The sequence below is a fragment of the Ignicoccus islandicus DSM 13165 genome, assembly GCF_001481685.1.
Lineage (GTDB): Archaea > Thermoproteota > Thermoprotei_A > Sulfolobales > Ignicoccaceae > Ignicoccus > Ignicoccus islandicus.
The window spans coordinates 341,706-803,078 of the sequence record NZ_CP006867.1; the positions used below are offsets into that span (position 1 = coordinate 341,706).

A 461,373-nucleotide genomic window follows, 5' to 3' on the forward strand; every position below is an offset into this window, starting at 1 on the left:
GGAAAGATAGTGAAAGGGACTATAGCTGCCGGGTTGTTCTATTCAATATTAGTGCTTATTCTAAGCCTTGGAATAGTATTGGCTCTACCGGTAGTTATACCACCGTATCCACAGGAGGCTGTTACTGCGCAAGCGACTGGGGCGTTCCCCCAAACGTAACGAGTTTTAAAGTCATTGGACTAGGAAAGAGGGGGTCCACGAGAATGGCCAAGCCCGCTAGATGCTTCACTAAGAGACACGCGAAGGCGTTCAGCGGTCCTCCGTATACTAGGGAAGAATACATCCACGGCGCGCCCCAACCCAAAGTAGTTAAGTGGGTAATGGGTAATCCGAAGGTCGAGGCCGAAGTCGAAATAAGGCTCGTCGCATTGGAGAGGGCGCAAATTAGGCACAACGCATTAGAGGCCGCGAGAGTTGCCGTTCACAAGGCGCTATCCAGCTCAATAGGCGAGAACAATTACGTATTCATAATTAAGAGATATCCTCACCACGTGTTGAGGGAACACAAGTTCATGGCGTTCGCCGGTGCAGACAGATTGCAAGAAGGCATGAGGCACGCCTTCGGAAAGCCCGTTGGAAGAGCCGTTAGAATATATCCCGGTCAAGACATACTGGTAGTTAAAACTAAGAAGCAGTTTGCGGATAAGGCTAAGGAAATAATGAAGATGGCTGCTTACAAGATGCCCATACCTTGTAGGGTTGAGGTAATAGAACTATCTAAGTAATTTCCTCGTAATACAGTTATAGAGAAAACGTTTTTAGCATCGAGTGGTAGTATATATGGGGCCGCCCAATGAACGTTGCTGAAGCTCGGGCGCGAGAGTTCTTGGAGAAATACGGTGAGAGAGGAGAAATGGTTGTGAGGGCGGCCCTAGAGGTAGCAGACGCTTATAGGAGGAAAGGTAAGGCTGCTTTAGGCGACTTCGACTTCAAGGGAGTCGTTAAGAGGCTTAAACAATACGGGGTCGATTACAACCCCTCGCCCCTTTTATCCAAACTAGAGAAAGAGTATGCTTTAATAGAAACGAGCTACAAGAGCTCGAACCAACACTGGTGGAAGTTCGTAGATGAGGAAGCGCTCCGGCTAGCTTTAAATGAAGAGGAGGAAGACGAAGAGGAATTAGATCCTCAAATAGCGGTTCTAAAGGTTCAAGTCGCTGCACTTGAGTTAGATGAAGCGAAAGAGAAATTAGCTAAAATAATAAACAGGAAGAAAATGACCGTTGCTGACAAGAAGTGGTTCAAGAACTTCGCTTTCGAGACGCTGCCACTGATAGCTAAGGTGGCCGAAAAGGTCTTGGAGGAGGGAATAGAAGATCCAGAGTTATTGGAAGCGGTAGAGGTTATCAAGTTGGCTCTAAAGGCATCCAAGCTAGCTAAGGTGAAGGTATCTAAGAGCTTGGACTTACCACTAATATCGGTGGAGGAGTGAACCAATGGTTCAGCGATGTTGGAACAAAGGTCCCCTAGGACCATCAATTCCATGGGGCGGTTTCGTCTTATTATATACTAATGATCCCAGCGACCCGCTTGCGTTAGAGTTAATTGAAGCGTTCGGAGCGAAGATAGTTGAAGTTTCCGAGGTAGTTTCCCTAGATCCCGATGCCGTCAATCTTCCGTTCAAGTACGCAGTGGTGTGGAAGTGGTAAGACATATCTTCTCTTATCGCTAGTTAAGTGCATGAGATGCACAAGGGCATAGTTCAATTGGGAGTACTGCTCCTAATAGTAGTTACAGTGACCTTATCCGTAATAGTGGTAGTTAACTTACCTAAGATTTTGGGAAATTGCCCCGTCAAGGTGGTAACCAATACCGTAACTAAGTACGTAACTGAGAGCGAGGTGGTCACCGTTACAACTACGGCCTTCAGAACCGTAACGGAAAAGCTAACGAAAGTCGTAACGAGCGTAACTACCACGATCTCTACATCGGTATTTACCTTAAGGAGCACGGTGTTTTCAACTATTACCTCAATACTCGTTAGAACTGCCTTCCTAACCGAAGTAGTGGAGAGAACTGCAACGGTCACTTCCACTAGCTACGTCTCCTTTACTAGGACGGTAACCGTAACTAGTACCCACACGGTCTGGGAAACCCTCGTTCCGAGTTACCAATCGATCGTAACTTCTACGGCAATATTCGTAAACGGCTTAAACGGGGGCGTCGCAATTTACTCGTGTACTGGAAAGGGAGTAATGATTCTAGGGAAAACCATGACGATAATTAGGGGTTATCCCAAGCCTATTAACTTCGATTACTTCGTTCCGTGTCCCGCTTTAATCTTAACTGAGAGTAACAATACCGAAACTGTGTTCCTGAGCGGAACCCTAACTTTTAAAATGGCCCGGGTCACTGAGGCGAAGCTTCTCAACCTCATTACTTTAACCGGGGTGGAAACCTTCACTAACAACTTCTTACTCGTCTACCCTGTCACTTCGACGTTAGCCTTGAAGTGCGACGGAAATGGAGTAGTTGTTGGTGGGAGGAAACTGATCGTGGGTTATCCCGTACAAGTGGTTAACGTAGTAGGTTCGGAGTTCCACGAACCTTGTCCTTGTTACTGCTTAATAACGGAGAAAGGGCCCTTAACGCTTCTAGCAGTTGGAAGCGGAACTCTCACGTGGGGTTAGCTAGACCTTCCCTAGTACGTACTTCTCGGTTAACTTGTTCTTAGGCCTGGTAAATATCTCGCTCGTTGGACCTACCTCGATTACTTGACCTTGGTAAACGAAGGCTACGTAGTCGCTTATTCTCGCTGCTTGCTGCGGGTTGTGGGTAACAATGACTATCGTAAGGTCCTTCTTTAATTCAACTATCGTTTCTTCTATTTTCTTAGTGGAGACGACGTCTAGAGCTGAAGTGGGTTCGTCCATTAACAGTACCTTCGGTTTAAGCGCTAGCGCCCTCGCTATGCAAAGCCTCTGTTGCTGGCCTCCCGAAAGCTGACTGGCCTTCTTCTTCAATTCGTCCTTAACTTCGTCCCATAAGTAAGCCTTCTTCAAAGCCCATTCTACGCGTTCCCTTAACTCTTCCTTACTCTTAACGAGTTTGTTCATCTTCAAGCCTATGGCAACGTTATCGAAAATGCTCATATGGGGAAACGGATTAGGTCTCTGAAATACCATTCCGACTAGCCTCCTGACCTCTTTGTCCTTCATAGCGTAGACGTCCTTTCCGTCCAGCAGTATTTCGCCATCTATTTCGACCTCCGGATAAAGGTCCCAGAGCCTATTTATGGACCTCAAAATGGTGCTCTTACCGGATCCAGAGGGTCCCATTATTGCGAACACTTTGTTTCTAGGTATTTCCAAGTTGATGCCTTTCAGTACTTCCTTTCCAGCTATTCTGACCTTCAAGTTCCTTATCTCTATAATCGGTTTATCAGAACTCATGTCTTCTCACCACTAACTTACTGATTATTATTAAAGGCAATATTATTGCGAATACCAAAACGAAGGAAGCGGCCCAACTAAGCTCTAGCCAAAGTTCTTGTGAGCTGAAACCGAACTTGTATATTAGGACGCTCAAGCTGGCGCTTGGCTTCAACGGATCTAACTCCAGTTTGTCGCTCCATCCGGCCGTGAAGAGTAGGGGGGCAGCTTCTCCAGCAGCCTTAGCTAGAGCTATTAGCGTGCCAGTTACGACGCCCGGAGCTATTAGGCCCCTGAGAACCTTGAAGAGGACCTTCGGATAAGGTATCCCTAAAGCAAGTCCCCCCTCCTTCACTTCCTTAGGCACCTTCCTATACGCCTCAGCGGTGTAAATGGTAATGTAAGGAACCATTATCACAGAGAGAGCCATGCTCCCAGCTAGTGCGGAAAAGCTCTTCGTAGGAACCACTACTAACCAATATATCGCTATACCAGCAGCTATGGTCGGTAGCTCTACCAGTAGCGAGGCGACGTCTTCAGCTATTCTAGATAGCTTCGAACGCCTAAATTCCGCTATTAGAACTCCAGCGAGGAAACCTATAGGGAACGAAATTAGTAGCGCCATAAAGATCATTTCAAGCGTTCCAACTATCGCCGGAGCTATCCCAACCTTAGGAGTTCCGAAGAAGAATATCGGAGGAGGTATGTCGTTTACGAAGAGTTGATAGCCGTACTTCATTACTATTGGAAGTCCGTTGGCAACTATTGAACCCAATATCCAGAGCAGCGTTCCTAAAGCGCTTAGGCTGAGAACGTAAATTGCAAGTATGCCGATTCTAGGCACTAGCCTCCACCTCCATGAAGTTCTTGGAGACCTTCCTTCCAAAGTAGAGCAACGCGAAGCCCATTCCCACTAGAATTAGTATTAACGTAGTTAAGGCCTCGCTATGGAGCGGGTTCATCATTGCTTCTTCGAACTCGTTAGCTACCAGCGAGGTTATAGTGGCACCTCTGCATAGCAAGCACGGTTTGAAGGGACCTATGGAATTACCTATCAACATTGTCACAGCCATTGTTTCGCCGAGGGCTCTTCCAGCTGCTATAATGGTTCCAGCTACGATTGAGGACTTAACGTACCCTATGCCTATCTTAATAACGTCCCATTGATCGCCCCCTAGAGCGTAAACTGCTTCCTTTAGGTCCTTGGGTATCATTTCGTAGGAGTTCCTTATTATTGCCGAGGCGTAAGGTATCATCATTAGCGATAGGACCAATACGGCCGTCATGAAGCATTGAGGAGTAATTGAAGAGGTCTCAACTAAAGTTGAGATCAATGGTACGTTAGACAGAATTGATTGAAAGGTCGGATAGAAGTACGTAGCCATAAGCGGGCCGAAGATCATTAATCCCCAATATCCGTAAACCACGCTGGGTACAGCTGCAATTAAGTCAACTAGACCTCCCACTAGGGTCTTCAACCTCTTCGGGGCCAGCTCCGCTGCGAACACGGCCATGGATACCGAAAGGGGTAGCGTAAGTAGCGTGGACCAGAAGGTCACCCATAGGCTACCTAAGATGAATTGTATTGCACCGAACTTGTTCGCAGAAGGATTCCATTCACTAGACGTAAGGAGTTCGTACCCCTTCTCTAATATGAAGGGGGTCGAGTAGTACGCTATTGGTAATAGCGCTGATATAAAGACTACTAGAAGCAATAAGCCGCCGAAACTCACCAGTATCGGTGGTTTGAGCCGTTTCTTCATGACCTCTCGTTCACAGCCTTCCAATCGGTCTAAATGAACCTTTTCGAAATTCCTTTAAAACCGTTTCACAGTAGGAACGTAAATACAGCTGATAGCGAAAACAGCGCCAGCCACAAACCTTGATGATATCGGAACACCTTGGATCCGTCTAGAGGTTCCAAGGGCAGTAAGTTGAAGAGGGCGAGGAACCAATTGATTGAAGATATCATGTAGAACGGAGGGTAAAGCGTCAAGACGTAGAGCGCGTTGAAGATCAAGCCTATAACTATATTCGCTATAGGACCGGCAGCGGCTATTGCCGCTTCAGGTAGGAGAGGTATCCTATACACTATTGGATTGAACTTCCTATGACCCCTGGCAAAGCAAGAGAACATTACAGCGCCTGGAGCAGCGAACACGAACATGCCTCTCGTTATAACTGATAGGAAGAGCGCTAACGCTAGGCCCAAGGGCCAGAGCTTGTACTCAGCGAAGCAACCGTATGCCTTAGCCGTCTCCCTGTGCGCCAATTCATGCATCACGAAGCCTAATCCGACGGCTACGGCCGTCCACAGAAAGGCGTCCAGCCAGCCGTGAGCTAAGTACCTAATTCCGAACGCTATGCTGAGGACGATCCAAGACACGAGGAGTGCATAGGTACCAGTAGTCCAATCGATTGCGTACTTGTAGCTTCGGTAATACATGTTCCTTACCTCGTGATCCTACTGCTCGATATCTTCCGATATAACTCCTTGGCCTCTTCGTTCTCTTGGAAGTATCTCCTCACGGGCTCAAGTATTTCCGAGAGGTACTTGGCGGTAGCTTTCTTCAAATCTAAGGGATGGAGCTTGCCTTCCCTGAACGCCTCCTCTAATTCTTCGTATGTATTGAAAGCAACAGTCCCGCCGAACTTCTCGGGCCTCTCTACGACGAAGGGTTTGTATTCCCTCCAAGGAAATATTACGTATTTAACTATGTCCAGAACTGGGTTGAACTCCACCACTCCAGCCGGGCAGTAAGCTTTCTTCAATTTACTCCATATCTCTTCCGGTGAGTCGTGAACGAATATGGCGCTCTCCGGTTTGCTCTTACTCATCTTTATTTCGGAGGCGTAATCGTCTAGGTCCTTCACATCCATTCTCTTACCCCCTTGCAAGGAGGTAAGTAAGGGCGTGTGAATTGCTATAACCTTCTTGGCATTGATCTTAGGAGCTACGTCTCTCTGTAGCATATGTGCTTTCCTTTGATCTAAGCCCCCCAAGGCTACGTCCAAGTCCATGTATACTATATCGGAAACCTGCATTGCTGGATAGATTAATTTGGAGCTATCTAGCTCCGCCTCGTCCGCCTTCCTTCCCATTATAGTTAACGCCCTTTTCATTCTCGCTAACGAGGTGTTTTTAGCAACCTTGATAACTAAGGCCCAGTAATTGGGATCGCTAACTAGGTCTTCAGCGTAGACCCACCCTATCTTATCCATGGGTAGTCCTAGGGCCTTGAGAACGTGCCAGACGTACCGAGCTGCGTCCCTTATGAGGTTTAAGTCACCGCCTAGCTTGTCGTTGACCCAAGCGTGCCAAGTGGCTGCCAGCACTCTCATCTCTATGCCGGCTCTAACTAGATCGTCGAGCTTCTTCGCCCAGACCATCCAACCTACGTGAAAGAGGCCCGAGGGCTCGAAGCCTATGTATCCCTTCAGCTTCTCTCCCTTCTCGAGCTTCTCCCTTAGTTCGCTTTCGGTTACTATCTCTACCGTATTTCTCTTTATTAATTTAATTTTCTCTTCTACGTCCACTTTAAGTCCCGAAAGAAAGGTTGAAGCTCGCGCTATTTACGATTGCAGTTTCAAATTACCCTAACTCGTACGGGCCTCCCGTAGCTATAGCCCTTAACTACGCCGCCCTCGCTAACCAAGTACGCTTTCCACAACTTCGCAATTGCGAAATCCCTTTTACTAGCGCTAACGTGTTTGTGAAACACTCCTATCAAGTCGTCCCTCGGCAAGGGCACGCAATTGAAGGCTATTGGAGTAGAAACGCAATGGGTGAAGGCAACCCCTTCGATAACTACTAAATTTCCCTCCTGAGAACCGAGAAGTAGCGCTCCCTCCTCGAAGTCTAGATCAGAGAGCAGTTCAATTAACGGGCGAGGAATTGCTATCTCGAGAATCGATCTCATCTAGCTTCCTCCCCTCTACGTCGACTTCGGCCCTCAAGCCCGCTCCCTCACCTATCTCCCTCATCTTCAACAAGGCTCTCTTAATCAATGCGTAAAATTGTAGGGTAGCGTAAACTCTATCTGCGAAACCTACTTCATCGTCCCTTATTTCAATTAGGCTTCTTACCTCTCTCTTTCGCTCCAATGGCTCGGCGTTCATTAGCTTCCTCAAGGGAAGTAGGTTCCATATTTTGCAGAAGTTCTTGTCCTCTGTAACTAAGACGTTTCCGTCCATAAGCAAGGGATCTATTTGCATTATCGCCTTATCGCATAAGTCCGGAGGACTCGGATATTCTATTTTAAGCGACTTTACTTCCTCGACCACGTCGTGAGCAATGAGCGATATGAGATCGACCTTGTCTCCCCTCTTGGCCCTCTCCTCGAATTTATGAATTAACTCGTATATAACGCATCTAGGTACCCTAATTGTAAAGCCTTTGTAAACCCAATTAAGAGCTCCTAGGAGGACGAATGACGTATCGGCTATGATTGGCTTACCCTTCAAAGACTTCATTAGGTCCAATGGAAGCAAGCCGGATAGCCATAGCAAGCTATCCTGACCCCTAGCCAGAACGCCCCTACCTTTAAGCATAGGTGCACCGGTTATTCTCGTCACGTCGCGTTCCGTTACTACCTCCACGCTCCCAATGGCGCTTCCTAGGTCGAAAGTTACCTTCAACGAAGGCTTCTTGCAATTGAGGTCGTTGCAAGTGTAGTGCAAAGTAGCGTTCAGTTTCTTAACTAATTGGGCCACCTCTCTTCTAATGGGGCCTAAGTTGTTCAAGCCTACTTTCTCTAGGTCAATGTTTTCTATTACGTCGTCCACCTTGTCTCGAAACTTTACGTCCCCTATTCCGGTTACTCTCTGGAGGAACCTGGGTACGAAGGGGTAAACTAAACCGTTCCAGAAACCGAAGGGGAAGGTTACGTGAACTACTTTGCTGGACGCTTTACTGGCTACTGAGGAGAGCGACGCTCCCGCAGGAGATATCACTACCACGTCGCTTTCGCTCAAGTGTCGCTTGAGTTCGGAGAGCCTCTTACTTAAGGACGCCTCGTCCCCTGGAACCTCCGCCATCTCAATGCTTGGAATTATCCCAGTTAGTTTCTCTGCATTCCTCTTCCCTGAAGGAGTGTGCAAGACCTTCACTCGATCGACCTCTATTTCTTCAAGCGATCTCAAGGTTGAGGAAATGGAAGAAAAGAGGTTAACTTCACCTCCGGCTAACAACACAGCTAAGCTGTCTCTCCTAGGCATTCCCTTAACCAATATTTAGTGTTAAGCAAACCTTTTGACGTCTTCAAGGACTTCTTTTATATTGGTCTCGAAGATTTATTTCGCCCCGGCGTAACGAACTGAAAGCGTTGAAATTAAGAGAACATTGATCGCAAGTTTGCTGTGACTGAGACGTGAGGGAAAGCAGTTACCACATGGCGAGAGGCCGTCTGTTGCGAGCTTGAGTTATTAGCGCAGCTCCCGGCACTGGCCAGTAAGCAGTATTCGAATCTCGCCTTCGCATACGGTTGTAATTGCGTTTCCAGAGACCTTTTACAAGCGACTTCGTACTTTCCAGAGTCGCTGATAGGCTTACTGGAACGTCGCCTCCTTATGCAAGATACTATATATCTAAGGTCTCCTGCGAAGCCGTTCTTTGGAAGGGCGATGGATTGAGACGTTAGTAGGGAGTAGACCTTGACCATTAAAAACGCTCAACACGCACTACATTGAAGCGCCCGCAGGGAGCGATCCCAAGGAAACTCAATATAGCTTTTAGGAGAAGGGAAGAGAGGTGAACTCGAGCTGTTGGACGAGGCAACGAGGTATTTAGCGCTCGGAGTGTTCCTCGCGTCGCTCGCATTGGGGAGCTTGGATTACTCGCTCTCGGGCGGAACCGTTTCGCCTTTAACGCCAGCAGCTGCGCTGGCTGTAGTAATAGCGTTTATTTCCATGGTGTTCCTAGATGAAGGTTCGTCGAAATTACATAAGCAGTTCACCGAGGGGGCCTTGATAGCTGCCGCGATATTGGACTTGCTAAGGATAATTGACCTCGTCATAGGTTTTCCCAACCCGCAATACGCAGTTGGTCTGCTCTATTTCGCGTTAGGCTACTTAGAGATCAAGGAGATAACGGTGTTCGCTGTAAAGCCTTTCAAAATCTATCCTCACGGTCAAGTAGTAACGGCTCTAGCTATAGACCCAACGCCCTTGCTCGCTGCGTGGTACCTATATTCATTTAGAAGAGAAAGCCTTAGGAAGTTCGTTAAATCCGTTGTGAGCGCTTAGTTTTTGTAACCTTGTCTGCACGTGACGATGGGTAATACGGATGGCTAAGAAGAAGAGAGACGCTACAATATGTCCGAAGTGTGGTACTAAGGTAGAGCCTATCAAGACTTGGCAACTGGTCTCTCCCATGCCCGACTCGAAGGGAAGAATAACAATAACGATAATGGGAAGCTTCCAATGTCCTAACTGTGGGCACAAGTGGAGGGGCGTAGTTAGTAAGATAAAGATCGGGGGAGGAGAGATCGAAGTAAAAGGGAAGAAGATAAAGGAACCAGAGCCAGTACAAGAAGAGCCTGAAGTGATAGAGCTCGACCTGGATGAGCTGGACGTAAGCGATGAGGAAATAGAGAAAGCACTTAAGTCAAAGTAATGGATTTTTCCTAAGGAATCAACTCATGAACGATAGAGAGCTCATAAAGCTGACTATAAGCGACTTCGCTACGATAAATCAATCCGTTCCTAAGGAACAAATTCCCTTACTTAGAGCGCTAAGAGGGGAAAGGGAGGTTCCCTTAAAGGACGGAACGGTCCACTTAATGGACGAAGACGACCTACAGAGGCTCTCCAACGCCATCCCTTCTTGGCTCAGATGGCTAGTTAAGGTTCCCATAGTTCTAAGCTATAACCCCGAAACCGGGGCTTTGAGCGTCATGGGAGACCAATGGCAAGAAGAGGCAGTAAGGAACGTTCTTGGACTCGAACGAGACGAAAAACTTAAATTTTACCATTTGGATAAGCTAGTTATGGAACTGGGTTCACTAGTGTTCGTAATATTTGCGGTGGATCTCCGCGAGGTGATTTCCTCCAAGGGTGTTGAAAATGAATAGGAAGTTCGTTAAGGACGTTTTATCTCTAATTGGAGACAAAGGCGTATTAATTAATGGCAAGGCCTCGGACATAGTGGTCAAAAGAGAAGGGAGGATCTTCGCTGTAATAGCTGAAAGGAACGCCTCTAGGATTAAGAGAGGTAAAGTAGGAGTACTGAACGCTTTGGCAAAAGCAATAGACGCCATTCCACTGATAGTAAGCGAGAAAATGGGTTCCGAGAAATTATTGGAGGACGTCATTTACGAGAGGTTCGATACGCCGGTAGCTTCCCCGGAGACCTTGAATAAACTATTGTCTGGTGATAAAATATACATAAGGAAACACAAGTCGGCTTTCGTCGTTAGCGTGAACCCGAAGGAGCTCAAGCGGAAGAGAGTTGAGAGCGGGATGAGCTTGGGCGCCCTAGCCGACTACTTAGGGGTTAGCAAGAAGTCCGTATACGATTACGAAAGGGGGGAGAGCAAGGTAAGCGTGGACGTTGCGGTGAAGCTCGTGGAGCTGTTCGGCGAGGAAGTACTAGAGGAGGTGAACTTCAATGAATTCGAAGGAGTAATAGAGCCTTGCGAGCCGCATAGCCCAATTGAGGCCAAATTACTTGATAGGACCGAAGGCGTACACGTACCCAAAGGTAACGTCCACGTAGGGAAAGAGAGGGAGTTCGTAGCAGTTGTTCCACACGGCGACGAGGAATTGCAGTGGTTCGGGGAAGCTAGTAAAATGATAGACAAGAAGGCCTTCGCAGTAGGCTTCGAAGACTTACCCAAGGACCTGGAGGGAGGCAACGTCGAAATTGCTAGAGATATAGAGGAGTTCGTAAGGCTCTTAAGGGAAGGGAAGGAAAGAGATGGACGTCAGAGAAGCGCTTAGCGTTATATCTAAGGAGGACTTAGAAATACTTTACGCTTTGGAGAAGTACTCAAATAGGTATGAGTTCGTTCCTCTAGAAGTCTTGGAGAAGTCTACCCGGTTACCCCTTCACGTTTTAGAAAGGAGCTTGTACAAGCTAAACTCTTTGAAGATAATAAAGAGACAGTCCGCTTCGTTCCTAGGCTACAGACTGACCATAGTAGCCTACGACGTACTGGCAATAGTCTCGTTAATGAAAAAGGGGTACTTAGATAAGTTGGGAGAGAAGCTGGGCGTCGGAAAGGAGAGCGACGTCTACCTTGGAATAACTCCAAGTGGAAAGGAAGTGGCCGTTAAGTTCCACAGAGTTGGGAGAACTAGCTTCAGGCACGTGGCTAGACACAGGAGCTATAAGCTAGAGAGTTCGTGGCTCTTGCAATCGAAGGTCTCAGCGCAAAGGGAGTTCGCCGCGCTAAGGGAGCTTTCCTCGGTAGGCGCGAAGGTCCCCGAGCCGATAGCTAGAAGTAGGCACGTAGTGGTAACTGAGCTGATTAAGGGCGCAGTAGAGCTCTCAGAGAAGCCTCCCTTAAAGGATCCATTGAAAGCGTTCCAAGACGTCATTGAAACGATCGATAAAGCCTATAACGAGGTGGGTATCGTTCACGGTGACTTAAGCGAGTACAACGTTATAGTAAATCCCGAGACTTCCGAAGCTTACGTAATAGATTGGCCCCAATACGTTGAAAGGGATCATCCAAGAGCGAAGGAACTATTAAGGAGAGACGTAGACTACGTGGTAAAGTTCTTCAGAAAGACTTATTCGATTCCTGTAGAGACGGAGGAAGTTTACGAAGCAATAGTAAAGCGGTAGCAAATTACCCCAAATTATCCTAGATCACGTTGTTCGTTTGTATCTATGAAGTGATTCTATTAATACAAGAGATCCGAGAAGGGTTGAAGATATCAAGAGGTACAGCGTAAGTGGGTAGCACCTCAAGGAGCTAGAGTAAAGGCCGGTAGAACTTTCCTCTCGTAAAGCAACGGCACAACTACCTAGATAAGAGAACTCTGGTATACCTCTCGCAAACGACTTCTCGTAGCCTGGCGGTAGGTACTTGCCGGAATATATTGGGACCTTGTAATTTACCCTTAGGCTTACGTTTCCGGAGTTAGTGTTGTAATGTACCAAAACTTCCCTATTTAGTATTCGAGGGGTCCCGTTCAAGAGTTTGATATCAGAGCTTACGGTAGAAACCTTCACGTTCGTTACGTTGAGTTGCTTCACTAAGTCGAAGTAAACTGGAGCGGAGCTGGAATAGAAGATAGAGAGGGCTAACGCGACTATTAAAGCTGCCTCGAGTGATTCGACGAACTTTCTCTTCTTTACATATGTTACTGCAAAGCTTATCCAAGGTATTACAGACGCTAAGATATAGTGGAGAAATCCCGTTGGAGATATTAAAAGATACTTACACCTCTTGTAATACGCAATAGATAAGGTTAGGGTAGATAACGTTAAAACTAGTTGAAAAGCCTCAATGGAATAATACCTAATGAGAGCCATCGCAAGCAACGCTATTGATGGAACGAGAACTCCTAGGGAAATTACCTCCAACCCTTCAACTAATTTCAAGTAATATAACGAGCTTAAGAGCAGCGTTGCGAATGCTATTCCTAAGGACCTTTGATCAGCGAAGTACGGACTTGCTATATCGGTCGGAATTAAACGAACTATTGATATAGTAACTAAAGACGCCAATATTATTGAAAGCGTGCTGAGCTTGTCCCTATACAAGTAGTGAATTACGAGGGAGAGTACTGATACGAGGTAGGCCGCGTGGAAAATGGAATAAGGGATCGGGATTCCATACGTAGTTAAGTTGTAATACGCAAAGAGAGCTAATGAAAAGGACGCTAACGAAGCAGACAAGTTTAGTAGAGGGTCTTTCCGAACTGCCAAGTACGAAACGTAGAGGGCTATTGAGAGATGGAATAGAAATAGATAGAGCGTATCGAACGTACTCCTAATAGTACCATAGCCTATAGGCGGTATCGAAGGGGCGCTGAACATCATTGAAGAGTTTAGACTAAGGTAATTGGACCAATAAGTCAAAAGGGAAGCGATCAATACGCTAGCTGAAATGGAAAGGGGCAGCTTGCGGAAGTAAGATAGCATTGAGGCGATTAGTGGAACGTAGAACTGAGGGAGCGTCAGAGCTACGACTACCCTCTCAAGCGGATTTAGGGCGCAGTTAACCCAGTACCATTCGAGCAACGTGGAAACGCGACACGAGAGGAAGTGAAAGAGCGTCAGAATTGATATCGATAACGGAATTAGGGATAAGTACTTAGATGAATCGAGCTTTCTGAACAAGTAAGCTAGAACGGGTAATGGTATTGAAATAACTATGAGAAGTGAGAAAAAATTCATTTTTAGTTAAACCTCCCCGAGCCGGTTTTGGCTTTACTGTACAGTTAGAGGTACAGTGGTCTCCCAAGTGCTGCCGTCTTGGAATTGTAGCCTAATGTCAACATTATCCATTACGTTGGGATTGACCTTCTGGCACCATATTACTAAGCTCCAGTCGTCTTGGCCGACCTTGGCTAGGTCGAAAGTGTCAATTGCTCTTTGTTGGGCGTTGGTACCGTCATGGTATGCTACATTTAGGGTACTGCCAGTCCACCTATCGTACCTTATCACAGCGTTAGTACTCTTGAAGTTGGTCTCTACCTTGTTAGTGCTTGGGTAAGTCACTTCCCAGACACCAGCTACTATGGTCGCAAACGAGTCGGTAGTGTAAGTGTTGGTACCATCTGTTGCATAGATGTATGCGGTGGTAGTGCCAGTGGGTGCAGTAATTCCATCCGTTAGATCTGCATCAGTTACTTGACCTTTAGCACCAACTCCTTGCGTGTTCGCAAAGGCTAATACTATACCTCCCGGAGGTAGTTGATCGTTGCCGTCTAGCTGACCTGCGGTTTGGCCACCAAATCCGGCGAACGCAATACCGTAGGATTGCAATCCTCCAGCAGTACTACCTGTATGCTGGTCGTCTGTGCTTTGTAGGAAGGCTGCGTAGTGGCAGAGTATCCTACCAGCGTAAATTACGTCTACGTTGTCGATGGTTACTAGGTTTTGACCAGCTCCAGCGCCGCCTACAGCAGCCGGTGGAGCCTTGAAGGATATTATTAGTACTGGGTAGTCGACCTTGAATCCTGCGCCGGTACCGTCACGATAATCACCCATTGCCCAAGTAGCTTGTATTACAGTTAGGGTCTTTCCGGTCACTTGGCTTCCAGCCACGTTGGCGCTCAGGCTACCTACCCAAGTGTAGAGCAAGACGGCAGCTGCGACGGCGATGAGTATTAGCAGTAGGGTCGCTATAACCGGGGAAACTCCCTTCCTTAGGGCCTTCATGTCTCTCACCATTCCTCGTGTTTGATAACCCATGGAATGGCTTATAAGGTGGGGTGGTGTTTTGAAGTACAAAACTTTCGCAGTTATTGGGAAACCTATAGAACATAGTCTATCTCCCTTACTCCATTCGATTTCATTCGAACTCATGGGGATAAGGGCGTGGTACACTAAGGTCGAAGTGGGAAAGGAGGAGTTAGGCGAGTTTATGAGAACGGCTCCGAAGCTCTTCACCGGAATTAACGTAACTATACCGCTGAAAGAGGAAGTAACGAAGTACTTGGACGAAGTAAGGGGCGTTGCGAGGGAAGTAGGCGCCGTTAATACGGTTAAGTTCGAGGGAGGCAAGGCCATAGGCTACAACACGGACGTAGAGGGAGTTAGGAAAGCAGTTTCTACCCAAATAGAACCTAAAGGGCTTAGAGTCGCGATTATAGGGGCCGGGGGAGCGGCGAGGGCGGCAGTAGTCGCCTTCTACAAGGACAATGAAGTAACTATATTTAATAGAACGGAAGAGAGGGGTAGGAAGTTAGCAGAGGAATTCGGCGTCGAATTTCAGCCTCTCTCTAATTACGAATTAATTAAGGAATTCGATCTGGTGGTGAACGCCACTCCAGTAGGCCTAGGGGGGAGGGGCGTACCAATACCTCCGGAAGCCTTGAGGGAGGGCCAAGTGGTAATGGACATGGTGTACAACCCCCTACTAACCCCCCTCTTGAGGAATGCCTTGTTAAAGGGCTGCAAAGTAGTAGACGGGCTGAAAATGTTGGTAATTCAAGGCTTGGAAAGCGAGGTTATATGGCTTGGACTTGCACCGACTTGGGAGAAGGTTTACTCTAAGTTGCTAGCTAAATTAGCTCAAAATCGCGAAAACTGAATTCCTTACGTCTAACTGGGCTGACCGCTTATTACCAATTGTTTCTTCGAAGGTTGAGGGGATTCATTGAGGAACGCTAAGTTATATGAAATGATGAAAGAGGGCTGGAAAGTCGACGAAGTTAGGAAGGAGCTCGACTTACTCCCGAGCGACTTAAGGGCCTTAGTAATGGTCTTCAAGAGGATGGGAATTGGCGTGCATCGCTCCAACGGTAAGTTCATTATTAGAGAATTACCCAAGCAAGAGGTGATTCTCAGAACTCCAGTCGACCTAGTAATGGCCACAGTTCAAGCAACGAAGATACTCAGATTCATATATGGTGAGAACGTTACCTTGGTCTGGCCCAACGCCGTTGCGCTCGGAAAGGACGTAATAGCTAAAGTGGAGGGTCCCAGTTTGAGGGTAAAGGGATTAGACAAATACTTGGAAGGGGCTATAATTAAGCAGACGAGGGACTCGTTAAGGAGGAAGAAACTGGGCGAGACGATGAGGATAGCTAACGTAATGTTATATAAGGATCAATATAAGTTCTTTTTAAAGAACGGTGAAGCCGTAAAAGCCAGAGTCGAACTAGTTAACTTAAGCGGGAGAGCGAGGACTAGCATAGGCGAACTGAGAGTAGAGGACGTTAACGGAATAGAGCTATGAGCGCGTTAGGGAATGTAATTCCGTATCGGACCTTTCTATCTAATTCTTACGTTACCTCCCCTCCCGCTGCTTTGAATAGGAAATTATCATTAAATCGGATCGAGAACTAGCGATTCCCTAAGGCGAGGCGAATATGCTTCTCAACCCCTTGCAATTGCAATTGCAGTGCCCCAACCCTCCCTCTTCCTCCCAATGGGATCGCTACTCATCGAGTCACCGAGTTTTTCGGTTAGTACTTGGAGCACATCTCTATAGCTCGCCTCCACGTAAATTCGCGTTCCTATTGGAACTATTAAGGCCGGCTCCTTCGGTTTATTGCTGGCCAAGCTCCAACCCGTTCTCACTACCTCTAATGATAGTTCTCTTTTGGGAATCATTACTTTCCTTACATTCAATTTATTCTTTAAGAGCATTTCACCAATCTTCTTAATTTCATGTCGACTCAGCTCTACCAGGTTCTTCCAAGGACTTCATTGAGCAAGGCTGGGGCGATTAGGACTATCTCCCAACGTTTCGAGTTCCGATCCCTAGAACTAAATACCGTTCCAATTTAGCGCTACTCCCAACGCTTACTTGAGCTAAACCTTGATCTCCTCCGAACCTTATGGTTTCGTCTAATGTATTTCGAATACGAAACAAGGAGGTTATCGAAATAGCCGCCAAGGCCAGCAAGGGATACAATGCGTTCGAATTGATAGAGGGTCCAGATAGTTGCTTCCAGCGATTCAAATTAATTGGCTACGAATTCCCTCCGTGAAGTTTTTAGTTCGCCGATCCCAAGCCGTTTTGAAGCTTTAGTGTCTCGCAACGTCTCTTCAACAATTTTCAGCGAGACCGAGGCGAAGAAGATCGTCGGCCTCTAGAGCGAAACGGAAAGCCTTAAATGCGTTAGTAGCGAATTCTCTCTTTGAAAGGGTTCAGAATTGAAACACTTACTCTTAGTTATCTCATTACTTGCGATAATTCAAGCCCTCCACTTCCAAAAGGTTCTGATCGGCCACGTCAAAGCCCCCTTGCATTCCATTGTCCTAGACAACTACTTGGTAGTCGCGGGCGATAACTGCATTTACGCTTACGACCTAGAAGGTAACGCTTATTGGAACGAGTGCCTCGACTCTCCCGTTACGGACTTAGACTTATACGGTAACAGAGTAGCCATTGCGACTATCAATGGTACAGTTTACTTACGTAGCGATGGAGAACTGCGTAAGGTAATCGAGGGAAGGGAATTCTCCTACAGCGTGAAGCTGCTGCGAGATTCGTTAATAGCGTGTAACACTACTTGCGCTCTAGTAGATCTAAGAGGCAACTTAATATGGAAAAGGGAAATAGGGGTAGTAACTGACTTAGAAGTGAAAGGGGATTACGTATACGTTGCTCATGGGAAAGCTAAAGGCATTGGTGGAACGCCCGGCTTTAGTGTGTTATCTCTAAGGGATGGGAAGGTTCTCTTCCAGAAAATTGAGTGGAGGGAAGGGGAAAGCGTTTACAAAGAGAGCGTTTCGAGCGTGGACGTTTGTTCCGATAAGCTTGTTCTAGGAGGACTGATCTTCGTTTATCTATTCAATATCTCTAACCCACTTGAACCGAAGCTATTATGGAGGAAGGACTTTGAGGGCCTGCTGGTTGCCTCTTCGGTCCGCTTCTCGCCGAATTGCAGCTCAATAGCCGTTGCATCCTATTACGGGAGAAAGGTGTACTTCTTGGACCTTGGGGGTAACGTAATAGGGGAACTGAGCTTCGGGGACAAAGTAACTGACTTGGATTGGAAGCGTTACTTGGCAGTTGGTCTAGAAAACGGAACCTTCTACTTGTTTGGAAATTTGAGCGCACCGAAGGCCTTTACTGTAACGGAGACGGTAACGAAGGAGCTAGTTAGAACGGCTACTGAGACCGTAACTACTCACTTATACACAACCGTTCTATTAACTTCTACAAAGACTGTTACATTTACGAGCACTGAAACGGTCACTGTAAAGGAAGATTTGAACAAGTTTTTGATAACAGTAGCAGCGATAGTGGTTGCCGTCTCAGCAGTGAACGGTCTGCTCTTGTTCAAATTCGTGATTAGAAGGCACTAACCGTTTTTAGAGACCTTTTCGATGCTATAAAGGGTCTTTAGCTTGATCGAAACCGTTTTCCTCATCTTCTTAGCCCTGGCTATCGTAACTCCCCTCGCGAGGAGTTCAATAAAGGTAATAAACGAGTATCAGAGAGGAGTGGTGTTTCGATTAGGTAGGTACTCGGGGATCGTTGGTCCCGGCTTAGTGGTGGTAATTCCCGTAATAGATTACTTGAGAATAATTGATATGAGGGTTACTGTCGCTGACGTTCCTGAACAAAGGGCCTTAACCAAGGACAACGTAGAAGTTACAGTGGACGCTGTAGTTTACTACAGGGTCGTGGATCCGGAGAAAGCCGTTACGAGCGTGGAAGATTTCCAAGAAGCAGTAAGGTTGTTAGCTCAGACTACATTAAGAGAGGTAATAGGTCAAGTGGAGCTAGACGAGTTACTAAGCAAAAGGCAAGAACTGAATTTAAAGATGCAAGAAGCAATGGATGAAATTACAGAGAAATGGGGGATAAAGGTAGTTAGGGTTACAATAAAGGAAATAAAATTGCCGGAAGAGCTACTTAGAGCTATCGCTAAGCAAGCTGAAGCCGAGAGGTGGAGGAGGGCCAAGATAATAGAGGCCGAAGGCGAGAAGCAAGCCTCGAGCTTACTGACGGAGGCAGCGAAGCTGTACGAAGAACACCCTGTAGCTCTTAGGCTAAGGGAGCTCCAAATGCTTCTAGAAATAGCTAAGGAGAAGAACCTAATAGTAATTGAAAGGGGAGACGGAATTGGCCTACCAGTTGCCTTAGCGAAGGGCGTTAGTAACCCATCTACAGAAGAAAAACGCACCTAATCAATGTAATAGAATCGATGCCTGTATTAGGTTTTCATGCCTCCGAGAGTTAGGACCTATGGATTATGGACGCCCAACAGTACCTTTTAGGAATAGCTCTAATAAGCGTCATCGTAATACTCTTGATCTTCTCAAGCTCCGCCAAGAAAGACGAAATAGTAGGGAAGAAGGGGAGAGTAGTAAAGATCAATAAAGAAACATGGGTAGAGATTGAAGGGGAACTATGGAAGGCGCGATCAGAGGAGAAATTAAGCGAAGGAGATGAAATAGAAGTTTTAAGGAGAGTTGGCTTAACCTTAGAAGTAAAGAAAGTGGAAAAGAAGGATGACAATATATAGAATACGAAATAACTATGATGAAGTGAGATTAGAGACGGAATACGACTTATAGAGACTAACCGGTTAGGTCTATTCTTTTTAGGGATGTTTTCGTATTTCTTTCTTGCAAAGAGGTAATATGTAATGAGAAGGCTATTTGCACTACTAGTCTTAGGTATGATCGGCTTTTCGTTGAACCTAACGTTAGTCGGAAAGGCCGAAGTTGACGGAAATCCTATAAAGGTATTTATCGGCAAGGGTTATTCTATAATAGCAACTTATCAAGGGAAAATCTACGCAACTGATCTAAGTGGTAGGGTTCTAGGAGAGTACGATTTAGGAGAAGAGATATACGGAATGGACGTAAGTGGATCCGTAGTATACGTTACGACCATGGGCTTCGTTCACGCTTTCTCCTTAAACTTAAGGCCTCTAGCAAGCATCGAGGTAGAAGAAGGATTTTCGGGTGCAATAGATGTAATTGGACCTTTCGCAGTGTTAGCTTTCTACAACATAGGTCTATTTCACTTAGATTTGGTAAACGAAGAGGCGAAACTCGTTTGGGGATACAAGGGACTGAACGGCGTAATGCCCTTGGCCTTAAAGATAGCGTTTAGCCCATATCAGGAACGAGCTGAAATAATATTTGGGGATATGGAAGGTAAGCTGTATTCAGTAAACCTCAAAGGGGAAGTGCTGAACAGCGGGAATTACGGCGACGTAATACTCTCTATTGACAATTGCGGAAACTTAATTGCCATCTCGAAGGACGGCGGTTTCCTAGTAGGTTCCGGAGAGAAGGGTAAGCTTATAGAGAAAGAGACCAAGGGACCGACTTTCGTAGCTTTCGACGACCTATGCTCGAAGCTAGCAGTCGCAGAGAACGGCAAGTTAACTATATACGACCTAAGCGGTAAGGTAATAACTCAAGAGGAAATAGGTAAACCGGTAACCCTCTCGTGGTCTAGAGGAATAATAGCCATTGCTGAGAAAGGGAAAGGGGAAGTTAAGTTCTACGTCCTGGGTACGAACGCAGAACTCCCTACAAAAGAGATAGGCGAGATTAAGGAAGTTGAAAAGGTTAACGAAACCCTTCCATCCTTAGGTTAATTTTTACCTATCCATTTCCGCTACGCACGTGTCTAAGCTTATGTACGTAGCCAAGAAGTCTTGTAACAACAAGTTCCTTCCTATGTACTTCAAGCTTAAGGTATGGATGAACACTGGCGATCTCATGTGGACCCTCCACGGCCTCATCCTAGCCTTGGGATCCTTCGGATTGGCGACCACTAATACGCCGTTCTCCCCTCTGGCTCCTTCGTGAATTCCGTAAGCCATTCCTACTTCTCTGGGGAACGGCGGTACCCTCTTCAAATGAGTTCCTAGGTCCCCCCTAGTGGTTAAGGTCTTGAGGACTTGCCTAACTATGTTTAAGCTCTGCTTTATTTCTTCGTACCTTATCAGAACCCTATCTAAGTTATCGCCTCTGGTGCCTATAGCTCCATCGAACTCTAGCGCGTCGTAGCCCATGTAAGGTTTGTTTATTCTGTAGTCCCAAGCCACTCCAGTGCTCCTTAAGTTAGGCCCAGTCCATCCGTACTTTATAGCAGTTTCGGAACTAACCGGGCTGACTCCCTCGAGCCTCATTACTACAAGCGGGTTCTCCAAGCTCAAATCAATTAATTTCTCAAAGTGCTTCTCGAATCTAACAATAACCTTCTCTGCAATATCCCTAAATCCTTGAGGTAAGTCCCTAGCGACTCCTCCGAACCTTATGTAATTGAAGGTCATTCTCTGACCGGTCAGCATTTCTAATAAGTTAATGAACGCCTCTCTATCCCTAACGGCCCACGCGAAGCCAGTGAGCTGGTTGATGTTTTCCAAGAACGAACCTATGTAAAGTATGTGAGATTGTATTCTGCTTAGCTCAGCCGCTAGGATTCTTAGCAAATTGGCCCTCTCGTCCACCTTGGCTCCTAGAAGCTCTTCAACAGCTAAGACGTAAGGAATTTCCCACCCTATTCCATCTACGTAGCACTGCCTATCTAAGAGAGGTATTACCTTTAAGTACTCCTTCTGCTCGAAGATCCATTCCACTCCTCTGTGAACGTAGCCGATCCTAGGTATTACGTCCCTCACTATTTCGCCTTCCAATCCCAGTAAGAAGCCGGCCGGACCGTGGGTAGCCGGGTGCTGTGGACCAACGTGCACGTAAACTAAATCGTCTCTTAACTTGTCTTTGTCCTCGACGTCAGTGCCCTTAATCTCGTTCCAGTCAACCTTAGGTAGATTGGTGTAACCTCCGGAGTCCTTCAGTAAGGGAAACCTGTCTTTAGGGAATAACCTCGGGTCTTCCGAGAGCAACAGCTTCCTTATCCTACCCCATCTCTTATAGTCGGGGTGGTTTAGGAAGTTCACTCCGAACATTTCATACGTTTCGTTCTCATGCCATTCTACACCCGGAAAAATATCGGCTAGGGAGGGAATCTCTCTCTTATCTCTATCTAGCTTAGTACTTAGCGCAACGGTCTTAGCGTCTGAGAGCCTGTGAAGAACGAGGAGCAACTGGACTTTCTTCTCTGCAGGCCAATCAACGGCAGTTAACATTTGCGGATACAAGTATCCGTCTTCCTTGAGCTGGTAAGCGCTCTCGTACCAACCTTGAGGTTCGACTTCCACGTAAGTTAAGTTGCTCCACTCCTTCCTATTTACCTCCCACGTTAGCTTCATTCTCGTTCACCTCCCCAGCTTTTCTCTTACCATGGATATATCTCTTCATGGGATCTACTAGCTTCTTATTAGAACCTTCCCTATCGTTAACGGGATATTTAGTTAGCTTAGCTTCGCTCAGATCCCCTCCCCTGATTAATTCTTCCATTTTCAAGATAGACCGTATTAGAGCCTCGGGCCTGGGAGGACATCCGGCCAAGTTAACAACGTACGTCTGTTTTCGAATCTCCTCCGGAAGGGACCTTATCAGCTCGTGAATTCCGTCTAGAACGTACTCGCTCTCCCACCAAGGCCCACCGTTTATAGCGCACTCACCCATTACTATAACGTACCTAGGACCGGGCGTTTGCATGAATAACCTTCTCAGTCTCTCAGCTATTTTCCTATTGACGGGGCCATTGACCAATATTACGTCTACTTGCCTAGGAGTGGCCCTCGCCAAAACGCCTATCCTCTCGAAATCGTGAAAAGCGAAACCTGCTTGCATCATTTCTATTGCGCAACACATTATACCTAAGTGGAGGAGCCACAGACTGTTCCTTCTGGCCCACTTAACGCCCCTTCCAATTGGTTGTATCTTCTTCAAATCCGGTCTCTTAACTAACTTAAACGCCATGGAAATCACCTCATCCAGACCATTATTCTAATCTTCCTCATCCACGCTATTCCGGCGAGTAGCGCAAAGAATAGCATACTTAATCCAATTAACGCATTAATGGACGGATTGTTAGCTCCGACTAGCGCTAGGGCACCAGTAACTTCTGCAACGAAGAAGGCTATCAAGTAGGGGAAGAAGTTCACTGTATACCTAACTTCCTTGGGATCACCTAAGGTAAGTTCACCGCACTCATAGGTCTCGTACTTATCGGGGTGTTCGGGGGTTGGGTCTTCAAGCAACTTGTTGATAACGAGGGAGCCGCCTTCCAAGACGGCTCCGACTGCCATTGCGGTCGCTACTGCTGTTATGGCTATAGCTCCAGGCTCGATCATCCCGGTACCACCCCCGTTAGAGCTAGTGGAGTTTGAGTAACCGCGGTCTTTAAGGGTCCCATTACCAGATGGGGCATGATTCCTATTATGACGCTTATTGCCAGTAAGTAGAGTATTGGACCTATGTGGTAGAACTTAACGTCTTTTTCGAGCTTCACTGGAGGTCTAGTGAAGAGCATTCTCTGTCCATCCCATACCAAGTAGCCTGTAACGGTAGCTATAGCTAACAGCAAGAAAGCGGCAACTATCGTTCCAGCCGAAGTTTGCTTGGCCATGCCCAAGCTCGAGGCTACCAAGCTAAGTTCAGCCGGATATCCGGAAGTACCTGGCAGTCCGAAACCGGCGAATATTGCTATCATTATTACGGTACTCATGATAGGGACAACGAAGGCGAGTCCCCTTATCTTCGGTATTTCTCTCGTATGTAGGTAATGCTTAATGACTCCGCTTAAGAGGAATAGCGCACCTACTACGAAGCTGTGTGATATCATTTCGAATACTGAACCAACGAAGCCGAGGTAAGAAGCGTTACCTATCCCCATTCCCCATATCGCCGCGCCTATTGTTGACATGCTCATGTGGCTTATACTGGTGTAAGCAACTACTCTCTTGAAGTCTACTTGAGCTATTGCAACGGTGGCAGCGTAAGCGGCTGCTAAGGCCGCCCAAATTGCTATGAACGGTAGGTACATCATTAGCATGTAGGGTACTATTCCCAAAGTTATCCTAATGAAGGCGTATCCTCCCATCTTAAGCATTAGGGATGCCAGTATCACTGAGCTCGGGCTAGGCGCCTCTACGTGAGCTGCTGGCAACCAAGTGTGGAAAGGCGGAACTGGCACCTTTATGAAGAACGCTAAGAGGGTTAGCCAAGCGAACGCCGCTTTAACCCACTCTGGAGCTACGCTTAGTCCGGCGGCGAAGTCCTTCATGTCGAAGGTGTGGGAGCCGTAGAGCCACCCTAAGGCTATGGCCACTAAGAGCATCATTCCTCCTATTTGCGTATATACGAAGAACTTGTAGGCCGCGTAGACCTTCCTCTCACCGCCCCAATAGAGTATGTGTATGAACATTGGTAGTAGAGTGAACTCCCAGAATAGGTAGAACCAGAAGAGGTTCCACGAGGCGAATACTCCTATTAGGGCTGCCTCAGCAGTAAACATTAGCGCTAGGTAAAGTTTCGCCCTCTCTTCTATTTCCCAACTCGCTGCCCAAGCAACGGCAATGAATATCAAGCCGGTAATGGCAAGGAAGAGGGCCGATAGGGAGTCAACTCTAAAGGTTAGATCGGCGCCTATCTGATGCAAACCCGGTAGTACGTAGTTCTCGTAGTACGGCTCCTCTATGCCCCTAAGTATCGGAGATACTAGTAGTAAGGCAACAATTATCGTCAATATTATTGACGCTTGCTTAGCTCTCCTATCGCTAACTAACATTACGCCAACGGAACTAACGAGCGATAATATTATAGCAGCAAGGAGCTCGCACATTTCTTACCACCCCACGCCTATAGTTAGAATTAACGTTATCACGATTACCAATGCTAGACCAGCCACCGAAAGGACGAGGTATAGGTTTATATCTCCCGATTGTAGACGCCATAAAGCCCTTCCAATTCTAACTGCGGCCCTCGCCAAACCATCTATTACCTTTTCGTCCCACAAGTCCTCGTCTGCTAACCTGACGCTCACTGCCCAGCTCCAAGCATAGAACCTACCTATAACGAAAGCAGTGTTTACTAAGAAGTTGGTGTAGGCTCTTTCTACTAGATCAGTGATCTTTGCAACTACCCTTATCCAGAAGTTGGCTACCCCATGATATAGCTCGTGGAACCATAATTCTTTATATAGAGGATACCATATGTAATAAATGAGTTTGTTCTTAACTATTCCATAAAGCGAGTAGTAAGCTATTGGAGTTAGGAAACCTAGTATCGCTAAAGTTAGAGCCACGTTACCCAAAGGCAACTCGACTTTCTCACCGTGAGCGTGGGCGTGGTAGTGAAGGGCCTCCTCAAGCGTATATACTATTATCGGACCGGAGACGAGTACTATGGCAGCCAATGATACTAGCGCGAACCTCATGGCGGGTCCGGCGTCGTGAACGCTCGCTTCCGGATGACCTTCCTTCCATCTCTCGTTACCGAAGAAGGTTAAGTAAAGCAATCTACCGCTATAAAATCCAGTTAGACCAGCAGCCACTGTTAACAAGATACCGACTATGGTTGAATGGGGAACTGGGCTGTGCAATGAGCTCTCAATTATCAGTTCCTTCGACCACCATCCCGCGAACGGCGGTATGCCTACTAGGCTCAGTAAGGCTATCAAGGTTGTAAAGAAGGTCACCTTCATGTATTTCCATAGACCACCCATGTTGAACATGTCCCTAGATTCGTAGGGATCGTGAAGGACGTGCTCTAATGCGTGAATAACGGCGCCTGCCCCTAGGAAGAGGAGCGCCTTGAAGAAGGCATGTATGTATAGGTGAGCTGCGCCGGCCAGCAAGCTTCCGAGGCCTAGGGCAGCGAACATGTAGCCGAGTTGGCTCATGGTTGAGAATGCTATTACTTTCTTTATATCTCTGGCAGCTGAACCGAAGAGTCCGGCCACGAAAGCGGTAATGGCACCTATTAGAGCGATCGCGTCCATTAAGCTCAGGTTGTAAATTACGTAGGACTCGTAAAGCGGGAAGAGTCTAGCTATGAGGTAAGCTCCGGCAGCAACCATAGTAGCCGAGTGAAGAACTGCCGAAACGGTAGTTGGGCCCTCCATTGCATCTGAGAGCCAAGGGTGGAAGGGCATTTGAGCGCTCTTTCCTAACGCTCCTATGCTCACGCCAACGAGAATAGCAGTTAAAGCGACTGCCCCGAATAGCTTCTGATGAGTAAGTTCTATACTATGGGAAATTTGGAGAACGTTGCCCGTTCCGGCTAACGCAATTAAGGCCCCAACGCCAGCTAGGAAGAACACGTCCGCCGTCCTAGTAACCAATATGGCCTTCCTTCCAGCTCTAACTGCGTTAGGACCGACCTTGGGGTGGTACCAGTAGTACGAAATAAGAAGGAACGAGGCCGCTCCTACGAGCTCCCAGAACAGCAATATCAAGATGAGGTTTGAAGATAACACTATTCCTTCCATAGAGGCCAAGAAGAGAAGCATTTCGCTGTAGTACCTATGAGGTCCCCTGGCGCCTTCCATGTATTCCCAACTATAGACCAAATCGAGGAACGTTATGATTGCAACGACCAAAGCCATGATGGAAGATATAGTATCTATTAGTAAGCTGAAGTAATTCTCGTGATGACCCACTGGGTACCACGGATAGTACTTCACTTCCAGCTCGTTACCTATGCCTACCGCAGCGAGCGCGATAGCTGCCAAGAGCGTTATTCCAGCTCCTAGGACTCCGAGGGACCACTCCCACCAGTCCTCCCTCTCGCCGGCCCAAGAGGGCTTCACGCGCTTAATTCTATTTTTGTATAAAGGCGTTAAGAGGACTACTATACTCAGCAGTAACGGTAGGGCTATCGGAACTATCGCTACTGGAGGTACCCACCAAGGAACGGGAGAGTGGGTGATGGTCTCCACTTTAGCACCCTTCCAGAAAAAGAGGGCCGATTGATAAAAGGACTACGCGTTCTGATCATTAGGTCAGGCGGGCTCTTAGAAGCAGGCCCGGAGTATAAATTGACCCAACCCATCTACCTTCCTTACCTGTATCGAGAAGTCCTTCGTTTAGGAGATCTAGTACGTTAGCGCTTAGGACCGCTTCCACGTGTTCGCCCTCGTAGAACGCAGGTGAGAGGACTACGCTCATGTAACCCGTCTCCGGGCTCGCAGTGTGAAGTCCGGTTAGGCCTAAGACTTTAACGCCTTCTTCGCTAGCGTTACCGGCTCTAACTATTAGATTGGTGTAGGTAGGGGAAGGCTTGGAGAAGGGATCCTCTCTGAAGCCCCTGCCCTTCTCAATGCCTAATTTATAGCCCCACATTAAGTCCGCTAGGAAGCCCTTGACAACGCCTTTCTCAATAAGGGTCAAGGGCTCGCTCCTCACGCCTTCGTGATCGCATCCGTGAGAGGACGGACCTCCAGATAACCTCGGATGGTCGTCTACGCTCAACTTCTCCGAGAACGCCTTCTTACCTAGTGAAGAGGCCAACGGACTGTGACCTTTGGCTACTTCGTCTGCCATGAACATTTCGATTAAAAAGTCCAAAAGCTCCGCAGAGGCCCTTGGATCGAAGAAGAGCTCCTTCTCGCCTTCGATCCTCTTAGGCCTTATCCTTAAGGCAGCTGCCTCTTCAAAGAGCTTCGAGGTTACTTCGCTAGGTTCGGGCAACTTAGCGTGAGACGTGAAAACGTCCCATACGCTCTTACTAGTGTAGCCACCTTCCTTCTTGCTTACGCTAACGGTCATGGAGGCTTGAGTTGATCTTTCCTCAAATGCCGTGCCCTCGGTATTAGCTATAGCCCAATAAGTAGAGCCAACCGAGATAGAGGAACTTAAGGAGTAACCTTCCTTGAATTCGATGCCTTTAGCTATATCCTCCAGCTCCCCTATTCCCACGTTTTCGAGGGAGGGAGAGTAAATGCCGGCTACTTTCTGACACTTTGATGAAGGGAATCCTTCCCACCATGGTATTTCCTGAGCGAGGTTCGAAATCTTGATCGCTTCCTCGTAGAGCGAGGTAATGATCTCCTTCAAGTCCTTGGTACCGATAGTAGAGGACGCAATTCCAAGTCTCTTGTTCCTCTCAACCCTTACGCTGACTGCACCTACTACTCCGCCCTTGACACCAACTAACTTGTTGTCCTCTATTTCTATATTGTTGTTCTTTTCAATATAGATGAAAACCTCAGCGTTCTCCAATCCTTTAATTGCGCTATCGATCTCTTCTAACAAATCGCTCCTCCACTTGAAAGCTTGGTAAGGAAGATGAAGAAAGTTTTCGTGACGGCATGGGAATGTTGTTATCCAAGGGAGATTAGGGACTTCACTTCGATTTCTGGTCTTGGTCAGCCCCTAACAGTTTCGCTAAGATATCCATTATAGTACCAGCGTCAATTTGATCGCGAGTATTACACTCACAGCAGAATAAGTAGGAATAGATTAGGGCCATTGCATCGCCTAGCCAGGGGCAATAGGGGAACTTGAAGTTATTGTTATCGCTTGATAACGCTGCCCTGACAACTTCATAGAACCATTCCGACCTATCTTTAAGTTTTCCAGTAGCTTTCAAGTAGGTTACGGCTGCTGCTAAAGAGAGGAATTTGCAAAATTGTGTGTTTAGCTTCCCTTTCACGTTGTTTAAAGCACTAGCGAAATTGGAGGCTTTATTATCACCGTAACATGTATCCAGCATATATATAAGGTCTTTGAGAGTATTCTTTATAGCTTTTACCAATTCGTTCTTCTTCTTATCTTCATCAATATCTTTTCCTAGTATTCTCTTTAAGAGATCTTCTCCTTTCATCTCTGATATCTTCTCATGCATCTCTTTTAGTGAACTTAGCAGTCCTTGTACGGTTTTACAATCTCCGTTGCTTGTCCCATAGTTTTCTATAAGCCCGACTAGTTCATTCACACACCTATTTATTTCAAATGCCTTAGCAACATTTTGATCGACGTCCCTTAGTTTATTTTTGATCTTTATACAAATAGCTTCGGTCACTTTTCTAATTAGTTCGCGGGCCTTCTCGTTACTTGAGAAGCTACATAAATCTAATTCGTTATTATTCCCGCTCTTATTTTTACCAGTTTGGATCTTCTTGTATATGAGTTCATTCATGAGCTCATTGATTACATCTTTTACCTCTACCGACTCTTTTGCGTCCTTTTTCAGTGTTATCTCGAGTAACTCGTTGAGCTTATATAAACCAGATTTGCTAGAGTTAGACACTCCCTTTTCACCTATCGAGTTTCTCGCATGATGGATTCATATATCTAACTTCTTAGAATGTTCTACGCCAATTAGAGTGTAATTACATTACTGTATTAGTTGGTAAGGTTGATCGGGGATTGAAGTGTATATCAAATTTAAACAAGGATCTATAAAAGTAGAAGTGATAGGGAACGCATTATACGTAGGAGACGAAATAGTTCTGGATGCGAGAACAATAACGTTTCCGAAAGGAAGCAAGGTTTACTACGCTGAACCTACTAAGAAGAAAATGGTTATAGTAATAGAACATCCTCCGATAAGGTTCGTTGAAGATCCACCTAGGGTAGACTTAGTCGCTAACGATAGGTTTTACTATATGGGGTTCGATGTCAGAGCAACAGACCTGGATTTCGAAAAGTACCTAACAGTAGTAGTACCAGGTTCGTTTTTATATGATTACGTTATAGTTACTTCAAACAAGAGCGAAGTCGCTATGAGCGCAAAGAGGAAAGCATATCTAGAGGAAACTGAAAAAAGTTCGATTATTTACTTATTGTAAGCCCTTCGCTTGAGTAACTTGCGAGAAGCTATGGAAGCCAACCCACCAATCAATGCAACAGACGGAATGCCCTTTTCGGCGCCACTAGAGCTACTGGTTATAATGAGTTCTGACTGCGATGCTGCTATCGGAGTTACTTTATATATTTTCGCATATCCAAATAGAGAAGCTACTACTATCTTGTCACCGCTCCATGCTACATGTCCAAAATCAACTGGATTCACTCTACCCAAAACTTCTCCATCCCTATTAACAACTAAAAGTTTTGAACTCGAAAGTAAAGCTAAGTAGTTGCAATCTTGTGAAAAGGCTTCCATATGAATCCATGGAGATTTATCTATATCTATTAGGTGTGAATTATCAATAACGGGAGTACTGAAAGTCTTTTCCCAGAGAACTTTAGCATGTGAAGGATCGCTTATATCTATCATAGATCTTGTTAGGTAGCTTCGCGTTAGTAAATAGCTTCCGCACGACTCAATTCTTTTAATATGATGAGATTTAGGATTATTTTTAAATATTATTGTTTTGAACGTTATTTTTCCGTCTCTAGGGTTCACTGTGTATAAGTACAAGTAATAGTGTGCATTTCCACTATCGTCATCTTTACTAACTTCCAAGAATAAGTAGAATTGATCATTAGAATTAGACCTTGCAATGAATACTTCTGTAAGACTCCCATCGACAGTGCTCACATTCAATTCAGTTTCCCACTTAAGAGTACCAGAGTAGTCGAGCTTAACGCACTTTACTAACTTTTGGGAAGAATTGAGATTACATAATGCTATACCGTCTTCAATGATGAGTGGGTACTTGGCTGAGAGAATACCTTGAGTGTTTATTTCATTAATAAGGGTTCCGTTTTTGTTAACTAAATAGACACTGTTACCGGTACCTAAGGCGAAGAATCCATTGTAGTAATCTATACTATAAATATTTCCATCAGTATTGATGAGGTTAACTAGGTCTCCTTCTATTGTTTCTATTATGAAAATATTATGAAACGAGGCTCCTATATATCCATCTGGTGTGACTTCCAAGTTTCTTATGAGGAAAAATTCAAAATCGAGGGACGATATTGATTCTTTTATTGAAAACTCTATTATTTTCTCTATTTTAACCTTAAGACCCATCAAGGAGGGGGTTGGCGGAGAGAGCGCGCTCTCATCGACAGTAAATGCATAGATTTCTCCCGGAGTTACAGCGAATAAATTATTGTTCTGCCAGAACACAAAGAACGTGTTTGGGACTACTTTCGTGAATACGAGCTTTCCTGTAATATCAAATACCTTCAATCGTCCAGTGTCAACGTCACCGACGGCTATATATCGGCAATCGGGCGAGAACGCTATTTTCTCAAAAGGTTCTCCTCCTGCTTCCGAGCTTTCCCAAACAACTGAGGGAACTACTTTCGATATATCCATCAAATAAAGATTAGTTAGAGTTAGCACAGCTAAATAATTTCCACAAGTGGTCATAGCTACAGCGGTGAAACGTCCCCCTAGGTTAAAGGAACTCTCTGCTACGTTCCTACCGTTCTCTAAATCAAGGACATAGATTTTACCAACTGGTAATAAGGAATAGTAAAAGTATTTCCCACGAACCGCACCAGCTGTAGCTTCATGTGGATAACGTAATGTTATAGTCCATTTGGTACTTCCATTAAGGTCTACTAACTTAATATCACTACCATAAAGTAGTATTCCGTAATCCGTTGTCTCGGCTCTATAGACACTAGCATCTTGGATAGTGAGCGTTTTCCATAAGCTCCCGTTCTCATATATTAGCCAGAGTTTATCCCCCTCCGGTTCCATAACGATAAACAAGCCTTTGTTATAAACTATGTCTGAAATATCCCCATAAACATTAACTTTAGCAATGAAGTTCCCATATCTATCAAACAAGTAAACTAAGTCTCTATCCGTGAGGACAGCTAAGGTACCGCTATCGGAAACAGCGGCCGAAACTATAGTTCCATCAACTTTTTGCATCCACTTTAAATCTAGGTTCAGAGAGAAGCCTATCGAGGCTATAATTAGTATTACTATTAAGCTATTCAGATTTTTCATTACTTACCAGCACACGCAGAAAGATTTACGAACTCATCCTTAAAAAGTGAGCTAGCAAAAGGAAAGGGTAGGTTAGGGCGATGGGTTACGACCCCTTACTAGTAATAGTATTGAGTCTGATAACTCTAATGGTAGTTACCTCAATTATGTTTAAAATGAATGTAGTATTAAGCGCTGGTATAGGAAGCGTTTCCGCTGCTGTAGGTGGCCTCGGTTCATATTTAATATGTACTATACTATTCCCCTCGACTTCTCCAATAATATGTGCAACGATAGGGTCTATATCAAGCATGTGGAGTTCGGTATTGACTCTATACCTAAGCGCTAGCTTGCAACAACAAGGAATAGGCTTAACAATGTATATTCATGGATAATCAGTAAGCGTTAACTTATTAGATGCGGTTTTGTAGGAGTAGCTTGAGTTGAAGGAGAAGAATATTGAAACTAGTTACAGTAATTTTAGTCTCCATAGCATTGGTTGTCATTAACGCATACGATTTAGTTCTGGTATGGGAAACGCACGAACCTAAAGACGGAATACTCAAAATAACATTTTCAGATAATGGACACTTGGGAGTAGCCTCCGGGGATAAGTGCGCTTACGTATTCGATGCGAACGGTTCGCTACTTGGTAAGAAGTGTGGAAGCAAAGGCATGAGAGATGTCGATTATTCCAATGGTACTTTTGCTTTCAGTAACTATGACGATTACGTGTATTTACTTTGGGAAAACGGAACTTATTGGAAAGAAATATACGTTGGCGATGAAAGGAACGTAGCAGTTGAGATGCTAGGAAACGGCTTTGTAGTTTGCGAATCTCATTGCACTCGTTACGATTTACAAGGAAACGTGATATGGGACCGGGTCGTTACTGATAGGTACGTTATAGATTTAGAAAGTAGTGGTAATTACCTTTATTTAACTAATTTTAAAGGTACGCATAGTTACTTAGAAGTTAGAAACTTGAGCGACGGTAGCTTAGTAACGAACATAGATCATGAAAACAACGTCATAAAGAACTTAGCCTTGAGGGGGAACTTCCTAATAGCTTCATCGTTCGGAGTTAGCTACGTTTACGATATCTCAGATCCTCAGAACGTAAGTATTCTCGGAGCTCTGGGTCCGGCCGAGGATTTCGCTATCTCGCCAGATAGTAGCTACGCAGTAATGGTCAACTCAAGTAAAGTAGTTATCTATAACACCCAAGGAGAAGCGATATACGAGGCTCCGATTTCTAATGCACTGAGAGTAGATTGGTGGAACAACTTAATTGCAATAGGTTTCGAAGACGGTACCGTAAAGGTCTATAAGTTCTTAATTGAAGATGAGGAACCTCAAGAGGAGGTCGCTACAACAGTACTTCATACAGAGACGAATACTCAGAGCACGGAATCACAAAGCGTTTCAGGAATACCTTTCATTAGTATAGCCGTAATTCCGCTAACAAGACTTAAGAGGAAGTTGAGAAAGTAGCTAGGTGATTTTTATAGTATATTGTGGAGGGCTCTGAAGTCCTCCTCGAAGCCCTCTAGACCGCTAACGTCTATTCCATGCTCCTCTAGTTCTCTCAAGCTAATTGGATCCTTTAGCTTTCTTTTTAGAACCTCTTTCTTCAATTTCCATACTTGGGAATTGAGTTCCATAACCCTCCTACCTATTTCCAGTTCCCTCTCGAAGTTCCACTCCTTCCTGGGTTTGGGCATCTCTTGAGCGTGGACGCTTTCCTTCGAATACAGCTGTCTCCAAACGTAATCGGTTATGGCTGGAGCGATTGGAGCGAGGACCAATAGAACGTGCTTGAGGGATTGGTGGAGGGCGTACCAAGCCCCCATAGCGTCTTCCTCAGTGAACCTTTCGTCTAGCAATCTCGCCCTCTTCTTGCTCAGCTCGATGTAGTGGGAGGCGAGCTTATCCCAAACGAAGTGGTATATCTCTTCCGCTACAGCGTGGAAGTCCAGTTCCTCGTAAGCTCGGTTTATTTTCTCTAGGGACTGATTTAACTCGGCCAATATCCACTTATCCGTTGCTCTTAATTGGGCGTTATCAACTATTGGGAAGGAGCTAATGTATCTCGCAACGTTAAGTAGTTTGGTAAGGAATTTGTACGCGCCTAAGATCTTGCTCTCAATGACCCTGTAGTTCTCACCGGGCTTCACTTCTAGGGCTATCCAGAACCTGGTCGCGTCTGCACCGTACTTATCGAGGATTTCCTCCGGTTTTATTACGTTTCCGTACCTCTTGCTCATTTTCCGGCCTTTCTCATCCAATCCCATTCCATTGATGAAGACCCATTCGAAAGCTCTCTTGCCAGTTAATTGGTGAACCCTAAGGAGGGTATAGTAGAGCCAAGTTCTAATTATGTCGTATCCTTGAGGCCTTAGCTTAGTGCCCTCTAGGAACGTCTTCCTCCAGAACTCCTCGTCCCTCAAGTATTTCGTTATGTATAGAATTGATATTGAGGAGTCCATCCACGTATCGAAAACTCTCTTCTCGCCTTCCCATTCAGACGATCCGCACTTAGGACACCTATCTATAGGCGGATTCTCCTTCCATGGCCTGTAGTACTTACCTGGCGGGGGAACGTACTTGTAGCCACATTTCTTGCAAGTCCAAACCGGTATTTCTGTTGCATAGAACCTCCTTCGAGAAATTGGCCAATCGGTAGTAACTGAATCGATCCATTGAATTAAGTTGGCCCTGTACCTCTCGGGTTGCCACTTCATTTCATAGGCGTACTTCTTTAGAACGTCCTTGTAAGGCAATTGCTTTAGGTAGTATTCCTTCATTGGAATTATTTCAATTTCCGTTTCGCATCTCTCGTGCACGGGTACTTTGTGAACTATCTTCTCTACTTTCACTAAGTAACCTTCTTCCTTTAGTATCTCTACTATTTTCTTCTTGGCTTCCTTAACCTTGAGACCTTTAATAGGACCGGCGCACTCGGTCATTCTTCCATCGATATCTATTGCTTTTATGGGCTTGAGGTTCAGCTCTCTAAACAGTTGAACGTCCCTCCAATCTCCAAACGAACAAACCATCATGGCGCCTGTACCGAAGTTCGGGTCTGCCATTTTGTGAGGAATAATCGGAATCTCTCTATTGTATATCGGCACTACCGCTATCTTCCCATGGAACCTCTTGTACCTCTCGTCGTCCGGGTGCACTATTACGGCTTGACACGCGCAAAGGAGCTCCGGCCTGGTAGTCGCTATAGTTATGAATTCGTTGGTTTCCTTCACTCTGAAGTTTACGTAAGCTAGTATGCCCTCCCTCTCTTTATACTCGACCTCGGCGTCCGCTATGGTAGTTTTGCACTTAGGGCACCAGTTGTTAGGCCTCTCGGCCTCGTATATCAGGCCCTCGTTCCAAAGCCTTATGAAAGTCGCTTGAGTAAGAGCTCTATAGTCAGGAGAATCGGTCATATATGCGTTATCTATATCTGCAGCAATTAACAACCTCTTCAAAACGTTCTTCATGTTAACTACGAACTCGTCCAATGCCTTCCTACAAGCCTCTAGGAACTTCTCCCTATCCGTGTTCCAAGGCGTTAAGCCCAGGTATTTCTCTACGTAAAGTTCGATTGGGAGGCCGTTCCTATCGAAACCTATCGGATAAAGCACTTCGTACCCTAACATCCTCATGGCTCTCGCTATCATGTCGTGTAGCGAATAGCTAACGGCTGCCCCAATGTGCCAAACGGGAGCTGGATAGGGCGGTGGTGTATCTATTACGAACTTCGGTTTGGGGGAATTGACGTCGAACTTCCACCAGTCCTCCTTTTCCCACCATTGCCTTACTTCATTCTCTATTTTAAAGTCCCATCTCTTTAGTTCTATCTTCGGCTTGAACTCCATTTCCTGGCTCCTTTCGTTCAATCCATGGGAGTGAAAAATTAACGCTTTCCGTGAGATCTCCTTAGTCAATCAAGTGTGATCTGATTCAAGGGTCAAGATTTATATGTTTTATAGGTTTTCTTGAAGTCTTTCCCTGATACGTTCTTCTATTTGTTTTGTATTCGATTTCGATCCTAGTACTTCTCTGAAAGGAAGAAGCAAGTAAATCACTCCAGTACAGTGATTACATGAATACAATGGAAAGAATATGGCGGTGCTTCGCCTCCTTTTCTCTCCTTGTCGCCTTGGCCCTCCCAAATGGGGGACAAGGTTGTAGCCGTTCAAACTATGATAGAGGAGAAGATAAACGAATAGGTTCTAATAGGAATCGTATTTAGGTCTAATTACAGCCTTTCCTATCGAATCCATAAGCTCTTCTACCTTCTTTGTACTACTTGGGACAATCCCTACGTCAATAACACTCAAGCTCGGCACGTTATCAATTAGGTTAAATGAGCTAGCTCATCCAGTTTTTCTGCTTTTAACATTGTGTATTCCGAACATAAACTTTAACAGAGCGAGTTTCAATGTACCTTCGGGTAAGCTAATACTTATAGGGAAACTTTCTTCTACTATTTTGTAATCAAGCTTATTTCTATTATTTATAAAGCTAGCTAAAGCAATCCTGCTGAGCCATCTCATTCTTCCAATTATCGAATAAGATCTAGGACCTCCTACGAAGAGTAACTCTCCGTTAATTAATTTAAAATTCTTACCTTGAGCGTCTTCGCCCATATAGGGCGTTCAATTCACGAATCTGAGTTTTACTCTTGGAAGATCCTTTAATATTCCCTTACTAAATTCGCTTAACTCATAAAGAAAAAGGATATATTTCTTTAGGTTATCACCGGATCGTAATCGTAACTGTAGATTGGACGACACAACTAGAGGATCTGATCATCGAAATCAAGCTTTTCAGATCTTCGCCTCGCTCTCAACCTTTTTACCTTCCCCTCCCAATTAACTCCCTTCGGGAACATTGATTGTCCCTCCCCGATCAACTGCTCGACCTAGCCTTCCAGTACGCTTCCCAGAAGTTCGCGGAAATACTCGATAAGCTCAGAGCTGGCAAGCCCATTACTGATTCCGAAGCGAACTTCATTTTGCTCTTCATGGTCCTTAATCAAACCAAAGTGAGTTACGATAGCTTGTACAAGCAAATGGAGCTCAACAGGATGGAATTGAGGGAAGTCGAGAAGAGGCTGGAGAAGAGGATTGATGAGACTGATAAGAGGATAGAAGAAGTTGAAGCTAGGTTAAACAAGAGGATAGATGAGGTGAAGGAAGAGCTCAATAGGAGGATAGATGACGTTAGGAGCGAACTAAACGGTAGGATAGATGAGACCAATAGGAGGATCGATCAATTACGGGAAGAGATGAAGCTCATGGAAGAGAGGTTAAACAAGAGGATGGACGACATAGAGCAATCGATCGACGAATTGAAGGCGGGAATGGCGGGATTGAACTCCCAGATGAAGTTGGTAACGGACATGCTGGGCAAAGTGGTGGAAGCGCTGGCTAAGAGATAGTGGAGAAGAATTGTAATCGCAAATCGTGGATCCAGTGATGAAATGGTGGCGTAGATATATACTGACGATAAACAGCTAGAAGAAAAATCGTATTATACAGAATTTCTAGTAATACGAGCTTAGGTAAAGGAAGATGTCTAAGAGTTGCAGATCTAATGAGTCACTCCCAGAGACCGTTTTGAGAGTTATCAGAGGGAGGATAGGAAGGGACTTCGGCGTACCATTTATTATTGCCTCAATATATATGTTATTCTTCATAGAACTTTCGCGGGGGATAGACTATATTACCTCCATTCTTCTTCTGTCTTTCTACATACTAGCTACCGAAAAGGGGCTTCATCAAAGGTCATATAAACTCATTCGAAATTTAGTTTCGAGGTGGAAATTTCGTGGCAGATACTTGATGTCTTTCAGAAGATTGGGGGAAATGCTACGACCTTTTCAAGAGTTTATCATAGCATTTTTAGTAGCAGTTTTATCAGACGAAGCGTTGCGTGCTACAGCCAGCGTTATAGTAAACGCTACTGAAATATCGATTCGGCTCTTTACTGAGTTAATTGGAACATCGTTCGTTCAAGGTATATTGTACATAACGCAGCACTTCATATTGGGCATAATAAATATATTTTCACCAGTAAGTCCTGCGTTAGTAACGACGTTGGTAGTTCTATTATATAGCTTTGTATTAGTAAAGGGGATACTCAGAGTTTCGTCGCCGGATCCAAATGATCCTACGAAGAGTCTCTTATACAGGGAAGTAATACGTGATACTATAGATGACTTTGATAAGGCTTTGGGTAACTTAAAGAGAGAAGAGCGTTTAGCGATAAGAGGTATTGCAATTGCTCTAGGTTTAGTTACGGGTCTCGTACTCATCTTAGGATCTAGAGATACTAGGCTATCCCACATCTCGCTACTTCTATCTCTAGCTGCAGGGTACGTTTTCTATAAGCATATAGAGCCTCGTTACGTAGCGATGAAGTCGCGAGAGAGGATAGAGAGCGGTAATAATCTCCTCGAAAACGTTTACCTCAAGCGATTGCAACGCTTTGGGAGCCTTTCACCGGAATTCAAGAGCACTGCGACTTTCATATTTTCATCTCTAATCATATACGTATTTCAGTTAGAGTCGAGAAACCGTAAATTCGAGCGGATATACGTACCGAAAGAGGTGAGATGGGAAGGGGGCAAGTTAAAGGCCGAATACGTGCGAGTCTATCCACCGAATGAGATCGGAATTATAGAAGTAGAGGCTACACCTACTCCCAAGATCCGAACTGGGACTACTAATAGAAACGCTGTACTGGAAGTACGCACTACTATTAATGACGACATTGACAGTGAATGGAACAACGTGAAGTTTGAACTGAGCCTCGAAGACGTACATGGAAACATATGGAGGGCGTTTCTTATTAATGAAAGCGACTTCAGCTTCGGTATTGTCGCGTTCTTCGCGCCCGGTGCTACAGAGATTCTCTGTAAACCTGGTCTAAAAGTTAGACCTTACTTAGAGCCGAAGTTCGACTCGGATGTCCATGGCTTAATTGAGAGGTTCCTCCCATCGTACGTAGTGAAGGATCTTGATAAACACTTAAAGGGTACTGGCTTCAGTAATCTCAAGCCAAGACTCGTAGACCTCAGCAAGGACGTAAGCAATGATTTCATTAGCATTAGCTTTGCAGTAACTACTGCTAGAGACGAGTTCTTGATCCACAAGTCGCCCGATTACGTATTTGGGCCGAGCTATGAGAGAAGTATAAGGGACGTCATAGAGCCTCATTTATTTAAACTGAGTTTCCACTTCACTTGTAATAGCGTAACGCCCGAAGGCCCCCTACAAGAAATCCGGAAAGGAGGCGTCATAAATTTACTACCCTTACCAAATCCCGTAGGAACCGACTTAATAGTAGTTACTAAAGATGGATACATATTGTTCCAATATAGAAGCGGTGGTGCAACCCTAGCTGCTGAAAGAGGAAACTTTGCCCATGCCATCTCCGGAGGTCTAGATTTCTCTACAGTGAAAAATGTCATCAGTAAATACGAGGGTAGAGCTCAATACGAAAATTGTAACGATTTTCTTGAAGAGTTATCAAGGCAAGAGGAAGGCGAGGAAGAGGAAGTTAGCATATCTGATGAAGAAATAGGTAGAGCAACCCTCGCGATATCAATTACCAGAAACGCTTTGTATCTGGGCCTCCCTGGGTTCTTCGGTTTCAAGAGGTACGACGAAGACTGGAATAACGTTAAGGAAAGACGTGATGCACTGATACAACTAGGTCTAGAGAGTAGAAACGTCTTGGCAGTTAAGTTACCGGAAACTATCGCTCCCAGTAAGGTAACGAACGAGTTCCTAGAATCACTAATAAAGAACTGGATCCTTTACGTATTCAGGTACAGCGCAACCAAGGACGAAGCGATAGTAAACGATTTCGAGGAAAGGATAGACGTTATTGAGAGGGGTGGAAAGGAAGTCTCCGCGGACGCACGGAAGTCCGTAACCAAGAGCTTCTTGAATTACAATAACTACAGTGCGATCTTGGCCGTATCTATACTCTCCCTTCTCCAGTATTACTACTGCAATAAAATGGGGTGGAAAGAAATTAGCGAGGTGGGAGCGAAGTGAAGTTCGAATGTATAGCAGCTTTTACCTCAAAGAGTCCATCGAAAACCTATAACGAGGACCAAGCGATCTGCACCGACTACTTGGCAGCGGTAATTGACGGAGCCTCGCCGTTAGTAAATGACCTTCAAGCGAAGCTTCGGACGAGGTGGCTAGTGGACGAAATAGTTTCGGAACTAATCTCGCTTAAGGGCGATTTAAGGAGCGGCTTGAACGATTTAATAGATTCCCTTAGGTCGAAGTACGAGTTAAAGTTCGGTTTTCCAAGCAATGTCGGGAAATACGAACTACCGTCCGCTGCTGCTTCAATAACCAAACTCAATGCTGAGGGATTAGAGTACGCTGTGTTCGCGGACTCCCCGCTAGTAATCACCTTCAAGGGAGGTGGGGAGAAGGTAATTACCGATGACTCTATTAAGGAGCTCGACCAAGTAGTAGTGAATAGAATAGAGGAGTTAATGGCTGAAGGCTTAAGCTTCAACGAAGCCCTCAAGGAAGTACGACCGATATTAAGGAAGAATAGGGAGATGATGTGCATAGGCTATAGCGTGATAGCGCCTCTGGGTGAATGCAAGCGCAACTTTATATACGGAAAAATGAACCTCGAAAGCGTAGAATACTTGGCGTTAATGAGCGATGGAATGGCTAGGTTAGTCGATACGTACGGGTTCTTCCGGAGCTATAGGGAAATGATGTTATATGGAATTGAAAATGGATTCGGTGATTTGCTTAGAATTCTGCGGGAAATAGAAAGGGAAGATGAAGGCGTGAAAGTGTTCAAAAGAGTTAGCGTCTACGACGACGCCTCCTTAGTGGTCTTGCGCCCGTCTCCGTAAACTTTGATATCGAATGAGTACTCGTGGACCTAACTGTTTCGCTCGAAACGGATAAGGTTTACGGAAAACCGTTAAATCGCTTAACCTACATACGTAAATAGAGGTGGAGATTTGAACCTAGAGGACCTCCCAACTGACTCACTGAGCGAATTCCTGGCAGCAACGGAAACTTTAAGCTGTTCTGATCTGGGCGAGCTCCTAGAACAAGGGATATCACTGCTGGATCCCAAGCCCCAAGAGCTGGACCCATCGAAGCCCGCGCTCTTTCACGGAGATCTACATGGCGATATAGAAACTCCTTTTGAGGTATGGAGGAAAGTTGGCGATATCAAAGGCTTTAACTTGATATTCCTTGGAGATTACGTCGATAGGGGTCCCAATCAAATAGAGACCCTCCTATTGGTTCTATCTCTAAAGGCAAAGAGGCCGGAAGAGGTCGCCGTATTAAGGGGTAATCACGAGCCTCCGAGGAACCTCATACCTTCCCCTCACGATTACCCAATAGAGCTAAGGGAGAGGTGTGGGGACGAAATGGAACTATACGAACTTTCCCTGAAGCTCTTCGATAGGATGCCGTTGTTCGCTATTTACGGACGATATCTAGGCGTACACGGAGGCCCTCCCTTTAGGAAGGGTTGCAAGGGTATTTCGTGTTTAGATCAGCCCGACCTAGAAGCTGTGCTTTGGAGCGATCCGGACGAGCTCTTAGGAGAGGAGATATGCGCCTACGAGGATCCCTTGGAGAAATGTATTGAAAGGAATTACTATAGAGGCGCCGGTTACATATGGGGCGCTGGGGCAACGAGGGAGTTCCTAGAGGCGACCGGCTTTGAGAAAATAGTAAGGGGTCACACTGCGGTCAATGGAATAGCGTTCACCCATAGGAATAGGGTGATAACGCTATTCACTAGGAGAGGTCCTCCGTACTACAACGAGAGGGCGGCGGCACTGCTCGTTAAAGGCGAAGAGAAGGCAGTGTTGGTTTGAGACTTAAATGGTTGATCTATCCCGAGTGAGAGATTCCTAATTATTACACCAATAAAATTCTATTTCCTAACTGCCCAATAATAATATTTGGATTACTTCCTAACCTCGGTAAACCGCCATGGGGATGAACGGGATACTAACCGGCATAAGGATGGCCTTCAATAATCCTATAATGAAAAAGATATTGAGCGACGTAGTTAGGGAAGTCGAATGTAACTACAACGGAGAAAAGGTGAGGATGAAGGTCTCAGATTACGTAATGTTGAAGTACGCCGGCGAAAAGGTTAACTGCGGGATAAGGGAGGAAATAGTTTACAAGACGTTAGCTGGAGTGTTCGACCTCTCTTTAAGGATCTTCAAGGGAAATAGGGAGGAGGTAGTTGAAGCGTTCCGAGACCCGGCGGTTAGGAGGGGCTTAACCCTCGTATTCGAAGGTTTGGCCAAGTACGGGGTAACTGTTCCCCAGAGGCTTCCCGCGCCCTTCTTAATTGTATGGAACTTCACTAACATGTGTAACTTGAGGTGCAAGCACTGCTACCAAAGGGCAGATAAGCCGTTACCGGACGAGCTTACCCTAGAGGAGAAACTCGCTGTAGTAGAGGACCTAGATAGGGCTGGGGTGGCTGCAGTCGCCCTCAGCGGAGGGGAGCCTACAATACATCCCCATTTCTTCAGAATAGTTGAAGAGCTGTCCTCTAGGGGAATCTACGTTGCCGTAGCAACCAACGGGTGGTTATTTTCGGAAAAGAAGTACCTCGCCAAGGCTAAGGAGAAGGGAGTTAGGTACGTAGAAGTGAGCGTTGACTCCGCCGATCCCCGAAAGCACGACGATTTCCGGGGAGTTCCCGGCTCTTGGAAGAAGGCCGTTCAAGCGTTAAGGAACGCTGTGGAACTAAAAGTGAACCACGCAATGGCAGTTACTATCACTAGGAACAACTTAGATGAGGTGGACGATATACTGAACTTGGCGGAAGAGCTTGGAATTTGGAGAGTTGTCTTCTTCAATTTCGTGCCCGTTGGAAGAGGTAAGGAAATAATTGACTTAGATCTAACTCCCGAAGAAAGAGAGGGGTTCATGAGGAAAATAGCAAAGGAGATGGTTAGGAGGAAGCTCGAGATATACACGACGGCTCCGCAATACAGCAGAGTCACAATGGAGGTCTTGGGAATAACGACCCCTACCCACTTCTCTGCCCCCATAAACAGCGGCTACAACAAGCTGGTCTCGGCTTTGGCCGAGTTCATAGGAGGATGCGGGGCTGGCAGGATATACGCGGCCTTGGAACCCAATGGGGACGTCACGCCTTGCGTTTTCCTACCCATAGTGGTCGGTAACGTGAGGCGGAAGAGCTTCAGGGAGATATGGGAGACGAGCGACCTCTTCCTTAAGCTTCGGGACAGGAGCAACTTAGCAGAGAACTGCAAGAGTTGTCCATATAGAGAGGTTTGCGGGGGCTGCAGAGCTAGGGCTTACGCTTACTTCAACGACCCCTTGGGCCCCGATCCCGGATGCATTATAAACAAGAAGTGGTTCGAATCGTTGAAGAGGGAGGCTGCAATTGCCCAATGAACCCTTTTTGCTTCTAGTTCGCGTTTAAGCCCTTGGGAGTTCGCTATGAAAGTAGCTCTGGCCTTCGATCACCCCAGATGGGAAGAGAAACACATACTTGAAGTAATAACTAGTATGGGCTACAAGGCCGTCCCAATCCCACTGAGATCTACCTCCCTAGACCTATCTAAGCCGAAGCTCGATGCGAACGTAGTAATTCAAAGGGCGATCAGCAGCGTTAGAGCTATTACTTCAACTTCTTACTTTGCAGCCGCAGGAGTTCCAGTGGTTAATTCTCTGTTTACCCAATTAATTTGCGATAACAAGGTACTAACTGATATGGCCTTGTCCAGGGCCGGCGTTCCGAGACCGAGGACTATAGTGGCTTACAGCGAAGAGGAGGCCATGAAGGCCGCGGAGGAACTGGGTTATCCGGTAGTGGTAAAGCCTATACAAGGGAGCTGGGGGAGGCTTCAAGCGTTAGCCAAGGACCCCGATACCCTCTTGACGGTGCTCGAGTTCAGGGAAGCCATGCCTAGTCCGCAATTCAAGGTTCATTACATACAAGAATTCGTCAAGAAACCAAATAGGGACATAAGGGCCTTCGTAGTAGGAGGCTCAGTTAGGACAGCAATATATAGGATCTCCTCCAATTGGAGGACTAACACAGCGCTGGGAGGTAAGGCCGAGCCGGCGAAAATAGATAGCGAATTGGAAGAGATAGTATTGAGGGCAGCTGGAGCGGTTGGAGGAGGAGTTCTCGGGGTGGACGTGGTTGAGGATCCCGAAAGAGGCTACCTAGTGCTCGAGGTTAATTCTAACGTAGATTTCAAGAACACGTATAGGGTAACTGGTCACGATTTGGCGAAAGACATAGTTGAATATGCAGTTAACTTAGCTAAGATGTGAGAGCCTTGAAGGTGAAGGTGAAGTTCTACGCTTACCTTCGCGAGAGCTTGGGTTCGGAGGACCAATTCGAGTGCAACTGCTCGACGGCAGAGGAATTGTTTCTCGAGCTCTTGAAGAGGTACCCCGTTTTGAAGGAAGAGAGGAAGCGGTACGAGGAGAGCGGCTTGGACTTGGGCGTCCTAATTAACGGTAGAGATTGGAGACACTTAAAGGAGATTAATTCCGCTGAAGTTAAGGTCTCCGTCTTCCCTCCCGCTGCCGGAGGTTAAGGGTCACATTGGTAGTCCCACCCGATCACCCACGCTATTACTCCCTCTTATATAGGGAGAGGTTGATAGAGAAGTTCAAAGAAGGAATAGTGGTGGCACAAGGTCTAATAGCCCACGGGAGAGGCGAAGCGTTCGATTACATACTAGGCGAGAGAACCGTTCCCAGCGCGTTAAAGGCGGAAAAGGCAGCTGCTGCCCTATTGAAGCTGGCTAAGAGACCGGTTGTGAGCGTTAACGGTAACGTTGCTGCCCTGGTACCGAGGGAATTGGTCAAGCTATCTGAGGCCTTGGGGTGCCCACTCGAGGTGAACCTCTTCTACAGATCCGAAGAGAGGGCCAAGAAAATAGCGGAGTTGCTTGAGGCCCATGGCGCAAGGGAAGTCCTTTGGGTCCCTGAGGAGGAGCTACCGAACCTCAGTAGCGAGAGGAGGAAGGTGTCCAAGAGAGGGATCGCAACGGCTGACGTAGTGCTCGTAGCCCTAGAGGACGGGGACCGGACGGAAGCCTTGAAGAAGTTGGGGAAGAAGGTAATAGCCATAGATCTAAACCCCTTCTCTAGGACCGCTAGAAGCGCAGACATATCGATTATCGATAACGTAATAAGAGCCATTCCAAACATAATTAAGTTCGTAAAAGAAATTAGCTACGAGGAAGCTAAGAAGGTATTAGAGGAATACGATAACTCCCTTACTTTAAAGGAATCAGTTAAGGAAATACGTGAGTGGCTGGATAAGATGATAGAGGAGATGTAAGAATGGACGCCTCTAAGGCAATCTACGAGGCAAGGAAGAAGTTAGTTAAGAAAGGCGTGGACGATCTAAAGGACACCATACCGTTTGAATACGTGCTTACGTGTCCCGATGAGTCCCAGTGGTTGAAGGTAGTGGTTAAGTTCAAAGATCCAAAGAAATCCACGATCTACGTAACTGATTTCCACGATTACTTGTATACCGTTTACCACACGGATCCGAAGATGTACGTAGTTGATAGGCTAGTTCCTACGGAAGGAGTCAGGCTCTTGGAGGGATGCGAGTTAGTTTACGGTAACGAGGAGGAAGTTAAGGCAGACCTAGAAAGGTTTAAGGAATTGGCGAAGGAGTTCCTTGAGAACCTCCAAGAAGTGATGAGAACCTTCAAAAGGGCTTGAGGCAGCTTTTAAGCTCTTCGATACCCGTATTTCGGGGACCCTGAAACTTGCTGGCGATACCAACGTTCTTTTTCGTTTAATAACTAACAGAGAGGCTTTCATCAAACTAAAGAGAGCTCACCACAGCGGTAAATTAAGGTGGTTCATTAGCTACGAGTTGCTCCAAGAGCTTAAGGAGCACGTAGACGTTATAGTTAAGTTAGCTATGAAACACGAAAGGAAGGCCGATTGCAAGGTAGCTTGAGAAGTAGGTGCTGAAACGCTTTTAGAGTTAGCTACCTTGGATTTCGGTACTACTGAACCTAACGTAGAGTGCTTTGAAGCATTGGAATTAGTTGCACTGAGGGATCCAGACGACGTTCACGTAGCCTCTTTAGCTATAAACGTGGCACCATCAATTCTAGTAAGCGACGATAAAAAGGCATTTAATAAAGAAGTTAAGGAGGCTTTAGCTAAGTATAAGGTTGAGGTGATGGGCTTTGCTGAACTCCTTAAACTCCTTGAGTAAGGAAATAGATGAGAGACTTTCAAAAGAGAACTATAGCTCTACTGATCCTCAAGTCTAAGGGCTTCAAGGTAGTCATACCGGAAATTAGGATAGGAGACAAGGTAGCCTACGGAATAGCTATACAAGGAGATAAGGCATACGTAGTGTTCCCAAACGGTTTAGAGGAAGAAATCAAGAAGGTTTTGAAGGTTAAGGAAGTGGTAGTAGTACCTTGGGTCCACAGGCCTGAGCGCGAGGAGTGAAACGCAACGTAAACCTAGCTGTTAAATCGCATCGTTACGTGAAGGGTCCTTAACCCGAAGGCCAAGGATTTAACTTAGTCTAAGCTTTTCTAGAAGATGCGAAAGTAATGACTAATCGCTCTCTGGTTCTTTCTAGAAGGACGTGCGTTAAGAATTTCGAAGCGAGAAGCTGAAGCGAAGAACAATAAGGTCGATGAACCATGTCCTTGTACTTAAACCAAAGGAAATACTCACATATAATACAATAATGGAATAAATTGACAATAGAAAGAAGCAGAGAACCATTAGGCGCCGGGAAGGGTTAAGCGGGATCACGTGCCCCAGCGGTCCCAGTTTACCGGCTTCCGGGCCGTTGGGGCCCCAGGGACGAGCCGTTCCGATCTTCTGCGGCTCGCCCCTGGGTGGGAAGCCCCGCCCGAGGGCACGGCCTCGGGCGATTGGGAGCGGCGGGCTCGCCCCTCGAGGTTAACCCTCTCGGGGCTTACACCCCCGCCCCATCAACCCCGTCTTCTACGGGAGCCCTCGTGGGGGCACGAGGCCCCCAATGGCCGCCTCTTTTCGGGGTGGGGTTCCCGCTTAGATGCTTTCAGCGGTTACCCCTTCCGGCGTGGCTGCCCGGCTCTGCCCTGCCGGACAACCGGTACACCAGAGGCCGAGGCGCCCCGTTCCTCTCGTACTGAGGGCACCTTCCCCTCAGGCGGCCCACACCCCCCGTGGGTAGAGTCCGACCTGTCTCACGACGGTCTAAACCCAGCTCACGTTCCCCTTTAATGGGCGGGCAGCCCCACCCTTGGGGGCTGCTGCACCCCCAGGATGGGAAAAGCCGACATCGAGGTAGCAAACCGCGGGGTCGATGTGGGCTCTCGCCCGCGACGACTCTGTTATCCCCGGGGTAACTTTTCTGTCATGCCCGGCCCCCACCAGGGGGGACACGAGCGTTCGCTAGGCCGCGGTTTCCCGGCCGGACCCCCTGCCTTTAGGGGTCCGGTCAGGCCGGCTTTTGCCCTTGCACTCTACGGCGGGTTTCTGACCCGCCTGAGCCGACCTTAGGGCGCCCGTGTTACCCTTTCGCGGGCGTGCCGCCCCAGCCAAACTGCCCACCAGGCGCTGTCCCCCTTCCGGGGTAAGCCCCCCGGATGGGGGTGGGTGGTGTTTCATTGGCGACTCGACCACCCCCGGAGAGGTGGCTTCATTGTCTCCCACCTACGCTACGCACCCCCATCCGGGGGGCAACGCCTGGCTGCAGTAAAGCTCCACGGGGTCTTCTCTCCCTACGGGGGGTTGCGGGACTGTGCACCCGCTCAGGGGGTTCACGGGGCCCCGGGCCGGGACAGTGGGGACCTCGTTGATCCATTCATGCGCGCCGGAACTTACCCGGCAAGGCATTTGGCTACCTTAAGAGAGTCAGAGTTACTCCCGGCCTTCAGCGGCGCTTCGCCGGGTTGAACCCCGGTTTCACGGACCGCCAGTGGCCAGGATTCGGCCCCCGTACACACCCTTTCGGGCTTGCGGGGACCTATGTTTTTATTAAACAGTCAGGCCCCCCTAGGCACTGCGACCTGCGGTCCCAGGGTTGGGCCCCAGGACCGCAGGCACCCCTTCTCCCGAAGTTACGGGGCCAATTTGCCGAGTTCCCTGGCCCGGGTTAACCCCCAGCCGCCTTGGGCTTCTCACCCAGGGGCACCTGCGTCGGTTCTCGGTACGGGCGCGGGGGATCGCTCCCGGTCCCCTTTTCAAGGGCCCCAGGGATCGGCGGAAGCCCCCATGAGGGGGCCCCTTCCCGCCTTCGGCCCCTTCTCGCCATTACGGCCCTCCAGGGCCTTCGGTCGGTTAGCCGGGGCGACAGCCCCGGTCCGCCTACCCCGAGGCGTCGGAGACCGGGCTTGCGTTGCCGCACCTACCCCCGCGGTGCCGGAATATTAACCGGCTTCCCTTTCCCCGCCACCCAGTTAGGGGGCGGGTTAGGACCGACTAACCCCCGGCCTATGACAGTTGCCGGGGAACCCTTGCCCTTTCCGGCGGAGGGGATTCTCACCCCTCTTCGCTGTTACTACCGCCGGGATCGGCACTCGGAGCGGCTCCAGCGGACCTCACGGCCCGCCTTCTAGGCCGCCCCGACGCCCGCCTACCGGATCACCTCCGCACAGCGGAGGTGCCCCGGGGTCTCGGCGGCCGGCTTAAGCCCCGACCAATCTTCGGGGCCCCGGGCCTCGGCGAGTGAGCTGTTACGCACTCCTTAGAGGATGGCTGCTGTTAGGCCCACCTCCCCGCTGTCTGAGGCCCGGGACGCCCTTTCGGTTGGCACTTAGCCGGCACTTTGGGGCCTTAACCCCGGTCTGGGTTGTTCCCCTCTCGGCCCCCGGGCTTACCCCGGGGCGCCCCACTGCCCCCTTCTACGGCGGCCACGGGTTCGGAGTTTGACGGGAGGCCGGGGGCACAACGCCCCCTGCACCTCCCATCAGTAGCTCTACCCCGTGGCCCGCCTCCGGGGACGCTGGGCTTAGACCCACTTCGGCGGGAACCAGCTATCACCGAGCTAGATTGGCCTTTCACCCCTAGGCGGAGGTCAGGGGAACGAGTTGCACGTCAGAACCCTTTCGGGCCTCCACCGGGCTTTCGCCCGGCTTCACCCTGCCCCCGCCTAGATCGCCCGGTTTCTGGTCGCACGACCGTGACTCCGGGCCCGTGAGGACCCCGCCCCTCGGGGCAAAAGCCCCTGCGGGCTAGTCGGTTTCCCTACGGCTTCGGGGGTGAACCCCTTAACCTCGCCACGGCCGTGCACTCCCCGGCCCGTGTTTCAAGACGAAAGGTGCGACCCCGGTCAACCCCGAACGTACTCCCGGGTCGCCCCGGTTTCCTTCCGGGGCGTCATCCCTTGCGGGCCGCACCCTATGTAACCGCCCGGTTTCAGGCTCTTTTCACCCCCTGCCAGGGGTACTTTTCAGCTTTCCCTCACGGTACTTAGTGCGCTATCGGTCTCGGGACGTGTTTAGCCTTGGAAGCCGGTGCCTCCCAGCTTCCCACGGCAATACCAAGCCGTGGTACTCTGCTCCGCGGCAGGAGCCCCCGCGGTTTCCCCTACGGGGCTGTCACCCTCTACGGCCCCGGACTTCCACCGGAGTTCGGGTACCGCGGGTCGGCTCCCCCCGCTCGAGGCGGAGCCGCGGAGCCGCAACCCCTCATCTCCTCACGGTTATCCCGTGAGGAATTGGTTTGGGCTCTCCCCCTTTCGGTCGCCCCTACTCGGGGGATCCCGTGGTGGTTTCTCTTCCTCCCCCTACTAAGATGTTTCCGTTCGGGGGGTTCCCGCGGGTTCTCCCCGCGCCGAGGGTTGCCCCTCGGCGGGAAGTCCCATTCGGGGATCCCGGGTTCCGAGCCTGCGTGCGGCTCCCCCGGGCTTATCGCAGCTTGCCACGCCCTTCGTCGGCGCCCGAGCCGAGCCATCCACCGGGCGGCGTCCGCGCCGCTGCCCCTGGGGCGGGGCCCCAACGGCCCGGAAGCTTGCGGTCCGGAACCGCTGGGGCACATGATCCCGCTTAACCCTTCCCGGCGCCCATTGTCCCGGTGGGGAGCTTCCGGCCCTAAGGCCGCATTGCTGCCCCCACCGGGGCGTCGCGCCCTTAAGCCGGGAGCTACCGCTCCCGGCCCGCATCTTTGAGCGCTCGCCTGTGAGCGTGCTTCTTCGCCGCGTGCCGGGTTTCTCCCCGGCGCCCCGCGGCGCTCTCCGTGTTTTCCAGTAGGGGCGTGGGGGTTATAAAATTAACTGATAAGTAGTTTATGAACTATCTCTTTTATTTCCTTTCCAGTAAGTATAGTGTGGGCGCTTCCTTGGAAGTCATAGGCGTAGTCCACCTACCTCCCTTACCTTCTTCCCCCCAATGGAATGGAGACTTAGAGGAGGTGATTCGAAGGGCAGTTAGAGACGCAAAGGCGCTAGAGATAGGGGGCGTCGATAGTATCTTAGTAGAGAATTATGGTGACTATCCGTATAGAATAAGGGTTGACCCGTTAACAGTTGCTGCCGTTACGCGAGTTACAACGGAGGTACTCTATTCAGTCAACGTAAACGTTGGCGTGAGCTTGTTACGCAATTCCGCACCAGAAGCTATAGCTATAGCCTTAGTTACTGGTGCAAACTTCGTCAGATCCAATCAATGGTGCTGGACTTCGGATGCACCAGAGGGGCTCCTCCAACCAGTAGCTAGAGAAGGAATCGAGGTGATGCGTGTCTTTGGAAAGAAGGTTAGAGTAATAGCTGACGTAAGAGTAAAACACGCCTCGCCGATCTCTGGAAGAAGCGTTTGCGATGAGGCTAGGGACTTAGGAGGTAGGTGTATGGCCGATGCGCTGGCCGTCTCTGGAAGCGCCACGGGCGAGGAAGCGGACCCCGAGGAAGCAAAGCTAGTTAAGAGGTGTTCCGGTAAACCCGTCTACGTAGCCTCCGGGGTAACCCCTTGGAACGTTGACAAATACGAAGAAGCAGACGGCGTAATAGTTGGAACTTACTTCAAAGAGGGAGGAGTTACAACTAATCCCGTTGACGTTGAAAGGGTTAGGAAGTTCGTTAATAGGGTCAGGTAAGGGTGGGTTCCTCATTTCCCTTTCGGACCCTAAGGTCCTCGTCATCCCGGTCCATTCTTATAGTTCTCACCGAAACTAATTGAGCTACGGGTGTCCAAGCTAGTTGAAAATACTCACGCACTGGGACGCTGATGGAATAATAAGTGCATCGAAGGTACTAGAGGTAATAGACGGAGAGGTTTATATTCCAAGAATAGGTACTTGGAGGTTCGAAGCAATACCTCGGGAAGCGTTGAAAGGTACCTTATACGTCTTAGATTATTCACTTCCAAGAGAGGATTGGGAGAAGGTATGTGAAATGATAGAGGACTTAGTGATCATAGACCATCACACCGGTAACGAAGCGCCGTGCGGAAAGACGATAAATCCGGCTCTAAGGGGAATAGAAGTGCCTGCTTGCTCGTTAGTGGTTTCGAACTACTTCCGAATTCCCTACGATTGGAGAGATGCTGTTGCGATAGCAGCCGATCTAGGCGATCCTGCCGGGAACCCGTTTTGGGTTAAAATAGTAAAGGAACAACGTCTCAATGAAGAGGATATAATGGAAGCTGCCGCCTTGCTAAATTCGTGTTACAGGACGTTGGATTACGAGTGCATCAAGGAATACGCGTACAATCTTCGCCAAATGGAACTGGAAGAGGTGCTTAACGATAAAAGGTTGAGAGCGAATAGGGAGAGGGCTAGATCGAGGTTAGAAGAATACCTCAGAAAGGCTAACTGCGTTGGAAGGGTGTGTTTAATTAGAGGAGACGAGGACGTCCACCTATTTGCCTCGGCCTTGTGGAAGAGGTTAAAGCGCAACGGAGTTTCAATTGTCATCACAATCAACGAGAAGATGATGAGAATATATTGTAGGGGGGATGAGAGGGATTACGAGGAGGCTATTCGAAGAGCTAAGCAAATAGGTCTCAAGGAGGTAGGTGGGAAGAAAGAAGTCTGTTCAGCCCACGTAACTCGCGAAGAGTTACCGAGAGTTATTCGTGTGTTAAGAGAGATGAAGCTGTTAGACGAGTTCGAATTTCTTGAGTCTTCCGTAATTGAACATTAAGGTGTAGCCGCAGTTCTTACATCTGAGCTTAACCACTTGGTTCTTGGTGACTTTCGCGAACCTCTTCTGCTCTGGCTTTCTCTGAGAACCGTAACCCTCTTGCTTCCTCCTGTATCTCCTCTCACCTTGGGCTAGTGCCCTCCTCTTTCCGTGCTTGTAAACGGTTACGCTATGAGGAGTGTGAGTTTTACACCTAGGGCAATACCTATTTATCTCCTTAGGTACCTTCATTCCTTTAACCCCTCCGTGCTTCGGGGGAGGATTAAATAACGGTTTAGCTCTTGCTTCAGAATTTAGTTAAAGTAAGAGAATTACCGAGTCAAATGTGATCGAACGAGGTAAATCGGTTCAACCTCTTTATTATAAATCTTGAGTAGGAGACTACCGCTACTTCCTCTTCCTTATGTCCAATCTGAAACTCTTCTTACCTCCGCTCCGTCCTTCGACTATTAGCCTCATTGCCGTACTGAACGGCTTATTCTTGAAGAAGACGCTGTTCAGCGTGAACATGTAGAACCTCCTTGGGTCATATACTTTCACCAGTGTGAACGCAACGGGGAAACTCGGAACGCATAAGGCCGACGAGCTACTTGAATTGTTTAGAGAGGAGTACGACAGACCCCTAAGACCCCTCTTCTACCATCACGCCAGGGTAATAGAGACCGTGCACATGTTCGAATTATTAAAGGAGTTAATGGATAACCCCGAGCTTTACGAGGGCGAATACCTAGCTGAACCAGACGGCATGAGATTAGAGAGGGGCGTAGGTGGTCTAGAGGCTCCCAGGGGAGTCCTTTTCCATGACGTAAGGGCTGTAGAGGACAACGGTACCGTCAGGGTGGCTAAGTTCAACATAATAACTCCAACGGCCCTCAACGCAGCCGCTATGGAAGCTGACTTAAGAGCTTACCTGATTGGTAAAAACGTAAAGGCACTTGGCGATCAAGGCTTGTACGCGGCCGTTAGCTCGATAATTAGGTCCTATGATCCTTGCATGGCGTGTGCGACTCACAGCGTTAACAGGATAGGAGGCTTCAAGATAGCAATAGTGAAGAACGGTAAAGAAGTAAAGACTATAAGTTTGTGAGGTGCGAAGAATGGTTAAGATAGAGATAGCTCCTTGGTGTAAGGGTTGCCCCGTATGCTATAACGTATGTCCCGCACCAGTCAACGTATTCGAGTTAGTAGACGGAGTACCTAAAGTAGCCAGACCGGAATACTGCTTCGCTTGCGGACTCTGTGCAGAGCTCTGCCCAGCTAAGGCCATAATACTCGAAGACTACGAGAAACCGTATCACTTACCTTTCGGTGAGAGGGTCAAGAGCTTAGTTAAGAAGATGATTTGATTTTCTCTACTTTAGGTTCTAGGGGGTTCACCGTCTCGTCTACCTCCACTTCTATCTCCTCTATTCCAAGCCTCCTCTTCAACTCCTCGGACAGTTCCTTTACCATTTTCTCCTCGTCAATATATCTAATTATTTCCCTAGCTTCTGAACTGAGCTTATGAGCTTGCATAACTATCTCTTTGGGTAAGCTTTCCAAGTCTTCCCACGCTCCCTCGTCAATCGCCTCTATGGCATCTAGAAGCGCGATGAGTTTGTCGTGCGGTGCTACCTTGATCTTTACCTTTCCTCCCCTCGCGTCTTCCAATCTATCAAGTAGCAGATCGTAGTACCATTCCTTCGCCTCTACGCTATAGTTTCTCTCTCCTTCTACAGGCTTCATAGAACCTATCTCCTCTGCTAGGGATGGAAGCACCGGGTACAATATCGAACTCCATGCATCAACGAACTTCTTGGCCTCTTCCGAAGGCATTAAGCCCTTATCCTTGAGACGTTCTAGGTAACGTTCCAATACCCTCTTGGCCTTGGAGGTAGCCAATATACTGGCCTCCCTAACCATATTCTTATCTAAGAGTTCCTTGAACTCGTCTTGTAGCTTTACTGCTTGACTTACTAACCAGACGTCTATCTCGTCTAAGTTCTTTCTAGCTACTTGAATCTTACTCGCCAGGGCCCTTATTTCGTTAATGAGATTAGTTACGGTCTTTACCTCTTGTTCGAGATCTGTGCTCTTAAATGGATTCTCCGGCTTAGTCTTGGTGAGCAACAGTAACCTGAAAGCTAGTCCCTCTAGCTTCCATAAATCTACTTGATTTACTTGAGCCTCACCGGTAACGAAAACCTCTCGGGGTACTTGGGTTGGCGGTAATATTGCTGCGTGATGGAAGAACATATAGGTTACGTGACTCCTAAGCAGCCCTTCGTAAACTATCCTCAAGTCTAAGGGCATCCAACTTATTAGCTTCTTCCTAAGTTCCTTTAACTCATTATTCGATGGAGAGCCTATGCCTAGTATTAGGTAGTCCCAATCGCTCTCTGATAGTTCCTTGTTCTTCAAATATGGAGCAAGGGGATAGAAGAGATAGTACAGAGTTGAGTCCGTTAAGCTATCCACGATCTTTCCGTCCCATTCGGTCCCCATACCTTTAGAGGTGGTGAACGCCCTCTTCCTCATACCCTTAACGCTTTCTATTACTACTCTCTTGGCGTCCCTAGGCCAGAACTCGCTCATGCCAAGGGCTTCTAGGGTCTCTTCCTTCCATTTCGGATTATCGTAGTCTAGGAACCACTGGTCCCTCAGTACTTTCACAACCACTTCGTTTCCAAACCTAGAGTAGATCGGTCCGTTCAGAACGTCATACATAGTTATGGCTAATCCGGCATTAGTTGCCGCATTCCTTATAACTTCTTGGACCTGATCTAGAGGCTTGTCACAGATAACAGTTTCTATAAGTCCCCTAAGGAAGCCATCGACCTTTAGGGAGTCAACGACTGTTTCGCATACAATTTTGCCCTTGCTTCTTTCAATTGATATTAACTTCCTCTCTGCCTCCTCTGGGTCGTACTTCCTCAATAATTTTTCTATTAAGTTCTCCTCGCCCTCTACCTCAACGACCTTCCTCCCTTGTAGCTTCTTTGGTTCTAAGCCGAAGCTTTCTAGTATTATAGGATTTGATAGGAGGTCCTTGACCATTAAATAGCTGGAAACGTTGTGTTTGGGAACTGATGCGACTACCCCGGAACCTCTGTTGGGATCTACGTGAGTTGAAGGTAAAATCGGAATTTCCTCATGAGTGATTGGATTTCTTACGTATTCGCCTACCCATTCCTCCGGGTTTACAGGGCCTAGTTCTACTACTCCTTCGAATTGATGCCTAAGCTTGAAGGCGGCCTTTTCACTGACGATGAACTTCTTACCGTTGAAATCTACTTCCACGTATCTCGCTCTTGGGTGTATCCATAGGTTGGTTACCCCGAAGACGAGTTCGGGTCTCAGAGCCGCTGGGAAGTATAAATTAGGATCTGCTTCGAATAATAGAAGGAAATAGGAACCTATCTTAGGTATAACGAAACCCTTAGTATCGTGATGACTGACTGGTATTTCCTCGACGGGGTCCCATGGAACGGGATACTCACCTTTTATTATGTACTCCTTGTCCAGTAGTTTACTTAAGATCCATTTCACGAAAGACTTATAACCTGGATCCTCGGTCGTAAACGAATATTCCCAATTAGGTGAAACTTGTAAGGATTCGAGTAGTTGCTTTATTTTTATCGCCATCAGATCTGCGAGCTTCTTGGGGGAGTCTACTTCAGACGGATCTATTCCGAGCGACCTTAACTTCGAGAGGGCCTCCTCATCGCCTTTCAGAACGCTTTCATAGAAGGATACGATCGGGGTACCACTGTAGTGGAAGCCCATGGGAAATAGTACTTCCTCGCCCATTAAATCGTGGTACCTTGCATATAGATCGGCCACGACGTAGGCCCTGAGCCTAGTAACCATTTCATTAACGTCAAACGGTAAGGCATAAGGAAACGCTGCCGTAACGAAGAACTTCCTACGGTTCATGAAATTGTGCCCCAATGATTGGGGGCGTTGAGAAGGTTTTAACGTGCACTCACTCCTCCGTCGCGATCTCTACGCATCTCTTCCATCGCTCCTCGTCAATAACTTTCTTTTTAAATAGGTAGTCGCAATAGCAAGTGTTCTTAGGAATGTACCTTCCATCCGAAGTTATCCATTTCAATAACTCTATATAAGACCTCTTCATGCATTCTATTAGTTCGTTATCGAAACCACTTTCCTTAAAGAGCTTCAAGGGACTTACGTGAATATGCATTGCGCCCGTAAGTAATTTTCTCTCAATAAGTGTAGCCCTATTCCAATAGGGCGAGAGTTCAATGCTAGTTTTGGTGACCCCCCTCTTAAAATCGTAATAGCCTAAGAGCGTTGCAACAGGTAAGTAAATAGCAACGAAGACCGCAACGAAATGTCCTAAGCTTACGTAATTATGTAGAGGCGTCAAGAACCAAATTAGGTTGGACGTATTGAAGATGGATATAAACAAACCTAAGTAGTTCGAAATGCCGACCCTTAAGTATACGTATAACCTAAGCAGCTTCGAAAGCACTCTCGTCACCTGTACATTCTCTCATAATTTATTCTCTCGAGTTCCTTCACCAAATCGTCGCTCAAGTCTATATCATCTAAATGCTTAACGAGGACCTTTAGACACTCTCCATTAAATGTAGGAACGTGTACTTGGACATCTCTTGAAGTATAGCACCAATCGATAGTTTTGGAAGCTATTTCCCTAAGGCAATTGATCGCCTTCTCTCTAATCTCTGGATCACTTGTTTTATTAGCTGCGTAATTATATTGAAGCGCTACTGCGGGTAAGGAATTGTACCTATAAACCATGTTAGCAAGTATTTTCCATGAAGGTCTCCTCCAGTAAATTACCTCTTCGTCGCTCTTCCTGCTCGAGAGCGCGTGAATGTCTATCCATCCTAGGGCAGTGCTAGCTGCTAGCAAGGTTGCCGCCGATGCAATAATTACTATCCACTTCTCGATTGGACTTAATTTGAGTCTCTCTAAAACTATTCCATAGAGTATTGTAACGAAATTTATAATAGAGAGAATGAAACCCAGGTAGTTTACGTGACCCTTCGAGACGTACGCCGGAAGCTTCGCTACTGGAGAATTATATAGTTTGGAAGCGATTTTCACTAGGACCTCTCTCAATCTTCATCCCTTTCTCAATAATCCCCTAACTCACCCTATTGAAGAACTATATCTGATTTAAAGGATCTAAAAGCTACCTCCTCATTATCAAGTATCCTTCCATCCACATAGCGTCGAACCTACCTAGTAGGAAGCTCACTATGGCTTGCTTCGGAGTGTCCACTAAGGGTTCCCCACCTAAGTTGAAGCTGGTGTTCATTACCACGTACTCACCTGTTTCGTCCCCGAAGGCCTTAATCAATTGATACCAATTCTTATCTATGGAAGGCGTTACAGTTTGCGGCCTAGCAGTCCTATCCACGTGGCAAACTACCGGGAGCCTCTCGCATGCCTCTTCCTTGAACCTCTCCATTACTATCATGAAGGGCAAGTGTTCCCCGACTTCGAAATACTCCTTAGCCTTGTCCAAGAGCAGCGAAGGGGCTAGGGGCCTCCACCACTCCCTTCCCTTTAGCGCGTTGACCCTCTCCCAGTTCTCCCTAATTCTCGGATCCGCTACTATGCTTCTGTGCCCCAAAGCCCTAGGCCCGAACTCCGGTCTCCCTTGGTAAACAGTAACTATCTCGTTTCTCAGCAAGTGATCGACTAGTTGAGTTATATCCGCATTCTCAACCTTTAAGTTAAAGGTATCCTTAGCCCACCTGATGGCTTCGTCAACTTCATCGGAGAAGTCCGCTCCCCAGAAGACGTTCTCTATCCTCTCGTTCTTGACCTTCCCTCCCAATACGTGTTCGTACGCCCACAGGGCAGCTCCTATGGAAGTTCCAGCGTCGTTAGCTGCTGGGAAAACGAACATGTCGTTGAATATCTTAGCGTATAACACTTCCATGTTAGCCTTGGCGTTGAGCGCCGCTCCTCCAGCTATTACCGCTTCCTTAATTCCAGTCTGCCTAACTGCCCACCTCATTAGAGTTAGGTAAGCCTCTTCGAACCTCCTCTGAATTACGTAAGCGAAGTTGGCTGCCTCCTCATTTAGCGGCTTGGCCTTCGGATCCCAATTGACTCTGTAGTTACTAAACAGAACGGGCACGTTAACTACCGGGTACTTAATTGCGTACGGAACCTCTGAGTCTTCATCATAGACTTCGAGTATATCCGTAGCTAGGTTCCAGTACTTGTCTGTTTTCTTACCGTAGGGAGCTAGGCCCATTACCTTACCGGGGCCTTCAAATATGTCGAAACCTAGGAGGTAACTCAAGGTCTCGTAGAAACCGCCCAAGGAGTAACTTATTGTTGGGAAATTATGAAGCAGTTCAAACTCGCCGTCCTTTACGTCCCAAACAGTAGTTGAAGCTATCTCGCCACTACCATCTACAGTTACTGCTAAGGCTCTCTTGAAACCTGAGGTATAATAAGCAGAGGCAGCGTGTGCTAGGTGATGGGGGACTGTAACTATCTTCTTAGGTTCCTTACCGAAGGCTATTTTCCAGACTTTCTCAACGAGTCTAATTAAGTCTTGATTATACGTCCTCGCAGATAGTAGGTGTAGTTTCCTAAGCGTTTTATATATTTTTACGTAACGGGACTTGGGATTGCAGAATATTTTATTGTTTAGAATCAATCTTGCCTTCTCATCAATGCTACTTGCGATCCCATTACATGAATTTAAAACCATACCGGAAATATCTGATACTAGGTTTGGATCTATACCTAGTGCTTTTCCTATCATCCTTGCAAGGACTATTGGTGTTTTTGTACCAATTCTTTTACCACCGATCTTACACAAACCTAATGCCAAGAGAAGTAAATAGAAATATTTCTTACCATAGAGATATGAATACAGAAAAGGATCTTGCGGTTCCGTAGGCAATTGCGACAACGTCTTAAGCCATTCTTCTTTCGGATCTATATTAACTTGACCGAGTCTTCGTTTAGTTACGTTCGCTAGCCTTAATACACCAAATATATGGTCATTGAAATAGTCGATTGACTTTTTAATAACATGACCGAAGAAGAGGTCGTAACTGAAGTAGCATTTACCTTTATATTTTTTCTGGAAAGTCTTCTCAAGAAATTTGTTATTGTAAAGGATATCATAATCAAATGGGATCGCTATTACGTCTGCTTCGGAGATGTCTATTGAGTACTTCTTTAATAAGTATTGGCGGGCCTCAACTAGGGCAGGAACGAAGTACACGAACGGCGAATAGAGGTAAGTTCTGTTGTTGGAAACTACGTTGTGTTTAAGCCTACTTATCCTTTCTATTTCTTTAGAATAAATCAATCTTCCATCGTAAACTACCGCTATACTTGCATCATGAATATTGGGCACGAGACCAATGGAAATCATTTTCCGTAAGCCCTTGCGTGGTTTGAGTTAAGAAGATTAGGAATCTTTCTAGTTGACAGATGTCAATGACATACGATTCCGCTGAATATTCGTATTTGAACTAAGACTCTAAAAAGGCTTAGGGTCGATCGATATCGTAAGCAAAAAATCAAGAGAATATCTATATGGTAATACTGAAGAAACTACAAGAGATTACAATGAAACGGGTCTTTGGTTCCTGAATTTACATGGTACCTTAATAAGGCAGCAACAAGGGAAGTGAGATTTAAGATTATGCGAAGACTGATAGACAGAATTAAGCAAGTTACTTCAAAATGCGATAAGTAAGAAATGATTGTAATGTTTAGGTTGGCAACTACAGCTACACTCTTCACAATTTCGTAAAAACAGCATTACACCAGGACCTGGAAGATATAATACAAAGGTAGGTTCAAAAAGTAAAAATCTCTCTCATCTAACTACTCAAAAATTTTAAGGTACTCAATAATTAAATGATGAAGGACAATTGTGAACCTAGTGCATGAACGATCCAATACTCCGTTAATGACGTTATATCTGTTCGTTAGTTAGAGACTACCAGTTCCAAAGAGCTAAGGTTGTCTCAACCATGGAAACGAGTAATGATATCTGTTCGGAAAAAGTAATATAGATTAAGACTAAAACTGCTAACAAGAACTACCGACTCCGTAACGAGGTGCAAAAAGTTTTGAAAGTAAGATCGTGGCCCTGGAATCCCATTCAAGTTGATTTAGAAGAAGGAAACTGGGAAAAATTGAAACTTGAGGCTAAGGGAATAATAGAAGCTGGAGTTAAACTCCATTACGAAAAAGAGACCTTTAGGGGATCCCCCCTAGAGAACAACCTACTGGTTCTCGGACTGGGACCCTTTGCGAGAGGTCCATTTTACGGTGCAAACAGAATGATTGCAGTCTTCCGGAGTCCAATGACATATGGGTTACACGTATCCGCTTGCGGCGGAGTAGGTTTCCAATTCTCTTACTCCGGTACTTCCTTAGTAGCGCTTAAAGGAAAATCCAAACCTTCCGTGGTTGTAATAGAAGGAGATTCGAATGGAGTCAAGGACGTAAAGATCGAGAATGTGGATCCGAACTTCGTTTACAACTACTCGTCTGAATATAAGGGTATATTCTCATTATCGAAATACTTGTTCGATAAGTATGGAGAGGGGAGGGGTATAGTAGTTGGACCTTACGCCTTCAAGTCACCTACTGCTTCGCTAGTTAGCGTTTTCTTACCACACGGCGAAGTGAGTCCTTGGTCCGTTGATTTCTTTGGCAGAGGAGGTCCCGGAAGCGTAATGGCGCAAGTGCACGGAGTTCTGGCAATATACGCTACCGGAACTTTCCAACCTGATGAAATAGATCCTAACCTACCCGATGAAATTTCCAAAAAGGTATTCGGGAGAAACTACGTTCAAGTAGTTTTGGAAGCAACCAAAAAGTACAGATACGATCCTCAAATAGGTTCCGGTGGTACCTTTGGAGTCAACTACGTTTACTACAAGGACTTGATTCCGATGTTCGCATATAATAGCATGTATTACCCGCAGCAAGTTAGGGTAATGTTATCGAATTGGGCCCTTAGGTACTTCTGGAAACCGTTTCAAGATGAAACGATACTTGGGAGGATTTGGGGAAGTTGCGGAGAACCTTGTCCGGCGGTTTGTAAGAAGGTTTGGAGAGGTACTAAAATCGATTACGAACCAGCTAATGCCATGGGAACTCTAATAGGTATATTCAACCTCGAACTCACGAGGGAATTAATAGAAGTCGTTGATTCTAACGGCATGGACGCAATAGAGATGGGCCACGAAATATCGTGGTTGTTTGACTTAATTAAGAACAAACTATTAGATTACGACGAACTGGACCTTGATGAAGAACCTAACTTGGATCCTTTGAACTTCGATCCGATCGAAGACAGTGAAAGGAACTTCAGAGTAGCTAAGAGGTTACTGGAATTATTCGTTAACGGGGGCAACGAAATAGTTGACCTAATAGCTACGAAGGGATTGAGAAAGGCAGCCAAAATACTGGACAAGAAGTTCGAATATAGAGTTTCGAATAAGGGAGCGAAGTTCGAGGACTTCGCTGTTTACGTGGCCTTCGGTGAAGAGGGCTATATGACGCCCAACCTCTATTGGGCTCCGGGGATGGTTGCACCCCTTTACGTTTTAGGTCGATATTGGACCAATTACAAGCCTACGTTTATGGAACCGGAAGAGTTCGCCGTTAGTTCCTTCGAGAGAGCATTGAAGGAGTTACTGGTAGACAACGCTGGGATATGTAGATTCCACAGGAAGTGGGCCGAAAAAATGTTAGGGGAGATGTACGAATTGGTTTTGGGTGAGGGAATTTCGACCGAGTATGCAAAGGAAATCTATAGGAAAGTAGCTGAATACAACGAAATGGCTAACGCCGAACCCGTTCCTTGGGAGAGTAGAAAGACGGTGGACGTAGTGGCTACGATGGCAAGACACGTTATGAACGAGAGATGGATCGAGGAGTTCGAGAAGGGCAACGCTCTCGAATGGTGGAAGAGATTCAAACAAAAAATAGACCAGATTCTATGGAGCTGATTTCCGGCGCCTCCTCCTCCCCTTACCTCTCTCAACTAATTCCGATTGAAACTTCTCTTTGAGCTCCTTCAATTCCTTTATTGAAATCTTGCCTTCTAGGGCCTCTTCCCAAAGGTCCGTAACCAATAGCGTCGTCTTTATTTGTTTTATCTGAACCGATGAAGTCGCTTCCGATTCTACAGATTCCTCTTCACTGAACTCTTCCATGAAGTCCTCTTCGCTCAAGTTCCATCCACTGGCCTTCGCTGGGTTATAGATTTTAAGGTTTGAGCATTTTAGGCCGCTAGAGCGGCTTGTAGCCTATCCTTCTGCCTCTTTATCTCGTACCTCACTCTTCCGAGTAGGGCATCTTTCTCCGTAATAATAACTACTATAGCGTCGCCTATGTCAGACAACAGCACCTTACCTTCTTGATACTCAACAGTGGTCAGTTCAGCATCGCCTAGATTGAATTCCTCACCGAACCTTTTTACGGCACCGTAAATCGTCACTAACATTGCTGCAATGCTCTCTACGTCTATTTCGCCTGTACTCACTACATAGTCTATAACGAAACCGTCTTTGGAAATTACCATTACTGACTTGATGCCTTCGACTTTTACCATATCATTGAGTACCTTCTTGAGAGGTGTGATGGTGCTCATTCCGCCTTCCCTACTGTGTGATTGAACATATGACCTTATTAAATGACGTAGTGTTGAAATGGTCACAGCCGGTGGAGGCTCTTCATTATCGGATATCTGAGACGTGTAACCCGTTCATCCCTTCTTCAGGAGAAAATGTGTGGCGCCGGGGGGAGGACTCGAACCTCCGGCCACCGGGTTAACAGCCCGGCGCTCTACCAGCTGAGCTACCCCGGCACCGTTAGTTGGTGGAGAAATCCGGTTAATAAACTTAATTTCTTTGTGCTTAATTTGGTTTTGATATTTTAAGCTTTATTGAATATGGTTTTCATAATGGTCAAAAATTTTCTCCTAATATAATATTCTATTGCATCACATGCAGTTAAGTCCTTATTTATTTTCAAACTCAGATCGTATGCGAACGGTATAGTCAGTAGTAGATCGTTCACTATTGCTGGACCTCTGTACTTAGGAAACGGGTCCTTCGGTTTCCAAATTAATGCAGATAAAATGCCTTCTAGGGCAGCTTCATATTCTATTATCTTGGAACGTATTTTCTCTCTAAAGCTATAATTACTTCTCAGCAAGAATAAGAGAGTTCTCATGAAAATTATACGAGAAGTTAAGTCAATTAATGATACCAATGCTCCGAGATTAACTAGGGCAGGAGGAACAACTAGCGACTTCTTCGAAAATACCAACTCGTTTTTGTTCAGACACTTTAGAATCTTATAGTGAGCCAGCTTACGCGTAAGTCCTCTGTAATGTTTCCCTATATAGACAGGTACGTAAATAAGGACGTATCCTTTCTCATATATTTTAGCCCCTAGTACGTAATCGTCCCCATACATAAATGTATCAACGTTAAAAAATCCTACTTCGTCTATCACTTCACCTCTATAAACTGAGAATGCGCCATCTAGGTAACCTACTATTTGGGGATAGAGGGCTACTGAGGGTACCCTTATAAATGATTGAAGAGGCCTAGGTGTACTGAAGAAACCTATAGACCAGTACAGAGGACCACTATCGAAAACTGACTCGCTTGGATTCAGAAGAAATCCTTGCACACCAGCTATCCTCTTATCAGACTCCAATACCTTTATCGTCTTCTTGAACGAACTCTTAGTTAGTATAACGTCGTTATTCACCAAGGCAACGTAATCGAAGGGGCCATATTTTTGATAAAGAGAATAGTAAGCAATGTTGTTAGCGCGAGCGAAACCCAAGTTCTTGCTTAGTTTTATGAGATGTATCCTCTTACCCATAGAAATTAATTCGTCTTCCTTACTCACAACAAATTCCTTTAACACTTCGAACGTAGCATCATTAGATCCGTTATCTACTAATGCGATCTCGTGACAGTCCCAAGACGAGCTTATCAAACTATCCAATGCTTTTAAAAATCTCTCTTTATTATCTCCACATATATTCAGATATATCGAAATTGACAATAACTTTTTATCTCTCTTACAAGAAGTATTTCCTATAGCAATGTACTTAGTCTTCTTCAAGAGCTCTTTTCACCTCTTTCAATACCTCCTCATACTCTTTTTGGAGATCCTCAGCTCGTGGTGGTAATTCCAATCGAAAGATTGAGATTCCTAAAATGAGTAATATTAGCGAGATAGGTGTTCCGATTAGAAATACGAAGAGTCTCAATGCAATTAAATCTAGAGAGAAACATACCATTGCTATTGCGTAAAGGAGCAGTATTGAATAGATAAGTATGGCTGTTGACGCTATCAATCTAATTATTTTTAAGTCATAGTCTCTTCGAGACATCTGATACCCGAAGTAGAAATCGACATGCCATAAAATAGTATTTTTCATGAATACCATGAAACATAATACCCCGAGAATTTATATACTATTTACATCTCTCTATTACGTTTTTAGGAATAGTTTTATCGTCGAGATACTTTATATAACTATCAATTGTACAAAGGTCTTCATATAGAAGCATAAATTTCAGCAACTGAAGATACCTAGCTGGATCTACGCTTACCATTGGTTCTTTCGGTGTAAGAAGATGAGTTTTTCCAAGGAACTTACGATATCCTGAAAGATATACTGAGGAGATGAGTGCAGGAATACTTGTATTGAGTAGGATGTATCCATATATACGTTGAAACAGCTTTGTGATGTAAGTATAACTAATCTCTTGTCCGTTGATTTCATCACCTATTGGTTGGATTTGTTCCGTTTGTAAAGAATAGTGTTTCAGTAATTTCTTTATTTTTGGAAGTATTGCAAGTGATATCCTAAATGGCAGATCGTAAGTAAGCTTAATGATATCTACAAGTAAAGACGTGATAACTAGATTTACTACTTCTAAAGAATTCAGATGACCCGTGACCCCTAAGACGAAAAAGTTCTTGAGCACCGTGAGGCTCTCGAAGTCTTTATTCTCCTTCTTATTTCTTGACTTCCTAAAGAAGCTACCTCCAGCTAAATGTTCACCTACGGGATATGGAATATAATATAGTTTATAGCCACACCTCCAGAGTCTAATTGGCAGTTCAACATCCTCCCCATATAAGAAGAAGACTGGGTTAAAGAAACCACACTTCTTAATAGCTTCAACACTATAAACGGAGTAGCCACCAGTTACTAGTGTAGGAAAAACCAAATTCGAAATAGCAACTAGACGGGCGGGAGTTCCTCTAAAATGTGAAGATGGATTTAAGAGGTTTGGATTCTTAGTAACATCGAGCATTGGTGAGACCATCTGTTGAGCACTGTACCAGATACCAGTCTTATCCCAATAGAATATAAGTCCTTGTGAAGCAGCTACGTCACTATCCCTCAGTGGTATAGTAAGTATCCTTAGAGATTCAGGGTATATTTTCAGGTCGTCGTTGACCAAGGCAATATACTTAATATCTGGACGTATCTTCGTTATAGCTTCAAACGCAATGTTGTTAGCGCGAGCGAAACCCAAGTTCTTGCTTAGTTTTATGAGATGTATCCTCTTACCTATGGGTATCTCAGTTTGGTCTATCCACTTCTTTACCTCTCTATACGTTTGTTCCGGTCCATTAATTACTAGAACTATTTCATGGGGTATATAGTCCGCTTTTATAAGTGAATTGAATGATTCCTTGTAGATTTGCTTGAATTCCTCACGTATCTTATAGTAGACCGTAATAGAGGCTACAGCTTCTTTACCTTGGGGAGTTTCCCCATAAGCTTCATAAGCTAGTTCCATTGGAGTACATCCCTTCGCAGTTTCATAATAAATTAAGTTAAATCCGATATCCCTAATCATGAGTTCCGGGGCTTATAGAGTGACAATGTCTGGAAAATTAATTGAAGGCAGAAAGACGGTTACGCAAAAAGTAGTTTCAATTATGTTTATTATCATAGGGATAATATTTCTCTACTTAACACTCGCTTGTTGGATGGGAGGAGCTATATTTGCTTGTAGAACTCTAGTAGGTCTGCTGGGACTTGGCGTTTCCTCGCTGTTCATAGTATACGCAATTTCTCTTTACTCGTACCGTCTACCGCCATCGCCAGAAGAACTCGAAAGGGAATATAGAGATGAATTGAAGAAGGTATCGGAAATGATTGAGGAGGAACTAAAGAAGAAGTTCATTAAAGAGGATTAAGGTCTAACTGGAACTAGGTACTTGAGGCCTTCGTCCTCTGGTAGACCCAACATTAAGTTCATGTTTTGAACTGCCACTCCGGCAGCGCCTTTCATTAGGTTATCTATTGCCGCGAACATTGCTATTCTGCCTACCCTCTTATCTACCGCGAAACCTACCTCAGCGTAGTTGCTACCGTAGACGTTCTTCACGTCCGGATAAGGCATGGGAGCGCCCCTTACTATCTTAACAAATGGTTTCTTTGCATAGAACTTCGCGTATGCCCTTTGAACGTCTAATTCGCTTACATCTCTAGTGAGCCAAGAATACGCTGAGGCGAGGGACCCCCTTATCATGCTGACTGCGTGGGGAGTGAAAGCAACCTTGACGTCCCTACCGGTGAACTCCCTTAAAACTTGCTCGAGTTCCGCTACGTGTCTGTGTCCACTAGCGTCGTACGGTCTCGCAGTTCCTTCCCTCTCCGGATGATGGCCCCCTCGGTAGGGCTTAGCGCCTGCTTCGGAGGAACCAACCTTCACGTCTACAACTAGGTGATCCAAATCTATCAAGCCTTCCGCCGCTACTGGGACTGTCGCGAGGATCGAGGAGGAAGCGTTACAGCCGGGGTTCGCTACCAGTTGAGCCCCCTTTATTTTCTCAGAGTAAAGTTCCGGTATTCCGTATACGGCCTTTTCGAGTATATCGGGGTATGGATGTTCGTATCCATACCATATCTTGTAATCTTCCAGTCTCTTTAACCTATAATCGGCACTTAGGTCCACGACCTTCAAACCTATTTCAAGTGCCTTCGGAACGTAGTGGAGCGAGACCTTATGAGGAAGCGCTAGGAACACTAAATCTACGTCCCCAACTACTTCAGATAACTGATCGGGGTTGTCCAACTTCTTGAACTTAAGTTTATAGAAACCCCTGAGGTGCGGGTGTGCGTAGTATACGAACTTTCCCGCATATTCCCTCGAAGTCGCAACGCTAACCTCTACTTGAGGGTGAACTGCGAGTATCCTAAGTAACTCTCCTCCGGTGTACCCTGAGGCCCCGACTATTGCTACCCTATACATTTAAACAACCCATTACTCACCAACTGAAACTGAATAAAGGGTTTACGCGTATATATGTCTCCACAACTAGTTAACTCAGGGGATAGTTAGTGAATGGCGAGGCTTCTACTAAAGAGAAAATCCTTCAAGCCGCCCGAAAGGTGTTCGCCGAAAAGGGATTCTTAAAAGCTTCCGTTGAAAGCATAGCCCGAGAGGCTGAAGTTTCCAAGAGCTTGGTATTCTGGTATTTCAAAAACAAAGACGAATTGATCAAGGAAGTAGTTAAAGACATATTGCCCGGAAAGGCCGTCGAGGAATGCTTATCGAAAAACATCAAGGGCGAAGAGCTAGTTAGGTGTTTCATTGAAAGGTACGTTAAGTTGCTCTCGGATCCCTTGAACAAGAAGCTTGCAATTCACTTAATGGGATTGTCTCTAGTCCACCCAAACTATAAGAAGTTATATGACGAGTTTTGCGAAGAAGCACTAAGGGAACTGGCTAGAAGGTTATTCTGCAGAGAACCAGACGAGGTCGATATGGCTACTGTAAGGGGTTTGAACGGCTTGGTCCTATGTAACTCGGCAAGGGGTTACGACAAGGTTGAGGTACTCGCATCCATAGCGATACCTCTCCTAAAAGAGAGGGGGCTATGTACTTAATTTATAAAAATTTCCATTTAATTACCGCTTGGGTAAGAGATATGTTCTGGAGGAGAAGGAACATATTCGATTTGTTTGATTACTTACTTAGAGACATCGAAAAGGAGTTACAACTCTTCGAAACTGAAGTAGAGAGGCTCATTGAAGAGGCCGCCAGAAGCGGCGAAGTGAGGGTCGAGAGATACGGACCATACGTTTACGGGTTTTCAATAACTATAGGACCCGATGGAAGGCCCATAATAAGGGAGTTCGGTAACATAAGGAGAGGTCTCGAAGGCACTAAGGTAGAGGAGGAGTTCGAGCCTCTAGTCGATGTAATGGAGGACGAAGACAAGATTACTGTAGTAGCTGAGTTACCAGGTGTTAAGAAGGAAAACGTAAAGGTAAAGGTAGGCAAGGACTACGTTGAGATAAGGGCTTCGAACGGTAAGAAGTTCTATAAGAGAGTGGCCTTACCGGCCAAAGTGAAGCCCGAAACTGCTAAGGCCAACTTCAACAACGGCGTATTGGAAGTAACTGTCGAGAAGGCCGAAAAGGGTAAGAAGGAAGGAGAAGTAGAAGTTACTCCTGAGTAACGCTACTTCGAACCTTTCTTATCCTCCTCTTAAGCCTCGAACTCTTGTTCTTGCTTTTCATTTCCTCTAACACTCTTTCTACTATACTCTTCACCTTAGGCTTATTATCGTACTTCCCATCCCTATATTTCTTAATGACCTCCTTCACTGGAACAGTCTTCGTTTTAGTACTCTCTATATCGAAAACTAGCTCCGCACCGCACTTGGGACACCTCCCGTAACGATTAACTATAGAGTACAGAGATGGTATTCCCTTACTGTCTCCTCCCACAAATACTTCAATAACGCTGTTACATGAACTACAAACGTAGACGATAGGCAATATTTTACCCCCCAATGTGGTAATACTTTTCCAAGTACTTGAAGATGGGAAGGCGAGTTGTATACATCTTAGGGTCGCCAAAGGCCAATCTCTTCATAAATCAGTAGTTCGGGCACGCTCATTCCCGTTAACCTCTCCTTAGAGCCTTTAAGAACCACGAGTTCGAATTCACTCAAAGAGTTCAAACTCTGAGGTCCGCGACGTCTCACTGAATTAAGTCTGCGATTTGAGGAGAGTTTTAGGTGTTTGGCGGCCCCGCCGGGATTTGAACCCGGGACTACCGGCTATCCTCGAATCCGTAGGGCTTAGAAGGCCGGCGCCCTGTCCTGGCTAGGCGACGGGGCCCCATTTGTTCCGTCACCTGAATTCATCTAAAAAGCTTTCCCCTAGAGGATGACCTTTATGAAGGCTAATACCTTAACTGATTACGGGAACCTCTTTGGTCAATTTAGACGAGATCTTTAAGCCTATCTACTTCAAAGACGGACAGATGTTTTGGATCGATACGAGATACATACCATGGGAAGAAATATGGAGACATACGAAGGACTACAATAGGGTTGCACAAGCTATAAAAGACATGGAAATAAGAGGGGCACCGGCCATAGGAGTTGCCGCGGCCTTCGGTATGGCGTTAGCAGCAATCTATTCAAATGCAAGAAATATCGATGAATTACTAAAGGACTTGGAAAAAGCTAAGGAAGTTCTATCTAAGACTAGACCAACCGCGGTTAACTTATTCTGGGCGCTCGACCGAGTGATGCAAGCAGCATTGAAGGCCTCGGAGAGCGGTGACGTGGAGAAGGTAAGAGAGGTCGTACTTAACGAGGCTTACGCTATCCAAAGGGAAGATATCGAACAGAACGTAAGGATGGGCAAAATAGGGGCCGAGTTAATAGAAGACGGAGACGTGATACTAACCCATTGCAACACTGGCGCGTTGGCTACTGCCGGCTACGGCACTGCATTAGGAGTAATAAGAGCCGCATGGGAGCAGGGTAAGAGAATAGAAGTGATTGCAACGGAAACGAGACCAGTAGCTCAAGGAGCGAGGTTAACCGTCTGGGAATTAGTGAGAGAAGGCATTCCAGCCAAATTAATAAGCGACACCATGGTAGGATATCTAATGAGTAAGAAGAAGATAAGTAAAGTATTCTTGGGTGCAGACAGGATACTTCTGAGCGGTCACTTCGCTAACAAGATAGGTACTTATCAAATAGCGGTATTAGCCCACTATCACAAAGTACCTTTCTACACTGTTGCTCCTACATCTACGATAGATCCGAAGAGGACGTTAGATCAATTGGTAATTGAAGAGAGGAGTCCAGAAGAAGTTAGGAGATGTCCCTATCCATACGAGAAAATTTACGTAACTGTGCCTTCGATAGATGTGTATAATCCGGCGTTCGACGTAACGCCGCCGGAATTGGTAACCGGAATAGTTACTGAAGAGGGCGTAGCGTATCCGCCTTATTGGGTAAGCCTTAGGGAAATAATGAGAAAGAAGGGATATCAAATCTAAGCGAAGTACGCAGCAATAGCTGCTATGGAAGCGAAGGAGGCTGGGCACAAGAGCTTGCTCAGTTCCACGTTATGTGTACACACTTGATAGCTCACTAAGAAAGCGATAACGAGAACGAGTATCACTAACGTTAATTCCATCCAAACTCACCACCACGTTGTCCCATGGAATCTGCCTTTGAAATTGAGTTTGTAGCCGCATTTGGGGCAACGGAAGTCTTCAGTTAACTTCCATGATACGATGTAGAAGCCGTATCTCTCAACTACTAACTCACCGCACTTAGGACAGTAGGTATTCTCTAGTGGATGTCCACCTACGTTGCCTATGTACACGTAATGCAGACCTACTTCCTCCTTAGCTATCTTAGCTAGTTTCTCTAAAGTCTCCACGGGAGTTGGGGGGAAGTCTCTCATTAGGTAATCTGGATGGAAGCGAAGTAAATGGAAAGGTATTTCCGGACCCAAGTTGTCCTTAATCCATTGAGCTAGGTTCCTCAAGTCTTCTTCCTTGTCTCCTACTTTTGGAACTATTAAGTCTGTCACTTCAATAAACCATCCAACTTCCTTCATGACTTTTAAGCTCTCGAAAATCGGGGCTGGGTCTGGTACCGCCATATACCTTCTATAGAATTCCTTATTTGCAGATCCCTTGAAGTCTACGGTAACGGCATCCATGTAAGGGCCTAACTTCCTTATTGCTTCAGGAGTCATGTAGCCGTTTGTAACCATGGTAGTAAAGAGTCCTTCCTTCTTAGCTATTTTAGCAACGTCATACATGTACTCGAAGAATATAGTGGGCTCGTTGTAGGTAAAGCTTATTCCGTCAGCACCCATCTCCTTAGCTAACTGAACGACCTTCTCGGGCTCCAGGTACCTCCCGTATATCTCTTCCCTCCTAGCTTGACTTATCTCCCAGTTCTGACAGAATCTGCAGAAGAAGTTGCAACCTGCCGTACTTATACTAAATACCTTCGAACCAGGCTCGAAGTGTAATAGAGGTTTCTTCTCAATTGGATCGACATTGGCGGCAGTGAGAAGTCCGTAAACTAAAGTGTATAGTTTGCCTCCTATGTTAGCCCTGACGCCACAAACGCCGTAAGTATCGGGTGGTAACTTACACTTCCTCCAACATAAATCGCATTCAACCCATCCGTTACCTAAGTCCTTCGTTAGATCCTTATCGGCTTCCCTAACCCATTTCTTCCCTAGCCAGAAATCGAGCTTTCCCAATCTCTATACCCATCTATTGAAATGTAGAACATGGAGTTTAAAGTGGAGGTCCGATATCGCTCAGAATAAAATTACTCGCCCTTCTTTCTAACTACGAGTACCGGACAGTGGGCGTGATTGGAGACGTATCTGGCAACGCTACCCAATATCAAGGCCTTTATTCCGCTCAGACCCCTGGTCCCCATTGCTATGAGATCTACATCCAGTTCCTCCGCGGTTTGAACTATTGTTTTCCCGACGTGACCTTCCTTTATTAGGCCTTCGACTTCGAATCCTTTTTCCTTAGCCTTGGCCTCTCCCTCCTCAATTATTTTCTTAGCGTTTTCCTTTAATTCCTCAAGTAGCTGGACGACCAGCGACGGCGGAGCCACTGACTCTATACCAAACTCTTCTAAGCTAGGTATAACGTGAAGGAGTATCAACTTCCATTTGCTTTTATCCAGTAGATCTAATACATATTCTAATGCGTACTTACTATATTCCGAACCGTCGAGGGCAACTATAGCCTTTTTCAAAACTTTTCCCTCTCCCATACTACTTTCTTGAAAAGGGATTATTAGATGAATCCCTCTTAAGTTACTCAAAGGGTTTCTTGAAAATTAGATAAATGCTGATTAAAGCTATTACTAGCGAGAGTATCGACATGATTAAGTACATAGTGTCGACCAAACTTCCCGGTCGGACTCTTTCGCATCGTTCGGCCACCAATAGCCTGATCACCTCCCTCCTCAACCCGGGACTGAAAGTTAGAACGTGGGTACTAGGGTTTCGCAATGAACATCTATTCTATTCTCTATTGCGGCTTCAATGTAATCCACGAACCTCTTTATTTGCAGTAATGCGGGACTGGATTCGGGAGTATAATTGAGGGACGCGGGAGAAGCTAGACCTCCAGCGAAAACGTCATAGAGCTTCCCGTCGAAGGGTACTACCATCGCAACTCTTCCGTTAACCTTTTGACATAGATCGAGGACGTATTCCTTAGCTTTATTTATTTCATCCAAGTTAGGTCTAACCATGTTGACTACAGTTCCTAAAACGGGAATGTTTTTAGTATACCTTTCGTGCAGTTGACCGATTAGTTTTATCATGTTGGGAGAACTATCGGAAAGCAAGTTGAGCCAAGAGCTAGTCCTCGAGAGGAGTCTCTGGTAAGTGTAATATGCCGCCCAAGAGGGTACGGGGTAATCGTTGAAAACTACGTCGTACCTCTTAGCAAGCGTTTCAACTGCGTTCTTCATTTTGTCGACCGTTTGTATAACTTTAGATGGATCGTTCATCTCTTCTAAGAGTCTATTTATATTACCCGGTATGTCGTCGTTCGTTACTGCTGGAACGACGTTTATTGTAACTGATCCTCTCCTGCCGGTTATCGTAGTTTCCCTTACCGCAGAGAGTATGTCTACTTCACCGATTAACACTTTAACGAGACTTGGACCTTCGCCTAAATCCTTCAATAATCTAAGTGAAAGTCGAGGAGACATTATGTCCCAATCGATGAAGACTATTTCCTTACCCCTCATAATTAACTGAACTCCGCTTTCTAGCTGTATAGTTGTCTTACCGATACCTCCTTTGGGAGAAGAGTTTCCTATAGCATTCATAACGCTAACTCTTTCAGGCAATTTCTCCTCTTCAATAATTATCTCCTTAGGCTTCTTTCGAGCGAACAAGCGCGCTAATAGTTTCAAGATATTCATTTGATATCACCGTTCCCCAAAACGACTCCTTATTGTCTGTTATTTCTTGCATGGCTTAAACTTATATTTATTCCTCGGTATATTTCACTTTTATCTTCATGTTTAACTTACTCTCAAGCTTCTTTAGTTTCTTAGCCTTCTTCAAGACGTTCTTTGACATCCATTTAGGTATCGTAACTACTACAGTTCCGTCCTTTACTTCAATAGATGTCGCCTCTGGTAATACCTTGTAAATCAAATTTTGGATCTTTTCGGCACCCTTGGTACCAATCCGCTTAACTGGAATAACCATGGTTTGCTCGCCCCAAGTATATATCTCGTATTCCAATTCGCCAGTCAAGAAGTTCCTAACTTCCACTACCGGTCTCGATAGGTCAGCCTCCTTTAGTCCAGTAGGTAGTTTGACGGTCATTTGAAGCTCGTAAACTTTAGCGACCTCACCGCTGTCAATGAAGATTACCGTATCTACGATGCTCGGGATCATACCGAGCTCCACTCTACCTATAAGCCTTTGAACGGCGTCTATTGGAGTAGTTGCGTGAACTACTCCCACCATGCCAATTCCCGCCATCCTTAGATCCGAATAGAGCTTGAAGTCTTCGTCAGTCCTCATTTCATCGAATATCGTGTAATCGGGCCTCGACAATAACAAGATAGCATAAAGTTCCTGCAAGCTCGTATGCTCTTTGGAATATTGAGTTATAGTGCTTGGAAGGATCATGTCCCTTGGGGACTCAATCGTCTTAACTATCTTCCCTTTCTCAGCATAGTACTCTGCTAAGGCTTGAGCGAAGGTGGTTTTACCAGCTCCAGGGGAACCTGCGATGAGAATGCCTTCGGCCCTCTCTTCGAGCCTCTTTATTAGCTTCTCGGGGAGATCGTAATCGCTTAACTTGAGCTTAGCCACTGGCCTTACGGCAGTTATCTCCCATCCATCGGAGAGCGGAGGCCTAGTTATTACGATTCTATACCTTCCCAGCTGAACTACGGTCGTTCCCTCTTTATCTACCTCGATATACGAATCCTTCCTAGATCTGGCTGCCTCGATTATTTCGAAGGCTATTTCCTCTAACTCGGAAGCAGTTAAGGGAGTCTCCCTAATGGTGACCATTTCCCAATCGCCAGGCCTTCCCTTCTTAGCCCTAGGAAGGTCTCCCTCCTTTAGGTGTATGCTCATTGTATCCTCGTCGAAGAATTCCTCGAACTTCAGTTTCAGAGGCTTAAAGTCACCTATATAGAATACTCTTATCCCCATAGCCGTCGCTACTAAGCTCTGCACTCTATCGCTCGTAACTAAGATGCCATTGAGCTTTCTAACTAAATGTCTGAGAGCTTCGTTGACGTCTCTTTCCTTATCGTCGTAGAGCTCGAGTACGATTAAACCTTCCTTCTCTAAGTCCTTCAAGTTAGCTATTTCCTCTAGGCCAGTGATTCCGGAAGCGAGGCCCTTCTTAGCCTCTTTTTCCAATTCCCTTATTATTGCCGTATGGAGGGCTATTCTCCCTCTGATGTATCCTGCCTTAATGAACTTAGTTAAGGTCCCTCTCAATATAGTGCTCATATCCGGGACGTAGACTTCTGACTCCAATTACGATAGCCCCCATAACGTTTCAAATACGGACGAAAAAAGTTATTCGGTGGGTCTATTCCTTGCATGAGCTGGCACTATTGCTGGGCCTTAACGTTACGTTGTTGAATGGAACTAGTATATGTATGAGCTATCAGTGGAGGAACGGGAGTTTGCTAGCAACCGACTTGACGCTAAGCTTTTTGCGTTTAGTATATTCGAAAGGCGTTTGTTACGAGGGTAAGGAACTTTTATCTATTGAAAGGCCCTTGGAAATAATGGCTAACTTCACGGAGCATGAGGTAAACGGAACGAAAGCTAAGATGAAAATTGATAAATACGTAATTCAATGGTATTACCTAATGTTAAGCACGAGTAAGTACAGCAAGTTGGGTGAGGAGCTAGTAGAATGTATAGAAAATAGATCCCCCGTTTCGGATGTATGCTTCTTAGCGTTACAAGGCCTCTATTACAAGGCGTATTCGAGGCCCTTAGTGGTCAAGTACTTGGACGGATGTATTGCTAGAAATATAGATTACTTAAACGCAACAATTCCTAAGGACGTGGTCCTATGGACCCTTTCCCATTACCAACTAAGGAAATTCGAGTTTCGCAACGAAACAATTATTCCCTTGGCCATTGACTTCTTAAGAAGCCTTTACGCATACTTAATTTACTATTATCCCAAAGAAGCGAAACTAGTAAAGGAACTATACGTGAGTGCAATCGAAAGCACGTGTTCGTGGAATCAAGCTGTTTCAATAACTCTGAGTCTACTTACCTACAGAGAAAAGTGGTGGCTATATTATCCGAAGCTCGTTATCGTTCTTAGCTCGCTCCCAGTGTCATCTTGACGATTTCCCTTATGGCTCTTACGTAATCCGCCGGTAGATCTTGTATTAGTGGATCGATGAAGCCTATCGTGAGCATTTGTATTGCCTCGTGTTCGTCGAAGCCCATACTTCTTAGGTAGAATACTTGTTCCTCGCCTATTCTGCCTACAGTTCCCTCGTGAGCTAAATCTGCCTCAGCGACTTCACTAACTAATTTCGGAATAGTAACGTTCTTTGCGCCATCGTTGAGCAGCAGCGTATTGCACGCTTGGTGTCCTATTACGTCTCTAGCGTCCTTCTTAACTATTATCTCACCTAAGAACTCTTCGAAGCTTTGGTCCTTCATGACGCTTCTGTTGACTACGGATGACCTAGTCTTAGGAGCCTCATGGATCACTGTAGAGCCGCTCCACGAGCTCATCCTTCTTTTGAGGAACGCTATGTTGTTATACGAGACTTTGGCTCCCTTACCTACTAGCCTTATTTTAGGTCTCATACCTATCCTAATTCCGCCCAAGGCGACTCCGAGTTCTTCTAGCTGCGCGTTTTCGTGAACTTCAGCGCCCTTCACTGGAACGTGTACCACCTCGCCTAACCAGTTCTCGAGGCTCGAAACCCTTAGCCTAGAGCCAGTTAGTGCATAGAATTCGCTTCCGCCCAAGTGAACGCTATATGGAGCCGGTATCGGTACTATACAGCCTTCAATGAAGTGAAGGTAGCTTCTCTCATCTGCTATTATTAGAGTGTGCTCAGTCTGAGCTAATTGTTCCTCTGTAATCACGAAGAACGCTTGCACCGGGAACGGAACCCTTACTCCCTTCGGTACGTAAACGAACGTACCACCCCTCCTCAAGGCCACGTGGAGTGCAGCTAACTTGTGCGATTCCGGCGTTTGGGCTCTATGGAGGAACTTTTTGACTATGTCTGGGTGTTCCCTTACGGCTTCATCAAGGGATTTCAGTATTACGCCCTTCTTCCTCAGCTCCCTCTTTTGCGCTTCGTACACTACGTTCTCGTTAACCATTACAGTAACTCCGGCCAGCATGCTTTGCTCGATATCTGGAACGCCTATTCTGTCGAGTATAGTTTTGTACCATTCTGGAATTTGATCTTCGGATGGTTTCACGAACTCCTCTTGGGCTGCCTTTGCAGCAAAGGCCTCTAAGTCGAAGTCCTCAGGCATCCAAGGGGGAGTTGGAACTTTATCGTAAAGCTCGGCAGCCTTTAGCCTGAGCTTATAGGCCCATTCCGGTTCCTTCAATTTCTTCGATATTTCATCGATGTAGTACTTGAGAATAGAATAAGAGGACTTCAATGCATAACCACCTCCTTAAACCCTTTCTTCTCAATTTCTTCGACAAGAGAAATATCTCCGGACTTAACGATTCTCCCATCTATCATTACGTGAACTTTATGCGGGGTAACGTACTTCAAGATGTTTCTATAATGCGTTATTACTAGAACGGAAGTACCCATTTGAAGGAGCTTGTTGATTGTATTGGCGATGACCTTTATGCTTTCTACGTCGACTCCGGAATCAGGCTCGTCCATAACAACTACTTTCGGTTTGGCCGCGAGAATTCTAGCCGTTTCGAACCTCTTCCTTTCTCCGCCGCTAAAGCCCTTATTGACGTAACGATAGGCGAAGCTGGGAGGTAAGTTAACCTCCTTTAGTAACTCCTCAACGTCAACTTTAGATCCGAATCGCTCGGAAATCTTATTTATAAGATCTGCCACGTACACTCCTTCCAATTCCGGGGGTGTCTGGAACAATACCATTAAGCCTTTCCGAGCCCTCTCTTCCGGAGGTAAGTGCGTTATCTCCTCTCCACATAAAACTATTTTCCCCTTCTCGACGACGTATTTGGGATGGCCAGCTAAGGTCATAGCCAGCGTACTCTTTCCCGCACCGTTAGGTCCCATTAGTATATGTAGCTCTCCTTTCGGTATGTTTAAATTCACTCCTTTGAGTATTTCCTTTCCCTCTACCTTGACCCATAGGTCAATTACTTCAAGGGCGTTCATGTTAAACCCAGTTTACATTTACACTAAAGTTTAAATGTTGTGAGGGGTTAGAGGAGCAACTCTTCTTCATTACGTCCGTTGAAACCGGTACTCTTCATCCCCCTATAGCTTGATAATCTTCCTAATCTTTCCGTCTTGTATTACGTAGATATCCTCTATACCATATTCCTTCAATTGCTCTCTGATAGTGCTCAGAAGGTCGTTCTCAAATGCTTGGATATGAGTTGGACTAATAGTTAGTAGGACGTGCTTCCTGCCCTCTTCGTCTGCAACCGTTGCCAATGCATAATCTTCAATAGAATTGGCCTCCAATGCAACTATTAATATTCGAGAAGCATCTTTAAGCGCAGTTATCGGTTCTTGCGAACCGGGTTCAGGCAATAGATCAGTTGGGTACATCTTCGAGCTCATTTGCGTGATCTTTAGTATCGGCGGTTGTTCTATCGCTGCAAGCTCCTCAACTTCCTCGGGCGGTTGAATTGACGAAGCTTGCTCAAGCTTTCCGAGGAGGTCTCTTTCGAACTCATATACTTCAGCGACTATCCTCTCTACCTCCCCTTCTACTCTAAATTGAGAAAGAGGTTTCGTGGAACTCTTTACCTCTGCGTCGCAAACTATCGCCTCTAGCCTTTCCCAAGTGCCGTTAGCTAATCCGAAGTTCAATATTACGTGCCTACATCCTTCGTATCCAGCTAGCTCCCGTATAGTTCCCTCGAGGTCAGTATACTTCATTTTCGGAAGTAGTTTAACTTCAACTTCCCGTTCATTAACGAACAGATAGGCTTGTACTAGTGGGTTACTGAGGTCCACCTTGAGATCCTTGGTCATTTTTAAGAGATTCAAGGAAAATATATTAAATTATCTCAACGTCAAATACGATGACTAAAAGGTCCTCCTTCAGCGATTTGACTATCTTAGCACCTTTCTCTACTTGCTCTTCAGAACCAACCATTATTACCATTATCGGGTCGTCTCCATGACCGTGAAATGGATCAATGTACGAAAGGCCTTTATGCCTCCCATAACCCATTATCCCTTTAAATACGCTCACTCCGGGCATTCCGGCTTCTTTGAATTTCTCAACAATCAACTTGAATAAGGGTTTATCATCTACGAACATGCCTTCGTGAAGCAATACCACTAGGGTCTTTGCTTTCATCGCAACCACCTTTGACTTCCTGAACTGTTCTTGTTGACAGCAAAATGATTTATTAATTTAAACGTCACCCTCAATTAAGTTAAGTGCCTCAGAGAGCGTTTCCTTGTTGGGTGCTTCGATAAGAGTTACCAAGGAGTAAGTTTTCAGGTCATCAATTCTCATTGAAATTGCTTCTTTAATTATGTCTATATCGAAGCAAAAGTCCTTCGTTAAGCATACGTGTAGTTTAGATGATGGATCTATCAGAGCCATCGCTATCTTTTGGGGATTATTTAGGGGAATGAGTTCCCTTTTCGCTAACATTCTAAGGGCAGCTCGTCCAAGAACGTTATCGAAGTGGATTAATCCTTCGAAACCCCAAGGTGCGATTTTCAATGCGTTTGAAAAAGCAATAATGAGATACGGTAAGCCGTTTCCTTCTAGTTCTTTAAGTACATCTATAAGGGAGAACTTGCTCTTATGATTAAGGTAATGTAATGAAAGGCTTGCGCCTAGAAGGAACCAACTTAGTTCCTTCCCCCTTTTCATGTTTAGGAGGTCAGTGAGGTGCTCCGGGTCATATATAATCGCTTTCATGAGGGGGTCATATCTTATTGGAACCGTTTCCTTAGTACACTTGAGAGAGGACCAGAACTTCTCTGAGATTTCGACAAGTCTCGCGAAGCTTTCTTCGGGGTCGTCGCCCTTCCTCCATTCGAGGCCCTCGACTATTGGGATACATATATCACCTCCTTCCCCTTTAACCAATTTGACGTCTCTGGCTCTGAAATACCACTGAAGGATCCCGAAAGCTTGTTCAACCCATTCAATCTGGTCCACGTTAGTTTCCCCGAAGTTCAATGGAAGGTACCTCAATATAATTGAAGGCTAGTTGAGATAAATTTTTAAAGACTTACCAAATGATGTGCTAACGGTGGGCCCGTCGTCTAGCCCGGAAGGACGCCGCCCTTACGAGCTATTGGGCTAGGAAAGGCGGTAGTCCGGGGTTCAAATCCCCGCGGGCCCACCATTCCTCTCCAATTCCCAGTGCTAACAAGTTCGGTCAAACTACTTCGCCTTCGAGTATGTAAGCGTAACATATCTTAATAGCGTTCAGCATTACAGTAAGGAATTACTGTTGGATGATCTTGAATACTTCGAGCGATCATCCGCAAGTACTTCAGTCCATTAGTAATTATCTAGCACAGTTCTTGAGGAGAATAGTGAGTGGTGTATAACGTCTTAATTATACGCTGCTGTAGCACCATTTTAAACTTGCTTAGAGCCTTAGTCTCAGAAGTTCGCTCCATTTAGAGGGCATGAAGCGAGCTATTGCCGCTGCTAGAGGTGGTAGTATTCTGGTCTGAACGTATACCTTCGTCGGACCTCTTACTTTAACTACGTACCCCTCACCGCCCAATAAGAAGTTCCTTAAGTTTCCGAACTTGACCACTTCCCATTGGGCATTATCTGGCAAAGCAACGAAGTGCATATTGTCAATAATCATTTCATCCTCTACGTTAACTTCTATTACGTCTCCGTAACTTGAGACCCAGAAGCCTCCCTCTCCACATAACTTCAACCAAACTAGATCTCCCAAGACCAAGCCCTTGGGACCTTTCCAAGCTAAGTCTAGGTCTAGATCACCGTAGTGCGCTACATAGGAATAGTCTTGAACTATCCAACAATCTCCGCGACTTTCGATGTATTTTATCCCACCCGGTAAGGAAGGACTTATCCAAACAGTTCCCGGGCCCTCGAAAACGTTGTGAAATATAGTTTCACCGCTTAAGAGCTTCCTTCCTATTGCCTCTAGGACAGCCTTCACTTTACTACGTTCCTGTTGCAAATCTATCATGATTGTATCTACTTTTAAGTTGCCTTTCATCATCATCATTGCTCCTGTCTCTGCATATACCTTTTCGCCTTCCTCGAGATCTATCCTTATCACTGGATAGGCCGTACCTTCAATACTCCACCTCAATTCGACTTATCCCTAATGCATGATAACTACATCCAACGTATTTACATCGAAGTTTCGTTCGATTCCAACTTAGAGTTTTAAATGGGCACAGAGTATGCGTTTTAAAGAGTGAATCACGTCTCAACTAAGGAGGTTAGTGAAGTATGGCCGTGAAGGGGAAAGTACTAAGAGTAAGAGGACCAGTGGTAATAGCAGAGGGAATGCAAGGAGCTCAAATGTACGAGGTGGTCGAGGTAGGTAAAGACGGCCTAGTAGGCGAAATTACTAGAATTACTGGTGACAAGGCCGTTATACAAGTTTACGAAGACACTACTGGTATAACGCCCGGTGAACCAGTAGTAGGCACTGGAAGTCCGTTTAGCGTCGAGTTGGGTCCCGGCCTCCTGAGCCACATTTTCGACGGCGTCCTAAGACCATTAGAGAGCATCTACGAAGTAGCCAATTCCCCCTTCATTAGAAGGGGTATAAAGGTACCTTCCCTAGATCGTTCCAAGAAATGGTCGTGGAATCCTTCTCCGGACGCTAAGGTGGGAGAGAAGGTTCAAGGAGGAGACGTCCTTGGAACAGTGCCCGAGACGGAGCTAATCGAACACAAGGTAATGGTTCCTCCAGGAATTAGAGGCACCCTCAAGGAAATTGCTCCTGCCGGCGAGTATACTGTTGAGGACACCATAGCTGTCGTTGAGCAGGACGGTAAGGAAATTGAGTTGAAGATGTACCACAGGTGGCCAATAAGGAAGCCGAGGCCCGTCATTGAAAAGTTCGAACCAGTAACACCCTTGATAACTGGCGTTAGAGTGCTTGACACGCTCTTCCCCATGGCAAAGGGAGGTACTGGTGCAATCCCCGGACCATTCGGTTCCGGTAAGACCGTTACCTTGAGGACCTTGGCTGCTTGGAGCGACGCTAGAGTAGTCATTTACGTAGGCTGTGGCGAAAGAGGAAACGAAATGACCGACGTCCTAGTGAACTTCCCTCACTACAAAGACCCATGGAGCGGTAAGCCACTAATGCAAAGAACTATCTTAGTGGCAAACACCTCTAACATGCCTGTGGCAGCGAGAGAGGCCTCCATTTACGTCGGAATAACCTTGGCTGAGTATTACAGAGACATGGGTTACGACTCCTTACTTATAGCCGACTCGACGTCCAGATGGGCCGAGGCCCTAAGAGACATTGCTGGAAGAATGGAGGAGATGCCGGCCGAAGAGGGCTTCCCACCGTATCTAGCCTCCAGGCTCGCCGAGTACTACGAGAGAGCGGGAAGGGCCAAGATACCGGGAAGACCTCCTAGAGTTGGAAGCGTAACAATAGCTTCCGCAGTATCTCCGCCAGGAGGAGACTTCAGCGAGCCGGTCACGAGCCACACCAGAAGGTTCGTTAGGGTCTTCTGGGCACTAGATGCCAGCCTAGCATACGCTAGGCACTACCCAGCCATAAACTGGTTAACGTCCTACAGCCTTTACGTAGATACCGTAGCTCAATGGTGGCACCAAAACGTTAACCCGCATTGGAAAGAGTACAGGGACGAACTTATGAACATCTTGCTAAGGGAGGACGAATTAAAGGAGATAGTTAGGCTGGTTGGTCCCGAGAGCTTGAGCGAGCCAGATAAGCTAATAATTGAAACGGCCAAGATAATTAAGGAAGGATTCCTCCAACAGAACGCCTTCGATCCCATAGATGCGTTCTGCTCTCCGCAGAAGCAATTCCTAATGATGAAGATAATAATCGACTTCTATAGGAAGGCCAAGGATCTGGTGAACAGCGGAGTTCCTGTAGCTAAAATAAGAGAAGCTACGAAGGACGAAATAGCTGAACTCATTAGGAGCAGGTTTACCGTAAAGAACGATGAGCTCGATAAGCTTCAAGATCTGTACGAGAGATTAATGTTAAAGCTTTCCCAAATAAGGGCATAAGATTACTTTAGTTCGATTATTGATATAACGTCGTTTTTACCCTTACATATAACGATCAAATCATAAGCTCCTTCAATGAATCCCTTAAGACGACAAGACATTCCGTATACACGCGAATACGAAGCTCCATTGTATTCTATCAAGGCAATTGAGTCACTAGTTAAAACTATAACGTTATTGCCTATAACTCTAACGCGACCTATGAGACCTTCTATGTAGTAATAATTAGTACCTTTGCCTATTACGACCCCGGTATAGTTTGAGTAAGCGATAATTTGCGCGTTTTCATCGATGCTCCTGATACCATTAACTTTAGCTAACAAGTTGCGCATGTCCTTACTTGAGATTAGAACTACTGAACCATTGGATAAGGTCGCTATCAATCCTTTTGACGCAATCGAAACGTCTTCTAAGAATGAGCCGTTAGTCACAAGTTCATTGATTTTACTAACTATATTGCTGGTTGAACGCGTGTAGGTTATGGGGAAAGCGCCGTACCTAGTTACAATTACTAAAGATCCGGCCAAGTCAATTATTTCATAGGGTACATCGAATGTGACGAAGCCTTTGAGGTTAAGTGCATCTAGAAGCTTCTCGCTAGCTATTATTAAAGCGTTCGTTCTTTCAAAGCCCTTTAAGGATACGTCCGAATGCGGTGGATACCATATCCTAACCCATAAAAGCCCGTGAGAGGAGTCCGGTGCTATACAGTCCTTACCCCAACAATAGGAAGTATTACCACTCGAACCAATGGCTACTATTCCATTACCCTTAGGGTCCCATACCGGATACGAAAGGGATATGGAACTTAGACCTCCACGTGGGTCCAAGTCCCTATAGGTAACTTTAGGTAACTTTCAAGTAAGTTCCATTGCCTACCACGGTAAGTCTTCCAAAACTAAGGCCCCATCTCTTCTCATCTAAAATTCTATAAACTAGATCATCGTTGCCTAAGTAACAAGCCTCGGTAGTGTTGCTTATGGATATGCCACCTTTATACGGAATATCTGTAATTAGGTTAACGTTAATTCCTTGGGATATCTCGCTGAAGCCGCTTCCACAGACTTTAGTTGATCTAAGATCTCTTCCATCTATCAGAACGTTCAATCCATCGCCATCGTTCGACGTCCCACAAACGTAATTTACCTTAAATCCTAAGGAAATAGCAAATGTTGAATTCCACTTTATCTTGATACCTTTGGGAAAAACGTTGCATCCAGTCCCCAATGGGTTCTTTACGAGCCACAAGATTCCGTTTTCAACGACGCATTCCTTGCTCTCATCGCCCTTAAAGCGCCTCACGACCCACTTATCCAAACCGTTTGAGAAATCGTCGTAAAAAGGGAATACGTCCTCGCCTTCAGACGCCCCGAGGAACCCTGTTAGCAGATACAAACGATTAGTTCCCTCCCGCAGTTTAAGCCATATAACACCGCTTGAGAAACGCGGATCTTTAGTACATTCTCCAAGCGAGTTTTCGTAGCAATAACTTAAGATTCCGTAATTGGATAGCGCGAGGAATTTTTCACGTTCCAATTGATCTGGTAAATCAATTTTTACGGGCACTTCGTGTGAGGGATTTAACGAACCATTCCAGAATAAGGTTACTTTATATACTTGGAGAGATGGGTATGCTAGGCGAGTCAGTAATAGCATAGCTAAGGCGAAACTTACCTTCAAGTTTAGCGACCCCACGGAACGTTTGATTATAAATTTCGGAGAACTTGGTTAAACGTATTACTGCTTGGGCTCTTGCGAAATGCTTCGATTAATAACGCTCGTGTTCCCACTCCAGTGGGTAGATGTGAATGATAATAGTCTTAAAAGAGAAGGATGGAGGAACCGAAGTGAAATCTTTACTTCAAGAAAAGGGGGTCAAGTTCTGGGAGGTTACCTTATATGGGAGACCGCTAATAGTAACACCTCCTGGAACCTTTCTAGAAGAAGTGAAATCGCTTCCTGGAGTAGAGTTGGTATTAAACGTAAATAACAAGTATCCATTGGCGTCGAGGGATTTCAAGAATGAAGATACTGTGGTGGAAATCGGCAAAGCTAAACTAGGAGGTACGTACTTTACTGTAATAGCTGGCCCTTGTTCAGTAGAGAGCAAGGATCAAATACTCTCGGTGGCTCAATTCGTAAAGAAAGAAGGAGTTGGTGCCTTAAGGGGCGGTGCCTACAAGCCTAGGACCAATCCCTACAGCTTCCAAGGCTTAGGAGAAGAGGGTTTAAGGCTCTTAGAAAAGGCTCGCGAGGTAACGGGTCTACCTATAGTGACTGAGGTGATGGATACTAGAGACGTTGAGAAAGTCGCAAAAGTGGCTGACGCCCTTCAAGTCGGTGCAAGGAACATGCAGAACTTCCCGCTGCTTAAAGAGTTAGGCAAGACGAACAAACCAGTAATACTGAAAAGAGGTTTCGGAAATACCGTCGAAGAATGGATTCAGGCCTCTGAGTACGTTTTATTAGGCGGTAACGGCAACGTCGTTCTCTGTGAACGAGGTATAAGAACCTTCGAGAACTCAACTAGATTCACGTTAGATATTTCTGCAATACCCGTAGCGAAGAAGAAGAGTCATCTCCCGGTAATAGGTGATCCATCTCATCCTGCCGGAAAGAGGGACTTAGTGGAACCCTTAGCTTTAGCTATAGTTGCAGCTGGCGCCAACGGCTTGATAGTTGAGGTTCACCCTAATCCAGACAAGGCATTGAGCGACGCAGCCCAACAACTAACTTTCGAGCAGTTCAAGGAGCTAATGAGAAAGGTAAGGGCCCTAGTGGAAGTACTCGGGATGAAACTAACAAGTTCCTAACGTTTTCGCTCGGTTCAGAATCGATTTCGATAAGTAATCGAAGCGTTATTTACTTTTCTATCATGTAACTTCCTTGAGGGAAAGGCATGCACATAGCGTGGATCGTTGGCGCAATTGCTGGAATAGTCAAGCTGTTAATTGGCTTCTTGGCTCTCAAAGTATGGAGAGATAGCGGCGTCGATCCAGTCAAGTACCTAGCGCTGGGCTTTCTGATACTTGGTATAGGCGAATTCGGCTGTAAGTTCATTGGTCACGGCTTACTACACACTCCAATGTCAGCTGCCTTAGGAGTGCCGTTCAAGTTCGTTGGTAATATATTGGTCTTCTACGCGCTCCTACAACTGGCCGAGTCAGCGCACATAAAGGAAGCAATGATAGTGACAGTGATTTTCGGATTAATTTACATGATAGGTGCGTTCCACGCACTCTCAATAACGTATAAGCTACACGCCATAAACTTCCAACTACCTCACATACTCTTCCTAACCATAATACCGTGGGCTATAGCAGGACTAATATACAAGGAATATAAAAAGACTGGGGACAGAACCGCCCTTTACTTCATGGCCGGTCTAATAGTATACGGACTCTCAGCGGCCATAGGAATACCACTCCACGTAATTCTACATGTACTGAACTTCCAAGACGCGTTAGCAATAGAGACTCTCATAAGACTGGTAGGTTTGCTAATTATATTCAGAGGTCTCTTCGTCGCTGAACAAGCTGCGACTTAATAACGAAAACCTCTTAATGAGAATATTTTTTATTAAAACCCTTCCTCCTCCCTACTTCGGGTATATTGAAAATGGAGTTTCCACCCGAGTGGAAGAAGTTCAAATATAGGGGCAAAACTTTGGAAGAGTTACTCGAAATGCCCATGGACGAGTTCATCGAACTATTGCCAGCCAGACAGAGAAGGAGCTTGAAGAGAGGATTTAGCGAACCTCAAAGAAAGCTTCTAGAAAAGATAATGGATGCGAGACAAGCGATAGAGAAGGGCAAGAAGGTTAAGATAAGAACCCATGTGAGGGATATGGTAATATTACCAATGATGGTAGGCCTAACTATAGAAGTATACAATGGAAAGGAGTTCGTACCTGTAAAGATCGTACCAGAGATGATCGGTCATTATTTAGGAGAATTTAGTCACACTACCAAGATAGTGCAACACGGAGCTCCAGGTCTAAAGGCAACTAGGAGTAGCTTATTCGTATCAGCTAAGTGAGGTGATTACCCATGCCTACTTGGCATTACAGTAGCAACTTAGCTGAAGAGCGTCCAGAAAGGACTGCTAAGGCCATGATATGGGACGCGCCCATCTCGCCAAAGGAAGCTGCTGAAGTAGCGAGAGAACTTAGGGGCAAAATGCTCAACGATGCAATAAAGTTCTTAGAAAGAGTAATACGAATGGAGGAAGCCGTTCCACTGAGATGGTACAACGGCAAGGTAGCTCACAAGAGAGGTTTGGCTGCGAAGGCGGGCGTTCCAAGCGGAAGGTATCCCGTGAAGGTAGCTAAGTACTACCTAAAGCTCTTGAAGAGCGTTAAGAACAACGCCGAGAACAAGGGCTTGGATGAGGAGAGGTTAAAGATAGTTCACATAGCCTCACACAAGGGCAGAACCTTGAAGAGATGGATGCCCAGGGCGTTCGGTAGGGCTACTCCGGAATTCGAAAGGAGAACTCACTTAGAAGTAATAGTTGAAGAGGTGAAGTAAGCTTGAGCGCAACGAGCGCTAAGAGAGACGTAAAGAGGATATTCCTTGACCAGAACCTCGCGAAGGTCAAAGTAGACGAGTACTTAGCGAATAAGTTTTACAGCGTGGGATATGCCGGCGTAGATATACAGAGGACGCCACTCGGAACGCGCGTCGTAATATATGCCGAAAGATCGGGTGCGATAATAGGAAGAAGAGGCGCGACCATAAGGCAAATAACGAAGATATTGAGCGAATGGTTCGGTCTACCGAATCCGCAAGTAACTGTAGTTAGAGTCGAAGAACCGGAATTGAACGCTAGAGTAATGGCGTTCAGGCTCGCAGTAGCTCTCCAGAGAGGATACCACTTCAGGAGAGCGGCCTATAACATCTTGAGAAGGATCATGGGAGCCGGAGCTAAGGGCGCGCAAGTGAAGGTATCCGGTAAGCTAAGGGGTGAAAGAGCGCGTTTCGAGAAGTACATTGCTGGAAAGGTATACAAGAGCGGTAACCAAGTAGTCAGACTAACTGAAAGGGCAATAGCACACGTTTTACTAAAGCCCGGCGTAGAGGGCGTCGAAGTAATTATAGCTAGAGATGAACCTACCGACGACAGCGTCAAGATAAAGAATCCTGAAGAAGTAAAGGAGTTCGTCCAGAAGGTAAGGGAAGAGCTCGAGGCCATGAAAGGAGCTGAAGCAACTGTAGAGGAAGCTGCATCCGTTAAAGAGACTCAAGAGGGTGAGGCCCAATGAAGCCGGACGACATTAGGAAAATGAGTAGGGGAGAAAGGGAAGCGAAGCTAAAGGAGCTAAAGCAAGAGCTGATCAAGCTTAGGTACCAAGCGAAAATGGGACACATCGATAACCCTGGAAGAATAAGGAACATAAAGAGGACTATAGCTAGAATCTTAACTATAAACAGGGAAGAGGAGTTAGGGATAGCCAGACAACCTAAGACTACTTCCAAGTAACCTCTACTTAGTTTTTCCTTACCATTTTAACGCTCTACCCTCCTGCCCGTTGCTCTCCTATCTCAGACGAATTCGTACGATTTCATCCATCTAGATAGGTTCCGTAGATGACCCTTAGCTTAGGCTTTTAATCTAATTACGTTTCCCATTTTCACGGTGTCAAAATGACGAGCGCGTTAAGATTAAAAGCAGGTAAGTTCAAACTGCCAACTGAAGCGAAAAACTGTAAAGAGTGTATTTTTTACATCTCCCTAGCGAAGTGGTGTGCTAAACACGAGATGCCTATAGCAGACCCGGAGAAGAAGAACTGTACAGCAAAGAACCTCTTGGGCAACAACGTAAAACCTATTGAGGAGTTCCTAACTATATAGGGGATTTCACGTGCCTAAAAACGAGAGGAACTTAGCTTACCATAACGTAATAGGTCTCGAAGTTGAAGTTGTTGAACATCCCGATAACTCCTTGATAGGATTAAAAGGAATTGTAGCTATGGAAACTAGAAACACGTTCCTAATAAAAAGCATAGATGGAAAGGAGAGGAGGGTTTTGAAGATTGGTTACTTCAGATTTACCCTTCCTAACGGAAGGAAAGTATTAATAGAAGGGTCCAAGATTGTTGGTAGACTAGAGGAAAGGATAAAGAGGATTCGAAAGCTTTAGGATTGGTTCGAAATTCTCTTAAATACCGGACACTCTGAGCGCCTCTCGCACTCCCACCTTACCCCTAAGGACTCGAACACTTTCTCCCAACATTCCCTCTCTCCTTTCAGTGAACTGAGGGAGTAGACTTGGTAAGGCAAGTCGTCTATTTCATAGAGCTTGCCCGTCTCGACATCATATAAAATTACCCTCCTCTTCTGATTTACGTGATCGATCTCTTCCATTGCTATTACGAGAGGGCAGAAGCCCATTCGGGACGGTAAGAACTTGAAGCTCGATCTCGACATTACTTCTACCTTACTTATAAGCCTTATTGAAGGTTAATAAGGAAACTGGTGAGCGAAAGTGAAGAGATTGAGTACTGGTATAGGAGGGTTAGACCGTCTCATTGCAGGCGGAATTCCGGAAGGCTTCTTAGTAGCTGCCGTAGGCGAACCGGGGACCGGGAAGACGATCTTCTCCTTACATTTCGCATGGAGGGGTATAATTGAGGGTCAAAAAGTAATATACGTTACCACTGAAGAGAGTAGGGAAAGTATAGTAAACCAAGCGAAGATGTTCGGTATGGACTTTGAAGGGGCTATGCGAGACAAACAGATGATAATAATAGATGCATTGCTAAGAAGCAAGAGCGATAAATGGAACCTAGTGGAGTTGAGTATTGAAGAACTAGTGAGTAAGATAATAGAAGCAAAGAAGGAACTCGGTTTCGGAGAGGCCAGAGTGGTAATAGATTCAATGAGCGCGTTCTGGTTAGATAAACCTGCAATGGCTAGGAAGTACTCATACTTCGTAAAAAGAGTATTAAATAAATGGAATATGACGATAGTGGCAACGTCTCAATACGCGATAACTACGAACTTCGGTTTCGGATTCGGCATAGAGCACGTAGCGGACGGAATAATCAGGTTCAAGAAGCTAATAAAAGGCGGAGAACTAAAGAGGTATCTCATAATTGAAAAAATGAGACAAACCCCTCACTCCTTAAAAGTTCATGAAATAGAGATAAGGGATGGTATAGGGATGGTAGTAAAGGGTCCAGTAGAATATACGCGAGACGAAGTTACGTTGCCCAAGGAGGTTAGGGAGGCAGTCATCAAAGGTGTGGAGAGGAGGGAACTCGAGGAGAAATTAATGGAACTTTAACCCTTGTAATGTATCTCTATTACATCTCCATCTGCTACTTCGTGATCTAATCCGACTCGTTCTCCAGGATACTTAGCGGACGGGCCCCACACCTTCGCGTATTTAAAACCTTCCAGCATCCTGGAGTGTATCGATTTAGCGACGTCCCTTACCGTTGCACCCTTCTTAAGGACCAAGGGTTTGTCTGCAACGTCACCGTTCGGTTTCTTTGTATAGACCCTTACTAAGTCGAGTAACTCGAAGAACGTCCTTCCAAGCTCTTGTATACCGTCTTTAGTCCTCGAGGAAAACACTATTATTGGAGAATCTCCCTTGTAGAACTCCTTGAACTTGTCTATTTTCTCCTTAGCTTCGGGTAAATCGGCTTTATTTAAAATTATAACTGATGGTTTATACTGCGATGTACCGAGAATGGTCTTTTCGACATCGTCTAGCGTTACATCGCCTACTATTTTCACCGTAGCGTTGTAGATCTTGTAAACTTTGAGCAGGCTCTTGACGTCATCTACTGAAGCGTCTTTTAGGTTGCCCATTATTACAACTTTTATCCCACCTGCTCTCTCCTTAGTTATTTCGACTCTCCCCTTAGGCTTCTTTAGGACTACTCCATTCTCTTCAAGTAGATTTACTAGGTACTTGTATTGCTTTATTGGATCTAACGATAGATCTAGGACCAAGGCGACGGCATCGGCGTTCTTAACCAAACCTACGCTCCTGTGAACCCACTTAACGTTAGGAGCAACGGGAGGAGCCTCAACGAGCTGGAACTGTATGTCCTCGTACTGAAGCATGCCCGTTACGGGAACTAAAGTAGTAAACGGCCTAGGCGAAACCTCTACCTTGGCCCTCGTTGAGGTCGCTATTATACTGCTCTTACCAGAGTTCGGTATACCGAAGAGGACTACTTGCGCCGCACCCTCTTTCTCTACAACGAACGGATTGTAGCCTCCCTTTCTCTTCCTTCTCTCAGTCTCGAGCTCTTCCTTAAGTTCCGCTAACCTCCTCTTAGCCCAATAGAGGAGGTTCTCTGCGCCTTTGTGCTTAGGGGCGACCTTAAGGAACTCCTCGAGGGCCCTTATCTTAGCCTCAGGAGTCTTGGCTTCGGAGTACTCGTTCAACTTCGCCTGAGCTTCGGGCGGTAGGTTTGCTGGCATTAAGTTCCCTCTAGGCCTAAAAGATTATAAATAAGTTTTTAAGTTTGAGTAGCTTGACGCTTGGTCCTTATGTATATAAGCATGTCTCCCGGCTTCATCCTCCTTATTGGAGGTTCCCAACGTCCCCTTACTAATAGAGCCATAGGGATACCGTCCTTACCTGCGAGCTGATAGGGGTCGCAACCCTTTCTCTCGATGCATTCCTTTGAGGCCAGTTCCATCTTACCAGTTACAATGTTTAGTAGGAACATGCCTGCGTAAGGGTGGACAGCGAGTAGAGCCATTATTTGCGCTAGTATGTTAGCTGAAATCACAACGTCGGCTCCGAGCCTCGATAGAAGCCTTCCTACTTCTTCATCGTGAACCAACGCGACGAGCTTAGGAACTTCGCACTCTGATTCTATAGCGCTCTCTACTATATCTAAAACAGCATATATTACGCTCTCGTCCTCACCGCAAACTATTATGTTTGTATAAGAACAGATGTCTTCTCCCTCTCCGAATTCCTCTAAGTATTTCGCCGCAATGTTAGCTTCTTCCACGTACTCGTTTAACATATCGCATTGAGTGCCTCTACCCACTATCAGCAGACGCAAAGAATTCTACCACCTCCTTAACGGCCTCTGTCATTAATTCGAGTAGCTTCTCACCTTCCTCCTTTCGTGCATCGGCTATGGACTTAGGAGAGCACCCGTACTCAGTACTAATCCAAGGTATGAACGCTCCCGGAAGGGAAGGCGGACTCTTCGCTTGTCTTTCCTTCCTTATAACTACGCTATAGCCCAAAGCCAAAGCTACTGAGGCTTCGGCCCTGCATAGGTCTTGAAAGTCCCTATAGCCGTTTTCTTCTACTACCTTCCACAAGTCTACCATGGCCACTAAGTTACCCCTCCTCCATGCCTCCATGACTACCGCTTGAACCACTGGTACAACACCTTTATGGGCAACAACGAATATGACTGGTCTGTTTACCAGTTTATACAATTGTTCGGAGAGGCTAGAGAGGTGCATTGTCAGGACTTCTAATGGAATAGTTATAGATTTAACGTGTTCCGGGCTAAAGCTGTAGTTAATGGACGGGGCTACAACGACCCCCTCTACATTACAAGAAACTCTCTCCGCGATTTTCGTATCTAAGCTCAGTGGAAGCGGTCCATGATCTTCCAAACTACCTACTGGTACTAAGACTGCACTAAAACCCTTGAGCTCCCTAGTCGAAATATCCGATAAGAACTTACACAACTCAAATTCCCCTCAGAGGGTGTAACCTAGTAATACCTTAGCTTTCACTACACCTACCATCTTCTTGCTCTTATCAACTATCGGTAGAACCTCCATTTGTGAATTCAGCATTTGAGTAGCTAGCTCCTTGACCTTAGCTTCATAGAAATAATAAACTTCACTGGAACTAACTATATCACCAACTGCTTCTTCGAGTGTCCTCGGGTCTCCAGCATTGATCATTGATAAAACTTCCTCTCTGGTGAAATGCTCTAGGAAACGGAGCGGAGTAACGTAGCCCATTATCCTCTTCTGTCCAACGAATAGGTAACCGTTCAAGTTAAAGGTTAACGACCGTACTATCGCCTCCTTAATTGACATCATCGGATCCGCAAGCAATACCCTTGAGTCTAATACGTCCTTCGCTTGAAGGTCTGGTAGGGACTTCATGAATTTGCCCAATAAGTATATCGATGAAGCGACGTTGCCTCCCTTAAGAACCACTGCGTTAAGATCTCTCACGACTAGTTCCTTCCTAGCTTCCCTCTCATCGTTGACTATCGGGACCTCGTAACTCCACTGTTCCGCTTCAGAGCTCAAGAGGTCCGCTAAATCAACAACGGAGTTCGCCGTGGATATCGCCCTAAGCACTTGGACACTGTCCACTAACTTGATCGGAGCACCTTCTAAGAGAACGTAATTCGAATTGGACATAACCATGGTCTTGGCTATATCAAGTAAGCTTACGTCCCTTGCAAGGGGTCCTACGGTTGTATGTGTTATCATGAGGTTTTCTCCCTAGAACCTATAGAACACATGCTTCAAAAACGATTGCTCATCACATTTCCTTTCTAACCGAGTCTAACAAGACTTTGGCGAAGGTTGCGACTGCCGCCCTAGCCTTCTCCTCCAAGGTTCCCATATTAGCCAGTTCCACGTATACTTCGCTTGGATCGCCGCCTGCGCTCTCATAGATTAGAGCTAGCACATCGGCTACATCGCTCGTTAAGAGCGAAATTAGCTTCGCCCTCAATTCCTCGCTCAGATTCCCGTTGACCAGTTCGAGTAGTACCTCTGCTCTCTCTGCCGCCTCCTCAAGCACGGTCTGACCAACGTTTTCTATTATTTCAGAAAACGTAGAGCTTACTTCTAAGTTAATCGGCATTGCGTTCGCCTTAAGCATGAATTCGAGTAACTCGTCCTCCACCTCTTTCTTTAAATTCTCCTCTGTAAGACCAAGACCGTTTAGAGCAGTAACTATTGAAGCTTTATCAACTACTTTAGATGCACTCACACTCGATCCCATTACTTGGATAATACCCCTCAGGGTATTTTAAGGAGGGAACGGGCCTTGAATAGATCAAGGACGCTAGTTCCATTGATTTTCGCACTCACCTTGTTACTCTCAATCTCCCTTAGCCCTTGGTGGAATCCTTGGAACTACTCCCTAAGCGCACTAGGGAGCGCCTCTAATGGATTGGGAGGCGCTGTATTTAACGGAGGGCTTGCGCTAACGTCATGGGAACTCGAAAAGGGGTCCTCTAGCGATCTACTACTCTTAATCGCGTTAGGAATTGGGTTGGTAGCTGCAATTAACATAGACTTCGGGTTAGCTCACTTCATAGTCTCAGTGTTGTTATTCCTATTGCTTTACGCATACGTATTAAGCAATGCATCGATAGAAGGCTACGTGGGAACTGCGCTCTCAATAGGCCTATGGATCTCTCACTTCCTTTACGGCGTCCCTCCGGGAGTCGCTATTCCAGAGCTCTCAGCAATAGCGTTAGCTCTATACTACTACGTTACTCGTCCTTAAGCTGAACCAGCGTGGAAACCTCGCTTATCATTTGTTCCAGTTCAACGCATTTATCCATAATAGCTTCCAGAAGTTTTTCTATAGCTTCTAGCTTGGCTTCCAAGTACTCTAATTCCTTACATTTACTCGGCATGTTTTTCATTACCAACAATCGTCTGCTTCAGGACAGTTGTTAAAGTAACTCCTAACTTTAACCGGAAGCGACTGATGCTTCCACGGGCTAACGTAAATGTGTGGCATCGCTGCTGCGGGTAGGGCCGACGAAGTCTTCGTGCTTCTGGAAGGACTCCAACACAGAGGGCAAGAGAGTGCCGGGATTGCGTGGATCGAAGGCAATGAGATAAAGTTCGTTGGAGGTTTGGGAATGGTAAAGGAAGCTATAAGGGAAATACCGGATAGAGGGCCTGCAATAGGTCACGTGAGGTACTCCACTTCCGGGGGTTACTCGAACGTCCAACCGGTTTACAACAAGAAAATTGCATTAGCTTTCAATGGAAATATAGTGAACTTCTTTCAACTAGCTAACGCTCGTTGGGACGCGGAAGCGCTGTTGCTCGCGATAACTTCTGAGATTACGAAGGGAAAAGATCTGTTTAGCGCAACTAAAGAGGTGCTCGGAAAGGCCAAGGGAAGTTATAGTTTGGTTCTACTTCATAACTCCGGGAGGGTTATAATCGCTAGAGACCCGTATGGCTTCAGGCCGTTAGCAATTAACCCACCGTACGTGGCATCGGAAACGGCCGCCCTCGAGGACATTGGATTGAATTGGATCGAAGTTGCCCCCAATAGAATAATTGAAATTGAAGGGGAATTCGTCGTAAGGGAAGAGGAAATTGTTGAAAGTAGTAAAAGGGCTTATTGTGCGTTCGAGTACGTTTACTTCCAAAGGCCGGAGAGCTACTTCAATGGAGTAAACGTTCACGAAAGCAGAAAGAGAATGGGATATATTTTGGCTCGCGAAAAGCCTGCAGACGGAGACGTGGTTATACCAGTTCCCGATTCAGGGAGGAGCGCAGCAATAGGCTTTTCTATTTACTCAAAGATACCGTTGGACGAGGGCTTGGTTAAGAACAGATACGTCGGCAGGAGCTTCATTATGCCCCCTACCCTAAGGGAACAGATAACCTTGAAGAAATACGGTGTTGTGAGAGAAGTGGTTGAAGGTAAGAGGGTCGTCTTAGTTGACGATAGCATCGTTAGAGGTACTACCATGAAGAAAATTGTGAGAATGATAAAGGAAAAAGGAGCGAGGGAAGTTCACGTAAGGGTAGCTTCGCCACCGGTCAGGGCCCCATGTTATATGGGAATAGACTTCCCTACTAAAGAAGAATTGATCGCTTCCAGATATAATGAGGAAGAGATGGCTCGGTTATGGAACGCAGATAGCGTAGGTTACTTGAGCGTGGAGGGCCTCAAGGAAGCTATAGGCTTGGGTAACGATCTCTGCTTGGCTTGCTTCACTGGAGTATATCCCTTTAAGATAAGCGAGGACGAAGTTAGGGCCTTTTTGAGGACTCATAGGTAAAGGCAATCATAATGGGATTAGCTTATCTACAGTTCCCCTCATCTTACCCTTTACCCAGAGTAACCTGATACCCATTACTAACACGTCCTTGAATTTTCCCGTTTCGAACTCTAGTTCCTTAGCTTCGCCTTCGTTTAGTTCTCCCAAGTCCTTTCTATCCAATACTGCGCCCGACGAATACAGAATTACCAGAACCTTGTCTGCCTTGGACCCCTCGTTCTTGATAACTATTTTTATCTTGTTGCTAGATCGGTCGGTTTCCAAAGTTAGCTTAGGGAGGTTATATGAAAAGGAACCGAGAACGAGGGTTAGCGGAACGAATTCGCTCGTTCCCTCTAAGGCGTATCCACCTCCTTTGGAGCATTCCAACTCTATCTCCTCGGTTCCAACGAACGAAACCTCGCTTACGCACGGTCCAACCTTGGCCTTGATGTTGTTCCTATCCCTTGAATACACGACTGAGTATATCTTACCGCTCTTCACAGGGTCTAACGAACCACTCAATGCTCTGAATGGTCTCATCGATACTCCGTAATAATAATGAGCTTGCCCCAAATCCTTGTAGGAATAGAAAACTACTATGCTTGATTGAATTACCTTAATTGGTGAGTTGCTATTATTAACGACCCTCAGCACTGGGTCACTCAACACTACGTGCTTAGTGGGCGTTACATCGAATATGAATTTATGAATTATAGAGTTACCCATGCTTCCAGAGAGCGTAGGCTTAAATTCCTTTGTTAGAGAGAAATCTCCTATATATACTCTCCAGTTTCGAGTCTCTCCGACGACTGTTAGATCCAAGAACATCTTCTCGATGCTTGCTTCTTCCGGTATAGTAAAACTTAGAGGGATGTCCGTACTTCTCCTCGATTCACCGTTGAGGTCCTCAACCTTTAGGGACGTTACTATTTCGACACCACCGTCAATCTCAATGTCAGCGACTTTCAGAAGCTCTCCAATCATTCACACTTACCGCTAGAAAACTTATTTTACGAATTTAAAAGAACTCCAAGGTACCCTCTACGAGAGCGGGATGAGTGATTACTCCCGGACTGATGAGTGATGAAAACTTACCCGAAGGACCGTTTCGCCATGAGGAGGCCTCGCGGTAATGATTCAATGATAGAACCGACTTCGGGACCGAGCGATACAAATTGTAGACTTCAAAAAGCCCTCCACTATGAGCCAATGGGGGAACTAACTTGGGAGCAAGGAAGAAAGAAGCGCCACGACGAGGTTCAGCCGGTCTGAGGCCCAGGAAGAGAGCAGAGAGCCTCGTGCCTAGAGTTAGGTCGTGGCCTCAAGTGGATGTGGTCAAGCCCTTGGCCTTCCTTGGATATAAGGTAGGTATGACCCATGCGATAATAGTCGACGACAGAGAGCACGTAGATACGGCCGGTCAAGAAATCTTCATGCCAGTGACAGTTATCGAAACTCCTCCAATGGTGGCCTTAGGCCTTAGGGTATATGGCTACGACCCTAACGTAGGTCATTACACACTGGGAGAGTTCTGGAAGGACCCAAGCGACAGCTTGAGGAACGCCTTCGGCGAAGACGTCCTAAGGAAATACCTACTAGGCTTCAGTAAGAGATTGCCGCATATGGTTGAACCACTGGGCTCAGGAAAGGGCTTCAAGCTTAACTTAAAGGAGAAGGAGATAGACGTGGACCTCGACAAAGTTAAGAAGGTATCTCTTATAATGTCTACCATTCCTTTCTTAGCAGGCGGCGTTGAGAAGAAGGCCATAGACATCCTAGAGGTTAAGATAGGTGGTCAAGTACAAGAAGCGTTCGAGTACGCTAAAGGTAAGCTAGGTGGTCTAATAGACGTAGAAGAGGTAATTGAGGCAGGAAAGTTCGTAGATGTAATAGGTGTAACGAAAGGCAAGGGCTTCCAAGGAGTCATAAAGAGATTCGGAGTAAAGGAGCTTCCGAAATGGCATAAGCACAGGAAAGGCTCTAGGAGGGTCGGTGCGAGGTCTTCCGGTAGAGGAACCTCGAGTTACGTCCCTCAGCCCGGTCAAATGGGCTTCCACAGAAGGACCGACTACAATAAGAGAGTAATAATGATAAGCGATGATCCCTCTAAGATCAACGTAGCCGGTGGTTGGCTCCACTATGGCTTAGTTAAGAGTAAGTACGTGGTACTCGCTGGAAGCGTATTTGGACCTCCAAAGAGACCAATAATATTAAGGCTACCCGTGAGACCTCCGAGCTGGGAGCCGGCTGGAGCGCCACCCATCCGCTACATAAGTTTAAGTTCCAAACAAGGCAATTGAGGTGGTTTAGATGTACGGTAACATATGGCTTGAAGGAAGGGTTTTAGGCCTAGAGGACCTCAAGAGGCCATTATATAATCTCAATGGGGAGCAAGTAGACGAAATAGAACTGCCACCTACCTTCATGGTACCTGTAAGGACGGATCTGATAAGAAGGGCGTTCTTGAGCGCCTTCACTGCAAGGCTTCAACCGAAGGGAAGAGACCCAATGGCTGGAAAGAGGACTACTGCAGAGAGCCTCGGTATAGGTTACGGTATGGCAAGAGTACCTAGGATAAAGAACAGCAGCAGAGCTGCGTTCATTAACTCAGCCAGAGGAGGCCACTTGGCGTTCCCTCCTAGGCCCGATAAGATACTCCATGAGAGGATAAACAAGAAGGAAAGGAGAATGGCAATAATAAGTGCCCTGGCTGCGACTGCTAGAAAGGAATTCGTGGAAGCTAGGGGTCACGCAATAGCTAACGTTAAGAGCTTTCCAATAATAGTAGTAGAGGACCTAGAAAACGTCTCAAAGGCCAAAGAGCTTAGGGAGATATTCGTAAAGCTAGGGATATGGGACGACGTCGAGAGAGCTGCCGAATGGAGGCAAAGGAGTACCAAAGGTAAGATGAGGGGAAGGAGATACAAGAAGAGAGTTGGTCCCTTACTAATAATTTCGAATGAAGACGCTCCCGTGAGAAAGGGAATAGGAGCATTTCCTGGCACCGAGGCCGTTGCAGTGCGCTTACTAAGCGTTAAGCACTTAGCTCCGGGAGGCGTTCCCGGAAGGTTAACCGTAATTACCAAGCCCGCGCTCGAGGAGATAGGGAGGAGGTTCGCGCCATGAGGCCTGAAGATGTTATAATAAGAGTTCATCACACTGAAAAGACTCTAGCCCTAATAACAAACAACAATACCTTGACATTCATAGTCGATAGGAGAGCCAATAAGAGGGACGTTAAGAGAGCTGTCGAAGAGCTCTATCAAGTGAAGGTAGAGAAAGTTAATACTCTCATAACGCCTACGGGAGAGAAGAAGGCATACGTCAAACTAAAACCAGAGTACAGTGCGGAAGAGTTGGCCTCGAGATTAGGTCTACTCTAAAAATACATTTTATTTCCTCCACGTTCCTCTATTGGTTCTCGGGTAGGATCTTTGGATCCAAAGTTAACGGCAGCTAGGATGGCATTAGAGGAGGTCCTTAAAAGGCAGCCAAAGATACTAGGGGTTGGCTCAGGCACTACAGTCCATAAGTTTATAGACGAACTCTCTAGGTCCGAGTTCACGGGGAAAGTAGTTTCCACTAGCTTCGACACTACCTTAAGATTGAAGGAGAAGGGGTTCGAAGTAGTTGACCTAATGAGCGTTAATCGAATAGACGTAAGCGTAGACGGGGCAGACGAAGTTTCCACTGAACCCCTTTCCTTAATAAAAGGGGGGGGTGCTGCCTTACTTAGAGAAAAGGTCGTAGCCGAGCTCTCCTCTTTTAGGATATACATCGTTGATCCTTCGAAGGTAGTTGAGAAGCCTTGCGACAGGGGCGTACCAATACCGATAGAGGTGGTTCCAGTAAGTTTAAGTGCTGTTACGAAGAACCTTGAGAGATTAGGGGTTAAATGGAGCGTTAGGACAGGGAGCGGCAAGTTAGGACCCGTAATAACCGATAACGGGAACCTCGTTCTAGATCTTGAATGCAATAGAGCTTGGGAACTTCTAGAGGAAATCAAATCTCTTAACGGCGTTGCCGCGGTTGGCGTTTTCGAAAGAGACTTGATAGACTTGGTAATAGTGAGCGATGGAAGGAAATATGGCAAGGATACGATGCAATGAGAGGAGGGGTTTTCTTCCCGTTACGCAAATAGATGCACAAGGGCTAGCGTTCTACGTGTACAAGGGCAGCGAGGACTACGTCCTCGATGAAGACTTCTGTACATGTAAAAGCTTTATAAAGAACTTAGCCAAGGGTAAGAGGAACGGATGTAAACACATTTGCTCAAATAAGAGAATAGTGAAAGTAGTTGAAATTAGTAGGGAGGAAGCGTACGACATAATAACATCTGTATTAATCTACGGACAGAGCTCGTATTTGAGGCTCCTCGAAAAGGAACGCACTAATAAGTCATTACGCGACCCCATCTCTTCGGGAAGCGAAAGTGGGAAGGAGGAAGAGGAGGAAGAAAATAATAAGACGAAGGCCGACGTTGCCGAACGTCTTTCAATGTCCTCACTGCGGAGCTCAAACCCTAATAATAGACATAGTTACCAACAAGAGGGAGGGTACGAGGAAGGCGATAATTAGGTGTGGAACGTGCCACTTATACTATGAGATAGATGTAACGGACAATCCGTTAGCTGATAAGGCTTGGGTCTACGGCAAGTTCATAGACGCTTACTACGAAGGTAGGGTACCGCTACCCGAGTCAGAAGAGGCCGAAGAGTAAATAGCATTAAGAAGGCCCTCGTTTGCGAAACTGCTTGGGACGAGATTTTGCCTCTTACTAAGGAGGAGATCGAGGAAATAAGGAGAACGTTAGGGAGGGAACCTAATCAAGTTGAATTGGCAATGTTCGAAGCCCAGTGGAGCGAGCACTGTTCCTATAAAAGTTCGAAGAAGCACTTAAGGAAACTTAGCATGGAATCGCCGTGGGTAGTTAAAGGAGGAGATGCAGCGGTAGTGGACTTCGGGCCAGTGTATGTGGCTTTCAGAATAGAAAGTCATAACCACCCATCGGCAGTAGATCCCTATAACGGGGCGGCAACGGGCGTAGGAGGTATAGTAAGAGATATATTGAGTTCTGGTGCGAAACCTATAGCTTTACTAGACGACTTGATCTTCGGCGACTTAAGGGAATACAAGGTAAAGTGGCACGTAAGAGGTGTGGTTAAGGGCATCTCCGACTATGGAAATAGAATAGGGGTCCCTACGGTAGGTGGAGAGACGTGGTTCGATCCAAGCTTCACGAACAACCCTATGGTTTCGGTCGCATGCGTGGGGGTATGTCCAAAGAATAAACTGATAAATGGAACACCGAAGCCGGGACATCTAATAGTAATCGCGGGCAATTACACGGGTAAAGACGGACTACTCGGCTCCTCTTTCGCTTCTAAGTCATTGGAAGAGGGCGTAGAGGAAGAGTACGCGGCAATACAAGTCCCAGACCCGGTCATGGAGAAGCTACTAATAGACAGCATCTTAGAGCTCAGGGACAAGGACTTACTTGTGTTCGTAAAGGACTTAGGTGGCGGAGGCCTGGCCACTGCGATCAGTGAGACAGCTGCGTCTTTCGGTCTAGGAGCCGAGGTGGAGCTCGATAAGCTTCACTTAAGGGAACCCATGGAAGCTTGGCAAATAATAGTTTCGGAAAGTCAAGAAAGAATGATGTTAGTTATTGAAAAAGAGAAGTTACCGGAAGTCGCGAGGGTACTAGAGAAGTACGATGTCCCGTATAGCGTAATAGGTCGCTTCACCAATACTCGCGAAATCGTTGTTAAATTCAATGGCGAGATTGTGGCCAGAGTTCCAGCTGACTTCTTAGCAGAAGGGCCCGAACTAGACAGACCCTATAAGAGACCGGAATGGCATTTGGAGTTGGAAAAGCCCTTTGAGATACCTCCATTTGACTTAGAGAAGGCAATAAGAAGCGTATTGGGTTCGCCCAACGTAGCTTCCAAACGTTGGATATACGAGCAATACGACCACGAAGTCCAAATAAGAACAGTAATTAAGCCTGGAGAAGGCGATGCTGCCGTTTTGAGACTATTAGAGGCGCCCCCATTGGGAATAGCCGTAGCAACCGACTCCAATCCCCGCTATACGTACCTAGACCCCCTCTATGGGGCCGCTAACGTGTTCCTCGAAGCATATAGGAACGTAGTAGCGAGCGGTGGGAAGCCAATGGCTGCCGTAGACCAAATAGACGCCGGAAACCCCGAGCTCCCGGATAGGTTCTGGTTCTTCGTTAGAATGGTGGAGGGACTAGCTTGGGTTGAGAGGCAAGTCAACGTACCTATAGTTGGGGGCAAAGTTAGTTTCTATAACGAGGATGAGGTCACTGGAACCCAGATCAAACCAACCGTAATGATTACAATGATAGGGAAGGTTGAGGACGTAACGAAGGCGAAGAGGGCTATGGCGGAGGAAGGGGATAAGCTCGTGATCGTGGGCGAAACTTACCCTGAATTGGGCGGTAGCGAGTTCCTATGGACTGTCTTCGGAAAAGTTCAAGGGAAAGTACCAATACCGAGGCCGAAGTTGGAAATGGAAACTGCGCGTAAGGTCTTGAGCGTTGTCGGCTTGGAAGGCGTAACCGGAATTCACGACATCGGTCCTGGAGGGTTAGTGGTTGCTGCAGCTGAAATGGGTAAGGGAATTGGTGTTAGGTTAACAGTTGAAAACGTACCCGGCAAATGGAGCCAGCCTTACGAGGCGCTCTTCTCGGAGAGCGGCGCGCGATATTTGATAGCGGTTAAAGAGGATGCGGTCGAGGAAGTTCTCGAAAAGACGGACGGGAAGGTTATAGGCGAATTCGGCGGCAATACCCTCGAGATAAACCTCGGAAAGAGGAGCGTAACTATAGATGACTTCGAAGAACTACTAGAGAGGGGCTTCGAGAAGTGGTTGGGATGAGCGTTCGCCACGGATCCGATTTTCGATGAGGAAGGCTTGTGTTAGCGACCAGTAGTTTAAGGCTTAGCCTCGTTCTTTCTTTCACTTCCTTGACTAGCTAACCTGTCTCCCAATTCAGCATAGAACGAAGAGGCCTCGATTACCATCCCCTTGGCGAAGGGATAGTAATCGTTGTATCCGGCAATTTCCATGAGTAACGAATACAAGCCCGTTAGACCCAGGAAGAATTGAATTCCTTGCTCTTCTAAGTTCTTTAACGTTAATCCGAAGCTGTCAACTTGTTCAATTAAGTTAACCGCTGCAACGGACGTTATCGTAGCTAGTACGTTACCTAATTCAAAGGGATTTGGGGACATTAAGTAAGAGGAAATCAAGTCACTAGCTTTTCGAGGAACCTTCTTAGGAACTTCCGTAAACACAGATACTTTAGCTCCCAAGAGGAAGAAGAGCAACGCAAACACGATGCCCTTGTCCTCGAAGTTCTTGAGTAAAACGTCCTTCGGAGCAACTCCAACGAACACGAAGGGACCTTTTGGAGGAGTTAGGCCTTCTAAATTCATTGAATCCATCTTCTTAAAGGCTTCTAATAACTGCTTCCTATCCGTCTCTAAGAGGGATACAGTGAATATAACGAAGTTTTGACCTTCATAGAGGATTAAATCAATGGAACCTTCCTCCCCTTTATAGGTAGAGTTCAAAGCTAGCCTCAAGAACTCTTCCAATTGTTTAAAATCTCTTTCCTCTAGTATGCTCCACCTCTCTACGATATAAGGTAATAGAACGAAGTGCATGAGGGTAGGGGACTCGAATTCCCCTACGATATTGTATATCAAGTCCCTTGCAGTAGAGGCGTTCTCGATTATTTCGTTTAACCTCTCAGTTACGTTGCGTTGTGAATTCGACAAAGGATCTATCCACCGAAACCTATTGCGCTCAGTAAGTAATTACATTAGCGCTTAAACGCGTAGAGGAGGCAGCCCTTGCGATATATCAGCTTCAATCCCGGAAATTGGAGCTCCTGGAAGCTCAGGACGTAGCCCCTCCCGAAGCCGTTGATCGCATTCATTAGGCAGTTCGGATCCCAACAAACGACGTACGGAACGTCCCCGAAGGGGTATGAGGAGTAGGCCCAGAAGGGCTTATATAGAATTAAGTGTGACCTTTCTATTTGAATAAAGTGCTTTACCTCGTATAGACAGCAATTGGGTTCGCCCCGGTTGAATACCGCTTGCTTCAATGCGGGAACGTTCACGTAGGCGAAGAAGATGAAGGTGATTAGCGCTAACGCCTTCCAAGCCTTGCCTTCGTCGACTATGGAAGCCAAACCAACTGCGTAAATTAAGTGGGCTGGTACTTGATACCAGAGCTCTATCCTAGTGCCATTAACGAAGTTGTTCGCTATTAGGCCCAAGGGCAACGCGAAGTAGACTAGTAGATCCCCTATCTCCTTGCGGTAAGCTTTGTATACGAAGAGCAGTAGACCTAAAGGAGTTATTAGAGTCGCTAGGGTTCTCAAATCTATTGGGCCCTTAGACCAGCCCGGTAGCCTACTGTGGAACAATACGTTATCGTAGGCCGTAGCAATGGCTAACGCGGCTGGTATCGCGAAAAGTAAGTACCTCTTATCCCTGTAAAAGAGCAATGTCATTCCTAAGTACAGGAAGGCCATTCCCTCCCAGCATCCAACGGATAAGATGGAAACTATTAGGGAAAGCGCGAAGCGACCCCTCATGGCTAGCGCTACAGATAAAGCTCCTAAGGCACCAGCTACAACGCTGGTCATTACGTGAGTTTCGTAGAACAAGTACATTGGATCGAGGAAAGCCGCTAAGGCCAAAACTAGGGCCGGAAGGCCGCGTCTCCAGGCTATGAGTATTGAAAGGAGTAACGAGAACGAGCTAATTGCTATATGGGAGAATCTGAACGTCCATATGTTAATAGTGAACGGGTGGAAGAGCAACATGAATGCCCATCTAATGGGCGGAAGGTACTCCAAGTGGGGGTCCCAATCCCAAAGGACCTTTTTGGATATGTAGAAATACCACGCTTCGTCGCCGTAGGGGTTGCAAGGCATGTAGAAGTTAGCCAATAGAAAGTGGAACACCACTACTGAAATGGCTACGAGCACCCCAGCGATGAGCGCTTCCTTCGAAAGCTTCTCGAACGACTCCAGTAATCTATTTATCAAGTCTCCTCGGAGTAGGCGTTCCGTTCTCAAGTTAAATTACGTTTCGGGTACCATTTACTACGGGGGAGGGCTTTCTTGCCTTTAGAAGGCATGGCTACCTTAGACGACGTTAACTTGGAAGGAAAGAAAGTACTCGTAAGGGTCGACTTCAATTCCCCTGTCTCCGGGGAGGAACTACTTGACGATAGCAGAATAAGGGCACACGTTCCAACCATAAAGGAATTGCTTGATAAGGGAGCGTCAATAGTTCTGATATCCCATCAAGGGAGACCGGGCGAGCCGGACTTCATTACCCTCGAACCCCATGCAGCGAAACTTTCCAAGCTATTGGGTCAAACGGTCCAATTCGTGGACGACGTGATGGGACCGGAAGCTCGAAAAAGGATAAAGTCCCTCAAACCAGGCGAGGTATTGCTGCTAGATAACGTTAGGTTCTTAGCTGAAGAAAACATTAACGCTCCTCCAGAAAGGCAAGCTGAAACGTACTTAGTTAGGAGGTTAGCGAAACTCTTCGATCTGTACGTAAACGACGCCTTCGCCACAGCTCATAGATCTCAACCTAGCATTGTAGGGTTCCCTATGGTACTACCCGGTGTAATGGGTAGGCTAATGCAAAGGGAGGTCGAAGCATTGAGCAAAATATTCAATCCAAAGGAATCACCGAAGGTGTTCGTTCTTGGGGGAGGGAAAGTACCGGATAGCTTAAGCATCATAGAAAATATAATACAGAATAAAGTTGCAGACAGGATACTTACTACAGGATTGCTTTCCGAACTCTTCTTAGTGGCGAAGGGAATAGATCTGGGAGACAAGAACATGAAGTTCTTGGAAAGGAAGGGAATATTATCCTTGGTTCCCAAGGCCCGGCGCTTGCTCTTAATGGGAGCGCCGATAGACGTTCCCGTCGACTACGTAACTCTGGACGAGGAAACGGGGGAAGTGAAAGTTGAACCGGTTTACAATTTGACCGGCGTAATAAGGGACATAGGACCGGCAACAGTAAAGATGTATAGCGAGCTGATAAAGGAAGCGAAAATAGTCGTTATGAGAGGACCCGCTGGAGTAATGGAAGATCCCCGATTCAGAACTGGTACGAAGGAGCTCGTTAGGGCGGCCTTGGAAAGCGGTGCCTTCACAATCTTTGGAGGCGGTCACTTGACGGCAGTAATAGAGGAGCTTGGTATGAAGGAAAGGGTTGGTCACATAAGCACCGGTGGTGGAGCACTGCTCGCGTTCCTTTCAGGAAAGGAATTGCCCGCGTTGAGTGCATTGAAGGTTTCGGCATCTAAGTTCGGTTTAGTAAAATAGAAAAGTTTATTAAGACTCCATGGTTTCCTAACCATGGTCCGGCCCGGCCACAGCGACCGGGCAACACCCGGACCCATATCGAACCCGGAAGTTAAGCCGGTCGCGCGGGGTTAGGCAGTGGCGTCCGAGAGGCGCCGCAGCCGCCCCGTGCCGGGACCGGACCTCTACACTTCTATACGTCTCTTCCCTCTAACCTTAAAACTTATCGCTCCACTGAGCGCAACGAAGTAACTCGGACTCATCATGGATCGAACGTTTCCGTTCATCCAATTCGTTTCACGGGAGCCATCTAGAAGATCTGTTCGAAACGTTCTTCTATAGATTAAGATTCTCAGCTCCCTGGAACAACTAATGGGAACGTGGTGGAATTCTTAACTCTCTACTTTTCTGAAAAAACCGGGCAGTTGTAGTGAGAGCACTAGCAATAACCCTCTTGATAATGGTAACTGTGCAAGCTCTGAGCTTGACGGAACTGTGGAGCTACGTTGCTCACGGTATAACGGTTGGTATTGCGTTTTCAGAGGACGGAAAAATGGGAATCGCGCCAGCATGGGATGGCTGTGCCCACATACTAGATCCCGACGGAAACTTGATCAATAAATTTTGTGGGAAGAGTAGCATGGATGATGTGTCCTATCTCAACAATAAATTTGGATTCGTTAACTTTGATGGTTATGCTTACATCCTAAATCCCGATGGAACGCTTTGGAAGAAGATTTACGTTGGGAGCGATTACGGAGAGGCAATTGTTATGCTTCCGAACGGATTTATCGCGTGTTGGTATCGATGCGCGTACTTCGACTTCAATGGAAATGAACACTGGGACATCAACGTAGGAGTGGTCGAATATCGACCGAGCGTTTACAACAATTACATATACATAGCGGACATGTCGTGGGATAAACTCATCGTAGTAGAGCTAAATTCCGGCAATATCGTTAAAGAAATAACTTACGATGAACCAGTTGATGATACAGCAGTTTGTGGCAAGTACTTAGCGGTTACTACGGATCACTACTTGTACCTATATGAGATTGATGATCCCTTAAACCCGAGAGAGCTTTGGAAAGCTAGCGGATTCGATAACAGTGGCAGTTATGAGAGAGGTGGCATCGCGTTCTCGCCGGATTGCAGATACTTGGCTGTGGCCGACCGAGGCAACAATGAATTAAAGCTATTCAACGTAAGGGGCGAATTAGTTCTAACTAAGGAATTTCCTTCAGGCGTATGGTCGGTCGCTTGGTGGAACGATAGGATAGCAATAGGTCTTGGGAACCACGAAGTCCACGTATACAAGCTAGAGGGCTACACGCCGACAAAACTATCTCCTAAGCTCCCTCCCTCGAACGCTTACGTCCTAACCGTCACTAACCCCAACTCATACGGCCTCGAGGACTACCAAGTTAGAGTAGAGCTGCCAGAGGACCTCAAGGGCAAGCCAATCTCAATAACCTACAACGGGAACTCAGTTCCGTTCTGCTACGAGACCTCAATCGGTGAATGCACCACTGACCCAGCGCAAGGCAACGGCTACGTCTGGATAAAGGTACCGGTAATTCCGGCGAACGGACAAACCATGCTGAACGTGATAGTAGGTACCAATGGAGCAGTTAATGGAGATCAAGTGTTCGATTTCTATGACGACTTCAATAGCGGAATAAGCTGGAGCAAGTGGTTATACGATAGCTATTACGTGAACTGGCATAAAGCTGGACCAAACGGTTACATAGAAATTACTGCCGATACCGGTTGCGACGTAGTCATGGTTGGCAAGAAGAAGCTCACCTACGTCAAAGGCACTGTTGGCTTGGCCTTGGAGTGGCGCCAGAAGTACAAGTATGAAATAGCCAACAGCGGATGGGACGTATTCTATCCGCAAATACAAATAGAAAACAACGATTGTAGCGGAACGAGTGGAAGGTACTTCCTGCTGAGCGTATACGGTGATCACGCTATATGGAAACACGAAGGAACCTCGTGGAAATACTTAACACCTAGAGGCACTGGATCTCGAGACGGTAATTGGCATCTCTACCAAGGTATAATTACCAGAGATTTCAATATCATACTAAAGGAGGACGGAAGCAAGACCATAGCCAATTACAAGGAGAACTCGTGGATCGGCTTGAGCGGTTACTTGACCTTCAGAGAGGGTCGAGAATACATAGACTGGGTTAGGGTTAGGAAGTACGCTGACATAGAGCCTTATTACCACTTCCAGACTACCACGAGTACTACTATCACGAAAACTATCACGAAAACCGTTACCCAAACGGCGATCCACTACGTTACTTCTACAATAACTAAGACCCTCACAGTAACTCCAGTAGCGGGGGCAGTCCCTAAGCCCTCCGTCCCCCAATCCCTCAAGCCTTTAATTGAGAAGATGTATGAGCCTTACGACGACTTGGACAAGGCCTATAATTCCTTGAGCAAAGTGAACAACCCGTTGGTAGATGCGATTAGGAAGGAGATGCAGAAGAGGGCGTGGAGCATTGCGGAACTGGGGAGGGTCAAGTCGACCTTGAACCAATTGCTCAACTACCTATCCGATTACTTGGAAGCAAGGGAGAGGCTGGAGAAATTGCTTGACAGCGAGGCCAATTACACTACAGTGTTCGAAATATCCAATTTGGTTCAGAGGATGAAGGTCGATTACGGGATGATGGAGAAGCTCTCCCAAGAGCTGGCCAACCAAGTTAGGGAGCTCAAAGCGAACGAGCCCTCTGTTGATCTTCGAGCGGTCAAGGCCCAAGTGGGGGACTTGAATCAGTTGCTCAACAAGTTGGGGAGGAAAATTAGCGTTAAGGAGATGTTCGAGCTGAAGAAGAGGATCGAGGTAGTAGGAATAGGGAAGGTCATAGACGCGTACTTGAAGGAGAAGGTGGAGGAGCTAAAGGAGACCTACGATCAGTTTTCCAAGGCTTGGAACTCCTTGATGGCTCAAATGAAGAGCGAGCTAGGGACTTACGAGGAGATAGCCAAAGTGGTGAGCGGGTAAAGGAAGTTTTTGTTTCACTCTCTAAAGTTAAGAGTTCTCAAAAACCACTTCGTTAACTTGGGGACCCTAAAAGGTTGAACGTAAGCAAATAAAAATTTACCTTTGACAGAGTAAAGTAACCGGGTTCAGTTGGGTTACAGTTAGTGTTGCCGTACAAGGCCCTATGGCTAGAACTTGTAGCGGACCTTTGGCAATGGTCCACACGAACTGACCTCCGCACGGACCCTTGGTCCACGAACCCCCATAGGCCTTGTATACTGTGTTCGTTCCAGCGACTTCGCTATAAACGGTAAAGCCCTCGCCGACGTATATGGTCGGGCAACTGCCTTTACAGCTGATCACAGCTACGTTACTCGATGGAACTAAGAATTCCATTGGAACGTAGTTCTCCGCAGAAATCACAGCCGTTCTGTAAGTGGTCTCGTATGTAACTTTCTTCACTAAATCGGTTGCCTTAACGCATCCGCTTACCGTAGCGTACTCGGTGTTAGTAACTACTGTAGTTACGGTCTCGGTCACTGTAACTGTCTGGGTCAACTTAACCGTTACGACCTTAATTGAGTTAGGTAAGCTCTCCTTGGTTGTCGAAAAGGTGACGTTGAAGTAACCGAACTTCTTCAACAAGCTGAAGGCTATTAGGAATTCGGCGGTTGCCTTGTCGTCCGGCAGACCTATTTCGTTCTTCAAGAACCCTTGGGGGGATAGCCTCTTCGCTAGCTCCTTGGTCAGTTCGTGATTGCCGTATAGCTCGTTCAGAGCAGAACACCATATTAAGGCCTCTAGTGACTTTACTTCGTTCATCAAGTCCAACAATGAATATATCCAAGGCGGTTCCACGCCAATTAGCTTGGAGAAGAACCCTGCCTTGCAAGCGCAAGCCAGGCCGGAGTCGATCACGTCGAGCAGGCTAGCGCTCTTCACGTCTTCAACGAAGCTCTCCCACGAGGGCATTCCTACCATTGCGTATACGAAGGCCTTCTCGGCTTTCGAACAGATCGTATTGGACTCTACTTCCAACAAGTCCCTCGGTACCTTATACCCCATTATCTTCAATGCGAGCGCTGCTTCCAGTTTGTAAGTTACGCCTTCGCCTTTCAACGCCTTTTCAATTAAGAGCTCGTTAGGCGTCATTCCGTTCATTACTTGAGCCAGTATTAACGCACCGGGATACTTGCCATTAACTTCCAAGTAATCCATCGAGGCTTTCAGGTCCACTGAAACTGCATAGCTCAACGAAGCTATCAAAAGGAAGGCCAACGTAACGCTACTCCATTTAAGCATACGTCGAGCCCTAGAACCAGTGCTAGATTTACACAGAAAAAGTTACCCCTAGCTAGCGAATGTACTATTCCCCTAGAGCTTCCTCTTATCGATTACTCTCTTAGCCTTTCCTCCCTCGACTCTAGGAATTTCACCTGGATCCATAACCTTGACTCTCGGTGATATTATCAAGACCTCCCTTAACTTGTACTCGAGTTCTCTTGCTAGTTTCTCCTTATCTTCGTCACTCAATTTCTCTTTAGACTCAACGAATACGTACATCCTATCTAGGTTGCCTTCCCTCTCTACTACTATTTGATAGTTATGACCAACCCTAGGATCTGACAAGAGCGTTATTTCGACGGCAGATGGGAACACGTTCACGCCATTTATTATTAACATGTCGTCGGCCCTTCCCTTTATTCTAGCGATCTTTCTCATAGTTCTACCACATTCACAGCTTCTAGTATCATAGATGAAGGTTAGATCGTTCGTCCAATATCGAAGCAAAGGCATGGCCTCGTGGGTTATTGGCGTGACTACTAGAACGCCCTCCTCCTCGGGTTCGAGCACCTCGCCCGTCTTGGGGTCTACAACTTCTACTATGTAATGGTCTTCCCATACGTGTAAACCGTTATGGTATTGACATTCCATTGCCGTACCGGGACCGTACAGCTCGCTCATGCCATAGATATCGTACGAGTCCATGTCCCAGAGCTCGTTAATCCTCTTCCTCAACTCATCGCTCCACATTTCCGCACCAAATATACCAGTCCTAACCTTGGTGTCCTTAGCTGGATCAATACCCATTTCCAAGGCTACCTCAGCGAGTCTCAACGCGTAGTTAGGAACGGCTCCTAACACCGTTGCGCCGAGATCCTTTATCATTTGAACGTGCCTCTGAGTAAATCCGGTTCCGGCCGGAACTACCATTGCGCCTAGTTTCTGACCGCCGTAGTGGAAGCCCAGTCCCCCCGTGAACCAATGGTAACCTAAAGCAACGTACAATATATCGTCTTTAGTGACGCCTGCTGCGGCAAAGCTCCTGGCCATTAAGTTCGACCAATTCTCAATGTCTGTTGCTGTGTATCCAACTACTGTCGGCTTCCCCGTGGTTCCCGAGGATGCGTGAATTTCTATTACCTCACTTAAGGGAACCGCGAACATTCCGTAGGGATAAGCTTCTCTTAAATCGTTCTTATAAGTAAATGGAATCTTTCTCAAGTCTTCGAGGCTCCTTATATCGTCAGGGGTGATACCAGCTTCTTGGAACTTCCTTCGATATATTGGAACGTTCTCGTAGGCTCTTCTAACGGTCTCCTTTAGCCTCTTAAGTTGTATTCTCTCTATCTCCTCTCTAGGCGCTTTCTCTATAGGATCTAATATATATGGTTTACCCATTCCTCCTAATCACCTCCATTACAACGAATGCGAGTGCTGAAGCTAGTATGGTTACGCAAAAACTCATATCCATGAAAGGTAACTTAAAGCTTAAGGCTTTCGCGAAGCCATAGAGGAGAGCTACTAAGGCACCTACTAGGGAGCTCGCAACGACGCTTTCGGTTCTTCCCACCTTAAAGACTACTGCGAGGACGGGAACGAGGAACGCACCGGCCGTGAGCGTCCAACCGGTCTTGAAGACGCTAGTTACGGCTGACGCGAGTTCCTTCGGTAGCGTGAGAGTTAAGACAGCAATCCCAGCAGCGATGACCATGCTTAGGAAGCTGAGGACCCTCAAAACCTTAGTATCTCTTATGCCCAGAATGTCATATGCTACTGCGCTTCCAACTGTTAATGAAATGGAATCCGCCGTGCTCATTGCTGCCGCTAATACGGCTGCGCTAAATACCGACGCTCCAATAGGGCCCAACATTTCCTTTGCTAAGATTGGTATGACCTTCAGGGGATTTACTTTCCCTTGAACGAGGTGGGAAGCGGCCAATCCGCTAATGAAGCTCCCGTATGTAACAATGAAGGCAAACGCCGTTGCAATGAACGTAGATCTCTTTACTACTGAAGGACTCTTAGCTGTGTAGAACCTATTAAGCAACTGCGGGAGGCCCCATACAGCAATGCTAGTTAGGAAGGCGAGATCCACTATTAAGGCTACGTCTATTTTCTGGGGTGGGACGTAGGGCTTAGATGCTTCTAAAGCACCGAGCCCACCAGCACGCAGAGAGGCTAAGGCTGCGAGGGATAACACTCCTAATGCCATTATGATTCCTTGAATTGCATCAGTCCATACGACGCTGTACATGCCCCCCAAAGCTACGTAAATCGCCATTACTAATGCGATAAGAAACGCGGAGGTAGCTAAATCTATTCCAAATACCGTTCCGACCATGGCGGCTGCGCCGCTAATAACGGTCGCTGCGTACAAAGTGAGACCAATTGCAGTTACTAGCCCCAAAAGCTTCTGCAAGTTACCATTGTTGTAAACCTTAGCGAAAAGTTCAGGCACAGTTAGGGCGTCGTACTGCGCGCTAAGTTTATTTATCTCCCTTCCTATCAGTATGAAAGTTAATAGAGCGCCTGCTAAAACGTTCATTAATGGAATTAACATACTCGTACTTCCCCAAAGGAAGGCCCACGCTCCGCCGACCACTATTACAACGCTAGAGAAATAGGTTGCACCGAAGGTAAAGGCCAGTAGCCACTCGCCTATTTCCCTATTGGCTACGAGGAAGCCCTTAATTGTATCGGCCTTAGACTTGAATATGAAACCTATTGCCAAGCTCAAAGCTAAGTAAGAAATTAAAACTGCTTCGCTAATCATTCTCGTCCTCACCTTTTCCGCTAAAGCTGTAAAACGCGGCCAGTGCTACGCCTATTAGTCCCCCAATGAGGGTTACGAGGACCACTACATCCCACCGAGTTCCTACTTCTCTAAATTAATTTTAAAAGGTTTACGCCATACCAACTTCAATGGCTCTCTTGTTGATCTCATAGGCCTTCGGCCACAGCTCCCGGACCGTTTCCAATACGCTATTTAGGGAAATGAATTCGCCTAGTTTCGTATGCTTTAACGCCTTGCCTAGTAAGACCATATTTGCAGACCTTGGATCGCCTAGTTGAAGTGCCTTTGAGGTAGCTGGAACTGTAAATACCTTCCATCTATTTAGAACATTGAGAATAAAGTTCCTCGAAGGAACTTCAATACCGGGAAGGGGAGGAGGCAGTAGGTAATCGTTTACTACTATTTCGGCGTCTTTAGAAAGGAAATCTAAGTACCTGGCAGCCTCCAACAACTCCATTGAAAGCATTAAGTCTCCCTCCCCCTTCGGTATCAGAGGAGCTTCTACATCGCCGAGCCTTACGTGAACGATAACCGTTCCACCGCGTTGACTCAGACCGTGAGTTTCCGCAACGATTGAATTCACTCCTTCTCTCAAAGCAGCGTTTGCTATAACGTTAGCGAGCGTTATTAGACCTTGACCGCCTACGCCCGTTATAACTACGTTCAATTTCACTTCGACGATCACCTCGGTTTAGCTGTTCTGAGCAGTTGATCCCATCTTTCGTTCTTAAAAGTTGGAACGAAGGCGCCGAATGGGCACACTTGTTCGCATTGACCGCAACCTATACACAACGACGGATCGATCCAAGCCTTTCCGTCTTCCTTCTTCAATATGGCCGGGCAATTGAAAGCAGTATAGCAAATTCCGCAAGCAGTACATTTGCTTTCATCTACGACGTACTTAGGTACGTCTACGCCGCTCCTACGGGCCTCCGCTAATGCAACTAGAGCGCAAGCTCCCCGCGCCACTACCACAGCCGGTTTTCTATGCTCAAGAACGTACTTTAATGCTTTTTCCGTACCTTCTTCGGAGTTCCTGATATCGAAGGCATCGACGACCTCAACCTCCTCGACGCCAATTCCTCTAATTACTCCCTCAATATCTATTCTCTTCCTCTCCCTCTTTCCAACGAAGCCTCCTATTCCCGGATGCGGCTGGTGTCCAGTCATTGCTGTAGTGAAGTTATCCAGAATTATTACTAGTAAAGGAATCTGGTTGTAAACCACGTTTATCAGAGACTCCACTCCGCTATGGAAGAACGTGGAGTCGCCTATTATCGAAACAACGACCGTCTTTGGGTCGCCTTCGAAGGCCTTAGCTATACCTCCTCCAGCAGAAATGCTCGCGCCCATGTCTAATATGATGTCTTGTACTTCAAACGGTGGCGAGATCCCTAAGCTGTAACACCCAATGTCACCGCTGTATATGGGGTTCACCCTATTCCTATTAATAACCCTTTTAAGAGCATAGAAGTACGACCTGTAGGGACATCCAGCACAGAGAACTGGGGGTCTGGGAGGTATATTAAGCTGAATAATTTCCGTCCGTCGTTTCTCTACTTTAATGTTAAGAACTCTACCTATGAGTTCCCTTACTTCCGATAAATCTAGCTCACCGTAAACTCTAAGACTACCGTCCATCTTACCGTAGACTCTAGCGTTAGAGTCCCTTGCTTGAAGGTGTGATCTTATCTGCCCCTCAACGACTGGTTCACCTTCTTCAATTACTATTATCTCATCGTATTCTGTGAGCTTCTCCAAGAACTTGCTCGGCATTGGAACGGGCGTACTCACTCCGAAGACAGTTACGTCCGCCTCAAGTTCTTTGATGGCCTCTTTAGCGTACCTGTATCCGATACCGGATGCAACTACTGCTACTGAACCACTCATTTCAATAGTATTAAGCGGAAAGTCTGAGAACTCCTTCCTTATTTTCTCCCAGTCTTCAAGGAGCCTTATCCTGTGTTCCCTAGCAAACTCGGGGACCAAAGTGTATCTCTTCGGGTTCTTTTGGAAGAAAGGCACGTTCTCATGTTTCCTCAAGGAACCTAAACTAATAGGTACTCTAGTGTGAGCGATCCTAGTAGTTATTCTGAGTAAGATCGGTCTCTTAAATCTAGCACTCCAATCTAGCGATAGCTTGGCCGCTTCCTTTGCTTCTTGAGCACCTCTCGGTTCTATTACGGGAACGTAAGCGTGAACGCCATATATTCTATTGTCTTGTTCGTTCTGGCTGCTCCACATCCACGGATCGTCCGCTGAGACTACTACCAACGCACCTTCTATTCCCAAATAAGCTATACTGAAGAAGGGGTCGGCTGCAACGTTCAACCCTACGTGTTTCATCCCACTGAACGCCCTCAGACCCACTAGGGCAGCGCCGGCCGCTGACTCCAAGGCAACCTTCTCGTTAACGCTCCACTCAACGTAAGGCCAGCCTAACTTCGAAGAGGCGTATTCAAGTGCCTCAGTTATCTCGGTCGAGGGCGTACCCGGATAAGAAGCTGCGTATTGTAGACCTGCTTCCAGGAAGCCCCTCGCAATTGCCGCATTTCCTAGCATTACCTTAGTGCGTCCAGCCTCCTCTATTACCTCTTGATACTTAGGCACAAGAAGTACACCAGAACTTAAGGATGTAATTTGATAATAAAGCTTGCCTTAGAGCTCTATATTTGCATGAGCCTCCTTTAAGTCTTCTTCGGTCTTTCCTAATCTGTGCATAAGCTCTACCACTACGCTATCTAAGAACGCTTGGGTGGTTATCTCAAATAGCGTACCCAATGGAGCTAAAGGTTCGTGAATACCTAAGATCTGACGTGAGAAGTAATCTTGAGAAACGCTTACCTTCGTTCTGCCCGGTATTTCCACAATCACGTCGGCTAACTGACCAAGCGGAGAGTTGGGATAGCTCGTAAGAGCCACTAGCTTCGCTCCCACATGCTTCGCCGTCTCGGCAGCCGCAACCACTAGCTTCGTGGTTCCAGAACCCGAAATGGCTATTACGACGTCCCCTTTCTTTACGCTCGGAACAATTGTATCGCCTAGTACGTAGGCGTTGTAACCTAGGTGCATAAGTCTCATAGCGAACGCTCTAGCCACTAGACCGCTTCTACCGGCTCCCATAACTAGTACTTTAGACCACTTATTGTTGTAAGTGGAAACTAGCAAGTTTATGAATTCTTCAACTTGATGTTCCTTCAAGTACTTAGAGGCGAAGTAGATGAAGTTCGCGATTTCCTCCATAGTCTTATATACATACATCAATTGAGAGTCCCCTCCCGACCGATCGAAGAATCTTTTATAACCATTAGTTCGAATTTAGTTCATACCACTTCCTCTTCAACATCATTGCGTCCTCTTCCAGATTGGGCGACTCACATATTAGAACCCCCTTAACGTTGAAGTCTTTCAATGCTCTTAATACATCAATCCAAGCCATATCGGATTCTAGTAGGTTCAAGTGAGTTCCGTGTCTATCGAGTTTTATTCCAGATAAGTGAATATGCATATTGTCTAACGCCTTTCTACCTAATTCCTTCTCGAGCTTCTCGAGTATTTTCGCGAAGTCTTCGTAGGTGTTCCAATTTTCTCTATACCTCAAGTGGGCGAAGTCTATGCAAGGAAGTACCTTCTCAAACTCAAGTGAAAGTGCGATTACCTCGTCCAAGCTACCGAACTTCGACTTCATCTCCATAGTCTCAGGGCGAATCCAAACATCAACGCCCTCGCTGTCCAACGTTTCAACTATTTCCTTAAGTGCGTCCCTTATTATTGAGTAAACTGTTGACGGAGGTCTTTTCATGTACCAGCCTGGGTGAAAAACTACGCTCCATCCTCCGGCAGCGTGTAGCACTCTTGCCGATTGCAAAACGTATTCTATACTCTTCCTCCTCTTTTCCTCCTCCTTTGCAGCCAAATTAACGTAATAGGGCGCGTGGGCTGTCAGAACTACGTCCAGTTCCCTAGCTACCCTACCGGCCTCTCTAGCCTTATCAATACTCAATCTCACGCCTCTAACGAACTCCAATTCCATGGCGTCTAAGCCGAGTTGCGCGACCGTCTTTATACCTTCTATTACGTTCTTCCTCTTAGTGACATTAGGTATTCCAGCGGGACCAAACCTCAACCTGTCTATTTGAAAAGGCATTGTCGGCAACCGGAACTTCCCCTAAGGGAATTAAACAAAATCTTATGCTTTCGATGTTTAAGGTGCAATTATTAATTCGATTAATTAGACCCTTTAAGGAAGGGTGTGAAAGGAATGGTTTGTAATGAAAAGGTTATCAATTGGAAGGACGTGAATCCCGAGCAAGTACCCGAAGACAAGGCTAAGGGAACAACAATAAGGTGGATTTTCAAACATGGGGAGACACCTACTTTCCTAATGAGAATATTTGAAGTAGAACCTGGAGGGGAAATTTACGATCACTCACACCCATGGGAACACGAGATATTCATTCTGAGCGGTAAGGGAGTTATAAGAATAGACGGGAGGGAATACGAAGTTAAAGAGGGGGACGCCATTTACATTCCTCCATGTAAGACTCATTACTATAAGAACACGGGAGACGACGTGCTCCGATTTATCTGTTTAATACCTAAAGAAGGCAAGTGATAGCAGTCTATCGAGGAGTATAGCCATTATGCCTAGGAACATAGCTATCTTCGTGATTCTCCTAGCCTTAGCTGCTTCCGAGATGGGGTCGTTACTTCTCAGCACCTTTACGATACTAAATATGGACAATAACGCGCCCGTTGACGTCAATGCTAAGAATATCGTTCCTAATCGAGTCCACATATAGCTGAGAGCTATTAAGGGGATACATGAGACTGTGAGCAGCAACGCTGCTAAGGCGGCTTTCTTAGGTCCCATTAAAACCGCTAAGGTTTTAACCGAGTTCTCTTTATCACCATAGTAATCTTCAATACCCTTAACTACTTCTCGAGCTAGTGTGAGCGTAAACGTCAAGACTACTACGGGAATTATATAGAAAATTTCATCTAATTTTCCGAGTTTCTCAAGCACTGCCAATGCGCCATAGAAAATAGTTGCCGATGTAGAGAACGCTACAGTTAGGTTTCCTATGAAGCCTTTCCTCTTGAGAGTCTTTGAATAATGGTACATTAAGACGGCATTAGCGATCGCGAATGCCGTGGTAATTGGGCCGACTACTAATGGAAGTAAGGATCCGATTACGAATAGTAATAGGGCTGAATTATAAGCGGCTTGAGGACTTATCCTCCCGGAAGGTAGAGGTCTCTCGGGCTTGTTTATTCTGTCTATCTCAACGTCGAAATAATCGTTTATTGCGTAACCAGCCGCTGCTATTGAGACAGCTGAAGCTATTGCAACAATAACTTGAAGATTAAGTTCGGTGCCCACTAGAAGAGCTCCAGCCAACACTCCCAGCGCCGTGCCCAGCAAATTGTGAACTCTGAAGAGCTCACCGTAGGCCTTCACCTTCTCGATCAAAATTCATCCATGCAATTCACTGCTGAAAGATTTTAAACGAATACTTTCGATGCCGTTAGACAAGAGTTTAACCCCGAATCGATTGTATGAGAACCTTGAGAGTAATCGAGTTTAAGAGGAATGGGTTCACCTTTACAATAGCAGGAGACGTATTAATAGTCTCGATTAGATTGAGTTTCGATGAAATAGCAATTTATCGAGGTCCATGGAGGGACCTCGAGCCACCACCGGATTGGGTAAGGGAGTTCTGGGAAGGACTTAAGCACCTCGAGCTTCAACGTTATTCAGCTAACCGGCTGATTAAGGGATGGGATGGAGTGAGTGCTCTTCGAACTAACCAAGCTCCTATACAAACTGAGCTATAAATCGTGTACTAAGTGCGATCAATGCGCTGAACAGTGTCCTTGGTACCCCGCCTTTAAGCCTAGTGAAAGAGTAAAAGGAGAACTAGAAGCGGTAATGCATTGCACTATGTGTGGTAGATGCGTACTAGCTTGTCCCCTAAGCGTACCAGTACACAAAAGGGTCTACGATTTGAGGGTCGAAGAAAATATTCTAGATAAAGAGTTAATAGAAATAAGAGAAAAATCTGAGGCCATCGGACATACGTTCGGAGTCAAGTGGTCTCCCGTCGTAAATAGGCTCAAGAACATGGGATACCGTGTTGATGAACCGGCCGAGTGGCTGTTCGTTCCATCGGCCTTCGACTCGTTACCCCAGTCATTTAACGATCTACTCTCTGAAGTATGGTTACTCGAAAAGCTAGGTTACGATTTCACCCTCAGTTCCGTGATAGCAGAAGGGTTTGGAAACTTCATTTTCGATATGGCCGATATAGATTACTTCAAGAAGAAGGCGAAGCTACTATCAAAAATCGTTCGAGAGCTAGGGGTAAAGGGAATAATAATAGGGGAGTGTGGGGCCGACTACAAGGTCTGGCCTAGGTTACATTTATATATAGGTGAGAAAATCGATTTCGAAACGTTATTGTTTCCTCAAGCGATATATAGGAAGTTAGAGAAAGTGAGACCCGTCAGGAAGGTAAAGGGAATTGTTTCCTATCACGACCCTTGCGGACTGAGTAGGTACAACTTCGTGATCGATGAGCCAAGAGCAATACTTAAGAAAGTGTGTGAGAACTTCGTCGAAAGACCTCCTAAAGGGAAGAGACAGACGTGTTGCGGAGGCGGTGGAGGAGTATCTTTTTCGAGGAGGCTCGTTAACGATGCAATAAAGTTTATAGGTCCAAAGAAGGTCGAACAATTTAAAGGGGTAGATATAGTAGTTACTTCTTGTGCCAAGTGTAAGAGCATGCTCATGACTTACTCCCTCAGACTCAAAGGAGGGTTTAGAGTTCACAGGTTAAGTTACGTCGTGGCTTGGAGCATGGGATTAGAGGTTCCTCGGCCGTAATTAGTTAAAACTATATCGGTGAGAGATTACCTTCGTAGTTTAAGTGTAGAGACCCTCGGAGTCATCCTCTCCGCTCATCGATCCCCTCGCATAGCTCACCCTCTCCTCATAGGATCGGGAACTTATCTTCATTAAGACCATCTCTCGGAGCCTCTGTAGGAGCTTTCTCTTGTCCTCCATTAAAACTACGTCGCTATAGGAATTAGCAACTATCACGTGCGCAAAGGGGCTTGGTACGTCTAGTGGACCAACGACCTCGATCTTCACTTCGCCCGAATGTATCCTCCTAACCGTCTCCTCAGCCGCGTCGATATTCATGTAGTCTTCGAGAATTTCCCTGAGCGTTTCCTTGTAAACGGGAAAGTCCTTTATTTCCCTTACGACCTTAATGAGATGCTGTGCAGAGAGTTGTAGTCTCTCCGGACTCTTTTCCCTTCCCATGTACCTTTTCAGTATCATGAAGGAACGTTGAGCGCTATGTCTAAATCTCCTCTTGAAGAGCTCAGTTCTTTCCACGGCCTCTTCAACTAATTTCCTCAAGTTCTCTGGCGTAACCGCCGTCACTATTTGCATTGGGTCTAAAGATATATCGCCGGGAACGGTGAGCATGAAGCCGTAATCTGTAACAGTGACGCTGACGTTAGTACCAGTAATTCGCCCTAACGCATAGGCATACGCCCTAGATAAAGCATCTATTCCTCTCCTACCTATTAAGTAATGGAAAATATAGTTCGTTCTCTCTGGCTCCTTCCATATCTCTATTAAATAAGTTGAGTCGCCCGGAACCACCCCTACGTAGCTCAGTTGCTCCCTTACGTATTCGAGGAGGGCCTTGGCAGCGTGGGGTTCCAGGTAATATTCTCTAATTAATTCTTCTTCGGTCATATTGGGTAACTTCTCCCTGAACTTAGCCATCTCTCTAGCTGAGTCGTAAGCTAAAGGTAGCATTTCGCTAAACCAAGCGGGAACAGTTGGTCTTTCGCTGGGCGCGGGTTCAACGAATATCTTCATACCGTTTGAATAAAGATACTTGTACGTCTTTCCGCTTAAGACGAACACGTCGCCGGGAACGAGGTTCTGTACAAATAGCTCCTCTACGTGTCCGAGGAGCCTCTTGGATTTCGCTTCGTAGACCTTTACCTTACTTTCATCTGGTATAGTTCCCGCGTTCATCATGAATATCATTCTGGCTTGACGCTTCCTCTGGAGGACGTTCCTCTCCTTATCCCAGTAAAGCTTCGCGTAAACCTTCTCATCTTCTAGATTATATTCGCCCGCCAAGTATTTAATTACCGAGATGAAGTCGTTCCACTCCAACTCCCAATATGGATAAGCCCTCTTAGTGATTTCAAAGGCCTTTTCAAGCTCTATCTCACCATGTTCTATTGTAAGAGCAACTATGTGTTGGGCTAAGACGTCCAAGGGATTTCTCGGGATCCTAACTCTGTCTATCTTTCTCTCTAGGGCTAACTTAACCAGAACGGTGTTTTCCATGAGATCGTCTCTGTCGACTACAATTACCCTCCCCTTGGAAACCGCGTCTATCCTGTGTCCAGCTCTACCAACCCTCTGAAGGAGTCTGCTGACGCTTTTCGGGCTCGAAAGCAATACCACTAAGTCTACGTGGCCGATGTCTATACCCATTTCCAATGAGGTAGAGGTTACCACTACCTTCAATTCGCCTCTCTTCAACTTCTCCTCAACTTCCAATCTGACCTCTCGAGAGAGGGAAGAGTGATGTGCCTCTACCTTGTCTCCTAAACCTTCCTTCTCGAGGACTTGCTTGAGCTTAAACGCGACTTTCTCCGTTGAGTGTCTAGTATTCGTGAAAACTATTACGCTTCTATGTTCCTTAACTAATTGAGCTAACTTCTCATATATAGCTCTGTTCAATTCGTCCGCGGAAGCGTTAACTATGTCTTCTACGGGACAAATTACCCTTAGGTCTATGGGCTTGGCGAAGCGAGCGTCTACTATCCACACGTCCCTATCTTTCCCTACAAGGAACTTGGCAACGGTCTCCAAAGGGTGAATTGTAGCTGAGAGCCCTATCCTAGTGAACTCTCCCGCCTTTAAGGCCAATCTCTCTAAAGTCAAGCTTAAGTGAGTACCTCTTTTACTAGAGGCCATTTCGTGGATTTCATCTACTATAACGAATTCTACCCCAGATAGCTTCTCGCTGAACTTCGTAGACGCAAGAGATATTGCCAAACTCTCAGGCGTGGTAATGAGAATGTGAGGAGGTTTCCTTAATTGCTTCTGCTTCTCAGATGGAGGAGTGTCGCTTGACCTTATGCCTATTCTGATCTCTTGGGCTTCTATTCCCATTTCCCTCATTACTTGGGAAATGCCTTCCAATGGTTCCAAGAGGTTCCTCTTCATATCGTTGCCTAGTGCCCTAAGTGGGGAAACGTAAACCACATACACCTTATCCTCTAACTTTCCCTTAACGGCCTTTTCAAGCAAGTAATCTAATATACCTAGGAAAGCAGCTAAGGTCTTCCCAGTCCCGGTAGGGGAGGATATTAGGACGTTCTCATTTCTCTTTATTAGGCTTATGGCGCCTCTCTGAGGCGGGCTGAGTTCCTTGAACTTCCTTCTAAACCATTCCCTAACGTAAGGCTGGAGGGAATTGAGTACTTCTTCGCTGGAGGGGAGTTCCTCCAGGACTCTTACTGACATTTGAGACCCGAGCTAGTAAACGCCCGAAAGTTACACTAAAAATTAGACCTCTATTTGTGAAGACAATCGTAAGATAGGTACGTCTTGCTAGAAGTTTGCGTTCCATGACCCATTAGTCCTCCGACCTTCGGCACGATGACGACTGAATAGCATATTTTATCGCCGTAATCCTTGACGAGCATGGTTAGGCTAGTTCCTTCAACTGGAACCTTTCCTATGAGTAGCTCTATCCCGCCGACGTTACTATTTAATACCACGTCGTTTGACGTTAAGTTTCCTAGAGCTAATACGTGGTACTTCTTACCGTTAATTTCAACTACGCCTTGAATCCACGCGTAGCTCTGAGAGAGCATTCCTAATGGTATTTCCTTCTTCCAACCGTCATTACCTACGAACAGTAACGTGAATCCCTTGGGACCTAACGCTATCAAACTTACTGAATTTATGTACCCCTTACCTTCGAAGTCGCCCATTCCTAGTAAGCTGTATAGCCCTGGAACGACTGCCGTTACGTTCTTCTTAGTAATCATATCAACGAGATTCAAAAGGAACGCGTGCAAGTCTTGAGTAGCTCTCTGTATATAGAGTAAGTAAGGCTCGCTTACGCCGAATTCCTTTTCTAGGAACATTGGACCTTGAGTCGTTATTTGGAGCGAGGGTATTTGCAAGCTCATCTTAGTTTCTCCTTGCTTCCCCTTGTACCAGTAATGGATAACGGGTATTCCGGAGGTGGCGTACATGCCTATGCATCCGTCTCCGTTCATTGCGTCTGGTAGTACGTTAGCCGCACTAACGTTACCGAAGTCAAAGAAGTACTCGGAGACCTTCTTACCTCCATCGCTCATATTGTAGTAAGCACACGAACCATAGGTATCGTTGCCCTCTTTCCAAGTCTTCACGTTCCAAGCGTATACTTTCCCTTCCTTCACGTAATACGACAACATGCCGGACGCGTTTAGCTCGTAAAGCTTCTCTAGTTTACTTCCATAGAGAGCATATAGGGTGTTATTTATTTGAACGAGGAGCTTGCCATTGTAAGTCTGATAGCTCATGCTTCTAGGATCCATTATTGGTATCATTTCAGAAGTTAAATCGATGGAACCTATGGCCTTACCTCCCTTGTACGTTATCAATTTGTTTGCGCCGGTATTAGTCTTCAAGACTAAGAAGAAGGTCCCGTCCTCGTCAGGAGGCGTTAGGGGAGATGCTAACGTAACGTTTTCAAGCTCTTCGAATTCCTTCAACTTCAATCTTAAGACGATCTCCTTAACCTTGGTTTGACCTTGTACTTTCGTTAGGGGTTGCATTGATCCTTGTTCCACGCTCTTTGTGAGTTCTTCAGTAGTTGCAGTTGCAGTGTGAGCAGTGGTCGTAGTTGTCTGGGTATTAGTTGTTGTTTGAACCGATCCGGTAGCTTTCGAGTGACCTCCAAGGAGTAAGATGCCTATCCCTATTATCGCTATAACTACTATCACTACTGAAACTATCATTAGCAACTTGTTTCCTTTCTGAAGTTTCTCAATGTTTATTTTCTCGTTGCTCAAAGCGTAAATTCACCCCCATGAGGCGTAAACCCATATCACGGCATTTTAACTATCATGAGATCTTATACGAAATACTTTACCGTTCTTATCTGTTCAATCAATTTACCTATTTCCCTAAACAAGAACTCGAAACGTATTCAATTGACTTCAAAGTTATTCAGAGTCATAGAGTTTTCACCATCCCATGGTGAATCCCCATCTCCACCTCTTGTCCAAATTCATTTTTCCATTTACTCACAATTAATTCCATCATTTCCTCAACCTTAACCATTTGAATTCAGAAACAATGGTCTCCTTAAGAACCTTCAGTTTCTACCAGCCTTCCCAATTGTTAATTCCATTTCAATTAAATCATTCAACATCGTATTTGCAAAAGCAAATGCAATTTACCAATCCAGAGGTTATACCATCAGTACGAGGTCCTTTCAAGATCGATCTTTACAATGAGAAGTTGCATTGAGGGGTTAATAAGCGATCATGAGAACCTTGATGATCATGGGGATTTCTACTCTAACCTACCTTATACAAGCATATGCATGCATATATTGGACAACTACTTGAGTTTAAGTTCTGGAAGGGAAGGTGTGAATGTGGAAAGGTAAATGAGGGGAAAGGGTTAAAAGGTGAGAAAGAGGTTGTTTAAATAGGAGGGCAACGGTAGAGATCCAATAGGGAATAGAAAGCGTTATACTACTCATGTACACTTTTATGCTTAACTGTGTAGAGATCCAATAGGGAATAGAAAGGCCAAGGCTCTGGCGGGTACACGATATATCTCGATTTTGTTGTAGAGATCCAATAGGGAATAGAAAGATCATTAGCAACCAGTTTGGTAATGACGACCAACTTAAGGTAGAGATCCAATAGGGAATAGAAAGACTCCGCTTTGAAGCGTCATACGGAGTCTGGAGCATCGCGTAGAGATCCAATAGGGAATAGAAAGGCTTCCCCATTAATGTTCAACCACTACATTAGTGAAATAGTGGGTAGAGATCCAATAGGGAATAGAAAGACATTATTAGCTTTAGCTTCTCCGGAACTTCTCCGAGAACAGTAGAGATCCAATAGGGAATAGAAAGGAGGCCTCCCTCCATTGCGGTCGATACGTTTCTTTAGTCCTGTAGAGATCCAATAGGGAATAGAAAGTCGACTATCCTGATGCCGACCCTAACTTGAACTTTGACCCGAGTAGAGATCCAATAGGGAATAGAAAGTTTTCGCTGAGTTTTGGTAATATCTCGACGTCAATGGGGTCGTAGAGATCCAATAGGGAATAGAAAGTCCAGTTTGTCACCAGTTTCTTTACCATCAACGATTGTAGAGATCCAATAGGGAATAGAAAGTACTTGGCGAGCTCCCACAGAAGCTCAACGAAGTGTAGAGATCCAATAGGGAATAGAAAGCCTTTAAGCCAATTTCAGGAGCTTTGTTATCTCCTTTTTGTAGAGATCCAATAGGGAATAGAAAGTTTTCTTCCCTCCCCGCCCCCCTAGACAGAGAAATAGCGTAGAGACCCAATAGGGAATAGAAAGCATGTTAAACCAACTACACAACATATTTAAACAAGTGAAGGAAGTAGAGACCCAATAGGGAATAGAAAGGCGCTTAAGTGAGATACTGAAGGTCAAGAAGTTGCTGGATGAGTAGAGGTCCAATATGGAATAGGGAGTACAGAATATGATATAAGAAATTAAAAAGAGGCAGAAAGTACGTATCTGTAAAGTTCCTGAGGATTCACATTGTTTAGCCAACTGTATTTACTCAGAAATTCATCTACGTCGTATCCCCTTTCTCGGAGAGATAGTCTAATGTACTTAGAGGGGGTTTGAGGCGTATCCCTCAATTCTCCTCTGTATAAGAACGCCGCTAAGCTATCTGCCAAGCTAATCAACCCGCTCATGACATAAGAGAGCTTCAAGTAGTAAGGGCCCATTTGGTAAACGTCTCTATTAACGAAGTTTTGTAGTACGTCTCTCGCAGAATATCCTCCGATTGACCAGTAGTCCTTGCTCTCGGGCGACTCTATTCTCAAGACTTTCCATAATTTCATTCTCTCTAATCCAATAGCTTTGTAGATGGATCTCTCATCGAGTAAGCACTCGCTAACCATCCTCATAGCATGGTGGTGGTTGAGAACCGAGTACTCAATTACCATCCAATCGTTTCGTTCAAGCCCTAGTTCCTTGTACACCTTGTTATACTCCATTTCCTTAAGTATTAGGAACGAAAGGACCTCGTGGCACTTGAAGCTGACCTTATCGTCTCCTTTAACGTACCTCTCGTAGCTTCTCTCATTGGCCTTACCTAAGTCATGAAAGAGCGCGCTTAGGGTCGCTATCTTAAGGACAGTAGATCTCTCCTTTTGGAGATACTCGAGTTCTCGTTCGAATACCCTAAGTGTAATGAAGGCCGTCCTGAGTAAGTGATCCTCTAGTGGTTCAACTCGATTGCCTTCAGCGTAAGCTATTGGCCATACCATTGACCTACACCCAACCCAATGCCTTTTACGTATAAGTCCTCGCCGTGGAAGGTTGCGAAGAGGGCATTGTTCTTCCTTAAGAACTCGTAATATCCGCGACACTCATTGCCCTTCACAGAGTTCTCGAATTCCTTCACGTCCACCCATTTGGCCTCTCGATCGTCGCCCCGATGGAAGGTGACGAGGAGCTTTCCATCTCGCGCAAACACGTGTAGGTTAGCTAGGAACCAGCTCAAGGAAGTCTCAACGAAGTCGTTATCGTCAACTTCAATGCTAATTAAATTGGTGTCCCTAACGAAGCTACAGTAATTCTTCAGCGTTTCCAATATATCTTCCACATTAGGGAACGGTTTTTGCATGAGTAGTTCGAACAAACTCCTATATTGACTCGAACTGAAAACACTCCCTTCAACCTTCTCAATTAAGTTAAGATAGCTTATTCCGCCTTCGTTATCCAATAGCCTCCACTGGATTGAATTAAGCTCGAGGGCGGACCTAATAAATTCCATTGATTCATTCAAGGTTGCTTGTTCGTAAGGATAGGGTTGCTTCGCATTTGTAATTATTACCTTGGCCTCGTCGCACATCCTAAGCCTACAGAGTCTCCCGGCCCTCTGGGCGAGGGAACTGGGGGGCGCTACTTCGGTAACCAAGGTAGTCGCGTCCACGTCCACGCCGGCCTCAATTACTTGAGTGGAAATGACTACCCGCGCGGATTCTATTTTCGTAACGGCGTTTGCTTTATCGTTAGAGCTAAGCCTGCCGTGAACCAGTACCACGTCCTTCGGGTTCAAGCGCTTACTTAAGATTTGGTAAATCTCGAAGGCCTTGTTTACTGTATTGGATACTACTAAGAGCTTGCCTCTATAGGCCTCATCGAGTAAGCTCTCTACGTTCTCTTTTACATACTTACCTATAGGATCGCTAACTAATTCGGTTCGCCATTTTATAGATAGCTGGGAATGGTAGTAATCTGAATCCCTGAACCTAACGACCTTGTTTCCGAGTTTCTCGTAACAGTTATTGCAAACTACTACGGCCCTTCCGGTCTTCCTCATCACTTTTTTCAAGAACTTGGAAGGAAGGGTCGCTGTTGCAACTACGAAGGGAACCTTGAACTCGTTCATCGTTTCGAGCGAGGCGAACAAGAACTCGCGACTTCGGCTCTCCTCCCTCTCCCAAGTTTCCCCAATTAAGTGAACTTCATCTAAGAGAATTAGGGAGGTGAACAAGTTCGCTCTTGGATATTCGTAATGACCGTAACTCCACTTCCTTAGAACGAAGGGTAATTCGGGGGGAGGCAATCTGTTTATAGTTAAGGAGAAGTAGTCTATGGTAGCCGTTACGAACTCTCCCGACATGTAAGGACACTTCCCCTCAACTGGGAGCCCTGAGGCGTGGCATGGCTCCAAGCCCACGGTTCGGAGGTAATTCATTTGGGATTGAACCAAGCTCCTTAGGGGAAAGACGTGAACGGTCCTAGGTAAGTTCCATTCCTCTTCGAGGCGCTTCTTTAAATAAGGAGTTCCCTTGCTCTTACCGTATCCCGTAGGGGCCACGAAGACAGCACTCCCATCGCTTAGCAAGGTCTCGAGAATTTCATCGTATGCCCTTCTATAGAAGGGTTTTAGGGCCAAAGGTTCCTCACCTTGACGTAGCCTAAGCTCCTTCTGAGCCACTCCACTCTGTTGCGGAGCTCTTGGGGGAGCTTGCCAGTTATCGAAAGCGCCGCTAACCTCCTGGAACAGTCGTAGAGCTTCTGAACGTTCGAAGAAATAACGTACTGGTAGAGGTCGTTCAAACACTCGCCCGCACAAGCTTGAACCTCGCCGTTACCGCTCTTAGTCCATAACAAGGAGAGCAAGTGGGAGAGTATGTAATTCGCCCTCTTCTCGTCTCCAGTTAGTCTGTAGAACTTACAGAATATCTCGCTGGATATGAGGGGGAAAGCATTAGACACCATTGGCTTCTTCTCGCGCTTCTTCTCATTTTTGGAAATGAACGTTAGTATCAGTGCGTCCAAGGGATTCATGCAAACGCTTCCTTGCTGGAATACTTTCGCTTTAACGAAGGCGTGGCTATAGTGGAAGTGCAAGTAGACGTCCGTGCTAACCGGTAAGTTCTTAGGGTTACTTGGCCTATTTTCAACCATCGCCCAGTACCTTTGGGCGACGTGGTTCTTCATTGTTTCTCTAAGGGACTCGGGGAGAGGTGGTAGAACTCTAAACTCGGTTCTATAACTGCGCTTTCCGTCGTTATTTGAGATAATAAAACCTACATTCGAGACTATGAGTCCGGTTATTGCCAGCGCTTCTCCTAGAAGTGTCTCCTTATTGTTTATAACGTAAACCATCTTGTTGTCCCTTTCCGTCCTCGAAGGAACCATGAACGTCTTGACGTGCCGGCCTAAATTCAATTTAACCATCATTAACCTAGTAGGAGGTCTGTTCTTGATCCTCCTTACCGTTTCCTCCGACTTCACAGTCATGTACTCTAGTAGTTTACACCAAAACTCCTTTGTGAAAGCGTTCGCGTCTTCTCGTTTACTCCTTATCTTGTTACGTTTCTCTTGATATTCCTGCCATTTCTCCGTACCCATTATCTTTTCAACGAAGTGGGTGTCATTACCACTGGGCATCCTCTCCAAATACTTGTACTTCTTGTAATATTCTTCAATCAAATTGCAGAGCCCTTCGTAAAGCTCTTCCTCGTTCTCCTCTATCTCAATATAGTCCGTGCCATACCTCTCTACTTTTAGGTCCGACAAGTAGAGGACTAGCGCTTGATAGTACCTACCTATGAGGGTTGAGGGAAGCAAACTTACTTTCAAGTACCACCACCTACGCAAACGTCTTCGATACAATAACCGGATTTTACTGAGCCAAAATTCTTTGAAGGAGGAGGTGTTAGCACGAAGGAGCTGGATAGGGGCCCCGAAGCCGCTACGTACCTTCTCGTTTGAACAACTAAGGAGACACCCCTCCTAGCTTTCGTTACGCAAGCGGAAGACTTAGTTAGTTCCCATAGGTCCAAGTTAACGAACGGTTGAGGCTTCTCTATCCATAGCTCTTCCGGAGCGTATAAATAGGTCTCACAGTTAACGCATTCGTTAGCTTCCCCAACTGAACTTTCTCTAATGAAAATCAAGCCTTCCTTAGCTCCCAACCTCCTAGGCACTACCGTCTTCAGAACCTCTTCGAGGTCCCCTTCGCTAATGGGCTTACCACTCACCTCCTCGTATCTCTTAGCGAGGGTATCCAAGTCCACCACTACCGCGAGGTCGAGTACCGCACCGGGTCCGTAAACGGCTGCTATTGCTTGGGCGGTAAACCACTGTCTAGGATCCCGCGCGTTCTCATCGCTTAAGTAAGGTATTTGAACGAGCTTCGTCACCTCGCCCTTGACTATTAGTCCAACCTCGCTTTCCGGGGATAGCCCCAGGGCGGCTGCCTTGAAGGCATCCTTGAAGGCATAGATAGGTGAGCAAATGGTTCCCTCGTAGTTGACTAACTCTCCTAGTCCCAGCCTTATGGCTACGGGTTCTATTACGGATCCGATTATGGTGGAAGGCGGCGGTAGTATGGGTCCCAATTGAAATCCGCTTGCGTAAGGGAACCTTATTGGTATCCCCCAGGCCAGTTTGACCTTGTAACGCAATCCCAAAAGGGACAAATTAGTTCCCCTTAGAACTTCACTTGAGCTTGAGGCTCTCGCCCAAGCGAGCGAGTGCCTCCTCGGAGGCCTTCGCTATTGCTTCTAAGTAGCTGTTCGTTTCTATGACCTCTATCTTCGCCTCTTGCGGCTTCTTGAGTCCCTCCTTGTCGAAGTAGTACACCTTCGAATTGTTGCTCAGTATTTGAAGCCTCTCCACTGTTTCGAACAAGTAGGAGGGCTCGTTTCCGGGGCTTACTTCGAAAGGCACGTCCGTAACGGCTACTACTAAGCTCATTACTTCCCATTGCGGGTTGAACCTAGTCCTCTTAGCTCCCCATAACATTGAGCCCATTAGGTTCTGTAGAGCTTTGAGGGCCGCTTCCGCTCTCTTGAACCTCTCGGGGGCTTCGAGGGAATCCACCTCCTCACCGTATTCAGTGTTATCTGAACTGAGAACGCCTATGTTGCTTACGTCCAAAGAGAAGTTCAGGTTGTAGAGCGCGCTACCTATTTCAACGTAATAGAGCATTTGGCCCCCCGATTGCTCTGCGCCAGCGTACCTTACGTGTAGTTCAGGTTCCGTTCCTACAGCGCCAGCCTTTAAGGAGTCTAATGTAGGTAGCATATACCCTACTCTGAATCTAGACGTTCTCTTAACTGTGTTATCCGAATTAAGGAATCCACCGACGTCCTCTACTACGCATTGTTGAATAATGACTTTCTCTAGCTCGCTCTTTTTAATTCCTCCACTTTCCTTGCTCTTTTTAGTACCTTTCTTACCTGGCTGTTGAAGGGATTGGGGGATTTGTATACCACAATTGTTCAATGCGTTCTCATCGGTACTTTTAACGAATATTCCCTTCTCACAACATTTGCAAACGGGTAAGCCGTATCTCTTAGCTACTTCAGCTAGGTGGACTTGGTAAGCGTGAGCTATGCTCTCGCCGCTTATTGCCGGTACGTACAAGACTTGGAGACCGTCCTTTGTTTTTATGACAACTGGTGCTCTCCTATGCCTAGTTACGTTACCTACGCTTTCGGCCATATTCAATGCATCTGCATTTAAGAGTATCCTAGCGGAGAGACTTATACCAACGTAACTCATACCTAACCACCTCAAGAACTTTGAATTAGGGGACAATCACCCTCAAGGGCTTTAATTGAAATAACCTTAAGGAGGTTCATAACATCCTTGTTAAAGGACTCCTTTATTAACTTGGCTATGGACTCCGCCTCCACCTTAGCTATTGATATCACTTTACCGCAATCGAGCTCCTCGTTCTTAACGAGGGTCTTCACAGTACTGCAGAGTTCCTCCTTCTTCTTACCTTCGCTTAAGAAAATGGACTCGATATTCCTGACTGCATCGTAAAGCGTCTGTAAGGCCACTGAAGGATTAATTGAGTTCGCCAATCTATCAACTACGCTGAAGTCTTTGTTACAAACGTAATAGTGTAACACTACCGGTAGTGCCCAATAGTTCTTGTCATCGCTCAAGACTTACGGATACCTCCAGTATAATGGAAAAGTCTCTAAATTAAATAAGTGTTGGTAAACAATCGGGTTAGGTTAGTGTTAATTGAAAAACGGTAACGGCACTAAAGTCCCGTAACCTAACTCTCTATACCTTCCGGCACCTTTCCAGTACGTGGCTTCCCAATCCTCACATTCGGAGTAGAACATCGCACCTGGAGCTATTGCTAAGGCGTAAGGCCTAGGGCACTGACGTTCGCCTCTTAGCTCCCACCCTAAGGGGATTATCTCAACGTTAACTCGCGTTCCTGGAACTGTTGCGCTCGCTCCTATCTTTTCTTTCAAATAATTCCTTACGATATCTTCCAACTCGATCCATACACTAGGGTCTTCAATATCTAAATCTATTTCTAGGATTAGTGGGATAGTAGGCAATAGAATGTATTTATCGCCTTATAGAATCCCATACTTTTTGGTTCTTTGTAAATATAGCTCCATCACTTCCATAACTTATTGCAACAAGCCAAGGCCGTCTTCATAGAACCCTTTAGGGAGGAGGCGGGTAGGAAGAACACCCCCGTTCCGTCCCTTATTACGGGGAGGTCCACTATTCCCTCGCTCCTGCCTACCCCTACGTGAACGTGGGAAAGGGCTGAAGCTAGAACCAAGGCTTTGTCGCTCAACCCAAACACTTCCCTATATATTCGGGAAATTCTATTTGATATAAAAGGCTTTGCATTAGAGACAGAGTGACTAGGCCTTGAAGCGTTCTTCCAGCAGCCTCTTGAACTTTACTACGTCTCTCATCATATATACGTTATTGAACATAACGTGAACTTCGCTAGCGTTAGTCTCCATTATTCTCTCAATTAAATCCTTAAGCTCCTCCTCGCTATATTCGTATCTATAACTACCTTTCCCGTGGAGACGCAAGTAAATGATGTCTTCGTAGTAAGGAGGCCATTGCTTAAATGGATCTACAATATGGATGATTCCCATGTCTACTATCTCTCGAACTTCCGGTCTTCCCACCCACGTACCGCGAGGTTCCCATCCAATCCTCTTCCACGTAGTTAGGGCCCAGCGAAAGAAGTTCTTGGCCCTCTCCAAGTTCTCTTTACTGTATCCGAAGCTTGGTGGAGTCTGGACGACTATCACGTCGCCTTTAACTGCCCGAGCTGCTTCAACTGTCTTTAACCAAGCTTCCTTTACCTCCTCGGTGAGCTTCAATAAACCATACCTATCTAACTTGTCCTTAGGTATTACGATCTTAGCCCTCCTATACGTCGGGGAGGTAGGTGGGTGAGATACCAGCTGCCAAGCCTTTAGGTGAACATTGATTTCATCGCCGAGCTCCCTCCTCCACTTCTCAAGCGTCTCTAATGGGGGAGGGTTGTAGAAGGTTTGTTGTATTTCAACCGCATTGATGTACTCCCTCAAGACTCGCTTGGACTTGGGGAAACCGCACGTACCGTAGTATATCATCAAGTCAGTATTCCCAGAGTAATACAAGAGGTTACACTCCAATATCCTCTCTTCCTCTATAAGCTTTACGGGAACTGGTATGGGACTCAGAAGGGAAATAATGGTTGCAATGCACCAGATAAGGAAGGTTAGGTCTAAGCTCGCGTATCAACTAGCCGCCGTTGAGCAAAAGGAGAAGGACTTAATGAGCAAACTCATTCAAGCCCAAACCCAAGGAGACCAACTTAGGTCCAAAGTGTACGCTAATGAAATAGCTAACCTAAGGAAGGTCAGAGCCAACTTAATGATATTGGACGTTAAGCTGGAGCAAGCGTTGCTGAGACTGGAGACGGCGCTAACCTTCGGAGACGCTGCCGCTGGATTACTGAACATAGCTGGCGAGGTGAAAGTAACTGTGGAAAAGGCGAAGGAGTTCCTCCCCAACATGCAAGAGGAGCTGGAGGGGTTAGTAGAGTCGCTAGAGGAGGTCTCAACGGAGGGCATGGGTACAATGAGTTACAGCGGAGTGTACCTAGACCCGGAGGCCTCCAAGATACTGGAAGAGGCCAAGTCCATTGCGGAAAGCAAACTGAGGGCTATGATGGAATCAGAGGAAGGGGAGGCATCGGGCGCCTAAGCCATTCATTAACCTCACTTAAAGCATAACTTTTTAGGGCATAGATATTGGCTCACGTTATTCACTTCAGGGGTCATAAACTTATTCTCCATGAAGATATTGCTGTGACGCCTCTCGGAGTGGTTAAGGGGAAGCCTAGAAGAATAGAGGAGCTCCTACCAGTAATGATGAAACCGTCTCGGAGCGAAGGGATCGCTTACTGGATGTATAGAAAGGCTATACCAGCGGAAATAGGTGGAGTTAGGGGAGACGTGACCTTGGTTTACCCAGGGGAGCTGCCTTCCGGGGAGCTGATCAAAACTCACGGTCATTACCACCCGGAGAGCCCTTGGGGGGAGAGGTGGCCCGAGCTCTACGGAATACTTCGCGGAAAGGCATTGTTCGTCCTCCAAGACTTGAAGGGCGAAAGGGTTAGGTTAGTAGAGGTTGAGGAAGGAGACTTGATAATGGTTCCCCCGGGCTACGGACACGTAATGGTTAACGTGGGGGAAGAGGAGCTCGTAACCTTCAATTACGTTAGTGAACTGTTTAGTTCCGAATACGGACCCTACAAGGAGAGGAGGGGAGCAGCTGTATACGTAGTTAGGAAGGGGGAGGAAATAGAGGTCGTTCCTAATCCGAGGTACGAGGTGAAGGAGGTACTGTTGTGCAAGCCAATGGGAATACACCTAAAGGAACCCACTATATCTCATTCATTTAAACCGCACCTAACTGAGTGGTTGAAATGCGAGGAAGTGAAGGTGCCCTTGAGCTTGTAAATCTAGTCCTCATTTAGTTAAAACTTTCTCATAGACTTGAAGTTCCTTACCCTTAAGCTGATATAACTTCAATCTCCAAGATGGGAGCTGTAACTCCATAAAGCTAGGGGTGCCGCCTAGGGTGTAACCGCCCCAGCTTCCCGTTACGCTTCCCGGATTCAAGTGAACGATCCCCTCAACCCTATCAATTAAAGGAACGTGGAGGTGGCCGTGTATTATAACTTCCGCACCTTCCCTCCTAGCAATTTCGCTGAGTGCCTTCAGATTGCCTCTGGGCCTGACTTGGTGACCGTGAAGCACCAAAACCTTCTTCCCATCCAATTCCAATGTGATCTTTTCCGGAAGCGGTAGGTAATCCATGTTCCCCCTTACTGCGCGAACTTCGTCGCCAAGGGTCTTCAAGTAGCTCAATACCTCTTCGCCAGTTAAGTCCCCAGCGTAAATTACGAGGTCGTAAGGCGCATTGCTTTCAATTACTTCTCTCAGGTCCTTGGGTATCTCCTTTTCTCTATCCGGAATATGGGCATCGGAAAGTATTAGTACCTTCATTTCAGACGCCGCAAATTCTCCACGAGACGTGCCTATTTAGTAACAGTCTAACTTTTTCTAACGTTTTTCTCAATACGCACGGTCTCGTAACTATAATAGTTCCCTTGGAAACCCCGACTATTGGTTCGAACTTGTCTCTCGAAATTACCAATGGCTTGGGTAGAGCTCGGGCTAGTTCCTCAACGCCATCCATTGGCTCCCTAAGCACTACTTCCACGCCCCTCCTAGCCATTAAAGCGGCCGCCAACAAGCCCTCTTCTCCTGTTACATCAACGTAAGCCGTTCCCTCGGAACCGTAAGGAAGGCCTCCAACGCCTTCAACCACGTCTCTTGAGGTGTAAACGTATACTTCGTTCCTTATTTCAACGTAAAGCGTTACTTTGGGAGAGCTTAGGTTCACGTTTCCTTCTATTTTAGAACCAATTAGGGCAGCCAACTCGTTGCTTTTCATTGGATAGGCCTTATCGGCCCTCCTCACCCTTACGGCGAATTGGTCTAGCTTGGGATATAAGCTCGAGACCTCTTCGACCAGCTCCGTAGGCGGTAACTTTGGTAGTACAAGAGCATATATTAAGTGGTGTACTCCGGGCATCCTCCTTAAGTCCTTAGGGGCCTCGCCTCGAACTAGGATCCTTCCGTATTCAAGTTCTACCTTCGCCCTGAACCCCCTCCTATGGAGAAACTTGGCTACTTGGTTCCGAAGTAAGGACTCCATCTGACCTCGCTTCTTACCTTTGAGGGCTATCTCGGAATATGCTACTAAGGTGACCTTCACCTCGGTTCACCGCTGATTTAGATCCCTTCGCACTGAATCCGGTGGGCGCTGAAGTAATGAAGGTGGCAGTAGGGAGCTTGAACGAAGTTAAGTTAAACGCAGTATCGAAGGCCCTTCAGGAAATGGGAATAGACGCTATAGTGATTCCCGTAGACGTTGAAAGCGGGGTACACGAAATACCTTTAAACGATGAAATCTTCGAGGGCGCGCGTAACAGGGCACTGAGCGCTAAGAAGCGAGTTCCCGCCGACTTATATATCGGATTGGAATCTGGCCTAGTCAAGATGTACGGTAAGACGTTCATGGTAAGCGTCGCTGCTGTATTGAAGGGAGAATCGATTCATTACGGGCTCTCACCGGGTTTCGAAATACCCGAAAGGTGGGCCGTAAAGATAGAGAGGGATAGGAGCTCCTTCTTCGAATTCATGGAGGAAAAGGGCGGTAGGGACTTAGGTAAGAGGGGCGGTCTGGTCAGCGTACTGACTTCAAATGTGATAACTAGGACGGAGTTCTGCAAGTTGGCCGTAATAATGGCTGTGTCCAAGGCATTGAACGAGAAGTGGTGATTTCGCGTTGAACGTTCTTCACGTGGTAATGGCCTACTCAGCATTAGAACTGGTTCCAAGGGAGATAGCGTCTCATCCGCAAGTCGTAAGCTATGCAAAGAGGCGGAACAAACCGCCTACGAAAGTTATTCTAGACAAGAGCTATCATTTCCATGCTATGAGCAAGTTGAAGGATAAGGAAAAGAGGGGGAGACCCGACATGGTTTTCGCCTTCTTGTTAGCGGCCCTCTCATCGCCGCTTAACGCCATGGGAAAGCTTAGGGTATACGTTCATACATTACAGGATTACGTAATAATTGTCAATCCAAAGACTAAGCCGATTAGGTCTTACGATAGGTTCTTGGGAATAATGGAAAAGCTGTTCGAGGAAGGAAGAGTGCCCAGTGAGGGCGAGCCATTGATGGAGCTCAAGAACATGAGCTTGGAGAGACTGATTAAGAACCACATAGGCGCTGACGGCTTGATATTGCTCGAACCGAACGCCCCCCTCAAACACCCGGTAGAAATAGCGAGGGAGGCGTCCGAAGGGTTGCCCGTCGTAGTTCAAGGCTTCCCGAGGGGGGACTTCGGATTGGACGCGTACAAGTTAGCTAGAGACAAAGCGTACGTATTCCCGCAATTACTAGACTCGTGGATGGTTGCGGATAGAATAATATGTGCTTATGAGAACTTCATCCTTGCGGACAGACGCTCTTATAAGTAACTCTAACGCACACGAACCAGTTACACAAGCTCGCGCTCTCGCCCCTACCAACGCGTCCCTCTATTTCCCAGTAATCCGCGTCCGTACATATGTTGAATATAGTTCTAGCTTTACATAGCATCACTTTAGCTTTAACGTAAACTTCGGGAGGGTTCGAATCGAGTTCGAAGACGTATATGTCTCTATCGAATATCTTACTACTGCAATCTCCTTGAACACATGCTCTATCTATTTCATAAGGCTCGGGAACTTTCAGTATTACTTCGCCGATATTTTGCGTTAAGGGACATTGGTCTTCTCCATCCCGTATGCCGTCTCCGTCCGAGTCCGGGTCCCTTGGATCCGTGCCCAAGTCCAGTTCCTTTTTATCACTCAGTCCGTCTCCGTCGGTATCGGCGGAGGTAGGGTCTAAGTTGTGATAGTACTCGTAGTAATCGCTTAAGCCGTCTCCATCTGTATCCGGATCCGTGGGGTCGGTCCCTATTCGAAGTTCCTTGGCATCCGATAATCCGTCGTGATCGCTGTCTTCGCTTTTGGGATCCATGCCTAACTTGTATTCCTTGCCATCGGGGATTCCGTCCCCATCGGTATCGTAATTAAATGGATCAGCTATTTCGTAATCTTTTCCATCAGGCAATCCGTCCTTATCGGTATCTGGGTCCCTCGGATCAGTTCCGATCTTGAGTTCCATCCCATCGTCCAAGCCGTCTCCATCGGTATCGCTATTGCAGGGACTCGTCTTCAATTCAATTTCACTCTTATCGGGAATCCCGTCTCCGTCGGTATCAATTGAAATGGGCGAGGAACAAAACTTCACCTCCTCGCCGTCCTCTAACCCATCGCCATCGGAGTCCTTGCTGAGCGGGTTCGAACCTATTTCCACCTCTTTACCATCGAACAGCCCGTCTCCGTCCGTATCCGGGTTCCTTACGTCGGTGCCTAACTTGAGTTCGTCGCCGTCCAGTAGACCGTCTTTATCTATATCGCTATCCTTCGGATCTAAGCCTAGTTCCAACTCCTCGAGATCACTGAGCCCGTCTCCGTCGGTGTCAGGGGAGGTAGGGTTAGTTCCTAAGGATAACTCCTTTGCGTCATCTAGGCCGTCTCCGTCCGTGTCCTTAGAATTTGGATCTGAGCCTATCTTCACTTCCTTGTAATCGCTTAAGCCGTCTCCATCTGTATCGATCTTCAAAGGATCGCATTTGTACTTAAGTACTTCGTCTCCATCGCTCAAACCGTCCCTATCGGAATCTCGATCTAAAGGATTGGTTCCATATATTAGTTCCTCCCCGTCCTTCAATCCGTCTCCGTCGGTATCGGGGTTCCTTGGATCGGTTTTGAGCGAAATTTCCTTCCCATCGCTCAACCCGTCTCCGTCAGTATCCGGTTTCAGTGGATCAATTCCGAGAATGAGTTCCGTTTTGTCCCTAACGTCGTCTCCATCGGTATCGACCTTAGATGGATCGGTCCGATAAACTACTACTTCCTCGTAGTCGTTGAGGCCGTCTCCGTCAGTGTCTACCTTCGCGTCGCTGCTTCCCTTAAGGCCCTCTAGGAAGCTATTCAATCCGTCTCCATCAGCATCGCTATAGGGGTAGATCTTTGCGTAACCCCTGAGTTCGCCCCTATCGCTCAAAAGCTTTAGTTCCAAGGTAGCGTTGCCTACTACCGTTAGGGAGAGCAGTCCGGGGAACTCCTCTTTACTCACTACGCCTCCGTTACTGATCGAATACTTAACTACGCAGTTCGAACAATCGTATCCGAAAACTACCTTCGAGTAGTCTCCTACCCTTAACACGTTAATTGATACTGGACCGTAAGCGTAAACGTTGGTCGTCACCTCAATATCGTAGGTTACTTCAGTAAGGAAACATTTCTCTGTAACCACTAAATGCGTTGAAGGTTTCAAGTACGTGAAAATTAGTAGTCCTTTACCTACCTTCTTAAGCGTGGTATACTTGTAATTCTTGAAGTACAAATCGCATCCCTTTAGAGGTACGAAATTCTCTATTCCTTGAACTACCTTTACTTCACGCGTTTCACGGAACTTCAGTATTCCAAAGTAGAACGACGTTACGATTGCCAAGAGCAATAAGGCTATCCCTACGAGCACTATTGTCGGTAGGACGCCTCTCTCAAGCAACCTATGTTCACGTCGGTATCTTAAACCAGAGAGAGTACTAAGTTTTACTTCTTTACCTTTTGTACTACTTCAATTCTCTCTATCCACGTTTCAGGGTACTGTCCCTCTAGATCCTTCTCGTATTTTTTAACCATATCCCAAATATTGAGAAGAGCAGTGCTTACGGCAGTTAACGCTTCCATTTCAACGCCGGTCTTTTCCGTTGCCTTGACCTTAACTCTAACCTTTAGTCTATTCTCATCCAATCTCTCATACTTAACACCAACGTATGTTATCCTAATTGGGTGACAGAAGGGCAAGAGGGACGGAGTGGCCTTAGCCGCGTTTATCGCTACTGCCTTAGTTATCTCGAAAACGTTCCCCTTTTCTATTTCGCCTTCATATATTCTATCCAGTGTCTCTTTCTTGAGCCTTATAATTCCTTCCGCTATCGCTTCCCTATAAACAACTTCCTTTCCGGTAATGTCAACCATGCCTTCCAAGGCGCTCCTACCTCCTGAACTGGACCGTATGCAAATGCGTTTCACTTGTCTATATCAGTTCGCTTCTTAGTATTAGGAGAGCTAAGGAGAGGCCCCCCATCGTTGAAAGGAAGGCGCCTACGGGCAGTGAACCGTATGGCGTCTCTACGTAGCTACTTAAGGCGTCTGATGTCATCATTACAGTCGATGCAATTAAAAACGTAGTAAATATTTCATAGTAGGGCTCTAGGGGACACAATCTCTTTCCTATGTTCGCTGATATTAGGCCCAAGAACGGTAGAATGCCACAACAACCCGTTACCGAGCCAGCTCCTATAGACGCAACGATGACGCTCTTAGCCAAGGTCCTTTCCGGTTTTATCCCTAGGCTCCTAGCGAAATCTTCCCCGAAGCCGACTGCAGTGGCCTCATCGATTAGAGCAATTGAACCAACTAACGCTAGAACTGAAGCTATTGCCAGACTGAAAGCAGTGCTTCGATCTACGTATTCCGTCGTCCCCAGAAGCAAAGGCAAGAAAGGTCTATTGAGAGATGAGGCTACCAAGTAGGCCAAGAGAGAGGAAAGGCCTTGTAGGGAAATGGAGATAGCTAGGCCCATAATTAGCGCCTTAGAGGCACCTCCTCTAAGGGACGCGAACGCAACGAACGTGCCAACTATTAGAGAGCCGAGGAAGCCCAGCGCAAAGGACGTGCTTTGTTGGAGGGCAATTAAGCCGAATATCAATGCCCCCAAGGAAATGAACAAGAAGGCGCCCGAAAGAGTACCTAAGACGTATGGGTCGACTAAGTCGTTCGAAAGCTCCTTTTGAAGTAAGAGCGTTGGTAAAGCCAAGGACAAGGAAATTAGGTTATCCACTATAACTCTTTGAATTCGTATTTCTAAGACTACTCCCGAGAGCTGGAGAGGGTTCGCGAATCCGCTACCGCCTAGGCTCAAGGAAGAAAAGAAGGAGGCTAGCCAGAGCAATACAAGCCAGATGGATCTTTTACAAGCGCGTGGAGAGCCTTTAGTAGTATCCATGGCGCTTGACTTATCCGAGGTCCCGGTCTCTGAACGACGTCCGCGTACGTTCCATAGATTACGCATATTCGCTTTGCCCTTAGGCCCAAGGCTTTAGCATCTTTAACGGCCCCTTGCGGATCAATTCCTTTCCCACTCAATAATATTACTACGTCCGCATTTAATGATAGGAGTTTCTCTTTGGTTATCCTAGGCCACCCTAGTTGTCCTATGAGGTTTACGGCGTTCAGCTTATTGACTAAATCGCTAATGAAAGTTCCATTGCCTACCGCATAGATGCCCCAGGAGAACGGGTAGAAGAGAATTACTACTTTCACTAATGGATATTTCAAGGATTCCTCTGAGGCCTTGGTTACGTTCTCCTCGATCCATTTAACTACTTCCCCTGCCCTATCGAGTTCGCCGATAGCCTTTCCAATTAGGGTTAAATCGCGCTCTATACAGCCTATCGAGTCACACGCGCCTCCCTTTGTAAAGAGGACTGGGAAGCCTAGTTCGTTGAGTTTGCCTATCATCCTTAGGTCAGCGCCTTCATCAGCTATTACGAGGTCCGGTTCCAGTAAAGCTATTTTTTCTATATTGGGCATCCAGAACGTTCCTATGATCGTTACCCTACCACTCCCGGTCGCGTTAACCAATTGAGCTGGCCAATCGACTGGTTGAACGGTTGCTACGAGTTTCGAACAGTTCATTACACATACGCTCTCCGCAATGGCCGGCGTTAGGGCGATGACCTTCTTAGGAGGGTAATTAAATATAGTTACGTTCCTCCCGAGCGCGTCAATTAACGTAATGGGTGAGGAGGACACAATTACAATGGCTAGCGTTGGGATAGCTATCAGAAGGATAAGCGGGATTGTTAATCTCACGATTTCACCGGGGTGGCGAGGGTTGCTGAGAAATATGTAAATGTAATGGGTCCCGGCACGGGGCGGCTGCGGCGCCTCTCGGACGCCACTGCCTAACCCCGCGCGACCGGCTTAACTTCCGGGTTCGATATGGGTCCGGGTGTTGCCCGGTCGCTGTGGCCGGGACCCGTCTTAGCTCCCTACGGGGTCTCTTTATTTTCTTTTCGGTTTGTTCGATCCCAACCAATATTCGTAGAGGCCTCTCTCTATAATCCACTCTTTAAGTGGACCGAATATTACCGCCTTTCCTTTTATCTCTTCGGCGTTCGGACTAGACGTTAAGAATAGAGCTGCTTTTATCGCTATCATCATTGCCTTCATGAACTTCCTTAACTCCTCTTTCCCGGCATAGGCTGCCTTGAGAGCAGGTAGCGCTACTCCAACTACGTCTGCACCTAGCGCTAGCGCCTTCGCTGCTTCCATACCATTTCTAATTCCACCGGACCCTATTATTATCGAGTTTGGAGCCGCAGTCCTAACTTCCATTATGGAAGCGGCAGTGGGAATTCCCCAGTCGCTTAACCAGGAAGCCGCTAAGCCCAACTCTTCCTCGCCCTTCTCGTATGCTCTATACATTTCGACTTTCACCCAGCTGGTTCCGCCACAACCGGAAACGTCGAAGGCTTGGATACCCACTTCATTGAATGCCTTTGCGGTTTCGTAATCTATTCCAGCTCCGGTTTCCTTAATTATTACCGGCGTGTCTAACTCATCGACGATTTCTGCGACTTTGTCTATTATTCCCTTGAAGTCAACATCGCCTTCTGGCTGGAAGGCTTCTTGGGCAGCGTTCAAGTGTATCGCTATTGCATCAGCGTCGATCATTTCTATTGCTTTTTTAATTTCAGTTACGCCGTAACCCTTCAATAACTGAGGCGCGCCTATGTTTGCTATGAGTAAAGCGTTAGGGGCCTTTTCCCTCGCTATTCTATATGTCCAAGAAAGCGAGGGGTCCTCTATAGCAGCCCTCTGGCTGCCTACCCCCATTCCCAGTCCCAATTCCTCAACGACTTCCGCAATGGTCGCGTTTATCTTGGCGCTATGCTCGTTGCCACCAGTCATCCCAGTTACGATAATTGGTGCGTTAAGCGTTTTGCCGAATAGTTCGATTCGCGTGTCCACTTCGTTGAGGTCGAGTTCCGGTGCAGCGCGGTGAATCAATTTAACGTACTTAAACCAAGTATCCCCGGCCTCTACGTCGTTCAGTAAAGTAATCCTCAGGTGATCTAGCTTTCTGGTCCTAGTTTCCATAATTTGCCTACCTTCTCATTGAAACATCGAGGAAGCTATATGAAGGTCGCTATGATTCCGTAACTTAAGGATTTTAGAACTATTTGCGCAACGCGAGATTAAGGGGAACGACCTCGAAGGACTACGAGACTAAAGTAATTGAAGAAAGCGTCAGAGCTATTGAGAAATTACTACCGATAGCGTTGGAGAAGAAGGGAAAAGACGTTATTAAGGTAATGCACGTATGCGGAACCCATGAACATACTGTGACTCACAACGGTCTCAGGAGCCTGGTTCCACCTCAGCTGGAGATAATTGCCGGACCGGGTTGTCCAGTTTGCATAACCCCCGCTTCGGCCGTAGACGAAATGATAAAGCTCTCCCTTGAAGGAGTTCGAGTATACGCTTACGGCGACGTTTACAAGCTACCGGGGACGAAGGGAAGTTTAGCTACTGCTAGGGCGAGAGGCGGAGACGTAAAGGTCGTTTACGGTTTTCTAGACGCAATGAAAGACGCAAGGGAACACGGCAAAGAAGCCGTTTTCTTCGGAGTGGGTTTCGAAACAACTGTTCCAACGGTTGCGTCTCCGGTGTATTTAGGAAAGGTTCCCGAGAACTTAAAGATATTCTCAGTATATAGATTAACTGCTCCGGGGCTCGATAAAGCGTTGGAAGCTCACAAGGACCTAGGCGTACCTCTTGATGGAATAATTGCTCCGGGTCACGTTTCATCGATTATAGGTGCGAACGCGTGGAAGTATCTACCAGAGAAATACGGGTTACCTACAGTTGTAGCGGGTTTCGAAGCGTACGATTACATGGTAGCTCTAGTTTGGTTATTAAAGCAGATAGTGAAGGGCGAAGCTAGACTGGAGAACGAGTATTCGAGGGTAGTAAAACCAGAAGGCAACGTGATCGCATGGAAGAGGGTTAACGAAGTGTTCTATGTAACGGATGCCTATTGGAGAGGGATAGGCGTCCTACCGAATAGCGGCTTAGAATTTAGGGACGCATACTCTAAGTACGATGCTTCAAAGGAGTATGGTCTCGAAGTGAAACCGACTGAACGGGAGCTACCGCCGGGATGCAAGTGCGCTCAAATAAACTTGGGAATAGCTAAACCTACCGATTGTCCTCATTTCAAGAAGACTTGTACGCCTACCAATCCCATTGGTCCGTGTATGGTGAGCGATGAAGGTACGTGCGCTATATGGGCTAAGTTCGGAGGAGGAGAACTCATAAGGACGCTCGCGAAAGAATTGGGGCTCTGAAGAATAGCTAAAATCACCTTTTTTCAGTTTCCGACTTGGAGGAAGAGATGACTTCCATTTCAGATGCTGCGAAGAAGTTCAAGTTACAACGGGTTAGCAAGGACGATGAAGAACTACTACTAATACCGAACTCTCCCTTCTACGTGGTCGTAAAGAAGGGGCCCGTGTTTAGAGTTAGAATTGGCGTTGATTGGGACAAAATGGAAGAAATCGCTCAAGAGATGATAGATGAAGGGGAAGACAAGGAAGACGTATTGGACGTTATGGATGACTTACTAGATGAAGCATTGAAAATAGCCTACGACGTCATTAAATCTCTTGAAAGGGAAGGAAAGGAGGTTAAATCCGAGCTAACTTCATCTATAATGGATATCAAAGATGAAATGATTGACCGCTTAGAGTACTTGGAGGAAGTGTCTTGAAGGTTTACGTGCTTCGAATAGGGCATAGACCTGAGAGGGACAAAAGGATAACGACTCACGTAGCACTGGTAGCGAGAGCCTTTGGAGCTAGCGGTTTCTTGCTCAATCCATGTGACGAAAAGATAATAGAGAAAATAAGGGAGACTGAGTCCAGATGGGGTCGTTTCTTAGAAGAGATAGAATGTGTTAGATCGCCACTAGATTACGTTAGGAAATGGAAAGAGTCGCGCGGAAAGGTAGTTCACCTAACTATGTATGGAATGAAGCTCGACGAAGCAATAGAAGAGATAAAGGATACCAAGAGCGATCTATTGCTAATAGTGGGTGCAGAGAAAGTTCCCAGGGAATACTATGATCTCGCCGATTGGAACGTTTCTGTAGGTAACCAGCCACACTCGGAGGTGGCAGCGTTAGCCGTTTTCTTGGACAGGTTGTTTGATGGTAAGGAGCTCTACAGAGAGCCTGCGAACCCTCAAATTAAGATAGTTCCTTCGAGAAGGGGAAAAAGGGTGGTTAAAGGAAGTGAAGACTCCGAAGGAGCTTCTAGATGAGTTGCTGAAGTTCATTGAAAAATTGGCTGGAAAAGAAGGAGTAATGGTATTCAAGGAGTTAATGAAATACGACGGGGTAACGGAAGAACAAATTGCAGACGACTTAGGCATGAAGGTCAATGACGTCCGAAAGGTATTGTACAAATTCGAAGAGTATGGCTTAGTTAAGAGCTATAAGGAAAAAGAAGACGAAAACAATCAAATATACTACCTTTGGAGAATAGAGAGAGATACGCTTAACCAGTCTCTATTGCTCCTCAAGAAGGAGGTCTTGAAGAAACTCGAAGAGAAGTTAGAGGATGAAGAAAACGAAGTTTACTTCTATTGTCCTAAGGACTTCACTAGATTAAGGTACTCGGAAGCAATGCTCTATGATTTCACTTGTCCTAAGTGTGGGACTCCCCTTGAGATGGACGAAGATAACTTATCGAAGGTAATTCTCAAGAAATACGTAAATAAGCTCAAAGAGGAAATTGAAAATGAAGAAAAGTCTCTTTGATTTGTTCTCGGGGGCCGGTGGATTCGCTCTCGGTTTCGAAAGGAGCGGTTTCGAGAGCGTTATTGGGGTTGATAACGATAGGGCAGCTATAAGGAGCTATGCAGCTAATCACAAGAAGGCCCTTGCATTAAATGAAGACATTTCCAAGCTATCGTCCAGAGTTCTAGAAAGACTTGGAGGCACACCGGACGTGATAATTGGTTCCCCACCGTGCGAACCCTATACTGCAGCTAACCCGAAAAGGGAAATCAATCCCTTAGATAGGCTCTATAAGGATCCAATAGGTAGATTGGTTCTTCATTTTATAAGAATCGTGGGGGACTTGAAACCAAAGGTTTTCGTCATGGAAAACGTGAAAGGTCTCATCGAAGGAGAACTCAAGAGGGCAATAGCTAACGAGTTCAAGAGGGTTGGTTACGAGAAGGTGTATTTCAATGTACTTAGAGCAGAGGATTACTGCGTGCCATCTCATAGGGTTCGGGTTTTCGTCTCAAACGTTCCAATAAAACCTAAGCCAATATGCAAGAGGCCCGTAACTGTAGAAGAGGCCTTGAAAGATCTCCCTCAGCCGAATAGGGAGTGGCCACCGAATCACGAGCCCCCTTCACTTTCCACTAAACAGTTAAAGAGGATAGCAAAAATTAAGTGGGGAGGGGCTCTGATACACTATAGAGGGAGTGGCGGAAGGTTGTACCCTAACATGGTTAGACTTCACCCCAAGAAACTGGCGCCCACAGTATTGGGAAGTAGCAGGTTCATACACCCATATGAGAATAGGATCCTAACTGTTAGAGAGCAAGCTAGATTAATGAGCTATCCAGACAATTTCATCTTCCTAGGGGGAAGGGACTCGCAATACAACCAAGTGGGCGAGTCCGTACCCCCATTACTGGCAGAGGTGATAGCCAATGTCGTCCGAGAACACTTGTAACGCTCAAGCTTGGTTAAAGGCACTTAGCGAAAAAGGTTGGAAGTGCTCACCTAAAGACGAGAACGAGGCTTACGAGGTACAGAGAAACGTAATAGAGGTGGCGAAGAGCGTATGGGGCGAAGTAATAGGTATGAAGATAGGGCTTACTAGCGAAGAGAGTAGAGCTAAGTTTGGAGGAGGCCCAATTTTCGGACCAATATTTGAGAAAGGTGTCTTAGGAAACGGCAGCTCCATTAACCTATCCAAGCTAAGCGACCCAATATTGGAGCCGGAAATATTTTACTGCAATGGGTCTTACTTCATATCCTTCGAAGTCCCTGACAACAGGTATGGGAAGAAGTGGGACGAATTGAATTACCTAGAAATAATAGCTGATATCGCTGGGTCGTATCGAGTTGTGGTAGGTGATGAACTTCAGTCCTTCGAAGGGGAAGTCGTACTAGAGGGTCCGAATTTGCTTCTAAAAGGAAAGATAAATTCAGATAAGCTTAGAAGGAACGAAGAGCTTCTGAAATCTAAAGCTCCAGATGGGTGCCTACTATTAGGTACTATACTACCAATAGTAAAGGTAAGCGAGGGCCACTATTCTCTCGAGTGTTGTGGAAGTAAAGTAGAAATAGATTTCATATAATTGCGGTCACCTCGTTGCGGGTTCTTCACGAATTCAGCTTTGCTACCTTCGTTCATTCCGCGACTTAAACGCTTCGAAGCGATATTAATAGCCTTTCTAGTTGAGCCCTTTAGGGAAGTTTCGTTGGCTAGAAGGTCGAAGAGCAGGGGTAAAAAAGAGAACTTACTAATAATAGCGTCATCGTTATTCATCTTAATGTTCATCGGTGAAACCATTATCATGTTAGCACCTAGAGGAAGCGGTAGTAACGTCATATCGCGTGAGGAGCTGTTAAAGTACAGATACATTCCATCTCCATCTAACTTCACAGTGATGTTCTTCGGAGCATCAATAAAGGAATGTCCCTTATGTCCTGAAACGTTAAGCAACGTTACTCAAGCAATAAACTCCCTCAAGCGAAGCGAACTATTCTCTAATACCTCAATAGTTATGAAAGTATTCCAATGCAACGGATTCCCTAGCTGTCAAGATAAGGAAAGCCTAGTAAACTTCAAGCTCTACAGGGTCTCGCAAGTTCCACTCGTTATAATCTCATATAGAGGATTCCTCGTGCCAATAGACGTGGTAGGCATGTCCCCGCAAGAGATAGCTACCCTATTAGCCGCATGGTACCAAATACTCAAAGTGGCTTGGAAACCTCCGGCCAGAGGTCTAGTAGTCGCGTATTTCTATGATGGTAACCACACTAGTCCCTATTGGGACATAATAAAGAAGGAATTGGTCTCTAGGAACGTAACAGTGGTTGAATTCGGGTGTAAAAGCTATCCTTCCAATTGTACAAATAATATTGAAGCATACGCAACGATGCTGGCCTTGGGAATTTCTCCGAATAACCTACCTCTAATGTTGGTCTTCAAGGATTCGGCTATAGCATTGGAACTCCAACTTAAGGGTCCAGTCAATATAAATGAGATCGTTGAGAAGATTGAGACTCTAAAGGAAAGTTAAGTAACTTCGATCTTTTCGAGTGACTTGCCCCTAAGGGCGACCAGATCGCCTTTATCATTGAACAATATCTCATCATCAAGAATTAAGGGATAGTTGTCACACAGCGCGTACTTTGGGACTATCTCTTGCGCTTCTAGCTTAAATACGGCCACGCACCAAAGCTCGGTTTTATTCGATACTCTGTATCCAGATACTAATATCTCGTAACCTCTACTATCTATCAGTGTCACGTCCCTTAGAGGTTGAGAAGGCGTCTTAGGGTAGCCGTTGCTATCTATTGCAAGCATCCTGTTAACTTCGTTGTTGCCGCTTCCGCTCCTGAGTAATTCATATACCACGTGATCCTTTGCTAGGAGAGCATTGCCTACTATTCGGAAGGCGTTCCTTATTCGCATCTTTAGTCCATTACAGTCTATATAGTAACATTCGCTTTCGAAGCACTTGTAAGCTGTACCGGAAGGAGTAACTCCTTCAACCCTAATTGGAGTTCTCGCTATTACCTTTACGTTTCCTCGTTCATCTATCTCTAAGAGTTGGGTTCCCTTCGGAGTTACAACGAAAATCCTTAGCTTGGTTATTCCTCCACATCTGTTCGAGCGAACTGGTAAGACGTTTCCTAAATCGTTAACTATCGTTTTACCAGTAACTAAGTCTATTACATTTCTCGAATTCATGTCGTAAAAGGGAAGTACCTCGCCTGTCCACTTGACGTCGAAAAGCGTTCTACCGTATATCTTGTTTCCATTTACTTCAGCCACATCGTATCCTATGGATCGCTTTACAACTACTTTAGCGCCCTCACTATCTAGCTTAGCAATTAGGTATGGATAACTGTCGATTATGGATCGTCGAACGGTAATTTCCTCTCCTGATTCACTAATTAGAATGCTTTTTCCATTGCGGTAGAATAAGGCGTATATTTTCCCGTGCTCTCGGACAAGCAGAGCAGATGATTCATCGGCCTTTAACGTGATCACGCCCCTTCTCAGCCTCCCGCGCAGGTACTTGGTGCGGGGGGTGGGATTTGAACCCACGCAGGCCTACGCCATCGGGTCCTAAGCCCGACCCCTTTGGCCAGGCTCGGGCACCCCCGCACCCATCAGCATTCCAAAAATTCCGTTTTTAAGTGTTTGCCGAGAACGAAGAGGTTACTCAAACTTAATTTAATTTCAAACGGTCTCAAGTCTACTGAGGTGGATTCGTTGAGTGTTACCTTAGCAATAGGTTCTGGAGGAAAGGATACGGAAGACTTCGTAAAGAGATTCATTCTACCGCTCTTTAAGCTAAGAAGCTTGGGGGGAGTAGGCCTAGAGGACATGGAAGACGGTGCTACCATTCCAATTGGCGATGGAAAACATTTAGTAATCAGTATCGATAGCTACACTGTTAATCCGCCTTTCTTCCCTGGGGGTAACATAGGCAAGCTGGCTGCCTCCGGGTCCTTAAACGACGTCGCTGTCATGGGAGCGGAGCCGAAGGCTCTCATGGACGCAATTATAGTTGAAGAGGGTTTCCCTTTGAGGGATTTAAAGACCATATTAAATTCGATGGCTGAAGTAGCGAATTCCATGGACGTCGCGTTATTAGGCGGTGACACGAAGGTTATGCCTAAGGGAAGCATTGACAAGATAGTCATTGCTACCGTTGGAATAGGTATCGCTGAAGAACCCTTGCTAACTCTCGACCGGGCCCGTCCAGGGGACAAGATCATAGTAACCGGACCCGTTGGAGATCACGGAGCCACTATCCTGGCGCTCCAGTTCAACCTTAAAGTTGAGACGCTCAAAAGCGACGTCAGACCGATTTGGAGTGCAGTAAGGGCATTAAGGAAGTTCGGAGACAACTTGAGAAGCGCTAAGGACCCCACGAGAGGAGGTCTAGCGATGGCTTTAAACGAAATAGCCGAGAGATCGGGCAATAGCATAGTGGTCTACGAAGACGCAATACCAATGAAGAACGAAGTGAGGACCTATGCTGAAATGCTTGGGGTTGAACCTCTCGCTCTGGCTTCGGAAGGACAAGCAATTTTCGTAGTAGATCCATCTATAGAAGAAGAGGCGTTAGAGGCCTTAAGGAAGGAAGGCTACGAGGAAGCCAGGACTATAGGCGAGGTAAAGGGAGGCAAGAGCGGCTACGTTGTTCTAAAGACCCGGGTAGGAGGTCTAAGGATATTAGAAAAGCCCATAGGCGAACTAGTTCCTAGGATATGTTAATTTCCCTCTTACTGATGATATATGAGACATGGTTAGTCGGATTGTACGCGGAACAATCTTACAGGAGAAAGGTTGAGTTACTGAAAAGGAATGGATGTGTAATAATAGCTAGTCCATCTAATGTGAGGTGGTTAGTGGGCACGGAAGGAGGCATCGTTCTAATAGATGAAACGAAGGAAGTCATGGTCGCCCCGAAATTAGAACTAGATAGGATAAGGAAATCCGTCGAGTGGATAGAGGTAATAGAAGGCCCAAGAGGTTCTCTCTGGAAGAAAGTAAGAGATCTATGCAGTGGTCCATACTATGCGGACTTAGCCTATTTGAACTACTCTCAAGCCAATTCACTAGTAAGTGAATTTAAGGCGAAGGACGTCTCGAAAGAGATAGCGAGGCTAAGAAGGTCTAAGGACGAATACGAGCTTAAGACAATTAAGTCAGCCTTGAAAATAGCCGAAGATGCCTTCAAAATAACTTGGGAAGAGTTGAGAGAAGGCATTACGGAGCTTCAAGCCGCCGGCATACTTGAGATGCGCATGAGGGAATTAGGTGCTCAAGAATACGCGTTCAATACCATCTCAGCCTTCGGCGAGAACTCGGCGGAGCCTCATCACATACCAAGCGCTAGGAAGTGGGGCTTAAACGAGATCGCGCTCTTCGATTTCGGTGCCGTAGTGAATGGATTCCGAAGCGATATCACGAGAACGTTCGCACCAGATAGAAGATCTGAATGGATGATAGCTGTACTTGAGGCAGTCAACGAATCGATGAAGGCTGTGAGGGAAGGCGTTCGAGCCTCTGATATAGACGCAATAGCTAGAAACGTCTTGAAAGAGTACGGTTACGAGAAAGCGTTTATCCATGGTCTCGGACACGGTGTTGGGGCTGATATTCACGAACCACCTTATCTCTCGCCCTCATCTAACGACGTGCTAGTTGAAGGAGATGTAGTTACAATAGAGCCCGGCATTTACTTCCAAGGGGAAGGTGGAATTAGAGTAGAGCAAATGGTAGTAGTAAAGAGGAACGGCTGGGAAGTTTTAAACGAGCTTCCCGCATTATGGTATTGAAAAACATCACTTAACTATTAGCACGGGTCTATCGCTTAACCGAATAACCTTCTCAGAAGTGCTTCCAATTAACAACTTCTTTATACCACTATAACCGTGCGCACCTAGAATTATTACGTAGACGTCAAATTTCTTGGCATTTTCAACTATCTTCTCCGCAGGAGTACCGGCATCGATTACGCCTTCAGCTTCTATCCCACTTTCTTTCAACACGTTCACTGCCTCATTGATAACTTCCTTGGCTTTCTCCTCCAGCTCCTCAGCTATTTTACCGTGATATTCGCCGAAAAGTTCTGTTGCAACGTCGACGTTTATTACGTAAAGGACGTAGACTTTCGCGTTCAACTTCTTCGCGAAGTCTTTAGTGAAGTTCAGGGCGTCCTTTGAAGGCTTTGAACCATCGTAAGCCAGTAGAACCTTCTCCAAGATTCCAAACCTCCATAACGTTTATTGGAAATCTTACAAATATTTCTTTCGGTATACATATACAAATATATATTTACCGTACGGTAACAATATTAACCTTTATATACATGTATACGAAGAGATGGGTGCGGAGGTGGAGGTAGTGAGGAACATAGAGTTAACGGTGATTGTACCATACTTGATAATATACTTCGGAATGGCCGTACTCTTCGGCGGTCTAAAGGATGTTGCCGGAACACCGATTGCTGGCGGACTGACCGTTGGATTGCTCTACGCTTTGCTAATGTTCCCCATAACCTGGGGAACTGTTCTCCTATACACTTACCTAAGAGGTAAGGAGAGGAGGTGATAGGTATGTTCTCGATAGTAGCTCTCATAATGGTTATAGTAGTTGCTGCCGTAACTATGGGTATAGCTTGGTGGAGCTATAAAAGAGTGAGGAGCATTCAAGACTTCTACGCTGCTGGTAGATCCGTGCCGTGGATACTAATTGCGTGGGCATTGACTTCCAACTACCTCAGCGCCGCTTCCTTCTTGGGAGTGGCTGGAGGTATCAGTAACTTCGGGTTGGATAGAGTATGGGACCCTATAGGGTACTTCGCCGGATGGGTGCTCGTATTAGTAATCGCGGCTGAGTACATAAGGAAGATCGGTAAATTCACTGTGGCTGACGTACTGAACGAAAGATACGTAGGCTCTAAGGAGCTAAGAGCTTTAGCAATGATATCAACTGTAATTATTTCGACGTTCTACATGATACCACAAATGATTGGTGCAGGCTCTCTGATGAGCCTACTCCTCGACTGGCCCTATCACGTAGCTGTTGTAGTAGTTGGAGCAATAGTAGTACTAGTAGTCATGATGGGCGGTATAAGATCCACTGTATACAGCCAAGTGTTCCAAGCGCTCGTATTATGGTTCGCAATGCTAGCTATATTCCTAGGTTACCTAGCGTTCTTCGGCGGTCCTAGCGCGATAATCGATAAAGCCTATCAGGTACCACCACCGGCAATAGCTAAGAAACTGGTTTCCCAAGAGCTACTTAAGAGCTACGTGCCCTCCCTAGATAACATAAAGTTCACTGAAGCACTAGAGAAGAGTCTGCAACTGGCTGGTCAGATAATTGAGAAGAACCCGGATGTAATAAGACTCGTCCAACCTGGTGCGTTCGCTAGAGACATATGGAACCAGTTGAGCTTGGCCTTAGGTATAATACTAGGAACCATGGGCCTGCCACACATTCTAATCTACTTCTATACGGTACCGAGACCCGAAGATGCAAGGAAGGGAACGGTTGGAGCGATATTCAACATAGGTCTGTTCTACCTATTCTCTATATTCGTTGGATTCGCCGCCGGTACAGTGCTCTTCTCATTGATAACCTACTGGCTCGTGACCGGCTACGCTCCGTGGGCAAAGAACATGCCAGTGGTCGTAAGTGGAAAGATATTGGGTGGTGAATTCCTCATGGGTCTAGCCGCTGCTGGAGCATTCGCTGCGATCCTCTCAACCGTAGGAGGTCTAATGGTGGCCGCAACAAACAGCGTCGCATATGATCTCTATACAAACATAATAAAGAGAGGAGAGGCTAGTGAAGAGGAACAACTCCTCGTGGCCAGGATAGTAGCAATAATAGTTGGTGCAATAGCGATAATAGGTGGACTAGTCCTAAAGGGATTCGACGTATCCTACTTAGTAGTCCTAGCGTTCGGTATCGCCGCCAGCTCCTTCGCAACTACTCTAATAATGACCTTATGGTGGAAAGACTTCACTAGGCAAGGAGCTCTAGCGTCAATGTTGGTAGGTCTAATAGTAGCAGTTCTATTCGTATTACTGAGACTAGGGGGTGCCAAGGCCTTAGGTCCAATACCCGTACTAGTGCAACCGGCGCTCTACAGCGTTCCAGCTTCCTTCATAGCAGGAATAGTAGTAAGCAAGCTAACATCAGAGAAGGGTAAGGAAGGTTTCTTAGAAGAGATACATTCATAACACTCATAAATTTTTTATTGACCGGTTAGTTAGGGCCTGATTATGTTCGATTCCTTCTTGAAAATGCTAGGAGTTAGATCCCTAGACGAAATCGTAAGAGAGTTAGAGAAAGAAGTAACAATAATAGAATATCCTAGGGGAACTGCGACCCCTCTCTTAATTAGCAATAAGATAAAAGTAATAGAAGGGGAACCAGAGTATGGATGGCGCAAACCTTATCTAAAAATAAGAGGAGAAAGGGCCTTGGATTTCTTTGGTATGCCCCAGGGAGTATTAATAAACGGACTAGCTGAAGCATTGCTCTACGTATCCGGGTCGTTAATGGGAATAAGAGATAAAGTTCCTCAATCTATATTAAGAGTTTACGTTTACCCCGGACTTCCTTGCTATTTCGTTCTAAAGGAAATAGGTAAGTTAACATATATTGACGGATTAACTATAGAGGTAATTAGCGTAGATAACGAAGAACGTTACGAATTACTTAAGAGACTAGGCGTTAACAAGGTTCCAACTTTCGAGTTCGATGGCGAATACTTATACACGGGTAGATTAAGTGCAGAGGAACTATACTTCTTGATAATGAAAAAGATAAGGGCAAGGGAATTAAACTCCGATAAGGATGGCTCTCGAGATGGGTCGAGTTGAAATGTGGGTATGTGCAAAGGCGTTCTCTAGCTCAGCTAACTTGGGTCCCGGATACGACGTCTTAGCTCTAGCTCATGACGCGTATTACGATGTCGTATGTGTAAGGAAATCAGAGAAAACCTTCGTCTCTAGAGTCACGGGGGCATACGAAGTTCCCCGAGAGGGCAATAACGCCATAGCTGCTGCTGAGGCAACATTGGAGAGTCTAGGTGCAGACATGGGAGTTGAAATTTGGGTTCACAAAGGCGTTCCACCGGGAAGAGGATTAGGTTCCTCCGGCGCAACTGCTGCTGCAACGGTAAAGGCAATCGAGTTATTATTAGGAAAGGCTCTTGACCCAAACGTTGCGGTAAGAGCAGCAGCTGAAGGCGAGAGAGCTGCCACCGGTTCCGCACACGCAGACAACGTAGCTGCCTCTTACTTAGGTGGTCTCGTTATGGTAATGTACAATCCTTTGCAAGTGGTCCAGCTAGGATTTCCGAAGGTAAAGTTCATTGTAGCGACGCCGTGGTTTGATGTTCCTGAAGGGAAGACAGGTCAGGCTAGAAGAGTTTTGCCCAATGAAGTATCGCTGTCAGACTTGGTAACCATGACCTCCGGGGCTTTAGCTGTGGTTGAAGGTTTGAAACGAGGAGATTCGTCGTTGCTAGCTAGGGGCCTAGAGATGGATCCTGTTGTAACACCAGCCAGATCGAAGCTGATACCTTGCTATAACGAAGTTTATAAGGCAGCTAAAGACGCTGGCGCTCTAGCTGTGACGATCTCGGGTGCCGGACCTTCCATAATAATATTAGGCGATGAGGGCTCCGCTAAAGCAGTCATAGAAAAGTGGAAATCGTGTGGAATAGAAGCCTCATATAAAGAGGTAGAAGTAGCTAAGGGGGCAAGCGCTACTACACCCCCTCACGTTTGATCCATAATGAATCTTTCTATTAGTATCATTGAGACGGCGGTCGCCAATATTGATATCATACCATATATTAACATTGTAGGTACGTCGCTTTGAAGTATTACCTTCAACATCTCACCGTAAGTAGCAGTCGCTGGAACGGACGCTAATACGCTACCTATCTTTACCAATATCATCGAGCTTATAGTCCATGTTAATAATACTATTGCGTCTCTCCATACGTTTACGTCCCTCCGTCTTATTTTTTCGATGATGTTAGTCAGTAACAATAGAGCTATGCCGGCTGCTAGATACGGGAACGCGTTAGTAATTATGGCTGATATAGATCTTATATTGATCCCACCATACTGCTGGACCGTCAAGTAGCTAACTACGAGCGCTATCAGCATCGAGGTAGAACTTATCAGCGTAAATGCCATTGAAATGGGGTTGGTTTTCCACCAGTTAATTATCCTCTCGTCTAGTTCGAAACCTCTAATTATCATCGATAAACCCACGAGCATTCCGATAATTGGGATGGCATAGCTCATCAATCCAGTCAAGCTGAGCAGACTGAACGTGAAGATGAGTAATCCGGGGAATCCTAGGGTATACCTTGCGAACCTTTTCTCTGTAAGGGCTTTCCTTAAGAACTTTGTTAACAGAACGTATAATTGTTCTATATTCCTGGATTGTTCAACTATGACCCTTCGGGTATAGGCAACTCTGGCTAACTCCGATATGGCGTTAACTACGTTCTCATCTTCGGGATTATCGGTAACTACAATAATTTCATCGATGTTGTATTTCTTAACGAGTTCGGCTACTTGTTCTTGGACCTTCTTAATGGCATAGTAGCCACCTCTCTGAGATCCAGAAACTATTGCTACGAGCGATTCCTCGCCGAGAGTTTTGGCTTCTTGAAGCGCGGCGAAAATCGCATTTAAATCGGAATCCTCTGGACGTTCAATACCAAACTTAACTGCCGCGTTTACGACCTCATCCCAACCAACAACGGGTGTCTTTATTCCGACTCTACCCAAATCATCATCGATATCAACCGAGATCACCAAGGTCTTCTTCAAATCCATCCCCCATAAGTATCTTGAATTCCTCAAAGGTCAGCGGTTCACCACGCTCCATTTTCTCCATAGCTCTCCTTTTAAGTTCCTCTATCATTTCAATTCCTTTACTCATCTTAACTTTCTTATCGAGGTTCTTTAGCTCGTCAATTAATTTCCTCTTCTCTTCCTCTAACCGAGCCACTTCGCTGTCTATTTCCTCTATCTTTTTAGATAGTTCCTCTATTTTTGGAGTTAACTCATCGATCTTTGAGTTTAGGTTATTAACTACTTCTCTGACATTATTAATCCTGTTATCAAGTTCGCTAATTTCCTCGGATTTCTTTCTTATCATTTGATCGTAGTCCCTTAGAAGTATCTTTAATCTAGCTAGCTCGGCCCTTAGCTCTAGTAGTTTCTTCTTTTTCTCTTCTACTTCCATTGCTTTCTCGAGCAAGCTTTCGAGTCTCGCTATCTTCCTTATCAGTTCCTCTTCTTCCTCACGCGTCAGCACGCTAGTTTGTTGTTTCCATTCTAGGTACTGGATTCGTTTCCTTAAGGCCTCAATCGACTTAATAGTTTTGGAATTAGTCACAGTTGATTTGAGCGACCGTAGTTCGTTTAGGACTTTATTGAGTTCCTCCCTAACCTTTCGTCTTTCCTCCCTGAGTCTTCTAACTTCTTCAACTTTACTCTTTCTTTCGTTTATTAGTTCCCTCAGCCTTTGCGTTTCGTTCTTCTTCTCATTTATTAGATTTTTTCTATCGTTCCTCAATTTCCTAACTGTTTGTATTAGCTGTCTTCTCTCTTCTTTTAGCTCCTTCAGTCTCTCGTTAACTTCGTCCAATCTTTTCTCCAATTCCTTATAACCAGCCATACTCATGGCGACATCCCCTTAGACTTAGGTTGAATAGTCTTCACCGCCATAGAGTTCGCGTTGTATGGAGGCATACAGATTGTCAAGCCCCTCCTCTGTTAGAGCGGAGACGGTTATAACGTCTCCAAATTCGTGGGTAGTAAGCATTTCAATTAACCTACTAACAATTCCGCTTTCTTCCCCTTGAACGTCTAACAAAATGGACTCCGGTTCCTCGAGCCATCGACTGAGCTTCTCTAGTTGCTGCAATGATAATAAATCAACTTTATTCAATGCCATCGATTGAGGCAACCTCAACCGTAACTTGACGCTAATGCCAAGAGTTAAGAGCGATGTGAAAGCGTATGGATCGAGATCATAATCGCCTTTTGAAATTACGGATGAATCTATAACGTAAACCAGCGTACTCTTATCGTTCATGCTTAACCTCTCGATAATACCAGTTGTTACCTTCCTAAAAGCGAAGAGCTCTATTTGACCGGGCGTATCTACTATCACGTAGTCCGCATTATATTCCTCCACTTCGTTCCTTAGGAACTCGACGTGGTTGTATATTTCGTCAACTGCCCTTATCATAGCTCCGTTAGGTCCTAACCCGCTTTCTAAGAACTTCTCATAGGAAACGTACCTCCTTACGTCTACGTCAGGTTCGTAAGGTAAGTACCTAACTGCTGGATCTAGATTAACTATACATACGCTTAATTGATGATCCTCTAGCCATTCGCTAAACGATTTAGTTAAGAGACTCTTCCCAGACGCTGCTGTTCCAACAATGTAAACAAAGAACAACTCACCTTGACCCGAGCACCTACTTCACTAACTCTCAATTAACTTTAGTCAAGGTACCGCGCTCTGCACTCAGCTTATATTATATTAAAAGTAATTAGAATATCGAGGATGTAACTCATGCTCAAAGCAAAAGACATTATGAGAACCGACTTTCCTAAGGCTTCTCCAGACGAGACATTGGACAAAGTACTTGAAAAAATGTTGCAACACGAATACGGCGGAGTATTGGTTCTGACCGAAGAAGGAGAGCTTGAAGGGGTAGTAACTGAGAGGGACGTACTTAGGGTTATATCCTCGAAAAAGAATCTCGGGGACGTAAAAGTAGGAGAAGTTGTGAAGAAGACCGTAATAGTAGTGTACGCTGACGTACCATTTAAGATGGTTCTCCAATTGTTCGGTGCATATAAGATAAGGAGGCTCCCGGTCATAGATAGCGAGGGTAAGGTAGTTGGCGTTATAAGCTCTACAGACGCAGTCTACAGAGGCATACCTAAGGTCTTACATCCTCTCGCTGGGAAGTTGAGGGACGTAATTGAAGAACCAGTAGAGGTGGAGGACGATCTCTGGAACGCAGTTTCAGTAATATTAGAGAAAGGTCTAGATGGCGTGTTCGTAGGCGATAAGTTAATTTCTCAAAGGAGTTTATTGAGGGCGTACTTAGAGGGAGGTAAGCCTTCCGATTACTCAGAGCCTTACGTAACGTTACCTTCGGATACTCCTTTGAAGAACGTCGCAGAAATAATGAGGTTAAACGGAGTCAGGTTCGTCGTAAACGAGGAAAAGAAATACGCCTTCACTCGTCAGATAGCAATAGGTTCGGCCGAGCTAGTAGAAAACGTCATAAAGAGTTACGTTCTCATCGATATAAAAACGGGGAACGAATCTCAAGCTGTTCGCGAACTGTATAGTATACCCAACGTAGTATCTTACGAATACGTAACAGGACCATTCGATCTAGTACTAACTCTCCTAGGAAGTTCGATCGATGAAATAACTGATATAGTTATGAACCACGTAAGGTCCAAGCCGTACGTTAATGATACCCTTACATTAATAGTCTTTGATGCAAAGACCAGCAAGGTGGAAAGGGAATGACAATACTAGTTTTCGATGACTCTGAGAAGCTACGTGACTATATTGGGAGATTAAAGAAAGAAATTGAAGAAAAGAGAAGGATCGTTGATAAATTAATGGCCAGATACGAAGAAGAGGTAGCGGAACTAGAAGTGTTAAAGAAAATGGGAGCTACAGTTGATGAAAAAGAGGCTACATTGAAGATGGAAATAGACGGAGTACCTCTCTATATAAAACCTAATCCCTTGAAGGTGTATGAACTCCTCAAGAGAATAAAAAGCGAAATAGAAGCAGAAGAGAAATCTATTTCGACCCTAGAATCGATAGCAGAAAAACTATCGAGCCTTCCCGGTTTCGCGGTCATAGTAGAGGTAAAGAACGGTAATATTGTAGCAGCATACATGGATAGAGTAGGGTCAATTTCTCTTACTTCAGCAGAGTCTGAAAAAAGCTAAAGCGTTTACTTTTTAATTAATTCGAAGGATAGCATTTCACTTATTTTGCTAATATCTATTCCAAGTCTCTTTCCGCTTACTATGGTAGATATGTCTTCTGCGTCAAGCCTGTATAATAGCATTAGAGCAACCAAGGTTGATGGACGGAAGGGATAACCTGCAAAGACCGCTTCCGCTCTCTTTCTTTGAATCCTCTTTCCATTAACCAAGAGTTTGCCTAACGCGTCGTATAGGTCATCTGGCAATCCCTCACCATACGGCGTTCTTCTAAGTATCGGAACAATATCATCTCTCTTAGATTGAAGAATTTGCGAAACCACCTCTGGATGACAGCTTGGAATCTGGGTCTTAGGTTCGATTCCTTCAATAACTAATCGAGCGGCCATTACGAACGACAAAGTATCTATTCTAGGGCATAGTAATTTCGTGAACTCGATCCTACTGGTACCTACGTTAACCTTCTTACCTATTCTGTTAGTCAATCGCAAGAGGGCGTTTAGAAGAGCAACGTCGAGAGCCAATACCATTGCCTTCTCGTCATTGGTGCTTCTAAATAACTCCAGTGAGTACTCGATATCACGTGCCATTCTAAAACCTTTTAAGCCTTGAGCGAGGGCCTCGAAGCCTCTCTCCTTCAATAACGTTTTCAAAGTTGATATCAGTGGATCCTCAGTGAATATTAGGTATTCCTCTACCTCTTCAATAGGCTTATTGGAGGCTTTAGCTCTCAATAACAACATGACGTCTCTTGCTCTGACGTAATCTTTCATGACTTCAATCAATAACCTCATGTCCATCGAGTTGACGTGTGCTCTCAAAGCGTCTAGTACTTGTAGATACTTTTTGTACGCTTCTCTTTCGACCGCTTCGGGTTTACTTAGGTCTACTGAAATTCCTTCGAGCCACGTGCCTTTCAAAGCGTTCTTGATTTCGTCCTCGTTCTCAGCAGTCAGTAACGAAAGAACTCTCTCGTAAGTGAGCGATTGACCCCTGTAATAGTAAACGACAGGAGCAATAGATATCATTTCGGACGACAAGGGTCAACTCACCCTAGGAGCGAGTTAACTATCATTTCAACTGCCTTAGGGACTCTTTCCCCCATTTTAGCGGAAGCTTCCTCAACTGTAACTTCTATTTCCTTCTCCTTGCTTTTTCGGATCTCATTGATCAAAGCGTTGAGTCTTTCCTCTAATTCCTTGGCTATCTCTTCAAGTTTCTCTTTGGCTAATCTTTCTAGTGCGTTAGCTTCAGTAGCGGCTTCGGCTACTAACTTTCCCGCTTCCTCTTCACATTGATTGACTATCTTAATGACGTTTCCTTCAGCCTCTTGGTAGGTCAATAGGAACTCATTGAATTTTTCGTTTATCGTTTTGATTCTGTTGTTCATAACCATTCTCACCCTTAGTTACTAATTAGAAGGAGGCTTAAATGGACTCCTCCAGATGTTTTCCTTTACAAGGTAACTTAAGCTATATAATACATTCAAAAATTAAACTGAAAGTAAGTTAGAGTGAATAGGGACAGTAAAGCGTGAGAACCGAACTTAAGGGGAGCTCGGAACTGGTCGGGGCATTGCTACTACTCGCTATCGTTCTAGGGCTTTCGACGTACTACTTAGTACCGACCTTCACGGCCGTTGAAAAGTACTCTAAGTATGTGGAGAAATATTTAGAAATGATAGATTTACGATCTAGAGTTTACGAACTCTTCGTCGGTCCAGTAGGAGCAGTGCCGGGAGGAATGTGTTCGGTCGCAAACACAGATTTGGTATGTAGTGTGAGCTTCCCATATCTAGGGGTACCGGGGGCCGTAATACCCGAAGCCGTATACGTTCTAAGCGACGGAATGATAAGTTGCGTTCCTAAAGACTTCGTGGTAACGCACACGAGAGTTAGTATCGAGAGGATACAGTACTACAGTATGTCAATCATAGTAACCTTCAAGTCATGTGAGGTGAACAACAGTTACGCGAAGCTCGCAGTAGGGTTCGTTAAGCCGGTAACAGTTGGTTTAGAATCAACAGTGAATGACGGAACGACCACTTCAACCGTTTCCTTCCTAAATGCCAATCCTCCAGTGATTTTCACCATCTACGTTCCAGTTAAATGAAGCACATTAGGAGGTGCGAAATAATGGCTAAGGGATTAGGTTCCCTGGAAACTGCAATTCTGATATCCGTCGTAACCCTCATTTCAGCTGGTATACTGACGTGGATGATAAATGCCAAACCCTCCTCAGAAGAGAAGGGTGGACAATTATTCGTAAGCGCGATGGCAGTGGGATTTAAAGAAGTGAGTGGAAACCTTACGGAGTGGTTCAATGGAGGCGGTACAATAAAAGTATCATTGCCCAACGTTAGCGACAAAGTGTACTTATACAAACCTTCGTTTGACGTAATCGGACCCTTTGGAGATAAAGAGAAAGCAAAGAGCGTAATTCTGGGAAGGGTTTTAGCCGGAAGGGGATGCATAAGTGGAGTCAAGATCTACGATCTAAATAGTTCAACTATTGCAATAGTTCAGATAAGTACCCAAAACAACGAGTGCGTAAGGGTGAGGAGAGGTCAAATTATTATGGTGTACGTACCAATACTCCTAGACAAGTTCGCTAACATTAAATTCTTTGGACCTAGTCACATCCATACCTTAAACGTATGGATGACTCAAGTACGTTAGGTTTCATTAAATAGTTCGAATAAAGCTTATTTTTGATACGTTTACAAAGACCACAATGGAAGGGACTCGAAACTTCCTGGCCCCGTAGTCTAGCCTGGACTAGGACGCCGGCCTGCGGAGCCGGTGATCCCGGGTTCAAATCCCGGCGGGGCCGCCATTTAGTCATTCCAGTTTTACTGCGACTGCATCCAATTAGACGCGAAGAGTTACGCCTCCTTGCTTTTTCCTAACTCCAAGTTGATTTCTAGGGAAAAGAACGATTAAGATTTAAATTTCTTGAACTTCTTCCGGAAGTACAATTCTACTATTATAGCAATAACGGTACCAAATACGAAGCCTAAGATTATGGCTAACCACACGTTCTCTGGAGTGGGAGGAAACGGTCCGCGAAAGCTACTTATAAAGGGCATGAGCGCGCTCACCTATCCCTAATCACGTATTCAACTGCTTCGCTCAGCTCCTCTATTTCTCTCTTATTAACTTTAAGGAATCCGCCCAAATTCTTAACCGCAAGGGCACCGGCAGCTGTGGCTACCTTCCCAGCTTCTATTAGGTCGCCCCTTTGAAGGTACGTTGCTAGAAAAGCAGCGGCATATGCATCACCGGCTCCAGTAGTATCAACGACCTCCTCTACTTTCAAGGCCTTGAATTCAATGACCCTTTCGTTTGTAACTACTATAGAGCCCTTTTCGCCTCTGGTAACTACTAACGCTACGCGCGGAAGGGGTAGGGAAAACGCATCTAAATGAACTGCTTCAGGCTCGTTTAGGAACAAGAAGTGTAACTCGGGTACTACACCTTCTATTTCTTTCTTCTTATGAAAGGTGAAGGACCCAGGGGAGTAACTTACTGGAACCTTCTTTAGATACTTTACGACGAACGATGGTTCCTTAGTAGCGACGTGAAGGAGTTGTGAGTTAACGTGTGCAGGGAGATCGGAAGGGGTTAGTAAGTGAGATACTCCTTTCAGAGAATACATTACTTTACCTTTTGGAGTAGACGCAATGAAAACGATTGATTGTTCGCCTTCCTTCCTTACCGCTTCGAGCTTTACGCCAACCTTGAAGAGCTCGTTTTCAATAATTTTCGAGAAAACGCCGTTACCAATAGCTGCATATAGCCTTACATTGCAACCTAACCCAGTAGCCACGACTGAAACGTTAGAACCGGAACCTCCGGGAAGCAAAAGCCATTCTTTACATTCCCTTCCTTCATCGAGCGAAGGCAAGTCGTCCAACAATGCTATTAAGTCCACGTTGGCATTGCCAATTACTGAAAGATCACAGCTTACCATGATTCCAAGTACCTCTTTTGTTCTTCAGTAAGGGTATCTATTTTGATACCCATGGCATTAAGCTTCCTTCTAGCTACTTCGCTATCTATTTCATGTGGTACCTTGTATACCTTAGGCTCTAGTTTGCCTTTGTTTTCAATTAAGTACTTGACTGAGAGAAATTGGTTGGCAAAGCTCATGTCCATTACTTCACTCGGATGGCCCTCTGCCGCTACTAGATTTACTAGTCTACCTTCTGCTAATAGATATATCTTCCTTCCGTCAGGCAGTTTATATTCGTCTACGTATGGTCTTATTCTTCTTTTGGAGACAGCAAGGGCTTCTAAAGACTTAACGTCTATCTCAACGTTGAAGTGCCCAGCGTTAGCCAAAATGGCACCGTTTTTCATCTTTAGGAAATGCTCCTTTCTGATCACGTTTATGTTACCCGTTGCTGTCACGAATATGTCCCCTACCTTAGCAGCATCATCCATGGGCATTACATCAAAACCATCGTGGACCGCTTCCAATGCCCTTAGCGGATCTACCTCTGTTACTATAACTCTGGCTCCCATTCCTCTCATTCTCATAGCTATACCTCTGCCGCACCATCCGTAGCCAGCTACTACGACCTTTTTTCCTGCTATTAATACGTTGGTCGCACGAAGTATTCCATCGATCGTACTCTGTCCCGTTCCATATCTATTATCAAACATAAACTTGGTAAGAGCGTCATTGACTGCTATAACTGGATACTTCAGTACGCCATCTTTTTCCATTGCTTTAAGCCTAATTACTCCCGTCGTCGTCTCCTCAGTGCCTCCGATTATCTTCTCGGCCAACTGAGGGTACTCTTTATGGATAGTTACGTGGAGGTCCCCGCCATCATCTATTACTATATCTGGGTTTCCGTCTTCTATTATCTTCCTAATAGCCCAGAAATATTCCTCTTCCGTCTCGCCCTTCCAAGCGTAGACTTCGATCCCGTCTTTCGCTAGCGCAGCTGCGACGTCGTCTTGAGTACTTAGCGGATTGCTTCCAGCTAGTAAGACCCTAGCACCACACTCTTTCAATGCCTTAACTAATACTGCCGTCTCTTTAGTAACGTGTAGAACTGCTGAGATAGTTATGCCCTCAAACGGTTTCTCTTTTTTACAATTGTTCATAAGAGACGCGACTACAGGCATGTGATTGAGAGCCCACTCTATCTTCAAGTTGCCTTGTTGGGCTAAGTTTATGTCCTTAACCTTATACTTAATCCCTCTTCACCGAAAAGAAGGCGTTATATGAAATAAAAAGGTATGATGTGTCTAGGAATTCAATATTTGTTACGTCGATTCCTTTGGTGGAGCTTCACCAACCTTGGCCCTGAAGTAGTGACCATTTGGACACCTAAAGAGGCCAATAATTACGCCCTTGCGACCCTTCGGAGCTAGTTGCCAAGTCTTAATTGGTTCGTTAACTTCAGCTCCACACTTAGGACACTTTGGCATGTTCTCACACCTCCCCTCGATTTGTTCCGAGTACTCTAGGGTGATGTTCTTGCTTATAAGCAAAGGTTTTGAAAAAGGTAACGTTCAGTGTGGAATAATGTTGTATATCTGACAACATCATGCGTTAAAATTAGAAATTCTAAAGTATTACTACCAAAACATGTAATCGATAGAAATAGTGATTTACTACAATAATACCTACTTGAGATACATGACATTGAATTGGAACGAAATTAATAGTATACTTATAAATAATAACATGAGCATGCAATGTAGGACATGGATACTAGCGATTTGAGAGCCTCCGAGGGAGAGAGATATGGTTAAATACATCATTAAGGCGCATGTAGAGGTTGAAGGGCCCGTTAACGAACATGATATAATAGGTGCAATATTTGGTCAAACAGAAGGTCTCTTAGGAGAACAATTCGACTTAAGGGAATTACAAGATAAGAACAGAATTGGAAGGATTATAGTTAAACTAGGCCCTCGCCAAGGCAACAAAGTTAGTGGCGAAATTCTAATCCCTTCGAATTTGGACAGAGTCGAAACGGCCCTCCTAGCCGCATTAATAGAAAGCGTTGAGAAAGTTGGCCCGTATCCTGCGAGGATAAGAGTTATAGATATAATAGACGTGAGAGCGCAAAAGATAAAGAGCATAATTGAGAGAGCAAAGGAGATTCTGAGAAAGTGGGAGAAAGAGAAGACTATGGACGTTAGGGAAATACTGAAGGAAATTACCGAAAGCGTGAGGACTGCTGATATAATAGAATACGGACCGGAGAAACTCCCGGCCGGTCCCGATGTAGATAAATCCGATACTGTAATAATAGTTGAAGGTAGAGCAGACGTTCTTAACCTCCTAAGGTACGGTTACACTAACGCAATAGCATTAGGCGGTGCGACCACTAAAATACCAGAGACTATAAAGAGGCTAGCTAAGGACAAGGTTGCCATCGCTTTCGTTGATGGAGATAGGGGCGGAACGATGATACTTAAGGAGCTACTAAGAGAAGCAGACATCGATTACGTGGCACGCGCACCGCCTGGAAAAGAAGTTGAGGACTTAACTGGGAGGGAAATCGCTAGAGCTCTCGCTAACTTGATGAAAGCAAGCGAGGTAAAGGCAGAATTAGAGAAAATGGAGCAGCTACAACAATCCGAAATGAAAGAGCTGAAAGAGGTACTAGAGAAAGTATCCGAAATAAAGAAGGAAGAGGAAAGCAAATCAACGAAGCCCGAAGAGAAGGAGAAGGTTACCACTCAGACGCAAATCGTCCAAGAAGTAAAAGAGGTTCCTCAAACCCAGAGCGCAATTGAAGTCCAAGTTCAACAGCCGCAAGTAGAGAAGGAGAAACTTGTGGAAGAGAAGGAATCTAAAGTCACAGTCCCCACTGAGAAAGGATTAAGTGAAACTCAGATCCAACTACCAGCGGAGAAGGAAGAAAAGGAGGTGGTTGAGTACAAAATGGTGATACCAGAAGAAGTCTTCAATAAGCTCAATGAGTTAACTGGTAGACTCGAAGCGATCATTTACGATAGCAACTGGAACGTTGTGAAGAAGGTTCCTACCAGAGACCTCGTCGAGAACCTAAAGGAGGTAGATGACGTCAGAGCGGTAGTAATGGACGGAGTCGTTACGCAGAGACTCTTAGACGTGCTTGGAACTAAGAATCCGGGTACTGCAAAACTGGTATTAGCTAAGAGGATGGCTAGAATTACCCATAGACCGAAGGGCGTATTCATAATATTACTCTAAGCGCGTTTGTCTTTACTCTCGTTCTCACTTTCCTTTCTGAAGAACGCCATGAGACCATATGCCCTCCCCTTCAACATATCTTCTGTAACGCCGAAGTATCCTAATATCCTCATAGCTGCTGGTATTATCTGATGATCTATATAGTAGCTGGTGTCTATTTCTTCAACTGAACTGAGGAACCACGGCTTCGCTCTCTTTGAGAGCTTGCCTGCGCCTTTAACTATGACGTATCCAATTTTGTCCCCTTTCCTTACTTCGTATCCCCTTTCGACGGCGTATTTCGCAGCACTAACGTGTGGTGCTTCGACTTTATATTCATCTAACCTTTTCTCCAGAGTCTTCCAAATGACCAATTTCTCTATAGGTATCTGACCTTTCTTTAACTTGCTTATTACGTCTCTAACGTATTCAATCGCCTTCTTCGTATCACCTTCTTTCAAAACTAATTCAATTACCTTTTCCTGAACTTCCTTCGCTATTTCCGCCCAATCTCCCCTAACGGCCTCGAATCCTACTATATCGATCCTACCATCTTGAGTAATTCCCGCATATCTCTTCTTAGCCTCTGTGAAAAAGAGCTTCTTATATATCTTATCTATCTTAACCTCGAAGCCGAGCTTTTCCTCTATTACCTTAATCAGTTTCTCCACTTTTTCTTTATCATAGATTACGAACAAGCTGTCGGTGTCGCCATATATTACCTTTAAGCCGAGTTTTCGCGCTAACTCTATCGACTCAGTGATCAATTTCCTACCCCAGGACGTTACCGCCTCTGCGCATTCCCTGCAATACCATCTGGCGTGGGGCCACCCCATGTAACCGTAGTGAGCGTTAGCTAGTACTTTAACTGCCTTCTGTCTATCATCTAATATTTTATACTGGGGCGACGATGGATCGAGTTCCTTTAGTTTGTTCTTTATTTCCTTCCTCAGCTCGAGTAGTTGGACTAGTGAGATCTTGAAGAACGCGTCGGGTCGCTTCCTAAATTTATGACCGGAAGGAGCGACATAGACGTCGTTTGGATCGTACTTCTCTCCGGGCCTAACGAGGGTATCGGGGCCTACGTTGTACTTTATCATTATATTTGGGTACATCGATGAAAAGTCTAGAACAGCAACGTTTTCGTGAACGCCCCTAATGGGCTTTAATACTATAGCTCCCTTGTAGCTTTGGACCTTCCTTTCTACTCTGTTGGGCACTAGCTCGTTGACGGAATATGCTATTCTCATAAGGTACCATTCAACTTTAAACCCAACTGGGGCCGCGCCAACTTGATCGAGCGGGAGGCCCGTTAAGTATGAAAGCTGTTCGCCGAATGGAACGAAAATTTCAGCTAAGAGATATGTGGACAACGCATCGGCCTCGTTGTACTTTCTTAAAGTTTCGCGTAGCGATGGATCTTCCCAGTATTTATAGATCTCGTGACCAGGTATTATAACGCGATCTTCTTTTTTCATTACTCCTAGATAATCGGCGACGTTCTCTAATGTCTTTACCTTTATTTCGTACACGTCTTTTGCGAAATCGTATATATCCACGTTGAGTCTGCCTGGTATAGAGTAATGGCCGTATGCTCCACTGGTTGGTAATACACCTACCTTTCTACCTACATCCAGTTTGATGCCAATCCTCTTAGATCTCTCAATAAGGTAAGGCCAATCGAAGTTATTACAATTGTAACCGTAGACCAAATCGGGATCTAGTTCCAAAACAGTTTCTTTAAACCACTTAATTACTTCCAAATCGCTCTTAGTTTCAGCAACCTTACTCATTACTTTATCTCTAGTAGCTATTGCTACAGATATAATAGGGTCTGATTCGGGTCTAGGTGTCCCACTTTTGTTATACACCTCAATATCGAAAGATAACGCTCGGAGTTCAGGTCTCTCATCGCTATGAACCTCTCGTAAGTCTTCCAATACCTCATATACGTTATCGACCCTATATACAGGGGACTTGCCCAACTCCTTTACTTTAACGTCGTACCATGCATGCGGCTTTAGACCCTTATCTATTATGTATCTCATCGAAAACCTTATGTCTGCTTCAAGTACGTCTTCCACACCATCTATTGTTCTAACCAATTCCCTATACTCTCTTACGTACTCCGGAATAACGGTAGTGACCTTTAGCGCTGATCGCGGACGACCGAAGTATTTCTTCTTAACTTCCTCAACTGATATTATCGGTGACTTAGGCTTGCTTAGTTTCATGATTTCGTTTTTCACGCTTACTGAATCTACGCCCTCACGGAGAAGTACATAGAAATACGGTCGGAAACGCGGATCTTTTAAAAGCACCCTTTCGTTTCCTTCGTTGACACCCCAAAGAAGTATTACTGGTTTCGACATCTCTGTTTCATAGCTTACGTCTAACAAGTAGAAACGCATTGTTTCTTCTTTCATAAACTGGTACCACTTGTACGATAGGAACATATGTCATTAAGTTTGCCTTCGCTTACGAAGGAGGATATGGAGGCCATGAGTTAATTGAAGGTATTGCTATTTGGTTAGGTAACGCTACGCTGACGCTTATTGGCATGTTAGGTAGCGAAATGGGTGGCGGTGATGGGAGGTTTTGTGGGACTATACCCATTTGGGAAGTTACGTTAAGGTATTCCTTAAGTAGATATAAGTATTGTAGGTATAACTGCGCGTAAAGCAAAGTGGCGTTATTGTACTGCTGGGCTATTTGAATTGCTATTTCCTTATACGATTGCACCATCGAGGAATATACGAAATAGTAGGCAACCAACGTAGCTAGTAGTACTCCAAGCACCAACCCAGCGTACGCTATAAGCGCATACATGTCAGCCAAGTTCGACGCACCGGGACTTACGGTATAATAATAAATTATATTTTTCTTCAGCAGTACGACCTATTCATGTGCACGGCTGATAAAAGCGAACCTTTAGAACGTCGTTAGAGTCAATCAATGGCGGGCATTAGAGCTTTGGCGTCCATGAGGTTAATAAGGTTAGGTATCCCGGTTTTCGACGTCAGAGTAGGTAACGTTACGTTAGGAAGCTTACAAGTACTTTCGGGCGATCCGGATTCCAATGTTCACATGTTTCTATACATAATAGCTAAGTCTTGGAGCGAAAGAGGAGAAAGAATAGCATTCATAATAGATAAGGGTAACTCGGAATACCATAGACAAATAGCGGAGGCCATGGGGATAGCAGTAAGGTCGTTAGAAGAGGGTAACATGTGGCATTACGAGGAAGCAGAATCTTCTAACGACGCCATTGCTAAGGTAGTTGACTTGATGACGGCGTATCCTCTCATATTAGTAGATTCTACCTCATGGTTCGACGCAGATCCCGAGTTACTTACTCGAACGCTAAACATGGTAGCTGCGAGTAACGCAATAGTAGTTATTGCTGTAATAGATAAGCGTGGGAACCCGGAATCCATATCCATCCTGGAAAGCTTTGCCGAAACGGTTACGAGGTTCGAAACCTATTGGGCGGGTCTAAGAGTTGAAAGGATATTGAAACTAAGTAAATCGCGAGTACCGAGAAATCCGTTCGCAGCTTACTACAGTGTAACGAAGGATGGAATAAACATAGAGGAGTTGAAGAGACTGTAGGAGAACCTAGCGGTCTGAAAGATTACTATTTAACCCATTCACGCTTCAAGGACGTCGTGGGTCACGAAAAATGGCTAACGTGGCACGCATAAGGCTCTGGAGTACTGACGTTAGAGCGCTCGATGCCGTTGCAAAACAGATAAAGGAAACGGCATCCTCACTTGGCGTAAAGGTAAGAGGTCCCATACCTCTTCCAACAAAGAGGCTGGAGATATCGACGCTCAGGCTTCCGCATGGAGAAGGAACCAAGGTATACGAGCACTGGGAAATGAGGATCCATAAGAGATTAATAGACGTTGAATTAAACGAAAAAGTAATGAGAAGTATAATGAGGATAAGGGTCCCAAGTAACGTTTACATAGAGATTCAGCTAAAGAGGCGATGAAGACTCCGACATCGTAGGATTTCTTAGGGATGACTGAGGGCTCTCGCTGGAGCCTCAACATCTTGGTTTTTATTTTAGGATTCAAATCCGTAGTTCACTTCTATGATGTGAAACCCCGGTACCGAAAAGTGAGGTAAAACCCCGCATCTCTGAGACTTTCTGTTTAAAGTTCGATAATCTTGCCTTCTGCAACTGCCATGACGACAGAGCTACCAAGAACGTATGGCTCGCCGTCCCAAGCTACTATCGATGCCAGTTTACCTGGCTTCACTTCACCCGCGTTTAAGCCAACCACTTTAGCTGCATTACTCGTAATCAGCTTAATAGCGTCTTCAAATTTCATTCCATACTTCATAAAGAACCTGAGTTGTAACATGAGGTTTCTTTGAAGGACGACGGGATGATCGCTCATCAAAGCCAAGACGTCCGGCATGTACTTAATCAGTAACCTTATGTTCTTGTAACTCTCATGTTTCAATTCGACTTTGTACGGGTGGCTATCGATTGGGCCGTAGATTACCGGGACTCCTAAGTCCTTTATCAATTTGAAGCCTCTCTCTGTGTGTACGTCACACGCGTGATCTATTGTATACTTGAAACCGTACTGCTTAGCGAGCCTCTTTATTATAGCTATGTCGTCTTCCTTATGAACGTGTATTCTGAACGGTAACCTGCCCTCGAGGACCGGTATGAGGGCTTTGGAAAGAGGTTCCAATTCGTCCCAACTGAGTTTTCCTTCTTTGAGTTTTTTCAAATCTGAATAGGCTTTGCTTAGGGCTTTCCTAAATATTGCAGTGGCACCCATCCTGGTGCTAGGTCTCTGTCCTCCCCATGATGTCGTTGAGCGTGGATTGTATCCCATGGCAGCTTTTACTCCTACGTGTTTCACGAAAGCGTCCTCTATGTTGGTTTCCCAGTTTCTAAGAAGCGCGGCCCTACCTCCTATCACGTTTCCAGATCCTGGTAACACTACTGAGTATAATACACCCCATTCTACGCTTTCACGGAAGGCCTTATCGTCCATGTAAACGCTTTCTTCCGCATATAGATATGGGAGAACTGGATCCATATGCTCGTTTGCTTCCTCTTCGTAATACGGTTCACCGGCCCTATCCATTCCTATATGAGAGTGAGGGTCAATGAAGGCTGGAGTTACTACCTCGAACTCTCCTAAGTATTCGCCTCCTACCTCCTCTCCAACATGGACTATCTCATTTCCATTAAAAGCTACGTAAACGTTCTCTTTAACGTTTCCATCACCAACATAGAGTTTCTTGGCCTTTAATACTTTCATTCGTTTCACCCTAAGTAACCCTAAAAGAACTGTTCATAACCTTCATTACGGGGATAAGTGGAATTGGCCGAGGATAAGTCAACTAAAGTCTCAGATTTGGCTCAAAGGAGAGGTTTCTACTGGCCTTCGTGGGAAATTTACGGAGGAGTCGCTGGACTATACGATTTAGGACCACTTGGAAAGGAACTTCAGAACAAGATAATAGAGCTCTGGAAAAAGGTTCTAATTAGACCCCTACAGAGAATAGTCTTCGAAATGGAGACTCCCATCCTCACTCCATATAAGGTACTAGAGGCCTCGGGACACGTGGAAAACTTCACTGATCCGATTGTCGAATGTAAGAATTGCGGAAGGAAGTTTAGAGCCGATCACTTGATTGAGGAGGCTACTGGAATTAAGGTGGAAGGTCTTAAACCAGAGGACCTAACCAAAATAATCCGAGAGAATAACATTCGCTGTCCGGTATGCGGAGGAGAGCTCGGGGAAGTAAGGCCGTTCTTACTGTTATTCCAAACTCAAATAGGCCCATATGAGGGAAGCAAGGGCTTCTTGAGGCCAGAGACAGCACAAGGTGCGTTCGTAAACTTTAAGAAGGTATATCAACTCAATAGAGAAAGACTGCCCTTTGGAATTGCGCAAATAGGAAGGGTAGGGCGAAACGAAATATCTCCAAGGCAAGGTCTCCTAAGATTAAGAGAGTTCACAATAGCGGAGATAGAGTTCTTCATTGACCCTTTAAATCCGGGTAAACCCCCTCTAGACTACGAAGCCAAAATTAGGTTGCTGCCATGGGAACTTCAGAAGGAGGGGGTTAAGGAACCAGTCGAGGTATCGGTGAAAGAAGCGTTGGAAAGGGGCTGGATCATCAATGAATGGATGGCATACTGGATGCTGAAGGCGAAGGAGCTACTAAATAGATTAGGAATAAGCGATGAAGATCAATTCTTTGAAGAGAAGAGCCCTGAAGAGAGGGCACACTACAGTTCTCAGACGTACGATCAATTGGTAAGGACTGAAAGGTATGGCTGGATGGAAGTGAGCGGTCACGCTTATAGAGGCGATTACGACGTTTCAAGGCATATAGAATATAGTGGAAAGGATCTATATGCTATAAGGAGGCTGAGTGAACCGAAAAGGGTCAAGAGAAAAGTAATAAGGGTGAATAAGCGCGAACTAGGTATTAGGTTCAAATCAGAGGCAAAGGAAATAATGAAGAGATTAAATGAGATGAATCCAGACGAGGTTGAAAAGGAACTAAGGGAAAGAGGCTACGTCAAAGTTAATGATCACGAGCTTGGAAGAGATCTCATATGGGTAGAAGAAGTAGAGGAAGTCATAACTGTTGAGAGATTCGTACCTCACGTAGTAGAACCTTCGTTCGGAGTTGAGAGACTGCTTTACGTAGCGTTAGAACATGCGTATAAGGAAAAAGACGGTAGAGTCATCTTGAGTCTGCCCAGGGAAATAGCGCCAATTCAAGTAGTAGTGTTACCATTACTGGAAGAAGAGAAACTTAAGGAGAAAGCTCTCGAAATCGTTGAGATGTTAAGTGAGAACTACAGAGTGGAATACGACGAAAAGGGATCGATAGGCAGAAGGTACGCTAGATGGGACGAAGTCGGTGTGCCCCTTGCAATTACGGTCGATTTCCAGACTTTAGAAGATAACACGGTGACTTTCAGGGATAGAGATACTTGGAAGCAAGTGAGGGTTAAGGTGTCTGAAGTTCCAGCGAAAGTAGAGATGTTCCTGAAAGGCAAACCTCTAGAGGAGTTAGGGACCCCTATTGAAGGCTCTTCGGAAGAATAAACTCATTTATTTAAGAAGTTAAAGGCTATCGAAAGTACTAGTATGAACCAGCCTAGTCCGATTATATACTTCAATACTTTCTTAAAGCTTTCGAAGAACTCTAGGAGTGCATATATTATGGTAAGCGTCGTCATGAGTACAATTAAATTACCGTACCTTTCAGCTAAGACTGGGTTCTTTTCAAATACGTAAATCTGTAAGTAGTGAGCTACTTGAGTTTGTAACCACGTGTAAAATTGCGCTATGTAATTTAGCACCGTAGAAATCGATTGCGGTAACTGCGAGCTCTCTGACATTGTTTCCCCACTCCTGATAGTAGTATCGATTTGAATCAATATGCATTTCTATCGAGGTTACTTTCTCTTGCGAGTTGGGACTGAGACTACTATTAGTAATCTATCGTTTGCTTCAACGTATGTCTCTCGTATAGAATTATTGCCGACGTTAAGTAATTTGGCCAGTCTACTTTGAGTTACCTTACTTTTCTCGCTCTTACTGAAGACGTTCAAAACTATATATACTAAGCCGCCCAGTAACGACAATTTCTGCTTTCCTGAGTTCATGTTCATGGATAAGGCGTTTCTTATCAGATCTTCATAGAAACTATGCAGAATTGGGCGTTCTTCTGGTTTGTAATCTAGTTTTAGCTGTTGTATAACGTACTGCAGAGTGGATCTGCCCTTAGCCAAGTATTCTTCCTCCCTGTTTCGGGGATTCACCATCTTCATATAGATTTCACGACCGTAGTCGTACTTGACCCTCTTTAGCCAATCTATTATTTTATTAATCTCCTTCTCATCGTTAAAGAATTTCCTTAAGAAGGACTTTGCTTCGGGCACTACCCCTCGCGCTTCTAAGATCATCAAGGCTATTGCGTAAGCTAGGTGGTTACGGTCTTTCCTGCTAATGCCCTTGAAACTCTCGTAATTGTCATTTACTATCTTCTTCGCTACTTTACTAATTTCCTTCCTTACGCTATCGGGAATATTAACATCCGAACTAACGTTATCCAAAAATACGTTGAGAGTCTTCATAACGTCTACTTCGATGCTTTCCTTGTTATTTCGAATTCTACTCTTTTCTTGCTCTTTAGAGAGCTTTTTAAATAATTTGAACTTGCTTCCCTTCGCCTCGCGAGGATTTATGACAGTACCTAAGCCTCCATCGTGAACGGAGTCGCTCAGAGTAGCGCGACTGCTTATCCTACCTTCTCCGGATTTTGAATAAGGTTCGAATACATCATATTTACCTTCGATTCCTATATCATGTACAAAGCCGAATGCAGGAGATAGAACTGAGCCACACGTTGGGCACACTGGTTCTCCTTCGTCATTGTATAGGACGTAAGTCAATAGAGCTCCGCAATAAGGACAGTGTCTTTGAGTGGGCGAGGACACTGAGAGACTCATCGCTTACTCACCTCTCTTTGCCCTTCTAATTTTCCTTCCTTTCATCTTACTCTTCTTCCTAGAACTGTCTAACCTAACTTCCTTCGCGACTATGAATGGGGTATCGACTCTACCTATCACGTCTAAAACTTTTAATGTTCCATCATTTACCTTGATTATTTGACCTATTCTTGGAACCCTAGAATCGGTTAACCTATAGACTTTCAAACCTGTCTTGGTTTCAGTATGAAGTTCAAGCTTCAATGATTAGCACACCCGGTATTACTGTAGTATCATAGATATTTATCGGAGTTGGCTGGAAGTGTCTACGTGTTACGCTTCTTTCTTAAATCGCTTACGATATAATTCTCGTGCAATCTCATGGAGTATTTGCGTCTTCCTTTCGCCCTCCTTTTTCTCAACTGCTACCGGATTCTCATCGTGCCACCATATTCGCGGATATTTACCCTCTAAAACAACGTACTTTCTGTTAAGACTATTAAGAACTTCAATAATTTCCTTAGTTGTAGGTTTTGGGACGGAAAGTTCCTTGGGAACTCTTCTTCCATATCTCCTGCTTAAAGTGGAATCGAAATATTGAGGCCAAACAGTTACGTACTTGCCCTTGTACTCTCTCTTAGTCATTTCTTCTTCCTCTGTACTTGAACCTCTGGAAGCAATATTGCGTTAATTACACCGCTTTGGCCAGGTCTCGAAGTTACCTTAGCTACTCCTATTTCGGTCTCTATTAACGTTCCTTTGACTATTATACCGTGTCGTGCCAGTTCTTTGTTGGCTGGCGTTTCTAAGACTCTGAGTATCTTCACCTTCTTGGTCTCGTAGTTCCTAGGATCAGTGACGTTCGCGTATTGAGCATACCTCAACTTAACTTTATAGTTACCTCCCCTTACCCTCTCTATTTTCCTGAGTTCTTTATCAGACAAGGTTGTGTTTATAGGAAATCTACCGGTCCAATACTTTCTCTTTACCTTTACATGTCTCCTTTTCTTACCTCCAGTAATTTTCTTCAGGTCGTTACCGTGATACACTCCCATTTCGCTTAACCCTCGTGTAGGGATGAGGGCGCGATTTAAATTCCTCCCTTTACTCCCTTAAGAAGAATTTCACCGAGAACCGCAACGCCATCTCCTATTTCAGCACCAACTGCCTCGGCCAATGGTCTACATTTGGCCATGTATAGCAATATAGATGGTTCCGAAGGTTGGAAGTCTATGTATGCATCTGCATTGAGTAAACCTTTCGAAACTATCAAATCGACGTTACTCCTAAGCTCCTTGGCTTCATCGCATCTATCGTAAATAGTACAGTCTGAAGGTAACGCTTCGAGACCTCCATCCCAATTAAGTAATTGCGCTACCTCAGCTAAGTCTGAATAAGTTGCATCAATTTCGTAACTCTCCTCCCTAGCCACTAAAGTGACCTCCCATCCTAATCTTTGGAAGAATTTAGCAGCAGCTACGTCGTATGGCAGTTCAGGAAGGTTATCTATAGCGTAAACCATTTTCCCACCATTGAGTAAGAGGTCCGTACCTAGTGCAATCAGTTTACCATACTTAGCGTTCTGCATTCTGTATTGACCACCTACTGCTGTATCGTACATGTTTCCCAAGGTAGCTATTCTAAGAGCGTCTTCCAAGCTCTTAGGGTATTCAATTGGGGTTTCGAGGGCCTTCTTAAATAGTTCCCATTTGGTCCTCTGGTATACGTCTCCTATTACGTCCTTGAGAATTCTCCAAGAGTATCTGAAGGCTTTACTTTTGGGAAACTGGAGCGACGATGCCGTTCCACCAATTATTAGTTGGATCTCTTTATCGGTAGCGTTTCCTTGGTACGCATCGTAAATTCTCGCATCAAATAAACATCTCAAGCAGTCTTCTGGCCACTTCATGACCATACTGATACCGCCATTGGGCTCACACTTACTAAGTATATTAGTAACAATAGGTTCTCAATAGTTCCGAGAGTAATCGTTTCGACTTATCTACGAAATCTTGTAACGTTGATACGTTCTCAATAACTATCTCCGCATTTCGCATTACCTTATCTATACCTAAGGATATCTCTAGTTCGTCGCGTTTCCTCAGTTCCTCCTCACTAACGTCATCAACTCTACCCCTCTTTAATACTCTACCTAAACGAACTTCGAAAGGAGCCTCTATTGAAATTATCACAACTTTACCGAGCTTTCTAAAGACTTCCACCTCGTCCAAGGATCGAACGCCATCTATAACTACGGCACAACTCTCGAGTCCTCGTATCTTCTCTGCAACTCTTTTCGCTACTGCTATCGAACCCTCTTCTTCTCTAAGTTGCAATGCCACGCGCCTTATGTTCTCCGGAGTTAGATCTAATCCCCTCCTTACTACTTCACTTCGAACGATGTCTCCCATAACAATCACTGGTATCTTAAGTTGCTCTGCGACCTTAGCGAAAGTACCTTTACCGGAACCGGGCAGTCCCGTTGTCACTATTATTAGTTTTACCAAATCGAACTCCATTACATTGATGTTAAACGATCGAATTTAATTTAACTGCATGAAGAGCTATGATCCCAGGGTCCGGATAAAACCCGTATTTTTCTAAGGAATACATCATGAAGTAACACTGGGATGGAACGATGGTACTCGAAAACGTGAGACCGAAAACGAAGGCCCAATCTGCCCTACTCAAGGCTTTGGAAGATTCGACAATAGATATAGTAGGTGCGTTTGGACCTTCGGGAACCGGTAAGAGTCTAATATCGTTAGCATACGCAATAGGAGCCCTCAAAGAAGGAAAGTATGAAAAAGTAATAATAGCGAGACCAGTCATTGACGTAGTTACCGGTAAGGAACTTACTATTGCTGACGTAGGCGTAGAGGACTACTTTCAAATAGCTGCCGCATACCTAAGAGATATCCTTGCAGGCTTTATAGACCAGAACGAAATAGAGGAACTACATTCAAAGGGTAAACTTCTACTCGTAGACACTCACTACTTAAGAGGTAGGACGTTCGATAGGTCTATTGTAGTACTAGATGACGCGCAAAACGCTGATCCCGAAGCGGCCATAGAGGCTCTAATGAGGTTGGGGGAGTCAAGTAAGTTCGTTGTGATTGGTGATCCTGTATTCCAGTCTAATACCGAAATAGGAAGAGACGGTGCATCGCTCTTGAGAGAAATATTGCTTCGAGAAGATGGAACTGTAGTGATAGACTTCGGACTTAAAGATATAGTAAGACCAGGTGCTCGCAGAGGTATAAGGTTCATGATGGAACTTCGAATGAGGAAAAGGGAACTAAACGACGTCGAAAAGAACGTCCTCGAAGCCGCGAAAATATACGCTCCTGATGCAGACGTCATAACAGTGGTCGAATTCGTAGACCTCAAAAAGAAATACGAACTTGAGGACAACCAACACGTTCCAGATGGACTCGTGGTCCTTAAGGAGGGGCATGCTCCTCGCTTAATAGGAAAAGGCGGTGAAAGGATTGCCAGGATAGAAGAAGATACTGGTCTAAAGCTAAGGACCGTAGAACTGACTAATGATTTGAAGGACTTTATTATAGCCGTACATCCAGTTCCATGGATCTCCAAACACATAGTAGATGTTGATTTCGCTGGTCCCCAATTAATGGTTAAGGTCAATAGCGACGAATTCGGAGCCTTCGTAGGTCAGAAAGGCAAATACGTAAGATTTGTAAGCGAGATTATGAAGAGGCTCTTAGGAGTCCCAGTCTGGGCAACGGAGGTTCAAAAGGGTAAGAAAAAGAGAGGAAGAAGAAACCGCTAGTGGTCGAACTAGATGAGATTTCGCTGGGTTGTCCGACTCACTCACCAAACATCATATTAATCTCTCTAATCACGTTTTCAATGCGCCGTATGTGCGAACCTCTCCAATAAGGTTGTCCGCATTTCGTACAAACCCATACTTCCCTGTCACCCATTACTCCTATTCGCCTTAATGGAGCGTTACACAGACTGCACCTCTTAGGTGTTATAGGTAGTTCGTAACGGATACCTGTCTTAAGTTTGAGTTCTATGAGTTGATTTTTTACGTCGATGGAGTTTACGTATACGCAGTTTCTAGGGAGCCGCTGACAGAGAAATTTGTCCCTTGTTAGTATTATACATCTGGATTTCTTGAAGCGTTGGACTATCTTCGAGTCTTCTTCTTGGGTATACTCGGCAGAATACCCTAATATCCTCAAATATCGAGTTAGTTTACCTAACATTGCATCTGCCAAAAAGCATGGCTCTGTCATATCATTTGACTGAAAATCAAACTCCAAGGGACATACCTTACCTCTCCTTTTACACTTATTAGTATACCATCATCTGTTTCGGGTTTAATTAGTTCAATTACCTCCTTTAAAGTTACGTTCTCACTGATTATATGAGGTTCCTTCAACAATCCATCGAAACTAACTTCTCCAATGGGATTTCTCCTTTCTTCCCATATTTTCATGAGAACGTCTCTAGCTTTCAGAACCTTATCGCCTACTAGAACTATTGGGAACACCTTCTCATCCATTAACATCAGTGCTTCTCCTAAGGTGTTAGCTCTCGGTAGCTCGAGTGCGAGCTCCCCTAACTGTATTGCAGGAAGATCGCTTACGCGCGTTGCGAGGATTTCCCTTATAGGTAAACTGGCAACTACCTTTCCTTCCTCTACTACTGGGTATAAGTCAATAAGCGGTTCGTTCTTTATTAGTTCCCTTACTTCTTTATCGCTCATTTCCCCGTCGATTGGAGTTACCTTCTCTTCGACTCTTTTTACTGGTTCTAAGAAGATTTCATAAATCGGCGTATCCCTTTCATGCCACAATGCGATAGAAGCAGCAATTTTAGGTAAGCGTGCTATGCCCACGTACTTATCCCCATCGGCTAAAATAACATTAGAGATAGTGCGTGAATTTAATAATTCCAAAATTATGGACCTGAGATTAGCTTGAGGCGAGTGTACCTCTTCAGGTTCTTTAACGTATGATATCCATTTCTCTTCTTTATGCTTTCTAGATAGCTTACTAGGCGTGCCGTCCGAACGTAAGTATCTCGTCCCCTCGGGCATTCTTGGCTTCAACCGCTGCACCAATCTAAAGATTCCATAGAAGGATTATATTTCCGAGACTTTCAGGTGGGATCTTACTGGAACAATAATTAATCGCTACCCATTAACTTTCATTCGGTCGATGAGGACTCAAGACATGGATGATAGAACTAAGGTTAAAATTAGCAAGTACATGACTTACTTACTCAGACACAAGCCGGATTTCGTAGATAGGCACGGTTGGGTCACGTTAGATAGGCTTCTTAGAGAAGTTAGGAAGAAATTTCCGGAAGTAAATTTGGAGGACATAATTGAAATCGCCAGAGAAGATGAAAAGGGAAGGTATGAAATTTCCGGAAATAAGATAAGGGCCCGGTACGGTCATACGTTTCCAGTAACCATTGAAATGGAAGAGGATTACGAAGGGAAACTTTTCCATGGTACTTCTTGCGAGAACGCAATGAAAATTATTAACGAAGGTATAAAACCTATGAAGAGAACTTATGTTCATTTGGCTACAACCTTAGACATAGCTATAGAAAACGCCAAGAGGAAAGGCAAGTGCATCGTTGTATTTGAGGTAGATCCCTTGTGCTTGAAATCGAAGGGATTGAAAGTTTATAAAGCAAGTGAGAAAATCAGGGTTACTAATTACGTTCCCCCGGAGTGCATAAAAGAGGTGCTTAGAACCGTTTTGGGGAAGTAGAATTTGAAGATAGGAATTGTAGTAGCTGAGTTCAATTATGACATAACCTATATGATGAAAGAGAAGGCCGTTTCTCATGCCCAATTCTTAGGCGTTGACTTCGAAGTTGTTTACGTGCCGGGCGTATTTGAAACACCATTAGCAACCAAGGTACTACTAGAAAGGGACGATATAGATGCGGTGGCAGTAATAGGTGCTGTAATAAAAGGAGAGACGGACCACGATCAAGTTGTAGCTCATCAAGCCGCACGTAAACTTCTAGACCTATCGTTAGAATATAATAAGCCAGTAGCGCTCGGAATAATAGGTCCCAATGCTACAAGAGAGCAAGCTACTGAAAGGATAGAAGAATATGCGAGAAGGGCTGTAGAGGCAGCCGTTAAGATGGTTAGGAGACTGAACAATATAAAGGAGTAAAATTGAATAGAATTAAAGTTTGGCATGAGTAATCATGTGATTAATTAAAGAACGTTCGTCAAAGAAGTACCTCCCATTACTTTCTTCAATAGAGTGACATATTGGGCATGAGAGCAAGCCACTGACTTCGTCTCGCGGAACTCTCAACCTTATACCTTCTACATCTATCTCTACTATCTTCCATCGGGGCGTCCAGTTTAAGCTCACATCAAATCCCCCCTTTCATATTTTATCTGGGGTCTTTACATAGTCAATAACTATTCCTTGAACTTGTTTCAAGCTCCATATGATTCGTTCCTGGAGGTTCTTCCTATCGTTTTCGTTTATGTTGAACTTCCTCCTTGCCCACCATATGCTATCTCGATCTATTTTACCGTTACCTTTCATTGCAGCCATCCTTACGAAAGCGTCTATTTCGGCTGCGCTGAACCACCTAGTTATTCTAACCATGTCTTCCAAAAGAGCATGGGAAGCTAGCTTCACGTCGTAGCGACGCAAGGCATTAGTAATTATTTTCTCCCTGAATTCTTTATCAGGATAACCCATGACGATTATGGCATCGATTCTCCCAGGTCTAATTAACGCTTGATCTATAATTTCAGGATGATTTGCAGTTAGAGCTATCAAAGGTTTCCTTTCCTCTTGCAACATCTTTAGGAAAACAGAGACCTCTGCTAAGTAACCTTCGTGAACAGCCATAGTTCGACTAGCCAAGAATTCCGCGTCATCTATTAAAACAGTTATATCGCTCCTATTCTTTATACTGTCGAAAATACTCTTCAGTATCTTCTCAGTCTGACCGTACCACATACTCCTATAAGTTGACGGATCTATATCTAGTAATTTCCTATTCAACTCCTTACTAATCGCTTCTACGAGTACTGATTTGCCCATTCCGGGAGGTCCAGTAACGATTATTCCCTTAAGTGCATATTTCTTTGAACCAAGAATAGGGTTAATAACGATAGTTCTAACTTGCTCAGATAGCTCTCTGGGGAATTGACTTAAATCCCATGTGGGTTTTCTCAATTTTAAACTTAGAGATACGTCATCGTCATCGTCCACAACTACCTCGTCTTCCTCAAATATATTAGCAATCCTAACTAGCAAGAAGTTCTGAATAGTAAGTTTCTTCGTGAAATCTGATGGAACTTCTCCTATTCGTTCTAACTCTTTAAGGATCCTTCGAAGTTCATTTCTTTCTCTTCTAAAAATTTTTAGGACGTCCTCTCTAGTCAGTTTTTCTACATCTGAGGAAATCGTGATTGGTATTAGTTTGATCTTCTTTTGACATTGAGGTTTGAGCGCTATTAAGAACGCTATTCTCCTTTTGTTATTCTCAGCGTCAATTATAGAGTAAGCCAAGTTAACGTCGTATTCTTCTAAAGCAGAAGGGATATAGTATCTAACTAATGGTCTTATCATCCCCCTTATTATCTCCTCGCTAGAGAGGAAAGTAGACGGTATCTTGAGCTTGTATATCAATGGCGTTTCCTCCTTACTATCCAATTCCTCTACTACAGTCTTCTGAAACTTATTGACTATGGGTAAGACGTAAAATTCGTCTTCTAAGCTTTCGAGAACTTGTTGCTTACCTCTCTTTTTGTAGATAATCATATAGGTTTTGGCGTTATCATGCTCGAGCTTGAGCACCTCGGCATTCTTCAAAGTTTTATTTTGATCGACAACGTCTACTCTGGTAGCGCCGTTCACTACTAACGACCGTTAATACGGGGGTCGATTACAGTTATGAATATGGTTGCGAAAATATGTAACGATTGGAAGATAGCCTTAGGTGATCTTTCGAAATGGCTTTCGTTTGACCTACGAAAAGACTTTAGGGCTGTTAGCGAACTTGAAAAAATACGTCTAACCTACCGAATCCCCCATTTCGATTGTTTGGTCGTAATTGGACCACAATATGAGTCGACTGAGCTACCTAAAGACTGTTCAACAATGGTAGTTGATAGCGCATTGAACGTCTTCGATGGTCACCCTGACGTAATAGTCAGCGACATGGACGGAGTAACGCTCGAAAGGTTGAAGGAAGAAATGATGGCGGGATCCACCTTATTCCTAGTTGCTCATGGCGATAATTTCGAGAAGATTCTCCAAGTGGTAAAAGTATTGGAGGATTACGGAAACGTGATACTCGTATCTCAGTTATTGACGCCATCGCTCCGAATCCCTTGTATTCCGGCATTCAGTGATGGAGACAAAGCTATATTCATAGCAAGACTTATCTCACGAAAGGTGAAAATTTTTGGTTTCGATACAAACTATCAAAGTACTCGAAGCAAAAGCGTCGAGCTTTCGACGAAGCTTCGAAAAATAGCGCTATCGAGAGCTTATGGGACGATAATTTGGTCAAGGTATTATGGGGAGTTACCGGTGCCGGCCATTGGATGAGGGAATCCGCTTCGATATTTGAAAAAGTGGCATCTAGAACCAAGGTTACAGTTATCATGACTCGTAACGGCTATGAGATAGCTAAGCTATACGGAGTCCTAGACGTGTTCAAGAAATATACCGGTGGATATTATTCCGAACTTGAAGTAGATCCCAATCCCCTTTCTCATATATATGGAAGAGTTCTTTCGAAGAAGTACGAGTTATTCGTATTAGCTCCGTTATCAGCGAACACCGCTAACAAAATAGCTGATGGAATAGCAGATAATTTGGTTACGACAGCGGCAGCTATGGCTAGGAAAGCCGGTGTAACTACAATTCTCTTACCTACTGATGCGCCTTGGGTAAAGGAAACGGCCCTTCCTTGTACGGTTCACGATAACTGCGTCAACTGTTCAGTATGTCCTCCTCAAGAAACTTGTCCTACGAAAGCCATTGTTGACGGTATATCTAAAAAGAGAATTCTTCTAGATCGGTGTATAGGTTGCGAATTATGTGTAACCAAATGTCCCTACGAAGCAATTAACTGCTTCGAAAAGGTTGAGATAAACGTTCACTGGCTAGAGGTAGAGAAGCTTAAGGTTTTGGAGAAGTTCGAAAGCTTCATTATAGTACGTTCTCCAGAAGAACTCTCGAGAATCATTAACGAATACTTAGACGTAGCCCTCAATGAGGGGGCGTAACATGAGGGTAACGGCATCTCTTCCATACAAATTGGCACTAATAGACATCAACGAATCAATTCATGTGGAACTTCATTTAGAATGGCCACGCTTAATCGTTGAGACGAACTTGAAGAATTCGTGGAATTTCTACGAATGTAGAGGTCTGAAAGTTTATCGAAACAAACGCCTAGAGAAACTCATACTAGAACCTATTAATCTAACCCTTCTCTTTTCGAAATTAGAACATAATAGAAGTTATTATTGTAGAGAACTATGGGAATTCGTCTTTGGTGCGAGAGATGAACTCGCGTGTTCCGGTGGTCTAGTGCTAAGGAAAGGAAGAAGTAGTAGTTATATAGGTCCATCTATCGAGACTAGAGTAGACGTTTTCGGGCCTAGGCTTAGAGTAACGAGAAATACTCTCCATAGAACGAATCAACCAATTCCTTGTTAGCCTTATACAAATCTGCTAGGAACATCAAAGCCCTGTAAACCACATCTGATTCGTACCACCCCATAGTTCCAATTCTGATGCTCTTCTCTTTCAGCTTCCAAGCACCGGAGCCTATTTCTATACCGTATCTCTCTTTTGCTAGATTCTTCGCGTGGGCGGGCGTCACGCCTTCTGGTAATATCGGCACCACAATACTGTTCGAACGCCAGTTCTCCTTGGGATACACTCGACCACCGGCTTCTTCCACAATACCGTTCAGTACTTTCGAGAAAGCTTCGTGCCTCTTTATCCAATTACTTAGACCCATCGAAAGTATTTTCTCTAAGGCTTTGTTCAAAGCGTAAATTAACGAAACGGCGGGCGTAGCTGGCGTCTCAAATTTCTCATCATAGAACTTCTTGTATTGTTCTAAGTCCCAGTATAGAGACTTCTTTTCAACGCGTTTCATTTTCTCTAGGGCTCTTTCCCTATATGCAACAAAAGACAACCCCGGAGGACTCATTAGTGCCTTCTGGGAAGCTGAAGCGACAGCATCTAGATCCATTACATCCATTGATAGTTCGTGTGCACCTAGATGACTAACCGAGTCAACTAGTATTAGACCATCCCTTTCGTGGACAACTTTAGCTAGCTCCTCTAAGTTCCTATGAACTACACCAGTACTCGTTTCATTAGCAACTATTCCAACGACCGATGCGCCAGTTTTCTTCAATGCACTATCTAGTTCCTCTGCTGTTATTCCCTCTCCTTCCTTAGGCTCAATTAATTCTACATCTATACCTAAGTACTTAGCTATGGTGGCCATTCTATCACTAAAGGTTCCTGTCTGAACAATTAACATCTTCTCGTTCCTGCTTACAAAGCTACTTACCATGGCTTCAACCGCTCCACTTCCGGAGGCCGTCAACAATGCAATATCGCAATCGCACCCAAATATTTCTTTTAACTTAGAAATAGTTGATTTCATTAATTCCCTAAACTCAGGTCCCCTATGGTTTATCATTGGGAGCGATTGACTTAGTTCTACATCCGGATGAAGAGAAACTGGACCCGGAAGCAAAAGCTGGATTCTCTTCATTTCTTCTAACCCGTTAAGTAGCTTCTAAGGGAAAGATTAATCTTTCTACTGCTAGGTGTCACGTACTTTAAACGGGAGGCGTTAGTCTTGATCGGAATAATTACGGATTATGGGTATAATGACGTATATGCGGGGCTACTAAAGGTCGTTGCTAAGGAAGTTTGTAGAAACGCTGAAATCATTGATATTACACATGGTATAGAGAGTTTCAATATACTAAAGGGAGCCTACGCGACGCTTGTAACTCTTCCTCACCTACCTCCCAGATCTAGCTTGGTTGTGGTAGTGGACCCGAGCGTCGGAAGTTCTAGAGAACCTATAGTAGCGGAGATAGGGGAATGGTATGTAGTAGCACCCAACAACGGGGTCGTTTGGTTGGCTGCCCTTGAGTACGGCGTAGGTAATGTATTCAGAATAGAGAAAAAACTAACGAAATATCGATCCCATACCTTTCACGGTCGCGATATATTCGTTCCCGTAGGAGCGTATTTAGAATGCGGTGGCTCCCCAGAACGCTTAGGCAACCTTACCTCTCTCAAAGAGTTACCTGTAAATTTAGTAAGAGAACTTAGTGGTTCAATGTTAAGGAGTACAGTCATATACGTAGATAAGTTCGGTAATGTAGCTTTATGGTATAAAGGTAACCCGTTTTCGTATGGAGATAAAGTACTAATCAACAATAAGTTCGAGGCTAAGGTAGTCAAGACCTTCTCCGAGGTTCGTAAAGGGGAACTGGCAGTTTACGTTAATAGTTTTGGATATTTAGAAATCGCTAAGTACCTAGGCAATGCTGCAAGGGAACTTGATTTAGAGGAAGGAAATATAGTTACATTAGAGAAATTAACTTGAGCTAAAAGAGGGATGAGAATTTACTTTCTAGCGCTAGGTAAATTGAGACTCGGGAATCGTAATGGGTGTTAAAAGGGGTGTAATACCCGGAAGGTATCAACCGTTCCACAAAGGTCACTTACATTTGATCAAATGGGCCCTCGAGAGACTGGATGAGGTAATAATAGTTATAGGGAGTGCTCAGGAAAGCCATACCCTTCAAAATCCATTGACTGCAGGAGAGAGAGTACTGTCCATTAAAAGAGCGCTCGAATGCGAAGGCATTGATCTATCCAAGGTTTACTTAATACCCGTACCCGACATTTTGATGAATAGAGCTTGGGTCTCACATGTTGAGACCTACGTACCTAAGTTTCACGTTGCAATTTCCAGGAACCCTCTTGTCAAAGTTTTATTTAGAGAAGCAGGATATGAAGTCTTAGAACCACCTGCGTTCGAAAGAAATAGTTACGTAGCTACTAACATACGCGCACTGATAGCGAAAGGAGATAAGAGGTGGAAGGAACTAGTACCGAAATGCGTCGCTGAGGTTTTGGAAGAAATAAACCTTGAAGAAAGGATGAGAGAATTATTAAGGAGAGATTGATCTATGGATTAATCTATGTAGCCCATAGCACGTAAATATCCTTCTTCGCTACCATATTTCGCTTTGTATTCCTCTACGATATCGTAACCATATATTTCCTTGAACTTCTTCCTACCCTCCTCCTTCATTTTAAATGGAGTCCACGGGGGATCGAAAGTGAGATCCAAGTCCACGTCCTTGACACCGGGTATTGCCTTGATACCATTTACTATCTGCCACAGTATTTGTCCTGCTATGGGACACGTGGGTGAAGTTAGAGTCATCTTTATCTTTACAATTCCATCATCCGTTACGTCTAAGTTGTACACCAATCCTAGATCCCATACAGAGATAGGTATTTCGGGATCGTGTACCTTTTTCAATACTTTCTCAATTACTTCCTTCTTTATCTTTTCCTTATCCACTTTTTGGGGAGATTCTTGTTCAGTCATTCCTCACAACCCCAAATACATTGAATCTGGTCGTTCAATTAATTGATGTAAACTTTCGATTACACGCGTGTTTCCGATTAGCTGGTTATGACTACTAAAGGGGTTAGTATGGACTTTAGAAGCATAATAGACATGATCTATGATTGGACACTGAAGCTCTCAATTCTCGCCTGGGCGATGGTAGGTCTCTCGTGGGTCATAGGGTGGATGCTAAGGGGTGCTCCAATACCAATACTGAAAATAAAGCGTTTCGGGCATTCGCTAATAGAGGATGCCGTATTGGCTGCATTATGGTTAGCCCTCGGCAGCACGGTATTCTTCCTCATCTCCTCAATAACTAAGAACTTAACTCCCCCAACTGTAATAAACGTGACCGCACCCGTTTCGGTGCAATGAAGATACTATGGCGAAACTGATGGAAATGATGAATCAGCCGGGCTCGAGCACCAAGTCCTTATTTATTTCCCGCTGCTAAGCTAACTCAGATGCATATTGAACGAGAGAGCTAAGGAAGTAATTGAAAGCTTGGGCGTAAAGGAAATTGCAAGGCGAATGTTAGCGACTAACGGCGTAGACTCCTTACTATCAACTATAGGCATCCTCAATGGAACTCTAAGCGCAACTCATTCCAATGACCCTAACATTTACTTAAGTAGCGTGCTTGGAGGTGCCGTCTCATTAGGTCTTTTAAGCGGATTCGTAGGAGTCTATATAACTGAGAGGGCCGAGAGACTAGAGGAACTCCGAAAAATAGAAAGGGCTATGGCGAGGAAGTTAAACAAAAGTTTCTATGCTAAAGCAGTTAATTACGCCTCGGTTTACGTGGCCTTATGGAGCTTAGTAGGTTCGCTGGTCCTTCCACTAACCTCTTTAATACCAATCATTCTCTCGAAATTCGGAGTACTTGAAACTACACTAGGAGTCTTACTAAGCATAGTTTTAGCCCATTTAGAACTTTCTCTAATAGGGCTTAGCTTTGGGGGCAGTAACAGGGTCAAGGTAGCTATACAATACCTCATACTAGGAATTGGTGCTACAATAATTTCAATGCTACTAGGCAACGTAATTAGCTAACGTAAATAACTTAAAAACGATATTTGAAGGAACACTAGTGTAGTGGTGTGTTAGTTTGGTAGATAAAATCTCTGACTTAAAGGAAGGCAAGAGCGTTACAATAAAAGGGAAGGTCCTCGAAACCAGTGAGGTCAAGACCGTTCAAACGAAGTATGGCCCGAGAGAGTTAAGCGAGGCAGTAATAGGCGATGAGACGGGTAAGGTAAGGGTAACTCTTTGGGGAGATAAGGCGGGAACTCTTAAGGAGGGTGAGGTAGTAGAAATCAGAGATGGCTGGACGACCTCCTTCCGTGGTGAAGTAAAGGTCAACGTCAATCAAAGGAGCGAGATAGAAGTTCTAAACGAAGAAGGTCCTTCTGAAGACGAGATACCCGATAACTGGCCGAAAGCTGAAGGGAGAGACATGAGGAGACGTCCTAGAAATAACTTCAGGGGTTCGAGACGCGGATCTCATCGAAATTATCGCAAGGAATTCTAATTGCCTTGGAGTAACGCTTCCGGATAATAATTAAAAAGCATCCATCTACACCTTTTAGCACGAACCTCCTCCTTGAGAGCCTTTTAATTAAGTACTTGCTAAGTGCATCTAAACCTTTTTCCGTTAATCTATATGCCTTCCCAGAGCTCCTCTCCAGTAAACCGAATTTAACAGCGAAATATAGATACTTCCTTAGTGTGGACTTGGGTAAATTCAGTTCATCGGAGAGATTCTCATCTCCTTTTTCGCGTATCAGATAAATGAACGGGATTATCCATTCGATGTTCGACATAGTTCCTTGACCTCCCGTGATACAGAAGTATCTACTAAAAGCGCTTACATGCGATTTTACTTGGTCATATAATGAAAGCAGTAATAGCAAGGAAACCTGGTTCGGAGTTAGCGGATAGAATAGCCAAGGAGGCTATTGAAATCTTAAGAAGGCATGGGGTCGAAACGTGCGATTTTCCTAATTGCAATCCATGTGAGTCGGACTTCGTAGTGGTTATAGGTGGTGATGGAACCCTTCTTTACGTCGCTTCTAAGACCCCTTGCGATACGCCGCCTATAATTACTATACGAGCTGGGAGGAGGGCTTTTCTCTTGGAACTCGAAGAATCGGAAGTAGAGGATGGCTTGAAAAGTTTCTTAGAAGGTAGATACTCCATTGAAAAGCATAAGCGCTTGAGATTTGGTGAATTCAATGCTATGAACGAGATTGCTGTACTAAGTAAGGGTCGGAGGGTAACCAAACTCTCGGTGTACTCAGATGGTTCGAAGATATACGAAGGCTTGGAAGGTGACGGTTTGATAATTTCAACTACTCTGGGTTCAACAGCATACGCTCTATCAGCTGGGGGTCCTCTAATCGATCCTCGATTGGATGCAATACTAATAGTTCCGGTAAATCCTATCCAACTGAACGTGAGGCCTGTAGTGCTGCCCTCTACAGCTGAAGTAACTATTAATATAGAATATAATCTGGAAGAGGTCGATGTATTAATAGATGGCATAATTAGTACGAAGGCGAAAAACATTTCTTCGAGTTTGGACGGACCCTATGTAACCCTAGCTCGGTTTAAGCCTCGGAAGTTCTATGAAAGGCTTATAGAATTACGTTCGCTCTAGGATCCTAAGGTCGTGAAGATCTTGACTGTGCTCCTACTTGTTGCGCATGGAAGTAAAAACGAGAAGTTCAATGAGATGGTCTTAAGAGTTGCGATGCAATTGAAACGCAAAGCAGGGAAGGTATACGTGGGGTTCTTGCTCGGCACACCCTCTGTAAGGGAAGCAGCCGAAAAGGCCTTTGCAGAGAGCGATGAGGTAATTGTAGTACCATTTTTTATAGCTGAGGGGAGCCACGTAGTCAAAGACTTGAAGAAGGAAATTGAAGAGGTAGCTAAGGGAAGCGGTAAGAAAGTCGTCTTCGCGAAAGCACTCGGTGATCATCCTTTAGTGGTGGAAGCCCTCTATCAAAGGTTCGTAGAAGCACTACGTTCAAGTATTACTTCTTAGGAAAATTTCACGCGAACGTACAAGCAACGCATAAGTCCACGATTGAAATAACTTGCGAGGAGAGGTTAACGCCCCGAGGGGATTGCATAGTCCTTACTTCCTCCACCCACGAGCCAGAGAAGCTAAGGGAAATGTGTAGGGAAGGAAGGAAAGGAGTCTTATGTATAATTTCGAGATACGGGGCTACGTGCATACAAGGAAAATGCAATCAATTCGAAGGCAGTTGCAAAATAATACTCCGAAAAGGCTCATTTAAATCACCAGAAACGTTGCTATATGACACAAACTTCTCGGCTTATGACATAGATAGGGATCTCATAAACGCGGCCAGGTTGTGGGGAGTTAGGGCAGTAGTCACATTAATGGTATACCAGTAAACCGTGGAATATTAGTAGAAGCAATGCTACACCCAGAGTAGCCACTACAACGATTGTACCTATTACGAGCCATTCCATGAACCTCGATACTCTATGTTTCTGCCTTTCTAGTAATCCTAAGGCTACTATGTTTGCCGTACTTCCTATCATACTCATGTTGCCACCCATAGTAGCACCATAGAGCAATGCCCACCAAAGGAGGTCCGCTCCAGGTAAACCTATCTCAACTAGCGTCTTCACTACGGGCGCAAGGGCCACAACCACTGGCATGTTATCTAAGAACGCTGATATTAAAGCGGAGATCACTGCAACGGATACTGTCAACATTATTGTAACAGATAAGTTTAATTCACCAACACCCATTATTAAGGCGTAAGCCATCTTATCAGTAACTCCCGTGTAGCTCAAAGCTGATGCAATTGCGAATAAGAACATGAAGAAGATAAGCGTCCACCACTCAACGCCATGTTCAACGAGCCTCCTAGGCTCCTCATATCTGAGCATAACGATCGAAGCGACTATAATTGGACTGAATATAAGTAAAGCTTCAGGCGTTATAGTAGCATGGATCGAATGAGCATCTAAAGAGTACAGCGCGTTAAGAAGGCTATTTACTACCCCAGATAGGGACGTGTGAAACGCTATTAGCAGAATTACTGCGGTGAAGTATATCCAACCGTCTCTGAACTCCTTCAATATCTTCTCGATCTTTTGTTCATCGTCTTTATTCAATTGCACGCCAGGGTCGCTTACTTTACCGGCAAGCCAACTGACCAAAAAGGGCCTTTTCCTGGCTATGTACGCTCTAATGTACTCAGCTGGGATTCCTTTGAATATGCCCCATTCGTCTAGTTCTATATTGCTTTCCTCTAACTTCCTTATAGCTTTCGTAACTCCAAGTTTCTTGAGCCATAGAATTCCTATTCCGATGAAGACTAGAAGCGCTGATAGGCTTCCGGGCGTTGCCCATACTAAGAAGTCCTCGAAGCTCTTCCCCGACTGTAATGCAATGTAAATACCTATTGGGTTACCTATCATCGTTGCCGCCGAACCGATATTAGTCGCCATTACTGCGTACATCACCAACGGTAACGGTTCTATTCCTATTAGACCTGAGAGCGATATAACTAGTCTCGTAACGAAAACTATGCTCGTCACTTCGTCAACTAAAGCTGCCATTATCCAGCTTAGGAAGGCAAGCATGATAAGGAAGTTTAGCGGTTTAAACTTACTTGCTTTTATCATCTTTATTGTTATCCATTCGAGTACCCCTTTCTCGCTTAGGTACTCAACGATAATCATCATAGAAATTAGGAACAATATCAAACCTAGTTCCATGTGCTCTATTATCAACTCGAAGGGCGCTACTCCGAAAAGCAATAGGGCAGTCACACCGAGCATGACGTAGCTTAACCTTTTCTTCCAGTATAGAATAGTACCTAGTATCGCCGTTACGAAGGCCGTTAACGCAATAGCTTCGGAAAGGGCTGTTGTGAAAGAGTTGATATCTGCTTCGCAAGTACCGCGAATAGGTAAGGAATATTCCTCAGCTATTTTCAACCATTCGCAGTGCTTCATCTGGAACTGATGTAGTATCTTATGAATAGCTTTCTCAAGAGGTCCTTCTATCATAGTAACTTTGAAGTTTAAGAAAGTTATAAACGCCAGTGCGAATACAATAGCTATTGAAACAACCATTAAGATCGGTTTCCGTTCCTCCGTTATTCCACTCATTTGAACGCCTACCTGAATTAACGAAAAGGAAGAAGAGTATATATCTTCATCAAATTCTAGCATTAGGAATATGGTATTATCTTAGTATTCCATCAAAAGAGATATGCTTAAATCGCTCCTCTTGGATAAGCAGTCTAGGGATGAAGTATATCAAGCGAGCTTGAGAAATTGGCTATCATGCTAAACGCTTTAGGACATCCGGCCAGACTAGCGTTAGCGTTATACCTACTTAGGTCGAAGAAAGGCGTAGTTTGGGAAGCGTTAAGAAACGCGCTCAAAGAGAACGGTTTGGAAACAGATTTCGATAAACTAAACTATCATCTTTCTATACTTATAAAGAGTGGTGTTGTAACTAAGGTCAAAGTGGAAGAAGGCATATGGGTATACAAGCTTTCGAGAGATGCGCGAGCATTGGTAAGGACCATCAGAAATAAGGTACTCCTCAAAAACTCCTCCTCCATATCCGGTAACGAGGGTAGTAGGAGTGCCGAGGGAACAGATAGAGGCAAGATTCATATCGAACGCAGAAGCATTAGAGATACTAGAAAAGAGATGGAAGGAATTGGGACCCGAGGTCTCTAAGCTTGAATATAGACCACTAGATAGCGCGGTTAGGATCCTGAGGGAGTTCGTTAAGTGTTCAGTTGATAAAGTTAGGGAACTAGACGAATTTCTAAAGAATCTCAACTTAGAAGAAGAGGTAAGGGTGGTTATCGAGAACATTTGTCCCACGAACAAGGGCTTATTGAGAGTTCTACTGGACATTTCATCAGATGTTGAACTAACCGAAGAGGAGCTAGATCTGATAGTTGAAAAAGTAAAAGAGCTGCTTGGAGAAGAGTGAGTTATTTAGTCTTCGAAGAGCTCCTCTTCGCTCAGATCTTCCTCGTCCATTTTCCTAATGCATTCCAATTCCTCTAGTTTCTTATAGACCCTATCAACCGCCTTTTTCACTTCTTCCTCTCTCTTGGCTCCAGTTATAACCATCTTGCCAGATGAGAACAGAAGTAGGACTACTCTGGGTTCGTCGAGTCTATATATAAGGCCCGGGAATTGTTCTGGTTCATACATACTATTTTCGAGGAGATACGCCGCTTTCTCTAAGTCGACTTGAACGTTCAAGTTAGCGGAAGCAACTATGTTTTGAATCTGAATCCTAGGTCTAGCCTTCTCAATTATACCCTCGCGTTTCAATATCGCGAAGATCGTTTTTACTGCTCTAATTAGCTCCTCCGTGCTCTTGGCTCCAGTTATAACCATCTTACCGGACTTGAAAATCAGGGCAGTGACCCTGGGTTGCTCTAATCTAAATATCAGACCGGGAAATTGTTCTGGTTCATACTCAACGTTATTGAGCCTCCTTTCTATTTCTTCTAGGTCTATCCTTTGATCTATGGATACCGTTGCTACTATGTTTTCGATTTTAATAATAGGTTTCGGAGAAGCTGAGGACAATATTCTTAACCCTCTTTAAAAAGGGGGATTTCACTTAAAAAGTTGGCGTTATTTAATACCTAATTTAATACCGCGTAAGGATGCGAAATCCTTCATTTAAAAATGGGCATAATGGATCACCTTCTAATGTCCCTCTCTCCGTTAAGGCTCTCGCATAACACCCGCCCAAACATTCATTAAAGAACGGGCACTTGGAACATAAGTGACCCCTGGGCCTCTTGATCTCTCTTACTAGCGGGTGATTCAAGTAATTTAACCAAACCTCTTTGAAACTCGATTTCGTAACCTTTCCCAATCTGAAATCAAGCACGTCACATAGCATAACGGAACCGTCTGGTCCTATGTCAATCGTATTTTGTTTCCTACAGTTACCAGCATGAAAGCGTTTGTTCCGTACGATAAATCTCGACCAAGGCGCACACCAAGCTCCGCCTCGAATTTCGTACAGTGTAAGTAGATAGTTCATTTGATGAAGTGAAAGAAGGAAGTTCTTCCAATCTATATGTAGCTTAGTTTCCCTAGCCATACCGAACGGCATTGTAGGGATAATGATGAATTCGCTTGCACCTAGCTTGTATGCCAGTTCACCGACTTCTATCACTTTATTATAATTTAGGGGATTGATTGCCATAATTATGGCAAATTCCACGCCATGTTTCTTCAAGTTATTAATACCCCTGAGAACAGCGTTCCACGTTCCAGCTCCTCTTATTTGTTCATGAATGTGTTTAGGCCCGTCTATACTAACGTACACGTAAACCCCGCGGAGCTTCCTCGCTGTCTCCTCGGTGATAGCAGTGCCATTCGAAACCACGCTCGGATAAACCTTCTTGTCCAAAAGATCTTTGAATATTTCGAACAACCACTTCTTATAGATTAGTACTTCGCCACCGCTGAAGTTTACCCATCTCAAACCCATTTCAATAGCTTCGTTCAATACCCTCGAAACAACCTCCTTGTCGACTTCCGGACCCCATTTAGTGAAGCGAGAAGCGTAACAATGGAGGCAATTAAGGTTACACTTACCAGTTAGTATCCATATTATGCCCGTAGGACCTTTCAATGTAAGTACCCCATTTAATCCACTATGATCTAACGCCCAACAGAAGTAACGAAGAACTAGCTGGAAATTTCCAACCAATCGTGAGCAAAGAAAGGACGAAAGCTAAATTGAGACAATATCAACAGAGTAGGGTCGCCGAGGTGTCGGATGCGAACCTCTCGCCATCCCGGGCCCTCCGGCACTTCCCCCGGAGGACCGCTCTAAGCTGGAGGTGATCCAGCCGCAGGTTCCCCTACGGCTACCTTGTTACGACTTCTCCCCCCTCGGGAGGAGGGGGTTCGACCCCCGGGGTTTCCCCCGGGGGCCTCACCCCCTCCTCCCTCGGGTGGAGCGACGGGCGGTGTGTGCAAGGAGCAGGGACGTGTTCACCGCACGATGCTAACGTGCGGTTACTAGGGATTCCGCGTTCACGAGGGCGAGTTGCAGCCCTCGATCCCAACCTCGGCGGGGTTTGAGGGATTTGCTCCCCCTTTCGGGGTCGCAACCCGCTGTCCCCGCCATTGTAGCCCGCGTGCAGCCCGGGGGTTTCGGGGCATGCTGACCTGCCATAGCCCCCTCCTTCCTCCGCCTTATACGGCGGCAGTCCCCCTACTGTGCCCCGGGGCCGGAGCCCCGGGTAGCAAGTAGGGGTGGGGGTCTCGCTCGTTGCCGGACTTAACCGGACACCTCACGGCACGAGCTGGCGACGGCCATGCACCTCCTCTCAGCGCGTCAGGTAAGGTCTTCAGCCTGACCTTCATCCTGCTGTCGCCCCCGGTGAGGTTCCCGGCGTTGACTCCAATTAAGCCGCAGGCTCCACCCCTTGTGGTGCTCCCCCGCCAATTCCTTTAAGTTTCAGCCTTGCGGCCGTACTCCCCAGGCGGCGGGCTTAACGGCTTCCCTGCGGCACTGGGCGGGCTCGAAGCCCGCCCAACACCTAGCCCGCATCGTTTACAGCCGGGACTACCCGGGTATCTAATCCGGTTCGCTCCCCCGGCTTTCGCCCCTCACCGTCGGGCGCGTTCCAGCCGAGCGCCTTCGCCACTGGCGGTCCTCCCGGGATTATCGGATTTCGCCCCTACCCCGGGAGTACCCTCGGCCTCTCCCGCCCCCTAGCCTGGTGGTTTCCCCTCCACCCCCGGGGTTGAGCCCCGGGTTTTAGGAGGGGACCTACCAGGCCGGCTACGGGCGCTTTAGGCCCAATAAACGTCCCGACCACTCGCGGGGCTGGTATTACCGCGGCGGCTGACACCAGACTTGCCCCCCGCTTATTACCCCCGCCTGTTTACAGCGGGGAAAAGCCCCCGTAATGGGGGCACTCGGGGTAACCCCGTCACGGTTGCCCGCATTGCGGAGTTTTCGCGCCTGGTGCGCCCCGTAGGGCCTGGGCCCTTGTCTCAGTGCCCATCTGGGGGCTCCCGCTCCCACGGCCCCTACCCGTCTTAGGCTTGGCGGGCCGTTACCCCGCCAACTACCTGATAGGGCGCAGCCCCATCCTCGGGCGGAGAGGCGGCGATAACCCCCGCCTCCCCCTTTCGGGGCGGTACCCTTCCAGGCCACCGCCCCTATGGGGGATTAGCACCAGTTTCCCGGTGTTATCCCCCTCCCGAGGGTAGGTTAGCCACGTGTTACTCAGCCGTCCGCCACGCCCGCGGCGGCGGGCGTTCGACTCCCATGGCTTAGCCTTACCCCGATAGCGGTCGGGTCCGGCAGGATCAACCGGAGCCACGGCCGCAACGGCCTGAGGGGGCGGGTGCCGGAGGGCCCGGGTCTTAGCGGGCTCGCATCCGACACCTCGGCGACCCTGTCGGGCCGGACCTCTGTCCGGCCCCCATTTTTCCCGTGAGCGTGCTTCTTCGCCGCGTGCCGGGTTTCTCCCCGGCGCCCCGCGGCGCTCTCCGTGTTTTCCAGTAGGGGCGTGGGGGTTATAAAATTAACTACAAGATATTTAACGAATATTATCTTTAGAGATTAAGTAACGATATATGAGATATAAGAGAAACATGTGGCTCGGTGTAGGCTAGGGGTTCTTCACCCTTCTGGTCCGGCCTGGTACTCTTCATCGCCACTGAGGGGAGGTATGTTCTAGGTACTGATAAAGGGCTTGAATATTGAATATAAGAAAGGATCTAGCGTACCAGGATTAGACACTAGAATAAGTTCTAGGGAAGGCAAGTGGAAAAGTTGAGAGCTACATTGGTTTACCGTCTTCGAGGCTGTATACAGCCAACTTACCTTTACCTAAGTCTTCTCCATAATGAGTCCTCATGCCGAACTCCTTCTGACGGAATGGGTTCCAGTTACTCACTGGCCGGTAGTAGCCAATTATCCTACTCCATATCTCAGTCTTGGCGCCGCATCTAGGACACCTAGTATAGAGGCCTACCGTTTTGTGCCCGTTCTCACATACGCTTATCGCGGGCGTGTAGCTCCAATATACGACACCAGCGTCCATTATTTTCTGCGTGAGTTTAGCTAGCGCTTCTGGATCCGGTTGCTCGCCTAGGAATATGTGCATCATAACACCGCCAGTGAACCTTTGTTGGACCTTTCCTTCCCATCTTATTCTCTGCCATAGAGTTATTCCGTGATCGTAGTAGGGAACCACGCTAGTAGAGTACATGTCTACTCCTTCAGGAACGTACTCCCTGACTTCCGGGTAGTGCTTTAAGTCGTTCATGAAGAGCTTCGCTGCCGCTGTTTCACCTGGTACTTCCTCAACGTTGAATGGTTCACCCATTTCAACGGTAAGCCTCGAAGCAATATCTGCCATCCTCTTTATCATTTCATCTTCTAGTTGAATAGCCTTCTCTTTAGTACCAACGTCCTCGCTCGTCCAGACCTCGGGGTCACCTAGCAAGATGGCTGCTGCTTCGGGCATGCCTATTGCACCAATGGTATTGAAGTGCGTCTTAGTCCACTCGGGGCTGTATTCCCAGACCATGCTGTAGAAGTTTCTGTAGTTCTTCATCAGCCTCAAGTAGTGAGCTCTCCACCAGCTAAGCCATTTAGCAACTAACTCTACTCTTTCTTCAAGGATGTTGAAGAACGTATCAACGTCTCCCCTTGCATCGAGGGCGATTCTAGGTAGGTTAACCGTGACGACGCCTATACTACCAGTTATGTCTGGAATTGCCCACATCCCACCGAGTCTGCCCTTTGCTAGCCTTTCGAGCTCTTCTTTCCTCTGATCTTCTAAGCTCTTTAAGCGGAGGCCGCCGAGCAATGCCTTGTTAACGTCGTCCTTCTTGACTACATATCTACAGCACATTGCGAAGGCTGAATCTGGATCAATCACCTTTGTGTTTAGCCAGTAGTAGCTTCCCATCTTAGCTGCCGTTCCGAATATTGCATCGAAGAGCTCGGCGTCATTATAGAAGTCCTTGGCAGTGGGCATCAAAGTAGGAATGGGGAAGGTGAACGGTTGCCTCTGAGCGTCCCCTCTTTGAAGTACCTTACCTAGTTGTATTAACCACCTCCTAGCTTCGTCTAGGTAGTCGCCTAGAAGATCGCCGGTGGAGGCGCCTCCATTTACAGCTGGTTGATCTAACATATACTTACTCTCGGTATACGTCACAGTGATGTTAGTGAAAGGCGTTTGCATTCCTGGCCTCCATGGCAAGTTAAGTTCGTAATATAAGGTCTGAATACCTTGTCTTATCTCCTCATCGCTGAGGTGTTCCTTTGCTATGAAGGGAGCGACCCAAAGTTCTAAACTTCCATACGCTTGAGCACCTGTCCAGTATTGTTGCATCATGGCAAGGAAGTTAGCCGCATGGGCCATCGCAACTTGGTAATGCCTAGCGGGACCCGCAACTATAGTAGGGGTCTTGAGTCCCTTCTTTAACACTCTCGAATAGTCGTTACCGTTACAGTAGGGGAGGAATACGCTTTGCGGTAGCTTGTGAACATATACTATACCCTCCTTATGTGCAGAAATCATGTCCTTTGGCATGACTTCCTCAACGACGCTCTCCCATAGATACCTCTCAGCAGCCTCGAGAAGCAACTTGTTTGGACCTTGGTACTCGTTGCTGTTTACGCTTCTCCCCATGAGGTCCTCTAAAGTTGTGCTAGGCTGCTTAGAGTTAGTGAAGCCCAATTGCGTTAGGTGATCGCCTTTCTTCTTAGGTATTTGCATCCTCATACCCGATTCCCAATACTTACTAGCACTATGCTCCATTTTCAGAGGGGTCGTCGTATTATCGGAATATTACTAGGTGACACAAATGTAAGACCGCGTATTCGACTTTATATCCAAGTTTTGTAAGGAGAATTCGTTCAGTTCACTTTCACCAAACTCTCTAGCTTTAAGAGGTATCAATCGAAGTATCAATCACCGAAGAGCGTCTCGCGAAATTGCTTTAGATCGTTTATCTCCTCAAGTATCATTTCTTGGGGAACGTTAACGCGTCCTTTCAGACTCATTTTTAGAAGTTCCTCTAAGATCTCCTTCTCGTCTTCAATGCCTACGAGCCTATAGTACTTCCTTAGTAACTCGAAATCTTCCCCTTCGCCCTCATTCATCTCTCTAAGAGACCTCCTTAGTTCCCTTAAACGAGTTAGGATTTCAATTATTCTATTGTCTATCCCATCATCGCTTGGCAACTCCTTCAGCATTTCTATTATATCTTGGAGCTCTTCAAGCAATTTTATTTGCTCTTCGGATGCCTTCAAATAGTCCCCAAATGGAATCACGATCCCTCCCCGCGAGTTTCACTTCTTCCCTATCCGAAATTTAAATATAGGTAGCTACTCCTTGCTAGGCAGAGTATAGTAGTATTCTCCTATTGATTTCTGATATCGGTCTAAACGGCTACCCTCCTTATTTACTCTAGGTCTACCTGTCTCGGCATCTCTTCTGAACGTTACACCTAGTTCCTTCAAGAATTCATTCATTCCTCGTCTCAAGCTCATGGGTGGTAATGCATGACCGCGTTTACCGGGAGTTCCTTGGAATATCATGACCCTTGTAGCTATCAAGTCCATGATTACCAGGTCGTGATCAACGACAAAGGCCGTTACCCCCTTACTTTCTACAACGTGACGTATAGCATTTCCCACGGCTAGCCTCTCTTCTACATCTAGGAACGCAGAAGGTTCATCAAAGAGATAAACGTCTGCATCCAAACCTAAAGCGACTGCCACTGCCACCTTTTGGAGCTCACCGCCGGAAAGTCCCTTTATCTCTTTTTCCAATAACTTATTCAAACCTAAGCGCTTAACCACTTCTACGTAGTACCAAGAAGAGGTATCCAAGAAGTCCTCTCGGACCCTCTTCAGGAGCTCCTTGACCGTTCCAAATCGTTTAAACATTTCTGGTGACACGTACTGAGGCTTATAGGAGAGCTTGAGACCTTCGGTTGGAACGAATCCTTCGTCGGGCTTCAGTTCACCTACTAACATTCTAATGAATGTAGTTTTACCTATTCCGTTAGGACCTAGTATTCCAATGACTTCTCCTCTCCTAGCATCACCGGGCTCTACCTCTAGTTCGAAATCACCAATCCTCTTGAACATCCTATCCCAGGTCAAATATACTTCTGTTGGAAGGAACTTCTCCCTCGCTTCAGGGGTTTCGAACCTTATTGGTCTATCCCTTATTCTCATATTTTCTGAAGGTAAGTAGCCCTTTATGTAGTGATTGATGCCCACCCTAACGCTATAGGGTTGAGACACTATACCATAGACACCAGGAACGCCATATATTACGTGAACGAGATCGGAGATGTAGTCAAGCACAGCAAGATCGTGCTCTATAACTAATACATAGCGATTCCTTGGTATTAAGTTCCTTATAGCTCTAGCTGCAGATAACCTCTCCTTGACATCGAGGTACGCTGTGGGTTCGTCGAAAGCATATACGTCCACGTCTTTCTCAATGACTGCTGCAATTAGAAGCCGCTGCATCTCACCTCCCGAAAGGTTTCTTACATCTCTATTAAGGAGATGAGTTAGGTTTAGTTGCTCAACTACTTCTCTAAATACCCCTCTTTCATCAGCCTTCTTAAGTAGCTCACCTACAGTTCCTTTGAGTAACTTCGCTGCTTGGGTTATGTATTGCGGCTTGTATACAGCCCTTATCTTACCATCTCTCAAGTCTTTAATGTAGTTAAATAACTCAGTTCCCTTGAACTTAGATAGAACTTCGTCCCAACTGGCTTCCTTCTTCCCGAGATTGGGTTTCAAAATTCCGGTTAGAATCTTCATTGAAGTACTCTTACCAGCACCGTTCCTTCCTATAATGCCAATAACTTCATTTCTCTTAGGTATTGGTAGGCCATAGAGAGCGAAGCCGTTCTCACCATACCTATGCACTAGTTTGTCCTCTATCTCTTCGGGTAGATTTTCAATATGGATTGCACCGAATGGGCACTTCTTAATACATATACCGCAACCTGTACAAACGTCTTCGTATATTACCGGTTTACCATCCTCACCTAGCTCTATTGCCTTCTTCACTCCACTTTTATTTATTGGACAGAACCTTATGCACTCGTAGTTACATTTGTTAGGCTTGCAAAGATCTTTGTCGATAACTGCTATTCTTACCATTCGTTAATTACCCATCGTGATGCTTGAGCGATTCTAACTTAACTCTTAGGGCTTCAGCATGGTATTTCATACCCTCTAATTCAGCGATCTTGATCGCTAGTTCAATTAACTTAATCGATTCGGGATAGCTCTTGACTATTGCCATCCATCGGTAGAAGTCTAGAGGGGAAAGGGGTCCTCTAGCTCTCGCCCATTTAGAAGTAGGCAGAACGTGGTTAGGGCCTGCGGAGTAATCAATTAATGGACTAGGGGTCTTGATACTTATCGCACCGCTTATAGGTAGTTCGAAGGAATCAACGAACGAGCTGACGTGTTCGGGTGCGATCTCGTTGGTTATCTCTATCGCTTCACTAATATTTCTGACGACGTAGGAGTATAAATTATCGTGTTCAAAATCTGAGACGAGGTCACTTACTTTCTCTTCTAGCTCAGTCGATGTAGTTAAGAGGAGTGCGAAGCTCAGTGGTCCGTGTTCCGCTTGAGCCATCATATCGTACGCCACTTCCTTAGGGTTCGCTGTTTCATCGGCTATTACGACCAATTCCGTGGGTCCAGCGATCATATCAATTGGTACGTCAACGCTTACGAGAACCTTACCCGCTTGAACGTATGGTCCTCCTGGTCCTACTATTTTATGAACTTTAGCCACGTATGCAAGTGCCGCGATGCCGTGAGCACCACCCGCTAGTATTACTTCATCTACGTCGGATGCAACGAGAGCGGCTCTAACGGCGGGATTGAACGCCGCCTTAGGTGGCGTACTCACAATTACTTCTCTTACACCAAGTCTTTTAGCCAATCCAGCCGTCATTAAGATCGTAGAAGGGTACGGAAATATACCTCCGGGTGAATAAACTCCCAGTCGTTTAATAGGAAACCAGAGAATTTCGCCCGCTATTCCATTGCTTCGAATGGATGAATTGGGAGGGAGGACTGACCTATTAAAGGCCTCTAGCTGATCTAAGACTTCTTGAAAGACATTTACAAGTTCCTCATCAACATTTCTCTGTAACTCATTTTTCTCTAATATTAGTTTCTCACCGTCGTAGTTATCGAATTTTTTGACGTATTTGGAGAGAGCTTCCATACCGTTTAGCCTTATCTCTTTGACAACGTCTTTCACTTTCTCCATGTAATCCCATAGATCCATTTTCCTTTCTATTATAGGTTCTAATTGCTTCTTGTTTCTTAAGCGTTTTAATGACATGGTACTTCACCATGAAATCTAATTTTCGGTACCCGGCCTATCAAACGTTAATCTAGATTAAAGCAATTATAGAAGTGGAGGTCCCTGTGAAAGTTAAAGTTAAGTTTTATTCAGTATATCGAGACAAGCTAGGCGAGGAAAAAGAGTACGAACTAAGGGAAGGAGCGACCGTTAGTGACCTTCTGGAAATTTTAAAAGAAGAACTCGGCGAACTCTATGAATTAGCCAAACCAGTGGTTTTAGTCAATAAGAGATATGCCGACGAAAGGGAGCCGCTTAGTGAGGAGTATCGGATTGACGTAATACCACCGGCCGCCGGGGGGAGAAGGAGAGCTATTGTAACATTCGATAAAGATATAGATGTGAATGAAGTAATAAAAGATTTATCTAACCCGGAAAGCGGAGCCATTGTTTTATTCGTTGGATTCGTCAAATCGAAAGGAGGTCTCGTCAAAGAGTTAGTCTACGAAGCCCACGAAGATTTAGAAAAATTCATTGAAGAGAAGATAGATGAAGTTGTTAGGGAGAGAAACTTAATTGATGCTTTAGTAGTTCAGTTCTTAGGACCTAGAAAGGTCGGAGAGAAAACTCTAATTGTCGCGACCTCTGCCACGAGCAGGGAAGAGGCGTTTCAAGGGGCAAGGGAGCTCTTGGAAAAAATGAAGCACGAGGTTCCAATTTGGAAACTAGAGAGGAGGGTTGACGGTGAATATTGGTTGGTTGGAGATAAGGAATTAAAGAGGCTCTGAAGCTGGACCTACCTCATCCACTCGGGACCGGCCAAGTTTCTTCACAGCCTTTACAAGTGCTTTGCAACGATGAACGATGTCGTAGTCCTTATAACTCCTGGCAGCTTAAGAACCTTTTCTCTTAGTATTTTAGCTAACTCAGTATAGTTACTGGCCTCCATCTTTATAACGAAATCATACGTTCCGGTTACCTCATATATCTCCTTCACGCCATCTATCTGCTTTAGCTTATCTGGAAGTTCCGTTACCCTTGACGGCTCTACTGTCATAAAGACGAGTGCTTGGACTGCCACGTATCTCAGCCCACTGGAAGTGGGCCTAGATGGTTATATTTGTATTAGTCAGTCGTTTAGTCATAAAGGTTTGTCCACGGAATTAAGGCGGATGAGAAATGGAAATTTCGGTTAACGAAGTAATAGAAATGATATTGAAGTTCATGAGAAGTTATCAGAAAACGGGGGAGACACCGGGCATACTGCTCTTAGGTGCACCGGGCATAGGTAAAAGCGAAGCAATAGTTGAAAGCGCGCGTATAATGGCAAACGAAATGGGTCTTCATTTCTGGATATATGAAAGTAGAAAGGAACCAGAGAAACCTCTAAGCGAAACTTTTACCTTGGTTGCACTGAGATTGGATATGATAAAACCAGAGGACCTAACCGGAATACCGCAAATCCATGGTGACGAAGAAGTCTTCGATTACAAACTCCCTAGATGGGTCAAAGTTTTACGAGAATCGGCAGGGGGCATGTTGTTCCTAGATGAGTTCACGAACGTTGCTGACGATACTTTGATGAGCGCAGCATTCGAGATACTACTCAACAAAAGCGTAAATATGTACAAGTTTAACAAGCTAGTAGTGGCGGCGGGTAATCCCCCTGAATATAGTACGTTAGCTAGACCACTCCCTCTACCATTACTTTCCGGAAGGCTTGCAGTATTTTACGTAAGAGCACCTAAATTAGAAGAATGGCTCGATTACATGCAAGAAAAATATGGAGAGAATTGGGCACCTGAGGTTTATTCGTTCTTGGTTCAACATCCAAACTTGTTCCTATCTGTTCCAAGTGAAGGAGAGGGACTGGAACCGTTCCCGACGCCGAGGGCTTGGTCGAAATTAGCTATAGAGCTTCAAACGTCTTGGAGGGATGAGATCGATAAACTACGAGAGGAGTCTCCAGTTGAGTCATCCGCTCATGCTCGAAGCAAGAAGGTAGGTATCGCAGGGAAACTTACTGCATTAGCGAGTGCCTTCGTAGGTAAGGAGGCTGGTACTCTATTCGTTGCATGGCTCCGTGTGAAACCACCTTCGCTCGAGGACGTTCTAAAATCTCCTGAGCTAATAAAAGAGCTAAATGAAGAGCAGAAATACATGTTGATAACGCAGCTAGTTAATTCGTTGAATAGACCTAAATGGAAGGATAGGACCTATTATGTAATAAATGCTTTCAACAAGGTAAACGAAGTCAAGTACGCCGTAATGGCTCTGCGTTTGCTCCCAAAGAAAAAGAGAAGCGAATTTATGAGCTATCTCAAAGATCGCGATAAGAAATTATGGAATAAACTCAATTTCGAGCTCAGATTAGCTAGAGTTTGGCACTAACTGCCACTTCTTTTTGGCTCCTTTCTTCTCTCATAACCTTCAAGAATTCCTTTAGGAGATAGAAGTTGAATATTAGTTCTACGATGGTTATCGCTTCGACCGCTGCGAGTGTAACGTTACCCTTCGCCGCAATGGTTACGGGAGCAATGTAGGCAACGTAAATGAGGAGCGCTAGGGTGACGGTAACCCATAGGAAGCCCGCTGGAGCCAAGACCGTAACTTGGTATCTCTTTGGTGCCTTTAGGTCCTTTATAACCCATGCTGCAACGGTCATTAACGCTATGGAAGCTAGCATCTGATTAACGCCACTGAATGCAGGCCATAGAAGTAAGTAAGCTCCACTCCAAGCTAAACTGAAGCCTAACAACGCGGCGATTACTGAGCTGACCCACGCATTACCTAGTAGAGTCTTATCGAGCTTCAAGTCCTCCATTAGCTCGCTCCACGTGAACCTAGCTAGTCTTACTGTAGTATCTAGAGTCGTTAAAGCGAACGAAGTTATCCACAAGCCCGCGAATAACGCTAGTGTACTTATAGGTAGATGAAGGGCCGTTCCAACGGCCGCTCCGAAGGTCTTTGAGAATATACCGGCTGGACCACCGAAAGCGGACATAACTTTCGCGTATTTGTTCCCGAATTCAACAGGGTTCGATAGTATTGCGGAAATTTCTTGAGGCTGAAGTTTTAATGTTATACCGTAAGCTGAGGGATTCGTTAGCATTAAAGGCAGCATAGCTGCTATCGAGGCGACTACTAGTGTAGACAAAAGGCCTTCTGCGAACATGGAACCGTAGCCTACTAAGAGACCGCTTAATTCGCTATCCAGCTGCTTGGAAGTAGTACCGCTGGCGACCAAGCTATGGAATCCGCTCAATGCACCGCAAGCTATTACTAAAGGTACTATTGGCCAGAAGGGAGAGGCAACGCCGAGCACAGGTGCCATGAAGCTAGTATAGGCTGGTACCTTTAATTCTCCAAATAAGACAACTAAGCCCACGACGCCTATAGCTAGGCCGAAATACAACAGCAGAGAGTTCATGAAGTCTCTGGGTTGTAAGAGAACCCATACTGGAAGACTAGCGGCAATTACAGTGTAAACTAACAAGACTACTATCCACTCGTTATATGATAACTTTATAGGAAAGTTCTCCGCAACTAGGACGCTAATTAGTATGAAAAGCGCTGCCACTCCAGCCGCGTAGGTTGGCTTCAATGACTTTTGATACATTAGGTAACCTAGAACTAAAGCTAAAGCTATCTGAGTAAGCGACGCCGTTGCGACTACTGGTATTGCTGTGAACAGCTTGCCTATGACGGCACCGAAGGCCGCGATTACTAACAAGAGGGCGAAGTATATGAATATTGAGAAGGCCCTTCCCATGCTTTTACTTATCAACCTCCCAGATATCCACTGAATGCTCCTTCCGTCGTACCTTACACTAGCCATGAGAGATAGGTAGTCGTGTACTGCACCGACAAAGACGTTCCCAAACCATATCCAAAGTATTGGTAGGAGCCAACCCCATCCCATTGCCATTGCCGGTCCGACTATGGGACCGGCACCTGCAATTGAAGCGAAGTGGTGGCCCATTAACACGTACTTGTTCGTTGGCACGAAGTCAACGCCGTCGAAGAATTTCTTCGCGGGAACTTCTCTTTCTGCGCTAGCCTTAACCACTTTCTTCTCGAGAACGTTGCGACCATAGAGAATATAGGTAGTAGCGTAAATTACGAGTGCTATTACAACCAGTAAAGTGGTAGTTATCAATCTCTCACCATCTCTCTAATGCAAACTAGTAGGTTTTAATTAATTGCTCTTTTGAGAAGGAATGCTATATTTAAACTGTCATTTAAACATGCAATAACCGAGTCATTAGGGTGAAGCAAGAAATGAAGTTCTTTGAGAAGATCTTGGAAACAGTAATAGGTTTCGTTAATCTGAGAGCCACGGAGTACATTGAAATGGAACTAGAAGAACTAGAGCACCTCTTCGCACTCATAACGTTGGGCTTCTTGGCGGGTTATCCTCTCATACCGATTTCGACTTCGCTTAAGCTACTACCGTACCTTGAGAAGGAGATCTATCTTATGTTCAATAGGATAGAATACCTTGACGATCAGCTAGGTATAATAGGTTTCGACATAGAATGAGGTGGAAAGACGTGGCACGGCTCTTTCATTTCCTAGGAAAAGGAGGCGTTGGTAAGACTACGTCCTCCGCGCTCCAAGCTATTCTATTGTCAAGGAAGGGGAAAACACTGCTAGTTTCCTTAGATCCAGCACATAACTTAGGAGACGTGCTTGGGATTGAACTAGGAGAGGAACCTAAGGAGGTTAAGGAGAACTTGCATGCCATGGAACCAGACGTAACGAAGCTTATGGAAGAATACGGTAAAAGCATTGCGAAGGAGATCGAAAGCCATTACAAGTACTTGAAAGTCTTAAACTTAGATAAGATCATCAGAACGATTGAATATACCCCCGGTGTAGAGGAGCAAGTATTATTAGAAACTATAGCTCGTTTAATGGAAATGAAATACGACTACATCGTCATTGATCACGCGCCTACAGCGCTTTCAGTTAGGGTACTTCTATTACCTCAGATAATGCTTACCTGGTTGAACCACATAAGGGAACTTAGATTACAAATACTCAAGCGAAGGAAACTAATTGGAGCTGAATCCATAGAAGACAAAGTATTGGAAATATTAAATACAGAGATAGAGAAATATAAGGCTCTTGAAGAAACTTTTAAGAGTATAAAGAGTTCGCCAATTACAATAGTAGTCAATCCAGAGGAAATGCCTTGCTTGGAAGCCGCTAGAATAAGAGACGTCTTAAGGAGGTTCGACATGCCTTTATGCGGAGTAGTTATAAATAAGGTTATAGTTGCAGACTCAATCGATCCAACTCTACTAGAAATGAAGGAAATGCAAAGGAAGTGGATAAATTTCATTGAAAGCTCATTTAAAGATTATCGTATAGTAAAAGTCCCATACTTGGTACCGCCACCTAGAGGAGTAAGGGAGCTCGAAGAGATTGCAAAGAAGTATTTGGGTGAACCCATGTGTTGTTATGGCTAGGTTTATTTGCACTTGCCGGTGCCACTACCTATCAATTCTTTAGAGGTAGAAGAACTAACTTGGAACTAATGAGAGACTACGTTAGGGAAATAGAGAGTTCGCTAGACCCTGTAGACAAATTATACACATTAACGGGATTGTATAGCGGTTTTAAAAGCGAGTTCAAAGTAAGGAATGAAAAGATCGAAAAAATCGAGATTTCACTTGGTCTGATGCCTCGAGAGAGCTTACTCTATTACCCTATATCTCTACTCACACTACGTCACGACAGGTTATACATTGTTTTCAGATTAACCAAAATTCCTAGAGAGGAAATTCATATAGTTCACCCTAAGACATTAGGATACAATGCAAAGGAGCTAAGAAATGTACTAAAGAATAAAGTTATAATAAATGGTACGATCTACTTGACTAACACTGAAGAAAATCATCCTACCTTGAACGACCTCAAATCTATTGTACTAGATGAAAACGTTCTTCACGTATCGCTCGTGCCTAGGACCTCTGTTTTATATGTCTTCCTTAAGCCGCGAAGGGGTTTAATTAAAAAAGTGATAAAAAGTTCGCTAAACTTCATAGAAAGGCTTTAGAGTTCCCTAACTTTTTTAATAATCATTTCCCACAGGGGGTCACCCGGACCTAACAACGTATGACTCATGGGAGGGTTCCATCCGGGAATCACGTTTCGTAGCTCATTCAAGTAGATAGGCCTCTTGTACTTCTTGGGTTCAGTGACTTCCAGCGCAAAGGCTTTCTTTGATCTAGAGATATATGAGTAATCTTCCTCGCCGATACCAGTAACTTCTTCCCCGCCTTCTTGTTCAATTCGTTTCCTAACGTACTCGGGACGACCTTTTATGACTTTACCTATTCGGAATTCACCTATTATGGCTTTTATCTCACCAGAAACGTACATTACGACTAGCATTCCAGGAACTAAATCAAGTCCAATCCAAGTTCTCAGCTCGAACTTCTTATATCCGCTTAAGATTCTTTGAGCGTACTTAGGTTTTATTGATAACAAAACGACTGGTGCATCGTAATCTTCCAGTGGCTCGATGTTCACTCCTAAACTCCTGTTTGAGGCTAAACTAACCAGCTCCTAAGAGGTTTAATGTAGTATTCCCTATAATATACAATATTGGTGAGGCTAAAACATTGAATGAATATGAACTTGTACCTACGTCGTAAAGTAATTTTAGGAAGGTGCTTAACTCGAATGGATTAACGTACTGCGGAAGTACTTGATTTATTGCTAGAATGAATCCGATGAGGATCCATCCAGCTGTGATAGAGATGTCCGGCGAAACGCCAAATGCCTCTTTTCCAATGTACTCGAAGAAGCAGTTCAACAGAGATCCGAGTACTACTACCGTTAACGTAGCTATCACCGAGAGTAACGAGAACGACAAGAAGGTTTGGATGGAATATGGTTTAATTAGTTCAAGAGCGATTAAAACGGAATTCCACAGAGCAAGTAAGACTACACCATAACCTATGCTTAGTACAACACAATACCGAGCCACGTGAAGAACCCTTACGTCATCTTTCAGATTAAATTTTTAAACACTCAAGTATGGATGTGCTACGGCGAGCCGCGGTAGTATAGCCCGGCCAAGTATGCGGGCCTTTCAAGCCCGTGACCCGGGTTCAAATCCCGGCCGCGGCACCATATACCATCCCCTTGTTATCATTCTCATCATTCCTTCGCAAGTGTGCTTATCAAGCATACTCAATTAAGTATCGTATGAAAGTTAAACTTATTAGCCTCGGCAGAGGCGTAATCATCACGGGAACCCGCCGTAGCTCAGCGGTAGAGCGCCCGGCTGTAGGACCCGTACGTGGTCCACCCCCGGAGTGGGGCACTCAGCCCCCAGATGAAGGGGTGGGCAGCAGAAACCGGGTGGCCCGGGGTTCGAGTCCCCGCGGCGGGACCAGGGCCACCCATCAATCCTTCCACTACCACAGTTGGTCTAGGGATAGAAGATGTCAACAGAAGATAAAGTGAAATTAGAAATTATCGAGAAATACTCCGCTCTCGGAGAGAAACGTTACGTTGTGAAAATTACCGGAACAAACATTCTGATTAACATAAAAGCTGAGAACGAAGACGAAGCACTAAAGAGAGCTAGAAAGTTGCTTTTCGGTTGAGCCTCTTCCTTTTAATGATATGACAAAGTTCCCCTCCTACGGACTGGATGAAATATAGTACTGGCACTATTTCAAGCTTACCAACTATCATCGAGATTGCTAATATCATTCTTATATCTACAGTCGCTAAGGAAGTTAGACCTGAAGATAAGCCTGTTCCAGACATCGCAGAAGATACTTCAAACATCACGTCCGTTGGGGATACGCTTATCTTATGTAATTTGACGAGCTCAACTAACACGGCCGATATGACTAGAAAGGTCAAGAAGTACAGAACTACGAAAGTCATCATGGCAGTTAGTTCCGATTCAGAAATTTCCCTATCGATTTTGAGTGTGCTTACAAATCCTTCTGGTTTGCCTAACGATCTGAGTTGCCTTCTGATTATTTTCCAGAAAACGTAAATTCTGTATAGTTTGATACCACCGCCTGTTGAGAAAGTTGATGCACCTATAAGCATAGCAATTATCAATATGAACTTTGAAGATAGCGGATACTTGGATACATCAACTATGGAAAAACCAGAAGTCGTAACTGCACTTGCTGAATGGAAAAACGCGTTCCAAATAGTATAGAAGTCGTATTTACCCCAAGAAATCATGAGGAGAACTGCATAGAAAGCGATTGATGCTAAAAGCATTCTAAGCTCAACGTGTTTAATCGCTTGTTTCAATTTACCATATTTTATGTTAAGGTAAATTGAGAAGTTCAAAGCACCCAGTATGCACGTTATTATGACTGCTAGCTGTTGAGGGAAACTGAGATCTCCCGCCCCCATATCTGTAGGTGAGAATCCTCCAGTAGCTAAAGCAGCGAAAGTGTAAACAATAGCATTATATACGCTCATTCCACTAATTGTCATGTATATTATTGGTATTACGGTCAACACGATATACGTTATAATTAGATCCTTAACGGTTTGGTACATACTGGGTCTTACCTTTTCTCCTTTACCAAGGGCTGAGACTATACCGGTAGGAGATACATTGTAGACGAGAGCGAGTATCAAGACTAGGAACAAAGTCCCGACTTCTCCTACCCACTGAGACGTCGCTCTATATGCATTAACGAAGGGCGTGTACTTAGAAGGCTCGATTACTGTAAAGCCAGTACCACTGAGACCGCTCACCATTTCGAAATAGGAATCCGCTATATCTAATTTTGTTACAATAGAGAAAGGTATTGCTAGGAAAAACGGTGTAGCGAACCAGAAGATAACCAATGCCTTTAGTATGGTCCGGGCAGTAACTGTCCTCAGTACCTCGAAGTATTTCTTAACTATATAGAATAATATTGATGATATTAAGAGGGATGATAAGGAGTATATGTCGTAATATGGATACGTAAGTGAAACGATAGGAGCAATAAAAAGAGTTAAGGCGGTGACGGATATAGAAAGCATTAGCCCCCATAGTATTTCCGATGATCTACGTGTGTCTCCTGATCCTCTGAAGGTACGCCACTGCATTCAACAGGACCGCTGGGAGCGCCTTCTTAGGTATATAAAAGTATCTCGGCACCATGTTCTTGATGAGAGTATCAGCTGGTATCATCACCTTTACTTCGTAATATTCCTCGTCAGGGAACTTGCTTAAGAATCCCTCTGGGTCTTGGAGTATTTCTAATGGTTTAAAGTATCTCATGTTATATTCGTCCTTAGGCGATGTTCTAAAGTATACCACGAAGTTCTCGTGGATGTCTTTCGGCTTAAAGGAGGAACTATATTCATCTCTCTTCATTATTTCATCGAGATCATCTAGAAGTATCCACCTAGTCTCACCGAATTCGACGTCGATGAACTGTAGGGTTCTGTTCTTTGAAGTGGGTTTTCTCATTTCCTTCAGCTTGTTTTCAATAGTTGTTGGGCTCAAGTTAAGCATTAGAGCAAGTTCCTCAACTGTAAAGGCTTCGCCTTTAAGCGTGTTCACTATCCTCATCTCGACCATTTTAAGCCATGGTCTAACGGGAGGCAGGGATAGCAGATATTCCGTAAATGGAGAGTATGTCTTCGCCTTAAGTAACTTGAGCTTTATTTTGCCACTTTTAATCCCTTCAAGGAATTCCTTGGTTGCTTCGATGTCGAAGTGCTTCTGGATAGTTTGCTTAATTGCTTCTTCATATATTATCCCATCATTAGGCGTAACTTTACCTATCTTCCCGAAGCTTAGTTGAATCTCCTTGGCCACTTGGAATAAGTACGGTGAACGTTCAAGCGATTTCTTAAGGAGTTCTTCTACGTTATCTATTTTCTTCAGTAATTGAACAACATTAGGTATCTTTTCGTTAGTCTCTATAGTTACCGCAATACCTACCATGGAAGACCTTATTTGAACCGAAGTTGTATATTCAGATGATATTAGGTACATCAATATGTGAGCAATAGTTTCTGCAACTCTGTGGTCGATAAATCCGGTTATGCTATATCCCTTGTCTAATTTTTCTACATAGTAGAGGTTACCTCCTGGAATAGGTACTTTTCTCTTTTGGTACCATTCAACAACCCTTCTTATTTTCATTTGAGCTTCTTCCGAAACTCTAACGTTGGATGGTACCTCTTGAGACGTCAAAACTTCAATGGCATAAACGGGTACTAAAGGACTTCTTATTGATTCATCACTACGCCATAGAGGTACTTCGCCCTTGTCGTCTGTAGAAGGTTCAACTATCACTCTCATATTTTCTTCATCGATATTAATTATTTTCCATACTCTTCCGGCAAGTCTTATCTTGCTATCAGGTCTTAGGTACTTGTATACGTAGAAGGCGTCCAAATCACCTATTGTCTTGTTGTTCCACTTCACTACGAAGGTATCTCTTTCTGAAATCATAGAGAAGAACTCACCGAAAGGTCTACTCCACCATTTCTTGCTTTGGCAATCGAAGCACCATAGTTTGTAGAACATATATCCTATCTTCAAGTTATTATTTTCTTTGTTTAAGAGTTTATTCTTGACCAATATGTCTATAACTTCATCGAATGTTTCGCGTGTAAGGTTTCTAAAGAGATACGATCCCCTTACGACCTCATAGGCGAAATTCACATCAAGCTGTTTATATTGTAATACCATTCCTATTATCTCGCGTGCCAATACATCTAATGGCATCTCAATTACTTTAGGTTTCTCAACTATGCCTCTGACAGCCAGGATTGATTCTATGTATGAGTCTATCGTATCTATTTCAGTTGTCGTTATCAGAGAGCCCCTCGACTCCCCACCCAATTCGTGTCCAGCCCTACCAATTCTCTGGAGCAGAGCCGCAACGCTTCCCGGAGACTTAACTTGAATTACTTTCTTCAGTTTATTAATATCAATACCAAGCTCTAGAGTCTTCGTAGCTATTACCACGTCTATCTTACCGTCTTTGAGAAGTTTCTCGCTGCTAACTCTCACGTCTTTCGATACCGAAGAGTGATGAACTTCTACTTTTAAGTTGGAGATTTTACTTATTTCTTCGTGCAATCTCTCTGCAGCGAACCTGGTATTAACGAAAACTAGAGTGGGTGGATCTACCTTCTCTAAGACCTTCTTGGCTAATTCAGACCAGAAGTTGGTGTTCTCGGTTGAAGTGACGGTATCAATCTCCAGAGTTATCTTCCTCCTTTTAGATACACTTACAATTCGAGTATCTCTCTTTGATGAACCAAACAACACCTTAGCGGTAAGTTCCGGATCTCCTACTGTAGCACTTAATGCTATTCTCTGGAAGTCATACTGTGTGTAGGCTTTGAGTCGCTCAAGTAATACAGAGAGTTGAGCCCCTCGCTTATTGCTCACTAGCTCATGTGCTTCGTCTATTATAACCCATTTGACGTTCTTATAATATTTCCTAAATTGAGTAGCCCAGTCTAGATCTATTTCAAGTCCTTCAGGTGTTGTAAGTAATATGTGTGGTACTTTCTTTAGTCTAGTACTTCTCTCGGAGGCCGAAACGTCACCGTGCTTTCTGGCAACTCTAAATCCTAACGGTGAGGCCCACCATTCTATTCTTTCCTTTAAATCGTTTATTAGTGATTTCAGAGGAGTGATGTAGATTACTGCTAGCGGTTCTGGTTTCATTGAAATCATCTTTGCTAATACTGGTAAGATGGCCGCTTCCGTTTTTCCATAGCCTGTAGGTGCCATGATTAAGGTATTCTTACCGTCATAGACTGGTTTGAACGCCTTTTCTTGAATTTCAGTTAATCTGGTCCAACCTTTCTTCTTAATTAGTTCAAGTAATTCGCTCGGAATCCTCAATTCTTCAACGCTTATCACTGTCCAATGCACCTCCTTTAACTACACCTTCTACCACTACTCTCGTGACTGTATCTGCATCTAGGACAGTAAAGTCGGTTATATAAGTTATGATTCCCCAACTTCGATCCGGGTAGTGTAAAATTGAAAAAACAGAGAAGGAAATGCATGTTCTGTGGAAGATATTTCTTTGAAGGTCAAGGAATCGAAATAACGATTGGGGGAGAAAAATTCTATTTTCATAGTAAAAAATGTGCTTTGGAATTTTTGAAAAGATTGTTAGAGGTGCTTCCCCCAGAAGTCGTTCTACCAGCGGCACAAAACTTGAAAAGAGAGCTTGAGGAGGCAATTGAAATGAAGGAAAAGGCAAGCACTAAAAAATTTGGAGTTAAGTAACCGGTTATTCTTCGATAGGTTCTACGTGAATTATTTGAACTGGACAAGCTTGTGCCGCTTGCTCTACACAGTCCTTTAATTCCTCGGGAACGATACCTATTGCGGGATTTCCATCAACCCTGTATTGTTCAACTATTACTGACTTGTACTCTTCGTTCATTTCAAATACGTCTGGACACAAGTGAACGCAAACTGCGTCGGATATACACTTCTCTACCTCAATGGTTACTTTATACTTCACCATACCCGTTTCACCCTCGATTTAGGCTATCTATACGTGGCCTTATTATGAGTTATGTTAGGATATTGCTGGCCGATGAGGATTGTGGCGGACAATGAGCGTTAATTGCAATGATTACTAGGAGCCCACTGAGGCAGTTCCTCGCAGTACGAGTAAATTATGAACTCGATGGTCTGTTGGAATCCAATCTTAACATTGTGAGATAATTTGCTTCATTGTCAATTGAAATCTTGATGCAGTTAACCACGTTGAGATATATAAAAAGAAGACCGGATTATATCATTTTTATCTTAGTTTCGAATTCGCTAATTGGTGCCGGTTCATCTAAAGACGCGTCCGGACTTAGTTGTTTCTTCTCAACAAGTATTTGACGCGTTAGCAACCAGTAGAGTAGTGCTAGGCTCTTCCTTCCTTTGTTGTTTCCGGGTATTATTAGATCGATGTTTTCAGTTTTACTGTCAGTATCACAGAATGCGACTACGGGGATTCCTACTTCGGATGCTTCAATTATTGCTTGTTGATCGACTCTGGGGTCAGTTACTAAGATTACATCTGGCTCGTAGTAAACTTCTAATGCAGGGTTAGTTAAGGTCCCTGGTACGAATCTTCCAATTACAGGTTTGGCTCCGACGAATTTACTGAACATCAAGACGGGTTTGTGACCATATTGTCTCACGGATACAGCCATTATTTTTTCTGGCTCGAACCTCGATAGGAACTTTGCTGCAATCCTTATTCTCTCGTCTATTTTCCTAACATCTAATATTGCAAGTCCATCGATGTTCCTCCTCTTGAATACAAACTTATTCATATACTTCATTACCATTTTAGTTCCTATATGGACTCCATGTTGGAGGTATAACTCCAACGGTATTAGTAACTCAACAACCGACTCCTTGGTTTCCGCGCTCATTGTGTTACCACCTATAGACGTGCTTACTGAACTTAATTATATCCTTAGTCGTATCCACTGTTGCTAGTAGCGTGCGTCTACAGCAATACCTATCTATTTTGAGATCATCTAGCACTTTTCCGGGATCTTCACCATTTCTTACTCTTCTTTGGAATTCATCATAATAATGTATTATCACACGCCCGCAAGTGTAACATCGGATGGGTATCAAAAAGTATCACCTGTAGCTCTTCTGTCTACGCCTTCTAGCCGAATACCTCATCCATTTCTCGGGCTCGGTTCTTCTTGGATCTCCCGAAAGCATGTATCTATCATGTTCTTCATATAGGTTCTTTAATTCCTCGCTGTTAGTGTACTTAATGAGACCTCTTGCAATAGCCATACGCGCCGCTTCGGCTTGAGCCATGAAACCACCACCTTTGACCCATACTTTGATATTAACGTTATTCATAACCTTCTCTCCAGCTAGCATTAGGGGTTCGAGTACTCTCCATCTGCGTATTTCTGGTTTAAGTATTTCTACAGGAACTCCGTTGATCCAAACCTTACCATTACCGGGATATACTACTGCCCTAGCTATTGCTCTTTTTCTTTTCCCGGTAGCGAGTACTATTCTCACACCTTTCTTAGTAGTCTCCTCTTTAGCCCATCGGACGTCTACCATCACATCTCACCTCTCCATCCTAATCTCCTTGTAACCTCACCTACTGTAATGAACTTCCTAGATAAACGGGAACTATCAGCATCGGGGAACTTGATTATTGGTGCATCTACGTTCAGTTGAGGTACACCAACGTAAACTCTAAGCCTACCTAATGCTTCTCTTCCCCTCTTCTTGTCTTTAGGCAACATTCCTTTCACTGCGTCTTTAACTAATGCACGCGGGTTTCTAGGTCTTTTTATTTTATTACGGTAGGGGTTTCTATGGGTCTTAACGTTCAGCAATATCCTATAGCCTTCTATAACCCTCTTAGGCTCACCAGATAGAACCACTTTTTCAGCATTTATTACATGAACTTCATATCCATCTAAGAGCATTTTAGCTACATGCGAAGCCATTCTACCCAATATTTGGTTCGAACCATCCACAATTACGACTCTCTTCAATTTACCTCCCTCCGAGCATTAAGTAATAATCTTTATACCCTTTCCTTCTCTGTTTTCTTTAACTAATTCATAGATATGAATAGCTCTCCCCCCAGCCTGAGTTATCTTCTCTAAAGCTGTATACGAGAACGAGATTGCTGCGACTGTAACTTTCTTTTCCAGATCGCCAGCACCCAAGACCTTTCCAGGAACCACTATCACGTCGCCTTCGTTTGCATACCTATTTATCTTACTAACATTCACTACAATTCTCTTTCGGCTCGGGCGTAGCAACAGCTCAGCTACCCTTTTCCAAGCGGGTGATTTGGTTTTCTTTAACTCATCAATTGTTTTCCTTAACACTATATTCGTGAACTTCCTCTTGTAACTCATTTCGTAACACCCCCGATTTCCTCTAGGCGGGATTTTATTGAATTAAGTTTCTCTATTAGAGTATTGGCTGACGTAATTAAAGTTTTCTTTGGAGAGAGAGAACCATCTACTTCTAATTCAAAATAATACTCATTGTTTTTAAATACGGGATTTATTGAACTGCCTTCACAAATGTACTCTATGCAGTACATAAGCATTGATAAAGATACATTATCCTTTAAGACTAACCTACCGTTCTTAAACTCGAAAGCGTAGGGACACTTCTCTACACATTCCTTCTGGCATTTCTCATTACATAGCTTCTCATTGTACGTTATTCCTTCTAGGATTGGTTTTACTATAGCTACTGTCGCTGGCATCCATTTCGCATGTTCTTTACCTCTCCCCAACCTCGCATAAGCGACTAACCGTATCGATTGATCTTTAAGTAGCGTAACGATAGGTATATTAGATAATACTGGTTTGACGTCTTCGTCCTCGCTCCTTAGATCGCCGCTGTAAACTATCTCATTATCCGTCTCTGCTTTGATGTCTAGGATTAAACGTACGTAACACGGTTTATTATCAGTTGTATAACACTTATCAGCTTCAGCTTCTTCGGGAGTACATCGAGAGCATTCCTCTGGGCTTCCATATTTGAAAAGTGCTTCTTCAGAGGTAAGTGGTATTAATGCTAATCTGTGAGCTAGTATTTCATTTAACATCACGCTGTCGTTTCTGTCAATTCCGACGAAATCAACTGCCATCTTAGGTACTTCTTCCATGCTGGCCCTTCTAATACTATTTAAAACTTCCAGGGGGTATCCTGAAACCCTCATTTTAATAGAATAAGGTGTTTCCTCCAGAATCTCAATGGGCATCTTACGTTAGACCCTCCTACCTCTCCTTCCTCCGGGTCTTCTGATACTGTCGTGAGGAAGCGGCGTTACGTCTTCTATCCTTCCAACGATGAATCCAGATCTCGCTAAGGCTCTTATAGCAGCTTGTGCACCGGGACCTGGAGTCTTCGGACCGTACCCACCTGGCGCTCTCACTTTAATGTGTATAGCAGTAATTCCCCTATCCATAGCTTGTTGGGCTGCTCTCGCAGCTGCTAACATAGCTGCGTATGGCGAGGGTTTCTCTCTATCCGCCTTAACAACCATACCACCGGTTATCCTAGAAGCTGTTTCAGCTCCAGTAATGTCGGTGATATGGACGAAAGTGTTATTTGGAGAGCTGAAGATGTGTGCAATGCCCCATCTTATTTCCCTTGGCACGTCCCATCAACCCCACTACGCGTTATTGGGTTTTATTCTTAAATGGACTGGTGGGGGCGTAATCGATTAGCTCTTCTTCGCTCCTCTTCACTATGTAACTTGGCGACGTGACTCTTCTACCGTTTATTGCTATGTGACCATGTACGATCAGTTGCCTTGCTTCTTGTATGGTTCTTGCAAGACCCTTTCTATATACTAGAGTCTGGAGTCTTCTCTCAAGTAGATCTCTTGCAGTTAGAGAGAGGACGTCATCGAGAGCCGCATTCTCATCTACGAGACCCATTTCATACAGCCTACCTAGTAATGCTTTTTCTTCTGCCTCCCTAACCTCCGGTGGCAATGCCAAGAGAGCTCTGGCTCTATGTCTTATCTTTCTTAAGATTGTCGCTGCTTTCCATATTTCCCTCTTGTTTCTTAATCCATATTCACCCATTAGTTTCATTTCTTCTATTAATCTAGATTTAACCCAAGGATGGCTAGGTGGAGTCCACTTCTTCCTGGGTTTCTTAGGATCTCCCATGATGTTTCACCTCACAATTATTTCTTCTTGGATACGCCTACTGTCATGCCGATTCTTCCAGTAGTAGCAGTTCTTTGTCCTCTTACCTTTAATCCTAACGCATGTCTTACGCCTCTCCAGCTCTTTATCTTCTTCTCTCTTTCGATGTCTTGTCTTGCGTAGAATATTAACTCGGCTCCAATTAGGTGCTTGTCTTCACCAGTGGTATAATCTTTCCTTCTATTGTAAAGCCATGAAGGGAAGCCCAGCTTAGTGATATCTTTTACTACTTCATCTAATTCCTTTATTTTATTGTCACTGAAGTATCCTAATCTCATAAGAGGGTCCAAGTTGAGTTTCCTAAGGATAGCTAAAGCGGTAGTGTAACCTATACCTTTTATTTTAGCCAAACCGTAAACAGCCGGTAATGAGCCGTCTATATCTGTGTCTCCAATTCGTACAATATACTTGAACTCTTCCGGCAGTTTTGGTTCACCCGTAATCCACCTTTTTTGGGTCTTCTTAAATACTACTACACGGGGATGAACTGAACCACCGATTCCGATTAGGTGAGGTTAGGGCTACCAAGAGGACCCTTTAGATAAGACAATGTTTGGACCCAACTATTCTGTCCCGACCTTTAGTACCAACTAACACTATAGAACTTGGAACCACTAATGATGCAAATAATATAGTGTGTAATTTTGATTTTCTCTATTGGAAACACTCAATCGCAGTGTTTTATTCGAAACATTTACTAAATTAATAACTCTCTTCAGCTCCTTCTAGGATGGCGGCTGCCCGGTAAGAGGGGCTAATGGCCCTGCGATGAACCGGGGTCACTCTGTTTCCCCGGATAATACACCTTATACAATAAGCTCCTCAGAGATAACCGCGTTTCTCCATTGATACAATCAATGCTCTGATCGCGAGGGCTCTATGTGAAATCTCGTTTTTCACTTGTTCTGGAAGCTCAGAGAATGTTTTACTATAACCTTGAGGTATGAAAATTGGATCGAAGCCAAATCCTCCAGAGCCACGGATCTCGTGTGCAATCGAACCCTTAACAACTCCCTCTTCAACGAGTATGTTGTCGTCATTGCAAATGCACGCTGCGACGCACTTGAAGAAAGCATTGCGTTTTGGAACACCATCCATTAACTTCAAAATTCCTTTAGGACCCAATGTTCTATAGACGTAATTAGAATACGGTCCAGGAAATCCATTCAATGCTTCAATAAACAAGCCACTATCTTCGACTATGATCGGCCTCTTGTCGTTAACAGCCATTAAAATTGATGCTGAATAAAGGACTATTTTCTTTAGATCGTCATCTTGTATCTCTACCTTTGCGTTAAAAGGTGCAATATCTATCTCTATTTCATCTCCCAGAATTTTCCTTATAATGAATTTAATTTCATCTATTTTGTGTTTATTTGTTGATGCAACATACAGCTTCTTACGTCCCTTCATTTTTACCACACCGTTTTCCTTCTGCTTTTCACGTACCTACCCATACTCTCTATCTCCTCGACGAGTTCTTGAATTAACTTAGCATCGCCATACTTAGAATATCCTTCCCAAAACGCATCGATTAGCTTGCCCTCTACATCTTTATGGATAGACCTTAGCGACCTTATAATCAAATGCGCATCAACGGCTTTCTCACGAGGATCTCTCGTGTGACGAGATAAACTAAAATCTATAGCGTATATTTTGTCACCAGTAGTGTAAAGTATGTTTAATGTCGTGAAGTCCCAATGTGCAATGTCTAATAGATGGAGTCTGGCTAATAGTTCTCCTGCCATCCTGATAGACTCTTTGTTTAATCGTTCCGTTAACGGAATACCTTCGATGAATTCCATTACTATTTTCCCTTGATCTATATTAAAGTCTAGAACAAGAGGGACGTTGAGACCATTCTCGTAAGCTTTAATCATATTGAGTACTTCGTTTCTAGTACGTTCTTCTATTATCCGTTGGTCAATAGTTGAATGTCGGTAACGTTTTCTTCTCCTTATTTTCATTACAGCTTTACACCCATGGTATCTAATCAAATATATATCTGCTTCAGAACCCCTAGCTAATAGAAACATACCTCCATTATCCTCTCTAAGCTTTTCGAAACCAGATTTTTACTTTATTCAACCATACGTAACGGTGATAGGAGGACTTGAAGAAGCCACCAAAGATACTTCCAAGCTTAGATATTTCTGAAGGTAAAGTGGTGAAGAGAGTAAAAGGTATTAGAGGAACTGGATTAGAATTGGGCAATCCTATTAAATGGCTAGAGTTTTGGTATAACGAAGGGGCCTTAGGGATTCACGTCGTTGATCTAGATGCAGCCGAAAAGGGCTATCCTGTAAATAAGGACGTGATTCTGAAATTAATAAGTAGAGCTAAGGAACTCGGTATGTGGATACAGGTAGCTGGAGGCATAAGATCGATAGACGTCGCACAATTATATTCCAAGGCCGATTCAATAGTAATAGGAAGCAAGGCTGTCAAGGATCCTAAGTTCTTAGAAGAAGTTTCGAAAGAGATAGGTTGTGAGAAAGTTATTGTTGCAATAGATTCCAAAGGCGGAAGGGTTGCAATTGATGGTTGGACTAAAACCGAGCATTATACACCTTTAGAAATTATAGAGATGCTGCCGGAAAAAGCATATACCGGTATTCTATACACGTACATAGATACTGAAGGAACGCTAAAAGGGCCCGACTTCGAGACTCCTAAGAAAATAAAGTCGTTAAGGCCCGGGAAGGTACTCGAGTACGCCGGGGGAATAGGAAGTAAGGGTCACGTACTTAAGCTACTAGAAACTGGGGTGGATTCCCTAATAATAGGGATGGCGTTATACTCAGCTAAGCTAAGTTTGAGGGAGCTGCTCGATGAAGTTATGTGATAAAAGAGTACTGGCATTGTATTTTCTATTACGTTCCAAATTCAATGAAGACGTGTTTAACATAGGTGAGGCATGGGAAGTGTCACGAAATTACTTTACGAAAAAAGTATTCATGAACCTCTTTAAGAGGCTAAAGAAATTGAACTTAATAGTTCAACTATCACCTATGGAATATAAAATCCAAGACCTCTGTTCGATTCTTGAAGAATCGAGTTTCAGATACCTCTCTCAGCGCTCCAAATCTTCCTCTTCATAGAATTCAAGTATGAGTCGTACTTTTACCTTGTCCTTGCTAAAGTAAGGTACTTTATCACCTAAGTTAACAACGAACCTAACTGGCATACCAAGAGAGTCTCGAATACTTACTTCAGCCATGTATTGAGGATGGGGTTCTTCTTCCAAAGTTTTTGTGACACTTTCCATGATCTTCTCCATCAATATCTGGAAGGATAACGGACTATTCAAATCCTCTGGTGTTATATCTAGCCTCATGATTGGAATATTAAGTTTTCTTATTCTAGCCTCTCCTTCAAGTGTCGCTACGTATCGTTCGCTCAAAGATACGCACCGAGGACATACATGTTACGCCAAGGGGCATTAAATGTTTTGCCAAGAAAAATATTTGTTCAATCGTATTACTTGTTTACCTTCTCGATTACTATATCAATGGTGCTAATCCTGCTTTGCCTTCCTTCGGCACTGGTTACGGTTTGACTTCCAATCCTGACCTCGGCTACCCTTATTTGACCGGGTAGGAACCTGTTCCTGACTATCTCTACGGTATCTACGGCCTTGCTGATTGCCTTTCCTCTCGCCTTGATCTCTACTCTGTCTACACCTTGGTTCAGTAGAGTTAGAGTTGCCAATACGTAGTTCATTACGGGCTTCTTACCAACTCTTACCTCGTTGCTTTGGGGTGCTTGCACACTCACACCGATTCACCGACCTCAACTCTCTTGATGGGGTATAAAAAAGTTATTGATATACTGTCCTCTAGTCTACACCAACACCGATTTTTCTAAATGCGGTTTGAATAGCTTAAACTGGGGTTAATATCAAATGAAACTGGACGGTATTATACTAGCAGCAGGTAAAGGTACACGTTTAAGACCTATAACTTTTTCGATACCAAAACCACTAATTCCAATAATGGGTCGACCTATAGTTGGTTATGGCATAGAGCAACTCAAGAAACTTGGTATAAAAGAGATAACAATGGTAGTTGGATGGCTCCATGAAGTCTTCGAAGAGGTCTTAGGAAATGGTGAAAGGTTCGGTATTAAAATAAAATATGTACTACAAGAGAAACGCTTAGGTATAGCACATGCAATTAACTTAGCACTTACGGAAGGAGATATTAATAACCCTTTTCTCGTATACTTAGGTGACAACGTCCTTAACGATTCGTGGATAAACAACTTCAAGAACGTGTTTAAAGACTACGACTCTATAATATTCTTAGCTAGAGTTAAGGATCCGAGAAGGTTCGGTGTAGCTATAATTAAGGATGACAGAGTTGTAGGTTTTATTGAAAAACCAAAGGTACCTCCTTCGGACCTAGCTCTAGTTGGTTTATATTACTTTAAGGACCCAGAGGATTTCAGGAAGTGTTACTCGACACTTAAACCGAGCTGGAGAGGAGAATACGAAATCACGGACATCATTAACTGCTATATAAGGAGAGGACTGAACATCGGATACATAGTTATTGACGGATGGTGGAAAGATACTGGGAAACCGGAGGACTTGATTGATGCAATGATGATAATAATGGATAATTACTTGGATCGTAGTCAAATAAAAGGTGAGGTTAACGGTGAAGTTTACGGCCGAGTTATAGTAGAGGAAGGTGCTATTGTAAACGGAAAAGTCTATGGACCTGCATACATAGGTAAAGGCGTATATGTTTCGGAAAATACCGTAATAGAGCATTACGTAGATTTAGAAAAGGATGTGAAAATCGATGGCGGACACGTAACTAGATCTCTTGTACTGGACTCATCCACATTTAAATTAGGGCGTTCTAGGTTAATAGATTCAATAATAGGTCCTTACTCAGATATATCAGTAAGTCACGACCTGCGACTGAAACTTAAGCTTACTGCATCTCAAGAAAGTAAAATATTTATTGACTGAAGTCTTCCGTACGACTACTTTCGATCCACACTGCCACGTTCATTTACACTCACATCAATTCTTGGGTAATGGTCCATGAACGCAAAGACTCTGTTAGTGGTCGTTTCATTATTAATTCTAGCCCTCTCTGAAAACATGGCCTTTGGACCCTCCGAAGTACTACTTAAGGAAATATCCTTCCTCAATGAGACAATTAAACCATGTGGTACGTGGACTACGTGCTCAGTTGCATACGCCAGCGACGTAACTGTTGACATTCAATCTATACTTGCCGGGGCCCTATACCCATTAGATGTCAATCCTCTAAGGTCATATTTAGTGCTTTTTGACAGCGTTATTGATTCAAACAGGGACTTGATATCCCAAATACCCATATTACCTCCTCAGCAGGGCCGAAATGAGCCGGAAGTATTTACGTTTCTACCGGCCCTACTTTTTCTATCATTTGGATATGATTATTCTCAGTCCAAGTTGGTAAGATTATTCGAACAATGGATCCTTGCCAGTTTTTCGAATATTGGTGTAAGATTCTATTCAGATGAAATGCGCTCGTACGTTTACGGTAGTGGAATAAAATACGACTTATTCCCGACGCTACTTTCCTTAACTTTGAGCTTCAAGAGTGCGCAAAGAGATGGTATCTTAAATGGAACTAAATACAAGTCTCTGCTCACTAAGGACTTCTGGAGCGAGTACATACAGTGGATTGAAAACACACCAAGTGAGTCACCATACTACCTAAGGCAACTACCGAGAGGGTTAGCTATACTTGCTGCAATACCATATGAGGAACTTAGAGGGATCTGTGAAAAAGTTGTGAAAACCGATTTTGATAATATATATAGAGAATATGAGAATGGGGAATTAATTTCTAATGAAGATACTAATTACTTGGCAGCCATAGGAATAGCTATTAAGTGGTGCAACGATAAATATAACATTTTCAATTCCCAAAAACTTGAAAAGGTCCTTCAGTGGATCTACCTTTCAATAATACACCTACAAAATGGAGTTTTGACTTATAGTCCGTTAGTATATGGAATTTATGAAATTCTAAATGGAATGAATAGTACTATACGGTTCGTACTAGACCCTCATTCTTCTCTTAAAAATTTTGTAGAAAAGAGAAAAAGAGTGTTAGGGAACCTATCCTCGAGTACTTCAAATGTAACCACTCTGAAGATCTCAAATGAAACATTGATAATATCTACAATAACGTTAGTAACTACCTTAGAGAAAGAAGCAAACGTCACATCTCTATTCTTCACAGATACGGAGAGTCAAGAAACTACAACTGTTTACGAAGTACCTGCCCCTTACCTCTTGTTTACGATGATTCCGATTTTGAGGAGACGTTCATCTCGATCCTAAAGCCAGATTTTTAATAATAAATCAAGAGTTACTTGCCGCCACCTCTTATTCTCATTATTTTGTATACATTAGGTGGTAATATCCAATACTCAACTTCAACTCCGGGCTCAAGCTTACTCTTTATCTCTTCTTCCTCTGGGAGGGGTACTTCGAATGTATCGTAGCTCTCCATATCCATTAGTTGAACACTATCACCGGTTACTGCAAGTACTTGTCCAACCCTCTTTTCTATTATAGGTACCTCGACTCTAGTATCAACCGGTGCTACTAACGTTTTCTTGGAACCACTAAGTAAACTTATGGCAACTACGTTAGCTTTTGCACTACCATGTTTTCCTGTCTTCGCCTTGCTGATAGAGACTATCTTACAAGGTTCACCATCAATCATGATGAAGTTACCAACTTTCAATTCGCCAAGCGTTGCATACGTCTTTGACATGATTGATCACCGATGAGTAGTAGGGACGTGGAATAATTATAAATGAACCTATGATCTCTATTTACTGCGGCACACCCACTTGACGCCATCTCGAAAATAGATGGTGGATGAAAGTGGGGGCTAGATTGGCCTCTGATAGAAACATCAAAGCTTTGTCTGTATTGTAATTAAAGTCAGCTCAAAATTAGTATCGTAATGCTTTAAAAACTAGAAGAAAGGCTTTCGTTTCAATTATGGTTACATATCTACATATAAAAATTGTTTCTGATAGATATTTAGTTTATCCGAAGAGCGCTCCGAGGCCGGCGCTTAGATCCTCTTCAGATACTTCCTTCTTTTCCTCTTCCTCCTCCTCTTTTTGTTCCTCCTTCTCTTGAGTTGTGCTAACTGGTTGCGTAGCTTGTATATTTGAAATCTCTATTCCTAGTTCCTTCGCTAAGTCACCAAGCTGAGATGCTAACGCATAGGCTTGGGCCTGGGCCTTTGACATTAGGTAAGGCGCCGACTCCTTTGTCAACCACGCACTTTCTACAGCTAACTTTAAGGCGTTCTGCATGGCCTTTGTGAGGCTTAGTTCGAGTACCTCTGGAACGGGGTAAGCTATCTCTGCACCAAGTTTCAATGCATTCAGATATGCTTCCATTAGTTCCTTCTTGTAGCTTTCGATGTCAAGTAATAGTTCGGATGCTGGTACCCATCTACCGAGGGACTTTATGTAAGCTCCCTTTAATTTCAATTTAATTTCTACTGGTGTAATACCTAAGGTCATCAATACGCTCACTAACTCGGGTGAGATTACATCGCCCGGTTTGGCTACTACGGTATCCTTCGCAATATGTATAGTTCCGCCTTTTACCATAGTCTTTATCTTCAATTTTCCAAAGGTTGAAAGCATTGGACCGGGCTTCAAACCGGTATCCATTGCTGGAATGACTATTTCGGTCTCCGCAATATCGCCGGGCTTGGGGTAACCTGGTACGGAGAATTTTGATATCTTTAGAGCCACAAGGAAGGGGTTCTCGTCAGTTGCTATGAATAGGTTAGTACCAGTAAGCGCTTCATCCATTTCCTTTGGCAATTCTATGTTCGATTTTTCGAAAGCCTTACGGACAATGTTGTTCTTTAAAGTTCTTATATATTCTAGCTCTTTCCTGTACTTCTTCCTGAATTTGTGAACAACATTCGCTGGTGTCTTAGTTAGATCTACTACAAGGAAAACATCGTGTTTACTTAGTTGCTCTGCCACTTCGTTTAGCATTCTGACTTTCCATTCGGGATATCGTTCTCTAACTTGCGCTCTGGTAAAGCTTTCGACCGCGCTCATGGTTCATCACCTTCTAACTGCTATAAATGGGGGACCCATAGTCGTTTTTATTATAACCTTACTAACTTGATGTTGCGCGTTGGGTAGCTTCCTTTCTAATGCTTGAAGCACAGCATAAGCGTTCTCGGCAAGCTCTTTTACATCCATATCCTTGGTGCCTATTCTACACATCACTTGCGGCTGTTTCCTAATCCTTATGTTCACGGATTTCTTATATTTCTCTATTAGATTTTGAAGAGGTGCATTAGGAGGCACCGGTATAGGAGCCTTTCCTCGTGGACCTAAGGCTGGACCTAATACCTTACCAGCGAGACCCATTAGATCGACCTTTACTAAGACCCAGTCACAAGTACTGGCCAATTTCTTAGCTCGTTTCTTATCCATGTTTTGAAGTTCCTCGCGCGTGATTACATTAACACCTAGTTTCTGGGCAGTTAACGCCATTTCACCATCGGCGACCACGCAAATATTGACATCTTTATGAGGTTGGTATGGTAGTTCAACTACTTCTCTAATTCTTCCCTCTGGACCTTTCAAGTCTATGTCCTTTAGGACCACTATCATTTCAACTGACTCGAGAAAGTTCCTCTTCGGCGATTTTTCTATGGCATCCTTTACAGCAGTTTCAATCCATTCTAACTCGGCACTCACGGTTCTTTTCACCCGTTGTCAGTAACATTAAAGGGTTTAACTAACTGATTCCCACTCTTCTTCATACTTGCTTAATACTTCATCATAAGCTCCTTCATCAGTTAATCGGGTAACTTCTTTTGGATCCTTACCATCTACAGTAAGTCCTATCGCTCTGGCAGTACCTAAAACTGTCTTGACTGCTCCCTTGAGAGTCTTAGCAGTCAGCTCGGGTGCTTTCAGTAGGGCAACTTCTATAACTTGCTCATAGGTTAAGTTACCTACTTTCTGATGTATTGGATCGCCAGATGGTTTGGAAGCTCCCGCTTTCTTCAATAACAAGTCCGTAATGTTTGGTGGAATTATTTCTATTTCATATTCCTTGGTCTCCTCGTCTACGATTACCTTCACTGTCACTTCAAAGCCTTTATATCTCTTTGTCATTTCGTTTATTTTGTTAACAACCTCCTCTACTGGTAATCCCACTGACTCTAAGGCAGGCTTTATTGGGGGTATAGGCTTCGCTTGCCCACCTTCAATCGTAAATGTCAGGGTCTTCTTAGGCATCACGTCTTCACCTCTTCACGGGCTTCACGTAATCCACAGGCACTGTGATTTGGAGGGGGTACGCAGCTTCTAAAATGTTAAGTACAACTTCGTTCTTTGAAGGATCCTTGAATTCAACTCTTGCTTTCATCCCTTTGAATGGACCTGCAACGAGTTCGACTATGTCTCCTACGTCTATGAGTTCTATTACTGGTGTTGGTCTTATTAACTTTACTACTTCGTCAACCTCCATTCTTCTACCTGGCCCTCCTCTCACGTCCCTTATTCCTCTAATGACCTCTAGTACTACGTAGGGTGCGGGCGCTTCAACTAAAACGAATCCTTTTAGACGAGGTGGTACTACAACTGACCTCACATCGAGTCTAGAAGACTTGGCACGACGTTCTATTATTAATGCAACATCTATCTCTCTACCAGTAGTTGTTCGCACAGGATAGAACGGCATGAATATCCCACCTCTATTTAAATAGAAACATGACTGCTGTCGCTTTTATTAGGTACGATAATGTTCCAATCACTGCCATAGACAAGAACACTACTTTAATTATGGCATTGAACTCCTCTGGAGAGGGCTTAGACGCTTTCGCTAATATCGATCTCCATTCATAAATCATTTCTACAATCTTATTAATGTAATAACTAAACGATTTCAGCTTTACATCCATTCTCTAATCACTCCCCATAATTCTTTCCACTAACCATTTAGGATCGAACCTTATCAAATCATCGTAACTTTGGCCTACGCCAAGATACATAACTGGTTTCTTGAGAGTAGCAATAACGCTCAAGGCGGCTCCTCCTTTTGCATCCGCATCGACCTTGGTTAGGATAATTGCGTCAATACCTACAGCTTCATCAAAGAATCTTGCTTGCTCGAGAGCGTCATTACCCGTAAGGGCGTCTAACACTAATATTTTTAAATCGGGGCGTACTACTCTATTTATCTTCCGTAACTCATTCATTAGGTCGGAATCAACGTGCATTCTACCGGCAGTATCTATTAGGACTACGTGAAATCCACGTGCTCGTGCAAACTCTATAGCATCGTATGCAACAGCAGCTGGATCTGTGCCGTAAGGCCTGGTTATTATTGGGACGCCTATCCGTTCAGCATGAACTTTTAACTGCTCAACCGCTCCTGCTCTAAAAGTATCAGCTGCTGCTATTACGGGAGTTACGCCTGTCTTCTTCAATAAATAGGCTATTTTTGCGATAGTCGTTGTCTTGCCAACACCATTAACACCCATTACCATAACTTTGAGTACTTTGTTCTCATTCGCATATCTTTTAGCTATCTCTACTAAGTCGATACTTTCAACAGATAATATACTAAGGAGACTCTCACGTAATGCATTTTCGATGACTTTTTCCTCGCTTTCGCCTCTCCTTATCTTTAGTTTCGCTAATCTACTTTTAAAGTCGTTTATGAGATCTTCGGCGACTTCATAAGCGACGTCAGCTTCAGCTAACGTTAGTACGTATTCCTCAAATATAGGTTCGAGTTTCTTTAGATTTATTTCTTTATACGCAATGGATTCCTTTACCTTAGCGAAAAATCCCTTCTTCTCAACTGTTTCCTTCGGTTTACTTCCGATGTCCTTTCTTTTAGCAATGACTGTTGTTTCTTTCCCCTCCTCGCTTACTGGCTTCGGCTGTTCGATCGGTTCTTCGGTAGAAACTTTGCTACTAACTTCCTTTACTAGACTCTTTAGAGCCTTCTTGAGTTTCCCTAGCACTACTAGATCCCTGAAGTTTTAGCAGCTGTGACTCTATAGAACTTATTTTAGTAAGTACTTCGTTGAGTTTCCCTTCGAGTTCCTTAATTTGTTTTTCTAAAACTGCCTTTATTTCATTGAGTTTTTGTTTAGCTTCGTCAGGTTTCATTGCTACAAAGTAGTTACTCCCAATTGGTACTATAACTTTATTCGTTAACGTACCTTTAACGAATACTGGTCCTAGAGGCACTAAGGCCTCCACGGATTCTCTTAAATTATTAATCTCATCTAGTGCGACGTTTACTTCACTCAAATCAATTCTCTTCTTTTCGATTTCAGAGCCGAGTATTTCGGCAAGTTTCTTTAAGTTTTGGTACTCGTAGACTAAGGCGTAAATTTCTGCTTGTTCATTAGAGCTCATCGCTGTATCACTTCCTCGAGTTATCGATCGACCATCCGAGTTTGTATTTTCTCCAAACTCTTTCGCTATCAAATGAAACCCATTCTTTTAGATGAAGCAGCTGTAGTACCGATAAGTCTTCAATGTCATTTTCGCTAACTTCCCTTACATTTTCTATTTTTATATGATATCGCTTTAGTTTGTGATGACTTCCTAGCTCGGATAATACTCTTTCTATAACATCTCTTTCAGTGATTCCTCTTTTATAGATTGCAAACTTCTGCCATTGAGGATTCTTATCATGGGAAATTAACATTTTACCCTCTATTAGAAAAGTCTTGACTTCACTCACGTTAAATCCCTTATAGCGCAACCACCGTGAGAGTAAATAAGCTACTCACTGATCCTCAATATCGTGTGGAAATACATTGATTAAGAAACGTTTAGTAGTAAAGTGTAGGTCTAACGAAAGCTGCCTGGAGTTACTTAATAAAATAACTGAGAACGTAAGTTCACGTTTCCTAAAGTCAGAGATAAAAGGTAATACGCTACAACTAGAGGTAATCGGACTTCCGTATGAATTAAAAGAAATAAAGTATGACATTGAAATGCTCAAAAAAGAGATTGAAAGTAAACATATAAAGGGTAATAAATACATCAAGCTGCATGAACTAGGCAAACTGTTTCACGGTACTATTTCCATAGAGGTACTCTCAACTGTACTTAAATCGAGAGGTTACTACGTGGAAGTAGATGACGATAAATTATACACTAATGCTCCCATGGATATAATAGAAGAAATAGTAAAGAAGTCAAAAGAGATACAAGAGGACGAGGTAGTTAAATACAAACTATCCAGTGCAGCGAAAAGGGTTGTTATAACATTATCACTGATCACAGATACCCCTCCGAATGAGGTAATAGAATTACTCAAATCCCAAGGATTTCTCGAGCAAGGTTCCTTCAGGTATCAGTTAAAGGAGAATGCTAACGCGGTAATTAATAAACTTATGAAGCTCTTCAAGAGCCCAAAATAGGGGTTTAACGATGTCAAGCTTGAAATTAGATGTTGAATTGATTTCGAAGAGTCCTACAGAGCTTCGCATAAAGATACCTAACGAAGGTCATACGTTAGGTAACTTAATAACTAAATTGGCTTCGAAGAAACCTCATGTTAACATGGCGGTATACTACGTTGAACACCCATTGAAACAAAACCTATTTATAACAATTAGGACCGATGGTCAGATCGATCCTTTAGATGCACTCCTTCAAACAATAGACGAGGCGATTAATTACCTTGAAAAGTTCAAAGAAGAGCTTGAAGAAGGAAAGTAGGGTCGCTGTATGTTGTGGATCCAATCCATACGTTATAGTAGTGGTAAGAGGGGATTCATTCTCTTCAATTTATATAACGGATAATCCATTAGAAATAGCTACATCTAAAGAGTTTAAAGAAGTTATGTTTCACGATGAATCGTGTAAGGAATACTACGGTGAAGGATATATTAAGGCTGAACCGAAGTGGCGACGTCTTGCGTGCCTTTTATTCCTCTTAGCTTCCCTCAGTAAGGGAAACGGTCATCATACCTTCAGATTACCGTCGTTACCTCATAGGGGATGAAGACTCATGGGGTTCTGAACACGATGAAGACACCTGTCTCAACAGACCCCCTTTACTACTTTAGGGATCCGATCCTCTTTAGCTGATCAAATTCTTCTAGTATCTTAATACCGCTACTACTCCCTATTATTGAAGCACCTAAGTCAATGTAAGCAAGTGTTTCTAAGGCACCCTTAATTCCCCCAGAAGCCTTCACGTTGACGTGTGGCGAAATGCTCTTAACTACATACACGTCCTTGAGACTGCTCTTACTAAAGATTCCAGTAGAAGTCTTAAGATAATCAGCACCGGAGGCTTCTACTGCGTGGGTAACAACTTTTAGTTCCTCAATCGATAGAAGAGGAGTTTCCACAATAATCTTTACAGTGCTGAACCCTATATCTCTTGAAATAGATACTACGTACTTTACGTATTCTCTATATTTCGTAGGGTCAAGCTTTATGAGAACAGGCGAGATAGCAACGTCGACCTCATCAGCTCCCAGATCCCAGCTGTTTGAGAGTTCCTTCTCTAGTGCTTGTAGAGGTAGCATTCCCGAAGGAAAGTTTGCTACGGTACATACCCTATTTCTCCATACCTCCTTTACCTTTTGTATATTCATGGGCCATGTGAGTATACATCTGAAGGGGTGCTTTACTGACTCTCGGAGTTCCGTAGAGAATTCCTTGTTATCTAGGGTGAGTATAGTTTGATCTATTCGAGCTGCAAGTTCATCGCGGGTTGTTGCATGAAGTAGTTCTGTGAGCATTCTACGGAAACCTCTGTTCAAGTATACACCTAGTTCATTTTAATTTAAGGAGGTAGTCAGTAGATACCACCCTTTCTTCCTCATGTCCGCAAACGAGACATTTCAATTTCCCGGAACTCTCCTCCAGCCAGAGAGGGTTTCCACAAACTGAACAAGTTGAGTATAACACACCTAGCCGTGGGCCTTTAGCAGTTAAAACGTATGGGGGGCCACTAATTACCTTAAGTTTTACTATGTCACCGGGAGCGTAACCGTCATACAGACTGGAGAGGTATTTCTTCGAAGACGCTTGGGATATGTGTAAAGCTCCAGTTACTATGACGTTCTTAAGTGCGTGCGAAGGTGATTTGGTTACTTTTACTAGAGCAAGTTCGTCCCGCATACTTAGTATGTAACCTATTACACTGCTCTTGGGAGATGGGAGTTCTTGTGCTACGTCTTTTCCCCGAACCTCTATTTGATAATTTAGCATATCTATCTTTACTACTCCAGGTATGCTTGCCCTAATGATACCATTGTCTACGAATGTGCCTTTACCTGGCATGAGTTCCTCTGTTGCTGCTAGAGGTTGGCCGGGCACCACCCATTCGTTATTCTTTACAAAGGGCACTTGATAGTTCCCGACACCGATTTCTAGAAGAAATTTAAATTCATTGAGGTTAGGGCACATTAGTATTCAGAGAAATGAATATACAGATATATACCTCGTCTGGAGCTCGATAGATAAGGGTGAACAATAACAATGAATATACCCAAGCTAATGGCAACGCAACATCCTGACAGCACGATCGTATTCACGGCACAAGACGAAGTAAAGGAAGCGATTGACGACGTCTTGCCACTCGAAAGGGGTGGAAGGGGTTGCGATGAAAAAATGATAGACTATGAGGGTAAAGCAACCCCATACAATCAGATAAGAGCTGTTATAGAAGAAGCGAAATATTACGACATAGTTCCCGGAGAAGATTTCCTAATTACACCCAGAATACCCAACCCTAAGCTCGAAGATAAGGATAGACACCTTTTGACAATAACTGCTGCAATTACAGCTAACATGTACTCACAATTATATTTCAACACAAATGCAGTAAAGTACGTCATATTACCTATGTCAAGTAGTACGCTTGAGGTAGCAGAAGTTCAAAGAAGGATAATAAAGGTCCAAAGGCTAGTCTCAGAGGAGTTCTCCCTAAGAGGTGAAGAGATAGTAAGGTTGATACCTCTATTTGAAAATGCGGAATCGCACATGCACATAGACGAGATAATAGAGGGACTAAGAGTGGCTCTGATAAAGGAGGTTGGACTAGTTGAAAGGAATTTCAGAATATTTGTAGGAAAAAGCGATTCGGCAATAAATAGCGGTCACTTAGCCAGTTCCATCGCAATTAAGATGGCATTATTGAAAATGTGGAAGTGGCAAGAAGACACGATGTTTAGAAGTTACCCAATCGTAGGCATGGGAAAGCCTCCAATGAGAGGACACATGGCGGAATGGGTTAGGTCCGAGTGGGTAGATGCTTGGAAAGGTTACTACACAGCAACAATTCAATCGGCATTAAGATTTAATACTGAGAGAAAGGATTACGTCGCTACCGTATTAAAGATCGCAGAAGGTAGAGGACAGAAACCAGATCTATCCCAGCTAGACTTACAAGACTCACTAATTAGGATTGCATGGAAAGCGTCTGAGGTGTATACACGAGAGATAGATAGATTAGCGGAACATATTCTCTTTATGTCGAAATTAGTAATTGGTACGAGAGCTAGGCTCGAAACCTATAGGAGAAAGGCTAAAACAGGTAAGGAACTACCCAGAGCTATAAAGTTCTGTGCCGCGCTCTATTCTATGGGATTAGGTCCTACTCTAATAGGTGCGAAAGTTATTGAAGACTTAGCTAAAGGTAACGGAGAGAACCTAGATATATTACTGCGATTCCTTCCACTTCTAAAGAAAGATTGGGGTTACGATCTTCACCTAACGGACCTAGACGTGTTTAAGAAGTACGTGGATGACAAGACCTATGAATATATTAGAAGAGATATTGAGACTGTGAAGGAATACTTCGGAGAACTTCCTACCCCAAAGGAGCTCCCCGAAGAATACTTTAAGTTATTACATGAAGTTAAAACGTCTATTGAAAATAGTGATATAAGTAAAGCAAAGGCAAATATAGTAAAGCTAGCCGAAATCAGAGGGTTCTTAGGTTGACTGAAAGGCCCTTAGTATCTATAATAATAGGTTCTAGGAGCGATTTGGAATTGGCCAAGAAAGCAGAGGAGGTCCTAAATGAGTTTTGTATACCATATGAATTAAAGATATTGTCTGCTCATAGAAATCAGAAGGAATTAATTGAATACTTAGAGGAAAGCAAAAATTACGTAAAGGTATATATTGCTATAGCTGGCTTAGCTGCACACTTACCTGGATTCATTGCCTCTAGAGTAGAACAACCAGTGATTGGAGTCCCGAGAGACGTCAAACTAATGGGTTTAGATGCCTTACTCAGTATAGTACAGATGCCTTCTGGCGTACCTGTAGCTACAGTCGGAATAGACAATGCGAAAAATGGCGCCTATTTAGCTATTAGAATACTCAAAATTGCAGGGTTTAAGACGTGCAAGTAGACGTCAGAGTAGAGGAAAGAGATGGCCTGGCTCGCGCTGGATATGCATATATAAATGGATTTAAAATAGAGATACCTCACTTACTCGTAGTAGTTGATTCCGATCCATCGAAGCAGCTCGTACCATTAGACATTATCAAGAACTTGGGAATAAAGATTATAATGACTAGCTCTTACATCGCCAAGAGGAAAATAGGACATGTAAATTTAAAGCAACATTTGGGTTGGGAGTACATTCTCTATACTGATTCAGGAACTTACCAAGCATATAGTCAAGGCGTTAGAGTAGACCCACTCGAATCCGTTATCTATCAATTAGAATCTAATGTAGACATTGTGACTCCGGTAGATGAGTTTAGTTTACCGACTGATAGTAAGGAAGATGCTCTCAAAAAGGCCTTGATATCGTTTAATAGATGGCAAGAGGCCCTAGATCTAGCTAGAGGTAAACTGGTAAGCGCACCTATACAAGGTGGATTATATAAAGAGGTTAGATCGTTAGTAACTAAGAAGTATGCTTCCGAGGGAGCGAAGCTCCTTGCGATAGGGGGGATTGTGCCACTTCTAGTAAACTACGAATTCAATAAATTAGCGAATATCGTAATGGCCACAACCGAATATAGACCATGGGGGTCGTTAGTTCATGCATTTGGAGTGGGGCATCCACTCGTCTTTCCTTTCCTAGTATCAATGGGTGTGGATTTGTTCGATTCTGCAATGTATTCTCTCGCGGCTAAGGACTTGAGGCTTTTAACTCGTTTTGGAACGTTAAGAGTTGAAGAAGTATCTAAATTACGAGATTTTCCCGAAGAATGCGAGATTTGTCCTACGCTCTCGCCTCGAGAACTTCAAGATTTGAATCGAAATGAGTTAGAAAGGTTTATCGCAACGTACAACTTAAACGTGGCAATTAAGATCGTTAAAGAAATAAGGGAAAGAATACTGTATGGTACTTTTGAGAAATGGGCGTTATCGCTAGCGCACGTTCACCCAAAGCTGATAGATGGTTACGTAGAGCTTTATCAAGAGTGGAGAGATCATATTGCGCTTAGCAAGAGAGCTTTCAAAAAGACCAAGATTCCTTCTTATCCGATCTTCCGCGCCTTTGAGGGACCCACTAATACCAATTTATTAGAGGAATTAAGGTTGAACATATTCGAATCTTATAACAAGGACTTTAAGGTGCCTCAAGGTAAACTGAAAGTATCTGACATGAAAGTTTCCATTGGTGAGACGATAATAGGAGTCCTCACACCGTCTGGTATTGAACCCTGTCCTTATCTATTGCACGAATTGGGTATTAGAGTAAAGAGTAAGAACTGCGGACAATATATAAGGAAGAAGGACGTAGTAGAGGTACCATTTCAAACTTCAAGGTCTTGGACTCCCGTAATACTGGAATGTGGAGACAGATATGCATTGGGGATACTTCAGACCAACTCTAAGGAATTTAGCTTGAGTAGGGACGAAGACGTGGTAATCACTCGCTCTTCAAGGCTTGTACGGGATCTAAGCGAGCTGCCTTGTACGCCGGATATAAACCAGCAATGATTGAAACGATCACTGAGAACACCAATGCTTCTATCAGAAGTTGTGGTGTTACAACAGCGCTTGGTAAGTTAAGACGGAAATATTTAAGCACGTATTGTTGGACACCGAGACCAATGATACTAACGTACTTACTAACTAAGCTAGCTAGCACGTATCCTGCAACGATGCCTATCAGGCCACCAATCAAGCCGTAACTAATTGAAAGCATTATGTAATAACCCAATACTTGAAGTGAATTGAAACCTACTGCTTTCATCACACCGATTTCGCGTGTTCTTTCGATAACAGTTATCATCATTGTATTTGCTATTCCAAAACCGCTTGCAATAAATGCCATTAATGACATCGCTAATAAAAATCTCTCAGCGAAGTTGGCTGCCGACATATACGCTTTTAGTATCGTTATGGGTGCAAAGCTTTGGAACCGCCTACTCTCTAGGAAATCTTTAAGGGATTGTTGAAGAATTTCTACGTTTTGGGGGTTATCCGCGATTATGTAAATTAAATTGTACTGGTCGAACTTCTTGAGTGTTCTCTGTAACAAGTGCAAGTTTACGTATATACTTTTATCTGCTTCGAAACCCACCGCTAAAGGCGAAACGCCTACTTTACTTAATACGGCCATAACGGGGCTTACAATTTTATTTCCATTGCTTAACTCCATAGTTAACAGAACGTTAGGTATTATTGAGAATTTCATTCCCAGCTCATAACCGCATACTACTGGTCCCTCCATATCTAAATCAATGTAACCCATGTATGGGTTTGAAGACGGGAAGATTAAATTGAACGTATCATTAGTAAGCCCTATAAGCTTTACTATTAAGACTTTGGAATTGACCCTAATCCTCGTTGTATCCATTAGAACTGCTTTGACATCAATGACGTGGGGGAAGCTCTTAATTATCATGAGTTGTTGTGTGGAGAGAAAACTGTCTCCCGAAACAGCAACGATAACATTGGCAGCTAGTCCCTTGAATTGGTTTTCGATGTTATATTTCATGCCTTCGGCTTGAGATACGAACGCGATAAGTGACGCTGCCCCTACTGCGACGCTTAAAATTACAAGGAGGGACCTGAGGCCTGTACTTCTAACGTCCTTAATTGTTAATAGAATAAATTCCTTTATCATTACCTCTTGACCCTCTTTTTAATTAATTTCGCAATTATTACTCCCAAAACTATTACTAAGGCCATCAGGTATAGGAAATATGCTGAACGTAACGCTTTCCCTAACCATGAAACTTTTTCGAGTGCTGGGGTACTTGGCAAAACTATTAGACTTGTCGTCTTTCTATCGGTATATCTGACTCCATTGAAGTAGTATTCGACCTCTATCTCTACAGGATATGTACCTGGAGAAGCTACTTCGGGGACTTTAAGAACATAAGAGATAGGTACCGTAGAGGAAGGTTGAAGCGTACCTAGGTTAATAGAACTACTTCCTATTACCTTTAAACCGTTACTGGTCTTTATTTTTACTATCACATTGTTTGCATTGAAATCACCGTCATTGGATATAGTTAACGTTAGACTACAAACCGATCCCACGAATACCTTATCTGGATATTGTTGAATCTCGCCTATCTTTATATGAGGTCCTCGAATTACCTTAACTGGGAAATTATATGTCTCAGAAACCTCCTCATTTCCGTTGAAGTATTTCACGAGGAAGCCTAAATTATTGTTTCCCGTAGGGGTTCCGTAAGGTATTGAATAAGTAAAGGTTATCACAACCCTCTGACCAGGGAGGATTCTTTCCAAGCTAACGTTTTGTGGTATTATTATTATATCATTAGAAAACGGATAAAGGCGTACGTTGGAAGCCTCCTTGGAGCCTATGTTAACTATGCTTACTCGCAATATTCTTTTATCACCTTCTATGAGGACGTTTGAAAAGGGTGTGAGACTTATCTTAGCTACTTTTTGTGGTGTTACTATTACTCTGAGGATACCGTTTTTCGTGAATTTGCTCAACCATTTATCCAAATATTCGATTCTATAAGGGATATCAATGAAGGTTTCCTTTTGAACATTAAATGCAATGAATGAAACATCTAAGTGAGTACATTTCTTTGGTTTCAGCTCCGGGATAACAATTATCGTGTTATTAACGAGCTCAACGTCATTGCTTGGTGATTTAAATTCTATTCTTATTTCCTTCGCTTCTAAGTCGCCTTCATTACATAACTTGAACGAAACTTTCTGCAGAATGTTACTGATTGTTTTCTGTGGTTGGTACAAGGCCACTATGTAAGGTCCTTGATAGGTCTTCACTTGAAATTCCAAGTTTCTCTTTATGATCTCTTTAGAGCATGGTATTCCTAGGTCGCCTTTACAGTAACTTAACTCAATATTCACATCAACTGTTGATGCTGTCGGTGGCACATTGAGCACTAATTTAACGTTTTTTCCAGACAATGGCTTTATTACTCCAAGAGGTACTTCGACCCTCGGAAAGATAACGTTCTTACCATTTACTTTCAGTACCGCATCGTACAAGCTACCAAGTCCGATGTTACTTATATTAATATAGACTGTCTGCGTACCTGGTTCCAATAAATATTGCGAGGAGCTTACGTTCACTAAAGGAATGTTTAGGTTTTGGACTACAGGAATGGAAATAGCTATTGTTTTATTCACTTGAGGTTCCCTCGAATTGATATTGACTCTCATACGATATTCCTTTACGTCCCATGGAACTGGTACATTAGAAATGTCAATACAGTTCTGGGAATTGGCATTTATTTCTGAGAGATAGAATTTCTTAGTAAAATAGGCTGAATCTACTGTTATCTTCACATCTCTCAATCTTACCTTATTATAATTCCTAATGCACATTTTAAGATTATTAAAACTTCCCTCCGTCAAATGCCCCGGCAGGTACGTGATACCGAACTCGTAGTCGATACTATGTACAGCAAAACGTTTGACGATCTCTCGATTAAGTAGCTTGAATTTCATTTCCAGATCTTTATTTGGTAATATTGCTGGAACTAGCCAAGTTATCGTATAGGTCTTGTTCGTATCCACGTAAACCACGTTAGGGTCTACTACGCCTACTGAGGGGATTATTTCAACATATACATTCTTTAAGTTATAGGGTGAATGAAGAGCTACCTCGATTGTATTTCTAACCCCTGAGAAAACCGAGGTTCTATTTACTTCTAAATTCAAATCAATATTCTCAATATTATATGTCCCAGTTATGGCTAATGTGTTATTCGACTTTACTTTTACAGTAATTGTAATTGGTGGTTTAGGATCCATCAAGAGATATTGTATAGTTCTACATTTCCGTAATTCCTCTAATTTTACTAACGAAGGCTCAATAATGGAATTCGTAGAGTCAAGTGTTATCGTTACGTTACTTAAAGGAACGAGGTTAGGACATAAGAATATTGTTGAAGGAATGAACTTTAATGATGGTTTAACATACTCAAAATCGAGATCTATAATGTCTTTGTAGAATAGTTTTCCTCTTCTGTCGAGTATAGATACGTTCACTAGACAGTTCTCCATTCTATCAACAGTTATGTATACGTCTTTGAAGCCGTTGGGATTTATTGTACCTATTTTGATTACTTTACTACTCAGACACTTACCAATAGAGGGCTGTAGTTTTAGTAATAAAAACGGTGTTTCAAACGTACTGTTATTAAAGATTCTAATAACTAATCTATCCAACAGCTTAGTAGTCCTTACGGATATGTCATTTAACTTAACGGGAAGCGTAATTAAATATTTGCCTACTAATTGGCTAAACCCTCCTTTCGATGGAACCATGGTATATACTACTACTAATACGTTCGCTGTATCATTGAGTGGCACTATCTCAAAGTTAACGCGTTTACACTCGCTACGCTGAAGGGCACCTAACGATTGTTCTCTAGCACCTAGAATTATGGAATCTGATGAAGTAATTTCCAATGAGGTACCTTGAAGTAGTATTGGTGAGACGTTACACACGTTTAAGGTAACATTAGACTTTTGAAGATACCTTAAGTGATCAATGTGTACCATTTCTATGTTTAAGTAAGGTAGAGGTTGCGCACGCAACCCAATTGAAATTATTAGAAGCACTAAGAGAATTCGGATACGTCCATTTGTTCCCAATTTAAAGGCTTTCATATTACTGGTGCCACTAGCGTTTCAAACGTTTCGAAATATATGTCTGTCTCTCTTTCGATTAAAAGACGGGGAAGTTAAGGATCGGAGTGAGACTAGGTTCATCACTGTTCAGGGGCTGCCCACTTCCTCATATCCTTATCTTAAGGCAAATGTACTGCGTCGAAATAATATTTTAAATCCTTAGCAATTCCGTATTAGATTGCCCTATAACGCCGTTGTAAATCCAACGGTGTGTGAATAGGGCATGTGCGCCGGAACATTATGAATTACCTAATAAGCCATCATTCTTCATCTAACTAGGTTCGGGAGAGTGAGGATTCCTTTATATATAGATCTTAGTGGTAGAAACGTCGTTATAGTAGGCGGAGGAAAAGTGGGGGAAAGGAGAGCATTAAAGTTCCTAGAGGCGGGTGCAAAGGTAAAAGTTGTAGCAAACGATTTCACAGAGAAGCTTAAAGAGATGGCACAAAGTGGCAAAATAGTCATTGAGAAAAAAGATTTAGATAACGATATTGAAGTAATCCGTGCGATAAAGGACGCAGATATAGTTGTAATAGCAACAAATTCAAAGAAGTTAAATGACAAGGTATTTTCAATTGCACAAGTCCTAGGAAAGTTCATAAACGATGCTACTGATGCACAGAGGAGTCATATACATGTACCATTTGAAGGTTCCGTAGATGGTATAAGGTTCGCTGTAACTAGTGAAGGAGCTGCTGGAGTAGCTGCCCACATAGCTCTTTATGTAATAGAGGAATGCTTACGCAGAAATAGCTTACTTCATTCAATAAATCAGTTTTCCCGATTATTTAAGGAATGGGTTAAAAGAGAAATAAAGGATCCTAAGGTACGTTTTCAAACATACTGGTACGTCATGTTGGATCCAGATGTATTCAACCTAATTAAATCATCACAGATAGACAAGGCGTTAGAGTTAGCGAAATTGAAAGTACTTAAAGGAGTTCCAGAGAAAGGGTACGAGCCTGATAAGGCGTTTCCTAAGTTCATTCAACAATGGAAAGACGAGTTACTAGGTTCTTGTTAGTAATTAGATACGGATCGAAGAACCATATATTAATGGAAGACGATGTTACGAGATATAGAGAAAGTGTTCTGGGACTCCACCAAACTGAGGAGATAGTGCTCCTAAAGACTTTTCCAACAACTATTTCTTGAGTTAAATCAGAATAAATATAGCATGCATTTTGATTACAAAGCGCTAAGTAATCTCCATAGGGTGTCCATTCCATAATTCTAACGTTTTCGAGATTCTTCTCAAAAACTACATCACCAGTTACTGTATCGATAATGTCTATTTTGTCAGTATATGCCACAGCAATCCTATTCCCTAGTGGGGATAATCTAGCCGATAGATGTGGGCCTAGATTAATGGATGTCCTATCTCCTCTAAGATTATAAGCGTCTAGTCTTTCCGGAAAATCGATGATTAAGTTAAGCGAACCCATGAGGATGCTCCAGCGGATATCTCTTATCTCTTCTTTAAAGGCGAAATCATGTCGTTTTATCCAGTTTTTCTCTCTCCGAGAATAAATTTTCACTGAGTTGGATTCGGTATGTAACGCCAACAAGTTTGAGTAATTGAATACGGCACATCCAATAACCTTCTCCTGTAATCTGATCTTGCCTCTTATAGTGCTAGGATATTGGACTATTTGAACGTCATTATCTATAGCTCTTACAATAGTATTTGGAGGATATGCAGCTACATCAATACAGTCTATATTTTTACCTTTTATTAATGAACGTAAGAATCTAACGTCTATTAACTCGAAATTTTTGGATTCATCAGAATGTAGAGCAAGGATTCCAGTAAGCTCTTTACTTCTAGTGAAGGTCGTCCTTGCGTCCTTTATTCTGAAGACGTTGTTGTATCCTTTAATGATATTTGTATCAAATATTATTGGATAGAAATATTTTTTGATATATGCTGTAAAGTCGATTATAAACGAACTTTTTTGAGATAATGAAAATATTTCAAAGGCGTTTTCGAAGCTATTTAGTTTAATCTTAACCGGCCCACCTCTGACAGGTATAATATTGATCCTATAGTTCTCCGCATATTCTAACAAGGAATTTATTGCATTTGGAACCTTTATTTTACCTCTCCTTTCATCACAATTAACATAAACATAGATACTCGTTGTTGAAGCATACCTATCTATATAGGTTACGAATCCTTTGCACGTCAATTTATTTTTATCCCTATGTAATTAATTCCATTAGACAGTTTTATTCAAAGATAATTTCATCGTCTCTTAGTTCGTCATTACATAGGTATACTATTCGGACTCCAGTAATTTCTATGTCAAACTTAGTACTGAAAACTGCCCCAGGAGTAAGATCTATATTTTTTACAAGTTCTTCCTTTCCTCTACGTTTCACTACCTTCTTGTCGGGTGTTTCGACAGTATAATTATAATAGACAATTAATCGAAGTATCTTAACCTCGGAGCTTTCCACGTTAGTTACCGAGATTGAATTTGACCTTAGCCTAACTTCTAGACACCCAATCTTTTTGCTAATCTCCTTTTCATTACTATTCAATTGTTGTTACCCCATTATCTTACAATGATTGATAAGCTAAAGTTATTGGTGTTTATAGTTTATTTATAATCGAGTGTTCGCGTTTAACTTCAAATTTAACTCCCTCTTTGAAGAGCTGTTGTAATCTCTGGGCAACCTTCTTAATTATTATATTAGAAGATTCTGGATTTGATATTCCATATGTAATTTCATATTCAACGGAGTTTGTAGTAATGGTTCTTATCCTAAACCTTGGTGGTACTATTGCATGTCTTTTCGTAAAATTAACTACCTCTTGAACCGCCTTATTTAAACTTTCGATATCATCCAATTTTTCTAAGTATAGCTTAATCACAATAGTCAGTGGTAACGCCTTAGCTGGTATTCTTATGGGTTCCGATGCAACTAGCTTATTAGGTATCCTTATTATTTCCCCTTGTTCCCCGCTTAGCTCTACGTACAAAGGAGTAAGCCTCCTTATCCATCCACGAATGCCTCTAGTCATAATTACGTACTCGCCGTGTGATATGGCTTTAGTAACCACTAGGAAGTGATAATACATCGCAGATTCGATTATATCTTTTGATATCAGGCTGAAGATTACAAGAATTGTAATCAACAGTAGAGCTAACATATCTATATTAATGAGAACTACCACTAATCCGAATATGCCCAGGCCTATAAACAACCATTTTAACATAACTTCTAATTCGTGCGTAGTTCCGTGTGGGATTACCTTTTTCGATCTCAATTCTCCAAGTAATTTCGAGGATATTAAGTAGTATAGGGTAATTACCCCAATAAAGTAAATTACTCCTATCAATAGGTTTTCCATCATCACTTCCATCACCTAATGACACCTTCCACTATCTGCTCTTCGCCAGCGGGAACCAATAATATTAGGATGTAGTTCTCTTCAATTATTACATTATCTTCAGGTTCAATAAATTTCTCTCCATCAAAAATTGCCAGAATCATTGATTCCTTTGGCAATTCCTTTTTCAATTCTCCTACTTTCATTCCCACTGCCTTATCGCCTGGACTTATAGCGATAGTGTATATGCTATACTCTCCGCTTAGAGTTTTTATTACAGGGAGCAGTGAATACTGACCTTCTACGTAACTCTCTACTATCTTCGCCGATATTACAGAGGACGGAATTACTATCGTTGCGAAACCCAGAGTTGAAATCAAATGTGCCGCTTCTTGAGTCCTAGTTATAACTATTATCTTGTTTATACCATACTCATGTGCTACTGCCGCCACGAAGAGGTTTACTTCGTCCCTATCAGTGGTAGCTATAACCATATCAAATGTCTCCAGTTCTATCTCTTCGTATAATTTTGGATCAGTCGCATCCCTATTATAGACCGAAACGTCTGCTTCTCTTGAGAGTATTTCACATTTGTGTTTATCTTTATCTATCGCAACAACGTCGTGACCTCTCATACTTAACGTACTTGCTATATGTCTCCCTATTTCGCCTATTCCAATAACGAGTATTTTCATCTGACTACCACGCTCCTAATATATATCAACGACATCAAGGACGCACCGAGAAGGTATGGATAAGGTGAGAACAGGAATTCCCATCCTTCTTCTTTAACCATTAACGCTACCATTAGATGTGACATTATAATTGGAATAAGCCAAATAGGCATAGTGGATGCATATGCATAAAGTGGTAATAAAGAACCCGTAGCGAAAGTGAGCGCAAATAGGTCCTTTCTTCGTAGCTTGTTCTCAAGTATTATTTCGAGTATTGGGGCCGTAGCATATAGGTAAAGCAACTCGGCTACGACCAAGGGTTTCCAAAGGTCCATTCTTCTGTTCCGTTCGCACGCTCTACCGCGATGTTTTATAACGATTACGTATCAAGATTTATCTGAGTGACCTTTCCCCGAGCGGGCAATGCCACATTGAATATCGTTAAATCTCCTATTTTTGCAAAACTAACGCGACCCCTATGAACGTGACCATGGATAGCTATCTTTACCCCTTCTTCTAGTAAAACCTTTTCTATTCGGGGATCGCCTAAGTAGGGCCATATTTGTCTTCTCTCACCTATTAGTGTTCTCCATGTTGGAGCATAGTGACTCAAATATATTACATTTTCACATTCTTTCCGAGCCTCGTTAATTAGTTCTCTAATTATATATGGCTTTCTTTTATATTCTTCTTCAATGTTAGGTATATTCTTTCTCTGCCATGAAGTGGGTTTTACCAAAGAACCCCGAGAACCGACAATGGACAGACATTTTCCTTCAGCTTCAGTAACGGTATACTCATCGTTTAACCAAGTTATCTCAGGATAGCGTGCTCTAAACTCGTTTTCAAGTTCCCTATACTCTTCGTTACCGAAAACTGACACTATTTTTCGGACCTCGATGTATTTGTACAAGGTTTCCAATAACAATTTAAGATTAGGTACATTGGATCGTTCAACTAAATCGCCTGCCATTAGAACGAGGTCTATCTTTTTGCCACTGTAATCTCTTATAGATCTTTCCAAAAGGGCTAAGTAGCGAGGTACGTGAACATCCGAAAACGCTATCACCGTCAATTATTTACCCTACCATTTAACCCAAGCGTCCAAATTTTAGAGGTGCTTTCGGAATAGCGAGCATGGTAGGAGAACTATGGTTATCATAATGCTAATGAGACATGGAAAAGCTGAGCCTAAATCTGAATCGAAACCAGATGAGGAGAGAGGGCTAACGGAAGAGGGACGAAGGGAAATCAAGGCCGTAGCCAAGTGCCTCACGAGACCATCAATTATCTATACCTCCCCCTTAAAAAGGGCGATGGAAACGGCAAGCATTATAGCTGAATTTTTCAAAAACGTGCGAGTGGAGAAAGCGGACTTCCTAGCACCTGGAAAACTCAATTTAGGAGTACTACTTGAAAGCGTTCATCCAGGAGCTCTGTATATATCCCACAACCCCCAGCTGGAAGAGGTTTTAGGGGAACTGAAGATAAACGTAGAAATGAAGCCAGCGAGCGTAGCTATATTAGATTTAATGAAAAGAAAACTAATAGCCTTACTAAACCCCTCTTTCTGTATTGAATGTGAGAGAGCGCTAACCGACTCGTCAGAATAAAGACTTTTAAATTTATTTAATTTTCATTCAACTTGCCTTAAGGACTTAAAGGTTGTTCTCTAACCCTTGATACGACTTGAAGATTTCTATATGGTGATGTAAGTGCCGAAAAAAGGTCCCAAGAAGAAATCTAAGAAAAGCGTTAGGAGGCGAAGTTGGAACCCAGAGGAATACGCAAGTAAAATGGCCCCAATAGTAGCTAGAATGGTTGGTCTCGATATATTGGGTCTAAGCGATGAGCAAATGGAAGCGCTACTAAAAGATATCTTAATACAAATTATTGGAGATCGAGTAACAAAACCTAAACCGGAAACACTAGTAAACGCAATTAGAAGAGGGCAAGACAAAATATATTCCATAATAGCTTCAAGGCTTCTAGACTCCATGGATCCGAGCTCTATAACTCCAGATCAGTTCGAATTCATATTAAGTTATATAGGACCATTTGTCATTGAATACATTGATAAGCTAATAGATATCTCCAAGAGGCTCGATCCATCGAGAATAGATGAGATACGTCATTTATGGGAACTTGCGTGGAGTCAAAGAAACGGTGGACCAATAGGTACTTGTCCGAGGTGCGGTTTCAAAGCAGTTGGGCCAGATGGAACATGCATCGTATGTGGATACGTACTTAGCGATAAGGAACTCAAGAATTCAGTTGACTTTGAAGTTAAATTAAACAGTTTTATTCAAGAGGCGTCTTGTGAAGACCTTAAAAGGATTCTTAATAATCCTATACTCTATGTAAACGATTATTCTGTCACGATCACTAGAACGTCTCCTTGGGACGTAGAAATCCACTTAAATAAAGACGAACTTGAGAAAGTTAGGACTGAGTACGTAAAGAGATGTGAGAAGAGAAGACGCGAAACATTGGCTATACAGAAAAGCGAAGACGAAATAATAAAGGAAATCATAAGCAAGTTGTGATACGAAATAAAAATCGCGAGAAAGCAGTTACTACACTATATAAAGGGGTAATAGCGGCTTCTGGTATAGGGACTAGAACTTGAAGTGGCTCGTTCAGCACACCGCTGGCGCGTTTCTAGTAAATGAAAACAATGAAATAGAGAGATTTGAACCGCCGCTGAAGGACTTGAATGAGGCGGTAAACAATGCTCTATTAATAGAAGGATGGCAAGGAAAGGGAAGTGTAGTTGGGCCTGTAGGCCTAGCAACTTGGACAAGGAGGCTCTTGGAAGAGTTAAAGAAAGAGGGTTTCAAGGACACCTTAGTATTCGAAACAGATCTTGAATCTAGGTTAGCTTCTGAAATGGGCTTCGATGTAAAAGTTGAGCCAGCAAATGAGAAAGCTCGTTTCGTTCGCGAAAAGATTTCCAATATAGTAGTTGATTACGGAATTTTTGACACAAAAGAGGAATTCTATGAGTGGTTACATCGAGTAACGATAGAAGTAGTTAGAAGGAAGCTTAGGAGTGTGGCCGAAAAGAGAGACCAGTTAGCAATTCATGCTGTAAGGACCATTGACGACATAGACAAAATAACGAACTTGTTAATGGCAAGATTACGAGAATGGTATAGCTTACACTTCCCGGAACTAGATGACCTAATAAAAGATCACGAAACCTATGCTAAAATAGTTAGAACTTTTGGGAATAGAGATAACATAACGCTAGAAGGTCTGCTAGAGATGGGATTAAGCGAGGAACTAGCCAAGAGGATATTAGAGGCTGCGAAGAGAAGCACCGGTGCTGACTTAACAGAGAGGGATATTGAAGAACTCGTCAAACTAGCTTCAATTATTGACAACATGTACTCCTTAAGACGAGACTTAACTGAATACATAGACTATATAATGAGAGATGTTGCACCAAACGTAAGCGCTTTAGTGGGTCCCGTTCTAGGTGCTAGACTCCTATCCTTAGCCGGAAGCCTAGAGCAATTAGCGAAGATGCCAGCCTCTACAATACAAGTACTGGGAGCAGAAAAGGCCTTATTTAGAGCCCTTAGGACCGGTGGAAAACCACCGAAACACGGAGTTATATTCCAGTATCCCGAGATACATAGATCACCTAAATGGCAAAGAGGTAAAATAGCTAGGGCGCTAGCATCCAAGTTAGCGATAGCCGCTAGAACTGACTACTTCACCGGGAGGGACATAAGTGATAAGCTAAGAGAAGAACTGAGAGAGAGGATCGAAGAGATAAAGAGGGTATATGCGAAACCACCTAAGAGAGAAGCGAAAGAGGAAAAGAAGGCACCACCGGCTAGAAGACCTCCTCGTAAAGGTGGTGCTCGTCGTAAGTTTAAGAAGGGAGGAAAAGGAAGGAAGAGAAAGTAGCCTTAACGGACCCATTTTCATTTTATTATTAATGGATAGATCGTTTTGTATGAGCGTTACTCCATTGTGAAACACTATAAACGCCATCGTTCTTAATAAACGCTCGGTGGTACTCGAATGACAATCAAAGTAGGTATATTCGGATCTGGTCTAGTTTCTATGCATTACATAACAGGATTATACAGATTACGTGAAGGCACACTGAAGCCTTATGGTGTACCTTTTGCTGATTTCAAACTCCCATATAACTTTACTGATGAAGAAGTGGTAACAGTATACGATGTAGACGAAGATAAAGTTGGTCATGAACTACGTGAAGTTATTAAAAGGAACATTAACGTTGATGTTCCGATTCCTGACTCAATACCGCAGCTAAAGATTAAGAAGGGGATTTTAGGGGGGTCAAGTGCAGGCCTAGACAAGATTTTCAAACCGATAGGATTAGACCAAGAAATCGGTCTAGAGGATGCCATTGAGGAGATAACAAGAGACTTAAAGAGATCGTCAGTTGACGTCGTTCTAAACTTAATATCTACAGAAAACGTTGAGGACGTTAAGTCTGTGGAGGACTTGAAAAGTAGAATTAAGGAAGGTAGGTTAAGTGCTTCCCAAGCATATGCATTCGCCACGTACCTAGCAGCAATAGATTCTAAAAAGCCAATTGCGTTCGTAAACTTCATACCGTCACCTCTAGCTAACAGTGACGTATTTGTTGAACTATACAAAGAGGCTAGTTCTGTAATATTAGGAGATGATGGAGCTACCGGGGCCACACCATTGACTGCTGATTTGTTAGAGCACTTAAAGGAGAGGAATAGATATGTTAGATATATAGTTCAATTTAATATAGGCGGTAATACTGACTTCTTAGCTCTTTCAATACCCGAAAGGAACTTAATGAAGGAGAAAACGAAATCAAGTATTGTTAAGGATATATTGGGTTACGATGCTCCTCACTACATTAAACCTACAGGATATATTAAGGAAATAGGAGATAGGAAGTTTGTTTCAATGGATATCGAATGGATAACCTTCAATGGTCTGATAGACGAATTGATAGTGAATATGAGGATAAACGATTCTCCCGCATTAGCCGGCTTAGCGGTGGATGCAGTAAGAATTAGTAAAGCTTTATTAGATAAGGGCGAACGAGGAACCGTATACGAATTCAATGCATTCTTCATGAAGAACCCGGGTCCGAAGCACATGCCCAACATTTCAAGAATACGTGCCTATTACAACTTACTAGAATATTTGAAGAAACGCGAAATTCTTATGAATTAATAGCTCTTTTTAAGTAGAGGTTATCGTCACGGATTTCGAAATTTTTGTACCTTCTAAGTAAGGGGCTTAATGGGTCTCTGACGTCATGGGTCTTGAAACGGTCGAAGAAACTTTGGTAAGAAAGATCTTAAACTCATACAAGTCTCTACGGGGAATAAGAAAGAAGAAGAAAGTTCCAAATGTATTTGAACGCATAGGTTACGTAACTGCTTCTCAAATCTCCGTCACAAACTATCCAAGAAGACCTTTAACTGCATTTAATCCATCTCTAATTTCTAAGAATAACGAAGTTCACCTCTTTATTCGTCTAATCTTTGATTACTACGATTACGTTTCGTCCATAGGGTATAGTAAAATAAAAATTAATGAAGTAGAGGCGCTTCCTCAACTGAATCTCAACACAAAGCTAGTTTTATATCCATCTACGCCTAATGAAATCAAAAGAGGGACTGAAGATCCGAGAGCACATGAATACTTCAATGACTTCTTAATATTTTATACAGCAGTCGGATTAAGAGATGGTAGCTTATGGCCAAAGCAAGGTTATGCTATAATCGATTCAACATCCTTAGAAGTAACCAAAAAGGGCGTCTTATACCTCTCAGATGGCGTTTCAGACTATCAACTACCTTCTTGGAAGAACACAATAGCTCTCAAGTATAGTAGTAAGACAGTAAACATATTAACTAGGCCTCTTGTCGCCGGCCACGAAGTAATATGGCGAGGTGTGCTGGAAACTGACGAGGAGGCATGGAGATTAAATTACAAAAATATGGACGTTTTTATGGTTAATGAGTCGTGGGAAGTAAAAGTTGGAGTTTCAACGCCACCAGTTAGAATAGGGTCGGACGAATACCTTATAGGATGGCACGGAATAGATCAAAACTTAATATATTCAAACGGTATCGCTGTGGTAAATTCGCAAGGTGAGTTATTAGGAATAAGCGATTACTTACTGTGGCCTTCAACAATAGAAGAATTGTATGGAGATAGACCTATGGTTATATATGGTTCGGGATTGTTGAAAAGAGGAAACGAAATTTTCTGGATAGGTGGGGTTGCTGATTACGCAATAGGTATTTACAAAGCAGATCTAGATATCATCCTTGAAAACGTACGGTGGTTGAGGGGATAACGCTTTGAAACCAATAGAAGGAGTAGTGCTTCGCGATCCTGATGTAAATAAATCGGATATTGCATCTATAGTTGAAAAAAGCTTAAAAGGGGAGAAGCTCAACGTAGACGACATTTACGCTTTACTTAAATCGGATGAACTGTGGGTACTGGGAAAAGTAGCTACTACTATTAAAAGAGTCCTTCATAGCGACATATGTACCTATATAAAGAATATGATTCTAAACTATACGAACATATGTATAATTAAGTGTAAGTTCTGTGCCTTCTACAGAGACATAAATGATGGTTATACCATGAGTATTGAAGAAGCTGTCAAGAAGGTTTATGCGTATTGGCAAAAATATGGTATAAGACAAGTTCTAATACAAGGCGGTGTGAATCCACTTCTTGGAATCGAGTACTATGAAGACTTATTTAAATCTATAAAAAGAGTTACTCGGAATAGGGTTGCAATCCACGCATTAAGCCCGGTCGAAATCGATTACCTTTCCAAGAAATATAAAATGAGTTATAGAGAGCTGCTCTCAAGATTGAAAGACTCTGGTATGGATTCCTTACCGGGCGGTGGCGCTGAATTATTAATTGAGAGAGTAAGAAGGATTCTAAGCCCTAATAAGATATCTACCGAGACATGGCTCAGAATAGTTGAAGAGGCTCACAAACTAAATATACCAACGTCTGTTACTATGATGTATGGACATATAGAAACTGTCTATGAAAGAGCAATACACCTCTATCGATTATATGAACTCAACGAAAGGGTTCCGGGTAGTCTTGCCTTTATTGCATGGAATTTCGAACCGAATAATACGGAACTTAGTCGCGAATTCGAGATAAAATATCCTTATGGCGGCTACGAATTACTTAGGATTATCTCGACTGCACGTATAACCTTCAGGGAGGTTATCCCAAATATCCAAGCCGGATGGTTAACAGTTGGAGAAAGAGTTGCCCAACTATCGTTTAAATTCGGTGCTAACGATTGGGGAGGAACACTCTATGAAGAGAAAGTTATTCCCTCTACTGGACTGAGGATTCAGATTCCGACCACTCAAAGAATTGAGAATTTAATTAAAGAAGTTGGATGTACGCCCAAGGAGCGGGATAATTGGTATAGGATTGTAGATTGAATAAATGCACACTTCTAAAATCATTATTTCGATTTGAGGGGTTGGGGAAAGTTTGATACTGGTAGGGCTGTTATCGGGAGGTATGGACTCAGCTACCGCTTTTGCAAAGGCACTGAGAGATTTCTCTCCTGAATACAGCGTCACGCTAACAATTATTTACGGTCAAACACATAAAAGGGAAATAGAGTCGGCCAAGGCGCTAGCTGAATACTACAATGTACCTCACTTAGTTATTGATTTGACTAACGTTTACAGTGTTATTAAGACCTCGTCGTTGCTCAATGGTAACGTTCCTGACGCATCTCAACTGAGGGCCGGTTTAGTACCATCTACCTACGTACCCCAAAGGAACTTGGTTTTAATCTCAGTAGCGGCCGCCTTCTTAGAAAAGCTCCTTATAGAACGTAGCGATTCGCATGGGATTATAAGCGTCGGGTTTCATAGAACAGATTATTCACAAGACGAACCTGTATATCCAGATACTAGACCCGAGTTCGTTGAACCACTAGAAAAGGCTATAAACGAGGGCTCGTCGGTTGTATTCAATGCAAGAGCCCAAGGAAGAGAAGCATCAATAAGGATTTATGCACCTTTCATAAAGGCTAGGAAATCAGATATCGTTAGAGAGGCAGTCAAACTTGGAGTACCTTTGGAGCTAACGTGGACATGCTATAGAGGTGGAACGAGACCTTGCGGCAAATGTCCGGCATGCATAACTAGATTAAGAGCATTTATGGAAGCCGGAGTTCCCGATCCATTGACCGAAAGATACGAGTACCTCCCTGAATGGTATAAGACTTGGTATGAGAAATCGAAAGGGCGATGAAGAGGAACCCGAGTACTGATGAGGTGAGGAATCCTAGTCCACTTAGAGCCACTATGTGTTACGTTTGGGAATTTGCTATCTCGACTTACATTTGGCAACTAAATAACGATTTACTTACTATTGTATGGCTATCTCTAGACTTGAGTACAAGCAGGATCCTTATCCTATTATATGAATTAATATGTATCCTAGGCGGATATCGAATAGAGTTATTACCCTTTCTGATTCTAATAATCCTTATATGGATACATTCAATCCATTCTAAAAGGGGATTGTGTTATCCGATAGCTCCCAAAATATGGTGTTGTAAAAACGGTGAGAAACCATGGGTCTGGCATTTGCTAGAGGAGTCCTAGTTTTAACAACGTTACTAGTAATTGCATACTCCCAAAGTCTTCCTGTCGATCTTCGGAACATACAAGAAATCTTGAAGAACTTACCATCTGAAATAATAAAATATAGAGACCAATTATTCGACTTCATTAACAAGAACCAAATATACCTATTAGCGTCCCTAATAGTCGTACCTCTACTTATTTTACTCTATTTCGATGCACGTCTAATATTTGGTATATTGAGAGAAGTAACGTACCTCCTCGTGAACAGGAAGATTCTGCTACCTATTGAAAAGAAATGGTATCTATGGAGAATATCCTTGAAAATTATAGGTGTAGTATTTGTATCTGCAGTCATGATAGTGCTTACAGGATGGTTAGCATGGATGCTTCAGTTCAAGAACCTAGGAGACATGATCAACGCACTAGAGGAATTGAGAAGAACGCAGAACCCCTTGAAAATAATAGAGACGTTACTGAGCTCGCTAAGGAGGCATTGAAGAGACTAAAAGATACCTTTAAAGAATTACCCGAGAACGAATTCATAGCATTTTACGTCTGGAAAAGAACAAAATCTCCATTAGCAACGTTGATAGCCACAATAATTTCTCAGAATACAACAGAGAAGGCGTCCTTCAAAGCATGGAATAACTTAATGTCATTGACTCATGGTGATTGGAAAAGAATATGTGATCTTGATATCAATGAGTTGATGTCTGCATTAAGGGTTACCGGATTATACAAACAAAAGGCTGAAACTATAAAGAGCGTTTGTGAAAAATCAGAGGAGTTAGAGAAGGCTATACTCAAAGGAGATAGAAATAAACTCCTAGAAATAAGCGGCATTGGACCAAAGACAGCAGATGTAGTACTAGCATTATTCAACCACAAGAGATTTCCGGTAGATACCCACGTCTTCAGAGTTTCTAAAAGGTTAGGTCTTGCTAAGGGTAGTTATGAGGCAGTGTCGTCTGAACTGCTAAAATTATTTCCTGAGAACCCCTTGCAAGCACATATGTATCTAATATTACTAGGACGAAAGTTTTGCAAGAAACAACGTCCTCTATGTGAAAAATGTCCTTTAAGGGACTTATGTCCCTCTGCAAGAATTGAAAACAATTCTGGTTAAAGATACAATACTAAGCGGGCGGTTGTGGGACCACAACTGCCTTGACCGGTCCTTCGGGGCTAGGCACGTAAAGTAACTTCGACTTATATATTTCAGTTCTTCTAATTGGATATATCTTCCTTGCTCTTTGCGTTATCTCTTCTGCAAGGTCACCGAAAAGCATCATATTTATTAGCTCATCTAAGGTAACTGTTGGAACTATTTCCTCCACAACCTCTTTTTGTATTTTCCTAATAGCTCTCTTTTGGCTTGTTTGACATCGATAGGCAGTGAACGTGTCGATTGTTAGCCTTAAGACGTATCCGTCTTTAGTAGTTACTTCAAAGATACCTTCTACTTTAGAACTCTTTCTCCTTGTAAGACTTCTAATGTAGTCTCTGGCAAGCTCGTGGCCTTTGAATCTAGTAAATACTTGTAAGTTTCTTTCATCTACGTCTATTGCTTGTAAGTATACGTGGATGTGAACATAGGTGAAGTCTCCCGTTATATCGTAAAGGGTTGTATCAACCACCCTCCCTATTATTTTCCAACTTTCGTCCGCAGGTGTTTGACCTACTATAACTTTATTGAAGACCTCCGGTGCGATGATGTTGTACCATTGTTTTATCCTCCATTTATCTCTAACAGCTCCTCTCCTCCTCGATGACAATCTTTATCCCCTACTCACTCGCTTGAAGCGACTTTTTAATTACTTCTTCTGTAAGTTTTAATTTCTCTAGAATGTCATCTACCGCCGTTCTAATCTTTAAGATATTGTTTGAAACGAATACGTACCGGAGAGTTGAGTTATCAACTGTAGAGCTATACTCTAGATCTTTTACAGGTACGTCGTCCGGACGCAAAGCGTTGTAGTATATTTGAACATTAGATGAATGGATCCTTAGTATTACTTTATAAGGACAAGAATTCTTTGAATTCCTTTGATCCGCCAACTTTACATAAACACCCTTTCGATATTTGCCATCCCTTATTTATTGCCTTTCTAATTACGTTAGTTATATCGAAACCTGCATACCTAATAGAATCTATAGGAACGCAAATCTGGTCTCCATCAGAAAATCCTACTACATGAGATTTTTCTTGTATATAACCTAAATCGAGTATTATTCTGAAAGTAAGCGTAGGTGAGGGAGGTATCGAACTGAAGTGTAAGAGTGAGCCTTTTCTTCCCACATTATTAATTACCTTAAGCGATGAAAGGGCGATTGGAAGTTCGGTCGAATTAAATTTCAAAGTTGAGATATAAAGGTCTTCGGCTCGGTAATAATACTTACCCAACGTTACTAGGCTAACTACGTGATATAGTGATACGTCTAGAACTGTCAGAAACACTATGCTTCCTTGCTTGAACCCGTGTCTTAATATTAGGGGTAAATCACCTCTTTTGCTAGCGTCTTCTTTCAGATCGACACCTTCATAAAGTATCTCCTTTACATTTCTTTCCCTTTTACTGACATTCGATAAGTATTCTAACAAGACTTTTATTACTTGGGTAATCTTGTCCTCCTCACTTAGTATATCTAGAATGGTGGCGTCTGAAGGAACATCTATATTCTTTGATTTGAAATAGGACTCCACTTTCTGGGGGTTCGCACTAATTCCTAAGAAATATGGGATAGCAGTATAAGCAACTGAATAATGTATGGGAAGTTGTTTCCATTTATAGAATGAAAACGTAAATCCCTTTTCAACTATACCTGCCTCTTCGAGTTCATCAATTAAAATTTCTTCCAATTCACCGATGTTGTTAAGTGAGGCATACGCTGCAACTAAACTGTAAACTTTGATATCATCTTTAACAACGAAAATTTCTTCAAGAACTTTGATAACTATGGAGCTAACTAGTCCATTTTTTAACCAGAAACTTACCCTGTTTTCGTCCTTAACTAGAGGTCCTTGTACTATTTCAATAACCGGAATTTTCTTTGAAGGAAACCTCATCCCTATCGAAATTACTGGAACGTCCTCAGAAGTCTCTATGTATGGAAAAACGTTTACTGATGCCCGAATATCGTTATTTTCTAATATTTTTAGAACTTGTCCAGCTGCAATTAGTTCCTCGAAGGTAGGTAAAGTAAATATACGGACGTATCCGAAATCTCGGATGATCGAAATAATCTCTCTAACTTTTTCAAAAGCTTGGCGTAGGTCGGGTTGTGATTCTAAGAAGCCTAGTAAGTTATTTCGAGGATTCGAAGAACGTTGAGTATTGTTGGACAAGCAATCTCGCCCTCTCAGGGTCGTACTGCCAGTCTGGTGGTAGTTTACCAACCCTCTTATAATATTTTACTAACCTTCTTATTTTCGACTCTATCTCTATGAGTCCACGTTGTGAGTGTTTGTCTTTCGGGTGTTCGGCCAAATGCGCTCTAACTCTAACTGCTCTCTTCATTAAATGGAAGAGGTCCTCCGGTATTGGTGGTGCCACACCTTCCTCTTCCATTATTTGGACAAGTTTCTTTCCAACTATTGGTTTGACTAATGGAATAGCAAATTGGTCTCGTAGAATTATGCCTATCATCGATGGACCATATCCTTTGTGGGCTAGTTCAACTATCATCGTTCTAATTTCTTCTTTGCTGAATCTTACCCATCTAGGTGGCGTATTTCTAACTGGTCTCTTAGAATGCGACTTTCCTTTTTCCTTCCTCTTGTTCACGTTAGCCTCCCAGTGGGGTACTTCTCAAGCTCGGTTTAAATAGATTTAAACAACAATTCACATAGCTACGCGATAAATATAATAATTATTTTAACCCGAAACTTTGGCTGTATACTCCCTCACGACCTTGGAAAGCCTCTTTATGGCCTCCCTTATTTCTTCAATGCTTGGATAGGAGAAGTTCAGCCGCATGGTATTTCGTCCACTTCCATCGATGTAGAAGGCCGAGCCAGGAACGTAAGCTACACCTTCACTCAGAGCCATTGGTAACATCTCTTTGGTATCTAGGTTTTCATCAAGGTAAACGAATACGAAGAGTCCGCCTACCGGTTTGGTCCACTTGGCAACGCCATCCATATACTCTTCCAAGCTCTCTAACATAGCGTCCCTTTTAGCTCTATAGGCTTCTTTGACCTTAGGTATATGACTATCAACAACGCCCCGTTTCAAGGCCTCCGCTGCTATGAGTTGATTAAAAGTTGAAGTATGCAAGTCTGCATTTTGTTTGGCAGTTTCCAGTGCATCAATAATATCTGGATGTGCTGCTACCCATCCTAATCGCAAACCTGGAGCCAATATCTTACTCATAGTGCTTGTATAGATCACTCTGTACTTGTCCTTAGCTCTTAAACGTTCAAACCTTATATGATCTTCGAACATGAAATGGCTATATGGATCGTCCTCAATAATTAAGAAGTCATATTCTTCTGCCAGTTCTAGGAGCCATTCCCTTCTCTCATTACTCATACTTACTCCAGAGGGATTCTGTGCAGTTGGAATAGTGTATACAACCTTCGGTTTCTTACCCTCTCTTCTAAACTCCTTTAACTTCTCTTCAAGTTCCTCTATCTTCATTCCATGTTCGTCTATTCCAACACCTTCGAATTTTGCGCCAACCGATTTGAAGACGTTAATTGCTGCCAGATAAGTAGGCTTTTCAACAATTACTATGTCATTCGGATTTATCAGTATTTGCGAAAGTAAACTTAAAGCTTGTTGGCTACCAGAGGTTACTATTATATTATAAGGTCTCTCGCCTGGAATACCCGCTCTCTCCATAAATCTTACAAGTTCGTTTCTGAATTCCCTTACGCCTCTAGTAACGCTGTACTGTAAAGCCTTCCAACCGTATTCACGAATTACGTCACTCGAAATCTGCGCGAGTTCCTCTACAGGGAAATACTTTGGATCAGGAAGGCCTCCAGCAAGACTAATAACGTTCTTTCCCTCGGTTAACTCCAAAATTTCCCTTATCTCCGAAGATTCCATAAGGTTTACTCTCTCAGCAATGAATGACTTTATATCTAGCAATAATTCCCACCCTCATCTAATCTCATTTCACTTGTGCAAAAACGTTTTTGTATTTAAAAGGTTACCCTTATATCGCCATTGAAACTAAGAGATTCTTTAGTTTAGGGAAATAATAGACGTTGTACGGATTGTAATGAATGTTGAGTTCTAAGTCTTTTATTGCTTCTTCAAATATAGCCCTATGCTTTTTAGGTAGCGTATAGATGAACTTCTCAAATTTATTCATTAAAATTCCCAATGCCTTCCTTAAGAGTCTTACGTATATTTCTATTTCATTTTCAGTAAGCTTCTCGGGAGGGTAATCGTAATGGGCTGCCGGATAATAGATGTCAAAGAACCTGGGAACAATAACTAATGGTTCACTGACAACGAAGCGCCATACGTCTACACCGTACTTGTTTATTATAGCCTCTATCTTTCTATACATGAAGCTATCTCGATAGGGTTTCACCTTAGAACAAGGTGTAAATAATGCTGTGTCGCCTCCAGTTATGTTTTCAAGCAAATAACCAAAGAGATACTCGTGATAATCCATGACAATAGAGTTTAGGAATAGTTCCTCTCCCTCTAATAGTATAGTTCCAGGGACAGAATAGACTTCCTCGGGAGAATATCCTCGAAGTAAGTAAAATCCAATAGGTGTCATTATAACTATCTTTTTCGTAAAGAAGTATTGGGGATCTATTACTAGAGTTTTTATACCGAGCTCTAGTTCCTCTTTAGAGATTGGGACACCTTCTATTAACTTTCCGATAATGTTTAGGATATCATCCTTCTTTTCTTTATATATATTAAATGCTTCTTGAAATACGCCGTTTCGAGTCTTCTTATTTTCTATTCTCTCGACTATTGATATTAGACCGTTCAATTGGACGTCCCTTTAGGCTATAGAGGTACTTACCTATGGAATTCCCCACATCTAGTAATACAATTGTTAATACCAAGAAGATTATTGCAGCACCACTGATTGGTACGTTATAGAAGGACGATATTTCAATTCCAATAATCAACGATATCATTGAGGCTATATACGTTATATCAACTACGTCCACTAAATCCCTCCTCAATCCTCTAACAGCAAGCAATGTTGGAAGGACGAGTAAGCTTTGAGATGTAAAGAGACCTAGGTAATACGACGTTAAACTAGTTCCAAAGACACTAATGAAAACAGCTACTGCAATTCTCAAGAACGTCATAGAGCTCATAACAGAGACATACTCCTTATCGAATATTATGGAGACAATGTGATCTCTAATAAGCATTGAGATTATAACGAGAAGTGATGAAATAGCGAAGTATATTACTGCTTCATCGAAGGTAACTAACGTTAAGTCCTTCATTATTTGGTAGAATGCTTCGAACGCTATTTCTGAATTTGTCAGCATTACTCCTACTACGATAAGCGTAATAATTATTGTGGCTATCTCTGAGGCTTCTTCGGTTTTTTCTTTCGATTCAGCATATACAAAAAATATACTCAATACCACGCTTAGAAGAAAAAGTATAGATATCGTATAGTACGGTGATAATTGTAGAATAGAACTTACCATCGATACCATCAAACCCAACAAGCCTGAGCTAAAGAGTATCCCTATTGATTCACTACAGACAATGAAACACGATACTGTAGGGGAAAGCATAGAGAGAGATGAGCTGGCTATTACTAGACTTGGTTCAGCAACTACCGTCGTTAACACTGTTAGTATTATCGAAATAATGAAAGCGATCATTTTACCTTCAAGAGCTGATCACATACATCTCTTAAATAGTTACTGAAAGTGCTTGGTGTTTCCCATAGTATGTTGATTTTAATTACTGGTACGTCTAACTTCTTTGCTTCTTTAAGAACTATCTTAGTAATAGGAAGCTTCTCGGAGAATTCCGATACTACTATTGCATCTACACCTTTCAGCAACTTCTTGACCTTACTTAGTTCAGTTAAGCTAGTATGTACGCCCTTAGTTTGAACTACGTGAACAACGTTTACACCGAAATTGAGTACCGGATAGGTTTCGCCAGGTACCATTGTAATAACTCTTAAGCCTCGAGTTCTAGGTATGCATTGTACTAGTATTGATTCAATATTGTGAAATTCGGTCTTCAAATTATTGACGTACATGTTACACTTCGATGGTTCTATTTTACATGCTATAGATACCATCTTAGACATTATTAATTCTACATTGGGTACATATAACCACCATCCATGTGGATTCAGTCCAACGTTAGCAACGCTCAGAATGACGAATCCATGAGACATAAGCTGAATGACTGGGTTACTAAAGGTGGTTATTTGAGGTACGCTTTCCTTACCTTGTTCTAATCTTTTCTCAGCGATTTGAACCTCAAAGGGCCAATGTGCTGTCTGGAGGAAAATGTCTGCCTTTAGCGAAGTTGCAACGTCATTCGGAGAAGGTTTCCATATTAAGGGTGAAGTATAAGGTGGTATCAGAACCTTTACTTGAGCACCAGGAAAGACAGATCTTGCAATCATTCCTAAGGAGTCTATAGTCGTAACTATTTGAAACGAATAAACGAAATTGATGCCGACCAAGAGAATGGCAAAAAGTTTTAAGCTAGGAGACGGTCTTTGTTTATCAACCCTTATTATCTTCATATTTTCGTACCCTGCTGTCGTAAATACATTACCATTTTAAGAGTGTCTTTAATTATGTCCTTATGATCAAATGCTAACTCTTCCCAAGGTATTTCAGCTATCTCAAACCACTTAGCATCCTCTGCATCTGTTCCTGGGGTAGGAGTGACCATCGTTCTCTCTTTGGGTATTGCCAAATAAGCAACGCTAACGTAGTGACCTCGTGGATCTCGATGAGGATCTGAGTAAACCGATATTAGAGTTACTAACTCGCCTTCAATACCGGTCTCCTCCTTTAGTTCTCTGAGGGCTGCATCTTCAACTCTCTCACCACATTCCACGTGCCCACCTGGAAGTGCCCATTTACCCTTGAACGGCTCCCTCCCTCTCTTTATTAGCAATATTTTATCTTTATACATTAGTACTACGTCTGTGGTTAGAATAGGTCTACACTTGCCTTTCTCTGCCGTAACTATTTTCGTTCACCTCTAGATTCATTTAGGCACTAATTATGAACTTAAAATTAAGCATTAGCTTGCGATTCTCTTTCTCTCATAGCCTTTTCTGCCATTATTATAGCTAGATAATATAGAACGAACATTGGTATACCAATAGCAAGCATGCTCACGCCGGTACCTCCAGGCGTTATTACAGCTGCTATAAACATTATCACTAAGAAAGCTATCCTCAAGTTTCTTCCTTTTAGCTGTTCAGGTCTTAAGATTCCAAGTAAGACTAAATAGTAAACTACTATGGGTAACAGGAACGATAATCCCGTTACTAGAGATGTAAATATAACGAAGTTTATGACATCGGATAAGCACCACCTCACTTCAGCACCTGCTACTTGTCCAAATATCACCACGAGTTGAAGTCCGAAGGGCACTACTATAGTAATTGCGAATACCTCACCTAGTAAGAAGAGACCAACAGTACTCAATATCCCGTTCCTTATCATTCTCCTTTCATGTTTTTCGAGTGCTGGCCATATGTAGCATAGCATTTGGTAAACTATGTAAGGCAATGAAAGTATGAGGGCGCCCCAGATTATAATTACAACATACGCGTTCATCAAACCTTCAGCATTACAAATTATGGGTGTAATACCCATTCTATCTATCGCTACGGTAACTACTCTAAGAAGGGCAACCATTGCTGGAATGTAACCGAGCCAGCGCAAGAGCTCCTTTAGGTACTCGGCACCAACTATATTACCAACATCATTGGGACTACAGTAAACCCCAAATAGCGGACACGAAATCCAGTTTATTGGAAAGAATACTACTATCAATACCGAAATTAAGAACGCGAATATCGAACGTCTAATTCTTATTATTAATTCTTCGATATGTGGTGTAATGTCCTCTGAATACGCAGCTTCGCTTTCGCATTCAAAGGCAGATTTTAACGGTTTCAATATTTTCTTTAAAAGTTTATTCATTTCGTAACCCTTTCAGACCTAGGGTTATATGCGGAATTTATTCTTCCGTTAGTTTCTCTTCTTTAGCTTTAGCAACTATTTCCTTTTCGAGTTCCTCTCGTGTCTTACCTTCGGTTTCGATTCCAAGTCTCTTAGCTATTTCTCTAATTTGTTCATCAGTGAGCTTCTTCTCTTCTTTTTCCTCTCTCTTTTTGGGTTTCTCTTCTTCGTATTCACCCTCCATTGCCTTCTTGAATTCCCTTACTGCCTCGCCGAATCCCCTAGCCAGTTCGGGTATCTTCGAAGGCCCTAAGATGAGGAGAAGCGCTAGTATCAGTAATATTAGCATCTCATTTGGACCCACACTGAGCAAAGGCACCAGTAACATTTCGATCAACGCCATCCCTAGCTTTTGAGTGAAATATATATTTATTTTGTTATTTTCTCTTAAACTGATCCCTAAGAAGCGCGAGAATTCAAGTATTATAACCTCTCTCAGAACGTTCAGCTGGTGACCATAAATGGAGGTACCAAAGGCAGAAGTACTTACACCAATACTTAGAAAGGACGCTGGTAAGAAGCCCAAGAGAAGGACTGGTAAAGGGTTTAGTAAGGGTGAACTTGAAGCAGTTGGTCTAGATTTCAAGAGAGCGCTCAAATTAGGTCTTCCAATTGATAAAAGGAGAAAGACTGTCCATGAATGGAACGTTGAAAAACTCCGTAAGTACCTTTCTAATATAACCGGAAGGAAAGAATGACACGAAAAAGAAGGCTTTTCTTTATTATTATAGTAGTTTGGGGCATTTCACTAATGTTGTTAATTTATTTGTATTGGAACTTCCTTACTGAACTATTTCAAATGGTGACGAAGAAATGAAGATAGTGGTAGGTATAACTGGTGCATCCGGATTACCACTCTCTTCTAGGTTAATTGATGTATTGAGGCAAAATAGTAACATACACGTTCACGTAGTAGCATCCGAAGGTGCCTTACTTGTAGCACGTGAAGAACCATGCACGTACCCGGATCTAAAGCCATGTGATTTAGTCAAATACATTAAAAGTATGGGGGTTGGTATCGACGTTAGCCTCTCTTCAATGTATGCTTCCAGTTCAAACGTTCCAGATAAAGTCGTAATAGTTCCAGCTTCGATGAAGAGCGTTGCTTCCATATCTTTAGGACTCGCAAATACCTTACCCACACGTGTTGCATTGAACGCATTAAGGATGGGGCGAGAACTAGTACTAGTACCTAGAGAAACTCCTTTGGGAAGCATTGAACTAGGACATTTATACAAACTTTCTACACTGGGAGTTAAAATAGTTCCACCAATCCCGGCCTTTTACCCTAATCCTTCATCTATACTCGATATAATAGATTTTATCGTAGGCAAAATCTTAGACGTCATGAAAATCGATCATAATTTGTATAAACGCTATAAACATTAACTCAGCGAAATAATATTTTACTACACCTAGCGGTCTGTCCAGGTGTACTTAATTGAATTCAATTGGATGTGAATTAGAGGTTCTAGTGCTAAAAGGATCGGAACCTTTAACTCGGACCGAATTCTTACGTATCATCGAAGAGGAACTGAAAGGCGAAATATTAAGAGATCCGTGTACTAACGACATAGTCGGTACAAGGCTTGAAAACAACGTTACCTTAAAGACCGATACTACCTCTATGATCTGGGAGTTCTCTTTCCCGCCTGTTACGAATACCAAAAGTTTAATTAACCAAATATATAAAGTGAGAGAATTGATATCTGAGCTAGGTCTCCAATTATATCCTTCTGGGTACTATCCTAATCCTGGAATCAAATGGTACATTAGAAACGCTTCTCCTCGAGGTCATTATAGGTTGCTTCATTGGTATGGATATTCTCATTGGAAGATTGCTTCGATGGCATCTACGCAAATATGGTTGGAAGTACCAGTCAATGCGTTGCCACGAACTCTTTCACTGATAAACGCGATATCACCCAGTATATTAGAAAAGTTCGCAAATTCAGAATGTTGTTCATGGAAAGAGTATCGCGTTGAACTATGGCGCCAATTCGCTATAACTTCGTGGGCTACAGTACCTGAAACGTGGTTACCTAAAGTATTTCGGTCATGGAAAGACATATTAGATTATTTATTTTCAGGAAGGCTCCAAGAAACTTCGATGTGTAAGGATCTCTCTGGATATTCGCTAAATGAACTTGCTTCGATGCTTATGGAAAGCAGTGGCCAAGTTTTAGCCCGTTCTTTTGATATGAGTCTCTCTACTGCTTCTTCGAGAGAAATTATTGAAGGAATGCAGAGGTGGATATTTAACCCAGCCATTCCTAGATGGTGGAGTTCACGTAACATACCCAATGAGTGGTTAACAGAGTATTTGCGAGGAAACACTGAACCATTCGTTGAGAGTCTCGAAAGAACCTTTATAGAAGTTAGGTTCTTACCTACGCTAGCTACAACACCAGAGAAGTTACATGATGTTATCGAAACGCTTGTACAAGTGCTTGATGCTGGACGCGACGTTGAAGTAGATCTAAATATAGAGCCTATAATTAAACACGAGTACTTAGAGGCTGCCAAAGGCATAAAACCTAAATCATCTAATCGTATTCTCGAAAAACTTACAAAGAGATAAAGCTATTACGGTATTATCTAATAAGACTGATGTTATACTAGTCGACTAATTTTTAAATACGCACAGAGTCAAGTGGGTAACGGAGGAATGAGGTAACATGAGCAAGAAAGAGAAGCCTCACATGAACTTAGTAGTAATTGGACACGTAGACCACGGCAAGAGCACGCTAGTGGGCCACCTACTATACGAGCTAGGCTTCGTCGATGAAAAGACCTTGAAGATGTTGGAAGAGGAAGCAAAGAAGAGGGGTAAGGAGAGCTTCAAGTATGCTTGGTTGCTAGACAAGCTAAAAGAGGAAAGAGAAAGAGGAGTTACTATCGACCTAACTTTCATGAAGTTCGAGACGCCCAAGTACTACTTTACCATAATTGACGCCCCCGGTCACAGAGACTTCATTAAGAACATGATCACTGGCGCTAGTCAAGCTGACGCTGCAATATTGGTAGTAAGCGCAAGGCCTGGTGAATTCGAAAGCGGTATGAGCGCAGAGGGCCAGACCAGAGAGCACATCTTGCTAGCTAAGACCATGGGTATCGACCAAATAATAGTCGCTGTAAACAAGATGGATGCCACCGAACCACCGTGGAGTGAAAAGAGGTATAACGAGATAGTCAACACCTTGAAGAAGTTCATGAAGAGCTTGGGTTTCAAAGTAGATCAAATTCCATTCATACCTGTCAGTGCATGGACCGGTGACAACATCATTAAGAGAAGCGAAAACATGCCTTGGTACAAGGGACCAACTCTAGTTGAAGCTTTAGATCAACTACAACCACCAAGCGTTGAGAAGTGGATGAAACTACCACTAAGGATACCTATACAAGACGTATACACTATCACGGGTGTTGGTACTGTACCAGTAGGAAGGGTTGAAACTGGTGTCCTAAGAGTAGGAGACAAGGTCGTATTCATGCCACCGGGTGTAGGCGGTGAAGTCAGATCTATCGAAATGCACCACGAGAAGATACAAGAAGCCAGGCCCGGTGACAACATAGGTTTCAACGTCAGAGGTGTTGGTAAGGGTGACATAAAGAGAGGCGATGTCGCTGGCCACCCAGACAACCCGCCTACCGTTGCCGATCAATTCACGGCAAGGGTCTTCGTCATATGGCATCCAAGCGCCATCGCAGTGGGATACACCCCAGTAGTTCACGCTCACACTGCTAGCATTGCATGCAGGATCATTGAGCTAAAGCAAAAGCTAGACCCAAGAACTGGTAAAGTGGTAGAGGAGAATCCGAGCTTCCTCAAAGCCGGTGATGCAGCAATTGTAACCTTCAAGCCACTGAAGCCTATGGTCATAGAGAAGTTCCAAGACATACCACCACTTGGAAGATTCGCAATGAGAGACATGGGTAAGACTGTAGGTATAGGTATTGTAACTGACGTCAAGCCAATGAAAGTTGAAATCAAGTTAAAGAAGTAAAACAACTATTACTCTTTTTAACGCAAAGCTTCTCACATTAACAATACTCAACTTACTTATTCGAAAATAACTATTTACTAATACTCTTCAGCGATCACTGATTTTCTCTATAAGTAACTCGAGGTACGTTTTACTTACCACTTCCGCATCGGGCACTATCTCCCGTAGTTTCAAAAGAAGTTCATTTTTTGCATTCTCCAATTCCTCATTACTAGAAACAACTTTTTCTAACTCAATAAACCAACCTAACCCCTTAACGTTATCTATTGCTATTGTTATATCCTCCCATTTCCACCTTTCTCTAGTTTTTTCAACTACGAAGACGGATTTCAAACAAAGTTTTTCTAATATCTGGCGAATTGCATCGCAACTATTTAATTCAACTTCAATCTCTTCCCTAACCTTTGCGCTCGGATCGAGTCTGGGTCCTTTATACGTTAACACGCATTTCCCATCACTTTTTCTCAGTCTTACTGCTTCATCAGTTACAGAGAAGTCTCGACAACATCCTCCCTCGCAGTCAAAATTAAAATATTCATCTATTTCGATTCTTTTTCCTAAGTACTTCGCCGAAAGGAGCTTTCTACGTATTACGTCAGGATCTTTAACCTTAGCTTTTATTTCAACCTCATACATATCATGAATCCCTAGGACAACAGGAAGAAATAGCCTTATTTAACTCGCTCATACGCAAGGAACGGTGATAACTGAAGTTGAGCCTAAGGCTCGAAGTAGAGGTAGTTAAACCACCTGTATGCAGCAGTTGCAACCGTCTCGTTGTACCGAAGGGCAAGGAAGTAGGTGTTAAGTTTTACTGTCCTAATTGCGGCGAAGTAATTATCTGGAGATGTCCTAGCTGTAGGAAGCAGACTAAACCTTATCGCTGCCCCAAGTGTGGTTTTGAGGGGCCATGAAGAGTAAGCGAGGTGATGGACATGGTTAAAGTATTGGTAACTGTAAAAGTATATCCCGATAGCGTAGAAAGAGACTTAAACCAACTAGAAGAGTCAATAAAGAGTAAACTCCCAGAAAACTACGAGATAATTAAATCAGAAAGGATACCGGTTGCCTTCGGCCTTAACTTACTAAAGCTCTATATAACAATGCCGGAAGAAACCGAGGGCGGAACCTCTGCGCTTGAAGACCTCTTAAAAGAAGTTGAGGGCGTAAGTGAGGTAGAGGTTGAATCCGTTCACAGAATATCCTATTAGGCATTTTTTGTCGAGTTTGAAAACTTTGTATTTAATTGTACTTTCGCATTCTTCATTTTCGATTTCTCAATCTTCTTAAATCAAATTGAGGGCGCTATACTTCAGAAACTTATCTCCTAATAGATATCATAAAATGTGTTATAAAAGACGAATTGGTGGGGCCGCGGGGATTTGAACCCCGGACCACGGGGGCCCAAGCCCCGCATCCTACCAAGCTAGACGACGGCCCCATCAACATGGCTCTGAGAATCCTTTATTAATCTTCCTCGTGACCCCGTGTAGGTGCTACTAGGGCAAGAACCATAGTCAGCAACATGTATATAGTAGTTATCCAAGTCGCTATTGCTGGACCGATATATTTTACAATAATTGTCCAGAGGAGCACTACACCAATAACCATTATTATTAACCAATCTTGAGTTGAGAGACTTCGCATTTCTTGAAGGCCCCTAGTTTCAAATCTCACCGTCTTTTGATAGCTTTAGGGTGTAATTGAAACATTGAGTTGTTGGCAAAGCCTCGAGAAAAGCATTGTACTGAACGTCGGTAGATGTAGTTGGGGTAAATGTGTATTTTGCGGATGGGGTAAGAGGGAAGGTACGGAAAGTATCGATAACGCTATGAATAAAATAAGGAAAGCCGTAAGAGAGAAAGTACCAAAGAGGTTGAAGATATATACTTCTGGAAGCTTATTCGATGAGAACCAATATCCAAGGTATTTCCAATTATGGTTAGCTGAATTCATAGATAGAACCTGCGTGGAAGAACTTCAAGTTGAGAGCTTACCTTCGTTTATAAAGTACGAATTATTGCAACCTTTCCTCGGAAGATCATACAAACTCATTGTAGCTTTGGGACTAGAGGTGGCTGATAATGACGCACTTAGGAAACTCGGTAAGTATCCTGCCATGAGTGTTGAAAGTTACATCTCGACTGCACTTACCTTAAGGAATCTGGGAGTTGGAACTAGAACTTACGTCTTAGTAAATCCTCCTATCAAAGATTGGGAAGACTTGTTCCATAAGACCGTAGATATTGCATTGAAATACTCCGATGAGGTAGTGTTAATCAATACTTACCCACATTCAGAATCACCTCTATTCACTTTATGGATAAGTGGGAAATGGAGGCCTCTAGATGAAGAGCATTTCATGAGAATTGTCAAACCATATCTAAATAATCCGAGGATATCAATAGACTTCAACAATTTCGCTTTCAAACCAAACTTTCCAAAACGCTTAAGGAAACGTATAAAAGGGGCCGGTAAGGAACAGCTTATTCATCCGTACTACGAAGTGTGGCAAGACTTCATTACGAGGTTCTATACTCCACCTAGAAGGAAATCGGTTCTCTTATTTGTGCCTTGTTCTTATAGAAAACCATATTATAAGAGTAAGACGTGGAAAGCAATACTGAACGTTCTAAGAAGGGTTGGATTAAGAAGTGTGACGCACCTCGTTGCGATAAGTTCACCAGGAGTAGTTCCTGAAGAATTTTCCAATGAATATCCCTTTAACAGCTACGATTGGCCCGAGTGGGAGGAAACCGAAGAAATAAAGAGACTCTATATTAAAGTGAATAAAGAGAGAATAAAGAGATACTTACTACGTCATAAGGATAAGTATAAGGTAATCGCATACTACTTGAAGCCTTCTAGTGAAAGCGCAAAAGCTTTGGAAGAAGCTTGCAAGGAATTAGGATTAGAGTGCATTAAATGTCTACCAGAAGAGGTCTTCGAAAAGGTGAGGAAAGAAGTAACATCTTCAGAAATAACGCATGAGCTTTCTTTGAAATCTCTGGAAGAATGCCTTAAGAGAATTAAAGTTAAATACGAGATTAGAAAAGCTAAAACATAGAAAACGTTATTGCAGTTAAGTTGTGTACACTACACATCAAAACGGTGCATTTCAAGTATAGAATTCGAATATTATATTTATTAACTTCAAATAATATAGAAAGGTGGTGAAGGAATATGTTAAGAAGGAGAGAAGTAAAGGTACGGGAAGTAGTAGGACGGAAGGTGGTCAATAAGAAAGAATACAGGTACACCTACTATACTCTACCTCTGAACATCTACATACCAAAGCACGTCGTAGAGAAGTACGATAAGGACTATGTATTAGAGATAAATACTGAAACTGGTGAAATAAGGGCATTCCCAAAGAAACTCAAGGAAAACGTACCTCAAGTAGAGGCAACTCAATAACCCTAGAATATCAAAAGATTTCATAAGCAGTTAAAGTACAAACTTCAATTCTCCTTAGAAACAATCTTTTTATATTTTTCTCTTAGGATCTCTGCTAATTCTTTGCCATAGTACTCTTCGACTTTTTCAATTAGGTCTTCGACGACGTTTTTATAAGGCTTTAATAGTTTCAATACCTCAGCAAACTCCGTCTCAAAATACTTTTTGAGACCTTCCCGTGGGTCTTCTACTTCGAATGAATTGAACTTAAATTTACTCTCGGCTGTCCAAACCATTCTCCTTAAATCAGAAGCTAGTCTCGATCCTATTTCGTTCTGATGTTCAGCAATAACTACATTGAAGACTTGACGCAAGAAGTCCGGATACTTAGGCATCACCAACACTCCCCATACAGGCCTTTCGTCATCCCTATTATGAGGTCTTTCCCGGATTCTACGGTCATTGAAAATAATATATCGTAAATTATACCAATAAATTGTAAACTATTTATTATAGAATACAATTCGTATTTGAACTATTCCTGAAAGCACTCTAGGATTAAATTTCATCCTCATCCAGCTCTTCTAATGCCTCTAACTCCTCTAATTCTTCATCAATAGCTTCTTCCTCTGCTTCCTCTTCAGTGCCCAGTATATCTTCGATAGCCTCAATCTCCTCTTCGGTTGTCTGAGGAACTTCCTCTTCTTGAAACTTTGCAAGCTCTTCTGGATTAGCTGTATAGGAGCCGTCTGGAAGCTCAAATATTCTATTTTCTTCTAAGAGTTTTAAGAGAGCTCTTCTAAGTCTATCTTCACCTGCTGTAGCGGAAAACACCTCCTTGAGTTCTTTGAACTTCATTCTCTTTTCTTGCAATATATTTAGAATTAGTTGTTCCAATTCGATGTCATCAGGAGCTGCTAGAAGCACTATTTCGTCATCTTCATATATTTTTTCGAGTTTGTTTATTACTTCCTCTTGGACATCATCAACGGGTTTCTTTTCCTTGTTCACATCCTCCAATCTTTTTTACCCTCCGTAAAGTTTTGAATAAATCTATCATAAAAGTTTAAGCTCTAGCTTTAGAGAAAGTTATCGTACTTTGATTCGTCTTTACTAGCTGGTACTTCTCGAAGGTTTATATTACTTTAATATTACTAACCCCTAGGCTTCCTCTGAATCCCACTACTATCCCATTATATATTGTGTAACTCCTGTATTTGCTTTGATCCTCAATATCGTCTCCTTAGTGTTACTATACTATTACTAAGGACGTTTTTCAACAGCACACAAATTGGGACCAAATACTGGCTTACAAGAACTGCATCGTTGCTATAGCCTTCGCTATTTTCTCATTGCAATTTCACCGAAGAGAGATTTTGTTGTCTGTATGTTATTCATTTAATTGAAACACGTTTTTCAATCAATGTACTTCAACTTTGTTTATGAATAATTATACAAAACTCGCTTCTTAATAAAGTGAGTATGTAGAGTTACAGACGAAATAAACCACCTGTATATATTGGTGTAATACTTCCCAGTACGTTTGTTGCGAGGTATTGTGTCCCATAGGTGTGGGATTCAGAGGAAGCCTAGGGGTTAGTAATATTAAAGTAATATGTATTACTATTAAAGCTTGTCCATCTCATCTAAGGCTTTAATCAAATACTCTGAATCTGTAACGAATTCGTGTAGATCCAACGATTTCAAGGTAGAAGGAAGTGGTATACCATTTATCAGACTCCATCCCCTTTTCTTATAATACTCTGTTTTTGCTTCCTCCATATCCTCGTAACTTAGGAACGCTTTCAAGCCCTTTGCTGGTCCTGTAGGTGCAGGTTCCATCCATCGTGGAGGTACGGTATCATCAGACCTTCTTATACCACTCTTTATTGCCCACAATCTGCTCAGACTTTCCGTTCTCCAAGAGAGGGCCCGTAGTTCCTCTACACTGATGGAAATACCATAAACAATTTCTAGTAGTTTAGAGAAGTCTTCGAAGTTGTATGGTAGGAAAACACACGTGCCCATATGGTCTTGGACGCTCACCCTATCCCTATCTTCTATTAGACTATCGATTGCATTGACTGCTGGCTCCTTAGGTGGTTTATGAGGTCGAGGCCAACCCCTCAGATGACTTGCACCCACATCAGCTGTTGCGTAACTTAAACCAAACCCTAACAAACCTCTTGGATCCCAAGCAGGTGCCTCTAACCCTTTCACGTGAACGGCCCATTCCTTTCCATATCCAACGATTTCAGTTATTCTTTTAAGACCTTCTGCAAGCAATGCTCCTATTTCCTTCCGCTCAGCTATCAGCTTCATCAATTCTCTTTGCTTCTCTGCTTCACCCCACTTTATATCGTAGAGCTTATAGCCCCTTTCGGTCGTTTCCATTAGCCAACCTATCACGTTTCCGGTAGATATGCTATCTAATCCTAGCTCATTTACAGTTTTTATTGCTTTTAGCACATCATCCAATTTATATATTCCGTCCGCTGCACCAAGCATACCTAAATGCTCGTATTCGCTCTTAATTCCTTCTATTACTTTAGGACATTTGACTGGACACATGTAACCATAGGTTGATGGGTCTTCTTCAGCGACACTTATTGCCCTCTTAATTATTTCATCTCCTTTTAACTCACCGACGTCGCCTAGATGCGTGAACTTGAAATTGTAATGAGGTGCCATTCCTAGCATGTCGGCTTGCACGAGAGCGTTATTAGTTCCATATTTTGAGAATCTAGACTGCTTTCCCAAACGAACGTAGAGTTCTGTAACGTATTTTCTCCATTCATCCCAACCCCCAGCGGGTTCCTCTATGTGATTTGCGGTTTTTACAGCAATTGCTTTTAGATTCTTTGAACCCCAGACTGCACCTATACCCCCTCTTCCAGCCGCCCTCAGTTTGTCTACAATAATTGATGCATAACGAACTTTATTCTCACCAGCCCTACCTATGGCAGCTACGCTTACCTTTCCGTGTTTTGTCCTTAAACTATTAACAGTTTCCGATACGCTCTTGCCCCATAAATCGTTTGCATCTATTATATCAATATAATCATCTTCAATATATAGATATACTGGTTCGCTGGCCCTACCCTTAATTATTACTGCATCGATTCCAGCCATGCGTAACTTCGGTCCGAAAACTTCTCCAGCATAAGAATCATGTATTAAACCCGTTAAAGGAGAAATTGTGCCAAAGCAAGTCTTACCGGAGCCCGGAGCGTAACCCGATAACGCTCCGGGTGCTATTACAGCTACATTGTGTTCGCTTAAGGGATCTATTGGTAAACCTACTTCTTTATAAAGATAATACGTACAGAATCCCTTACCTCCCCAGAACCTTAAGGAGACGTCCTTCGGTATTTTCCTCTTTTCGATAGAATTTCTTGTTAAATCTACGTAGAGGATCCTCCTATTCTCAATATTCACCATATCTTATCTTCCCAGAAGGTAATACTATGTGATAGGATTTGAAAAGAGTGGTGTGAAAACTCATTATACTTCTATAATGAGATCATTTAAGCTCTTTGAATGATGCGCTCCAAGTAACCATAAGAGTTCTTCTTTTGCAGCATCTATCATAGAAGGAGTTATGGGCTCTCTGAGTTTATCGTTAACGTAATGCGCGAACTTGCTTAAGTTACACCACGTATTCTCATCGAGTAAGTCAGCTCTCTCTATTCCTATACCATTGTACCCGTTCTTGCTCCATATTATTATTTTTCCTTCGTTAGGACATATGCTTACACGAAGCGAATTATAACAATCTTTGAATTCTGAGATCAAACCTTCGATATCCTTCTTGATAACTTCCTTGTTACTCTTAATTATCCAGAACTTGTTATCGTATCTCGACTGGATTATTACGAATAAGTGGGCCGGGTAAACTGGTTCACACATATGCACGTTCCCCTTTAGTAATAGATAGTTTTAGAATAGTATTTTCGAGAACTTCGTATTATTGAGTTACTACTCAGGAGCCAGGGGTTTCATCACCCATCTCAGACGCCCGACGTACGAATCCTCATTGCTTCGGCCAGTTTAACTCACATAATTGTTTCCTGTAACTTCAACTGGAGGGAAGGGTTAATGAGAATTATTAAGAAGCCATTATCTAAAAGAGAAAAGAAGCAATTAATCAAGGAGATTCCGCGCGAGTTAATAGAGGTAGATCTTAACGAAAAGATAGAGGAAGCGAAAGTAGTCTCTGATAGGAGTGGAAAGGAGTACTTGGTTATTTATATTAACGACAAACCAACGCTTGCCAGAATAAAAAACAAATTCATTCCAATACTATGTGGTCAGAAACTAGAGTTTAGGGGCGTCGTTGTAGACGAAGGAGCTGTAAAACATATTACTAATGGAGCGGACGTAATGAGACCTGGAATCGTAGAGGTGAAGGGAGAATTTGATAAGGGAGATTTGGTTCTAGTCTACTCCGTCAACTTACCGTTCCCAATAGCAGTAGGGGAAGCTCTATACTCGTCAGAGGAAATTAAGAAAATGGAGAAGGGGAAAGTAATAAAGAACATACACCATTTGGGAGATGAACTTTTCAAGCTGTGTAAGGGTTTAGCTTAGAGATTAAACAATTGATTTAGTACGTAATCTCTTATATCGTTTATTGAAGGTAGCTTTTCGATAACTTTACCATTTTCAATGACCTTCCTTAATAATGGTATACAACCTTCCGGAGCTTCGACGTTCCATGGTAAGATTAGTCTCTTTTTGTTACAGACGTACAACTGCTTGAAGCCGGGGAGTTTCCCCCTCTTACTTCTGGGAACCCACCTATCGTTTTCGAACACCTCTACTATATCTGCACTTATGTCAACGCTTTTCGGGAACGCTATGGAAGTTCCGACACCGAACGCATCAACGATATCTCTAAGTTCTTGTATCACGTCTTCGTCTAGTCCGCCACTAACTACTATTTGAACGTCTTTACAACCGTTAATGTCTAAGGTCCATCGGACTTCTTCAATTATTCTACGGAAATTCCCCCTTCTAGAGCCTGGCGTATCTAATCTAACACCCTTCAATCTTTCTTTCAATGTCTTACAAGCTCTTAGAGCTTCCTCTCTTTCATCACAGAAGGTGTCGACCAGAGCAATTCTCGGGATAGATGGATCAGTATATTTGTCGAAAATGCTCCATGCAACTTCGCTATTGCCTATAATTACTATTAGAGCATGTGGCATGGTTCCCACTGGTTTGAGACCTAAGTACTTTTCGCTTAATGTGCCAGCTACTGCATCGACGCCACCGATGTATGCTGCCCTATCAACCATAGGTTGAATGGCTGGATGAACCGCACGCAACCCAAAGAACATTACTATTTTATTACCGGCTGCCTTTTTCACACGAGCGGCTTTAGTTGCTATTGACGTACTATGTCTTAACACACCCAATAACGATGTCTCGAGGTCAGCGAATTCACTGTATTTCCCTTCGATCACCATTAACGGCTCTTTCTCGAAAAAGATAGTGCCCTCTGGAACGGAATATACATTTACGTTCCTTCCTTCAATTATTTCCAATACTTCTTCCAAACCTGCGAATACGCCCCATTCGTAACCACTAGGAAAGGAGTATACATGAAATTCCATTCTAACGTTCTTGTCGACTCCGGACTTACTAACTATCTCTTTGGTACGTTTGAAGTATATATCTGTGGCCTCTCCGCTTTTTATTTCATCTGGAGATGCGATGAACATTACTAATCACCGACTACAGTTACGACAACCTTTCTAGAGGGCCTTGGTCCATCTAGTTCAACAACGAATATATTTTGCCATGTCCCTCTTATCAATCTACCTTCAATAACTGGAAACGTTCTAGAAGGACCAATAATTGAAGCCAAGATATGCGCATCCGCATTGTTATCAATCATGTTATGTCGCCAAGGTTTATCTGGTGGCACCAGTTCTTCCAAAGCGTTTAAAATATCACTCATTAACCCCGATTCGTGCTCATTAGCTATCACTGCAGCAGTTGCATGCGGTACAAAGACCGTACAGAGACCGTTTCTGATATTGCTTCTTTTAACTATTCTCTCTACGTCTTGAGTAACATCAATGAGTTCCTTTCTCCTGGAGCTACTTACAGTAAACGTTTCAATGTATACGGTCATTGTTAGTTCCCTGTTAAATTAGATGATCGGAAGAATAAGTATAGATATCCCATTATTCGCGAAGTAGCTCTGGTGTTGCTGTTGATAGTGAAGTATGAAGGTAATAATTCTTATATTGCTTTTTCAAAAGATTTTAAGATATCAGTCAACACTCCTGGAGGAACGTTCTTCATTTCTCTTGTTGATAATGAGGAAGCTCATTACTGCCCCCGAGGAGTTCGATGTAAAAACCCTACCGAGGGATGGATCGATCTATTCAGGTTTAGCGTCGCAATATTCCCAGAAGGCCTCGTTTTAGTTGATGAAAAGACGTCTGTAGGGATTGGTCGGATTCCACCTTCAATACATGTAGACATGTTAATTTCAAACTTCAATGAACCTGAGCACAAGTGTTTCCAAACAATTGAATTATTAGACGCTGGTGAGTACGTCGACCCATTTAAATGTATGATCTATAGTCCAACACTCGTTCATGAAATGAAATTAGAGCCGCAATGGTTCGAACTAATTTCTAAGGAGGAAAAAACCGTTGAAGTGAGATTGCTTGACGAGAAAAGAAAGAAATTACGTGTAGGACATGTAATTAAGTTTGTAAATACGCAGAATTCGAAGGAGCTTTACGCTAGAATAACTTCCCTAAGGGTGTATGATAATATAAAGAAGCTATTGGAATTAGAAGATCTAACAAGAGTAATGCCTGGTTACGATTACATGGAATCACTCGAAGTCTACAAAAAGTATTACGACGTGGAATCAAGGAAAGCAATCGCCATTGGGTTAGAAGTTCTTTAGTTTTTACAGATTTCAGATTTTAGTATGGAATATGTTTCTTTGGCGAACGAAGTAACTGGAAGTTCTCTCAATTCCCATCTACCTATACCTAAGAGCACGGGGACCCTTATTCTATCTCCAATTCTCTTTTTGTCCCTTAGTATATAGGAAGTATAGGCTTCCTCTTCGATCTCGCAAACGCTATTTAGGTTAACGAATTTTAGTATTTCGTAATCAGATATAACCTTGCTCACGATTTTGTCGAGTTCAGTCCCATTAATCTTATCATAGTATTTCGTCTCAACAATCATACCTAAAGCTACTGCTTCTCCATGTAGTAGCTCGTACTTGGAACCGCTTTCTAATGCGTGACCTACCGTGTGTCCATAGTTTAGAACTTCTCTAATACCTTTTCTCTCTCTAGGATCTTCCCTAACTACGTCCAGCTTCAATTTAGAAGCTCGTAGTACTAGTTCCATTACTTCGTCATCCCGTCTGGAAATTATTTCTTTTCTATTATTTACTAAGAAACTGAGATAGTCCTCGCTGAGCGTAAATCCGTACTTCAAGGCTTCGGCCAAACTCGATAGGTAAACTCTTTCGGGTAGCGTTTCAATGAACCTTAGGTCGCTTGCGACTATCGAGGGGTGGTAAAAGGAACCTATTATATTCTTCGTTCCTTTGTAATTTACTGCAGTCTTACCTCCTAAGGAGCTATCTATCATTGCCAGTAATGTAGTGGGAATTTGGACGAAAGGTATACCTCTCATATATATTGAGGCTGCGAAACCTACCGTATCACAAAGACTCCCTCCGGATGCACATGCTATCGCATCCCACCTAGAGGCCTTCCTCTCCCATAGTTTTTCGATTATATAAAGGGCTGTTTCAAGTTCCTTGCTTTTTTCACCGTCTTCGATTACCATTACATCTTCGAAGACTCTTTGTAATTCTGACGTAAGGTTAGGGAAATTGTCGTGAACGCCCTTACCTACAATAGCTAGTTTCGGATTGAAGTACGCTGTCCTTAGGAAATCTTTTAATCTTTCAAGTACGTTTCTCCCAACTATTATATGGTAGAAGTATTCATCCAGTATAGTGATTTTAAGTTCCTTATAATAGCTCTTCAAATTCCTCTTCCTCCTCTCCTTTACCTAGGAACGTTGATATTATGTAAGCTCCAGCACCTCCAATGAAAGCAATTACGACTATTAGCATAGGGTTTCCTAAGAGTATTTCTATTATCGTCGGTGCTGGCTTCAAGTATACGATGGGTAAGGTTGGAGCTAGGATGACCTTTGATTTATACGTTGTATATCCGGGAGCATCTACAGTCATTAATACTTCTCTTCCTATGTAATAGCTATTGACTTTTACAATAGCCACGCCATTGATGTTACTCATCCCTTCTCCAATAAGTTTATTATCAAAGTAGAACTTTACAACGGCTCTAGCAACAGGTTTATTATTTCTGGCATCGTAAATCCTTATCATTACATTTGACTTAGTAGGCTTCAAAGGAACGGAGACTTCCAAGTTTACTGGAACAGTAAAGGATTGAATACCCGTTGCAGCAACTTTTCCAGTTGCTGCTTTACAACTTAGAGACACTTGATAAGTACCTTTTGGTAAGTTTATTGAGGTGGATAAGGAGGGCTTCTCCATTCTCTGTAAAGTAAGTGGTTTAAGTAATGGTCCACCTTGTACGGAACCTTCACAATAAGATATGTAATCTAGTAGTAGTTTATCCTTGGTTTCTGCTTTTATAACAACTTTATATGTCCTATGAGCTATTGTAAACTCTAGAACTTTCGTGTTTTCATCAATGGTTATCTCAGTAACTAAAGGTTCGAAACCGGTAGCTGTTATTTTAACTTGGTAGAGACCTGGCGGAATTTCTATTACATTAAACTGTGACGAAAGTGTGAAATTCAACTTTATTCCGAAGTACTTGTTAACGAGAGTTAGATTAAATGAATCAACTAATCTCTTCAATTCGTCATACACGAATACCTTAATCTTTATTGTCTTCAATTGCAAGTAAATATTAAGAGAAGTATCGTTGAGTATGTTAATTATTTTCTTGTATTCTTTATAGTTCTTTGCAGTTACCGTTATTAAATACTCGCCAGGTGGTACCTTGACCGAAATTATGTTTGAAGCAGGATTTGATATCGTCATAATAGGTGTTCCAGGTATAGACAACGCTTTAAGGGAAACTGTGGACGGTAGCACTGGTCTCTTAAGCACAGCGTCGAATATAGATAGGGTCAAGTTGTAAAGTATTGGATCTAATTCATACTTCAATACCTCTGGCTTGTTTTCGCCTCGTGGCGAAACTAGAATGGAACCTGAGAGTTCTTTATGTAGTTTAGCTCTTATAGTTACTAAATATGTTCCCGGTCTTAATATACACTTAGCTTGACCTTTAGAATCAGTCATTATGTGTAAGTTCATCGGTCCAGAGATAGATATCGATGCACCTTCAATTGGCCCTTTCTTTATAAATGGCGGTGCTCCCTTACTGTATATTTCGAACACGATTTCCCTTCCCTTAACCACCAAAGGTATCGTTACATTCGCGTCTTTGTTTAGGTTAATTCTCTTTACATATTCTTTATAGTATGGATGGGATATTCGGATGACGTAGGAACCCTTTTCAAGATTAACTCTAACGATTCCATTCTCATTAGAGAATAATGGACCTACGTTTATGTATTTGCCTCTAATAGTGTTTCCGGAAATGATGACTTGTGCTCCTTCAATGGGCTTCTTAGTTTGTGAATCGATTATTCTTAGCTGCAATACATATACATAAGGCACAATGATTTCCGGAGATATATCTATCTCTATGATTGGTGGGTCGAAGTCCCATGATACAGGTACGGCTGGGACTAATTCCATTACCCTACCTATCTCAGTATCTATACTTAGAGTATAGGTACCTGATGGAACTTCTATTACCTTTGACCTTTCATTCGCATTAAATTCAATATTCCATTTAACGTTTACGTTATACAAGGCGCTTAAAGTTGAGACTATCTTACTACTCCTTACAAGGTTTAGGAATTTGGGTGTAAGAAGTATCCTTAGAATAGTATGCGAGTCTGCGGGATCATCTACTCTATAGAGGGATCCAGAGGATATGCAGTAAAGCTTAGAATCTATCTTGTAGCATGAATCCGCTCCATACATACTAAAGAGAATGTTACTGTCTTTCGGTCTTACGCTTATAACTCTATTATCAATAACGAACACCCGTGATCTAAAGCCATATACGTCAACGAAAATACCTAAGTCACTTAAATTCTTAGGTATAGATTCGCAATTTCTTACCTTCAGACTTAGGTTGCTCAAAAGCGGAATTAGTGAACATGCATTACCTACTTTATTTGCTATTATAATATCTCTCTCGTTCTCAATTATTGTTGAATTTGCTAGTTCTTTATAATTAATTAATTTGAACTTGTTGGCCTTTAAGTCATAAGTTATATAGGCCACCTTGATCTCATTTCGGGACTTACTTACTACTATCGTCACGTTGTTCTTCACTAATAACTTTGAATTGCTCAACGAGATATTCAGTGAATCAATTAGAACAGATTCATCTAGTTTAACAAATTCGCTAGGAGACGTAAAGACAGGGATGTATCCACGCTGTAATATTCCTAGAACGTTCAAAGTAGGGTTTAAGCTTACTATGTAACCTCTCGAAGTTATAAAGAGATCCTTATTCCATGCCTTACCCAAATATCGAACTTTACCTAGGCCGCACTTTTTCTCTTTTATGATATTTAATGCTTTATTTAGGACGAAATACGTACCATTTTTCGTTAATATATACACGTTTGACTTATCTTCTTCCAGTGCTATCGGATCTGAATCCACCATATTGGTATAGCTTAGAACGACTAGCTTATCCCCTGAAATTAACGACCTCAATAAGTATCCATTCGCCGTTTTTACATAGATTATCGAACCATTAGCCGGAATAAAGACGTTTGATATGTCTCCAAAGTCTCTTGGCTCGATTCTAACTTTATAGACACTTAATATCCCTTCTATTGGTACGTTAAGAGATAATTGATTCCAGTCTAATGTAAACGAGGTCGAATATACTCTTAAGTGTGCAATTAAGATTAGCGTAATTAGCAACAACTTTAACTTCGTTGTTATCACAATAATACCCGAAAAGGGAGTTCAACGATATCTAAAATATTTGCTCTTCTACTGCTATTAGCCTACTGAATTGACCTCACTTAAATGAATGAAGAAGATAGGACTATATGATAACGCCTCTGCTGACTCTGGATCTGTTCTTAACAAGTGGTTTACGTACGTATAGTAGTTGTATGCTATGAATGAAGGGGTCGGATTACAGAAGTCTCTCTGCATTAGCTCTGGAAGTATGGTGGTGGAGACAATAGTGGCGTTCGTGAACCCATGTAATGTAGAGGCACTCGTTTCGTAAATTAACGAGGACATTCCAATAACCTTTGCGTAATTTCTATTATACATTGCTTTATATGCCTCATCAACCATGTCGCCTATATCAGATGCCATTGATCCTCTTATTGGAATGAGGCCCAACGCGTATTTCGCTGACTCATAAGCTACTTGCAGTGCCTCTCGTGCCAAGAATACGACGTCATTTACCTTAGGTGCGTCCTTGTTACTTGACATATCGTTTACAGCGTTAACCCATAGTTCTATGCTTATTGCCCTGGCACGAGCTAACGCTAGTAAGTTCGATAGTGCATCAAGAGTTACATTACTATGAAGCTGATCTTTAATGTTGATAAGATAATTCTTGAGTCGATATTCTCTGCTATATACAGCAGCGCATGCTTCCAAGCTCCATAGATTTGAATAACAATTACTTGGTTCAATGGTTGTATAATGTTCGAGCTCGCTTAACGTACTGTTTACGAAGTCCCTTATTCTGTCGTTAATGTTAGTTAGATTCATCCCATGTATGTGTGAGGCGACTATCTGTGGGAAACTTGAGTTAGACATACTAGTTAAGATCTCTTTATAGTATCTAGCGTATGCTTTTATGAGAGCAGTAAAGACGTAACTAGCAGCGGCGTAGTAATTTCCATTGTTTGCACTTAATTTGGCATCTCTAAGATATTGATCTAAAGTACTATTTAATTCATTATCTTTTACCTTAATCTTTTCAATAACCATGTTAAGGTTCTTTAAAAGTTCTTCATAGTGTGATTTGAAGACGAGCTTTGAAGCTTCAAGCCTCTGGGGGACTTCGCAAGACTTTCTTTCCAAGTAGTAACCAAAGTGCTTAGCTGCGTCAATAATTGAGGGTACTTCGTCTACGATTAACCCTTTGACCTCAACGCTCTCGCCCACTGGAACTAAGAAGTGAACTAAACCGTAGCTTCGCACAGCAGAAGCTTTTATTTTAACACCACCAACTGGCAAGACTTCACCGGCGAGGCCAACCATCCCTGTCATTGCTACGTGTTTAGTACAATTGAACCCCTCTAGTTTCAATAATGCTAGCGTTGCTGCCAACGCACTGCCACTAGGACCAGCGGCATTGATAGTTACGTTATACCCTATATCTGAAAGGTAATAAGAGAAATCGTGTAGTATTAGTGGCTGTCCGCTAATTATGCTTGCTGCTACAGACGCGCCAGACATTGAACCTTGAAAATCGCTTCCCAGTAATGGTCCACCAATGAAGACTCTCCCACTACCTTCTCTAACATCTACACTTAAAATCGAAAGTGCACCCTCGTTCTCACCTACTACCGCTGGAGCGTACCCCCAACATCCCTTAACTTCATTTGTAAAGTTCGTTGCAATTACTATAGAGGTAAGTACTACCAAACTAAGCAAGGTATAAGTATACAAGAAATTCATACGATTCCTCATTATTGCAAACCACCTACTAGCTTCATTAGAACCTCTTTTAGGCTGATGGTCTAATGCTAAGAAAATTGAGTAAAGAACTTTGAAAAAGCTCGACAGTAGGGTGTAATAAGAGGGTAACGATATTGCTAGCGGGCACTGAGATAGTATTATTCTCTTTAACATCAATACTGTTGGCGTTCGCATATGCTGGACTGCTTGATCTAATTACTATCTACCTCGAAAGAAAGATTCTAGGTAGAGCGATGCAAAGGTACGGTCCCTCACACGTAGGATACGCTGGCTTGCTCCAACTCATTGCAGACTTCTTAAAGTACTTGTCTAAAGAGCTCTTCTCACCACGAAACGTAGATAAGGTATTGTATTATGGGGTGCCAGTAGCATTAATAGCTGTAATAACAGTCCCATTGGTACTCCTACCTTTCGACTACGTAGTACTATCTGGATTGCAAGGACTAGCTGAACTTGTAGGAATTAAAGTTAATCTGACCGAATACGCTATTTCCAGAATACTAGACAATGTGATGCCAGGCGTATCGCTATTTGGTTACGTGGCAATAGTTGCTGTTACAATGCCTTTAATGTATATCTTGGCTTGGGCACAGAGCAACAAATATAGTTCCATAGCAGCCTTTAGAACGATATTAATGCTCGTCACATATGAGGTACCTTTTATAATATCAATAGCAGCGGCTTCTGTCCTTGCAGGACCTAGCATTTATAGTATTGTTAACTCCCAACTGCTCGGTCCACTGTTATTTGTGAATCCCCTTCTAGCATTGGTCCTAACCATTTCGCTAATAGCTGAAAGCGAGCGTCAACCCTTCGACCATCCCGAAGCCGAAGAGGAAATAGTCCATGGATGGAACATAGAATATGGAGCGGGAGAGTTCATACTCCTCTACGGTCTCTATCTGTATACAAAAGCGTTTTACGCAGCAGCACTAATTTCGATACTGCTTCTTGGTGGGTGGTTAGGACCAGCTATACCGGGTCTTCCTATGTCCTTAACTAATTTCATCTGGTTCACAGTGAAACTAGTCGGGGTTTTCCTCCTTTTCGTCTGGATTAGGGCAAGCGTTGCAAGGCCTAGAGTGGATCAAGTACTCGACTTCGGATGGTTTAAGTTATTGATTCTTAGTATCATTGCGTTCGTATTATCAGTTGCATTGAAGATAGGAGGTGTTATATGATGCAAGAAAAGAAATTCGTTGAAGTAAGATCGAAATGGAGATTGAGTAAAGGTCCAAGTGGACTTATAAAAGCTATGATGGCCACGGCCAGCTATATGTTCAAGGAAAGACCAACTACATTGTATCCCTTTGAGAAGAACAAACTCCCCGAAGCATTTAGAGGCCTCTTGACCTATGATATAGATAAATGTATAGGGTGTGGCGCTTGCGTTTTAGCGTGTCCAAATAAGTGCCTATATAAAGTTCCTGGCCCAAAGACAGAGAAGAACAAACCCGGAATATACATTGCTTTCGAACCTACTCATTGCTTATTCTGTGGTCTCTGTGTTGAGGCATGTCCCCCTGTCTCTGGTTCCTTGAGCCACTCTTCGTTAGTATCAATAGTTTCGTCAAAGGAAAAGATATATTGGAGTCCTTGGGAGTGGGCAGCAATTAGTGAGTTAATTAAAGAAAAAGGTTGGGAGTACGATGCTATAGATTACGATAAAATCGAGGATCTGGTTAAAGAGAAATCGGAAGAAGTCAAAAGGAGGATAGAGTCAAAGACACTAGGGGGTAACAAATGATAGAAACATTCATTCTATTGATGACCCTAGCGACTATAGCGTCGGCAGCAGTAGTTTGGGACCCCGATTTAGTGAGAGCAGCCATATCATTAGTAGTTGTTTTCCTACTCTCTGGTTTGGCGCTATTGACTCTAGGTTCGTGGTTCATAGGGGCATTACAAGTCATACTTGGCGCAGGAGCAGTTGCGATATTGGCTTTATACGCAGCTATAACGTCTAAGGGAAGGAGAGAGATTCTGAAAGCACCTCAAGGTGGAACCCTAGGTGCACTCGTACTCTCAGCTCTGGGTATTGGTATAGGTTTTCTAACAATCTCCACCCCGGGTATATTTACTCTCTATACTTCGACCACATCTAATATAGCTTCCACGTTGTTTGGTGATTTAGGTCTAGTTGCTACTCTGAGTATACTTCTCTTAGTTGCACTGATATCGTCGGCATACATCATAAGATATATAGTTATTGAGGGGGTGAGGGGCCGTGAGTGAACTCGGACCTGCCATTTGGATTACTATTCCGCTTATAGTAATAGGGCTATATGGTCTAATTGCAAGGCGAAATCTGGTTCGGATGATGATATCTCTAGAAGTGATTGGTGCAGGTACGGTAACAATATTGGGATCGGCGGCAGCAGCTCATTGGAATGGCATGGGAGAAGTTCTCGGTGTATTAGCATTGGTAGCTTTAGGTATTGAGGGAGCCCTCTTAATTGCAATTGCTACTGCGATGTCATACCAGTACAAGACATTTGATATCCACACCTTTAAGAAGGAGGTGAAGGAAGAGTGATAGACACAATGATAGTTTACTTCCTTGCTGTACTCCAATCAATAGTTTTCCCAGTTTACGTTAGCAAATATCTATCGAGTATTCTATTACTAGTACCATTGCTCTTCGGATATTCAAAACTTGGAAGTCTAGTATTAGACTCCTTCACGAAAGTAGGTATGCTCGCCGTAACTCTTCCCGCGGTAGTGACTTTACTTTTCCATAGAAGACCTCAAAGACACTTCGTGATACTTATAACGCTCTTGACTATAAGCGGTCAATTAGTAGCAGCTTCAAGGAATCTAGCCACCTTAGCTGTTGCATTAGAAGCAATGTCACTTGCAGCTGCTGCAGTTGCTCTTTATCCAGGTTCTAGAGACAAGCTACGCGTTTCAACAACTTATTTAATATTTAGCGTCATGGCTGCAATAATGTTGTTCTTAGGTTTGGCTCTCTATTTCGCTGGCGGTGGATCCATACAACTAACGAATGGATTCACTCAAACTAGCACAGCAATAGTCGGTCTAGCGTTAATGGTAGCAGCCATAATGATAAAGTTAGCAATAACTCCCATGCACGCATGGGCAGTTGACGTTTACTCGGAAGGCAGTACGAGCGCTGCTCTCTACTTATCAAGCTCGGTGAAGGCTGGAGCTATGATAGCATTAGCTATCTTGGCCTATGGACCTCTGAGATACGCTTATGAATTAGGTTATTGGCAGTTACTCTTGCCTTTCCTACTTCTAGCAACGCTCTCTAACGTGGTTGGAGCTGTAGGAATGGTAGCCACAACCAAAGTTAAGCGAATATTGTCCTTTTCTAGTGTGGCTCACGCAGGTTTCGTTGCTCTGACGTTAGCGTATCCAACGCAGCTGACTGCGTCAGTAATAGCTTATTATGCTCTCGTTTACTCGATCGCAAATACCGTAGCCTTCTCGTCAGTCTTAATGGTAAAGGCTGAGGACGATGCAACGGTAAACGAACTCTCTCTTTTATATAAGAAACCTCTTACAGCACTAGCTGTCGCTATAGCTGTGCTTAGTCTATTGGGTTTACCACCAACAGCGGGTTTCAATGCGAAGCTATTCTCTTTACTGGCATTATTCCATTCAAGTAAAATATCGCCTTGGCTTCTAACGACGTTCGCTATTATTGCAGTCGTTAGTACAGCCATTTCCGGATACAGTTATATAAAGATAGTAGGCTATCTCTCGAAGAAACCGGAAGACCGAAGCGATGTAAGAATTAGTAGTATTGATGTCTTTTCATGGATCCTAGCATTGTTATTACTAGTCATGTACTTCGTACCAGTTCTATCGGTGCCTACAATATGAAAGAATGCTTAAGAAAACGTTTTTCAAATCTCCTCAGTTACATATTAAGCTCGCTATATCAGACAACCTTTTCTAAACATGGGGAAATAAAGGTAGTAGTAAAGAACTTCAGTACATGGACGTCCATTAAGTGGATACCGGCCCTCATATTTCTTAAAGGTATCTATCCCTATACTATAAGTCCTATTGAACGAGTAATCAGAGAAGTAAGCTTCTTCGAGTACCAAGGGGTACCTAAGGTATACTTTTGGAACGGGAAATACGAAGTGAGGGAGTATGTTGAAGGAAATATAATATCCTTAGAGGACATCAATAAAGTAATAAATCTAGTTAAGTATCTTCATAGTAAATGTTGGAGAATAGGAGACACGAAATGGGACAATTTCCTTAAAATGGAAAATGGAAAAGTAATCTTAATAGATGCTGAACAAGCAGTAGTTGATTGTTCGCAGAAGAGCGTTATAGCTGACGCACTTGTAGGAAGCATCTTCTTGTACTATTCAAAGAGTGCCAGGGCTATAGATATAAGTAAGCTATTCTTTATTGAGATAATTAAGGGAAGGTGTAAGTCTATTATGAAATACCTCTTTCATCCCGGTGTAGTACTTCTCGGTCTCTTAATACCGCAAACGTATTTCTCGGCACTCCTTCATTGTTTCGATGAACTTCGAGGTAAAAAGTGAATGCTTGGGTGTGTCCCCCGGGGCTCCTTACACTGGACGGGACGTTGGTGTTATTAAGGACTATCCGTACCGCGCTTCTCCTTCAGCCCCATAAGCTCCCGCGAACGTCCGCGGCCGGGGTTAGGCTGCTCCCTTCCGGGCCTGACCTGGTTCCCCCGGTTAAGGCGGTTTACCCCCATCCTCCGATGGGGGCTCCGCCACCGCGGACCCCGCGGGGCGGGGTTCATCGGAGTTTGACGCGGTACGGATAGTCCGCCAACGTCCCGTCCAGTGTAAGGTTACTGGTCCCCGCGTTTTCGCCCGTTTCGGGCCCCTTACGGGGGGAGGAGGGCGAGCCCTCCGACCCTACCCCCGGGTGTGGACCCCCTTTAGCCACATATTCCACCCTCGCTTAAAGATGTTGGTGGTAACACGTTAGGGAAACTTATTATGGCAGTGTTGGTTAGAACAGTGTTCACGAAACTAGAGGGTGAGTTCGGATCCAGTATGGCTATGTAGTTTCGTACTACTAGCTTTATTGCAGAAACTGTATCGACAGAAGGTGTATACTCACAATTTATTCCGTGGTTGGTTGCCCACAATTCTATGTCGGTATTAGCTAACGATTCGAATCTCGACTTTAGAGCCGATAGGTAAGCATTGTTAACTCTCTGGAGCTGAGGTATATAGAAGTTAATGCAATCTACAACTCTATATAATTTCTTGTAAATATTTTCTAAGTTAGTAGCAACTACTTGCAAGTATCGCATACCGTTGGGATAGTTCCTTAATGACGTGCTCGTAATATCTACATTGACGTTATTAAGTACTGATAAACAACTTCTAATCACTGAGGAGGCAGTAGAAGTAGAGAGCTTCGAGAGAGGACCCAATAATGGAGATAGTAAATCGTTCGCGAGACTTCCAAGAACTCCTTGAAGGACGTTTTGGGTTACTATTAATCTAATTTCCCATGGCATTACGTTGGAAGAGTATTGGGAGTATATTTGATTATAGAGACTATATAGCTGCATCATGTATGTATGTATTTGGATATAGTTAACTGGGCAACTTCCCCCCAACTGTTCAGAATAATAGTATAGGTAAGCATTCGATTTAGAAGGTACTTGAAAGCCTACGAAAAGCGGACCGTACAATGTTGTTGCATTTAAATCCGTGAAGCATAGCTTGTATGTATTGTTTGAATAATCCGTGCTACACACAGTGAAACTATACCAAGCTGTTTCCGGAGCAGGAACAACACTTTCTATTAAACTAGTATTCAAGTTGTTAATCGCTGAAGGTGTGACCGAGGTTGCATTTAATATGACTAAAAGCTCTTTGTAATGAAGAAGTTGGGTTGTATTTGAGAGCTCTGCCATCATTTCGTTTGCCATGTAGTTCTGCAAATAGTTTTGAATATTGACAGAGGACTGAGAGAACTGATTGGAATACTCCCTAATGAGCTGTGCCCTAAGGGTTTGACCGTACATACCGTCGAGGTAACTAGCGGCGGCATTTGATGCCGAGATTAGGCCTTGGAGGTTAATTAGGTAATTAAGAACTAGCGGTTTCAAGCTATTGAATCCATTTACGTAGTTATTATACCAGGTACCGATCACGAGATTATATAAACGTCCTCCAGGTCTCAACAAGTCTAGAAGTTCGTTAATGTCTGGAGATATAGAGTCTAATGCTGGTTTTAGGGAAATTGCAGTCGAATAGAATTGTTCCCACCTAACTTTAGTTTGACAGTAACTTTGTGCCAGCGAAAATAATACTCTCTCCTTTGAACTACTAATGATTAGAGGTGCTAGTGGGTTGTTTTGTGCATAGGCTATATACGTACTTAAGAATATCAATAACGAAAAGGCAATTAAAGTCTTGTTCAATTATTAATCCCCTAACTACACCAATTGATTTAAGGAAAAATAGTTATGGCAAGGAAGATGGAGGGTAGAACAGTTACTGAAATAAGGGAACCAATACCTCTCATTGGTTCGATTGCATTCGGAATAATAGACAGGGGAACTAACGTCCTTCAAGTGAGGGTTACTAGCGTTTGCGGCATGTGTTGTAAGTTTTGCAGCGTTGATGCTGGTCCGTGTTCTAAGAGCAGATGGAACGAGTTCGTTATAACTGACATCGAATGGTTAAAGAGGTGGGTTTCTGAGGTAGTCAAGTTCAAAGGGGGTGACATCGAAATACTTTTAGATGGAATAGGGGATCCTTTAGAGCACCCCCAAATCACTGAAATAGTTTCCGGTCTTAGAGAGATTGAAGGAGTTAAATCGATCGCCTTGGAAACTCACGGCCTAAGGCTAAGTTTCGATCTGGTGGATGAACTAGCTCGAAGCGGGTTAGATAGAATAAATCTCAGCATTGAAACACTGAATCCCTCGAAAGCTAAGTTCCTAGCTGGCAGGGACGATTACGACGTCTCGAAAGTTAAAGAAGTAATAGAATATACAGTCTCTAATACTCCTATAGATGTTCACCTAACACCAGTTCTTTTACCTGGCATTAATGAGAACGACGTTATAGAAATATTGCTTTGGGGAAAGGAGATAGGTGTAGGAAAGAAGTGGCCACCATTCACTGTCCAGAAGTACGTGAGACATAAGAGAGGTAGGAAGGTCAAGGGAGTGAAGGAATGGGATTGGGACTATTTTTGGAAGTGGATAGATGAAACCGAACGCAAGTACGGTTTGAAATTGAAGTGGAGTATGGACGAATGGGGTATGCGTTACGCGCCTAAGTTACCGACGCTCTATGAGAAGGGATCTAGAGTGAAGGTCGAAATAGTGTCCAGAGGTCATATCAAGGGAGAATGGCTCGCAGTTCCGATACCGAACCGAAACGTTGTAATTACTTTAGTTGGTGTAGCCGGAGATATCGGGAAGAGGGTTACTGTTAGGATTATTAATAACAAAGACAACATCTACTTGGCTACGCCGTAGTATTTCTCCATTTCCTTCAATATGGCTTTATGAAAACTCGAAGCTATAGATCTGGCAGCCCTATGGGTGGTAAAAATCGTTAGGCTTAAATCGGAAGGTCCCTTAGTTACCAGCAACACTGGTTCGTTAGGTAGCTCCCTGAGGACGTTGCTAACGTACGTGGGTTCCTCGAGTCCTTTTCCAACTATTGAGACAGCAGAGACGTCTGGTTTAATATCTACTTCAACATCAATACCGTAGAGACCTAATGAGTTCTTAACTGCCTTGGCAACTATATCTGTAAATCCCTTGTTAACTGCTATGGTTATGGAGGTTTCCGAAATTGGTTGTGATATAGCGTATATATTTGCACCAACCTTGGCACAAGCTTCCATTACTTTCGCAGCTGTTCCTTTCATTTCAACCATTCCAACTCCCTTTACCGAAATTAGAGCCAAGTCGTTCATTACTGCGACTGCCTTAAGGTTTGGCCCTTGTTTCTTGTAAGAAATTAACGTAGATGAACCATGGGGATTATAGAGCGACAATATTCTGACATCAGTTGGTCTTCTTAATAGTGGTTCAAAGGTTTTGGGGTGAAGCCTCTTAGCACCCAGTCGGGCCAATTCGATGGCCTCATACAAGCTTAATTCGGGTATAGTTACGGCTTCCTTAAACTCTCTTGGATTGGCAGTCTTTATTCCATCAACGTCAGTGTAGAGCCTAACTTCATCAGCATTTAATGCGGCACCGAGTATTGTTGCCGTCAAATCGCTTCCACCTCTTCCTAGGTTCGTTATAACACCTTCAATGTTGATCCCTAAAAACCCCGTAGCTACGGGAATTCTTCCCTCAGACAATATGGAGCCTAAGTTCTCTCTAACCTTTTCAAAGGTCATATCGTAGAGAATTGTTACGTTCGGAGGTTCCCCCTCAACGTAAATTCCCAGTCTCTCAGGGAAGACGGGTTCGGCGTCTATGCCTACGCTTTCTAATGCTGCAGCCATGAGGACTGACGATGACCTCTCACCAAAGGACAGTATGTAGTCTTTAGTTCTAGGTGTACTCTCCTTGAGTATTTCGAGGGCCCATAATACTTTGTTTAAATTATCGAACAACTCCCTCAATGACTCTTTCCACTTCTCATCAGCGTTAAGTTGATCTAACACTCTTTCATGGCGTCTTTGCAGAGCTCTTAAGTATTCTCTCCAACCTCTATGGGGATTCTCTGAAACCCTTAAAAGAGAGTCTGTTATGCCCTTCATTGCAGAGACAACGACTACGACTTCGTTCTCCGTATCGTTTAAGAGTTCCTTAACTATTTGAGCAGCTTTTCTATACCCTTCTACATCCCGTAGAACGGAACCACCGAACTTGCTTACCACTCTCACGTCAGTGCCCGAGGGGCATAACTACTATAGCTAAAAAAGCCAAGTAGCAGTTGTAGTTTTCAATGGATTGAAACTTAGCCTTGGAGCGCCCCTAGAGTTGCTTGCAACGATTGGTTTACGTTGTCTAGCGTACTTGAAACTTTAAATACTAAATACAACCATCCAAGTACTGCTATGAAACTTAGTATGGATATAATAACTTCGAAGGTGCTCAGACCTAATATTAAACCCTTCATTTGACTCTTCAATACCTTCACCCCATTGCTCTAATTGAAGTAAGAGTTATTAAGATTTTAAATTACGAGTAAGTAACTCTCATCGGAAGCCCTGCTTTGAGAACTCCGGTGAAGCCGGTGAAGCCGGTTAATGAGCCGGAGGGTCAGGGGCAGGGTACACCTTCCACGACTTATTTAAACTGCTTAAACGTACTCAATATACCCGAATATATGGTAAGGAACGGTGGGTAAAGAAGCATACCTTGTGCTAAATTGGAATTCGGTACATTTGAACGCAATTAAACTTGCAGAGGCAATTAAGTCTTCCAAAGAATCATTTGATTACGTAATTGGTGTGGTGAGGGGAGGAAACGTAGTAGCATCTATTTTATCTGATTTACTCAACACGGATCTGATAGCAATAAAACTGAAAGCGTACAAGGGAACGAAACTACAAGGCCAAGCAGTCTTATACGACGAACCCTGCGTTGAGTTGAGAGGTAAGAGAATACTGGTAGTAGATGACGTTTGCGATACGGGATCTACTTTCAAGGTTCTTTCAAGTTATTTGAAGCTCAGAGGAGTAGACGAGATGAAGTTTGCAGTCCTTGTAAAAAAGAGAACATGTGATTTCAATATTAATTATTGGAGCCTGGAAGACGATAGATGGATACTATTTCCATGGGAGATTCTCGAAATTTATAATCAAGATCCTGAAGGGGTTAAAGAGGCGGTGAGAGAGGGTATGGATAATGAAGTGGCAACACGCATACTGGGGTTTATCGAAAGTACCGGAAAGACTTGACCATGCATTCGGTATGGATCCAACGAGATTGCGTCTCGCAGCCCTAATGGCATTCGAAGACTTCAAGTATGGATGCACAATTTCAAGGAATTTCCCCATAGAAGTCCTTCTCTATTATCATCTAACTACTCAGATCAGTAAGGCATTAGAGCTCTCTCGAAAGGAAATTGAAGGCGAGAAAACAGCCTACTTCGCTGATATAGAGATTCCCCCCGAAACGCTTTGGGTTACGGATCTAACACCAAATATATGTTTATACAAACTGGTTGAAAGAAGTTGGATCTCGAAGGCTATGCAAATAAGATACTATAAGAGAAAGAGGTGTAAGAAGTGATTCGGTTTAGTAGCGAAGAGATAGCTGAAGTAATAGAAATGTTACATTATCTACATTTAGACATAAGGGCTGTTACGCTTTCACTGAACGTATTGCATTTAAGAGAATGGGAAGAAGTGATAGAATATATAGAAAAGTGGGGCCTTAAACTACGAGAAGCAGTTACTGATGTTGTCAATAAGCACGGGGTTCCCATAGTAACTTCAAGAATAGCGTTACCTCCCGTGCAATTTCTCCTTAAAAAGGATCACAGGAGCGAAGACTTAGTCAAACTGGCTCTAGAACTGGATAAAGTTGCTAGAAAAGTAGGAATTGATGCAATTGGAGGCTTCGGTGCTTTCGTTAACGTTTCTATAGACGACAATGGGAGGAAGGTTATAGATGCTATATCTGAGGTACTAAGCAGAACGCAAACGATTTTCTCTTTCATAAATGTAGGTAGTACTATTGATGGACTCAACTTAGACGCAATCTATGAGCTTGCTGACGTGATATTAGATACGGCAAGTAAAACTAAAGGTCATGGAAATGCTAGGTTCCTCGTGAGCGTTAACTTGCCTGGAGACGTACCGTTCATGCCGGGAGCTCATCATGGGTTTGGGAGACCTATGGCAGAGGTAAACGTGGCAGTTTCCGGCCCCGGTGTAGTAGAAGCCGCCATTAGGAGATCGAAAGTAAACTCATTCCGAGAACTCCACGAGACAATAAAGAAGGTAGCTTTTAAAATATCGAGACTAGGTGAATTCACTGCTAGGGAAGTTGCGAAGAGATTATCTGTAGAGCCAGGCTCGGTCGATTTAAGTTTAGCTCCAACTCCTAAAGTAGGAGATAGCGTAGCGCGAATCGTTGAAGCTATGGGAATACCAGTTTTCGGTTCACCGGGAACTTTAACTGCCTTAGCTATTATGGTAGACGCTCTAAAGAAAGGAGGTAGTATGGCAGTTTCCAGATTCGGTGGATTCTCCGGTTTATTTATACCACTGAGCGAAGACGCGGGAATGATGGAAGCTGCCCAAAAGGGGATGATAGATATATATAAGTTGATTGCATATACTGCAGTATGTTCGTCAGGTCTAGATATGGTTCCGATTCCATTTGTATCAAGGGAAACATTGGCCTCTATAATAGCAGATCAATTAACTATAGGAGTGATACACCAGAAGCCTTTAGGCGTCAGACTGTTGCCTGTACCAAACTCTAAGCCCGGGGACGTCGTGGACTTAGGAGGACTACTAGGAAAAGGTGTAGTAATAAATGTAGAGGACTTATCTCCAAATACCTTCGTGAAACTTAAGGGTCATTTGCCACCACCTATATTAAGACTTCAAATGGGTTAGAGATATTTTCTCGGATCAGCTATTTTACCTTCGACTGCTGAAGCAGCCACCGTTGCTGGACTTGCTAAATAGACCTTGCTCTCTGGGTGACCCATTCTTCCCTTAAAGTTCCTATTGCTTGAAGATATAGCGACTTCGCCAGGTCCTAAGACACCCAGATGACCCCCTAGGCATGGTCCGCAAGTACTATGTGCCACGAAACATCCAGCGTCTACGAGGATATCAATGATTCCCTCTTTCAATAACTTCATGTACTGCTTGAGGGAAGCCGGGATAGCTATACATCTAACGCCATCTGCTATCTTCCTTCCTTTTAATATCTTGGCTGCTTCTACGAAGTCTTCATACCTACCGTTAGTACAGCTTCCTATGAAGGCTTGATCTATAGGCGTTCCCTCTAATTCAGTAACCGGACGAACGTTGTCAACACTATGAGGTGCGGCGACTTGTGGTTCTAAATTAGAGACATCGAATTCCCATACGTCAGCATATTCCGCACCCTCATCAGGTCCAAAGGGCTTAATAGTAATACCTACTTCCTCGAAGAACCTTACGGTCGTCTCATCTGCGGGAACCATTCCTGCTTTGGCTCCCATTTCCACGCTCATATTAGCTAACGTCATTCTGTCTGCGATATTCATTCTTCTAACAGTCTCTCCGTGATACTCGACTGCTTTATAGGTAGCTCCATCGACCGTGACTGTTCCGATTATATGGAGTATAACGTCCTTCGCGTAAACTCCCTTCGGAAGAGTCCCATTTATATTTACTTTCACGCTCTCCGGGACCATGAACCACAGCCTGCCCGTAAGCCAAACCATTGCCATATCGCTCGCTCCAATTCCCGTTGCGAACGCTCCTACAGCGCCCGAAGTAACGGTGTGCGAATCAGCTCCAACTATTAACATTCCGGGTCTAGCGTATCTCTCCTCAACTAAAACTTGGTGACAAATACCACCCCTTCCGACGTCGTGGAACTTCTTTATTCCTAGTTTCCTTGATACTCTTCTCATAATTAGCTGAAGTTCGGCAGCTCTTATTTTATCAGCGGGGACGTGGTGATCGAAGATTATCGCTACTTTGTCTGGATCCCATACCTTTACTTCTCCTGCTATTTCTTTCACTACTTCTACGACATGGGGGCCTGTTAGATCGTGAACCATCGCGAGGTCTATATCTGCTTCAACTATATCACCGGGACTAACACTGCTTCGTTTACTTGCTCTACTTAGTATTTTCTCGGCCATCGTTTGAGGCATGGTTGTCTAACCCTACCTTCGCCCTAGAAGCAACTCTTTAGTTTTATCCTTAACTACTCAAAAACATTTCCTTATCATTAAATAAGCGTCTTCACCATCCATATAGTAGAATTTAAGTGTGGTAAAAATTTCGAATCCAAACTTCTTGTAGAGATTCTGTGCTCGGGTATTAGAGACCCTAACTTCCAAACATATTATCCTAAATACCTCTTCGGACGTAATGCTACCTTTTGAGCAGTGATCAATCAAAGCCCCGAGCAGTTTAGAACCTATTCCTCTGCCTTGGTATTCTCGTTTAACAGCTATCGAGAGTAAGTGGATGACTGAGTCATGCGGAATCCCTAATCTATGTGCAACGTCTATAGGACACGTTATAACACCTCTCTCCGCCATTAAGTAACCAACTATTTCTCCATTAAGCTCGGCCACCAAAAACAAGTCCGGGTTCTTGTACAGTACCCATTCGAAGAAACTATAAGGATAGTTCTCTGGTAGTTCCCTCCTATTAATTGCGACAACTGCCGGTAGGTCTTCTCTCGTTGCTCTTCTAACTACAATGCCCCTTTCAACTACAGTCATTTTCGCCCATCCCTTAACGTACCACTTCAATAGATTAGCGCGTTTGAAGATTATTTTAAATCGTTACTAGATTGAAAGGGTAGTGGAAGGCCGTGCATCCGGTCGAAGAGATTAGAGGTAGTAAATGGAATTCGTTGATGGGAAAATGTATACTTTTGGGTGTGAGTTACAGCGTAGCTCTATATAAGGCGATTGATTTAGCTAGGGAGTTGATAAAGCGTGGTGCAAACGTTAAAGTTGTAATGACTCAAGAAGCCTCTAGGGTAATTTCTCCGGAAATCTTTCATTGGGCCACAGGAAACGATGTCGTCTATAAACTTAGTGGAGAAACTGAACATGTTACTCTATCAAGGGAATGCGATTCAATGGTAATATATCCAGCAACGTTAAACGTAGTATCGAAGCTCGCCTATGGAATAACGGACGATCCAGTAACCTTAACTGCAGTGAACTTTATCGGGTACTCCAAATACGTACTAGTGTTCCCAGTAATGCATAGATCCATGTATGATTCACCACAGTACTCCAATACGCTTAATATGTTAAAAAACATTGAAAACATTGTTCTTATTGAACCCGTCCTAGAGGATGGAAGAGTTAAGATATTAGATCCGCTAGAATCGGCTAATATAATTGAAAGCGTGACTTTACGTGGTAGAGATTTAAATGGCGTTAGGGCCTTAGTGACTGCCGGTCCTACTAGAGAGTACGTAGACAAGATACGCTTCATATCTAATCCGAGTAGCGGTAAGATGGGTGCAGCCATAGCATGGGAATTGTTTTCAAGAGGTGCTGAGGTATATGTTGTGAGAGGCCCATCGTTTGCCTCGTTCCCCCCTCAAGTCCAGATATATGACGTTGAAACAACTGAGGAAATGGCTGAGGTTGTAAAAGACATCGGGGAGGTAGATCTGGCATTCTTCGCGGCAGCTCCAGCTGATTACAAGCCAGCTGAAACCTTCCCAGGGAAAATAGATTCCAAGACTGAAATCGAGATTAAGCTATTACCTACACCTAAAGTCGCGAAAGTTAGCGCTGCAAAGAGGAAAGTTGGATTTACGGCAGTAGTGGGAGAGGACATAATAGATGTTGCACTTACGAAAATGAATTCATACGGCTTCGATATGATCGTTGCCAATAAAGTTGATCGAAAGGACATAGGCTTTACCTCTGATATGAACGAAGTATACATTATTAGGAAAGATAAAACTATAAGACACGTTCCTAAGCTCCCTAAACTACTGGTCGCAAGGGCAATTGTGGATGAAAGCAAGGACTTGCTTCGAAATTCCGATTAACGTTAGTGGTATTTGGAAACCCGTTTATACGCCATCACCGATAAGCACGGGTTCTTTAGGAGCTGGTATTATACTACGTCCTGGTGTTATATGCTGTCCTTCAATAAAACCGTTTCCAGTACTTCCTCATCATAGATTCTTCAAACGTAAAGTTCTCTGTAAGTTTAAAATACCTCTAGGCAAAGGCTTCTCTACCTCGGCCGTTTACTCCCTAGCCCACGCACTACTAAACTTCAGTCAATTCACTAGCGCGGTATCTAAGGCGCACGAAGTAGAGGTCATTATGAGAACTGGTTTGGGTGACGTGATGGCGATATCTTACGGATACGGATTAGCTATTAGAATTAAGGCCGGTGGGCCAGGATGGGGTCGAGTATTATCTATACGAGAACGAGCCCGACCCGTAATCATTGGTGTACTTCCTAAGAGTTCATGGAAAGATACGCCATCGATGTTATCATCGATATCAGACTATAGTTTCTTTGAGAAACTTTGGGAGGAGTTATTGGAAGAACGTGACCTATCAACTTTTTTAGGTGTTTCTAGAAAGTTTTCCGAACATCTCGGAGCATATCCACGAGAACTAGGCTTTGTAAATGAAATCGAAGGAGTTATTGGAAGTTACGCTAAGAAATCAATTTTCGTTATTGTTCTAGAGAATTGGAGCGTCTATGAGGACGTGAAGTCTAAGGTTGAGAACTTCTTTGAAAAATTATACTCCTTTGAGATTACGTCCTCCGGTCTTATACCCCTCAATCACAATTTAATACTTCACCAAGAAGTGTAGGCGGGGTAGACGCAAATGGGTAAGAGGCTTAGACAACAGCGCCATGGTAGAGGAACGCCCCAATGGATGAACAGAGGACACCTCAGAGTAGCACCGGCAAGGTACCCCTACCTCGATCCCACCAAGACCTACGAGGGAGTAATCTTAGAAATGAGACATGACCCTGGTAGGTGGGTCCCGCTAGCTAGAGTAGTGATACCCGGGGTTTCTGAATTCTGGATACCAGCCGGTGAAGGAATGTACGTTGGTCAAAAGGTAAAGATAGGACCCGACGCCGAACCTATTAACGGGAACATACTTCCCCTCTCCAATATACCGGAAGGTATGCAAGTATTCAATATTGAACTTAGGCCAGGCGATGGTGGCAAGCTAGTTAGGGCCGGTGGAACTTACGCTTTGGTAGTAGGTAAAAGCGGGAACAAGGTAATTGTTCAACTGCCTAGCGGCAAGGTGAAGCAAATAGACGGTAGGTGCAGAGCAACTATCGGAATCGTTGCTGGAGCTGGCAGAACGGAGAAACCATTACTCAAAGCTGGAAACAGTTACTATAAGTGGAAGGCCAAAGCGAAGAAGTGGCCTATAGTTAGAGGAGTTGCCATGAACGCGGTGAACCACCCCCACGGTGGTGGTAGCCACCAGAGTCCAAGCTTCCCCACAACTAGAGCCAGAGAAGCTCCACCGGGCCAGAAAGTTGGCCATATTGCAGCGAGATGTACTGGTAGAGGATGTAAGCAAGCCAAAGCGAAGTACTTTAAGATGGGTTGAAGTGAAACTTGAAATGGTAAGGATTAATTTTTTAAATCTCACATGGAACCTATCCCTGGAGCCGGGGTCGCCTAGCCTGGTTAGGGCGCCGGCCTGCTAAGCCGGTGGGGGAAACCCCGCGCGGGTTCAAATCCCGCCCCCGGCGCCATCCGTTCTCTACCTCTCTCGCGAATTGACTCGCTTGTTTGTCCGATTAGATGCCCAAAAATCAATGGTTTCGTTTAATTACCTACTTACTAAATCACTTCAGACTTAAATGGACTAGATAGAGGGGGTAAAGGATATGCCTGAAAATTCTAATTCTAGAGACAAAGGTATTAGGATTGATAACGTTGATATTGAAACAGTAGCGAAAGCCTTCGCGAACTTCAGTGAAAAATTCCTATTTGACATACTACCAGAGGAGTTGAGCAAGTACATTGGGGAGGGTGCATCAGTAGCACTTATTTACAATATAGTTAAGAAAGGTGCTAAAGAAACGCTAGGTGAAGAAATAAAGAAAGTGATGGAAATAAAAGGTCTCGAAGACGCTTTGAAGGCTTGCTATCTACCCTATGCGTTAGTCGGAATGGATTTTGAACATGAAGAAGAGAAAGTTTCCGATAACGAGGTCATTGTTAAAGTTACTAAGTGTCCCCACTTCAAGTATACTAAGACCAAACCGTTTGCATGTGTTGCATGTGCGGCCGTGAAAGCTGGTATAATAGAAGACTTACGAGGAAAACCTGTACAAGTGATACTGAAGAAGAGGAAGGTGGGCAGTACTAATCCTAAGATAGTTATTGAAATAAAGAAACACATGCCCTCCGGAGATGAATATTGCGAATTCCACGTTAAGGAAATGTAAAATGCACGAATATTACTCTATATTATCTATATAATTTAAGCTTTACCCGAGGCTGAATGCGAATGATACTCAAGCATCGTAAAAGGCCTGTAAAGAGAGAGAAAGTCGTTGTTGTACATCACAATGACTTCGACGGTATCATGGGTGCGGTAGCGCTCTATAGGTATCATTCGTCGTCCGAGTTTAAGGCGATTGGTTCATCTAGAAGGAACTTCCTAAAGAATTTCAAGAAAGCCGTAAAGGAGAAACCCAATGTGCTCTACGTAGTTGATATAGGACCAAATGAAAGCGAAATACCTATGCTAAGGGACTTACTCACTGGGAAGAACTTTAAGTTAATTTGGATGGATCATCATAAATGGACCGACGAAGTCCTCAAGTCCGTGAACGAGCTCGCAGATGAGGTAGTTTACGATAGAAGTACATGCGGTGCCGGATTAGCTGCTAGATACGTAGAATCTAAAGGCTATAGCCTATGCAATTGTTGTAAGGAACTCGTCGATTTGAGTTGCGATATAGACTTATGGATAAGGTCTGATCCACGAAGCGAGAAAATGAGCTTGGCCTTAGGGAACTTGAGATGGCGTGGATTTCTAGTAGATAAGCTATGGAAGTGTATTGGATGGGATAGAGATTGGGAGGACGCCTATAGGGAGGTATTGGAATATATGAACAAAGTATTAGATAGAGGCTTAAACAAGAAAGTCGAGTTACAAGTAAACGGGATCAAGGCAATAGTCATACCAATAACGCGGAAGGAAATAGCTCTGGTTTCTTTCTTGGCCGAAGAGTTGAGGAAGAGAGCGCATTACGATGTAATAGTTTTCGTAAGCGATGTAGGGAGCGTTCATATGAGGAGGGGAAGCGAAACAATAGACTTAAGCGAACTTGCTAGAAAGTTGGGCGGTGGTGGACATCCGGCGGCGGCAGGCGCGAGCCTCAATTACACCTTCATAGATAAACTTATTCACAAGCTTTTCTTAAAGCCTAGAAGAATTGAAGAAATAGAGAAAGCACTTAAGGAAGTACTCAAAGAATCAAATGTGACGGAACGTACAGTGTAGCTAGTCTTCATTCTCACTACATCGCAATTTGCTCAAAGCGGTACCCTTTATCCAAACTTTAGAGAGAACGCCTAACTCATTTACTTTAAAGAGATGGGTGACATGGTTCGGTTTATCTGTAGAACCGAATTTAGGTATAGCAACTTCCATATTCTCAATAGCCAGATTGTAGAGATCGTCTTCAGTTAAGCAAGGGAAAAGGAAAGCTAATAACGGATTACTGATTGGGGCAAGGTAATCGATGTGCCAATGAGGTTTCTTGAATGTTTTCAATAGGTGACGTTTAACTCTACTATAGAGACCTCCACTTCCCCATGCCGAGCCTATGTAGACGTATAGACCCTCCTGAAGGCGCCACTTCTCATTGTATTCCCTTTCGATTTCCAAAACGAGCATGTAAGCTCCGCGCACGTATCTCATTCGATCCCTTATCCACTTAAACAGACTTTATGGATAGTATATTTTGCTCACGGCAACTCCTAACTGTTTCAATTCAATTCATGAATTGAACTCAATATTAGAATTGAAAATTTTAATTCGTAATTTGAGGTATCGAGGAGAAAACCTTGACTGTGAGTCTTGCAATGAGATGTGATCAATGCGCTATGAGCCTTCCCGGCGGATGCACCTCTAGGGGAGTTTGCGGAAAGGACCCTGATCTAAATTCTCTCCAAGAAGCATTAATATATGGACTTAAAGGTACGGCTGCATACTATTATCACGCGCTCGAGCACGGTTATAAAGATAGCGAGATAGATGAATTTCTTGCGAAAGCTCTATATACTACCCTAACCAACGTTAATTTCAATAAAGAACATTTCATACAATTCATTCTAGAAGCTGGTAAAATACACCTTAAAGCCATGGAATTGCTCGATAAAGCCTACGTCGAAACGTACGGTCAACCGAAACCTACTGAAGTGCCCACAGGAACTGAAGAAGGTCACGGAATACTGGTTACCGGACACTCTTACAAGGCGATCTATGAACTCCTTAAGCAGATAAAAGAGAAGGGCTTAGAGAACGAAATAAATGTGTATACGCATTCCGAAATGTTGCCGGCGCACTCTTATCCTGTACTCAAGGGTTTCGGTAATTTGTGCTGTAATTGGGGAGGTAGTTGGGTCTATCAACTAAAGGAGTTCTCGCAATTCCCTGGACCAATTGTAGGGACATCTAACTGCGTCCAAGAGCCCTTGCCTACCTATGCTGATAGAATGTTTACAGTTAGCGTAGCTGGATTGGAGAACGCGAAACACATCAACGATTTCGACTTCTCACCAGTGATAAAGAAGGCACTGGAAACTAAGAAGTTGGAGAAAAGAGAAAACGGTAAGATCGTCACGGGCTTTCATCATACTAACGTACTCCCGTTAATGGACAAAGTAATCGACTTGATCCACGAGGGCAAGATAAGGCACGTCTTCGTTATAGGTGGTTGCGATCTACCGAACAGTAAAATGAGTTACTACGAGGAATTAACCAGTTTGGTTCCTAAGGATAGCATAATTTTAAGTGCGGCATGTGCCAAGTTTAGGTATAATGCCAAGGATTACGGTTACATAGAAGGTATACCGAGATTCATGGACTTCGGTCAATGCAATAACGTATATTCGATAATAGTCTTAGCAGCTGAATTATCCAAGAGGTTGGGTAAGGATCTTAACCAGCTACCAGTTAGCATTGTCCTTAGCTGGATGGAACAGAAGGCTGTTGGAATACTTTACACGCTGCTCTATTTAGGAATAAGGGGGATATACATAGGACCCGTTCTTCCTCAGTTCTTCACAAGCAATATAGCAGAAGAGTTCGTAAAGCGCTTCGACTTAAGGTTAGTCAGTGATCCTAAGAGCGACCTAAAGCAAATGCTCTCAAAGGGTATAACTGTCGGTAACTAAACATTGAAGCTAAGTATTTACTCAATACGATTCCAATGAGACACAGTAGTTCGCGTTATCTCATCATCCGAACTATTTTTATTACGGGAGCTATTTGGTAATTTACACTTTAAACCGAATAGTAAATTGTCTCCGATTTTTGAATGAGAGAGATGCGATTTTAGCTAGCTATCCTGGCACGGTCCTATCACTTGATGAGATTGGTGGACTGTACGTCTTAAGCGTGGAAGTCTGCAGTAGTTATCACATTAAGTTGTTTAAGTCGAATTTGCGCAAGGCTGGCTTTAAGAAGCTTAGTAAGAAGGTAATTGTTAAGTGTTCAAAGAAGCTCTAGTCCAATAACCTTTTCAGCGAACATCCTCATTAAGACCGGATCCTTCTTTCCAGGTTTGGACTCTATTCCACTGCTCACGTCAACTAAGTCCACGTTTAATTCCTTTAATATGGATAAGTTTTCTACCCTTAAGCCACCGGCAACGCCCAATAACGGTGGGGAAAGGAATTTAAACCATGTGGTCAGTGTTACCTTACTATTATGATTCTTCACATCTATGAGTAAGTATTCGATGTCTCTAATTTTGTTCAACGTCCATCCTTCTTGAGAGTTTACTGCTAGAGCTATACCTATATCGTAGTTGCTTAATAGGTGACGCCATTTTTCGTAACTTTCAGGTTCTGCCCAGTGAAGTTGAACAATATCAACGCTGCTACCTAATATCACGTCAATGTTAGGTTCCTTGCGCGAGTCAATTACACCTACGATCTTCACGTGTCTCGGAATAATTGAAGCTATATCTCTAACAATCTGAGGGTTTACTAACCGGGGCGATTTAGCATCTATTATAAATCCCAGGTATAGAGCACCGACCTCGACAGCCAATAACGCGTCCTCCTCGTTAGTCAAACCGCAAATCTTTAGCAACATTTCCTTATGTCACACCTAGGAAGACTTCTCGTTAATCACCTAAAAATAGTCCTTTCCAGTAGACGTTCACGGGCCTCTTAAGTATGGAAAAACAAGAGAAACTGAGTTTAATAGATGCAGTAGCTCTCGGAGTTGGTATTATAATAGGTGCATCTATATTCTCGCTTATAGGGGTAGATATACAAATAGCGGGAAGGAACCTACCAGAAGCCTTCCTTCTTTCGGGTATAGTGGCTCTTGGGATAGCATATTCGTATGCGAAACTAGGAACAATAATAACGTCTAATGCAGGTCCGATTGAATACGCTCTTCATGCATTTGGAGATAACGTATTCATAGGATTCCTAGCGACAATCTACTGGATAAGCTACGTGGTTTCAATAGCGCTGTTCGCATTTACGTTTTCGAGTTATTTACTCGGAGCGTTGGGATTAGAAAAGAACTGGTTACTACACTCTGTAACGAATGCAACGATAATATCGATTTTTACGGCCCTTAACTTCAAGGGAGCCAAGTCCGTAGGAAATGCCGAAACAGTACTCGTCTTTTTGAAGCTGTTTATATTATTCTTACTAATAACTGCTGGATTGGTTGCTTTAAAGGTTGAGAAGCTAGTGCCCGATTTGAGTCAAGAAGGATTGAGGAAGCTAGTTACTGCAGCTACTCTAACTCTTCTAAGTTACGCTGGGTTCGGTGTTATAACTAACGCTTCAGAAAACATTGAAAATCCTAAAAGGAACGTACCTTTAGCTATTTACCTAAGCTTGCTAATATCCCTCATAGTCTACTTACTAATCTCGATCGTAGCTGTAGGCGCTACGGAGATCGGAAACGTGGTAAAATATAAGGATTACGCTCTAGCGGTAATAGCTCGACCCTTATTGGGCGATTTAGGGTTCTATCTAGTAAGTTTCGGAGCTCTCGTCTCGACGTTATCAGCTTTAAACTCGGCCCTCTATGGTGGGGCCAACGTCGCTTACGCGTTAGCTAAGAAAGGCGAACTACCAAGAGTTTTTGAGAGAAAGGTCTGGTTCGGTGAACCAGAGGGACTCTTCATTACTGCTATTTTAGGTTTCTTACTATCGGTATCGTTGAATATCGAAGGTATAGCTGAGCTTACTACCTTCTCAATAATTATCGTATACTTAGCAGTAATAGCTTCTCACTGGAAGTTGAGGAAGTACACCAATGGAAACTCGTTTATTATTTCACTATCAATAATCGCAGTGAGCCTTATGTCTGCTAACCTACTGTACTATACGTACATTACGAACGAGAAAGCCTTCTGGACCTCTGTAGTAGCTATTTTGGCCTCGGTTGCGTTTGAAATAGTATATCGTGGGTTCACTGGGAGAGGATTCTCTAAGAGAGCGAGCGAATGGTATAGAAGAGCTAGAGGAATAAGGAAATCCAATCACAAGTCCTCTTGACGAAACACCAAGCTCTCCCTTATCTTTGGCGTATAGACTTCTGAGTCTGAAGGCAAGCCCAACCTTCTGCTATTCCTTTTGATGGCTTTAGCTAGACCTTCTATCCTACTTGCTTCGCCGTGATTCAGAACTATATTTCTCGGTTTGGGACTTAGTGTCTTGAGCCAATTCAATAACTCGCTTCTCGAGCTATGACCAGAGAAACCTTCTACCGAGTATACGTGGAGCTTCACGTCTATTGGTACGGAGATCCCACCTTCTTGGAGCCATACTCTATTATATCCCTCTTTCAATTGTCTTCCTAGTGTCCCAGCTGCTTGATAAGCTACGAACACGAGAGAGTGACGAGGATCTTCAGCCATTTCCTTAAAGTAGTCGAGTGCCGGACCACCAGTGAGCATACCTGAAGTAGCAATTATAACGCCCGGATCGCCCTTTATTACGTCTTTTCTATCAACATCGTTCTTCCCTACAGTTTCGACGGATTCGTCCAAGAAGGGATTCTCGCCTTTAAGTATTTGGTCCTTTATCTTCTTCGAAAGCCACTCTGGGTACGTAGCGTGGATTGCGGTCACTTCGTAAACCATACCATCTAAGTATATTTTTGGTTTAGAACCGTCCGGAAGCTTTAGTAATCCGTTCTTAATTGCATCTAGGAGAACTAATAGTATTTCTTGGCCTCTCCCTATTGCTAATACTGGTATGAGTACCTTGCCCCCTCTTTCGAAGGTTTTCTTTATTATATCTATAAGCATCCTTTCGGAAAGTTCTCTAGGCGGTAAGTCCTCGGTACCATAAGTACTTTCCATGATAACCGTCTCAATCCTCGTAAACTTGTCGTTGGCTTTTTCTAGTAATCTCGTATTTGCATACTTCATGTCTCCCGTATAAAGGATGTTGTAGAACCCTTCCCCGATATGTAAATGGGCCATTGCGCTTCCTAGTATGTGGCCGGCAGGATAGAAGGTCAACTTCACGTCTGGAGCGATGTCCGTTACTTCTGCATAGTTTATGGTGATGGTCCTTAGTAACATATCGGTTACATCTAGCATACTAAAGGGAGGTAATCGTCCTTGTTTTTGAGCCACCTCTATGTAATCTTTCAACATCAGGTACATGAGATCCCTAGTAGGGGGCGTTACGTATACCGGACCTCTATATCCATACTTATATAGTAATGGAACTAATCCGCAATGATCCATGTGAGCATGCGTCACCACTACCGCATCTAATTCCTCTAAATCCAAGCCCTCGATACGCGGGAAGTGTTTCAAGGGATCGTATGAGCTTAAGTTAACGCCGAAGTCCAGCAATATCTTCGATTCCCTAGTTTCTACAAGTATAGCAGACCTACCAACCTCCATGAAGCCACCGAACGCAGTTACCCTCACGTGATTCTCATCGGACTTGAATAGGAGTGGCCTATGTATTCTCAGTCCAATATCTTTAAGTATTTCCAACCTTTCCTTCGCAGCAGCTCTATATATGCTTCTTACTTCATCTATTGCTGCTGACTGGAGAGGAGGTTCTCTAATTACTACAGGCTTCCATCCAGTTTCTGCTAGTAGTTGTCTTTGTCTTTGACCGCCCTTACCAACTACGTACCCCGGTTTAGGAGTAATTATGTAGACTTCACCAGTTGTTGGTTCGAAATCTATCTTAGATACGTTTTCGTGGCCTAAAATTTCTATTATCTTTTCCCTAGCTACGTCCCGAGGGAGTCTTTTGTCTTCAGAAGATTTTATTAGAATTCTCTTTCTCAGCTTCCTAGCTGCGTCTTTTATTATTTGGGGATTCTCGTATATTGGTAAGAGGTTAGTTACGTAAATAGCTATGGAAGGTCCTTCGTATTCTATCTTTTGTATACCTAAATCATCTGGGAGGACTTCATATACTTCTCTTAAAAGTTTTTCTCTCGGATCAACAACGTTTCTCCGTCTATCCGTCTTGGTATTACTCATGAGCCTAACACCTCTACTCTATGAGGTATCTCTTAAGTAGTATGGGTATGAGCCAAGGTTCCGAGCTCCCCTTCCTTCTCGGAGGTGCACTTAGCTGAGAGAACTTCTTACAGACCACCTCTAGCGGACATTCGCCGCACTGCTTATTACACGTGGATCTATAAGTTTTCAATCCTTCATATATTCTCCAGAGCACGTAACCTATTTCCTTCTCTACTTCGGAAAGCTCGTGATTTACGAGCTCTTTTTCAATACCATTTGAAGACTCCAAGTCCCTTTTCAAAGCATCACGGAGCTGCAGTAACTTCGAATACCATCCGAACAAGGACAAGATGTATGATGGTGTGACATCGGTTAATGACGCCTCGTTTACGTTATCGTTACCGAACGTCTCAGCGTCAGTATCTATAATTTCTAGATCATCTTCAGCAAACTCTTCCTCGTCATCAACTTTTTCCTCAGTGATATCGACGTGTTCTTCAATGTCTTCGATCATTAGTTATTCACCGGGTGACATTGAATGCACGAACACGAGGCTTTCGGACCCAAAAAAGCTAAAGTTTCTATAGTTGTAGTCTCAGATAAGGTATTTAAAGGTTTAAGGAAGGACGAAAGCGGTTTATATGCTCGTGAAAGAGTTTCAAAGGAACACGAAGTAGTATATTTCTCAGTGATACCTAATTCGCAAGAAGACATTTTAAATGAACTTCAAAAAGCGAAGGAGACTGGTTCCGATGTACTAATTTTCATCGGAGGGAGTGGTCTCGGTCCGAACGATTTAACAGTAGACGTTGTTTCGAAATATGGAAAGGAAGTGCCGGGCTTTGGTGAAATATTCCGTTTGGAAACATATAGGAAACGAGGTCCCATTGCTATTCTTACGAGAGCCGGTATGTGGATAGTTGATAGCACGATCGTTGTCGTAACCCCTGGTTCTAAAGATGCAGTAAGTACTGCTCTAGACGTTCTCCTACCAGTTTTGCGCCATCTAATTGCCGAAGTAAGGGGATTGAGACACAATAAGTAAAATTTTTAAATCCCTAAGACCACTCCCTCACGGAGCCGCCGTAGTATAGTCCGGCCAAGTATGCGGGCCTCTCAAGCCCGTGACCCGGGTTCAAATCCCGGCGGCGGCACCAATCCACGCTCACTAAGAGCATATTCTTACCTTTTCTAACAATTACCTCCCAACTCTTACGAAGACCCCCAGGATTAATCTCGATACACCGTTAATTCATAATATGTTTTTATATTCAGTGTCGCTGTACCTTATCAATAGACAGCAATAGAATCGAATAAGAATAAGTTTAAATGTGAAGATTAAATAGCGGAACAGTACTAAATAGATTGTGCATGTACACGAAACTTGAGATAGGATGAACTATATGATTGTATTCCTTCCATTCGCTATATAATAATTAATAAGAAGAGATATAGGAGCCCCGAGGCGGGGTGGCGGGCCCGCCGGGATTTGAACCCGGGACCAACGGGTTTCTTCCATAGGTTAAAAGCCCGCCGCTCTGCCTGGCTGAGCTACGGGCCCACGACACCATTCATAGGCCTTCTAAGATAGTTAATAAATTTTGGTGGAAAGGAGCAATGGGATAGAGCGATTAGGAGCGAACTACCTGAAAATTTGATGAAGATTTTAATGAGGATGGATGGAAGGGGTTACAAGAGTTACAAACTGCTTCTTAAAGAGAGATATAAGATTGGTAGAATTAACCTGAGCTTTAGGAAAATTCAATCCGATCCGTTCGCCCCACCAAGCGTATTGGAAATAGTTACTCCGAACACGCTGAAAGGGTACCCTCAAGTCGCTTTAGAGGATTTACTTCATAGAGTTCTCTATAAGAACTTAAGGAAAGTCTCAAAAAAGAGAGGTGAGGGGAGAAGCGGTGAAGCCTCAGTACCTCGTCCGAGTAATTCTATTCTAAAGAGAAGTTCTGTAAAGGTAACTGATGAAAATATTGCCGTTAGAATTAACGTAGGATTGCCTTCCCGAAGAAGACGAATTCTCGCTACTGAGGCCATTGAACTCATCGAAAGCGTTCTCAAGGCGTTTAATTCGAGCCTAAGCGATCTAAAAGGTTCCATCGAAGAACACTCGAAAGTATACCTAGTATTCAACGAAATAAGGAACAAATTAGGAAGATTGAAATTAGTTGCCTTTGTAGGGAACGGTTCTATCTTACCGAGGGCATGCCATTACTGCGAAGAACCGTTAAAGGGTGCGGTACCATTCGAAAGTCCCACCTCCATGAAGGTAGAAATAGAGACTAAATTCGGAGTTTTCGAAGGGATGGGTGTACCCAAGGGCGTTACGACGGTCATAGGACCGGCTTTCCATGGAAAAACGACGCTTCTAGAAGCGCTTGCGAAAAGCATCTGGCCCCACGTTAAAGGGGATGGTAGAGAATTAGTTGTGACTTCAAAGGACTTCGTTTACGTTCGCTCGGAAGACGGAAGGGTAGTTAAGTGCGTTGACGTAAGGTCATTCATTGAGCTTCCAAATAGCGATTGCTTCACCACTCTTGACGCTTCCGGTGCAACCAGCGTAGCTGCTTCCTTTCAGGAGGCTGTAGAGGTCGGCTCTAACGTTATTGCTATAGATGAAGATTACACTGCAACGAACTTCCTCTTTTTAGATCCTATAATAGGAAAATTGTATCGTACAAGAACAATAAGAACCCTTTCGGAACAACTTTCCTCAATAAAGGATAAGGGAATAAGCGTTTTATTGATAGCCAATGCCTCATCCCAAGTTTTGGTCCAGTCAGATAAAGTGATCTACATGGAAAACTACTCGCCGGAAGACTTAACGGAACGGGTCAAGAACGAAATCGATGTTAACGTCAACGCAATCGAGTACTCGAAACCTTCTTCACGCATAATCGAGTACGTACCCCCTAAGAAGTTGAAGAGGAGGGGCCTCGAGATAATTTCCCCAGGCTGGAGCGCTCCCTTGGACTTTCACACTAATCCACATATAGTAGAAGAAGCTCAAGTCGAGTTCATTGCAAAGTTCCTCTCTAAGAAATTTAGCGGTAAATTAAGCGAACTAGACCTACCGCATCCTTGGGACCTCTGCGTAACTCCCAATTGCAGCGAGGTCAGGACTTACGAAATAGCTTACGCACTTAACAGATGTGAAGGCATTAGAGTAATGAAACTCACTAACATTTAAGGGAAGAGCAATTGATACGATTGCGGTTAGGAATAGTTGGATAGGAAAGTGATATTAGTAGCGTGTACTCGGAGCGACAACTTCGAGGAAACCTTAGCGCTCTGTCACACGGCCAACTTAAAAGTGGTAGATGTACTCAATTTCTGTAAGAAGCCGGATCCAGGTTTCTACCTTACTAAAGGTAAGCTAAAGGAACTGAAAGAAATGGTGGAGAAAGACTCCCTCAATGCAATCGTAATCGATACGCAGCTCAAACCAAGCCAATACTACAGGCTTCAGAGGGAATTGGGCGTTGAAGTTATAGATAGGGTTATGTTAATACTGAAAATTTTCGAACTCCATAGTGGAAGCAAAGAAGCTAAGCTCCAGACCGAGCTAGCTCGCCTAAAGTACGAACTTTCTATATCAAAGGAATATATTAGGAGAAAGAAATTAGGCGAACAAGTTCACTTCCTAGGTCCTGGTGAATACGCAGCCGAATATCTCATCAAGGCGTTTCACAGGAAGATAAAGAAAATAGAAAACGAGCTAGAGAAAGTGAAGAAAAGGCGAATGACCCAAAAACTAAGCAGGAGGAGGAGCTTAAGTGCACCCGAAGTGGCCGTAACGGGATATACATGTGCTGGTAAAACTGCTCTAATAAACGCTCTTTCTAAATCTAATTTAATGGAAGGACCTGAGATGTTCACAACAATAACTCCGAAGCACGTCAAAGTAAGGCGCAACGGCTGGGAGGTAGTTCTTATTGATACTGTGGGATTCATCGAAAGCGTCCCACCTCAACTGATTGAGGCGTTCCACGCAACGTTGGCCGAGGTCACCTATTCGGATGCCATTCTCTTAGTAATCGATTCTTCAGAAGAGGAAGGTCGTGTAATCAATAAAACTCTGAGTAGCCTCGAAACGCTGAGTGAAATAGATGCGATCGACAAACCCTTAGTTGTGGCGCTAAACAAAATAGACATAGCACGCGACTGGAAATCCAAGATGGAAGTTCTAGAAGAACTATTGAAAGAATACTACCCTTGGAGCTTCTCTATAGTTCCCGTATCAGCTAGAGCTCAGCTAAACTTGAACTTACTATTAGACGTTCTCAAGGGCGTCGTAACTAAAACGGCATCGAATTCCGTTTGAATGCAAGTTAACTAATTTAAAATCGGTCTATTCTACCCTCTTCAACGGGTTGTGAGGTTGAAGGTGGATGAAATCTTAAAGGAAATATTGGTCTCTCACGGTTCCCCCCTACCTGTAAAGAACGTAATCGAATATATTAAGGCGCGAGAACCTACTATTGATGAGAACGAGATCCAAAAGGCCATAGTGCGATGTCCCGAGATATATCTCTCAAAAGATTTCGTTTACTTGTTGGACGAATGATCGTAGACGCAAATTAAATCAGGGTAAACCTCTATTGCTTGTTCACACCTCAGCCCTATCCCCTTAAGCGAGCTTACGAGCGTACTACGACACGTTCGACGAATTTCCGAGTAAAAAGTCTCCCGACTAGAGAGGTTTTGGAGCACAGTAAAGGAATAGCAAGTATTAAATGAGTTCGAACGGAACGGCAAGCTTCTCGCGTCCGCTCTTATTACGTCTGCTAAGAGCTTCGTCTTCCTCTCTCGAGCCCGTTCCAACATCCCTAAGCTTATATCTATACCAATGTAAAACACGTCTTCTAGTTCCTCCATTAGTAAACCAGTGCCGCAACCTATGTCCAATACCCTTCTTTGAGGTTTCAAAACTTTTAATCCTATTTGGTATTTCCTTCTCTGTTCGTTCCCATATAGTTCGTCGTACCCTCTTGCAATTGCGTCGTAATATATTCTATTTTCAATGGCTTTGTTGAAATCCATTTTCATTGGTCTCACCTTACAGGGAAATATAGTGACCTCATTTCGGAGAAGCTTAATTTAAACCATGAGTCCTCAACGGGGTAATTCTCGTAGAGTTCATCTCGTTTCGCCTCCAGTAATTTCTCCGGAATCGCTAAGACGTCATTGAATGCTTTGACCTTAAACTTTAGGAACTTCCTCCATTCTTTTATTCTGGCTATATGGTGGTCTACGATTGCTCTACCTCCTAGTATGTTTATTAACTTAAAATGACTATCATCGACTTTGATTCTACTTAAGTACAGTGGGGGCCCATCTATTACAACTGTCTTCGCCTCACTCTTTACCAACCAATCGTGAACATCTAATGGTCCTCCTTGGATGTCTGAACTGAAAGCGAACTCACCGTCTATTTCCACTGCAACTACGTACCCGAGCCTTTCCGAATCCCCATGAGGTAGTGGAGGAGAGAACTTGAATATGTGAGAAGATACTTCCATTAAGGAGTTATCGGCTATTTCTATCCTTACGTTTACCCTTTTTTCTTGAAGTTGTTTGAGAAACTTGTAGGCCCTTATCTTCTGACTAACGTTTATGAACCTCTTGTAGTCCTTAATTATTAATATTTTACCATCTAATATCGAGTTATCATATAACCAGCCTGGGTTGTAGTGATCGCGATGATAGTGGGTTATGATTACAACATCGGATCCATCGAGAGCCCTAACTATTCTCTTTGCAGCATTGACGAGTTCTTCCCATTCCAAAGGATGGGGTGGAAGACCGAAACGCCTTGGAGCGAGGGAGGCAGATGGATCGATAACCACGTTGTCATATCTCACGCTCATACTTCTTACTCCTAACGTTTCGGCAGCCAAGGGTTCCCAAACCATGATTTCGCTAACCTCCTACTTACAGTATCGCTTATTCGAATTGGTTCCGGAAGACCGTATTTTAGAAACTTCTTAGTAATCTCAACGGCTGATTTCAAGGAAACGCAATGTCCAATGCTAACGAAGAGTTCCTTTTTATTTTTTCTTAGTGTAACCGCTATTACGTTTCCATTGTCATCAAATAGACACTGACCGAAATCACAATTACCCTCTTTCCCATAGAGCCTCTTTTTCGCAATGCCGATGGTGGGTTTGTCTGCGACCACGCCCACGTGTGAAGCCACGCCGGCACCTCTCGGATGTGCTATACCGTGTCCATCAACCAGAATTACATCAACATCGGCCTTTTTTACTAAGGGATAGTATAGAGGTACTTCGCGAAAAGCCAAGAACGTTGGGATATATGGAATAGGGACATGTGAGTAAGAATACTTAATTTCCAAGAGATCCCTTGTATTGTAGTCTAAGATGCTCAAGACGGCTACTCCGAAAGCTCTGTTACGGCTGTAAGACACATCGAGGCCTCCAACGCTCTTGAGCTTTTCGAAGCAGTCCTCTCTTACAATTCTCTTAGCTATTTCTAGCTGAGCCGACTTAGCTTTACCTACATCGAATTTCAAAGGTTATCGACCTTCTGCGCATCACCATTAAGTAATTTGGAATAATAAGAAGAGATATAGGAGCCCCGAGGCGGGGTGGCGGGCCCGCCGGGATTTGAACCCGGGACTTCCGCGGTGGGCCAAGCCACCTCTACGGGTTAAGAGCCCGCCGCTCTACCAAGCTGAGCTACGGGCCCTCACGCCCCGCGTTTCTCCCGTTTAATGCTTGCTAGATATGGGGTTAAAAAATTTTACACTCCTTATCCTCCAACCATGGTGGTCCTAACTCGATTGACTTCTCTAATACTTGTTTAACCTTCTCCTTACCGTAAAAACATTCGTTATTTACGCACAGAACTTCGGCTTCGTATTGGAGAAGCTTTCGGAGCGACTCTAACCACGCGCGTTCGTCACTTCCCCACTTCTTACACAACGGACCTAAGGCATCACCAGCCAGTAGGGTTCCATTGAAATATACTGAAAGCGATCCTGCCGTGTGGCCGGGAGTAAGGATAACCTCTATCTCACATATGTTCAAATCGCTTGATATTCTCCATCCTACCGGTACTGGCTTAGGTTTAATCCCAATGTAATCCGATGCAGTGTATTTCTCATCACCTCTCTGAATCGCCTCGGCATCTACTTCTCCGGCAGCGATCGAAACTCCATATTTGTGAAAGAGCCAGTCCCCACCGGTTCTGTCAACGTGAGCGTGAGTGTTAACTAAATACTCCACTTCCCAAGGCTTGACGCCATAATAAAGCATGTTTTGAAAAGCCACTTCACCGTATGCCCCTGAATCGACTATTACGTTACACTCGCTCGCCTTTATTAGAAAGGCTTGACCTTCGTTATTCAAGGGAGGACCAGTAAGTAAGTAAACCCCCTCACTTATCCTAATACTTTTCACCTAAGGCCGTTTACGCGAATAAACGTAATGTAGTCGTATGTACAATACTTAATTTACCCTTACAGCGCACAACTCCGAAAGGGTGCGTCCAACGTGCCAAAAACGATAGCTGAGAAAATACTGAGCGCTAAAGCAGGAAAGGATGTTTCCCCGGGCGAGATAGTCGTTGTCGAACTCGACGCAGTCATGGCGCAAGACGGCACTGCCCCTCTAGCGATAAAGGTCATGAATGAGAAATTCGGTGGAGAACGCGTGAAGGATCCTTCTAAAGTAGTTCTGGTAATTGATCACACTGCCCCCAGCAACAATCCTGGTACCTCGGAGCTTCATATTCTCATGAGGAAATTCGCTCGAAGACACGGTTGTAGACTATTTGACGTAGGGAATGGTATTTGTCATCAACTCATGGTCGAATACGGATATGCGTATCCAGGGGCAGTAGTCGTAGGAGCCGATTCTCATACAGTAACTTATGGTGCATTGGGGGCCTTTTCAACGGGAGTGGGTTCGACCGACGCAGCAATAGCTATGATGACAGGAAAGCTATGGTTCAAGGTTCCCGAAGCCCTAAAGTTTAACTTAACTGGGAAGTTCAAAGAGGCAGTAATGAGTAAAGACTTGATTCTCACTATTATTGGAGAACTAGGTGAGGACGGTGCGACCTATATGAGTGCTGAGTTCGTTGGTGATGGATTAAAGGATATGAGAATTGACTCGAGACTTACCGTAAGCAATATGGTAGTTGAAATGGGAGCCAAAGTTGGATTAATGCCAGCAGATGAAGAGGTAATGAGGTTCGTAGAAGGTAGAGCCAGAGGGACTCCAAAACCGGAGCTCACGTATCCCGATAAGGGAGCTCACTATAAGGACGAATTTGAAATGGAATTAGAGAAGATAGAGCCTATGATAGCTAAACCATACTCTCCTGCAAACGTGGTAGCAGTGGATGAACTCGAAGGCATGGAGATAGATCAAGTATTCATTGGAAGTTGCACTAATGGTAGATTGGAGGACTTGGCGGTTGCTGCTAAGATATTGAAAGGAAAGAAGGTTGCCGATGGAACTCGATGTATAGCTATCGCAGCCTCTAGGAACGTATACACGGAAGCTCTCAAGAAAGGGTACGTAGAGACCTTAACGGAAGCGGGATGTTTAGTTACTTTTGGAACTTGCGGACCGTGCGTTGGTGCACACTACGGCGTTCTGGGACCCGGCGAGGTTGCTCTATTCACAACAAACAGAAACTTCAGAGGTAGGAGTGGACATAGAGATAGCAAAGTTTACCTAGTTAGCCCAGCAACGGCAGCAGCTAGTGCGATCGAGGGCAAGGTTGTTAACCCAAGAAAGTACCTAAACCAGAGGATCAGGGACATCGAAATATGAACGAAGTACCTAGTTTAAGGTTATGTGGTATCGGATGGTTCAAGTTACATGTAAACAACCTTATCACAAACAGAGACTTAATAGTTAGATGGGATGGGAAGATACTAAGAAGAAACTCCAAACCATCTAAGCAATACTCTCATATATACTTCCACACACCTCTCTCGTTAGAAGAGTTCTTACAATATGAACCATTCCTGTCTACATGCGAACAGATAATAATCGGTAGTGGTTATAATGGTAGAATGAAAGTAATGGATGGAGTCATTCGGTATCTCCAAGAGAAAGGAAGAGAACTTGTAATTAGTGAAACACCTCAAGCAATCACATATTTCGTTAAGCAAGTAAATCTCAATAGGAAATCGTGTTTAATAGTGCACCTCACATGTTGATTATGCTCATAAGCGACCAAACGTTTGATGAAAGGGTTTAAGGGAATTGTTGAAGTTCGTTATTGATACAAGTGCTTTAACTGATCCGAGACTACGCGAGCGTTTTAAATCAAAAGAGCTATGGGAATGTATAGAGAAATCGCTCGAACTCATGGCCTTGGCTAAGGTTAGGCTAGGATTCAGTTACTACGCAACCCCATCTATATTGAAGGAAATTGTGGGGTTTCTAGAGAGGAGTTCCTCACCGCCATCAGTAATCTCAAAGCTCAACGTCTGGATATCCCCCCTCTCTCCATCCCTTGATGAAATAAAGATACCAGCGTCGTTATTCGTAGAGTACGTAAAGGAAGTTAGGAGGCGATTCGATAAAGGCTTGCGAGTGGCCGAAGAGAGTACCCGAAGAGCACATTCTGGTGGCGACATAGGGGATCACATTAGAACGTTACGTGAAAAGTATAGAGAAAGTACGAGGAAGGGTATAGTAGATTCTCCTTCAGATATTGAGGCTATATTATTGGCATACCAGTTGAATGCGGTGCTTGTGAGTAACGATGAAGGACTATGCGAATTAGCTAGGAGACTGGGCGTCAGTTGCATTGACCCAATAACGTTTTTCGACACCATAGAGGAATATTTGAGGCTCGCAAAGAGCTGAGGAAAAGAATTTGTAAAGAAGAACGTGTATTTAATTTAGGAGAAGTTCTCATGACCGTTAAAGTCGCAATAAATGGATTTGGAACTATAGGTAAGAGGGTCGCTGAGGCCGTTCTTAAGCAAGACGATATGGAATTAGTTGGCGTCACTAAAACTCGACCGGATTACTTGGCCAAAGCAGCTTCTCTCAGGGGTTTATTATACGTACCTGAGGAAAAACTCCAAGACTTCGAGAAAAGTGGAATAGAAGTGGCCGGAACGCTCGACGAACTTTTACGGAAAGTCGATGTTGTCGTGGACGCTACCCCGGGCGGCATAGGTAAGGAGTACAAGAAAGTTTACGAGAAGTACGGCGTTAAGGCGATATTTCAAGGAGGCGAGAAACACGAAGTTGCTGGCTTCAGTTTCTCGACTCTATGTAACTATGAGGAAGCTCACGGTAAGCAGTACGCTAGAGTAGTCTCATGCAACACAACGGGATTACTGAGAGTTCTCTGTACATTACACAAGGAAATAGGCATTGAGAAAGTAAGGGCCACAATCGTAAGGAGAGGCGCAGATCCCCATGAAACAAAAAGAGGGCCCATCAACGCAATTGTTCCGAATCCGGTAACTCTACCTAGCCATCACGGCATCGATGTTCGAACAGTACTTGACATAGACATTGCAACAACAGCAGTGGTAGTTCCAACTACTATCATGCACCTACACGTACTAAATATAGTTCTAAAAGAGAACGTAAGTAAAGAGAAGATATTAGAGGCTCTCGAGGCAGCACCTAGGATCCTAGTAATACCGAGCGAGTTTAGCGGCATTAAAGATACGGCCAAAATAATTGAAATGGCACGCGACATGGGCAGGAAGAGATACGATCTCAACGAACTCGCCGTATTTGAGGAAAGTATTTCCGTGAACGGAAAGGAACTCTTCTTAATGCAAGCCGTTCATCAAGAAAGCATTGTTGTACCAGAAAACATTGACGCGATCCGTGCGCTCGCCACTAACGTATCGAAAGAAGAGAGCATAAGGAAAACAGATAGTACCCTCGGTCTAGTTAAGACGTTCGATGACGTATTAAAGGTAATATCGCGATTCGAATAACATTACATCTTTTCATTACATTTTTCCATTTGTCTAATTATTAGAAAGGTGTGTTAATGAGTGCTAAGACTTATTTTTTCAATTAGGTATTCCTAACGGGGCTTCGAATGACGTGTAGTTTAAAAATTCCAATAGCGGGACAGCCCAACGTAGGAAAATCGACTTTTATTAATGCAGTCCTTGGAGAGTATGTTACAGAGATAGCCAATTGGCCGGGAGCAACCGTTGAGGTAAAGGTAATTGAAGCAAAAGTAGGCAATCGTGAGGTGTGCTTAATAGACCTACCCGGTGCATATTCTCTTAGTGGTGGTAGTGAAGAAGAGCGTGTGACAGCGAAATTCTTACTTGAAGAAGATTTCGACAACGTGATTCTACTAGGTGACGCAACGGCTCCACACAGAACCTTCTATCTTATAGTCCAAGTACTCGAGTTATTGGGAATAGGTGTAATAGCCCTAAATAAGTACGATAGAGCACTAAAAGCTGGTATTCACATCAATAGTGAGGCCTTAAGTAAGAGGTTAGGCAAACCAGTCTTTCTGATATCAGCTGTAACGAGAGAAGGCGTTCACGAGGTAATCGAAAAGGCTCTCGAAAAGCAATCGCCGAAGTATTTAGACATAGATTACGGAGACTTGGAATACTATGTCGTACAAATCTCAAAGATGATCTCGAGACTAAACCTAAAAGGCAATCCGAGGTGGTATGCAGCCGAGTTCTTATTAGGCAATCAATTAGTAGACGAAATTATCAAGAACAAGGACGCTGAAATCTATGAGAAAGCTAAAGAAATGAGGGAAATGGCTGCAAAGGAACTCGGTGACCTCTATAAGATCGTTATCGATAGCAGAATTAATTTCATCGAGAAATTGTTTGAAGGTCTTATTCATAGAGAAAAGGTAGCTGACAAGGAGAGTAGTACGATAGCGATGCTATTGGATAACGTGTTCATGCACCCAATAGGAGGTTTCATAGCATCGATTCTAATACTATTTGGCATCTTTACAATAGCGTTCACAATTAATACCGGTTATCCATTAAATGTTATATTCGAGAACTTAGGCCAAGAATCAATCGCAGAAGCCTTAGAAAACTACAGCCTCTCCGGCATACTATCTTCGATATTTGATTCTATGACAGAGATAGCGAACTCGTCGTTACCACAGCCAATAGGATCTCTCATAGGTGATGGCGTAATTGCTGGAGTTGGTGCCGTACTTACCTTCTTCCCACTGATCTTCACAGTCTACCTACTGCTCGCCTTACTGGAAGATTCCGGTCTCGCTACTAGGATAGCGGTTGCTATGGATACAATCTTCAGAGCCGTTGGTTTAAACGGAAAGGCAGTATTCCCATCTATAGTTAGTTTAGGTTGTAACGTACCGGGCGTTATGGCAACTAGAGTGCTTAGAGAGAGGGAATCCAGGATAGCAATGGCTCTAAGCTTGCCGTTCCTGCCCTGTCAAGCCAGGTTGGTCGTTCTATTAGCACTCGCTTCAGTACTACCGGCGCCACTCAACTCCGCCTCGCTTGTCCTTACGTACATACTGTCAATTGCAACGTTCCTATTGGTAACATTTGTCATGATGAGAATAGTGTTCAAGAAATCAGAGGAACCGTTGCTGCTTGAGTTACCGCCCTATCACGTCCCGAAGCTGAGAGTCGTTACGTGGATGGCTTGGGACAACGCAAAACACTTCCTAAGGAAGGCCGGAACAGTTATACTTTTCTTCTCAATAGTCTTATGGTTCCTGTTACACGTAAGTCCATCGGGTGCCTATGTTGAAGAAGAGACGGAAAGTATTGCGGCGTATCTAGGGAAACTATTTGAAGTAGTTCCAATGGTCGTGCTAGAGACAAGTAAGGAAACTTCATGGATCTTGTCGTTTGCTATGATAGTAGGCTCAATAGCGAAAGAGGTAATACTTGAAACGTTAGCAATACTCACCGGCACTTCGTCCGTCGATCAAATGGTAGTTAAACTTCATTTGAATCAAGCTCAAGTGTTAGGTCTGATGGTTGCAGTGGCTCTAAGTATACCGTGTGTAGCAACGATAGCAGTAATTTACTCAGAGACTGGAAGCTGGAAATGGACGTTGGCTTCGATACTTCTTTCCACGATAGTTTCCGCAATAGAGGCATCTATAGTATACAGAATCTTCTCTGTAATACTCGGGTGATTTCTAAGTACATCTATGTACCCACTTTGAACTACTTTTTACATCTATTAGAAGAAGGGTGGACCTAGAGTATGAACGTCTCGACATCTAGGGATAACGATTTCGATTACCACTTCCTTACTTACATGCTTACTAAGATAGATCAATGGAAGAGAGACGTTATGGAGGTATGTAATGTTTTCGAAATAGGCGAGGAGGAAAAGAGAAAGGCCTTAAGCGATCTCGATAGGCTAGAAGAGGAAATACTTGATATACTTATTTTTCACTAAACCTACCCCTTGGAAGCGAGAGGAATGAAGAAAGACTCAAGGAAGTTACAACGCCAGGTGGCTAGGGAAGCATTTTTCGAACTTATTGAAATTTCCAGAAAAGAGGTAAGGAGTGGAAACTGGGAAAGGGCCTCTCAGTTAGGTGAACTGGCTTTCAAAGTGGCTCGGAAGGGAAAAGTAAGAGTACCTATTGAGACTAAGAGAGCCTTCTGTAGGAGGTGCCACATACCTCTCATTCCAGGTATTACAGCACGCATTAGATTGAGACGCAAAGGGAGGTTAACGATCGTCCTCTCATGTTTAAATTGTGGATACGTACGTAGATATCCGGTAACGGAAGTTGAGAGTAAGGGATCTCCATCAGAGTAAGCCTACTGTTTATATAGGAAAAAATGGAGTAACTGAAAGCGTTATTGCTGAAATAAAGAGACAGCTTAACGACAAAGGATACGTAAAAGTTAAGGTTCAGAAAAACATTATTAGATATCAAGGAGTTGACAGGAAAGACGTTGCTTACCAAGTTGCTGAAATGGTAGGGGCTAAACTTTTAGAGATACGAGGGAGAACGTTCATTTTACTGAAAGATAATGAGGGAAGATATAGTGGTAGAAGTTTGTCATAAGGGATGTAAGGACGTTTGTGAAAGTGGGGACTGCGAAATTAAAATTAACTTAGGCAGTAACGTTAGTATGAGAGAGATGGCTTCACTAATAATAGAGATACTGGGTGCCGAGGAAATAAGAGTTGTTAATAGACCGCGCGGTAGGTTACTAAATGCTCTAATTGAAGTAGCAGATTGGTTTGGGATCAAAATTACCTGGGAGAAAGATCTCTAACGATGTTCATTACGACGTCGAGCGGTGCGTTCGTCTTTACGTTCCTATAATCATAGTGTGTAATTACTGCACGATATCCTAGCTCTTTAAGTCTTTCAACGACCAGCTTAGGTTTGGGCATATGTGTTTTTAGGGAACTGCAGATGCTTTCTATACTATATGAATAGGGCACCCCGATGGAATCCTCTTCAAGGATTCTTAATAAGAACTTCTTTATTTCCTCGTTTTTAACTATCTCCAGTTTATCCTTAAAGAATTTCTCGTCAGTAAGGTTACCTAACCAAATTGGTCCTATGAGCTTCCTTGGGTTGCTTACCGCGTCCTCTGGTAAGGGGTAACCTTTTATGGGGATTACTTCTAAACCATTAATGTAGAGATATCCTAGGTTCTTTAACGTCTCATCTACCCTTCCAGCCCCCCTCTCTGCTTTAAAGGTAACTCGTACGTAATAATCCTTGAAAAAGGAGAACAAAGGCCTTAAAGCTACTTCCCTGATCGCGGCTAATCTTATAGCTGCGGAAATCAACGTCCTTATCGCAACTTCTTTCGAAAAAGGTGTTCTTACGATCTTTACTGAATACCTCCTAAGGGCCGTATTAGGACGAGCTCCGCTTAAGGCGGCGGTATCGGTTGCTGTTAAGGCAATTAAACCATTTCTCTTGACGCTCCTCACGGCACCGTCTAGAAATGGTATAGGGGAACCGAATGGGTCTATGTCAACGATATCGTAATAAGTTTCCCTAATTTTCTTCGAATGAAGGACAACATGGGCGTCTTCTTGTATAGCTCTGATCTTTTTGTCAACGCTATTAAGCTTTGCATTTACGTTAAGTAAACGAATAGCTAAGGGATTTAAGTCAGCTGCTAGAACGAAGTCGGCATTCGCTTCCTTAGCGTATCTAACGCTTCTTACGCCACTTCCAGCTAGGGGTTCTAGGACCGTCAGAGAGTTATTAGAAGCTCTATATATTCTGGCGATTTCGATTGCAGTATCTCTATTGAATTTCGCTTTGGGATTATAGAAGACGGGGGCATGTGCCGGTTCGTAAATACCATCGCTCCTCACGTAAAAACTCATGGATGGTACGACTACTTTTACTTCCCCTTCGTCAATTAAATCTACGGGAAATCCCAATTCCTTCTCTATCTGAGTTAAGTCCAATTCTTACAACCTGGAGGATACATCGGAGAAATGTTAAAGGGTGTGTGGTAGCCGGGCGGGGATTCGAACCCCGGTCACGGGGGTTCCCCCCACCTTCCCGGCTCGCGACCCCCTCCCCTTAGGAGCCCTCCGCCTAGTGGCGGGCCCGCGGGGATTTGAACCCCGGACCACCGGCTTTCTTCCCGACGAAACCCCGCATGACGGATAGGAGGCCGGCGCTCTGTCCTAGCTGAGCTACGGGCCCTCGTGAAATCCACTCCAAATCCAATCTAAAAAGTTTTCTTTCTTCTTTCGCTCTTTAATCTCGTGTTAACCCTCTGGGGAATCCCTATTACTTTATAAAGGGTGTAGCCCTTGGGACACTCGACTTTCTCTATTACTTCATTAATTCTTACTTTAACCCTCCTACCTAGTTTGTGCTTACGTCCCGTGCACTCCTCCCATAGAGGACACTTCTTGTTATCGCAATAGATGGGCGTATATTCTACTATGCTACCCTCAAGGGCTAACTTCGCTGGTACAATTAAAGGCACGCCCAGCTCTTCTACTTCAGCTACTACTACTTTCCCGTGTATCTTACATGGGTGTTCTATGACACCTAATTTAGCCTTTACCTCGTAGAGCCACCCTCTTTTTAATACGGAACATTTTTCCTTAAGCCAACAAGATTCACACGAGGGTAAGATTCCGGTAGCTATGAATCTATCGCCTTCCTTAAAGTGGGTCGGTATTGGTACAACCAGCTTCTTACCAGCCATTCGTAATCACCTTAATTTATTGTCAGCCTATAATATGAAATCTAATAGGGTTGAAGTATTAATGACGCGATATGTACTAATCAAGTTACCAGAGGAGCTATATGAAGAGTTAGAGAAACGAGCAAGAGAGGAGGGATATACTCTCGTTAGCGACTTCGTTAGAGATATAATAAACAGGGAATTGGGTAAGACGCCCTTCAACCCGAGGAAGCTTGAGCAGAGGATAGAGAGAATAGAGAATGGCGATTTACCTCCTAGGCTTCAAGACGCTATATGGAGGCTCATAGAGGAGGCCCTCTCTGCTAAGTTAGCTTCTCAACTACCTCTAGATGAGGTCTCTTCGGTAGAATCACTCGAGAAACTGAACAAGAAGATTGAACGAGAGATACAGAAGCTACTGATTCCTTGGACTGAGAAAATAGACGATCTAGCTAAGAGAATAGCACAGCTTACAGAGGAGCTCGAAGAGATAAAAGAGAAAGTCAATACTGAGAAGACTAAAGAGGAGGAAGAGGTAAGCGAAAGAAAACAGAGACGGATGGATGAGCATAAGGAGAGACGGAGATTTACTGCGTTAGATAGACTCAAAGCCCAAGGAATAATTTTCGAGAGCGACTTAAGAACGATAAAGTTCAAAGATTCCTTCTTTGAGAAATTGAGGAAAGGGGGTGCCAAGATACTAACTACGAGTCGCTATGGTAGAATAGCTGTTCATCCGGATGTGTGGGAGAAATTCTTGGAGGTACTTAATGAGAGCACGAGTGGCGACGACGCTGAAGTGTTAGAGAAGTTAGACTCGGAAGCCCTTAAGATGTTATTCAGCGCTTTACGGGAAGACGGTCTGCTAATATTCGATAGAAGTCTGGGAAGGTGGGTATTGGAGGAAAGTGTTGAATGACTTCCCTCAAGTTTCATAAATAGTCTATATGCCTATCCGTCCGGTTCTAGGGGAATTGGCGAGTTGCATACGGACGGTTAATATTACTAAGAGTTACGTAATTAATGGCAAGAAAGTAAAGGTCTTAAAAGAAACGAACCTAGAGGTCGAATGCGGGCAACTGGTTTCAATTGTTGGACCTTCAGGAGCAGGGAAATCTACTCTACTAAATATTCTCTCTACGATAGATTCACCTAGTAAGGGGCGCGTAGAGCACCTAGGTGTGACCGTTTATCCCAGAGGCGAGGATTGGAGAGCTAAGTGGAGAAGAGATCACGTAGGCGTAGTTCTCCAATTCATTTTCTTGGTTCCTACCCTAACGGCTTACGAAAACGTCCTCCTAGCCCTCGAACTATCTAAAAAGTTCAAAGATAGAGTTAGGAGAGCTTTAAAAATTCTCGAAACAGTCGGCCTCATCGACAAAGCTGATAGATATCCAAGTGAGTTGTCTGGGGGAGAACAACAACGGGTGGCCTTGGCAAGGGCGATAGCCAACGATCCGGAAATCATAATTGCTGACGAACCACTTTCGAATTTAGATAGGCAGAATAGAATAATGCTTTCCAAGCTCCTCCGAAAATTGGCTGACGAAGGTAAAGCGGTAGTTGTAACGACGCACGAAGACGAGCTAGTTCGCGTATCTGACATCGTATGCGAAATGAAGAGAGGTGAACTAAATTGTCCCTAATAACTAAGTCAGCCCTAAGGTCGTCTGTCAAGAGTAAACTCGAGTTCTTATCTATAGTCTTCATGATAGCGGTTTCTATATCGTTGTACGTAGCTTCTCAGATGACGTATGAAAGCGTAGTAGATCTATTTAGGAACTACGTTCGTACTACTTATGGAGATATACTTGTAGTCGGATACGTCCCCTCTATTGTTGATGAAATAGTAAAGGAATCGAAATTCGTAAGGGACTTCACGGGTTTCGTAGTAGTTCCAGCGTACGCTACCGATTCACAAGGTATCGAAAGACCCGTTCTCTTAGGCTATACTGAGGCAGCCTACAGGAACGACACCCTCCTGGGAGGTTTCAAGGCGATTAAGCTTAAGGAAGGCCAAGCCCTCCTTCTAAGAGAAGGGTCTGATGGTCTAAGTATAGGGATGAAATTAACGGCATATCCCACAATATCTATTAATGAAGAATCTATATTTAATTTAACAATAGTAGGCTACGTTGAGGGTGGGCTACCTCTTCCAGCCGGACCAGTTCTATTCCTTTCAAAAAGCGATGGCAAGAAGTTATTGGAAGTTGTTGGTGGATACACTGTATACTCTGTGGTCCGTAAAGACGGTATTTCGGATAATGAAGTGCTTACGGAACTCATTGAAATAATTAAAAACGCTGGCGGATACGTAGGTTTCGTTTTCGATACTAATAAGGATTTGAAGTTCTATCCAGGTCAAGGAGTCTTAAATGAGACAGTTATAGGGTTGAAATTCATATCTTTAACCTCATGGATTGTCGTAACCATAGTACTCGTAATATTTTCAATAATGTATATTGAGAAAAACGTAAAGGAGGTAGCTACTTTACGTTCAATAGGGGGTGCTGCAACCGAACTAAGTAAGTACATTATAGCCTTATGGGGATCCCGTTTACTTAGCGGTCTCATTTTGGGCATCTTAATTAGTTACCTTTTAACCAAGGTAATAATTGCGAGTGCCCTTTCGCATCCGCGACTTCAACCATTTCAAGATTTCGTTAAGGTGAGGCTTCCTCCAATGACCATTGTTGAAACGATTATCTTAAGCCTTACGACCCTACTCTTAATATGGATATCTTCACTAGTTGCAGTATATAAAATGAGATTAATCGACGCCCTTACTTTCTACGGAATAAAGCTAAGAATAAAGGGAGAGAGTAGACTACCTTTCTTTATGATAGTAGGGCTCTCAGAAATTAGAACGTTACCATGGAGGAACATTGCTGCAATTATATTATTGTCGTTAGGTATAGCATTAATCTCGCTTCCCTTTACATTATCATCAAGCCTACTTTCGTTCAACGAAAGTAAATCGTTCGATGTAAAGGTTATAATGATGATAATTCCAAAGATAAGTCCCTCTTTAAGTTACTTTCTCTCCAACGCTGATTGGAGTAAGGCGAACGAGGTTAGCATATGGGTTGAATCGCTTTATGGATCAGTTAACATCAAGGCGCAATTAATTGAAGGTAATAAAAAGGTGCCTATTTACGCGACGTCGTGTCTACTTCCGTTTAAAGGTAAATGCATAGATTTCATTAGTATAGTAAAGGGTCGAATGTTAAAGTATCCAAACGAAACGATAGTCAGCACACTTTTCTCATATAGATATAATGTACGAGTAGGCGACGAAATAGCAGTAAGTCTAACAACGAAGGGCACGAAGGAGAGGGTCATTTCGCTTAAGGTAGTTGGAATTTACAATAGCAAGGAATTTCCTCCGACAATAATTTTACATCCAGCGTTGCTCCCACCAATCGATTCGTTCAGTGTGTTTACTATTTTGATAAAAACGAAATACCCTGAAGAGTTGTCTAACTATATTAGGAGTTTCTTGGTTTCAAATGCGTATGCAGCTGTATCCATGACATGGGATGAATACGAAAGGGAAATGATGAGGGACTTGACGTTCGTTGCAGACTCAATTAAAACGACTGTCCTAAGTTCTTATATAATAACAACCCTAGCTGTCGCGACTTTCGCTATTAGCGATTTGAGTGTTAGGAGGAAAATATGGATGTTATTAAAGTCGCTCGGAATGACCTCGGTTGATTTGAGTCTGGCCTTCTTGTTCAGGTGGGCGGTCATTGGAGCGCTCAGCATACCTATTTCGTATATCTTGCTAACGAAATGGACCACAGATGGTGTGGAAATGCTATCTCAAGTATATTTCATTGATAAGATGAAAATCGATTGTTCGTTTATCATTGTAGGCATGTTAGCCCCGTTAGCTATATTCGTCGTGTCTTTAGCATACTTTAAGAAATATAGATCGGTAGAAGAGCTAAGAAACGCTTAATGTAATTAACTCTTAATCTCCGTTGCAATGAGTTCGAGGTTTCCATCTTTCTTCTTTATCAAAACCATTGCATCATCTATTCTGTATCCGCAATTCTTACACTTGTATGAATACATTACCTTTATTGAGTCTCTTGAAATAGTCGATTCAATGTTTAACGTCATTGGGATTTTACATCTCGGGCAAAGCAAGACGTTAATTGAATTCATGGCTCGATCACCGAAGTTATAGAGGCGGTACGGGGGTTTCAGCACCGCAAACGTGACACTTTAATATCCAAACCCTTCTGTCCAGTCTTATTAATTCTGTATCGGGGCCCTTACAAGTTGGGCAGATTACGTACTGATCAACGAACTTCTGGAGGAGCTTAGATAGTATCCTAGACGAGAACCTTCCGGTTAATATCAGCTCGCCTTTCTCTCCGATATGGACTGGGATAGCTAATTCCTTTGCGAACCATTTACTAACAATTTTAGGGTCTCTATGTATAACATCACATATTTGGCTGAAGTTCTGGATTATGGTTTTATCACCTATAATTAGGACCTTCGGTTCGGGAACTTGGAACCTTCCCTTGTACTCAGCCTTACCGGGTAATTGGCTATAAGCGCGTTCTAAGAGCTTCTCGTAACCCATTTCTCTAATCGTTATATCTCATCACCCATATTGAAGGAGTATCGTGAAACGTATATTAAGTAATAGCTATAAGCGTTGCTCATTCCCTCCAATTCTCGAGCAGTTTTCTGGCCTCTTCGGGAGGTATCCTCTGCTGCTTCGTATCTTCTATTAATGGAATACCCTTGCCTCTTACAGTTTTAGCAAGTATTACTACAGGTCGCTTCAATTTCTTAGCACTCTCTTTAGCTTCCTGAATTGATTCAATTATTAGATTAGGATCGTGACCGTCGTCGAGTACTATCACATGCCATCCGAACGACCTCCACTTACCTTGGAGATCACCTTTTCTTTTAACTTCTTCAGTAGCACCATCTAGTTGGAATCTGTTCCAATCTACTATGGCGATTAAGTTGTCTAAGTTTTGTGAGGCTGCGGTAGAAGCTGCCTCCCAAACCTCGCCTTCGTCCAGTTCGCCGTCTCCTAGAATCACGTAAACCCACCTATCCGAGTTCAACATTTTCAGCCCCTTCGCTACGCCTACTGCGAAGCTGAAGCCTTGCGCTAAGCTACCTGTGGGCGCATCGACACACGCTAAGGTATCGTCCGGATGACCTTGGAGGGGACTAGCTATGTCCCTAATTGTACTAATCCAATTCTCCGGAATGATCCCAAACGCAGCTAATACAGCGTAAAACGCTGGTACAGCGTGACCCTTACTCAAGATCAACCAATTGTGTTTAGTAGGTTCCTCGTCGCATTTCCTATCTCTCATTTCTAGGTACCATATAGAACCAAGTATATCTAACACTGAAAGACTCGAACCTGCGTGAACAGTTTTTTCGATGCTCGCCATTTCTAGAACATACTTTCTCGCTCGTTTTAGTATTGCTTCGAGCTTTTCCATGTTTATACTTTCTTGTTTCGCGCCCTTAGTTTCAAGTTCCGTTTTCTGAATCCTTGAGCGCAACATTTGAACCCTGTGGGATGACAGTGGGCCAGATTAAATACGTTGATATTTTACATACGATTTAGGAGATTACAGTTGATCCTCTATCTCTACTATTTCCCTAGATCCCTAGAATTTAAAATCTTTGAGAAATAATACTTTGGGAGGATAGGATTTAGTATTAAAAAAAGCGTTCTTTTTCGAAAGTTCTAAGCGATTTAAGCCTTTATGCTGACTTCGGTTAGAGTTGGCTGGCTGGGATCGATCGAAGCACTGGCGCTTAGGCTGGGGAAGTTAGCGTTTGCTAAGGGACCTAGGTCGACGCCTAGACCCTTAACTACGTTTAGTAGGGTACCGACGAAGCCTAGTAGTAGTACTACAGCAGCGACTATTAGGAAGACAGTACCTAGGATGTCTGCTAGAGCACCTACCTTCAACAAGTTCTTCCTCATCACCACTTCACCTCTCTCACTTTAACCTAGTTATTGTTAGACTAATAAAGTTTCCTATGAAGTAATACATTCCGCACTCCTTTAACTAACGTACATAACAGATCGCACGTAGTATAGGTGGACAGGTAAGTTGGTAGTTAAAATAGAAGTGTTTGGAGAAGGACTTAATCAACTTATTAATGGTAACTTGATCATCTTCAAGAGATGGATTCGGAGTAGGAAGCCAGTTAAGATAGGGGACATGGTCGAATTAATAGATGAAGAAGAGAACCCAGTGGCATGTGGTATCTGGGACAAAATAGGTGCCCGAATATTGAACTTCAATGAATGTCCAAACAGCCTAGATGATCTCATATTTGAGAAATTTGAATTTTCCAAGAAATCTCGGGAGCGAATGGGGTACGAAAACGTATATAGATTAATACACGGGGATGGAGACCTATTCCCTGGTTTGATCGTGGACGTTTACGGACCGTTAGCCGTTATTCAATCTTCTAGTATGGCCATAGATACCATAATCCCGATAATTGTTAAAGAGTTAGTGAAAGTTACTGGAGTAGATACAGTAGCGGAAAAAAGCGTTCAGAGGGTTAGATCTAAGTCCAATCTTCCACCCCGAGAGAAGATTCACTTAGGTAGTAGAAAGGAAGTTATAGTAGAAGTAGATATAGAGGGAATAAAGTATTACGTTAGCCTAAAGTCTAGGAAGACGGGCTTGTATTTAGATCAACGTGAAAATAGGGTATATACTAGGCGGTTCGCACGAGGAAGCAGCTTCCTCGATCTTTTCTCTTATACTGGAGGATTTGGCTTAAACGCTCTTCATGAGGGAGCGAGGCACGTAACGTTCGTTGATAAGGACACCGAAGCCTTGTCTGCCCTCAAGAAGAACCTCAAGTTGAATAACATCGATGATTCGCGCGTAAGGATAGTTAAGGAGGACGCTTTCAAGTTTCTCAGAAGGAGCGTCAAACGCGATCTGAACTATGAGGTAACTTCAGTCGATCCACCCGCGTTAATGGACGATTACAAAGATGGGTTGCAGAGATACAAAGAGGTTTACGTACTTTCGTCCCAACTCTCGAAAGACATTTCAGTACTTTCATCATGTTCACGAAGCATGAAACTACCTCTTTTCATTTCAACGGTCTATGACAGCGTTAGGGAACCATATAGTCTTCTAGAAGTAAGGGGTTCGGCCCCCGATCACCCAATAAGAAGGGGATTGGAAGATTACCTTAAGGTGGCCTACGTATCGTACGAGGGGTAAGGCGCGTGGGTTCGAGCTCATCAATCGCGTCTTAAAACCTTCTTCATCCCCTTCGACTCTACTAAACTCAAGACGTAATTAGTTGAAAGCGACCATAGGGTCAACGAGTCCTCTTCGCCCAACTCTAACGTCTTGAGTAATGAAATTACTTGATGTGGGACGCATATTTCGAGCGCTCTTGAGGGCGAGCACGTGAACGACGTTGCTATTTCTTTATTTATTAATAGACTCGCAAACCTTCTCAGCCTTCCCAAGGCTTTATAGTCTGTTATTAGTTCGTTTATTCTCAATTCTATGGCCTTTCCAGACTGAATTAAGAGTTCTACCTGGGAGCTATCTAAGTATCTTAGGTTGCTCGCTCCGAAGCTGACTATATCTACGATCCTACTTTTTGCAAATAATCTAGCTTCGCTTAGATTGCGTGGCGAGGCTACTATTATCTCGCTCTTGCTTTTTTTAACCTTAGAAGACCTCGGATATACTTTTTCGAAATCGTAGTTCGAGCACCCTTCACATAACAGTAAGTAGTAATGATGTAGCAGTAGCTCAATTACGTCGTTACTTTTAACATTAGACTCCATGAGCGCAGCTTTCATAATCAACGCCTCGGCGAGGTGTCTATCTCTCATTCAAGTCGATTCCGTCACCACTCCTCATAGGCATCCTTCGCTCTTTCCTACGTGCTATATTATTATATGTCTGATTTAACGAAAGACTATATGGGATGGGACCGGCCGGAGGCCGCCGCATCGACGGGCGATGAAAGCCGGAAGCCGAGGGGTCGACCCATTCCCTCCATTAACTTCCATAAGGTATATACAGCATAAACTAGTTTAAGCCCTCTTTACAACCTTCATTACGGTGCCTCCGTATGGCGCGAATACCTTACAAAGTAGCTGTAATTGGAACTGGAAGGGTTGGAGCAACGTTCGCTTATACAATGGCAGTAGTACCCGGAATAGCTAGAATGACCTTAGTCGACGTAGTCCCGGGCTTAGCGAAGGGCGTAATGGAGGACATTAAACACGCTGCTGCGGTCTTCAGGAGAAGCATCACAGTTGAAGCCTTCGAAGACGTTAGTAAAGTAGAGAACGCTGATGCCATAGTGATAACGGCAGGTAAGCCTAGGAAGGCAGATATGAGTAGAAGGGACCTAGCAAACGTGAATGCCCAAATAATAAGGGATATAGGAGATAAACTCCGCGATAGAAATCCAGGCGCGCTTTACGTTGTTGTAACTAACCCGGTAGACGTTATGACTATGGTATTAGACGACGTCATAGGAAGTAAAGGCACGGTCATTGGTACCGGTACGAGTTTAGACACTTTCAGGTTCAGGGCAGCTGTTAGTGAACTCCTCAACGTGCCTATTGTCGCTGTCGATGGTTACGTCGTTGGCGAACACGGTGAGGAGGCGTTCGTAGCGTGGAGTACCGTTACAATAAAAGGTATACACATAGATCAATACATCAAGGAAAGGAACATTAATATAAGCAGAGAACAAATAGAGAAGTACGTGAAAGACGTAGCTGCTAGCATAATTGCCTCTCAAGGAGCCACCATATGGGGCCCTGCAGCAACTTTCCAAGAAATAGTTGTATCGCACTTAGCCAACGAATCGAAGATAATCCCCATATCGTTACCACAAAACATAGAGGGTGTTGGAAGGGTTGCAGTTTCGGTACCCACAATAATTAGTGGAAGACTCAAACCTCTGGTTCAACTCCTCAATGAAGAGGAGCAAGAGAGGTTAAAAAGAGCAGCCAAGGCTATAAGGAACGTTTACGAAAGTATCTTAACCTAAACTTCTTATTGAACCAATTAACGCTTGGGCGACCAAGAAGACTGTTAAGGCTTGTACAACCAATGTAACTTTTTCGAACTTCTTGAATTCTTGCCCAACATCAGTAAGAACCCTGCCTCCATCGGATATGAATAAAGGTAAAGCGTTTATGACAGCTAAACCCAGGTTTATTCCATTTAGCCACACTAACGAACTTACGACCGCTTGCAACATCTCTAAGGGTAGAGACGAAAGCGGCCACGCAGGAACGAACGGTAGCACTATAATACCTAATTTGCCCTTTTCGGGCTTAGCTATAATTTCAATTACTTTATTGCCCCTAAGTATCTTTATCTTAAGCACTTCATTATTGGAGATAAGTTCCTTTAACTTGTAAAGGGATTTCACTTCGATGTCATTGATTGAAAGTATAACGTCACCTTTCATTATACCGCAATTCCAAGCCGGCGAGCCTTCTACTACGTCGATAACGAATATACCGGGCTTTAGTAGATTCCATATTATCAGATAGGTTAGGAGGGCCAAGAACATGTTGGCAGCGGGTCCGGCGGCGTAAATTCTAATTCTCTTCAGTAAGGGAGCTCTCAATAGCTCGTTTTCATCGGGTTCGACGAAAGCAATTGGGAATACGAATGCCCATCCGATTCCTGCGCTTTTCACGCTCACGCCTTGCTTAATGGAGCTCCAGTAGTGCATGTATTCGTGGATAACTATGCTTAATCCAATAATCCAAAGTATCGAAAGAAGTCTCGAGAACGATATTGTTATACCGGGTAGTAATGGAACTAGTGTCACGCTTTTCTGAGTTTTTGGAAGTAGGTTAGAGATTAATAGATAGTATCCCATGAACATCGCAATTAGGAAGAATACTAAGGAAGCGTTTAGAACTACTTTCGTATAGATATTGTCCGTTGCATTGGCATTACCCCTTATCTCTAGCCTTAGAGCAATAATTCCCGGCATGGGTGAAAAGACTCTCTTACCATTTCTTATAGCGGGTATAAAGTAAGCCAGTATACTGGCGATAAGTACCGAAAGCATTGCGAATCCAGACGCTTCCATCTCATCTAGCCCGCACCTTGACCGAGCCAATCATTCTTAAAAACTGGCCATGAGCGTAAGGTCTGGGACTTGAGCAATGCCGGCCATTGAGGTAGGTAGGATCTGCGTTAAGATAGCTGGAAGGGAAGCTGGAAAGAAGTGCGTAATAGTGGATATCATAGATGATAAATTCGTGTTGATAACTGGACCAAAGAGCCTAAGCGGCGTTAAGAGGAGAAGAGTTAACATTAAGCACATCGAACCTCTTGATAAGAAGATTGAAATAGAGAAGGGTGCCAGTGACGAAGAAGTCTTAAAGGCCATAGAGAGCGCCGGTCTACAAGACTTCATGAAAGAGAAAGTAGTACCTAAGATACCAACACCACCAAAGGTTGCTGCCTACCTATGAAGCCCCATCCCATAGACAGATTTATTGGTCTACAGAAATATTTCACTTCCGTTACGCCGCCGTGCGAAATTAGAATCGAGCGTCCATATGATTTTCATGTAATAGAAAATCCTTATTTAGAGCAAGGTAATGAAAACTTGTATATAATGGAAAAATGTTGTATAGATACAATTCATGCAGTAAGGGAACTTGAAAAAGCGACTGGAACTACTTGGAAGTATTCGGGATTGAAAGACGCGCATGCAGTCACGGTTCAGTTAGTAAGTTCATGGTCATCAATCAAGAATGAAATGACTCTGTCTAAGGGAAAGAAATGCGTAAGGGTTAAGAAGGTAGGAGTCGGGAAGTTAGTCAAAGGAAAGACCAAGGGAAACGTGTTCGTAATAAGGCTTCGCCCGGAATGTAACGTTAAGGAATACATTGATGGAGTTTTATCAGAACTCTACTGCGTTCCTGGAATATATGGATACCAAAGATTTGGGACTAAGAGACCCATAACGCACGTAATAGGTAAGCTTATACTAAAAGACTCATTCGATGAAGCTCTTGACGTCCTCCTAGGTGAACCAACGCCTTGGGAAAGTCCAGTCGCGAGGGAAATTAGAAAAAGATACTATTCTGAAGGCCCAAAAGCCTATTTAGACGCACCTAAATATATGGATATAGAAAGGAAAGTTTCACTCATGCTCCTTAATGGATATTCTCCCAAATACGCATTAAAGAGACTTCGCATATTCGATCTATTCTTAAACGCATTTCAAGCATACATATATAACTTAGCTCTGACAAGCGAAAACGAAATAAACAGATTCAATGTGACTCCGGGCTATAATACTTGGGGGCTTTATCGGGAATACTTTGAACTAAATGAAGTAGATAGGAAAAGTCTCAAGCGATATAGGATAAGAGGGGTTCACAGATTACCTTGTTACAACGCTCAAATTCGATTACATAAACTGGATGGGGACGTAGTTCTAGTTTTTAAGCTGCCGAGGGGCTATTACGCTACAAGTGTATTGAGAGAAATTGTGAAAGGCGATCCAAAAAACTTTTCTTAAGATTCCACCACCGGACCTATTACGGTTTTTCCTACGAGCTTGTTGATGAATTCTACTTGTTCGTCTATTATTTCTTGAAGCCTCCTAATTTGATCCTCTGTCATGTGTCTGAATCTACCTTGAATCTTTACGAACTCTCTAACCGGTTTCCTCTTTAACACCGGTTGGGTGACCTTATATTGGCCGTGATCATATTCGTATAGGATCCAATAGCCCGTTTGGACGGCCAGCCTCGCTACCTCTATAGTTAGCGAGGGATCGAACCTCCACCCGGTGGGGCAGGGGCTATAGGCGTGCAGGAAACTCGGTCCATCTTCATTGAGCGCTTTAACCATTTTATTATACATATCAACCGGATACGCAGGATTTATTGTTGCGGCGTACGGTACGTGATGAGCTACTGCTATCTGAATCATGTCTTTTCTAACTCTCCATTCTCCCTTCCACCTCTTACCTACGGGCGTCGTAGTAGTCCAAGCACCGAATGGCGTTGAACCAGACCTCTGAATTCCAGTGTTCATGTACGCCTCGTTATCAAGGAGAACGTATACTACTTTGTGACCCCTTTCGAGCATACCCGAAAGGCTCTGGAAGCCTATGTCTACAGTACCTCCGTCTCCGGCGAATACGACTACATTGATCCTCTCGTCTTTCGGTAGGACTCCTTTCTTCTGAAGTACTTTTACTGCGGCTTCAACACCGGAAGCGACCGCTCCACCGTTCTCGAAAGCTACGTGAATCCATGGAACTCTCCAGCTAGTATATGGGAATACCGATGTTACGACCTCTAGACACCCCGTAGGGTTTACTACTATCGTATTAGGACCGGCCGCCTTCAGTAAGTGCCTAACTATTACGAAGTGACCACATCCTTGACAGGCTGAGTGACCAGGTGCTATTAGCTCTCCTCTAGGTATTTGCATGTGAGTTCTTATTGGTTCCATGGGTTTTACTTCCTTAAGAGCCATACATCACCACCTCCAACATCATAGACTTATTCAATAAGATAATTGAAAAATTACTCCCTTAGACCTATTGGAATGGTCTTGTCTGGTACTTGTTTGCCCTCGCTAAACTCCTTTAACTGCTTGGCGACTGCTACTAGGTCTTCTACTCTCACATCTCTCTGACCTATTCCGATAGTGTAACTAGCTAACTTGGGAGCACATGAAGGATCGCTTGCATACATACTCATAACGTCCAGAGATACTGGTCCCTGTCTAGGTGCCCCCAAGGAGAAGGCTCTGTCCAGAACCCCAACCACGCTCACGTTCTCTAGCGCCTTCCTTAAGTGAGGAGTTGGGAAGGGCCTCCAGAGCCTTAGCCTTATCAATCCGACTTTGATGCCTTCCTTTCTGGCTTCATCTACAGCAACTCTTGCCGTTCCAGCGTGAGCACCGTAGGCGAGCATCGCTACTTCGGCGTCATCCATTCTGTACGTCTCAATTACACCGTACTTATGGCCGAACATCTCACCGAACTTCTCGTCGGCTTCTTCCGCAACCTTTAGAGCGTTCTCCATTGCTACTTGTTGCTGGTATTTGAACTCGTAATAGTAATCTGGATCTCCTACTACACCCATACTCACCGGGTTCTTCGGGTTTAGCGTTTTCCAAGTTATCTTCTTTGGAATGTACTTCAACACGTCTTCTTTATCGTATACATCTACCGGTTCAGTGACGTGGCTCATAACGAATCCATCGTAGTCGACGATGGCTGGCAAGTGAACTCTGGGATCCTCAGCTACTTTGAACGCTTGAATGACCGTATCATATGCTTCTTGAGCTGAGCTAACGAAGTATATGATTAAGCCAGCATCCCTTAATACCGCTATATCGTGCATATCTCCCCAGATGCTCAGGGGAGCGCTTAAGGCCCTTGAAGCCACGCCTAGAACTATTGGTAGCCTGAGTCCTGAGGCTATGTATAAGACCTCGGCCATATAAACCAATCCTTGGCTGGCCGTAACCGTAAACGCTCGGGCACCTACAGCAGAGGCACCGACTAGCGCGGAAGCAGCGGAATGTTCTGACTCAACGTGTATGTACTCGGCATCCATTTCTCCGTTCGCGACGAATTCTGCTAGCTTCTCTGCAGCGGGCGTGGATGGAGTTATTGGATACGCCGCTACTACGTCTACATCAGAGTCTTTGGCAGCATGTGCAACTGCGTAGTTCGTTGTTAGAGCTTTCCTAGTTTTCCTAACCATATCTATCACCTCTCTTCGGGTACCCATTCTATAGCATTAACTGGGCATTCCCTCCAACAAATACCACAACCTTTACAATGTTCATAATCTACATCGTATCTTTTTCCTAGCTTAGCATTAGGGTCGTCAATTTCAAGTATTGCATCATCTGGACAGTATATCCAGCAAAGTCTACACCTAGTGCACTTTTCATCTACTATAACTGGTTTGAAGACTCTCCACTCGCCAGTTGAAATTACCTCAGAGTTTCCTGGATCGGAGATTATTGCTCCTTCGGGTAATTCCTTCCAACCAGGTAACTTTGAGCTCATGGGACTATCACCTCTTCATATGCTCTTTTAACAGCTTCTATGTTGGCCTCTACTGTTCTTGGGGGGACTTTAGACTTTACAGCTTCTAGTACTGAATCTAAAGAAACTAAACCAGTTACTTTTACGAAAGCGCCTAAGATGGCTGTATTGACTATCGGCCTCTTTAGAGTTTCTAGGGCTATCTTCGTTGCGTCTACAGTTGCGACTTTAGCATCTTCTCTATTTAGTATCTTTTTGACCTCTTCAGGAGATTTTTCCGTGTTAACTATTACCGTTCCCCCTTCCTTCAAGCCTTGCGCTAGTCGTGGTTCTAATAGAGTAGGATCTAATACGACCATAATATCTGGTGTATATATTTTAGATCTAACGTAGATAGGAGAATCGCTAATTCGAGTATATGCTTCTACCGGTGCTCCTCTCCTTTCGACGCCGAAGGAAGGAAACGCTTGAGCGTACTTCCCCTCGCTTATAGCGGCTATAGCTACGATCTCCGAAGCCGTAACGGCTCCTTGACCACCTCGACCGTGCCATCTAACCTCGACTAGAGACAACGCACGGAACCCGTAGAACTGGGAATAAGGGGGTTTATACGTGTATAAACTTACTTAGGTTATACTTACTTCAAGGAATACGTTAGCAATTGCAATATGTTTCTTATTAGGTCGTTCAAGTAAGGTATTGTTTGTAGAATTGTAGTTGTAAGGACCTTCGTTACTGTTGTTGTGTAATTAAGTATCCTCTCTATATTAGTCTTTATTGTTACTGTAAATGTCAGTTGTTTGGTTATTGTGGTTGTTATCTCCTTTGAGACGGTAGTTGTAGTAATTGAAGTTGTAGTAACAATATTCTCTATAGTCTTAACTAACGTCACTTCTGATAGAGACGTAATAGTGCTTAGAGAAGTGACGAATGCTAAGAAGGCCTTTGTAAGCGTTGAGGTAACTGTTACGTGAATCCCAGTTAGCAATAACTGAGTTGTTGTAAGCACTTGCGTAATTGGAATTAATAATGACGTTAACATAGTTGTTATAGAGTTTATTACAATTGGCTTTACTTTCGTTACTAGTTCAGTTGTTATCAAAGTTATAGTAGACTTAATCATCAAGGGAATTGACGCTATTACTGTAGTATAGACTATTGATGGAGAAACTGTAATACCTAGGACCTTAGTAATTGTTGTTGTAACTGGTATTTCGGCTAATTTAGATAGCATAGTGGTAATCGTGAGCGTTATTGCATTTGTTAACGTAACCGTTAAAGTACTATTTCTTATTAGTAATCTATATACTGTCGTAGTTTGTTCAAGGTTTCTTGGGATTATAATAGTCTTTGTAATCGTTAGGGTACGTCCGTATCCATCAATTAACATGGTAATCGTAGTTGTTTTCAAACTCATTAGTGGTAATATGAGCGTCCTAGTGGTGGTTATTGGCATCACTCTAGTTGTGACTACGTTTTTAACCCTCTCAATCTCTATTGGTATCGTTATCTTCTTAGTGAATCTCTTCTCTAGAGGTATTAGTATGGACTTCGTGGTAGTATATACCTCTTGAATGAAGTTAGTTACTGTGTTTGTTTTGGTTAGTGGTAATATCTTTGTATAAGGTAACGTCCTGGTATATTCGTAAGTTAACGGTACAAAGACTTTGACGGTCTCGGTAGTTACTACTGGGACAGGTTCGTAAAGCGTTGTCGTCGAAGTCACAGGCATGAAGGTAGTAAGGTGAAGCGTTACTACCTTTTGAATTGGGACAAGTTTACTGATAGTTGTGGTATATGTATTGATTAGAGTTTGGGTTATCTCGTGTATGATAGTAAGCGTTTGAGTTACCGTCGTTACTAAGCTTGTACTCAAAGTGATACGTAGAGGTATCAGTAAACTCTTGGTTAGAATTTGCGTCAATGTTGAGGTTATAGTGCTTACCAGACTTACTAAAGATACTTGAGATACGAAATACGGAACAGTTAACGTCTTTTCCACGGGTTTTATAACAGTACTTAGCTCCTTCTGGGTAATTAGGATAGGCGTTACTATTGTTTTAGTCAAATAGTTCGTTAATACTTTTAATGATGTAATAGTTGTCGTGGTTATATATGTTTCGATACTCGTTAAGTACTTTACATAGGTAGCAGTCGTAGTAATCGTTTTAGTTACTTCCATAACGTTAGTAAGGGTTGTAGTCAAGGTCTTGAAAACGTTTACTATGACTTCTTGGAGGCGCGTATTAGTTAATGTCTCAGTAATCCTCAAAGTAGTTACAAATAGCTTAGGTACAATGCTTGTAGTAACTCTTTCAATCGTTGTAGTAATAACTGATATTATGGGATAGGGTTTTGGAACTTCCTTAGTTAAGGTCAAGGTGACTAGTTGAGTTACCGTTTTGAGTTGGGTGAACGTTCTCTCTACTATTCTAGTTAAGGTTGTGGTAGTGCTTTCGATGATAGTGGATGTGAAAGTTATTGCCGTAGTAATCCAGCTATTTGAATAGATGGTAATAGTCTTTGTTGTAGTTGCCTTTAAGGTAGTTAGTATAGTAGTAGGTATATATTCTGTGAATGTTTTAACGATAGGTTCTACTAAGGTCTTAGTAGAAGTTGCTACGATAGAGTATACCTTGGTGTATGTGATTGGTATAGATGCGAAGACGGTTTTCGTTACTTCGAGGGTACTTGTTATTGTTGTAGTGATTTCACGAGTAAAGAAAGCAGAGCTTACGTAATAAATCACCTTCGTGTAAGTACTTGTCAGTTCGATTGGTTGTAAATGCGTTAGCGTTAAGGTGGTAGTTATTGTCTCGTATCTTGTAATTGTAGTAATTAAGCTTATCAGTTCGGAAATAGTCATTAGCGAGGTTGTTATAGGTTTGCTGAGAGTTTGAGTTATAACTTGCGTAATTATTGTTGTAAGGGTCCTATACGATGTAACTGTAGTGGTTGTGGTTACGGAAGACAACAAGTACTTTAAGAGAGTTATTGTAGTAGATATAACGTTTTCAATGACCTTAGTGAGAGTTTTCGTTACCTCTGACGTTACAGTGTATACTATGGTGGAGATAGATGGGACTGCCACCAGTCTAGTTGTAGTATAGGTAGATGTGACTGTAACCTCGTAGCTTCCTTCACCTATGGCAAAGGTAACGTAGGATCTGCCTATTTTCATTACCTTAGTAGTTATCACATTACTAATTTTGTTTACTACTGGAACCTCTACTTGGGTAGTAATAGTTGTAGTGAAGTTTCGGTACTCAATTTCGATAGTGGTTTCGACAGGTATTTCAGTAATCGGACTTTCTAAAGGAGATAGTGGTGAGGCGGCTAAACCTACCGTATAGGGTATCTTTAGGATCGCTGGAATAAGAGTGGTAGTATATATAGTGCTTGTATACTTGACTATCTTGAACGTCGTTACTGTATAAGTCCTTTCCAGTTCAACTGGCCTTAGTTCTGTTATTGTCTTGAAGTTTGTAACAGTCGTGAGAACGTAGTTAGGAGGAAGCGTATCAAGTTTAATTAGCTTCAAATTTGCTATTGCAAACATTACGTTATATGGTGGGGATGTAATTAACATGTTCAATCCTACGTAGCTTTCCGGAGCATATTCTAAGCTTAGTGAATCAACTAACCATCCGAAGCCTTCCGGAGTAAGAACAGACGACCTAGATATTATCGAAACCTTCCTGACGGCTTCATGGAAGTCCCTCCCAACAACAGAATAAGCGATGATAATCCTTTTTGCCCAATTTTTCAATTCTAGGTCATCGCGACCCATAACCCTTAAGTGGAAGTAAGCCTCAGCGACCCAATCGTTGTTAATACCAATTAGAGATCTGGCCTTCATTGCTACCTCTTCAACAATCCCATCAATTAGAACTGAGTATGTTTCATTAAAGCCCCTACATTTTAGGTTAGATAGCCCTTCTAATGCAATGAGTTTGGCTAAAGGATCTGATGTGTTTAGTATCTTATTAGTAACATCCGAAATGAAGTTTAGCAAACTCTCGTTACACTCGGAATTGAGGATGGAAAGTGAGGCGATACCGTATGCAGCATCGAGGTAATCTGAATGCTTGATGGCTTCTGTAGTCAACTCTATTAATCGCTCTCTCAATTCAGGTATGTCGAGGTTATTCGTCGCATTCATCAAGAGTATTGTCTTAAGGGAAATGTACGTCTTCGGCAGGTCCGTGAAATCTAACGGTACCAGGTTCCCATTCACTAGGTTAATTGTGACGGCAGTGTAATTGAAGCTGTTAATCGGATTAGAGACTGCTATTGTTATGAGCACTAGTGAAACTATTAGCGTGCTAAGCCTCATAATTCAATTTCCCGAAGTATTCCCGAGTACAGAATTATATAGGATTCACCCTTGTTTCGACCTCATCGATTAAACCGAGATTAAGACGAATCGTCTCGTCTAAGTCATTTGGAATTCAATCGCAAGGTGTATGACTCAATGTTCCCGCTTCGCGGATTTATTCTTAGCCTTTAGAATAATAAGGTATAACTTCAAGGGACACAATATGCTCAATATAAAGATGATTATAAATTGCGAGTATGACTTGAGAGAGTACATAGGTATAGTAATAGGAGTGGTGCGGCGGCCGGGATTTGAACCCGGGATCACCGGCTTGGAAGGCCGGCATCCTAGTCCAGGCTAGACGACCGCCGCACGAGGGATGTTGGTGGACCGGCCGGGATTTGAACCCGGGACCTCTCGGATGCCAACCGAGCGCTCTTCCAGGCTGAGCTACCGGCCCATATTGGGGTCACCCAACAGCCTTTATAAGTTTTTATCTTACTAACTCTTTACTAAACCTAGCTTAAGGTCTGAATTAGGGAGAAACATGAAGGCAGTGATATTGATTGGTCCGTTAGTGGACGAATACGAAGTCGTTGTACCCTACGCGTTGTTCAAGGCCCATGGATTCGAAGTCGATGTAGCGTCTTTCGAAAGCGGAAAACCAGTCACAGGAAAGAGAGGATTCGAACTAGAGCTAGTTCCTAACAAGTCGTTCTCTGAGCTCGATCCAAGCGAATATGATACTGTGATTATTGCTGGGGGCTATGCTCCAGACAAAGTTAGAAGAGATGAGAACGTGAAAAAGTTTGTAAAGGAAATGTTCAATCAAGGGAAATTAATTTTGAGTATTTGTCATGGAGGATGGGTTCTAATCAGCGCGGGGATAGCCAAAGGTAAGAGGATAACTGGGAGTCAAGGTATATGGGACGACTTGAGGAACGCTGGAGCAATAGTTGAAGATGCCCCTCTAGTTATTGATGGAAACGTCGTTAGCGTAAAGACGTGGAGGGAATTTGATCATCTAATAAAGAACTTCGATAAAGTCTTAGAGATATTGAAAAATAACTAACAAATAACTAACTTTCAGTAGTAATAGTTGATAGAGATGAGGACGCTCGGAAGGGGCGATTGATGAGCACGAACCCGGAACTGATCCTCGGTGTCTGAGTCATGTTCTCAAAAACAGAATTAGAGGCATTGATAGCTTCGACTGAGAAAGCGTTTAGAGAACTTCGAGAGAGAATAGGTAATTACAAATATGAAAAAGGAAAGATAGGTAAATCTGAAGTTAGACTAATATATAAAGTTTTGAACGCAGAGGGCGAATACTTAATTTTCATTAAATATAGAGAGGGTAAAGTGTGGGTAGAAGGGCCGAGACACATTGCAATTCCTTTGAAAAACAGAATTAACTCGCTTCTTGGGAGGCTTCTAGAACAATAATCATAGAAGCTATGAAAGCTATATCGAAAGCGACATTTATTAGGAACTTATATAGGAAATCTATTGCTAGCAGAACTATGCCTAGTGTTAAGTACGCTTTAACCGGTCCAGCCTCCTTTATCAAGTAAGAGCCTAGGGCTCCCATGAGTGTATAATACACCGTCTTGGAAAACAATGAAGCAACGAATCCCCTAAAACCCAATTCACCGCCGTAAGCAATAAGGAAGAAGGTCCCAACCGAAAGAGCCAATGGTAACGATACTAAAAATGAAATAATGAACCTCTCAAAGCCGCTAACGGGTATAGCTCTTGGATGAGCCAATGCTTTTAGCCTCTATGATAGCGGCGATAACGGGGTTTATCACTACCTACTACGTAACTATGAAATGGATTAGGCTAGCTAAAAGGGTCGGGTTAGTTGGTAAAGACATGAACAAACCTAATGAAGTAATGGTACCGGAGGCCGGTGGTGTTGGGTTCGTTATGGGTTCAGCTCTCGCTATCTCTTTAATGATAGGAATAGAGGTTTTCGTCTTAGGGGTCAGGAATTACACAGTCTACTTGTTGGCCTCTCTCTCAGTACTACTGATGGCAGCTTTCGTGGGCTTCATTGATGACATACTTGGCTGGAAGAAAGGCCTTTCGCATAAGGCTAAGGTACTATCGACTATCCCTATAGCTATACCTCTAATGGCCGTCAAGGCTGGCACGTCCGTAATGAACATACCTTTCATAGGTCCTATAGACTTCGGCATATTTTATTCACTCGTGATAGTTCCAATAGGAGTCGTTGGCGCTTCCAATGCTTTCAACATATTGGCAGGTCTTAATGGCTTAGAAGCATCCATGGCTATAATAATATTCTCTACACTAGCTATAGTTGCTTTTCATCATGGGGCCATGCTAGCGTGCGCTCTCTCAATAATACTAACCGCTTCTGCAATAGCCTTTCTCCTATGGAATAAGTATCCCGCTAAGGTGTTTCCTGGAGACGTTTTCACTTATTCCGTTGGTGCGATGGTAGCTACAATAGCTATACTAGGGAATCTTGAAGGCGCAGCCTTAATTCTGTACGCACCCTACTTCTTAGAGTTCGCTTTATACGTTCGAGGCAAGTTAAATGGAATAGAGAAAGAATGCTGGGGCAAGCCCGTTAACGGATGTTTAGAACCGCTTTACGATAAAATATACAGTGTTACTCATCTGTTAATGGTAGTCTTAAAGAAGATAAAAGGTTGTGCAACCGAAAAGGACGTCGTCATACTATTAGATGTTATAGAAATAGCGATAGCCCTCGTAGTCATATACATATATGTAATCGCTTGGCATTAGAGCGCGAACATCCGATGAAGACCGATGGGCGGACTGAAGAACTCATGTGGATACATTGTAGCGCCGAGGAGCCCTTCATCACTTATATATTTCTATTAAGATAAAGCATATAGGTTGGAGATCATGATAATTCGTAGAGTGAAAACTGGAGTTCCTGGAATGGACGAAATACTTTACGGAGGAATTCCCGAAAGGAACGTAGTTCTCTTAAGCGGAGGTCCTGGTACTGGGAAGAGCATATTCTCTCAACAATTCTTGTGGTATGGCCTTCAGCAAGGCGAACCAGGCATCTACGTGGCTCTAGAGGAACACCCTGTTCAAATAAAGAGAAATATGATTCAATTCGGATGGGATGTTAGGCCCTATGAAAAGAAGGGCATGTTCGCCATCGTTGATGCCTTTACCGGAGGCATTGGCGAGACCGCAAAGAGGGAGAAGTACGTAGTTAGAGATCCAACCGATGTGGGCTTGCTTGTAGATGTAATAAAGGAGGCCATAAGGGATACTGGTGCGAAGCGAGCTGCAATAGACTCCGTTTCAACCTTGTACCTAACTAAACCTGTAATAGCTAGGAGCGTCGTCATGCAACTCAAGAGGGTGCTCAGCGGTTTAGGCCTCACTAGCATTCTCGTAAGCCAAGTATCTGCCCAAGAGAGGGGATTCGGCGGGCCCGGTGTTGAGCACGCGGCTGACGGTATAATAAGACTTGATCTGGATGAGTACGACGGAGAACTTTACAGGTCGCTAATTGTATGGAAAATGAGGGGAACGAAACACTCCATGAGACGTCACCCCTTCGATATAACCGATCACGGTTTGATAGTGTATTACAACAAAGTTCTAAGGGTAAGAGGTGGTAGAGCTTTCATCGAACAACTTCCTGAGAAAGTAGTGGAAGAGATGGAGAAGGCTGCACAGAAGGTTGAAGACGTCTATGAAGAAGCCGAATAAACCTCCTTTCGACACATGTCAATCGGCTGAGGAAATTGAAGTGCTTGAATTACAATAAGTTCCTAGTTTCTCTAGTAATTGCTGGTTTGATCTCAACCGTAATAGGCTATGGCCTCCTTGGTTACTACTTCGCCCTCAATGTATTCATATCGTCTTTATCTTTCGCTCTAGCTCTAATAGTTTCAACCTTCGTTGTTGAGGTGATATGTAATTGGAGCGGATATTGTTAACGTTCTTCTTAATCCTCTTGCTATCGTTCTCAGCTTCTGCTGAGGTAATTCAATTGAAGGACATTGGTTGGATTTACGGTCCTAACGGCCTCACTGCCATTAGGGGTGGTGGGAATCCCATTCGCGAATTGCTACTCGATAATTACGTTGCCAGTCACGTTGCGCAATCGTCCTCTGGTTCTTGTAAATACGGTTGGTGGAGCGAGGTACTAGGCGTTAGTTACGCTAGGGACCACGGTCTCGATGGTACTGGAGTCAAGGTATTGGTAATAGACAGTGGCGTTGATGATAACGTTTTGCAAGAAGCATTAGGGAGGAAGATTGATTATCACTTCAATGCAGCTTATGAAGTATACAAGGACTTATGTTTAGGCAATTTGACTATTAATGGCATTGAATATTGCTATATAGATAAGTACAAGTTGGACTCTTGGCGAACGGAATACGTGGCAATTCCTCTCTCCCCAGTTGACGAGATAGGTCATGGTACGGCTGTGGCGGCAACGGTCCTTTCAGTTGCACCGAACGTAACCCTTTACTCGGCAAAGGTTAACATAGACCTAATTGATATTGACGATCGAGGAAATGTATACATCATTCAAAGCCTCCTTGATCCACTTGCCATTCACTGGGCCCTTGCGAAAGCAGTCTACGGCCCTGATGGAGTACCGAATACAAATGACGATGTTGACGTGGTTAACATGAGTCTGGGTGGCGTAATTTATCCATTGCCTTCATATCTTTCCGTAATAAACCTCGGAGACGAGCTGTTAGCTTGGTATATATTCAAACAACCAATTAGCGAAAATAGTAACAGAGTATTATTTGTAGCATCAGCTGGGAATTCGGGCGATAGGGTCGTTTCAATACCGGCAATAGTCGAAGAGGTAGTAGGTGTTTCTGCATTAGAGTATTACAACGGCGAATGGAAATTGGCTTCCTTTAGTACTACGGGATTAGGCGTAGACTTCGCGTCACTTGGTTCCGGTCTGTACTTACCTGTACCTAAGGATTCCCTCATTGCTAGGTTGATTACAGACGGATGTGGTACTGAAGGTAACTACACTAAGTGGGTTAGACTAGACGGCACGTCGTTTTCGTCACCCCTCGTCGCTGGAATAGCTGCCTTATGGAAGCAATACACTAATGCAGAAGGAAACGAACTTTTCAAGATATTAGCGAACCATGCAATGGACGTTCTATCTAGTGGAAAGGATCTAGAAAGCGGTTACGGCGTACCAATTGCTCCGTTCTACGAACCTCCCAACAGTAGTCAAGTTAGCTCGAGCGTGCCCTCAACTCCTCTAGCAGTATTCCTTTACCCCTTACTTAGATCTATTAGGAACTATATGATAAGGAAAATCAGGTAGCGTTTTAACTAATACGTCCTTCCGCTCCTTGACTGATAGAGGCGAGAAGCAAGTGAACGACCTCGAGCTATACTTGAAGGCCGGTGAGGCCGTTTCCAAGGCTCTTGAACGAGGTTTCGAGTTAGTAAAACCCAACGCGAGCGTTCTGGAGATATGCGAAGAAGTGGAAGACGTTATTAGGAAACTGTCAGATGGTCCAGCCTTCCCATGTAACCTGAGCGTTTCCTATGAAGCGGCGCACTATTCACCTATACCAGACGACAACAAGAAACTGCCCGAGAAAGGTATAGTAAAACTTGACTTAGGCGCACATGTACAAGGCAGGATAGCGGATGCAGCTATAAGCATTGTTCTAGACGAAAGCGTTAAGAAGCACGTGAAACTGTCTAACGCCGTTAAAATGGCATTACATAGAGCTATCGAGAAAGTCAAACCGAACGTACCGGTCGCTCTAATCGGTTCTACCATTAACTATACGCTTAAGAAGGAGGGTTTCAAGCCTATCAGGAACTTAGGTGGACACAGTCTGGGTTTGTACTTAGTTCACTCGGGCGTAAGCATTCCCAACGTACCGGAGAGACTACCATTTAGATTAGAGAAAGGAGGTGCTTATGCAATAGAACCGTTCGGTACGGATGGTGCGGGATACGTTGTAGAGGGAGAAGAAGTAACGATATTCTCGCTAAATCCTCGACCCCCGAAACACTCCTTACTAAAGGTAAGCGATGAGGAGAAACATTTAATGGTTGAAATAGAAAATAGGTTCAAGACGTTACCATTCTCTCCGCGATGGCTGCTAGACGTTTACCCCTATGATAGACTGATCGAAATATTAGCGTCATTGACCAAGAAGGGAATTCTGATAGATTACCCCGTGTTACTAGAGGCGAAGAGAGGAGAAGTAGCTCAATGGGAACACACTATACTTATAACTGATAAGGAAGCGATCGTCACCACGAAGACTTCTTTGCATTGATCTTACGGTGAGAGGTTGTTCGGAGAATGGTTCTTGTTAAGGCCTGATGCAATAAGTGTGTGGAAGGATCCTGAAGTAAATAGAAGACTGAAATGGTATAAATCAGTAATGCTTAACAAGAGGCAAGCGAAGTTCCTAATAGCTAGGTCGATCCCGAGCGGTTATACCTTCAAAGAATTAACGAAACTAACAGAGGAAGAACTCTGGAGACTACACTCATCCTTAAAGAAGGAATTCTCGTATAAGTGGGAAGAGGCTAGGAAGGGCGAATGGTTCAAAACAGTAGAAGGTAACTTCCTAGACTTGAAGGCCGTTCTTGTACGGAAACTGGTATCGCCGAAATGTCGCTTGTGCGAAAGGCGTTGCAACGTTGATCGATCAAAGAGAATAGGTGCTTGTTTCGTTGACGATAAAGTTTACGTGCATTCGGCGTTTCTTCATTTAGGCGAGGAAGCGCCGTTGGTACCGTCAGGCACCATTTTCTACGGGGGTTGTCCGTTTAAGTGCGTCTTTTGTCAGAATTGGGACGTGAGTCAAGCTAACGCTAGGAACGGACAGATTACGTACGCGAAAGAACTTGCTAGAATACAAGAAGGTCTTAGATTAGAGGGAGCTAGGAACGTGAATCACGTAGGTGGAGATCCTATTCCATCAGCTCACGAAATAGTTTCTTCAATGAGATTTTTGAACGTAAACGTTCCACAACTATGGAACAGCAACATGTATATGACTTCCGAATTGATGGATATAATAGAGGATCTGATAGACATATGGCTCCCCGACTTCAAATACTGGAACGATAATTGCGCATTGAGACTCTCAGGTGTGAAGAATTATAGAGAAGTGGTCACTAGAAACATCGAAAGAGCCTCAAAGAGCGGAGACGTGATAATAAGGCATCTAATACTACCGAACCATCTGGAATGCGACACTTTCCCCATACTTGAGTGGATAGCTAAGAACTTGAAAGACAAGGTCCTAGTCAATATTATGGATCAATACAGACCCGAATATTTGGTGCTAAGGTATCCCGAAAGGTGGCCAGATATCGCACGAACACCGACTCTCGAGGAAGTAAGGGCGGCTAGGGAGTATGCATCGGAATTAGGAATTGTATGGGAGCCCGTGAGCTAAGAGGTAATACCTTATACGTATGATGAAGCTAAAGGGCAGAATAAGAGTGAAGCTCAGCAGGTTAAGAGCACCAGAAGAATTAGCGAAGTTAACTATTACGTTAGCGATAGTCGTTTCAATAATAGTCGCATTAGCAATAGTTTACGTTAACCTAACTGATATAGCGATTGTGATGGTTAACGGAGACGTAATATTAAAGGGAAAAGTTAGCTCGAACGAGGTCTTATATGCTTATGTAATTAGAGAAAGCGCGCGTCCACTAATCTCTTATATTGACCCGAGTTTACCATTAATCAAGTACCCGCTTATTGCGCTCGATGACGAAGCCACCGTTATTGACGCTATTCCTCTCGTAACATGTGAGACCTACACGAGACTCATAAAAAATGAGGTAATTGCAACCTATATGTGTAATGGAAAATCCTTCATGAAGGTAGTATCACCCCAATTGTCCACCATTTCATTAATTGGAGGTAACGTAACTTCGATTTCTTTGGAATTCTTCCCTAATCATTTGCTAAGTTATGATTTCGATAGTACTACTCTTAGGATGAAAGCGCTTCTCCCATTTCTAAATATGAGCTATACTCTCTCACTAAAACTGAAAGGATGTTCTATAATGAACGTTAAAGCGACTCCTTGGAGTAAGTTAATAATATACACACAACCTACAGCGAATAGTTGTAAGATAGAGTTACGTAACCTAAGTTTATGTTTCGAAGGTATTACTGAATATATGGAGAAAAGCTGTCAACCCTCACCTTTATTCGTGAGGTTTCTTGCTTATTCTATGAACGGATTAATGAACGTGATTGCGATCATAATAATGCCCCTGATCGCAGTAATTACGTGGAGAAAAATAAGAAACGAGTTGAGAACCCCACGTGGTTTCTTCGTCTTCGTCATTTTAATGAGCTTCATGGGATCAATAACTGCTCTTCATTGGGATGCCATAATGAGTTACTATTTCGCTAAGTATTCTTTCGATCCTATTTCTCTCTATAAATGGACTTATTCGAATCAACTGATGGCTAAGGTGAAGCTCCCGAGCCATTATCCTATGTTCGCAGGCTACACATACATAACGCCTTGGATAGCCATTCTATTATTCCCACTCTCATTTATTCAATCGCTTTTCAATCCAACAGGTTTTCTATATACTCTTACGCCGGATGCGTTAACTCTCGGTATGTACTCACTTTGGACGTTTAAACTCAATCACCTAATATACTATTTTACACTAGGATTATGGTTCGGCATTTTCTTGTATGCCACATATCTTATTGCGAAAAGGATATTTGAAGAAGAGAAAGTATTGATGTTTATGTATTCGCCCTTTACCGTTCTAATAACATTTTATTGGAAGATGTTTGAACCAATGCTTCTACTCTTTTTAGTCTTAGTGATATATATGGTTTCAAAAAGTAAGAAGCATTACTTGATTTCCGGCTTCTTTGGTGGAATCGTTACTACTAAAGTATATGGAACTATCTACCTTCTCCCTTTTATAAAATATATTTCTAAGAGGAAATTGGTTTTAGCTCTCCTTGGCATATTAATTTCCTATATTCCTTCTTTAATAATAGTAAAGAGCCTCGGATTGGATAAATTCATTTTCATTACGTTGTACTATCAAAGCCATAGAGAGATAGCAGCGGTTAACTACTTCCCACTGATTCTAGGGGAGCCTATTAAAATAATAACCTCGTTCGGTAACTTGGCTATGGTAATTGAAATATTTCTATTTGTCTTAGTGTTTGCGCTTTTCTTAAAGTACGGTCGTATAAGATCTATAAGAGATCATCTAATCTGGTCTATTGCAATGATAGTCCCTTATATGATTTTCAACAAAATCGTTTCGCCTCAAAACTACTTGTTTATGTTATTTTCACTCTACGTATTAGGTTTAACAGAACTGGCGAACTTGCTTTCAATCACTCTAACCCTTTACGTAATTTCGGTGTTTCCAACCGTTTTCTACTTTGCACTTTCTGGAATGACGTATTTGGGTAAGTACTATTTCTATGCTAAGGGCAGTGTGTTTTCAGTTATTGCCTACCTCTTCGAAGCCTTTGTTAGACCAATAGCTTGGTCCTTTTTGGTTGCCATGATAATTGTTATCAATGGAATCGCTTTAATGAGGGTACTAGAAGAAGCCCTCACGGAGAAATAAAGTTGGTATGTGTAGCTATAGTTGATACGACCTTCTCTAGGGTAGACATGGCGTCGGAAGCGATAAAGGTTTTGAGGAAAAAGGTTCCTGGACTCAAAGTAAAACGGTATACAGTGCCTGGCATAAAGGACATTGCAGTAGCAGTAAAGAAACTATTCGACGAAGGATGCGACGCAGCAATGACCTTCGGGTGGGTTGGGCCTACTCAAACAGATAAGTACTCTTACTTAGCTATGTCCATAGCCTTACAAATGGTTCAGATAAACTATGGACGACACGTAATAGACGTAACTGTTCATGAAGACGAAGCTGAACCAATTAAGTTGAAGGAAATAGCACTAGGAAGGGCGCGGGAACACGCCGAGAACCTCGCAGTAATTCTAACTAAGGGCCCTCAAGGCTTAACGCCTCTCGCCGGAACCGGTCAAAGACAAGGTTGGCCTGATGTAGGACCTCTATGAAGGGTTGGTATATTTAACCTTCAAGATGAATTTCCCTTTGGTGTCTGCTTGAAGAAGAAACCCAGTACGGAAAAGAGCAAGGAAGTGACGCTTCCCGGCGAAGGCGAAGTGTTGTGTATAGTTGAGAGAATAATAGGAGCTGACTACGCACTGATTAGGTGTCTTGACGATCCAGAGAGAGTTAGGAAAGCTAGAATCCCCGGAAGAATGAGAAGGAGAGTTTGGATAAGAGAAGGAGATATAGTAATTGCTGCAGTATGGGACTTCCAGCCAGATAGGGCTGACATTACTTATAGGTATCAACGAGACGAATTGAAGAGACTTATTGCAAAGGGTTTGTTACCCAAGGAAATAGCCGAATTAGCTAACATAACTGAAGAAGAAATTCAAGCTACCTTACAGCAACTCACAATGGAGGAGGGTGAGGAGGAGTGAGCAAGAAAGTGGATGAGTTCGTAACGAAAACCGAGGAAGAACTCGAAAAGCCTACCGAGGAGGAACTAGAGGAACTAGAAAAGGAGTTAGAGGAAGAGACGGAGGAAGAAGAGCTGCTCGAGGAAGTAGAGGAGAAGAGCCCACCACCCAAGGAATTAGTTCAGAAGAGAAAGTTCTTAAAGCGTCAAAAGGATAAGGACATGTTTGAAACTGTAGAGGAGGTATTCGATACCTCAACTCTTATGGCTGTTTACGAACTGATGAGGAGAGGCGTTATAGGTGAACTTTTCGGAACGATCTCTGCAGGGAAGGAGGCTAGGGTTTACTGTGCAAAGTCTCCGGAAGGAAAGGATCTCGCAGTAAAGATATATCTAACTAACACAGCCGAGTTCAGGAAAGGCATCAGGAAATACATTCTAGGAGACCCTCGCTTCGAACAAATAGCTAACAGAGGACTTAGGAGACTTATCTACGCATGGGCTAGGAAGGAGTTTAGGAACTTGAAGAGATTCGCTAAGGCTGGTATTAGGGTACCGGAGCCTATATCTGTCTATAAAAACGTACTCGTAATGGAGTTCATTGGTGAGAACTGCAAACGTGCCCCACTCTTAGTCGAGCTAGCCAAACCAGAGAACAAGCTAAGCACTGAAGAATGGCAAAAGATATTCGATACGGTCGTTGATTACATGGTCAAAATGTATCAGAAAGCTAAATTAGTACACGCGGACTTAAACGAGTTCAATATAATGTACTGGCAAGGCGAACCTGTAATAATAGACGTCAGTCAAGCGGTACCTCTAAGCCACCCCTATGCAGACGAGTTCTTAAGACACGACATACAGCAAATTAGGAGGTTCTTCAGTTCCGTTGGCGTGGAGGTTCCTAGCTTCGCCGAACTTTACTCTAAGATAACTGGCATGGAATGACGTGGTTAAATTCGATGATGAGTCATGCCCGGAACGAGTTTTTCGATGACTTAAAAAACTTCCTCTGAACGCCCCATTCGCTAGGCCAAGGTACGTATTTCCATAACTTGTACCTTATTGGTACAATTAATTTACGCAAAGTATTGAGCGAATTGCTCTTTACGTAACCTGGAAAGCCGTAAAAGCACTTCCCCGGCTCGAGATCTATGTCCCAACACCCCTCTTTAGGAAGATCAATTAAAATGGGTGCTTCCGTAAGTCTATTCCCTATAACTTTCCCAGGAACCTCGTAGTACTTAGCGCACCCCAATATGGGGACGGTAACCCAACAGCAATGGAACGGAACTTCCTTTACTATTAAGAAAGGAACGCCTAACTCCTCCTTTAACCTCTCCAGCGCTCTCTCAGGTTCCGTTAATACTTTAAATCCATTCTCACTTAAGAAAGCTGGCTCTATGAAGTACCTCTCACCCCTCTTCACTACTATGGCCCTTCCGTGCAATTTGTAAAGGCCTTTCGATAACGGGACGGGGTCCACTTCCTCGTAGGGTACTTCGAGGAAATCTATTACTTCGCCTACTCTCATGCTAGCCTCTACTCTAGATGGTTCTAAACCGTATATAGAAGCTATAACCTTGGCCTTCAAGCTGTATTCGTTCCATTTAATTTCGGTTAAGAAATCATCCATTTCCGAAATATGACAGATCAAACCCTTTTTCGCTTCCCTATAACTTTTCAATCTCTTCAATAGTATTCCCTCTCACCTAGCTTGACCTCTACGTGATCGCCCTCCAAATCTATTATAGCGAAGTATAGCTTGCCCCATTCGGCTTCCGAACCTGGATTAACGACTACGGTTCTACCTATCTTCCCGTAGCCTCTGGATTCGTGTATGTGACCGTGAAGTGATAGCAACGGTTGCTTTTCCTCAATCCATTTTCGGACGGAAGTGGATCCCACGTGGCCTCCGCCGTGATAGTTACTCACATCTACAACTCCTCTCGGTGGAGTATGTGAAACTAAGATATCTGCTTCGTGAGGTAAGCATTCCCATACGTCCTCCTCGCTCCCCTCTCTATAAGTTCCAAAAGGAGTATATGGCACTAGACTGCATCCGTCTATTCTCAACCCCCTAAAATCCATAGGCTTGGAAGCCTCCTTCAAGGCCTCGTTCATAAGCCAATGGTCAACGTTTCCAGCAATTACGAAGTAATTGATATCGTGCAGAGATTCCAACCACTGTTTCACCCTATCGTGAGCTGCTTTAGCTAACAAACCCGGAGCCCTGGCTTCTATTTCCCTATTGCTCGCATCTACCACGTAACCTCCAGACGCCTCGAACTTATCTCTCCCCATTGATAGATCCTTACGTCTTCCCCATACGCATTTGCAAACTGAATCTAAATTACAAACGCACTTACCCGTTAGGTCTCCTGAGACAATTAGTAGGTCCGCTCCTAATTCTCTGTATAGTCTTTTAGTCAATTCGAAAGCTTTCGTTGATCCGTGAAGGTCGCTTACGTGAAGGATCCTCAAAGCTATAACGCCCCGAGAGTAGTTGAATATCGAAAGTTATTAGGGGATGAAGAGTGACTCCAATTCAGAGAGATGAAGAGTTTCCGCCCCTCCTGATCCCTCAAATACATGAACCCTAGCCACAGACTGCTTTTAGATGGGAGTCTAAGATGCGCGCTGGTGTTTTAGCCTTACAAGGTGGTGTAGTGGAACATTTACATATGTTAAAGAAAGCAGCAGAGAAGCTTTCGATCAATGTTGAATTGATTGAGGTTAGGAGCAAGAGCGACTTAGAGCAAGTAGACGTATTAGTAATACCCGGTGGCGAAAGTACTGCTATTTATAGACTCTCTAAGAGGTTGGGATTGATAGAACCCCTCAAGGAGAAGATACTGGAGGGAACGCCTACTCTCGGAACATGCGCTGGTGCAGCCGCTTTGGCTAAACAAGTAGTTGACGCGCAAAGTCATAAGGAATATGAACCTATCCTGGGCGTAATGGACGTAAAGGTGATCAGAAACTATTTTGGAAGACAAAGAGAAAGTTTCGAAGCAGACCTTAATATCAATGGTATAGGCCAATTCAGAGGAATCTTCATACGAGCACCCGTTATTGAACCGCTTAGTAGTAGCGTTGAAGTGCTTGCTAAGTTCAAGGACGTAACAGTGGCAGCGAGACAAGGCAACGTCATCGCCACTTCTTTCCATCCAGAACTCACGTCCGATACTAGAATCCATCAGATGCTATTTGAGATGGTAAAGAAATAAAACTATTTAAAATATGAGATAATCTCCCTTTTAGGAAACGAAGTAATGGATAGGAGAATACTTTTCGCTCTTTCACTAATTGCGGTCAGTACCGAAATAGTAATTGGTCTTAGCATTGACAAGTTCTGGAGCGTCAAGTTACAAGGCACGGAAGGAATAAAGTTTTCGGCAGACGGTTACCTAGGCGTAGCCGGAACTGATGGATGTGCGTACGTATTTGATATCCAAGGGAACTTACGTCAGAAGGTGTGTCGAACGGAAGGCATGTCTGACGTATCGTCTTTTAAAAACATATTTGCTTTCTCATGTTACGATGGCTACGTTTACGTGATCGATCCAGAGAAGGGATTGGTTGGCGCTCACTTCGTTGGGTTTGGGAGTAGCGATGCGATTACGTTACTATCAGATGGATACATTGCGTGCAAATGGGATTGCGTCTACTATAAGTTAGGGGAGATTCGTTGGAAGCTCCCACTTCATTGGGTTGAGAACGGACCTGCAGTTTACATGAAAACAGTTTATATTCCCGAAAGAGACCTTAAGGAGTTGCTAATAGTATCTTTAGGAAACGGTGAAATTAGATATCGAATAAGGTTTAGGTCTCCGGTTTGGCATGCAACCGTATGTTCCGGAAACCTCGCAGTGGCAACTTCTAATAGCGTTTATATATTTGAAATTTTCGATCTGACGAAGCCACGTGAAATACTTGCAATTAATGCAAGCAAACCGTTTAGAGTATCTTTCTCTCCAGATTGTAACTACATAGCTATCGCGGACGCTTCGAGGTACCTAAAGGTATACGACCTCAAAGGAAACCTAACCCTTAGCATAGAGCTCTCTAATAACGCTACTTCCGTTGATTGGTGGAGCCGATACATTGCCGTAGCGCTCGCAGATGGTACAGTCGAGGTTTACGTTATACATGTACCCTTGTTCAAGTCACTCTCTGAGTACTTCTTGCCTATATTAGTGCTACCGCTACTACTAGCGATCTCTGGAATCATACTTTATAAGAGGAAAAAGGATTCTTATTTAAAATTCTAGCCTAGTAATGGTACTAACGCCCCGCCGTTCCCGGCGACGGCTGGGATGCCTCACACCGGCGAACGCCGGTGGATGGGCAAACCCGCCTCCACGGCGGGGCACATAAACTTCCCCTAGGCATATGCGCTTGGGCCGAAGATAATGGACTGGTTAAAGAAAATAGCAGACGAAATAATAAAGAGAGGAGGTAAGGCGTTCGTTATCGCTTCAGGCATGACTACCTCAGGACCAGCTCACTTAGGTACGTTAAGTGAATTCATTTACCCATATTCTATAGCTCAAGAACTAAAGAAGAGGGGCTACGATGCGGAATTCATATTCGTTGCAGACATTATGGACGCATTCGATGACATACCTCTAACTCTGAAAGACAAGGCAGAAGAGCTGAAGAAGTACCTAGGCAAGCCGCTCGCAGAGGTTCCAGATCCCTATGGTTGCCACGACAGCTACGGCGAGCACTTCCTCGCGGAATTTTTGGAACTCATGAAGAGGTTTGGAATAGAGCCTGACGAAGTGTTTAAGGCATCTGATCTATACAAAGAAGGATGGTATGACGACTACTTGAGGTTATTTGTTGAAAGGAGAACTGAATTGAAAAAGATAATGGAAGAAACCGCTATGAGGAAGCTGCCCGAAGATTGGTGGGACTTCGTTAAGCCAATATGTGAGAAGTGTGGAAGGATAGATAAAACGAAGGTAAAGAAGGTCGAAGGCGATAAAATATATTACAAATGCGAAGCATGCGGTCACGAAGGATCAATCGATATATCTTCTCATAGATGGAAGCTTGCGTGGAGAGTCGATTGGCCTTCTAGGCAAGATTTCTTGGGCGTAGATGCGGAAGGAGGCGGAGTGGATCACTTCACTAAGGGAGGTTCGTGGGATACGGCCCGAGAGATACATAAGAGAATTTTCGGGAAAGAACCACCAGTTGGTTTCAGGTACGGATTCGTACTAATGGATGGTAAGAAAATGAGTAAGAGTAAGGGTATAGGAGCTCTCAACGAAATAATGGCCTTACTTCACCCAGCGGTAATTATGTACTTCATTCTGAAACACGATATCGTTGAAAACAAGAACTTCAAAATGAACCCAAGGTTCCTGCTTCAGTTATATGAAGAATATAGGAGGGTTGCCCTCGGGGAAGATAAGGACCCCAAGAGAGTGAAAGCGTGGGAACTAAGTGGTAAAAAGGTGTGGAAAGTAGGTTTCGCTGATCTCTTAGTGTATTACCAGATATATAGGGATTGGAAGAAGGTTGCAGAACTCGTTGGAGACGTTGAATCCATCAAAGACTTAGCACCGTACGTTGAGGAATGGATCAAGAGGAACTTCGTTCCAGATGAATATAAGGTAGAAATTAAACAAGGAAAAGTTGGCGATCCCAAAGGCTGCGAGTTCCTTTCAAAGCTAGCTCAATTACTTAAAGAAGAGATGAGCGATGTAGAGATACATAACGCAATTTACGAAATAGCGAGAGAACTCGGACTCTCTCCCAAAGAGGCATTCAAGTACGTGTATCGGGTTTTGTTAGATAGCGACCGGGGACCGAGAGCTGGGAGATTGATCAAAGCTATAGGGGTAAAGAGGGCAAGGGACATGTTCCTTAAGGCTTGCGAAGACGAACCCTCAAAAGTACGTTAAGTCAAAGAGAAGGAATATTTAGCTAAAAGTGTATCTTTATGGTCGGGAATAATAACGTGGAGTCCGATAACTCAACATTGGTCGTTGCGGCATGGGGGGACGTTTATTAGGGTTAATTAGGGTAGTTTGCTGTAGATTAGGAGCCCTTGCGGGGCGATGGGAGCAACGTTCCAAGCTCCTTAGGGCGCCTTATCCTAGATGGGAGCCCCGTGCCTAACTTAGGTGAGATATAATGAAGAAGTCTTCATGCAAATCTACTCTACCCGAATGGGTGAGAGGTTGGTTAGCTGGGATAATTGATGGCGAGGGCACAATTACCCTTAAAAAGAAACGGCGAAAAGATAATGGGAATATTAACTATATACCCTTGACAGTTATAAATAACACTAACTTAGAGTTTCTTGAGAGAATTAAAGAAATTTGTGGATGTGGAACAATAGCACAACAATCTTCCTCGTATACAAAGAAACATCCAAATTGGAACTTAATTTATAGGCTGGAAATAAAAGGTTCATTTAATGTAAAAACTCTACTGAAACAAGTTTATCCGTATCTAATCATAAAACGTAAGCACGCCGAGATAGTTATGAGAATATGTGAAGAGAACATTAGAGCGTATTCGTTAAACCGACCAGCAAATACAGAATACTTGGAGAAACTCATTCAAGAACTTAAGTCTTTAGCAAAGGGAGGAAGAAGAAGCGCTGTTGGGCTCGATGGCCGCCCATGACCCCACAGCCTCCAAGAGGGGTTGTGGACGAAGTGGAAGTCTCTAGAGGCGACCCTTATCTTACAAGGGAAGACCCTCTAGGCACAAACGGCATCTTCCCGATAACGTTCGAATCGGAGCGTAATTATTCATCGAGAACCAGCTCGAAGGGGGTTAGGAAAGCGAATACCCATTTAAAAACTAGGTTACTCCCTCTTCCTCCTCAGCTTAGGCATCAAGAACGCAGCTGCCAGAGCAATGACCGGAATCTTCGATATGTTCAGCGTAGTGGTGGAACTGGAAGTCGTCGTGGTTGTCGTAGTAGTGGTTGTTACTGGCTGAGGGGTATATCCAACTACTCGGTACATCTCAACCTTACCGTCCCAATTACCTCCGTCATGGAGCAAGTAGCCAACTGCTAGCCTATCCCTCCACCAAGCTACGCTCCAAGTTCCGCCCATGTACTTGGAATAGACCACGTCCCCGTTAATGTCGAATATATTGAGCATGTTGCGGGTATCGGCCACTGCTATGTACTTGCAATCCGGAGAGAAGGCAGGAGTGTGTTCCCCCCAACCAACGTTCAGCCCGACGCTCTTCCACAACAGCCTAGGATTGACTGGATCGGAGATATCGTAAACGTACAGCTCATCAGCGATTACCGCTAGGTAGTTCCCGCAAGCGTTGACGCTACCGGTATAGTAATCGTAGCTTATCTCCTTGACTATTTCCCCAGTGTCTAAGTCAAGTATTTGGAGCTTGTAGCTCCCATGGTTAGCTGCGTAAACGTAGCCCTTGTGGACTACGACGTCTTGAACCTCACCGCCAACGTTAGTGTCCCAGTACTTATTCCCATTGAAGTCGTACTTGGCACAGTACCCATCGCAAGCTATGAAGCCTTTATCGAAGAGGACAATTGCAGTATCGTGGCTGTCCCCAACCGCTATCTTCTTCCAGAAGGTTCCGTTTTCGTAGAAGAGGTAGACGTAGTCATCGAGATTGACGAACCCGAACACTCCGTTGGAGTAGCCGGCCCCATCCATACTATATCTTCCGCACTTCTTCCCAAGCAAGTTCCCGTTGGGATCAACAATGTAGGCGCAATTGTCCCAAGAGGCTATTCCCAAGTTGCCGTTGGACGAGAGGGCCATGTCTCCAATGACATCGCTAGGCTGATCGAAGGTCCACAAGAGCTGTAAGTCCAATGCGTGTAGGGCTACCGCTAGCAGAGCTAAGGCGAGAGGTATCCTCATTCTAAAACGTCCTCACGTAACGTAATTTACTAGCGAACCCTATTATAGTTAATTACTATTTTACATTGTCTTCATTTGCTATATATCGTTGTTCAGAAAATCTAGAAAACAGGTAAACATAAGGGTATGGGACTATCAGAGTGGGACCGGAGTATAAAGTATAAGCTGGAGCTTCCCGGAGGGTATCGATGGAAGTATACCAACGTTATCAAGAGACTCATGAGGGCTTTGCGGAACATCCGAAGAGATTACGAAAACTTATCGAATCCGTTCGTGTAAGGGATTTCTCCCATCAACTTCTGCGTCACGCACTACGTATGATACGTCATACGCCTCCTCGAGTCTTAGTATATAGATCGACTGTCTCTAATAATATGTTTGTTTAATTCTGAGGTAGTTCCTTGAAAACTCTCGCACATAAATACGAGAAGTTTAACTATAAAATTGCATCCTTAGAGGAGGGATCACTAATATGTACAATAAATCAATATTGGTCGTTGCTGTATGGGGAGTTCCCTTCGGTTGAGAGAAGGTCGAGTATGTCCTTCCGAACTCATCTGAAACCTTCGTTTGCAGATCCTCAACGTTTCCATTGCTTCTCCAACTTTGTAGAGACGGGAAGAACGTATACGAAAAAGTATTCCTTTTGGACTCGTCTGTTTTAGTTCGTTCGAGAAATGAGTGCGTTCAAAGGACAACAACATCAGATAAGCTACCGGAGGCTTCTAACAGCTATAATGAAGTGATTAAGTACGTTAAACAGAGAACGTTCGAGTGGGGTCCGAAAATGCGGTTGCCCGGATCACGAATACGTTAGTGAAATAATAACGTTCTCGGTAAACCAAACGTAGGTAGGTACGGTAATTGGGAATACAGCTATTTCATGAGAAATAGCGTAGAACCTTATTCGTTAGCATACCCATTAATGGTTTTAGACCTATTAAGGACGGTAATCGAATAGGAAACCAGATGAAATAGTAGTAGATCTCTCTCACGGCCCGAATTACGTAGTCGCTTCCCTAAAGGACGCCGTCCTTGACGTGGCTAAGTTATATTCCATGACCCTCCAGCGAGAAGTAAAGGTAGTGTTCTATAATAGCAACCCATTACCTTTTCCATTTCCGAAAAGCGAAATCCCTCGAATACCGATCCATAAAACAGACGAAGTTCTAATAAGTCCCCGAGAAGCGGCCGAAGACGTAGCCCTTGAATTAAATAGAAAAGGCGAGTCACCTAAATCCATACTAAAGCTTGATTCAAGATTTTTTGAGGGAGGGGAAGCTAGTGAGTATCATAGGGTTCTAGATAGCGCATTTAAAGTAAATGCGAATTTACTAAGAAAGTACTCAATAGCCTCGGCCAGGGTCTTCGCTTATTCGATGGCCCTGGCGGGGGCTTATATCGCTCGAAATCTACTCAGCTTCAATTACGATTATTTGAAAGGAGCAAAGCACCTCGCAGATACGCTCTTTAATGGACTAATAAGTAAAACCTTAATCAATAGATCCTCAAAGAGAATAGAATTACCTATGAGGGTAAAGGGTAAGGAATTAGTTGCCTTGCTAAAGGCCTTCGCACTAAGCTATTACATTTTAAAGAAATACGAATCCGAGCTTGGTACTCAGAGACTTGCTGAGGTGGAGGGAGAAGGACTCAGTCTCAATGAAATGGAATTAATGTCGCCACACCTAAGTAGCTTCTACAAGAGCGTACTCGAATCGGAAATTAATGACTATGAAAGGAAATGCGTTAACGAGAACAAGGGTTGCGATATTGTAATAGATAAAGGGAGGTGGTCCAACGAAGAATGCAATATCAGTTCTCCTAATCCTCGACATATGAAGGCCCATATAGGTCTTGAGAAAAACCTCGTCGAAAGCAGAATAGATAATGGAATCTTACGAATTAGGTATAGGAAATTGGAAGGGAAATATTCGAAATGCTGGAAGAAGATACTTGATGAATTATCTAAGCCCCAGTTTTAGTGAAGTGGTGCGGGGGGTGGGATTTGAACCCACGCAGGCCTACGCCATCGGGTCCTGAGCCCGACCCCTTTGGCCAGGCTCGGGCACCCCCGCAGCGCCGGTAAGGCCAACTATAAGAAAATTTAAGAGCTTAACCCTCTTGCCTTAAGTAACTCTTTAGCGAACCAAGCGAAGCCCTTTCCAGCAGGGTACGGGGTTACTATATCAGCATGCTTCTTCAAAACGTCTTGTGCGTCGCTAACGGCAACCCCTATGCCAGCTAATTTTATCATGTCGAGATCGTTTTCGGCGTCGCCAACGGCAGCCAACTTCTCTAACGGTATACCGAACCTCTTCAAGATCCTCTCTACACCTAGTCCCTTCCCGCATCTCTCTGGCATTACGTGTATCGCGTGACGACTCGCTTTCACCCTTATACCGTGCTTTAGGTAGCCGAACTCTCTCAGTATTTCCTCAGCCTTCTGGGCATCGCTTTCCTTTACCTCACCCGTAGGAGAGTTCAAGGCGAAATCGCACATTCTCCAAGGGTTTTGCCAGGAAGGTTTCCAACCGTTTGTAGATAGTACCTTTAGTAGTATTTCGGCAGCCTCTTTCGCTACATTACATAATTCCTCGTCTACCACCAATTCCCTCCAATTGAAGTCTCCTACGCCACAACCGTTCTCGAATACAGTAGGTGCGGAGGTACCTAGATATCTCTTTAAGGTAGCAACGATAGGGAAGCTGTTACCACTTACCAGTATGACCCTTATTCCATATCTTTCCAATTCCCTCAGCGCTTTTATCGCATCTATATCCAAGACGAAGGAAATTCCCTCTGTTAAGGTACCATCTACGTCTGCAGCAACAACTTCTACTTTTGAGAGGTCCATTTCCTCAGCACCTCCACTACCTCACTTATGAGAGGTTGTAAAACCATTACTTTAGGTCGAACTTCCCTCCATTCGCCACTTAGCGTAACGGTGAGTAAGTGGTAACTTCCCATGGGGCTTACAGCAATAACTTTTCCCTCAGAAGTCGCTACTAAGCCGTTTACTATCAACTCTCCTAAAAAGTCTGTTCTTAAGAGACCTAAGTTCAAATTCAAGTTCTCTATTGGAACATTTGCTATTAAGGTCGACATGTCAATTTGGTCTTCACTGTAATTTATCTCAGTAAGGAAGGAAATAAGTTCGGCTACATAATCTTTAAAATTATCTATATCGCCAAACAGTATGATGTTCTTCGCATCGGGAGTAACGTATATTTTATATGCTATTGACTGGAGATCTTCCGAAGGCTTATAACCAATTAGCAAATTTTCCATGCTTAGTATCTCATATGTACCGTCCTCTTTTGGGAGGACCTTAGCGCTCCATAAACCGTATTTCGCTAATACTTTCGAGAACTCGACTAGGTTGAGGGGAACGCTTAGGTGAAGCTCCAATCTCGCACTTCCTTCCACTAGGCAGCACCTCTCAAATGGGCCACGGGTTCTAGTCGTTCCTCAGTTTAATTTAATTGCAAATCGTTCGTCTTAGGAAGTAACGGGCATAACTATTGCGTCACCTAATCTCAACTAGAGAATTATCTAAGAAGGACATGATGGAAATATGGGACATTGCTTCTGAAATAGAGAGTAAACGCCTCCACAAAAGCTCTTGGTGTCTCCTAGAGGGCAAGACGGTCACTCTAGCATTCTTCGAGCCTTCCACTAGAACACGCTTAAGTTTTCAACTAGCGGCCAAGAGGTTATGTGCCAACGTTCTTCCTACGGTTGGGGAAGAAGCGTTAAGTTTAGCAAAGGGCGAGAGTTTTCACGATACCGTTATGGTCTTAGATGAACTAAGTGACGTGTTAGTAATAAGGCACTGGATGGAAGGCGCAGCTAAGTACGCTTCGGAAATAGCTAAGCATGCTATCGTTAACGCTGGCGATGGACGTAACTACCATCCAACTCAGACGCTGATAGACTTGTATACCGTAAAGAAGAGATTCGGAACCATTGATGGACTCAGTTTCGCATTAGTGGGAGATTTGAGATACGCTAGAACGGCTAAGTCACTCCTAATGGCTCTTACTAAGTTCAATGTTAAATCAATATATATAGTTGCACCGCCCCAGCTGAAACCACACCCATGGATAGTGGAAGAACTAAGGAGAAATAACGTTAGGGTTTTCGAAACGGATAACTTAAATGAAATTATAGGAATGGTAGACGTTTTATATGTAACTAGGATACAAAAGGAGAGAATCCCCGATCCAGCTGAATATGAGAAATTAAGGGGAAGTTATAGAGTAACGCTTGAATTGGTGAAGAGAGGCAAGAGCGATTTGCTAGTATTACACCCACTGCCTAGGCTCGATGAGTTGGATTACGAAATAGATAGTACGCCACACGCCGGTTATTTGGAACAAGTACGCGTTGCCGTTCCAGTTAGGATGGCCGCTCTAGCGTGGAGCTACGGGGTGGTATGATGAAGGAAATGAAGGTAAGCAAAATAAACAATGGAACTGTAATTGACCATATTCCTCCAGGAAGAGCCCTGGAGGTACTCAAGCTACTAGGCATAACTGGAAAGGAAGGTAAAATGATACTGGTAGCAATGAACGTAACTTCAAACAGGATGAAAGGTGGTAGGAAGGACATAGTAAAGATAGAGGGACTCTATTTATCTGAGGACCAAATAAGGAGAATAGCCTTAATAGCACCGACTGCTACCATAAATATTATAAAGAACCGGGAAGTCGTAGAGAAGAAAGGCGTTGAAATACCCGACGAGGTATCCGGAATATTGAAATGCTCTAATCCTACTTGTATAACTAGAAACGAAAAGGTTAGAGTGGCTTCAAAGTTTAGAGTCATAAATAAAAATCCGCTTAGATTACAGTGTGTCTATTGTGAGAGTATAATCGAAGAGGAAGAAATTAGTAAGTACATGGTGACGTAACTTGAAGTACGAATATAAGATATCGGGAGTATTGAGGAAAAGGAAACTCAATAAGTACGTATACGAAATTTACGTGAAATGGGCTGAGAAACCTCCAGTAGGAACGTTCTTCATGGTGTGGCTGCCGGGGTTCGAAGCCATACCACTCTCCGTAGCCGATTGGGATAAAGGCGCCCTCAAGTTCTTAGTTCAAATAAGAGGTCAAACTACTAAGGCGTTATATAGTGCAGAGAAAGTTGGACTAATGGGTCCTTTGGGAAGGGAGGCACCCAGACCTTCTTCGAAACCCACTTTGATAGCCGGTGGAATAGGGGTCGCTCCATTGCTTTACATGAGACGCGAATGGGGAGGAAAGTTAATATATGGGGCTCGGAACTCAGAGATGTTGATACCTCTAGATGAGCTTGGGGGAGAGGTAATAGTAGCTACTGAGGACGGTTCTAAGGGAATTAAAGGTACCGTTATAGATGCGTTCAAGGAAAATCTCGCTAAGAGCGACATCTATTCATGTGGACCCCTTCCCATGATGAGGGCCTTAGGCGAAATGGCTCGTTCCATGGGTTTAAGAGGTTACGGGAGTACGGAAGTACCAGTGAAATGCGGAATGGGGATATGTGGCGCTTGCGCTATAGCGGGAAGGTTATTGTGCAAGGAACCTTGGATACCCCTTCACCTATTTTAAAAAATCATCCCTTTACGTTAACCACTATTACTTGGCCGCTACCTCCAGTAGCAGCCCCAACGCTTTGACCAGTAGTCTGTACTGGAACGGTTTGTGGAATGGCTGGACTCAGCGCTGTGGAGTGACTCTGTATTATAGTTTCACACGCCGAAATCTTTGGAAACACGTATAGCCAGCCGAAGACTATCAGCAAGAACGTCAAGATTAGTGCTATTACGAAGTCGCCTATCTTGTCCCTTTCACACTCGTTTGGTAACAGTAATATCGCTAAGGGTGGAAAGATGAACCCTAAGATCCATGCTAGTATCAAACCCACGAACCTTTCACCGATGGTGTTCTAGACTGTAAAACATTTCAATGGTCACTGAAACTGAAACGTTTGGTAAATGTGAATAGAATGAGAGGCCGGGAGACCTCGGGGTCATTCTCCCGATAATCGGGCGTCACGTGGATCCCCGAGGCACTCCTCGTGATGAAATTAGGAATTGAGGATTAGTTAAGCTTAGCCCGATGAGGAGTACGCCATCGGGAGAGGAGTGATCGGAAGCCCCCACTGAGGGAAAAATTACTTGATTGGAATAGTCATGTTACACGTTACTGCTATTAATCCTACTTGAGTGGACGTTACGTTACCGCTTAGCTTCGTCGGTTGACTCTGCATCCCGCATACGCAATAACAGTCCGGCGGCTCTTCGGCTACCTTTGCTGGCTGTGGACTGGGCGGGGGCTGAATTGCCGGGGTCTTACAGTTGAGGCACTCGGCACCTCCTACTACCGTGAATAAGCTACCTTGATATTGGAAGAGCACGTCCTTGCTGCTAGTGAAGGCGTAGCTCTCGTAGTTTGCGTTGCAATTAACTTGGTTATCTTGTTCGGCGTAAGCTCTGCATTCGCTCAAACTGACCTCTCCAAGCGAGGTATCGTTGACGGTCTTTAGCAGCATATCGGGCCTTTCCGCTTTCTTCGGTCTATCGAAGAGATCTAGGCCGCTCCATACGTCAGCAAAGATACCGACTTGTTGGCCAGTGTTCTCGGGCGTGGCATTGCTATCGAACGATTTCACAGTGCTAACTAGAGCGCTCCATCCCGCGTTGTTACCGCTAGTTATTCCACTGAAGAACCAGTTGAGAGCTATGTACGGCCAAGTCCAGTTCTCTCCTAATACTAAGTCAGCCCTATCGTAGTGGAAGACAACGTCACCGCTCTCGTATAGGGTCGCTCCGAACCTAGCCCTTAACCACGGATCGTTTTCCCAATATGGATAGAAGCTCTCGTCCCACCATATTGATGCCCACCTCTGACCGTGACTGTAACCGTACTGGGTCCATTTCTCGATATGTGCTCCGTGCCATCCCGCATACAGGAAGCTATTCGTCCAAGCTATTAAGTCGCTGAAGAACGGATATATACCAGTGTGGCCTAAGAACTCGTTCCAGTTGGGCGTGTAGTCCCTTAGGAACCAATCTTGTTGGGTGCAATCGTCCTTGAAGTACATGTCGCCGTTAACCATTATAGCTATCCAGTTGAGCCAGTTTACGCCGTAGAACGGGAATTGCGATAGATCGAACGATGGTATGTCCTCCCTACTCGAAGGCGTTGCCTTGAACCACACCCAGTCGTCGTCTAGGGTTAGAGGGGCGTGCCAACACCCAATGGGCGTTACGTCGCTCGGGTAGCGATAGTAGGACTCCTCAGTAGCCACGAGCACTTGTAGTACGCCTCCGTTACACATGTCGTACCATTGTATGGTAACGGTGTGGTATCCTTCAGGTACCTCTATGACGTAATAGTCTTGTCTAGGAGCCGTCGGGTCCCATAGGTCTAGTGCTGTATTGTTATCTATCCAAACCTTAATTCCATCGTCGTGGCGTATGTAGATCTTAGTTCCCGGCGTGAAGTACATAGTTGTATTCATTACTCCGTAGTAGGCCCAGTGCTTCCCATCTAGTAAGCATCTAGGCCCTCTATATGGTATCTTTACTAAGGGATTACCTATTAACCAGTAGCTCTCTGGGTTCGTACACCAATTGGCGGCGCAACATGGACCACCGTTTGGTAGAGTTTCGTTGCTATACACGGCAACGCTGTAGTCCCAATCACTAGTCGTAGGCGAACCGCTTACCGGCTTAGTCGGAACCGTTGCGTCCACCTTAGCGACAAGCGAACAGCTCTCTGAACACTGCCATTGCGGATCTAACCATGGTCTATCTCCAGGGGAGTCCGGTTCCCAGTGAGGTTGATAGTGAGTAGAGAAGGTACACTGGTGACCCCATTGGCAGTCTGCATCCATGGGGAAGGCCTTGTACACCTCTACGTGCCACTTCACGAGAGGTTGGGTGTTACTTCCAGTTAGACCCCATATTTGGTTGTTTCTCTCGAGAGCGCCTCTGCGGCTCCACGGTTCTTCTATGTAGTATCCCTTCTTAGTGAGATAGACTACGTAGAAGCTGTTCGCTTGAACCCACGGGTTGCGAGCCAGTTCTAGTAATTTCTTAGGATCGTTAACCTCCGGACTCTTCGGAGCGACTACTATTACGTCGTCTATACTGACCGTACCATAGTGCTCTTCCGAGTTAGAGGCAGTGAATCCTAGGAACCACTCCTCTGGAATACTGAATCCTTCGAGTCCCACGCTAGTATTTAGTACTAGTTCGTTGTCTATCCACACCATTACCTTTCCTCCGCACGTAGCTATTTGCGAACACGCCTCGAAGGAGCTGAAGCCTACGTTAGGCTTCAAGCAGTAGGTCATGTAACTGAACTCGCCTATTGATTGAGATACGTCGAAGTAGCAGTTACCGGACCATTGAGGATCAACGTATATCGTCAATTCGTGCCAGTTTCCATCTATTATTGAAGACGGTGAGATTGCGTGGTATCCTATGAGTGCGTAAGGTGAATCCTTCACTAATGCGACATGCGCGTCCACCAGAATATTATTCTCCATGAATAGACCAAGGCTCTTTACTCTATGTGCCTCTACTGGAGGCGCTTGGCTCCTGTGGAAGTCTACTTCTACTGCGTAACCGGGACTATAGCCGCTGTTAGGTCCAGCTATTAAGCCTAGCGCGGAACCTCCCCACGGTCTCACTTGCCATACGCTCGTGAAGTCCTTGCTCTCTAACGGATAGTATTTCTTGTAGAAAGCGACAGCGAAGCCTTCGGGATCGCCCTCAACTTTGAACTTCAAGTTCAATAACCACGGTCTTCCTTGCAGTAACCATCTGATGTTCTCCATGATTTTCGGATCGACTAATATAACACTGGCTTGGTTCGGCTGACCTGACACTAACTCTATCAGTCCGTTCCCTCCTTGGTTTAGCGCCTTGAGTCCAAGCTTCGGTTGGGAGTTAGAGCCCGGTGGAGCTTCGTATCTTTTTATTACGGTCCAGTTCGCCATATAATTGAAATCGTCGTCCACTAGGACCTTTATTTCACCGCTTTGCGCATGGACGTAGTAATCGTCCGCTGCACAGAGCTTAGCGACCTCAGTTAAGTTCTCTACAGTACCAGGCTGGCATAGCCTGAAGTCATCGATGAGGGTAACGGTCGATAGATCCCCAATGTTACCGCTCGAAGTGAACCCGATGCTCCATGCCGGTGGGATATAGAAGCCGGAGCTCGGCTCGCTAACTACTTCGTTTACCTTTACGTATAGTCCTCCTCCGCAACAACTGTCCGCGAAGTAGATCACGACAATGTAATAGCCTGGCTCTGGGAAGTTCAGACTGAACGTCCTGACCCTCCCGGGTGTATAGGCCCAGTTGCTCTCGACGATCCTTGGCTTACTTATTATTATCCATTTTCCTTGCTCTTCGTCGTACTTAACTTTCGCAACAGCAACGGCTTGGGCGTCATCGGCAGCTATTTGGAACTGAAGCGTCGTAGGCTTAGTTATCTGAACTATTGAGTACGCGCTGACGAATGCAGCCTCATCTAACTCGGGTGGCCTCTGATATACTACGTAAGTTGCTGCATCAGTTGGTACTATGCCGTAACAACCGCTTATTTGCCTTAATCTGCCGTCGTACGTAACAACCTCGTTACTTCCTAGGAACCAAGAGGTTCCGAGTGGTTGTATTACGCCTATTGGATATCTATACTCTTCTCCATCCACAGTGATGTGATCAATTCTCTGGAACCATATAGAGTCTTCGTCGTTGCTGGCCACTTCGTAGACGTTACCCGGATCCCAAGCGTTGCCGTTATCGAAGAAGTTAGGTATTGAAGAGGTTGGCGGTTTAAGTAGTTCTCTTATTTCGTCATTGACGTTGACGTTCGGCACGATGTACTTACTTGGATCGGGCGGGACTCTGGGGTTGCGACCGGGACAATCATCGAAGTTGTCGTCATAGAATAGCCTCACTTTCCACGCTAGCTTACCAACTCCATTATAGAGCTTGAGAGTTATTGGTTCGTCCCACCAAGAATTGCCCCACTGCACAATTATCCTATTGAGGCCGGGTCTAGCGTAGATTGTCCATAGTATTTTCGGATTACCAGCCATTACGAACCATCCGGAGACCACCGGTTCAATTCTAGTTTCGGTACTCCCATCTTCTCGAAGCACTTGATACTCGTGCCATACTTTTATGTAGTCGCTTCCGTACGCTTCAAGTACTACTATTCCATTACTCGATGCTTGGAACTCCGCCACTATTACTGCCCTACTGCTACTACTACCACCACTTCTCTTGGTCCAGACTATGTTTTCCGCTATGTAATCGAACTCGTAAACGTAGCCTTCGGAGGGGCCATCGAATACCGTTACGCCTTGATCGGGCTTAGCGACGAATACTAGAGACGTTCCCGGAGTTTTCGTAAGCGGGATAGGGAAGCTATCAGTTAATTCATATGGGTTAGCGTTAGCTACAACGTAACTACCGTCTAGGTTGACCGGGTTCGCGTTCGATGGTACTTCGTTGTAGTTGTTCGGTTCTTGAGTCGCACACGTCGTACCACTGCAAGTGAAGAGGGCGACGTACCACTTCACGGCGTTACCGTTTTCGTCGTAGACGAAGACGTCGTGGCCTATAGCGCTTCCACTACCATAGGTGGCCTTGGTTACGTCTTGCGCATCAAGTAGGACTTTATTTACGTTACCGTTTCCATCCATCTCGTACGCTACCACGCTCATTCTCTGGAAATAGGCATTTCCTCTACTTACAACGTCTTCGGGCTTAACTATGACACAAATTCTCTTCCATGCGTTTAGGAAGTCTTCGAACGTCGTTGTGAACCTAGCTAGGACCTCTCCCGGTAACCAATTGGTGAACATATCTCTATATATCAGTGCATAGTGAGGGGCTAGAGGTTCATTATCTATCCAATAGCTATTGGTACCATCGAATTGAGCCATTGTCGTATATCTCGGGTCGAACTCTACACCAAAGCCCGAGCTATCGCCGGTTCCATAGAAGCCTAACAAGTCTGGGGCATTGGAGGGTACTATGTAATCGAATTGTTTGTAGAAGCTGAACGTAAAGCCTCCTTCAGGTCCGCCAACGTTCGTTATCCCGCTGTAAGAGTTCCTAGTCGCGATGAGTGCATTGAAACATGCGACCCAAGGCTTTAATAGATCCTCTCTGATGTTATCCATTACGAAATCGCTTAACCTTATGAATCCGTTTTGGAGGAGTACCTCCATATCTCCATTGTCGTTTTCAATCGGGTAACCAAGGCTCTTTAAGTAGGTATCGAAGTCGCCTACGTATACGTCGCCTTGTAGGTTCCACTTACCCGCCTCCTTCATGACCTCAGCATTGGCTTTTCCGATATCCAGTTCGTTTGAAGATATCCTATTGAAGTCTTCCTTGAACGGTATGTTTACTAGGAGGCTCGGTTGCGAACCGTGTTCGTTAACTAGGTATGGAGACGGACAGTCTGTCTTAGATTGGTGTATGTTATCGTAACAGCCTCTTTCTAGTGGAGCGTAGAAGACGCCGTAGTTCCCTTGCGGAGGCGGTATGTAGGTACTCGAAGGCTTAACGTTGATCGGTGGGAGGAAGTTAGTGCCCATGTAAGGACCTCCTAGTTGGTACCATATTTCGAGAGGCCAGTACTTGACGTAAACGCATACGCCACCTCTCACGGTCTCTCCTGGATAGACCGTGAACGGTATCCTTACAGTCACCCAACCAGCTGCGTTGCCGTAGCCATAGTCACTTAGTAGAGGCTTATAGAATATTCCGGCCTTCTTATCAGTTATCGCGAACTTTAGGTATCCGGTATCTAGAGCATCGTAGAAGTGGATGGTTACCACGTGCGCACCGGGCTTAACTGGCAGAGCTATAGTCTGCGTCATTTCGTAAGGCATGGTTTCGTTTCTCGTAACTACCTCTTCCACGAACCTACCATACACTTTAGTCTCATCTACATATTCTCTTATTCTTAGTTCATCTATCCAGTAGGGCCATCCTCCCCTAACTACTATCCTCGTATACGTTCTCTGGGTGCTCGGTAACCTCCTTAGTTCGGTGTCCTTTAGCGTGTAAGTACCAGTGGTGGGTCCATCTAAGAAGAGCTTTACTTCATGAGGCAAGATCGCTAGTTGAGTGAAGTACCACGCCCCCCTTACTAGGTCGATACCGCCGGAACTGTGGGCGTACGCGTTACCGTTTGTTCTCTCGTCTATACCGATTGACTGACCATTAAAGTCAACGTATGTGGTAAATCCATTGAAACTATCGTCCTCCAGCCCCACTCTAGTTATTGGACAGTTCATGTGTTCTCTGAGCCTGTAGTTAAAGAACTCGAGCACGTAACCGTGATTCTCATCGACCGTTACGCCTCTTGAGGGAGCCCAGTTCAAGTACCTTATCTCAACGTTCGCTTCCTTTCTTACCCTTATCCAATCTAGTTGCGAGTTGCCTTGGTTCCTATTTCTGTCTGAATCGCCGTGGAGGGCTACGTAGATGGTCTGCCAATTGGGTGCATTGGTAATTGGGTCGTAGTCTCCAGAGTTCGATAGGATGCCTTCGTAGCTGGTTGATCTGTATATATCTGCCCTACTGTTGCCGTAAATTACCTTGAAGAACCTCCAAGAGTTAGCGTCTAGATTATTAGAACCTCCGTATACCCAATTGGGGTTCCTCACTACCCACACTCTGGAATACGTCGTGGTTGCTGCGACGCCTATGAACCTGTCGTACGGATGATTGGGGTCCCTTACCAACATTACGCCTAGGTCTCTATCCCCGCTGTTGCCTTGTCCTCTGGCCCTTCCTTCTACTATTATCTTTTCGTTATTGTTTACTATTATGGGGGAGCTCCATACCAAGGCCATTCCTCGTCCTTCGGATCTGACCCACCAGCCGTTCCAATCTCCCCACATTATTAGGAGACCGTTCTCAATGCTGAATTGCCCAGAGGGGTTGTTCACCGAAATCCAATTGGGATCCAGCGAATTACCATTGAAGTCGTCATACAGTAAGAATATATTTCTTGGATCGGTAACTAACCCTTCTTCGCCCCTAGTTACGGTTACGTTGATGCTGGCATTGGGAGCTAGAGAGCTTATTAGTATCCAAAGGGCACCGTTGCTCTTAGTATGGTCAGTCGTGCATTCGCCAGTCGAGGTTTCGTAGCAGAAGGGTAAGTCGCCGGCATCCGTTTTCACTGAAACGCTCGTTCCCTTAAACGGCGTTTCTATTCTAACTTGGACGTTGTTTAACGCATTACCGGTCGGGTTCCTTATAGTGATTTTCAAGCTATCCGGAATAGCTCTTAGGTCCGGTATCTCTAGGTACCCTCCTTGGGGATCGCAAGCGCCGTCCTTCTTCGCGGCACCTCTACTATAGAGAGGTGCGACTTCGTCGTTCGGAACTACAACTCTCCCATCACCAATGCTCTTCCATCCCATATCGACGTCGAAGTTATCGTAGTAATGGAACACGTTCTTGGGATCAGTAGCACCGTTAGTACCCACTATTACGTTGAGCCTAAGCGCGCTCGGCCCCGGAGGCAAGCTAACTCTCAACCATATGCGTACGTCCCTGGGCGAAGGCTCCGTGGTACAAGGCCCATAGGAGCTCAGCTGTCCTTGTACTATACCTTCCTCGTAGCAGAAAGGTATGGGATTTCCGTTTTCGTCAGTTACGGTTATCGGTTTTCCTATTAGTTCAGAAGGTAGTTTAATTGGTATTTCAACGTCCCTTAACTCTCGAGATAGCATGTTCGTTAATTCTATTTTCCATACTTTTTCGGTTATCGTTCTCTCGGTTCTCTCTATCCAGCTTGAGAACACTGGTTGACCGTCTAGGAAGACTTTGTAACCGACGTCGTAGCTGGTCACTTCTAGGAAGACTGTTCCGTTTATCATTGCAGTAAATGGTATATTTATTACACCATAGGCTGTCTTGCCAGTGACTACGTTATCGTCATACAGTATTAACTTATCTGCTCCCTTCTTCTCAATAACATCACCGAATAATCCCTTACCTGCAAATTCAATCACTTCCTCTGGCTGGATAGTAAGTTCGTCACTCGATTGAACGTCTCCTGCTGGAACTTGAGATGGCGTAGAGGGCTCGATGGGAATACCGTTCACCGTATATAGAGTATAATTAGATTGGAACTTCACGCTTGGGCTGAAGAAGCCCCAGTGATCGCTCAAGTAGTATGGCGCATTGAATACTTTCAATTGAGTGCCGTTAGATTCAACGTAAACCTCAGGAACTAAGTTTCCATCTTCATCTTTTAGAATTACTTCGTTGCCTAAGTAGGGGGATGAGAACGTTAACGACTTGATATGGGAGTATATCGACCAATACCATCTGCTACGATAATACTCAGTACTACCGTATTCGACCTCATCCAACGTTGCAATAGTAGGAGTAAAGCTCCAGTCAGTTAGAACTTTCGTATCCGACTTAGGATCTTTAACCCACGCCATGATGCCGTAGATATATGAACACTTGTAACCTCCAGGTCCGCAAGTGTTCTTAAAGAAGTTAAGTCTCTCTTCTAAGTTCGGATCGCCCTTATAGGCCAATTCGAGATACCTTTCCGGGAATCCCTTTCCTCCGGCCCCATCGCCCATTGCTAACTTCGTAGCATTGACCGGAATAACTATTGGGAAGTCGTTCCTAAGGATGGTACTTCTCAATTCGAATGGTATGAAGAATACTGCCGTTCTGTCGTCTGGAGGCGGCGGACACTTTTGGTTAGCGAATAGGGCTGCTAAGGAAATCCATTGCGTGGTAGGTAATCCCTTTATCTTACAGGTACAGTTACATTGAGAGGTTGTTATCCCTCCTTGCAACTGGAAAGACGCAATGCTCAAACCTCCTGTTGCGTTTGCGAGCGTTAATCTGCAAGGCGTGAGTTCAACGTCTGCTGAAATGGTTGTTACCTTTACGCTATCTACCTTAATGCTTTCTATTCGATCCGTTTGACCAATTAACGATACTTGCACGGAGGCTATTGCATATAGACCCGTGGAGTTACCGTCTACCAAGACTTCCCAATCGTTCTTTTTGGCGCCTTCATAGAGTAGCTCGAAGGTAGGGGACGAGGCGTTCAAGGGTAATAGTAGCTTTAACAAGGCAACACTAGACTGGCCGGTCTTCGGATCGATTAGAGTTACGCTCGATTGCGGCGAGGAAGGCGTTAGAATCACTTGGCTCAAGGTATGGGCACCTTCTTTGAAGGTTGTATTAAGAGCGATGGTTACTGCTAGCAATACTTCGTTAGGCAGCTTTACATTCTCTTTATATATTATGTTGACGAACGAGCCTTGGAGGCCTTTTACATTAATTGTGCTTGAAGTACATGCACAGAGTCCCGCGCTTAACAGCGCCGCTACGTAAGCCTTTTGAGCACCTATGTTTGGAGTAGACATTTCCATGCCTATTTCTTGTTGCCTATTTATTATTTGGACGAACATCATCATGGCTAACAAGAAGAGTATTAACATTATGAAGGCGCCTATTACTATCCCTATTCCTCCCCTTGACAAGCTGTTCGAAGACTTCTTCCTAGAAGTTGGCATATCACTATCGCCAAGTCCGGTAATGTAACACTTTTTATAAAATCGTTGCGTGTTGTATGAGACTTGTAACGCAAGGTCCAAACTTATATGGTGGGAAGTGAGTGTTCCGCATCTGAAGCGCTCTATTAACTCATTAAAGCTTAATCCATCGAATAGCAACAAGGGGTTAGGAAAATGGTTCAGTTTTGTCCAAAGTGCGGTTCTTTGATGGTTGCAAGAAGGGTACAAGGTAAGGTTATTCTAAAATGTATGAAATGTGGATACGAAATGGATGCTTCCCAAGCTAAGCCGATCCGAGCTTCAAGGAAGATACAACATAGCGTGAGGGAACGAACTATTGTAATCGATAAGAACGTGAACGTCGAAACTCTACCGAAAACCAGGGACGTTATTTGTCCGAAATGCGGACATGACGAGGCTTACTATTGGTTCGTGCAAACTAGGGCTGGCGATGAACCACCTACTAGGTTCTACAAATGCACTAAGTGTGGTCACGTATGGAGGGAGTACGAGTAATAGCAAAAAAGGCCTTAAAGGAAGTAGAAGAGGCATATATGAGGTCACCTCCACATTGGTCTGGGAGAATTAACCTGTATAGAGCAATACGTCTACTTCAAGCGCTTATTGAATGGGATGATAACAATGGGCAAGATAAGAACGTTTATAGCAGTTGATGTTGAAGGTATACTCGCTTCGAAACTCGAGAAGTTAGTTGAATCAATCAAATCCACCGGAGCACCGGTAAAGGGAGTTGAGGCTGAGAACTTTCACGTTACGTTGAAATTCATAGGCGAAATAGATGAGGAAATGATCGATACTATTGAAGAGATAATGAAACATTCGGTTAACGGTATCGAGCCACATAAAGTAGTCCTCAAGGGCATAGGAGCTTTCCCAAACCCCTTTAGACCCAGAGTAGTTTGGGTGGGACTCGAGGGCGCCGAAAAACTCACAACAATTTCTTCGAGACTCACGAAAAGCTTGAGAGAGAAGGGGATTAAGGTGGACACCAAGCAGTTTGTCCCGCACATAACTCTAGCTCGAGTTAAAGGTTACAGGAACATAGACAAACTATCTGAATGGATAGAGACAATGAGGGATATAGAAATAGGGGAATTGGAGGTGAAGAAAATAAGACTTAAGAAATCAATCCTTACTCCACGCGGTCCAATATACGAAACCTTGAGGGAGGTTGAGCTTTGACCTTACTTCATAAAATTCTCGAGGAAAGCGTTCTAGAGAAGATCAGGCCTACCAAAGAGGAATACGAGAAAAGAGACAAGCTTTTCAGGAAGATAAAGGAAGTAGCTGTTAGAGTTCTCAAGGATGAAAAGGTTGAAGCTGAGGTCACTCTCCAAGGGAGTGCAGCCAAGGAAACATGGATAAGAAACAATTTAGAGCTAGATGTATTCGTATTATTTCCCGTAAGTACAAAGGAATGGCTAAAAGTGACTGGCCTAAGAATAATTGAGAAGATCGCTGAAAAAATTGGTAAATACGAGATACGATACGCGGAGCATCCTTACGTGAGGTTGAAAGTTGAGGGCGTGAAAGTAGACCTCGTCCCGGCCTTCAAAGTAAGCGACGGACGCGAAGCGATAACTGCTGTAGATAGGACGCCATTTCACACTAAGTGGGTAATAGAGAAGTTGAACGAAATGGGTGAGAACTCACGTGATGAGGTCCGATTGTTAAAAGCTTTCTTTAAGGGAATAGAAGTTTATGGGGCCGAAATTAAAGTACAAGGCTTCTCGGGTTACGTTACAGAGCTCTTAGTAATAAACTATGGTGGATTCGCGGAAGCTTTGAGCTCTATTTCTCAATGGCGACCACCAGTTTTCGTGGATCCAGGGAACTTCGGCTCGAAAGCTAAGTTCCTACACAAGTTCCGTGGTTCACCGATGGTACTACCCGATCCAGTTGACCCCAATAGGAACGCGGCAGCTTCAGTATCACTTGAATCTCTAGCTTTGGCTAGCTTGGCTAGTTGGAGGTACATAACTAATCCGTCACCAAGGTTCTACTTTAAACCACCAGCACCAGATGTAAAGGCAGAAAGGCCTACTTACTTGATTAGTTTTACATTGAATCCCGGATATCCTCCGGAAACCATCTGGGGTGAGTTAAAGAGAATATCTAGATCACTCATATCGACTCTCCGCAGAGCAGGTTTTGAAATAACGCGATACAAGTTATGGAGTGACGAAGAGAAAGAGGCGGCCATAGCTATAGAGATGATTAATGACGTATTGAGTCGCGAGGTAGTCCGGATAGGTCCACCAATATGGGAGAAGAAACATCTCCTAAGTTTCTTCACTGCACATGATAAAGTGTTAGCGGGGCCTTGGGTAGAAGGCGATAGAGTGTACTTGATAGAACCTAGGGATGTAACTTCGTTTACGGAATTCGTAAGAGGTGTAATAAGTCGATATAGGTCAAAGAGCATAAATTTGGAAAGCGTTGAAATTAAGAAGATACTTCAGCCTAAAACTGAATGGCTTCGGTGGTTTGTTTACGGGAAGTATTGGTGGTGGACGTAGAATGCTACGACATCGACGAGTTTCCAGTATGCTATCCTCAAACTAATGGGTGTTTTATTAGAGACGAACTCAAGAAAAGCAACATCGAGTGCGCAATCTCCTATGGTAGGCGAGAAATCGGCGAGTATAAGGTCTTAGGCATTGGATTTAGAGGCTTGGTTTTCCTTGCGAGACACTCTACTGGCATAGTTGCGGTGAAGGTTCCCCGAATCGATCGGCTTTACGATATGAGACAAGAAGCCTTAAATCAAAAGTTAGCCTATCCCTATGCACCGAAAGTGTATGAATACTCGAAATACTTTCTCGTTATGGAATACATTGAGTGTCCAGATCTATTAGATGTAGTTCAAGGACTATTGGCGGAAGATAACGTTCAAAGCATCAGAAAAGTTGTTTGCGATGTACTAAAAGCGGGCTATCAGCTTGATCAAAGAGGTATAGATCATGGAGAATTGGTTAGACCATGGGACCACGTTAAAGTGTGTAAAAACAGAGTGGTCTTTATAGATTTCAATAGCTCATCTATACATAGGAGACCTTCGAACTTAACCTCACTAATTTCGGCCTTGTTACTAAAGCCCTCACTTCCTTCATCTAGAATAGCTAACCTCCTAAACGTCGATAGAGCTAAACTGATAGAATTGTTAAGGGTTTATAAGAAAACACGAAACGAGCATTCTTTTAATAGGATTATCAAGATGGTGTGCCTATTAAATTAGCGAACCATATGCTTAGCGCAATCAACGTAAGCACTATTGTAATGGAACTTATCGCAAAGGACATAGCTTGAAGTACGTTACCTGGTGTTTGAGTAGAGCTGACAATTCCAATTGACAGTAGCATCGCGCTAGAGAGTAGTATTACTAAAGGTAGTTTCCTCCAAGGGTTCCAGGGCTGTATAGTACCACTCCTCATGAGCTTTGGTAGAACTTCCTCAATGGGTTGCACTTTTTCAGATTCAATAGGCTTACGATTCTCTTCTACTTCCAGTTGGATAATTGAGTTTCCGAGAGGTACCATTAGTTCTTTGCTTCCTATTGTCACCTTAATTGATTCCTTCGGGTATACTAGTGCCACGGCTCCATTAACTTCTAATTCATATTTATCGTCAATCTTTATCTTCGCTTTACTCAAGTCTTTAAATAAGCTTCTCGATTCTATTATTTCAATGATAGTTGAATGGTAATCGTACTTTAGTGGATCGTCTAGATATATAACTACTGGAGCCACGAGCTTCTTAAATCCTTTCGATATTAAGAGCGGTGGCAACGTAGCTTTGTGAACTATACCATTTTTCTCTATTACCTCTAAATCTATGTTCCCTGAGAGCCATTCATATGGAACCATGACAGTAGTAGTTCCGTTTACCGAATATTCTAGGTAGGTGTCGTTTGAATAGAGTTTTAGTTTAACATCATAGGGCTTTCCATACTTAAGCACAGTAAAGGTCACGGTCGCATTAACTGGTGCAACCTTTTGGGGCGTAGGGACGTCTATTACAATCGTAGTTCCGTCTAACTTTACGTTATAAATCTTATCGGAAACTTGTAATACTGCGGAATCGCTCGGTACGATGATTATGCCTACGCCGTTGTCCAATCGCACCGGGATACCATTTATCTTTATTATAGATGGTATGGGCGTGCCCTTGTACTGGGTAACGACTGTAGCATATCGGTAATTCGGATTTGTCTGGTATCCTTTGCAAATTATGCTAATAGATGCTGGTACTTTATTGTAAGATAACTTAACGCCCCTGATCGTGTTGTTATCAATTAGTATGGTCAATGGCGTTTCGAGCCATTGCTGGGGTATTAGTACTGAAGTCTTATTTTGAGATAGTACGTAATTAAGCGAGTACATTCCATCGGTTAACACAAGGTTAGTTCCGTTTAATCCGTAGAGATACACGTTAATTGGTGTGTCTAGAGGATACGGCGGTGGAGATCGTGGTAGCTCTCTTTTGTAGGGAATCTTTATGATAATTTCGTTACCGCCTAAGTTGAACTTAAGCTTTTTATTCAATACCGTTAAAGTTACTTCCTTTTTAGGGTATACGAGAACTATTGAGCCGTTTATCTGAAGGTTGTATTTATCATCGAGGATTACGTCTACGTTTGCCGGTTTGTTAACCTCATCGTAGACCGCAATTATCTTGGACGAGTAATAGTTGTAACTAGGTGTCTCTTTAATTAGAATATAGAGAGGGGATTGTATAGCAGTTCCATTGAAGTTGGTCAGTAGAGGAGGTATCTGCGTCTTGTGAACGTTTTGATTAACTATAATATTAAGTAGAAGATATTTACTGAGCCAATCTGAGGGTATTGCTATGTACGTACTGCTAGAGTTAACGAAATACTTTAAGTATTCCTCTCCGTCCGATATTGAAATTATTGCGCTTACAGGTCTTAACATGTGAATTACCATGTATGCATCTAGATTACTCAAGTGCTCTTCAGATGGAACCTTTAGGTAGACGGTCTGGCCGTTTAGAGCTATGTTGTATTCCTTCCCATTAAATGTGATTTTCAAGAGCTTCTTTGGATATACAATGACAGTTGCACCATTTACTGGGAGCCGATACTTATTGTCTAAAATTACGATTCCTTTAGTTACGTTTCCTCCTTGATCTTCGACTACAATTCTTACAGTATAGTAATTATAGAAAGCATACGTTGTATTGACGAATATATTTATATCAGAGAGACTATTTCCTACTTTTAGAACTGGTAAGGTGAAGTTTAACATCCTAAGCGTATTGTTCTCATTTACTATCAGTGTAGCCGATAACGTACTTGAGACCCAGTCCTTCGGTAGAGCTATTATTGTCTCATTTGAGATAACGTAGCTTAGAGTGTATATATCTTTTCTTAGTTTTAATATGCCATTTTCAGCACCATGAAGGTTTAGTTTAATCATCTCAGTTAAAGGCTGTGGAGGTATAATTGTCTCGTTCCTTTGTTTCTTGTATAAGATAGGGAGCCTTATTTCATTTATGCCGAGTGGCACAAGTAAACTTGACTCGGAATCGTCACTACCGATTACTCTCAATGGCAAGACTGGGTAATCGGGAACGATTAGCTTGAATCTATCCTTCTTTACTACTACCCAGCTATGCCCACTGTTGCAACTGACGGAAAGCGGTGACGGTAGCTCCGAGTAAACCTCAATGGTGTGACCGCTCTTTACGCCATTACCTGGACAGAAGGCTACCCAATCTCCATCGTTTACTCTAAAGGTTGTATAATAGGAATTGTTTACCTTGGCGTTGATATCGACTTTACACGGAAGGAGCACGTATTGTGGATATGGTCCTACTTTTAGTCTCATTAAAGTAGAGTTGAAGTATAAGTCTACGGATATAGGCTCCGGTGAAACTAGGAAGGCGCCACAAGCAGTATAGGATACGGGTTTCGGTACTTTTACATAGACGCTTGTTGTTGTTGGCGATATAACTAGGCTTTTAGATATCCTACTTCCATTGAGAGAGGCTATCGATATTACTTGAGTTGTTGGAGGTATCGCTAAATAGCACTCTTTAGGACATTCTACTAGGTTTGAATCTATTATCAAGGCAAACTTTTCATCGGATTCCACTTTGACCAGTCTTAGTACTGGTGCATTAGGTATTACGATAATTTTGGAATTGGAAAGCAAATCGAAGGATGTTATTAATGTACTGTTGTTTACCCTAAGTATAGCATCTCCAGAGCACGGTATTGCTAATCTCAAACTGACGTAGGGTGGTGCGGTAGAGCGTATTTTTAGGCCCTTTAGTGACTCTATCAGAATCGAATTAGATTGATTCGATGCTACAACGATCTCACTTTCACACTCTAACGAGTACTCGGAAGTCCCCAGAGAGGACAGTTTCTTAACAGTATTGCAAGAGAGTGGTACTATTACGTCTTTCGCCAAACTTTCGTAATATTGCCATGAGGTTACCGGAAGGAACTGAAAATCATTGAAAACAGATATTACATACCTAATCGTAGGGAAAGTAAACACTATCTTCGTTATTCCTCCTATATTTAATATTTGTGGAGGCGATGACGGATTGACGCTAGTAAGGATTAGCTTGGCCTTGTTGCAGTTAGCTAAATAGTATTCTGCTAGGTCTCCTAATTCCGAAGAACTTTTTGCTGATAACTTAAAATACGCATTCTCACCACTGCTGAGAAGAATTATATGTAACCTCTCATTGAAATTCTCTGAACCTCCTTCTACTTGGTATACACTGTATCCATTAAAGAAGGTGCTCTCAGATGTCATAGTCATCGAATACTTGATGGAATAGAGTACATGACCATTCGGTAAGAGAACAGGTTCGTTAAACGTCACGTTTTTGGAGATAATTCGAGATACTCCGATAAAGGGAAATATGGATTTGGTTACGCATCTAGCTATAGAAATCAATGGCGTTTGCTCGATTAAACATCTAGTTAGGTTGCGTTCAATCGCTTCTTCCACCTTCTCTTGAAGGGATTTAGACACAGTTTCAACGCTTACTTTCAAATTATTGAATTTTAAGTCTCTTATACTTAGATTGCCGTCAATTGATACGTGCATGTATGATGGTTTTAAATAAGTTAACGCTGAGGGATTCGAATAATCTATTGTCAGATTAATTTGCATTGAATTGACTACAATTAACACCATCAAGAGTGCTATTGTAACCCTCATTGAAGTTATTCCCAAAATGGGGATGTATAGATAAGTTAGTAAACTATTTGCCTACCATACTAAATTGGGATAAAGAAAATGGTAGGCGAAAGCATTTCTCTTAAAGAGGGCGATCTAATTGAGATAGACTTAAGTCACGTACCCTTACGTCCATCTTCCAAGAAAGAGATCATGGAACTAGAAACAGCTCTAATTATTGGAACAATATACAGACCAGAAGTGTTACAGCTTATCCTCGATCCAGTAGAGAAGGCTACTTGGGTAGACAGTTTAGCTGTCGCAGCAGGAGCTCTAGCAAGAGAGAAAGCAGGCTACCCTATCTCCAAAATCGCAGAGGAGCTTGGTAGAAGCGAATCCACTGTAAGGAATCATCTCAAAGGCAAAACAAAGGCAGGAAAACTCGTGCGTGAAACATACGAACTTCTTGCCAGAGGTGAACTGAAGTTAGTAATTCCAATTAAGGGCGTCCTAGTAACTCAAGATAAAATTAAGGAACTCGAAGAACGCGTCAAAGAACTAGAGAAAGAAAACGCTGAGCTTAAGGAAAAACTTCAGCAAACAGAGACCCAAGAGAAGGTGGAGGAACTAATGAAGAGAATAGAATCTCTTCAAAAAGAACTAGAAGAGAAAGAGAGAATCTTGTCAGAAATAAGGAAACTTGTATGTACTACCATCCATTCTTAAGCGATTCCCTTAAACTAATCCAAAGTTTCTTACCCCCCGCCGTTCTCTTAGGAGGTACTAGTATCTCTTCAGCAGCTCTTTCTGGATGAGGCATTAGTCCGACGACATTAGGGTGCTTCTCAGAATATAATCCGGCAACGTTCCAAAGGCTACCATTTGGGTTTTCAATGTACCTAAACGCTACAGACAACGGTTCAGTAACTGAAAAGAATCTACCTTCTGCATGTGCGATTGGTAAATCAATCACCTCGTTTTCTTCATATTCTCTTGTCCAAGGCGTCTTAACTGACTCTACCTTAACTTTTACCCACTTACAAATAAACCTATTATTGATATTGTGTAATAATGCGACATCACCAAATATTCCTCTCTCAACTAACATTTGGAAACCGTTACAGATACCCAATACAGGTTTCCCTTGCTCTATTGCTATAGAAACCTCTTCCATAGCGTTTGAACGCGCAGCAATCGCGCCGGCTCTTAGTCGGTCTGCGTAACTAAAGCCCCCCGCTAGTACTATTGCGTCGTAATCCTTTTCCTTGAAGTCTTTATGCCAGACTATTTCAGCCGTCATTCCATAAAGTCTAACTACGTGTGCAACGTCTTCGTCTCCATTAGTACCCGGAAATTTGAGTACTGCTACTTTTATATAACCTCACCTCCATCTCATGAATCACTGGATTAAAGATTCTTAACTCCTTACATAATCTAGTTACTTTCTCAATGGCAGATTCTTCGCTGTCAGCAACGACATTAAATAAGAACCACTTCCCAGTTCTCAAGGAAGTTACGTCTTTTCCCAGATTGGAACGACTTACTAACTCATTAAATATCGTTTCTGCTTCTGGATCTCGTGCGACTTTTTTGTTTCGTATTATTACCTCTACCTGGTATTCCATTGATGTCAACTCATAGCACCTTTATTAGGTCATTTAAGAGCACTTTATAGGCATCTAAGGTTTCCCTACCGCTTTTTCCCTTCCGGAATAGGTCTTTATCGTAAGAGGATCCATCTTTCCACGCTCTGAATACGTCGGGACTTAATTCATCTATTAATATGAACTCATCCCCCCTTTTACCGAACTCTAATTTTAGGTCAACTAGTTCATATCCGGCTCGTTCGAATAATTCTCTGAGAATATCATTTATCCTTAACGAAAGGTCTCTTAGGTGCTTAAGTTCTTCCTCACTTAATAATCCGGCAGCAATTGGATCATCGTATGAGAGTAAAGGATCATGTAACTCATCACTCTTGAAATGTATTTCGAAGATAGGTTTCTTCAATTTCTCACCTTTCTTAAATAATGGCATTCTCTTAAGTAAACTTCCGAAGGCGTAGTTTCTGACGATGAATTCCAGTGGAAGAGGTTCTGATCGTAGTGCTATTATTTTGTTAGAATCTCGGCTTACAAATTGAGTCGGAATGCCTCTCTCATTTAAGTATCTCATTAAAACCTCTGTGAAGATTGCATTAACTTCGCCTTTACCATTCACAGTCTCTATTTTTTCGCCGTCGAATGCAGAGAAGGTATCTTTAAACTCAAGTAAAACCTTGTCTTCGTCTAACTTGTATACCCTTTTGGATTTTCCCTCATATAGAAGATCCAAAAACCCACCTCAGGCTAGAACTAATTATACTTAATAATTTAACTTCGTTTGAGGTCTATATGAGCAAAAATTTACTTTACACAACGATAATCATTCTAAGTTGCTTAGGAACTGTAAACGCAGTCTATTATAGTGCCCCAAGGACTCTGACTATGGTTTTTAGAAACGGGACAGACATCTATACTATCATAAATTGGCAAAAGGATTTACATCTCGAGGGACAAGCATCAGTTATATACAAACTGAAGATAGTAACACAGACCGTTACCCCGACTAGTTGCATAGTTGTTATAGGCACGAAAGTGTTAGATGCACCAATAATGGACGCTGGAAACTACTTCCTTGTTTCCTTTCCAGAGAAGGCTGAACTTATGCAATGTAGTGGAATCGCGGAGATGAATGAGACCTACGTAGGTAAGGAAGTCGTTTTGGACGTCTTTGTTACTATTAATACAGCTACATTTTATTCTCTTAGGCAAATTATCAGTATCACCATTGCTCATGATGAATGGAAAAGAGTAAACTGGACGCAAATACTCCCATCTCCAGCAGAACTCATGCCTAGTTGTGAGGTCCGTTGTTCACAAGTCTATGCTACGATGTACGTAAGTCGAGGAGCAATTACTAGCAGCGGCAAAATCGTCCTACCAGAAACATCTTTCAAAGCAATGGGTTTCTTAAAACCGTGTTTAGGAGAAATTCCCATTCTGAGTATTAACGAACTAAGAACAATCACGTATAACTTCGTTACTTCGTTTACCCCTATCTTTAAACCTCTCGAAAACGCAAACAGTGAAACGTCTTCAATACCAATTGTCAGTTTAATGATAATCATGTCCTATTCAATATGGAGGCTAAAAGGTAGAAGAAAGATTATTACTTATGTTTCGCATGAACGGAATGGTTAGAGTGAGAGGATGCCAGAGTACACGGCAAAGGTTTATAGAAAAGACAACACTGTATACTTAATACTGATCAGAGGTAAAAGAAGGGAATATATCCATCGCTGCATAGGCTTTGTGATTAATGGGAACGAAATAAAATCAATTGATGGTAAAGTAGAAGCTCGCCTACCATTTGACGTTGATCCCGAAATAGTAATTAGAGCGTTACAGACCATTGGTGATTGGTTCATTAAAAGATTATCTCAAGGAAGAGGAAGAATAGGGTATTTAACCGAGATTGCAATCAAACATGTAGTTTACATGCTTTGCAAAGAAGAGAAAAAGAAACAAGGAATTAAGCAAACGGAGTGCTTGAAGCAGTCCGAAGTTAAGACAAGTCGCGGTAAGGTGACATGGAAGGCTATATACCAATTATATTCGAATGCGAGCGATCTTGAAAAATCTCTATCAGAACCTAATTACTGGGAAGGCGAGTTGCCTGAAGAATGCACCGTACAAGTAAGTGAAACTTCCAGTGATAAGTAATCGATTTATGACTCGTAATCCATTAGTTTTCTTTGGCTAAGTAGTTTAGAAGAACTCAAGAACGGCATCTCATTCAACACAATCTTTTGGAATTCCCTCTCATCTAATTTAATTCCACTTAAGGCATTACGTACAGCGAGTTTTACGCCTTCCCTAACTTGCCATACTCCTAAAGGTAAGTAGTAGTCCTTACTTATTTCTCGTATCACCAGTACCGACGCGCTAGTGCCTTCTTCTGCTAAAGCCTGTAATGCCCCTGCCTTAGTTGCATGGAATCCACCATCGGAAGGATCTGATGCTTTAGATGTAGGCAGTGGACCTTCATAGTTATAAATAATTACATCTTTATTAGGGCTCCATAAGGTCCCTTTCTTCCATATTTCAAACATTTCTACTATTGGAGGTCCTGGCTTCAATATAACTATATATCTATTACTGTAATGTTCATATGTTCCTAGATGAATAGAATTAACCCACTTTCGCTTTAATATGGTTTCCTTTAAGTGTTTTGAGATAATTTGATCTACAGCCGTAATTGCCCATCTCGTCGGCACCAATTTCTTTCTTTTTCCCAATAATCCCAAGCTCAATGCTTTTTGGAGGGCGTAAACGTCTCTACCGTACTCGTAAAGTTCCCTTAAAGCCACTTCGGCCTTTATTCTTTCCTCGAACTTACGTTCTATTAAAGAATCGACTTTCGGATTAGATTGCACCTTTACCTCTTGCGCTCGCGCGCTTGGACCTATCGGTGCAATTAAGCCATCTAATTTCGGTGGAATTACCTTACCTTCTATTCTAGCTTCTACGTCTACGGGTTTTTCTGAAATTCCCGCCCAGATTACCTCGTTATCAAGTAATTCCTCAACTCTCCTCACATCTACTTTTTTAAATGGGTTAAGCATCTCCATTCTGAGATTAGCTACTTCCTCTAAACCTAGCCTCATTCTGACCCACTCCGTAGGTGCATCGCGAAGCCTCGGATCGCCGTAAGGTGAAAGGGAGAGCGCTAGCGGTACCTTAGGGTACCCGCTCTCTCCTACTAAGGGGGATGGCGGTGAAGGGGCATCAGCTACGTGACCTTCCCATCTGGCTCTATTGAAGGCGCGTAGCCTTTGAAGTATCGGGCACCGAGGTAGACCACATAATCTCTTGTAACCCTTACACCTCGCACATAGATCTGGATCTATACGCTTCAAAATTCACCTTTTTCAGGTAGCGAGAACAACTCTTTTGAGTTTGACCTAATTTTTCTAATCAATCCTTGTCTTAGAGCTTCAGCAATTATTTTCCTCGCCTCTACTGCATTGTATCCCTTCGAGGCCATTTCCTCGATTATCTGCAATGAGGTGAGCGGACCCTTACTCTTTTTAAGAACGTCTATTAGGTCTTCAATCCTCTGGGTCACGAATACCACACTCCGTTATCTCGAAGACGGTCTCTCCCTCGGGTAAGTGTGGCGCGTCTACCATTCTTGCTATTCTCTTGTTGCCTCTACTCTTCTTTAACTGTACTCTGACGCCCGGCGCATGGTAAAGTACGTGACCACCTACTGCTTGAGTAGGATCACCATAGAATACATCAGGCTTTGCCATCACTTGATTCGTAATAACGACGGCTACGTTATATATTTCGGCTAGTCTACTCAGTTGATGGAGATGCTTATTTAGTTTTTGTTGTCTAACGGCCAAGTTCTCTCTACCTGGATATTCTGCCCTGAAGTGACTAGTTACCGAGTCCACGACGACTAACCTAATATTTTCCTTAGGAACTAATCCGAATAGCTCTTCAACTACAGCCATTTGATGATCGCTGTTAACCGCCCTCATATAGTATATGTTCTCCATTGCAAGTTCTGGATCCAGGCCCGCGCACCTCGCCATTTGTTCTATTCTTTCCCACCTGAAGGTACCTTCGGTATCTATGTAAACTGCTTTGGCGATGTTTTCCCCTTCCGTGAGTCCTCCTTGGTCAGTAGGCAATTGGACGTTAACGCTTAATTGGTGAGATATCTGGCTCTTACCGCTTCCGAACTCACCGAAGAATTCAGTAATCGTTTTAGTTTCAACTCCTCCACCTAGTAATTCGTCCAAGTTGCTCGAGCCGGTAGTTATCTTCTTCAAGTTCATTCTTTCCATTTTTACCTCCTTTGCCGTCTTGAAACGTATGTCTAAGAGCTCCCTTGCAGCCTTTATTATTTTGTGTGCCGTAGCGAGGGGAATCCCTGCAACTGATACGAGCTCCTCGGGAGTAGCTACGGCTATTGCCTCTATAGTAGTATAGCCAGCTTCTACTAGCTTAGAGGCTGTTGTTGGCCCGACTCCCGGTAGGTCTGCTATAGACCTAGGTCTGATCTCGTTTTCACTCATTTCTTCCAGTCCCCGAAAGGTGATTTGAGGTTCAGATAGGTATATTAATTAAGGCGTTACCTAGAAAGAGCATCTCACTCCGGGTCCTCCTTGGCGATAACTATCTCCAAGTTCCTTCATTAAGACGTATTGGGCTATTTGACCGGTGCAATGAGTAGGTATTACTAACTCGGGGGACTTGGAAGCGAGATATTTCGCAACCTCGCGTATCCTCTCTTCATTAGCTCCAAGTAAGTGTAAACCACCTATCAATGCTCTCAAATTGCTTGAGTTAGTTACTTTAAGTCCGTATTCAACTACGTTTTCAACACCGGCATGTCCGCATCCAGTTATTACAACGAGACCCTTCGGCGTCTTAACGTATAGTGCTGCATCGTCCTTCACGAGATCTTGAACTATTCCCTTTTCGGGATCTAGTCTATATACTAAACCGCTATGGCTAGGTCCCCATTCCCTCGGTATCTCGCCAGAGAAGTATACGCCATCAACTAACTCCAAAGGCAGTCTCGTTGTTATGACGGGGACGCCTAGTTGATCTTTCTTGAATGGAATTCCTATTTCTCTTAGTACACCATTTATTCTAGCAAACTTCGAATCGAATGCGTCCGGATGAACCACTATGGGTGCTCTTGCGACCTCTAAAACCTTTTTTAAACCACCTGTATGGTCTCTATGACCGTGACTGATAACTATGTAATCGGGCTTAAGTTCTACGCCTAATTTGCTTGCATTGTGTAGTAGAACGTCGCCAGTAAGCCCCGTATCGAAAAGTATTTGAACGTCCTCTTTTTGTAGGAGCGCAGCAAAGCCGTATTCCGCAAGAAGCTCTTGGGTTAACTGAGGTATTAGACCAGCGTAAACGTCTGAGAGTATAGTTATTTCCACGAAAGTATCCCCGTAACTTTACGTGTTAATGAGAGAAAATAAGGGTTATTCGACGTAAACAGCAGGCTTCGTCGGAAGAGGTTTCTTCTTACCTCCTTCTTCAGTTATCTCTATTGGTGCTCCAACTCTCCTTTCTAGGTAGCCCTTGAACTCTTCTACGGACTTCTTTTCATCGAACTTGCCCTCTAGTATAGCGCTTCTCAATGATTCGGGAAGCGATTGAGCTATTTCAAATATTTTCCTGAGATCCTTCGCCTTAGACTTCCCGAATATTTTAGTTCCTTCAGCCATGAACTCCCTCATACCTTTTCCTTCCTTCAAGATCTTCAGCGCCAATCTCAACATGTTATAGCTTTCCTCATCAGCGAATTGTAGCTTGATCTTGCTTACGTTAGTAATCTTAGCTACTTTAATTATCTCCGTTATATCGTCTGCTAACATGTCGACGAACTCCTTCTTAGCTATAATTGATTTATCCATGTAATCTCTTTCTACTCTAGGCCATCCTTCGTTTAGGACGAACGTTGAATTGCCTAAGAGATGCCACAACTCTTCTGCGAAATATGGCGTGAAAGGTACCATTGTTCTAATCCATCTCTCAACAATGTATTTCAATACCCATTTGCTCGCATCAGTTAAATCGCCTATAGTGGATTTCACCTCGTTTACATATCGCTTTATTTCGTTCAATATTTCGAAGTATATCGCGTTAGCAGCGCTTCTTAGACGTAACTCATCCATCCAGCGAGTTATTTCATCCAACTTATGAACGAAGTAGCTCATCATCCATGCATCTAGCGATTTCAGCTCCTCGGGTTTCGGAACTTCTCCGAAAGTTGCTACCAGTTCTGCTATCTCCTTAATGCTACTGAGATTACTTAAGACCCTGCCAACTACCTCTTCGCTAAAGTCGGCATCGCCTTCCAATTCAGCGCTATATAGTAACGCCAATCTAACTACATCGGGAGAATACTTTTTCGTTGCTTTGTATAGAGGAATTATATTGCCTAAGCTCTTACTCATTTTCTTTCCTTCAAGCGTCACGAAACCGTTCACAACTATTTGCCTGGGCCAGAGATCTTCTGGGAATATAGCTGCATGGTTGAATATGAAGAACGTTAAATGATTCTTAATTAGGTCCTTGCCTGAATGCCTAGAATCCAAGGGGTACCAGTAAGAGAAACTCTCCCTTGCCTTCACTAGTACGTTCGGATCCAGACCATATTTCTCACTTAACTCCTTTACTTCGCCCTTTCCTAGCAAAATGTACTCCCATACCTCAGGTTTCAACTTATCTGCGCTTACACCACTTTCTCTTAGAATGTGAACTACAGTATAGAAGGCCATATAGATAGTTGAATCGCTTAAGCTTTCTATCACCCACTTCTCATCCCAAGGTAGGGGCGTTCCAAGTCCCCTGGTCCTCGCGCACGCTCTTCTTTGAAGCCACTCAATTGTTTCCTCGAAGTCCCTCCTAAACTTTTCTGGGATTATTTTCATTTGGGATAAGGCCGTTCTAGCTAGACGCTTCCATTGTTCGTCGCCATAATTGATGAACCACTGATCTTCTAGAACTTTCACAACTACCTCGTTACCAAACCTCGAATAAACTGGTCCGTTCTTTATTTCGTAAAATACGTCGCCATAGCCCATTGCCTTTAACCATTCAGCCGTAAGTTCTCTAGCTTCGGGAACGCTCTTTCCTGCCAACAAGACTCTTAAGGCTGCTGCGAGTTTCTCATCCTTAATCCTTTCGAAAACGCTGGGGTCCATTTTTCCCTTTCTGAACTCAATCAAGTATACCCTTGAGGTCGCTTCAGTTAATTTGTCCTTCTCTAGTTGCGATGATATGTTTAGTTCTCTTATAACCCTTAAGACCGGTAATTCGTCTTCTCCGGGAACTTCTATAACGCGTATCAACGAAATGTTCTTGACTATGTCTGCGTATTCCTCATTTCCCTCTAAATCCTTCAAGGCTATGTAATCGAAAGGCGCATGGGCAGGTACGCTCATAACTACGCCAGTAGCTATGTTCGGATCAACAAAGGTGGCTGGTAAGACCGGTACCTCATCTCCAGTGGCTGGATTGATCGCGAATTTCTTTAACAAATCAGTTCCTTTTACAGAGCCGATCTCTCTAACTCCCTTCTTTTGGAAACCTATCTTATAGGCAGCTTTGGGACTGAGGACCCATTTCTTCCCTTCCACTTCAACGATTTTGTACTCGACTTCTGGATGAACCCACATGTTAGTTACGCCGAAGACTGTCTCAGCTCTCAAAGTGGCAGCGGGAAGGTATAGGTCCGAGTCTTTTAATTTGAAGAGTATGACGTCATAGTCCTCTATTTCGGGTTCAACGTCGCCTAACGTGTCATGCTGACTCACTGGAGTATTATATATGGGATCCCAAGCGACTGGATGAGTACCTTTTTCTATGTACCCCAATTCCTTGAGCTTATAGAATTGCCATACTATGAAGCTCTTGAAATCGTCGTCTATAGTTCTAAATTTTCGGCGCCAATCTATCATGTAGCCCATTTCTTTCATGCTTTCTTCAGTAATAGAAGAGAAGTAATCCGCCATCGTAAGCGGATCTACTAGTTTCTTTACATCATTTAGAGGTAAATCGAAGACTATTACGAAGAGCGCTGTTTGAAGAACAGCATCGGCTTCGTTACTTCCCACCTCACCTAGACCGAGCCTCTTCAATTCTTCATTTAGGGCCCTATGAAAGCATGAATTAAAGGAACACTCTCCTCTCTCGAGGTAAGTTCTGGCTTTATTCCATATGGTACGTAGGAACTCGCTTAGGTCGACCTTACCTTCTACCTTAGACAGGACTTCATTAGCTATCTTAACTTTTTCAGACATAGCTATTACTGGTGTTCCAGTATAGTGAAACCCCATAGGAAACAATACGTTGTAACCTTTCATTCGCATATATCTCGCGTAAGCGTCTGTTATACTATAAGTTCTGGAATGGCCTAGGTGCATGGGGCTGTTCGGATAGGGGAACGCGGCGGTTATGAAGAACTTGGGTTTATCGCTTACGTCTGCTTCGTGAAGCTTCGCTTTTTCCCATTCACTTCTCCACTTCTTTGCTATTTCGTTGAGGTAATCGATGAAGCCTTTGCTCATTTCTCAAATACCCGCTTCTTCAGATATGTCGAGGCAAAAACGGTTTCCCTTTGTTGACGCGTTTCCGAAACGTAGTAGACCCAGAGAGAATTTATTAAAAATCTCTTTCAACGGTTTCTCCAGGAAATTCGAGGTATTTCATCAACAACTCGTCTATTTCGGGAATTCCGGTCACAACGTTATCTAATTGAAGCGTCTCGCTCACGCGGAGCCCCGCTCTGGGATCTAGACGTTGGAAAAGTTAATAAACAAACAAATCTCCATTTCATAGAGAAGAAATGAGACATATTATTTAAAACCTTCGCAGAAGGAGGAGGGGGCTGCGAAAATGGGAAAGATCCGGATCAATGTAGTGAAGAGGACGGCACGAAAACTTTTGAACATGTATCCTGATCTATTTATAAGAGATTTCGAACACAATAAAAAGGTGGTCAACGAGCTAATAGAGGTTCGTTCGAAGAAACTAAGAAACCAAATAGCTGGATACATAACCCATTTGAAGAAAGTTGAAGAAAGGAGGCAAAAGATCGAACTAGAGGAGAGGTGAGGCCTAGATGCAAGAAATAGTATCTGAGAACTTCACAATTCACGTCGTTGAAGACAGATACAATCCATTGATAGAAAGACGAGAACTCTCTATAGTTATCCACCACGTAGGTAAGTCCACTCCAAAGCGATGCGAAGTCAAGGAAGCGATCGCCAAATCGTTAGGCATTGATCCAAATCTAGTGATAGTTAGGAAGCTCGTAACGGAATATGGAATAGGAAGAACCAGAGGAAAGGTTCACATTTACAACAACCAAAAGAGATTAGAAGAAATTGAGCCTCAAAAGGCGATAAAACAGAACCAATGTGGGTGATAGACCATGCCGAAACACGCGCAAGTTAAGCCTCATAAGCTCTATGAAATAGATCCAGAGACTGGGACCATAAAACCGAAGAACAAGAAATGTCCTAGATGCGGTAGTTGGATGGCCCATCATCTGAAACCTGTTGAAAGGTGGCATTGCGGTAAGTGTGGATACACTATTTTCGTTTAACCACTCTAGAAGCCCAGCTCATCACTTAGTTGAAAGGTGAAGTTTTTGATAGTACTTGGAATTGAGAGTACAGCCCATACCTTCGGTGTAGGAATAGCCACTGATAGGAAACCTTATATATTAGCAAATGTTTTCCATACATATGTACCAGAGAAAGGTGGAATACATCCAAGAGAGGCTGCGCGCCATCACGCTGAATGGGCCCCGAAACTTCTAAGACAAGCTTTGGACGAAGCAAGGATTAGTATTAGAGACGTCGACGCAATCGCATATAGCGCAGGTCCGGGATTGGGACCATGCTTGAGAACAGGTGCGGTTGTAGCTAGAGCTCTAGCAGCGAAATACGGAATGCCTCTAGTACCAGTTAACCACAGCCTAGCTCACATAGAAATTGCGAGGTTATACACTGGCTTCGAGAGACCTTTGAGCATATACGTTTCGGGAGGAAGCACTATTATCGCCACTCCCGGACATCGAAGATACAGCGTCTATGGGGAGACCCTAGATATCGGTCTGGGAAACTTGCTAGATACGTTCGCGCGGGAAACCCAGTTAGGTCCACCATTCGTGAAGAACGGCGTTCACGTAGTCGAGCTATGTTCCGAAGGAGCGAAGGAACCGTATCCTCTACCTTACACGGTATATGGAGTAGACTTATCGTTTTCGGGTCTTTTGACAGCCGCATTGAAAGCTTGGCAAAGGGGTTACAGAAGCGAAGTTTGCTACGGGCTCTGGGAAACGGCATACGATATGGTTCTCGAAATTGCCGAAAGGGCATTGGTTCATAGCAAATTAGAAGAAGTAGTGTTAGTAGGAGGCGTAGCCGGTTCGAAAAGGTTACAAGAGAAAACTACGCTTATGGTCGAAGAATACGGTGCGCAATACAAACCTATTCCTTATCAATACGCTCGCGATAACGGGGCCATGATAGCGTGGACCGGTTTACTGCTTCTTAAATATGGTATCAGAGTTAAACCCCTCGAAGCGTTAGTTTATCAGAGATGGCGTTTAGACGAAGTGGAGGTTCCATGGTTAGATTAGGGAACTTGAAAGGATGTGGGAGGCCTTTAGGTCTGAACGCGAGATGATGAGGGATCAACCGACCGAAGAAGCGGTTTCGCTTAATATATTCGTTTTAACAACTTCATTTCGGAAGTGACTCAAATGGAAGAGGGGAGAATAAACTTAAACTTAGCGTGGACCTTCCCCCTCGAGAGAGGGACCATATCTCTTAAAGCAAATGATGAGAATACAGTTGCTATATCCGTTTCAATGCCTCCCACTAACTTACCTTCTGACATTTCGCAAACTAGGGGTTACGCTTATCTTGTAAGAAGGATAGATGGTAAAATAGTTAGTTGGAGATACGAGGCTCTCATGGGGTTTAATTGTACAGCATTCGATCCGATGGGTGATAGGGTAATTTACGGTAATGACGATGGTAACCTTTACGTCTTTGATTACGAGGGTAATTTAATAGATCAAAGGAATTTCGGATCTCCTATTCATGCATGCGTCTTCTCTGCGGACGGTAAAAGGCTAGCAATATCTCTAGAAGGCGAAGGAGGAGATAAGGTAAGCGTTTTGGATTCAAGTTTGGAGTACCTATGGGAGTTTCTCGCTAACGATAACGTATGGAGCATGGCTTGGAAAGACGACGTCCTAGCTGTTGCTAGCCACGATGGAAACGTATACTTGGTCAAGAAACCAACGATTATTTGGAAGGAGGAGGTAGCTGAAGCTGTTAATAGAGTGAGTTGGTGCGGTAACAAGCTGGCTGTAAGCACTTTCAAGCCCGGATCCATTATAGTTTACGACACAACAGATATAGAGAAACCGGTGAGGGTTATGGAATACTATTCGGGTCTCGAAAACGTTTGGGGCCTCGATTTCGATACGGACTGCAAATTGATTGCGTTCGGTGATCTCATTACTAAGAGATTTGGAATCATTGACTTAGAAGGGAACTTGATCGTTAATAAGCACTTAAATGATGGAATTCAATCCTTGTCATGGGAAGAATCCAACATATTCTTGGCTCATAACTCTCTATGGGTTCTGAGTGTTGAGAAGTGTACTCCCCTTTCCAAGGCGGGGGTCCTAATAGATCACGTAGTTACAATATCGTTTAAACTAGAAGAGAGTGATGTTGCGGAGATATCCAGCGTTCTCCATCACCTCCTAGGAAGTCCACGGTACGTATATGTTAATGATAAACTCTTGAAGGTAAGTGTTGTTAAGGGTGATCACCTTTACATAAAGTCTCCCTTCGAAGGGGAAGTTGAAGTTAAGAGGGTGAGAGAAGTTTGATGAAATTAAGCAAAGAGAAGGCGGAAGAAATTGCTTCCACGCTAAACTATCGGTGGCCTGACGAAACCGTAGTAGCAGTTGCACAGGAATACCTAAGCGGCAAGGTTCTCATGGTTGCTTCAATGAATAAGGAAGCAGTTATAAGAACTTTAACCACTGGGGTAGTTCACTACTGGAGTAAAAGTAGGAAAGAGCTGTGGATAAAGGGAGCGACGAGCGGTCATATTCAAGTGTTAGAGAAGTTCTATATTGATTGTGATAGGGATTCGGTTCTACTGATTGTACGCCAAGCATCTCTAAAGGCTTGCCACGAAGGGTATCACTCATGTTTCCATTATGAAGTAAAAGAAGATGGAATCCAAGTTAACGATCAAATTCATTATAAAGAGTAAAGGGTATTGACCTCGCTAACCACATTAATATTTCCTAGCGATATTAAAGTGACGAGGAAGGAGTGACAGTGACGGCGGTCGATAAGGTACTGCTGGATAATAGGGGTAAGAACGTATTCATCTTGTTAGATCCGGATAAAGTCCTTAAAGAAAAGGATACGTATGCAAAGAACCTTCAACGGGCTTGCAGCGGAATCGCGTCGGTCTTGGTTGGAGGAAGTACAGGTTTTTCCCAATGCGAGGTAAACGAGACCATAGACCTCGTGAGGTCCGTTTGCAATAAACCAGTGATAATATTTCCCGGATCTCCAGCGCACGTTACGCCTAAGGCCGACGCTATATTATTCATGAGCCTACTTAATTCCAGGAAAACGAAGTTCATAATAGAGGATCAATTGGAAGGTTCTTTACTAGTATGGAAATATGGCTTAGAAGCGCTTCCTACAGCTTATCTGATTGTGGGTGAAGGCGGTACTGCTGGATGGATAGGTGATGCTAATCCAATACCGTTCGAGAAACCGGAAATACTATTAATGTACGTATTAGCTGCGAAGTACCTAGGCTTTAAGTACGTATACATAGAGGCCGGAAGCGGGGCGAAGAGACACGTTCCCCCTGAAATGGTCAAAGCAGTTAAGAATGTGGTCGGAAACGACGTCTTCTTGATAGTTGGCGGCGGGATAAGAACCATTGAGACAGCTAAATCCTTACTGAACGCCGGAGCTGACGGAATAGTCTTAGGTACGCTTTTTGAAAGAGATCCCGATAGGGCGATTGAAATAATTAATTCTATTACTCGGGAAAAATCTATGAGATGAACGATTACGCTATTAATCCCTTTTATTGGATGCCGTGCCGGTAGTGGGAATGGAGTGTAACAAGAGGAAGTGGTTAAGCCTCTTAAAAGCGTACAAGTTACCGGAAAAGCCTCCTAGAGTCAAGGCCAGACTTCACTTAAATGAGAATCCATATCCCCCACCTAGAGAGGTGGTTGAGGCGGCTTACGAAGCCGTGAAACATGGAAACCTCTACCCCGATCCCGAACGATACTTCCTTCTAAGGGAATTAGCAGCAAATTTCTATTCCTTACCAGGACCTGAGTGGATCTTACCTACCTTAGGTAGCGATACTGCCCTTAAGTTATTCTTTGAAGTATGTGCTCTAGGTTCAAATGCAGTCTTCCCTTCCCCTAGCTTCCAAGCTTATCCTCACTTAGCCAGCACCTCCAACACTACCATGGTATATTCAAATTTAATCGAGGGTGAGGACGACTTTGAACTAGATCTAAATGACTTCTTAAGTAAGGATGCAGAGGCGGCAGTGATCGATAGCCCCAATAATCCAACCGGATCCATTTTAATAAATGAAGACGATTTAGAGAAGTTATCCAAAAAATTCAAGGTTGTTCTAATTGATGAGGCTTACGCTGAATTCAAACCCAAAGAGTTGACGAAATTAGTCACTAATCATGAGAATATTCTATTTACAAGAACAATGAGCAAAGTCTTTGGATTGGCCGGATTTCGCGTTGGTTTCCTAATAGGAAATCCTGAGTACATTGAGGAAATTTCAAAGTTATTGCTACCTTACGATATGCCTTCCCCCTCGGTAGAAGCGGCTATATCAGCGCTCCGTCATAGCAATTACATCAATGACTATCTGAGTTACGTCGAAAAGGAGAAGGAAAGGTTATATGAGGTAGTTAGATCTCTTGGATGGAAACCTTTCAAGAGCTATACCAATTTCGTCCTAGTCAAGACGAACGTAAAGGACATTGTAAACAAGTTTAAGGAAAAAGGTGTGATGGTTAGAGGTGTGCCACTGGGGAACGAGTGGTTTAGAGTTAGTATTGGGAAGCCGGAAGAAATGGAAACGTTCTACGAGGTCGCTGAGGAAATTTCTAGTCACCTTCCTTCCTGAGGGCAGCGTAAGGGTCCTCTACCCTCACTCTCTCATTCAATGGCTGCGTCGAAACTTCTATGAGTCTCACGTCTTCTAATGCAATCAATTGATGGACTGTGAAGGGCCTTATCGTTACGGCCTCTCCTTCTTCTAAGACGTATTCCTCATTTCCGCTCTTTATCTTCAACCTTCCTTTATCGACGTAAATGGTTTCTTTTTTCATCCTATGATAATGCACGCTCGTTGAATAACCCTTCTTTATTTCTAGAATTTTTCCACCGTACTCTTCCTCGTCTGCAATCCATATTTCCCTACCCCAAGGCTTTTCAACAATCCTTGCCTTCTTTATGTCAGAAGCTGAGACAGTCCTCAATTGCGCGCTTTCCATATGAAAGTCCCTCACTGTAAGTTTATTCGATATAGTTTTATTTTAGTGGAAGGGTTTCAGTCGACTTTGATAACCAAGAAAGCATTGGAACTGGAACTTGAAAAAGTACTGGACGTAAAGGGGTCTTTAGGCATTAAGTACGAGCAATACGTGACCCCCTCGAACATTGCGGCTGACGTACTATGGAGAGCTTTTCTCAACGGCGACGTTAGCGGGAAGGTGGTAGCAGACCTAGGTTGTGGTACTGGAAAGTTCTCCTATGGCGTAGAGTTGCTAGGTGGGAGGGGAATCTGCGTAGAGGTAGACTGGAGCTTGCTTTCTAAGTCTCCCACAAAAGAAAAGGTTAGGGCATATGTGCCATTCGTTCCTTTGAGGAGCATAGATACGGTAATAATGAATCCTCCATTTGGTACCAAGAAGGAGAAGGCTGACAGACCGTTCTGGATGGCTGCACTAGCTATTTCCAAGTCCGTATATAGCTTGCAGCCGAGTTCCCCTAGTCTGTTTAAAGTTATTTCTAATAGGGCCTCGAAAGCTGGTTTCGAGTGCGAAGTCCTAGCTCTGTATAAGTTTCCTCTCAAAATGAGATACGAGTTTCACCGAAGTAGGGTGAGAGTAATTGAGACGGCGCTTTACTATTGCAGAAAGGTTTAAATATGGTGAATTAATAAAAGAGGACCTCAGTTCCCAAGGAAACTTAAATGAAATATTGGAATCCCTCTTGAGTCCAGGGAAACACCTCTGCGTAAGGGTTAACCGACTCAAAGCGAAACCAGAGGACGTCATGTACGAGATGGAATTAAAGGGTTTCAAGCCATACCAACCGTACAAGGAACTTGAAGAATTAGTCTGCGTTAAAGTTGAAGGCCCTTTCGAAATACCTATCTTAGATTCTTATATTATAGCAGATAAGCGCGCAGCGGAAAGCGTATACATTGGAGCTAATTTATACGCGCCTGGCATCATCTCTATGAAAAATGTAAAGGAAGGAAAAGAAGTAACAATTCTTTCAGAGAGAACGATGGATCCGGTAGGCATTGGCTTTGCGAAGATTTCCGAGAAAGCTCCTAGAGGCTTAGCAGTGGAAGTTACAATGAGCGTCTATAAAGCTCCTAAGTTTAGGGAACTAGAAGCGTTTAAGAAAGGCGGAATTTACCCGCAAAGCGCACCGGCCGTTGCAGCCGTTAAGGCTCTCCAGCCACGAGGTCTAATTGTTGATCTCAATGCCGCGCCAGGCGGTAAGAGTTTTCACGCATACGAACTTTCAAAAGGGAAAGTGATATCTGTCGATATATCCCGAAAGCGATTAAGTAAAATGATTGAGGAAATGAAGCGATTAGGTCATAATATAGAAATAATAAGAGAAGACGGACGATATTTCGATCTCAAGCACCCGGAGCTCTTGGGTAAGGTAGACAGAGTAATAGTGGATCCACCTTGTACCAGCATCGGAGTCGTTCCTAAGTTGTGGGATGAGAAGAGCGACGAAGACTTAATAAACGCCTATAACTATCAAGTTCAGTTCGTTAAGGTTGCTTACAGACTACTTAAGAAGGGAGGTCTAATGTTGTATTCAACGTGCACAATCACTAGAAAAGAGAACGAAGAAGTTATAGAGTTTGCCAAACGGTTGGGCTTTGAAGTGTTAGAAATCGAAACCCCTTGGGGCAAAACGCCTATTAAAGTGTTTCCTCATATGCACAAAGAACCTGGATTCTTTATTTCAATATTAAGGAAAAAGGTTTAGCAATCTAATCGAGATAATGGGTTACTTGTTTACACTATATTAATAAGTCCATTTAGCGTGATTTACTGCTGAGGAGTAAACATGAAACTCGAGACTAGTGGTAGAGATTTAGGTTACGATTCAAACCAATCGTCTCAACCGGAGATAGTGAAAGTAATTTCTGAGTGCATTGAGAAGTTGAAGGAGTTGCATGAAAACTATTCGAATAAGAGGTTTACGCCACAAGAGTTAAAGGACAAGCTAAGCGAGATCAGACCGAAAATGGAGCTTCTTACTTCCAAGTGGGTTCCAGATATACTTTACGCATTACTCCTAAGCGGTGGGATGGGATTCAACGAACTTAAGCACACTTTGGGCATGTCCTCAAGGGTACTATCTGATAAACTACAAGAGCTGGTTAAGAACGGACTAGTAGTTAAGGAGGAGGTTGATGGTCCAGGAACCAAGAGAGTAAAGTATAGGTTAACGAGCGTTGGTAAGGAGGTAGTATTCTCCTTAACCCCTTTCTTGCTTGGTATATACCTAGCTGGCAACGAAGGCTGTAAGAATTAACTAACTAATAACTTTTCTCTAAGAAGCGCTACATTACTCCACGAAGTCTCTTGGGCGTATCTCCATAACTTACCCCATACGTCTTCTTGAACACCCTTCTCTATTAAGGTCTTCATTTTTTCGACGTTCCCTACGGGAAAAGTAACTTCCTTAGCTACCTCCCAACACTCTATCAACCGCTGAACCCTGGAACATATTGGTTTGCCCTCACTCCCTATTACCGTATGAAGTGCACCGGAAATTCCGTAATCGTTAGGATAGTCTCTATAGGGCATCAAGACGTAGTCCGCGAGTCTAATTAGAGCCCCTAGTTCGCCCCTACTTAGGTACCTCTCAATTAGTACGACCCTACCTTTGCCTAACTTACGTTTGACCTCGTTTATCGCCTCATAGTCTCTTTCAGTGAGGGGTTTTCCCGCTAAGATCAACGTCCCTTCCCTTATCTTCTTTATTAGCGTTAATGCCTCCTCTAAACCTTTATCTCTCCTTAGGAGTCCGTACAACAACAGTACTGGTCTGTGAAACTCCACCTCGACTCTTGAGGCGGTTAGGGTCTCGCTTCCGTGAGGTATTATTACCGTTTTCTCTAAATTATCGATCATTTTCGATAACGCTATTTCTTGGATCGCATGGTGAAGCAGTATTACATCGCTAATCTCAGCAATTTCTTTATGTAGTAAAATCCAATGTTCGTTGTATCTTACTCGAACAGTGTGGATAGTGGAGACTAAAACGTCCGCGAACGGCCTCACGTATCTCAGTAACCAAGATGCCCTAGAGTCCAATGGAATAGTGGGCCATAATCCGTATTCCAGCTGTATCTCGAGGTAATCGAATGGCCCTAATTCCTCGACGCTTTCAGCTATTTGGTGATGGTAGCGTTGGCTCCCCCTTACCCAACTTCTAATAACCTTCACTCCATCCACAACCTCTTCCTCCGGAGCATTGTCCCATTTAGTCGCGATCACGACGACTTCGTGACCTCTTTCAGACAATGCCTTAGATAATGAGAACGCGTATTCTCCTATACCGCAAGGCATTGGAGGAAACGAGGACACAATACCTATTCTCATTTTCAATCGTCCACGAATTAGCTCGTCCCCTAGCTTAATACCCCTTGAAGGTCGAAGGCAGAAGGGATCAACGGAGTGAAGGCTGAGGAAATAGCTAAGGAAATAGAGAACCGACTAGGCTTGAAAACCTCAATAGAAAGCGATTCAATAATTATAAGCGATGGAATAGATAGCGTGAAGGCAAAGCCTAGCGAGCTGTTAATGTCAATTGCGTTGTGGGTAGAACCTAAGAAGGCTTGGAGCGTCCTGAAGATACTTTACGGAAGTCAGAGCGTTGCCTATGAAGCTTACGAAGAGTATAAAGAATTACCTTATTCCCCGACTGGGAAAACTTGTTGGCTCTACAAAGCATTGGCCAAAGCGGTTGAACAAAGGATCGGAGGAGTTCCTAAGAGTAAGGTATTGCGTCAGCTGGAAGACAAGGTCTATAGGAGATGGCCTAACGTTTGCGGAGAGATAGATGCTCAAACTGAAGTGACGAAATTGGTAACCGAACTCAACTCGCTCGGAATATCTTCATCGCTAACAGTGGATGGAAACCAGTTAACGTTAAGGATAGGAAGCAGAAGTTTAACTTTAGAAAGAAGGTCGCCTATCTCACTGTTACTGGTTAAAGAACTAAGGAAGTTAGCTAACGAAGACTTGGAGTTGCTTAAGGAACTCATTGAGATCGGAAATAAGGGAGGTTGCGAAGGCCTAGTGTCAAGGGTTTTAATAAGGAAAAAACTAGCTAAGTACCCAACTATAAGGTCAATGCTTGAAAACGAGATAGAGGAAATAGCTAGGGATCTAAGACCAATTACTCGTACTCAATAGTAGCCGGAGGCTTCGGCGTAACATCATATACTACTCTCCTTATTGAAGGAACCTTCTCGAAAATCTCTTCTGCTATCTCTTCTAATAAGCTCCTGTCTATCTTAAGTACGTCAGCTGTCATGAAGTTATCTGTTAAGACAGCCCTGATTGAGAGAGTGTAATTACCATCCTTTTTCTCTGAAACTTGTACTACTACGTGCGTAACATCATTTCTCTTGGTTATTATCTCTTTCCATATTTCGTATGGTCTCTCCCACTCTGTAACCAGGGCTATTGGGCCGTATGCCCTTAGATCGCCCTTGACGCCCGTTGCCTTCACTCCTTCGAATACGTACGTTTCTGGGTTATCCATAATTTTTTCCCCTAACTTGTCTTCCCATATAGCGGCAAAGTATTGGCTGGGGTTTAGGTCCTTCAATTTTTCCTCAACGATTGTAGTAGCCTTCCTTAAAGCTTGGAGCTTATCGGTCCTTACCTCACCCACGCACCTAACTAACAAACCGGGTCCAGGGAACGGTTGCCTAGAAGCTATTTCCTCTGGCAAGCCTAAGGCTCTTGCTACAGCTCTAACCTCGTCTTTATAAAGCTCTACGAGAGGCTCCAGTAACTTGAAGCCCCATTTCTCCCTTACGTTTATTCCTAGTTGTTCTAAGACGTTGTGCTGCGTCTTTATCCCACCGGTCGTTTCTATCCAGTCCGGCGCGGTGGTACCTTGGACTAACCACCGTGCTCCCCACTTTCTCGCTTCTTCGGAAACCACATTGTAGAATATTTCTCTAAATATCTTTCTCTTCTCTTCGGCATCGCTTTTTCCGATTAGTTCCTTCATGAAGCGTTCGCTTGCGTCCACTATCTCAATGGGCATTACGTCCTTCAACACTTCCTTTACCCAGAGCGGCTCTCCCTCTCTCATGAACCCTGTATCAATGAATATTACTCTGATTTGCTCGGGACCTAGAGCTTTGAAAGCTAAAGCGGCCGCAGTCGTTGAATCAACGCCACCACTCACTGCTGCCAAGACCTTTTCGTTACCTACAAGCTTCCTTATTTCCTCGATTTTTCTCTTAATAAATTCATTTGGATCGAACAACTTCCTATTCACCGCCTTACGTAAATGGAAAACAGTTTAAACTTCGCGATTCCATGCCCTCAGTGACCTTTTCACCACATTAACCTTCGGCCGAAATCCGATTCCTCATCGGGCACTATTCGATATACTTTTAAGTCTAATTAATGAAGGATTTCGTGCCGGGGTGCCCGAGCGGCCCAAGGGGGTGGCCTGGAGAGCCACTCCCCCTAACGGGGGGCGCGGGTTCGAATCCCGCCCCCGGCGCCACCTCATAGAGTCACGAACTCGATTGATTCTATTCCATACTTGTTTATTGGAAGAAGTTTGGAGATCTTTCTCAAGTCTACGTTACATTTACCCTTGCATTTCACGACAATTCTGCTATCACTCCTCTCGATGAAATATATATTTGAGGAACCGGGATTAAGCGCATCTATTAACTTCATCACCTTGACGTCATCGTCTTCTTCTTCGCGAGCCATTTTCTCGAGAACGTTCAAGGCCTCTTCCCCAATAACTGATTCCACCTCTTCCTTGCCTCCGAGCGCATCTAGCCTTACCTCTAGCAATTCCTCGGGGGAACCGTGACCTTCTATTAAGAACCGCACTAATTGTGCGTAAGCTATGCTTAGGGGTAAGTCTGCTGCCACAGTCCACGAAATCCTGTCGTTGAAAACCTTCTCCCCCTTTCCGAAGTCGTAGTTCCGAGCTATCGCTAGTAATAAGTCCAATTTCGATGTACCCATTTCTCTGGAAAGTAAATCGAGTGCCTTTACACCCATTAAGAGAGGACCTTTGACTTCTACGCTTACATCCTTTGTAGAGTTAGAATACAAAGGAGCTATTTCCGATGCTACAGTGCTTAGAGCTTCCTCTAATTCTCCTTCCCCTTCGGCTGTTTTGAGCAATGAGAAAAGGGCCACGCAAGGTCTCGGATCGTCTCCACATATAGTTATGGTCTTCTTATGACGCAGTATAGAGAGAGCATCATGTAAGTTAGTGACCTCTGTCATCTCTGAGCTTATTGGAATAGGATAGAAATTGTAACCCATGAAAATGTAGTCGCTATATAGATCTGAATAAAGATCATCTAAAACGAGAAGGGCCCTAGAGGAATCTTCATCTAGGAGGTAGTCTAGATTAGATCCTTCTATTATCCAATGGTCTTTAATGACCGCCCTCTTTACCCTCAATCTGATCCCGACCGTCACCGAATAATAGATATATGTCTCAAAAACGTATGTGTCTAAATGGTCGGTAAAGGAGGATCTCGAAGATATATTCGCCAAGGATCTTTCAAACCGTTTATGTTTTCAGCTACCCTTATTAGTGATACAGTGAGAGAATTCCAATGGTGAGTGCTTGAGTTCAGTGAACCAAACTAGGAGAAAGATTATAAAGACCATTGCCATTGGCGCTGCCTTCGCTGCTATCAGTAAGGCTTCTAAAGTTCCAAACGAACAACTCGCGGCTGAGTTAGAGGGCATTACCTCTAAGCTTCAAAAGAACGTTAGGATGGCTCCAGTGAGAATAGAAAGGATACCAGTAGGTCCTTGTAGGTTCTGTGGAACTGGATGTGGCGTGCAAGCCTTAGCTAAGGTTGACACTGCCACTGGAGAAACCCTCGATATGCTAGCTATTCTCGGTATGCCTAAGTACCCAGTAAACAGGGGAGCGATGTGTACGAAAGCATTCTACATCCATAAAGCGCTCGGTTACGGTGGTAATAAGGAAGCTTACAAACTAAGGCTCAAGAAACCAGCAGTTATTAAGGACTGGATAATTCCCGAACTAGGTAGGCCTCCGATAAAGGAAGACGAGATATTCCTTGCACCGAGAGTCAAGTACGGTCAAGTTAGCAAGAACTACGACGCTAAGCTGACTCAAGAAGAACATTACGCAAAGAACATGGTAGAAGTCGACTGGGACACTGCAGTAAAGTTCTTCGTTACTATGTTCAAATACGCCCTTAAGAGGTACGGACCTCACAGCTTCGCTTACTACGGAAGCGGACAATTAGGAACCGAGGAGAGCTACGTAATCAACAAGTTAACCAAGGGAGGTATTCACACTAACAACCTAGACGGAAACCCGAGAATGTGTATGGTCTCAGCGGTAGGTGGTTTCATTACCTCCTTCGGTGCTGACGAGCCCGAGGTATCCTACGATCACATCGACATAGTAGACAAGGCCAACCCCGCTTCTAAGATGCACGCAACCACGTTCTTCTTAATAGGTACTAACACTGCTGAGGCTCACCCGATAGTCTTCGGTAGAATAGCTAAGGTTAAGGAGAAGAACCCCAACGCAAAGGTCATACTAGCTGACCCAAGGAAGACCAGGAGCGGAGCTATCGCCGATCTATGGCTACCTCTAAGGTGGTCCATGGACGTCGCTCTGATGAACACTCTCGCTCACATAGTTGCCTTCGAACTCGACCACTGTAAGGTCATCGACGTAGAGAAAGGTATAGTTCAATGCGATGAGAAGTACGTTGATATCAAGTGGCTCAAGAGGCATGCTGACTTCGCCGTAATTAAGAACAGCCAGAAGACTTGGGCTAAGAAGGACTATAACACCAAGTACAACAAGATGGGAGAGCTCAACGAAGTATGGGACATGGGCACCACTGCAAGCGCCGCCACCAACTACGGAATGTACCCGAGCGTAGGTAAGAAGTACGCCTCCGAAGAGGACGTAGAGAGGGACTGGTGGAAGGGCTTCGCCCTATACTTGAAGTTCCTTGAGACCTACAAGCCCGAAATAATGGCCAAGTTACTCTTCGGTGACCAAGCACCGCTAATCAACAAGAAGTTGGCCGAAAAGCTAGTTGCAGCCGGCGAGCTAGCTCCTGAGAAGGTTAACCTAGGAGCTAATACTCCCTTCGTTGAGATAGACCCTGTCGAAGCACTGAGATTAGCTGCGAAGTGGATGGCTAACGAGAAGGGTCAGAAGGGCAGGACCTTAGTGTTCTGGACCATGGGCGTAAACCAGAAGATGCAAGGTGTCCACACAGTCAACACAATAATCAACTTCCTCGCACTAACTGGCCAGCTATTGAAGTGGGGAGCCGGTGCCCTAAGCCTTACCGGACAGCCGAACGCTTGCGGAGGTATCAGAGACCAAGGAGGTTTGGCTCACGTACTACCTTACGGAAGGCTAATTGCTGTTAAGGCTGCTAGAGAGGAAGTCGAAAACATATGGAGGCAAGTAACTGCTGAGTTAATGAGAAGGCAAGGATACAGCGAGAGCGAAATACAAAAGACAATGAAGGAGATCTACGTCCACCCATCCCCCGGACCTCACGTAATCGAGATGTTCAGAAGAGTGAACGCCGGACAGCTAAAGATCGTCTGGATAGCCGAAACCAACCCCGGACAAAGCCTACCGAACGTATACAAGTACAGAGTGGGAATGGCCAAGCCACACGACGATTGCAAGGCCTTCCCGTTCGTAGTTGTAAGCGATATTTACCCAACTAGAACGACCGACGTAGCCGACCTAGTCTTCCCGGCAGCCGCTTACGCTGAGAAGGAGTTCTTCTATGGATGTACTGAGAGAAGGTACTCAGTAGTTAATTACACAATAAGGCCTCCGGGAGAGGCTATAGGCGACCACGTAATATTCGCCTTAGTAGGAAAGGCCCTAGAAGACGAAGGCCTAGTGCCCAAAGGCATCGTAAGTGGGTTCTTCCCTGAGAACGTTGACGAGGCCGCTAAGAAGGAAGGTATCAGCTGGGTTCAGTACGTGGTTAAGAAGAGCCAAGAGAAGAAGTGGCATATGAAGTTCCTAGACAACATATACGACGTAGACATACTGAGCCTATCTAAGAACACCTACTATGACTTCAGCTACGCAAAAAGAGAAATATTCAGGAAGAAGACGTGGGAAGAACAGCACGGTTACAGATGGCCATGGCCATGGACCTACGCTGTTAACAAGAACGTGAAGGAGAGATACGATAAATACGAGAGCGCTACCAGATACGCCTATCCGTACGATCCTCTAATGCCGGAACCTAAGCTAGTTAAAGAGATATACAATAAGATAAAGAACATGAACGATCCAGAGGAGATAAAGCACTACCTAATGAGTATTCCAGACGAGGAACTGCACCCCATACACAAACACAAGTGGGTCGCTAAGGCCTATAAGAATCCAGCGCTACTGAAGTGGGTATTAAAGAACATTGTCGAGGAAATCGACGACATTGCCTACAAGGAAGCTAACAAGCTCAACCCAGAGTGGTACGGCTTGTTCTATGCGAAGCCCACTGGTAGAATGACCGTATGGGCTAGGCCGTGGTTGCCGGTCAACATAGATCACAACACCGGTGTGGTAACCATAAATGACAACGTCATCATCGCCTACGAGAAGCTTGATGCAGACGCCGTCTTCAAAGGTAAGATAAACATCTTCGAGGCACCAAAAGGACCATTCGTCGTGGCTGAGAAACACGTAGGTAAACCAGTCAAGGACGTCAATGAGGCCCTCGAGATGCTAAAGACTAAGAGCTGGGGCGAGATGATCTCCAACCCAGAGTACAAGAAGTATCTAGAATCGATATTTGCCATAGCTCTAGCTCCTGCTGAAGTACCTGGATTCAAACTAGAATACAAGTTAGAGAACGGTCAAACGATAACCCTAAGGGAAGCCGAACCGTACTGGATGGTCGCTACCACTGGAAGAGTCATCGAGCACTGGCACACCGGTACAATGACCCTCAAGGTACCAGAGCTCAGGAGAGTAAAGCCTTCTGCGTATATCGAGATAAACGTTGACACTGCGAAGGCCCTAGGAATCAAAGACGGTGATTGGGTGGCCGTCGAGAGCCCGAGAGGAAAGATAGTACTGAAGGCCAAGGTACTAGACCCGAGGACTGGTCTCGGAGGACCCAGATACGATTACACCTTCATCCCATGGTTCGATCCCAACAAGCTAGCCAACGCTATCACGCTAGATAACTACGACGTACAGCCCTACTTCTTCCAGCCAGACTTCAAGACGTGTGCTGCGTACGTGAGGAAGGCTAGGCCCGACGAGATACCCACTAGCGAGAAGGAGCAAACGGCATCGGCTAAGTACAACATTTACATCTTCTAACACTAAATCTCTTTTTATAACATAAATACAAGTTTCTTCTCTATATAATTTTAAATTCGCTCTTTAAAGTAGTTATCGTTTCGATAACTACCGCCTTATACTTTAATCATTCTAATGAGCACCTTAGGTTGTGAAGCGTTATGCTAGGCGAAAATCCTCTAAAGATTCCCAAAGATAGGAAATTCAAGAAAGTTGAAGTAGCTCAAGCCTTGAGATGGGGAGTAATAGCTGAATTAGACGCGATAAACTTCTATGAGCAACTGGCCGAGGCAATAGACGATGAAAGGGTAAGAAAGGTATTCTTAAACGTTGCTAGAGAGGAAAAGGAACACGTTGGGGAATTCCTAGCTTTACTCCTCGAATACGATGAAGAGCTCAAGGAAATGATTGGAAAGGGTTATAAGGAAGTTGAGGAAGAAACTGGAGTAAAACCTAAATCCCTTCCATAGAATCGAACCATAATTTTTCAATTAAGAAAAGGTAATTCTCCGTACTTCTCATATAAAATCGAACTAGGAAGTTCCTCTTTCTATATAAATACGAGCATTTTTCTCTAACATAAGAGATTAATCCAATGGTTGCTAATTTACACTTGAGGGATGTGGTATGGGGAAGATGAGTGCTCACATGGAAGCGGAAATAGACGATGCAGTTTTGGAGAAGCTCTTCGGAGCTCTAACTGCGAAGGGCGTTAACAAGATAATAATGGAGATAAAGGATGTGGAAGGAAAGCTGATAATTACTGCGGAGCCCTCCGAGGAGAGCGTAGTAGAAGTCAAGAAAGCGCAATAAGGAAAGCGTAAGGGGAACATGCGACATTGAGAATAAACATAGTAATAGAGACTGACGAGAACCTCGATAATCTGATAAAGTCGAAACTGGAAGAAGGAGCCGGCATTAGGGTTCACGTATCGAATTTAGTTTTTCAGCTGAGGTCTGGAGATGAAGTAAAGGAGGAGATAAAGGTAACTGAAGAGTGCTTTAAGTAGGATTACTTTTTTAGGCACGTAAACCACTCCAAGTCACACACAATATTGAAGCCCATTTCCAGTAAACGTTTCTTAGATAAGAAGTGAGCGTACTTGTAAAGCTCGTGACCTTTCCTACCCTTCTCCTCGTACAATTTAGCTACGTCGCTTTCCTTAGGTATTATGCATGCTACTACCTCCTTGCTAACCCTTTCAGCCTCTTTAATGGCATCCTCTACTGAATCCACGAAGCATAAGGAGGTAACGAAGTAGCTGCAATCGAACGCTTTGGACCTAAAGGGGAGCTTCTCGGCAACGCCCAAGACGCTCTCGAGCCCCTTAGCTTTCCCTATTTTCAAAGCGCCTAAGGCCGGGTCGAGGGCCACTGCACCTAATTCCTTAGCGAAGGCACCGGTGCCGCTCCCTATTTCCAAGATTCTCTTACCCTTGACGCCCTTCCTTAAACACTCTAGCTCTCGATTGAAGATCTCCTCGTGTTCTTGGTACCACCTATCGTATCTCTCCGCCACTCTAGAGAACGCTTCTTTACTCAACCCCGTTCATCCAGTTCTATAACTTTTTTCTTGAAACTATAACTATAAGCTCTTCTAACCCTAGAGACCTCCTCTTTAATTCCAATAGATCAAATCCCATTCTCCTAATCGCATCTAATACATCGAAAGATGTAAGGGAGGAATAGAGCAATACCAATAAGCCCCCCTTTCTAACCCTTACGAACCTCAATGCTTCCTTGGCCCACTTGTCGCAAGTGGCTATATCGTCTTCGCAAGGCAAGTAAGGTAAGTTACTAACTACCAGATTCGCGTCCCTTACGCAGCTCATGGAGTTGCATCTGATCGCTTCGAAACCGCAAGACTTACATGCCTTTACTGCGCACTCCATCAAATCAATTCCAATTACCTTCTCTACCTTCTTGGAAATTACGTTTAATAGAACGCCCGAGCCGCAACCTATTTCTACCCCTAATCCGCCTACATATGGAAGATCCTCTATTACTTCCCACAAGAACCAAGTGTCTTCGGAGGGTTGGTAGACTTCTTCGTTCCAACAAAAACAAGGGTCTTTAACGCACGTTAAGTTACACATTTACTGAAACCTCTCCTTGCCTCGCTCGGTAGGTAAGTTAAAGGGTAAGTACTCAACTCCAGGCCTGTTAGTTTGCGCTTGAGGATATAATTCCATTAATTCGTAAACTTCCGGTGGCACTTGACCTTTTACTGGTAGCCCTAATTCCTTAACTTTTTCATAGAACAGTGGGTAATCGTGCGTGTATTTGCCCATTACTAATTCCTCGGCAACGGCCTCCGCCTTCTCTTCTTCCATCTTACCTTTCAATAACCTCAGGACGAAGTCGTACATTTCAGCCAGTGCCTTTTCGGCGATGTCTGCATAGGCCAAGAACTTATCCGAGGCCTCCTTACCCTTCTCCTTTGCAACCTTTACTAAGCTGGGGGCGGCGATGTGGGTCCCTTCGAAAGGCACTTGCGGGTCTACCGGACCTAGGGCGGCCGCTTTATCCATCCATATCTCGTCAGCTGCTAGGGCTATCAGAGTTCCGCCGCTCATGGCGTAGTGCGGAACTACTACTACTTTTTTAGCGGGATGTTGGCTCAATGCGTGAGCTATTTGGGCAGCTGCTAGGACCATTCCTCCCGGAGTGTGCAGTATTAACATTATAGGCTTGTCTTTGGGCGTGGTTCTTATTGCTCTTATTATGGCCTCACTGTCTTCTATATCAATGAACTTATAGAAGGGCACACCGAACAGCCCTACCCTTTCTTGCCTATGTATCATTGTTATTACTCTGTAACCGTACTTTTCTTCTATTCTTTTCAACAACGCCATTCGAGCTGCCTTTAATCTTTGGAATGAGAAAAGCGGTTCAGAAATTACAGTAAGGAAGAGCAACCAGAAGAGCAGGCCCACTATGTCCATACTACTTTACCCGAAAACCGAGAATCCGCTTCCGTAAAAAGCGTCCGGGAAATAGTTTCAATCCCCTCTAACTTGGAGGAGCTCCTCTGGCTTCAGCTGCCTTATATCAATACCCATCATGCTCTTTCTTTCGCTTATCATCGATTGGGCTTCAAGTACTGCTTCCGGATCCATCCATAGCGAGGTAGCTAGGACTATCGCTTCCGCTCTTTGCCTCGGATCCTCGCTCTTGAATATGCCGGAGCCTACGAAAACGCCGTCCGCCCCTAGCCACATCATTAGAGCCGCGTCGGCTGGAGTGGCTATTCCGCCAGCGGCGAAGTTCACTACTGGGAGCCTTCTCAGCCTTACCGTAAGCTCGACTAGTTCGTAGCTTACGCCCATTTCCCTAGCCTTTAACACCCTGTCCTCCTCTTCCATTGAGATGAGCTCTCTCAATTCGCCCATCACGGTTTTCATGTGCCTCACTGCTTCAGCCACGTTCCCCGTTCCGGCTTCGCCCTTAGTCCTAATCATAGAAGCGCCTTCGCTAATCCTCCTTAAGGCCTCCCCTAAGTTCCTGGCACCGTTAACGAAGGGTACCTTGAAGAGCCACTTATTGATGTGGTGGCGTTCGTCGGCCGGAGTTAAGACCTCGCTTTCATCTATCATGTCAACCCCTAGCGCCTCTAGTACCTTAGCTTCCATGAAGTGACCGATCCTAACCTTGGCCATTACTGGTAATGAAATAGAGTTCATGACCTCCTTTATCACGTTGACGTCGGCCATCCTAGCTACTCCGCCAGCCTTCCTAATGTCGTACGGCAACTTGTCGAGAACCATTACGGCGACGGCCCCTGCGTCTTCGGCTATTTCGGCTTGTTCAGTGTTAGTTACGTCCATTATTACGCCGCCTTTCTGATAAATAGGGAAGCCTAGCTTAACCCTAACCGTACCGCTTGCAACCTTTTCCCTAATTTCTGAAGGGTCGGGTAAGTAGGTCCAGAGTCCCTCTTCCTTCAGTCTGTCCTTGGCTTCAGCTAACTTATAGAAGAAGTCTGCTATTGCATCGAAACCTACTTCAATGAGGTTATCCCTCTTTGAGAGAGCCAACAACGCTCGTACCCTACATTTAGCTTTCATGGGGGTGTTTAAGCTAACGCCATTTTATCTATTTAAATAGATGGAAGTAATTGAAGCACCGCTTCCAGACATCAATAAGAGTTGCTTTCACGAAGACATATGGAATCAAAGACGAACCTTCAATGTCAAGTCGAAGTCGTGTAATAACGGTTAGTGTAAAAATCGCAAGCTCGAATTACTCGAACAGTTCACTAAATTTAAACAATAGGTATCAGCGTTTTAGGTACTTCAAGTATTTTGAAGTAGGACGATTTGAAGTGAAGAGAAAGACCTCGATGAATTTGCTAGATTTAATCGCGTGGGTAAACAAGTACGGAAAGCGACTCGAAGGGAGCGTAATTCAGAACGCCTACTACAATGGGAAGCTCCTCTGGTTGAAACTTAGAAGCAAAACGGGTAACGTAACTCTACTAATTGAACCCGGAAAGGCAGCTTACGTAACTTCTAGGAAGTTGCAAGCACCGGAGAGACTCCATCCCTTCGCTGGAGGCTTGAGGAAATATCTAAATGGAGGGAAAATAATTTCAGTAGACGTCCTAGGTCACGATAGAATTCTCTCGATTTCTATAATGGCTCGCGGAGAGGAATTTCGACTAATAGGTGAGTTGATACCGAGAGGCGTTATTACTCTAATAGATAAGGACGGGAAGATACTATATGCGAACGAATACAAGGAGATGAGAGATAGAGTAATAAAAAGGTTGGAGAAATACGTACCACCTCCCTCGCCTCAGTTCGATCCCTTTACGGACTTAGACGACCTTAAAGAGAGAATTTCTAAGGGTAAGGACGTAGTTAGGGGCCTGGTTCTAGGCCAAAAACTCCCGGCAGACGTAGCCGAGGAAGTAATTGCTAGAGCGAACGTGGACAAATCGAAGAAACCTAGAGACCTTACCGAAGATGAAGTAGAAGAACTTAGGAAAGCCATAAGGGAGGTATATGAGGAATCGATGCTCGGAAAGGGCTACCTTTACTACTTGAACGGAAGACTTTACGCTTTCGAACCGTTTAAGAGCGTCCTCCTAACTGAAAGCGGCTTCCACTTCGAGGAGGGTGACTTCAATGAGGTGCTTGATAAGTACTTTACTGAGTTCGAAGGAGAAAGCGTGGAGGAGGACGTTCAAGAGAGAATAGAAATAGAAGTGGAAAAATTGAAAAAAGCAATGGAAAAACAGAAGGCTTTAGTTGAGGAATACAAGAGGAGAGCCGAGGAATATAGGGAACTGGCCACCAAGATAGCTCTTAACTATGCTGAAGTAGAGGAACAATTAAGAAAGGGAAGGAAAATAAAGGTGGACGATATAGAGGTGGAAGTTCCACCTAAGTTAACCTTAGATGAGTTCATTAGAGAACTATACTCGAAGGCCACGAACTACGAAAAGAAGTATAAGAAGGCCCTTAAAGCCCTGGACGAATTAAAGAAGCAATTAGAAGACGTCGAAACTAAGGTCTTGGAGGAAATAGCCAAGGAAAAGGCAAAGGTAAGGAGGAGAGAATGGTATGAGAAGTATCACTGGCTAATAACTAGGAACGGTCTCCTAGCGATAGGCGGGAGGGACGCCTCCCAGAACGAGGCGGTAGTTAGGAGATACCTCGAGGAGGAGGATTACTTCCTTCACGCAGAGGTCCAAGGAGCTCCTGCAGTAGTGCTGAAAGGAGAGGCCACTGAAGCCGATCTTTACGACGCAGCGTGTCTAACTGCTTGTTACTCGAAGGCTTGGAAGGACGGAAGGGCTTCCGTAGACGTGTTTTACGTAAAGGGCTCGCAAGTAAGCAAGAGCCCCCCTTCAGGCCAATACGTAGCTAAGGGTGCATTCATAATAAAGGGCCGTAGGGAACACGTGAGGAACGTTCCGCTAAGGCTGGGTATAGGTATCGAGCTCTTCGAGGGCTCGCCTAGGGTTATAGTTGGACCCCCCGACCTAATCAAAGAGAGATCCGTGGTTTACGCTATCTTAGTTCCAGGAGACGAGGAAAAGAGGAAGATAGCGGAGAGGTTAAAGAAGGTCTGGACCTCTAAGATCGAAGATCCTCAAATAAGGGGCTTAATAGAAGGCATCGATATCAATGAAATAGTTCAGAGAATACCGGGCAAGGCTAACGTAATTAAAATAGGCAAGGGTGAGAAGTCCCAAAACCTCCCAAGCGAGGAGACGAGGGGGACTAGCGCTTGAGCGTCTGTCCATTTGAGTGGCGATACGGAAGCGATGAAATGAGGAAGATCTGGAGCCTCCAGAATAGGCTAAAGGTTATGGTCGAGATAGAAAGGGCTCTATTGAAAGCGTTGGTAGAAGCCGGTCTAATACCGAGGGTCAATTACGAGGAGCTTCGAAAGGTGGAAGTGAATCCCCGAGAGGTACTTGAGCTGGAAAGGGAACTCAAACACGACGTCATGGCCTTCACTGAAGCTTTAAGGAGCAAGCTCGATCCGGAAACTGGCAAGTACGTCCATTTAGGTGCCACGAGTTACGACATAGTAGACACAGCTTGGGCCTTACAAATAAGAGACGCTCTAGCTCTAATCTACGATAAATTGAAGAGAGTAATCGAGAAGCTCTCTTGTATGGCTATTGAATATAAGGACCTAGTCTCTCTTGGCAGGACTCACGGCCAATGGGCTCTACCCATAACCATAGGTTTCAAATTCGCTAATTACGTTTACGAACTAACTCGCTCTTACGAGCGTTTGAGGGAAACGGAGAGGAGAGTAGTCCGGCTGAAAATGAGCGGCGCCGTAGGAACGATGGCTGCGTGGGGAGGTAAGGGACTTCTAATTGAGAAAATTGTTGCCGAGGAACTGGGCTTGGAACCTCACGTAATTTCGACGCAAGTGGCCCCTAGGGACGGATTCGCTGAATTGATATCGAATCTGGCAATACTCTCTTCAGTGCTTGACCGATTCGCCTTAGAGGTAAGGGAATTAAGCCGGCCGGAAATAAGCGAAATAGTTGAAGGCGTTGAGAAAGGGCAAGTCGGATCAAGTACGATGCCGCATAAAGCTAATCCAATTATCTCAGAGAAGATATCTGGGTTAGCAAAGGTCGCAAGGGGGTTAGTTGTAAGCGAATTGGAGAACGTCCCTCTTTGGCATGAAAGGGATCTAACTAACTCCTCATCGGAGAGAATAATAATTCCACACCAGTTCCTAATACTCGACGAACAACTGGAGTCGATGCTGAAGCTATTGAGAAAACTAATTGTGAATCGCGACGCAATAAGGAGAAACTTAGAGAAGGCTGGATGCGTTAACTTGGCTGAGAGAGTTATGGTTTACCTAACCCTTCGGAAAGGGTTAGCCAGGAACGATGCACACAAACTCGTTATGAACTCAGTAAGGGAGTACGGTAGTTTGGAAGAGGCCCTTAAAGGGGAACTTGGAAAGTACTTAAGTGAAAGCGAGTTGAAGGAGTTATGCGATCCAACTACGTACTTGGGTAACGTAAGTGAGATAATAGATAGAACTATAAGATACGCAGAAGAAACTTTAGGCGTAAGGTTTAACCAGTGTACAGATACACGACGCTAACCGCTTTAATTCCGGGTATAGTTGCGTTCGTGTCCGGATCTCTTAGGTCCTCTACGAACGCTTTCAATAACTTCAAGTGCTTGAAACGAACCTCAGTTGGTTTCAAGCTCTGAAGTATCGTATCGAAGTTATAGCCAGATTGAATAACGCCGTTGTATATTAGTTTATAAAGTAGTACTTTCTTTATATTAAAGAGAGGAATTAAGTTCGTTACGGCAGATAGGAGAACTACCCTTCCATCAACGCTTCTAGCCTCTATAGCGTTACCCGAGACTCTTAATGTTGAAGGCGATGGAATAACTAGTTGTACCGTCCTTCCGCTTAAATCTCTACCTATTAGAAGGTACATTATGTATTTTCCGAATATCTGGGAATCATTGAGACCCCTTATTCGAAGCATCCATATGGACTTAGCGAAATCGCCCGCCCGAGGTATTCCGAGAATGGTCTTCGAGGAAGGTATGTATGAGAACACTTCGTAAGTGAACACGCAAGTTCTATTGGGCGGTAGCGCAAAAGCCTTAGCCAGATTTACTAAGTCGTCCTCAGTTCCAGTTAAGGCCTTTGCAACTTTAGAGATTTTGACCATGTTATACGCTAACGGATCAACTAAGGTGGTAGTGTTCGCCACGACGCCAAGCATGTATCCGTAATCCCACCAAGCTACAGCGAACTTACACTTGCCCCTCATGAATTCCAACGTCTCCGGAAAGAGCGGCGTGTAAAACGACGTCCCTGCTGATAAGAAGCTCGGAACAGGGTAGTTAATGGCGAACGTTACTCCATTCGATATGCCTATAGCGAGCGTTATCAGTCCCAGTAATATTACTGATGCGTGATAAAGTTTCTTTATATCGAACGACCTTAGAGAAAGGAACTCCCTAATTGACCAGTAAAGGGCTAAAGCGCCCCCTAATCCGAGCATGTAGCCTACTAAGGTCAGTAGGTACACTGAAGTGTTAACCGTTATCAAATAAGTACCGAAGAGAGCCATAGCTAGCATCGGTAAGGAAGCCACGACGTCGTTGCGACCCTCCTTCCTACTTATCAGTGCTACTGCGTTAAGCAGAGCTATTGGTGCCAAGATGCCTATTCCGAAGACGTTAGGAGCAGCCGAGACGCTGATGACGTTCCATATACCTTGGTGTTCGGCGACGCTTTGCGCCAAGGGATCGACCTCTTTCTTTATCCATGGCATTAACATCATTACGTACCTTCCGGGTAAGAACTTGAATAGTATGGTAAAGTGCTGTTCAACTATTATTGCCCAAAGGATCAAGGCTAATAATATTCCGAACCATATCTTTCTACCTCTATCACTAAACTTTTCCAGAAGGATGTATTCTGTTGCCGATATTATTCCCAGTAGAGCTATTAATCCTATAGCGGCATATTTCAGCTTAGTCATCCAAACGGTAGTTACCCACCATCCGGTGGCCACGTAACCTATCAATACACCTATCGAGTAGAAGGCCATTAATTTGGGTAGATCCTTTTCTGGAGTTATGAATGGAAGAATCAACAGTCCAACGATTGTAATCCCAACGAAGCCCAAGAAGCCGCTCCAGTAAGCTGACGAAAGTGAAAGGGTCAGACCGCCTATCAAGCCTATTACGAAGTACTTCCTCGGATCCCTCGTTCCCTTATTATATTCCATTACAGCCCATGCGTAAGTTATCAGGTACAAAGTTGAATAGAAGGTAGTTGGCGAAACTTTTTCAACGAAACTAGCAATGCTTCTCTGTAAGAACGCTTGTTGGAAGGATACAGCTAGAAGCGATAAAAAGGCCAGAAGCGGACCTCCAATTAACCATCCTAGCACAGTAACGGCTAAGGCGGTCAGTGCACCGAATACTGCTGGGAGGAGACCGACCCAATCAACTAGCCTCAATCCGAACGTCTTTAACGCGGGGTAGAAGAGCGCTCCGGTCATCGCTAGTCCGGGAAAGTCGGTTATTCTGAAATCCCTGCCCTCCGGCCACCACCACAAGTACCTCGTATTTTCCGGTGTTAATTTCCACCAATATCCCAATCCATGTAGATAGAGCTGCTCGCTTTGCCAGTAGACCGAGAGGCTGTCGTCGTATTGTAACCATATTCCGAACTTAGAGTACTTAAAGAACGGAATTACGCGGATGTAGAGGGATGCAACCAATAGGACAGCTGTAAGGAAGATCGCTATAATCCTAATGCTCTTCGGATCGATAGTCTCTAATAGCTTCATTTTACTTCTCAAACTATTACCCGGGCATCCCGACCGATTAACGGAATATATAGGGTAGCGTATACTTTCCTCTACTGGGAGTCACAGGAAATTGAACTCTGAGGAAGTACCTACCTATATGTTGCTTAAATCGAACTTGTGCTCGGCCATCACGAATTACTGGACCGTTATAGTATCATTCTCAGCAATAACTTCGTTGATATTCATTCCCCTAGTAAACGCGTTAGACATCTATTCACTTATAGTTACGTTCCTAATACTGCGTTCATTAATATTACTCTTGGCTAGATTAAATGTCACGTCTAACAACAACGTACCAATACTTGATAGATTAAGTGGGAGATTGAGAATAGGTAAACTTATGAGTAAGAATCTATCGCAGTTCTCTCAAAAGGACTTTAAACTTCAACTAATGTTCATTGTAATGGCTCTAATCCTAATTTCATTAGCCACGGTCACGAATAATTACGTTATGACCGAGAGCTTCTTGATCGTTTCAATTATAATAATAAATGCTGGAATACTCTATACCTTAATAGAACCCTCGGAAGTAGCTCTACCGGCCGCCCTCTGGAGCTTGGGATCGATAGTCTATGCCCTCGTTGAGTTATACTATACGGGATTACCATTGGTGTACGTCCTCAGTATTATAGTCACTAGCGACGTCTTCGCGATCTTAGGATTAAACGCAAAGGGGATAGAAGAATGCGTGAATGCGATGAAATAGCCAAGAAACTAAAGGAGGTGGAAATTAATCCAACGAGGGCGTCGATACTTACTTATTTGAGTATAGTCGGTGAGGCTAAGCTGAAGGACCTATCCTCCGCTTTGGGTCTATCTAAGTCAGTTACGTGGAAACACGTCAAAGAGATGAAATCTAAAGGATTGTTAGCGGTAAGGTATACGTTAGGTTCCCACCCAGAAATGATAGTTAGCATAACTCCCGAGGGATTGAAAAAGTTGATGGAATACCTCCAATTGCACGAAAAGGTCAAGGAGTGCGTTCAACGAAAAACCTTTGAGAAAGATTCATAAACCCAAGAACGCGATGCTACAAACGGAGGGCCCGTAGCTCAGCCAGGCAGAGCGCCGGGCTCATAACCCGGTGGTCCGGGGTTCAAATCCCCGCGGGCCCACTACTTCTCGACGCATCCTAAGGATCCCTTCTCCTTTAATTCATTCACTCCCAAAATGCAATAACACAATTATAAAGCCCCTCGATTTCGAAGCTCAATTGGGTGAAGAGAAGAGTGCCTAGGAAGAGGAAGCTCTATAAGATACTGGTTCCCGAGCCACGCTCTAGGTTCATTAAGGTCAAATGCCCAACTTGCGGAAACGAACAGATCGTCTTTTCACACGCAACTTACCCGGTTAGATGTATAATGTGCGGAACTCAGTTGCTTAGGCCGAGCGGTGGCAAGGCTGAACTAGAGGAAGGAGTAGAAGTAATTAGGGTACTAGAGTGATGCGATTTTTCGATTAAGTTATAGGGACAGATATTTATTCGCAATATAGCTCAGTAACCTAAGGGTTCATATCATGCACGTTGCTAGTAGCCTAAGAAGCGTCAGGAGCGAGACGCTACGAAGACTCAAGGAAGAGAGTATAGATACGCCGGACTACGAAGTTATAGACGCTCCCAAACCTGAACTATACAAGTTTATGTTCCCCTTCAAATCAGCACCCAGGATTTTCTTTGATGGTATAATACTACATACCGAACTTCCTAAGGAAATATGGATTACCGATACTACTTTCAGAGACGGTCAGCAAGCCAGGGAACCATATACAGTCGAACAGATGGTCCAGCTATATAAGTACCTTCACGAACTAAGTGGTCCGAACTGTAAGGTTCTAACTAGCGAATTCTTCCTCTATACGGAAAAAGATAGGAAGGCCGTGAGGGAGATAAAGAACTTAGGCTACAATTGTCCGAAAGTTACTGCTTGGATTAGGGCCAATAAGGAGGAATTGAAACTCGTTAAGGAAGCCGGGATAGAGGAAACGGGCATACTTTCCTCCATTAGCGATTACCACATCTACTTCAAGTTCAAGTCCAGTAGGAGAAAGGTAATAGACAAATACTTGAGCGTAGTGGAGGAAGCACTTAAGATGGATATAGTTCCTAGGGTTCACTTAGAGGACATAACTAGGGCGAACGTATTCGAGGTGGTCGTCCCATTCGTAAAGAAGCTAATGAAGTTAAGTGAGAAATACGGGCTACCGGTAAAGGTTAGGTACCCCGATACGCTCGGCGTAGGAGTTCCGCTACCCGAAGCGATGTTGCCTAGGAGCATACCTAAGCTAACGTGGGTACTAAGGCACGTTTGCGGAGTGCCCTCGAAGTGGCTGGAATTCCACGGCCATAACGACTTCCATCTAGGGGTAGCGAACGCTATGAGCGCTTGGCTTTACGGAGCGGCCTTAAACAACGGAACCCTATTGGGTATAGGTGAAAGGGCTGGCAACGTTCCAATAGAAGCACTAGTCTTCATTTACGCCCAGCTCAAACACGGCTTCGATGGAATGAATACCAAAGTAATCAAGGAAATAGCCGAATACTATCGCAAAGAGCTCGGTTACGAGGTACCGCCCTACTATCCGATTGTTGGTAGGAACTTCGCCACTACTAGAGCCGGAATACACGCAGATGGACTCCTCAAGAACCCTGAGACGTACTTACCATTCGATCCCGAGGAATTGTTGGGAGTCAAGCCCGGAATAGCGATAACCCCCTATGCCGGGTTGGCTGGAATAGTTTATTGGATAAACAAGACCTTTGAATTGAAGGACGATGAAAAGGTAGACAAAAAGGATCCAAGGGTACAAGAGATCTATAGAGATGTCATGAAACAGTTCGAACATGGTAGATTGACTGCGTTAAGCGACTTAGAGATGTTAATGTTGGTAAAGAAACACATGCCCGACCTAGTTGAGAAGTACTTGGACAGGCTACCGGACGATCTAAAGATAAGGCTCTTTTCAAGTAATTCTAAGTAAAGAAGGGTATCGGTCTTTCCTTTTCTACTTCTTCCCTGATCTCCTGGAGTAACCCTTCAACGTAATTGGGATCTGAGAACTCTTCGGGTAACTTCTTGAATAGAGGCTTGGGCTCGCCTATCTCGTTCTTCGGAGGTCTAGAGTGTTCCTTCGCTAAAGTTCCTTTGGAGTTGACGTCTCCTTCTTCCCCTAGCATTTCCCATAGCCTTTGCGCAGAGGCGGGAGCGAAAGGCGCTAAGTGAAGCGCTATTTCTCTTAGTATATAGAGAGAGGTATACAAGACGTCGGAGGCTTTTTCGGGACAGCACTTAAGTAACTTCCATGGCTCCTTTTCGTTTAAGTACTTGTTCCCCAATCTAGCCATTTCAAGTAAGTAGTTCGTGGCTTCCTTCATTCTCACTTGGTACATTGCTTTAACGTACTTATCGTGAAGCTCCTCTATTTTCCTAGCTATCTCCTCATCGATCTTCCCATTTACGTTGCCGTTCAACTTTCTCTTTATTAATGTAAGGACCCTATGAGCGAAATTACCTATGTCATCGTTTAATTCGGAGTTGACTATTCTGTAAAACTCGCTCCACGTGAAATTGGTATCCCTATCCTCAGGCCTCATGCGAATCAATGCGAAGCGCCAATAATCGGGTTCGGGAACTAACTTCAACGCCTCGTCTATCCATACTCCTATTCTCCTACTCTTACTGAACTTCTTTCCTTCGTACATCAAGTATTCAGTAGCGGAAATGTTATATGGAAGCGGATACTCTTCGCCGGTCGCCCTTAAAAGTGCTGGTAGGATTATCGAGTGGAAAGGTATGTTATCCTTCCCTATAAAATATACTGGTCTCGAGCTCTGGTCCTTCCAGAAGTATTCGAAGAGGTTCGTTCCGTTCTTGACGTCTAGTTCCTTTACGGCAGATAGGTATCCAAGGACCGCCTCGAACCATACGTATATAGTTTTACCTTCCGCTCCCGGAAACGGAGCGGGTATCCCCCACTTATTATCTCTTGTTATAGCTCTTGGAGTTAACCCTTCCTTGAGCCAATGCAGCGTCGTGTTCTTTACGTTCTCTGGTAGATCGCTTTCCTTTATCCATTGGTCCAAACCTTTAGCAGCTTTGGGTAAATCGAAGAAGAAGTGCTTCGTTTTCCTCCACGTCGGTCTACTTCCACACAAACTGCACTTAGGATCTATCAAGTCGACCGGATCCAGCAGTTTCCCGCAGAAGTCGCATTGATCTCCCCTAGCGCCTTTAGCGCCACAGTAAGGGCACGTACCTGTGACGAACCTATCAGGAAGGAACATTTCGTCTTTGAGACAGTAGGGCATTAGTAAATCTTTCGTAAAGACGTATCCGTTCTCGTAGATCTTCATAAACGTCTCTTGGACGAACTTTATGTGAACGTCGTTATGCGTTCTCGTGTAATTATCGAATGCTATCTCGAACCTCTCGAAGAGGGATTTAACGTAATTGTGCATTTTGTCAGTCAGTTCCTTAGGTTCCATACCTCTCTTCCTTGCCTCCACCTCAATTGGAGTTCCGTGTTCGTCGCTTCCCGAAACGGCTACTACGTCCTCGTCCATGAGTCTCAGAAAGCGCGCGAAGACGTCCGCCGATAGTATTGATCCTATTAAGTTTCCTAAGTGAGGCACTGCGTTAACGTAAGGCCACGCACTCCCTACGATCCACTTCGCCACATTATCTCCCTAAATCCCTTCGGGTAAAGGTTTTTGGAGTATAATGCAGAATTAAAGGTCTCTCTAGTCTAGGCACAATCGGTGTTTCTGGTCTTGAACGGCACTGAGATCGTCTCGGTAAAAGGTCGTTGGATACTAGACTCCAGAGGCAATCCCACCGTTGAGGTTGACGTAACTACCGCTTGCGGTGCCTTGGGAAGGGCAGCAGCGCCATCTGGAGCCTCTAAAGGCACTAAGGAAGCACTGGAGCTAAGGGATGGTGGGAAGGAGTTCCATGGAAAGGGCGTTAACAAGGCCGTTTCCAACGTGAATAACGAGATAGCTAAGGCCCTAATTGGAATGGATTCATTGGAACAGAGAGCAATTGATTATAAAATGATAGAAATAGATGGGACGCCTAACAAGTCGAGATTGGGGGCAAATGCAATAGTTGCAACTAGCATGGCAGTAGCTAAGGCGGCTGCCAATAGCTTAGATCTCCCCCTTTATAAGTACCTCGGTGGTCCTCTAGCAGACCAGTTACCTACCCCGCTATTGAACGTCATAAACGGAGGGGCCCACGCTGGTAACGATTTGGCAATACAAGAGTTCATGATAGTTCCGTGGAACTTCGAAAGCTTCTCTGAGGCCTTGAGGGCGGCCTCTGAAATATACCACACGCTAAAGAACTTGCTAAAGGAGAAGTACGGTAAGTCTGCCGTAAACGTAGGCGATGAAGGAGGTTTCGCGCCACCTATGAGGGAGACTAGAGAGGCTCTTGACGCTTTGATGAAGGCAATAGAGATGAGCGGATACGAGGGATCAGTTGCCCTCGCGCTTGACGCAGCAGCCAGTCACTTCTACGACTCAAACAAGAAAGTTTACCTCATTGACGGAAAGGAGCTCGATAGAGAGAAATTACTTGAATTCTATGAGGAATTAATAAAGGAATATCCGATAAAGAGTATTGAAGACCCTCTAGAAGAGACCGATTGGGAAGGCTTTAAGGAAGCTGTTAAGAGGCTAAAGATTAGAATAGTTGGTGACGACTTACTCGTAACTAATCCAACTATCGTTTCGAAGGCCATTGAAGAAGGGGTAGCTAACGCTGTTCTAGTTAAAGTAAATCAAATTGGTACCGTTACGGAGGCATGGGAAGTAATCAAGTTAGCCCAAGAAAACAAGTGGGCCCCCATCGTTAGCCACAGGTCTGGTGAAACTGAAGACACCTTTATAGCAGACTTAGCGGTAGGGAGCTATTCTCCAGCGATAAAGACTGGTGCACCGGCCAGAGGCGAGAGAACGTGCAAATACAACCGATTGCTCAGAATAGAAGAAGAAATATCTAAGCCGAGGTTCGCCAGGAACAAGTACTTCCTTTAAACTTCCGCCTTCCTGAAGTACTTTCCTCCGCAAGGAGGTCTTTTCGGGTCGTCAACTCTCTGCTTCAATCTAATACATATGTGAGTTATCCTCGAGTAATAGAGACAGTCTTCGCATGACACTCCAGGAACTTCTTGAGGTTGTTCCTCCTTCTTTGCCTCCCTTTTCTCAACTTCCTCTTTAACCTCCTTGATCTTTTCAGTTACGTGCGCCTTGTATATTGGACACTCCTCGTAGTTCTTGAGGCAAGGCATCTTCTTCAAATTTACAACTTGACCTGTCAAGGTACACTTTGCAGTCATAAACCCTCTCTTCAAATAGGGACATACCATTTCATTCACCTCACTAGAAGCTGTACTCTTCGTTTGGGAACTCTCCCTTCTTTACTTCCTCGACGTACTTCCTCACGGCTTCCGTTATAGCTTTTGAGCAATCGAAATAGACCTTGGCGAAAGGAGGTCTAATTTCACTTAGGCCTAATATGTCGTGAATCACAAGCACTTGTCCGGAACAGTGAGGACCGGCTCCTATGCATATAGTTGGGACGTTCACCTTCTCTGTTATTTCCTTTGCCACTTCCTTCTTGACGAACTCTATCACTATTGAATAAACGCCGGCTTCCTCCAGCGCTTTAGCGTCTTCGATAAGTTCCTTTGCCTCTTGGGGCGTCTTACCCCTTAAGCGGTAGCCGCCTAGCAGGTGTCTCTTTTGTGGGGTTAGGCCTAAGTGACCCATTACGGGAATACCGGCTTTAACTATTCCGCGCACAACGTCGGTCATCTCGCTACCGCCCTCTATTTTAACTGACTCGGCGCCAACTCTGACCATTTCTATAGCGTTCCTCACGGCCTCGTTGACGGAGTACTCGTAAGAACCAAATGGCATATCGCCTACTATCATTGCTCTAGGCCTCGCTCTCGCTACGGCAGCTACGTGAATCAGCATCTCCTCAAAGCTCAGTTGGTTCGTTGAAGGATAACCTAATACCACCATAGCCAGCGAATCGCCGACTAATATCATATCTACACCAGCTTTATCAACCAGTTTGGCGGTAGGGTAATCGTAAGCGGTGACCATGGCAATGCGTTCTCCTTTCTCGTACTTCTTTAATATGGTCCTTAGCGTAACTTTCCCTTCAGTGGACGTGATTTGAAATCCCCCGTTAACGCTTTACTATTGATTCCCATATTTACTTTGGCTTTCTATTGGTTTCACTCTCTCAACGTTACGAGCTGGCCTAGCGATATTCCGCCATCGCCCGGAGGCACGCGTTTCGGTAAGAAGACCTCCTTCAGTACGTCTTTCACTCCTTCGTAGAAGGGTTGGTTGACTGCTGCACCGCCAGAAATTACCTTAGGTAGTTCCATATCTCTAATACATAGAGCAAAGTTATAACCTAAGTTGAATTGGATGGTGTAGGCGACGTCCTTAATTCTCGCCCCCCTTTCAAGTTCCATTAGTGCTCTTAGGATCAATTCGTGTCCATCGATTAAGTTTCCCTTAACGAAGTCTTCCTTGAATAGAGGTTTCCCTCCAAACGAGGTCGCTTCCAGTAGCATTGCTGGCTCTCCTTCATACGTTCTAACCTTCGAAATACCTAGTAACACTGAAGCTGCGTCCAGGAGTCTTCCTAAAGAGGAGGAATTGGGTGACGAATTTAGGGTCTTAAGCGTTAGTTCGAACTCGAGTTCCTTACCCGGCAACGCCTCCGATAATTCTTCAGAGAATCGGTCAAGTTCCCCTAATTCGTGAAGTATTGAGATCGCTATTCTAGCTGGGTACTTAACTGCTCTATCTCCGCCGGGTAGCTTGTAATACCTTAAGTGGCAGAGCCTCTCGAAGCCCCTTAAGTTACTATATATTACTTCGCCTCCCCATATAGCTCCGTCCTCTCCGTAACCGGTTCCATCTATAGCTATTCCAACTGCCTCTTCAAGCCCCAAGTCAGCCATAACCGAATTAACGTGTGCGTGATGATGTTGTACTTCAACTACTTCCGAGCCCATTTCCTCCGCTATCGTTAAACCCAATTTCCGAGAATTATAGAGAGGGTGTTTATCCACTACTACGAAAGACGGCTCAACAGAATATTGCTCAACGAACCATCTCAGTTCTTTTTCCAAGAACTCTAAGTTCTCTAACTCGTCCGTATCACCTATGTACTGCGTCATGACGACCTTGTTCTCAAATGAAACCGCTCCTACGTTCTGAAGCTCTGCCCCAACCGCCAATGCCTCTGGAAGGCGCCACCTTACCTCAATCCACCTCGGTGCGTAACCTCTGGATCTCCTAAGGAACACGTAACTGTTCCCAGTCCTCCTAATTACGCTATCGTCCACGCGGTGGACTATTTCTCTGTCATGATCCAAAACGTAATCTGCTACCCCCATCTCTAAAACGCATTTCAAGTCTATGCAAGTAGGCTTCCCCGTGGGATTGGCTGACGTCATTATTGAGAACTTTTCCTTAGTTTGCATTAGTAGTAGGTAGTGAAGGCCCGTATACGCTCTCATGACGCCTATTAACTCGTGTCCGGGAGCGACCCATTCGCTAACAGCTCCCTCCCTTTTCGGAGCCAGAATTATCGGAGCCTCTGGCGACGAGAACAGGTCCCTATCTAAGTCTTTTACTATTCCCAATGCTACCTCGTAGTTTAACGCCATCAGAGCAAAGGGCTTCCTAGGCCTGTTCTTCCTCTTTCTAAGTTCTAGAACTACTTCGTCGCTCGTTGCCTTAGCAGCTAAGTGGTACCCACCCATGCCCTTAATCGCTAGAATGAACCCCTCCTCTAGTAGCTTCGCGGCCTCGGTGATCGGGTCGCGCACTAATACAGTTTTCCCGTCCGAATCTCTTAGGGTAACTCTGGGCCCACATCTATTACATGAAATTCCTTGAGCGTGGTACCTCCTATCCTCTATTGAGGAATACTCTCGCTCGCACTCCGGGCAGAGCGGGTACGGAGCCATGGACGTATTTTCTCGGTCATATGGTAACATTTTGATCATTGAAAACCTAGGACCACATTTCGCGCAGCTGTTCAGCGCGTAACGAAAGCGCCGAGAGAAAGGGTTCAAGATCTCTTTTAGGCAATTTTCGCAAATGGCGAAATCGGGAGGCACTTGGGACCTTTTCCCTGCTCCGCCGCTCGGGAGGATGCGGAAATCCTCGAACCCTTTGGGGCTCGCTTCGATTACGTCCAATTGCTCTATCTCTATAGGCGGAGGAAGCTTCTTTAAGTCGTCTAGGAAGTTCTCCACTTGGATGCCCTCTACCCATATTTCGACCGAACCACCGGAAACGTTCTTCACGTATCCCCCTAGACCGTACTTCCTTGCTAACCTGGCAACGTCCGGTCGGAACCCGACGCCTTGCACTAGTCCCTTTACCTTGATTAGATACGCCTTCTTCATTTCCTTCACTTCTCGCAAATAAACTTTAGTAGAAGCGAGAACTGACGCCTATGGTGCGGGGGGTGGGATTTGAACCCACGCCGGCCTACGCCAGCGGGTCTTGAGCCCGCCCCCTTCGACCAGGCTCGGGCACCCCCGCTCCATGGTGTGGGGAGCCTTGTGCCTAATAAGTTTAGTTACATTGGTATAGCCCTTAGCACTGAGAGTATTAATATCGATGAAAACGAAGATATCGCGTACGCCTCCGCTACCTCAACCGGTCTATGTGCTTTTAGTACAACTCTCGACCAAGCCACTACTAACGCTATCGCCCCGAAGGCCACGCCCCACCATAAGCCTAGCGCCCAGCCCAACACTATCGCTGTGGTCACGGCCGTGGACACATGGACGCTCACTTTTATAAAGTAAGAAGCTATCGCAACGAAGAAAGCCGTAGTTGCGTAAACGGCCGTAGCTATTGAAAGGTACTTAGCTCCCATTAAGCCCAGTAGGGAGGAACCAATGAAGCCGCCAGTAGAGGACAAGAGCAAGTACTTAGGCCTCTTCCATCTCTCATCGACGTTCCAATTGGTTTTTCCGCTCTTTACTCCGTGATAATGGAAAGTGAATGGGAAAATGGCTAAAGAGGCGAGCGATATGAAGGCGTAGTACGGATTACCGTCCTTCCACGCGCTTATGGGAAACAACGCCACAGCGAACGAATACGGATTAAATACGAGGGAAATCAAAGCAGCTACTACGTGCTTTAGTGCTAAGCTACTTTCCTCTATTATTAGGCCTATAAGTGAGTCGAACCTCACTTCGTTTTCCCTCTTATTATCTTTGATGTCTTCAAACCGTATACGGCGTTCGATAGCTCATCGATTTCGTCGTTTGGAATGGAATTGGTGACTACCAAGGGTCCTCCTTCATCATAGAGGAAAAGCGCCAGTTCCCTATTTCTCGCATATACCCATACGTCATCAGTTAGGCCTTTGATTTGATCTACTATGTCAACGTAGTATTTCTTCATTATGTTCCTCCTGACGTTAAAGGGCGTGATCAGGGCAGCGCCGCTTTGAGAGAGAACTTCTTCCACGACTTTTTCGTTGTAATTATCCCGCGACGTTAAAATCACGAAATCGATATCGATTGCGTCTTCGGGTATTCCTTGCGGATCGATCAATATGGTTACGTCATCGCCCCTTATCACTATTCCCTTGTTCGTTTTTATTACGTCCCACTTATTGCTCAAGAATCCTCACCCCTATTCTCTTCAATACGTCCCAGTACTCCGGCCAGCTCTTTCTGACGCATTCGGCGTTATCAATTCTGGCTCCTATATGAGCGCCTAGTATGGAAGCCATCATTGCCACTCTATGGTCGTCCGGGCACGTTATAACACATGGCTTTAGGGAGACCGTACCCCACACCCTTATGCTACCTGCATCGTACTTGGCGCTAACGCCGAAGCACTTGAGGGTATTTATTATTTGTTCTATTCTGTTAGACTCTTTGTATGCTAAGTGCGAAAGACCCCTAAAGACAGACTCCCCCTCAGCTAGCGCAGCTACTGCTATGAGCGGTAAGGCCAAATCAGGTTCATCTCTCAAGTTGAGCCTTACCGCCTTCGGTCTTTCGTCCATACGTACCTCAACGGAACCGCTGTAGTAATTCACTTTAGCACCAAATGCTTTCAAGTAATCCAATATCTTGTGATCACCGGGTCCCTCGCTTGGAAACGGCAAACCCTTTACAGTTATTGAGCCCTTGGTGGTTAACGCTAAAGCCATTGGAAAGGCAGCTAAAGCGTAATCGCCCGGTATTTCAAGTTCAACTGGCTTTAGATGAGATGGCTGTACGCTACATTCGGTAAACGACTCGTTACAACTTACGGAGGCACCGAACTTTTCCATAACTTCGACCGTTAAGGCAACGTAACCTCTAGATACTAGATTCGGAGACCTAATGGAAACTCCGTTCTCGCTTTTAGTACCCGCTATTAAGGCTGAAGTAACGTGCTGACTAGTTACGCTTCCATCCACTTCAGCGATTCCTCCGGGAAGACCCCCGAAGGATACCACCGGTAAGAGACCGTTCCGAAGACTTCTAACGTCAGCTCCCAAGGCTCTAAAAGTTTCTATTACTGGAGTCATAGGCCTCCTACGGAGGCTCGCGTTCCCGGTGATTACGCTTCCCGTACCCCTTGGGACGAGCGTTCCAATTCCAATTGCTATTCTAGCTCCAGTTCCGGAACCCCTCAAGTTTATTACGTCTTCGGGCGTCTTTACGTCTCCACCTTTAACTGTAATTGAACCTATTTCCATGCTCACTTCAGCACCGAAAGCCTCTATTGCTTCTAGGGAGGCTTGAACGTCGTCAGCGTCTGGTAAATTAGTTATTTCGCTCTCCCCTTCTGCTAGAAGGGAAAGGAACAAGGCCCTCTGTGCCCAGCTCTTGCTTGGGGGAGCGTTCAGCTCTCCTGAAACTCTAGAGGGTTGTATTGTGACTTTCAAGTTCTATTCGTCCCGCTAACGTATTCTTCGACGCGAAATTTAACCGTCCGTAAAGCGGTAGAGCCGATCACCGATCTCACCGGGATTCGGTCTTCATCCGGATAGTTACTGTGGCCGGTACTTGACCGTAGTAAGGCCTCGCTAGAACGAACGTTACGCCGGGTTTTACGCTTATCCCATTTACGCAAGGCCCTATAGTTCCGTTAATTGGTAAGTAAACGGTAGTCGTTCCGATAACGCGGCTAGTTACCGTTAAGTTGTATCCCAACATTGCGTTAACTTCCTTAGAGCCCTCGCAAAAAAGCTTCCCGTAACACGCTATTTCACCCAGATTCACGAAGCTCGTAACGATGACTTCTCGCGAGCAGTCTCTAAGAGTTAAGAAAGACGTTTCAGTAACGGTACTCTCCTTGATTAGGGTTCGCGTAACAGTTCTCGTTAAGGTCTCGGTAAGGTAAACGGTTACTGTTTCTGCAGAGGTCACGGTAACTCTCTTCGTTCGCGTAATAGTTTCAGTAGAATCTATTGATAGAACTTTTACTGTTCCTATACCCAGAATTCCGGACAAGAGCGTGAGGAAAGCTTGGTTTGGATAGCCTAGAAAGAAGAGTACGCTAGAAGATAGCAAGGAAAGGAACGCCACGCTCTCGTAGTTGTTAGGGTTCACGAGTATTAGAGCTATAATCGTGGCTGGAACGACGTATAGCAGCCTCCCCAACTCCTCCTCGTCCATCTAATCATCCGCGAATGCTCTCGCTCTTGGCTTATAAATTGCAAACAACCAACGACCCTAGGCAAAAATTGAGAACGTGGGAGGTAATAGCTAAGGCTGAAGCCACTGAGCTGGAAAGTTGTCTACTGGGCCTTACGGTTAGAACAGATGGCGTTCAGAGGGTAATATTTAAGCCTTTAGCTTGTTATTTCCTTCATAGAGGCTATTTGGTTGACCCGTTTGAGACGGTCATACCACCGCATAGGGTTAAGTGCGTAAAGTGTAATGGAATAGAGTTCGGTACGTGTCCTCACTACGAGCCACCTCCATGTAAAGTCCTTGAAAAAGACTGGATCAAGGTAGTTGTGTGCAAATGCGACGGCTGGAAGAGCGTCAGGGGCCCGAGGGGCTGTTCGCCACTAGCTACTTATAGAGACCCACCTTACCCACTGATATGTAACGATGAGATCGTAGCTTGTATAGGTAACGGTGAGTGTGAAGGACGCCTTGAGAAGAGAGGCGCTTGGTACTGGTACTTCTAGATGGTGAGGGTCGTGAGGCTAGAGGTATTAAGGGAGTTCGATCCATGGAAGGATGAGTTATGTACGTGTCCTAGGAAATATAGCTTACAACCTTACACTGGTTGCTCCTTTTACTGCTTATACTGCTACGCTACTTCTTATATAGGGAGAAAACCATCTATACCCAAAAAGAACTTTGTCCAGAGGTTAGAGAGAGACTTAAGGAAAGCCGACAAGGGAAAGGTAGTAAATCTCTCTACATCTTCCGATCCATACCCATGGATTGAATCGAGACTTAGGTTAACGAGGAAGGCTTTAGAATTACTATTGTCTCGAGGTTTCAAAGTTTTGATCACAACTAAGAGCCACCTAGTGACTAACGATATAGATCTACTCAAAGGTAAGAAGGCGGCCGTTATGATTACTGTTACGACCTTGCGTGAGGACGTTGCAAGGAAACTGGAACCCGGCGCACCAGCGCCTAGCTTGAGGTTGAGAGCGATAAGGGAGCTTTCCGAAGAAGGAATCCCGGTAGGAGTACGTATAGATCCAATAATACCTTCAGTAAACGACGATGAAGACGAAATTAAGGAGCTAGTAGAGGCAGTCGCTTCAATGGGCGCGCGCCACGTTACCACCTCAACCTATAAGGCTAGACCAGATAACTTAAAGAGAATGGTATCCGCGTTCCCAACCATTAAGGAGTTCTACTCGAGTGGTGAGAGAGTGGGTGGATACATTTACTTGAAGAGGGAAATGCGCGAGAAACTACTAAGACCAGTTTCGGAAGAAGCGAAGAGGTTGGGTCTGACGGTAGCTTACTGTAGGGAAGGGTTCCCGTTCGAAGCTCCAAGTTGCGATGGATCCCATTTGATCCCCTCCCATTAATTAGGACGAATTCGAAATCTCTTTTGAGTGATGTTGATATGGCAGTTAGGAAGGAAATGGTTGCAGCTGTGGTCAGCTTATTGATGGTCGGAGTACTCTCAATACTTCTATATACAGCTCCTCCCTCTTGTACTTGCGGTCCTATCCAAGTTCCAACAATTTACAATACCACTACCTTGACCCTATGGAAAACAGTAACTGTAACGAAGAGATGGGAAGGACCAGTATGCAATTATTGTCACGCATCCATTCCGGAAGCCGATTACAGGGTAGCTAACTTCAATGCAACTTACAAGGGATTGTTAGTTAAGCTTTCACCAGCGGAAGTACAAGGAAAGTACGTTATGGTATTATTCGTGACTAACGTTACTAAGAAACTGCTCGCGGTTCACGTAGTGGTACCGAAAGATTGCGTGGAAGTAAGGAACCATTCGGAGCTCCCATTCTTGAGATCTTATTGGGAGAGGAAGGTGGTTGAAGTACCTTCTCACGTAGTGATGGAGGCCAACCTAACTGAGTTCGATTGGAACTGGGGTTACGCTATTGATTGTCCCAAGGTGATTGGATGAAACTATAACGAACGCGTTAAATATCGCTCTCTTCACGAAATCCCTTTTCAAGTCTTCTATGGTAAATCCTAGGATCAAGGCTATCTTCTCAACCTCTCTTAGCTCATCTTCGTTAATTCTCTTTTTTCCAAAGTTTATTCGCCTATCAGTTATGTGTCTCTCGCCCCTAAACGGTAACATGACCTTTCCGTATGCCGCCTTATGACGCCACGTCTGAGTATCGGCGGAATCGTAACCCAGGGTTCTCAATAAAGGTATCATCTTGGAGGAACCTAGACCTAAAGCGTGAAGGAGCCCAGGGAACTCCTTTCTAACGCGTTCCAAGAACTTAAGGCCCTCCTTTCTCGAGGCGTTCTTCACAGTCAGTATTCTCGGGATCAATCCGCCTACTGCTGCATATGAAGAGAAGTCATATCCGCTCAAGTACTCCAGAAACAAGTCTTCATCTACTGGATGGAAGACTGGTAAGAGTTCGCAATCAACGAGCTTACTCATTGTCCTGGCGTTACTTACGTTTAGTCGAACTTTCTCGCGAGCCTTCGGATCGTTAGGACCTACCGGGTTGTCTAGGGATATGCAATAGTCTGGCTTTAAGTCATTGTACCACTTAGTTACGTCCTCAACCTTGAGTGCGATCCCCTTCTTGAGGGCTTGGTAACCCCCCGAGTCCAACCATATCTCTATATCCGGAGGTATTCCGTACAACTCCCTTAGGCCCATTTCCCTTGCTCTCTCATATAACTTCTTGCTAGATGCTATTTGGAAAGCGTTTAGCATTACCGCCTCCACCTTCATGTATTTCCAAAGCGGTATGACTTGCGAGGCCGGGTGCCCCAATACCAATTTCACTTCTCGTTTACCTTGTCGGTATTACGTGAGGAAGAGTAAAGACGTTAAGTATATGTGGTAAATACAACTATATAACCGAGCGTCGCTACACTTGTCTCTGGGCAAGGGGCAATGTTCGAGCGTGCCACGCCCTTAGGCTCTTACTTAGCGAAGGGAAGGGAGTTTAGGGAACAAGGCTTCATCAGAACCGATTACCCGCCCAACAGGGACGAGGTGCTTTGGAACCCCAAAGTAATGAGGATGCCTAGAGAAGAAATAGAGAAAATAAAGACTCAGAGGTTAAAGGCAATAGTAAAGTGGGCTTGGGAGCACAGCGAGTTCTATCACAAGTTCTGGAAGAGCAAGGGCTTCCATCCCGATATGATAAAGACTGCGAAGGACGTCGTGAAGATTCCGGTCCTAACTAAGAAAGACTTGAGAGCAGACCTCCAATCCAACCCGCCTTACGGAACTATCATGGTACCCGAGCTAGCTAGGTACATTCACTTCGTCGGAGCTACTTCCGGGAGTACCGGAATGCCTACTTTCCAAGGCTGGGGTAGAGTTGAGCTAGACTACTTCGAGGAGCAACAAGCTAGGTATCTATGGACCTTCGCTGGCCTCAGGCCCGGCGTCGTTTACGCCAATTACTTGAACATGAGCGGCTTCTATAGTTGGGGTCCACCCTTAGTCGAGACAGCAATGTGGAGGTGCGGTGCAACTGCCATTGCGGGAGGAGGAGAGACCTTCTTCACATGGAAGGACAGGCACATGTTAATAATGAAGCTTTGGAAGGTAGACGTCTTCGCCACTACCCCGTGGTTGCACAGATGGATAGGAGAGCAAGCGAAACTTGAGGGATGGGTAACCCCGTTCAAAGTACTTCTCCTCCACGGTGGAGCGGCAGCCGAGAATACTAAGAAGAAGTTAATGGAAGTACACCCGAATGTTGAGAAAGTAATAAGCGTGTGGGGCACCACCGATGGTCATATGGCAATAGAGCCACCGGACGCTCCCGGTACCTTAGTGTTCTGGGAAGACACTCAGATCTTCGATATAGTAGTTCCTGGAAGTTACGAGGAGAACGATGTCGGCGAGCCGGCCGGAGAAGGAGAGAGAGGAGAACTAATCGCTACCTTACTGACTCACTACACGATGCCTCTTATAAGGTACAGCCTAGGTGACTACGTTAAAAATGAGTTCATATGTGAACCTACACCGGAGCTAGGCATTACTCACTGCAGGTTCGCTGAGCTAATACCCGGAAGAGTCGAATGGATGTTCACTGTCAAGGGTAAGCTGCTGTTCCCCATAGTGGTAGAGAACGCCGTTAGCCAGATACCGGACACTACCGGTGCATATAACATAGTAGTTTACGACGACAAGATGGACAAACTCAAGATAAAGATAGAGACTAGGAAGCCTATACCGCCACCGTCCGATTACGACAAATTGGCTAGGGAAATCATAGCTAGAGAGGTCGGCTTGTCTCCAGACGACGTGGAGATAGAGTGGATCAGGCCCGGAGAGAGCGTCTGGAAGGGATACAAGCTCCAAGTGTTCCTAGACCAAAGAAAGAAGTAAATTTTTCAGGCAGCCACTTCGCTTTTCTCGAGCTTCTTCTCCTCCCCCTTCTTGAATACCTTAATGCTATCAGTAGGGCAGTTGTATACGCACGCCATACATCCTATACAAGCCTCTTCCCTTTCAACTACGCTGACCAGCCTTTCGTATTCTCCTTTTTTCTTCATCACTATCCTAAAAACGTCAGTTGGACATATCTGGGCGCAGACGGAACATCCTATGCAAGTGTCCTCGTTAACTAGAACCGAGAAGTTAGGCATCTCGCTCTATCACCGGAGTTAGGGTAGTCGGTGTATCGATAAAAAGGAATTTCCTTGCTTTTGAACACACGTAACGAGATTATATGGCGAAGAGGATCACTATTGCCATAGCTATACCGTAGATCGCAGGAGTCTCTGCGATACCTATGAACAGTAGAACTCTACCGAACTCTTCAGGTTTCTCGCTTATTACGGCGATACCAGCGGCACCGGTTACACCTAGGGCGTAGCCTGCACCCACAGTACCGCCGAGCAAGGCGAGACCAGCGCCTACGGCCTTTAGGCCGGTTGCCATACCTGCAGCGCTAGTTTCTGCAGCGTAAGCGATGCTAGCGCCAACTATGGTTATGAATAGGAACGATAATAGCATCCTCTTGAGTACTTTCTTAGTGATTAATCCACCCTTCACGCCTTACACCTCCATTAGAGAGGTAGAGCTTCAGATAAAAAGGACTTCTAATGTAGCTATTGTTCCATTTTGACCTTAGAAAGCTCTTGATCAACCTTTCTCTTCATCTCAGTTTTTATTTCCTCTGCCTTCTTTTCCAGCTTATTAACTACCTCGGTATAGTAGGACTCTATCTTCACTTTGAGGTCCTTAACTAATTCATCCTTAGTAGGCAAACCCGCTTCCATTACGCAACCCTCCTACTTTGTAGTTTGTTACGTATCAATTTTAATCTCATGAATTCCTCTCTTTGCCTATCGTCTAGGACTTGTTTCACGAACTTGATGTTCTTTTGTATATCGGGCAATACGGAGTACTTTATTGCGTTGATTAGCCTCTGCGTCCTTCTTAGCTCATTCATTATTCTGTACATGCTCATCTCAGCGTTCAAGGCTTTAGCTAGGGACTTCATCGCCTTTTCCATTTCTTCCTTAGCAGCATCCATATAAGGAGAACTGAACACTAAGGACAAGCTCGAAGCAGCAGTGGCGCTTTCGAATTCTACTACCGGTATCTTAACTCCGAAGGCCGATCGGGTAGCTATCTTTGCCTTCAACGTTTCCGGTATGTACGCGACCTCTTGTTTACATTCCAACGCTCCGGATTGGACGAAGGCTAGGGCCATGTATTCTTGGGCCTTCTCTAAATGTTTCGAGTACTCATCGTAGTACCTCTGGTAATCTGCTATGGCTCTCCTAAGGTATATTAGAAGTATATCTCTCTTATCTTCTAAGAGTTTCTGGATCTTCTTAACGACCTTTTGCCTTTGCTTCAACCGTATTAGGTTTATCTTTGTAGGAAGTACCCTTTTAGCTCCAGGAAAACTCATTACTTCTTCACCTTTTCAAGCGCTTTACTGCTCCTGTATTTGGGATGGTACTTCTTGATGTATTCTGGTCTTATCTTCGTGAGTTCCTCCTCAGGAAGTATTGATAGGATCTCCCAAGCTAAGTCTAGGGTTTCCTCGATGCTCCTGTTCTCGTAGTAGTCTTGCCTCAAGAACTTTCTCTCGAACGCTTCACCGAACCTCAGATACTTCCTGTCCACTTCGCTTAGGCTCTCCTCACCTACTATTGCCGCTAGACCTCTAAGGTCAACGGCCCTTGCATAGGCAGCGTATAGCTGGTTAGAGACGTCGGGGTGATCTTCTCTAGTCTTACCCTTACCTATACCGTCCCTCATCAACCTGGATAGGCTCATTAGAACGTTGATCGGGGGATAGATGCCCTTGTTGTGAAGGTCTCTCGATAGTACTATCTGGCCCTCGGTAATGTAACCGGTTAGGTCCGGAATCGGGTGAGTGATGTCGTCGTTAGGCATCGTCAATATAGGCATCTGAGTTATCGATCCATTGGATCCCTTGACCCTACCGGCCCTTTCATAGATCGTTGCTAGATCGGTGTACATGTAACCGGGGTATCCTTGCCTTCCAGGAACCTCTTCTCTACTGGCTGAGATTTCTCTTAGCGCTTCACAATAATTGGTCATATCAGTTATTATTACTAGGACGTGCATGTCTTTCTTGAAAGCTAGGTACTCGGCGAGAGTTAGGGCGGCTCTGGGCGTCACTATCTTCATCATTGCTGGCTCGTTCGCTAAGCTCACGAACATTGCCGTCCTGTTTATTGCGCCGGTCTCTTCGAAGGCCTTCTTGAAGAAGAGTAACTCGTCGTACTGGATACCGACTGCCGCGAATACGACAGCGAAGGCCTCTTCCTTGCCTCTCACGGTAGCTTGCCTAGCTATTTGCGCGGCTAACTTGTTGTGAGGGAGACCTGAACCAGAGAAGATCGGGAGCTTCTGACCTCTAACTAGGGAGTTCATACCGTCTATAGCGCTTATACCGGTTTGAATGAACTCGTCGGGGTATTCCCTTGCATATGGGTTTATTGGTTCGCCCCAGACGTTCCTCTTCTCAACAGCTCTTATTGGGGCCCCTCCGTCTATGGGTTCGCCCAAAGCGTTCATTATTCTACCTAACATGTCTTCGGAAAGCCCTATCTCCAATATCCTACCAGTGAAGCGTACCTTGCTCCCAGCGGGCGTTATTCCGGTCGTTCCCTCGAATACTTGTACTACCGCCAAACCTCTTCCAGTCTCGAGTACTATACCCCTCCTCTTCTCGCCACTAGGCAACTCTATGTCTACTAGTTCACCGTATCCCGCGTCGCTAACTCCTTCAACTACTAGAAGCTGTCCTCTAATTTCGCTAATGGACTCGTATTCCTTGCCCCTAAGTTCTACCGTCACGTTCGTGCTACCCTCCATTTAGTATCCATGAGGTCGGAATTATTTTAACTTCTCTCCTACTTAACTACCCGGATTAGTTTGACCTTGCTAGTGGCACCTTTCACTATTTCAATGTCCTTCGCCTTGAAGTATTTCTTCAATAATTTGATCAGTTCCTTATTAGCTTTTCCTCTTTCAGGAGGGGCGTCGACCCTTACAACTAAGCAATCGCCTTCCCAACCAACGACCTCGCTTTTCGCTGAATTAGGTTTAACGCAAACCTTTACCAGTTCCTCCATTACTTAGGACCCGGAATTGGTAAAAGAAGGTGCGTTATTACTTCGCGAGGTGAATTGAGATACTCACGGTTCTCCGTTCAAAGACGTCGGTTTTAGTTAATGCAATTGTTAAAATACTACCGAAGTTTCTCCCGCCCGACCTATTGACGGTGATGAGCCTCCCATTCTCTTTAGCGTTCCTATATTACTCATGGCAAAGGGATTACTTTCTAGCAATTGCCTTCCTACTCCTTTCGTCCTTAATGGACGTACTCGATGGTGCTCTTGCTAGAGCCACTGGAAGGACGTCAAGGGCGGGATCCTTCTTAGATTCCTCTATCGATAGAATTAACGACGTAATAATTGCAGCCGCCCTTCCTTCAATAGGAGCGCCTTGGTTTTTGGCTTTCCTATGGGCAACGGGAGCTCTAATAACTTCTACCCTAAGAGCGGCAGCCGAAATGGATGGTATTAAGGGCGAAGGAGTAGGCATCATGGAGAGGGGCGATAGAATAGTAGCAGTCCTCATAGTATTTGTAATAAGAATTGTTGAAAGCAATATGAGTCTACCTACGCCTAAGTACTCCGTAGCGCTGGTTGCCGGCATAGATGCTCTTATATGGATAACAGTGGTACAGCGAGCGTTATTTTACGGATCAGTAAAGGCCTTATGGATGGGTTCCGTTGAGAGCTCCATAGTACTGGTTTCAATCTTACTCGGCAAAGCTTACGACGTTTACGGGTTCTTAGGCGCGACCGGCATTCTAGGTTACGTTTACCTAATAGCTAAGTGGCTTTCCTTAGGATTTAGGTATCCCTTGAGCGTCTACGACTCTGTTTTGGACTCCCTATCATTGTTCTCATTGGTATGGCTCCAAGGAGCGCCCTTCTGGCTTTTCTATGTAATTAGGATGAGTATGTACTACCTATCTTTACGAGGAACGCTGTTTTCAAGTATTCGAGGTAAGGGACCTGGGGTAAGGTAACGTGGTCCCTAGAAGCCCCTCCTATCTTGAATATCCTTACGTGGGATTTAGCGTAGCGAGTCGCTTTCCCTATCACACCTAAGAACTTATCTCGAGTAAGAGGTTGAGAACAAGACGAAAGCGCAGCGATGCCTCCGATCTCGAGTCGCTTTAAGCTCTCAGAATACGCTTTTAAGTAATCCTTTACACCGATTTCGAAGTATTCCTTCGAGGGAATGAAGGCCGGCGGATCTACGCTCATCGAATCGAAAGAGCCCCTCTCGATCCTCAAGTAACTCCATACATCGGATTGGACTATCTCAGCCTTATCTTCGTTTACCCCATTTAATTTCAAGTTTATCCTAAGCACGCTGAGCGCCTCTGGATCCTCGTCAACGAACTTAACCTTAGATGCCCCGTTGTGAAGTGCATGGAGACCGAAACCTCCAGTATATGAGAAGAGATCCAATACCCTTCCGTAAGAAAGATGACCAAACAGAACCCTATTCTCCCTTTGATCCAAATATAGCCCAGTTTTCTGTAAGGTTACGTTCACGTACATCTTTACGCCTTCTTCGTCCACAACGACTTCCTTGACGTTGCCTATAATGAAACCCTCCCTAGGTTCTAGGCCAACCTTCCTCCTGACCCTCTGAACGCTCTTTTCGTAGACGCTGGAGACGCCAGTCACCCTCTTAACTATTTCCGCTATTTCACTAATGTGAACGTCGATGGCCCTAGACGAGGACTGTAAAACGGCTACGTCCTTATATACGTCAACAATTAGCCCGGACAGCATATCTCCATCGCCGTTAACTAGCCTATAGGCTTCCCAATTGGCCGCTCCATTGAGCTCCCTCACTCGATAGCTATTTTCTATAAGCTCTTCGAACGCGTCCTTGGGAGTTGATGGACACTCGTGAAATAGGAGCAACCTCAGCCTCACTGGACCTGTCTCGTCCCACATCCCGCATAGCTTCATGTCCCCGAACTCGATGTCTACCAATTCGCCTACCTTTCCCTTACCCTTTACGTTCTTTTCGAACACTATTGGAGGGCCAGCTAGGGCTTTCCGCAGACCTTCCTCGGTTATCACTTTACAATACCCTCTTTCATCAATTCCGAGACGGCAATTAGAATCGAAGTACCTATGAGGTCAGCAGTCGTTCCCGGGTTCAAATTTAACTCCCTTATGTACTCTTCGTGAAGACCCTTCCTAGCTAGTAAAGTTAAGTTGTAAGCGACCTTTAACCCCCATTTCCTTGCAACTAGGTCGTCCAACACCTCCGATAGAATTAAGCCTTGTAACTTAGGTATTTCCTCAAATCCTCTCCGTATTAGGTAACGCGCGCCTTTGATACTGATGGGGTATCCACTAAGTATTTCCCTTGAAATAGTATCTCCCATTCTCTCAAGAACATCGTATAGGTTCCAGCCCTTTTCCAACGCTATTTCCGGACGACTAACGTCGGGATATTCTCGAGCTTCTATCTTCTTTAAGTGGGTTAACTTGCTTAATTTCAAGGACTTTAAGAACAGGTAAGCGTCCTCTGGCGTGCTCTCTTTAACCTCTCTGAGACCGCACTTACCCATTTCGAGTCCCTCGTCTAGGCAGTTGAATAATGGAATGGTAAGTATAGCGAAGCCCGTTAACGCGCTCTTCCTTTGGTTAGGTATAAAAGCGAGGAACCTTTCGCCTAGAGGAAGCTTCATCTCGCATACTTCCTTCAACCTATAGGCTTCCATTAACAAGTCGAAGTACTGAAAGTTGGAAGGATTAGTAGGGTATACGTTGCCTGCCTTAGGGTAAGCCCCCTCCAAGGCCTCTGCTATTAATATGAGATCACATTTAGGTACGAGCCTAACCCGAGGTGGAGCCTCTCTCCCAAGGTCGATAGTTCCCAAGAACCTCTCACCTCTATTTCCATACCAACTTTCAATTCGGAGTGTTGCATCCTCAAGCTCTCTATTACTATTCCATTATCCAATTGATACACGTACGGCATTACGTTGCCTTGCGCTTCGACTATAACTCCTCGCACGCTTCTAGCGCCTATCACCGAGGGCCTCGTCGGAGCCCTATTAGGACCGACCAGCCTTATTGAGTAGTGATAACCGCGCCATTCGCCCTCCAAGAGGGCTTCCCTACTCCTATACTCGACTGCACCGCTTCCGAGCGAATCCCACTTGCCCCATTTCGGGGGCTCGGTTTCCCCGCTTTCCCTCATCTCCCTTAGAGCCTTAATTACGCGTTCGAAGTTGTTATAGTAAACGAGATCCAAGTCTCCTTCTATACCAACAACTCTAGAGCCCGTTAATCCAGCCCCCTTGGGTAAGATCGAAGCGAAGTCCTTAGCCACTTTGTCCGCTTCTATTAAGTCCAACGGATTCATTATTATTGCCTTCGAGAGAGGAACTAGCGGAACTGGTCTGGGTGCACAGTCGCAACGCCTAACTAGGTTTAAGATGGAACTTAAGGAGGTCGTGTCACTAACTTTCCTGTTACCAACGTATCTCGGGAAGGCAACTGCAAACCCTTCAGGATGTTCAACTCCCTTAACCATCCACGTTACGTCCTTATATTTCAAGAGGAACCCTTCCTTAACTTCTCCTTGCAAGGAGGGTTCTCCGGGTTTTCAACAATTGCTTTCAGAAAAACGCATCGCTTCGTGGTAGGAGAGAAGAAAACGCAATCGTAACAACTTCTCGGTACTTCGCCTTTCAAGGGATTCTTGAACTTCTCAGTCGATTTCTTAACGTGCTCGTTTACCATTCTCTCTATCTCTTTCTCAGAGTTGTCTGCGTGGTGCGATTCAACTAGTTCTTCCTCTTCCGGTACGACCACTTCGCTCCTAGTTGGCTTAGTTTTTAGAAGGTAAATTGGGCATGAGCTATAATTTGGGGTCAGACACCCATACTCTAGGTGATTTACTTCCTCATTTATAACGGAACATACGACCCTCTTCTTAAAAACTCCTTTGACTTTGGCGAAAGGGCACTTTCCTGGCAAGATCCATCACCTTCAACGTTATTACGTGCTATCGTTCTTGATAAAGAATTTACTTCCCTTCCCTTCTTAAAGAAGTAACTATAACATAGAGGGGGACTAGCGTTCCGTAAGTCATTAGGGTCCACGCTACACAGAACGGTTTGACGACCTTTAGTTTTTCGCCTTCGACCTTTACTAAGTGCCCTAAAAGCGTAGGCCAATACGTTTCGTTATTATACTTTATTAGGAGCTGATCGTTTCCCCTCGCGAAGCCGGGCGCGGGAACTAGTTGCGGTGTCGGAATTTCCTTGAGGCTCTTCAAAGTTACGTTAGTTTCTTCCTCGCCGTAGCTCACCGTTACCCTAAGCGAACCCTTGAGCTGTAGAAGTTCTCCTTTCGAATTAATTGCTATTACGTTTTGGGATCCGTTCGTCAATTCTACCTTAACGACCCTTCCCACGTGCCCCAGAGGTAATGACGTTATCGCTGAAAACAAGAAGATGACAAGTGCTATGGAGGCCCCAGCTACCACTATCTTCTTTTCGAATCCTATCGCAACTCCGATGGCTATTAGGATTGAAGTTATTACCACTAACAATACCTTTGAAACGAAGTAAGGCGTTACGCCCGGCTGGGTTACGAACGATTTAGTATTGCTCATAGTCGGATGCAAGCTACCTTGAATTACGTAGGGCGCTATGAAGCTTATTGGCAAGGAAGCGAAGGCTGCTATTGCATAGACAGCCGATATCACGGCCCTCTTTTCCGGTTCCTTGATGCTATACCTTATTGCGACGTACACTAAATACGCTATGAACATTAGTAATACTGAAGTTTCCCTAGGATCCCAGTTCCACGAACTTCCCCACGATTCCAAGGCCCACATGCTTCCCGTAATTAATGTGAGGAACGCGTATACCAAGGCCGTATATATGAACGCCGAAGCGTATCGATCGAATTTTTCGTTATTCGTAATTAAGTAGATAATTGAAAGAACGAAGCCTGCCGTAAACAAGATGTAGGAAGCCCACGCTATTGGTACGTGTAAGTAAACATTTAAGTACGCTGCCGGACTACCTAGAGGAACTGCGCTTGGAATAGGCGCCTTGGTGACTACTAGATTCGATACAACTGCGTCTGCGATCAATAAGATGGATACTAGGATCGATATTGAAATCGATAAATACCTACTCATTTGTCTTTACCGGTGTAAACGATTTACTTCTCCGTATTTTTGGGTATCGGGAACAAGCTTTGAAGGAAATCAGTGTAAGGGACATCGAATCGAGTCCGAGGTCCTACGTCCTAGTTGATACGTCTGTACTTATGCTAATTGAGGAAAGAGCGAACGTTCTGGAAGACTTGACTTCGCGTGGATTGAAGTGCGTCGTTACTACTACCGTTCTAAGGGAACTAGAGAAGTTATCGAAGATGGGTGGAAGGAAGGGGTTAGCAGCTAGATTGGCCCTTAAGGTCGTTCAGAGCTCTTGTTACGTCCTTCCAACTGAAGGAAGGAAATGGGCCGATGAGGAATTGGTTGATATAGCCTTGAGATATTCAGTTCCAGTTGCTACAGCCGACTTGGAATTGAGGAGGAAACTCTTGAGGAAAGTTCCGACATTCTATTATAGGAAGACTCAAAGGAGGATGGAGAGTGACGATTACTTCGAAATTTAAAAAGCTTTAGAATTCAGGGGGATTGAACTTGCTTCCCCCTTCCTCTTCTTCGCCCTCTTCGCCTTCCTTCTTGCCCTTCTTGCCCTCCTTAGGCGGAGCTGCGGCGATTACGTCGTCGATCTTTAGTAGTGCGTTAGCAGCCTCGGTCGCGCTCTTGAGTACTTGCTCCCTCACCCTGACGGGCTCCATTACTCCTATCTTGGTCATGTCTTCCTCTACCTTACCCTCGAGCACGTTGACGCCAGCCCAAGTCTTGCCCTCTCTGTGGAGCCTCCTGAGCTCCATTAGGGTCTCTAGAGTATCCATACCGGCAGTATCTGCGAGAACTACTGGTATCTCCTCGAGCGCTTCCGCGTAGGCTTCGATGGCTAGCTGCTCCTTACCGCCGACGGTGGTGGCATACTTCCTTAGTCTTTCCGCTAGCTCTACTTCTACGGCACCGCCTCCTCCCACGATCTTGGGCTTTAGGAATATGTTCCTTATGACGTGGAGAGCATCGGTTATGTTCCTCTCGGCCTCGTCTAGGGCCATGTCGCTAGCGCCTCTTAGTAGTATGGTCACGGCCTTCGGGTTCTTGCATCCCTCTACGAAGACCATCTTTTCCTTACCGACTCTCCTCTCCTCTACTAGCTCGGCTTCGCCGAGCGCGTCGGCGCTTAGGTCCTTCAAGCTAGTTACTATCCTGGCTCCGGTGGCCTTGGCTAGCTTCTCCATATCGCTCCTCTTTACTCTCCTTACCGCTAGGATGCCCTTCTTAGCTAGGAAGTGAGCGGCCACGTCGTCGATGCCCTTCTGCACGAATACGACGTTGGCTCCTACTTCAGCGATCTTGTCCACCATCTCCTTGAGTATCTTAGTTTGTTCCTCGAGGAAGGCCTCTATTTGCCTGGGGTCGGTGATGTTTATCTTGGCGGTGATGTCAGGCTTCTCTACCTCTAGTGGCGTGTCTAGCAACAATATCTTCGCATTTTCCACTCTCTTGGGCATACCGGGGTGTACTACTTCCTTGTCTAGTACGATGCCCTTTACCAGTTGGCTGTCTAGCAAGCTTCCGCCCTTCTTCTTTTCGATCTTTATGTCATCCAAGCTCATCTTTAAGGTTCCGTCAGGCTGTTCTTCGGCGACGGTGTAAGCAGCTTCAATTATCATCTCCAATAGCTTGTTCTTAATCTCCTCGGCCTCTTGACCTAGGAACTTGCTGCTTAGGCTGGTTGCCACTAGCTTCTTGATGTAATCTTTGTCCTTCGGGTCTATCTTGACTGCAATGGAGTCGAGTTCCTCTAACGCTTTCTCCATAGCCTTCTTGTAACCTTCGATTATTATGCTGGGGTGTATGTTCTGATCTAGTAAGGGTTCGGCCTTTTCAAGTAGGGTTCCAGCGAGTACGACCACGCTGGTAGTACCGTCTCCCACTTCGGTGTCTTGCGCCTTGGCCGTTTCAACTATTAACTTGGCGGCAGGGTGTTGGACATCCATTTCCTTGAGTATGGTAACACCGTCGTTGGTGACGGTGATGTCACCGAAGCTGTCAACTATCATTTTGTCCATTCCTCTCGGTCCCAAGCTAGTCTTCAACACTTCGGCAATGATCCTGGCAGCTAGTATGTTGCTCCTTAGAGCTTCCCTACCGTAAGTTCTGCTTGCACCCTCCTTGAGTATCAGTACGGGTACTCCGGTTGCCATCGCGTTCACCCACCGTGAAAGGGGTATTCACCGGTTCTATATAAGTTTTTCCTAAGGTTCGGTATCGTTTTCCAAAGAGTAACGTTTAAATGCAATGATTTCGGAACTGACCGATAGGTGAACGTTCTCTTGAATCAACTATACCGATACCTCTTCTATTTGTTCGCTTTCAGTATCGTTGAATATATTGCTTTGCTTTACTTAAGCGATCCAACATCGTTTAAGCTTCTTGCAACAGCATATATGTGGACACCGGCGATTTCGGCGATCTTAGCTATGCACGGCGTTAAATGGATAAGACCTCTGTTACTAAGAAAGAACGTTCGCTACTTAGCTACCTCCTTGGCTATTTCAATTGCGCTACCGTTATTCCATTTAGCTCTAACCTATTTGGTTTTCTCGGCCTATTGGATTGAACCCACAACAGCATTGTTCATATTGAAAGGCAAAAGCGTTAGTTTACCACAGCTTTTGTTATTGGGAATAATTGCTGGTATGTCAGCTAACGCTATCGTGGCCCTAGGCGAAGAAATAGGATGGAGGGGATTTATGTATCGGGAGTTAAAGGATATTGGGAGAACTAAAGCGGCAATAATAATAGGAGTAACATGGGCCCTATGGCATTGGCCCTTGATAGCGTACGGTTACAATTTCCCAGACAGTAAGTTACTTGGGCTGTTACCTTTTGCAGTAACTTTAATACCGTTAACGTACTTAATGCTCTTGATTACTGAATTAGGAGGGATAGTGCCTAACGCCGTTTTGCATGGTGTGATAAATGCTATTTTACCACTAGAATACGTTGCGTTAACGAGCGTTCCAGACGTGCTAAGACCCCCAGCGGGTTTAGGAGGAGCAATACCTTGGTTTGTCGCAATCGTTCTAGTAAAGGCCTTCAGTAGACTTTCGAGCCGGGCTTCACCTCTTCAACGGGTGCAATGAATACAGGCTTGCTACCCTCTTCTTCCTCAGCCATCAAAACCATTCCTTGAGATTCGAGATTAGCCATCTTCTTGGGCTTCAAGTTAGCAACGACCACTACAGTCCTACCGATTAATTCTTCCGGTTTATACCATTTCTTTATACCACTTAGAATTTGTCTCTTCCCAAGCGGTCCGAGGTCCACCACCAACTTTAACAGCTTCCTTGAATTGGGAACGTCCTCTGCTTCCACTATCTTACCTACCCTCAAATCAATTTTCGAGAAGGTCTCGAAGTCTACGTACTCCATTACGAACACCTAAAGGAATCACGCCGGACCACTCTTAAGCTATAGTCTATTTAAATAGAAAATTTTCGGCGGTAATGTTGCCCACATAGAATTTAAGGGTACAACCTCATCCCTACTACACGAGAAAAAGGTGAAATAAAGTGAGGCGCTTCTCCGCACTTCTGGCCGTATTGCTCTCCGCTGCCTTACTCGTTAGCGCCAGTGGATTAGCTACTCCGGAGAAGCTACAGCAACTAGAGGCCTCTGGGAAAGTGAGCCCACAGACGCAAGCGTGTCTAGCGTGCCACATGAAGGTAACTCCCGGCATTGTAATGGACTGGCTCAACAGCGACCACGCCACTCACACGCCACCGCAAGTGCAAGAGATATATGATGCCATACAAGCCGGCCCTCAACCAATCGCCGAGAAGTTCAAGAACTATCCCTACGTAGTCGGTTGCTATGAATGCCACGGTATGTTCAAGGAACAGGACAGAGTTGACGTGGTCAACCACTTTGGCTTCAAGATAGTCAGCATCGTAACCTTAAAGGACTGTAGCCAGTGCCACCCCAAGGAAGCCAAGGAAATAAGCTGGACTTGGCACGGATTCGGTGCACTTAACACTAACCTAAGTCCATGGTACAAGAAGATAGTCGCTTATGCCAAGGAACATGGAGAAACCGAGGAAATGCTACCTCCAGTATTCACCAAGCTTCACAAGGACCTAATAACTTGGGACTGGTACAAGGAGTACGCTAAGGCGCTCTTCAACTACCTAAACGGCAAGCCAGTTGACGAGAAGTGGCTTAACTACATCAAGACTTTCGGCACCGTCTATGACTATGACTTCAAGAGGATAATCAGCCCACTCTACCCAGCTAGCGGCGGTCTAGCCACCAAGGTCGGTGAGAGAGTAGGCTACGAACCAGAGATAGGAGCCATGTGTGGCGTCGGCAAGTGGAAGTTCCAAACCAAGATAAAGAACATTATGGAACACCCAATGTATAAGAACGCTTACACCTACCACGCTTGTTACGAGTGCCACGGCACCCTCGTAGTACCTTACAAGATGGAGACCACCGTAATAAAGGGCTTCCCAGTCACTAGGATGGTATACTGGGGCTGGCCTAGCAACGGCGCTGGAAGAGTTGATCCCGACGGAAGCATAGGCACTTGTACTGCTTGCCACCCCAGGCACAGCTTCAGCGTTGCCCAGGCCAGAGAGCCTTGGACTTGCGGTCAGTGTCACATAGGTTACGACCACCCGCACATTGAGATCTACGAAGAGAGCAAGCACGGTAACATATTCGATGCTAACAAGGAGAAGTGGAACATGGAAGCCCTACCTTGGAAGCTAGGCACCGACTTTAACGCACCAACTTGTGCCACTTGCCACATGAGCACCATAGCCAGCCCAGACGGAAAGACCATACTAGTGAAGGGTACTCACGACCTAAGAGCCAGGCTAGTATGGGACCAGATGCACTTCTTCGGCTACCCGAAGGCCGACTACCCTGACAACGTACAGCTAGCGGTGATGATGGGCGTCAAGGTGCTAACTGGCGAGAACATTGAGAAGGCCGTAAGCGGTGACTTCAAGGTAATACCCGGACCTAAGGCCGGCGAGCTAGCGTTCCCGAGAGTTGCCACCATCCAATTCAGCGGCGAGCTAGCTAAGAAGAGGGCTGCTATGGAGCAAGTATGTGAGCTATGTCACAGCACTCAGTGGACCAAGAACTTCTTCATGACTGCCGACCAGAACATCATAGACTACGACATAGTAGCTCACTACGCCTTCAACTTACTGAAGAAGGCGTGGGCTGAAGGAATACACGACCCCAGCAACAAGCTAGACGAGTTCATGGAGGTAATGTGGTACTACATCTGGCACCACCAGGGCAGGAGATGGAGGAACGGTGCCTTCATGATGGGTCCCGACTTCGCTCACTGGTTCGGTATAGTTGACACCGTAATGGAGGCCCTTAACAAGATGATCAGCTACTACGAGATGGCTAAGAACGTCAAGCAACTACAAGCAGAAGTACAACAACTAAAGCAACAGATCCAAACTCTAGCTAAGTAACTTAACCAACGCTAATTGGGTCCTCAAAAAGCAAGTTCGTTTTTTACTTATTCTTAATCAAATACTTCCACGCCTTCTCCGCTAATTCTTGTACCTTTTCCTTGTGCGGTTTAGTCGGTCTCTTCCACGCCTTCGGATCGTTGTACAAAAGAGATCCAATGAGTTTATCCGCTACTACGTCCGCTGACGGACATAGATACATGCAGAGCCTACATCTCTCGCATTTATCGGGTTCAACTAGCACGGGCTTGGTTTCGTTCCCTTCGGGAACTACCTCTATAGCTCCAGTAGGGCACCACGTCTCACAGATCTTGCAACCGGCGCATGCGTTAGTTGCGTGAATTACCCTTATAGCTTCGAAGACCTCTTCCTTATCTTTCGACTTAACTATCACTTCACCCTCATTGAAGATGTAGATGCCCTTTGGCCCCTTCACAATATTTCCTTTCACTTCATGACCTAGGATTCCGGCTAGTCCTAAGGCTCTCCGTTTATTGTACTTTATTTTGACCCTATACGCTCCATCCCCTTCCTCAAGTCCTTCGAAGACGACTCTAGTTTGCCTGCGTTCGTATTCCCTTCTCCAATCAACTTCGTCTTTATCTCTCGACGCCATGACTTGCTTCGGGTGTTCGGGCGCTAACCACTTCCATCCTCCCTTGCTCCACCACTTCCCGTACCCCAACCTCTTTCTCCAATATTCTAGAACGTTCTCCCATTTCTCCCAGAGCTCGGGATGTAATTCCTTCAGTAGTTTGAATTCCCATTGCGTAGCTCCCGGGCACATGAAGCAACCTATCCTATCGAACCCCTCGAAGTAAAGCGGGTTCAAGGGAACGCCATTCCTTATAAGGTAAACGAACTCGAGTAATTGAGGCCACCTCAAGATTGGGTTTACTGATAACACTGTAGGCAAGTATTTCATTTTCATTATGGGCTCGGCCCGAGCCCTCTCTAGGCTCTCCCACCATCTATTTCCGACCAAATTGATCGCGCTTCCAGTTTTCATCATGTACCTAGCTATGGGCCCAAATTTAGTTACTTTACAACACCATCTGAAGTCCCTGGCCGGCGGGGAAAACATTCGAACTGCTCTCCAGAACGCATCTCCGGCTGAGACGACCTCTAGTTGGTACCCGAAGAACTCGCTTTCCTCCTCTACGGTCTTGACCGTTTCCGGCATTTCTAAGCCAGTATCGTTGAACAGCAGTACCACTTCCTTACTCGATACTCCTACGGGAGGATCCCTCTGCAGGGCCTCGTCTAGAAGGGAGACTACTAGAGCCGAATCCTTTCCACCGGAAAGCGACACGACTACCTTCTCGAAGTCGTCTGCCCTTAGTAACCCCCTATGAATCACTTGAACGCTCTCTTTAACGAGCTCTCTAATGAACTTTTCGTTCGCCTTGTAAACGTCTTCTAGCGTTTGTTTCCTCGTACTTAGTGCTCCTCTCCTAGGATGTTTCCAAACCTTATCTACCCTAAGTTTACCCTTTTTTGGAATAGCGATACCAATTACCTTACCTGACCTATCTAGCAACGCAACTTGCTCGTCTCCCGTACCTACTATCTCTCCTGGCTTCGGATTGTCTATAACCTTACTCCGAATCAAGTTGTTCTGAAGCGCCCTGACGGCTCCCAAGTAGCCTAGCCTAAGGTACCATCTCTCCATAAGCGGGTCGTATAGTATCCTAGCTAGTATGTCTCCATCTACTACTATCTGGTAAGCGTGGTCAATGTAAGACGTTTTGTTTAGGAAAGCCATCCTTCCCTCAGTGAGCCTAGTCCAAGCGCCTCTCCCAAGTTCCCTACCGAAAATTTCTTTTAGGTGCTTTACGTCTCCTTCCCACGCCGGCCTCAGGTCTCGTGGAAGGAATAAGTTGAGCCTAACGGCTCCCTTGCAATCGGACCTACGGAAAACAGGCACGTTTAAGGAAGGGCACCAGTAAACCTCGAGTTCCCTTTTCCACTTCCTCTTCACGTAGTTGCGACCCCCAATTAGCTGAGGAACGCATCTGAAAAGCTAAGCCCTTCGAAGCATTAGCGTGCCGTCTTCCAACGCCTTCGCGATCCAGCCGGATGGAACTAGGACGGTCGTGTCGTAATCCATTATTATCCCCGGTCCCCTTACCTCTCCCTTCCCGAACCTCTCGTACACGGTCGCTTCCTCGAACCCTCTTCCCATGAACCACGCCTCCGTCTTCCCTATTTCTAGAGGCTCCTTGTCGAATCCCTTCAAACCTACCTTGTTGACGTAGTGTATTGCTGTAACTCCAATATTCTCAACGACTATTGGAACGTCGAGTTTGAAACCATACCTTCTTTCATGCAGCTCCTCGAACCTCCTCGCGAGCTTCTCCGGTGAGTATGGCTTGTCCGCCTTCACTTCCAAGGTCCATCCTTGAGTGGAGTACCTCACGTCCGCCACTCTCTCGAAGCGGTCCACGCTCATACCGCTCAGCTCCATTCTCCTTCTAACAGCGGCTTCCAACTCAAGGAAATACGGTTCCAGGTCTTCCGTTACTTCCTTCACAACACTTCTAGTTATAGAGTATTTAACGTCGCTATTGAGCATACCGAAGGCAGTGAAAACGCCGGCACCCATGGGTACCAGTATTTCCTTAATCCCGAACTGCTCCGCTAGTTCGGCCGCGTGGAGGGGACCCATGCCTCCGTAAGCTATTAGAATCAACTCGCTTGGATCGATGCCCCTTTCTATCGTAACTATCCGGACGGCACGCCCCATTTCCTCAGTAATCGCTTCTATTACCGCTTCCGCCACCTCAATTGGATCGGAACCAAGCTCCTTGGATAGCTTCTCGAAGGCCTTCAAAGCCAAGTCCTTCCTTAATTTCAACCCAGAAGGTAACCTCTCGGGCAATCTCCCGAGAACCAAGTTCGCGTCAGTTACTGTAGGTTCCTCTCCCCCAAGGCCGTAACACGCGGGCCCGGGGTTGGCTCCAGCCGAGATCGGCCCTACCCTTAATATTCCGTTTTCCGACCACGCTATCGTGCCTCCGCCAGCAGATACCTCGGCCAGGTCGATGAATGGGTATCTAACGGGATAACCTGAACCCTTAACGAGCCTACCCGCGTGAACCTCCCCACCGACCTCGTATTCCCGAGTTAAGACGGGCTCCCCATTGATGACTACTGCTGCCTTAGCGGTAGTTCCGCCCATATCGAAGGCTAGGGCCTCCTTTACGCCCAACTTCTTCGCATAGTACGCAGCGCCAACGGCACCTCCAGCGGGTCCGCTCTCAATTAGTTGAGCCGGTCTACTCATTGCCTCTTCTATCGTCACCAGTCCTCCTGAGGAGGCTACTACGAAGAGAGGAGCTTCAATGCCCTTACTCTTGAGCGCTTCCACTAGCCTCAAGAGGTAGCTAGACACTAGCGGCTTTAGTGCGGCATTGACTATAGTCGTTGAGAACCTCTCGTATTCCCTCCTTTCCATTGTAGACTCGTGTGAAGCAACTACATCGAAACCTAACCTCTCTAAGATCTCCTTCGCTTTAATCTCGTTTACGGGGTTCGCGTAACTGTGAAGGAAGCAAACTGCAACGATACCTCTTAAATTAGGGGCTATTCGAAGTAGTTCGCTAACGTCTAAAGGTTCGATTACTTCTCCTTTGAAGTTCACCCTTTCCTTGACGCCGAACCTCAGTTCCGGGGGAACCAGTGGTTTCGGTTTCTTGCCAGTGAAGTCGTAGAGGTTTGGTCTCTTTTGCCTTTGGATTTCAATTATGTCTTCCATACCCTTGGTCGTAACTAGGCTTACCTCTGCTAACTTCAAGTGCTTTTGACCTAGAAATGCGTTCGTTGCAATAGTGGTAGCATGAATTACTAAATCAACTTCTTGAGGCCTTACGCCCCTTTCGAGGAATTCGTCTATTGCATTGAGGACCCCTATTTCGGGGGATTGGGGGGTTGAGAGTACCTTTACTCTCGCGGACTCCCCCTTCCTACTTACTGCATAAAGATCTGTGAACGTGCCGCCTACGTCTACTGCCACTTTCCACAAAAACCATCCTATCCCGTCTTTCCAGGCAAACCTTATTTGTTAACGTTCCTTTGTAAGAGTTTCTCGTTTACGCCATTGTACTCGTAGACGAGTTCCAGCTCGCTTAAGCTGTCCTTTAAACCGAACAACTCCGCCGTTAACCTGAGCAACTGCAAATCGCCTTTTAGCGATGCTTCCTTGACCCTCAATATAGTGTCCTTCAATATTTTCTTTACCATTGACTTACTCATTTTCTCTAAGATTGGCCAATACTCCTTGGGCACCTTGCTCTTCGCCCTCTCCACTTCGTTTAGCCTAATTTGCTCGGCCCTCTCCATTAGCTCCTTCAGTATTTTATCACCTAGGAGTTTCTGGCTTAGATCCATTAGCTTGTTGAGTTCTTCCTCGATTATAGACTCTGCCTTAGAAACTTCTTTCAATCTCTCGTTAGCGTTCCTATTGGCTACCTCCGCTACTGCGTACATGTCTTTCAAAGTTACGAGTGGGTGTTTGGCTACTTCCGGGGAAACGCTCGGAGGCTCGCCTATGTCTATTATAAGTAGAGGTTTCCTTAGGTTACGTACAGTTGAGCTATCAATAACCGTTACTGAAACTGCCGAGATAACTGCGTCTACTTCGTTAAGTAGTTCAGGCACTTTAGATAACGGGAAGGCTTTCCCGCCAACCTCTTTAGCTAGTAACTCCGCTTTCTCCAGCGTTCTGTTAGCTATCCAAATTTCGACTCCTTTCTCCTTTTTGTGTAAGTTCTTAGCTATTATCTCGCCGGCCATCCCCGCGCCTATTACTAGTACCTTCTTACCGCTCAAGTCGCCCATTAATTCCTTTAATAGAGCAACAGAGGCGGAAGGGATCCCTATGTTGCCTTTGCCTAAGTCCGTTTCCCTCCTAACCCTCTTTCCTACCTTAACTGCTTCCTCGAAGAGCTGTCTCAACCCCTTATCTATGTAACCTTTCTTGGCGGAATACTCCATGGCTTCTCTGACTTGCCTCAAGATATCGCCTTCGCCTAAAACCAATGATTCCAAGCCGGACGCGACTCTGAACAGGTGCCTCGCTACGTCTATACCTATTTTAACGTCGAACTTCTCCTCTGGTATCGGTCTCCCGACCCTAGCTTCAATTATGCTTTTTATGGATTCGATGGTAGCGCCCTTGTTAGTTGTAGTAACGTAAACTTCGAACCTATTGCAAGTTTGAAGTATGACCACGCCCCTAACGGCCGGTACCCGTAGTATTGAAGAATAAGCAGCATCTATTTGCGGGAAAGCGGAGCTCTCCACTAGCTCCTTCCCGCTCTTCTTTAGGTTAACGCCCACCATCACTAGATCGTCAAGGAACGTGGGTGACCTATAGGAGGCCGGCATGGCGTAAACCTCACTTAATTATCGATCTTCATTAGGGCAAAGTACTTTATATAGATTAGTTGTAAGACTTGAGGGCGAGGGGAATGGATTTCATTCAATGGCTTCAATCGAATCCGACCATATTTGCTCTTTTAGTTTTGACGGCGTTAGCGAATCTAGCGTTAATAATTGCCCTTTTTATGGGAATAAAATAAGGTACCCCTTTTTAATCCCTTTCAAGTTCACGGGAACGGTAGACTGAAGATGCCGAAATATAAGCACGTAGAGGACATCCTAAAAATAATGAGAAATATAGAGCAAGTGAGGAACATAGGTATCATTGCTCACGTAGACCACGGTAAGACCACAACTAGCGACGCCTTGTTGGCGCACGCCGGAATCTTGAGTCCTAAGTTGGCTGGCGAAGCTAGGGCTTTGGACTATTTGGATGTAGAGCAACAGAGAGGTATCACAGTAAAGGCAGCGAACGTCAGCCTCTACCACGAATACAAAGGCAAGCCCTACGTAATTAACTTGATCGACACTCCCGGCCACGTCGACTTCAGCGGTAAGGTAACTAGGAGCTTGAGAGTGTTAGACGGAGCGATACTTGTAGTCGATGCTGTAGAGGGAGTAATGACCCAGACCGAGACCGTGCTCAGGCAAGCGTTGGAGGAGTACGTTAGGCCTCTCTTGTTCATAAACAAAGTCGATAGGCTAATAAAGGAGCTCAAGCTCTCTCCGCAAGAGGTTCAACAAAGAATAGTTCAGATAATAAAGGAAGTAAATGAGAGGATACTCACCTTCGCACCAGATAAGGACTTCGCCAAGAAGTGGTTATTGGATCCGGCTAAGGGTCACGTTGCCTTAGGTAGCGCTAAGGACAAGTGGGGTATTACAATACCAATGGCTCAAGAAAAGGGTATAAAGTTCAGCTTCTTCGTTGACGCTTACAAGACCGGCAACAAGGAGGCAATCGAAGAGCTATTTAGGAAAGCGCCCCTCCACGAGACCCTTCTAGACATGGTAGTTAGATGGGTACCCAACCCAAGGGAAGCCCAGCAATACAGGGTGCCCAGACTCTGGAAGGGTGACATTAACAGCGAATTGGGTAAGGCTATGGTAAATGCTGACCCTGAGGGACCTTTAGTCGTGTTCATCAACGACATGAGGTTAGACCCACACACTAAGAGGCTGGTAGCTACCGGAAGGGTCTGGGCCGGTACTGCCACTGCTGGCAAGGAAGTATGGTTAGTTAACGCCGGCAAGGAAGGCAAGATACTCCAAGTATCCATCTACATGGGACCCGATAGAGAGATTGTCGACTACGTTACAGCTGGTAACATAGTGGCCATGATGGGTTTGGATGACGCTAGGGCAGGCGAAACTATAGTTGATATCAACTATAAGGACCAAGCGGCGCCGTTCGAACAGTTGCACTACGTTAGCGAGCCCGTAGTAACAGTTGCAATAGAGCCGAAGAACCCCAGGGACTTACCTAAGCTAATTGAGGCATTGAGAACCCTAAGCATCGAGGACCCCAACTTGAAGGTTACCATAAACCAAGAGACCGGTGAGTACTTGCTCAGCGGTATGGGTATGCTTCACATCGAAATTGCGTTAACTCAATTGAAGGAAGTATATGGATTGGACGTCAAGGTCAGTCCACCGATAATCACATACCGTGAAACCGTCAGGAGCGCTGGTCCGAAGGTAGAGGGTAAGAGTCCCAACAAGCACAACAAGCTCTACATTACCGTTGAGCCGCTCGAGGAAGTGGTGATCGAACTAATTCAGAAGGGAGAGATAACCGAGGACCAAGATCCTAGGGATAGAGCCAAGATCCTAAGAGAGAAGGCGGGATGGGACACCGAGACCGCCAGGAGGATCTGGGCAATCGATGAGAACTACAACGTATTCATTGACAAGACTGTCGGTGTGCAACACTTGAGAGAAGTTAAGGACACTATATTGGGCGGTTGGAGGATCGCTATGAAAGAAGGCCCTCTAGCGAAGGAGCCCATTAGAGGAGTTAAAGTAATATTATGGGACGCGATAATTCACGAGGACCCGGCCCACAGAGGTCCGGCCCAGCTATATCCAGCCGTTAGGAACGCCGTCTACGCTAGCATGCTCTTGGACAGGCCGACCCTATTGGAACCCCTGCAGAAACTCGACATAAGAGTTCCTAGCGACATGATAGGCTCAGTAACTGGCGTCATTAGCAAACACAGGGGCAAGATATTGGACATAATAGACATGGGAGGTCAAGCCAGAGTGATAGCAGTGGTACCAATCGCGGAGAGCTTCGACCTACCTATGGAACTAAGGAGCGTTACAGCCGGAAGGGCGTTCTGGGGAACTGAGTTCTACGGATGGGCGCCCGTACCCGACCAATTGCTACCGGAGTTAGTAGCAAAGATAAGGCAGAGGAAGGGACTACCGCCTAACCCACCTAAGCCCGAAGACTTCCTAGGTCCGTAATTTTCCGATGAGCAAACCTCCGATAGGCTGATCGAATGAGGAAACTCCCATGGAGCGAGGTTTTTAATAACCTGATAGAACTCTTGGCACTTCTTCTATCAGACAAGAAGGCGATGAGTGTCCCCTCTCCTTTACACATTTCTCTCCCGCGAGAGTGACCGCTAAGGTCGCTGCCTTTGCGGCCCACCACGGCTCGTCCCTTCCCAATAAGGCGCCTACCACGCCACTCAAAACGTCCCCGGTACCTCCTACGGTCATATACGCGTTGCCCCTATCGTTAAGTACAGTTCTCCCATTGCAGTAAACTACGTCTGTTTCTCCTTTTAGGATTACGCACGCTTCGTACTTATTCCCTATTTCCCCGGCGGCTTCGATTCTCGATTGTAAGTCATCGCTTACTTCCCTTCCAAGCAACCTCGAGGCCTCCCCTAAATGAGGAGTCAACACGGCTCTCCACGAGAACTTAACGTCTAATTCAGCCAATGCCTTCAATCCATCTGCGTCTATAACTACGCGCGCTTCCTTGCGTTCTTCAATGTATTTGAGAACGACCTTCACGACTTCTTTGGAAGTAGCGTGTAATCCCGGGCCTACTACTATTACGTTGACCCCATCTCTGTATAAACCCTCCAATAGATCGCTTGGGTTTAAGCTTCTCCAAATAAGTTCCGGATAATCCATTCTATTAGGCGTATAGACGAAGACTAAGTCGGCCCCCGCTCTGAACGCCGCCAACGCGGAGAGCCATGGAGCGCCTTGGTACTTTTCAGACCCACCTATTACGGCGACCTTGCCGTTCAATCCCTTCCTCTTCCTTCTCGGGGCGAGTTCCAAGTCGCCTTTTCCCAAATACCTCTCGGCCCTTCGAGGGATTCCTATTTCCACTACCTTGACCTTACTCATTATCTCCTTCAAACCCTTCTTAGCTCTGTGTACCGAAACCACTAGATCTGCGTTGAAACACAGCTCGCACTCCCCCGTATCTGGGTTCATTCCCGAAGGAACGTCTATCGATATTTTGTACGCGCTAGTTCCGTTAGCCCACTCTATTAGTTCCCTAGCTATGCCTCTCGGAGCTCCCTTGACGCCAGTGCCGAGTAGAGCGTCAATTATTACTTCAGCCTCAAATGGTTCTCTAACGAACTGAACGTCGCTCATTCTAGCCCGAATTAGGTTCTTTAATGTACTTTCTTTCGTAACTTCGCATTCTTTATAGGGAAATAATACTTTAACGTCCTTTCCCATCAACGCTAAGTGTCTCGCGGCAACTAGCCCGTCTCCGCCTTTCCCGCCCTTTCCCGCTAGTATTAAGAAAGAGTTCCCCTTTTCCGATGCTATTTTAGCTACCCATGCGCCAGCGTTCTCCATCATTAGCTCCTCAGTGAAACCGAGCTCCTCGGCGTTCAGCTCAATTGCCCTCATTTCCCTTACATCTAAGAATTCGCCCCTCCAAGAGCCCAAGGAAGAAGCGCCTCCAAGGGAATCCCTGAGGTAGGGTGAGTAAAAGCAGTAACGAGAACCAGTCTAATTTCTCTTTTACATCGATGTTCGATAGAGCTCTCAAGATGGTTCTCAAAGAATAAAGGTTCGCCAAGTATACTTCGTCCTTGCTTAACTTATAGCAGTACTTATCCAAACATAATTCCTTGTTATTCTCCTTGTTAGGATACCCGCAAGTCGTTCTGGGTTCGAGTAATCTCTTGAAGTACTCGATTAAGAACGCTACGTGATTACTGTTGTTTGGATCCAATTTAAGGATGGATAGTGGAATAACGACTGTCATCCCTAAAAGGACCTTCAACGCTTCCTCGTTAATTTCCCGTACGAAGACCACCACTTCCAAGGTCTCTCTATCGCGGGTAAAGACTAGAGGTAGCACCGGTATGGCGGCGTTTCTAGGACTTGGCGATTTATTGGAGCTATTGTCAAATACGTTGATTATTCTAACTCGAGTGCCCTTCATTGATGCTAACGGTTTAATGCCGTACTTCTTCGCTAAACGTATCGCTAAGTTAGACGAAGACTTAATCGAATGCCTGGAAACGTTCTCAG

Annotated in this window: 488 protein-coding genes, 19 tRNA genes, 4 rRNA genes, 1 other RNA gene, 1 pseudogene and 1 CRISPR repeat array (2 of these 514 running past the window's edge); of the genes and pseudogenes, 243 read left to right on the forward strand and 270 right to left on the reverse strand. The window is 44.2% G+C overall.

All coding sequences use genetic code 11. The features are described 5' to 3' along the window. The 5 genes from EYM_RS01935 to EYM_RS01955 form a co-directional block, all read left to right on the forward strand. Positions 1-159, forward strand: the 3' end of a protein-coding gene (locus tag EYM_RS01935; RefSeq protein WP_236943445.1) for a type II secretion system F family protein. Its footprint begins 771 nt before the window's first position; 159 of the gene's 930 nt are visible here — the last part of the coding sequence; its start codon lies off the left edge, out of view; it ends in the stop codon at positions 157-159. Positions 160-203: 44 nt separating this feature from the next. After that, the gene (locus EYM_RS01940) at positions 204-725 is read left to right on the forward strand and encodes a 50S ribosomal protein L16 (RefSeq protein WP_075049431.1); all 522 of its coding nucleotides are present in this window, start codon (positions 204-206) and stop codon (positions 723-725) included. A gap of 68 nt (positions 726-793) precedes the next feature. Beyond that, complete coding sequence (locus EYM_RS01945) at positions 794-1,432, forward strand: hypothetical protein (protein ID WP_075049432.1); 639 nt, start codon at positions 794-796, stop codon at positions 1,430-1,432. Positions 1,433-1,436: 4 nt separating this feature from the next. Continuing rightward, positions 1,437-1,649, forward strand: a complete 213-nt coding sequence (locus EYM_RS01950) for a hypothetical protein (RefSeq protein WP_075049433.1) — start codon at positions 1,437-1,439, stop codon at positions 1,647-1,649. Between the two features lie 57 nt (positions 1,650-1,706). Continuing rightward, positions 1,707-2,630, forward strand: coding sequence for a hypothetical protein (locus EYM_RS01955; protein WP_075049434.1), 924 nt, complete (start codon positions 1,707-1,709; stop codon positions 2,628-2,630). Here the strand turns inward: EYM_RS01955 and pstB are convergent, their stop codons facing one another. From pstB to EYM_RS01990, 7 genes are all read right to left on the reverse strand, one after another. Then, complete coding sequence (gene pstB / locus EYM_RS01960) at positions 2,631-3,392, reverse strand: phosphate ABC transporter ATP-binding protein PstB (RefSeq protein ID WP_075049435.1); 762 nt, start codon at positions 3,390-3,392, stop codon at positions 2,631-2,633. Further along, positions 3,382-4,215 carry a PstA family ABC transporter permease gene (locus EYM_RS01965; RefSeq protein WP_083494990.1) on the reverse strand — a complete coding sequence of 278 codons (834 nt, stop codon included), beginning with the start codon at positions 4,213-4,215 and terminating at the stop codon, positions 3,382-3,384. The genes pstB and EYM_RS01965 overlap by 11 nt, the downstream gene beginning before the upstream one ends. Continuing rightward, positions 4,208-5,134 (reverse strand): phosphate ABC transporter permease subunit PstC, encoded by a 927-nt coding sequence (gene pstC, locus EYM_RS01970; protein ID WP_157058724.1) that lies wholly within the window; start codon positions 5,132-5,134, stop codon positions 4,208-4,210. The genes EYM_RS01965 and pstC overlap by 8 nt, the downstream gene beginning before the upstream one ends. 65 nt (positions 5,135-5,199) lie before the next feature. Further along, positions 5,200-5,817 carry a zinc metalloprotease gene (locus tag EYM_RS01975; RefSeq protein ID WP_075049438.1) on the reverse strand — a complete coding sequence of 206 codons (618 nt, stop codon included), beginning with the start codon at positions 5,815-5,817 and terminating at the stop codon, positions 5,200-5,202. A 5-nt stretch (positions 5,818-5,822) separates the two neighbouring features. Continuing rightward, positions 5,823-6,908 (reverse strand): tyrosine--tRNA ligase, encoded by a 1,086-nt coding sequence (locus EYM_RS01980; protein ID WP_075049439.1) that lies wholly within the window; start codon positions 6,906-6,908, stop codon positions 5,823-5,825. 50 nt (positions 6,909-6,958) lie between these two features. Continuing rightward, positions 6,959-7,291 (reverse strand): hypothetical protein, encoded by a 333-nt coding sequence (locus tag EYM_RS01985; RefSeq protein ID WP_075049440.1) that lies wholly within the window; start codon positions 7,289-7,291, stop codon positions 6,959-6,961. Next, positions 7,248-8,588, reverse strand: coding sequence for a hypothetical protein (locus EYM_RS01990; RefSeq protein ID WP_157058725.1), 1,341 nt, complete (start codon positions 8,586-8,588; stop codon positions 7,248-7,250). Before EYM_RS01990 ends, EYM_RS01985 begins: the two co-directional genes overlap by 44 nt. A gap of 546 nt (positions 8,589-9,134) precedes the next feature. Between EYM_RS01990 and EYM_RS01995 the strand changes: the two genes are divergently transcribed. The 5 genes from EYM_RS01995 to EYM_RS02015 are packed head-to-tail and all read left to right on the forward strand — an operon-like array spanning position 9,135 to position 12,159. Then, complete coding sequence (locus EYM_RS01995) at positions 9,135-9,614, forward strand: hypothetical protein (protein WP_075049442.1); 480 nt, start codon at positions 9,135-9,137, stop codon at positions 9,612-9,614. Between the two features lie 40 nt (positions 9,615-9,654). Further along, positions 9,655-9,984 (forward strand): CpXC domain-containing protein, encoded by a 330-nt coding sequence (locus tag EYM_RS02000; RefSeq protein ID WP_075049443.1) that lies wholly within the window; start codon positions 9,655-9,657, stop codon positions 9,982-9,984. 25 nt (positions 9,985-10,009) lie between these two features. After that, positions 10,010-10,441 (forward strand): DUF61 family protein, encoded by a 432-nt coding sequence (locus tag EYM_RS02005; RefSeq protein WP_075049444.1) that lies wholly within the window; start codon positions 10,010-10,012, stop codon positions 10,439-10,441. Continuing rightward, positions 10,434-11,309 carry a helix-turn-helix domain-containing protein gene (locus EYM_RS02010; RefSeq protein WP_075049445.1) on the forward strand — a complete coding sequence of 292 codons (876 nt, stop codon included), beginning with the start codon at positions 10,434-10,436 and terminating at the stop codon, positions 11,307-11,309. The genes EYM_RS02005 and EYM_RS02010 overlap by 8 nt, the downstream gene beginning before the upstream one ends. Next, complete coding sequence (locus tag EYM_RS02015) at positions 11,287-12,159, forward strand: RIO1 family regulatory kinase/ATPase domain-containing protein (RefSeq protein ID WP_075049446.1); 873 nt, start codon at positions 11,287-11,289, stop codon at positions 12,157-12,159. Before EYM_RS02010 ends, EYM_RS02015 begins: the two co-directional genes overlap by 23 nt. Positions 12,160-12,183: 24 nt before the next feature. On the opposite strand, the gene EYM_RS02020 is transcribed toward EYM_RS02015, so the two are convergent. Together EYM_RS02020 and EYM_RS02025 are read right to left on the reverse strand one after the other, a co-directional pair. Then, complete coding sequence (locus tag EYM_RS02020) at positions 12,184-13,719, reverse strand: hypothetical protein (protein ID WP_075049447.1); 1,536 nt, start codon at positions 13,717-13,719, stop codon at positions 12,184-12,186. Positions 13,720-13,752: 33 nt separating this feature from the next. Next, a complete protein-coding gene (locus tag EYM_RS02025; protein WP_075049448.1) occupies positions 13,753-14,706 on the reverse strand; it encodes an archaellin/type IV pilin N-terminal domain-containing protein in 954 nt (317 codons plus the stop codon). A 61-nt stretch (positions 14,707-14,767) separates the two neighbouring features. Between EYM_RS02025 and aroE the strand changes: the two genes are divergently transcribed. After that, positions 14,768-15,580 (forward strand): shikimate dehydrogenase, encoded by an 813-nt coding sequence (gene aroE / locus EYM_RS02030; RefSeq protein ID WP_168050163.1) that lies wholly within the window; start codon positions 14,768-14,770, stop codon positions 15,578-15,580. Positions 15,581-15,646: 66 nt separating this feature from the next. Next, entirely contained in the window at positions 15,647-16,228 is a 582-nt protein-coding gene (locus EYM_RS02035) for a hypothetical protein (RefSeq protein WP_075049450.1), read from the forward strand. Between the two features lie 140 nt (positions 16,229-16,368). On the opposite strand, the gene EYM_RS02040 is transcribed toward EYM_RS02035, so the two are convergent. Next, positions 16,369-16,641: a hypothetical protein gene (locus EYM_RS02040; protein WP_075049451.1), complete on the reverse strand. Its 273-nt coding sequence runs from the start codon at positions 16,639-16,641 to the stop codon at positions 16,369-16,371. 510 nt (positions 16,642-17,151) lie between these two features. Here EYM_RS02040 and EYM_RS02045 point away from each other — a divergent pair. The 4 genes from EYM_RS02045 to EYM_RS02060 all read left to right on the forward strand — a co-directional run bounded on the left by EYM_RS02045 (position 17,152) and on the right by EYM_RS02060 (position 20,564). Then, positions 17,152-18,309, forward strand: coding sequence for a hypothetical protein (locus EYM_RS02045; RefSeq protein ID WP_075049452.1), 1,158 nt, complete (start codon positions 17,152-17,154; stop codon positions 18,307-18,309). 42 nt (positions 18,310-18,351) lie between these two features. After that, complete coding sequence (locus tag EYM_RS02050; protein WP_075049453.1) at positions 18,352-19,137, forward strand: slipin family protein; 786 nt, start codon at positions 18,352-18,354, stop codon at positions 19,135-19,137. Positions 19,138-19,202: 65 nt separating this feature from the next. After that, positions 19,203-19,475, forward strand: coding sequence for an NfeD family protein (locus EYM_RS02055; protein WP_075049454.1), 273 nt, complete (start codon positions 19,203-19,205; stop codon positions 19,473-19,475). 123 nt (positions 19,476-19,598) lie between these two features. Beyond that, entirely contained in the window at positions 19,599-20,564 is a 966-nt protein-coding gene (locus EYM_RS02060) for a hypothetical protein (protein WP_075049455.1), read from the forward strand. A 3-nt stretch (positions 20,565-20,567) separates the two neighbouring features. On the opposite strand, the gene EYM_RS02065 is transcribed toward EYM_RS02060, so the two are convergent. The 7 genes from EYM_RS02065 to EYM_RS02100 all read right to left on the reverse strand — a co-directional run bounded on the left by EYM_RS02065 (position 20,568) and on the right by EYM_RS02100 (position 29,073). Continuing rightward, the gene (locus tag EYM_RS02065; RefSeq protein ID WP_083494991.1) at positions 20,568-22,184 is read right to left on the reverse strand and encodes an NADH-quinone oxidoreductase subunit D-related protein; all 1,617 of its coding nucleotides are present in this window, start codon (positions 22,182-22,184) and stop codon (positions 20,568-20,570) included. Further along, positions 22,159-22,800 carry an NADH-quinone oxidoreductase subunit B gene (locus EYM_RS02075; RefSeq protein WP_075049456.1) on the reverse strand — a complete coding sequence of 214 codons (642 nt, stop codon included), beginning with the start codon at positions 22,798-22,800 and terminating at the stop codon, positions 22,159-22,161. Before EYM_RS02075 ends, EYM_RS02065 begins: the two co-directional genes overlap by 26 nt. A 5-nt stretch (positions 22,801-22,805) precedes the next feature. Then, positions 22,806-23,174 carry an NADH-quinone oxidoreductase subunit A gene (ndhC, locus tag EYM_RS02080; RefSeq protein ID WP_075049457.1) on the reverse strand — a complete coding sequence of 123 codons (369 nt, stop codon included), beginning with the start codon at positions 23,172-23,174 and terminating at the stop codon, positions 22,806-22,808. Next, positions 23,171-24,664 carry a complex I subunit 4 family protein gene (locus EYM_RS02085; protein ID WP_075049458.1) on the reverse strand — a complete coding sequence of 498 codons (1,494 nt, stop codon included), beginning with the start codon at positions 24,662-24,664 and terminating at the stop codon, positions 23,171-23,173. Before EYM_RS02085 ends, ndhC begins: the two co-directional genes overlap by 4 nt. Positions 24,665-24,667: 3 nt before the next feature. Beyond that, positions 24,668-26,761 carry an NADH-quinone oxidoreductase subunit 5 family protein gene (locus EYM_RS02090; protein ID WP_075049459.1) on the reverse strand — a complete coding sequence of 698 codons (2,094 nt, stop codon included), beginning with the start codon at positions 26,759-26,761 and terminating at the stop codon, positions 24,668-24,670. A 58-nt stretch (positions 26,762-26,819) separates the two neighbouring features. Beyond that, positions 26,820-28,076, reverse strand: coding sequence for a TldD/PmbA family protein (locus EYM_RS02095; RefSeq protein ID WP_075049460.1), 1,257 nt, complete (start codon positions 28,074-28,076; stop codon positions 26,820-26,822). A 91-nt stretch (positions 28,077-28,167) separates the two neighbouring features. Beyond that, the gene (locus tag EYM_RS02100; RefSeq protein WP_075049461.1) at positions 28,168-29,073 is read right to left on the reverse strand and encodes a hypothetical protein; all 906 of its coding nucleotides are present in this window, start codon (positions 29,071-29,073) and stop codon (positions 28,168-28,170) included. Positions 29,074-29,197: 124 nt separating this feature from the next. Between EYM_RS02100 and EYM_RS02105 the strand changes: the two genes are divergently transcribed. After that, complete coding sequence (locus EYM_RS02105) at positions 29,198-29,614, forward strand: hypothetical protein (RefSeq protein WP_075049462.1); 417 nt, start codon at positions 29,198-29,200, stop codon at positions 29,612-29,614. Here EYM_RS02105 and EYM_RS02110 read toward each other — a convergent pair. Then, complete coding sequence (locus tag EYM_RS02110) at positions 29,602-31,683, reverse strand: YncE family protein (protein WP_075049463.1); 2,082 nt, start codon at positions 31,681-31,683, stop codon at positions 29,602-29,604. The genes EYM_RS02105 and EYM_RS02110 overlap by 13 nt on opposite strands. Positions 31,684-31,763: 80 nt before the next feature. Here EYM_RS02110 and EYM_RS02115 point away from each other — a divergent pair, with 80 nt between their 5' ends. Then, positions 31,764-32,057, forward strand: coding sequence for a hypothetical protein (locus EYM_RS02115; RefSeq protein ID WP_075049464.1), 294 nt, complete (start codon positions 31,764-31,766; stop codon positions 32,055-32,057). Between the two features lie 64 nt (positions 32,058-32,121). Then, a complete protein-coding gene (locus EYM_RS02120) occupies positions 32,122-33,156 on the forward strand; it encodes a WD40 repeat domain-containing protein (protein ID WP_075049465.1) in 1,035 nt (344 codons plus the stop codon). Between the two features lie 11 nt (positions 33,157-33,167). On the opposite strand, the gene EYM_RS02125 is transcribed toward EYM_RS02120, so the two are convergent. Then, positions 33,168-35,537, reverse strand: a complete 2,370-nt coding sequence (locus EYM_RS02125) for a valine--tRNA ligase (RefSeq protein ID WP_075049466.1) — start codon at positions 35,535-35,537, stop codon at positions 33,168-33,170. Between the two features lie 1,022 nt (positions 35,538-36,559). On the opposite strand from EYM_RS02125, the gene EYM_RS02135 reads away from it, so the two are divergent. The 11 genes from EYM_RS02135 to EYM_RS02185 all read left to right on the forward strand — a co-directional run bounded on the left by EYM_RS02135 (position 36,560) and on the right by EYM_RS02185 (position 46,175). Then, a complete protein-coding gene (locus tag EYM_RS02135; RefSeq protein ID WP_075049468.1) occupies positions 36,560-37,105 on the forward strand; it encodes a hypothetical protein in 546 nt (181 codons plus the stop codon). A 427-nt stretch (positions 37,106-37,532) separates the two neighbouring features. Next, on the forward strand, positions 37,533-39,731 hold the full coding sequence (locus tag EYM_RS02140; protein WP_157058726.1) for a hypothetical protein: 2,199 nt from the start codon (positions 37,533-37,535) through the stop codon (positions 39,729-39,731). Further along, on the forward strand, positions 39,728-40,564 hold the full coding sequence (locus EYM_RS02145; RefSeq protein ID WP_075049470.1) for a hypothetical protein: 837 nt from the start codon (positions 39,728-39,730) through the stop codon (positions 40,562-40,564). Before EYM_RS02140 ends, EYM_RS02145 begins: the two co-directional genes overlap by 4 nt. A gap of 111 nt (positions 40,565-40,675) precedes the next feature. Continuing rightward, on the forward strand, positions 40,676-41,551 hold the full coding sequence (locus EYM_RS02150) for a metallophosphoesterase family protein (RefSeq protein ID WP_075049471.1): 876 nt from the start codon (positions 40,676-40,678) through the stop codon (positions 41,549-41,551). Positions 41,552-41,669: 118 nt separating this feature from the next. Then, on the forward strand, positions 41,670-43,121 hold the full coding sequence (locus tag EYM_RS02155) for a radical SAM/SPASM domain-containing protein (protein WP_075049472.1): 1,452 nt from the start codon (positions 41,670-41,672) through the stop codon (positions 43,119-43,121). A 45-nt stretch (positions 43,122-43,166) separates the two neighbouring features. Then, entirely contained in the window at positions 43,167-44,009 is an 843-nt protein-coding gene (gene lysX, locus EYM_RS02160; RefSeq protein ID WP_075049473.1) for a lysine biosynthesis protein LysX, read from the forward strand. Positions 44,010-44,020: 11 nt separating this feature from the next. Continuing rightward, positions 44,021-44,278 (forward strand): MoaD/ThiS family protein, encoded by a 258-nt coding sequence (locus EYM_RS02165; RefSeq protein ID WP_236943446.1) that lies wholly within the window; start codon positions 44,021-44,023, stop codon positions 44,276-44,278. Positions 44,279-44,286: 8 nt separating this feature from the next. Then, entirely contained in the window at positions 44,287-45,030 is a 744-nt protein-coding gene (locus EYM_RS02170; RefSeq protein WP_075049475.1) for a 4-phosphopantoate--beta-alanine ligase, read from the forward strand. A 2-nt stretch (positions 45,031-45,032) separates the two neighbouring features. After that, positions 45,033-45,425, forward strand: a complete 393-nt coding sequence (locus EYM_RS02175) for a hypothetical protein (RefSeq protein WP_075049476.1) — start codon at positions 45,033-45,035, stop codon at positions 45,423-45,425. 280 nt (positions 45,426-45,705) lie between these two features. After that, positions 45,706-45,933 carry a hypothetical protein gene (locus EYM_RS02180; RefSeq protein ID WP_075049477.1) on the forward strand — a complete coding sequence of 76 codons (228 nt, stop codon included), beginning with the start codon at positions 45,706-45,708 and terminating at the stop codon, positions 45,931-45,933. 8 nt (positions 45,934-45,941) lie between these two features. After that, a complete protein-coding gene (locus EYM_RS02185) occupies positions 45,942-46,175 on the forward strand; it encodes a hypothetical protein (RefSeq protein WP_075049478.1) in 234 nt (77 codons plus the stop codon). A gap of 418 nt (positions 46,176-46,593) precedes the next feature. Here the strand turns inward: EYM_RS02185 and EYM_RS02190 are convergent. Then, positions 46,594-49,647 (reverse strand): 23S ribosomal RNA (locus tag EYM_RS02190). Between the two features lie 356 nt (positions 49,648-50,003). Here EYM_RS02190 and EYM_RS02195 point away from each other — a divergent pair. Both EYM_RS02195 and EYM_RS02200 read left to right on the forward strand, forming a co-directional pair. Continuing rightward, a complete protein-coding gene (locus EYM_RS02195; RefSeq protein WP_075049479.1) occupies positions 50,004-50,756 on the forward strand; it encodes a BtpA family protein in 753 nt (250 codons plus the stop codon). 103 nt (positions 50,757-50,859) lie between these two features. After that, on the forward strand, positions 50,860-51,804 hold the full coding sequence (locus tag EYM_RS02200; RefSeq protein ID WP_075049480.1) for a single-stranded-DNA-specific exonuclease RecJ family protein: 945 nt from the start codon (positions 50,860-50,862) through the stop codon (positions 51,802-51,804). Here the strand turns inward: EYM_RS02200 and EYM_RS02205 are convergent. Both EYM_RS02205 and EYM_RS07785 read right to left on the reverse strand, forming a co-directional pair. Then, positions 51,760-52,035: a 50S ribosomal protein L44e gene (locus EYM_RS02205; protein WP_075049481.1), complete on the reverse strand. Its 276-nt coding sequence runs from the start codon at positions 52,033-52,035 to the stop codon at positions 51,760-51,762. The genes EYM_RS02200 and EYM_RS02205 overlap by 45 nt on opposite strands. A gap of 156 nt (positions 52,036-52,191) precedes the next feature. After that, positions 52,192-52,344, reverse strand: a complete 153-nt coding sequence (locus EYM_RS07785; protein ID WP_157058727.1) for a hypothetical protein — start codon at positions 52,342-52,344, stop codon at positions 52,192-52,194. 4 nt (positions 52,345-52,348) lie between these two features. Between EYM_RS07785 and EYM_RS02210 the strand changes: the two genes are divergently transcribed. Continuing rightward, a complete protein-coding gene (locus EYM_RS02210; protein WP_075049482.1) occupies positions 52,349-52,891 on the forward strand; it encodes a nickel-dependent hydrogenase large subunit in 543 nt (180 codons plus the stop codon). 10 nt (positions 52,892-52,901) lie between these two features. After that, entirely contained in the window at positions 52,902-53,150 is a 249-nt protein-coding gene (locus tag EYM_RS02215; protein WP_075049483.1) for a 4Fe-4S dicluster domain-containing protein, read from the forward strand. On the opposite strand, the gene EYM_RS02220 is transcribed toward EYM_RS02215, so the two are convergent. The 4 genes from EYM_RS02220 to EYM_RS02235 form a co-directional block, all read right to left on the reverse strand. Further along, a complete protein-coding gene (locus tag EYM_RS02220) occupies positions 53,134-55,719 on the reverse strand; it encodes a class I tRNA ligase family protein (RefSeq protein ID WP_075049484.1) in 2,586 nt (861 codons plus the stop codon). The genes EYM_RS02215 and EYM_RS02220 overlap by 17 nt on opposite strands. A 49-nt stretch (positions 55,720-55,768) precedes the next feature. Then, positions 55,769-56,281, reverse strand: coding sequence for a hypothetical protein (locus EYM_RS02225; RefSeq protein ID WP_157058728.1), 513 nt, complete (start codon positions 56,279-56,281; stop codon positions 55,769-55,771). 5 nt (positions 56,282-56,286) lie between these two features. Further along, positions 56,287-56,895 (reverse strand): hypothetical protein, encoded by a 609-nt coding sequence (locus EYM_RS02230; RefSeq protein WP_075049486.1) that lies wholly within the window; start codon positions 56,893-56,895, stop codon positions 56,287-56,289. Between the two features lie 73 nt (positions 56,896-56,968). Next, the gene (locus EYM_RS02235) at positions 56,969-59,185 is read right to left on the reverse strand and encodes a carbamoyltransferase C-terminal domain-containing protein (protein WP_217221090.1); all 2,217 of its coding nucleotides are present in this window, start codon (positions 59,183-59,185) and stop codon (positions 56,969-56,971) included. A 706-nt stretch (positions 59,186-59,891) separates the two neighbouring features. Between EYM_RS02235 and EYM_RS02240 the strand changes: the two genes are divergently transcribed. Further along, positions 59,892-61,784 (forward strand): aldehyde ferredoxin oxidoreductase N-terminal domain-containing protein, encoded by a 1,893-nt coding sequence (locus tag EYM_RS02240; RefSeq protein WP_157058729.1) that lies wholly within the window; start codon positions 59,892-59,894, stop codon positions 61,782-61,784. Here EYM_RS02240 and EYM_RS02245 read toward each other — a convergent pair. From EYM_RS02245 to EYM_RS02270, 6 genes are all read right to left on the reverse strand, one after another. Then, positions 61,773-62,009, reverse strand: a complete 237-nt coding sequence (locus EYM_RS02245; RefSeq protein WP_075049487.1) for a hypothetical protein — start codon at positions 62,007-62,009, stop codon at positions 61,773-61,775. The two genes, EYM_RS02240 and EYM_RS02245, sit on opposite strands and share 12 nt — an antisense overlap. 50 nt (positions 62,010-62,059) lie before the next feature. Continuing rightward, the gene (locus EYM_RS02250) at positions 62,060-62,428 is read right to left on the reverse strand and encodes a roadblock/LC7 domain-containing protein (RefSeq protein ID WP_075049488.1); all 369 of its coding nucleotides are present in this window, start codon (positions 62,426-62,428) and stop codon (positions 62,060-62,062) included. Between the two features lie 140 nt (positions 62,429-62,568). Continuing rightward, positions 62,569-62,644: transfer RNA gene (locus EYM_RS02255), tRNA-Asn, on the reverse strand. Positions 62,645-62,712: 68 nt separating this feature from the next. Continuing rightward, the gene (locus EYM_RS02260; protein ID WP_075049489.1) at positions 62,713-63,921 is read right to left on the reverse strand and encodes a glycosyltransferase; all 1,209 of its coding nucleotides are present in this window, start codon (positions 63,919-63,921) and stop codon (positions 62,713-62,715) included. Then, on the reverse strand, positions 63,908-64,192 hold the full coding sequence (locus EYM_RS02265; protein WP_075049490.1) for a hypothetical protein: 285 nt from the start codon (positions 64,190-64,192) through the stop codon (positions 63,908-63,910). The genes EYM_RS02260 and EYM_RS02265 overlap by 14 nt, the downstream gene beginning before the upstream one ends. A gap of 85 nt (positions 64,193-64,277) precedes the next feature. Beyond that, entirely contained in the window at positions 64,278-65,618 is a 1,341-nt protein-coding gene (locus EYM_RS02270; protein ID WP_075049491.1) for a glycosyltransferase family 2 protein, read from the reverse strand. Between the two features lie 79 nt (positions 65,619-65,697). On the opposite strand from EYM_RS02270, the gene EYM_RS02275 reads away from it, so the two are divergent. Beyond that, positions 65,698-66,021 carry a hypothetical protein gene (locus EYM_RS02275; RefSeq protein ID WP_157058730.1) on the forward strand — a complete coding sequence of 108 codons (324 nt, stop codon included), beginning with the start codon at positions 65,698-65,700 and terminating at the stop codon, positions 66,019-66,021. On the opposite strand, the gene argC is transcribed toward EYM_RS02275, so the two are convergent. After that, complete coding sequence (gene argC / locus EYM_RS02280; protein ID WP_075049493.1) at positions 66,018-67,079, reverse strand: N-acetyl-gamma-glutamyl-phosphate reductase; 1,062 nt, start codon at positions 67,077-67,079, stop codon at positions 66,018-66,020. The two genes, EYM_RS02275 and argC, sit on opposite strands and share 4 nt — an antisense overlap. A gap of 89 nt (positions 67,080-67,168) precedes the next feature. Between argC and EYM_RS02285 the strand changes: the two genes are divergently transcribed. Both EYM_RS02285 and hsp20 read left to right on the forward strand, forming a co-directional pair. Next, positions 67,169-67,717, forward strand: a complete 549-nt coding sequence (locus EYM_RS02285; RefSeq protein ID WP_075049494.1) for a TetR/AcrR family transcriptional regulator — start codon at positions 67,169-67,171, stop codon at positions 67,715-67,717. A gap of 41 nt (positions 67,718-67,758) precedes the next feature. Next, entirely contained in the window at positions 67,759-68,292 is a 534-nt protein-coding gene (gene hsp20 / locus EYM_RS02290; RefSeq protein ID WP_075050579.1) for an archaeal heat shock protein Hsp20, read from the forward strand. Here hsp20 and EYM_RS02295 read toward each other — a convergent pair. Both EYM_RS02295 and EYM_RS02300 read right to left on the reverse strand, forming a co-directional pair. Continuing rightward, complete coding sequence (locus EYM_RS02295; RefSeq protein ID WP_075049495.1) at positions 68,279-68,614, reverse strand: FmdB family zinc ribbon protein; 336 nt, start codon at positions 68,612-68,614, stop codon at positions 68,279-68,281. The two genes, hsp20 and EYM_RS02295, sit on opposite strands and share 14 nt — an antisense overlap. Positions 68,615-68,861: 247 nt before the next feature. After that, positions 68,862-68,959: transfer RNA gene (locus EYM_RS02300), tRNA-Arg, on the reverse strand. A gap of 94 nt (positions 68,960-69,053) precedes the next feature. Here EYM_RS02300 and mtnA point away from each other — a divergent pair. Then, the gene (mtnA, locus tag EYM_RS02305; RefSeq protein ID WP_157058731.1) at positions 69,054-70,136 is read left to right on the forward strand and encodes an S-methyl-5-thioribose-1-phosphate isomerase; all 1,083 of its coding nucleotides are present in this window, start codon (positions 69,054-69,056) and stop codon (positions 70,134-70,136) included. Here mtnA and EYM_RS07790 read toward each other — a convergent pair. From EYM_RS07790 to EYM_RS02325, 5 genes are all read right to left on the reverse strand, one after another. Beyond that, positions 70,133-70,276 carry a hypothetical protein gene (locus EYM_RS07790; RefSeq protein WP_157058732.1) on the reverse strand — a complete coding sequence of 48 codons (144 nt, stop codon included), beginning with the start codon at positions 70,274-70,276 and terminating at the stop codon, positions 70,133-70,135. The two genes, mtnA and EYM_RS07790, sit on opposite strands and share 4 nt — an antisense overlap. Positions 70,277-70,282: 6 nt before the next feature. Then, on the reverse strand, positions 70,283-71,365 hold the full coding sequence (amrS, locus tag EYM_RS02310) for an AmmeMemoRadiSam system radical SAM enzyme (RefSeq protein WP_075049496.1): 1,083 nt from the start codon (positions 71,363-71,365) through the stop codon (positions 70,283-70,285). A gap of 71 nt (positions 71,366-71,436) precedes the next feature. Continuing rightward, complete coding sequence (locus EYM_RS02315) at positions 71,437-71,880, reverse strand: universal stress protein (RefSeq protein ID WP_168050165.1); 444 nt, start codon at positions 71,878-71,880, stop codon at positions 71,437-71,439. A gap of 231 nt (positions 71,881-72,111) precedes the next feature. After that, positions 72,112-73,065, reverse strand: a complete 954-nt coding sequence (locus EYM_RS02320; protein WP_075049498.1) for a ParA family protein — start codon at positions 73,063-73,065, stop codon at positions 72,112-72,114. A 67-nt stretch (positions 73,066-73,132) separates the two neighbouring features. Continuing rightward, on the reverse strand, positions 73,133-74,653 hold the full coding sequence (locus EYM_RS02325; RefSeq protein WP_075049499.1) for a PINc/VapC family ATPase: 1,521 nt from the start codon (positions 74,651-74,653) through the stop codon (positions 73,133-73,135). Between the two features lie 62 nt (positions 74,654-74,715). Here EYM_RS02325 and EYM_RS02330 point away from each other — a divergent pair, with 62 nt between their 5' ends. Then, entirely contained in the window at positions 74,716-75,486 is a 771-nt protein-coding gene (locus EYM_RS02330; RefSeq protein WP_075049500.1) for a hypothetical protein, read from the forward strand. Here the strand turns inward: EYM_RS02330 and sufB are convergent. The 5 genes from sufB to EYM_RS02355 form a co-directional block, all read right to left on the reverse strand. Beyond that, the gene (gene sufB / locus EYM_RS02335; RefSeq protein WP_075049501.1) at positions 75,461-76,780 is read right to left on the reverse strand and encodes a Fe-S cluster assembly protein SufB; all 1,320 of its coding nucleotides are present in this window, start codon (positions 76,778-76,780) and stop codon (positions 75,461-75,463) included. The two genes, EYM_RS02330 and sufB, sit on opposite strands and share 26 nt — an antisense overlap. Further along, positions 76,777-77,490, reverse strand: a complete 714-nt coding sequence (gene sufC, locus EYM_RS02340) for a Fe-S cluster assembly ATPase SufC (protein ID WP_075049502.1) — start codon at positions 77,488-77,490, stop codon at positions 76,777-76,779. Before sufC ends, sufB begins: the two co-directional genes overlap by 4 nt. Positions 77,491-77,592: 102 nt before the next feature. Further along, entirely contained in the window at positions 77,593-78,318 is a 726-nt protein-coding gene (locus tag EYM_RS02345) for a hypothetical protein (protein WP_168050167.1), read from the reverse strand. Between the two features lie 25 nt (positions 78,319-78,343). Continuing rightward, the gene (locus EYM_RS02350) at positions 78,344-78,649 is read right to left on the reverse strand and encodes a DUF190 domain-containing protein (RefSeq protein WP_075049504.1); all 306 of its coding nucleotides are present in this window, start codon (positions 78,647-78,649) and stop codon (positions 78,344-78,346) included. A 57-nt stretch (positions 78,650-78,706) separates the two neighbouring features. After that, positions 78,707-79,468, reverse strand: coding sequence for a hypothetical protein (locus EYM_RS02355; protein WP_157058733.1), 762 nt, complete (start codon positions 79,466-79,468; stop codon positions 78,707-78,709). 96 nt (positions 79,469-79,564) lie between these two features. On the opposite strand from EYM_RS02355, the gene EYM_RS02360 reads away from it, so the two are divergent. Continuing rightward, a tRNA-Val gene (locus tag EYM_RS02360) sits at positions 79,565-79,658 on the forward strand. Between the two features lie 249 nt (positions 79,659-79,907). On the opposite strand, the gene EYM_RS02365 is transcribed toward EYM_RS02360, so the two are convergent. Continuing rightward, positions 79,908-80,612 carry a TIGR00266 family protein gene (locus EYM_RS02365; RefSeq protein WP_075049506.1) on the reverse strand — a complete coding sequence of 235 codons (705 nt, stop codon included), beginning with the start codon at positions 80,610-80,612 and terminating at the stop codon, positions 79,908-79,910. 143 nt (positions 80,613-80,755) lie between these two features. Here EYM_RS02365 and EYM_RS02370 point away from each other — a divergent pair, with 143 nt between their 5' ends. Further along, positions 80,756-82,531, forward strand: a complete 1,776-nt coding sequence (locus tag EYM_RS02370; protein ID WP_075049507.1) for a V-type ATP synthase subunit A — start codon at positions 80,756-80,758, stop codon at positions 82,529-82,531. A 2-nt stretch (positions 82,532-82,533) separates the two neighbouring features. Here the strand turns inward: EYM_RS02370 and EYM_RS02375 are convergent, their stop codons facing one another. Together EYM_RS02375 and EYM_RS02380 are read right to left on the reverse strand one after the other, a co-directional pair. Next, positions 82,534-83,361, reverse strand: coding sequence for a hypothetical protein (locus EYM_RS02375; protein WP_075049508.1), 828 nt, complete (start codon positions 83,359-83,361; stop codon positions 82,534-82,536). Positions 83,362-83,377: 16 nt separating this feature from the next. Next, positions 83,378-84,211 (reverse strand): hypothetical protein, encoded by an 834-nt coding sequence (locus EYM_RS02380; protein WP_075049509.1) that lies wholly within the window; start codon positions 84,209-84,211, stop codon positions 83,378-83,380. Between the two features lie 128 nt (positions 84,212-84,339). Here EYM_RS02380 and aroF point away from each other — a divergent pair, with 128 nt between their 5' ends. The 8 genes from aroF (at position 84,340) to EYM_RS02420 (ending at position 88,672) form a co-directional block, all read left to right on the forward strand. Next, on the forward strand, positions 84,340-85,344 hold the full coding sequence (aroF, locus tag EYM_RS02385; RefSeq protein ID WP_075049510.1) for a 3-deoxy-7-phosphoheptulonate synthase: 1,005 nt from the start codon (positions 84,340-84,342) through the stop codon (positions 85,342-85,344). 86 nt (positions 85,345-85,430) lie between these two features. After that, positions 85,431-86,078, forward strand: a complete 648-nt coding sequence (locus EYM_RS02390; RefSeq protein ID WP_075049511.1) for a hypothetical protein — start codon at positions 85,431-85,433, stop codon at positions 86,076-86,078. Positions 86,079-86,149: 71 nt separating this feature from the next. Continuing rightward, the gene (locus EYM_RS02395; protein WP_075049512.1) at positions 86,150-86,569 is read left to right on the forward strand and encodes a 30S ribosomal protein S19; all 420 of its coding nucleotides are present in this window, start codon (positions 86,150-86,152) and stop codon (positions 86,567-86,569) included. Positions 86,570-86,580: 11 nt separating this feature from the next. Continuing rightward, complete coding sequence (locus EYM_RS02400) at positions 86,581-87,060, forward strand: 50S ribosomal protein L22 (RefSeq protein ID WP_075049513.1); 480 nt, start codon at positions 86,581-86,583, stop codon at positions 87,058-87,060. Positions 87,061-87,062: 2 nt separating this feature from the next. Further along, complete coding sequence (locus tag EYM_RS02405) at positions 87,063-87,794, forward strand: 30S ribosomal protein S3 (protein ID WP_075049514.1); 732 nt, start codon at positions 87,063-87,065, stop codon at positions 87,792-87,794. Further along, on the forward strand, positions 87,791-88,012 hold the full coding sequence (gene rpmC, locus EYM_RS02410) for a 50S ribosomal protein L29 (RefSeq protein WP_075049515.1): 222 nt from the start codon (positions 87,791-87,793) through the stop codon (positions 88,010-88,012). Before EYM_RS02405 ends, rpmC begins: the two co-directional genes overlap by 4 nt. 164 nt (positions 88,013-88,176) lie before the next feature. Beyond that, positions 88,177-88,383, forward strand: a complete 207-nt coding sequence (locus tag EYM_RS02415) for a hypothetical protein (RefSeq protein WP_075049516.1) — start codon at positions 88,177-88,179, stop codon at positions 88,381-88,383. A 10-nt stretch (positions 88,384-88,393) separates the two neighbouring features. Next, entirely contained in the window at positions 88,394-88,672 is a 279-nt protein-coding gene (locus tag EYM_RS02420; protein WP_075049517.1) for a ribonuclease P component 1 family protein, read from the forward strand. Here EYM_RS02420 and EYM_RS02425 read toward each other — a convergent pair. After that, positions 88,669-88,959, reverse strand: a complete 291-nt coding sequence (locus EYM_RS02425) for a hypothetical protein (RefSeq protein WP_075049518.1) — start codon at positions 88,957-88,959, stop codon at positions 88,669-88,671. The two genes, EYM_RS02420 and EYM_RS02425, sit on opposite strands and share 4 nt — an antisense overlap. A 58-nt stretch (positions 88,960-89,017) precedes the next feature. Between EYM_RS02425 and EYM_RS02430 the strand changes: the two genes are divergently transcribed. Continuing rightward, the gene (locus EYM_RS02430) at positions 89,018-89,818 is read left to right on the forward strand and encodes a KaiC domain-containing protein (RefSeq protein WP_075049519.1); all 801 of its coding nucleotides are present in this window, start codon (positions 89,018-89,020) and stop codon (positions 89,816-89,818) included. Here the strand turns inward: EYM_RS02430 and EYM_RS02435 are convergent. From EYM_RS02435 to EYM_RS02455, 5 genes are read right to left on the reverse strand one after another with little or no spacing between them, the layout of a single operon-like run. Then, positions 89,815-90,972: an OBG GTPase family GTP-binding protein gene (locus tag EYM_RS02435; protein ID WP_075049520.1), complete on the reverse strand. Its 1,158-nt coding sequence runs from the start codon at positions 90,970-90,972 to the stop codon at positions 89,815-89,817. The genes EYM_RS02430 and EYM_RS02435 overlap by 4 nt on opposite strands. 38 nt (positions 90,973-91,010) lie before the next feature. Then, positions 91,011-91,568: a potassium channel family protein gene (locus EYM_RS02440; protein ID WP_157058734.1), complete on the reverse strand. Its 558-nt coding sequence runs from the start codon at positions 91,566-91,568 to the stop codon at positions 91,011-91,013. After that, positions 91,546-92,214: a creatininase family protein gene (locus tag EYM_RS02445; protein WP_075049522.1), complete on the reverse strand. Its 669-nt coding sequence runs from the start codon at positions 92,212-92,214 to the stop codon at positions 91,546-91,548. Before EYM_RS02445 ends, EYM_RS02440 begins: the two co-directional genes overlap by 23 nt. 12 nt (positions 92,215-92,226) lie before the next feature. Further along, positions 92,227-92,979: a CBS domain-containing protein gene (locus EYM_RS02450; protein WP_075049523.1), complete on the reverse strand. Its 753-nt coding sequence runs from the start codon at positions 92,977-92,979 to the stop codon at positions 92,227-92,229. A 52-nt stretch (positions 92,980-93,031) separates the two neighbouring features. After that, positions 93,032-93,499, reverse strand: coding sequence for a hypothetical protein (locus EYM_RS02455; protein ID WP_157058735.1), 468 nt, complete (start codon positions 93,497-93,499; stop codon positions 93,032-93,034). A gap of 45 nt (positions 93,500-93,544) precedes the next feature. Between EYM_RS02455 and EYM_RS02460 the strand changes: the two genes are divergently transcribed. Beyond that, positions 93,545-94,009, forward strand: a complete 465-nt coding sequence (locus EYM_RS02460) for a hypothetical protein (RefSeq protein ID WP_075049525.1) — start codon at positions 93,545-93,547, stop codon at positions 94,007-94,009. Here EYM_RS02460 and EYM_RS07795 read toward each other — a convergent pair. After that, positions 93,996-94,142 carry a hypothetical protein gene (locus EYM_RS07795; protein ID WP_157058736.1) on the reverse strand — a complete coding sequence of 49 codons (147 nt, stop codon included), beginning with the start codon at positions 94,140-94,142 and terminating at the stop codon, positions 93,996-93,998. The two genes, EYM_RS02460 and EYM_RS07795, sit on opposite strands and share 14 nt — an antisense overlap. A gap of 96 nt (positions 94,143-94,238) precedes the next feature. On the opposite strand from EYM_RS07795, the gene purF reads away from it, so the two are divergent. Then, positions 94,239-95,534 carry an amidophosphoribosyltransferase gene (purF, locus tag EYM_RS02465; RefSeq protein ID WP_075049526.1) on the forward strand — a complete coding sequence of 432 codons (1,296 nt, stop codon included), beginning with the start codon at positions 94,239-94,241 and terminating at the stop codon, positions 95,532-95,534. A gap of 6 nt (positions 95,535-95,540) precedes the next feature. On the opposite strand, the gene EYM_RS02470 is transcribed toward purF, so the two are convergent. Further along, positions 95,541-96,500: a hypothetical protein gene (locus EYM_RS02470; RefSeq protein WP_075049527.1), complete on the reverse strand. Its 960-nt coding sequence runs from the start codon at positions 96,498-96,500 to the stop codon at positions 95,541-95,543. A gap of 239 nt (positions 96,501-96,739) precedes the next feature. Here EYM_RS02470 and EYM_RS02475 point away from each other — a divergent pair, with 239 nt between their 5' ends. The 6 genes from EYM_RS02475 (at position 96,740) to purL (ending at position 102,422) form a co-directional block, all read left to right on the forward strand. After that, the gene (locus tag EYM_RS02475) at positions 96,740-97,816 is read left to right on the forward strand and encodes a 50S ribosomal protein L3 (RefSeq protein ID WP_075049528.1); all 1,077 of its coding nucleotides are present in this window, start codon (positions 96,740-96,742) and stop codon (positions 97,814-97,816) included. A gap of 10 nt (positions 97,817-97,826) precedes the next feature. Continuing rightward, complete coding sequence (gene rpl4p / locus EYM_RS02480) at positions 97,827-98,642, forward strand: 50S ribosomal protein L4 (protein ID WP_075049529.1); 816 nt, start codon at positions 97,827-97,829, stop codon at positions 98,640-98,642. Next, entirely contained in the window at positions 98,639-98,899 is a 261-nt protein-coding gene (locus EYM_RS02485; RefSeq protein ID WP_075049530.1) for a 50S ribosomal protein L23, read from the forward strand. The genes rpl4p and EYM_RS02485 overlap by 4 nt, the downstream gene beginning before the upstream one ends. A gap of 51 nt (positions 98,900-98,950) precedes the next feature. After that, positions 98,951-99,625, forward strand: a complete 675-nt coding sequence (gene rpiA, locus EYM_RS02490) for a ribose 5-phosphate isomerase A (RefSeq protein WP_083494997.1) — start codon at positions 98,951-98,953, stop codon at positions 99,623-99,625. A gap of 323 nt (positions 99,626-99,948) precedes the next feature. Further along, positions 99,949-100,236, forward strand: coding sequence for a hypothetical protein (locus EYM_RS02495; RefSeq protein WP_075049531.1), 288 nt, complete (start codon positions 99,949-99,951; stop codon positions 100,234-100,236). Between the two features lie 47 nt (positions 100,237-100,283). After that, positions 100,284-102,422 (forward strand): phosphoribosylformylglycinamidine synthase subunit PurL, encoded by a 2,139-nt coding sequence (purL, locus tag EYM_RS02500; RefSeq protein WP_075049532.1) that lies wholly within the window; start codon positions 100,284-100,286, stop codon positions 102,420-102,422. A gap of 56 nt (positions 102,423-102,478) precedes the next feature. On the opposite strand, the gene EYM_RS02505 is transcribed toward purL, so the two are convergent. Further along, on the reverse strand, positions 102,479-103,327 hold the full coding sequence (locus EYM_RS02505) for a hypothetical protein (protein ID WP_075049533.1): 849 nt from the start codon (positions 103,325-103,327) through the stop codon (positions 102,479-102,481). 44 nt (positions 103,328-103,371) lie between these two features. Continuing rightward, complete coding sequence (locus tag EYM_RS02510) at positions 103,372-104,640, reverse strand: hypothetical protein (protein WP_157058737.1); 1,269 nt, start codon at positions 104,638-104,640, stop codon at positions 103,372-103,374. 60 nt (positions 104,641-104,700) lie between these two features. Here EYM_RS02510 and EYM_RS02515 point away from each other — a divergent pair, with 60 nt between their 5' ends. From EYM_RS02515 to EYM_RS02525, 3 genes are all read left to right on the forward strand, one after another. After that, complete coding sequence (locus EYM_RS02515; protein ID WP_075050582.1) at positions 104,701-105,918, forward strand: phosphoglycerate kinase; 1,218 nt, start codon at positions 104,701-104,703, stop codon at positions 105,916-105,918. 42 nt (positions 105,919-105,960) lie between these two features. Beyond that, positions 105,961-106,074: ribosomal RNA gene (rrf, locus tag EYM_RS02520) — 5S ribosomal RNA — on the forward strand. Between the two features lie 253 nt (positions 106,075-106,327). After that, positions 106,328-108,919 (forward strand): DUF2341 domain-containing protein, encoded by a 2,592-nt coding sequence (locus EYM_RS02525; protein ID WP_075049535.1) that lies wholly within the window; start codon positions 106,328-106,330, stop codon positions 108,917-108,919. Positions 108,920-109,015: 96 nt separating this feature from the next. Here the strand turns inward: EYM_RS02525 and EYM_RS02530 are convergent, their stop codons facing one another. From EYM_RS02530 to EYM_RS02560, 7 genes are all read right to left on the reverse strand, one after another. Continuing rightward, positions 109,016-110,200 carry a hypothetical protein gene (locus EYM_RS02530; RefSeq protein ID WP_075049536.1) on the reverse strand — a complete coding sequence of 395 codons (1,185 nt, stop codon included), beginning with the start codon at positions 110,198-110,200 and terminating at the stop codon, positions 109,016-109,018. A 72-nt stretch (positions 110,201-110,272) separates the two neighbouring features. After that, the gene (locus EYM_RS02535; protein ID WP_075049537.1) at positions 110,273-111,580 is read right to left on the reverse strand and encodes a phenylacetate--CoA ligase family protein; all 1,308 of its coding nucleotides are present in this window, start codon (positions 111,578-111,580) and stop codon (positions 110,273-110,275) included. Further along, positions 111,573-112,955: a sodium:solute symporter family protein gene (locus EYM_RS02540; RefSeq protein WP_075049538.1), complete on the reverse strand. Its 1,383-nt coding sequence runs from the start codon at positions 112,953-112,955 to the stop codon at positions 111,573-111,575. Before EYM_RS02540 ends, EYM_RS02535 begins: the two co-directional genes overlap by 8 nt. A 130-nt stretch (positions 112,956-113,085) precedes the next feature. Then, positions 113,086-113,649, reverse strand: a complete 564-nt coding sequence (locus EYM_RS02545) for an indolepyruvate oxidoreductase subunit beta (RefSeq protein WP_075050583.1) — start codon at positions 113,647-113,649, stop codon at positions 113,086-113,088. A gap of 8 nt (positions 113,650-113,657) precedes the next feature. Continuing rightward, positions 113,658-115,586 carry an indolepyruvate ferredoxin oxidoreductase subunit alpha gene (iorA, locus tag EYM_RS02550; protein WP_217221091.1) on the reverse strand — a complete coding sequence of 643 codons (1,929 nt, stop codon included), beginning with the start codon at positions 115,584-115,586 and terminating at the stop codon, positions 113,658-113,660. Between the two features lie 48 nt (positions 115,587-115,634). Next, on the reverse strand, positions 115,635-116,237 hold the full coding sequence (hxlB, locus tag EYM_RS02555; RefSeq protein ID WP_075050585.1) for a 6-phospho-3-hexuloisomerase: 603 nt from the start codon (positions 116,235-116,237) through the stop codon (positions 115,635-115,637). Between the two features lie 46 nt (positions 116,238-116,283). Beyond that, the gene (locus tag EYM_RS02560; RefSeq protein ID WP_075050586.1) at positions 116,284-117,123 is read right to left on the reverse strand and encodes a TIM barrel protein; all 840 of its coding nucleotides are present in this window, start codon (positions 117,121-117,123) and stop codon (positions 116,284-116,286) included. Between the two features lie 114 nt (positions 117,124-117,237). On the opposite strand from EYM_RS02560, the gene EYM_RS02565 reads away from it, so the two are divergent. Further along, a complete protein-coding gene (locus EYM_RS02565; RefSeq protein WP_075049539.1) occupies positions 117,238-117,591 on the forward strand; it encodes a cupin domain-containing protein in 354 nt (117 codons plus the stop codon). Here EYM_RS02565 and EYM_RS02570 read toward each other — a convergent pair. Beyond that, positions 117,568-118,449: a geranylgeranylglycerol-phosphate geranylgeranyltransferase gene (locus EYM_RS02570; protein WP_168050169.1), complete on the reverse strand. Its 882-nt coding sequence runs from the start codon at positions 118,447-118,449 to the stop codon at positions 117,568-117,570. The genes EYM_RS02565 and EYM_RS02570 overlap by 24 nt on opposite strands. Positions 118,450-118,535: 86 nt before the next feature. Between EYM_RS02570 and EYM_RS02575 the strand changes: the two genes are divergently transcribed. Next, a complete protein-coding gene (locus EYM_RS02575; protein ID WP_075049540.1) occupies positions 118,536-118,814 on the forward strand; it encodes a hypothetical protein in 279 nt (92 codons plus the stop codon). After that, entirely contained in the window at positions 118,771-119,862 is a 1,092-nt protein-coding gene (locus EYM_RS02580) for a (Fe-S)-binding protein (protein ID WP_075049541.1), read from the forward strand. The genes EYM_RS02575 and EYM_RS02580 overlap by 44 nt, the downstream gene beginning before the upstream one ends. A gap of 39 nt (positions 119,863-119,901) precedes the next feature. Here the strand turns inward: EYM_RS02580 and EYM_RS02585 are convergent, their stop codons facing one another. The 11 genes from EYM_RS02585 to EYM_RS02635 all read right to left on the reverse strand — a co-directional run bounded on the left by EYM_RS02585 (position 119,902) and on the right by EYM_RS02635 (position 133,206). Further along, positions 119,902-122,544 (reverse strand): ATP-dependent helicase, encoded by a 2,643-nt coding sequence (locus tag EYM_RS02585; protein WP_075049542.1) that lies wholly within the window; start codon positions 122,542-122,544, stop codon positions 119,902-119,904. Positions 122,545-122,594: 50 nt separating this feature from the next. Beyond that, positions 122,595-124,088 (reverse strand): hypothetical protein, encoded by a 1,494-nt coding sequence (locus tag EYM_RS02590; protein WP_075049543.1) that lies wholly within the window; start codon positions 124,086-124,088, stop codon positions 122,595-122,597. Between the two features lie 657 nt (positions 124,089-124,745). Then, a CRISPR array of direct repeats spans positions 124,746-125,757; the repeat unit is 26 nt; unit sequence GTAGAGATCCAATAGGGAATAGAAAG. Positions 125,758-125,778: 21 nt separating this feature from the next. Continuing rightward, on the reverse strand, positions 125,779-126,567 hold the full coding sequence (locus EYM_RS02595) for a CRISPR-associated endonuclease Cas3'' (protein WP_075049544.1): 789 nt from the start codon (positions 126,565-126,567) through the stop codon (positions 125,779-125,781). Continuing rightward, positions 126,552-128,204 (reverse strand): CRISPR-associated helicase Cas3', encoded by a 1,653-nt coding sequence (gene cas3 / locus EYM_RS02600; protein WP_075049545.1) that lies wholly within the window; start codon positions 128,202-128,204, stop codon positions 126,552-126,554. The genes EYM_RS02595 and cas3 overlap by 16 nt, the downstream gene beginning before the upstream one ends. Beyond that, a complete protein-coding gene (locus tag EYM_RS07880) occupies positions 128,195-129,397 on the reverse strand; it encodes a hypothetical protein (protein WP_075049546.1) in 1,203 nt (400 codons plus the stop codon). The genes cas3 and EYM_RS07880 overlap by 10 nt, the downstream gene beginning before the upstream one ends. Further along, a complete protein-coding gene (locus tag EYM_RS02610) occupies positions 129,394-130,239 on the reverse strand; it encodes a Cas5 family CRISPR-associated protein (protein ID WP_075049547.1) in 846 nt (281 codons plus the stop codon). Before EYM_RS02610 ends, EYM_RS07880 begins: the two co-directional genes overlap by 4 nt. A gap of 19 nt (positions 130,240-130,258) precedes the next feature. Next, positions 130,259-131,326 carry a type I-A CRISPR-associated protein Cas7/Csa2 gene (gene cas7a / locus EYM_RS02615; RefSeq protein ID WP_075050588.1) on the reverse strand — a complete coding sequence of 356 codons (1,068 nt, stop codon included), beginning with the start codon at positions 131,324-131,326 and terminating at the stop codon, positions 130,259-130,261. Positions 131,327-131,337: 11 nt separating this feature from the next. Further along, positions 131,338-131,718 (reverse strand): hypothetical protein, encoded by a 381-nt coding sequence (locus EYM_RS02620; RefSeq protein WP_075049548.1) that lies wholly within the window; start codon positions 131,716-131,718, stop codon positions 131,338-131,340. Positions 131,719-131,796: 78 nt separating this feature from the next. Then, on the reverse strand, positions 131,797-132,039 hold the full coding sequence (locus EYM_RS02625) for a hypothetical protein (protein ID WP_168050171.1): 243 nt from the start codon (positions 132,037-132,039) through the stop codon (positions 131,797-131,799). A gap of 152 nt (positions 132,040-132,191) precedes the next feature. Continuing rightward, a complete protein-coding gene (locus tag EYM_RS02630; protein ID WP_075049550.1) occupies positions 132,192-132,377 on the reverse strand; it encodes an RAMP superfamily CRISPR-associated protein in 186 nt (61 codons plus the stop codon). 70 nt (positions 132,378-132,447) lie between these two features. Then, positions 132,448-133,206, reverse strand: coding sequence for a DUF72 domain-containing protein (locus tag EYM_RS02635; protein ID WP_157058738.1), 759 nt, complete (start codon positions 133,204-133,206; stop codon positions 132,448-132,450). Between the two features lie 52 nt (positions 133,207-133,258). Here EYM_RS02635 and EYM_RS02640 point away from each other — a divergent pair, with 52 nt between their 5' ends. Beyond that, on the forward strand, positions 133,259-133,795 hold the full coding sequence (locus EYM_RS02640; protein ID WP_075049551.1) for a hypothetical protein: 537 nt from the start codon (positions 133,259-133,261) through the stop codon (positions 133,793-133,795). 47 nt (positions 133,796-133,842) lie between these two features. Then, positions 133,843-134,553 (forward strand): glucose-6-phosphate isomerase family protein, encoded by a 711-nt coding sequence (locus EYM_RS02645; protein WP_075049552.1) that lies wholly within the window; start codon positions 133,843-133,845, stop codon positions 134,551-134,553. Between the two features lie 9 nt (positions 134,554-134,562). On the opposite strand, the gene EYM_RS02650 is transcribed toward EYM_RS02645, so the two are convergent. Continuing rightward, a complete protein-coding gene (locus EYM_RS02650) occupies positions 134,563-135,102 on the reverse strand; it encodes a YfcE family phosphodiesterase (RefSeq protein WP_075049553.1) in 540 nt (179 codons plus the stop codon). 1 nt (position 135,103) lies between these two features. Next, the gene (locus EYM_RS02655; RefSeq protein ID WP_075049554.1) at positions 135,104-135,877 is read right to left on the reverse strand and encodes a THUMP domain-containing protein; all 774 of its coding nucleotides are present in this window, start codon (positions 135,875-135,877) and stop codon (positions 135,104-135,106) included. Between the two features lie 56 nt (positions 135,878-135,933). Between EYM_RS02655 and EYM_RS02660 the strand changes: the two genes are divergently transcribed. Together EYM_RS02660 and EYM_RS02665 are read left to right on the forward strand one after the other, a co-directional pair. Continuing rightward, positions 135,934-136,443: a DUF84 family protein gene (locus tag EYM_RS02660; protein WP_075049555.1), complete on the forward strand. Its 510-nt coding sequence runs from the start codon at positions 135,934-135,936 to the stop codon at positions 136,441-136,443. 7 nt (positions 136,444-136,450) lie between these two features. Continuing rightward, positions 136,451-137,146 carry a hypothetical protein gene (locus EYM_RS02665; protein ID WP_083495005.1) on the forward strand — a complete coding sequence of 232 codons (696 nt, stop codon included), beginning with the start codon at positions 136,451-136,453 and terminating at the stop codon, positions 137,144-137,146. Here EYM_RS02665 and EYM_RS02670 read toward each other — a convergent pair. The 6 genes from EYM_RS02670 to fni all read right to left on the reverse strand — a co-directional run bounded on the left by EYM_RS02670 (position 137,115) and on the right by fni (position 142,951). Then, positions 137,115-139,289 (reverse strand): hypothetical protein, encoded by a 2,175-nt coding sequence (locus EYM_RS02670; protein WP_075049556.1) that lies wholly within the window; start codon positions 139,287-139,289, stop codon positions 137,115-137,117. The two genes, EYM_RS02665 and EYM_RS02670, sit on opposite strands and share 32 nt — an antisense overlap. Before the next feature lie 44 nt (positions 139,290-139,333). Continuing rightward, on the reverse strand, positions 139,334-139,762 hold the full coding sequence (moaC, locus tag EYM_RS02675; RefSeq protein ID WP_075050591.1) for a cyclic pyranopterin monophosphate synthase MoaC: 429 nt from the start codon (positions 139,760-139,762) through the stop codon (positions 139,334-139,336). A gap of 58 nt (positions 139,763-139,820) precedes the next feature. Beyond that, positions 139,821-140,738, reverse strand: coding sequence for an iron chelate uptake ABC transporter family permease subunit (locus EYM_RS02680; RefSeq protein ID WP_075049557.1), 918 nt, complete (start codon positions 140,736-140,738; stop codon positions 139,821-139,823). Beyond that, complete coding sequence (locus EYM_RS02685; protein WP_075049558.1) at positions 140,726-141,661, reverse strand: helical backbone metal receptor; 936 nt, start codon at positions 141,659-141,661, stop codon at positions 140,726-140,728. Before EYM_RS02685 ends, EYM_RS02680 begins: the two co-directional genes overlap by 13 nt. A 47-nt stretch (positions 141,662-141,708) precedes the next feature. After that, positions 141,709-141,828: ribosomal RNA gene (gene rrf / locus EYM_RS02690) — 5S ribosomal RNA — on the reverse strand. A gap of 25 nt (positions 141,829-141,853) precedes the next feature. Continuing rightward, positions 141,854-142,951, reverse strand: coding sequence for a type 2 isopentenyl-diphosphate Delta-isomerase (gene fni / locus EYM_RS02695; protein WP_075049559.1), 1,098 nt, complete (start codon positions 142,949-142,951; stop codon positions 141,854-141,856). Between the two features lie 83 nt (positions 142,952-143,034). On the opposite strand from fni, the gene hypD reads away from it, so the two are divergent. The 7 genes from hypD (at position 143,035) to EYM_RS02730 (ending at position 148,183) form a co-directional block, all read left to right on the forward strand. Then, complete coding sequence (gene hypD / locus EYM_RS02700; RefSeq protein ID WP_075049560.1) at positions 143,035-144,201, forward strand: hydrogenase formation protein HypD; 1,167 nt, start codon at positions 143,035-143,037, stop codon at positions 144,199-144,201. A 47-nt stretch (positions 144,202-144,248) separates the two neighbouring features. Beyond that, positions 144,249-144,623 (forward strand): hypothetical protein, encoded by a 375-nt coding sequence (locus EYM_RS02705; RefSeq protein WP_075049561.1) that lies wholly within the window; start codon positions 144,249-144,251, stop codon positions 144,621-144,623. Continuing rightward, positions 144,620-145,174 carry a tRNA (cytidine(56)-2'-O)-methyltransferase gene (locus tag EYM_RS02710; RefSeq protein WP_075049562.1) on the forward strand — a complete coding sequence of 185 codons (555 nt, stop codon included), beginning with the start codon at positions 144,620-144,622 and terminating at the stop codon, positions 145,172-145,174. The genes EYM_RS02705 and EYM_RS02710 overlap by 4 nt, the downstream gene beginning before the upstream one ends. After that, complete coding sequence (locus EYM_RS02715) at positions 145,146-145,673, forward strand: transcription initiation factor IIE subunit alpha family protein (protein WP_075049563.1); 528 nt, start codon at positions 145,146-145,148, stop codon at positions 145,671-145,673. Before EYM_RS02710 ends, EYM_RS02715 begins: the two co-directional genes overlap by 29 nt. Continuing rightward, positions 145,654-146,604, forward strand: coding sequence for a DNA cytosine methyltransferase (locus EYM_RS02720; protein WP_075049564.1), 951 nt, complete (start codon positions 145,654-145,656; stop codon positions 146,602-146,604). Before EYM_RS02715 ends, EYM_RS02720 begins: the two co-directional genes overlap by 20 nt. After that, the gene (locus tag EYM_RS02725; RefSeq protein WP_075049565.1) at positions 146,582-147,235 is read left to right on the forward strand and encodes a hypothetical protein; all 654 of its coding nucleotides are present in this window, start codon (positions 146,582-146,584) and stop codon (positions 147,233-147,235) included. Before EYM_RS02720 ends, EYM_RS02725 begins: the two co-directional genes overlap by 23 nt. A gap of 123 nt (positions 147,236-147,358) precedes the next feature. Next, positions 147,359-148,183, forward strand: coding sequence for a hypothetical protein (locus EYM_RS02730; protein ID WP_168050173.1), 825 nt, complete (start codon positions 147,359-147,361; stop codon positions 148,181-148,183). On the opposite strand, the gene EYM_RS02735 is transcribed toward EYM_RS02730, so the two are convergent. Together EYM_RS02735 and EYM_RS02740 are read right to left on the reverse strand one after the other, a co-directional pair. Then, entirely contained in the window at positions 148,180-149,160 is a 981-nt protein-coding gene (locus EYM_RS02735) for a hypothetical protein (RefSeq protein WP_075049567.1), read from the reverse strand. The genes EYM_RS02730 and EYM_RS02735 overlap by 4 nt on opposite strands. Before the next feature lie 29 nt (positions 149,161-149,189). Then, a tRNA-Leu gene (locus EYM_RS02740) sits at positions 149,190-149,277 on the reverse strand. Between the two features lie 36 nt (positions 149,278-149,313). On the opposite strand from EYM_RS02740, the gene hypE reads away from it, so the two are divergent. After that, entirely contained in the window at positions 149,314-150,396 is a 1,083-nt protein-coding gene (hypE, locus tag EYM_RS02745; RefSeq protein WP_236943431.1) for a hydrogenase expression/formation protein HypE, read from the forward strand. Between the two features lie 41 nt (positions 150,397-150,437). After that, positions 150,438-151,463 (forward strand): M24 family metallopeptidase, encoded by a 1,026-nt coding sequence (locus EYM_RS02750; protein WP_168050175.1) that lies wholly within the window; start codon positions 150,438-150,440, stop codon positions 151,461-151,463. 6 nt (positions 151,464-151,469) lie between these two features. Here EYM_RS02750 and EYM_RS02755 read toward each other — a convergent pair whose 3' ends face one another. Then, complete coding sequence (locus tag EYM_RS02755; RefSeq protein ID WP_168050177.1) at positions 151,470-151,889, reverse strand: universal stress protein; 420 nt, start codon at positions 151,887-151,889, stop codon at positions 151,470-151,472. A 133-nt stretch (positions 151,890-152,022) separates the two neighbouring features. Between EYM_RS02755 and EYM_RS02760 the strand changes: the two genes are divergently transcribed. The 4 genes from EYM_RS02760 to EYM_RS02775 are packed head-to-tail and all read left to right on the forward strand — an operon-like array spanning position 152,023 to position 155,436. Beyond that, a complete protein-coding gene (locus EYM_RS02760) occupies positions 152,023-152,238 on the forward strand; it encodes a DUF485 domain-containing protein (RefSeq protein ID WP_075049570.1) in 216 nt (71 codons plus the stop codon). A gap of 5 nt (positions 152,239-152,243) precedes the next feature. After that, positions 152,244-153,878, forward strand: coding sequence for a sodium/solute symporter (locus EYM_RS02765; protein ID WP_075050593.1), 1,635 nt, complete (start codon positions 152,244-152,246; stop codon positions 153,876-153,878). Positions 153,879-153,920: 42 nt separating this feature from the next. After that, a complete protein-coding gene (locus EYM_RS02770) occupies positions 153,921-154,523 on the forward strand; it encodes a hypothetical protein (RefSeq protein ID WP_075049571.1) in 603 nt (200 codons plus the stop codon). Between the two features lies 1 nt (position 154,524). Continuing rightward, on the forward strand, positions 154,525-155,436 hold the full coding sequence (locus tag EYM_RS02775) for a homoserine kinase (protein WP_075049572.1): 912 nt from the start codon (positions 154,525-154,527) through the stop codon (positions 155,434-155,436). Here the strand turns inward: EYM_RS02775 and EYM_RS02780 are convergent. Genes EYM_RS02780 through EYM_RS02790 form a run of 3 tightly spaced genes read right to left on the reverse strand, consistent with a single transcriptional unit; the run spans position 155,427 to position 158,139 of the window. Further along, the gene (locus EYM_RS02780) at positions 155,427-156,497 is read right to left on the reverse strand and encodes a DUF373 family protein (RefSeq protein ID WP_075049573.1); all 1,071 of its coding nucleotides are present in this window, start codon (positions 156,495-156,497) and stop codon (positions 155,427-155,429) included. The genes EYM_RS02775 and EYM_RS02780 overlap by 10 nt on opposite strands. Further along, positions 156,469-157,356: a coiled-coil protein gene (locus EYM_RS02785; RefSeq protein ID WP_075049574.1), complete on the reverse strand. Its 888-nt coding sequence runs from the start codon at positions 157,354-157,356 to the stop codon at positions 156,469-156,471. The genes EYM_RS02780 and EYM_RS02785 overlap by 29 nt, the downstream gene beginning before the upstream one ends. Before the next feature lie 18 nt (positions 157,357-157,374). Continuing rightward, positions 157,375-158,139, reverse strand: a complete 765-nt coding sequence (locus EYM_RS02790; protein ID WP_075049575.1) for an ATP/GTP-binding protein — start codon at positions 158,137-158,139, stop codon at positions 157,375-157,377. A gap of 117 nt (positions 158,140-158,256) precedes the next feature. Here EYM_RS02790 and EYM_RS02795 point away from each other — a divergent pair, with 117 nt between their 5' ends. Continuing rightward, a complete protein-coding gene (locus tag EYM_RS02795; protein WP_075049576.1) occupies positions 158,257-159,234 on the forward strand; it encodes a CBS domain-containing protein in 978 nt (325 codons plus the stop codon). Next, complete coding sequence (locus tag EYM_RS02800) at positions 159,231-159,668, forward strand: hypothetical protein (protein WP_075049577.1); 438 nt, start codon at positions 159,231-159,233, stop codon at positions 159,666-159,668. The genes EYM_RS02795 and EYM_RS02800 overlap by 4 nt, the downstream gene beginning before the upstream one ends. 5 nt (positions 159,669-159,673) lie before the next feature. On the opposite strand, the gene EYM_RS02805 is transcribed toward EYM_RS02800, so the two are convergent. Both EYM_RS02805 and EYM_RS02810 read right to left on the reverse strand, forming a co-directional pair. After that, positions 159,674-160,705, reverse strand: a complete 1,032-nt coding sequence (locus tag EYM_RS02805) for a V0D/AC39 family V-type ATPase subunit (protein ID WP_075049578.1) — start codon at positions 160,703-160,705, stop codon at positions 159,674-159,676. A gap of 8 nt (positions 160,706-160,713) precedes the next feature. Beyond that, positions 160,714-161,055 carry a V-type ATPase subunit subunit G family protein gene (locus EYM_RS02810; RefSeq protein WP_075049579.1) on the reverse strand — a complete coding sequence of 114 codons (342 nt, stop codon included), beginning with the start codon at positions 161,053-161,055 and terminating at the stop codon, positions 160,714-160,716. A gap of 143 nt (positions 161,056-161,198) precedes the next feature. Between EYM_RS02810 and EYM_RS02815 the strand changes: the two genes are divergently transcribed. The 3 genes from EYM_RS02815 to EYM_RS02825 all read left to right on the forward strand — a co-directional run bounded on the left by EYM_RS02815 (position 161,199) and on the right by EYM_RS02825 (position 162,500). Further along, complete coding sequence (locus tag EYM_RS02815; RefSeq protein WP_075049580.1) at positions 161,199-161,777, forward strand: hypothetical protein; 579 nt, start codon at positions 161,199-161,201, stop codon at positions 161,775-161,777. Between the two features lie 23 nt (positions 161,778-161,800). Further along, positions 161,801-162,343, forward strand: coding sequence for a hypothetical protein (locus EYM_RS02820; RefSeq protein WP_157058739.1), 543 nt, complete (start codon positions 161,801-161,803; stop codon positions 162,341-162,343). Positions 162,344-162,421: 78 nt separating this feature from the next. Continuing rightward, a tRNA-Arg gene (locus tag EYM_RS02825) sits at positions 162,422-162,500 on the forward strand. 103 nt (positions 162,501-162,603) lie between these two features. Here EYM_RS02825 and EYM_RS07800 read toward each other — a convergent pair. The 4 genes from EYM_RS07800 to EYM_RS02840 form a co-directional block, all read right to left on the reverse strand. Continuing rightward, positions 162,604-162,753 carry a hypothetical protein gene (locus EYM_RS07800; protein WP_157058740.1) on the reverse strand — a complete coding sequence of 50 codons (150 nt, stop codon included), beginning with the start codon at positions 162,751-162,753 and terminating at the stop codon, positions 162,604-162,606. 8 nt (positions 162,754-162,761) lie between these two features. Continuing rightward, the gene (locus tag EYM_RS02830) at positions 162,762-163,637 is read right to left on the reverse strand and encodes a PfkB family carbohydrate kinase (protein WP_075049582.1); all 876 of its coding nucleotides are present in this window, start codon (positions 163,635-163,637) and stop codon (positions 162,762-162,764) included. Then, complete coding sequence (gene ahcY, locus EYM_RS02835; RefSeq protein ID WP_075049583.1) at positions 163,631-164,875, reverse strand: adenosylhomocysteinase; 1,245 nt, start codon at positions 164,873-164,875, stop codon at positions 163,631-163,633. Before ahcY ends, EYM_RS02830 begins: the two co-directional genes overlap by 7 nt. Positions 164,876-164,944: 69 nt before the next feature. Further along, complete coding sequence (locus tag EYM_RS02840) at positions 164,945-165,109, reverse strand: chromatin protein Cren7 (protein ID WP_075049584.1); 165 nt, start codon at positions 165,107-165,109, stop codon at positions 164,945-164,947. Positions 165,110-165,428: 319 nt separating this feature from the next. On the opposite strand from EYM_RS02840, the gene dnaG reads away from it, so the two are divergent. Next, on the forward strand, positions 165,429-166,868 hold the full coding sequence (dnaG, locus tag EYM_RS02845) for a DNA primase DnaG (RefSeq protein ID WP_075049585.1): 1,440 nt from the start codon (positions 165,429-165,431) through the stop codon (positions 166,866-166,868). Here dnaG and EYM_RS02850 read toward each other — a convergent pair. Both EYM_RS02850 and EYM_RS02855 read right to left on the reverse strand, forming a co-directional pair. Then, positions 166,865-169,273: a DNA-directed DNA polymerase gene (locus EYM_RS02850; protein WP_075049586.1), complete on the reverse strand. Its 2,409-nt coding sequence runs from the start codon at positions 169,271-169,273 to the stop codon at positions 166,865-166,867. The genes dnaG and EYM_RS02850 overlap by 4 nt on opposite strands. Positions 169,274-169,325: 52 nt before the next feature. Further along, positions 169,326-169,685, reverse strand: a complete 360-nt coding sequence (locus EYM_RS02855) for a hypothetical protein (protein WP_075049587.1) — start codon at positions 169,683-169,685, stop codon at positions 169,326-169,328. A 135-nt stretch (positions 169,686-169,820) separates the two neighbouring features. On the opposite strand from EYM_RS02855, the gene EYM_RS02860 reads away from it, so the two are divergent. After that, complete coding sequence (locus tag EYM_RS02860) at positions 169,821-170,459, forward strand: hypothetical protein (protein ID WP_075049588.1); 639 nt, start codon at positions 169,821-169,823, stop codon at positions 170,457-170,459. 70 nt (positions 170,460-170,529) lie between these two features. Next, entirely contained in the window at positions 170,530-170,844 is a 315-nt protein-coding gene (gene rpsJ / locus EYM_RS02865; protein WP_075049589.1) for a 30S ribosomal protein S10, read from the forward strand. A 163-nt stretch (positions 170,845-171,007) separates the two neighbouring features. On the opposite strand, the gene EYM_RS02870 is transcribed toward rpsJ, so the two are convergent. After that, positions 171,008-172,138 carry an amidohydrolase family protein gene (locus EYM_RS02870; protein ID WP_075049590.1) on the reverse strand — a complete coding sequence of 377 codons (1,131 nt, stop codon included), beginning with the start codon at positions 172,136-172,138 and terminating at the stop codon, positions 171,008-171,010. A 63-nt stretch (positions 172,139-172,201) separates the two neighbouring features. On the opposite strand from EYM_RS02870, the gene glyS reads away from it, so the two are divergent. Further along, positions 172,202-173,947 (forward strand): glycine--tRNA ligase, encoded by a 1,746-nt coding sequence (gene glyS, locus EYM_RS02875; protein ID WP_075049591.1) that lies wholly within the window; start codon positions 172,202-172,204, stop codon positions 173,945-173,947. Between the two features lie 2 nt (positions 173,948-173,949). Here glyS and EYM_RS02880 read toward each other — a convergent pair whose 3' ends face one another. The 7 genes from EYM_RS02880 to EYM_RS02910 all read right to left on the reverse strand — a co-directional run bounded on the left by EYM_RS02880 (position 173,950) and on the right by EYM_RS02910 (position 177,842). Beyond that, on the reverse strand, positions 173,950-174,243 hold the full coding sequence (locus EYM_RS02880) for a hypothetical protein (RefSeq protein ID WP_075049592.1): 294 nt from the start codon (positions 174,241-174,243) through the stop codon (positions 173,950-173,952). 57 nt (positions 174,244-174,300) lie between these two features. Continuing rightward, positions 174,301-175,356 carry a transcription initiation factor IIB family protein gene (locus EYM_RS02885; protein WP_157058741.1) on the reverse strand — a complete coding sequence of 352 codons (1,056 nt, stop codon included), beginning with the start codon at positions 175,354-175,356 and terminating at the stop codon, positions 174,301-174,303. A gap of 3 nt (positions 175,357-175,359) precedes the next feature. Next, complete coding sequence (locus EYM_RS02890; protein ID WP_075049594.1) at positions 175,360-175,599, reverse strand: hypothetical protein; 240 nt, start codon at positions 175,597-175,599, stop codon at positions 175,360-175,362. A gap of 69 nt (positions 175,600-175,668) precedes the next feature. Then, on the reverse strand, positions 175,669-175,980 hold the full coding sequence (locus EYM_RS02895) for a signal recognition particle subunit SRP19/SEC65 family protein (protein WP_075049595.1): 312 nt from the start codon (positions 175,978-175,980) through the stop codon (positions 175,669-175,671). Next, the gene (locus EYM_RS02900; protein WP_075049596.1) at positions 175,977-176,390 is read right to left on the reverse strand and encodes a 30S ribosomal protein S8e; all 414 of its coding nucleotides are present in this window, start codon (positions 176,388-176,390) and stop codon (positions 175,977-175,979) included. The genes EYM_RS02895 and EYM_RS02900 overlap by 4 nt, the downstream gene beginning before the upstream one ends. Before the next feature lie 35 nt (positions 176,391-176,425). Beyond that, on the reverse strand, positions 176,426-177,244 hold the full coding sequence (locus EYM_RS02905; RefSeq protein WP_168050179.1) for an ARMT1-like domain-containing protein: 819 nt from the start codon (positions 177,242-177,244) through the stop codon (positions 176,426-176,428). A gap of 43 nt (positions 177,245-177,287) precedes the next feature. Next, a complete protein-coding gene (locus EYM_RS02910; protein ID WP_217221092.1) occupies positions 177,288-177,842 on the reverse strand; it encodes an AAA family ATPase in 555 nt (184 codons plus the stop codon). Between the two features lie 131 nt (positions 177,843-177,973). Between EYM_RS02910 and EYM_RS02915 the strand changes: the two genes are divergently transcribed. Then, the gene (locus EYM_RS02915; RefSeq protein WP_075049599.1) at positions 177,974-179,128 is read left to right on the forward strand and encodes a PhoH family protein; all 1,155 of its coding nucleotides are present in this window, start codon (positions 177,974-177,976) and stop codon (positions 179,126-179,128) included. Positions 179,129-179,165: 37 nt separating this feature from the next. Here EYM_RS02915 and EYM_RS07980 read toward each other — a convergent pair whose 3' ends face one another. Next, positions 179,166-179,600 (reverse strand): Mut7-C RNAse domain-containing protein, encoded by a 435-nt coding sequence (locus EYM_RS07980; RefSeq protein WP_157058742.1) that lies wholly within the window; start codon positions 179,598-179,600, stop codon positions 179,166-179,168. Then, positions 179,597-180,418, reverse strand: a complete 822-nt coding sequence (locus tag EYM_RS02925; RefSeq protein WP_075049601.1) for a hypothetical protein — start codon at positions 180,416-180,418, stop codon at positions 179,597-179,599. Before EYM_RS02925 ends, EYM_RS07980 begins: the two co-directional genes overlap by 4 nt. Positions 180,419-180,542: 124 nt before the next feature. Here EYM_RS02925 and EYM_RS02930 point away from each other — a divergent pair, with 124 nt between their 5' ends. Both EYM_RS02930 and ribH read left to right on the forward strand, forming a co-directional pair. Next, on the forward strand, positions 180,543-181,091 hold the full coding sequence (locus EYM_RS02930) for an RNA 2'-phosphotransferase (RefSeq protein ID WP_075049602.1): 549 nt from the start codon (positions 180,543-180,545) through the stop codon (positions 181,089-181,091). Between the two features lie 51 nt (positions 181,092-181,142). Then, a complete protein-coding gene (gene ribH / locus EYM_RS02935; RefSeq protein WP_420806571.1) occupies positions 181,143-181,508 on the forward strand; it encodes a 6,7-dimethyl-8-ribityllumazine synthase in 366 nt (121 codons plus the stop codon). A gap of 12 nt (positions 181,509-181,520) precedes the next feature. Here ribH and EYM_RS02940 read toward each other — a convergent pair whose 3' ends face one another. After that, positions 181,521-181,715 (reverse strand): hypothetical protein, encoded by a 195-nt coding sequence (locus EYM_RS02940; RefSeq protein WP_075049604.1) that lies wholly within the window; start codon positions 181,713-181,715, stop codon positions 181,521-181,523. 15 nt (positions 181,716-181,730) lie between these two features. Then, entirely contained in the window at positions 181,731-183,221 is a 1,491-nt protein-coding gene (locus tag EYM_RS02945) for an ATP-binding protein (protein ID WP_075049605.1), read from the reverse strand. Between the two features lie 36 nt (positions 183,222-183,257). Between EYM_RS02945 and EYM_RS02950 the strand changes: the two genes are divergently transcribed. Both EYM_RS02950 and EYM_RS02955 read left to right on the forward strand, forming a co-directional pair. Next, entirely contained in the window at positions 183,258-183,917 is a 660-nt protein-coding gene (locus tag EYM_RS02950) for a hypothetical protein (RefSeq protein ID WP_157058744.1), read from the forward strand. Then, positions 183,872-184,600, forward strand: coding sequence for a flavoprotein (locus EYM_RS02955; RefSeq protein WP_157058745.1), 729 nt, complete (start codon positions 183,872-183,874; stop codon positions 184,598-184,600). The genes EYM_RS02950 and EYM_RS02955 overlap by 46 nt, the downstream gene beginning before the upstream one ends. Positions 184,601-184,983: 383 nt before the next feature. On the opposite strand, the gene EYM_RS02965 is transcribed toward EYM_RS02955, so the two are convergent. After that, positions 184,984-186,114 carry a pyridoxal-phosphate-dependent aminotransferase family protein gene (locus tag EYM_RS02965; RefSeq protein WP_075049609.1) on the reverse strand — a complete coding sequence of 377 codons (1,131 nt, stop codon included), beginning with the start codon at positions 186,112-186,114 and terminating at the stop codon, positions 184,984-184,986. Between the two features lie 87 nt (positions 186,115-186,201). On the opposite strand from EYM_RS02965, the gene EYM_RS02970 reads away from it, so the two are divergent. Continuing rightward, positions 186,202-186,963: an SAM hydrolase/SAM-dependent halogenase family protein gene (locus EYM_RS02970; RefSeq protein WP_075049610.1), complete on the forward strand. Its 762-nt coding sequence runs from the start codon at positions 186,202-186,204 to the stop codon at positions 186,961-186,963. A 61-nt stretch (positions 186,964-187,024) separates the two neighbouring features. Beyond that, complete coding sequence (locus tag EYM_RS02975) at positions 187,025-187,549, forward strand: nicotinamide-nucleotide adenylyltransferase (protein ID WP_075049611.1); 525 nt, start codon at positions 187,025-187,027, stop codon at positions 187,547-187,549. A gap of 8 nt (positions 187,550-187,557) precedes the next feature. Here the strand turns inward: EYM_RS02975 and EYM_RS02980 are convergent, their stop codons facing one another. Next, positions 187,558-187,980: a metal-sulfur cluster assembly factor gene (locus EYM_RS02980; protein ID WP_075049612.1), complete on the reverse strand. Its 423-nt coding sequence runs from the start codon at positions 187,978-187,980 to the stop codon at positions 187,558-187,560. A gap of 108 nt (positions 187,981-188,088) precedes the next feature. Here EYM_RS02980 and cedA1 point away from each other — a divergent pair, with 108 nt between their 5' ends. The 6 genes from cedA1 to EYM_RS07985 all read left to right on the forward strand — a co-directional run bounded on the left by cedA1 (position 188,089) and on the right by EYM_RS07985 (position 191,424). Next, a complete protein-coding gene (gene cedA1, locus EYM_RS02985; protein ID WP_075049613.1) occupies positions 188,089-188,376 on the forward strand; it encodes a DNA import protein CedA1 in 288 nt (95 codons plus the stop codon). Positions 188,377-188,472: 96 nt separating this feature from the next. Beyond that, positions 188,473-189,054 (forward strand): hypothetical protein, encoded by a 582-nt coding sequence (locus EYM_RS02990; RefSeq protein ID WP_075049614.1) that lies wholly within the window; start codon positions 188,473-188,475, stop codon positions 189,052-189,054. Positions 189,055-189,109: 55 nt separating this feature from the next. After that, positions 189,110-189,532, forward strand: coding sequence for an OB-fold nucleic acid binding domain-containing protein (locus EYM_RS02995; RefSeq protein WP_075049615.1), 423 nt, complete (start codon positions 189,110-189,112; stop codon positions 189,530-189,532). Positions 189,533-189,895: 363 nt separating this feature from the next. Continuing rightward, complete coding sequence (locus EYM_RS03000; protein WP_075049616.1) at positions 189,896-190,660, forward strand: NAD(+)/NADH kinase; 765 nt, start codon at positions 189,896-189,898, stop codon at positions 190,658-190,660. Positions 190,661-190,672: 12 nt separating this feature from the next. After that, positions 190,673-191,047 (forward strand): sirohydrochlorin chelatase, encoded by a 375-nt coding sequence (locus EYM_RS03005; RefSeq protein WP_075049617.1) that lies wholly within the window; start codon positions 190,673-190,675, stop codon positions 191,045-191,047. A gap of 47 nt (positions 191,048-191,094) precedes the next feature. Then, positions 191,095-191,424 carry a DUF371 domain-containing protein gene (locus tag EYM_RS07985; RefSeq protein WP_420806572.1) on the forward strand — a complete coding sequence of 110 codons (330 nt, stop codon included), beginning with the start codon at positions 191,095-191,097 and terminating at the stop codon, positions 191,422-191,424. On the opposite strand, the gene EYM_RS03015 is transcribed toward EYM_RS07985, so the two are convergent. After that, a complete protein-coding gene (locus tag EYM_RS03015) occupies positions 191,407-193,158 on the reverse strand; it encodes an ArsB/NhaD family transporter (protein ID WP_168050183.1) in 1,752 nt (583 codons plus the stop codon). The two genes, EYM_RS07985 and EYM_RS03015, sit on opposite strands and share 18 nt — an antisense overlap. 168 nt (positions 193,159-193,326) lie before the next feature. Here EYM_RS03015 and EYM_RS03020 point away from each other — a divergent pair, with 168 nt between their 5' ends. Beyond that, on the forward strand, positions 193,327-193,740 hold the full coding sequence (locus EYM_RS03020; protein WP_075049620.1) for a hypothetical protein: 414 nt from the start codon (positions 193,327-193,329) through the stop codon (positions 193,738-193,740). Next, positions 193,721-194,002, forward strand: coding sequence for an Rpb4 family DNA-directed RNA polymerase subunit (locus tag EYM_RS03025; protein ID WP_075049621.1), 282 nt, complete (start codon positions 193,721-193,723; stop codon positions 194,000-194,002). Before EYM_RS03020 ends, EYM_RS03025 begins: the two co-directional genes overlap by 20 nt. Before the next feature lie 5 nt (positions 194,003-194,007). Here the strand turns inward: EYM_RS03025 and EYM_RS03030 are convergent, their stop codons facing one another. The 7 genes from EYM_RS03030 to hisD form a co-directional block, all read right to left on the reverse strand. Then, complete coding sequence (locus tag EYM_RS03030; RefSeq protein WP_083495014.1) at positions 194,008-194,613, reverse strand: TATA-box-binding protein; 606 nt, start codon at positions 194,611-194,613, stop codon at positions 194,008-194,010. Between the two features lie 64 nt (positions 194,614-194,677). Continuing rightward, positions 194,678-195,676 (reverse strand): radical SAM/SPASM domain-containing protein, encoded by a 999-nt coding sequence (locus EYM_RS03035; protein WP_075049622.1) that lies wholly within the window; start codon positions 195,674-195,676, stop codon positions 194,678-194,680. A gap of 206 nt (positions 195,677-195,882) precedes the next feature. Continuing rightward, a 16S ribosomal RNA gene (locus EYM_RS03040) occupies positions 195,883-197,381 on the reverse strand. A 465-nt stretch (positions 197,382-197,846) separates the two neighbouring features. Continuing rightward, a complete protein-coding gene (locus EYM_RS03045; RefSeq protein ID WP_075049623.1) occupies positions 197,847-199,802 on the reverse strand; it encodes an anaerobic ribonucleoside triphosphate reductase in 1,956 nt (651 codons plus the stop codon). A 185-nt stretch (positions 199,803-199,987) separates the two neighbouring features. Continuing rightward, positions 199,988-200,353 carry a hypothetical protein gene (locus EYM_RS03050; RefSeq protein ID WP_075049624.1) on the reverse strand — a complete coding sequence of 122 codons (366 nt, stop codon included), beginning with the start codon at positions 200,351-200,353 and terminating at the stop codon, positions 199,988-199,990. Positions 200,354-200,407: 54 nt separating this feature from the next. Continuing rightward, positions 200,408-202,210 carry a ribosome biogenesis/translation initiation ATPase RLI gene (locus EYM_RS03055; RefSeq protein WP_075049625.1) on the reverse strand — a complete coding sequence of 601 codons (1,803 nt, stop codon included), beginning with the start codon at positions 202,208-202,210 and terminating at the stop codon, positions 200,408-200,410. A gap of 7 nt (positions 202,211-202,217) precedes the next feature. Beyond that, on the reverse strand, positions 202,218-203,417 hold the full coding sequence (hisD, locus tag EYM_RS03060; RefSeq protein WP_083495016.1) for a histidinol dehydrogenase: 1,200 nt from the start codon (positions 203,415-203,417) through the stop codon (positions 202,218-202,220). Positions 203,418-203,503: 86 nt separating this feature from the next. Here hisD and EYM_RS03065 point away from each other — a divergent pair, with 86 nt between their 5' ends. Further along, complete coding sequence (locus tag EYM_RS03065) at positions 203,504-204,166, forward strand: molybdenum cofactor biosynthesis protein (RefSeq protein ID WP_075049626.1); 663 nt, start codon at positions 203,504-203,506, stop codon at positions 204,164-204,166. Positions 204,167-204,216: 50 nt separating this feature from the next. On the opposite strand, the gene EYM_RS03070 is transcribed toward EYM_RS03065, so the two are convergent. After that, positions 204,217-204,459 (reverse strand): Lrp/AsnC family transcriptional regulator, encoded by a 243-nt coding sequence (locus EYM_RS03070; protein WP_236943432.1) that lies wholly within the window; start codon positions 204,457-204,459, stop codon positions 204,217-204,219. A 98-nt stretch (positions 204,460-204,557) separates the two neighbouring features. Between EYM_RS03070 and EYM_RS03075 the strand changes: the two genes are divergently transcribed. Beyond that, positions 204,558-205,769: an ATP-binding protein gene (locus EYM_RS03075; protein ID WP_075049627.1), complete on the forward strand. Its 1,212-nt coding sequence runs from the start codon at positions 204,558-204,560 to the stop codon at positions 205,767-205,769. Here the strand turns inward: EYM_RS03075 and EYM_RS03080 are convergent. Then, positions 205,753-207,537: a carbon starvation CstA family protein gene (locus EYM_RS03080; protein WP_083495018.1), complete on the reverse strand. Its 1,785-nt coding sequence runs from the start codon at positions 207,535-207,537 to the stop codon at positions 205,753-205,755. The two genes, EYM_RS03075 and EYM_RS03080, sit on opposite strands and share 17 nt — an antisense overlap. Before the next feature lie 122 nt (positions 207,538-207,659). Between EYM_RS03080 and EYM_RS03085 the strand changes: the two genes are divergently transcribed. The 3 genes from EYM_RS03085 to EYM_RS03095 are packed head-to-tail and all read left to right on the forward strand — an operon-like array spanning position 207,660 to position 209,442. Beyond that, positions 207,660-207,920, forward strand: a complete 261-nt coding sequence (locus tag EYM_RS03085; protein WP_075049628.1) for a DUF7990 family protein — start codon at positions 207,660-207,662, stop codon at positions 207,918-207,920. Beyond that, the gene (locus tag EYM_RS03090; protein WP_075049629.1) at positions 207,917-208,852 is read left to right on the forward strand and encodes an ArsA family ATPase; all 936 of its coding nucleotides are present in this window, start codon (positions 207,917-207,919) and stop codon (positions 208,850-208,852) included. Before EYM_RS03085 ends, EYM_RS03090 begins: the two co-directional genes overlap by 4 nt. Further along, positions 208,837-209,442 (forward strand): hypothetical protein, encoded by a 606-nt coding sequence (locus EYM_RS03095; protein WP_075049630.1) that lies wholly within the window; start codon positions 208,837-208,839, stop codon positions 209,440-209,442. The genes EYM_RS03090 and EYM_RS03095 overlap by 16 nt, the downstream gene beginning before the upstream one ends. Here EYM_RS03095 and EYM_RS03100 read toward each other — a convergent pair. After that, a complete protein-coding gene (locus EYM_RS03100) occupies positions 209,439-209,918 on the reverse strand; it encodes an ASCH domain-containing protein (RefSeq protein ID WP_236943433.1) in 480 nt (159 codons plus the stop codon). The two genes, EYM_RS03095 and EYM_RS03100, sit on opposite strands and share 4 nt — an antisense overlap. A 25-nt stretch (positions 209,919-209,943) precedes the next feature. After that, positions 209,944-210,378, reverse strand: coding sequence for a hypothetical protein (locus EYM_RS03105; RefSeq protein ID WP_075049631.1), 435 nt, complete (start codon positions 210,376-210,378; stop codon positions 209,944-209,946). 68 nt (positions 210,379-210,446) lie between these two features. On the opposite strand from EYM_RS03105, the gene EYM_RS03110 reads away from it, so the two are divergent. The 3 genes from EYM_RS03110 to EYM_RS07805 all read left to right on the forward strand — a co-directional run bounded on the left by EYM_RS03110 (position 210,447) and on the right by EYM_RS07805 (position 211,003). Continuing rightward, positions 210,447-210,524, forward strand: a tRNA-Glu gene (locus tag EYM_RS03110). 124 nt (positions 210,525-210,648) lie between these two features. After that, a tRNA-Tyr gene (locus EYM_RS03115) sits at positions 210,649-210,789 on the forward strand. A 49-nt stretch (positions 210,790-210,838) separates the two neighbouring features. Then, positions 210,839-211,003, forward strand: coding sequence for a hypothetical protein (locus EYM_RS07805; RefSeq protein WP_157058747.1), 165 nt, complete (start codon positions 210,839-210,841; stop codon positions 211,001-211,003). On the opposite strand, the gene EYM_RS03120 is transcribed toward EYM_RS07805, so the two are convergent. Together EYM_RS03120 and EYM_RS03125 are read right to left on the reverse strand one after the other, a co-directional pair. Beyond that, the gene (locus EYM_RS03120) at positions 210,981-212,405 is read right to left on the reverse strand and encodes a TrkH family potassium uptake protein (protein ID WP_075049632.1); all 1,425 of its coding nucleotides are present in this window, start codon (positions 212,403-212,405) and stop codon (positions 210,981-210,983) included. The genes EYM_RS07805 and EYM_RS03120 overlap by 23 nt on opposite strands. 25 nt (positions 212,406-212,430) lie before the next feature. Then, a complete protein-coding gene (locus tag EYM_RS03125; RefSeq protein ID WP_168050185.1) occupies positions 212,431-215,259 on the reverse strand; it encodes a DEAD/DEAH box helicase in 2,829 nt (942 codons plus the stop codon). Between the two features lie 123 nt (positions 215,260-215,382). On the opposite strand from EYM_RS03125, the gene EYM_RS03130 reads away from it, so the two are divergent. Beyond that, positions 215,383-215,634 (forward strand): hypothetical protein, encoded by a 252-nt coding sequence (locus EYM_RS03130; RefSeq protein ID WP_083495021.1) that lies wholly within the window; start codon positions 215,383-215,385, stop codon positions 215,632-215,634. A 4-nt stretch (positions 215,635-215,638) separates the two neighbouring features. Here EYM_RS03130 and EYM_RS03135 read toward each other — a convergent pair whose 3' ends face one another. The 12 genes from EYM_RS03135 to EYM_RS03190 form a co-directional block, all read right to left on the reverse strand. Next, positions 215,639-215,878: a ferredoxin gene (locus EYM_RS03135; protein ID WP_075049633.1), complete on the reverse strand. Its 240-nt coding sequence runs from the start codon at positions 215,876-215,878 to the stop codon at positions 215,639-215,641. A gap of 271 nt (positions 215,879-216,149) precedes the next feature. After that, the gene (rpsB, locus tag EYM_RS03140; protein ID WP_075049634.1) at positions 216,150-216,788 is read right to left on the reverse strand and encodes a 30S ribosomal protein S2; all 639 of its coding nucleotides are present in this window, start codon (positions 216,786-216,788) and stop codon (positions 216,150-216,152) included. Positions 216,789-216,792: 4 nt separating this feature from the next. Further along, positions 216,793-216,999, reverse strand: a complete 207-nt coding sequence (locus EYM_RS03145) for a DNA-directed RNA polymerase subunit N (protein ID WP_075049635.1) — start codon at positions 216,997-216,999, stop codon at positions 216,793-216,795. 6 nt (positions 217,000-217,005) lie between these two features. Next, the gene (locus EYM_RS03150) at positions 217,006-217,452 is read right to left on the reverse strand and encodes a 30S ribosomal protein S9 (protein WP_075049636.1); all 447 of its coding nucleotides are present in this window, start codon (positions 217,450-217,452) and stop codon (positions 217,006-217,008) included. After that, positions 217,452-217,895: a 50S ribosomal protein L13 gene (locus EYM_RS03155; protein ID WP_075049637.1), complete on the reverse strand. Its 444-nt coding sequence runs from the start codon at positions 217,893-217,895 to the stop codon at positions 217,452-217,454. The genes EYM_RS03150 and EYM_RS03155 overlap by 1 nt, the downstream gene beginning before the upstream one ends. Positions 217,896-217,913: 18 nt before the next feature. After that, entirely contained in the window at positions 217,914-218,267 is a 354-nt protein-coding gene (locus EYM_RS03160) for a 50S ribosomal protein L18e (protein WP_075049638.1), read from the reverse strand. Further along, positions 218,264-219,127 carry a DNA-directed RNA polymerase subunit D gene (locus EYM_RS03165; RefSeq protein WP_075049639.1) on the reverse strand — a complete coding sequence of 288 codons (864 nt, stop codon included), beginning with the start codon at positions 219,125-219,127 and terminating at the stop codon, positions 218,264-218,266. The genes EYM_RS03160 and EYM_RS03165 overlap by 4 nt, the downstream gene beginning before the upstream one ends. A 6-nt stretch (positions 219,128-219,133) precedes the next feature. Next, the gene (locus tag EYM_RS03170; protein ID WP_075049640.1) at positions 219,134-219,526 is read right to left on the reverse strand and encodes a 30S ribosomal protein S11; all 393 of its coding nucleotides are present in this window, start codon (positions 219,524-219,526) and stop codon (positions 219,134-219,136) included. 22 nt (positions 219,527-219,548) lie between these two features. Beyond that, the gene (locus EYM_RS03175; protein ID WP_075049641.1) at positions 219,549-220,046 is read right to left on the reverse strand and encodes a 30S ribosomal protein S4; all 498 of its coding nucleotides are present in this window, start codon (positions 220,044-220,046) and stop codon (positions 219,549-219,551) included. A gap of 17 nt (positions 220,047-220,063) precedes the next feature. Then, positions 220,064-220,528, reverse strand: a complete 465-nt coding sequence (locus EYM_RS03180; RefSeq protein ID WP_075049642.1) for a 30S ribosomal protein S13 — start codon at positions 220,526-220,528, stop codon at positions 220,064-220,066. A gap of 379 nt (positions 220,529-220,907) precedes the next feature. Next, complete coding sequence (gene rdgB / locus EYM_RS03185) at positions 220,908-221,498, reverse strand: RdgB/HAM1 family non-canonical purine NTP pyrophosphatase (RefSeq protein ID WP_075049643.1); 591 nt, start codon at positions 221,496-221,498, stop codon at positions 220,908-220,910. 2 nt (positions 221,499-221,500) lie between these two features. Beyond that, positions 221,501-222,121 carry a KEOPS complex kinase/ATPase Bud32 gene (locus EYM_RS03190; protein ID WP_075049644.1) on the reverse strand — a complete coding sequence of 207 codons (621 nt, stop codon included), beginning with the start codon at positions 222,119-222,121 and terminating at the stop codon, positions 221,501-221,503. Positions 222,122-222,198: 77 nt separating this feature from the next. Here EYM_RS03190 and EYM_RS03195 point away from each other — a divergent pair, with 77 nt between their 5' ends. Next, positions 222,199-222,930 carry a 1-(5-phosphoribosyl)-5-[(5-phosphoribosylamino)methylideneamino] imidazole-4-carboxamide isomerase gene (locus EYM_RS03195; RefSeq protein WP_083495022.1) on the forward strand — a complete coding sequence of 244 codons (732 nt, stop codon included), beginning with the start codon at positions 222,199-222,201 and terminating at the stop codon, positions 222,928-222,930. A 228-nt stretch (positions 222,931-223,158) separates the two neighbouring features. On the opposite strand, the gene EYM_RS03205 is transcribed toward EYM_RS03195, so the two are convergent. After that, positions 223,159-223,488, reverse strand: a complete 330-nt coding sequence (locus EYM_RS03205) for a hypothetical protein (RefSeq protein ID WP_075049646.1) — start codon at positions 223,486-223,488, stop codon at positions 223,159-223,161. A 77-nt stretch (positions 223,489-223,565) separates the two neighbouring features. Then, positions 223,566-223,862, reverse strand: a complete 297-nt coding sequence (gene albA, locus EYM_RS03210; RefSeq protein WP_075049647.1) for a DNA-binding protein Alba — start codon at positions 223,860-223,862, stop codon at positions 223,566-223,568. Positions 223,863-223,989: 127 nt separating this feature from the next. On the opposite strand from albA, the gene EYM_RS03215 reads away from it, so the two are divergent. Then, positions 223,990-225,066, forward strand: a complete 1,077-nt coding sequence (locus tag EYM_RS03215) for a glucose-1-phosphate thymidylyltransferase (RefSeq protein ID WP_075049648.1) — start codon at positions 223,990-223,992, stop codon at positions 225,064-225,066. Positions 225,067-225,141: 75 nt separating this feature from the next. Then, positions 225,142-226,437 carry a hypothetical protein gene (locus EYM_RS03220; RefSeq protein ID WP_075049649.1) on the forward strand — a complete coding sequence of 432 codons (1,296 nt, stop codon included), beginning with the start codon at positions 225,142-225,144 and terminating at the stop codon, positions 226,435-226,437. Positions 226,438-226,465: 28 nt separating this feature from the next. Here EYM_RS03220 and EYM_RS03225 read toward each other — a convergent pair whose 3' ends face one another. The 9 genes from EYM_RS03225 to rpl18a all read right to left on the reverse strand — a co-directional run bounded on the left by EYM_RS03225 (position 226,466) and on the right by rpl18a (position 231,864). Further along, positions 226,466-226,876, reverse strand: a complete 411-nt coding sequence (locus EYM_RS03225) for a translation initiation factor IF-5A (RefSeq protein WP_075049650.1) — start codon at positions 226,874-226,876, stop codon at positions 226,466-226,468. Between the two features lie 280 nt (positions 226,877-227,156). Then, positions 227,157-228,200, reverse strand: coding sequence for a 50S ribosomal protein L10 (locus EYM_RS03230; protein WP_075049651.1), 1,044 nt, complete (start codon positions 228,198-228,200; stop codon positions 227,157-227,159). A gap of 6 nt (positions 228,201-228,206) precedes the next feature. Then, positions 228,207-228,851 (reverse strand): 50S ribosomal protein L1, encoded by a 645-nt coding sequence (locus tag EYM_RS03235; protein ID WP_075049652.1) that lies wholly within the window; start codon positions 228,849-228,851, stop codon positions 228,207-228,209. 36 nt (positions 228,852-228,887) lie between these two features. Then, a complete protein-coding gene (locus EYM_RS03240) occupies positions 228,888-229,397 on the reverse strand; it encodes a 50S ribosomal protein L11 (protein ID WP_075049653.1) in 510 nt (169 codons plus the stop codon). Positions 229,398-229,404: 7 nt separating this feature from the next. Beyond that, positions 229,405-229,848 (reverse strand): transcription elongation factor Spt5, encoded by a 444-nt coding sequence (locus EYM_RS03245; RefSeq protein WP_083495023.1) that lies wholly within the window; start codon positions 229,846-229,848, stop codon positions 229,405-229,407. A gap of 7 nt (positions 229,849-229,855) precedes the next feature. Continuing rightward, on the reverse strand, positions 229,856-230,062 hold the full coding sequence (locus tag EYM_RS03250; RefSeq protein ID WP_075049655.1) for a protein translocase SEC61 complex subunit gamma: 207 nt from the start codon (positions 230,060-230,062) through the stop codon (positions 229,856-229,858). A 3-nt stretch (positions 230,063-230,065) separates the two neighbouring features. Then, entirely contained in the window at positions 230,066-231,133 is a 1,068-nt protein-coding gene (ftsY, locus tag EYM_RS03255; RefSeq protein WP_075049656.1) for a signal recognition particle-docking protein FtsY, read from the reverse strand. After that, positions 231,084-231,533, reverse strand: coding sequence for a prefoldin subunit alpha (pfdA, locus tag EYM_RS03260; RefSeq protein ID WP_075049657.1), 450 nt, complete (start codon positions 231,531-231,533; stop codon positions 231,084-231,086). Before pfdA ends, ftsY begins: the two co-directional genes overlap by 50 nt. A 7-nt stretch (positions 231,534-231,540) precedes the next feature. Beyond that, on the reverse strand, positions 231,541-231,864 hold the full coding sequence (gene rpl18a / locus EYM_RS03265; RefSeq protein ID WP_075049658.1) for a 50S ribosomal protein L18Ae: 324 nt from the start codon (positions 231,862-231,864) through the stop codon (positions 231,541-231,543). A gap of 76 nt (positions 231,865-231,940) precedes the next feature. On the opposite strand from rpl18a, the gene EYM_RS03270 reads away from it, so the two are divergent. Genes EYM_RS03270 through EYM_RS03280 form a run of 3 tightly spaced genes read left to right on the forward strand, consistent with a single transcriptional unit; the run spans position 231,941 to position 233,136 of the window. Then, entirely contained in the window at positions 231,941-232,549 is a 609-nt protein-coding gene (locus EYM_RS03270; RefSeq protein WP_075049659.1) for a DUF2067 family protein, read from the forward strand. 10 nt (positions 232,550-232,559) lie between these two features. Then, positions 232,560-232,850, forward strand: a complete 291-nt coding sequence (locus tag EYM_RS03275; protein ID WP_075049660.1) for an RpoL/Rpb11 RNA polymerase subunit family protein — start codon at positions 232,560-232,562, stop codon at positions 232,848-232,850. Beyond that, the gene (locus EYM_RS03280; RefSeq protein ID WP_075049661.1) at positions 232,813-233,136 is read left to right on the forward strand and encodes a hypothetical protein; all 324 of its coding nucleotides are present in this window, start codon (positions 232,813-232,815) and stop codon (positions 233,134-233,136) included. The genes EYM_RS03275 and EYM_RS03280 overlap by 38 nt, the downstream gene beginning before the upstream one ends. Positions 233,137-233,191: 55 nt before the next feature. On the opposite strand, the gene EYM_RS03285 is transcribed toward EYM_RS03280, so the two are convergent. Together EYM_RS03285 and EYM_RS03290 are read right to left on the reverse strand one after the other, a co-directional pair. Then, positions 233,192-233,884: a hypothetical protein gene (locus tag EYM_RS03285; RefSeq protein WP_075049662.1), complete on the reverse strand. Its 693-nt coding sequence runs from the start codon at positions 233,882-233,884 to the stop codon at positions 233,192-233,194. Positions 233,885-233,918: 34 nt separating this feature from the next. Next, positions 233,919-234,494 carry an exosome complex RNA-binding protein Csl4 gene (locus EYM_RS03290; protein ID WP_075049663.1) on the reverse strand — a complete coding sequence of 192 codons (576 nt, stop codon included), beginning with the start codon at positions 234,492-234,494 and terminating at the stop codon, positions 233,919-233,921. Between the two features lie 132 nt (positions 234,495-234,626). Between EYM_RS03290 and ppcA the strand changes: the two genes are divergently transcribed. From ppcA to EYM_RS03305, 3 genes are read left to right on the forward strand one after another with little or no spacing between them, the layout of a single operon-like run. Beyond that, positions 234,627-236,093 (forward strand): phosphoenolpyruvate carboxylase, encoded by a 1,467-nt coding sequence (gene ppcA / locus EYM_RS03295; RefSeq protein ID WP_075049664.1) that lies wholly within the window; start codon positions 234,627-234,629, stop codon positions 236,091-236,093. Next, positions 236,090-236,509: a 5-(carboxyamino)imidazole ribonucleotide mutase gene (gene purE, locus EYM_RS03300; RefSeq protein ID WP_075049665.1), complete on the forward strand. Its 420-nt coding sequence runs from the start codon at positions 236,090-236,092 to the stop codon at positions 236,507-236,509. Before ppcA ends, purE begins: the two co-directional genes overlap by 4 nt. Beyond that, complete coding sequence (locus EYM_RS03305) at positions 236,500-238,059, forward strand: tRNA-guanine transglycosylase (RefSeq protein WP_075049666.1); 1,560 nt, start codon at positions 236,500-236,502, stop codon at positions 238,057-238,059. Before purE ends, EYM_RS03305 begins: the two co-directional genes overlap by 10 nt. Here the strand turns inward: EYM_RS03305 and EYM_RS03310 are convergent. Next, positions 237,989-239,191, reverse strand: coding sequence for an ABC transporter permease (locus EYM_RS03310; RefSeq protein WP_075049667.1), 1,203 nt, complete (start codon positions 239,189-239,191; stop codon positions 237,989-237,991). The two genes, EYM_RS03305 and EYM_RS03310, sit on opposite strands and share 71 nt — an antisense overlap. Further along, on the reverse strand, positions 239,191-242,142 hold the full coding sequence (locus tag EYM_RS03315) for a COG1361 S-layer family protein (protein WP_075049668.1): 2,952 nt from the start codon (positions 242,140-242,142) through the stop codon (positions 239,191-239,193). Before EYM_RS03315 ends, EYM_RS03310 begins: the two co-directional genes overlap by 1 nt. A gap of 358 nt (positions 242,143-242,500) precedes the next feature. Between EYM_RS03315 and EYM_RS03320 the strand changes: the two genes are divergently transcribed. Further along, complete coding sequence (locus tag EYM_RS03320; protein ID WP_075049669.1) at positions 242,501-243,235, forward strand: precorrin-2 dehydrogenase/sirohydrochlorin ferrochelatase family protein; 735 nt, start codon at positions 242,501-242,503, stop codon at positions 243,233-243,235. Here the strand turns inward: EYM_RS03320 and EYM_RS03325 are convergent. From EYM_RS03325 to EYM_RS03350, 6 genes are all read right to left on the reverse strand, one after another. Further along, a complete protein-coding gene (locus EYM_RS03325; RefSeq protein ID WP_075049670.1) occupies positions 243,195-244,400 on the reverse strand; it encodes a hypothetical protein in 1,206 nt (401 codons plus the stop codon). The genes EYM_RS03320 and EYM_RS03325 overlap by 41 nt on opposite strands. A 40-nt stretch (positions 244,401-244,440) precedes the next feature. Next, complete coding sequence (locus EYM_RS03330) at positions 244,441-244,671, reverse strand: hypothetical protein (RefSeq protein ID WP_157058749.1); 231 nt, start codon at positions 244,669-244,671, stop codon at positions 244,441-244,443. 136 nt (positions 244,672-244,807) lie between these two features. Further along, positions 244,808-245,581, reverse strand: a complete 774-nt coding sequence (locus tag EYM_RS03335) for a mechanosensitive ion channel family protein (protein WP_075049672.1) — start codon at positions 245,579-245,581, stop codon at positions 244,808-244,810. Then, complete coding sequence (locus EYM_RS03340; RefSeq protein ID WP_075049673.1) at positions 245,581-246,243, reverse strand: potassium channel family protein; 663 nt, start codon at positions 246,241-246,243, stop codon at positions 245,581-245,583. The genes EYM_RS03335 and EYM_RS03340 overlap by 1 nt, the downstream gene beginning before the upstream one ends. Next, positions 246,240-246,557: a hypothetical protein gene (locus EYM_RS03345; RefSeq protein WP_075049674.1), complete on the reverse strand. Its 318-nt coding sequence runs from the start codon at positions 246,555-246,557 to the stop codon at positions 246,240-246,242. Before EYM_RS03345 ends, EYM_RS03340 begins: the two co-directional genes overlap by 4 nt. Before the next feature lie 44 nt (positions 246,558-246,601). Further along, complete coding sequence (locus EYM_RS03350) at positions 246,602-247,291, reverse strand: metallophosphoesterase family protein (protein ID WP_236943448.1); 690 nt, start codon at positions 247,289-247,291, stop codon at positions 246,602-246,604. Between the two features lie 82 nt (positions 247,292-247,373). Here EYM_RS03350 and EYM_RS03355 point away from each other — a divergent pair, with 82 nt between their 5' ends. From EYM_RS03355 to EYM_RS03395, 9 genes are all read left to right on the forward strand, one after another. After that, the gene (locus EYM_RS03355) at positions 247,374-247,835 is read left to right on the forward strand and encodes a SixA phosphatase family protein (protein WP_075049676.1); all 462 of its coding nucleotides are present in this window, start codon (positions 247,374-247,376) and stop codon (positions 247,833-247,835) included. 102 nt (positions 247,836-247,937) lie between these two features. Next, positions 247,938-248,768 carry a hypothetical protein gene (locus tag EYM_RS03360; RefSeq protein ID WP_075049677.1) on the forward strand — a complete coding sequence of 277 codons (831 nt, stop codon included), beginning with the start codon at positions 247,938-247,940 and terminating at the stop codon, positions 248,766-248,768. A 79-nt stretch (positions 248,769-248,847) separates the two neighbouring features. After that, entirely contained in the window at positions 248,848-250,140 is a 1,293-nt protein-coding gene (locus tag EYM_RS03365; protein ID WP_075049678.1) for a C/D box methylation guide ribonucleoprotein complex aNOP56 subunit, read from the forward strand. Positions 250,141-250,257: 117 nt separating this feature from the next. Continuing rightward, positions 250,258-251,424 carry an inositol-3-phosphate synthase gene (locus tag EYM_RS03370; RefSeq protein WP_075049679.1) on the forward strand — a complete coding sequence of 389 codons (1,167 nt, stop codon included), beginning with the start codon at positions 250,258-250,260 and terminating at the stop codon, positions 251,422-251,424. 85 nt (positions 251,425-251,509) lie between these two features. Next, positions 251,510-252,559: a glycoside hydrolase family 130 protein gene (locus EYM_RS03375; RefSeq protein WP_075049680.1), complete on the forward strand. Its 1,050-nt coding sequence runs from the start codon at positions 251,510-251,512 to the stop codon at positions 252,557-252,559. A gap of 4 nt (positions 252,560-252,563) precedes the next feature. Continuing rightward, positions 252,564-253,691 (forward strand): CofH family radical SAM protein, encoded by a 1,128-nt coding sequence (locus EYM_RS03380; protein WP_236943435.1) that lies wholly within the window; start codon positions 252,564-252,566, stop codon positions 253,689-253,691. Between the two features lie 52 nt (positions 253,692-253,743). Continuing rightward, complete coding sequence (locus EYM_RS03385) at positions 253,744-254,517, forward strand: 7-cyano-7-deazaguanine synthase (RefSeq protein ID WP_083495027.1); 774 nt, start codon at positions 253,744-253,746, stop codon at positions 254,515-254,517. Between the two features lie 325 nt (positions 254,518-254,842). Further along, positions 254,843-255,352, forward strand: a complete 510-nt coding sequence (locus EYM_RS07885) for a hypothetical protein (RefSeq protein ID WP_075049681.1) — start codon at positions 254,843-254,845, stop codon at positions 255,350-255,352. Beyond that, complete coding sequence (locus tag EYM_RS03395; protein ID WP_168050187.1) at positions 255,235-255,981, forward strand: endonuclease III domain-containing protein; 747 nt, start codon at positions 255,235-255,237, stop codon at positions 255,979-255,981. The genes EYM_RS07885 and EYM_RS03395 overlap by 118 nt, the downstream gene beginning before the upstream one ends. A gap of 10 nt (positions 255,982-255,991) precedes the next feature. On the opposite strand, the gene EYM_RS03400 is transcribed toward EYM_RS03395, so the two are convergent. The 11 genes from EYM_RS03400 to EYM_RS03450 all read right to left on the reverse strand — a co-directional run bounded on the left by EYM_RS03400 (position 255,992) and on the right by EYM_RS03450 (position 264,355). After that, entirely contained in the window at positions 255,992-256,630 is a 639-nt protein-coding gene (locus EYM_RS03400) for a 30S ribosomal protein S3ae (RefSeq protein ID WP_075049683.1), read from the reverse strand. 10 nt (positions 256,631-256,640) lie between these two features. Continuing rightward, positions 256,641-256,913, reverse strand: a complete 273-nt coding sequence (locus EYM_RS07990; protein WP_075049684.1) for a KEOPS complex subunit Pcc1 — start codon at positions 256,911-256,913, stop codon at positions 256,641-256,643. Continuing rightward, entirely contained in the window at positions 256,873-258,201 is a 1,329-nt protein-coding gene (locus EYM_RS03410; protein WP_075049685.1) for a hypothetical protein, read from the reverse strand. Before EYM_RS03410 ends, EYM_RS07990 begins: the two co-directional genes overlap by 41 nt. Further along, the gene (locus tag EYM_RS03415) at positions 258,161-258,640 is read right to left on the reverse strand and encodes a 30S ribosomal protein S15 (RefSeq protein WP_075049686.1); all 480 of its coding nucleotides are present in this window, start codon (positions 258,638-258,640) and stop codon (positions 258,161-258,163) included. The genes EYM_RS03410 and EYM_RS03415 overlap by 41 nt, the downstream gene beginning before the upstream one ends. Positions 258,641-258,730: 90 nt before the next feature. Continuing rightward, positions 258,731-259,909: an aminotransferase-like domain-containing protein gene (locus EYM_RS03420; protein ID WP_075050604.1), complete on the reverse strand. Its 1,179-nt coding sequence runs from the start codon at positions 259,907-259,909 to the stop codon at positions 258,731-258,733. Positions 259,910-260,018: 109 nt separating this feature from the next. Then, positions 260,019-260,819 carry a DUF5591 domain-containing protein gene (locus EYM_RS03425; RefSeq protein WP_075049687.1) on the reverse strand — a complete coding sequence of 267 codons (801 nt, stop codon included), beginning with the start codon at positions 260,817-260,819 and terminating at the stop codon, positions 260,019-260,021. After that, positions 260,779-261,681 carry a metal ABC transporter permease gene (locus EYM_RS03430; protein WP_075049688.1) on the reverse strand — a complete coding sequence of 301 codons (903 nt, stop codon included), beginning with the start codon at positions 261,679-261,681 and terminating at the stop codon, positions 260,779-260,781. The genes EYM_RS03425 and EYM_RS03430 overlap by 41 nt, the downstream gene beginning before the upstream one ends. Then, complete coding sequence (locus tag EYM_RS03435; RefSeq protein ID WP_075049689.1) at positions 261,678-262,568, reverse strand: metal ABC transporter solute-binding protein, Zn/Mn family; 891 nt, start codon at positions 262,566-262,568, stop codon at positions 261,678-261,680. The genes EYM_RS03430 and EYM_RS03435 overlap by 4 nt, the downstream gene beginning before the upstream one ends. Further along, complete coding sequence (locus tag EYM_RS03440) at positions 262,565-262,966, reverse strand: NUDIX domain-containing protein (RefSeq protein ID WP_075049690.1); 402 nt, start codon at positions 262,964-262,966, stop codon at positions 262,565-262,567. Before EYM_RS03440 ends, EYM_RS03435 begins: the two co-directional genes overlap by 4 nt. A gap of 104 nt (positions 262,967-263,070) precedes the next feature. Continuing rightward, positions 263,071-263,988, reverse strand: coding sequence for a twin-arginine translocase subunit TatC (tatC, locus tag EYM_RS03445; RefSeq protein WP_075049691.1), 918 nt, complete (start codon positions 263,986-263,988; stop codon positions 263,071-263,073). A gap of 37 nt (positions 263,989-264,025) precedes the next feature. After that, a complete protein-coding gene (locus tag EYM_RS03450; RefSeq protein WP_420806573.1) occupies positions 264,026-264,355 on the reverse strand; it encodes a twin-arginine translocase TatA/TatE family subunit in 330 nt (109 codons plus the stop codon). Between the two features lie 133 nt (positions 264,356-264,488). Between EYM_RS03450 and EYM_RS03455 the strand changes: the two genes are divergently transcribed. The 4 genes from EYM_RS03455 to tuf all read left to right on the forward strand — a co-directional run bounded on the left by EYM_RS03455 (position 264,489) and on the right by tuf (position 268,034). Next, on the forward strand, positions 264,489-264,725 hold the full coding sequence (locus EYM_RS03455) for a 50S ribosomal protein L13e (RefSeq protein ID WP_075049692.1): 237 nt from the start codon (positions 264,489-264,491) through the stop codon (positions 264,723-264,725). 115 nt (positions 264,726-264,840) lie between these two features. Then, a complete protein-coding gene (locus EYM_RS03460; RefSeq protein WP_075049693.1) occupies positions 264,841-265,416 on the forward strand; it encodes a UbiX family flavin prenyltransferase in 576 nt (191 codons plus the stop codon). A 52-nt stretch (positions 265,417-265,468) separates the two neighbouring features. After that, positions 265,469-266,608, forward strand: coding sequence for a hypothetical protein (locus tag EYM_RS03465; protein ID WP_075049694.1), 1,140 nt, complete (start codon positions 265,469-265,471; stop codon positions 266,606-266,608). A gap of 97 nt (positions 266,609-266,705) precedes the next feature. Next, a complete protein-coding gene (gene tuf, locus EYM_RS03470) occupies positions 266,706-268,034 on the forward strand; it encodes a translation elongation factor EF-1 subunit alpha (protein WP_075049695.1) in 1,329 nt (442 codons plus the stop codon). A gap of 87 nt (positions 268,035-268,121) precedes the next feature. On the opposite strand, the gene cyaB is transcribed toward tuf, so the two are convergent. Continuing rightward, positions 268,122-268,670: a class IV adenylate cyclase gene (gene cyaB, locus EYM_RS03475; protein WP_075049696.1), complete on the reverse strand. Its 549-nt coding sequence runs from the start codon at positions 268,668-268,670 to the stop codon at positions 268,122-268,124. A gap of 71 nt (positions 268,671-268,741) precedes the next feature. Here cyaB and EYM_RS03480 point away from each other — a divergent pair, with 71 nt between their 5' ends. Beyond that, complete coding sequence (locus EYM_RS03480) at positions 268,742-268,948, forward strand: zinc finger domain-containing protein (protein WP_420806574.1); 207 nt, start codon at positions 268,742-268,744, stop codon at positions 268,946-268,948. Positions 268,949-268,969: 21 nt separating this feature from the next. Then, positions 268,970-269,245 carry an elongation factor 1-beta gene (locus EYM_RS03485; protein WP_075049698.1) on the forward strand — a complete coding sequence of 92 codons (276 nt, stop codon included), beginning with the start codon at positions 268,970-268,972 and terminating at the stop codon, positions 269,243-269,245. A 153-nt stretch (positions 269,246-269,398) separates the two neighbouring features. On the opposite strand, the gene EYM_RS03490 is transcribed toward EYM_RS03485, so the two are convergent. Next, a tRNA-Pro gene (locus EYM_RS03490) sits at positions 269,399-269,475 on the reverse strand. A 26-nt stretch (positions 269,476-269,501) separates the two neighbouring features. Continuing rightward, on the reverse strand, positions 269,502-269,681 hold the full coding sequence (locus tag EYM_RS03495; protein WP_075049699.1) for a hypothetical protein: 180 nt from the start codon (positions 269,679-269,681) through the stop codon (positions 269,502-269,504). Positions 269,682-269,745: 64 nt separating this feature from the next. Between EYM_RS03495 and EYM_RS03500 the strand changes: the two genes are divergently transcribed. Further along, positions 269,746-271,101, forward strand: a complete 1,356-nt coding sequence (locus EYM_RS03500; protein WP_075049700.1) for a DUF5591 domain-containing protein — start codon at positions 269,746-269,748, stop codon at positions 271,099-271,101. A gap of 116 nt (positions 271,102-271,217) precedes the next feature. Further along, complete coding sequence (locus EYM_RS03505) at positions 271,218-271,451, forward strand: hypothetical protein (RefSeq protein ID WP_075049701.1); 234 nt, start codon at positions 271,218-271,220, stop codon at positions 271,449-271,451. A 44-nt stretch (positions 271,452-271,495) separates the two neighbouring features. On the opposite strand, the gene EYM_RS03510 is transcribed toward EYM_RS03505, so the two are convergent. The 4 genes from EYM_RS03510 to EYM_RS03525 all read right to left on the reverse strand — a co-directional run bounded on the left by EYM_RS03510 (position 271,496) and on the right by EYM_RS03525 (position 275,339). Then, a complete protein-coding gene (locus EYM_RS03510; RefSeq protein ID WP_075049702.1) occupies positions 271,496-271,825 on the reverse strand; it encodes a hypothetical protein in 330 nt (109 codons plus the stop codon). A gap of 163 nt (positions 271,826-271,988) precedes the next feature. Next, on the reverse strand, positions 271,989-272,450 hold the full coding sequence (locus EYM_RS03515; RefSeq protein ID WP_075049703.1) for a hypothetical protein: 462 nt from the start codon (positions 272,448-272,450) through the stop codon (positions 271,989-271,991). Positions 272,451-273,056: 606 nt separating this feature from the next. Further along, positions 273,057-274,871, reverse strand: a complete 1,815-nt coding sequence (locus EYM_RS03520) for an aldehyde ferredoxin oxidoreductase family protein (RefSeq protein WP_075049704.1) — start codon at positions 274,869-274,871, stop codon at positions 273,057-273,059. Between the two features lie 63 nt (positions 274,872-274,934). Then, complete coding sequence (locus EYM_RS03525) at positions 274,935-275,339, reverse strand: hypothetical protein (RefSeq protein WP_075049705.1); 405 nt, start codon at positions 275,337-275,339, stop codon at positions 274,935-274,937. A gap of 189 nt (positions 275,340-275,528) precedes the next feature. Here EYM_RS03525 and EYM_RS03530 point away from each other — a divergent pair, with 189 nt between their 5' ends. Continuing rightward, a complete protein-coding gene (locus tag EYM_RS03530; protein WP_075049706.1) occupies positions 275,529-276,020 on the forward strand; it encodes a DUF1947 domain-containing protein in 492 nt (163 codons plus the stop codon). Here EYM_RS03530 and EYM_RS03535 read toward each other — a convergent pair. Together EYM_RS03535 and EYM_RS03540 are read right to left on the reverse strand one after the other, a co-directional pair. Beyond that, a complete protein-coding gene (locus EYM_RS03535; RefSeq protein ID WP_075049707.1) occupies positions 276,017-277,156 on the reverse strand; it encodes a nicotinate phosphoribosyltransferase in 1,140 nt (379 codons plus the stop codon). The genes EYM_RS03530 and EYM_RS03535 overlap by 4 nt on opposite strands. A 2-nt stretch (positions 277,157-277,158) precedes the next feature. Then, complete coding sequence (locus tag EYM_RS03540; protein WP_075049708.1) at positions 277,159-277,572, reverse strand: secondary thiamine-phosphate synthase enzyme YjbQ; 414 nt, start codon at positions 277,570-277,572, stop codon at positions 277,159-277,161. Between the two features lie 87 nt (positions 277,573-277,659). Here EYM_RS03540 and EYM_RS03545 point away from each other — a divergent pair, with 87 nt between their 5' ends. Further along, entirely contained in the window at positions 277,660-278,364 is a 705-nt protein-coding gene (locus EYM_RS03545; RefSeq protein ID WP_338034273.1) for an ASCH domain-containing protein, read from the forward strand. On the opposite strand, the gene EYM_RS03550 is transcribed toward EYM_RS03545, so the two are convergent. The 3 genes from EYM_RS03550 to EYM_RS03560 are packed head-to-tail and all read right to left on the reverse strand — an operon-like array spanning position 278,361 to position 284,238. Beyond that, the gene (locus EYM_RS03550) at positions 278,361-279,473 is read right to left on the reverse strand and encodes a 3-dehydroquinate synthase (protein ID WP_075049710.1); all 1,113 of its coding nucleotides are present in this window, start codon (positions 279,471-279,473) and stop codon (positions 278,361-278,363) included. The genes EYM_RS03545 and EYM_RS03550 overlap by 4 nt on opposite strands. Continuing rightward, a complete protein-coding gene (locus EYM_RS03555) occupies positions 279,457-282,522 on the reverse strand; it encodes a PEGA domain-containing protein (RefSeq protein ID WP_075049711.1) in 3,066 nt (1,021 codons plus the stop codon). Before EYM_RS03555 ends, EYM_RS03550 begins: the two co-directional genes overlap by 17 nt. Positions 282,523-282,579: 57 nt before the next feature. Continuing rightward, positions 282,580-284,238, reverse strand: a complete 1,659-nt coding sequence (locus tag EYM_RS03560) for a S16 family serine protease (RefSeq protein ID WP_075049712.1) — start codon at positions 284,236-284,238, stop codon at positions 282,580-282,582. A 122-nt stretch (positions 284,239-284,360) separates the two neighbouring features. Here EYM_RS03560 and EYM_RS03565 point away from each other — a divergent pair, with 122 nt between their 5' ends. From EYM_RS03565 to EYM_RS03590, 6 genes are read left to right on the forward strand one after another with little or no spacing between them, the layout of a single operon-like run. After that, the gene (locus EYM_RS03565; protein ID WP_075049713.1) at positions 284,361-285,428 is read left to right on the forward strand and encodes a complex I subunit 1/NuoH family protein; all 1,068 of its coding nucleotides are present in this window, start codon (positions 284,361-284,363) and stop codon (positions 285,426-285,428) included. After that, positions 285,428-285,994 carry a 4Fe-4S binding protein gene (locus tag EYM_RS03570; RefSeq protein ID WP_075049714.1) on the forward strand — a complete coding sequence of 189 codons (567 nt, stop codon included), beginning with the start codon at positions 285,428-285,430 and terminating at the stop codon, positions 285,992-285,994. Before EYM_RS03565 ends, EYM_RS03570 begins: the two co-directional genes overlap by 1 nt. Next, positions 285,991-286,482 carry an NADH-quinone oxidoreductase subunit J family protein gene (locus EYM_RS03575; protein ID WP_075049715.1) on the forward strand — a complete coding sequence of 164 codons (492 nt, stop codon included), beginning with the start codon at positions 285,991-285,993 and terminating at the stop codon, positions 286,480-286,482. The genes EYM_RS03570 and EYM_RS03575 overlap by 4 nt, the downstream gene beginning before the upstream one ends. Then, positions 286,475-286,783 carry an NADH-quinone oxidoreductase subunit NuoK gene (locus tag EYM_RS03580; protein ID WP_075049716.1) on the forward strand — a complete coding sequence of 103 codons (309 nt, stop codon included), beginning with the start codon at positions 286,475-286,477 and terminating at the stop codon, positions 286,781-286,783. The genes EYM_RS03575 and EYM_RS03580 overlap by 8 nt, the downstream gene beginning before the upstream one ends. Continuing rightward, entirely contained in the window at positions 286,780-288,096 is a 1,317-nt protein-coding gene (locus EYM_RS03585; RefSeq protein ID WP_075049717.1) for an NADH-quinone oxidoreductase subunit N, read from the forward strand. The genes EYM_RS03580 and EYM_RS03585 overlap by 4 nt, the downstream gene beginning before the upstream one ends. Next, complete coding sequence (locus tag EYM_RS03590) at positions 288,093-288,779, forward strand: BUD32 family EKC/KEOPS complex subunit (protein ID WP_075049718.1); 687 nt, start codon at positions 288,093-288,095, stop codon at positions 288,777-288,779. Before EYM_RS03585 ends, EYM_RS03590 begins: the two co-directional genes overlap by 4 nt. A gap of 18 nt (positions 288,780-288,797) precedes the next feature. Here EYM_RS03590 and ffs read toward each other — a convergent pair. Both ffs and EYM_RS03600 read right to left on the reverse strand, forming a co-directional pair. Further along, an RNA gene (ffs, locus tag EYM_RS03595) (signal recognition particle sRNA) lies at positions 288,798-289,133 on the reverse strand. 14 nt (positions 289,134-289,147) lie between these two features. Beyond that, positions 289,148-290,650 (reverse strand): hypothetical protein, encoded by a 1,503-nt coding sequence (locus tag EYM_RS03600; RefSeq protein WP_075049719.1) that lies wholly within the window; start codon positions 290,648-290,650, stop codon positions 289,148-289,150. A 45-nt stretch (positions 290,651-290,695) separates the two neighbouring features. Between EYM_RS03600 and EYM_RS03605 the strand changes: the two genes are divergently transcribed. Continuing rightward, a complete protein-coding gene (locus EYM_RS03605; protein ID WP_075049720.1) occupies positions 290,696-291,718 on the forward strand; it encodes a radical SAM protein in 1,023 nt (340 codons plus the stop codon). Here the strand turns inward: EYM_RS03605 and EYM_RS03610 are convergent. Both EYM_RS03610 and EYM_RS07810 read right to left on the reverse strand, forming a co-directional pair. Then, entirely contained in the window at positions 291,700-293,088 is a 1,389-nt protein-coding gene (locus EYM_RS03610; RefSeq protein ID WP_075049721.1) for an aspartate kinase, read from the reverse strand. The genes EYM_RS03605 and EYM_RS03610 overlap by 19 nt on opposite strands. Positions 293,089-293,162: 74 nt before the next feature. Further along, on the reverse strand, positions 293,163-293,336 hold the full coding sequence (locus EYM_RS07810; protein WP_157058751.1) for a hypothetical protein: 174 nt from the start codon (positions 293,334-293,336) through the stop codon (positions 293,163-293,165). A gap of 256 nt (positions 293,337-293,592) precedes the next feature. Between EYM_RS07810 and EYM_RS03615 the strand changes: the two genes are divergently transcribed. The 3 genes from EYM_RS03615 to EYM_RS03625 are packed head-to-tail and all read left to right on the forward strand — an operon-like array spanning position 293,593 to position 295,779. Further along, positions 293,593-294,108 (forward strand): phosphoribosyltransferase, encoded by a 516-nt coding sequence (locus tag EYM_RS03615; protein WP_168050189.1) that lies wholly within the window; start codon positions 293,593-293,595, stop codon positions 294,106-294,108. After that, the gene (locus EYM_RS03620) at positions 294,056-294,442 is read left to right on the forward strand and encodes a hypothetical protein (protein ID WP_157058752.1); all 387 of its coding nucleotides are present in this window, start codon (positions 294,056-294,058) and stop codon (positions 294,440-294,442) included. Before EYM_RS03615 ends, EYM_RS03620 begins: the two co-directional genes overlap by 53 nt. Then, complete coding sequence (locus tag EYM_RS03625; RefSeq protein WP_217221094.1) at positions 294,439-295,779, forward strand: DUF711 family protein; 1,341 nt, start codon at positions 294,439-294,441, stop codon at positions 295,777-295,779. Before EYM_RS03620 ends, EYM_RS03625 begins: the two co-directional genes overlap by 4 nt. On the opposite strand, the gene EYM_RS03630 is transcribed toward EYM_RS03625, so the two are convergent. Together EYM_RS03630 and EYM_RS03635 are read right to left on the reverse strand one after the other, a co-directional pair. Beyond that, complete coding sequence (locus tag EYM_RS03630; protein ID WP_075049724.1) at positions 295,776-297,038, reverse strand: 3-isopropylmalate dehydratase large subunit; 1,263 nt, start codon at positions 297,036-297,038, stop codon at positions 295,776-295,778. The two genes, EYM_RS03625 and EYM_RS03630, sit on opposite strands and share 4 nt — an antisense overlap. Before the next feature lie 57 nt (positions 297,039-297,095). Further along, positions 297,096-297,647, reverse strand: coding sequence for a GNAT family N-acetyltransferase (locus EYM_RS03635; RefSeq protein WP_236943436.1), 552 nt, complete (start codon positions 297,645-297,647; stop codon positions 297,096-297,098). Positions 297,648-297,754: 107 nt separating this feature from the next. Here EYM_RS03635 and coaBC point away from each other — a divergent pair, with 107 nt between their 5' ends. The 6 genes from coaBC (at position 297,755) to EYM_RS03665 (ending at position 302,378) form a co-directional block, all read left to right on the forward strand. Further along, a complete protein-coding gene (gene coaBC / locus EYM_RS03640; protein WP_075050607.1) occupies positions 297,755-298,915 on the forward strand; it encodes a bifunctional phosphopantothenoylcysteine decarboxylase/phosphopantothenate--cysteine ligase CoaBC in 1,161 nt (386 codons plus the stop codon). Further along, positions 298,881-299,702 (forward strand): hypothetical protein, encoded by an 822-nt coding sequence (locus EYM_RS03645; RefSeq protein ID WP_075049726.1) that lies wholly within the window; start codon positions 298,881-298,883, stop codon positions 299,700-299,702. Before coaBC ends, EYM_RS03645 begins: the two co-directional genes overlap by 35 nt. A gap of 15 nt (positions 299,703-299,717) precedes the next feature. Further along, positions 299,718-300,467 (forward strand): 50S ribosomal protein L2, encoded by a 750-nt coding sequence (locus EYM_RS03650; RefSeq protein ID WP_075049727.1) that lies wholly within the window; start codon positions 299,718-299,720, stop codon positions 300,465-300,467. 60 nt (positions 300,468-300,527) lie between these two features. After that, positions 300,528-300,615: transfer RNA gene (locus tag EYM_RS03655), tRNA-Ser, on the forward strand. 135 nt (positions 300,616-300,750) lie between these two features. Continuing rightward, the gene (locus tag EYM_RS03660) at positions 300,751-301,314 is read left to right on the forward strand and encodes a methanogen output domain 1-containing protein (RefSeq protein WP_075049728.1); all 564 of its coding nucleotides are present in this window, start codon (positions 300,751-300,753) and stop codon (positions 301,312-301,314) included. 62 nt (positions 301,315-301,376) lie between these two features. After that, positions 301,377-302,378: a DHHA1 domain-containing protein gene (locus EYM_RS03665; RefSeq protein ID WP_075049729.1), complete on the forward strand. Its 1,002-nt coding sequence runs from the start codon at positions 301,377-301,379 to the stop codon at positions 302,376-302,378. Here EYM_RS03665 and EYM_RS03670 read toward each other — a convergent pair whose 3' ends face one another. Then, the gene (locus EYM_RS03670; RefSeq protein ID WP_075049730.1) at positions 302,379-302,798 is read right to left on the reverse strand and encodes a GIY-YIG nuclease family protein; all 420 of its coding nucleotides are present in this window, start codon (positions 302,796-302,798) and stop codon (positions 302,379-302,381) included. Between the two features lie 164 nt (positions 302,799-302,962). Here EYM_RS03670 and hcp point away from each other — a divergent pair, with 164 nt between their 5' ends. Both hcp and EYM_RS03680 read left to right on the forward strand, forming a co-directional pair. Next, the gene (gene hcp / locus EYM_RS03675; protein WP_075050608.1) at positions 302,963-304,276 is read left to right on the forward strand and encodes a hydroxylamine reductase; all 1,314 of its coding nucleotides are present in this window, start codon (positions 302,963-302,965) and stop codon (positions 304,274-304,276) included. Between the two features lie 139 nt (positions 304,277-304,415). After that, a complete protein-coding gene (locus EYM_RS03680; protein ID WP_157058753.1) occupies positions 304,416-304,610 on the forward strand; it encodes a hypothetical protein in 195 nt (64 codons plus the stop codon). On the opposite strand, the gene EYM_RS03685 is transcribed toward EYM_RS03680, so the two are convergent. Further along, complete coding sequence (locus EYM_RS03685; RefSeq protein ID WP_075049732.1) at positions 304,596-305,201, reverse strand: phosphoribosylanthranilate isomerase; 606 nt, start codon at positions 305,199-305,201, stop codon at positions 304,596-304,598. The two genes, EYM_RS03680 and EYM_RS03685, sit on opposite strands and share 15 nt — an antisense overlap. An 83-nt stretch (positions 305,202-305,284) precedes the next feature. Between EYM_RS03685 and EYM_RS03690 the strand changes: the two genes are divergently transcribed. Next, positions 305,285-306,631 carry an APC family permease gene (locus EYM_RS03690; protein WP_075049733.1) on the forward strand — a complete coding sequence of 449 codons (1,347 nt, stop codon included), beginning with the start codon at positions 305,285-305,287 and terminating at the stop codon, positions 306,629-306,631. Here the strand turns inward: EYM_RS03690 and EYM_RS03695 are convergent. Further along, complete coding sequence (locus EYM_RS03695) at positions 306,616-308,592, reverse strand: beta-CASP ribonuclease aCPSF1 (protein WP_075049734.1); 1,977 nt, start codon at positions 308,590-308,592, stop codon at positions 306,616-306,618. The two genes, EYM_RS03690 and EYM_RS03695, sit on opposite strands and share 16 nt — an antisense overlap. Before the next feature lie 13 nt (positions 308,593-308,605). After that, positions 308,606-309,088: a hypothetical protein gene (locus EYM_RS03700; RefSeq protein ID WP_075049735.1), complete on the reverse strand. Its 483-nt coding sequence runs from the start codon at positions 309,086-309,088 to the stop codon at positions 308,606-308,608. A gap of 24 nt (positions 309,089-309,112) precedes the next feature. On the opposite strand from EYM_RS03700, the gene EYM_RS03705 reads away from it, so the two are divergent. After that, on the forward strand, positions 309,113-309,619 hold the full coding sequence (locus tag EYM_RS03705; RefSeq protein WP_075049736.1) for a MogA/MoaB family molybdenum cofactor biosynthesis protein: 507 nt from the start codon (positions 309,113-309,115) through the stop codon (positions 309,617-309,619). Between the two features lie 34 nt (positions 309,620-309,653). After that, positions 309,654-309,731 (forward strand) — tRNA-Glu (locus EYM_RS03710). A 314-nt stretch (positions 309,732-310,045) separates the two neighbouring features. Here EYM_RS03710 and EYM_RS03715 read toward each other — a convergent pair. Continuing rightward, positions 310,046-310,135 (reverse strand) — tRNA-Lys (locus EYM_RS03715). A 96-nt stretch (positions 310,136-310,231) separates the two neighbouring features. On the opposite strand from EYM_RS03715, the gene EYM_RS03720 reads away from it, so the two are divergent. The 3 genes from EYM_RS03720 to EYM_RS03730 are packed head-to-tail and all read left to right on the forward strand — an operon-like array spanning position 310,232 to position 313,156. After that, entirely contained in the window at positions 310,232-311,779 is a 1,548-nt protein-coding gene (locus tag EYM_RS03720) for an ABC-ATPase domain-containing protein (protein ID WP_157058754.1), read from the forward strand. A 36-nt stretch (positions 311,780-311,815) separates the two neighbouring features. Continuing rightward, the gene (gene hflX, locus EYM_RS03725; RefSeq protein ID WP_083495035.1) at positions 311,816-312,913 is read left to right on the forward strand and encodes a GTPase HflX; all 1,098 of its coding nucleotides are present in this window, start codon (positions 311,816-311,818) and stop codon (positions 312,911-312,913) included. A 57-nt stretch (positions 312,914-312,970) separates the two neighbouring features. Next, a complete protein-coding gene (locus EYM_RS03730; protein ID WP_075049738.1) occupies positions 312,971-313,156 on the forward strand; it encodes a hypothetical protein in 186 nt (61 codons plus the stop codon). Here the strand turns inward: EYM_RS03730 and EYM_RS03735 are convergent. The 5 genes from EYM_RS03735 to EYM_RS03755 form a co-directional block, all read right to left on the reverse strand. Then, positions 313,138-313,638, reverse strand: a complete 501-nt coding sequence (locus tag EYM_RS03735) for a class I SAM-dependent methyltransferase (RefSeq protein ID WP_075049739.1) — start codon at positions 313,636-313,638, stop codon at positions 313,138-313,140. The genes EYM_RS03730 and EYM_RS03735 overlap by 19 nt on opposite strands. A 5-nt stretch (positions 313,639-313,643) precedes the next feature. Then, the gene (locus EYM_RS03740; RefSeq protein WP_157058755.1) at positions 313,644-314,459 is read right to left on the reverse strand and encodes an MBL fold metallo-hydrolase; all 816 of its coding nucleotides are present in this window, start codon (positions 314,457-314,459) and stop codon (positions 313,644-313,646) included. Positions 314,460-314,470: 11 nt separating this feature from the next. After that, positions 314,471-315,124 (reverse strand): endonuclease V, encoded by a 654-nt coding sequence (locus EYM_RS03745; RefSeq protein ID WP_075049741.1) that lies wholly within the window; start codon positions 315,122-315,124, stop codon positions 314,471-314,473. A gap of 76 nt (positions 315,125-315,200) precedes the next feature. Then, a tRNA-Lys gene (locus EYM_RS03750) sits at positions 315,201-315,300 on the reverse strand. Between the two features lie 44 nt (positions 315,301-315,344). Further along, entirely contained in the window at positions 315,345-316,013 is a 669-nt protein-coding gene (locus tag EYM_RS03755; RefSeq protein ID WP_075049742.1) for an MBL fold metallo-hydrolase, read from the reverse strand. Positions 316,014-316,106: 93 nt separating this feature from the next. Here EYM_RS03755 and EYM_RS03760 point away from each other — a divergent pair, with 93 nt between their 5' ends. The 8 genes from EYM_RS03760 (at position 316,107) to EYM_RS03800 (ending at position 322,828) form a co-directional block, all read left to right on the forward strand. Further along, positions 316,107-317,396: a 3-isopropylmalate dehydratase large subunit gene (locus EYM_RS03760; RefSeq protein ID WP_075049743.1), complete on the forward strand. Its 1,290-nt coding sequence runs from the start codon at positions 316,107-316,109 to the stop codon at positions 317,394-317,396. Positions 317,397-317,834: 438 nt separating this feature from the next. Further along, positions 317,835-318,443, forward strand: a complete 609-nt coding sequence (locus tag EYM_RS03770) for an RNA ligase partner protein (RefSeq protein WP_075049745.1) — start codon at positions 317,835-317,837, stop codon at positions 318,441-318,443. A gap of 50 nt (positions 318,444-318,493) precedes the next feature. Next, positions 318,494-319,543 carry a type II glyceraldehyde-3-phosphate dehydrogenase gene (locus EYM_RS03775; RefSeq protein WP_075049746.1) on the forward strand — a complete coding sequence of 350 codons (1,050 nt, stop codon included), beginning with the start codon at positions 318,494-318,496 and terminating at the stop codon, positions 319,541-319,543. A gap of 107 nt (positions 319,544-319,650) precedes the next feature. Continuing rightward, positions 319,651-321,723, forward strand: a complete 2,073-nt coding sequence (feoB, locus tag EYM_RS03780; protein ID WP_075049747.1) for a ferrous iron transport protein B — start codon at positions 319,651-319,653, stop codon at positions 321,721-321,723. 71 nt (positions 321,724-321,794) lie between these two features. Then, on the forward strand, positions 321,795-321,992 hold the full coding sequence (locus tag EYM_RS03785) for a hypothetical protein (protein WP_075049748.1): 198 nt from the start codon (positions 321,795-321,797) through the stop codon (positions 321,990-321,992). 24 nt (positions 321,993-322,016) lie between these two features. Next, positions 322,017-322,361, forward strand: coding sequence for a ribonuclease P protein component 4 (locus tag EYM_RS03790; RefSeq protein ID WP_075049749.1), 345 nt, complete (start codon positions 322,017-322,019; stop codon positions 322,359-322,361). Then, positions 322,333-322,614, forward strand: a complete 282-nt coding sequence (locus EYM_RS03795) for a YhbY family RNA-binding protein (protein ID WP_075049750.1) — start codon at positions 322,333-322,335, stop codon at positions 322,612-322,614. The genes EYM_RS03790 and EYM_RS03795 overlap by 29 nt, the downstream gene beginning before the upstream one ends. Continuing rightward, complete coding sequence (locus EYM_RS03800) at positions 322,595-322,828, forward strand: hypothetical protein (RefSeq protein WP_075049751.1); 234 nt, start codon at positions 322,595-322,597, stop codon at positions 322,826-322,828. Before EYM_RS03795 ends, EYM_RS03800 begins: the two co-directional genes overlap by 20 nt. Here EYM_RS03800 and EYM_RS03805 read toward each other — a convergent pair. From EYM_RS03805 to EYM_RS03820, 3 genes are all read right to left on the reverse strand, one after another. Then, a complete protein-coding gene (locus EYM_RS03805) occupies positions 322,806-323,990 on the reverse strand; it encodes a tRNA (guanine(10)-N(2))-dimethyltransferase (protein ID WP_083495036.1) in 1,185 nt (394 codons plus the stop codon). The two genes, EYM_RS03800 and EYM_RS03805, sit on opposite strands and share 23 nt — an antisense overlap. Positions 323,991-324,127: 137 nt before the next feature. Next, positions 324,128-324,234: transfer RNA gene (locus tag EYM_RS03815), tRNA-Arg, on the reverse strand. Positions 324,235-324,259: 25 nt separating this feature from the next. Further along, positions 324,260-324,748, reverse strand: coding sequence for a UPF0179 family protein (locus EYM_RS03820; RefSeq protein ID WP_075049752.1), 489 nt, complete (start codon positions 324,746-324,748; stop codon positions 324,260-324,262). Positions 324,749-324,809: 61 nt separating this feature from the next. Here EYM_RS03820 and EYM_RS03825 point away from each other — a divergent pair, with 61 nt between their 5' ends. From EYM_RS03825 to EYM_RS03835, 3 genes are read left to right on the forward strand one after another with little or no spacing between them, the layout of a single operon-like run. Next, positions 324,810-325,646: a ribbon-helix-helix protein, CopG family gene (locus EYM_RS03825; RefSeq protein ID WP_075049753.1), complete on the forward strand. Its 837-nt coding sequence runs from the start codon at positions 324,810-324,812 to the stop codon at positions 325,644-325,646. 55 nt (positions 325,647-325,701) lie between these two features. After that, positions 325,702-326,373: an ABC transporter ATP-binding protein gene (locus EYM_RS03830; RefSeq protein WP_168050191.1), complete on the forward strand. Its 672-nt coding sequence runs from the start codon at positions 325,702-325,704 to the stop codon at positions 326,371-326,373. Then, on the forward strand, positions 326,364-328,691 hold the full coding sequence (locus EYM_RS03835) for an FtsX-like permease family protein (protein WP_075049754.1): 2,328 nt from the start codon (positions 326,364-326,366) through the stop codon (positions 328,689-328,691). The genes EYM_RS03830 and EYM_RS03835 overlap by 10 nt, the downstream gene beginning before the upstream one ends. 5 nt (positions 328,692-328,696) lie before the next feature. Here the strand turns inward: EYM_RS03835 and EYM_RS03840 are convergent, their stop codons facing one another. The 4 genes from EYM_RS03840 to EYM_RS03855 form a co-directional block, all read right to left on the reverse strand. Further along, positions 328,697-328,900 (reverse strand): hypothetical protein, encoded by a 204-nt coding sequence (locus tag EYM_RS03840; RefSeq protein ID WP_075049755.1) that lies wholly within the window; start codon positions 328,898-328,900, stop codon positions 328,697-328,699. 16 nt (positions 328,901-328,916) lie between these two features. Then, positions 328,917-329,327 carry a translation initiation factor IF-2 subunit beta gene (locus EYM_RS03845; RefSeq protein ID WP_083495038.1) on the reverse strand — a complete coding sequence of 137 codons (411 nt, stop codon included), beginning with the start codon at positions 329,325-329,327 and terminating at the stop codon, positions 328,917-328,919. Between the two features lie 79 nt (positions 329,328-329,406). Continuing rightward, the gene (locus EYM_RS03850; protein WP_217221095.1) at positions 329,407-330,276 is read right to left on the reverse strand and encodes a transketolase; all 870 of its coding nucleotides are present in this window, start codon (positions 330,274-330,276) and stop codon (positions 329,407-329,409) included. Between the two features lie 197 nt (positions 330,277-330,473). Then, on the reverse strand, positions 330,474-330,707 hold the full coding sequence (locus EYM_RS03855) for a hypothetical protein (protein WP_075049757.1): 234 nt from the start codon (positions 330,705-330,707) through the stop codon (positions 330,474-330,476). A gap of 130 nt (positions 330,708-330,837) precedes the next feature. Between EYM_RS03855 and EYM_RS03860 the strand changes: the two genes are divergently transcribed. Continuing rightward, positions 330,838-331,977: a class I SAM-dependent rRNA methyltransferase gene (locus tag EYM_RS03860; RefSeq protein ID WP_075049758.1), complete on the forward strand. Its 1,140-nt coding sequence runs from the start codon at positions 330,838-330,840 to the stop codon at positions 331,975-331,977. Positions 331,978-331,997: 20 nt separating this feature from the next. Here EYM_RS03860 and EYM_RS03865 read toward each other — a convergent pair whose 3' ends face one another. After that, a complete protein-coding gene (locus EYM_RS03865; RefSeq protein ID WP_075049759.1) occupies positions 331,998-332,606 on the reverse strand; it encodes a hypothetical protein in 609 nt (202 codons plus the stop codon). 242 nt (positions 332,607-332,848) lie between these two features. Between EYM_RS03865 and EYM_RS03870 the strand changes: the two genes are divergently transcribed. Beyond that, positions 332,849-333,781, forward strand: coding sequence for a malate dehydrogenase (locus tag EYM_RS03870; protein WP_075049760.1), 933 nt, complete (start codon positions 332,849-332,851; stop codon positions 333,779-333,781). Here the strand turns inward: EYM_RS03870 and EYM_RS03875 are convergent. Next, positions 333,773-334,843: a M50 family metallopeptidase gene (locus EYM_RS03875; protein WP_075049761.1), complete on the reverse strand. Its 1,071-nt coding sequence runs from the start codon at positions 334,841-334,843 to the stop codon at positions 333,773-333,775. The genes EYM_RS03870 and EYM_RS03875 overlap by 9 nt on opposite strands. A 76-nt stretch (positions 334,844-334,919) precedes the next feature. Between EYM_RS03875 and EYM_RS03880 the strand changes: the two genes are divergently transcribed. Both EYM_RS03880 and truD read left to right on the forward strand, forming a co-directional pair. Continuing rightward, on the forward strand, positions 334,920-335,231 hold the full coding sequence (locus EYM_RS03880; protein WP_075049762.1) for a 50S ribosomal protein L14e: 312 nt from the start codon (positions 334,920-334,922) through the stop codon (positions 335,229-335,231). Continuing rightward, positions 335,228-336,289 carry a tRNA pseudouridine(13) synthase TruD gene (truD, locus tag EYM_RS03885; protein ID WP_075049763.1) on the forward strand — a complete coding sequence of 354 codons (1,062 nt, stop codon included), beginning with the start codon at positions 335,228-335,230 and terminating at the stop codon, positions 336,287-336,289. The genes EYM_RS03880 and truD overlap by 4 nt, the downstream gene beginning before the upstream one ends. Here the strand turns inward: truD and porB are convergent. From porB to EYM_RS03920, 7 genes are all read right to left on the reverse strand, one after another. Then, positions 336,286-337,257: a pyruvate synthase subunit PorB gene (gene porB, locus EYM_RS03890; protein WP_075049764.1), complete on the reverse strand. Its 972-nt coding sequence runs from the start codon at positions 337,255-337,257 to the stop codon at positions 336,286-336,288. The genes truD and porB overlap by 4 nt on opposite strands. A gap of 50 nt (positions 337,258-337,307) precedes the next feature. Then, positions 337,308-338,498, reverse strand: a complete 1,191-nt coding sequence (locus EYM_RS03895; RefSeq protein ID WP_075049765.1) for a ferredoxin oxidoreductase — start codon at positions 338,496-338,498, stop codon at positions 337,308-337,310. Positions 338,499-338,503: 5 nt separating this feature from the next. Further along, a complete protein-coding gene (locus EYM_RS03900) occupies positions 338,504-338,809 on the reverse strand; it encodes a 4Fe-4S binding protein (RefSeq protein ID WP_075049766.1) in 306 nt (101 codons plus the stop codon). After that, on the reverse strand, positions 338,806-339,360 hold the full coding sequence (locus EYM_RS03905) for a pyruvate ferredoxin oxidoreductase subunit gamma (RefSeq protein ID WP_075049767.1): 555 nt from the start codon (positions 339,358-339,360) through the stop codon (positions 338,806-338,808). Before EYM_RS03905 ends, EYM_RS03900 begins: the two co-directional genes overlap by 4 nt. Before the next feature lie 65 nt (positions 339,361-339,425). Beyond that, the gene (locus tag EYM_RS03910) at positions 339,426-343,124 is read right to left on the reverse strand and encodes a hypothetical protein (RefSeq protein WP_075049768.1); all 3,699 of its coding nucleotides are present in this window, start codon (positions 343,122-343,124) and stop codon (positions 339,426-339,428) included. 275 nt (positions 343,125-343,399) lie between these two features. Continuing rightward, positions 343,400-343,478: transfer RNA gene (locus tag EYM_RS03915), tRNA-Gly, on the reverse strand. An 11-nt stretch (positions 343,479-343,489) separates the two neighbouring features. Continuing rightward, positions 343,490-343,566: transfer RNA gene (locus EYM_RS03920), tRNA-Ala, on the reverse strand. An 87-nt stretch (positions 343,567-343,653) separates the two neighbouring features. Between EYM_RS03920 and EYM_RS03925 the strand changes: the two genes are divergently transcribed. Beyond that, positions 343,654-344,178 carry a type 1 glutamine amidotransferase domain-containing protein gene (locus EYM_RS03925; protein ID WP_075049769.1) on the forward strand — a complete coding sequence of 175 codons (525 nt, stop codon included), beginning with the start codon at positions 343,654-343,656 and terminating at the stop codon, positions 344,176-344,178. Between the two features lie 101 nt (positions 344,179-344,279). Next, positions 344,280-344,552 carry a hypothetical protein gene (locus EYM_RS03930; protein ID WP_075049770.1) on the forward strand — a complete coding sequence of 91 codons (273 nt, stop codon included), beginning with the start codon at positions 344,280-344,282 and terminating at the stop codon, positions 344,550-344,552. On the opposite strand, the gene EYM_RS03935 is transcribed toward EYM_RS03930, so the two are convergent. Then, positions 344,518-344,874, reverse strand: a complete 357-nt coding sequence (locus EYM_RS03935) for a hypothetical protein (protein ID WP_075049771.1) — start codon at positions 344,872-344,874, stop codon at positions 344,518-344,520. The genes EYM_RS03930 and EYM_RS03935 overlap by 35 nt on opposite strands. Between EYM_RS03935 and EYM_RS03940 the strand changes: the two genes are divergently transcribed. From EYM_RS03940 to EYM_RS03985, 10 genes are all read left to right on the forward strand, one after another. Next, positions 344,862-345,884: an MraY family glycosyltransferase gene (locus EYM_RS03940; protein ID WP_083495039.1), complete on the forward strand. Its 1,023-nt coding sequence runs from the start codon at positions 344,862-344,864 to the stop codon at positions 345,882-345,884. The two genes, EYM_RS03935 and EYM_RS03940, sit on opposite strands and share 13 nt — an antisense overlap. 123 nt (positions 345,885-346,007) lie before the next feature. Continuing rightward, positions 346,008-346,835, forward strand: coding sequence for a KaiC domain-containing protein (locus EYM_RS03945; RefSeq protein ID WP_075049772.1), 828 nt, complete (start codon positions 346,008-346,010; stop codon positions 346,833-346,835). 35 nt (positions 346,836-346,870) lie between these two features. After that, positions 346,871-347,065, forward strand: a complete 195-nt coding sequence (locus EYM_RS03950) for a hypothetical protein (protein ID WP_157058757.1) — start codon at positions 346,871-346,873, stop codon at positions 347,063-347,065. Beyond that, a complete protein-coding gene (locus EYM_RS03955) occupies positions 347,047-348,435 on the forward strand; it encodes a S8 family peptidase (RefSeq protein ID WP_083495040.1) in 1,389 nt (462 codons plus the stop codon). Before EYM_RS03950 ends, EYM_RS03955 begins: the two co-directional genes overlap by 19 nt. Positions 348,436-348,487: 52 nt before the next feature. Next, positions 348,488-349,411 carry a type II methionyl aminopeptidase gene (map, locus tag EYM_RS03960; protein ID WP_168050193.1) on the forward strand — a complete coding sequence of 308 codons (924 nt, stop codon included), beginning with the start codon at positions 348,488-348,490 and terminating at the stop codon, positions 349,409-349,411. Positions 349,412-349,444: 33 nt separating this feature from the next. Then, complete coding sequence (locus EYM_RS03965; RefSeq protein ID WP_236943437.1) at positions 349,445-350,545, forward strand: radical SAM protein; 1,101 nt, start codon at positions 349,445-349,447, stop codon at positions 350,543-350,545. 19 nt (positions 350,546-350,564) lie between these two features. After that, a complete protein-coding gene (locus EYM_RS03970; RefSeq protein WP_075049777.1) occupies positions 350,565-352,718 on the forward strand; it encodes a hypothetical protein in 2,154 nt (717 codons plus the stop codon). A gap of 2 nt (positions 352,719-352,720) precedes the next feature. After that, positions 352,721-353,179, forward strand: a complete 459-nt coding sequence (ribC, locus tag EYM_RS03975) for a riboflavin synthase (protein WP_075049778.1) — start codon at positions 352,721-352,723, stop codon at positions 353,177-353,179. A gap of 48 nt (positions 353,180-353,227) precedes the next feature. After that, entirely contained in the window at positions 353,228-353,614 is a 387-nt protein-coding gene (locus EYM_RS03980) for a translation initiation factor aIF-1A (protein ID WP_075049779.1), read from the forward strand. Further along, positions 353,611-354,540 (forward strand): serine protein kinase RIO, encoded by a 930-nt coding sequence (locus EYM_RS03985; RefSeq protein WP_236943438.1) that lies wholly within the window; start codon positions 353,611-353,613, stop codon positions 354,538-354,540. Before EYM_RS03980 ends, EYM_RS03985 begins: the two co-directional genes overlap by 4 nt. Before the next feature lie 22 nt (positions 354,541-354,562). On the opposite strand, the gene EYM_RS03990 is transcribed toward EYM_RS03985, so the two are convergent. Next, on the reverse strand, positions 354,563-355,288 hold the full coding sequence (locus EYM_RS03990; protein ID WP_075049780.1) for a hypothetical protein: 726 nt from the start codon (positions 355,286-355,288) through the stop codon (positions 354,563-354,565). After that, positions 355,285-356,076 carry a metallophosphoesterase family protein gene (locus tag EYM_RS03995; protein ID WP_075049781.1) on the reverse strand — a complete coding sequence of 264 codons (792 nt, stop codon included), beginning with the start codon at positions 356,074-356,076 and terminating at the stop codon, positions 355,285-355,287. The genes EYM_RS03990 and EYM_RS03995 overlap by 4 nt, the downstream gene beginning before the upstream one ends. Before the next feature lie 149 nt (positions 356,077-356,225). Between EYM_RS03995 and pdxT the strand changes: the two genes are divergently transcribed. The 4 genes from pdxT (at position 356,226) to EYM_RS04015 (ending at position 360,240) form a co-directional block, all read left to right on the forward strand. After that, the gene (gene pdxT / locus EYM_RS04000) at positions 356,226-356,822 is read left to right on the forward strand and encodes a pyridoxal 5'-phosphate synthase glutaminase subunit PdxT (protein WP_075049782.1); all 597 of its coding nucleotides are present in this window, start codon (positions 356,226-356,228) and stop codon (positions 356,820-356,822) included. Between the two features lie 45 nt (positions 356,823-356,867). Continuing rightward, on the forward strand, positions 356,868-357,866 hold the full coding sequence (locus EYM_RS04005) for a WD40 repeat domain-containing protein (protein WP_075049783.1): 999 nt from the start codon (positions 356,868-356,870) through the stop codon (positions 357,864-357,866). Positions 357,867-358,007: 141 nt separating this feature from the next. Next, the gene (lysS, locus tag EYM_RS04010) at positions 358,008-359,510 is read left to right on the forward strand and encodes a lysine--tRNA ligase (protein WP_075049784.1); all 1,503 of its coding nucleotides are present in this window, start codon (positions 358,008-358,010) and stop codon (positions 359,508-359,510) included. Between the two features lie 232 nt (positions 359,511-359,742). Beyond that, on the forward strand, positions 359,743-360,240 hold the full coding sequence (locus tag EYM_RS04015; RefSeq protein ID WP_075049785.1) for an LAGLIDADG family homing endonuclease: 498 nt from the start codon (positions 359,743-359,745) through the stop codon (positions 360,238-360,240). Between the two features lie 185 nt (positions 360,241-360,425). Here the strand turns inward: EYM_RS04015 and EYM_RS04020 are convergent, their stop codons facing one another. After that, on the reverse strand, positions 360,426-361,472 hold the full coding sequence (locus EYM_RS04020; RefSeq protein WP_075049786.1) for a YncE family protein: 1,047 nt from the start codon (positions 361,470-361,472) through the stop codon (positions 360,426-360,428). Between the two features lie 971 nt (positions 361,473-362,443). On the opposite strand from EYM_RS04020, the pseudogene EYM_RS04025 reads away from it, so the two are divergent. Beyond that, positions 362,444-363,457 (forward strand): annotated as a pseudogene (locus EYM_RS04025) (hypothetical protein); the annotation flags it as partial. Between the two features lie 5 nt (positions 363,458-363,462). On the opposite strand, the gene EYM_RS04030 reads toward EYM_RS04025, so the two are convergent. The 3 genes from EYM_RS04030 to EYM_RS04040 all read right to left on the reverse strand — a co-directional run bounded on the left by EYM_RS04030 (position 363,463) and on the right by EYM_RS04040 (position 364,901). Further along, a tRNA-Leu gene (locus tag EYM_RS04030) sits at positions 363,463-363,550 on the reverse strand. A 29-nt stretch (positions 363,551-363,579) separates the two neighbouring features. Continuing rightward, a complete protein-coding gene (locus EYM_RS04035) occupies positions 363,580-364,329 on the reverse strand; it encodes a phosphoglycolate phosphatase (RefSeq protein ID WP_075049788.1) in 750 nt (249 codons plus the stop codon). Beyond that, positions 364,311-364,901 (reverse strand): hypothetical protein, encoded by a 591-nt coding sequence (locus tag EYM_RS04040; RefSeq protein WP_075049789.1) that lies wholly within the window; start codon positions 364,899-364,901, stop codon positions 364,311-364,313. The genes EYM_RS04035 and EYM_RS04040 overlap by 19 nt, the downstream gene beginning before the upstream one ends. Positions 364,902-364,996: 95 nt before the next feature. Between EYM_RS04040 and pyrB the strand changes: the two genes are divergently transcribed. From pyrB to EYM_RS04055, 3 genes are read left to right on the forward strand one after another with little or no spacing between them, the layout of a single operon-like run. Beyond that, on the forward strand, positions 364,997-365,914 hold the full coding sequence (gene pyrB / locus EYM_RS04045; RefSeq protein WP_075049790.1) for an aspartate carbamoyltransferase: 918 nt from the start codon (positions 364,997-364,999) through the stop codon (positions 365,912-365,914). Next, the gene (pyrI, locus tag EYM_RS04050; RefSeq protein ID WP_075049791.1) at positions 365,914-366,387 is read left to right on the forward strand and encodes an aspartate carbamoyltransferase regulatory subunit; all 474 of its coding nucleotides are present in this window, start codon (positions 365,914-365,916) and stop codon (positions 366,385-366,387) included. Before pyrB ends, pyrI begins: the two co-directional genes overlap by 1 nt. Before the next feature lies 1 nt (position 366,388). Next, positions 366,389-367,069 (forward strand): hypothetical protein, encoded by a 681-nt coding sequence (locus tag EYM_RS04055; RefSeq protein ID WP_075049792.1) that lies wholly within the window; start codon positions 366,389-366,391, stop codon positions 367,067-367,069. Positions 367,070-367,073: 4 nt separating this feature from the next. Here EYM_RS04055 and EYM_RS04060 read toward each other — a convergent pair whose 3' ends face one another. Together EYM_RS04060 and EYM_RS04065 are read right to left on the reverse strand one after the other, a co-directional pair. Continuing rightward, positions 367,074-367,385 (reverse strand): YqaE/Pmp3 family membrane protein, encoded by a 312-nt coding sequence (locus EYM_RS04060; RefSeq protein WP_075049793.1) that lies wholly within the window; start codon positions 367,383-367,385, stop codon positions 367,074-367,076. A 249-nt stretch (positions 367,386-367,634) separates the two neighbouring features. Further along, positions 367,635-377,060 carry a hypothetical protein gene (locus EYM_RS04065; protein WP_075049794.1) on the reverse strand — a complete coding sequence of 3,142 codons (9,426 nt, stop codon included), beginning with the start codon at positions 377,058-377,060 and terminating at the stop codon, positions 367,635-367,637. Between the two features lie 174 nt (positions 377,061-377,234). Between EYM_RS04065 and EYM_RS04070 the strand changes: the two genes are divergently transcribed. From EYM_RS04070 to EYM_RS04085, 4 genes are all read left to right on the forward strand, one after another. Then, positions 377,235-377,576 carry a transcription factor S gene (locus tag EYM_RS04070; protein WP_075049795.1) on the forward strand — a complete coding sequence of 114 codons (342 nt, stop codon included), beginning with the start codon at positions 377,235-377,237 and terminating at the stop codon, positions 377,574-377,576. A gap of 126 nt (positions 377,577-377,702) precedes the next feature. Next, positions 377,703-378,263 (forward strand): RNA 2',3'-cyclic phosphodiesterase, encoded by a 561-nt coding sequence (gene thpR, locus EYM_RS04075; RefSeq protein WP_083495042.1) that lies wholly within the window; start codon positions 377,703-377,705, stop codon positions 378,261-378,263. After that, complete coding sequence (gene cca / locus EYM_RS04080) at positions 378,260-379,600, forward strand: CCA tRNA nucleotidyltransferase (protein ID WP_083495043.1); 1,341 nt, start codon at positions 378,260-378,262, stop codon at positions 379,598-379,600. Before thpR ends, cca begins: the two co-directional genes overlap by 4 nt. Then, entirely contained in the window at positions 379,588-380,319 is a 732-nt protein-coding gene (locus tag EYM_RS04085; RefSeq protein ID WP_075049796.1) for a hypothetical protein, read from the forward strand. The genes cca and EYM_RS04085 overlap by 13 nt, the downstream gene beginning before the upstream one ends. Here the strand turns inward: EYM_RS04085 and EYM_RS04090 are convergent. Beyond that, positions 380,294-384,283 (reverse strand): hypothetical protein, encoded by a 3,990-nt coding sequence (locus EYM_RS04090; RefSeq protein ID WP_075049797.1) that lies wholly within the window; start codon positions 384,281-384,283, stop codon positions 380,294-380,296. The genes EYM_RS04085 and EYM_RS04090 overlap by 26 nt on opposite strands. Before the next feature lie 78 nt (positions 384,284-384,361). Between EYM_RS04090 and EYM_RS04095 the strand changes: the two genes are divergently transcribed. Beyond that, on the forward strand, positions 384,362-384,967 hold the full coding sequence (locus tag EYM_RS04095; RefSeq protein WP_075049798.1) for a helix-turn-helix domain-containing protein: 606 nt from the start codon (positions 384,362-384,364) through the stop codon (positions 384,965-384,967). Here the strand turns inward: EYM_RS04095 and purQ are convergent. From purQ to EYM_RS04110, 3 genes are read right to left on the reverse strand one after another with little or no spacing between them, the layout of a single operon-like run. Next, positions 384,951-385,616 carry a phosphoribosylformylglycinamidine synthase I gene (gene purQ / locus EYM_RS04100; RefSeq protein WP_075049799.1) on the reverse strand — a complete coding sequence of 222 codons (666 nt, stop codon included), beginning with the start codon at positions 385,614-385,616 and terminating at the stop codon, positions 384,951-384,953. The genes EYM_RS04095 and purQ overlap by 17 nt on opposite strands. Beyond that, on the reverse strand, positions 385,582-385,866 hold the full coding sequence (locus EYM_RS04105; RefSeq protein ID WP_075050617.1) for a phosphoribosylformylglycinamidine synthase subunit PurS: 285 nt from the start codon (positions 385,864-385,866) through the stop codon (positions 385,582-385,584). The genes purQ and EYM_RS04105 overlap by 35 nt, the downstream gene beginning before the upstream one ends. Positions 385,867-385,876: 10 nt before the next feature. Next, positions 385,877-386,575: a phosphoribosylaminoimidazolesuccinocarboxamide synthase gene (locus tag EYM_RS04110; RefSeq protein ID WP_075049800.1), complete on the reverse strand. Its 699-nt coding sequence runs from the start codon at positions 386,573-386,575 to the stop codon at positions 385,877-385,879. A gap of 917 nt (positions 386,576-387,492) precedes the next feature. Between EYM_RS04110 and EYM_RS04120 the strand changes: the two genes are divergently transcribed. After that, the gene (locus tag EYM_RS04120) at positions 387,493-388,005 is read left to right on the forward strand and encodes a hypothetical protein (protein ID WP_075049802.1); all 513 of its coding nucleotides are present in this window, start codon (positions 387,493-387,495) and stop codon (positions 388,003-388,005) included. A 5-nt stretch (positions 388,006-388,010) separates the two neighbouring features. Here the strand turns inward: EYM_RS04120 and EYM_RS04125 are convergent, their stop codons facing one another. From EYM_RS04125 to leuS, 5 genes are read right to left on the reverse strand one after another with little or no spacing between them, the layout of a single operon-like run. Further along, positions 388,011-389,201, reverse strand: a complete 1,191-nt coding sequence (locus EYM_RS04125) for an Nre family DNA repair protein (RefSeq protein WP_075049803.1) — start codon at positions 389,199-389,201, stop codon at positions 388,011-388,013. Then, positions 389,198-389,410: a hypothetical protein gene (locus tag EYM_RS04130; RefSeq protein WP_075049804.1), complete on the reverse strand. Its 213-nt coding sequence runs from the start codon at positions 389,408-389,410 to the stop codon at positions 389,198-389,200. Before EYM_RS04130 ends, EYM_RS04125 begins: the two co-directional genes overlap by 4 nt. Then, the gene (gene radA / locus EYM_RS04135; RefSeq protein ID WP_075049805.1) at positions 389,394-390,371 is read right to left on the reverse strand and encodes a DNA repair and recombination protein RadA; all 978 of its coding nucleotides are present in this window, start codon (positions 390,369-390,371) and stop codon (positions 389,394-389,396) included. Before radA ends, EYM_RS04130 begins: the two co-directional genes overlap by 17 nt. Positions 390,372-390,431: 60 nt before the next feature. Then, positions 390,432-391,256, reverse strand: a complete 825-nt coding sequence (locus EYM_RS04140) for an MBL fold metallo-hydrolase (RefSeq protein WP_075049806.1) — start codon at positions 391,254-391,256, stop codon at positions 390,432-390,434. A 45-nt stretch (positions 391,257-391,301) separates the two neighbouring features. After that, a complete protein-coding gene (gene leuS, locus EYM_RS04145; protein WP_075049807.1) occupies positions 391,302-394,394 on the reverse strand; it encodes a leucine--tRNA ligase in 3,093 nt (1,030 codons plus the stop codon). A 328-nt stretch (positions 394,395-394,722) separates the two neighbouring features. Here leuS and EYM_RS04150 point away from each other — a divergent pair, with 328 nt between their 5' ends. The 8 genes from EYM_RS04150 (at position 394,723) to EYM_RS04185 (ending at position 400,056) form a co-directional block, all read left to right on the forward strand. Beyond that, entirely contained in the window at positions 394,723-394,941 is a 219-nt protein-coding gene (locus EYM_RS04150) for a 30S ribosomal protein S17e (protein WP_075049808.1), read from the forward strand. Between the two features lie 7 nt (positions 394,942-394,948). After that, the gene (locus EYM_RS04155) at positions 394,949-395,254 is read left to right on the forward strand and encodes a 30S ribosomal protein S24e (RefSeq protein WP_075049809.1); all 306 of its coding nucleotides are present in this window, start codon (positions 394,949-394,951) and stop codon (positions 395,252-395,254) included. Positions 395,255-395,260: 6 nt separating this feature from the next. Next, a complete protein-coding gene (locus EYM_RS04160; RefSeq protein WP_075049810.1) occupies positions 395,261-395,434 on the forward strand; it encodes a 30S ribosomal protein S27ae in 174 nt (57 codons plus the stop codon). A 45-nt stretch (positions 395,435-395,479) separates the two neighbouring features. Beyond that, on the forward strand, positions 395,480-396,475 hold the full coding sequence (gene kae1 / locus EYM_RS04165; RefSeq protein ID WP_075049811.1) for a KEOPS complex N(6)-L-threonylcarbamoyladenine synthase Kae1: 996 nt from the start codon (positions 395,480-395,482) through the stop codon (positions 396,473-396,475). Between the two features lie 123 nt (positions 396,476-396,598). After that, positions 396,599-397,744: a WD40 repeat domain-containing protein gene (locus EYM_RS04170; RefSeq protein ID WP_075049812.1), complete on the forward strand. Its 1,146-nt coding sequence runs from the start codon at positions 396,599-396,601 to the stop codon at positions 397,742-397,744. Then, on the forward strand, positions 397,744-398,136 hold the full coding sequence (hisI, locus tag EYM_RS04175; RefSeq protein ID WP_075050618.1) for a phosphoribosyl-AMP cyclohydrolase: 393 nt from the start codon (positions 397,744-397,746) through the stop codon (positions 398,134-398,136). Before EYM_RS04170 ends, hisI begins: the two co-directional genes overlap by 1 nt. Before the next feature lie 68 nt (positions 398,137-398,204). Beyond that, on the forward strand, positions 398,205-398,954 hold the full coding sequence (locus EYM_RS04180; RefSeq protein ID WP_157058758.1) for a phosphoglycerol geranylgeranyltransferase: 750 nt from the start codon (positions 398,205-398,207) through the stop codon (positions 398,952-398,954). 49 nt (positions 398,955-399,003) lie between these two features. After that, on the forward strand, positions 399,004-400,056 hold the full coding sequence (locus tag EYM_RS04185; RefSeq protein ID WP_075049814.1) for a pyridoxal phosphate-dependent aminotransferase: 1,053 nt from the start codon (positions 399,004-399,006) through the stop codon (positions 400,054-400,056). On the opposite strand, the gene EYM_RS04190 is transcribed toward EYM_RS04185, so the two are convergent. Continuing rightward, on the reverse strand, positions 400,037-400,426 hold the full coding sequence (locus EYM_RS04190) for a cupin domain-containing protein (protein WP_075049815.1): 390 nt from the start codon (positions 400,424-400,426) through the stop codon (positions 400,037-400,039). The genes EYM_RS04185 and EYM_RS04190 overlap by 20 nt on opposite strands. 66 nt (positions 400,427-400,492) lie before the next feature. On the opposite strand from EYM_RS04190, the gene EYM_RS04195 reads away from it, so the two are divergent. From EYM_RS04195 to EYM_RS04205, 3 genes are all read left to right on the forward strand, one after another. Beyond that, positions 400,493-401,080, forward strand: a complete 588-nt coding sequence (locus EYM_RS04195) for an METTL5 family protein (RefSeq protein WP_083495045.1) — start codon at positions 400,493-400,495, stop codon at positions 401,078-401,080. Further along, complete coding sequence (locus tag EYM_RS04200) at positions 401,046-402,173, forward strand: PUA domain-containing protein (RefSeq protein WP_075049816.1); 1,128 nt, start codon at positions 401,046-401,048, stop codon at positions 402,171-402,173. The genes EYM_RS04195 and EYM_RS04200 overlap by 35 nt, the downstream gene beginning before the upstream one ends. Positions 402,174-402,254: 81 nt before the next feature. Continuing rightward, positions 402,255-402,725, forward strand: coding sequence for a winged helix-turn-helix transcriptional regulator (locus tag EYM_RS04205; protein WP_075049817.1), 471 nt, complete (start codon positions 402,255-402,257; stop codon positions 402,723-402,725). Here EYM_RS04205 and EYM_RS04210 read toward each other — a convergent pair. After that, positions 402,722-403,798 (reverse strand): glycosyltransferase, encoded by a 1,077-nt coding sequence (locus tag EYM_RS04210; protein WP_157058759.1) that lies wholly within the window; start codon positions 403,796-403,798, stop codon positions 402,722-402,724. The genes EYM_RS04205 and EYM_RS04210 overlap by 4 nt on opposite strands. Before the next feature lie 75 nt (positions 403,799-403,873). On the opposite strand from EYM_RS04210, the gene EYM_RS04215 reads away from it, so the two are divergent. Then, complete coding sequence (locus EYM_RS04215; RefSeq protein ID WP_075049819.1) at positions 403,874-404,614, forward strand: hypothetical protein; 741 nt, start codon at positions 403,874-403,876, stop codon at positions 404,612-404,614. On the opposite strand, the gene EYM_RS04220 is transcribed toward EYM_RS04215, so the two are convergent. Further along, positions 404,598-405,704: a GMP synthase (glutamine-hydrolyzing) gene (locus EYM_RS04220; RefSeq protein ID WP_075049820.1), complete on the reverse strand. Its 1,107-nt coding sequence runs from the start codon at positions 405,702-405,704 to the stop codon at positions 404,598-404,600. The genes EYM_RS04215 and EYM_RS04220 overlap by 17 nt on opposite strands. Before the next feature lie 157 nt (positions 405,705-405,861). Here EYM_RS04220 and EYM_RS04225 point away from each other — a divergent pair. Then, positions 405,862-405,950 (forward strand) — tRNA-Ser (locus EYM_RS04225). A 2-nt stretch (positions 405,951-405,952) separates the two neighbouring features. On the opposite strand, the gene EYM_RS04230 is transcribed toward EYM_RS04225, so the two are convergent. After that, entirely contained in the window at positions 405,953-406,876 is a 924-nt protein-coding gene (locus EYM_RS04230; protein WP_075049821.1) for a hypothetical protein, read from the reverse strand. A gap of 178 nt (positions 406,877-407,054) precedes the next feature. On the opposite strand from EYM_RS04230, the gene EYM_RS04235 reads away from it, so the two are divergent. The 4 genes from EYM_RS04235 (at position 407,055) to EYM_RS07815 (ending at position 411,775) form a co-directional block, all read left to right on the forward strand. Beyond that, entirely contained in the window at positions 407,055-410,786 is a 3,732-nt protein-coding gene (locus EYM_RS04235; protein ID WP_075050620.1) for a molybdopterin oxidoreductase family protein, read from the forward strand. Positions 410,787-410,926: 140 nt separating this feature from the next. Further along, positions 410,927-411,235 (forward strand): ferritin family protein, encoded by a 309-nt coding sequence (locus tag EYM_RS04240; protein WP_075049822.1) that lies wholly within the window; start codon positions 410,927-410,929, stop codon positions 411,233-411,235. 157 nt (positions 411,236-411,392) lie between these two features. Continuing rightward, positions 411,393-411,578 (forward strand): hypothetical protein, encoded by a 186-nt coding sequence (locus tag EYM_RS04245; RefSeq protein WP_075049823.1) that lies wholly within the window; start codon positions 411,393-411,395, stop codon positions 411,576-411,578. A 26-nt stretch (positions 411,579-411,604) separates the two neighbouring features. Next, entirely contained in the window at positions 411,605-411,775 is a 171-nt protein-coding gene (locus tag EYM_RS07815; protein WP_157058760.1) for a hypothetical protein, read from the forward strand. Positions 411,776-411,777: 2 nt separating this feature from the next. Here EYM_RS07815 and EYM_RS04250 read toward each other — a convergent pair whose 3' ends face one another. Genes EYM_RS04250 through pdxS form a run of 4 tightly spaced genes read right to left on the reverse strand, consistent with a single transcriptional unit; the run spans position 411,778 to position 414,802 of the window. Beyond that, positions 411,778-412,308 carry a class I SAM-dependent methyltransferase gene (locus EYM_RS04250; RefSeq protein ID WP_075049824.1) on the reverse strand — a complete coding sequence of 177 codons (531 nt, stop codon included), beginning with the start codon at positions 412,306-412,308 and terminating at the stop codon, positions 411,778-411,780. Between the two features lie 16 nt (positions 412,309-412,324). Further along, complete coding sequence (locus tag EYM_RS04255) at positions 412,325-412,861, reverse strand: methyltransferase domain-containing protein (RefSeq protein WP_075049825.1); 537 nt, start codon at positions 412,859-412,861, stop codon at positions 412,325-412,327. Continuing rightward, positions 412,862-413,710, reverse strand: coding sequence for an SDH family Clp fold serine proteinase (locus EYM_RS04260; protein WP_075049826.1), 849 nt, complete (start codon positions 413,708-413,710; stop codon positions 412,862-412,864). A 57-nt stretch (positions 413,711-413,767) separates the two neighbouring features. Next, positions 413,768-414,802, reverse strand: coding sequence for a pyridoxal 5'-phosphate synthase lyase subunit PdxS (gene pdxS, locus EYM_RS04265; protein ID WP_420806575.1), 1,035 nt, complete (start codon positions 414,800-414,802; stop codon positions 413,768-413,770). 287 nt (positions 414,803-415,089) lie between these two features. Here pdxS and EYM_RS04270 point away from each other — a divergent pair, with 287 nt between their 5' ends. Both EYM_RS04270 and purB read left to right on the forward strand, forming a co-directional pair. Beyond that, the gene (locus EYM_RS04270; protein ID WP_075049828.1) at positions 415,090-417,006 is read left to right on the forward strand and encodes an Rqc2 family fibronectin-binding protein; all 1,917 of its coding nucleotides are present in this window, start codon (positions 415,090-415,092) and stop codon (positions 417,004-417,006) included. Beyond that, positions 417,003-418,358, forward strand: a complete 1,356-nt coding sequence (purB, locus tag EYM_RS04275) for an adenylosuccinate lyase (RefSeq protein WP_075049829.1) — start codon at positions 417,003-417,005, stop codon at positions 418,356-418,358. The genes EYM_RS04270 and purB overlap by 4 nt, the downstream gene beginning before the upstream one ends. Here purB and EYM_RS04280 read toward each other — a convergent pair. Continuing rightward, a complete protein-coding gene (locus EYM_RS04280; protein ID WP_075049830.1) occupies positions 418,330-420,594 on the reverse strand; it encodes a hypothetical protein in 2,265 nt (754 codons plus the stop codon). The genes purB and EYM_RS04280 overlap by 29 nt on opposite strands. Before the next feature lie 79 nt (positions 420,595-420,673). Between EYM_RS04280 and EYM_RS04285 the strand changes: the two genes are divergently transcribed. The 5 genes from EYM_RS04285 to EYM_RS04305 all read left to right on the forward strand — a co-directional run bounded on the left by EYM_RS04285 (position 420,674) and on the right by EYM_RS04305 (position 423,582). Next, positions 420,674-421,309 carry a hypothetical protein gene (locus EYM_RS04285; protein ID WP_075049831.1) on the forward strand — a complete coding sequence of 212 codons (636 nt, stop codon included), beginning with the start codon at positions 420,674-420,676 and terminating at the stop codon, positions 421,307-421,309. Next, a complete protein-coding gene (locus tag EYM_RS04290) occupies positions 421,288-421,617 on the forward strand; it encodes a transcriptional regulator (RefSeq protein ID WP_075049832.1) in 330 nt (109 codons plus the stop codon). The genes EYM_RS04285 and EYM_RS04290 overlap by 22 nt, the downstream gene beginning before the upstream one ends. A 27-nt stretch (positions 421,618-421,644) precedes the next feature. Then, positions 421,645-421,718: transfer RNA gene (locus EYM_RS04295), tRNA-Ile, on the forward strand. Between the two features lie 114 nt (positions 421,719-421,832). Continuing rightward, positions 421,833-422,048, forward strand: a complete 216-nt coding sequence (locus tag EYM_RS04300) for a 30S ribosomal protein S27e (protein WP_075049833.1) — start codon at positions 421,833-421,835, stop codon at positions 422,046-422,048. A gap of 73 nt (positions 422,049-422,121) precedes the next feature. Then, a complete protein-coding gene (locus EYM_RS04305; protein WP_075049834.1) occupies positions 422,122-423,582 on the forward strand; it encodes a homocitrate synthase/isopropylmalate synthase family protein in 1,461 nt (486 codons plus the stop codon). Here the strand turns inward: EYM_RS04305 and metG (EYM_RS04310) are convergent. Continuing rightward, positions 423,575-425,278 (reverse strand): methionine--tRNA ligase, encoded by a 1,704-nt coding sequence (gene metG / locus EYM_RS04310; RefSeq protein ID WP_075049835.1) that lies wholly within the window; start codon positions 425,276-425,278, stop codon positions 423,575-423,577. The two genes, EYM_RS04305 and metG (EYM_RS04310), sit on opposite strands and share 8 nt — an antisense overlap. Before the next feature lie 93 nt (positions 425,279-425,371). On the opposite strand from metG (EYM_RS04310), the gene eno reads away from it, so the two are divergent. After that, the gene (eno, locus tag EYM_RS04315; RefSeq protein WP_236943401.1) at positions 425,372-426,640 is read left to right on the forward strand and encodes a phosphopyruvate hydratase; all 1,269 of its coding nucleotides are present in this window, start codon (positions 425,372-425,374) and stop codon (positions 426,638-426,640) included. Here eno and EYM_RS04320 read toward each other — a convergent pair. From EYM_RS04320 to EYM_RS04355, 8 genes are all read right to left on the reverse strand, one after another. Further along, entirely contained in the window at positions 426,637-426,972 is a 336-nt protein-coding gene (locus tag EYM_RS04320; RefSeq protein ID WP_075049837.1) for a hypothetical protein, read from the reverse strand. The genes eno and EYM_RS04320 overlap by 4 nt on opposite strands. Before the next feature lie 13 nt (positions 426,973-426,985). Then, positions 426,986-427,789: a 3-methyl-2-oxobutanoate hydroxymethyltransferase gene (gene panB / locus EYM_RS04325; protein WP_075049838.1), complete on the reverse strand. Its 804-nt coding sequence runs from the start codon at positions 427,787-427,789 to the stop codon at positions 426,986-426,988. Between the two features lie 62 nt (positions 427,790-427,851). Beyond that, positions 427,852-430,050, reverse strand: a complete 2,199-nt coding sequence (gene hypF, locus EYM_RS04330) for a carbamoyltransferase HypF (protein WP_075050621.1) — start codon at positions 430,048-430,050, stop codon at positions 427,852-427,854. 51 nt (positions 430,051-430,101) lie between these two features. After that, positions 430,102-430,189: transfer RNA gene (locus EYM_RS04335), tRNA-Leu, on the reverse strand. A 37-nt stretch (positions 430,190-430,226) separates the two neighbouring features. Beyond that, positions 430,227-430,850: a hypothetical protein gene (locus EYM_RS04340; protein ID WP_075049839.1), complete on the reverse strand. Its 624-nt coding sequence runs from the start codon at positions 430,848-430,850 to the stop codon at positions 430,227-430,229. Then, complete coding sequence (locus tag EYM_RS04345) at positions 430,847-431,284, reverse strand: hypothetical protein (protein WP_075049840.1); 438 nt, start codon at positions 431,282-431,284, stop codon at positions 430,847-430,849. Before EYM_RS04345 ends, EYM_RS04340 begins: the two co-directional genes overlap by 4 nt. Continuing rightward, positions 431,274-432,545, reverse strand: a complete 1,272-nt coding sequence (gene aroA, locus EYM_RS04350; RefSeq protein WP_075049841.1) for a 3-phosphoshikimate 1-carboxyvinyltransferase — start codon at positions 432,543-432,545, stop codon at positions 431,274-431,276. The genes EYM_RS04345 and aroA overlap by 11 nt, the downstream gene beginning before the upstream one ends. A gap of 76 nt (positions 432,546-432,621) precedes the next feature. Further along, positions 432,622-433,278 carry a hypothetical protein gene (locus tag EYM_RS04355; protein ID WP_075049842.1) on the reverse strand — a complete coding sequence of 219 codons (657 nt, stop codon included), beginning with the start codon at positions 433,276-433,278 and terminating at the stop codon, positions 432,622-432,624. Between the two features lie 38 nt (positions 433,279-433,316). Here EYM_RS04355 and EYM_RS04360 point away from each other — a divergent pair, with 38 nt between their 5' ends. From EYM_RS04360 to EYM_RS04370, 3 genes are read left to right on the forward strand one after another with little or no spacing between them, the layout of a single operon-like run. Then, positions 433,317-433,799 carry a hypothetical protein gene (locus EYM_RS04360; RefSeq protein ID WP_157058761.1) on the forward strand — a complete coding sequence of 161 codons (483 nt, stop codon included), beginning with the start codon at positions 433,317-433,319 and terminating at the stop codon, positions 433,797-433,799. Next, positions 433,800-434,666, forward strand: a complete 867-nt coding sequence (locus EYM_RS04365) for an SPL family radical SAM protein (protein WP_075049844.1) — start codon at positions 433,800-433,802, stop codon at positions 434,664-434,666. Between the two features lie 23 nt (positions 434,667-434,689). Then, the gene (locus EYM_RS04370; protein ID WP_157058762.1) at positions 434,690-435,235 is read left to right on the forward strand and encodes a hypothetical protein; all 546 of its coding nucleotides are present in this window, start codon (positions 434,690-434,692) and stop codon (positions 435,233-435,235) included. On the opposite strand, the gene EYM_RS04375 is transcribed toward EYM_RS04370, so the two are convergent. Beyond that, positions 435,176-436,084 (reverse strand): tRNA guanosine transglycosylase family protein, encoded by a 909-nt coding sequence (locus tag EYM_RS04375; protein WP_075049846.1) that lies wholly within the window; start codon positions 436,082-436,084, stop codon positions 435,176-435,178. The genes EYM_RS04370 and EYM_RS04375 overlap by 60 nt on opposite strands. Positions 436,085-436,195: 111 nt before the next feature. On the opposite strand from EYM_RS04375, the gene EYM_RS04380 reads away from it, so the two are divergent. Beyond that, positions 436,196-437,647, forward strand: coding sequence for an acyl-CoA synthetase family protein (locus EYM_RS04380; RefSeq protein WP_075049847.1), 1,452 nt, complete (start codon positions 436,196-436,198; stop codon positions 437,645-437,647). A 5-nt stretch (positions 437,648-437,652) separates the two neighbouring features. On the opposite strand, the gene EYM_RS04385 is transcribed toward EYM_RS04380, so the two are convergent. From EYM_RS04385 to EYM_RS04405, 6 genes are all read right to left on the reverse strand, one after another. Next, positions 437,653-437,907: a 4Fe-4S dicluster domain-containing protein gene (locus EYM_RS04385; protein WP_075049848.1), complete on the reverse strand. Its 255-nt coding sequence runs from the start codon at positions 437,905-437,907 to the stop codon at positions 437,653-437,655. Positions 437,908-437,986: 79 nt separating this feature from the next. After that, positions 437,987-438,316: an ATP synthase subunit c family protein gene (locus EYM_RS04390; RefSeq protein ID WP_083495047.1), complete on the reverse strand. Its 330-nt coding sequence runs from the start codon at positions 438,314-438,316 to the stop codon at positions 437,987-437,989. Positions 438,317-438,372: 56 nt separating this feature from the next. Next, positions 438,373-438,543, reverse strand: coding sequence for a hypothetical protein (locus tag EYM_RS07820; protein ID WP_157058763.1), 171 nt, complete (start codon positions 438,541-438,543; stop codon positions 438,373-438,375). Continuing rightward, on the reverse strand, positions 438,543-439,184 hold the full coding sequence (locus EYM_RS04395) for a V-type ATP synthase subunit D (RefSeq protein ID WP_075049849.1): 642 nt from the start codon (positions 439,182-439,184) through the stop codon (positions 438,543-438,545). Before EYM_RS04395 ends, EYM_RS07820 begins: the two co-directional genes overlap by 1 nt. Continuing rightward, complete coding sequence (locus EYM_RS04400) at positions 439,184-440,605, reverse strand: V-type ATP synthase subunit B (protein ID WP_236943403.1); 1,422 nt, start codon at positions 440,603-440,605, stop codon at positions 439,184-439,186. The genes EYM_RS04395 and EYM_RS04400 overlap by 1 nt, the downstream gene beginning before the upstream one ends. Positions 440,606-440,661: 56 nt before the next feature. Further along, complete coding sequence (locus EYM_RS04405) at positions 440,662-440,883, reverse strand: DUF167 domain-containing protein (protein ID WP_075049851.1); 222 nt, start codon at positions 440,881-440,883, stop codon at positions 440,662-440,664. A gap of 143 nt (positions 440,884-441,026) precedes the next feature. Between EYM_RS04405 and EYM_RS04410 the strand changes: the two genes are divergently transcribed. Next, complete coding sequence (locus EYM_RS04410; RefSeq protein WP_257720655.1) at positions 441,027-441,848, forward strand: CDP-alcohol phosphatidyltransferase family protein; 822 nt, start codon at positions 441,027-441,029, stop codon at positions 441,846-441,848. Here EYM_RS04410 and EYM_RS04415 read toward each other — a convergent pair. Genes EYM_RS04415 through EYM_RS04435 form a run of 5 tightly spaced genes read right to left on the reverse strand, consistent with a single transcriptional unit; the run spans position 441,769 to position 446,011 of the window. Next, the gene (locus EYM_RS04415; protein WP_075049853.1) at positions 441,769-442,923 is read right to left on the reverse strand and encodes a class I SAM-dependent rRNA methyltransferase; all 1,155 of its coding nucleotides are present in this window, start codon (positions 442,921-442,923) and stop codon (positions 441,769-441,771) included. The genes EYM_RS04410 and EYM_RS04415 overlap by 80 nt on opposite strands. Next, positions 442,920-443,732, reverse strand: coding sequence for a triphosphoribosyl-dephospho-CoA synthase (locus EYM_RS04420; protein WP_075049854.1), 813 nt, complete (start codon positions 443,730-443,732; stop codon positions 442,920-442,922). Before EYM_RS04420 ends, EYM_RS04415 begins: the two co-directional genes overlap by 4 nt. Beyond that, the gene (locus EYM_RS04425) at positions 443,660-444,445 is read right to left on the reverse strand and encodes a hypothetical protein (RefSeq protein WP_075049855.1); all 786 of its coding nucleotides are present in this window, start codon (positions 444,443-444,445) and stop codon (positions 443,660-443,662) included. Before EYM_RS04425 ends, EYM_RS04420 begins: the two co-directional genes overlap by 73 nt. Continuing rightward, positions 444,412-444,837 carry a hypothetical protein gene (locus tag EYM_RS04430; protein ID WP_075049856.1) on the reverse strand — a complete coding sequence of 142 codons (426 nt, stop codon included), beginning with the start codon at positions 444,835-444,837 and terminating at the stop codon, positions 444,412-444,414. Before EYM_RS04430 ends, EYM_RS04425 begins: the two co-directional genes overlap by 34 nt. A gap of 49 nt (positions 444,838-444,886) precedes the next feature. Next, complete coding sequence (locus EYM_RS04435; protein WP_075049857.1) at positions 444,887-446,011, reverse strand: cytochrome c biogenesis protein; 1,125 nt, start codon at positions 446,009-446,011, stop codon at positions 444,887-444,889. Between the two features lie 59 nt (positions 446,012-446,070). On the opposite strand from EYM_RS04435, the gene EYM_RS04440 reads away from it, so the two are divergent. Further along, positions 446,071-446,493 (forward strand): PIN domain-containing protein, encoded by a 423-nt coding sequence (locus EYM_RS04440; protein ID WP_075049858.1) that lies wholly within the window; start codon positions 446,071-446,073, stop codon positions 446,491-446,493. A 6-nt stretch (positions 446,494-446,499) separates the two neighbouring features. On the opposite strand, the gene thsA is transcribed toward EYM_RS04440, so the two are convergent. Then, entirely contained in the window at positions 446,500-448,176 is a 1,677-nt protein-coding gene (gene thsA, locus EYM_RS04445) for a thermosome subunit alpha (protein WP_075049859.1), read from the reverse strand. Between the two features lie 129 nt (positions 448,177-448,305). On the opposite strand from thsA, the gene EYM_RS04450 reads away from it, so the two are divergent. After that, a complete protein-coding gene (locus tag EYM_RS04450; protein WP_075049860.1) occupies positions 448,306-449,118 on the forward strand; it encodes a CPBP family intramembrane glutamic endopeptidase in 813 nt (270 codons plus the stop codon). Here the strand turns inward: EYM_RS04450 and metG (EYM_RS04455) are convergent. Further along, positions 449,072-449,407, reverse strand: a complete 336-nt coding sequence (metG, locus tag EYM_RS04455) for a methionine--tRNA ligase subunit beta (protein ID WP_075049861.1) — start codon at positions 449,405-449,407, stop codon at positions 449,072-449,074. The genes EYM_RS04450 and metG (EYM_RS04455) overlap by 47 nt on opposite strands. 140 nt (positions 449,408-449,547) lie before the next feature. Here metG (EYM_RS04455) and EYM_RS04460 point away from each other — a divergent pair, with 140 nt between their 5' ends. After that, complete coding sequence (locus tag EYM_RS04460; RefSeq protein WP_075049862.1) at positions 449,548-451,470, forward strand: multiheme c-type cytochrome; 1,923 nt, start codon at positions 449,548-449,550, stop codon at positions 451,468-451,470. A 43-nt stretch (positions 451,471-451,513) separates the two neighbouring features. Here EYM_RS04460 and EYM_RS04465 read toward each other — a convergent pair whose 3' ends face one another. The 3 genes from EYM_RS04465 to hemA are packed head-to-tail and all read right to left on the reverse strand — an operon-like array spanning position 451,514 to position 456,858. Beyond that, positions 451,514-453,451, reverse strand: a complete 1,938-nt coding sequence (locus tag EYM_RS04465) for a phosphoadenosine phosphosulfate reductase domain-containing protein (protein ID WP_075049863.1) — start codon at positions 453,449-453,451, stop codon at positions 451,514-451,516. 42 nt (positions 453,452-453,493) lie between these two features. Next, positions 453,494-455,485 (reverse strand): hydantoinase/oxoprolinase family protein, encoded by a 1,992-nt coding sequence (locus EYM_RS04470; RefSeq protein WP_236943451.1) that lies wholly within the window; start codon positions 455,483-455,485, stop codon positions 453,494-453,496. Positions 455,486-455,526: 41 nt separating this feature from the next. Next, positions 455,527-456,858 (reverse strand): glutamyl-tRNA reductase, encoded by a 1,332-nt coding sequence (gene hemA / locus EYM_RS04475; RefSeq protein ID WP_075049865.1) that lies wholly within the window; start codon positions 456,856-456,858, stop codon positions 455,527-455,529. 243 nt (positions 456,859-457,101) lie between these two features. Here hemA and EYM_RS04480 point away from each other — a divergent pair, with 243 nt between their 5' ends. Then, the gene (locus EYM_RS04480) at positions 457,102-459,321 is read left to right on the forward strand and encodes an elongation factor EF-2 (protein WP_075049866.1); all 2,220 of its coding nucleotides are present in this window, start codon (positions 457,102-457,104) and stop codon (positions 459,319-459,321) included. A gap of 63 nt (positions 459,322-459,384) precedes the next feature. Here EYM_RS04480 and EYM_RS04485 read toward each other — a convergent pair whose 3' ends face one another. After that, the gene (locus EYM_RS04485) at positions 459,385-460,782 is read right to left on the reverse strand and encodes a bifunctional ADP-dependent NAD(P)H-hydrate dehydratase/NAD(P)H-hydrate epimerase (protein ID WP_075049867.1); all 1,398 of its coding nucleotides are present in this window, start codon (positions 460,780-460,782) and stop codon (positions 459,385-459,387) included. After that, positions 460,730-461,373, reverse strand: the 3' portion of a protein-coding gene (locus tag EYM_RS04490; RefSeq protein ID WP_075049868.1) for a hypothetical protein. Its footprint extends 535 nt past the window's final position; the window shows 644 of its 1,179 coding nt (coding positions 536-1,179); its start codon lies beyond the right edge, outside the window; its stop codon occupies positions 460,730-460,732. The genes EYM_RS04485 and EYM_RS04490 overlap by 53 nt, the downstream gene beginning before the upstream one ends.

Bases quoted from the DNA above. Each gene is read 5' to 3' on its own strand.
- EYM_RS01940 (WP_075049431.1), top strand. From the start codon at position 204: ATGGCCAAGCCCGCTAGATGCTTCACTAAGAGACACGCGAAGGCGTTC.
- EYM_RS01945 (WP_075049432.1), top strand. From the start codon at position 794: ATGAACGTTGCTGAAGCTCGGGCGCGAGAGTTCTTGGAGAAATACGGT.
- EYM_RS01950 (WP_075049433.1), top strand. From the start codon at position 1,437: ATGGTTCAGCGATGTTGGAACAAAGGTCCCCTAGGACCATCAATTCCA.
- pstB (WP_075049435.1), bottom strand. From the start codon at position 3,392: ATGAGTTCTGATAAACCGATTATAGAGATAAGGAACTTGAAGGTCAGA.
- pstC (WP_157058724.1), bottom strand. From the start codon at position 5,134: ATGAAGAAACGGCTCAAACCACCGATACTGGTGAGTTTCGGCGGCTTA.
- EYM_RS01975 (WP_075049438.1), bottom strand. From the start codon at position 5,817: ATGTATTACCGAAGCTACAAGTACGCAATCGATTGGACTACTGGTACC.
- EYM_RS01985 (WP_075049440.1), bottom strand. From the start codon at position 7,291: ATGAGATCGATTCTCGAGATAGCAATTCCTCGCCCGTTAATTGAACTG.
- EYM_RS01990 (WP_157058725.1), bottom strand. From the start codon at position 8,588: ATGCCTAGGAGAGACAGCTTAGCTGTGTTGTTAGCCGGAGGTGAAGTT.
- EYM_RS02000 (WP_075049443.1), top strand. From the start codon at position 9,655: ATGGCTAAGAAGAAGAGAGACGCTACAATATGTCCGAAGTGTGGTACT.
- EYM_RS02005 (WP_075049444.1), top strand. From the start codon at position 10,010: ATGAACGATAGAGAGCTCATAAAGCTGACTATAAGCGACTTCGCTACG.
- EYM_RS02010 (WP_075049445.1), top strand. From the start codon at position 10,434: ATGAATAGGAAGTTCGTTAAGGACGTTTTATCTCTAATTGGAGACAAA.
- EYM_RS02015 (WP_075049446.1), top strand. From the start codon at position 11,287: ATGGACGTCAGAGAAGCGCTTAGCGTTATATCTAAGGAGGACTTAGAA.
- EYM_RS02020 (WP_075049447.1), bottom strand. From the start codon at position 13,719: ATGAATTTTTTCTCACTTCTCATAGTTATTTCAATACCATTACCCGTT.
- EYM_RS02025 (WP_075049448.1), bottom strand. From the start codon at position 14,706: ATGAAGGCCCTAAGGAAGGGAGTTTCCCCGGTTATAGCGACCCTACTG.
- EYM_RS02040 (WP_075049451.1), bottom strand. From the start codon at position 16,641: ATGCTCTTAAAGAATAAATTGAATGTAAGGAAAGTAATGATTCCCAAA.
- EYM_RS02055 (WP_075049454.1), top strand. From the start codon at position 19,203: ATGGACGCCCAACAGTACCTTTTAGGAATAGCTCTAATAAGCGTCATC.
- EYM_RS02060 (WP_075049455.1), top strand. From the start codon at position 19,599: ATGAGAAGGCTATTTGCACTACTAGTCTTAGGTATGATCGGCTTTTCG.
- EYM_RS02065 (WP_083494991.1), bottom strand. From the start codon at position 22,184: ATGAAGCTAACGTGGGAGGTAAATAGGAAGGAGTGGAGCAACTTAACT.
- EYM_RS02075 (WP_075049456.1), bottom strand. From the start codon at position 22,800: ATGGCGTTTAAGTTAGTTAAGAGACCGGATTTGAAGAAGATACAACCA.
- ndhC (WP_075049457.1), bottom strand. From the start codon at position 23,174: ATGATCGAGCCTGGAGCTATAGCCATAACAGCAGTAGCGACCGCAATG.
- EYM_RS02085 (WP_075049458.1), bottom strand. From the start codon at position 24,664: ATGTGCGAGCTCCTTGCTGCTATAATATTATCGCTCGTTAGTTCCGTT.
- EYM_RS02110 (WP_075049463.1), bottom strand. From the start codon at position 31,683: ATGAAAAATCTGAATAGCTTAATAGTAATACTAATTATAGCCTCGATA.
- EYM_RS02115 (WP_075049464.1), top strand. From the start codon at position 31,764: ATGGGTTACGACCCCTTACTAGTAATAGTATTGAGTCTGATAACTCTA.
- EYM_RS02125 (WP_075049466.1), bottom strand. From the start codon at position 35,537: ATGGAGTTCAAGCCGAAGATAGAACTAAAGAGATGGGACTTTAAAATA.
- EYM_RS02140 (WP_157058726.1), top strand. From the start codon at position 37,533: ATGCTACGACCTTTTCAAGAGTTTATCATAGCATTTTTAGTAGCAGTT.
- EYM_RS02155 (WP_075049472.1), top strand. From the start codon at position 41,670: ATGGGGATGAACGGGATACTAACCGGCATAAGGATGGCCTTCAATAAT.
- lysX (WP_075049473.1), top strand. From the start codon at position 43,167: ATGAAAGTAGCTCTGGCCTTCGATCACCCCAGATGGGAAGAGAAACAC.
- EYM_RS02175 (WP_075049476.1), top strand. From the start codon at position 45,033: ATGGACGCCTCTAAGGCAATCTACGAGGCAAGGAAGAAGTTAGTTAAG.
- EYM_RS02185 (WP_075049478.1), top strand. From the start codon at position 45,942: ATGAGAGACTTTCAAAAGAGAACTATAGCTCTACTGATCCTCAAGTCT.
- EYM_RS02205 (WP_075049481.1), bottom strand. From the start codon at position 52,035: ATGAAGGTACCTAAGGAGATAAATAGGTATTGCCCTAGGTGTAAAACT.
- EYM_RS02215 (WP_075049483.1), top strand. From the start codon at position 52,902: ATGGTTAAGATAGAGATAGCTCCTTGGTGTAAGGGTTGCCCCGTATGC.
- EYM_RS02220 (WP_075049484.1), bottom strand. From the start codon at position 55,719: ATGAACCGTAGGAAGTTCTTCGTTACGGCAGCGTTTCCTTATGCCTTA.
- EYM_RS02235 (WP_217221090.1), bottom strand. From the start codon at position 59,185: ATGATTTCCATTGGTCTCGTGCCCAATATTCATGATGCAAGTATAGCG.
- EYM_RS02250 (WP_075049488.1), bottom strand. From the start codon at position 62,428: ATGAGCACCATCACACCTCTCAAGAAGGTACTCAATGATATGGTAAAA.
- EYM_RS02265 (WP_075049490.1), bottom strand. From the start codon at position 64,192: ATGTCTCGAAGAGACTATGACTTAAAAATAATTAGATTGATAGCGTCA.
- EYM_RS02270 (WP_075049491.1), bottom strand. From the start codon at position 65,618: ATGGAACTAGCTTATGAAGCTTATGGGGAAACTCCCCAAGGTAAAGAA.
- argC (WP_075049493.1), bottom strand. From the start codon at position 67,079: ATGTATAGGGTAGCAATAGTCGGGGCCTCAGGGTACACCGGAGGAGAG.
- hsp20 (WP_075050579.1), top strand. From the start codon at position 67,759: ATGTTCTGGAGGAGAAGGAACATATTCGATTTGTTTGATTACTTACTT.
- EYM_RS07790 (WP_157058732.1), bottom strand. From the start codon at position 70,276: ATGGAATTAACGTTAGTGATACTCGTTCTCGTTATCGCTTTCTTAGTG.
- EYM_RS02320 (WP_075049498.1), bottom strand. From the start codon at position 73,065: ATGAATATCTTGAAACTATTAGCGCGCTTGTTCGCTCGAAAGAAGCCT.
- sufC (WP_075049502.1), bottom strand. From the start codon at position 77,490: ATGAACGCCCTTGAAGTAATTGACCTATGGGTCAAGGTAGAGGGAAAG.
- EYM_RS02345 (WP_168050167.1), bottom strand. From the start codon at position 78,318: ATGACCAAGGATCTCAAGGTGGACCTCAGTAACCCACTAGTACAAGCC.
- EYM_RS02350 (WP_075049504.1), bottom strand. From the start codon at position 78,649: ATGAAAGCAAAGACCCTAGTGGTATTGCTTCACGAAGGCATGTTCGTA.
- EYM_RS02370 (WP_075049507.1), top strand. From the start codon at position 80,756: ATGGCCGTGAAGGGGAAAGTACTAAGAGTAAGAGGACCAGTGGTAATA.
- aroF (WP_075049510.1), top strand. From the start codon at position 84,340: ATGATAATAGTCTTAAAAGAGAAGGATGGAGGAACCGAAGTGAAATCT.
- EYM_RS02390 (WP_075049511.1), top strand. From the start codon at position 85,431: ATGCACATAGCGTGGATCGTTGGCGCAATTGCTGGAATAGTCAAGCTG.
- EYM_RS02395 (WP_075049512.1), top strand. From the start codon at position 86,150: ATGGAGTTTCCACCCGAGTGGAAGAAGTTCAAATATAGGGGCAAAACT.
- EYM_RS02400 (WP_075049513.1), top strand. From the start codon at position 86,581: ATGCCTACTTGGCATTACAGTAGCAACTTAGCTGAAGAGCGTCCAGAA.
- rpmC (WP_075049515.1), top strand. From the start codon at position 87,791: ATGAAGCCGGACGACATTAGGAAAATGAGTAGGGGAGAAAGGGAAGCG.
- EYM_RS02415 (WP_075049516.1), top strand. From the start codon at position 88,177: ATGACGAGCGCGTTAAGATTAAAAGCAGGTAAGTTCAAACTGCCAACT.
- EYM_RS02425 (WP_075049518.1), bottom strand. From the start codon at position 88,959: ATGTCGAGATCGAGCTTCAAGTTCTTACCGTCCCGAATGGGCTTCTGC.
- EYM_RS02435 (WP_075049520.1), bottom strand. From the start codon at position 90,972: ATGCCAGCAAACCTACCGCCCGAAGCTCAGGCGAAGTTGAACGAGTAC.
- EYM_RS02450 (WP_075049523.1), bottom strand. From the start codon at position 92,979: ATGATAACACATACAACCGTAGGACCCCTTGCAAGGGACGTAAGCTTA.
- EYM_RS02455 (WP_157058735.1), bottom strand. From the start codon at position 93,499: ATGGGATCGAGTGTGAGTGCATCTAAAGTAGTTGATAAAGCTTCAATA.
- EYM_RS07795 (WP_157058736.1), bottom strand. From the start codon at position 94,142: ATGCCGAGTAAATGTAAGGAATTAGAGTACTTGGAAGCCAAGCTAGAA.
- purF (WP_075049526.1), top strand. From the start codon at position 94,239: ATGTGTGGCATCGCTGCTGCGGGTAGGGCCGACGAAGTCTTCGTGCTT.
- EYM_RS02470 (WP_075049527.1), bottom strand. From the start codon at position 96,500: ATGATTGGAGAGCTTCTGAAAGTCGCTGACATTGAGATTGACGGTGGT.
- rpl4p (WP_075049529.1), top strand. From the start codon at position 97,827: ATGTACGGTAACATATGGCTTGAAGGAAGGGTTTTAGGCCTAGAGGAC.
- EYM_RS02485 (WP_075049530.1), top strand. From the start codon at position 98,639: ATGAGGCCTGAAGATGTTATAATAAGAGTTCATCACACTGAAAAGACT.
- EYM_RS02515 (WP_075050582.1), top strand. From the start codon at position 104,701: ATGGCTACCTTAGACGACGTTAACTTGGAAGGAAAGAAAGTACTCGTA.
- EYM_RS02530 (WP_075049536.1), bottom strand. From the start codon at position 110,200: ATGCTTAAATGGAGTAGCGTTACGTTGGCCTTCCTTTTGATAGCTTCG.
- EYM_RS02535 (WP_075049537.1), bottom strand. From the start codon at position 111,580: ATGGGTAAACCATATATATTAGATCCTATAGAGAAAGCGCCTAGAGAG.
- EYM_RS02540 (WP_075049538.1), bottom strand. From the start codon at position 112,955: ATGATTAGCGAAGCAGTTTTAATTTCTTACTTAGCTTTGAGCTTGGCA.
- hxlB (WP_075050585.1), bottom strand. From the start codon at position 116,237: ATGTATGTATATAAGACTATGGAGGAAATCGCGAACTTCATCTACTTC.
- EYM_RS02560 (WP_075050586.1), bottom strand. From the start codon at position 117,123: ATGCCTTTTCAAATAGACAGGTTGAGGTTTGGTCCCGCTGGAATACCT.
- EYM_RS02565 (WP_075049539.1), top strand. From the start codon at position 117,238: ATGGTTTGTAATGAAAAGGTTATCAATTGGAAGGACGTGAATCCCGAG.
- EYM_RS02575 (WP_075049540.1), top strand. From the start codon at position 118,536: ATGAGAACCTTGAGAGTAATCGAGTTTAAGAGGAATGGGTTCACCTTT.
- EYM_RS02585 (WP_075049542.1), bottom strand. From the start codon at position 122,544: ATGTCAGTAAGAGTCCTGGAGGAACTCCCCTCCAGCGAAGAAGTACTC.
- EYM_RS02595 (WP_075049544.1), bottom strand. From the start codon at position 126,567: ATGGTATGGCCAATAGCTTACGCTGAAGGCAATCGAGTTGAACCACTA.
- cas7a (WP_075050588.1), bottom strand. From the start codon at position 131,326: ATGAGTTACGTTGGTATAAGTCTCTCCGCTAGGATACTCTTAAATGCA.
- EYM_RS02640 (WP_075049551.1), top strand. From the start codon at position 133,259: ATGGGACTCAGAAGGGAAATAATGGTTGCAATGCACCAGATAAGGAAG.
- EYM_RS02650 (WP_075049553.1), bottom strand. From the start codon at position 135,102: ATGAAGGTACTAATACTTTCCGATGCCCATATTCCGGATAGAGAAAAG.
- EYM_RS02660 (WP_075049555.1), top strand. From the start codon at position 135,934: ATGAAGGTGGCAGTAGGGAGCTTGAACGAAGTTAAGTTAAACGCAGTA.
- moaC (WP_075050591.1), bottom strand. From the start codon at position 139,762: ATGGTTGACATTACCGGAAAGGAAGTTGTTTATAGGGAAGCGATAGCG.
- fni (WP_075049559.1), bottom strand. From the start codon at position 142,951: ATGGAAACTAGGACCAGAAAGCTAGATCACCTGAGGATTACTTTACTG.
- EYM_RS02705 (WP_075049561.1), top strand. From the start codon at position 144,249: ATGACTTCCATTTCAGATGCTGCGAAGAAGTTCAAGTTACAACGGGTT.
- EYM_RS02720 (WP_075049564.1), top strand. From the start codon at position 145,654: ATGAAGAAAAGTCTCTTTGATTTGTTCTCGGGGGCCGGTGGATTCGCT.
- EYM_RS02725 (WP_075049565.1), top strand. From the start codon at position 146,582: ATGTCGTCCGAGAACACTTGTAACGCTCAAGCTTGGTTAAAGGCACTT.
- EYM_RS02765 (WP_075050593.1), top strand. From the start codon at position 152,244: ATGTTCTCGATAGTAGCTCTCATAATGGTTATAGTAGTTGCTGCCGTA.
- EYM_RS02770 (WP_075049571.1), top strand. From the start codon at position 153,921: ATGTTCGATTCCTTCTTGAAAATGCTAGGAGTTAGATCCCTAGACGAA.
- EYM_RS02775 (WP_075049572.1), top strand. From the start codon at position 154,525: ATGTGGGTATGTGCAAAGGCGTTCTCTAGCTCAGCTAACTTGGGTCCC.
- EYM_RS02785 (WP_075049574.1), bottom strand. From the start codon at position 157,356: ATGAGTATGGCTGGTTATAAGGAATTGGAGAAAAGATTGGACGAAGTT.
- EYM_RS02795 (WP_075049576.1), top strand. From the start codon at position 158,257: ATGCTCAAAGCAAAAGACATTATGAGAACCGACTTTCCTAAGGCTTCT.
- EYM_RS02800 (WP_075049577.1), top strand. From the start codon at position 159,231: ATGACAATACTAGTTTTCGATGACTCTGAGAAGCTACGTGACTATATT.
- EYM_RS02810 (WP_075049579.1), bottom strand. From the start codon at position 161,055: ATGAACAACAGAATCAAAACGATAAACGAAAAATTCAATGAGTTCCTA.
- EYM_RS02820 (WP_157058739.1), top strand. From the start codon at position 161,801: ATGGCTAAGGGATTAGGTTCCCTGGAAACTGCAATTCTGATATCCGTC.
- EYM_RS07800 (WP_157058740.1), bottom strand. From the start codon at position 162,753: ATGCCCTTTATAAGTAGCTTTCGCGGACCGTTTCCTCCCACTCCAGAG.
- EYM_RS02830 (WP_075049582.1), bottom strand. From the start codon at position 163,637: ATGGTAAGCTGTGATCTTTCAGTAATTGGCAATGCCAACGTGGACTTA.
- EYM_RS02840 (WP_075049584.1), bottom strand. From the start codon at position 165,109: ATGCCAAAGTGTCCTAAGTGTGGAGCTGAAGTTAACGAACCAATTAAG.
- dnaG (WP_075049585.1), top strand. From the start codon at position 165,429: ATGGTTAAATACATCATTAAGGCGCATGTAGAGGTTGAAGGGCCCGTT.
- EYM_RS02850 (WP_075049586.1), bottom strand. From the start codon at position 169,273: ATGAAAGAAGAAACAATGCGTTTCTACTTGTTAGACGTAAGCTATGAA.
- rpsJ (WP_075049589.1), top strand. From the start codon at position 170,530: ATGGCTAACGTGGCACGCATAAGGCTCTGGAGTACTGACGTTAGAGCG.
- EYM_RS02870 (WP_075049590.1), bottom strand. From the start codon at position 172,138: ATGAAAGTATTAAAGGCCAAGAAACTCTATGTTGGTGATGGAAACGTT.
- EYM_RS02880 (WP_075049592.1), bottom strand. From the start codon at position 174,243: ATGTCAGAGAGCTCGCAGTTACCGCAATCGATTTCTACGGTGCTAAAT.
- EYM_RS02885 (WP_157058741.1), bottom strand. From the start codon at position 175,356: ATGAGTCTCTCAGTGTCCTCGCCCACTCAAAGACACTGTCCTTATTGC.
- EYM_RS02895 (WP_075049595.1), bottom strand. From the start codon at position 175,980: ATGACTAAGAGAGAGTACAAGGGCAAGTACGTAACTGTTTGGCCTCAA.
- EYM_RS02900 (WP_075049596.1), bottom strand. From the start codon at position 176,390: ATGGGAGTGTATCACGGTAACGACCTGAAGAAAATTACTGGAGGTAAG.
- EYM_RS02905 (WP_168050179.1), bottom strand. From the start codon at position 177,244: ATGAAGTGGCCAGAAGACTGCTTGAGATGTTTATTTGATGCGAGAATT.
- EYM_RS02915 (WP_075049599.1), top strand. From the start codon at position 177,974: ATGGTACTCGAAAACGTGAGACCGAAAACGAAGGCCCAATCTGCCCTA.
- EYM_RS07980 (WP_157058742.1), bottom strand. From the start codon at position 179,600: ATGACAGAGCCATGCTTTTTGGCAGATGCAATGTTAGGTAAACTAACT.
- EYM_RS02930 (WP_075049602.1), top strand. From the start codon at position 180,543: ATGGATGATAGAACTAAGGTTAAAATTAGCAAGTACATGACTTACTTA.
- ribH (WP_420806571.1), top strand. From the start codon at position 181,143: ATGATGAAAGAGAAGGCCGTTTCTCATGCCCAATTCTTAGGCGTTGAC.
- EYM_RS02950 (WP_157058744.1), top strand. From the start codon at position 183,258: ATGAATATGGTTGCGAAAATATGTAACGATTGGAAGATAGCCTTAGGT.
- EYM_RS02965 (WP_075049609.1), bottom strand. From the start codon at position 186,114: ATGAAGAGAATCCAGCTTTTGCTTCCGGGTCCAGTTTCTCTTCATCCG.
- EYM_RS02975 (WP_075049611.1), top strand. From the start codon at position 187,025: ATGGGTGTTAAAAGGGGTGTAATACCCGGAAGGTATCAACCGTTCCAC.
- EYM_RS02980 (WP_075049612.1), bottom strand. From the start codon at position 187,980: ATGACTGAACAAGAATCTCCCCAAAAAGTGGATAAGGAAAAGATAAAG.
- cedA1 (WP_075049613.1), top strand. From the start codon at position 188,089: ATGGACTTTAGAAGCATAATAGACATGATCTATGATTGGACACTGAAG.
- EYM_RS03000 (WP_075049616.1), top strand. From the start codon at position 189,896: ATGAAAGCAGTAATAGCAAGGAAACCTGGTTCGGAGTTAGCGGATAGA.
- EYM_RS03015 (WP_168050183.1), bottom strand. From the start codon at position 193,158: ATGAGTGGAATAACGGAGGAACGGAAACCGATCTTAATGGTTGTTTCA.
- EYM_RS03045 (WP_075049623.1), bottom strand. From the start codon at position 199,802: ATGAGGATGCAAATACCTAAGAAGAAAGGCGATCACCTAACGCAATTG.
- EYM_RS03055 (WP_075049625.1), bottom strand. From the start codon at position 202,210: ATGGTAAGAATAGCAGTTATCGACAAAGATCTTTGCAAGCCTAACAAA.
- hisD (WP_083495016.1), bottom strand. From the start codon at position 203,417: ATGTCATTAAAACGCTTAAGAAACAAGAAGCAATTAGAACCTATAATA.
- EYM_RS03075 (WP_075049627.1), top strand. From the start codon at position 204,558: ATGGAAATTTCGGTTAACGAAGTAATAGAAATGATATTGAAGTTCATG.
- EYM_RS03085 (WP_075049628.1), top strand. From the start codon at position 207,660: ATGAAGTTCTTTGAGAAGATCTTGGAAACAGTAATAGGTTTCGTTAAT.
- EYM_RS03090 (WP_075049629.1), top strand. From the start codon at position 207,917: ATGAGGTGGAAAGACGTGGCACGGCTCTTTCATTTCCTAGGAAAAGGA.
- EYM_RS07805 (WP_157058747.1), top strand. From the start codon at position 210,839: ATGTCAACAGAAGATAAAGTGAAATTAGAAATTATCGAGAAATACTCC.
- EYM_RS03120 (WP_075049632.1), bottom strand. From the start codon at position 212,405: ATGCTTTCTATATCCGTCACCGCCTTAACTCTTTTTATTGCTCCTATC.
- EYM_RS03135 (WP_075049633.1), bottom strand. From the start codon at position 215,878: ATGGTGAAGTATAAAGTAACCATTGAGGTAGAGAAGTGTATATCCGAC.
- rpsB (WP_075049634.1), bottom strand. From the start codon at position 216,788: ATGAGCGCGGAAACCAAGGAGTCGGTTGTTGAGTTACTAATACCGTTG.
- EYM_RS03150 (WP_075049636.1), bottom strand. From the start codon at position 217,452: ATGGTAGACGTCCGATGGGCTAAAGAGGAGACTACTAAGAAAGGTGTG.
- EYM_RS03160 (WP_075049638.1), bottom strand. From the start codon at position 218,267: ATGAGTTACAAGAGGAAGTTCACGAATATAGTGTTAAGGAAAACAATT.
- EYM_RS03165 (WP_075049639.1), bottom strand. From the start codon at position 219,127: ATGCCCATTGAGATTCTGGAGGAAACACCTTATTCTATTAAAATGAGG.
- EYM_RS03175 (WP_075049641.1), bottom strand. From the start codon at position 220,046: ATGGGAGATCCTAAGAAACCCAGGAAGAAGTGGACTCCACCTAGCCAT.
- rdgB (WP_075049643.1), bottom strand. From the start codon at position 221,498: ATGAAGGGACGTAAGAAGCTGTATGTTGCATCAACAAATAAACACAAA.
- EYM_RS03190 (WP_075049644.1), bottom strand. From the start codon at position 222,121: ATGTTTCTATTAGCTAGGGGTTCTGAAGCAGATATATATTTGATTAGA.
- EYM_RS03215 (WP_075049648.1), top strand. From the start codon at position 223,990: ATGAAACTGGACGGTATTATACTAGCAGCAGGTAAAGGTACACGTTTA.
- EYM_RS03220 (WP_075049649.1), top strand. From the start codon at position 225,142: ATGAACGCAAAGACTCTGTTAGTGGTCGTTTCATTATTAATTCTAGCC.
- EYM_RS03225 (WP_075049650.1), bottom strand. From the start codon at position 226,876: ATGTCAAAGACGTATGCAACGCTTGGCGAATTGAAAGTTGGTAACTTC.
- EYM_RS03230 (WP_075049651.1), bottom strand. From the start codon at position 228,200: ATGAGCGCGGTCGAAAGCTTTACCAGAGCGCAAGTTAGAGAACGATAT.
- EYM_RS03240 (WP_075049653.1), bottom strand. From the start codon at position 229,397: ATGCCTAAGAAGACCCTGACATTTACGATTGAAGGTGGGCAAGCGAAG.
- EYM_RS03250 (WP_075049655.1), bottom strand. From the start codon at position 230,062: ATGGATGTAAAGCTGAAATCGTTTAGTTATTACATTAATAAGATTGTA.
- pfdA (WP_075049657.1), bottom strand. From the start codon at position 231,533: ATGAGCTCTAATGAACAAGCAGAAATTTACGCCTTAGTCTACGAGTAC.
- EYM_RS03275 (WP_075049660.1), top strand. From the start codon at position 232,560: ATGTCAAGCTTGAAATTAGATGTTGAATTGATTTCGAAGAGTCCTACA.
- EYM_RS03285 (WP_075049662.1), bottom strand. From the start codon at position 233,884: ATGCTCACAGAACTACTTCATGCAACAACCCGCGATGAACTTGCAGCT.
- ppcA (WP_075049664.1), top strand. From the start codon at position 234,627: ATGAATATACCCAAGCTAATGGCAACGCAACATCCTGACAGCACGATC.
- EYM_RS03310 (WP_075049667.1), bottom strand. From the start codon at position 239,191: ATGATAAAGGAATTTATTCTATTAACAATTAAGGACGTTAGAAGTACA.
- EYM_RS03335 (WP_075049672.1), bottom strand. From the start codon at position 245,581: ATGGAAGTGATGATGGAAAACCTATTGATAGGAGTAATTTACTTTATT.
- EYM_RS03340 (WP_075049673.1), bottom strand. From the start codon at position 246,243: ATGAAAATACTCGTTATTGGAATAGGCGAAATAGGGAGACATATAGCA.
- EYM_RS03345 (WP_075049674.1), bottom strand. From the start codon at position 246,557: ATGGACCTTTGGAAACCCTTGGTCGTAGCCGAGTTGCTTTACCTATAT.
- EYM_RS03355 (WP_075049676.1), top strand. From the start codon at position 247,374: ATGGTTATCATAATGCTAATGAGACATGGAAAAGCTGAGCCTAAATCT.
- EYM_RS03370 (WP_075049679.1), top strand. From the start codon at position 250,258: ATGACAATCAAAGTAGGTATATTCGGATCTGGTCTAGTTTCTATGCAT.
- EYM_RS03375 (WP_075049680.1), top strand. From the start codon at position 251,510: ATGGGTCTTGAAACGGTCGAAGAAACTTTGGTAAGAAAGATCTTAAAC.
- EYM_RS07885 (WP_075049681.1), top strand. From the start codon at position 254,843: ATGGGTCTGGCATTTGCTAGAGGAGTCCTAGTTTTAACAACGTTACTA.
- EYM_RS03395 (WP_168050187.1), top strand. From the start codon at position 255,235: ATGGATGCTTCAGTTCAAGAACCTAGGAGACATGATCAACGCACTAGA.
- EYM_RS03420 (WP_075050604.1), bottom strand. From the start codon at position 259,909: ATGGAATCTTCGGAGATAAGGGAAATTTTGGAGTTAACCGAGGGAAAG.
- EYM_RS03430 (WP_075049688.1), bottom strand. From the start codon at position 261,681: ATGATCGCTTTCATTATTTCGATAATACTAACAGTGTTAACGACGGTA.
- EYM_RS03435 (WP_075049689.1), bottom strand. From the start codon at position 262,568: ATGAAGATAATAAGGGTTGATAAACAAAGACCGTCTCCTAGCTTAAAA.
- EYM_RS03440 (WP_075049690.1), bottom strand. From the start codon at position 262,966: ATGTATAAAGATAAAATATTGCTAATAAAGAGAGGGAGGGAGCCGTTC.
- tatC (WP_075049691.1), bottom strand. From the start codon at position 263,988: ATGAATAAACTTTTAAAGAAAATATTGAAACCGTTAAAATCTGCCTTT.
- EYM_RS03450 (WP_420806573.1), bottom strand. From the start codon at position 264,355: ATGTTACTGGTGCCTTTGCTCAGTGTGGGTCCAAATGAGATGCTAATA.
- EYM_RS03455 (WP_075049692.1), top strand. From the start codon at position 264,489: ATGGAGGTACCAAAGGCAGAAGTACTTACACCAATACTTAGAAAGGAC.
- EYM_RS03460 (WP_075049693.1), top strand. From the start codon at position 264,841: ATGAAGATAGTGGTAGGTATAACTGGTGCATCCGGATTACCACTCTCT.
- tuf (WP_075049695.1), top strand. From the start codon at position 266,706: ATGAGCAAGAAAGAGAAGCCTCACATGAACTTAGTAGTAATTGGACAC.
- cyaB (WP_075049696.1), bottom strand. From the start codon at position 268,670: ATGTATGAGGTTGAAATAAAAGCTAAGGTTAAAGATCCTGACGTAATA.
- EYM_RS03485 (WP_075049698.1), top strand. From the start codon at position 268,970: ATGGTTAAAGTATTGGTAACTGTAAAAGTATATCCCGATAGCGTAGAA.
- EYM_RS03495 (WP_075049699.1), bottom strand. From the start codon at position 269,681: ATGCGAAGTCTCTCAACTCAAGATTGGTTAATAATAATGGTTATTGGT.
- EYM_RS03505 (WP_075049701.1), top strand. From the start codon at position 271,218: ATGTTAAGAAGGAGAGAAGTAAAGGTACGGGAAGTAGTAGGACGGAAG.
- EYM_RS03510 (WP_075049702.1), bottom strand. From the start codon at position 271,825: ATGCCTAAGTATCCGGACTTCTTGCGTCAAGTCTTCAATGTAGTTATT.
- EYM_RS03520 (WP_075049704.1), bottom strand. From the start codon at position 274,871: ATGGTGAATATTGAGAATAGGAGGATCCTCTACGTAGATTTAACAAGA.
- EYM_RS03525 (WP_075049705.1), bottom strand. From the start codon at position 275,339: ATGTGTGAACCAGTTTACCCGGCCCACTTATTCGTAATAATCCAGTCG.
- EYM_RS03530 (WP_075049706.1), top strand. From the start codon at position 275,529: ATGAGAATTATTAAGAAGCCATTATCTAAAAGAGAAAAGAAGCAATTA.
- EYM_RS03535 (WP_075049707.1), bottom strand. From the start codon at position 277,156: ATGTTCATCGCATCTCCAGATGAAATAAAAAGCGGAGAGGCCACAGAT.
- EYM_RS03540 (WP_075049708.1), bottom strand. From the start codon at position 277,572: ATGACCGTATACATTGAAACGTTTACTGTAAGTAGCTCCAGGAGAAAG.
- EYM_RS03560 (WP_075049712.1), bottom strand. From the start codon at position 284,238: ATGAGGAATCGTATGAATTTCTTGTATACTTATACCTTGCTTAGTTTG.
- EYM_RS03570 (WP_075049714.1), top strand. From the start codon at position 285,428: ATGCAAGAAAAGAAATTCGTTGAAGTAAGATCGAAATGGAGATTGAGT.
- EYM_RS03575 (WP_075049715.1), top strand. From the start codon at position 285,991: ATGATAGAAACATTCATTCTATTGATGACCCTAGCGACTATAGCGTCG.
- EYM_RS03590 (WP_075049718.1), top strand. From the start codon at position 288,093: ATGAAAGAATGCTTAAGAAAACGTTTTTCAAATCTCCTCAGTTACATA.
- EYM_RS03605 (WP_075049720.1), top strand. From the start codon at position 290,696: ATGGCAAGGAAGATGGAGGGTAGAACAGTTACTGAAATAAGGGAACCA.
- EYM_RS03620 (WP_157058752.1), top strand. From the start codon at position 294,056: ATGAAGTGGCAACACGCATACTGGGGTTTATCGAAAGTACCGGAAAGA.
- EYM_RS03630 (WP_075049724.1), bottom strand. From the start codon at position 297,038: ATGCCTCAAACGATGGCCGAGAAAATACTAAGTAGAGCAAGTAAACGA.
- coaBC (WP_075050607.1), top strand. From the start codon at position 297,755: ATGGGAAAATGTATACTTTTGGGTGTGAGTTACAGCGTAGCTCTATAT.
- EYM_RS03645 (WP_075049726.1), top strand. From the start codon at position 298,881: ATGAAAGCAAGGACTTGCTTCGAAATTCCGATTAACGTTAGTGGTATT.
- EYM_RS03650 (WP_075049727.1), top strand. From the start codon at position 299,718: ATGGGTAAGAGGCTTAGACAACAGCGCCATGGTAGAGGAACGCCCCAA.
- EYM_RS03660 (WP_075049728.1), top strand. From the start codon at position 300,751: ATGCCTGAAAATTCTAATTCTAGAGACAAAGGTATTAGGATTGATAAC.
- EYM_RS03665 (WP_075049729.1), top strand. From the start codon at position 301,377: ATGATACTCAAGCATCGTAAAAGGCCTGTAAAGAGAGAGAAAGTCGTT.
- EYM_RS03670 (WP_075049730.1), bottom strand. From the start codon at position 302,798: ATGAGATACGTGCGCGGAGCTTACATGCTCGTTTTGGAAATCGAAAGG.
- hcp (WP_075050608.1), top strand. From the start codon at position 302,963: ATGAGATGTGATCAATGCGCTATGAGCCTTCCCGGCGGATGCACCTCT.
- EYM_RS03685 (WP_075049732.1), bottom strand. From the start codon at position 305,201: ATGTTGCTAAAGATTTGCGGTTTGACTAACGAGGAGGACGCGTTATTG.
- EYM_RS03690 (WP_075049733.1), top strand. From the start codon at position 305,285: ATGGAAAAACAAGAGAAACTGAGTTTAATAGATGCAGTAGCTCTCGGA.
- EYM_RS03695 (WP_075049734.1), bottom strand. From the start codon at position 308,592: ATGAGTAATACCAAGACGGATAGACGGAGAAACGTTGTTGATCCGAGA.
- EYM_RS03700 (WP_075049735.1), bottom strand. From the start codon at position 309,088: ATGATCGAAGACATTGAAGAACACGTCGATATCACTGAGGAAAAAGTT.
- EYM_RS03705 (WP_075049736.1), top strand. From the start codon at position 309,113: ATGCACGAACACGAGGCTTTCGGACCCAAAAAAGCTAAAGTTTCTATA.
- EYM_RS03720 (WP_157058754.1), top strand. From the start codon at position 310,232: ATGAAGATTTTAATGAGGATGGATGGAAGGGGTTACAAGAGTTACAAA.
- EYM_RS03735 (WP_075049739.1), bottom strand. From the start codon at position 313,638: ATGAAAATGGATTTCAACAAAGCCATTGAAAATAGAATATATTACGAC.
- EYM_RS03740 (WP_157058755.1), bottom strand. From the start codon at position 314,459: ATGAGCGTGAGATATGACAACGTGGTTATCGATCCATCTGCCTCCCTC.
- EYM_RS03775 (WP_075049746.1), top strand. From the start codon at position 318,494: ATGACCGTTAAAGTCGCAATAAATGGATTTGGAACTATAGGTAAGAGG.
- feoB (WP_075049747.1), top strand. From the start codon at position 319,651: ATGACGTGTAGTTTAAAAATTCCAATAGCGGGACAGCCCAACGTAGGA.
- EYM_RS03785 (WP_075049748.1), top strand. From the start codon at position 321,795: ATGAACGTCTCGACATCTAGGGATAACGATTTCGATTACCACTTCCTT.
- EYM_RS03790 (WP_075049749.1), top strand. From the start codon at position 322,017: ATGAAGAAAGACTCAAGGAAGTTACAACGCCAGGTGGCTAGGGAAGCA.
- EYM_RS03820 (WP_075049752.1), bottom strand. From the start codon at position 324,748: ATGGCTGGTAAGAAGCTGGTTGTACCAATACCGACCCACTTTAAGGAA.
- EYM_RS03825 (WP_075049753.1), top strand. From the start codon at position 324,810: ATGACGCGATATGTACTAATCAAGTTACCAGAGGAGCTATATGAAGAG.
- EYM_RS03840 (WP_075049755.1), bottom strand. From the start codon at position 328,900: ATGAATTCAATTAACGTCTTGCTTTGCCCGAGATGTAAAATCCCAATG.
- EYM_RS03845 (WP_083495038.1), bottom strand. From the start codon at position 329,327: ATGGGTTACGAGAAGCTCTTAGAACGCGCTTATAGCCAATTACCCGGT.
- EYM_RS03855 (WP_075049757.1), bottom strand. From the start codon at position 330,707: ATGAGGAAGAACTTGTTGAAGGTAGGTGCTCTAGCAGACATCCTAGGT.
- EYM_RS03865 (WP_075049759.1), bottom strand. From the start codon at position 332,606: ATGAGAGATAGACACCTCGCCGAGGCGTTGATTATGAAAGCTGCGCTC.
- EYM_RS03870 (WP_075049760.1), top strand. From the start codon at position 332,849: ATGGCGCGAATACCTTACAAAGTAGCTGTAATTGGAACTGGAAGGGTT.
- EYM_RS03875 (WP_075049761.1), bottom strand. From the start codon at position 334,843: ATGGAAGCGTCTGGATTCGCAATGCTTTCGGTACTTATCGCCAGTATA.
- EYM_RS03880 (WP_075049762.1), top strand. From the start codon at position 334,920: ATGCCGGCCATTGAGGTAGGTAGGATCTGCGTTAAGATAGCTGGAAGG.
- truD (WP_075049763.1), top strand. From the start codon at position 335,228: ATGAAGCCCCATCCCATAGACAGATTTATTGGTCTACAGAAATATTTC.
- porB (WP_075049764.1), bottom strand. From the start codon at position 337,257: ATGGCTCTTAAGGAAGTAAAACCCATGGAACCAATAAGAACTCACATG.
- EYM_RS03895 (WP_075049765.1), bottom strand. From the start codon at position 338,498: ATGGTTAGGAAAACTAGGAAAGCTCTAACAACGAACTACGCAGTTGCA.
- EYM_RS03900 (WP_075049766.1), bottom strand. From the start codon at position 338,809: ATGAGCTCAAAGTTACCTGGTTGGAAGGAATTACCCGAAGGAGCAATA.
- EYM_RS03910 (WP_075049768.1), bottom strand. From the start codon at position 343,124: ATGAGGCTTAGCACGCTAATAGTTTCACTAGTGCTCATAACAATAGCA.
- EYM_RS03925 (WP_075049769.1), top strand. From the start codon at position 343,654: ATGAAGGCAGTGATATTGATTGGTCCGTTAGTGGACGAATACGAAGTC.
- EYM_RS03930 (WP_075049770.1), top strand. From the start codon at position 344,280: ATGTTCTCAAAAACAGAATTAGAGGCATTGATAGCTTCGACTGAGAAA.
- EYM_RS03945 (WP_075049772.1), top strand. From the start codon at position 346,008: ATGATAATTCGTAGAGTGAAAACTGGAGTTCCTGGAATGGACGAAATA.
- EYM_RS03970 (WP_075049777.1), top strand. From the start codon at position 350,565: ATGATGAAGCTAAAGGGCAGAATAAGAGTGAAGCTCAGCAGGTTAAGA.
- pdxT (WP_075049782.1), top strand. From the start codon at position 356,226: ATGCGCGCTGGTGTTTTAGCCTTACAAGGTGGTGTAGTGGAACATTTA.
- EYM_RS04005 (WP_075049783.1), top strand. From the start codon at position 356,868: ATGGATAGGAGAATACTTTTCGCTCTTTCACTAATTGCGGTCAGTACC.
- lysS (WP_075049784.1), top strand. From the start codon at position 358,008: ATGGACTGGTTAAAGAAAATAGCAGACGAAATAATAAAGAGAGGAGGT.
- EYM_RS04015 (WP_075049785.1), top strand. From the start codon at position 359,743: ATGAAGAAGTCTTCATGCAAATCTACTCTACCCGAATGGGTGAGAGGT.
- EYM_RS04020 (WP_075049786.1), bottom strand. From the start codon at position 361,472: ATGAGGATACCTCTCGCCTTAGCTCTGCTAGCGGTAGCCCTACACGCA.
- EYM_RS04035 (WP_075049788.1), bottom strand. From the start codon at position 364,329: ATGGACCTCTCAAAAGTAGAAGTTGTTGCTGCAGACGTAGATGGTACC.
- pyrI (WP_075049791.1), top strand. From the start codon at position 365,914: ATGAAGGAAATGAAGGTAAGCAAAATAAACAATGGAACTGTAATTGAC.
- EYM_RS04065 (WP_075049794.1), bottom strand. From the start codon at position 377,060: ATGCCAACTTCTAGGAAGAAGTCTTCGAACAGCTTGTCAAGGGGAGGA.
- EYM_RS04070 (WP_075049795.1), top strand. From the start codon at position 377,235: ATGGTTCAGTTTTGTCCAAAGTGCGGTTCTTTGATGGTTGCAAGAAGG.
- thpR (WP_083495042.1), top strand. From the start codon at position 377,703: ATGGGCAAGATAAGAACGTTTATAGCAGTTGATGTTGAAGGTATACTC.
- EYM_RS04090 (WP_075049797.1), bottom strand. From the start codon at position 384,283: ATGAGGGTTACAATAGCACTCTTGATGGTGTTAATTGTAGTCAATTCA.
- EYM_RS04095 (WP_075049798.1), top strand. From the start codon at position 384,362: ATGGTAGGCGAAAGCATTTCTCTTAAAGAGGGCGATCTAATTGAGATA.
- EYM_RS04105 (WP_075050617.1), bottom strand. From the start codon at position 385,866: ATGGAATACCAGGTAGAGGTAATAATACGAAACAAAAAAGTCGCACGA.
- EYM_RS04120 (WP_075049802.1), top strand. From the start codon at position 387,493: ATGCCAGAGTACACGGCAAAGGTTTATAGAAAAGACAACACTGTATAC.
- radA (WP_075049805.1), bottom strand. From the start codon at position 390,371: ATGAGTGAAAACGAGATCAGACCTAGGTCTATAGCAGACCTACCGGGA.
- leuS (WP_075049807.1), bottom strand. From the start codon at position 394,394: ATGAGCAAAGGCTTCATCGATTACCTCAACGAAATAGCAAAGAAGTGG.
- EYM_RS04150 (WP_075049808.1), top strand. From the start codon at position 394,723: ATGGGAAAGATCCGGATCAATGTAGTGAAGAGGACGGCACGAAAACTT.
- EYM_RS04155 (WP_075049809.1), top strand. From the start codon at position 394,949: ATGCAAGAAATAGTATCTGAGAACTTCACAATTCACGTCGTTGAAGAC.
- EYM_RS04160 (WP_075049810.1), top strand. From the start codon at position 395,261: ATGCCGAAACACGCGCAAGTTAAGCCTCATAAGCTCTATGAAATAGAT.
- EYM_RS04170 (WP_075049812.1), top strand. From the start codon at position 396,599: ATGGAAGAGGGGAGAATAAACTTAAACTTAGCGTGGACCTTCCCCCTC.
- hisI (WP_075050618.1), top strand. From the start codon at position 397,744: ATGAAATTAAGCAAAGAGAAGGCGGAAGAAATTGCTTCCACGCTAAAC.
- EYM_RS04185 (WP_075049814.1), top strand. From the start codon at position 399,004: ATGGAGTGTAACAAGAGGAAGTGGTTAAGCCTCTTAAAAGCGTACAAG.
- EYM_RS04190 (WP_075049815.1), bottom strand. From the start codon at position 400,426: ATGGAAAGCGCGCAATTGAGGACTGTCTCAGCTTCTGACATAAAGAAG.
- EYM_RS04205 (WP_075049817.1), top strand. From the start codon at position 402,255: ATGAAACTCGAGACTAGTGGTAGAGATTTAGGTTACGATTCAAACCAA.
- EYM_RS04210 (WP_157058759.1), bottom strand. From the start codon at position 403,798: ATGAGAATAGGTATTGTGTCCTCGTTTCCTCCAATGCCTTGCGGTATA.
- EYM_RS04240 (WP_075049822.1), top strand. From the start codon at position 410,927: ATGCTAGGCGAAAATCCTCTAAAGATTCCCAAAGATAGGAAATTCAAG.
- EYM_RS04245 (WP_075049823.1), top strand. From the start codon at position 411,393: ATGGGGAAGATGAGTGCTCACATGGAAGCGGAAATAGACGATGCAGTT.
- EYM_RS04255 (WP_075049825.1), bottom strand. From the start codon at position 412,861: ATGTGTAACTTAACGTGCGTTAAAGACCCTTGTTTTTGTTGGAACGAA.
- EYM_RS04260 (WP_075049826.1), bottom strand. From the start codon at position 413,710: ATGGACATAGTGGGCCTGCTCTTCTGGTTGCTCTTCCTTACTGTAATT.
- EYM_RS04290 (WP_075049832.1), top strand. From the start codon at position 421,288: ATGCGTGAATGCGATGAAATAGCCAAGAAACTAAAGGAGGTGGAAATT.
- EYM_RS04305 (WP_075049834.1), top strand. From the start codon at position 422,122: ATGCACGTTGCTAGTAGCCTAAGAAGCGTCAGGAGCGAGACGCTACGA.
- EYM_RS04320 (WP_075049837.1), bottom strand. From the start codon at position 426,972: ATGGTATGTCCCTATTTGAAGAGAGGGTTTATGACTGCAAAGTGTACC.
- hypF (WP_075050621.1), bottom strand. From the start codon at position 430,050: ATGAAGAAGGCGTATCTAATCAAGGTAAAGGGACTAGTGCAAGGCGTC.
- EYM_RS04355 (WP_075049842.1), bottom strand. From the start codon at position 433,278: ATGGACGAGGAGGAGTTGGGGAGGCTGCTATACGTCGTTCCAGCCACG.
- EYM_RS04365 (WP_075049844.1), top strand. From the start codon at position 433,800: ATGGTGAGGGTCGTGAGGCTAGAGGTATTAAGGGAGTTCGATCCATGG.
- EYM_RS04380 (WP_075049847.1), top strand. From the start codon at position 436,196: ATGTTCGAGCGTGCCACGCCCTTAGGCTCTTACTTAGCGAAGGGAAGG.
- EYM_RS04385 (WP_075049848.1), bottom strand. From the start codon at position 437,907: ATGCCTAACTTCTCGGTTCTAGTTAACGAGGACACTTGCATAGGATGT.
- EYM_RS07820 (WP_157058763.1), bottom strand. From the start codon at position 438,543: ATGGAAGCGGGTTTGCCTACTAAGGATGAATTAGTTAAGGACCTCAAA.
- EYM_RS04395 (WP_075049849.1), bottom strand. From the start codon at position 439,184: ATGAGTTTTCCTGGAGCTAAAAGGGTACTTCCTACAAAGATAAACCTA.
- EYM_RS04405 (WP_075049851.1), bottom strand. From the start codon at position 440,883: ATGGAGGAACTGGTAAAGGTTTGCGTTAAACCTAATTCAGCGAAAAGC.
- EYM_RS04435 (WP_075049857.1), bottom strand. From the start codon at position 446,011: ATGAGTAGGTATTTATCGATTTCAATATCGATCCTAGTATCCATCTTA.
- thsA (WP_075049859.1), bottom strand. From the start codon at position 448,176: ATGGCAACCGGAGTACCCGTACTGATACTCAAGGAGGGTGCAAGCAGA.
- metG (WP_075049861.1), bottom strand. From the start codon at position 449,407: ATGGAGTACGTAGACTTCGAGACCTTCTCGAAAATTGATTTGAGGGTA.
- hemA (WP_075049865.1), bottom strand. From the start codon at position 456,858: ATGCCGGCCTCCTATAGGTCACCCACGTTCCTTGACGATCTAGTGATG.
- EYM_RS04480 (WP_075049866.1), top strand. From the start codon at position 457,102: ATGCCGAAATATAAGCACGTAGAGGACATCCTAAAAATAATGAGAAAT.